The organism is Actinopolyspora lacussalsi, assembly GCA_030803735.1.
Taxonomy (GTDB): Bacteria; Actinomycetota; Actinomycetes; order Mycobacteriales; family Pseudonocardiaceae; genus Actinopolyspora; species Actinopolyspora lacussalsi.
In genome coordinates this window covers 2,819,570-3,280,942 of sequence record JAURUC010000001.1, presented here as the reverse complement: position 1 = coordinate 3,280,942, position 461,373 = coordinate 2,819,570, and the positions used below count along the sequence as shown (strand labels likewise).

Here is a 461,373-nt window from a genome sequence, read left to right as displayed (position 1 = left end):
GGGACGTGCCGCAGGAGGTGGGACGTTCGGCACTGCGACTCGTCCAGGAGGCGATCACCAACGCCGAGAAGCACGCTCTCGACGCCGACCTGGTCACGATTTCGGTCAAAACCGCGAACGAGCAACTGCTGATCGAGATCACCGATGACGGAACAATTCCCAGCGGGCAGCCACCGGGCGGTTCCGGTGGATACGGTTTGGTCGGCATGCGGGAGCGAATCGAACTGCTCGGTGGTCGGTTGAGCGCGGGACCGGGGCGGGGTCGCGGTTGGCGAGTCGAGGCTCGGCTGCCGTTGACGGATACGGAGGAAAAGCGGGCATGATCCGGGTACTGATCGCCGACGACCAGGAAATGGTCCGAGCCGGATTCCGGATGATTCTGGACAGTGAGGACGACATCCGGGTGGTCGGTGACGCGGGCAACGGGCACGACGCCGTGCGGCTCGCACGCGAACTGCGCCCGGACGTCTGCCTCATGGACATCCGGATGCCGGGCATCGACGGTCTGGAGGCCACCGGGCTGCTCGCCGGTGAGGAGGCGACCGACCCCATCAGGGTCGTCGTGGTGACGACCTTCGACCTGGACGAGTACGTCGCCACCGCGCTCAACAACGGTGCCAGCGGTTTCCTGCTCAAGGACGCCGGACCGGCACTGCTGGTGGAGGCGGTGCACGCCGCCGCACGCGGTGACGCCCTGGTCTCACCGCAGATCACCGTGCGGTTGCTCCGGCACTTCCACGAGTCCGACTCGTCCCGCGACCGCGCGGCGGACAGGCCGCGGGAGGAGCTGACCGGCAGGGAACACGACGTGGTCCGCGCGGTGGCCCGCGGACTGACCAACACCGAGGTGAGTGCCGAGCTCTACATGTCGCTGTCCACCGTGAAGTCCCACCTGGCCTCGGTGCAGGGCAAGATCGGGGCGCGCAACCGGGTGGAGATCGCGGCCTGGGCGTGGCGCACCGGGCGGATGAGTGACTGACCGGGTTCGCGATCCGACAGTGGTCGGGGAGTGGGGCGGCGAGCGGGACCGAATCCGGCTCGCCGCGGTGTTCCCGGCCCGCTGTTGGAGTGGCGGCGGGATCGTACGGGAAGTGTGCGAGCACCGGCCGTTCGGCGGACCTGATCTGGCCGAACTGCCGAGGTGAACGCCCCGAACGGCGCGCATGCTGGAGTCATGACGCGACAAGTGCAACCCCGAGCCCTGCTGCGATCCCGAGCCCTGCTGCGTCCGCTGGCTCCGCTGCGATCACTGGTCCCGTCGCGACCGCGAGACCAGTCCCGCGAAGGCGGGAGCCCACCGCTGCCGCGACGTTCCGTCGGTAAGGAGCCCACCTCCGGACCGCGGGTCCGTGAGCTCTCGGCCGCTGCGCGAAGACTCCGTGAGGGACTGATCTGTGCGGCGCTGTCGTGCGGCATGCTCGCCGCGGGGCTGGTGATGTTTCACATCATGAACGCGCTGGGGCCGTAGCGGCGGAGTCCGGATAGCCGTGAAGGATTCGCTCCACTCGAACACCGCGATGCGCGCGAATCGAGCGGCCCGGTCATGCCCGCATCGTCTAGGTTGCTTCGCAACCTAGGTAGCTTTACTATCCATGGCATGGACGAGGTCATCTGGCCGGCACAATGGCTGCGCGGCGTACTGCGGCTCATGGTGTTGGCCGTGATCGCGGAGGGGCCGACTTACGGATACGAGATCACCCAGAGGTTGCAACGAGCCGGTTTGGGCCACCTCAAGGGTGGAACGTTGTATCCACTGTTGAGGCGGCTCGCCGAGGAGGGGGCTGTCGTCGCGCAATGGCACGAGAGTGAAACCGGCCCGGGACGCAAGTACTTCTACCTCACGCGCTACGGGGTCGAACAGCTGGAACAGGAGCGATGCAGGTGGATCGAGTTCACGAATCGCACCACAACACTTCTCGACGAAGCTACGGCGGAGAACGGGGAATGATCGAACTGGACAGCTATCTTCGGGAATTCTCATCCACTGCTCGTGAGCGACGTGTCAAGGGGAAGAGAATCGGAGAGTTGGTCGCCGAGATCGAGACCCATGTCGAGGACACGGCTGAGGATCCACGTGAAACATTCGGGGATCCGCAGAAGTATGCTGTAATGTGCTCTTCCGGTGAGCGCCTGATTCCACTGCCTTCCTATGGTCGCTGTTTCGGCTCGTTTCTCGGCTTCCTGCTGGGTGTTTTCCTCCTTCTGGTAGCGCTCCATCGTGTCGTTGGCGGAAGTGTGCTCCAGCTCGGCTGGGGTTTTCTTCTTCCGATGGGAGCGTGTGTAATCATCGCATCGCTGCTGGCTCTTGGATATCGTCGAGACCCTCGCGGTGCGCCGTTGGTTTTTCCCGCGCTGTTGGCTGTAGCCACGATGCTGCAGCCGCACAACTTCTGGGGCGTGGGATTCACGGTTCCGTTTCCCGTGGCCGCTTCGGTAGGATTGATACTCGTTGTGGGCAGCATGGTTGTATTTTTGCTTGGACTTCCTCGATCCGGTCCGATCATAGATCCTGGTGGCAACGACCGAACCTCGCTCGGTCGTCCCATGGTCGCTACGGTAGTCGGAAATATTGTTATCGGTGGGTTTATTGTTGCTTTCGCGTTGTTCAACAGCTGGATGGGTTTTTGACCGCACGCGATGACGAGCGTGACTGAGGTGGTGTGCGGTCCGCAGCTGGGGCCATCACCTCGGTCGGTTTGCGTGCCGGGCAGCTTCCGGCCCGTAGTTCGCCGGTTGGACAATGCGGTCATGCCGATCGCTCGACGCCTGCGCGCCCCGCTGATGCTTCCCTGCGACGAGACCTGTTCGGTCTCGCGCGACGCTGTCGTGGACATCGACGAGCAGGGCAGGTTGGGCTATTGCGGTCCGCGTGTCTCGGCTCCCGAACCGGACCCGAACACCGTCGTGCAGGACTGCCCCGGGCTGTTGCTGCCGGGAATGGTCAACTCCCACGCGCACACACCCATGACGCTGTTGCGGGGCATCGGAGGTGAGCTGCCGCTGCTGCGCTGGTTGCGGGAAGCGGTCTGGCCCGCCGAGTCCCGGCTGCGGGCCTCGGACATCCGGGACGGCATGCGGCTCGGCAGCCTGGAGATGCTCAGCGCGGGAGTGACCACCAGCGCGGAGATGTACTTCGCGCCCGAAGCCGTCGCCGAGGCGGTACTCGAAGTGGGCTCGCGTGCGGTGATTGCCTCCGCCGTGATCGACACTCCTGATCTCGGTGACCTGGGTGGTTGGCAGGGCATGGTGGACAGGGTCAGCCGCTGGATCGACAGTGACGGGCTGCGCTTCGGACCGGGCGAGCGCGTGGAGCTCGCCTACGGGCCGCACTCCGCCTACACCCTCCCACCGGAGGCCCTGCGGTTGATCGGCGAACAGGCACGCGAACGCGGCGCGCTGGTGCACACCCACGTGGCCGAAGCCGCCGACGAGGACGTGGAACAGCGACGTGCCCACGGTTCCGTGCCGCGCATGCTCGCTGAGCTCGGGGTACTGGAGGGGCGTTTCCTGGCCGCCCACGGGGTGCATCTCGACGACACCGACATCGCCACTCTCGCAGAGCACGGCGCGGGCGTGGCCCACTGCCCCGGTTCCAACGCGAAACTCGCCTCCGGCACGGCCCGGTTCGTCGACCTGCTGCGGGCCGGGGTGCCGGTCGGGCTCGGCACCGACGGCCCGTCCAGCAACGACGACGTCGATCTCCGGGAGGAGATCCAGCTCGCCGGCATGCTCGCTCGGCTGCGGGATGGCGATGCCAACGCGGTCGGTGCGGCGGAGCTGCTGCTCGCTGCCACCAGGGGCGGTGCGCGGGCCCTGCACCGTACCGACATCGGGGTGCTGGAACGCGGCCGCTGGGCCGATGTCGTCCAGCTGGACCTGGACACCCCGGCTTTCGTGCGCGGCGCCGACACCACGGATGAACGCATCCTGTCCAACCTGGTGTGGGCGGCGGGAGCCGACCGCGTGCGCGATGTCTGGGTGGCCGGTGAGCACGTGTTGCGCGCGGGGGAGCCCACTCGGGTGGAACGGGACTCGGTGTTGCAGTCCGCGCGTGCGGCGGCACGCCGAATCGAGAGCTGAGCCCACCCGGTTGATCCCGCCCGGATGCGGTGCTCCTCGGCTCCGTCACCTGCTCCGCGGTTCCGTCGTACCGGTTTGTCATCGGCCGACTCCCGGCGGGAGCGGGCCGGTCAGCCGTCCGGCCGCAGCACTATCTCCGTCATGTGCGCGTCCGATCCTGCCCGAACGCTGGAGACCACCGTGTCGGCGACCGATTCCGGCCGCAGATAGCGCTCCGGCTCGAAGGCCCCGCCCTCGGACTCGCGCACCTCGCGTTGCATGTCGGTGGCGACACGTCCGGGGAACACCGAGGTCACCCGGATTCCATTGGTGGCCTCCTCGCCGCGCAGCACGTCCGCGTAGGCGCGCAGCGCGAACTTGCTGGCGGCGTAGGAGCCCCAGTTCGGTTTGGCGGCCATGCCCGCGCCGGAGTTGATCAGCACCACGTGTCCGGCGGAAGCTCGCAGTGCCGGCAGCAGTGTCCTGGTCAGCTCGGTTACGGCGAACAGGTTGAGTTCGAAGGTGCGTCGCCACGAGTCGACCCCGGTCTCGGAGACCGAGCCGAGCTCGATCATGCCCGCACTGTGCACCAGCACGTCGAGTTTCTCGATCCCGGCCGCCGCGGCCGCTATCCCCTCGTAGTCGGTGAGTTCGGCGGGCCAGGGGCTCGCGCCGGGCAGGTCCGCCGCGAGCTTTCGCAGGGTTTCCTCGTCGCGGCCACCGAGCAGGAGGTCGTGGGTTTCGGAGAGCCGGTGTGCCACCGCCGCTCCCACACCCCGTGAAGCGCCCGTGACCAGTGCGGTCGGTCGTGAAGTCATCTCGATTACGGTAGCGCCGTCACCACGGTGAACGCCGCACGCCCCGGTCGTGTCGGGGACTTCCGATCCCCGACACGACCGGTCGGTTGCCAAACTCCTGTCACCGGCCCGCGCCTCCCGGAAGCGCGGCGGCGCAGTCCGGGAATGCGGCCGCGCGTCCCGGGTGTGCGCGGGCGTGGTCACCGCAGTGGTCGGGCGTGGTCACCGCAGTGGTTCAGCGGCGTCCGATCTCGCCCACGCGGTGGCCGTGGTCGCGCCACACGGCGACCAGCGACGGACGGGGCTGGGAGTCACCGCCGTCCGGCCAGTGCGAACCGGGGTCGGACGGGCCGGAACCGTTCTCGCCCGGGTGCTGGACGCACACGGTCACGATGTCGTCGGTGATGATCGGACCGCAGGTCTCGGCGCCGTTGGGCACCGTCAGGAACTGCTTGACGTGCCCCCGCTCCGGTCCCGTGACCGGCACGGCGAACAGCCCGTCGTGCGAGCCGAGCTCGTTGCCGTCCGTGGAGACCCAGAGGTTGCCGTGCCGGTCGAACGCCACGTTGTCGGGGCAGGAGATCGGGCTCACCTGATCCTTGTCGAAACCGCCGAAGTAGGTGCCCGCGTCCTCGGGGTCGCCGCAGACCAGCAACAGGCCCCAGGACATGCCGGTCGACGTCGGATCGTCGTGGTTCTCGCGGATCTCCAGCACGTGACCGTGCTTGTTGCCGATCCGGGGATTGATCTCGTCGACCGGTGCGTGCTCCGCCGCGCCTCGGTTGGAGTTGTTGGTCAGCGCGCAGTAGACCCGCCCGTTGGAGGGATTCGGCTCGATGTCCTCGGGACGGTCCATCTTGGTCGCCCCCACCTCGTCGGCCGCGAGGCGGGTGAACACGTAGACCTCCTCGGCCGTGAAGCCGGGAACGTGCGAGGTGTCGCCCGTGGCCAACGGCAGCCACTCACCGGAGCCGTCGAACTCGCCGTCGGAGGGCAGCTCGCCGCTGCCGTCGATCTCCGAGGCGGGGCTGTCACCGGAGAACCGCGCCACGTACAGGGTGCCGTGATCCAGCAGCGACATGTTGTGCCTGCGGGCGTGGGCACTGCGGCCGTGCTTCATCCTGCCGCTGGAGACGAACTTGTAGATGTAGTCGAACCGCTCGTCGTCACCCATGTAGGCGACTACCCGGCCGTCGTCCGCGGTGCGGATCGTGGCGCCCTCGTGCTTGAAGCGTCCCAGCGCGGTGTGCTTCACCGGTGTCGAGTTCGGGTCGTGCGGATCGACCTCGACCACCCAGCCGAACCGGTTGGACTCGTTCGGCTCCCGGCTCGCGTCCCAGCGCTTCTCGAAGCGTTCCCACTTGCGGGTGCTGCTGCCGGTGCCTAGTCCGTAGCGGCGCATCCGCTCCCTGGTCTCCGGGTCGCTCACCTGATCGGCGTGCGCGAAGTACTGGTGGAAGTTCTCCTCACCGGAGAGCACCGTTCCCCACGGGGTGACGCCCCCGGCGCAGTTGTTCTGGGTGCCCAGCACCCGGGTGCCGCTCGGGTCCTCGGAGGTCTTGAGCAGCTCGCTCCCGGCGGCGGGGCCGCGCAGTTCGAACTCGGTCCGCAGCGTGATCCGCCTGCTGTACCAGCTCGGCAGCGGGCTGAGACCGCCGCGTGCCGGGTCGCGCCGGACCAGCAGGACGGACATCCCGTGCGCGGCCCAGGCGGTCCGCACCTGCTGCTCGGTGGGGTTGTCCGGATCGTAGTCGGCGAACATGTGGGTTTCGGTGGTGTACTCGTGGTTGACCACCAGCAGGTTGTGGATTCCCGCATTGTCCAGCGGAATCAGCCCGGCGAAGTCGTTGTTGTAGCCGAACTGCGCCTGCTGGGCCTCGGGCGTCTGGTTCCAGAAGTCGAATTCGGGCGCCGAGTGCAGTACCGGGTCTCCCCACCGGATGACCACCTGCTGCTCGTAGCCGTCGGGGATGACCACCCTGTCCCGGGTGTTCGGCGGTACCGGATCGAAGTCGGTCCCGACGGGCGGGGCGCCCGAGCCGTTCCCGTGGCCGTGACCGTTCCCGTGACCACGGCCGTTCCCCCGGCCGGGACTCGCCGCTGCCGTGCCCACGGCCGTGGCGGTCGCCCCCGCCGCCACGGACAGCACCGCACCGGCTCGCAGCGCGCCCCGTCTGTTCACGACCCCTCGCACCAGGTCGCCGAAGTAGCTGTTGTCCGATTCGTTCGGCGCGTCGTGTGCGCAGGCGTTCCCGCAGCGGTATTCGCAGGTGACCGCGGAGCGGCCGGCGGAATGGTGGTCCAGCAGCGGTAGTGGGAGCACGCGTGGTTCGGCTGAGTTGGCGGACATTTCCTGCCTTTCCACAGCTTTTGTCAGTGGGACGTGCCGACACTATGCGCGGCAGGCGATGTCTCAGCTGACTGAACGTGAACGGCAGGGAAATTCGTGACGGTGGGTCGAATCCGGCTACTGCAAAACGGTGAGATAGTTACCCCACGATCGGATGTCGGACAGCACGATGACGACCGAGTGTTTCCACTTTCGACACTGTTCCCGCTCAGTGTGCTCGGTGAGACTCACGATGGGTCGACCCGTTCGTGCCCGGGCGTGCCGCCGAACTCCGCTGTGGACGCCGAGGGGACTGTGGATGCCGAGGGGCCTGTTGCCCCGTTCGGTCACCCCGGCTCGGGTGGGGTCAGAACTCCTCGCCGACCACCGCTGCCTCCTCCGGCACCCGGTGCGGATCGGTGTCGCGCGAGCGCAGCCCCGCCGCGAGCAGCCCGGCCGCGATCAGACAGGCCACCGCGCCCGCCGCGAACGGCGCCCTCAGCCAGTCCAGCCAGGTGGCGATGTGGCTGACCAGCGTCGCGGCCAGCGCCCCGCCGAGCCAGCGGCAGAAGTTGTACCCCGCGCTGGCCACCGGGCGCGGTGCCTTGCTGACGCTCATGGCGCTGCCCGTGAACAGCGTGTTGAGCAGTCCCGACACCAGCCCGCTGACCACTATGCCCGCGATCAGCACGGTCTTGCTGTCGATGGTCATGATCAGCAGCAGCACCGCGTACAGCGACACGGCCAGTACCGTGCCGCCCAGTTCGCCGAACCTGTCGGCGAGCTTCGGGGCCAGCGTGACACCGGCGAACGCCACGCACACACCCCAGCCGAAGAACACCAGCCCCACGGCGATCGCGCCGTACTCCAGCACGAACGGGGACCACGCCAGTACGGTGAAGAAGGCCGCGGTGTACAGCGCCGAGCCCACCGAGGTGCGCAGCAGCGCGCCGTGCCGCAGGGCACGCAGCGGGTCGAGCAGCTTGACCGGCTCACCGCGCTTGCCGGTGTCGGAGGGCAGGAAGCCCACGGCCAGGATCAGCGCGATGGCCATCAGCACGGCGGTTCCGGCGAACGGTCCCCGCCAGGAGATGTTCCCGAGCAGCGCGCCGAGCAGTGGGCCGGTGGACAGGCCGATGCCGAGCGCGGCCTCGTAGAGCAGGATCGCGGCGCGCTGGCCGCCGCTGGCAGCGCCGACGATCACCGACAGCGCCGTGGCGATGAACAGGGCGTTGCCCAGGCCCCAGACCGCGCGCAGCGCCACCAGTTGCACGACCGTATCGGCCAGCGCGCAGGCCAGGGTGGCCAGCACGATCAGCACCAGACCGGTGACCACGGTGCGCTTGGCACCGAACCGCGCGCTGAACGCGCCGGTGATCAGCATGGCCACCACCTGGACCCCCAGGTAGGACGAGAACAGCAGGGTCACCTGCTCCGGGCCCGCGTCGAGCGCTTCGGCTATGGAACGCAGGATCGGATCGACGAGGCCGATGCCCATGAAGGCGATCACGGCCGCGAACGCGGTGATCCAGACGGCCTTGGGCTGTCCCTTGAACACCTCGCGCAATCGGGTGGCTTCGGACCCGCTCATGGACGCGCGCTCCTCTTGTGGACGAAGTATTTCGTTAGAAATGCTAACTTTCGACTCGTGGGCTGCCCATCCGACATGAGCAAGCTCACCGCGCGAGCCGGGACCCCGGATCGGGCCATACCATCGACGGCGTGTGCGACGGTAGCGATGGCGTGACCGCGGTGTTGTTCGATCTCGACGGTGTGCTGGTCGATTCCGAGCACCTCTGGGACCGCATACGGCGCGAGGTCACCGAGCAGCACGGCGGCCGGTGGGCCGATGGTGCGAGTGAACGCATGATGGGGATGAGCACTCCGGAATGGGCCGAGTACCTCGTCACCGGGTTGGGCGTTCGACTGTCCTCCGAAGAGGTGGCCGAGAAGGTCATCGACCGGATGGCCCAGCACTACGCCACGGAGCCACCGACGCTGCCGGGGGCCGTCGAGACGGTTCGGACCGTGGCCGAGCGGTATCCGGTCGCCATCGCCAGTTCCGCCCCGCCGCGCATCATCGGTGCGTTCCTGGAAACCGGTGGACTCACGGACGTGGTGCGCCGCACCGTCTCCAGCGAGCAGGTGGGAGCGGGCAAGCCCGCCCCGGACGTCTACCTGCGCGCGGCCGACGAGCTGGGGGTGGACGCGCGCAGGTGCGTGGCGGTGGAGGACTCCTCCAACGGGCTTCGTTCGGCGGCGGCTTCCGGCGCAACCGTGGTCGCCGTGCCGAATCCGCACTTTCCGCCCGCCGGGGACGCGTTGCGACTGGCCGAACGGCGACTGGAACGCATCGACGAGCTGCCCGGGGTGCTCACCGAACTGTCCGCTTGAGAGGTCGCTCGGGATCCGGCGGTGCCGCACGATCGGCGCTCCCCTCGATTGCTTCCCGGCCGATCCGTCGTGGATGCTGGTGACGTGCGTATCAGGGAGGCGACGGCCGACGACTGGCCCGCGATCTGGCGGTTCATGCGTGACATAGTCTCGGCGGGCGAGACCTTCTGCTGGGAGCGGGACACCACCGAACCGAGCGCTCGCGCGGGGTGGATGCGACAGCCACCGGGGCGGACCGTGGTGGCCATCGATGACGAGGGATCCGTGGTCGGGACCGCCGAGACCCACCCCAACCACGCCGGGCCGGGCGCGCACGTGGCCAACGCGGGCTTCATGGTCGACCCTGCCCACGCCGGACGCGGTTACGGTCATGCGCTGGGAGAGCACGTGGTCGAGCAGGCCCGCGCCGACGGCTACTCGGCGATGCAGTTCAACGCGGTGGTGGAGACCAACACCGGTGCGGTGGCGCTGTGGCGCTCCCTGGGCTTCGAGATCCTGGCAACGGTGCCGGAGGCCTTCGAGCACCCCGAGAAGGGGTTCGTGGGACTGCACATCATGCACCGCGCGCTTTGAGCGGATCTCCGGCTCGGTTCCCTTGGGCGACGATTTCGCGAGAAATCGACGCGCGACGGTGTCGAGAACGGCGCGCCGGCTCCGTCCCAGGGGCACGATCGGAGCAACCGGTCGTCCGACGGAGAAGGAGCTCATCGTGAAGTACCTGCTGCTCAAGCACTACCGAGGTGGCCCGGAATCGGTCATGGACCACCCACCGATGGATCAGTGGAATCCGGAGGAGGTCGACGCGCACATCCAGTACATGAAGGACTTCGCGGCCCGCCTGGAGGAGAACGGCGAGTTCGTGGACTCGCAGGCCCTGACTCCCGGGGGAACCTTCGTGCGATACGACGGTGCGGGACAACCACCGGTGACCGACGGTCCGTTCGCCGAGACGAAGGACCTCATCGCGGGGTGGATGGTCATCGACGTGGAGTCCTGGGATCGAGCGGTCGAGCTGGCCGGGGAGCTCTCGGCGGCTCCCGGGGTCGGCGGCGAGCCGATCCACGAGTGGATCGAAGTACGGCCGTTCCTCACCGAGCCACCCACGGTGACCGAGTGAACGGAACACCGCTGCGGGAACTCGTACCCGCCGTGATCGGCGTTCTCGTCCGTCGCGGAGCCGACTTCGCCTCGGCCGAGGACGCCGTGCAGGAGGCCCTTGTCCGGGCACTCGAAGCCGGCCCGGCGGAGCAGCCACGCGACCCGAAAGCGTGGCTGATCTCGGTCGCCTGGCGCAAGTTCCTCGACTCCGCCCGGGCCGAGAGGACCCGGCGCGGGCGTGAACTGGCGGTGGCGGCCGAACCAACCGGCGGCTCCGTGCCCGCGACGGACGACACGCTTCGCCTGTACTTCCTGTGCGCGCATCCCGTTCTGTCCCCGAACTCGGCCGTCGCGCTGACCCTGCGCGCGGTCGGCGGCCTGACCACCAGGCAGATCGCGACGGCGTACCTGGTTCCGGAAGCGACGATGGCCCAGCGGATCAGCCGGGCCAAACGCCGCATCGCCGGGGCCGGATTCGAGGAGCCCGGCGATGCGGCGACCGTGCTGCGAGTGCTCTACCTCGTGTTCAACGAGGGATACAGCGGGGACGTCGACCTGGCCGCCGAGGCGATCCGGCTCGCCCGCCAACTCGTCGCCCTCTCCGACGAGTCCGAAGCGGCCGGATTGCTCGCGCTCATGCTGCTGCACCACGCCCGCCGGGCGTCTCGCACCGGAACCGGTGGTCGCCTGGTGCCGCTGGCCGAGCAGGACCGCTCGCTCTGGGACTCCGAGATGATCGCCGAAGGAGTGACGATCCTGCGGAGCGCGCTGGCCCGCGACCGGCTCGGCGAGTACCAGGCCCAGGCCGCGATCGCCGCCCTGCACGCCGACGCCCGCACCGCCTCCGAGACGGACTGGGCGCAGATCGTGGAATGGTACGACGAACTGCTGCGCCTCACCGGCAGCCCGATCGTGCGGCTCAACCGTGCCGTGGCGGTCGGCGAAGCCGACGGGGCGCGGGCCGGTCTCGCCGCGCTCGCCGACATCGACCCCACCCTGCCCCGGTACACCGCCGTGGCGGCACACCTCCACGAAAAGGCGGGCACTCTCGGCCACGCCGCCGAGCTGTACGCCGAAGCCGCCCGCGCCGCCACCAACCTGGCCGAACGCGACCACCTCACCCGTGAAGCAGCACGCGTGCGGCACCGAGCACGGACCTCGTGGCCGGGTCGCGAGGACTGACGCCCTACTCCTGGGCCATGTCCACGAACCGGCTGTAGTGCAGCTGGTGCGCCACGGTCACGGTCTCGGTGGGACCGGCGCGGTGCTTGGCGAGGATCAGATCCGCCTCGCCCATCCGGGGGTCGTCCCGCTCGAACGCGTCGGGCCGGTGGATCAGGATCACCATGTCGGCGTCCTGTTCCAGGCTGTTGTGCATAACCACCGAGTTCGCCACGAAGTTGTGCGTACCGGCCACCGTCGCGTCGTAGACCGGCTGCTCACCGAGCGAGGTGATCTCGACGATCTCGTCCCAGCACACGTCGTCCGAGGGCGCTCCGTCCGGGGACACGTCGTTCCGGCGTGATCCGTCGTCGGCGACCGCTCGTGCCCGCCGATCGGCGGGGAGCGTGCCAACCCCTCCGGCGACCGTCCCCGGCTCGAAGGACACACCGGTTCGGGCGACCGGTGCGGGCGCCGTGCTCACGCTCTCCCGACTCGCGGCCCCCTGGTTCCCGACCTCCGGTCCGGTGATCTCACGGGCGAAGCGCAGCCGACTGTCGAGCCCGTCCAGCAGCACCTCCCAGCGGTCCGGCTTCGCTTCCGGGGAGGCACGACGTAGGCGGGAGTGGACGGTGAACCGCGAGAGCAGCAGTTGGAGCCCGTCGGCCAGCGCGCGGCCGGTCACCACGCATCCCCCCTGCCCGACGGGGACGTCGTCGGCGTCCGGCGTCTCCGTACCGGTGATCCCCCAGATGTGCCGCAGGAAGACGGCCAGCCGCTCCCGCGGCAGTGCGAACACCCGGCGCGGCACGTCGCCGCTGTCGAGCGCCGACCGTGCCAGCGAGACCACTTCGGACTCCGAGGCCGGTTCCGCGCCGAGCGGTTCCGGAATCCGCCCCGGCACCCCGACGTGGGCTCCCTCGGCCAACTCGCCGAGCGGGGTCCAGCCCCACGGGGTCAGCATCGGGTGATTGGCGGTGGCCTCGACCTCGCGACCGGACGCCAGCACGACGCGGAACGCCTCCTTGACGCCGCTGCTGAACACGTTCGTGATCGGTCGCGCGACCATCCGCCGCCGGTCGTCCACCGACCACACCAGCGGACGCTGCCCCTCGGCCATCAGCTCGTCGAAGGTGATCTCCGAACCGTCGTCGGCGCGCAGCAGCCGCGTCCCCCCGGTCAGACAGCCCGACTCACGCAGGTCGGACAGCTGCGGCTTGCGGTCGTTGCGCTGTTCCGGACCACGGTTGAGCTGCGAGATCGCCACCACCGGGATCTCCAGTTCCTTGGCGAGCAGCTTGAGGCTCCGGGAGAACTCCGAGACCTCCTGCTGTCGGGACTCGACCCGCTTGCCCGAGGTCATCAGCTGCATGTAGTCGACCACGATCAGCCCGATGTCGTTGCGCTGCTTCAGGCGCCGCGCCTTCGCGCGGATCTCCATCATCGTCAGGTTGGGCGAGTCGTCGATGAACAGCGGCGCTTCGTTGATCTCGCTCATCCGGCGCGCGAGACGGGTCCAGTCCTCGTCGGTCATCCGGCCACCGCGCATGTCGCCGAGTCGGATCCGCGCCTCGGCGGAGAGCATGCGCATCACGATCTCGGTGCGGCCCATCTCCAGCGAGAAGATGACGCTGCCGAGCCCGTTCCTGATCGAGGCGGCACGGGCGAAGTCCAGCCCGAGCGTGGAGTTGTGGGTCGGGATCATCGACCGGCTCGCGAGGTAGAGCCGGTCGGGCGAGTCGACCTCCACGCACCGCACCGGGACGCTCGCGGTGCGCCGCACGGCCCTGATCCCCCGTGCGCGACGCTCGCCGCCCCGCTTCCGCTTGTGCTGGTCGTCGAGTTCGGTGCGTCGGAAGATCTGGTCCTCGCCACTGTCGAAGACGACGAGAGTGGTGATCTCGTCGCCCGAGTCCGGGTCCACGGTGGCGGTGCACGGGTATCCCAGGGTGAGGACGAGTTCGCGAACCCGCACCGAAAGGGATTCGCGCACTCGCAGCAGCACGCGGCCGTCCTCACCCACGCTGCCCGCCGCGTCCGCGAGCCCCGCCAGCAGCGAGCGCCGTTGCTGCTGACTCCCGCGCAGGTATTCGGCGGGTACCTCGGCCTCGTGCCAAATTCCCAGCTCGGCCAGCTCGGCGGCGGTTTCCTCGTCGAGTACGACCCCGTCGTTCACGCGTACCAGGCCGTCCGGTTCCAGGTTGGCCAGTACGTCCTCGGCCACCCCGGACAGTTCGCCCGCCTTGTCACCCGCCGCCAGCCACACGCCCAGCAGGTAGGGCGCGACCGGCAGATCCCGCTGTGCCAGCGAGAACGGCCCGTGGTCGGGCAGCTCGACGTCCATCCGGTTACCGAGCCTGTCGCGGAGTCCGGCCGTGGTGCACACGGTGCCGTCCCGCAGGCTCCACTGGTGCTGCTCGTCGGCGACCACCAGCGTACCGTCCGAGAACTCGATCTCGTAGCAGTCGCGACCGTGCATCACCTCGGTGGCCGCGGTCACCCGGACCGGTCTGCCGTCCGCGCCGAGCAGCGTGTCCCCCACGGAAACCGCGCCCATGGTGGTCCAGCCCTCCGGAGTGGGCAGCGGTGTGTGCAGCGCCAGTGCCTTGCCCACACCGGGGCGCGCCGCGACGATGATCATCTGTCCCGGGTGCAGCCCGTTGGTCACGCCGTCCAGATCCACGAAACCGGTCGGGATCCCCTCCGACTCGCCGCCGCGCGAGGCGATGGCGTCGATCTCGTCCATCGTCGGCTGCAGCAGTTCTTCGAGCGCGACGTAGTCCTCGCTGGTGCGCCGTTCGGTCACGTCGTAGACAGCGGCCTGCGCGCGGTCCACGACCTCCTCGATCGCGGCACCCTCGGCACCGTTGTAGCCGTACTGGACGATCCTGGTACCCGCCTCGACCAGCCTGCGCAGTACCGCCTTCTCCGAGACGATCTCGGCGTAGTAGTTGGCGTTGGCCGCCGTGGGGACCGTCCGGAGCAGCGTGTGGATGTAGGCGCCGCCGCCGACCTTGCCGAGCTCGTTGCGCCGTTCCAGCGCGGCCGAGACCGTGACCGCGTCGGCGGGTTCACCCCGTCCGTACAGATCGAGAACGCACTCGTAGATCACGTGGTGTGCGGGACGGTAGAAGTCCTGTGGTTGGAGTACCTCGACGACGTTGGCGATGGCGTCCTTGCTCAACATCATCCCGCCGAGCACCGACTGCTCGGCGGCCACGTCCTGCGGTGGTTGCCGTTCGAAGCCCGCGCCGGGGTCACCATCGTTCTCGTCGGGGGGCGGTTCCGCTCCGCGCTCGTCAGCCAACGCCACGGCTTACTGCCACCTCCTGGACGCAGAGTCCGGCCCCGAGGCACGGGCCGAGTTCCGACATACGCGTCACCGTGCCGACCCGCTGGGGTCGCCGGGTCACGAGTCGTCGCGGCAAATAATCGCGGAGACATCGACAGCGCCCGGTTGGTCGCGCCCCGGCGTGTCGCGGGTGCGTGCTGTCATGTCCGTGATCTCGAAGGTGCCCACATCTTACGTGACCCGGTTCGGCACCGAGTCGATTCGAAGGGGCTGTGGAAAAGTCGGGGGACAACTGGCCGAGCGGAATGAGACACACGTGTCCACCCGACGACGCGCGTTGTGGACAAACTGGGGGACAACTCTGTCGTAGCAGTTGTTTTCGCAGCGCACTTCGCAACGAAAACCCTGTGGACAGGTTGTGGACAGCTTGTCCGTCCGTGACGGATGCGAAACGTCCGTCCCCAACCGCGGTGTGCTACCGGTGCGGAAAAACGGTGTAGGAACGGAACCGAGCCGGTTCCGCGCGGCCTGCGTACGCCACCGCCGCGCGGAACCGCGGTGAATGATTCAGCCGCCCGGGGTGACCTCGACGTGCATCGAGGCGTAGACGTCGGGGTGCAACCGCACGCCGACGGCCATCTTGCCCAGCGACTTGACGTTGCCCTTCAGTTCCACCGAACGCTTGTCCAGGCTGGGGCCACCCGCCTGACGCACGGCCGAGACCACGTCGGACTCGGTGATCGAACCGAACAGCTTGCCCTTCTTGGAAACCTTCTTGGAAAGCCGCACCATGCCCATGTTCTGCAGCTGTTCCTGCAGCTCCCGGGCGTGCTCCAGGTTGCGGACCCTGCGGTTCTCCTGCGAGCGACGGATGGTCTCGACCTGCTTCTGCGCACCCTTGGTGGCCAGGATGGCCATGTTCTGCGGCAGCAGGTAGTTACGGGCGTAGCCGTCACGTACCTCGACAACGTCACCCGAGGCGCCGAGACCGCTCACGTCCGAGGTCAGAATGATCTTCACGGCGTGTCTCCTTTCAAAGCCGAACCGAGGTCACCCCGGCCCCGTCGTCGACCGGCACCGAAGAGCCGGCCGCTTTCCCGTGTGTGACCGAGCGTGCGACCGAGTTCCCGAATCCGGGCAGCGCGAGGTCGCGCCCTGACGGTCCGGGTCTCCGTCGTGAATCGTGCACACGTGGGAGCGCGGGGCGGTGGCGAGAATCCCGGTTTTACCGGGCGGTCGAGGTGTACGGCAGCAGCGCCATCTCGCGGGCGTTCTTGACCGCGATGGCGACGTCCCGCTGGTGCTGACTGCAGTTGCCTGTCACACGCCGTGCCCGGATCTTGCCGCGATCCGAGATGTACTTGCGCAGCAGCCCGGTGTCCTTGTAATCGATACTCAGTGCGTTCTGGTCGTCACAGAAGGCGCAGACCTTCTTCTTCGGCTTGCGCACGGGCGCCTTGGCCATGTGCTTGCTCCTTCGAAGCGAGCGAGAACTCCGTAATGGACTTTTGGTTCGGCCGCGCGGTGGGCACGACTCCGGGGCGCACCGGCCAAGGCCGGTCGGTTCCCGGGCGTCGAAAACGCCGCGGCCACGGCGGGACGGTTCGCCCGGTCACCGGGTGACCGTGCTCGTCCCGCCCGGATCAGAAAGGTGGCTCGTCGCTGAAACCGCCGCCGGAACCGGCCGGGGGTGCCGAACTCCAGGGATCCTCTCCACCGGAGCCGCCACCGGAACCACCGCCGCGGCTGATCTTGTTGACCTTCGCCGTGGCATAGCGCAGCGAGGGGCCGACCTCGTCGACCTCCATCTCGACCACGGTGCGCTTCTCGCCTTCCTTCGTCTCGAAGGAGCGTTGGCGCAACCGTCCCTGCACCACCACGCGCATGCCCCGGGTGAGCGTTTCGGCGACGTTCTCCGCGGCCTGCCGCCAGATGTTGCAACGCAGGAAGAGGGCCTCGCCGTCCTTCCACTCACCAGCCTGGCGGTCGTAGAACCGCGGCGTGGACGCGACGGTGAAGTTCGCCACCGCCGCACCGGAGGGAGTGAAGCGCAGTTCCGGATCGGCTGTCAGGTTGCCGACCACTGTGGTTACGGTTTCACCGGCCATCGCCTGTGGACTCCGTCTCTGTGCTGAGGTCGGATGGCTGTGCAGCTCGTGGCACGGCGATCAGGCAGAGGTCTCGGCCTTGCCGCGGCTCGCCGCCTTGGCGCTGGCGCGGGCCAGACGGGCCTCCTTGCGCGGCTGCACGATCTTGCGCAGCATCTTGGTGCGCAGCACGTTCTCGCTCAGGTTGAGCTGGCGGTCGAGCTCGTTGACCGAAGCCGACTCGGAGTTCAGATCCACTACGACGTAGATGCCCTCGGAGCGCTTGTCGATCTCGTAGGCCAGCCTGTTGCGGCCCCAGACGTTGATGTTCTCGATGCTGCCACCGTCGTTGCGGATGACCTTGAGGTAGTTCTCCAGGGACGAGGCGACATTCCGCTCGTCCAGGCTCGGGTCAAGAATGACCATGAGCTCGTAATGACGCATAACGACCACTCACCTCCTGTGGACTTACGGCCGCGGACTCTCCGCGGCAGGAGGGTCGCCAATGCCGGGCGATCCGGTACAGCGTAGCAATCCGGCGAATCGGCCGGTGACCTGGGTATCCCGAGTGCCACCCGGTTGTCCGGTGCCGGTTCCGCGTGACGAGTGGTGCTTTCGCCTGACGACGCGAACGTTCCCCCGCACTCGTGAGCGCGGACGGCCGAAAGCGGGACGTATCAGGCTCGGCGCAGCACCCACGTCCTGATGAGCGCGGCGGTCACCCCGGCCAGTGAGACAGCGGCCAACAGCACCGGCAACGCCACGCGCTCTCCGGAACCGGTGGGCAGCGCCTGCGCGCTTCCCGCTTCGCGCACCCGGTCCTGCTGGTTGTGCTCGTCGTCGGTTCGCAGGTCACCGGTGGCGGGTTCTCCACCGGACGTCTCGCCGAACCGACTGTCCGACCACGGCGGCAGCGACCCCGGCACGTAAGCGTACTCGGAAGGCGCCACTTGTTCGGCGGACCCCGGGGAGTAGTTCGAGTCCGGCCCGCCCGCCTGCCGCCGCGGCTGGTCGTCGGTCGGTTCCGTGGTGGGATCACCGCCACTGCCGGAACCGGGCGCGTCGGGGTTCCGCTGCTCGTCACCGGAGGAGCCCGGATCCGGGGATTCGGCGGGCGGGGTGGTGCTCGGCTTCTCCGGGGTGGTGCTCGGCTCGGTCGGTTCCGGCTTCGCCTGGCCCGGCACGTTCACGCCACCCAGGCAGGTGACCGCGAGGTTGCCCACGTGGAAGTTCATCGCGTCGCCGCGATCCTCGACGGCGGGCAGACCGGCGATGCGATCCGCCAGCGCGTCGGCCAGTGCGGAACCGGAGAAGTGCTGTTCCTCGGCTGTCACTTCGCCGATGTCGATCGGCGCCGTTCGCAGGAACTGCTGGTGGATCCGGTCTATCCGGTCGAAATCGAGCGGAAAGGTCAGCCCGGCCGCGTCCTTGACCCGGGAGTCCAGCGCACGGGGGGAGACCACGATCGGTTGCCCGTACTCGGTGCTCGTCACGTCCTCGGTGCAGGTACCGATCACCACCGGATCCGCCGCGGCGGCCACACCGCCACCCAGGAACCCGCTCGTCGCGACCACGGCGCTCGCCGCCGTGGCAGCGGCGGCTCGCCGCAACGCGGCGGGCGCCCGTTTCCGGGAGTCGACAGTGGATTCCCCGGTCGGGTGGTCATCGCGCTGACTGCTCATACACGTACCCCTCACTCCGTGCGCGCTCTCCGGGCGCCCGCCGTCGTCTCGCGGGTGGGCGGTTCGCGGAGATCGAAGCCCTCACCCTGGTTAACGCGTGAGTACGGTCACGGTAACGCCATAGTGTGAAACCGTTTCGAATCACCTCCGCCGTCCCACTCGTTCACCGCCCCACCCCCGGTGGGCCGAGCTCCCACCACTCCCGTAGGCGGCACCGCCGCGGGTTCTCGCGGGCGGCTCTCGCGAGGACGGTCCCGACGTGGCGTAGTAGTTACTCGATGTCGGGGCACCCGCAGCGAGAGCCGTGCGCGAGGTTCCGCCGAGGAACCACCCACGCGACTTACTCCGTGGGCAACTCCTAAGCTCGGGGTATGCAGATCGGTGCCCATGTTCGTGACGACGATCCACTGACCGCCGCGAGCGAACGCGGCGCCGAGGTCGTGCAGTTCTTCCTCTCCGATCCACAGGGCTGGAAGGCTCCGCAACCGCATCCGCAGGAGGAACAACTCCGCGAGTCCGAGCTGCGGGTTTTCGTGCACTCGCCCTACGTGATCAACATCGCCTCGCCGAACAACCGCATCCGCATCCCCTCCCGCAAGTCCGTGCTCTCGCAGACCGCGGCGGCGGCGCGGGTCGGGGCCGAGGGAGTGGTGGTGCACGGTGGTCACGTCACCAAGGACGACGATCCGGCCGAGGGAGTGGCCAACTGGCGCAAACTCTTCGAGCGTCAGGCCGCCGAGGGCGGTTTCGAGGTTCCGGTGCTGATCGAGAACACCGCGGGCGGCGCCAACGCCATGGCGCGCGGGTTCGACGACCTCGCCCGGCTCTGGGACGCGGTCGGCGAGTTCGGCGCGGGATTCTGCCTGGACACCTGCCACGCGTACGCGGCCGGTGAGGACCTCGTCGGCATCGTGGAGCGGGTCCGCGCCATCACCGGGCGTCTCGATCTGGTGCATCTCAACGATTCGAGGGATCCGTTCGGGTCCTGGCGCGACCGACACGCCAACGTCGGTTCCGGCACCATCGACCCCGAAGTGCTGCGCGAGGTCTGTGCCACGGCCGATGCCCCGATCGTCGTGGAGACACCCCCCGAGGGGCAGGCCGAGGACATCGCCTACCTCCGTGGTTGAATTCCCCCGGCTCGGGGACATCGGCGGTTTCGCGTGAAATCGACGCCGGTCGGGCCGAGTCTCCCCAGTCGGAGGACCGGGACCTCGATTCTTGTCCGGGAGCGAGCGTGCGTGACCGATCGGTGAGACGGCGAACGGCCGGACTCTCCGCCCTGGCCCTGACGGCACTGTGCGTGCTGACCGGAATGACCATGCTGTTGGGGTACGCGAACAAGGCCCGCTGCACCGGGCCCGAGTTCGACGAGTCCGGCGTCTCGCGCTCCGACGTTTCGGCACGCAGCTCCCGCTACGTCTGCTACTCGGACCTGCAGTACCTGTGGAACGCGCGCGAACTCGACGAGATGGGTTTCCCCTACGCCACCGGCGGGATCACCGATGATGGGGAGCTGTACGGCAGCGTCGTCGAGTACCCGGTGCTGATCGGGGTGCTGGTGTGGCTGGGGTCGCTGTTCGTGCGGACCGACGCGGGTTTCCTGGCCGCCTCCGCGCTGTTGTTCGCCCCGTTCGGACTGCTCACCGCCTGGTGGCTGGGACGGCTGAGTCGCTGGCGGGCGCTGTGGTGGGCGCTCGGCCCGCCGTTGGTGCTCTACTCCTTCCACAACTGGGACCTGGCCGCCGTGGTCTGCTCGGTGGGCGCCATCTACGCGGTCCATCGCTACCGTGCCACCGGGCTGCGACGGCCGGCCCTGCTGGCGGCCGTGCTGCTGGGGATCGGTGCCGCCTGCAAGCTCTACCCCGCGATGTTCGCGCTGCCGCTGGCGCTGTACGTACTCACCGGCGGCGCTGCCGGTGCCCGTGATGCTGCCGGTGCCCGTGATGCCGCCGATGGCCGTATCGCGGCCGTTGCCCGTGATTCCGAGGTGCGCCACGGCCGGTTCGACATCGGTGGCGCGTTCGGGGTGCTCGGCACCGCACTGGGAACTTTCGTGCTGGTCAACCTGCCGTTCGCGGTGATCGGTTTCGAGGGGTGGGCGGCCTCGTTCCGGTTCCAGCTGCGGCGCTCGGTGGACCTGACCACCAACTCGGTCTGGTACTGGGGCCTGCGACCGCTGATGACGGAGGACCGGTTCGAGTCCCTGGTCGGGGTGCTTTCCCCCCTGCTGGTGCTCGCCTCGTTCGCGCTGGCCTGCGCGGTGGGGATGCGCCACTGGTCCCGTGGCGGGGCCTTCCCGTGGGTGGCGGTGTCGGCCGCGATGCTGTGCGGTTTCCTGCTGCTGCACAAGGTGCACTCCCCGCAGTTCGCGCTCTGGTTGCTGCCGTTCCTCGTGCTCGTGCCGGTGCGTACCGGTTGGGTGATCGCCTACCTGCTGGCCGACGCCGCCATGGGGATCGGGTTCTTCCGCTGGATGTATCTGATCAACACCGACCAGCCCTTCGCCGTCTACGAGTCGTTCGCGGCACAGGCGGTGATGATCGGAGTGTGGGGACGCGCGGCGCTGCTGGTCGGGTTGTTCGTCGCGTTTCTCGGGGCTTCCGGGTTCAGGTTCCCCGGGAGTTCGCCGCCACGGGCGGCAGCCGATCGGGATCCTCGCCCCGCCTTCGCCGAATAGGCAGCACGAACCGATCGGGGGCATCGTCCAGGAACCCGCCGTGCGGATCGGAACCGGGAACCCGGCGTACCTTGTCCAGTTCCGGGCGCAGGATCTCCCGCACGATCAGCACGCAGATCAGCACCACCACCGCGTCGCGGATCACGACCGCGCCCAGGAACCAGCCCTCGGGCAGTCCATTGTTGGCGGGGCCGAGGAAGTAGTACATCCGCGGTGCCCAGACCGCCGCGTCGATCAGCATCCACGTCACCAGCAGCCGCCAGCGCGGTATGGCGAGCACGGCCAGCGGCACCAGCCACAACGAGTACTGCGGACTCCACACCTTGTTGGTCAGCAGGAACACCGCCACCACCAGGAAGCACAGCTGCGCCAGCCGTGGCCGTACCGGTGCGGACAGCGCCAGCGCTCCGATCGCCGCGCATCCCAGCAGCAACAGCACGAGACTCACCGCGTTCAGCACCGTGGGAGTCTCGTTCGGCCCCAGTGGACCGTCGAAACCCGCCCAGTCGCCGAAGTGCATGACCACGTTGTACAGCGAATCAGGGTCGGCGGGCCGGGTGCTGTTCAGCCGGAAGAACTCCCACCAGCCGCGCGGGAACATGATCATGATCGGCAGATTCACCGCCAGCCACGCGCTCAGCATGGCCAGCAGGGCGCGCAGCCCTTCGCGGATGCGTCCAGAACGCAGGCACAGCACCAGGATCGGGCCGATGAGCAGCAGCGGATAGAGCTTGGTCGCCGCGCCCAGCCCCAGCAGCACCCCGGCGAGCGCCACTCGCTTACGGGACCAGGCGAGCAGTGCGGTGGTGGCCAGCGCGGTCGCCAGCGCGTCGAAGTTGGTGAAGGCGTGCACGAACACCAGCGGGGCGGTGGCGGCGAGAGAGGCGTCCCACGCCCGGAATCTACACAACCGGTATAGCGCCCAGACGGTCACCAACCAGGCCGCGGCCAGCCAGAACGCGCTGATCTCGAAGTAGACCGCGCCCTGCACCGTGGCGGGCAGCAGCCCGTGGGATGCCAGCGTCATCCAGCCGTCGGTCAGCCGCGCGTTGGCCCACTGGAACAGTCCCGTGAGCACCGGATACTCCATGTAGCGGACCTGCTCGCGGGGAGTGCCCGGATCGTCCACCCAGGACGTCTTGTAGGGGAACGCCCCGTCCGGCGCCAGGTCCCCGGCTCCGTAGCGCGGGATGAGGTCGGTGTAGCACAACGCGACGTACTGCCGGTGGTCGCGCCAGTCCAGCCGGGGGCCGTCGGTGGTTTCGTAGGTCTGCGCGCAGGGAGCCTTGAGGAGCCAGCTCGCCGCCAGCAGCAGTACCGCCAGCAGCAGGATCACCCGCAGCGGGGTCCAGAACCACTGCCTGCCCACCTGGGCATGAGCGCCGAGCCGCCCGCCGAACAGGCCGCTCAGCCTGATCGCCAACGGTTCCGTCCAGGTAGGAGCTACCCGTCGGGCCCTGGCGAGCGAAGCGCTGTCCACCCGCGCCGCTCGTTCGGGGACCGCGGTGAGCGGTTCGGCTCCGGCCGACTCCGGAGCACCGTGGCGTTCTTCGCCGACCCCTTCGGCGAGGTCCCGCTCGTTTCCCGCTCGCTCGGGCTGCTCCGGCTCGGACACGGTCCGCATGTTACGGAGCCCTCGCTACGAAGAGTGCGACCGGTTCGTCGAACCGGTCGCACTCTTCGCTGGATTCGAGGTATCGGTGCCCTCGGCCCGCCGTGCGGCCATCCCCACGAGCTCGCGGGAACCACGGAGTCGCAGGGCGCCGCGTCAGGTGTTCGGACGGTCAGTCGGGACCGCGGGCGCTGTTCTCTTCATTCCCGTTGCCCTGCTGGTCCGGCTGCTCCTCCTCGGAACCGCTCGGGTCCGTCGGATCGTCTTCGTCCTCGCAGTCCGAGAACCAGGGGTTCTCCTGGCACTCGTCGTTCTGGTCCGAGCTCTCCCCGCCCCCTTCCGACGGAGGGAAGTCGCTGGGGCCGGTTTCGTCGGACGGCACTTCGTCGGACGGCGATTCATCGCTCGGGGGAGTCTCCGACTCGTTCTGCTCCTCGTCCGGGGACTCCGAGCTCGGTGGCGGGGGAACGGTGAACTGGCCGATCGGATCCGGCTCCTGGAACTCCTCGACCTGCTTGCCCTCCAGGTAGGAGTTCATGAACTTCTGCCAGATAGCGCCGGGTTGGTCGGCGCCGTAGATGTCCCCGCCCGACGCGTCGGTCAGCGGTTGTCGCGAGGTGGTGTTCTTGTTGAGCACGACCGCCGTGGAGATCTGCGGGGTGTAGCCCACGTACGAGGCGGTGGCGTTGTGTCCGCCGATCTCGCCGAGCTGGTGCGTACCGCTCTTGGAGGCCACCGGCCGGTCGCCGTTCAGATCGAGCCCGTACCCCTCGGCCACGTCCCGCATGCTCTCGGTCACGTTGGCGGCGATGTTGGCGCTGCGGGTGGAGCTGTCCCCGAAGGCGGTCTCGGTCTTGGGGGAGAAGTCCTCCTTGACATCTCCGTCCTTGTCCACGACCTTCTCGACCAGGAACGGCTCGGCCCGCTCCCCGTCCGCCAGCCCGCCGTAGCCGTTGGCCAGGCTGACCGTGCTCATCGGGTAGGCGCCAAGTGCGATGCCGAGGTTCGTGTTCCCCTCGGAATTGGCGAGCACGGGCACGGTCTCGCCGTTGTTGTTGACCTTCTCGCGCGGGATACCGGCCTCGTAGGCCGTCTCGGCCACGCTCTGCGGCCCGAACTCGTTGGCCATGTTCAGGAACGCGGTGTTGACCGACTCCTCGGTGGCCTCGCGCACACCGCAGCGCTCCGGATCGCTGCCGCAGTCGACCCCGGCCGCGTTGCCGTACTCGGTCCCCGCGATGGTCTGATCGTCCGAACCGTCGTAGGTCTCCCCGATCCCGTTACCCTGCTTCAGGCCGGTCGCGGTGACGAACGGTTTGAACGACGAGCCCACGGGTTGGCGTTCCTTGACCCAGTCGTAGCCCTTGTTGCCCGGGGAGTAGGCCCGCACCGCGCCGGTCTCGGGATCCACGGCCGCCAGGGCCGGATTGATCTCCTCGGGTTGGTCGGCCATCACCTGTTGCACCGCATCGCGGGCGGCCTGCTGGGCCTGGCTGTCCAGCGTGGTGACCACCTGCAGGCCCTGGCTGGTCAGCTCGTCCTTGGTGTAGTTGTGCTCCTCCAACTCCTCGACGATGCGCCGCTGGATGTGGATCTGCGCCGTGGTGGTTTTCGGCTGCCACGCGAACATCTCCCGGGTCTGCGGCATCTGCAGGTTCTGGTACTCCTGCTGGCTGATCCAGCCGTTCTGCTTCATCTGGAGGGTGACGTAGTCCCAGCGGTCCTTGGCCCGCTTGGCGTCCACCTGGGGATCGTTGCCTCTGGGCAGCTGCACCATCCCGGCCAGCACGGCCGACTCCGAGGCGTTGAGCTCGCTCGGGGCCTTGCCGAAGTAGGCCTCGGCCGCGTTGTCGATGCCGTAGGCGTCCCGGCCGTAGTAGGCGGTGTTGAGGTAGGCCTTGAAGATCGTTTTCTTGTCGTACTGGTTGGTCAGCTTGAACGCCCGCACGATCTCGGTGAACTTCCGCGTGACGCTGTGGTCGTCCTTGCCCGTGCTCAGCTTGATGTACTGCTGAGTCATGGTCGAGCCGCCGCCCTGCCCGCCGGAGAGCTGGTTGTAGACGGCGCGGCCGATGCCGGTCACCGAGAATCCCGGGTTGCTGTAGAAGTCCGCGTCCTCGGCCGCCATGGTGGCGTGCCGCATGTCCGCCGAGACCTCGCTGAGGTCGTCGATGAGCACGCGCTCATGCTCCTCCGCCGACGAGAACTTGTTCAGCACGCTGCCGTCGGAGTACTTGACAACCATGCTGGCGTTGTAGTTCTTGGCGACCTTCGACGGTGGGGTGACCTCGAAGGTGAAGTAGCACCAGACGAATATCGCGCCGGGCACCAGGATCCCCAGCGCCGCCGCGACGTAACAGGTACGCCGCAGACCGCGCCAGATCCTGCGCCTGCCGCGTTTCTTGCGGGCGAGGGCCGTCATGTCGTCGTCATCCGGATCGTCGGGATAGTCGAGTTCGTCGTCGAACCCCTCGTTGAAGTCGTCGTAGTCGTCGGGGTAGGGATCCGAGTCCGAGTAGTAGCTGTAGCCGCCCTGCGAGGCGCGGTGCGTGATCAGCCCCGGATCGCTGTCCGGGGGCGAGGACTGCTCGGCGCGGGTCACACCGAACTCGGCGGAGTCGTCGGGCGATTCGGACCGGGCCGAAGCCGTCGCGTCGGACTCCCCACGGGAGTTCGACGCGTCCCGGGAGTCGCCGGTGGTTCCCCCGGGACCGCCGGAACCGGAGGAAGCCGCGGCACCGGCGGCGGCGCCTGCCATGCCCCCGGCAGCCGCACCCGCGGCACCCGCTGCCTTGCCGCCGGTGGGCCGGTGTTCCCTGGTCGGTTCGTCGCCACCGCCGGGAGCCGCGTTCGGCCCGTTCACGGAAGCTATGTGCTGGGTCGGTGCCTCACCCGGATCGTTCGGGTGTTGTCCGGGACCGGCGTGCCCGGGAGGTGGGCCCTGCGGAGCTCCGGGTGGTGTGGTCTTCCTGGTCGGTACTTCGTCCGGACTGCCGCCCTGTTGGGGACCGGCACCCTGTGGGGGGCCGGCGGGGTTGCCCTGCGCGCCGCGTCCGCCGGGATTGCCCGGGGGCGGAGCGGGTGCGCCGGAGGGCGGCCTGCCGGATGCGTCCCGGGGCGTTCCCGAACCGTCCACGGCCGGATGCCGCACGGTCGCGTCCGGGTCGGCGGCCGGCCGTTGTTGACCACCGGGTGGCGGGGGTGGTGGTTGCTGACCACCCGGCCGCTGCTGCGCGCCGGGCCACTGTGCGGTGGCGTCCTCACCGGGCCACTCCTGACCACCCTGCGGTGGCTGTTGGCCTGGCCCGCCCTGCGGCGGACCTCCGGCATGCGGCTGCGCCTGTCCCTGCGGCTGGGCCTGTCCCTGTGGTGGCGCCTGTCCTCGTGGTGGTCCGCTCTGCGGCGGAGGCGGTGGTTGTTCGGAAGCGGGCCCGGGCGGTAAGTATCCCCCGTCGGGACCCTGTTGTCCGGGCCGCTGCGGTGCCGGTGGCGGCGGGCCTCCCTGCGGAGCGGAGGGCTGGCCGCTCTGCTGGCCACCCGGCCAGCGGTGCTGCGGTGGTTGTTGTCCACGGGACGATTGTGGTGCCTGTGGTGGTGGCGGCGCCTGCGGTGGCGGCGGCTGTCCCCCGCCCCGCTCGGGTGGCGGTGGGGGCTGGTTCTCCCGCGGGGGCTCGTTGTGCTGCCCGGCCTGCTCCCCCTGCTGATCCGTATGGGGCGGTCGGCCGGGTTGCCGTCCGCGCTCCGGCTCCCGGTCCTCGGCAGCCGGCTGCCTGTGGCGGCGGCCGTCTTCGGACCGGTCGTCACGCTCGTCACTCACGAGAAGTCGTCCTCCGGGACAGGCGTCAACACGGACGCCGTGCGATGCGTTCACGTCGGCGGGTGCCACCGGCCGTGGCCGATGAGGCTACTTGCTCACTCGGCCACGGTCCTGCGTCCCCGACCGCGGCCGTGGTGGCCCCCGGTTCCGAGGACGTATGACTGCACCAGGTGGTTCCAGTTACATGTACGACAAACCTCGACGACGAACACATTGAACTCTTCGAACATGGTGGCCATACGTGCCAGTTCCGCGTTGCTCCGGGCCGAATTGTCGGCGTGTTTGAGCTGCTCGCCGAACACCCAGGAGACGTAGGTCACGCGTTCCTTGCGGCACACCGGACAGATCACGTCACTGGGCTCACCGTGGAACTTGGCTGCCTGCAGCAGGTACGGTCCCGCGTCGCAGACCTCCTGTACGCCCACCCGGCCAGCATGGAGTCGCGCGAGCAGCGACCGACGCCGCAACGCGTAATCCACCACTTGCCGTTGGGTCCGCACGCCCTCAGCGTACGTGTCCTGTGCCCGGGCTCAATTGGGCCGTTCGGGGCAGCCCCCTGGCGGGGTGTCTCCGAACCACCGGCGGTGGCCGTGACACGGCGGATCGGGTCGGTGAAAACCGGTCCGATGGTGCGGTGGTGTCGTTTCGGTCCCGGCCCGTGGGACGCCAACCGGTGAGAACGGTCACGGGTCCGGTGCTGCCGCTCCGGTTGCCCGACCGGTGATTCGGCGGTGGCGAGGACTGTAGTGCTCCGATATATCGGGACGATATAATCATCGCCGGGTGCTGCTCGACTGGGCTTCGTTCCGCGAGAGGAGGGCCGGTGCTCGAACTCGCGGTGCTCGGACTGCTGCACGAGGCGCCGATGCACGGTTACGAGCTGCGTAAGCGACTCCAGGAGATTCGTGCGTTCTCCTGCGGAACGGTTTATCCGACGTTGCGCCGGATGCGTCGCGCGGGGCTGATCGAGGAAACCCAGGAGGCGCAGCAGGGGCAGGAGGCGCAGCGCTCGCGGCGGGCTCGACGTGTCTATCGTCTCACCGAGTCGGGGCGGGAGCGTTTCGTCGAGTTGGTCGAGGACTGCGGGCCACGAGCGTGCCAGGACGAGGCGTTCGACGTGAGGCTGGCTTTCTTCGCACGAACACCGGCACCGGTCCGGATGCGGATTCTGGAGAGCCGCCGTCGGCGCGTGGAACAGCGCCGGGAAGGGCAACGGGCGATCCTGACCAGAGCCGACGAGCAGTGCGACCGGTACACGGCGCAACTGCACCGCCTGGGCCTGGATCACAGCGAGCTGGAGGTTCGCTGGTTGGACGAGCTGATCGCGCACGAGCGGGCCGAACAGGGAGCCGAGCGGCCCGCGGGTGTGGGTGACCGCCTCGACCGAGGCTTGGACAGGGACACGACGAACGGGACATGACGGAGAAGGAGGCCGGCGACCATGGGCGGAGATCGTCACGACGAGGCGACGACCGGCAAGGTCCGAGTGGCGATCGTCGGTGTGGGCAACTGCGCCGCGTCGCTGGTACAGGGTGTGCAGTACTACGGCCGGATGGATCCGAGCGGCAGGGTCCCCGGCCTGATGCATGTGGACTTCGGTGGTTACCACGTCGGTGATCTGGAGTTCGTCGCGGCGTTCGACGTCGACGCGAAGAAGGTCGGCCGCGACCTGTCCGAGGCCGTGGTGGCGAGCCAGAACAACACGATGAAGATCGCCGATGTCCCGCCGCTGGGCGTGTCGGTGCAGCGCGGTCACACGATGGACGGGCTGGGGCAGTTCTACTCCGAGACCATCGAGGAGTCCGAGGAACAGCCGGTCGACATGGTCGAGGCGCTGCGCGAGTCCGGTGCCGACGTGCTGGTTTCCTACCTGCCGGTGGGTTCGGAGGAAGCGGACAAGTTCTACGCGCGCGCCGCGCTGCGGGCCGGTGTGGCTTTCGTCAACGCGCTGCCGGTGTTCATCGCCTCCGACCCCGAGTGGGCACGCGAGTTCACCGAGGCGGGCGTGCCGATCGTCGGTGACGACATCAAGTCCCAGGTGGGCGCGACGATCACCCACCGGGTGCTCACCAAGCTCTTCGAGGACCGCGGCGTGCACCTGGACCGCACGATGCAGCTCAACGTCGGCGGGAACATGGACTTCCTCAACATGAAGGAGCTCGGCAGGCTGGAGTCCAAGAAGACCTCCAAGACCAACTCGGTCACTTCGCAGGTGACGCGTGACATGGGGGACCGCAACGTGCACATCGGTCCTTCGGACTACGTCCCCTGGCTGGACGACCGGAAGTGGGCCTACATCCGGTTGGAGGGACGCGCCTTCGGCGACGCACCGGTGAACCTGGAGTACAAGCTGGAGGTCTGGGACTCGCCGAACTCCGCGGGCATCATCATCGATGCCATTCGCGCCGCCAAGATCGCAGCGGACCGCGGGATCGGTGGGCCGGTGCTGTCGGCCTCCTCCTACTTCATGAAGTCACCGCCGGAGCAGTACTCCGATTCGGACGCCTACCAGGCGGTGGAGTCGTTCATCGCCGGGGAGAGCTGATCCCGTAGCTCGTCGGCGGTTCCGGCGGCCCGGGCGCGGCGATTTCTCGCGAAATCGCCGCGCGGTGTCCGTCTCAGGAACTGCCCAGGTTCCCGATGATCATTTTCGCGATTCGGTTGCCGAGCTTCTTCGTGGCGGCGTCGTCACCGAGCACCGTGGACTGCACGTCCACGCGCGAGGTGTCGGTGACCGCTATTCCGATCAGGCAGTTGCCGTACTCGCACTGAATCTTGGCTTCGTGCCCGGTGATGGTGGTCTTCTCGGCCTCACCGGTCATGCCGCTGAACGCTTTCAGCCCCTCCTCCTCGTGGATCGCGAGCAGCGCACTCGTGCCCGGCCCGTTGCCCCGCGGAGGATTGAACTCGCAACTGCGGGTCTCGCCGTTCTTCTTGTTGGCGGTGGTGCGGGGCAGCCCCAGTTCGTCGCGTTGTGCCGTGGTCAACAGCTCGCACGGGTCGATACTCGCCAACGTCGGTGCGGGTGGCTTCCCCCCGCTGCCGGAGCCGCTGTCGCCCGAGCTCCCGTTGCCCGCCGAGCCGGAGGCGTCGTCGCCCGCTCCGCCGCCGGAATCCGCGTTGCCACCGTTCCCGGCGTCGTCACCGGACGATGCCGTTTCCGATTCACCGGATTCTGATCCGCTGGGTGCGGCGGACTCGTCGCCGGGCTCCGATGCCGAGGGGTGCGAAGCGGTGGCCGAAGGCGGAACGGAACCGTCGGTCGAATCGTTCGCGCTTCCCTCGCCACCGCAACCGGCCGCGGTCAGCAGTGCGAGTGCCGCCAGCGGTGCGATGATCTTCCTGACGGCATGTGCCGTCGAGCTGTGCTGCGTCATGATCCCGCGAGCTTATAACCGCCGCCGTCCACCCCGGAACCGTCCATTGTGCGTAACGGAACGGGCGCGGGCAGTCGTCACGGCTACCGGGGGAAACCGGTTCGGTTGTCGAATCGACCGTCCTTGACCAGTGATTTATCGGCGTAAGCTCCGGCCTGCGGGTCGGAGTAAGTCGATCAGGGGTGTTTGTGGTCGGGTACGTTATGAGGGGCGTCGCTGGTTTTCCACATACTGCTGGATGATGCTTAACGGCGCTCCGCCGCAGGAGGCTGCGAAGTACGACGGCGACCACAGGTGTCCTCGATAGGTACGCATCCGGAAGTGTTGCTTCAGTCGCCGCGAGGCCACGCCTTTCAGGCTGTTCACCAGCTTTGAGACCGCCATTTGCGGCGGGTACTCCACGAGTAGGTGCACGTGGTCGTCCTCACCGTTGCACTCGCTCAGGGTCGCCCCGAAGTCGGCGCAGACTTTCGCGAATACGTCTCGCAGAAAATCGTGGTGCTTGCCAGTGAGTACGTTCCGTCGGTATTTCGTTACGAAGACCAAGTGAACGTGCATCCCGAAAACGCAGTGTCGACCAGTGCGGTAATCCTCAGTGTTGGCCATAGACCAACATGGTGACGTGATCCCCGAAGGGAGGTGATCAGTCGTGCAGTTGCGGTACCGCTACCGGCTCTACCCGGACGAAGCTCAGCGACGGGTACTGGCGCAGGCGTTCGGCAACGCCCGTGTTGTCTACAACGACGCGGTACGCGCCCGTCGAGACGCCTACAAGTCCGGTGAGAAGTTTCCGGTCGGGGCCGTGCTGCAAAAGCGATTGATCACCGACGCTAAGCACACCGACGAGCGCGGATGGTTGGGCAAGTGCTCGAACATTGTGCTCCAGCAAGCCATCCGCGACTGCGACACCGCCTACAAGAACTTTGTCGACTCGTTGAAGGGCAAACGCGTCGGTAGGCGGGTGGGCGCCCCTCGATTTAAGTCCAAGCGGGACCGGCGTCAGTCGATCCGGCTGCACACCGGCGGGTTCTCGATCCGAAACAACGGCAAGCTCCGACTCGCCCGCATTGGCGACGTGAAAGTCGCCTGGTCCCGGAACCTGCCTAGTGATCCCAGTTCGGTCACCGTCATCAAGACCGCCGATGATCGCTACTTCGCCAGCTTCGTGGTCGAGGTCGGCGACGAGACCATGCCGCCTGTCGTGGATGAGCACGGCCAGGAACACGACCTCGCCCTCGACCTCGGGCTGTCCGCCTTCGCCGTCGACCAGCACGGCAACACCATCGACAACCCCCGGTTTCTACGCAGGGCCGAACGGAAACTCAAACGGGCACAGCGGGAGCTGTCCCGCACACAGCGCGGCAGCAACAACCGTGCCAAAGCCAGGCATCGTCTGGCCCGTCAGCACGCCAAAGTCGCCGACACCCGGACAGACTGGCTGCACCAGGCAACCACCAGCATTGTTCGTGAGAACCAAACGATCGTGCTGGAAGACCTCGCAGTCTCGGGCCTGGCCCGCACCCGGCTGGCCAAGAGCGTGCACGACGCGAGCTGGGGCACCTTCCGGCGGCTCCTGTCGGAAAAGGCCGCGCGGTACGGACGCGAGCTGGTCATCATCGACCGGTGGCTACCCACCTCGCGAACCTGTAGCTCGTGCGGACGCATCGACGGCCCGAAGTCGCTCGACGTGCGCACCTGGGAATGCCCGTGCGGCACGACACACGACCGCGACCACAACGCCGCCAAGAACAACCTCGCCGCAGGGCGTGCGGAGAGGCAAAACGCCTGTGGACCCGACATAAGACCCCACACCGGGGCAGACGGGGACGAAACAGGAAGCAGCGGAACCCCGCGAGGGGATGCCGCTCCACGCGCGGCGTGAGCCGCGCCGGAATCCCCGCCGCTCACGGCGGGGAGCACGCCAAGGTCGTCAGTTCCAGCGGTGTGCCCTCGCGGTCCAGGACCCGCTGTCGGGCCAGCCTGAGTTCGGTTCTGCGCACCGCCTCGTCCTCGGGGAGCTCCGGGGCCTGCAACAGCCCCGGGACGGTCATCGCCTCGTAGGAACGGATGCTGTGCGCCGTTCAGGAAACGTGTAAAAGTGTTCCTGAGCTGTCGCCTTGCGGCGCAGCGTTGGCCCCGGCCCGTTGGGGCGGGGTCTTCCCGTGGCGGTACCCGTTGCCAGCGGGGCTGGTCTTACGTGGGTTTCCAGCGGGCGTGTTTTCCGTCCCGACGCAACTCGCCGTGGACGCGAGACCCGCTAGGTTGCGGGCCGCGTTGAGATCACGATCAGCGGTGTATCCGCAGTGATCGCAGGTGAATGTCCGCTCGGACAGGCGCAGTTTGGTTTTCACCGCACCACAGTCGTTGCAGGTCTTCGAGCTGGGATACCACCGGTCGGCCACCACCAGGTCGCGACCGTTCCACGTGGTTTTGTAGTCGAGCTGGCGACGCAGCTCAGCCATGCCGACATCGGAGACGACGCGGGCAAGCTTGTGGTTACGCACCATCCCGGCCACGTTGAGGTCTTCCACCACCACGGCGTCGAACTCATCGACCAAGCGCGCCGAGAGTTTGTGCAGACCATCCCGGCGTGCGTTCGCGATGGCGATGTTCAGCTTCGCGATGCGTGCTTGGGTCTTGCGCCACCGGTTCGACGGCTGCTTCCGGGGGCGCTTGTCTGGGCTGTTTCGGCGGGAGGCTTGGCGCTGCAACCGGCGTAGTTCGCGCTGCGCTACTTCGAGGTGCTTGGGGTTGGCAATGGTTTCGCCGGTGGAGAGCACGGCGAGGGACTTGATTCCGAGATCCACGCCGACCGCACCGCCCTTGCCCGCAGGCTTGGGTTCGGTCTTGGTGATCTCCACGGAGAACGACACGTGCCACCGGCCCCGATGAAAGCTCACACTGGCCGAGCGGATGTGGGCGGTGCCGCGCTCGACGTGCCGGGCGAGTGTGCGGGTGGACTCGTAGGTGCGCACCGTGCCGATACGGGGCAGCTTCACATGACGGCGATCGCGGGCGGCCAGGCCGAACGAACCGGTCGTGAACCGGCACGACAAGCGGTGACGTTTGGACTTGAACCGGGGGAACCTCATCTTGCCCTCGGCGCGCTTGCCCTTCCGTGACTTGTTCCAGTTGTCCAGCGCGGTCGCGAGGTTCGCCAGCCCGGAGGCGTACGCCTCTTTCGAGTTCTCGCCCCACCAGGGGGCAACGTCGTGCTTGGCGGTGTTCCAGGCTTTGCGCAGGGAATAGGCCGACCACGGCATGGAGGGGGTGAGCTGATCCTCGGGCAAGTCGTAGCTGCGTTCGGCGCTGCGCTGCTCCATCACGGCCTTGACCTGCGCTAAGCCCCAGTTGTAGGCGAACCGGGCCGCGCCGCAGTGCGATGACAACATGGCCCGCTGATCAGGCGTGGGTTCGAGCGCGAACTGGTATGCCTGCAACACCGTGGCCATGCTTGTCACCTCCTCGTGGCGTTTTGCTTGACCACAAGCTAACATACTCAAGTATGTCTAACTTGGATGGGCTGATCTCCGCCCCACAAGCAGCTGAACTACTGGGCATCAGCGTGAAGACGCTGTACCGCAACTCCTACACCTACGACGACTTCCCCCAGCCGACCAGGGTCGGCCGCACCGTCCTGTACGACCCGGACAAGCTCCGCGCGTGGCGTTACGACCACCCACCACGCGGACACGCTGACACGCGTTGACACGTTTTTCCGCGAAACCGACAGCAGTTGAGAACCTCCCCTGTTCGAGTCCCAGGTAGATGTCGAACCCCCTGGGAACCTCGGCCAGCCGAGCCAGGTCGGAGTCCTGCGGCACGTCCTTGAGCATGGTGATGACATCCCGGAACTCCTCGATGCGCTCGGTGGCTCCGTAGTGGGGCAGCAGCACTTCGACATCGGCGGGCCGGGGAAGGTTGCGCATCGACTCGAAGTGATTGATGCGCACCCTGGAGCAGCCGAGCTTCACCGCGGCCTCCTGCTGCGTGACGTCGGCGGCCTTGCGCATGCGCTGCAGTTCGAGAGCGATCATTCGGCGGTAGACCGCGGGGCTGAGCAGTCGTGTCATGGGCTCACTCTGGCCGAGCCGTCACCGCGACCGAACGCGGGTGAGACGCTTCGGTCGCCGACGGTGATCCGGGTGGGGAGGCGAGTGGTGCGACCGCCGTTTCACCCGGTGCGGTTCCCGGTTCCACCTGGGCGGAACCGGAGCTGAGCTACTTGATCACTCGGCAGAGGGAAGTTTCGGGATGTGCCCCCACGGAAGAGTGAGCAACAGCTGTGAAGATTGCCAGTTACCGTAACTCAGTTACTGTTACTGCCGTGTGGCAATTGGATTCCTCGTTCTGGGACGTGCTGGCGGCGGCCGTGGTCGTGCTGGTCATGTTGAGCTGGCCGCTGGTCTGTGTGCTGCTCGGGAGGATCAGGCTCGCCCGGCGCGCGGTGTCGACCGCGCGGCCGTCCGTCGGGTGCTCGGAGACGGAGCCAGGATGACTCCCGGGACGGGGCCTCGTGTCCCGCTCCGCCCCCGGCGCGGTTTCCCGGCACGTCGCTACCCGATTTCGGCCACCCGGAGCGAGAGCCGACGGGAGGTTCCGCCGAGCGAGTAGCACGACAACCCGACCGGAAGACTTCGATCAGTCCGCCAGCCGCACCGTTACCTTCACGTCGTCCCGCTCCGCGCGCAGCGCTCGTTGCCACTCCGCCAGCGGCACCCTGCGCGAGATCAGCCCGTTCAGCCACCCCCGGTCCGCCGCGTCCAGCGCGTGCACCGCACCGCGGTAGTGCCGCAGGTTCGCGCTCACGGTCCCCAGCACCGTGTCGTTGTCCAGCACGAGTTCGTCGTTGATCGCTCCGGCCGGGATCCGCGTCGTGTGGTCACCTCCGGACAGCCCCAGCAGCACGGTGATCGCGTTCCGGGCGGTCCTGCGCAGTACGTCGAACACCACGTCCCCCGAGCCGGTGGCCTCGAACACCAGCTCCGGTTCGAAGTCCAGCTCGTCCAGCGAAGTGTGGTACCCGGCCCCCAGCTCACGCACCAGATCCGGTTTCGCACCCCGCTCGACCCGGTCCATCACGTGTACGTCCAGTTCACGCTGCTTGCCGAGCAACGCCGCCAGCAGCCCCACCGGTCCGGCACCGGTGACCAGCACCCGGCGTGGTGCGAAGTAGGAGCGCTTGGCGACGAACTCGGCCTGCTCCCACGCCTTCTCCACGATCGAGGTCGGTTCGGTCAACACCCCCAGCTCGCCCAGTCGGTGGGGCACCGGTACGGCGAACCTGGGCTCGACGGTCCAGCGTTGCGAACCGAATCCGTCGAGTCCCCTGATCCCGCACTCGGTGTACTCGTTGTTGCGGCAGAAGTCCCACTGCCCGGCGGCGCACGCCGGGCACGGCCGGGGATCGGGTCTGCGGACCACTCCCACGACGTGATCGCCCTCCCGGAAGCCGCTGATCGCGGGTGCGTGACTCACCCTGCCCAGCGACTCGTGGAACAGCACCATTCGCTCCCTACCCGCGGGAGAAGTGCCGTGCTCGGACTCCACGACGTCCTCGTCGGTCGAACACACCCCCGCCAGTAGCCCCTCGACCAGCAGCTCCCCCGGTTTCGGTGAAGGATCGGGCAGCTCGTCGACGGCCGAGGAGCCCGGTTTTCCCGGAATCACGGTCGCCGCTCTCAACGTCGGCTCCCTCCGTCGCGTCGACTGGACTCCTCGCGAGTGTGCCCGCCGTAGAGCATCGCCGCCGAGTTGACCAGGGCGAGATGGCTGAACGCCTGCGGGAAGTTGCCGGTGAACCGGTCCGCGTGGGGGTCGTACTCCTCGGCGAACAGGCCCACATCGTTGCGCAGCCCCAGCAGTTCGTCGAACATCCGCTCGGCCTCCTCGCGCCTGTCGCACAGTGCGAGCGCGTCGACCAGCCAGAACGAGCAGGCCAGGAACGAGCCCTCACGCCCCGTCAGGCCGTCCACGGAGTTCGTGCCCGGCTCGGTGCTGTAGCGGTCCACCAGCACGCCGTGCCGCAGTTCCCGCTCCACCGCGCGCACGGTGCCGCGGACCCGCTCGTCGTCGCCCGGCAGGAATCCCAACGCCGGGATGAGCAGCGTCGCGGCGTCCAGCGTGTCGCCGCCGTAGTACTGGGTGAACGCGCCGAACTCGGTGTTGAATCCCTCGCGCAGCACTTCCTCGTGCACCGAGTCCCGGATCTCGCGCCAGCGTTCCACCGGTCCGGGGAGGTCGTCCTCCTCCACGGCCCGGACCGCGCGGTCGAACGCCACCCACACCATCACCCTGGAGTGGGTGAAGTGCCGGTCCGGCCCGCGTACCTCCCAGAGTCCCTTGTCCGGCAGCTGCCAGATGGTCTCCAGGTGTTTGAGCATCCCCCGCTGCAGCGCCCACGAGTCCGGAGTCTCCGTGACGCCCCGCTCGCGAGCGAGGTGCAGCGCGTCCATCACCTCGCCGAACACGTCCAGCTGCAACTGGTCGTAGGCGGCGTTGCCGATCCGCACCGGCGAGACGTCCTGATAACCGGGCAGCCACTCCGGCTCCCACTCCAGCAGGTGCCGTTCCCCACCGACGCCGTACATGATCTGCAGATCCGCCGGATCCCCGGCAACGGCCCGTAACAGCCACCGTCGCCACGACGCCGCCTCCGCCGAGCACCCGAAGTTGTCCAGCGCCAGCAGTACCAGCGTGGCGTCCCGTAGCCAGCAGTAGCGGTAGTCCCAGTTGCGGTTCCCGTCCAGCGCCTCCGGCAGCGAGGTCGTCGGAGCCGCGATGATGCCGCCGGTCGGGGCGTAGGTCAGCGCCTTCAGGGTGGCCAGCGAACGGTACACCGGTTCGCGGTGCGGTCCGGTGTAGTTGATCCGGCGCGACCAGTCCCGCCAGAAGTCCTCGCTGTCCCGCACCTCCTGCACCGGATCCATCGGGGCGGGCAGATCGTCCGGATCCGAGGACCACTGCAGTACCCAGGAGTAGCGTTGCCCACCGCTCACGGTGATCTTGATCTCGTGCGCGCGCTCGTCGTCCTTGCGGGCGGGAAGCACGTCGCCGCGCAGCACCACGGTGTGCGGCCCGGCGAGCGCGAACAGGTACTCGTCCGGTACCGGTTCCCGCTCGCGGATGGTGCGGACCCACGGCATCGAGTGGCCGTAGGCGAACCGCACCACCCAGCGAATTCCGATCTCCACCTCGCCGGAGATCCCCTCGACGGTCCGCACCACGCACGGCTCGTCGTTGTGGTTCTTCTCGTGCGGGGGCATGCTGTCGATCAGTCGCACCACGCCGGTGTCGGTGTGGAAGTCCGTTTCCAGCACCAGCGAGTTGTCCCGGTAGCGCCGCTCCACCCGCCGCACGGTGCCGGTCGGTGCGATCCGCCAGTGACCGTGGTGGTCGTCGCCCAACAGCCGGGTGAAGCAGGACGGGGAGTCGAACCTGGGCAGGCAGAGCCAGTCGATCGAGCCGTCCCTGCCCACCAGGGCGGCGGTACGCAGGTCGGACAGCAGCGCGTAGTGCTCGATCGGTCCGGGACCGCCGCGTCGTTGATCCTCACTCACGGTTTCGAGGCTAACCGCGTCGGTCACGACTCCCCGGTTGTGGCGCGGGACACGTGCTCATCCCGGCCGGGTGCCGATGTGGTCGTCTCGCCCGATCGTGGCGAGGCTCCCTGTGCAGGTGATCCTCTGGGCAGACACCCCCCGGGAAGACGGGCCGCCGAGGCGGATCGGCTCAATCCGAGGCGGGCGACTGAGTCAGCATGTCGTGGGGAATCACCGCGCGCACCGGGTCGTCCAGGTTCAGCCCCAGATCCAGTCCGTCGAGCAGCTCGGGCAACCGCGCACCCGCGACGGTGCGGTAGCTCGGCCAGTCCTCCGGAACCCGGTTCACGGAGGTGCAGGCGGGCACGAGCCTGCTCCCGTCGTCCAGCTCCGCCTCGTAGAGCGCGTCCTCGTCGTCCTCCTCGGCGTAGAGCAGCAGCTCCCCCGCCAGTACGGCGGCCGGTAACTCGGACTCCGAGGCGTGGCCGGTGGCGATCAGCTGCAGCACCCGTTCCAGCTCGTTGCTGGGTTCGAACGTGCTGGTGCCCGGTTCGTACTCGTCGTTGGGGTGGAACCGCTCGTCGATCTCGCCGGACTCGTCGATCCGGAACGCGCCGACCACACCTTCGGGCGGAACGTTCTCACCGGAGGCCTCGTAGGCCGGGTCCACGATGTAGAGCCAGCTGTTGGGGGTCTGTTTCGCCTGTTCCCGCATCTCCTCGGTGATCTGTGGCGCGTAGGGGGGTAGCGATTCGTCGGCTGCCATTTCGGTTCACGGCCCTTTCGGATGCGGTGGTCGGTTCGAACGGATCCCGCACGGCAGTATGCGCCCCGGTCGTCGGGCCCGGGGGTCTCGGTCCGGTCCGACGCGTGGTTTCGATATGACAACGGCTCTGTGCCGCACGGATGATCGGGATGCTTCGTGCGGGGGTAGGCGTGCAGACTAAACAGTCGATGCTCGTGTCGGGGCGAGCAGGTGGGTGGGAGGTGGTTGCTCTTGATCGGACAACGAGAGGCGTTGCGGTTGACCGGTTGTGAGGCGTTCGATCCCCGCGGTAGCCGGATCGGCGTCGTCGGCCGGATGTTCGTGGATGATGGCACCGAGCAGCCCGCTTGGATAACGGTGCAGACCGGGTTGTTCGGCACCAATGAGAGTTTCGTTCCGCTGGCCGGTGCCGCGTTCGACGGTGACACGCTCACCGTGGCCGTCGATCGGGAAACGGTTCGGCGAGCGCCGCGCGTCGCACTCGAGGACGGCGATCTGGAACCGGAGCAGGAAACGAAGCTGTACGCGCACTACGGGATGCGCTACGGAGTGAACACGCCGGAACCGGTGCTGCCCTTCGAGGAGACGCCACGACGCTCCACCGCGATGGAGGGTCGCCAGGTGCGGGCCGTCCGCACCCGGTTGCGGCGTTGGGCGGCGGCCCCCCAGTAGGAGGTCGCCAGTAGGAGTTCGCCCGCCCGTGCGTCACGCGGGTGGTGCCGTCGCGGAATCTTCCGCCGGCTCTCGCTTCGGGCGGCCCGGCACGAGTGGCGAGTCACGCCACGTCGGGTGAGCCCCGGCGAGAGCGCGGGAGACCCGCCGCGCCCGACCGAAGTGATTCGATTTCCCGCGAGAGTCGGAGAATCGCGTTAAGATGTTTTTCGGTCCGGTTACGGAGAGCACTTGTCCTGGCCCACGCTTGTCTCCCCGGGATGGGTGAAAAATCCGTCCTGTCCGATTTCTCCGTAATGATTCGATCTTCGTGTTCGCACTTCGGAATGCTTGAGTCCGTCGTTCGTTCTAAGCCCTACGGCTGGTTGGGCTCCCCCTAAAGTGGGTTCCGCGACATGTTCGGCTCGGATACTTTGCCGCGCAGGAGAGGACAACGGTCCGCTCCTGGCCGGGCACCCACTGAGAGGGGTAATCGTGCCGAGTATCCAAGCCGGAATGCCGCGACCCGCGGATCCGACACCCCGGAACCCGACCGTGAACAGCACCGCGGCCGGACACGACGCGCACACCAGAGCGCGGAAAACCGTGGAATCCGTGAGCCGCTCGACCGTGGGAGCGGCCGGCGTACTACGGGTCGTACACGGTGCCGAGCGGATCGGCAGCACCGCACACCGCCTGCAGCGTGGTGCGAACAGTCTCGTGCGTGGCGTGGTCAAACCGCCCTACGCCGCCACCGAACCGCTGGACACCCTGGAGTGCCACAAACTCGCCGAGGGCGTCGAGTACCGAGTGCTCTACGACCGTGCCGCGTTGGCCCGTCCACCGCAGCTCGACACGACCACCCGCATGATGCACCGGGGCGAGCAGGCGCGGGTGGTGCAATTCGCCCCCACGAAACTGCTGATCGTCGACGACGAGTTCGGGCTGCTGCCGCTGACAGGTGGGCCCGACGAGCTGGAGAGCGCGGTGCTGCTGCGCGATTCGGCGATGCTCACCGCCCTGATCCGCGTCTTCGACGACCTGTGGCGACCGGCGGCTCCGCTGCGGGAGTCCGTGGCGTCCGCCGAACCGGACGTCCCCACCGACGAGGAGCGCTGGATCCTGTCGCTGCTGGCCTCGGGAGCCACCGACGACGCCATCGGAAGGCTGATGGGATTCAGTTCCCGCACGGCCCATCGCAGGGTGCGCGAGCTCGTCACCAGGCTGGGAGTGGAGACCCGGTTCCAGGCCGGAGTTCGGGCGGTGAAGCTGGGCTGGCTCTGATCCGGGCCGTTTCGTGTCCGAGGCGTCGAGGGGCGCTCGGTCGGCGGCCGGTGTCGTGCCGCTCCCGGCGGGCTCGTAGGCTGCCGGACATGCCGGCCCGACGAGACGTCGATCCCGCTGAGCTGCGTACCGCCGTGGCCGCCACGCTGCCGTGGCTGGACGACCGAGCGCCGCGCCCCGGGCGAAGCGAACTGGCCCGGGCGGTGCGGCTGAGCCTGCGCACCCTCGAACAGCTGGCCCCCGGGCACACGGTGGAGGTCCGGGTGCCTCCTTTCTCGGCAGTGCAGTGCGTCTCCGGTCCGCGGCACACCAGGGGGACACCGCCCAACGTCGTCGAGACCGATCCGCACACCTGGCTGTCCCTCGCCACGGGAAAACTCGGCTGGGACCGAGCGATCCGTCAGGAGTTGATCGTCGCCTCCGGATCCCGAGCCGATCTCTCGTGGTGGCTCCCGTTGCTGCGCATCGCCGATCCCGAGGGGCGGGCTCCGGAGAAGTGACCGGCCCCACCCTCGGGAGGTGGATACGGCGGGATGACACACGGTTTACACTGAGGTGTAACTCCGACTCCGTCCTTCAGGGAGTTTTCGGTGGTCACCGACCTGCCATATCCGGGCAGTGCCGAGGCGGTCGAGCAGGACACCCCACGCGAGGAATGTGGTGTCTTCGGCGTTTGGGCGCCCGGCGAGGAAGTCGCCAAGCTCGCCTTCTACGGACTGTTCGCACTACAGCACCGGGGCCAGGAAGCCGCGGGCATATCCGTCGGCGACGGCTCGCAGATGCTCGTCTACAAGGACCTCGGGCTGGTCAGCCAGGTCTTCGACGAGCAGGTTCTGGCCTCCCTGCGGGGACACGTGGCCGTGGGACACGCCAGGTACTCCACCACCGGTGGCAGCACCTGGGAGAACGCCCAGCCCACCTTCCGGACCACGGTCACCGGCCGCGGTCTCGCGCTGGGGCACAACGGCAACCTCGTCAACACCGCGGAGCTGTTCGACCGCGCCGTGGAGCAGGGTGCCGACACGGCCGTGGGCAACGCCTCGTCCGCCTCCAGCGCCTGCCAACGCGCCACCTCCGATTCCGACCTGGTGTGCGGGCTGCTGGCGGTCAACGCCGCCGACAAGGGTGTGGAACAGGCCGCGATGGAACTGCTGCCGACGGTTCGCGGCGCGTTCAGCATGGTCTTCTCCGACGAGTCGACGCTCTACGCCGCCAGGGACGCGCACGGTGTCCGCCCGCTGGTGCTCGGCCGCCTGGAGCGCGGCTGGGTGGTGGCCAGCGAGACGGCCGCGCTGGACATCATCGGCGCTTCCTTCGTGCGCGAGGTCGAGCCGGGCGAACTGCTGGCCATCGACTCCGAGGGGTTGCGTTCCCAGCGCTTCGCCAATCCCGAGCCCAAGGGGTGCGTGTTCGAGTACGTCTACCTGGCGCGGCCGGACACCACGATCGCGGGGCGCTCGGTGCACAGCACCAGGGTGGAGATCGGGCGCAGGCTGGCTCGGGAGCACCCCGTCGAGGCCGACCTGGTGATGCCGGTACCGGAGTCCGGAACCCCGGCGGCCATCGGGTACGCCCAGGAAGCCGACATCGCCTACGGCAACGGCCTGGTCAAGAACGCCTACGTGGGCCGTACTTTCATCGAACCGTCCCAGACCATCCGTCAGCTCGGCATCCGACTCAAGCTCAACCCGCTGCGAGAGGTGATCCGGGGCAAGCGGCTGGTCGTGGTCGACGACTCCATCGTGCGCGGCAACACCCAGCGTGCCCTGGTGAAGATGCTGCGCGAGGCCGGAGCGCTCGAGGTCCACGTCAGGATCGCCTCGCCGCCCGTGCGCTGGCCCTGCTTCTACGGGATCGACTTCGCCTCCCGGGCCGAGCTCGTCGCCAACGGACTCGACCTCGACGGGGTCCGGCAGTCGATCGCTGCCGACTCGCTGGGCTACGTCTCGCTGGACGGGTTGGTGGCCGCTTCCGAGCAGCCCCGCAACCGGTTGTGCGCGGCCTGTTTCGACGGGAACTACCCGATCCCGATCCCCGAGGAGGACCGGATCGGCAAACACCTGCTGGAGAACCCCGAGCCCAAGGGTGGGGAGACCGCGGGTTCGTCCGACCCGGTGTTACCGAGCGGCTACGGAGCCGAGGACGCCGTGAGCAGACCGTGACGCTTCGGCGTAGGGAGAGGGCCGTCGGGTGGGACGAAGGTCCGGCGCCGGAGCTCTTCTCTCTTCGAAACCTCCTCGCAACTTTCGCGGCGCCGTGCTCGTTACCTCGGTCGCCCATGTTCACGCGTAGCGTGGGCGTGCGGCACACGGCTACGCACATCGCATCCGAAACGCGCACCAGATCTGGAGCAAGACGTGTCCGAAGACCTGCTGGCAGGGTCGAATTCCGGTCCCTCCGATCCGGAGGGCCCCGCAGCCACCTATGCCGATGCCGGGGTCAGTATCGAAGCGGGCGATGAGGCCGTCGAGCGGATGCGTCCCCTGGCGGCCCGTGCCACGCGCCCCGAGGTGCTCGGCTCCATCGGTGGCTTCGCCGGCTTGTTCCAGCTCAAACTCGACCGTTGGACCGAACCGGTGCTCGCCTCCTCGACCGACGGGGTGGGCACGAAGCTCGCGATCGCGCAGGCCATGGACATCCACGACACCGTGGGTGTCGACCTGGTGGCGATGGTGGTCGACGATCTGGTGGTCTGCGGCGCCGAGCCCATGTTCCTGCAGGACTACATCGCCACCGAGTCGGTCGATCCGGACCGGATAAGCAGTCTGGTCAAAGGGGTCTCCGACGGCTGCGTCCAGGCGGGATGCGCGCTGCTCGGCGGTGAGACCGCCGAGCACCCCGGCATGATGGCCCCCGGTGAGTACGACATCTCGGCCACCGGCGTCGGCGTGGTCGAGGCCGACGACATGCTGGGGCCGGACCGGGTTCGCCCCGGGGACGTGCTGATCGGGATGCGTTCGTCCGGGCTGCACTCCAACGGGTTCTCGCTGGTTCGCCGCGTACTGCTCGAACAGGCCAGGATGCCGCTCAACGGGCACGTCGAGGAGTTCGGGCGCACGCTCGGTGAGGAGCTGCTGGAACCGACGCGCATCTATGCCAAGGAGTGCCTGTCGCTGGCGGCCGAAGCCGAGGTGCGTGCCTTCGCGCACATCACCGGTGGCGGGCTCGCCGCCAACCTCGAACGCGTGTTGCCTAGCGGGCTCAGCGCCGTGATCGACCGGGGGACCTGGACGCCGGATCCGGTTTTCGGGTTGATCGGGCAGCGCGGCAGGTTGGACAACGCCGAGATGGAGCGCACCTTCAACATGGGGGTGGGCATGGTGGCCGTGGTGGCCGCCGAGGACGTGGACCGTGCGCTGGCCGTCTCCACCGCCAGGCATCTGCCCGCCTGGGTGCTGGGTGAGGTGGCCAAGGACTCCACGGGCTCCGAGACCGGGGAGCGGGTCGTGCTGCGGGGGAACCACCCCAGGTTCTGAACTCGGCGTACGCATCCGCCGGCTCCCTGCGGCTGGACCCCTGCGGCTGGTTCCCCGTAGTCGGCTCTTCGTAGTCGACTCCCCGCCGCGAGTACCGGTGGGAGCGTCCGGTGGCGACTCCGCACGCGTGGAATATACCCCTCTGGGGTACTCGTTGGGTGGAATGAGTCGCGATCAAGGAGGAGCCGATGTCGACACCAGGAGCTTCCTGGGCCATGGCCGCTTCGGCGACGCTGCACTGTCTGACCGGCTGCGCCATCGGCGAGGTACTCGGGATGGTGATCGGAACCGCGCTGGGGCTGCACAACGCCGCGACCGTCGCTCTCGCCGTCGTGCTGGCGTTCGTGTTCGGCTACAGCCTCACCATGCGCGGTGTGCTGCGTGCCGGGGTGGGGTTCAAGCGCGCGCTGCGGTTGGCCCTCGCCGCCGACACCCTCTCGATCGCGGTGATGGAGCTGGTGGACAACCTGGTGATGGTGGGCATCCCCGGGGCGATGCACGCCGGGCTGGCCGGCTGGTTCTTCTGGGCGGCGCTGGCGTTCGCGCTGGCGATGGCTTTCCTGCTGGCGTTGCCGGTGAACAAGTGGATGATCGGTCGTGGTCTGGGGCACGCCGTGGTGCACGGCGCGCACGCGCACTGAGCCGTTCGTGCCCGGGCCCGACGCAGGCTTCCTCCGGAGAATTTCGTCCGGACAATACGGAACCCACCGAGCCGCATCACCGAAAACGGTGACACAACTCGGTGGGATCTCCGAACAATCGGTCGCGTAACCGGCGCATCAGTCCCGGTCGGTCGTGATGCCGGCCGTTGACTCGCCCGCCGACAGGAACCCGAAACCCGTTCGACGAATGAACCCGTCACTCGTCGACGTGGCCGCGTTCAGCTTCGGTGGTCGTCGTCCCTGTCATCGTCGTAGTAATCTTCCTCTTCGTACCACTCAGGGGTGTAGTCAGAGGAAAGTTCACGCTCCAACGCCCCGAGGTCAACACTGGGGGAATTGTACTTCAGCTCGCGGGCCACTTTCGTCTGCTTGGCCTTGGCACGGCCGCGCCCCATGGCTCGACCCCCTCGCGCAGGGTTTGCGGGGCGGCCAGGGGAACGGCGGCCCCGCATGAATCTCGACAACCTTTTCCTGTAACTACCGTACCGTGCCGATGCGGTTCTTCGCGACGTGGTAGGCCAACCCGCTCCACCTGCGGCGGGTGATGTGGGCCGCAGCGGTTCCCGGCGGTTGTCACACGGGACGGGCAATGCCGATCCCGTTCCAGCGGCATGGCAACATACACGCTGTGCCGGAGCCGTTCGTCGCCTACATGAGGGTGTACGAGCCCCTGTCGTCATTCGAGTCGCCCCGACGTGAACAGCTCTCCGAAGCGCTGGATCAGGGTGCTGTGGATCCGGTCGGAGTGGGATCTCGGGAACAGAACAGGTGGCTGCGTACCCAACTGTCCATCCGTCCGCGCCTGCTTCCGGGTGAAGCGGTCGACGGTACCGCCCAGGGGCCGGACGAGGTGCTGGCCCTCGACGTCGAGGAGGTTCCCACGGGGGAGTCCTCCGCCGTGGGGCCGGGACCGCTCGTCTGCCCGCTGGACCTGCGCGGTCGCGCCGCCGCCGCGCTGGTCGGTTTCATCGGCGCGGCGGACCCGCCGCTGCGAACAGCCGCCCTGAACGTTCCCGAGGACACCGCCAAGTCCAAGGCCTCCGCCGTGGTGCAGGAGCTCTCCGACAGCGCGGTCCACGTGATCTCCTCGACCTGGACCATCCCGCTGCCGTGGTTCGCCGTGGTGGATCCGGAGCAGCGCACCGTGCTCCACGACGAGCACGGGCGGATCAAGCGGCTCTACTGGCTGACCTCGATGGCGGACGCCCGCAGGCGGGTCTCCCGGGCGCACACCGTCACGAGGAACACCCTCGGTGACGAGGGGCCACCGAAGATCCTGCGGGAGACCGGGCGCTGGCTGGAACGGTTCCACCCCCACGCGGCCGTCGAACTGGACTACGGCGGTCTGGTGCAGATGATGTCCGACGCGGATCTGGAAGCGGACTCCTCCGCCGAGGACGTGCACGCGATCGTCGACGCCATGGAGCTCGGTCACACCACCGAAGTGGGGGAGCGCTACGAGGCGTTGCGCGAGTTCTGGGCCGAGCTGGCCGCGCACGAACGCTACAACTGATCGCGGCAACTGATCGGAGCCTTCCCACCGGCTCGACGTGGGCGCTCGACCGACGGGCCGGGCGGCCTCCGCCACTTCGGTGACCGCCCGGACCCCGCACGTCCGGGCCCCGCTCGTCAGGACAGGACAACGCCGGTCGGAATCAGTCGAACAGTCCCTTGAGCGCGCGGACGGTGCCCATCCGGCGACCTCCGCCCAGCACGCCGCTCTCCGCCAGTTCCGCCAGGTTCTCGTCGTCGACCCCCACCGCGCGCAGCGCGGCCACCGCCACCGGCAGCCTGGCCCGCGCCGAGCCGTCCGCGATCTTCAGGGCGATCGCGTGCCCGTCGGGCAGTGCCAGCGCCAGCACGCCCTCGACCCCCGACTTGCTCAACAGGCCCGGGACCGCGCGCATCAGCAGCGTGTCCTCGCGCTCGGTCCCCGCCACGAACCACGGGTTCGCCCGCATGGCGTCGGCCACCCGCCGTTCGGGCGTATCGGTGGCCGCGGTGACCATGTTCCGGAACGTACGGGCGAGCCCGGTCAGCGAGAGCGCGAACAGCGGAGCCCCGCAGCCGTCCACCGAGACCGAGTCGATCGGTTCGCCCGCCAGGTCGGACACGGCCTCGTGCAGGTCGATCTGCAGCGGATGCTTGGGATCCAGGTAGTCCTCGGTGGCCCAACCCCGCTGCGTGCAGGTGGCCAGCATCGCGGCGTGCTTGCCCGAGCAGTTCATGGTGATGCGCTGCTTGCCGAATCCCTCGGAGGCACGCCGGTCCCGCTCGTCCTCCCGCAGCGGCCAGTCGGTGGGGCAGCTCAGCGCGTCCTCGGTCAGGTCGTGGCGGTGCAGCACCTCCCTGGTGCGCAGCACGTGTTCCGGCTCCCCGTTGTGGGACGCCGCCGCCATGGCGAGATCGACCTCCTCGTCCAGCCGCAGCCCGGCCCGCAGCATTCCCACCGCCTGCGCCGGTTTGTTCGCCGAACGCGGGTACATCGGGCGGTTGACCTCACCCGCGAAGTGCGACACCCGCCCGTCCGGCGCCAGTACCACCACGGATCCGTGGTGCAGCCCTTCCCGGATCTCGCCACGAACCAGCTCCACCAGCGGAGTCAGCTCGACCTGCTCGTTCAATGCCCGTCCCTTTCCGCGGCCAGTAATTCGTCCACCGAGGCGACGCCCTCGCGATACCGTCGGGCGATCTCGTCGTTGAGTGCGTCGACCACCGCCTGCACCTGCTTGCGCCTGGTGGAGACGGACTCCTCCTCCGACTCGAAGGCCCGCAGCGCGGCGTCGAGCTTCGCGGCCGACAGCGACATCACGTCGGACAGGTCCACATCCGAGACCAGTGCCTCCACGTGCCTGCGGTGCGCCTCGACCCGCGAGGGTTCCACAGTCTGGTACCGCCCCGAACCGGTGGCCGGTCCGACGGCGTTGTCCGAGAGGATGCCGACCAGTTCCTCCACCACCGTGGCGGAACCGTTCTCGGCGCGTCTGCGCTGTTCCGCCCGCACGATGTCGATCCGCGCGTGCAGCATCCGGCGCAGATAGGACAGGTCGGTCTCCTCCTGTGCGGCTTCGTCCCGCAACGAGCGGACTTCATCGAGATCACGTTGTTCCAGACCGCCCGCGAACTCCGGGTCCAGAACCCGGTCGATGCGTCGGCGGCCCCCGGGGCGCACTTCGATCACGGCTAAATCCTCTGCATCCAGGCGCTGACTTCGCCGGAGCCGGCACTTCGGCGCTCGATTACCCACATCCTAGGGGAGGCGATCCACCACTTGGGGTGTTCGGAGGTGTACCGCCCGGTTGAATCACCCGGACAGGCCGAACACTCCACGAACGTGGGATACCGACAGCGGCAATCGCTGCGCTATCTTCGCCACGCCAGCCGCACGTGCCACCAGTTGTGCGTTGTCCCGCACCGGTTCTCCCGGCGAGTACTCCAGTGTGTCCGCCATTCCCACCCGGACGTGCCCGTTCGTCGCCAACGTGGCCAGCAGCATCGGCACTGCCGTGTCGTCCAGACCGGTGACCGTGTAGCTCGCCCCCGCCGGCAGCCGTGCCACGGCCCTGCTCAACGTCTCCGGGTCACCGTGCATACCGGAGTCGGCGGCCGAACCGAAGACCAGAACCGCGTGCACCGGCCCGGTTTCCGCCGCGCAACGCACTCGCAGCGTATCCAGCTGTTCCAGCTCCCGTACCTCGTGGTGCACCGCGATCCCCCGTGCCCGCGCTCCTTCCCGCAGTGCGGCGACGAAGTCCTCCGGTGCGTCCACCGGACAGGTCAGCACTTCGGCGCCGGAGTCCAGCAGGGTGGTCAGGGTTTCCGACCGGGCGTAGGCGGCCACCCGCACCACCAGGTCCGTCCGGTTGTGGACAGCGGCCACCACGTCCGGAACCGAGGTGTCGTGTCGTGGCTCCAGGTCGATGACGGAAGCACCCACCCGTGCACAGGAAGCCGCCGCCGCGGCGACCTCCTCGCTGCCCACCGGCAGTGCGGGGACATCGGCTTTCGCGTGGGCTCCCGTCACCGCGACCGTGATGATCGTTCCCGGTCGCGCCCGCGAGCTGGCTGGATCGGTTGACGGCGCTGTCATGCTTCGATCTTGGCACAACCGCACCTCGCGGTGCCCCCGGTGGCGAGCACCGTTCCCGGATTTCACCGACGCGGCTCGACGGCTCTCGCACGGTGGTCGTACGGCGGCCTCATCCGAACGGCGTCGACAGGCGACCCGTCGTTCGGAATGACCGTGGCGCACGATCCGCCGATCCGCCGATCCGACGGCTGCGGGGACGCGTCACTCGATCAGTGCCCGCGGACCCGCTGCGCGGCGATCCTGCCCGGCGGCTCCCCGGTGTCCGGGGGCACCGACTCCGGGTCCACCGCCGCGGCCACCTGGCGTTCCTGCTCGGCATCGCCGGCCAGCAGCTCCTCGTCCACGGGGGCCGAGCGCTTCAACAGCGCCAGCGCCACCGGACCGAGCTCGTGGTGCAGCACCACGCTGCCCACCCGCCCCACGGTGCGCTCGCCGTGCAGCACCGGATCACCGGTCTCGGGACGTATCTCCACCGAACCGTCCAGGTGCAGCAGCAGCATCCTGCGCGGCGGCTTGCCCACGTTGTGCACCTTGGCCACGGTCTCCTGGCCGCGGTAGCAGCCCTTGGCCACGTGAGCCGCGGTGTGGATCCAGCCCAACTCGTGCGGGATGGCGCGGTCGTCGGTGTCCAGTCCCACTCGGGGGCGCAGCGCCTCCACGCGCAGCGCCTCGTAGGTCATGCTGCCCGTTCTGCGCGCGCCGTTCCCGGTCAACCGCATCCACCAGTCGACCATCGAATCCCGAGGCACCAGCAGGTCCACGGTGAAGATCTGCCGGAACGGCACGTGCCGCACCAGGCCACCGCCGGGCAGTCCGCTCACCCCGTAGGGTTCGGCGGGCACCGTCACGCCGGACTCCTCGAGCACCTCGCCGGCCCGTGGCCCGATCACGGTGAACACGGCGAACTCCTCGGTGGCCTCGCGCGGCTGGACGTCGGACCAGAAGCGCATCGCCTCCAGGTACTCCGGCAGCGACTGGGTGCCGTCGGTGCCCATGGTGGGCAGTGCGCTGGTCGCCCTGGAGCCTGCCTCGCAGTCCAGGTAGACCACCTCGTCGTGGTGGGCCACCATCATGTGGCTGTCCACCCGGCCCTGGTTGTCCAGCACCAGCGCCTCGGTGCCCCGGTCCTCCGCCAGTTCGGTGAGGTGCTGGGACAGCACCAGGTGCAGCCAGCTCAGACGCTCCCCGCCCGGCACCGCGATCACCTGCCGGTGCGAACGATCCACGATCGCGGCGCCACGCGCGGCCGCGCGCTGCTCCCCGAACGGGTCGCCGAAGTGCCACGGCACCCCGAAATCGGGGGAGTCCTCGGGTGCGGGCACCGCACCGGGAAGTTCGAGCAGCGGTGAGTTCATCCTTCTCCCATCGGGGGATCCCCGGCGGTTCGGTCGCGGGGCCGTCCGGTCGGGTGCTGTTCGGTGTTCACGTGGCGACTCAGTCGCTCTCGACAGGGTCGCTCTCGACAGGGTCAGCTCCGTGCGGAGCTTCGATATTCCCGTCCTGGTCCGCCTCCTCGGCCAGGCAGGTGGCGCAGGTCCCGGACAGCGCGAGATGGGTGGCGTCCAGCGCGAAGCCGCGTTCGCTGCGCAGCAGCCCACCGAGCTCTTCGAACCACTCGCAGGGGACCTCGTCGATCCCGCCGCAGCTGTGGCAGACCAGGTGCACGTGTTCGTGCTCCTCCACGGAGTATGTGGGAGCCCCGTGTCCCAGGTGGGTGTGCCGCACCAGCCCGAGCTGCTCCAGCAGGTCGAGGGCACGGTAGACGGTGGTGATGTTGACCGTCGGCGTCGTGCGCTGGACGTGTCGGCACACCTGCTCCGGGGTCGCGTGGGCCAGTTCCCGCACGGCGTCCAGCACCAGCTGGCGTTGCGGGGTCATGCGCCTGCCCCGCCGGTGCAGCGTGCTGCGCAGCGCGGGTTTCGTGGCACTCCGCGCCGGACCCGCGCCCGACGGTGTCGTGTTCGTGCCCCGTTCGTCGTCCTGCCTCATCCGAGCTCCCCGCGGGTAACGGTCCGCGCAACGTTCTCCAGCGCTTCGGCCGACTCTCGGTCCCGATCGTACGACCGGGTGAGCCGGCGCGGCCCGCTCGGGCACCCGGGTGCGTAGGTTCTAGGCTGCGAGTATGCGCATGCTGGCTCTGCTGGACGGCACCCTGGCCGACCCCGAGGTCCCGCTGCTGCGTTCCGACGATCTCGGGGTGCAGCGTGGTGACGGGATCTTCGAGACGATCCTCGCGGTCGACGGTAATCCACGGGAGATCGAGGCCCACCTGGACCGGTTGGAGCGTTCCGCCCGACTGATGGAGCTGTCGCTGCCCGAGCGGGCGAGTTGGCACCGTGCCGTGCGGGCGGTGCTCGCGGAGTGGCCGTGGGACAGCGTGCCGGAGAGCGCGATCAAACTCGTGTGCACCAGGGGTCCGGACGGCGGGGACGGCACCCCGACCGCCTTCGTCTCGGGGCAGTCGCTGTCGGCGGAGCTGATGCGCAAGCGTGCCGAGGGCATTTCCGTGGTGACCCTGGAGCGCGGCATCGACCCCGGGATGATGGAGCGCGCCCCCTGGTTGCTGCTCTCGGCGAAGACGCTGTCCTACGCGGTCAACATGGCCGCCCTGCGCGAGGCGGAGCGACGCGGCGCCGACGAGGTCGTGTTCACGGCGACCGACGGTTCGCTGCTGGAGGGACCTACCTCCAACGTGGTGCTGGCGGAGGGCGGCAGGCTGGCGACCCCACCGCCGAGCTCCGGCATCCTGCGGGGGACCACCCAGGGTGCGTTGTTCCGGGCCGCCGAGGAGGCCGGCTGGTCGACCGCCGTGGAGCCGATCACCGCCGAGCGGTTGGGGCACGCCGACGGTGTCTGGCTGGCGTCGAGCATCCGCAAGATCACCCAGGTGCACACCGTGGACGGCACACCCGTGGTCACCGACCCGGGGCTGCACGAGCGGATCTGCAAGCTCTACGAGTCGCAGTACTGACGGTGACCTCGGTGGGCCGGTAGTGACCCGCGCGGTACCGGAGCGTCATCCGCTACGACGGACTTCGGCGGTTTCGCCGGGCGATCCGCGCGGCCTTCGCCGCCGCCGCGCAGACGAGCGCGGCGGTCAGGAACGCGTACAGGAGTGGGGCCACGTGGCCCGGAACCAGATCGGAGGTGTTTCCGCTTCCCCACACGCATTTCGCGCTCGGCGGGAATATTCCGTAATCGATCCGCTCCAAACCACCCCAGCGAGATCCTTCTCGCGGGGAGAGCGAACAGGTGTCCCTGGGGTCGGGGAAAGTGAACGTGTGCAGGGCTCCCCAAAGATACTCCAGAGACGCGAGGAAAATGAAAATCGTGGCCGCGCACGACCAGATTCCGGCGGATCCTCGCTGGTCGATGGAAATCAGCAGCTTCACCACCGCCGCGAACACGCCGAGCACGAGCAGCGGCGACAGGAGGAAAGCCAGGAAAAGCACGCCCGCAATTTACATCATTCCCAGTTTTCTGGTGCGATGCTGAGCGTTTTCCTTTTCGACTGTTTTCGAATGGCGCCGCATCTCTCGGGGAGAGGTTTCGATTTGTGGCCGGAAGCGTCTTTCGCGGCGTCGGACGTGCATGCCGTAGGAGCGGGCGGCGAACTGCTACGTTCTGCGGGACCGGTCGTCCTTCACCCCGTGCGAGTCGGCTCGGCACTCGCCGCGCCGGGGAGCGGCAACGAGCGCCGAGCCGAACGGGCCACACCGAGTCCGAACGGGGCCGGCTGAGTTGTTCGCCGCGTTCTCGCCACCCGCCCCGAGGATCGAGGTCAGCCGACCACGCGTTCCAGCTTGGCTGAGAGGCGGGGCTGCAGCTCGTGCTCCGAGGTGGCGCGTTCCTCGACGTAGGCCAGCGAGCCGTCCACCACGCCGTACAGCCTGGTCGTGGCGGTCACGTCCTCCGAGGTCGGGGTGCGCAGCACCGCGTCGGTGGACAACTGCCAGCTGGTCTGGTTGAGGGGGTTGCCGAAGAACATCTCCGCGATGCCGGAGGAGTGCACCAGCAGCAGCTCGATGCTGTCGTCGGGCTGCGGCCGCCACCAGCCCAGCTCGCGGAAGGCGGGCTCCACGATCTCGCCGCCCTCGCCGTCCAGCTTCCAGGCGCGGCTCTCGTAGTACAGGAACGGCCTGCCGTCGTGGGCGAAGGTCACCTGCTGCAGGAAGCGGTACTTCTCGTCCAGCGTGGGGTGGTTGGCCTCGCCCTCGCCCCGCCAGACACCGACCAGCGGCAGCAGCCCCAGGCAGGCGCCGTTGAGCTCCGGGCCCATGCGCAGGTTCGCGGTGTCCCCGATTCCCGGCAGGTCGTCGAACTCGGGAATGTTGCGCCCGCGGGTCTTCTCCGCGCGCTCGGCCTGGGCGCGCACCGCCGCGTCACCGCTGCCGGGCTGCGGTTGACCGTTGGACGGGTCGGACTGTTCGGACGGCTGGTTGGGCGTGGCAGACATCGCCTTCGAGGTTACCTCGAAGGCTCGCCGCGTTCGTCGCCGCTCCCCCGTCCAGTGGTGGGTGGATCAGTCGCTGTGCAGGCGATACACCACGTAGAAGGCGAACCAGACCGTCGCCAGGGCGGCGATCCCCACCAGAGTGACCAGGCCGTAGTGCAGGAAGTCGATGAGTGTCACGGCCGTAAGCATAACCACCACCCGGCTCGAGTGGGATGTGGTCTCAGGCATGATCTGCTCGGACCAGAGGGTTGCCAAGCCGCGTTTCGGTGCTCAGCGGGTCTGGGGCCGGCGCCGAGGAGACGGGTATCACATGGAGTTCGCGACGCTGCGGGACAAGGCGATGAACTACCGGGAGTGGCTACTCGGGCGCAAGTCCGAGATCGATCCGGAGTTCCCCTGGTACCCCTTCGACACCATCGCCAACATGCTTCATCTGGACGGGTTGCTGTCCGGGGACAACCGGGCCGTGTTCGACCGGTTGGCGGGGCAGCGGATCGCCGATATCGGCGCCGCCGACGGTGATCTGGGCTTCTTCCTGGAATCCCAGCTGGGATGCCGACTGGACGTGGTCGACACCTCGGCTCCCAACTACAACGGACTGCGTGGCGCGCGGCTGCTCGCCGAGCGGCTGGGCTCCGAGGCGGGCATCCACGACGTGGATCTGGACAGCCAGTTCCGGCTACCGGCCGAGCACTACCGCGCCGTGTTGTTCCTCGGTCTGCTGTACCACCTGAAGAACCCGTTCTACGTGTTGGAGACGTTGGCCCGGCACAGCGAACTCTGCTTCGTCTCCACCCGGATCGCGCAGCTGAGCCCGGACCACGGGACCCGGTTCGCCGAGCAGCCGGTGGCCTATCTGCTTCACCCGACCGAGGCGAACAACGACGCCACGAATTTCTGGATCTTCTCGGAGGCCGGGCTGCGAAGGTTGTTCGACCGCACGGGGTGGGAGGTACTCGACTTCACCACCGTCGGCAACACCACGGACTCCGATCCGGCGGCACAGGACCGCGATGAGCGGGCGTTCGCCCTGCTGCGTTCCCGCCACGTCGGGGAGTGAGACCGAGTTCGGGGGTGGTGTCGGCGCTGGAGCGCCGACACCGACCTCCGGCGTCACGCCACGGCGATCTCCACCTCGTGCAGCCCCGGCCCGTTCGCGACCACCTCGGACTCGCCGCTGCCGTCGCGGTGCAGCGCACGGACGGTCCAGGTTCCCTCGGCCGCGTAGAACCGGAAATCGCCGCTCTCGGCGGAGACGACCTCGGCGGTGAACTCGCCCGCCGGGTTCAGCAGTCGGACGAAGGCACCGCCCACCGGCTGACCACCGGAACGCACCTTGCCCGCCACGACGGTCTGGTCACCGGTGTCCGCGCCCGCGGTCGACTGATCCGGTGCTCCGCATCCACTGCTCACGATCATGCCTCCTGCTCACTCGGGTTCTCGATCGGCACGCCGACCAGCGAGCCGTACTCGGTCCAGGAACCGTCGTAGTTCTTCACGTTCTGGTGCCCCAGCAGCTCGTGCAGCACGAACCAGGTGTGCGAGGAACGCTCGCCGATCCTGCAGTAGGCGATCGTGTTCCTGGACTCGTCGAGCCCGGCCTCGTTGTAGACCTTGCGCAGCTCGTCGTCCGACTTGAAGGTGCCGTCCTCGTTGGCCGCGCGGCTCCAGGGCACGTTGATCGCCGAGGGGATGTGACCGCCGCGCTGCGCGGACTCCTGTGGCAGGTGCGCGGGGGCGAGCAGCTTCCCGGAGAACTCGTCGGGCGAGCGCACGTCGACCAGGTTGCGCTCACCGATCGAATCCACGACCTCGTCGCGGAACGCGCGGATCGAGCTGTCCGGCTCACCCGCGACGTAGTTGGTGGCGGGGCGCTCCGGGACCTCCTTGGTCAGTTCCCGGCCGTCCAGCTCCCACTTCTTACGGCCGCCGTCGAGCAGCCGCACGTCGCGGTGCCCGTAGAGCTTGAAGTACCAGTAGGCGTAGGCGGCGAACCAGTTGTTGTTGCCGCCGTAGAGGATCACCGTGTCGTCGTTCGAGATCCCCTTGGCGGAGAGAAGCTTGCCGAAGTCCTCCCGGCCCACGAAGTCACGCCGCACGTGGTCCTGCAGTTCGTTGCGCCAGTCGAGCTTGACCGCGCCGCGGATGTGTCCACCGTCGTAGGCTGTGGTGTCCTCGTCCACCTCGGCGAACACGACCCCGTCGGTGTTCAGGTTCTGTTCGGCCCAGTCGGTGGTTACCAGGACCTGTTCACGACTCATCGAGCGACTCCTTTGCTCGTATCGGCGAAGTGAATTCTCAGCGGATTTGGGAGGTCGAGCCCGCGGGAATCAACCTCCGGATCAACGGATACAACCGGCAACCGAGGCAGTAGCCGAAGGCGGCGTTGAGCAGCGCGGCGACCAGTGCCAGCGCGTTCGCCGTCACCCCCAAGAGGAGCCACTCTCCGGCGTATCCGACGGTTGCCACCAGGGTGCAGGCGAATCCGATTCCCTGGGCGAAACGAACCGGTTCGGGGTCCTCGTACGACTGCTCGTCACCCTCGGGCAGCCGAGGGCGCACCGTTTGCCGGTAGAGATGTCCCCACGGATTGACGCGTAGCCCCACGAACGCGCACAGCGCGAACAGCGCGGTCTGCGCGGCCAGTATCCGCCAGCTCCCGGTCAGCAGCCCCAGGACGAGGATGCCGCTGGTGATCCATGCCGTGAAACGGACACCGCGCGGATCGAGGCGGTCATCACTGGGCATGGTGTCTCCTGGCTGGTGGAACAGGGTGCCGAATCCGCCGGGACGGGTAAGGCCGCCACGTCGGTGTGAGAACCGATCGCATTCGGTGCCGCCGCCCGGGTCGTCACCCGCGACACAGGCTGCTTCCGACGCGGCACAGATCCACAGCGCGCCTGGAGGTCAGCAGTACATGCACACTTCGGAGATTACCCGTCACGAGCGGCGAGCGGAAAGATTGTTCACCTGTTGGGATGGATGTATCCGAACGACCCGATCGGAAAACTTCGATCAGGGAAGGTACGGGCGCAGTGCCTCGGTGAGCCCTTCGCGGCGCGGCACCCCCGAGAGCCGGAACAGTTCCCGCCCGTCGGTGTCCAGCGCGAGCGTGGTGGGTGTGGTGTGCACGCCCAACGGCGCCGACCACTCCGGACGGTTGGTCAGGTCGATCTCCACGTGGCGCAGTCCCGTGGTCCGTTCGGCCATCGTCGACAGCAGGATGCGGGCGTGTCTGCACGGGGCGCAGAACGTGGTGGACAGTTGCAGCAGAGTGACCCCGGGCATGGTGCTCCCGGGCGTGGCGTCTCGTGTGGCGGAGCCGGCCACCGAACCGGTTGTGCGCCCGGTTCCGGTCACCCCGTCGCCGGTCACCCCGTCGCCGGTCACCTCGCCGCCGGTACCGGTCACCTCGCGACGCAGTACCTCGGCGATCTCCGCGGGAAGCTGATCGAACACTTCCCGGGAAACTCCACTGCCGCGGCGGTTATTCCGCGTGGTGATCCGACCCTCCCGCGCGCGAAGCGCCGAGCCGAGCACCAGCGTCGCGATCAGCGAGAGCAGCAGCGCCCACCACTCCGGCGGCATCAGCCACCGCTCCCGTTCCCGTTGATGACCACGTTGTCGGCGCTGCCCGCGACCACCAGAGCGCCGCGTTCCACCTCGACGGCCGTGGGGCGTACGTCGAACGGCAGTCCTCCCGGATCGAGCGTGGTGTCGAATTGCCGCAGGATCATCTTCTCGAAGGTGCCCGCCAGGTCCACCCGGCCGACGGCGCTGTTCTCCAGATCCAGTTCGTTCGGCACGATCCGCAGCTTGCCGTTCTCCAGCCGCAGCGTGCCGGTGACGGTGACCCGGTTGGTCGTCCCCGCGATGTCGACCTTTCCGCGCAGCCGTACACCCGTCGAGGAGTCGTTGCCCGCGCCGCCGGACGCGGCCGCCGAGGCCGCGGGCGTCTCCACCGGATTGATGCGCAGGTCCTCGACCGGCACCGCCTTGTCCAGATCTGATTCGCCGATTCGGAGCTCGCCGGTCACCTCGTCGACCGCTATCCGGTTGTTCTCACCGGTCAACATGCCGAGGGTGGAGATCCGCGCGTGATGCAGCTCCGCCCGGACGTCGACGTCGCGCAGCGGACCGACGTCCACACCCGGTACGCGTAACCGCACGTCGCGGAAGTCACCCCGCACCGCCTGGGTCAGGAACGGAAAGCCGGTTATCCGGACTCCCGGGTCGCGCCCGAGCTCGAGTTTCCTCCCCAGTTTCTTGGACACCTGGTACTCGGCGAGGGCCGCGCCGCCGAAGTCGGCCGCCAGGAACAGACCGAGCAGCACGACCAGCGTGATCGTGAGCTTCTTGAACGGGAAGGCACGTCGCACCGGTAGGTTTCCGTTTCTGTCTGGTGTATCCGCCGCGGGAGACACGGTGTTTTCACTCTAGTAGGAGTTCGTCGCCCACCTCTCGTGGCGGAATCCCTCGGGCCGCGCCGCGTCAGGTGCGCTGGGTCAGGTGCGCGGCCGTTCCGTGCTCGCCGCGCGAATTCCCGCCACCGGACGGTTCGAGACCGATCGCTCTTCGGACTGGCAGCCCTTCGTGCCGGCAGCGCTGCCGCGCTCGTGTGACCTGTGTTGCGTTACCCGTGCTTTTCCGACGTGTTATGGGTATTCTCACCGTCATCGGAGGCAACGGAGCCTCGCAGCCCGGTTACGGCGCATTTTCCGTATCGCCCACTTCCGGCGTTCGCGCCGGTTCACGGAGGCATTGTATGAGCTCCGATCTGCTGCTGTTGAGTAACGAGTCCGACTGCGAGGCCGTGCTGCCCGCGTTGTCCCTGCTGCCGCACCGGGTGCGGGTGATCGCTCCGGACAGCTCCGCGATGGTCACTGCCAGCGGATACGAACTCGTGGTCGTCGACGCCCGCGACAACCTCGCCAACGCCAGGAACCTGTGCCGGATGCTGTCCTCGGGAGGCGCCGGGGTACCGGTGTTCGCCGTGGTCAACGAGGGCGGCCTCGTGGTGGTCAACGCCGAGTGGGGTGTGGACGACGTGCTGCTGCCCACGGCTGGCCCGGCCGAGGTCGATGCGCGGATCAGGCTGCGCACCGCGCAGCGTGGGGCCGAATCCGTCGCCGGTGGGCCGGTGACCGTGGGCGACCTGGTCATCGAGGACGAGACCTACACGGCCAGGCTCAAGGGCAAGGCCCTCGAACTGACCTACAAGGAGTTCGAGCTGCTAAAGCACCTCGCCACCCACGCGGGCAGGGTCTTCACGCGGGTGCAGCTGCTGCAGGAGGTCTGGGGCTACGACTTCTTCGGCGGTACCCGGACGGTGGACGTGCACATCAGGCGACTGCGCGCGAAGCTGGGCCCCGAGCACGAGGCCATGATCGGAACGGTCCGGAGCGTGGGCTACAAGTTCGTGCGGCCCTCGCGGACGAACCGGGACGCGACCGGTTCACGACGTGCCGACTCGGCCGCGCAGGAGGGAGCGGATCTTCCGCCGCTCGCGGAACAGGATCCCGACGCCGAAGCAGCCGAGCCCGGCCACGACGGCCTGCCACGGCAGGCTGAACGCGAGTACAGCGCACCCCAGTAGGCCCACGACGGGCAGCGCCCTGGGGAACCACCGTTGTTCCCCGGGTAGGGTCCACGCTGCCGCGTTGGTGATCGCGTAGTAGATCAGCACACCGAACGAGGAGAAGCCGATCACCGCGCGCAGGTCACCCGCCGCGATCAGCAGCACCACCGCGGCGGCTACTCCGAGCTCGGCGTGGTGCGGGGTGCCGAACCGGGGGTGAACGCGGTCCAGCGGGCCCGGCAGGTCTCGCTCGCGGGCCATCGCCATCGCGGTTCTTCCCACTCCCGCGAGCAGGGCGAGCAGCGCGCCCAGCGCGGCCGTACCCGCGGCCAGTCGTGCGGCCGGTGCCAGCCACGGAAGGGGGCCCTCCCTTACCGCCTCGGCGAGCGGTGCGGTGGATTCGGCCAGCCCGGACGGCCCCAGCGAGCCGAGCAGCGTCACTCCGACCACCAGGTACAGCAGCACCACGATGCCCAGGGCGATCGGAATGGCCCGCGGGATGGTCCGTTCCGGATCGCGGACCTCCTCACCGAGGGTGGCTATCCGCGCGTACCCCGCGAAGGCGAAGAACAGCAGCCCCGCTGCGCCGGTCGTCCCCCACAGGCCACCCCAGCGCGACCCGGTCTCCGACGAGACGGCCCCGCTGCCGGGCAGCAGCGGTGGATCCGAGTCCGGGAGCCATGTCGCGACGAGCGCCACCGCCAACCCGGCCAGCGTGATCACCAACAGCACTCGGGCCAGCCGTGCCGTGCGGGTGATCCCGATGTAGTTGGTCCCGGCGAGCAGCAGCACGAACACCACCGCCACGGCCTCGCGGTGCGACGGCGAGAGATAGTTCGCCGCAGTCAGCGCCATCGCGGCGCACGAAGCCGTCTTACCGGTGACGAATCCCCAACCGGCCAGGTAGCCCCAGAGCGGACCGAGCCGTTCGCGGCCGTAGACGTAGGTACCTCCCGCGGTGGGGTAGCGGGCCGCCAGTGCCGCCGAGCTCGACGCGTTGCAGAACGCCACGAACGCCGCCAGCAACAGTGCCGGGACGAGGTTCCAGCCCGCCAGCGAGGCCGCGGGGGCGAACGCCGCGAAGAGCCCGGCGCCGATCATCGAACCGAGTCCGATCGTAACCGCGTCGGCGGTACCGAGGCGGGCGTTCAAACGCATGACCACTTCTTTCGTTCGTGCGGGGCTTGTGTTGCGTGGCGGTGCTGGTGGCGGAACCTCTGGCACGGCTCTCGCTGCGGGTGCCCCGACATCGGGTAGCGGCTACACAACGTCGGGGCCGTTCTCGCGAGAGCCGCACCGGAGAACCCGCGGCGGTGCCGACCGCGAGGGTGGTCGGAGTGCGGCCTGCGTCGAAGTGGCGCGGCGATTTCGCGAGAAATTGACGCTGCCTCGGAGCCGGGGGCGGCGTGTTGCGCCGCGTTCGTCGTTCCACTCGCTGCGACTCCGGTGTTCGTGACCGTCCTTCCTTCGGTTTCATAGTCGAGTGGAGTGCACGCGGGCAACCAACGCTGGTTGAACATCGGTAATCTCGGTCGTGTGGTGCATCTGACGTGGCGAAACGGACTTGACGAGACCGAGACCGCCGAGGTCTTCGACCTGCTGACCGCGGCCGAGCGAGCCGACGGGGTGGCGCCCGTCGGCGAGCACGTGATCCTGCGGTTGCGCTCCCACCGGGGGGTCAGTGAACAGATCGAGCCGGTGCAGGCCGATGTCGCGGGTTCGGAACACTTCGTGATCCGTGCCGACGGCGGCGAACTGGCGGGTTACGCCCATATGGACACCGAGGGCGAATCCCGGGGGGAACCCCTGGTCGCCGAACTCGCGGTACATCCCCGCTTCCGCGAGAACGGGATCGGTACCCAGCTGGTGGCGGCGTTGTTGGAACGTGCCGAGATACCCGTCGAACCCGACGACGAAGGGGATTCGTACCGGCTGCGCATCTGGTCGCACGGCCTGCTCGCGGCCGCGGTCCGGCTGGCTGACCGGTTCGGTTTCACCCGGGTTCGCGAACTGTGGCGGATGGGGCGTGAGTTGAGCGGTGCCGAACTCGACGAGCCGGTCCTGCCGGAGGGAGTGACGGTACGTGGTTTCCGGGTCGGCGAGGACGAACCGGAGCTGGTCCGGGTCAATCACCTCGCGTTCTCCTGGCACCCCGAGCAGGGCGGGATGACCGAGGCGGAGCTTCGGGAGAAGGAGGGACTTGACTGGTTCGATCCGGCGGGGTTCCTGCTGGCCGTGGACGATGCCGACCGGTTGCTCGGATTCCACTGGACCAAGATTCATCCGGACGGGAGCGGCGAGGTCTACGTGGTCGGAGTCGACCCGAACACGCAGGGTAGTGGACTCGGGAGAGCTCTGACGCTCGCCGGGTTGCGCTACCTGCGCGACGTCGGATGTCCGACGGTGCTGCTCTACGTGGAGGCGGACAACGGTCCCGCCGTCAGTGTTTACCGCCGTCTCGGGTTCGAGCGCTGGGATGTCGACGCGCAGCTCGGCCGATGAGCAACGCTGAACACTGAGGGTGTTCAAGATTGTGGTGCGGGTGAGCAGTTTTCGGGTGTGCTCACCCGCTTAGCTGTGTGCTTGCTTACTTAGCGTGCCGTGTTCATTTTCTGTTCACCTGGATGGCGGTCGATGGCTACCGAGTCGGCTTAGGGTCGCTCTCGGAACGGCACACGCCGTCAACTCCGTTGTCTTGGAGGAGCGACGTGCACTTCGGGCGGCACAGGTTCGCGCTCGGGTTTCTCGCGGTCGGTGTTCTCGCGCTGACCTCCTGCGGAACCGATCGCAACGTCACCACGGCCGATCTGAACACCGAGTTGCGGCAACTCGAGGTCGACTGCGGAGACGCCTCCGTGGTCGCCGAGGGCTCTTCCGCGCAGAAGAACGCGATGGATGTCTTCGCCAGGGACTTCGGCGTCAAGTGCGAGGGCAGGCAGCTCAACTACACGGCCTCCGGCTCGGGCAAGGGCATATCCGCCTTCACCGCCGGGCAGGTCGACTTCGCCGGGTCGGACGAGGCGCTCAACAGTGCCGAGGCCGCGAAGGCCAGGAAACGCTGTGAGGGCAATCCCGCCTGGAACATCCCCATGGTGTTCGGGCCGCTCGCGATCACCTACAACCTTCCGGGGGTCGACGACCTCAACCTCAGCCCGGAGACGATCGCCAAGATCTACCAGGGCGAGATCACCAGGTGGAACGACCCGGCCATCCAGCGGCTCAACCAGGGGGCCGACCTGCCGGGAACCGAGATCGTGCCGTTCTACCGCTCCGACGAGTCCGGCACCTCGGCCAACTTCCAGGAATACCTGTCCATCGCCACCCACGGGATGTGGAACGGCTCGGGCAAGACGTTCCGCCCCGGATCCGGTGTGGGCCAGGGCAGGGCAGGTACCGACGGAGTCACCTCCTCGGTCGAGCAGACCGAGGGCGGGATCGCCTACGCGGCCTGGGCTTTCCCGAAGAACGCCGGACTCGGCATCGCCGCCATCGACAGCGGCAACGGTCCGGTCGAACTCACCAGCCGATCCGCGGGCAAGGCCATCGACGGTGCCGAGATAGCCGGTACCGGGCACGACCTCCGGCTGAATCTGGAGTCGATCTACGGCAACGACTCGCCGGGGGTCTACCCGCTGGTGCTGGCCACCTACGAGGTCGTGTGCTCGGCGGGCTACGACAAGCAGACCGCGAAGTCCGTGACCGCCGCGCTGCGGATCGCGGCACACGCGGGCCAGGAGAACCTGGAGCAGGCTGGTTACGTGCCGCTGCCTCCGAAGTTCCGCGAGAAGGTCCTCGACGCGGTCGAGGCGATCCGGACCTGAGCCCGGCAGTGCCGAGCCAGGTCGCCACCAACCCGACGTCCTCCCGGGCTAGTGCGTGCTCGTGCCGTGCGGCAGCCACGGCACACGAGTACGACCGGGAAATCCGGAAACTGAGAGGTCGCGAACAACTGTGACCGAGTCGACGAATTCCGAGTGGCGGTCCGCACCGTCGGGCGAAGCAGTCACACCGCCGGGCCAAGCAGTCACACCGCCGGGCCAAGCAGTCACACCGCCGGGCGAGGCCGGCAGCACTCTCGTGGGAAGCCCCGAAGAGCCGGTGTCGTCGGAGCCACCCACACCGCCGGAGCAACCGGGCGGGAAGAAGAAGGTGGTACGCCTCGGGGACCGGCTGTTCCAGGCCGTGGCGACCGGATCCGGGATCTTCGTCGTCACCATCATCGCGGCCATCGGGCTGTTCCTGCTCGTCAGGGCCATCCCCGCGTTGCACGCCAACGAGGCCAACTTCCTACTCTCGGGGCAGTGGCGGACCGGCGATCCGGAGAACATGGCCTTCGGCATCGTCGATCTCGCCTGGATCACCGTCGCGAGCTCGCTGGTGGCGCTCATCATCGCGATGCCCGTGGCGGGCGGAATCGCGCTGTTCCTCACCCAGTACGCCCCGAAGGTGCTGGCCCGCCCGTTCGCCTACGTGGTGGACCTGCTCGCCGCTGTCCCCTCCGTGATCTACGGCCTCTGGGGAGCACTGGTGCTGGCGCCGGTGCTCAAACCCGTCGCGCTCTGGATCAACGGGACGCTGGGTTGGATACCGATCTTCGCCGACGGCAACGTGCCCGCCAACAGCGGTTCGAACGTCTTCACGGCGGGCATCGTGCTGGCGGTGATGATCCTTCCGATCATCACCGGAGTCGCGCGCGAGGTGTTCGAGCGAACCCCCTCGGCGCAGATCGAGGGAGCCCTGGCGCTGGGGGCGACCAAGTGGGAAGTGGTGCGCACCACCGTCTGGCCGTTCGGCCGCAGCGGGTTCGTCGGCGGAGCCATGCTCGGCCTCGGCAGGGCGCTCGGTGAGACCGTCGCGCTGACGGTCATTCTCAGCTACACCTTCGAGGGGCCGCACTACAGCATCTTCGACGCGGGGGCCACCTTCGCTTCGCGGATCGCGCTCGGCTCGGCCGAGTTCAACAACCACCTCACCGTCGGTGCCTACATCGCGGCCGGGCTGGTGCTGTTCATCAGCACCTTCGCCGTCAACGCGCTCGCCCGCTGGATCGAGAGCGGCAGCGGTAAGGGGAAGAAATGAGAACGGACACCGCTGACCTCGAGCGGCCCGCCAGCGCCCCCGCCTTCCAACAGCTCGGGCTGGGGCGCAAGATCAAGAATCACACCGCCACGGTGCTGTTCGGCCTGGCGTTTTTGGTCGCGGTGATTCCGCTGCTGTGGGTGCTGTTCACCCTGGTGCAGCGCGGCCTGGCCCCGATGCTCAACGCGGATTGGTGGAACCACTCGTTCTACGGGTTGCTGCCGAACGATTCCGGTGGCGGTATCTACCACGCGTTGGTGGGAACCCTGGAGCAGACACTCGTCTGCGCCCTGATCGCGGTTCCGCTCGGCGTGACGGTCGGAATCTTCCTCATCGAGTACGGCAGGAACTCCAAACTGGCCCGGACCACCACCTTCATGGTGGACATCCTCAGCGGCCTTCCCTCGATCGTGGCAGGGCTGTTCATCTACGCGCTGTGGATCACCACGTTCGGTTTCGACCGCAGCGGATTCGCGGTCTCGCTCTCGCTGGTGCTGCTGATGCTGCCGGTGGTGGTGCGGGTGACCGAGACGATGCTGACGATCGTTCCCGACGAGCTGCGGGAGGCTTCCTACGCCCTGGGCGTCCCCAAGTGGAAGACGATCGTGAAGGTGGTGCTGCCTACCTCGTTCTCCGGCATCATCACCGGCATCATCCTCGGGCTCGCCAGGGTGATGGGCGAGACCGCGCCCCTGCTCATCCTGGTCGGTTATTCCAGGGCGATCAATTACAACCTGTTCGACGGTCCGATGGCCTCGCTGCCCCTAACGGTCTACACGGCGCGCAAGACGTCCACGGAGGCGGGCGAGTACCGGATGTGGGGAGCGGCGCTCACCCTCGTGCTGCTGATCATGCTGATCAATCTGCTGGCAACACTGTTGTCCAAACTGTTCGCGGTAAAGACCAGGTAGGGCGGTAGCCGAATCATGGCCAAACGTCTCGACATCAACGATCTCAACCTCTACTACAACAAGTTCCACGCGGTGCAGGACGTCACGCTGCAGGTGCACGCCCGGAGCGTCACCGCCTTCATCGGCCCCTCCGGTTGCGGCAAGTCCACCGTGCTGCGAGCGCTGAACCGCATGCACGAGGTGATTCCCGGCTCCAGGGTCGAGGGCAGTGTGCTGCTCGACGGTGAGAACGTCTACGCACCAGGGGTCGACCCCGTCCAGGTTCGCCGCACCATCGGGATGGTGTTCCAGCGGGCCAACCCGTTCCCCACGATGTCGATCAGGGACAACGTGGTGGCCGGCCTGAAGCTGGCCGGAGTCAAGGACAAGAAGCGCCTCGAGGAGATCACCGAACGTTCGCTGCGCGGGGCCAATCTCTGGGAAGAGGTCAAGGACCGGCTCAACAAGCCCGGCGGTGGGCTCTCCGGTGGCCAGCAGCAGCGGCTGTGCATCGCCCGCGCCATCGCGGTGCAGCCCGACGTGCTGTTGATGGACGAGCCCTGCTCGGCACTCGATCCCATCTCGACGCTGGCGATTGAGGATCTCATCGCCGAGCTGAAGAAGGACTACACGATCGTCATCGTCACGCACAACATGCAGCAGGCCGCGCGGGTGAGTGACCAGACGGCGTTCTTCAACCTGCCCGAGGTGGGGCAGCCCGGCCAGTTGGTCGAGATCGGCGAGACCGGGAAGATCTTCTCGAATCCGAGTCAGAAGGCCACCGAGGGCTACATCTCCGGCCGCTTCGGCTGAGGGGACCGTGTCGGGTCGGCCTGCCTGGCGGTGCTGGTGGCGGAACCTCTGACACGGCTCTCGCTGCGGGTGCCCCGACATCGGGTAGCGACCTACACAACGTCGGGGCCGTCCTCGCGAGAGCCGCACCGGAGAACCCGCGGCGGTGCCGACTGCGAGGGTGGCCGGAGTACGGCCCGCGGGCATGGTGGGATCCCGAAACCGTACCGAAGGCGCGGCGATTTCGTGGGAAATCGACGCCGGCCGAGTGAGGGGATCATCCGGCCGGAGACCGCGGGGCCTTCGGGGGCCGGATCACTCGCGGTGCTCGTCCGCGATGCTCGATATCAGCATCGTCGAATCCTTGGCCGACAGCGCCAGCGCGCACACCCGCTCCAACGCTGCCAGGTACGGAGCGGTTTCAGCCGGTTTCTCCCAGAAGCGCGAGTTCGTGGAGTCACCCACGTGCACCACCTGCGGGTCACCCGTCTCCCGGAACGAGAAGGCGGTGACGCGGTCGCCGAGCAGCGGATGCGCCCCGCTGCCGAACGGCAGCACCCGCAGCGTCACGTTGCGTCGGTAGCTCATCAGCACCAGGTGTTCCAGCTGGGCGCGCATCACCCGAGGACCCCCCACACCGCGCCGCAGCGCGGACTCGTCCAGCACCGAGTACAGCTCCAGCGAATGCTCACCCAGCAGACGCTGTTGGCGGGTCGCCGTGATGGTCAGCCGTTCGGAGACCTCGTCCTCGGTTATCGCCTCGCGCTCCGTCGCCAGCAGTGCCGAGCAGTACTCCTCGGTCTGCAGTAATTCGGGGATGGGATCCGCTCCGAACGTGCTCACCGCTCCTGCGGCGGTCTCCAGACCGAGGTAGGTGTCGAAACCGTTGCGCCGCGCGGTGCTGGCGTACGCCTGCCACCAACCGCGTTTCTTGGAGCCCTCGGCGAGTTCGAGCAGTGTGGTGACCTGCTCACTGCTCGATCCGTAGAGCTCGGCCATGAGCCGGACATCCGCGGTGCGGACCGGGACACGGCCGAGCTCGATCTGGCTTATCTTCCCCTGTGAGCAATCCAGATGAGCCGCGACTTCGCGGTGTGTGCGTTGCGCTGCCTCACGCAGCTTGCGTAGTTCGCTGCCAAGACGTCGGCGGTGCACGGTAGGACTCTTACTCACGTCGGCAGGCTCGCACACCGCGGCGGCGAACAGCCGTCGTCAACGCCGACTAATAATAGCGTTCATTCGATCGAATGAGTGCCGTACGGAATCGACGACGCTGAGACGTCAACAGCGTTCCGTTTGCCCGCCCGTTCCGGTGAGGAAAAGACGCCTACCCGGAAATTCGGTCACGAATTGTCGCTGCTCGGCATGGTTCCCGTCACCACGTAGATGATCCGACGTGCCACCGAGACCGCGTGGTCCGCGAAACGCTCGTAGAACCTGCCCAGCAGGGTGATGTCCACCGCCGCCGACACGCCGTGCGACCACTCGGAGCCCATGACCACGCTGAACAAGTGGCGGTGCAGGTCGTCCATCTCGTCGTCGTCGCCTTCGAGATCCCGCGCCTGCTGCACGTCCTGGGTGCGCAGGATCTGGTTCAGCCGGTTCGCGAGCTTGACCGCGACCTGACCCATCTGTGAGAAGTAAGTCTTCACGTCCTCCGGGAGCACGGGCTGCGGGTGCCTGCGCCGTGCCGCCTTGGCCACGTGCAGCGCGAGATCTCCCATCCGCTCCAGGCTCTCGGCGGCGTGGATCGTCGAGATCACGGTACGCAGATCCCCCGCGACCGGTGCCTGCAGCGCGAGCAGGCCGAAGGCGTGCTCTTCGCAGCGTGCCCGCGCCTCGTCGACCTTCAAGTCGTCGTCGATGACCTGCTCGGCCAGCGACAGGTCAGCTCCGAGCAGCGCGGTGGTTGCCTGCTCCATCGCGTTGCCGACCATGGTCGACATCGCGGCGAGCTCGTCGGCGAGCTTGTCGAGCTGTTCCTGGTAGACCTCACGCATGGTCCCTACCCTACTTCGTGGGGGTATTGCGCAGGGTTCCCGCCGGTTAACCTGCGGTGAACACGATTTGAGTTCTCACTCGAAAAGACCAGTGCGGGCGCGGTGGGGCATCACGGTGGGTGAGAATCCGCGAGTCCGGAACGGGATTTCCGGGCCCGAAGCCGTCACCAGCGTTGGTTCCGACACTCGGCCCTCACCCGAACGCCCCGCGGGGGAGGCGGCGAGCCGGTGTGTGAGCCGCACGTCCGCCGCGTCCCTGATCCCGCCGTATCACTGTGACCGCCGCGTTCCCGTTGCCGATCGCTCGGTCCGCACCGAGCGATCGGCAACGGGACGACGACCGCTCCGGTCAGCCGCTGACACCGCCGCACTTGTCCTCACCCGCGTTGACGGTCGAGAGGTTCTCCGGAACATCCACGTCACCGCTGTCCGGCTTGCGAACCCGGTTGTCGTAGTCAGTCCCCAGTTCCAGCCGCAGCGTTTCACCGACCGAGGAATCGGCCACGATCTCGGCCGAGGGCACGGCGGAGGCAAGCAGCTGCGCCCGCTGTTTGTTGCCCTCCGAGTACCGGATGACCGTCTGATCGAGCGGGGACTCCAGGTTGCCGACGTTGCCGACCGCGAAGTCGAACTCACGCAGACCACTGGCGGTGTTGCCTGCCAGGCCGCTGCGTTCGGTGCTGTTGAACACCGAAACATTCACCTCGGAGGGGTCGGGCTTCGCCGAACTGTTCCCCTGCTCCTGCTGGGTGAAGGCCATGGGCGAGGTGTCCGACGTGGCGCCCTCCGAAGCCTGCCCGTTCTGCTGTCCGGACGAGGAGTCCAGCGGCACGTCCTCGATGATGGCGCGGAACAACGAGTGTGCCTCGGACTCCACCATCACCTCGTTGCCCCGTGAGTTCTGGATTCCGGTGGTGGGGATGGTCACGAAGGTGACCTTCTCCGGATCGAGCCCGTCCAGCGATTTACCGAGCGAGATCAGCTTGTCGCTGTTGACGTTGTCGCCGAAGGTGTTGGCGATGACGGCGTTGGCCAGATTCCCGAGTTTGCTGGGGTTGAGCAGCACGTTCGCCGAGGTCATCTTGCGCAGCAACGCGCCGAGGAACAGCTGCTGCCGTTCCATCCGCCCGTAGTCCGAGGTGGGGTCGTTGGTGAGCTTGCGCGCCCTGACGTAGCGCAGCGCCTGCTGCGGGCCGAGCTTGTGCGTGCCCGCCGTTTCGAGGATGGTGCCCAGCTCCTGGTCGATCATCGGCTTGTTGGTGCAGACCTGCACACCACCCACCGCGTCGACCATGGATTTGAACCCCTGGAAGTTGACCCCGAGGAAACTGTTGATCTCGAGTCCGGAGAGCTGCTGCACCTGTTTGGTGACGCAGGCGGGCCCGCCTGTCCCGAAGGCGGTGTTGAACTTGACGTTCTGCTGGGCCGCCACCGTCTCTTCGCTGTACTTCCCGGTGGCGGAGTCCCACTTCCTGCAGGTATCGGCCTGAATGTCGATCTCCAGGTCACGTGGGATCGACACGATCACCACTCGGCTCCGGTCCGCTGGAATGTGCGCGATCATCGTCGTGTCCGAACGGGCGCCCGGCACTCCCTTGACCGTACCGATGTTGTCCGACGCCTCGGCGCCCTTGCGGGTGTCCGAACCGATCAGCAGGAAGTTCTGGTCCCCCTCCTGCAGGTGTGCGTCCTGGATGGCATCGGAGTTCTCGTTGAGCGCGTTGATGTGGTTGAAGCTCGCGTCCAACCAGGTCTTGCTGCCCCAGCCGATCCCCGTGGTGACGAACACCAGAGCCGCGACGGCGACGGCCGCGCCGCGTCCCAGCATCCGCAGCCGCCTTCGCTGCTTTCCCTTGCGCCATTCCACACGCGAGGAGTTCGCGTCGCGGTCCTCGGCGAAGTCGAACGGCATGTCCTGACCGGGTTCGGGCTCCTTGCGGCTTCCCCACAGCCAGGCGTACTTCTTGCGCCGCTTCTCTTCCTCGGCCGCGAGCTCGTCGTGTACCGCCGAGAACCTCGCCAGCGTCGCGTCGATGGCGGCACTGGCCTCGTTGTCGTCGTCCTGCTCGTCCGCTGACCCGTCGCCGTCCGGGGCGGCCTCGTGGGACGTGGTTGAGTCGGCAGTGCCGGACGAGTCGTTCCTGGGGGCGATGGCTGTGGTGTCGGGGTCGTGCTCCGCACCGGAGGTTCTGCCGCCGGCCGCGGTGTCGGGCTTCCGCTCCGGCTGCGCGCCCTCGTGGTGTGTCGTGGTTTCCGGTACGGGACTCCCGGACCGGGGCGAGCCGTTCAACATCTCTTCCGCGGCCGACGGAGCGCTCGATTCCGGGGCGGCGGTTCCCTCCCGACGCGCGGGCTGCGGTGATGGCTCCTCGGGCGGGAAACCTCCTGCTCGCGGCGGCATCTCGCCGCGTACCGCGGGCTGTTGCGCGGTGGGTTCCTCGGAGGGAACCTGCTGGTGCCCGCCTTCTCGGGAACCGGTTTCCAGGGGCGGAGGCGGTGGAGCCGGAGTACGGCGGTGCTGGTTCAGCGCCGCGCTGATCGGTTGGTTCGGGCGGGTGCGATCGCTCGTGTCGGTTCCGGCGTCGCCCTCGGGCCGTTGTGGTGCTCCCGACTCCGGGTTTCCCGCGCCTCGGTCCGCCGAGGGGGGAGCCAACGGTGAGGTGTGTGGGGAGCTCTGCTCCGCGGGCTGCTGCGCGTTGCCACCACTCCTGGCGGCGTTCGGCCTGCGCGACGCACCGAGGAACGGCGTCATCCGCGTCGTGTCGTCACTCTCGGCGGGCGGAGTGCTGGTGGCTCCGATCCCACCGGCGGGTTGTGGTGGGGAACCCGCCCCATTGGGGATCTGCCACTGTGTCTGTTCGGACTGGCCCCGCTCGGTTCCCCCGGGCTGTTCCTGTTCCGGTTCCTGCTGCCTGCGGCGAGCGCGGCGGCCACGAGACCGTCGTCCTTCAGCCTGGGGCGGGTTGTCGTGTTGCGGCGGGGTTTCCGGCACGGCCTCGGTGGTGTGCGTGGGCTGCTCGGGCGATTCCTCCCGCGGCCCGCTCCGGGGGGACTGGGGTCCGGATTGTTCCTCGGGCGGGACGAATTCCGATTCGTCCGCTTCGACCTTTCGGTGCGAACCGGTGTTCTGGGTCTGCCCCTTGCCGTGCCTGGACAGCAAATCTCCGACACGTGTACCGCCCGTGCCGTCGTCCCCGAGAGCTCTTCTGCGCCTGCGCGAAGTGGCCCGGCTGTCCGTTTCGGAGTCGTTTCCGGTTTCGTCCTCGGGATACGCCCACTCCGAGTGGGAACTCTGGTGCCCCGAACTGCCTCGACGGGGATTATCCGGCACCTGCGTTCCCTCCCACCTTGCTGCCATTGGTCTTCATTCGAACGGTTGGCGATCCCCCACCCCCGAAGCTGTATCGCCAGACTCGGCCAAGATGCTACGGCTGATCGCTCGAACTGACGATAGCGGCGCCGGATTCTTCACAATCAGTGCACGACACAACCGTGTTATGTAGGATAAATCACATCTTTCGTTCGTCCAAGCGGGGCAGTGCTCTGGTTCTTGACGCCCACGTGTCCGAGTTGATCGCGTTCAGTAGTCCTGTGATGACGATTCGGGTCTCCTGGTGATTCCTGTCAAGCGGACTTCACCGTGCTCCCGGTAGGCGACGGCGTTTCGCCCCGATTGCTTGGCCGCGTAGAGCAACACATCCGCGCCGAGAATTTTCTCTTCCGTTCCGGACGTGGCGGCTTCCTCGGTCGTCGCGTCGTACGTCAATCCGATACTCACCGTTATAAGCAGTCCACGCGCCACTCGCTTCCACGGAAAGTCCGCTATCCGCGACCGAGCACGTTCGCACAGCGAAATAGCCCCCGCTTCGTCGATGCCGGGCAGCACCAGTACGAATTCCTCGCCGCCGTATCGCGCACAGAATCCCCCATTGGGTAGTTCTTCCTGTAGTAATTCGGCGACACGCTGCAACACGCGATCTCCGAGTACGTGTCCGAAGGTGTCGTTCACCTGCTTGAACCAGTCCAGGTCCACCAGAGCTATACCGAGCCCCTCGGGGGTTTCCTGCGGCAGGCTCGCGAGTCGTTCGTCCAGATAGCGACGGTTGTAACCGCCCGTCAGCGTGTCGCGCAGACTCTGTTCCCTGACGCGTGCGTGTTCGCGCCGCAGCCAGTTCACCTCGTGCCGCAGTTGTTCCGGCACCGGAGGGGTTAGCTCGCTGTTCCGTAGATCCAGTGCGGCCCGCAGGTGGTGGTAGGCCTGCTGCCAGCGTCCCCGTGAGGCGAGCAGCTCCGCTATGGCCTCGTGCAGCTCGGCCAGCCCGGCGGCGGTGGCCGAGTCGGTCGCGTAGTGCCTGCCGGTGCTGTGCTCGGTGCACGGGAGGTCGTGCAGCCGGGCCCTGGCGGCTTCCTCCCGCCAGGTCTCCGACCTGGCAATGCCGTCGCGAAGTCCGGACATCGCACTCACCTCCCGTAGTGGTGTCGTCCGGTGAGCCACCGGGCTTGAGCCAGTTCCGCTCAACCGGAACCGAATTCGCTCAACCGGCGTACCGCGTCACCGGCGTGTCCGGACAACGCGTCCGCTCGATCCTTCGGCCTCCGTCCTGTCGCTGCGGCCGAGGGGCCGATCCCCGTCTCGATTCCCGCCTCGGACCACTACCGGTCCTACGTCGCCGCACCCCATTCAACCCGGTTTCACGTAATCACGCATAGTGGCGTTACGAAAACTCAGCGTTGTTTATTCCCGGGGCGCTGTTAGCGCTCTGTCGGCTCGTGTCGGGCCCGCTCGGGTGGGGCATCGGTTTCACCGGGGAGGCAGGGCCCTTTACCCGGGACAGGGAGCGAAGCCGTACCAACGGCCGTCGATCGCTACCAGGTGCTGCGAACCGAGTTGTCTACCCACCACGACCCCGCCGCGGCGCACCGTGATCTCCACGCCCACGACCCAGACCCGCCCGACGGGATGCCGTCCGGCCACCGTGAACTCCTCGTCGGGGCGCAGCGTCCCGAGCGCGGGCTCCGCCGTGACGGTCATTCCGTCCAACGAGCAGCGCTGATCCCGATAGTCGGGGTGCTGGGTACGGCGCAGGAAGGTCCGTTGTGCGTCCGGGCCACGCCGTGCCGCCGTGTTGTTGGTGTGGAAGTAGGCCGTGACCGAGCGAACGGCTCCCGATTCCGGTGAGGGTGGAGCGGGCGCGGGGCTGCCCGAGAGCAGGCAGCCCAACAGCAGCACCAGCAGCGGCGGAGCCATGAGCGCCCGCGAGCGACGCGGGGAGGGAATCATCCTCCACTGTGGTCCAGATCGGCACCCACCGGGACGGAGTTGTCCTCCGGATCATCCAACCAGCCCTCCGGCAGTGCCACCTTGCCCGGCGATCCCTGCCTGCCTCGTGGCCCCTCCGCCTCGGCGGGGAAGGGGACGTCCGGATCGAGCTCGCCCAGCATCTCCGCCAGCTCGCCGAGCGTGGACACGACACCCAGCCTGCGGCGCAGTTCCGAACCGACCGGAAAGCCCATGAAGTACCACGACATGTGCTTGCGCAGGTCACGCATGGCCTTTTCCTCACCCATGAGTTCGGCCAGCAGGCAGGCGTGGCGGTACACGATGCCGCGGATCTCGCCGAGATCCGGCGGCTCCGGAATCGGTTCACCCCGCAGCTCGGCGTGCAGCTCCCGGAACAACCACGGCCGGCCCAGGCAGCCGCGTCCGACCACGACACCGTCGCAACCGGTGCTGTCCATCATCCGCCGGGCATCCGAGGCCGTGAAGATGTCACCGTTGCCCAGCACCGGAATGCTCCGCACGGTTTCCTTCAGGCGGGCGATCCGTTCCCAGTCGGCCGTTCCCGAGTAACGCTGCGCGGCTGTGCGGCCGTGCAGCGCGACAGCGGACGCCCCCGCTTCCTCGGCGATGCGACCCGCGTCGAGGTAGGTGGTGTGCTCGTCGTCGATTCCCACCCGGAACTTGGCCGTGACCGGAACACCCGCCGGTTCGGCCGCCCGCACGGCGGACGAGATGATCTCCTCGAACAGCCTGCGCTTGTAGGGCAGCGCAGCCCCACCGCCCTTGCGGGTGACTTTCGCGACTGGGCATCCCCAATTCGTGTCTATGTGGTCGGCCCAGCCCTCGCCCACGACGATCTTGACCGCCTCGGCCATGGTCGCCGGGTCCACACCGTAGAGCTGCATCGAACGCGGGTGCTCACCCTCGTCGAAACTCATCATCCGCAGCGTCTTGGCGTTGCGTTCGACGACCGCGCGGGCGGTGATCATCTCGCAGACGTAGAGCGAGTCGCGACTGCCGTACTCCCGGCACAGCTTCCGGAAGGCCAGGTTCGTGATGCCCGCCATCGGAGCGAGCACCACGGGCGGATCGACCGCGTACGGTCCGATCCGGAGTGGTTCGGTGGCTGGCGCGAGCGACATACCTCCATTGTCGGTGCTCGTTCCCACCGATCAGTACCGGGCGGCCGCCGACCGTTCAGAAGGGCACGTTCAGACAGGCGAGCCGGTCCCCGGCCTCGCCCGCCACGCCGGGCGCCGTGCGGGTGCGGTGCTCGTGGATCACCACCGACGAGGCGTCACCCCGGTGCGGGTTCCATTTCCCGAAGGCACCGCTCACCGCGTTACCGGCCGCGTCGGTACGGAAGTCCAGCCAGATCTCGTTGCTCGGGTTGGCGTAGGTCGGATCACCGGACACGCCCTCCGGTGCGGGTACCCGCTGGAAGTGCGGCCCCGCGTCGGCCCCCTCGTCCCCGCAGGGGCGGGTGTGCACGTGAGCACCGTAGGTGCGGTTCGGGCGCAACCCCTCGAGGACAGCGGCCACGGACGTGCCTTTGCCGGGCGAGTTCTCGGCGAAGACCCCCATCCGCGCGCCCGGCGGTACCAGCTCGGGAGCGTAGGTGACGGCCGTCGCGGATTCCTGGTAACCGGTGAAAACTCCCCGCGCCACCGTCCGGTTGTGACCCTCGTCCGAGGAGTCCGCCTGCGCGGTGGCGGGAACCGCGAGGACCAGGGCTGTCACGGCCAGCACGACGCTCGATACGGATCGCATGCGTCCGGTTCTACGTGGTGCGCGGCCCTCACCGGTGAATGATCGCCGGAAAGAGTGAAACGGCGTGTCCGGTGGTGAGTGTGACGAGGATCGTCGTCCTCGCGGACGCGTACCGGTGCGTAGGCGCGCTACGTTGATCGAATGACTGATTCGGGGCGCGATCGGACCTGGTTGGTCGCGATCGCCACCGCGATGTGGGGGACGGACGCGCTGTGGCGGATGCCGCTGGCGACCAGCTTACCGAGCACCACGGTGGTGCTGTGCGAACATCTGATCGTCACGGTGCTGCTGGCGCCGCTGCTGCCCAGGGCGTGGCGGGCGTTCGCCCGGTGCGGCGGCAAGCAGCGGGCGGCGGCACTGGTGGTCGGCGCGGGTACCTCCGCGCTGGCCACGCTGATGTTCACCGCCGCCTTCGGATACGGCGATCCGGTCACTCCCGTGGTGCTGCAGAAACTGCAACCGGTGTTCGCCGCGGTGGCCTCGTTCCTGCTGTTGCGGGAGGGCTTCCGCCGTGGCTATCTCGCCTTCGCCGTTCCCGCGCTGGCAGGCGCCTGGCTGCTGGCGTTTCCGGATCCGACGCAGGTGAGTGTCTCCCGACTGATGCCCGCGTTGCTGGCGCTGGGAGCGGCGGCGCTGTGGGCCGCGGGGACCGTGCTGGGGAGGATGTTGAGCAGGGAGCTGGCTCCGATGGAGGTGACCACGCTGCGATACTCGGTGGGTCTGCCCACCGTGGCGCTGGTGCTGCTGCTGCGCGACGGTTCGATCACCGAGGGGCTGTCGAACATCGGTGGGGCGCTGGCCGTGGGGTGGGCGAACCTCGGAGGACTGCTGCTGCTCGCGCTGATCCCCGGTCTGCTGGCGCTGAGCCTGTACTACCTGGGACTGCGCACCACGCCCGCGGCGCGGGCCACCTTGGCGGAGCTGTCGTTTCCGGCGACCGCCGCCATCGTCGGTGTCGGTGTGCTGGGTGAGAACCTCACCGTCACCCAGTGGGTCGGGTTCGTGCTGCTCGTCGTGATGATCACCGCGCTGGGCTGGAACGAACGCGCCGGTAGCCGGAAGGTCGTCCAACCGGAAGCCGCACTCGTGCGTGGCTGAACCGACACGCCGGGCGGGTGGTCGGCCCGCCCGGCGATGTACCAGATCAACGGCTGCCTGTAAGATGTATCTCGCGGGCCGTTAGCTCAATGGGCAGAGCAGTGGACTTTTAATCCACGGGTTCAGGGTTCGAGTCCCTGGCGGCCCACCAGAAGGCCAGGTCAGAGTTTTACGCAGTGATCAATTCAAGATCACCGCCACACTTTACCCACACAAAACTACTCTGACTCGCTATCGAAGACCGTTTCCAGTGCTGTGGCCGCGTCCTCGGTGACCGCCTTACGCCCCATGTACACGTCCTGAGTCAGCGACGGCCGCGCGTGCCCCAGCTGGTCGGCCACCACCCGCGCCGACAAGCCCGCTTCGTCCAGGATCGTGGCCGCCGTCTTCCGGAACACGTGCGAGGTCACCCAGGAGAACTCTTCGGCACCACGTGCCTTGCGCAGATCTCGCCGGGTATTCGACGGATCGCGCAAGCCGCCCAGACTGTCCGGGAAGACAGGTTCCTCCCGGTCGCCCCGCTCGTTCTCGCGCCGTCGAAGCATCTCCACCGCCCAGGAGGGGAGCGGCAAGGTCCGTTCCCCGGAGCTGGACTTGGTCGACTTCCTGACCAGTCCCTCGCCCTTGACCCGGACCACCGTGAAGTTCACCGAGACCAAACCGGCTTCACAGTCCACCTCGGGCCAACACACGGCCAGCGCCTCACCGATCCGTACCCCGGTGGCCAGCATGAAGCGAACGAGATCAGGAATGTCCCTACCGCTTGCCGCCTCGTCCGATTCGAGGGCGGCCCCTGCCGGGACCGCCGAACGTGAACGGGGAACGCGCATCCGTGCGTCCTGGCATCGTGGGCGACCCCTCCCTCATCCGCCGTTGGCGGATGGTGGTCAATCCGGTGAGTCAAGAGAGTCGATCGGCTCCTATCGACACGAGGCGGTGAGCACGGGGTCGGGCACTCTTGACTAACCGGCTTGTCCGCTGAGGCGGCTTGGTGTCGGATGAGGGAGGGGTCTGGCGGGGCGCACTCCACCGCCATCAACGGTTCACCCCGTGGGGCACACGCCACCGATCAGCGACGACAAACGACGACAACCAACCGGCACTACACGACACGCTCACCAGCGACGCACGCCGGAAGTCCGAGGCAGCGAAGCCAACCGGAACGCCCTCCGGAGGCGAGTCTCTACGAGTCCCAAGCGTACGGGTCTCTCATGCCGTAGGGTCCCGATATTCAGGACGCGTGCACAGCGGAGGAAGGCCATGTGTCACCGTCGGCGAAGTGTTGGCCCCAGTAGAACGGGTTGAGTTCCCGGAGAGTCCGCACGTTCCAGCCGGACGCGGCTTCCAGATCCGCCACGCCCACCTGAACATCCGGTCCCCACAGCGCGAGGCGTTCTTGGCAGATCCCACAGGGCGCGAGGACGGAGAAGCCCCTGCCACCCTCCCATCTACTGACGCACACCGAAGCGGTAATCGAGGCACCAAGTGTGTAGGCCTGGCAGATCGCCCCGGTCTCCGCGCACAACGTGGCCGCGGCGTTGAGGTTATCGAGACACACACTGGTGAGGATCCGACCATCCTGCAGGTAAACCGCCGCAGCCGCTGTTCGAGCCCGATAATCCATCTGACTGACAGCCGCATCCACGAGATGTTGGTCCAAGTTCATCCAGCCAGTCTGAACGCGTGGAGTGCGGGCGAGGCCAATGCGGGGCGTTCGAAGCTGAAACGTAACCTGAAGAGAGGGGAGGACGCGCCCAAAAAAGGCACGGGGCCGCTGCTGAATTTGCCCCACTTTACCCCCTACGAATCAACGGCAAACGTCCACTGCTCCGCCTTGTAACAAGTCCCCGTCTACGCGCTCCGCCCCAGCACACACCAAGGACTGACCGACGGCAGACGATGCGAGGCCTCATCCCATAAAGCGGGTGTCGCAGAGGCACAGCGGATCCGTGCCGGTCGATGCCAGACTTGACAGAACTCTGTCTTTCGCGTGGACGCTGTGTCATCGTGTGCTTACGTGACTGATGATCGCCGGAGCGAACCGCTCGCAGCGAAGACCCCGTTTCCCGTCGAGCTGGACGAACGCCTGCGTGACCAGCTGACCTTCTTGATCGAGGTTGACCACCTCAAAGCGATCCTTCGCCAATCCCCGCTCGTGGCCACTGAACGACGCGAGAACGACGCCGAGCACTCCTGGCACCTGGCCATGATGGTGGTCCTGCTGGCCGAGTACTCCGACGAGCCCATCGACACCGGGCACACCGTGCAACTGGTGCTTGTCCACGATCTCGTCGAGATCTACGCCGGTGACACACCGCTGTACGCGGCCAACGGCAGGGACGACCAGTACGAGCGCGAAGCTCGCGCGGCCACCGAGTTGTTCGGCTTGTTGCCCGAGGACCAGGCTTCGCGGCTCCGCACGCTGTGGGACGAGTTCGAAGAACGCGACACGCCCGAGGCCCGCTTCGCCAAGGCCATGGACCGTTTCCAGCCGCTCCTGCTCAACTGGATGGCTCGCGGTGGTACCTGGCGTACGCCAGGTACCACCGCCGACGACGTCCGCAGGCGGAAAGCCGTGATCGGCGACGGTTCGACGTATCTCTGGGAAGTGGGGCAGCGCCTCATCACCGAAGGAGAATTCCGCGGCTGGGCCCGCCCCGGACAATCCGCTGAGTGATCTTGTCGGAGCTGCCTGGTGTGTCCACACATCCGACTGGGGTTATTCGTTCGACGCTCTGATCACTGATTTCCTTGACGAGATCCCAAAGGGGTTAACCCTTTGGTATCCCTTTTGCGGTTAGGTGTGGAGCAATGTCGGACGATATTCGTCTGCCCGTAGGAGCAGGGGTGGAGCTCACGATGTCGCGGGAGCGTGCGATGGAGTTAATGAGCACTTTGAGCAGCCGACTGAACGTTCAGCCTGTGAACGACGAGGTAGACAGCAGACGCGTGCTGCCCGATGACCATCGACTGTGGAGCTATCATGCCCTGCGGGAGGATGATCGTTACTACCCCAAGTGGGACGTCGATGCTGATAGCGCCGTTGCCGAAGCCTTTTACCAGCCCGTCAGCGGCAAGGCGAAAGTGTTTCTGGACCTGCTGATCGATCATCCGGGACAACTGCTCAGTGTGGACGAAATCTGCTACCTCGCTGGTGAGGACGTTTTCTCCGGGTCACGCTCGATCGCTGGGTCGATCAAGGGGCTCAACCACTCCTGCGAGCTAACCGGTCGAAATTACCCGTTCTACTGGTGGGGAGGCGACAAGACGAAGTACACGGATTACGCGATGAAATCGCGTGTAGCCGACCTGTTCCGTCATGCGCGGGCCAATCTTGACCAGTAACGACAGCTGACGTCGTCCGGGCCCGGAACTGGTTACCTCAAGCAACGGGCGTGTTGGCTGAAAGCCCTGCCATCCTCCGTCGCTGGACGGTGGCGGCCACGCCGGGGGTAAGAGAGTCCTACGGCTCTCATGCCAACGTCACGTGAGTTCGGTGGTTACTCTTGGCTCCCTGGCTTGCCCGCTGAAAACGACCGGGTGTCGGAGGAGTGAGGGGGTAGGCAGCTAGTTGTCGCCTTCCGTCGTGCTTCGAATCGGCCAGCACGCTCATCCGGCTTGTCGCAGCGGTTCATCGGAATTCTGGCTCATCAGGGACGCGCGACCGGAGCCGATGCCGCTCCCTCAGTGCGCGTCGCCGTCGTTGTAGTGCGGTTCCCGGGATTCCTGGTAGGTGCGGCGGTAGGCGTTGGGGCTGGTGTGAGCGTCGCGAGCGAGTTGCGTGCGCAGATTGGCAGCGGTGCCCAGTCCGACGCTGCGGGCGATGTCGGCCACCGTGCGGTCGGTGTGCTCCAGCAGTCTGCGGGCCTGGTGGATACGCTGAGCTGTCAGCCACCGCAAGGGGGTGGTGCCGGTTTGAGCTCGGAAGTGCCGGGCGAAAGTGCGGGGTGCGTGCCCGGCGTGCCGGGCAAGGTCGGCCACGGTCAGTCGCTGGTCCAGATGCTCGCGCGCCCAGGCGCAGGTCTCGGCCAGGGTATCCCCGCTGGGAGGCAGTGGCCGGTCCAGCAGCTGGGCCTGGCCGCCACGGCGGTGGGGAGGCACGACCATGCGGCGAGCGATGTCGGTGGCAGCGTCGGCCCCGTGGTCCCGGCGTACGAGATGCAGGCACAGGTCGATCCCGGCGGCCATTCCGGCGCTGGTGGCGATGTCGTCGTGATCTATGTAGAGCACGTCCGGGTCGACCTGGATCCGTGGGTAACGCTGGGAGAGCTCTTCGGTGTAGTACCAGTGGGTGGTCGCGGATCGCTGGTCGAGCAGGCCGGTGGGAGCCAGGGCGAACGCGCCGGTACAGATCGAGACTATTCGCGCGCCCCGCTCGGCTGCGTCGTGCAGCGCCGTGAGCACTTCTCGCGCGGGAACGTCCCGCGGATCGAAGCCGGGAACGATCACCGTGTCGGCTTCGGCCAGTGATGTGAGCCCCCTCCCGGCGTGGACGGGGACTCCCCTGGTGCCGGGCACCGGGCCAGGGGTGGCGGCACACACCGTGGTGGTGTAGCGGTGCGGCTGGCTGCCGAAGACCTCCAGCGGAATCGCCAGATCGAACAGCACGACCTCGGGTAGTGCGAGCACACTGATCTGATGCATCGGCAGCATTCTTGCGCATCTCGTCGTTTCTGCCACTCACGCTACACGTGAGCGTCACGGCAGGGTCGGGACGTACGTATCGGTGGCGTCGACCGGATCGATGACCACCCACGGCCAGTAACCCACCCGACGGAGCGCGCCGCTTCCCGGATCCGGGAAGCGGCACGCGGAGGACGCTCACCATGCACGTCATCGCCGGTATTCGCATTCCCGACAGCACGCTCACCCGTGAGGCGCACGCACTGGCCGCGCGGCACAGCCCCGAGTTTCTGCTGCGTCACTGCGAACGCACCTACGTCTTCGGTCGGCTGGCTACCGCGGCGGCGGGACTCCGGGTACGTGAAGAGCTCGCCTACGTCGCGGCGCTGCTGCACGACCTGGGGCTCACCGAGCGTCACGGGGGACAGCGGCGGTTCGAGGTCGAGGGCGCCGAAGCCGCGTACGACTGGGCGAGATCCAGCGGCCTGGTGGACGAGGAAGCGCGCGCGATCTGGGATGCCATCGCGCTGCACACGTCGATGGGCATCGCGGACCACAAGTCGCCGGAATGCGCCCTGGTGCACTGGGGTGCGGGAACCGACATCGACGGCAGCGGACTCGACCGGCTCGACCCCGCGCGGGTCGACGAGGTTCTCACCGCGTTCCCACGGGACGGGTTCGCCGACCGGATGACCGACACCGTCGAGGCAGCCGCTCGCCGCGCTCCCACCGCCTACGCGCTGACCTGGCTCACCGAGACCGCTGACCGCTATCACGACACCGCGCTTCCGACCTCCGAGGACATGCTCGGACGCGATCCGTTTTCCTCCTGAGAGGCCCGCGTGGCTTCGAGCAACCGATTCCGCGACCGCACCGGATCGGAGACCGCGCTGAGAGCACGGGAATTCGAGTCACACCGTGGGATCCGGTCGGTTCAACCAGCCACAGTCACACTTCGCTCGAAACGGAGCTGACTCGTTGGCGAGGACCGTTCGGGCGCCGCGTCCCGCTCCCTCGGTGCTCGCCGCGTGCCCAGAGCGCGGATGGGCGGGGCGAATGCGCGGCACTCGGCACGTTGCTGCCGGAAAGTCGAGCACACCAAGCGAGGGCGGGAAGCCCGCGTTTCCCGCCCTCGCTCCGAGTCACGTGGCACCTGACCGAGTGCCGTACACCAGAATTCCACCGCGCGACGCACGTTCGACGTGCCCAGTACGATCGATCCGACCGGCAGTGTCACGACCGCGCGGTTCACGAGTCGCTTCGGGGCGGTGGAACCGCGAGAGCCGGTTGCCCGAATGACCCGTCGCTGCCGTCGTGCACGGCCTTCTTCCCACTTCCGGGAGCCGATTGCCACTCGAACCGGGCCGGTCTCGCGGCGCTCCGTCCGATGCCTAGCCGCGCCCACGGCGAGTTTTCGGAACATCACTTTTCGTATCTGGATCACCCACTGGGTGAGATGACGTTAAAGTCACTCTTTGAGGTGAGAACTCGTTGTTCGATCGGACAACGAAAAGGGCGAAATCATGTGACATAGCACGAATACGCCGTTGCGAATACCACTTACTATCCTTCGAACACTTACCGCGAACACATGCCGACCTCGATCCGCGACCACTGTCGGTGATCCGCTTCGGCGGAGCGCATGTGTCGTCCCGGCTGAAGGAGTATCAGTGTTTGAGATCAGTCCAGTGGTACTGACGACCTTCGCCGCGTATCTGGTCGTCATGCTCGTGATCGGAGTGTGGGTGTACAGGCGCACCAACACTCTCGCCGACTTCGCGCTCGGCGGTCGAAACCTCAACGCGCCGACCGCGGCACTGTCGGCGCAGGCCAGCGACATGTCCGGGTGGTTGCTGCTCGGACTCCCGGGAGCTGTCTACGCCCAGGGCATCGGGGCCACCTGGATCGCGATAGGCCTGGCCCTCGGTACGTACCTCAACTGGCTGTTCGTGGCTCCCCGGCTGCGCACCTACACCGAGCGGGCCAACAACGCCGTCAGCCTGTCGGCCTACCTCGAATCGCGCTTCGAGGACCGCAGCCGTTCGCTCCGGCTGGTCTCCGCGCTGGTGATCGTGGTGTTCTTCACTGTCTACGTGGCCAGCGGTCTCGTCGCCGGGGGAGTGCTGTTCGAGGACGTCTTCGGCGTGGACTCGACGACGGCGATCTCCATTTCGGTGGCGGTCATCGTGATGTACGCCTTCCTCGGTGGGTTCCTCGCGGTGAGCTTCACCGACGTGGTGCAGGGGACGATGATGTTCCTGGCCCTGGTGGTGCTCCCGCTGATCGGTATAGCCCTGCTGGGTGGTTTCGGCGGCCTGGGCGGGGCGCTCACCGAGCAGTCCCCGGCGTTGCTGGACATGGGGCAGGAGGCGAGCTTCACCGACGGGAGCTGGTCGAGCGGAAGCGGCCTGAGCTTCGTCGCGATCGTGTCATTGCTGGCCTGGGGGCCGGGTTACTTCGGGCAGCCGCACATCCTGGCGCGGTTCATGGGAATCCGCAGTGCGCGGCACATTCCCGTCGCCCGCCGGATCAGCACCACCTGGGTGCTGGTGACCCTCCTCGGCGCCTCGCTGGTCGGCCTGGTCGGTATCGGCGTGCTCGATCAGCCGCTGGACGACCCGGAGCAGGTGTTCATCGCGCTGGCACAGCAGTTGCTCAACCCGTGGATCGCCGGCATCCTGCTCGCCGCGGTGCTGGCAGCGGTCATGTCCACCGCCGACAGTCAGCTGCTCGTCGCCTCCACCGCGCTGACCGAGGACTTCTACCGCGCCTTCGTGCACAAGGCCGCCTCGGAGCGGCTGCTGGTGTGGGTCGGGCGTGCCACCGTGGTCCTGGTGGCGCTCGTGGCCTACGTGATCGCACTCGGCGGCGGAGCCGTGCTGGACATCGTCTCCTACGCGTGGGCCGGCTTCGGATCCGCGTTCGGCCCGGTGATCCTGCTCTCGCTGTTCTGGTCCCGCATGACCTGGACCGGTGCCCTCGGTGGTGTCGTCGGTGGTGCGATCACAGTGCTGGTCTGGAAGAACGTGGACGCGCTCAGCGGCACCGGGGTCTACGAGATGATCCCGGGCTGGATCGTGGCCCTGCTGGCGATCGTGGCGTGCAACAGTCTCGGCAAGCGTCCCGAGCGTGACTGGTCCGGGGACATGGTCGAACCGGTCGAGGGCGCCGAACCGGCCAAGTCCTGAGCCTCGCTGCTTCACGGCACGGAGGGGCGGTGCATGCCGGGTGCACCGCCCCTCGTGTGTCGCCGCCTCGTGCGCCGTCCGCCGCCCGGCGATTTCGCGAGAATTCGACGGCCAGCTCCGCGGTGTCGCCCCACCGGCCCGGCGATTTCGCGAGAAATCGACGGCAACGGGTTCCGGGATGCTCGGTCGGCTTTCCGCGTTTGGCCGCTTCGCGAATCGAAATCGATCAGGAGTCCCGGCCGTGCCACTCCTCGGCGAGTACCGCCCAGATCTGCATGTCGTGGCGCCTGCCGTTGAGGGGAAACAAACTGCGCAGCGTCCCCTCGTGGGTCATTCCCAGCCGTTTCGCCACCGCGATGCTGCGGTGGTTCTCGGCCGAGACTCGGTACTCCACCCGTGCCATGCCGCGAACCCGCACAGCCCAGTCGATCAGGTGCTCGCAGGTCCGAGTGATCAATCCGCCGCCCTGCGCGGACTCGGAGAGCCAGACCCCCAGTTCGCAGCAACCGCTGTGAGTGTCGAACACCCGGAACAGCGCACCGCCGACGAGCTCCTCCCCGCGCCAGATCCCCATGATCCGTCCGGAGTCGTCGGCCTGCTTGTCCGCGTAGTTCCGCAGGAACCGCCGTGCCGATTCCTCGTCGAGGACGATGCCCGCCCAGGGCATCCAGGGCTCCAAGTGTTTTCGGTTGGCATCGGTGAACTCGGCGAACTCCGCCGCCTGCCAGGGCTCCAACGGCCGCAACTCGGCGTCGGCACCCAACGGATGTGCGAACACGGCGGCTCCTCTCGAACGACTGTCCGTGACCTTCCTACCGGTACGCGCAACCGGATTTCCGGAAACCGCGCGAGTCCGGGCCGTGCCACCGTCAGTCCTTGGCAGCTCCGTCGAGCTGCTCCACGGTGGCGATCGACGGGCTCTCGGTGCGCCGCAGCCGCTCGGCCACGTTCTCCGCCTCGCGCAGCGCGCGCAGCGGGTTGTGCCAGGTGAGCTTGGCCAGCTCCTCCTCGGACCAGTTCCGGTCCAGCAGCTCGGCGAGCAGGTTGGGATATCCGGCGACGTCGTCGAGCCCCCTGGTGGTGAACGGGGTGCCGTCGAAGTCACCACCGAGTCCGATGTGGTCTGTCCCGGCCAGCTCGCGCATGTGGTCCAGATGATCGGCCACATTGGACACTGTCGCCACGGGGCGCGGGTTCTCCCGCTCGAACTCGATGCGTGCCCGGTGGCCCTGTTCGGTGCCGTCCAGCGGGTGCAGCCCCAGCCCGGTCAGGTGCGCGTCGACCGCCCTGTCCCACTCGGCCGCCTCCGGCAGCACGAACTTCGGCACGAAGGTCGCCATCGCCACACCGCCGTTGTCGGGCAGCGCACGCAGCACGTCGTCCCGCACGTTGCGCGGATGGTCGCAGACCGCCCGCGCGCTGGAGTGCGAGAAGATCACCGGAGCGCGGCTGACCCGCAGCGCGTCCCGCATGGTCCCGGCCGAGGTGTGCGAGAGGTCTACCAGCATGCCCAGCCGGTTCATCTCCCGTACCACCGCCTCGCCGAAACGGGTGAGACCCCCGGCGGCGGGTTCGTCGGTCGCCGAGTCCGCCCAGGGCACGTTGTCGTTGTGCGTGAGGGTCATGTAGCGCACGCCCAGCTCGTACAGCGCGCGCAGCGTGCCCATTGAGCAGTTGATCGAGTGACCGCCCTCGGCACCCATGAGTGAGGCGAGTCCGCCCGATTCGCGGCAGCGCTCCACGTCCGCGGCCGAGTAGGCGGGGATCAGCCGATCCGAGTACCGCTCGGTCAGCCCGCGCACGCAGTCGATCTGCTCCAGGGTGGCCGAGACCGCGGCGTCGCCGGTGAGGTCCGTGCGCACGTAGACCGACCAGAACTGCGCGCCCACACCGCCGGAACGCAGCCGGGCCAGGTCGGTGTGCAGCACCGCCGACTGGTCCGTCGCGATGTCGGCGCGGTCGGTGTCGTAACCGACCGCCTCGCGAAGCGCCCAGGGCAGGTCGTTGTGACCGTCGAAGACGGGGTGCTCGTGCAGTAGCCGCGCGGCACGCCGCCGCGACTCGGCCTCGGTGGGTTCGGTCAAGGGGTCCGCCTTCTTCTCGTCGAGTTGTGTTGCTCGATGCCGGGGTCTGCCCGGTGACGTCCGGCTGGGACGTTTCACCGGTGAGGCCGTGCTCGGAGTTCGCTCCGGCCTCGAAGTGTGCCGGACAGCTGATCGACGTGTTGCGGGCGTTCCTCCGGTGCGCGCGACGGGAGCGGCGGAACGACGCCCGCGTACCTCGAAAAACCGAGCACGCGCCGCGGGAGTCGAGCACCCGGCTGAAAATCCGCGTCACGCGCCGAGGCCGCGTCCCAATCCGTCGGACGCCCCTTCCCAGCGAGATCGACTCCGGCTAGCATGCTGCTGCCCGAACGGGTGATCCGCACTGCAACGGACAGGGGAGGCCGCCCATGACCGAGCAGCCCATGAGTGAGCCGCCCGTGAGTGAGCAGCAGGGCTCCGGAGCGCGAGCGCGCTTCGGAACCGACCGCTCACCGTGGAACCTGCTGCTGCTCGTCCCGCTGCTGATGCTCGTAACTCCACTGTGGAACCACGACGAGCCCAGGCTGTTCGGGCTGCCGATGTTCTACTGGTCGCAGTTCCTGTTCGTACCACTCGGCGTGGTGTGCGTGGGACTGGTCGTCCGCGCCGCGAACCGCAGGGAACGCGCCGCGACGGGCTCCGCCCCCGACGGCAACGAGCGGAAGCACTGACCGATGCTTTCCCGATTCGTCGTCCGCCCCGGCGATGATTTCGGCGCGCGAGCGCCGAATCACCACCTACGCGACTCGCACCGCTGCGGGTTCTCTCGTGGTGTTCTCGCGAGGAAGGCCCGACGTGGCGTAGTGACTACTCGATGTCGGGCCTCCCGGAGCGAGAGCCCGCGAGAGGTTCCGCCACCCGAGCACCCCGGAAACTCGAACGGAAGATCTCAATAGAATGCAGTGGATCGAATTCGGCGTTTTTACCGCGCTCTTCCTGTTCGTCTCGGTGCTGGGGTTCCTCGCCACGCACTGGCGCCGAGCCGAGTCCATGCAGCACCTCGACGAGTGGGGGCTCGGCGGGCGCAAGTTCGGCTCCTGGATCACCTGGTTCCTGGTCGGCGGTGATCTCTACACCGCTTACACCTTCGTCGCGGTCCCCGCACTGGTCTTCGGGGCCGGTGCGATGGGTTTCTTCGCGCTGCCCTACACCGTCGTGCTCTACCCGCTGGTGCTGCTGCCGCTGCTGCGCATGTGGTCGGTGTCCAGAGTGCACGGTTACGTCACTCCCGCCGACTACGTGCGCGGCCGTTACGGCTCGCCGCTGCTGGCCACGCTGATCGCGGTGACCGGCATCGTCGCCACGATGCCCTACATCGCGCTGCAGCTGGCCGGGTTGGAGGCTGTGCTGCGCACGATGGGGCTCAACGCGGGTGGGCTGGCCGGGCACGCGCCGCTGTTCATCGCCTTCCTGGTGCTGGCGCTGTACACCTACCAGTCCGGACTCCGCGCGCCCGCGCTGATCGCGTTCGTCAAGGACCTGCTGATCTACGTGGTCATCCTGGTGGCCGTGTTCTACCTGCCCAGCCAGCTCGGCGGCTGGGGGTCGATCATCGACCAGTCCACCGCGGCGTGGTCCGCTTCGGACTCCGGCGGGTCCATCCTGCTCGGGGAGCACAACCAGCTGCAGTACGCCACTCTCGCACTGGGGTCGGCGCTCGCGCTCTTCCTCTACCCGCACTCGCTGACCGGTATCCTCGCTTCCTCCGGTCGCAAGGTCATCCGGCGCAACATGGTCGCGCTGCCCGCCTACTCGTTCTTGCTCGGAATGCTGGCGCTGCTGGGCTACGCCGCACTGGCCGCGGGGGTCGAGCCCATCGTCAACGGCGCCACCGGCGAGCCGGACTCCAACACGATCGTACCGGTGCTGTTCGACCGGATGTTCTCCGACTGGTTCGCGGGGCTGGCCTACGCCGCCATCGGGATCGGCGCGCTGGTCCCCGCCGCGATCATGTCCATCGCGGCGGCCAACCTGTGGACCCGCAACATCTACAAGGAGCACCTGCGCCCCGGTGCCACCCCGGCCCAGGAGGCCAAGCAGGCCAAGCTCGCCTCGCTGGTGGTCAAGTTCGGCGCGGTGCTGAGCATCGTGTTCATCGACCCGCAGTTCTCCATCGACATGCAGCTGATCGGCGGCGTCATCGTGCTGCAGACCCTGCCCGCCGTCGCGATCGCCCTCTACACCAGGTGGCTGCATCGCTGGGCGCTGGTGGCGGGTTGGACGGTCGGTATGGCCTGGGGACTCTGGCAGCTGTACCTGATCCCGAAGGACCCGGCCACCGGTGAGGGGCACTTCGGCGGTTCCGCTATGCCGTTGTCGGACTTCAGCCTCTTCGGCTGGCAGCCGTTGCCGGACATCCGGACCCAGATCTACGTGGGTGCGGTGGCGCTGCTGCTCAACCTGCTGGTCGCGGTGGTGCTCACTCCGCTGCTGCGGTGGTTCGGCGCCGCCGAGGGCAGCGACGCCACCGCCGAGGCCGACTACCACGCTACCGAGGCGCCCTCCGCCGCCACCGAGTCGACGGAGGCGGAGACATCCGGTGAGACCGCGTCGCGGTGACGCACGGTTCGGGAAGCGGCATCCGTGAATGCTGTTTCCGGTTCCGGCATGTATCGGATAATGTTTCGTGGCTCACGCCTCGCTCGCGGGAGGGCTCGGAGAACTGATCGCGAGGGCGTGTGATCGGTCCCGAGACTGACGGGAGGCGTGGCAATGGCATCGGACGCGGACGTCATCGTGGTCGGCGCGGGACTCGCCGGGCTGGTGACCACCTACGAGCTCACCCGCGCGGGCAGATCCGTACTGCTGGTCGAGCAGGAGAACGCCGACAACCTCGGCGGGCAGGCCCACTGGTCCCTCGGCGGACTGTTCCTCGTGGACAGCCCGGAGCAGCGCAGGCTCGGCGTGCGGGACAGCTACGAGCTGGCGCTGCGGGACTGGAACAGCAGCGCGGCCTTCGACCGCCCGGAAACGGATCATTGGCCGCGACGCTGGGCACAGGCCTACGTCGAGTTCGCCGCGGGGGAGAAACGCTCCTACCTGCGCGGCCTCGGGATGCGGTTCATGCCCTTCGTCGGATGGGCCGAGCGCGGCGGCGGCACCGCGAGCTCCCACGGCAACTCGGTGCCGCGGTTCCACTTCGGTTGGGGAACCGGCCCCGAGATCGTGCGGGTCTTCGCCGACCGGGTGCGAGAAGCCGAGCGTGCCGGTCTGGTTCGTGTCCGGTACCGCCACCGAGTGGACGAGCTGCTCACCTCCGACGGCGTCGCGCACGGCGTGCGGGGCAGCGTGCTGCGGCCCAGCTCGGAACGCAGGGGAGTGGCCTCCTCGCGCGAGGTGGTGGGGGATTTCGAGCACCACGCGCAGGCCGTGGTGGTCACCTCCGGCGGGATCGGCGGTGACCAGGAGCTGGTGCGGCGGAACTGGCCCGCCTGGCTGGGACGGAAACCGGAGCACATGCTGACCGGCGTCCCCGCCCACGTGGACGGCAGGATGCTCGACATCGGTGAGCGGGCCGGGGCGAGTGTGGTCAACCGCGACCGGATGTGGCACTACACCGAGGGCATCACCAACTGGGACCCGGTCTGGCCGGGCCACGGTATCCGGATTCTGCCCGGACCGTCCTCGATGTGGCTGGACGCCACCGGCGAGCGGCTGCCGGCCCCCTACTTCCCCGGTTTCGACAACATGGGGACGCTGCGCCACATCCTCGGCACCGGCCACGACTACACCTGGTTCCTGCTGGACCAGAGCATCCTGGAGAAGGAGTTCGCGCTGTCGGGTTCGGAGCAGAACCCCGACCTGACGGACAAGAGCCCGCGTAAGCTGCTGTCCAGGGTACGCAAGGGAGCTCCCGGTCCGGTCGAGGCGTTCAAGCGCCACGGCGTCGACTTCGTGGTGCGGGACAACCTGCGTGACCTGGTCGACGGCATGAACGAGCTCACCGGTGAGTCGCTGCTGGATCCCCGTGCCGTGCGGGAGCGGGTGGTGGCCCGCGACGCCGAGATGAGCCGCCCCTACGGCAAGGACATGCAGGTCTCGGCGATCCGCGCCGCACGGAGGTTCATCAGCGACAGGGCGATCCGCGTTGCCACACCGCACGGGCTGCTGGACAGCGGCAACGGGCCGCTGATCGCGGTGCGGCTCCGGTTGCTCACCCGCAAGACGCTGGGCGGGCTGGAGACCGATTTGGACTCCCAGGTGATGCGACCCGACGGCTCCGCGTTCGAGGGGCTCTACGCCGCCGGTGAGGTCGCGGGATTCGGCGGCGGCGGGGTGCACGGTTACAACGCGCTGGAGGGGACCTTCCTCGGTGGCTGCGTGTTCTCGGGCCGTAGCGCCGGACGGGCACTCGCCCGCGACCTTGGTTAGTCGAGAGATGCCCCGGCGATTTCGCGAGAAATTGACGCCCACCTGGCCACACCGCCGTACCGGCTCGACAATTTCGTGGGAAATCGACGCCCACTGGGCCGACACCCGAAAATCCGAGAACTTCTCGTCGGCTCTTGGCCGAGGACGGGGGTTTCATGACCGAGTCGCTCCAACCCATGCCGACCGACTGGCAGCGTGCGCTAGTGATCGTGGCGCATCCGGACGACGTGGAGTTCGCCGCCTGTGCGGCGGTGGCGAGCTGGACCGATGCGGGGCACGAGGTCAGCTACCTGCTGGCCTCCCGGGGCGAGGCCGGGATCGACGGAGTTCTTCCCGAAGAGGCCGGGCCGCTGCGCGAACGGGAACAGCGCGAGAGCGCCGCCCTGGTCGGAGTGCACGACGTGCGTTTCCTCGATCACCGGGACGGCGTCATCGAGTCGGGTACCGCGCTGCGGCGAGACCTGGCGCGCGGGATACGTGAAGTGCGTCCGGACCTGGTGATCACGTTCAACCACTACGACCGCTGGGGATTCGGTGGTTGGAACAGTCCGGACCACCGCGCCGTGGGGCGTGCCGCGCTGGATGCCGTCGGCGATGCCGGCAACCGCTGGATCTTTCCCGAGCTCGTCACCGAGGTGGGGCTGCACCCCTGGAAGGGGGTGCGTCGGATCGCGGTGGCCGGATCACCGCACCCCACGCACGCTGTCGACGTCGGCCCGACCCTCGACCGGGCGGTGGGGTCGCTGGCCGCGCACGCCAACTATCTGGCGGCACTGACCGAGCAGGCACCGGAGGACATGGCCCGCGACTTCCTGCACCGCACCACCGCCGAGGCGGGCGCCTCTTTCGGCACCGAACACGCCGTCGCCTTCGAACTCGTCAGTTGAGGGTTGTTGGCGCGGTTCGCGGGGCGGTGCGGGTGGCGGAACCTCTCGCACGGCTCTCGCTGCGGGAGGCCCGACATCGGGTAGCGACCTACACAACGTCGGGCCTTCCTCGCGAGAGCCGCACGGGAGAACCCGCGGTCGGTCCCGTTGCGAGGGTGGTCGGAGTCCGGCCTGTGGGGGTGGTCGGAGTTTGGTTGCTCGTCGGCACCGGCGGCGCGGCGATTTCGTGGGAAATCGACGCTGCTAGGTCTCAACACCGGAGCGTCCTATTCGGACTCACCTTGGTCGGCCCGTTCGAACTCCGGTGCCCAGACGTGCCAGCTCGACAACTCGATCGGGCACTGGTAGGCGACCAACCTGCCCCCGGTGGAGTTGACCAGGGTCTGTGCCTGCTGTTTGGTGATGATCGCGCGGTGTGCGCACACCGTGCATCGCGGGGCGTTGCTGTAGTTCCACATCGTCAACGGCGGTTGTTCCTCACCGGTATGTCGTGGGGCGGGAGTACGGCGTGTGGTCGTGCGGACCGAACGCGGTTCCGGAACGTCGAAACCGCTGCTTTCGGGACCGTGCGACTCGCCCGTCCTCACCCACCGTCCACCCAGTCCTGCGGCACGACCACGTGCAGTGCGTTCCGAGCCACCGAGAAGTCCCTCGGCGTTCCCGCGACGAGTTCACCGTCGATGTTGATCGGCATGTTCGGAGTCGTCTCCAGCCGCATTCGCCTGGTGCGGATGTGCTCCGCCTGATCGGTTTCCAGCAGCTTCGTGCTCTTGAAGTTCCGTGCCACAGTGGCCAGCTCGCGGATGTTGCCGTGTTTGATCACCGTCACGTCCAGCGTACTGTCATCGATGCCGGAGTCGAACACGGCGAGCTGGCCCCCGCCGAAGTAGCGACCGTTGGCCACGGAGACCTGCAGCAGGCTGTTGAACTCCTTCGTCGGGTGATCCCCGTCCGGAAAGGTGAGCCGTGCGGGGAACGGCCGGTGTCGCATGAAACCCCGAGCCGATGCCACCGGATAGGCCAGTGAACCCACGAGCTTCTTCAGCTTGGGGGACATGGTGGTGGCGACGTTCGAGCCGATGCCGACCGAGGCCCGGTTCGCGTAGTAGTTGTTGCCGCACAGTCCGAGGTCGATGTCGACGATCTTGCCTCGTGCGATGGTCTCGCACGCCTTCTCGATCTCGGTCGGGATCTCCAGGGTGCGGGCGAAATCGTTCGCCGTGCCCAGCGGTAGCAGTCCCATCGGAACACCTGTGTGGGCGAGCACGTCGACCACCGAGCTGATCGTGCCGTCACCACCACCGATGATCACGAAGTCGTGCTCGTCGTCGATGGCGGCCCGTACCGTCTCCACCAGCCGCGCCGGGTCCCGGAGCGGATAGGTGATACCCAACGGGACTCCCAGTTCCGTCAGGCTCCGCACGGCCTGCGTGTAAGCGATGCTTCCGGTCCGGGACAGCGTGTTGACCACGACCGCAACCCGGTTCAATCCGCCGCTGGTGGACACCACTGCTCCCGTCTGCCTGCTGCGCCTACACCCCGAAGGGCCTACACCCCGAAGGGCCTACAACCGAAGTGTATGCGGGGTGTCGTGATGCTTCGTCGGTGTGTGGTGTGTGCTACTCCACCGGCGGATCCCGTGTCGCCCACGAGCGGAGGCACGCGTGCGGTGACCGGAGGCACGTACGCGGGAACTCACCGGAACGAGAACGGGGCGGGACCACGCGGTCCCGCCCCGGTTGTGATCTCGCCGTTTCCGGACCTCGCGGTCCGAACTCGGTCGGCGACGCCTCAGCCCGCTGTCGTGGGCGCGTCGGTCGGCGTCTTCTCGATGTAGGCTGCGGCGCGCCGCGCGGGCAGTCGTACCGCTATCGCGTAGAAGTACATCGCCACGCTCCACACTGCGACCACGAGCGAGCCCGTGCCGATGCCGAGGAACCCGTCGCCACCGTTGAGCAGACTGGCTGCCGCCTCGGCGTTGGCGTCCATCTCACCGAAGTAGCTGAAGACCATCAGTCCGGCGAGCCAGATCGGGAACCAGGAGCCGGCCTTGAAGTCGACCGGCGGCGTGTCGTGCTTGGTGGTGACGTGGTAGATCACGAACACCACATAGCCGACCAGCAGGCCGATGAGCATCTTCTCGTTGATCGACCAACCCGACCAGAACACCAGCAGGCCGGAGGCGATGAACGCCAGCACCGGGATCAGGTCTCCGCCGGGGAGCCGGAAGGGGCGGTCCTGGTCGGGCAGCTGCCTGCGCAGCGCACCCACCACCAGGCAACCCGGCGCGAAGGAGACGGCGAAGGCGGAGCTGATGAAGCCGATGAACTTCGACCACGCGGGGAAGGGCAGGAAGAAGAAGCACCCGACCACGAACATCAGCAGGATGGACACCCACGGCACGCCCTGCCGGTTGAGCTTGGTCAGCACCTGCGGTGCGTTGTCGTTGCGGGCGTTGGCGTAGGAGAGCCTGGTGGTCACACCCGCGTAGATCAGCCCGGTGTCGGCCGGGGAGATCACGGCGTCGACGCGCAGCAGGAACGCCATCCACGCCACGCCCAGCGTCAGCGCCAGCCCGGCCAGCGGACCGGCGTTCTCGGCGAACTCGAGGTTCTCCCAGCCGCTGCCCAACAGTCGTTCCGGCAGCCCCGTGATGAAGGAGATCTGCAGCAGCACGTAGATGATCGCGGTGATCACTACCGAGCCGATCAGGGCGAACGGCACGTTGCGCTGCGGGTTGTCGGTCTCGCCCGCGAACTCGACACCGTTGCGGAAGCCCAGGTAGGAGAAGGCGATACCCGCCGCCGGGATGGCGGTGAAGATGGCCCCCGCCCCGCTGGGCATGAAGCCGCCGAAGTTGGTGAGGTTGCCCGGGTTGAACTCGGCGGCGAACAGCACGACGATGACCAGCACGATCACCGCGAGTTTCCACCACACCAGTATGTTGTTCAGGTAGGCGAACAGCCGGACACCGAGCACGTTGATGGCGCTGTACAGCGCCATGAGCCCGATGGCCACGAACCATCCCGCTCCGTTGACCAGGTACTCGCCGTCGGACTCGACCATGAGCCAGCTCGCGTAGGGATACGCGTACTGCATGGTGGCCAGCACCTCGATGGGGGTGACCGCGGCGGCGGCCAGCCAGCTGATCCAACCGGAACTGAAGCTGGCGAAGGAGCCGAAGGAGTAGTGCGGGAAGCGGATGATCCCGCCGACGACCGGGAACATCACCGACAGCTCGGCGTAGACGAACCCGATCAGCATGATCATGATCGCGCCGATGATCCAGGACAGGATCGCTGCCGGACCGGCGATCTGTGAAGCGTAGAGGGCGCCGAACAGCCACCCGGAACCGATGATCGCGCCGACCCCGGTGAACAGCAGGCTGATCCGGTTCACATCCCTGCGTACCCCGTGATCGAGCTGCACCTTGGCCTGCGTCGGTGGCGCAGTTGGTGTCGCCATCTATTCGCCCTTTCCGTACCTTTGTGAGGTCGATAACTACTTTGAGCGTGGACTCTCTAGGATTCGGGCGGTCTCGTCAACACGAAACGGTTAACCTGTCGCGCAAATAAGTAACATTTTGTGTACGAAACAGTGCGCAGACCGTGCGATCGTGTCGCATCTCGGGCGATTCGTGGCTTTTCGTGTGATCAGAATCGCGCGAAGATCAGGAGCGCGCTGACCGGCAAGCTCCCACTATATGGGAAGATCTCGTGTGCCTGTGTACGTGCTCCGCACGATCGCGGTTCCCGCGGTATGGGAGCGGTGGTAACCGGCGGTAGGTCTCCTCGAAGCGGCCGTGTGGCAGCCGTGGCGGGGGTGGAACGCGGCAGTGACTCGACCCCAGGCGGGAAGTGAGCTCCGGTCAGCCCGCCGTGTTGGGGGCGTCGGTGGGAGTTTTCTCGACGTAGGAAGCCACCCGCCGGGAGGGCAGGCGCACCGCCATGGCGTAGTAGTAGATCAGCACGCTCCACACCACGATGATCAACGCACCGAGCCCCACCCCTATCGGGCCGTCACCGCCCTGCAACACCAGCCCCGCATCGGCGGGCTGGTTCGGGGTCACCTCCCCGAAGTAGCTCAGTGCCAGCATGCCGGCCAGCCATACGGGGAACCAGGAGCCGGCCTTGAAGTCGATCGGCGGCGTGTCGTGCTTGGTGGTGACGTGGTAGATCACGAACACCACATAGCCGACCAGCAACCCGATGAGCATCTTCTCGTTGATCGACCAGGTGGACCAGAACACCAGCAGATTGGACGAGAAGAACGCCAGCAGCGGAATCGTGTCCCCGCCGGGGAGCCGGAAGGGGCGGTCCTGGTCGGGCAGCTGGCGGCGCATGGCGCCGACCACCAGGCAACCCGGCGCGAAGGAGACGGCGAAGGCCGAGGTGATGAAGCCGATGAACTTCGACCACGCGGGGAAGGGCAGGAAGAAGAAGCACCCGACCACGAACATCAGCAGCACCGAGATCCAGGGGACGCCCCGTCGGTTCAGCCTGGTGAGTGCTTGTGGTGCGTTGTCGTTGCGGGCGTTGGCGTAGGAGAGCCTGGTGGTCACACCCGCGTAGATCAGCCCGGTGTCGGCCGGGGAGACGATCGCGTCCACTCGCAGCAGCCAGGCCATCCAGACCACGCCGAGCACCAACGCCAGTCCGGCGAGCGGTCCCGCGCTCTCGGCGAAGGTCAGCTCGCCCCATCCATCGTCGAGAAGTCCCTGGGGCAGTCCGGTGACGAAGGCGATCTGCAGCAGCACGTAGATGATCGCGGTGATCACCACCGAGCCGATCAGGGCGAACGGCACGTTGCGCTGCGGGTTGTCGGTCTCGCCCGCGAACTCGACACCGTTGCGGAACCCCAGGTAGGAGAACGCAACCCCGGCCGCCGGGATGGCGGTGAAGATGGTCCCGGCACCCTCCGGGGTGAACCCGCCGAATTCGGTGAGGTTGCCGGGATTGAACGACACGGCGAAGAAAACCACGATGACCAGCACGATCACCGCGAGCTTCCACCACACCAGTATGTTGTTCAGTCGGGCGAACACACCGACCCCCAACGCGTTGATCGTGCTGTACAGCGCCATCAGCGCGATCGCGATCAGCCAGCCGTAGCCGCTGACCAGGTACTCTCCCTCCACCGGAGTCATCAACCAGCCCGCGTACGGGTAGGCGTACTGCATGGTGGCCAGCACCTCGATGGGGGTCACCGCGGCGGCGGCCAGCCAGCTGATCCAGCCCGCGCTGTAACTCGCGAAGGAGCCGAAGGAGTAGTGCGGGAAGCGGATGATCCCGCCGACGACCGGGAACATCACCGACAGCTCGGCGTAGACGAAGCCGATGAACAGCACCATGATCGCGCCGATGATCCAAGACAGGATCGCTGCCGGACCGGCGATCTGGGAAGCGTAGAGGGCGCCGAACAGCCACCCGGAACCGATGATCGCGCCGACCCCGGTGAACAGCAGGCTGATCCGGTTCACATCCCTGCGTACCCCGTGATCGAGCTGCACTGTGGCACGGGTCGGTGAACCAGCCGGTGTGCCCATAATCGGCCCCATTCGAGTGATAGGGATCACTTCGGTGTTCCCATAGCACTCTCAGGCAGACACGGGAGTTCGGCAACACGAACACGCCTGCGGCGCTGACACGGTCGGCGCAGCGGGGCCGATCCAGCCCCGTCGTCCGGTCCGCCGCGGGGCTCGGCGGTGTCGATTTCTCGCGAAATCGCGGGTCCTGCGGCGCGCCCAGAGCCGAACCCCGACCACCCTCGTAACCGGCGCCGCCGCGGGTTCTCTCGTGGTGCTCTCGCGAGGAAGGCCCGACGTGGCGTAGTACCTACTCGATGTCGGGCCTCGCCGCAGCGAGAGCCCGCGAGAGGTTCCGCCACGGAACCCGCAGAGCAACCCGAACGGAGAACCTCGTCATCGCTTCAGCCCCTCGAAGGCGATCGTGGTCACGGCCTCGGCGATCTCCTCCTTGGTAAGCCCCTGCCTGGGGCGGTACCACTCGATCACCGAGTTCACCATCCCGAACAGCAGCCTGCTGGTCAGTGCCGGGTCCAGATCCAGCCGCAGGCTGCCCGCCCGTTCCGCCTCGGCGACGAGCTCGCCCACCAGGTGGTCGAACTCCCGACGTCGGGCGAGTGCCTGGCGTTCCACCTTGCTGTTGCCGCGCACCCGCAGCAGCAGGGTTACGAACGGCAGCTCGTCGACCAGCACCTCGACGCTGCGCCGCACCACGTGGTGCAGCCGGTCGATGGCGGGCCCTTCCAGCGACTCGGGCTCGTCCAGCACCGCGAACAGCGCGTCCAGCGCCCGGTCCACGCTCATCCGCAGCAGTTCCTGCTTGCTGGAGACGTGGTAGTAGATGGCCGATTTGGTGATGCCGAGCCGTTTGGCCAGGTCCTCCATGCTCGTGCCGTCGTAGCCGCGCTCGTGGAAGACCTTGACGGCGGTGCGCAGCAGCGAATCGAGGTCGTAGCCCGGTCTGCCCCGCCCCGCACCGTTGTTCGTAGCCGCACCCGCCATGGTCTTCAGTCTCGCAGTATCAGCCGGGGAGCGCGGTCACCGGCCCGCGCGGCCCCGGCGATGGTCTCCACCGGGTATCGCCGCCTCCGGCGAGGATTTCCACCGGCGATCCGGTCGGGACGGTTCGATCAGCTCTCGCGCAGATCGACGATCCGGCGCAGTTTGCCGACCGAACGCGGCAGCGTGTCGGGCTCGACGATCTCCACGCCAGCGCTCACCCCTATCGCGTCCTTGATCGCCGCGGTCAGCGCGCCCGGCGCCTCCGAACGCTGTGCGTCGGTGGTGGTCTCGTCCGCCTCGATGCGGACGCGCAGCTCGTCGAGTCGTCCCTGTCGGGTGAGTTCGAGCTGGAAGTGCGGCGAGAGGCCGTCCTGCCGCAGCACGAGTTCCTCGATCTGGCTGGGGAAGACGTTCACGCCGCGCAGGATGATCATGTCGTCGCTGCGTCCGGTGATCTTCTCCATCCTGCGCATCCCCGGTCGTGCGGTGCCGGGCAGCAGCCTGGTCAGGTCCCGGGTGCGGTACCGGATCACCGGCATGGCCTCCTTGGTCAGCGAGGTGAACGCCAGTTCGCCGTGCTCGCCGTCGGGCAGCGGCTCCTCGGTGACCGGGTCGATGATCTCCGGGTAGAAGTGGTCCTCCCAGATGTGCGGGCCGTCCTTGGTGGTCACGCACTCGTTCGCCACGCCGGGGCCCATCACCTCGGAGAGTCCGTAGATGTCCACCGCGTCGATCCCGGCAGCTTCCTCGATCTCGCGGCGCATCTCGGCCGTCCAGGGTTCGGCGCCGAAGATGCCGATCCGCAGTGAGCTCCTCCTGGGGTCGAGGCCCTGCCTGCGGAACTCGTCGAGCAGCGTGAGCATGTAGGAGGGCGTGATCATGATGATCTCGGGTTCGAGGTCGTGGATGAGCTTCACCTGTCGCTCGGTCATCCCCCCGGAAGCGGGGATCACGGTGCAGCCGAGCCGTTCGGCGCCGTAGTGCGCGCCGAGTCCGCCGGTGAACAGCCCGTAGCCGTAGGCCACGTGCACCTTCTGGCCGGGGCGTCCGCCCGCCGCCCGGATGGATCGCGCGACCACCTCGGCCCAGGTGTCCAGGTCCCGCTGGGTGTAGCCGACCACGGTGGGGGTACCGGTGGTGCCGCTGGAGGCGTGCACCCGCCGCAGCTGGTCCTGCCTGACCGCGAACATGCCGAACGGGTAGTTCTCCCGCAGGTCGTTCTTGGTGGTGGTGGGGAACTTCGCCAGGTCGGCGAGGGTCTCGCAGTCCTCGGGCCGCACCCCGGCCTCGTCGAACTTCCTCCGGTAGCAGGGCACGTTCTCGTAGGCGTGCCGCAGGGTTTCGCGGAGCCGTCGCAGTTGCAGTTCGGCCAGCTCGGCGCGGCTCGCGTGTTCCGCGGCGTCCGGTTCGGCCGCCGAGGTGCCGTGCGGTGGGGTGCCGGAGGGTGCCGGTTCGGTGTGCGCGGCGAGTTCGGTCATGGTCGTGGATCCCTTCAACTCTTGATGCTGCGGCTGTGCCCGCGGAACTCGGCGATGGTTTCCCCGTCGGCGTCGTCGCGGAACACCGTGGTGTCGTAGATGCCGCTGCGTCCTCTGGTGTGGCGTTCGACCGCCCTGGCGTGCAGCAGCTCCCCCTCGTGCGCGGGAGCCAGGAACGTGATCTGCGCGCCAGCGGCGACGGTGACCGGCCCGTGGCTGTTGCAGGCACAGGCGAAGGCCGTGTCCGCCAGCAGGAACACGTAACCGCCGTGGGCGATGGCGTGCCCGTTGACCATTTCCGGGGTCACGCGCATCCGCACGTGCGCGTGCCCCTCCGAGGCTTCGAGCAGCTCTATGCCGAGCGCTTTCGAGGCGTGGTCCTCGTCGAACATGGCCGCTGTGGGAGCGGCTATCGGCGGGTGCTCGGCGTCCAAATCGGTTTCACCACCTCGGAATACTGACCGAACAGTCGGTTTCCTACCCGGGGTCGCCGTGGTTACCTCGCGCGCCGCGCTGCCGGTCTTCGATGGTTTTTCGTGGGCAACTGTCGGTCAGGTGATTGTGCACGAGCTTGTTCTGCGTCACAATGCTTTACCGACCGATTGGTCAGTAATAAGCGAACTCGGTTGCCCGAGCGCGCCACGGCGGGCGGTACGGGCACTCGGACAGCAGGCGGACTAACCCAGGGAGATCGCGACGATGGAGCCATTGCGCAGCTACCTCGCGGGACGGTGGCAGCGACCCGACGCGGCCGGAACGCCGTTGCACGACGCCGCGACCGGGCAGGAGGTCACGCGGATCTCCACCTCCGGGCTGGACCCCGCCGCCGCGCTCGCCTACGGCAGGGAGAGCGTCGGTCCCGCGTTGCGCGAGCTCACCTTCCACCAGCGGGCCGCGCTGCTCAAAACTCTGGCCTCGCACCTGCGCGAACACCGCCACGAGCTCTACTCGCTCTCGGCCCGGACCGGCGCCACCAAGGGCGACTCCAAGTTCGACATCGACGGCGGCATCGGCGTGCTGTTCAGCTACTCCAGCAAGGGCAGGCGCGAGATGCCCGACGACACCGTCTACGTGGAAGGTGCCACGGAACCGCTGAGCAAGCAGGGGACCTTCCTCGGTCAGCACATCGCCACCCCGCTGCGAGGGGTGGCGGTGCAGATCAACGCGTTCAACTTCCCGGTCTGGGGACCGCTGGAGAAGCTCGCCCCCGCGTTCGTCGCCGGGATGCCGACCCTGATCAAACCAGCTCCGCAGACCGCCTACCTGACACACCGCCTGGTGGAGCTGATCGTCGAGTCCGGCATCCTGCCGGAGGGATCGGTCCAGCTGTTGTGCGGCGATCCCGGCGATCTGCTCGACCACCTGACGGAGCAGGACACGCTCTCGTTCACCGGCTCGGCCGCCACGGCACGGCGCCTCCGCGCGCACGAGAACGTGGTTCGGTGCGGCGTGCGGTTCAACGCCGAGGCCGACTCGCTGAACTGCTCGATCCTCGGGCCGGACGCCACCCCGGAGAGCCCGGAGTTCCAGCTGTTCGTGCGCGAGCTGGTCACCGAGATGACCGTCAAGGCGGGCCAGAAGTGCACCGCCGTTCGCAGGGCGTTCGTCCCGGCGGAGCTCGCCGACGAGGTGACCGAGGCCGTCCGGCGGCGACTCGCCGACATCAGGGTCGGCGACCCCTCCTCCGGCGAGGTCGACATGGGGGCGCTGGCGGATCCGGAACAGCGCGAGGAGGTCCGCCGCTCGCTGAAGGCGTTGTTGGAGTCGTGCCGACTGGTGCACGGGGACCCGAACACGCCGTTCGAACTCGTCGACGCCGACTACGAGCAGGGCGCCTTCGTGCCGCCCATGCTGCTGCGCTGCGACGATCCGGAGCTGCCGCAGCCGCACGAGGTGGAGGCGTTCGGCCCGGTGAGCACGATCATGCCCTACCGCGACGCCGAGCACGCCGTGGAGCTGGCACGTCGTGGCCACGGCAGCCTGGTCGGTTCGGTCGTCTCCGCAGACCCCGACTTCGTCCGCACCGTCGTGACCGGTGCCGCCTCCCAGCACGGTCGCATGCTCGTGCTCAACCGCCACGATTCCGCGGAGTCCACCGGTCACGGTTCACCGCTGCCGCAGCTGGCGCACGGCGGTCCCGGCCGGGCCGGTGGTGGCGAGGAGATGGCCGGGTTGCGCGGCGTGCTGCACCACATGCAGCGCACCGCCGTGCAGGCGGACCCGGACACCCTCACCTCGCTGACCCGGCAGTGGATGCCGGGCAGCGCCCGCGAGACCACGGCGGTTCACCCGTTCCGCAAGCACCTGGAGCGGTTGCGCGTCGGGGACAGCGTGGTCGGCGGCCCCCGCACCGTCACCCGGGAGGACGTGCGGCGCTTCGCCGAGTTCACCGGGGACGAGTTCTACGCGCACACCGACGAGGAGGCGGCCGCCGCCAACCCGTTCTTCGGAGGGCTGGTGGCGCACGGTTACCTCGTCGTCTCGTTCGCCGCGGGGTTGTTCGTCGCTCCCGAGTCCGGGCCGGTGCTGGCCAACTACGGCCTGGAGAACCTGCGCTTCCTGACTCCCACCTATCCGGGCGACGAGATCACGGTCACGCTGACCGCCAAGCGCATCACACCCCGGCACAACGCCGACTACGGCGAGGTGCGCTGGGACGCGGACGTGACCAACCAGGACGGTGAGTCCGTCGCCAAGTACGACGTCCTCACGCTCGTGGCGAAGGAGAACCCACCGGAATGAGGCGTCATCCAACGGAAGCGGGGCCCGCCGGGGTGAGAGCCCCCGGGAGGTTCCGCCGAGCGAGCGTCCCGGCAGCGCGAAACGGAAGAATTCGGGGAGGAGGTGAGTGGCGTGAGCACCGATGAAGCCACGATCACCGACGAGGAGCGGTTATACGAGCGGTTCGAGGCGACCGTCGAGCACGACCAGCGCGTCGAGCCGAGGGACTGGATGCCCGAGGGCTACCGCAAGACTTTGGTGCGCCAGATCGCCCAGCACGCGCACTCCGAGATCATCGGAATGCAGCCGGAGGGCAACTGGCTGACCCGCGCTCCGAGCCTGCGCCGCAAGGCGATCCTGCTCGCCAAGGTGCAGGACGAAGCCGGGCACGGGCTCTACCTGTACTCGGCGGCCGAGACGCTCGGCGTCGAGCGCTCCGACCTGACCGAGAAACTCGTCGCACGACGCCAGAAGTACTCCTCCATCTTCAACTACCCGGCGCTGACCTTCGCCGACATCGGGGTGATCGGTTGGCTGGTGGACGGAGCCGCGATCGTGAACCAGGTGCCGCTGTGCCGGTGCTCCTACGGGCCCTACGCCCGGGCGATGATCCGCATCTGCAAGGAGGAGTCCTTCCACCAGCGGCAGGGCTACGAACTGCTGCTGACCATGATGAACGGTTCCGAGCGGCAGCGGCGGGACGTGCGGGACGCCGTCGACCGCTGGTGGTGGCCCTCGCTGATGATGTTCGGGCCGCCGGACGGGGACTCGCCCAACACCCAGCAGTCGATGGCCTGGGGAATCAAGCGGCACACCAACGACCAGCTGCGGCAGAAGTTCGTGGACATGACCGTGCCGCAGGCGGATGCGCTGGGAGTAACTCTGCCCGACGCCGGGCTGAGCTACAACGCCGAGCGCGAGCACTACGACTTCTCCGAACCGGACTGGGAGGAGTTCCACCGGGTGTTGGCGGGCGAGGGGCCGTGCAACACGCAGCGCGTCGAACGGCGGCGCGCCGCGCACGAGGGCGGCTCCTGGGTACGCGAGGCAGCGGCGGCGCACGCGGCGAAGCAGGCGGAACGCGGGAGGGCCGCGGTATGAGCACACCATCCGGAACCGGCGAGAACGGCCGGGACGCGACGGGCGAGGTGGAACGGCCCAGCACGGCATGGCCGTTGTTCGAGGTCTTCGTCAGGGGAAAGCGGGGGCTCAACCACGTGCACGTGGGCTCGCTGCACGCCGCCGACGAGGAGATGGCGCTGCACAACGCGCGCAACCTCTACACCCGGCGCAACGAGGGCGTGAGCATCTGGGTGGTGCGTGCGGCCGACATCACCGCCTCCAGCCCGGACGAGAAGGACCCGTTCTTCGCACCGAACGGGGACAAGGTCTATCGGCACCCCACGTTCTACGAGATCCCCGACGATGTCCCACATATTTAGAATTCCGCACAGCACGGCTTGCCTGGGTGGTTGCTTGGCGGAACCTCTGGCACGGCTCCCGCTCCGGGAGGCCCGACATCGGGTAGGTACTACACAACGTCGGGCCTTCCTCACGAGAGCCGCACCAGAGAACCCGCGGCGGTGCCGACCGCGGGCGTGGTGGGAGTTCCGCGCAGCACGGTTGCCCGGCTTGGCAGGGCTGAGCACCCGGGTCAACAACGGGACTGCGGGGACGCCCGAACCGTCGAGCTACCGGGGTGGTCCGGTGGCGGAACCTGTCGTGGAGTCCCCGCACTCGACAAGTCGTGCCGCGGCGGTTCGGCGGCCACATTCGCAACCGGTGAGGTAATTCCCATGTCGTTCGACAACGCCTACGAGGCAATCGCCGAGACACATCCCGAGGGGGACGCGCGCTGGGCGTTCGGCACCGGATTCGACGATCCGCTGTCCGGAGTGGACACAACGGTGCCCGCCGGTGTCGACACCGCCGACCTCGCGGCCTACTGCCTGATGCTCGGCGACGACGCGCTGATCCTCTCGCAACGGCTCACCGAGTGGGTGACGTGCGCTCACGAGCTGGAGGACGAGGTGGCGCTGGCCAACATCGCCCTGGACCTGCTCGGGCAGGCGAGGATGCTGCTCTCCCGCGCGGGTTCGGTCGAGGGCCTCGGCCGTGACGAGGACACGCTGGCCTACTTCCGGTCCGAACCGGAGTTCCGCAACGTGCGGCTGGTCGAGCTGCCCGGCGGTGACTTCGGCAGGACCATCGCCGCGCTGCTGGTGTTGTCCACCTGGCGGTTGGCGCTGCTCAACCGGCTGGTCGCCTCGGCGGATCCGGTGCTCTCCGCGATCGCCGCGAAAGCGGTCAAGGAGGTCACCTACCACCGCGAGTACGCCGCACGCTGGGCCGTCCGGCTCGGTGACGGCACCGACTACTCCGCCGAGCGGCTGCGGAACGGGTTCGCCGACGTGCTGCCACTGGTCGACGAACTGTTCACCGGGCACGCCGTGGAGCGGCGACTGGCCGCGGCGGGAGTGGCCGTGGACAGCACCGAGCTGCGGGAGGAGTTCGACGGCGTGTTGGCCCAGGTCGTCGAGCAGGCGCTGCTGCGGCTGCCCGAGGTGAACCGGGTGGGCTCGGTCGGTGGCCTCGCGGGCCGCGACGGCGTCCACACCGAACACTTCGGCTACCTGCTCGCGGAGATGCAGAGCCTGGCGCGCGCTGATCCGGAGGCGACATGGTGACCCGTACCGAACGCGATCGGACCGTGGCCGCCGAGGTCGCGGAGTCGGTGACCGATCCGGAACTCCCCATGCTCACCCTCGCCGACCTCGGGGTGCTGCGCGAGGTGACCGTCACCGGTACCGGCGGCGTGGTCGTCACGATCACGCCCACCTACTCCGGCTGCCCGGCGCTGACCGAGATGCGTACCGATCTGCACCGCGGGCTGACCGAGGCGGGCTACACCGACGTGCGGATCCGCACCGAGCTCTCCCCGCCGTGGAGCAGTTCGTGGATCACCGAGCGCGGCAGGCGCAGACTCGCCGAACACGGCATACACCCACCTGACGAGCGGGCCGGTGAGTGGGCCCCCGGAAACGGTGGTGACGGCCCGGTCCCGCTGACCCTGGAACCGCCGCGCCGGGAGATCCGCTGCCCGCGGTGCGATTCCACCGCCACCGAACGGACCTCCGAGTTCAGCGCCACCGCGTGCAAGGCGTTGTATCGCTGCCTGGACTGCCGGGAGCCCTTCGAGTACTTCAAGGAGATCTGACGTGTCCACCCCGACGGCTACCGCGCCGAGGCGCCGCGCGGACAACTCCTTCCACACCCTCCGGGTGGCCGAGGTCGAGCGGCTGTGCGACGACGCGGTCGCGGTGACTCTCGACGTCCCCTCGGAGCTGGCCGCCGAGTTCGACTTCCTGCCCGGCCAGTCGCTGACCCTGCGGCGGTGCGAGGACGACGGTGAGCACCGGCGTTCCTACTCGATCTGTTCCGCGCGGGGAACCCCGCCCCGCATCGGAGTGCGGCTGGTGCCGGAGGGGTTGTTCTCCGGGTGGTTGACCGGGGGGCTCGAGGTCGGTGACGAGATCGAGGTGATGCCGCCCACCGGACGGTTCACCCCGGATCTGACGGTCGGGGGCAGGCACGTGCTGATCGCGGCTGGGTCGGGGATCACCCCGGTGCTGTCCATCGCGGCCACGCTGCTGGCCGAGACGGATTCGGCGGTCACGGTGATCTACGGCAACCGGCGCAGCGACACCGTGATGTTCGCCGACGAGCTCGCCGACCTCAAGGATCGTCATCCGAGCCGCTTCGAACTGGTGCACGTGCTCTCCAGGGAACCCCGCGAGTCCGAACTCGTCAGCGGGCGGTTGGACGCCGAGCGGCTGCGCGGCCTGCTGGGTACGCTGGTGCCGCTCGACGGTTCGGAACAGTGGTGGTTGTGCGGCCCGTACGGCATGGTCGAGGACGCCGGGGCGGTGCTGGCCGAACTCGGTGTGCCGGGTGAGCGGGTGCACCGCGAGCTGTTCTACGTCGACGACGTTCCTCCCGAGCCGGTGCGGCACGAGGAGGGCGACTACGAGGGCGAGGTGAGCCGGGGACGGGTGACGCTGGACGGTCGCACCACCGAGGTCGCGCTGCCCACCGACACCCCGGTGCTCGACGCGGCCCAGCGGGTTCGTTCGGATCTGCCGTTCGCCTGCAAGGGCGGGGTCTGCGGCACCTGCCGTGCCAGGATCACCGAGGGACAGGTGCGGATGCGCCGCAATTTCGCGCTGGAGGACTCCGAGGTGGAGTCCGGGTTCGTGCTCACCTGCCAGTCGATCCCGGTCACCGAGGAGGTCGCGGTGGACTACGACGTCTGAGCTCTCTTCCCCGAGCGTCGATTTCTCGCGAAATGTACGAGCGGGGCGGCCGAATGCATCCCTCCGACCGCCCCACGGCAACGACCCGAACCGGTTCGGGTGGCGTCCGACCGGTCAGCGCTGGGTGGCTGTCCACGAACCCCGTCCCCGCGCCACGGTAGTTCTTCGGAACCGGCCCGGAAGCACCGAACACGGAGCTGGAGAGATCAGCCTTCCTCGTCTTCCCCCTCCTCGTCTTCGCCCTCCAGCATCTCGCCGAGCATCATGCCGCCGAGAACGCCTGCCGCGGCGCCCGCCACTCCACCGGCGACCGCACCGCCCAGGCCGGAACCGGAGTGCTTCGAACCGTGACCGTGGTGACCGTGCCCACCGCCGAAGAAGCCGCCCGAGGACCGCGACACCGCCTGCAACCAGTTCTGGATCTCGGAGGTCCAGTCGGTGTGCAGCGCTTCCTCATGGCTACGGTGGATGCGCCCCAGCACGTCGCCACCGGACGTGAACAGGCCACCCCGCTTGTCCGCCTCCAGCACCACGTCCAAGCTGTCGGGACGCGCCACGAAGGTCAGCTCGATCTCGTTGATACCGCCCGCGAACTGCGGCGGCGCGAAGAACTCGATCTCCTGGTAGAAGGGGTACTGCTGTGCGATGCCGTGCAGCGCTCCGTGCTCGACATCGGCGCTTTTCAGCGGTGCGCCCATGTTCAGCAGTGCCTCGATCACCGGCTGCTGTGACGGCAGTGGTTCGACGTGCAGCGGGTCCATGTCGCCGGTGTCCACCGCCTTGGCCACCGCGACCTCGGTGCGGACGCCGAGCCGCATGCCGTGCAGTGGCTGGCCGCGCAGTGCCGTGATCGGTAGTTCCCACGGCAGCGGCAGTTCGAACGGAATCGTGGAGTACTGCTCGGCCTCCAGCGTGAACTCCCCGCTCACCGTGTGACGCTGGAACTCCATCGCCCCTTTGCGGTCGTCGGAGGTTTCCACCTCGGCCACCAGGATCAGGTCGATCCGCTGGATCTCGGCGGTCCCGCTCGCTCCTCCGATGCGGACCTCCCCCGCGACCTGACCGCCCGGTTGGCAAGCCTCCCCCTGCAGCACTGTGTCCACCGAGGGGCCACCGATTCCCACTGCCTGCAACATGCGTTTGAACACCGCGCGATCCCTTCATCGCCGACCGTTTCCGCGACTCCCGCCGGTTCGGGGGGTGCCACGTGCTCTCGCCCGTGCGACGATGCTGCCGCCGATGTGGTTTCCGTGTTGGCGTTGTCCGGTTCGATCGTTACCGCATCTTGACTGGAAAGTCCCGTAAGTCCGGAGTCGCCGACGGCGGGCCGACTGTCGATTTCTCGCGAAATCGCCGCGCGGGGTTGAGTGCGAACGCGCTTCGAAGACTCCGCGCCGAGCCGGCTCCCGGTGGGCATGGCGGGGGGACAACTGAGCCTCCGAGCGGGGCTCCCGGAACGCGCCGGGAGCCCCGTGTCGCCGCGACACCGTTCACAGTGTTCGCGACAGTGGAGTCCGGTGAACTCCGAATCACTCGGCGAGCTGGTTGATCGCCTGCGCCCAGCGGAAGTACTTGTTGTTGCCCAGGTCCCTGATCGTGCGGATGCCGAAGGCCTGCTCCAGCTGTTCGGCGTCGCTTTCGCTGACTCCCTGCAGTGCCGCCACGGGAGCATCGGGAAGCTCGCTGAGCGGCTTGCCCTCGTAAGCCTTGACGAGCTTGTCTTCGATGTCGGTCATCCGGTTCCTTTCGGCGCGTCGTGTTGCGTGTGCCAACTCCCCTCGTGGGTGTGCTTATCACGCAGCGGATCCGGGTGAACACGGCAATGTTGATCTTCTCACTGACGCTTTCGCCCGATATGGGGTTTTCGCTATGCTCTCCCGGAAGTCGGGGGGACCGTCACTCCGCCACTTCAAGGAAGGTTCGTTCCCCAGGGCTGACGCGGGCGTCGCCGCCAGCCGCTTCGCCGATCCAGCGCTCGAAGGCGGCGGTGTCCGGTTCCGGCACCGCCACGTCGAACTCCACGAGAGCCCCGTAACGCGTGTCCGCGGGTTCGTACCCGGCAGCGCGCAGCTCGTTGTCCAGCCTTCCAGCGGTGGAGTGATCCACGGCGATCGAAACCATCCGGGCGGGCTCCCGCCGGACCAGCCCGACCTCTTCCAGTGCTCGGCCGGTGGCCGTGCCGTACGCGCGGATCAGGCCACCCGACCCCAGCAGTACGCCGCCGAAATAGCGCACCACCACGGCCGCGGTGTTGGTCAGCTCGTTGTGGTGCAGCGCCCGCAGGATCGGCATCCCGGCGGTTCCGGACGGTTCCCCGTCGTCGTTGGACTTCTGCACCTCGGCGTCGTCGCCCACCACGTAGGCGTAGCAGTGGTGCCTGGCGTTCGGGTGCTCCTTGCGGCATCGCGCCACGAACTCCCGTGCCCGCGACTCGGAATCGACGCGTCGCAGCACACACAGAAAGCGGGATTTCTTCGCCACGAGCTCTGCCGAACCCGCCTGTCGGATCGTGCGCATGCCCTCCTTCCTACCGGAGAAGGGGCGGTGCGGCCCTCCCGCGCCCGAAGCGCCGTGCGGGCCGTCACCGTGAGCCCCAGCAGTGGCGAACCGACTCCGCACGGTGGCTCCGGTTCCGACGGCAGTGGTGACAACGCTCACCCGAAAACCGGTGTGATCTCGGGCACGCCCGGTAACCGGCGTTGATAGCACCTGCACACGCTTTCGTGGGTGGATACCGGTGGGAGTGATTTTTCGTGCCGCCAGCCGGGCACGTACCGTCCACTCTCATGGAGCAGTCATCGAGTCCGTTGGAACCAGGCACGAGGGTGCGCGCTTCCTTCGGCCGTTTTCAGGATCAGACGGGAACCGTGGTCGAGGCCGCGACCGGTCTGCCGGACGTCTTCGACGGTCCCGTGCTGTGGGTCCGTTTCGACGGAGACGAGGAGCCCGGCCTGGTCGCGGGCCGCTTCCTCGAACGCGCGGCCTGACCGGGGTAATGGTCGGCCCGTGCGTGCCGGGGCTTTCGGTCGATGATCGTGCTGGTCAACGGATGATCCCGATGTGAGTAATCGTAAGTCCCGTTCCGGTTGAGTTCCGGATAAAATGCACCCGAGGTGCAGCGTCGTAGCGAGGACGGTTCTGCTGGTCGCGCTCCCGCACGTGGGGCGCCGGTGACGAAACGGACGGAGACATGCGGGTTCTGGTCATCGGGGGAGGCTTGGGAGGACTCGCCGTGGCCAAGGGCCTGCTCGACAACGGTCACCGGGTAAGGATCTACGAGCACGCCGAGCGACTTCGGGACGGCGGTGCCGGGGTCACGGTGTGGAGCAACGGAACCGCCGCGTTGCGCGGGCTGGGGATCCCGCTGCAAGGCGTCGGACGCCAGCTGCACAGTCTGCGTGCGATGACCGCGACCGGCAGGCTGCTCTGGGAAGCGGATCTGGACGAGGTGACGGAACGCCTCGGATCTCCCACTGTCGAGATCCCTCGGCAGGAGCTGCTGTATCGCATGGCCGAAGCGCTGCCGAGTGACATCTTCCGGTTCGGTAAGCGGTGCGTCGGTGTCCGGGAGTTCGCCGATCACGCCGTGGCCGACTTCGCCGATGGCAGCTCGGAAACCGGTGATGTCGTCGTCGGAGCGGACGGGCAGCGCTCGATGGTGCGCCGCACGGTGCTGGGGGGCGAACCGGCGCGGCCGACGGGCTGGGCGAGCTGGCAGGGTCTGACCCGCAGCGATCTACCGATCGCCTACGGGTACCAGACGCTCAACATCGCGGGACGTGACGGCCACTGCGGGCTCATACCGGCGGGTGAAGGACTGCTGCACTGGTGGTTCGACATGCCGTGGCGGGAGGACCAGGCCGAGTTGACCGTGGCGGACCTGCGGTCCGTTTTCACGGGCTGGCCGGAACCCGTCGAGGAGCTGCTGGCATCGGTGTCCGATGAGGACCTGGGGTTCTTCCCGCACATCCGGCACCAGGTGCCGAAGGTCTGGGGTGGGCCGCGAACCACCCTGATCGGTGACGCCGCGCACGCGATGCCGCCTGCTGTGGCGCAGGCCGCCAACCAGACGATGGAAGACGCCTGGCTGCTCTCCTGCTCACTCGCCCATGACGAAGGAAGACACCCCGAACCGATGTTGCGGGACTACGAACAGCAGCGCAGGCCCCGGGTCGCCAAGGTTTCGCGCACCGCGGCGCTGACCTCGGCGCAGCGTCGTACCCCGCTGCAGCGCATCGGCAAGTTTCCACGCTGGATCGCCACTCGCAGCCAGGTGATCTCGCTGCGCTCCGGCAGCAACATACTCCGCGGTCTTACCCCACCCGCGGTCTCCGTAGGCATCGCGTGATCGCTGTCGGCCGCGTGGGCTGCGTGGACGGTCGAGCGGCGGAACCTCTCGCGGGCTCTCGCTCCGGGAGGCCCGACATCGGGTAGCCGACCTACACAACGTCGGGACCGTCCTCGCGAGAGCACCACGAGAGAACCCACGGCGGTGCGGCCTGCGAGGGTGCTCGGAGTGCGGCCTGCGGGAGTGGTGGGAGCTCGGCCCTGCGAGCAGCCCAGAACACACCCGCGAATTTGACGGAGCCCGAGGACACACCGCCGCACCGGCGCGGCGATTTCGCGGGAAATCGACGGAGTCCGTCGCCCCGGACGGGGCGGTGTGGGAGGCACACCCGGTGCCTCCCACCCACGGCGGCGGCGCCTCAACCAGGGTGAGCGGCGACTCACCGCTCGGTCACGCGCCGAAGACGTCCGGGTTGGGACCGACCCGGCCACCGTTGTCCAGCTCGCCGATGGACTTCATGTCGTCCTCGCTGAGTTCGAAGTCGAACAGTTCGAGGTTCTCCCGAACACGCGACGGCGTGGCGGACTTCGGGATGGTCACGTTGCCCAGCTGGATCTGCCAGCGCAGCACCACCTGTGCCGGGGACTTGCCGTACTTCTCGGCCAGTCCCTGCAGCCGGGAGTCCTCCAGCAGCCCCTTACCCTGCCCGATCGGGCTCCACGCCTCGGTGGCGATGCCGTGCTCGGCGTGGAACGCCCGCAGCTCGGCCTGGGGCAGGTTGGGGTGCAGCTCGATCTGGTTCACCGCGGGGACCACGTTGGTCTCCTCGAACAGCCTGCGCAGGTGCGCGGTGTGGAAGTTCGACACCCCGATGGACTTGGCCCTGCCCTCGGAGTGGAGCTTCTCGAACGCCTGCCAGGTCTGCACGTAGGTGTCCTGACCGGGCATCGGCCAGTGGATCAGGTAGAGATCCACGTAGTCCAGCCCCAGCTTGTTGAGGCTCTCGTCGAACGCGCGGAACGTCTCGTCGTAGCCCTGCCTGTCGTTCCACAGCTTGGTGGTGACGAACAGTTCCTCACGCGGGATGCCCGACTCCGCGATCGCCTTGCCGACGCCTTCCTCGTTGCCGTAGACGGCCGCGGTGTCGATACTGCGATAGCCCGCTTCCAGGGCGGCCCTGACCGGCTCCACGACCTCCTCGGAGGGGATCTGGAAGACGCCGAAACCCAGCTGCGGCATCTTCGCGCCGGTGTTGAGCGTGATGTTCGGAACCTGGCTCATCTGGTGTTCCCTTCACGAATGTCGACTCGTAACACGGCCACCAATCGGACGGCGTCTCATCCCCTTTTCAGGGGAAGCACGCCGTTCCGTGCAACCAGTGGAATCGATCAAGCATTCCCGACCGGGGAGATTGCATCACGAGCGGGGCGGACTCGCCAGGCGCGGCCTCGGCACCCGGCGAGGTGCCCTCGGATCAGTGCGCGTGCGCGGCCCTCGAACCCGTCGAGTCCGCCACTCCCGCTGGCGCTGTTTCTCCGGTGGCGGTCCCTGAGCCACCGGAGCGGGTCCTGCCCTCGGAACGATCCTCGCCATCGGAACGATCCCTGCCACCGGAATGATCCCCGCCATCGGAACGATTGTTGTCGCCGGAGCCGTCCCAGGAACCACGACGGTCGAGCCTGCCGGAGAGCACCGCGAAGCCCAGCCCCACCAGGGCCAGCACCGCTCCGACCCAGCTCGGCGAGATCAGACCGAATCCGGCGGCGATGACCAGCCCGCCCAGATAGGCGCCCAGGGAGTTGGCGATGTTGAAAGTGGACTGGATGCTGGCCGAGCCCAGCGAGGGCGCCTCCTTGGCCTGGTCCAGGATCCTGGCCTGGATGCTCGGGATGGCGGCGAAACCGGTGACGCCGACCAGGAACACGTTGACCGCCACCAGCACCGTGTTGTGCGCGGTGAAGGTGAACATCGTCAGCACCACGGCCAGCGCGGTCAGGAAGACGTAGAGCGTACGCATCGGGGAGCGGTCCGCCAGCCTCCCGCCGATCACGGTGCCCAGGGTCATGCCGGTGCCGAACAGCGCGAGCAGCACGGTGGCGGCCAGCGGTGTGTAGCCGCTCACCTGGACGAGCAGCGGCTTGATGTAGCTGTAGAACGAGAACGTGGCAGCGAAACCGAACACCACCACCGCGAAGGCCAGCCACACCTGCGGGCGCCGGAAGGCCGACAGCTCGCCCCGCACGCTGACCTCGGTCGGTTTGGCCTGGCGCGGGACCAGCGCGCTCACCGCGGCCAGCGCCACCGCTCCGATCAGTGCCACCAGTCCGAAGGTCCAGCGCCAGTCGATCGCCTGGCCGAGCAGCGTGCCCACCGGCACACCGACGATGTTGGCCACGGTCAGCCCCACGAACATCATCGAGATCGCCCGACCGCGCTTGTCCCGGCTCACCAGGCTCGCGGCCACGACGGCACCGATGCCGAAGAACGTGCCGTGCGGCAGCCCCGCCACGAACCGGGCCGCCAGCAGCGACTCGTGTGTCGGCGCGATCGCGGACAGCAGGTTGCCCGCGATGAACAACCCCAGCATGCTCAGCAGCATGGTTTTTCTGCGTACGCGCATCCCCGCGATCGTCAGCAGCGGCGCGCCGATGACGACCCCCAGTGCGTACAGCGAGATGTAGCCGCCCGCGGCCGAGATCGACACGTTCATGTCGGTGGCGACCTCGGGCAGCAGCCCCATCATCACGAATTCCGTGGTACCGATTCCGAATGCCGCGATGGCGAGTGCCAACAGGGCAACAGGCAACGCTTTCTCCTTGCGGTGTAGCGCGGACACGCCGTCAAGTTTCCGGTGGACGCGAGCCGGTGTTCCGGCTTCGCGGACGGTCAAGAGTTCGGGAACGGTCGATCGATGCGTGGGCTTCGTTGCCCGGTCGGGTGGCGCCTGTTCAAGCGACCCGCACCGCACAACGTTACAGTTCGCGGGCTCTGTTCCTGCATCGATTATGAAAGGCGCCACTTCGGGGCGACGGTGGTTCCACCCGAAAAGAGCAGGCGGGTCACTCGGTGTGTCCGCAATCCTCCCGAAACTACGCCCACGTGACCGGCTCGGCGGTTCCGCGCGGGGGGCGGCGCACGCTGTCCGGGTGCGCCGTCGGGCGGTATAGCCTTGTCCGGGCACGGCGTGTGACACCGATGGAGGAGTCGTTCGATGGATGGTGCGCTGTCTGCCGGCTGGGACGGGTGGATAGCGGTCCCGGCCGAACTGGCTCAGGACAACTCCATGAGCCTGCAGGCCAGAGCGGCCTTCACACTCATCCAGGCCAAGGGGCGGGTGCGGTTGAGTGACCTGGCCTCCGCGGGGGCCTCGGATCCCATCGAGGTGATCGCCGAGCTGGAGCGCTACGGCTGGTTGACCGGTTCCTCGGCGGAGGCCGGGGTGCAGTGGACCCTGCACGCCCGTGCCGTCGCCCCCGCCGAACGGACCACGTTGGCGAAGGAGGCCACGGCCCCGGTTTCCAGGTCGACGGCCTCGCGGGAAACCGAACGCCCCTCGGCGGCGAACACGGGTTCCGGCTCCAACAACGGGTCGGGTTCCGGCGGCGGGGCCGGCTCGAACGGCGGGTCCGGCAACACCATGAACACGGAAACCCTGGTTCGGCAGTGGGCCGAGCAGCAGAAGAACCCGATACCCGACCGGATCCTGGAGCGACTGGCGGGCGAGATCAGGGCCAAGCGCGAGATGTCGCCGCTGGCCAACACCGGAGACCTCATCGCGGCGCTCAACATCTGGCGCGACAAGAAGACCTCGCCGAGCAGGTTCTCCGAGTGCTACGGGGAAGCGCTGCAGCGGTCGGCGCGGGACGTCTACGACGGCTCCTCGCCGAACACCGCCGTCGCCAAGGAACCACCGGCCGAGCGTGCGAGCCCGCGGCCGCGGCACCTCTCACTGCCGGAGTCCAAGGAGAAGGCGGTCGGCGCGTCCACCCGCCCCCTGCCGGGGCACTGTGGTAATGCCGGGTGCGACAGCGGTTACATCGAACAGAGCGACGGGAAGCTGCGCAAGTGCCCCGACTGTCTGCCGGAACCGGCCTTCGGTCGTCGAGCCTTCGATCTGCCCAGGCAGGCGCACTACGTCGCCGCCCAGAACAAGCGGCGGATGCGAGAGAAGGTCGAGCACGACCAACCCGAGAACGGCTCGGTCATCGACATCGACGGCCCGCAGGACGAGGAGGAAGCCTGATGGAAACCTACGAACTCCCCGAGCTGTTCCAACTCGCCGCGAGTTACGACAGGTCGTTCGAGGGGTTCGCCTACCCCAAGACCGAGCAGCAGCAGGGCAAGGCCGATCTGACCGCGGAGTCGTGGGCGGCGGCGCTGGGAGACGTCCCCGCCGACTTCGCCAAGTCCGTCGTGGTGGAGCACTACCGCAGGAACTCGGTGTCGATTTCCACCAGCGTGATCCACCGGGAGTGGGTGGAGTACCGCAACCAGCAGATCCAGAAGGCCGAGAGCGCGGAGATCAAGTCCAAGCCCCGTCCCTCCGCGGCCGAGTCGTTGCGTGGTTGGGAACGGGCCACCGCCGCACTGCTGGAGGCGAAGGGGCAGGATCCCGACGAGGCGATTCAGGACATCAAGGCCCGGCGGCAGGTGCTGCAGGTCAAGTGTCCGGTGTGCCGGGCTTCGCCGGGTAAGGGCTGTGTCTCCAGCACCGGCAACAAGGTGCAGCCGTTGTCCAACAACAGGTCGCACCCCTCCCGTTTCGAGGAAGCCGGGGTGGAGATGCCGGCGCCGAGCGCGGTGGGCGAGGAGCAGGAGCCCGAGGAGGCGGCACCGGAACGCGGTTGACCAGCGGGAACAGCGGATGCGGCGATGTCTGGCTGTTCGCGGCGCTCATTCCTCGCGGCGCCCGGACTTGGAGCCGGTGACGTGGGCCTCCAGCTCCATGCGCTCCGACATGTGCGGGTAGTGCAGTTCGAAGGCGGGCCGGTTGGAGCGGATCCGGGGCAGCTCGTAGAAGTTGTGCCGCGGCGGCGGGCAGGAGGTCGCCCATTCCAGCGAGTTGCCGTGCCCCCAGGGATCGTCCACGTGGACCCGCGCGCCGTACCGGTAGCTCTTGAACACGTTGTACAGGAACGGCAGCATCGAGGCTCCCAGCAGGAACGCCCCGGCGCTGGAGATCACGTTGAGCGTGGTGAACCCGTCGGTCGGCAGGTAGTCGGCGTAGCGCCGGGGCATCCCCTCGTTGCCCAGCCAGTGCTGCACCAGGAACGTGACGTGGAAGCCGATGAAGGTCAGCCAGAAGTGCGCCTTCGCCAGCCGTTCGTCCATCATCCGGCCGGCCATCTTGGGGAACCAGAAGTAGATGCCCGCGAACACCGCGAACACGATCGTGCCGAACAGCACGTAGTGGAAGTGCGCCACCACGAAGTAGGTGTCCGAGACGTGGAAGTCCAGTGGTGGTGAGGCCAGCAGCACACCGGTCAGCCCACCGAACAGGAAAGTGATCAGGAAGCCGACGCTGAACAGCATCGGTGACTCGAAGGTCAGCTGTCCGCGCCACATGGTGCCGATCCAGTTGAAGAACTTGATTCCGGTGGGCACCGCGATCAGGAACGTGGTGAAGGAGAAGAACGGCAGCAGCACCGCCCCGGTGACGAACATGTGGTGGGCCCAGACGACCACGGACAGGAACCCGATGGTCCAGGTGGCGTACACCAGCCCGGTGTAGCCGAACAGCGGCTTGCGGGAGAACACCGGCAGGATCTCCGTGATGATCCCGAAGAACGGCAGCGCGACGATGTAGACCTCGGGGTGGCCGAAGAACCAGAACAGATGCTGCCACAGCACCGCGCCGCCGTTGGCCGGGTCGAACACGTGGGCACCGAGGTGCCGGTCGGCCAGCAGCCCGAACAGCGCGGCGGTCAGGATCGGGAACGCCATCAGGATCAGCACGCTGGTGACCAGGATGTTCCACGTGAAGATCGGCATCCGCCACATCGTCATGCCGGGCGCGCGCATGCAGACCACCGAAGTGATCATGTTGACCGCGCCGAGGATCGTGCCCAGGCCGGAGACGATCAGCCCGGTGATCCACAGGTTGCCACCGATTCCTTCGTTGAACTCCGAAAGCGGTGGATAGCCGGTCCAGCCGAAGTCGGCCGCGCCGTCCGGGGCGACGAACCCCGCGATCACGGTTATCCCGCCGAACAGGAACAACCAGTAGGACAGCGCGTTCAGCCTGGGAAAGGCCACGTCGGGCGCGCCGATCTGCAGTGGAAGTATCACGTTGGCGAACCCGAACAGGATCGGTGTGGCGAACAGCAGCAGCATGATCGTGCCGTGCATGGTGAACAGCTGGTTGTACTGCTCCTGCGAGATCACCTGGATACCGGGTGCGGCGAGTTCGGCGCGGATGAACATCGCCATCAGCCCGCCGATCAGGAAGAAGGCGAAGGCCGTGGCGAGGTAGAGCATGCCGATCCGCTTCGGATCGGTGGTGTGGGTCAGCGCGACCAGCACCGAACCCTTCCTGGCCCGCTGTCGGCCGGATGCGCGCGTCGGGACGGGTGTGGGCTGTGTCTCGGGCGTAGCCATCCTGCCTGCCTCCCTCGGCTCGGCGGCCGAACCCGTCCAGTCTTGCGCCGCTGTCGTCACCTCGCAAAACGTGTTCTTAACCCGATGGGTTGATGTTGGTGCGTTCCGGGAGCATGCTGCGAGTGGGGGAGTGTTGTCACCGGTGTGTGAGCGACGGGTGGGCCGCCACGGGTTCACGCCGTGGGGCACGGGAGGCGACGGATCGGAACGGGGCCGTGGCTCGACTCGGCGGTGTCCTGTTCCGGCGAGTCCGTGACTCGTGTGAGGTCGGGTCCACACGGGGCCGGGCACCGGTTGCGAAACGAATTCCGAGAAAGGGCGAGGTTATCGCAGTGGCTCTGACCCTGGGCGACGGTCCGCTCACCAGCAGGCCGCCGGAAACGGTGAACTACCGCATCGACGGTCCCGCACACCGACTGCTCTGGCAGGACTTCCCGCGGCGCGTGCGGGCGCGGTTCGCGGGCGAGACCGTGCTGGACAGCTCGCGGGGCAAGTTGTTGCACGAGAGCAACCTGCTGCCGCAGCTCTACGTGCCGGTCGAGGACGTCCGCGCGGAACTGCTCGAACCGAGCACGCGGCACACGCACTGCCCGTTCAAGGGTGATGCCGAGTACCAGTCGGTGCGGGTGGGCGACCGGGTCGCGGAGAGCGCGGTGTGGCGGTATCCCGCTCCCGTCGAGGACGCGTCCTGGCTGGCCGGGCACCTGTCCGTCAGCTGGGAGGCGATGGACCAGTGGCTGGACGAGGAAGAGGAGGTGCTCGGGCACCTCCGCGATCCCTACCACCGGGTGGACGTCCGGGACACCGCTCGTCACGTCCGGGTGAGCAGTGGCGGCGTGGTGCTGGCCGAGAGCGGCCGGGCCAAGCTGCTGTCCGAGACGGGTCTGCCCAACCGGTTCTACCTGCCCGCCGAGGACGTGCGCACCGAGCTGCTGGAGACCAGCGCCACGACCACGGTCTGCCCCTACAAGGGGACCGCCACTTATCGTTCGGTGCGTGGCGAGGGCCTGGACCTGCCGGACGCGGTGTTCCGCTACGAGGATCCGTTGCCGGAGTCGGCCGGGATAGCGGGACGGTACTGCTTCCTGGCGGAAGGTGTGACGACCACGGTGGACGGCACCCCGGTCTCCTGAGATCCGGTCTCCTGAGATCCGGTCTCCCGAAGTCCGATCCCCGAGGCCGGGTCCATCGGGATCCGGCCAACCGGGATCCGGTCGACCGGATCCCCGAGGCCGGATCCCGGAGCGCCGCCGTCACGCCCTGTCGGCTTCGTCTCCGTCCCGCCGGTCGACCAGCAGTGCGTTCATCGCCATCCGGTGCAGCAGCTCCGACATCCTCGTGGGGTCGAGTCGCGCGCTGTGCGGGGTGGAGTTGATCAGCCCGAGCACCGCGTGGGCCGATGCGCGCGCGGTGTGCTCGGAGAGGTCGGGGCGGCACTGCAGCAGGGTCTCGACCCAGACCTCGACGTAGCCGCGCTGCAACTCCCGGACCCGGTGGCGGTCGGGCTCGGCGAGGCTGTCCAGGTCGCGCAGGTGCACCGTGATCAGTGCCGAGTTCGTCAGCGCGAACTCCACGTGCCAGGCGACCAGGGCTTCGAGCGCGGTGATCGGGTCGGGGGTGTTCACCGTTCTGGCCCGTCCGCCGTGGAGCAGCCGTTCGCTGATGCCGGTCAGCATCTCGCCGAGCATCGCGTCCTTGCCCCGGAAGTGCCGATACAGCGCGGGTCCGGAGATTCCTACAGCCGCGCCGATGTCGTCTATGCCGACCCCGTGGAACCCGTATCTGGCGAACAGTTCCGCGGCCGCGCTCAGGAGCTGTTCGCGTCTGGACGGGGCATTGCCACGTCCGGTTCCGTCGGGGACATCGTTCGTCATCGGCTCCGATACTAGACGAATCTGGTTAGTCAGCGTTAACATCGCTACGTTAACGATCATTAACTACATTGGTCGTGCCGGTGGTGCCGATCGGCGTCTCCCGGCGCGGCCGCGCCCGAACGGAAGGTACGGGTAGCGAGATGGATGCACCGGTGCTGTCCACCAACGTGGACCCCGCGGCCGAGTCCTACGAGCGTTACGCCTCGGAACACACCGCACTCGTGGCTGACCTCAACACCCGCCTCGAACAGGTCCGGGCGGGCGGTCCGGAGAAGACCAGGCGCCGTCACGTCGAACGCGGCAAACTGCTGCCGCGCGACCGGGTGGAAACGCTGCTGGACCGCGGTTCCCCGTTGCTGGAGCTGTCCCCGATGGCCGCCCACGGGCTCTACGACGACGAGGCTCCCGCGGCGGGAATCATCACCGGCATCGGAAGGATATCCGGCCGGGAATGCGTGATCGTCGCCAACGACGCCACGGTCAAGGGCGGTACCTACTACCCGATCACCGTCAAGAAGCACCTGCGTGCCCAGGAAGTGGCACTGCACAACAACCTGCCCTGCGTCTACCTGGTCGACTCCGGCGGTGCCTTCCTGCCGAAGCAGGACGAGGTCTTCCCGGACCGGGAGCACTTCGGCCGGATCTTCTACAACCAGGCGACTATGTCCGCACGCGGCATCCCCCAGATCGCTGCGGTGCTCGGCTCCTGCACCGCCGGTGGCGCCTATGTTCCCGCCATGAGCGACGAGGCCGTGATCGTCCGTGAGCAGGGGACCATCTTCCTGGGCGGTCCCCCGCTGGTGAAGGCCGCGACCGGTGCCGAGGTGACCGCCGAGGAGCTCGGCGGCGGCAGGCTGCACGCCCAGACCTCCGGCGTCACCGACCACCTCGCGGCCGACGACGCCGACGCGCTGCGCATGGTGCGCTCCATCGTCAGCACTCTGCCGCCCGCGCCCGAGCGGCCGTGGCGGGTCGCCGAGGTGGAGGCACCCGCCGCCGATCCCGAGCAGCTCTACGGCGTGGTGCCCACCGACAGCCGCACCCCGTACGACGTGCGCGAGGTCATCGCCCGCGTGGTCGACGGCAGCAGGTTCTCGGAGTTCAAGGCCGAGTACGGCACAACGCTGGTGACCGGCTTCGCCCGGATCCACGGTCACCCCGTGGGGATCGTGGCCAACAACGGCATCCTGTTCGGCGAGTCGGCACTCAAGGGCGCCCACTTCGTGCAGCTCTGCGACCGGCGCCGGATACCGCTGGTCTTCCTGCAGAACATCTCGGGGTTCATGGTGGGCAAGGAGTACGAGGCCGGTGGTATCGCCAAGCACGGCGCCAAGATGGTCACCGCCGTTGCCTGCGCCCGCGTCCCCAAGCTGACCGTGGTCATCGGGGGTTCGTTCGGTGCGGGCAACTATTCCATGTGCGGCCGGGCCTACTCCCCGCGGTTCCTGTGGATGTGGCCGAACGCCCGGATCTCGGTGATGGGCGGCGAGCAGGCCGCCTCGGTGCTGGCCACCGTCCGTCGCGACCAGTTCGAGGAACGCGGCGAGCACTGGTCGGCGGCCGACGAGGAGGAGTTCAAGCAGCCGGTGCGGGAGCAGTACGAGCAGCAGGGGCACCCCTACTACTCCACGGCCAGGCTGTGGGACGACGGTGTGATCGACCCGAAGCAGACCAGGGACGTGCTCGGGCTTTCGCTGTCGGTGGCGGCGAACGCGCCGCTGGAGCAGGTGGACAACGGCGTGTTCCGCATGTGACCGCGACCACCCGGAAGGCGTGCCGACCGGCGGAGATCCCGCCGACACGACCACGGCCACCCGAACCCCGGTGGCCCCTCGGAGGCAAGGACATGGCCGACAACCAGCCGTCACCAACCCGGCGGGCAGTGAACTCACAGGCAGCGACCCCACAGGCAGCGACCCCACAGGCAGGGACGAACCAGCAGCCGGCGACGAACCAGCAGGCAGCGAGCCCACCGGTACGACCCGGGCGGCCGGAGAGCGACTCGTCGGGGGTGCGGCGCTTCGACACCGTGCTGGTCGCCAACCGAGGCGAGATCGCGGTGCGCGTCATCCGCACCCTGCGCGAACTGGGCATCCGCGCGGTCGCGGTCCACAGCGACGCCGACACCACCGCCCGGCACGTCGCCGAGGCCGACGCCGCCGTGCGCATCGGCCCACGTGCGGCGGCAGAAAGCTACCTGAACATCGACCGTGTCATCGAAGCCGCCGTCTCCTGCGGTGCCCAGGCCGTTCACCCCGGCTACGGGTTCCTGTCCGAGAGCGCGGCCTTCGCCGCCGCCTGCGCCGAGGCGGGGCTGGTGTTCATCGGCCCCTCGGCGAGCGCCATCGAGTCCATGGGCGACAAGATCAGCGCCAAGCGCACGGTCGCCGAGGCCGGTGTTCCGCTGGTGCCGGGCAGCGCCGAAGAAGGGGCCACGGACGAGGGGCTCCGCCGCGCGGCGCTGGAGACCGGGCTGCCGGTGCTGTTCAAACCCTCGGCCGGGGGCGGCGGCAAGGGGATGCGGCTGGTGCACCACGAGCACGAGCTCGACCAGGCCATCACCGCGGCCCGCCGGGAGTCCCGCGCCGCCTTCGGCGACGACACCATGTTCGTGGAGCGGTTCGTGACGCGCCCGCGCCACATCGAGGTGCAGATCCTGGGCGATTCCCACGGCCACGTGGTGCACCTCGGCGAGCGGGAGTGCAGCCTGCAGCGCCGCCACCAGAAGATCATCGAGGAGGCCCCCTCCCCGCTGCTGGACGCCGGGACAAGAGCGCGCATCGGCGGCGCGGCAGTGGACGCCGCCAAAGCGGTCGGATACGTGGGCGCCGGCACGGTGGAGTTCATCGTCTCGGCCGACCGCCCGGACGAGTTCTTCTTCATGGAGATGAACACCCGGCTGCAGGTGGAGCACCCGGTAACCGAACTGGTCACCGTGCTGCCCGAGCGCTCCGGAACCCGACCGGCCGAGGACGGGGCGGGAATCGACCTGGTGGCGTGGCAGGTCCGCGTCGCCGAGGGCGAGCCGTTCCCCTACGAGCAGCACGAGCTGGGCATGACTGGGCACGCCGTCGAGGCCCGCGTCTACGCCGAGGACCCGGCACGCGGCTTCCTGCCCACAGGTGGCGAGATCCTGCACCTCCGCGAACCGGGCGGCACCGGTGTCCGGGTGGACTCCGGCATCGCCACGGGCAGCGTTGTCGGCTCCGACTACGACCCGATGCTGGCCAAGGTGATAACCCACGCCTCGAACAGGTCCGAGGCGCTGCGCCGACTCGACGGCGCGCTGGCCGGGACCTCGCTGCTGGGGCCGGTCAGCAACCTGGTCTTCCTGCGCGCCCTGCTGAATCGGCCCGAGGTGCGCTCCGGCGAGCTGGACACCGGGCTGGTCGACCGGGAGCTGGCGAACCTCGTCGGCACCGAAGGGACGCGCGAGCGCCCACCGGAAGACGTGCTGATCGCCGCCGCCGCGGCGCTGCTGCTGGCCAAGGAGACCGCTGCCGAGTCCGGCGATCCCTGGGACACGCTGGCCGGTTGGCGGCTCGGCGGGCCGGGTTGGATGAACTGGCGGTTCGCGGTGGACGGTGACCGCACCACGGTGTGGATCCGGGGTGGTTCCGGCGCGGCCGAGGTGGTGGTCGACCCCGGCGGGGAGCTCTCGCCCCGCCACCGGCTGCGCGCCGACCGCAACGGGCGGGTCCTCACGGTCACGTTGGACGACCGAACCCGCAGCTACGACCACGTGGTGCACGAGGGCACCGTGCACCTGGCCGCCGGCGGTGCCTACTGGGCGCTGACCGAGCACACCCTGCTGGCCGACGCGGCCCGCGACACCGGCGCCTCCGACGGCGCGGTGGTCAGCCCGATGCCGGGAACCGTGCTGGTCAGCAACGTCGAGCCGGAGCAGCGGGTGGCGAGCGGGCAGCCGCTGTTCGTGGTCGAGGCGATGAAGATGGAGCACACCGTCGTTTCCCCGGTCGACGGCACCGTCACCGAGGTGCGCGTCACGGCTGGACAGACCGTCGATCTGGAACAGTCGCTCGCGGTGGTGACCGCGGACGAGGACACCTCGCGCGGGGAGTGATCCTCCCCCGCGAGTCGAATCGACACGGCACTACCTGCCGTGTCCCGCCCCCAGGAGGTCGGCATGGTGGACTATCGACTCAACGACGAGCACGAACAGCTGCGGCTGGCCGCGCGCTCCTTCGCCCAGAAGGAAGTGGCACCGGTCATCGGTGAGCACTACGAACGCGAGGAGTTCCCCTACTCCATCGTGGCCGGTATGGGGCGGATGGGGCTGTTCGGGCTGCCCGTGCCCGAGGAGTACGGCGGCATGGGCGGCGACTACCTCGCGCTGTGCGTCGTGCTGGAGGAACTGGCCCGCGTGGACTCCTCGGTGGCGGTGACCCTGGAAGCCGGGGTCTCGCTCGGGGTGATGCCGATCTACCGGTTCGGCGACCAGCGGCAGCGGGAGCAATGGCTGCCCAGGCTGGCCTCCGGCGAGATCCTCGGTGCGTTCGGCCTCACCGAACCGGGCGGCGGTTCCGACGCGGGGGCCACCCGCACCACCGCCGAGCTGCAGGGGTCGGAATGGGTGATCAACGGTTCCAAGGCGTTCATCACCAACTCGGGGACCGACATAACCGGACTCATCACCGTCACCGCCGTCACCGGCACCAAACCCGACGGCCGCAACGAGATCTCCACCATCATCGTGCCCGCCGGAACGCCGGGACTGACCGTGGCGCCCAAGTACTCCAAAGTGGGCTGGAACGCCTCGGACACCCACGAGCTCGCGTTCGACGACTGCCGGGTCCCGGCGGAGAACTTGCTGGGGGAGCGCGGTCGCGGCTACGCGCAGTTCCTGGCCACGCTGACCGAGGGGCGCGTCGCCATCGCCGCGCTCGGCGTGGGGCTGGCGCAGGGCTGCGTGGACGAGTGCCTGCGCTACGTCGAGGAGCGCAGCGCCTTCGGCCGCAGGATCGGTGAGAACCAGGCGATCCAGTTCAAGCTCGCCGACATGGAGCTGCGCACCCACACCGCCAGGCTGGCCTACTACGACGCCGCCGCCCGGATGCTGCGCGGCGAGCCGTACCAGAAGCAGGCGGCGATCGCGAAGCTCGCCTCGTCCAACGCGGCGATGGACAACTCCCGCGACGCCACCCAGATCTTCGGCGGGTACGGCTTCATGAACGAGAGCCCGGTCGGCCGGTTCTACCGGGACGCCAAGATCCTGGAGATCGGGGAGGGAACCAGCGAGGTGCAGCGGATGCTGATCGCGCGGGAGCTCGGGCTGCCCGCCGAGTGAACCCGGGGCCGGGTGGGAAACCCGGACACCACGAAACACGGTCCTCGGGGTGTCCGTTGCTTTCGGGTGGACTCGCTGTCTCCGAGAGGAACTGAACACCCCGGCGCGCACCGATTCGGGCACGTCCAGCGGTCGAACGCGGGACTCGACGTGTGAACTCCGCCGCGAGTGGGTATCGCCGGAGCATACCCGGTGCGCGATACCAGGACCCGCTTCGTCCCTCGGCCTCGGCGGCAGCACGCGAAGCGCACCCCGAAACGACCCTGTCGCCGGGTGCGAGTTCGGACGTTCCAGCGCCGACCCGGCCACCCGCGTGATGTGAGGGGGGAAGAGGGAAGCTGCCATCATATTCAGCCTCACGGCGCCGACGACGTCGGCCACACGAGCGAAGAGACCACAACAAGGCCCCATGCTCCTGCGGCGTGTCGTCCTGACACGAGCGCGCCTGCTGCTGTGACTCGGGCCAGGACCAGCGGCACGATGGCGTTCCCCTCGGTGTTCGGGCGTGCCGCGTTGGTCGTCCGATTCTGCCCACTCCTGTGCGACAGGAGTCCGGCAACCTCATCGGCCGGTTCCCCAGCAGCGGCGTAGCCGCACCGGAGTGACACCGGCCGCCGAGCCCGACCGGCCCGCTATCACGAAAGAGCTTTTCTCACCATGACCGCATCCCCAGCACACTCTTCGGACGACAAGCTCGGCAGCGACTTCGCGAAACTGGCCCGGTCGGCCAAACGTGCCGGGCTGCTCCAACGGCGCTACACCTACTACGCGGTGCGTATCACGGTCAACGTCCTGTTGCTCGCCGCGGGAGCCGTCGCGTTCGTGCTCCTCGGCGACTCCTGGTGGCAGTTGTTCACCGCCGCGTTCCTCGCCGTGATGTTCACCCAGTCCGCGTTCATCGGTCACGACGCCGGACACCGGCAGATCCTCAACAGTCGGCGTGGTAACAATCTCGTCGGGCAGGCGCACAGCGCCATCACCGGGATCAGCTACGAGTGGTGGGTCGGCAAGCACAACCGGCACCACGCCAACCCCAACCACGAGGAGGAAGACCCCGACATCGAGATCGCCGCGCTCGCGTTCAGCCACGAGCAGTCCCAAACCAAGCGCGGACTGTTCCGGTACGTGGCCAAGTACCAGGCGTTCCTGTTCTTTCCGATGCTGCTGGTCGAGGCGGTGATGCTGCGTGTCCGCAGCGTCCAGGCCGTACTGCGACGCGAGATCGATTCCGTCAAGCTGGAAGCGGGGCTGCTCACCGCCCACATACTCGGATACCTGGTCGCGGTGTTCCTCGTGCTCTCCCCGGGCAAAGCGGTGGTGTTCATCGTCGTGCACCAGGGGCTGATGGGCGTGTACCTGGGATGTTCCTTCGCTCCCAATCACAAGGGCATGCCCGTCCTGGAGGAGGGCGAAAAGCTGGACTACCTGCGCAAACAGGTGCTCACCTCCCGCAACGTGATCGGAGGACGCGGGGTGGACTTCCTGCTCGGGGGCCTGAACTACCAGATCGAACACCATCTGTTCCCCGGTATGCCGCGTCCCAACCTGCGCCGCGCCCAACCGCTCATCCGCGAGTTCTGCATCCAACGAGGCATCTCCTACAGCCAGTGCGGCCTGCTGCACTCCTACGCCGAGGTCCTGCGCCACCTGCACGCCGTCGGCGCACCACTTCGACACTCCCGCTGAACAGGTATCGGCGTCCCTGAGAACCACGCGGGCGAGTGAGTGTCGAGGGGCGACCGCCGCTCGTGCCCGAGCACGTCATGGAGCGCCACAGTGCGGATATCCGCGAAGCGGCTGGTTCTCCGTGAGTGCTCGGGGACGATGTCGATAAGCTCACCGATCGGTTCGTCCCGACCTCACGAGACAGAACAGCCGGTCGGCCTATCGTTTCCGATACGTCAGGTGCAGCACGCCGCTGTCGTAGCGTTGCGTTTCCGACAGCGTGAATCGCTGCGGGGAGAACTCACCGTCGAACAGGGGAATCCCCGCCCCGGCCACCACGGGGTGGAGCTTCACGATCAGTTCGTCGATTTCCGAACGCAGGGTGGCGGCGAGTCGCGCTCCACCGCACAGCCAGATCCTCTTCCCGTCCTCGCGTTTGAGTTCGCGGACCGTCTCGACCGGGTCGGTCGAGACGATCGCCACGCCCGGATCGGGAGCTTGGGGCATGGTGCGGGAGAAGACGTAGTGCCGCAGGTGTGGATAGGCATTCGTGACTCCGGCTCGCAGCCCTACCTCGTAGGAGCCGCGTCCTTCGAGGACGGTGTCGAACACCTTGTTCGCGGGATGCGTGTTCAGGGCGGTGCGTACCGGTGCCGGGACGATGTCCGGGTAGTCGGCGAAGATCGCCTCCATGTGGCCGCCCTCGGCCACGAAGAAACCGTCCGGGCCCGACGGATCCGATCCGTCCGGGCCGGCGATGAACCCGTCGATCGTTGCTGCCACGAAATAGGTCAGCTGACGCAACCGCACCTTCCCCGGAACAGTGGATTCGGGTCGATCCTACGATCACGGCCGCTGCCGTCGCCTGTCGCACCAGCCGTCACGAGGCGACCCTACACTCCACAGCCACGTGCGAAAGTGCTTTTTACCGCCGATGGGTTTTTGGATTCAGCTGTTGGAGGCCGGTGGTTACGTTGGCCGCGAGCCATTCCGGCAACGTCGTTACTACGATGCGACATTGTGACGGCCGGCACCGCGCCATGCGTTCCCGAACTCGACGGCTATCCGTGGCGAGTCGCATGCGGTCGCGCACCGAATCCGCGCGTAGCGCGACCGAATCTCGCATCGCGGCCCATTATTTGCGGAGTGCGCGTACCGGAAAATATCATGACGAAAATGTTCGAAATGTGATAAGATCATTTCTGAATTGACTTGGAGATAATCCTCGAACGGTGAACAGTGACCGGGATGCCGCGCGGCGAGTCATCAGCGATTTGAGGAACGCGTTGGAAGGAATGTGATGTCGATTTCGCGGCTGTGGGACGAACTGCCCGGTATCAGTTCCGAGCTGGCCGCCGCGGACAGGGCGGCCGTGGACGCCTGGCACGCGGGTGGAGGGGATGGTGATTCGGAGAGCTCTGACGGGGAGGAGGCCTGGCTCGCGGATGAGGCGGACGGTGCTTCGGAGGAGACCGACGCGGAGGACGAATACCCGGTGCTGTTGCGGCTGGCCGCGTTGGGGTCCTCGTTCGCCGCTCGGGCGGACCGGATGAGCGCCCGGCAGCGGGAGCGGTTGCTCGGACTCCTGGAGGAGGTGCTCGTTTCCGGCGCCGAAGACGAGCAGAATGCTGTGGCCACCGGCTTCCTCGAAGCCCTTGTCAGTGCCTACGATTACCGTGACTTCGACCTGGCGGCCGTCTGGCACGAGCTCGGCGAGGAGTCGCGGCACTACATCAAGCTCTGGAACACGCAAACGAGAGCGGCGGTCCCCTACTGGATGACGTTACGGGCTCCTCCCGAGCCACAACCCGCGGGTGCCGCCGTGGCGCTGCTGCGGGAATCCTGCGATCGCCTGGCGAACGCCGACGACCGACTGCTGGACACGTCAACGGAAACGAGGAGCGCCGAACCCGACTACGACCTGCAGCACCGGGTCGAGAACATGGCCGCCGAGTTCGTCCGCGACTTCCGCGAGATCGACCGATCGAGCCGGGCGAAGGTCTTCGAAGCGTTGGAGAAAGTCGTCCTCGGCGCTCCGGAAGACGACGTCACGGCCATCGCGGAGCGGTTCGTTCCCGCGCTCGTCACGGGCTGCCGGCTGGGAGTTTTCCACCCCATGCTGATCCTGAGTGGACTGGGGGCGCACACGGCTCACTACTTCAACAAAGTCAATGAAGAAATGGAATGGGAGCTGGAGTGATCAGCTGATTTCCATGTAGTGGTCCTTGCTGGTTTCACTGCTCGGGCCGTCCTCGCGAGAGCACGGCGCGGGAGAGCCCGCGGGCGGTCGTGCGGGGACGTGGATTCGACGTGTCCAGTACCGGAAGCCCCGGCCGAAAACCCCCGCAGCGGTCCCCGTTGCCGGTTCGGAACCTGACGTGCGGGACCGGACGGCGGCTCGCGTCCGGGGCCGGCAGCGGCTGTCGGGGGTTGCCGTCCGGAACTCAGTAGTAGCGGTACTGCCCGTGCGGGATGGTGATCTCGGTCTCGGTTTCCGAGGTGTTGCCGTCCCCGCCACCGTGCTTCGGGCCTTCGGAGAAGGCCGTGGTGGGGTACTCGTCCGGCGGGCCGTCCTGGAACTCGGTGGGAAAGCCCTCGTCGCCGTACTCGGTGCCGTACAGCTCACCCCCGTAGAGTCCCGGGTCCCGCACGTCGTCGGTCTCCTCCTCGGGGCGTGCGTGCGCGGGCCGCTGCTCCTCGCCGCTCGGCCACTCCGGCCGAGGTGATTCCGCGGGCCGCGGCGGTTCCTCCGGGATCTCCTGCAGGTGTTGCAGCACCCAGTCCCGCGCCAGCGCGCTCGGCGACGTGCCCTGCTCGGCCGCCAGCTCCTTGAGCCGTTCGTTGGCCATCAGCGGCAGCCGCAGCTGATGCACCTCGGAGCCGCCGAAGCTGCGTCCGGTCCCGGTCGTCTCCGGATCCGCGTCCGGTGAGAGCGCCGCCAGGTAGGAGTCCAGCTCCTGGTCCGACTCGGCCGGCCGCTGTTCCGCGTCGTCCGTACGTTGCCTGCGTCCGCTCTTCGCCCGTCCTAGCACCACCCGGACACGATAACGGTTCCACACCGCAGTGACGGCGGATGTGGGGGCGATCACGGCGTGCCGAGCCGATCGGGGAGCGACGGGCCCCGTCGCACGGCTGGTGGAGAGTTCGTGAGGCCTCGGCGGCTTTTTCGTGGGGCCGGTTCTCGGCGGGACGAACGAACACCGCGAAGGACTCCGGGGAGGGATTCCAAGAGTCGGCCCCCGCGTCGGGGGAAGAGCGCGGGGGCCAACGCAATGCCGATCTCCACAGCTGCTGACCGGGGGTGTGTCAGCGATTCGATTGTGGCACGCCGAGGTGCCCGTTGGGGAGTGTCGCGAGGGTTTTTCGTTTTTGTCCGTTAGGTCCGGGACCACTCGGCCACGGTGTAGCCGGCCTCCTGCACGGCGGCGTCGGCGGCCTCCTTGCTGATCCCGTTCTCCGAGGTGACGGTCACGTCCCCGCTGTCCAGGGAGACCTCGACGTTCGTCACCTCGGGCAGCTCCCCCAGCTCCTCCTGGACCGAGGCGACGCAGTGCTGGCAGGTCATTCCGGCGACCTTGAAGGTTTGCGTGGACATCGCGGCTCCTTCGTGGCGAGTGTCGTTGTCCTCGACCCCGAAAATACCCCAGGGGGGTAAGTGCTCGGGGATGAGCCGGGTCACTGTTGTCCGGTTTCGGATTGCCGCTGTCCGCGATCGGGAATCCGGTGGGCGCGTTCGGAGTTGTGTCGGATGTGTTTCCCCTCGGTTGTATAGCAAACACTCTTCGTGTTCGCGAATCACTCCGCAGGGGGCTATGTTTGAAGCCGATGGGTGGATAACCTGCGGCGACACCCTAGTCGGGGAGGGGTTATGGACGGGTCACTCGACGTACGCAAGTTCCTGGCGTTGCAGGACAGAGCTTCCCCCAGGTCCGCGGCCGCCGCGGTTCCGGCGCAGCGCGACGGAGACACCGGCGGGCTCTCTCCCGAGCAGCTGCACCGGGCGCGTCTCGCGGTCGCACGTGGCGCGCGGAATCATGAGGACTGCCGGATGCTGCTGGCGATGCTCGGACTCACCGACGACAACGAGGAGTCCGCGCGGGAGGACTGACCACCGCGCTGATCCACTCGGACACGGCCGGAACGCGCTGCTCGTTCCGGTGAGGCCCGCGCGTCCTGGCGCGCGGAGACCACGCCGCTCTCTCCCCGGAATTACGCCGAACGTGCCCCGGGCTCTCGTGAATCCGACCCCGCGAGACGCACACCCCCCGGTGGAGCGTCTCGCGGGGCATCGGCGGGCGGCCGTGCGGCCACACCGAAAACCTACCCGTGAGTCTCTTTTGGGTGTTCACCAGGTCTCCCCTGTCGTTCGGTCGGCCATCGGGTTCGGTGCGGGTTGGGCCGATGGGATGAAATTTGCCCACGCGCGGTAACTTCAACTCGTAAAGTTGATCATCCGTTCGTGGGTGGCAGCTGTTCGCTCTGTTACTGAGCGTGCTGACTGTTCGTCCGCCGGCACCCGTTGGAGCCGCGTACACATGCCTCAGCAACGTCGTGCCCAACTGACTCGTCACGCGATCGTGGTCGCGGCAGCCGAGGAGTTCGACAGAACGGGTTATGACGCCACCCCGTTGAGCGCGATCCTGCGTCGCGGCGGAATCACCAAGGGGGCGTTCTACTTCCACTTCGCCTCCAAGGAGGAGCTGGCCCTGGCGCTCGTCGAATCGCAGGCGCGGCGCTGGCCCAGAGTGCGTGGCGACTGGCTGCGGCGCGAGCTCGACCCGCTGTCGATCGCGGTGGGGATGCTCAACGAGGCGGCGCGGCTGCTCGAGCACGACGTCGTGCTCCGCGCCGGGACGGGGCTCGCTCGGCACCGGATCGCCGAGGGCGAGGACATCGACTCCGAGCCGGACTGGGAAGCTCTGCTGCTCGATCTGCTCCGCAGGGCCTCGGCGGGCGGGATGCTGCGGCCCGGAGTGGATCCGGAGGCGGTCGCCCGCGTCGCCTACGCCGGGCTGGTCGGTGCGCGGGTGCTCGGTCCCGGGGCGGGGCCGGGGACTGCCGTGCGTATGGAGGAGACCTGGCGGATCACCTTGCAGGGGGCCGCCAGTCCCGAGTGGTTGAGCAACCGGAAGGCTCGCTGAGCCGTTCGGGATTCCCCGCGGAGCGGCACGTCCGATTTCCGGTCGATGTTGAGACCGGCGTCACAAAATCACCTCGGGTGGGTGATCGGGGGCTCGATGGGGGTGTTCGGCACTGGTGCGGGGTGGCCCCGGCGTGTCGGACGTCGTGGCTTCGTCGGTCGAAGCAGCAGCTCAACGGTGTAACGTCGGTGTGGGTGGCCGGGTTCGCTCGGCCGCGTGGGGAGGGTTCGTGTCGATAGGGACCCCCCGTTTACGACTCTCCGAAGGCATGACGTAAGCTTTTAATCGTTCCCAACGGGGCATCCGACAACGGAAAGCCGGTTGGAGGCAAGGCCGAGCAGGCATCTGGTCGACCAAGCCCCCATCGTCTAGAGGCCTAGGACGCCGCCCTTTCAAGGCGGTAACGCGGGTTCGAATCCCGTTGGGGGTACCACCGGACTCGTCCGGTGACAACAACACATGGCCCAGTGGCGCAGTTGGTTAGCGCGCCGCCCTGTCACGGCGGAGGTCGCGGGTTCGAGTCCCGTCTGGGTCGCCAGCGCGATCGGCCATGAGCCGGGTTGCACGGCCAGGTAGCTCAGTTGGTACGAGCGTCCGCCTGAAAAGCGGAAGGTCGGCGGTTCGACCCCGCCCCTGGCCACGCGGAACGACCAGCGAGAACGGCCCCCACCGGGAACGGTGGGGGCCGTTCTCGTGCGTGGTTAGTCTCAGTTCCGGTCTCGGTTGTTGGTCCGGTGGCTTCCGGCCCCGCCTCGCTGTGGGGGTGATCACTGAGACGGTCGTGGGCCAAGCAAGTCCCAGCGGTTGCCCGCGATGTCGAGGAAGACCGCGACATCGCCGTAGGGTTCCCGGCGCGGCTCGGTGACGAACTCGACCCCCGCCGCGCGCATCCGGGCGTAGGACTCCTGGAAGTCGTCGACGCGCAGGAACAGGCCGACCCGAGCCGCGAACTGTTCGCCCACCACTCGCTCCTGCCGCTCACCGTCAGCTCGTGCGAGCAGTAGGCCCGTGGCGACGCCGGGCGGTCGTACGACGACCCACCGCTTCTCGCGCCCGTCGTTGGTCAAGGACGGCGAATCCTCGACGAGCTCGAACTCCAGTGCGTCCAGGAAGAACCGGATCGCCTCGTCGTAGTCGTCGATGATCAGAGTCAGCTGCTCAAGACGCACAACGCCAGGCAACCATGAGGACCAGCGTTTGTCTGGAAGTGCGGTTGCTTCGGAATCCCCAGCTCATGTGTGATCTCCTCGATCGACGCACCGTGCGGCCCCCGATTCGCGCAGCCATAGCCGCTAAGTTGCTGGTTACAAACTGGATACCGTGGGGCGATGGATGGGAACACGTGGGAAGGCACCGACCTGGCCGACCACTATGCCGAAGATGCCTTCGCCTCGGCGAAGGGCTACGTGCGTAGTTACGTGCTGCATCAGCAACTGCTGGATCACCTACCACCGGCTCCGGCGACGGTTCTCGACGTCGGCGGTGGTGCGGGGCATCACTCGTTCCCGCTGGTCCGAGCCGGTTACGAAGTTACGTTGCTCGAGCCTTCGCAGGCGATGTTGGACAAGGCGGAGCAGCGACTCGAGCGGTTGACCGAGCAGGAGCGGCGGCGGGTGACGTTCGTGCGGGCCGATGGTGAGCGCGCGCACGAGGCGGTGAACGGCGGACGATTCGCCGCTGTGTTGTGCCACGGCGTACTCGGATACCTGGAGCGGCCGGAGCCGCTCGTCGATCAGCTGTGCCGGTGCACTGCCGCCGACGGCGTGCTTTCGATCATGACCGGCAACGCCGGGGCTATGGCGGTACGCCCCGCGTTGGAACGTCGGTGGGATGACGCCCTGGCGGCGTTCGACGACCGGACCGAGACGAACGTGCTGGGAGTGCGGAGCCGAGCAGACACAGTGGAGGAGCTCAGCGAGCTCGTGCGGAACCGCAGCTTGGAACCACTGTGCTGGTACGGGGTGTGGCTGTTCGTCGATTGGTTGGAATTCAGTGGAGTCGAGCTGGATCCCAACGACTCGCGGGAGATGGCAAAGGCGGTTGCGGTCGAACTCGAAGCCAGTCGACGAGACCCCTACCGTCAACTCAGTCGCGCCTTTCATCTCGTGGCGCACAAAGATCCGAGCTGACGGGAAAGCAGCAGTAATGGTCGCGCGGTGAAAAGTACGGTCGACTTTCCGCGATGTCCTGGATATCGACTCGCACCGCTCGTACTCTCCGGAGCCGTAACGACCATGTTTGCCTCGGTGCGGGCAGCAGAACCGGGAAGGGAGCGATCTCTTGGGGTACCGCCATCGTCTCGCCACGCGTGCGGATCTGCCCGCTATTGTGGACATCTACAACGCCGCGATCCTGGAGAAGGCGAGCACCTGCGACCTGGAATCCGTCAGCGTCGCTTCCCGCGAGGGGTGGTTCGAGTCCTCGGGGCCGGATTTTCGCCCGATCTGGGTCGGCTACGAGGCGGACGAGCCGCGTGCCGTGACCGGCTATCTGAGCTTCGACCCCTTTCTGAACGGTCGGCCGGGATACGACGTGACCTCGGACGTGGCGCTGTACCTGCATCCCGAGCACCGTGGTCGGGGGCAGGGAACTTACCTGCTGGGTGAGGCCGTGGCCCATGCTCCGAAGCTCGGCGTGCGCACGCTGGCCACCACGATCTTCGGCAGCAACCGGGCCAGTCTGCGCCTGTTCCGCTCGCACGGCTTCCAGGAGTGGGGTCGGTTGCCCGCCGTGGCCGATCTGGGTGGCGGCGTGGTTCAGGACGTGGTGTTCGTCGGGCGCAAAGTGGACGGTTCCGCTGGCTAGAGCTGCCCGGTTCTCCGGGCGACGAGAAGCGGTCGTTCGACCAGGGCATCGGGGACGTGCTGTTGGTGTCGTTTCGCGGCGATTCGGGGTCGCCTTACGATCTTCGGACCGCGCTCGGATGCGGCACCGGCGAGCGGAACCGCGATTTGAAATCCGGCGTGTTCCGAGTACGGAGTCATCTTCAGAGGACGAGGTATCCCTGCTGCCACCGCACGGTGGTGGGGCGTGTGCCGGTCTCGGCGTATTCGTACAGGGCGTGGTGTATCCGTTCGAGCGGCAGGGACGCGGAGTTGGGGAGGTAGCTGGGCTCGTCGGCGGCGAACACCAGGGCGGGACGGTCGTCCGGCCCGGCCGGGTCGAAGGTGTCGAGCACTTCGCCCGCAGTGAGGTCGATCCAGGTCATCGCGCCCCAACCCGTGTCGGGATCGACGGCGACTCGGAGGTAGGCGGGTGGGTACTCGGGTTGACCGTCGTCGTGATGGGAGCGGGCCGGTCGGTCCCACACGGTGACCAGCGTGGTGCGGTTTCCCTCGGTGGATTCGGTGAGGTGACCACGTGGTCGAGAAGAGTAGCGATTTCCTCAGCTGTGTAGGCGTGATGTGACCGGCGGTACTGGTCGAACATGATCGTGAGCACGGTCGTGGTGTCGCTGATTTCACGTTGCTGGACACTCACTTCGTAAAGCATCGGTCGCTTCCTTACGAACCAAATGGAAGTGGGTAAATGCCGCCCGGTCGGGCGAGTGGGGATAGGTGCTCAACCGGGCGGCCGGTTCGTTGTCGGTGTAGGCCGTGAGCGGTGCTCGGGTGAATCCTCTGGCCCCAGATGTTCGGGCAGTGCCTGGGCGAGTCGACTGCCGATGCGCTCGCCCCAAACGTGCGGAGCGACGCCCAGATAGCGAACCTCGGCTTCGTCGCTCGGACAGCCGTTGCCTCGTGGTTTGGCGGCGAGGAATCCGACCGTTTCGGTGGTCGTGCTCGCTACGAGCAGGGTGCCCCCGGCGCCCCGACGACCTGTTGGATGAGTGGCCGCGCTTCTTCCAGGGGGAGGGGGTGTCGCGTCGCCGTCGCGGGTGGCGATGGTCCAGACTTGGGCCGCGGCATCGACATGGGTTCGCGTGCCATCGATGATCTCGATCGAATTCATAGTCCCTCCTGAGCTGTTCCAGTCGCCCCGGACTTGCCGGCGGTGCCGTAGAGCCGGGTGGTGATCGTGCGCAGTGCCTGGGTGGTACGGGCTTCGTGCGTGCCGGGTTTCTGCTGGTTCATCTCGTCGCGAGCGGCGGCTATGGCGTTTCCGCCTTCGGCGAGTAGCTTTTCCAGCACCATCTCGTGGACGAGGTATTCGTCGTCCAGTGCGGAGAGTTCGAGTCCGTCGCGTAGGGCGAGCCACAGTGCGGCCGTGGCGTCTTCGAGGCTGATTTCCAGTCGCATCGACAGGTTCACTGTGGCCGGTTGTTCGGCGTCCTCACGCAGTGTCGGGATGAACTCCACGGGGCCGGAAGTGCCGATTTCACCGGTGGCGGTGACTGTGGGAGTGAGCATGATCAGATCACCTCTCCCGGGATGTCTTCCTCGACCGCGGAGGCGTCGCCGGTCATGTACATCTCGTGCGTGGCCTGTTCACAGGGGTCTTCGTAGGTGGCAAGAGTCGACTCGGGACTTCCCGACGTGCCCTTACCGGTACCGATCCTCAAGGTCCGCAGATCGCCGGAATCGGTAGCTCGACAGGTCGTGTGCACCGAGACGTCGAATCGTTCGGTTACTGCCTCGACCCGCGACATTCCGATAGGCTGCTCTCGCATCGAGAGTTCCAATACTTCGATGTCCCGCCCCGGCCGGTGCGCCAACTTCGCTTTCGGCCGGTCCCGTGCAGAGCTCCCTGAAAGTGCTCCGCGAAGAGATACTGATCGTGAGTGCCCACGGTGAGGGCTCCTGGGTGCACAGCCATCCGGTCGAGCGGGCAAGTTCACCGGGAGGGGAGGCGGATCTCCTCTTTGTTCCCGCCGAAGTTCTCGACGGCTCCCAGGCGTTCGAGAACCTTCCTGCGGAGATGTCCAGCGAGCAGGTGTCTTCGCTGGTTCAGGAGTCTCCAGGACCGTACTGATTTCCGTTCTCGTGGCCATGTCTCCAACACTGATCACCATGAGACTCGGTTCATAGTGTCGTTGTTGGTGTTGCCTGGGTGGTGCGGTGATACGGGCGTATCACCTACTTCACATCTCTCGTATCACCTCTTTTCGGTGCCACACTGGTGTTCGAGGGGGCAACGAGTTGGAGGCAGCATGGGTAAGGATCTACCGACGTGGGCGCGTCGTATCCGATCGATGCGTGAGGCCCGCGGATGGTCACAGGCGGAAGCCGCCGAGAACATGCGACACCACTCGGAGAAGCAACTGCCGGACGCTACCCATCTATTGCGGCGGTGGAAGTCATGGGAGCTGGGGGAGAACAAGCCCAGCGATTTCTACACGAAGATCATCGCATCGACCCTCGGAACGGTGAGCGATTCGCTGTTTCCGCCGGAGCGAACGAACAACGATCTGGAGTTGTTGAACGCCACGGGGATGAACACGCTTGAAATCGTTGGTCGTCTCCAAGCCTCAGACGTGAACGATGCGACTCTTGAAGCCGTTCGTATCACCGTTGACAAGCTCTGCTCCGACTATTCGCGGCTTCCGGCGCAAGGGTTGATCTTCGAAAGCCGTCAGTGGCTTCGACGCTTGGTCGAGATGCAAGAACAGCGCCTCAGCTTTCGCCAGCGGCGGGAGACGCTTGAACTCGCCGGATGGCTTACGCTCCTGGTTGGCTGTCTCGAATACGATCTTGGTGACCAGCGGTCGGCGGAGGCAACACGGCGTTCTGCTCTGAGTCTCGGCCAAGAGGTGGGGAACCCGGGAATCGTCGGATGGGCTCACGAAATGCGTGCCTGGTTCGCGCTGACATCGGGTTACTATCGGGGAGTGGTAGCGGCTACTGAAGCAGGGCGTGAGGCTTCAGGGAGTCACAGTGTCGCCGTACAGATCATCGCTCAGGAAGCCAAGGCGTGGGCGCGCATGGGCAAGAAGAACGAAATGCAAAACGCCTTGGAAAAAGGGCGCGTTCTTCTTGAAGGAATGCCTTATCCTGAAAACGTGGACAATCATTTCGTGGTTGACCCTTCCAAGTATGATTTCTACGTGATGGACTGCTACCGTCACATCGGAGAGAGTCGGCTTGCGCGAGAGCTTTCCGACGAAGTGATCCGGGCGAGTACCGACTTCAACGGCTACGAACGCTGGCCGATGCGGATAGCCGAAGCGCAGATCACGCTCGGCGTAGTAGCTGCTCGTGAAGGTGACCTTGAGAGCGCTGTCACGTACGGCCGCCGAGCCATCACAGGCGACCGTAAATCACTGCCATCGCTGGCGATGGTCTCTCAAGATCTGGCGCAAGTACTGAACAGTCAGTACGCGGGAGAGGAAGAAACCGAGTCTTACCTGGAACAACTCCGCGACCTTCGCCAGTGAGGTTGCTGGACCTCTTTTTCGCTGTTCCCAGCGGTTCCGTGGTGGTTCCGGTGGTGGTGTCGAACTGTGTCCACAGGAGTAGAGGGTTGCTTCCGCTGATTGACCCATCGAGCATGTCTGCGTTGCGATCATGGGCGTGTGGGCATCAGAGTTACGGTCGATCCGCGCGTGGACAAGGATCAACAGGAGTGGAAGGACACTCGCGCGGTGCTGGGCACGTTCCGGCGGGGGTTGGCCGTCGAAGCCGAGCGGCTCTATCCGGATTCGACGGTGCCGGGCTCCGAAGGGAGCGGCGTGATTGCCGGAACGGATTGGCTCCCGAGCGTCCCGGTGCCGTTGTCGGAGCTGGGGCTCGAACTCGACACGGACGACTCCGCGGTTCCGGCTGTCGATGGTTCGGAGCGGCAGAGCGCGGGCGTACGCCCCCTGGCGTCGGCCGAGCAGCGCTACCACCGCTACAGCCACGCGGTGCGGGACCTGGCCGCGCCACGCCTGTTCGAGAACCGCCTGTGCTTCCGCCTGACCGCTCTCGATCGCTCGCAACCGAACCTGCGGTTGCAGTTTGGCACGATGGGGTTTTTCGACTCGATCGACACGAACGAAGCCCTGGCGCACGAGATGGCCGCACATCATCTCGTTCGCGACCGGCACGGCGAGCTCGGTGTCGGTCGTGCGTCGTGGCGGCGGCTGACCTTCCGCAAGCACGTCGGTGATCCGTTCGACCTCTCCCAGCGGCCCTTGATGGGCGCGATCGGCACGTTGACGATTCGGGCGGGGGAGAGCCCGAGCATGGTGCTGCACCAGCGGGACGGCGGCCGCGTGGCCGGTGGCGGCGGGATGGCGCACCTGCTGCCCGCGGGCATCTTCCAGCCGTCGAGCGTCATCCCCGAAGCCGTGCAGAACGACTTCTCGATCTGGCGGAACATGCAACGCGAGTTCGCCGAGGAGCTACTCGGGCACGTCGAGTACGACGGCAGCGGCAGGCCGATCGACTACGAGAACCGCGAACCGTTCGCGGGGATGGATCGCGCTCGTGGCGAGGGGCGGATTCGGGTCTACTACCTCGGCGTCACGCTCGACGCGCTCACGCTGTCCGGCGACATCCTCACCGTGGCGGTGATCGAGCCCGACACCTACGACGAGCTGTTCGGTGCGGCCGTCACCACCAACGACGAGGGCCGCATTCCCGCCCGGCACCTGCCGTTCGAGGCCAACACCATCAGCCGTCTTCACGAACTGGGCCAACTCTCGCCCGGAGCCTCGGCCGCGATGAACCTGGCCTGGCAGCACCGAAGGGCATTGCTCGACCGGAACTGAATTGTTCGCCTCGTCGAGGTGTTCGGACGGGTTCGTCGTGGTTTCATGGCAGGCTGGAGTTGACGCGGTGTGGCTGCGTCTTTATCACGGTGGCCCTGTCGTCTCCACGGTTCCTCCCGGCTCGGTCATACGCGAGCGTTCGAACGCGCTGTTTCTCGTGAATCACCCGGTTGGACAGTGGTAGCGAGATTCACATTGAATGATTAGGTGATTTCATGCTACATGTCATGGTCATGTGGATAGTTGGCCTCATTGTACTGCTGGGAAGTATTTTTCTCGCCGTGTCGGGAAATTATCTTATTGCCGGGTGCGTCCTGCTGGCGTGGACAGTAGTGGGATCCGTTGTTTCCTCGGTTCGTCGCCGAAAAATTCACGCCGAATTCCGCGATAGATTTCCGACGTCGGATGATGTGGCTCGGTCTCTGGATCGTGAGAAAATTCGAGAACTGCGTGACAACGAAGGAAAAGTGCGGGCCGTTCGTCAAGTGCGTCGGGATATCCCGGAGGTGCCGCTCGTGGAGGCTGCGAACCTGGTGGATAAGTTGTGACTGGTGAGCTGACTGGTCACGAACATCGTCGTAGCGACGACGCAGCCGGCGGAGAGAAGAAACTGACGCGAGAAGGTTGACTGTCACTGTCGGCAGTCCTGCCACCAGTAGAACGACCGCGAACGCCACCTACCCACCACGGCATCGAGACTGATTCAGCGCGTTCTGATCCGGCTGTGGTGCCCTGTCACGCTGACCGAATCGGAGGCGATCCCGCTTACTGGCCCAGCAGTGTGATCGCTTCTGCGATTATCATGGGGTGGCTGGGCAGACGGAGGAAAGCCGAATCGTGCGCGCACGGCGCGGGATCGATCGGCTTCGAGGGTCGAGCTGGACGATCGTCGGCATTGCCGTGGTGTTCGCCGCCGGGATACTGTCTTGGACTCCGGTGAACGCGCTGGGGTTGCTCGCGCACGCGGTGGGAACCCTGACCTCCTCGGGACTGTTCCGCCTGCCCGGACTAATCACTCTGGTCAGCGGGATCCTATTGATCGCGCTCGCTGCCTCCCGTCTACGGACCCGGCTTCGGCAGCGCAATCCGGCGGACAACGCTTCCGAACTGTCCGGTGCGCCGGTGCGGCCGATTCCGGGGTGGGCGATCTGGGTGGGATTGGCTGTCCTGGTGACGGTGGGGGCTGCTGCCGCCGTGCTGCTGGTGTCGGCTTTCGGTAGCGGTAGCGAGCAGGACAGGGTCCGGTTGGACGCGATCAAGCTGGCGGGCAGTATCGCGGTGGGGACCGGTGGGGCGGCGGCGCTGGTGTTGGCCGCTCGTAAGCAGCGCGCGACCGAGCTGGGGGTGATCCAGCAGGAACAGGCGCAGCGGTTGCAGGAGCGCAAGGCGGAGCAGGCCAAGCATGACGCCGACGAGCGGCGCGTCACCGAGCTCTACACCGCTGCCGCGCAGCAGTTGGCGTCCGAGAACGCGCCGGTGCGCATGGCCGGGCTGTATGCCCTGTCCCGGCTGGGCCAGAACAATCCGGATCATCGGCAGACGATCGTGAATCTGTTCTGCGCGTATCTGCGGATGCCCTACACCCCGCCCGATGTCGAAGAGACCAGCTCTCAACAAGAAAGCGGACAGGCCAGGCGATTGGGGCTGCGTAGTCCCGAACGAGTTCGGCAGGGCTCTTCACCATTGGCCACGTTGCTCACGCTCGCGCCTACTTTGGCGGCGGCGGGTAGTCAGCTCACCGATGACGATTACCAGCGGCAGGAGTTGCAGGTCCGCCTTACTGCTCAACGATTGTTGGTGCATCATTTACATCCCCAGCTAAGAAAAGAAGGGGAACGTGCCAACGGTGAATTTTGGGAGGGGATGATCGTCAATCTCGCAGATGCCGCACTGTTTGATTGGGATTTCAGTTACTGCCAGGTGTCTCGTGTTGAATTTGCAAGTGCCAATTTCTATGGAAGTGCCGATTTTTCAAGAGCGAAACTGGATGGAGCGGCCACTTTTTCGGGTGCTCGATTTCATGACGAGGCGGAATTTGTCGCAACACATTTCGATGGATCTGCTTCCTTTGAAGAGGTGCAATTTGACTCCTCGGCTGCATTTGTTGCTACACGATTTTACGATGTAGCTGTGTTTGATAGTGCAAAATTTTTCGGGCAGTCCATGTTTACGTTTGCGCAGTTTTATAAAAACGCAGGTTTTGTTGAGTCTCGGTTTTATCGTGATGCAGATTTTGTGGAGGCTTTTTTCTTGGGGTCGGCTAATTTTGCTCTTGGTTGGTTCCATGGCGCCGCTCTTTTTGGTAGGGATAAAAACGATAAATCAATTGATCCAGTCAAGGAAAAATTGCAAAATAATGTTGAGTTCAGCGAGACGTATGCACGACTCGATTACGATTCTTATTTTGAATCCGCATGGCCTACTGGTTGGGTAATACGAGAGTTTTATTTCGAGGACGGTAGTGGAGAGCGGTGGGGTGAAATCGTTCGCGAGTAGGAAGTAATAGCAGTCATTGAAGATGGCACTGATCCCGATTAAGCTCGCTCTTGCGAGTAGCCAAATCAATGGTGGAACCACCAGGAAGGCCTCAGCTCGGGGCTCAGTTCGCTCCCGTTCACACTGTCCCCCGATGTTCCGGCATTGCCGCTGATCTGCGTTGGAGGACTGCGACGGTCCTCGCTGAACCCGGTATTCGTGATCTGAAAAGCGGAAGGTCGGCGGTTCGACCCCGCCCCTGGCCGCACGGAACGACCAGCGAGCACGGCCCTCACCGGATGCGGCGGCACCGTTTGCGTGTGCCAGACCCGGAGACACCGCTATGTTGGGGCCATGACTGACAGCTCGGCGTCCTCGGTCTGGCCGATCCTGCACTACGACGACACGCGTGCCGCGCTGCGCTTCCTCGTCGATGTCCTGGGCTTCCACGAGGTGCTCGCGGTGCCGGACGAGGAGGGCGACATCGTGCACGCCGAGCTGCGCTGGCCCGGCGGTGGTGCGCTGGTCTTCGGATCGACGAAGCACACCGACGGTGTGCACGGCCGGATGCGAGCCGGAAGCAGCGCCGTCTACATCGCCACCGAGGAGGTGGACGCCGTCCACTTCCGAGTGAAGGAGGCAGGGGGCGACGTCGTCGAGGCGCCGCACCACACCGAGTTCGGCTCGGGAGCCGGTTCGTACGCGCTCATGGTGCGGGACCCGGAGGGCAACCTGTGGACATTCGGCACCTACCGGGGGATCGAGGCGTAGCGCGCCGACGTCGTGCCCGCTACCGCGCCGCGCCGGTAGTGGAGTCCGCGCCAGTCGCTGTTTCCGAGTGTCAGCCGAGGTGAACGGGCAGCTCCTCGTAGCGTGTCCAGAACGGCATCGGTTCGAGCGCGAGTTCGGAGCGGTCGACTGCCAGCCGCAGGTTCGGGTTGCGTCGTACGAGGGCTCGCAGTGCGACGCGGGTTTCCATGCGGGCCAGGTTGGCGCCGAGGCAGAAGTGCACTCCGTGGCCGAATCCGAGGTGGGCGTTGGGGCGGCGGTCGATGTCGAAGGTGTCCGGGTCGTCGAACGCGGCGGGATCCCGGTTGGCCGCGGCCAACACGGGAATCACCGTCGCACCGGCCGGGATCGTCGTGTCGTGCCAGGTGACGTCCTCGACTGTGGTGGATGGTTTGGTTCCGCCGATCGGCCCGCCGTAGCGCACGAGTTCCTCCACCGCGCTCCACCACAGCGCCTCGTCGTCGGGTGCGGCGCGCAGCCGCGCGAGCTGGTCGGGGTGATCCAACAGCGTGAGCACCGCGTTGGTGATCAGATTGTATGTGGTCTCGTAACCCGCGGTGACCAGCAGAAAGACCATCGCGACCAGTTCGTCTTCGGAGAGGCGCTCCCCGTCCTCCTCGGCCTGGATCAGACCGGTCAGGATGTCCTCGCCGGGTTCGGATCGCTTGTGCTCGATCAGCTCGCGCACGAGCTCGGTCAGGGCGTTCATCTCCCGGGCCCAACTCTCCTGGCCGAGCCGCGCCATGCCCGTCACGAGGGCATTCATCCCCCGACCGAAGCGCTCCCGGTCGACGTGCGGCACTCCGACCATCTCGTTGATCACCGTAGCGGGGACGGGCAGCGCGAACCGCTCGCGCAGCTCGACTCGACCAAGGGGTTCCAGCTCGTCGAGCAGCCCGTGCGACAGTTCGTCGACTCGCCCGCTGATGCGCTCGATCGCCCGGGGGGTGAAGGGTTTGGCAACCAGCTTGCGCAGGCGTCGATGCCCCGGGTCGTCCATCAGGATCATGTTGCTGGTCGTCATCAGTCGTATCGGTTCGCGGACCGAGTCCGGAAACCCCGCGAGCATCGCCGGGACCTGCCCTCCCGGAGAACGCAGGAACCGGTCATCGGCCAGCATCAGACGGCAATCCTCGTACCGGGAGACCAGCCACACGTCCTGTTCGCCCATGTAGGCCATCCGTCCTCTGTGGACCGGGGCGTTCGTACGCAGCCACGCGTAGTGCGCGTGCGGGTCGGCGAGGAACTCCGGGCTGCCGACGGTGATCGTGGTGTCTGGTGTGGTCATACAGGGCTCCTCGGCCAACTCTGCGCTGCCGCTCATCACGGAGGACTACGGAACCGTCGCTGTCTCCGACAGTCGTTTCGAGTGGTGGAATAGTTCGAGACCGGATTCGAGGGTGCGTCGCGACACGGCTGGTTGTCGTGGTTGCTCGCAGTGTAGTGAAATGCCCGGCTCGGTGTCGGAGATCGAGCCGGAAACGCCGCCGACATCGTCGCGGCTCTCGGCGAGGTATCGCTCGGCATCGGGCACGTCGGCTCCACGGCGGTGGCGGGGCTCGCGGCGAAGGACCTCGTCGACATCAACCTCACCGTGGCCGACCCACGGGACGAGCGAGCGTACGTCCCCGCGCTGGCGGAGCTGGGCCACGTCCGCACGGCCCGGCAGCCCTCCTTCCACGAGCACCGGTGCCTGCGGCTGTCGAATCCGCGCGTGAACCTGCACGTGTTCGGCCCGGACTGCCCCGAGACAGTCCGGCAGCGCATGTTCCGCGACTGGCTGCGCCAACACCCGGAGGACCGCGCCCGTTACGAGGCCGCGAAACGAGCCGCGATCCCCGGCGGCGGGCACGTCATGGACTACAACGTCCGCAAGGAGCGCGTCGTCCGCGAGATCTACGACCGGATCTTCCGTGCCGCCGGGTTGCGCTGACCGTTCTTCGGGACCGTTGACCGCAGGGAACCACTGCCGAACGGCCGAACCACTCCCGGTCCGTCACCGGGTGCGAAGGCCCCTCGCGCGTGAGACTGGGCGACGAGCCGCTTTTTCGCTCGAAAGGTGGGCATCATGACCGAGACATCGGTGCCTGCGGTGCTGCGCCCGTTCGTCCGGCAGGGGACGGTCCTACTGCGGACCAGGAAACGCGACGGGAGCTGGGTCGACACCCCTGTCAACATCGTCGTGCGCGGCGACCGCGCCTACATCCGTACCTACGGCAAGTCCGGCAAGCGCAACCGGCTGCGGAACTTCCCGGAGGTGTGGTTCTGTCCCTCGACGTGGCTGGGCAAGCCCACCGGCCCGAAGGTGTGGGCCCGCGCTCGGCGCCTGGACGGTGCCGAGGCCCGAACAGCGGCCCAACTCCTCACGCGCAAGTATCCCCTGCTGCACGGCGTCCTCGTGCCGATCCTCCACCGGCTCATGCGCACCAGGACCCTGCACTACGAGCTGACCGACGTACTCGCCCGCTGACGGCGGACGGCGCCCATCGGTGAACCGCGACCGTCACCGTTCGAGGTCGCACCCCGTGGATCGGCGCGCATGCGCCGCAGTCCGACCGTTTCCCGCCCCGCGTAGCGCGTTCCGTCGGTCGTGTCCACGACCGTGCCCTCTACCTGCGGCAGTTCCCCGGCGTCACCGCACGGCGACCACGAGGAGTCGTCCGGCACTCGGAAGGTCGACGGCAACCGCACGGAGCGGACCTCCCGGTAGTCCACCGTCCCCGCTGTCCGACACCGTTGTCCGACGCGGCGCCACGTCGCGGCCTCCGGCTCGCGAACGGTGTCCCCTGCGGCGAGCGTTCCCGGAGTCCGGCCCGGCGAAGCCCGGTCAGCCCGCCTGGGGGTGCTCCGCCGACTGCGAGTCGGCGTACTTGTAGACCCAGAATCCCCGCCCCATGTGCTGGTCCCGCTCGTACCAGGCGACGCCTTCGTTCTCCTCCGAGGCACGCGGTACGGGGAGTGGGGACAGCGGCTCACCCTCGCCGCTGACGGGAAGCGTGATCTCGCGGCCGTCTTCAGGACCGCCGTACAGCTCGATGCGGGCGTGCAGGTTCATGGCGTGCCTCCGTGTGAAAAACCTCCGGCTTTTATTACTGACGATTAGGTCTCGGGTTTGGTTCCGCTTTTTCACCCGAACGGAGCAATGAACGGGCACCGGTGCGGGTGGCCGTACCGGTGTTCGCCCCTGCTCCGATGCGTGGCGGTCCCTCGAATCGGAGCATCGCACGAGCCGTTCGGCCGCACTCGGCGAATCGGGAGCTCACGGCACGAGTCAGCCGGAAAGGTGACACACGAAAGAAAGGTGCGCCCCCGCTCTCAACCGGCCTGGGGGTCACCGGGAGTGCGGGGGCGCCAAGTCCACCCCTGGGGGTCAGGTGGACGTCGCCCAGGTTACTAAACAGTGCCGCAGATGTCTCTAGGGGAAGAGATCTTTTTTGGGCGGATTCGGTTGGTCACAACCAGTCGCGCCTCCGAAACACCGCGTACAGCGTTACCGCCACCAGCAGCATCAGCAGCAGCGACAGCGGGTATCCCGACGGCCAGTCCAGCTCCGGCATGTGCGTGAAGTTCATGCCGTAGACCGTTCCCACCAGCGTGGGAGTGAACAGGATCGCCGCCCACGAGGAGATGCGCTTCACCTGCTCGTTCTGCCGCAGGCTCGTCTCGGTGAGCCTGGTGGCCTGCTCGTTCTGGCGCTGCGAGTGCAGCGAGGAGTTCACCAGCAGGATGTTCGCCAGCAGTTGCCGGTGCGACTCGACGCGCTCCGCCACGTCCGCCGCGTGGTCCCGGACGTCCCGCAGGTGGCGTTTCAGCTCCACGCCGTCGCGCAACTCGTGGAACGTCTGCTCCATGCCGTCCAGCACTTCCATGAGCGGGCCGGTCGCCCGCTGGAACTCGATCACCTCGCGGGAGAGCCGGTAGATCCGCTTGGACACTGTGGACTCGCCGCCGAACACCTCGGTCTCGATCTCGTCCAGGTCGTTCTGCAACTCGCGCTCCACCGGCAGGAAGTCGTCCACCACCCGGTCCACGAGGGCGTAGAGCACGGCGGGCGGGCCGTGCGCCAGCAGCTCCGGCTGGTTCTCCAGCCGTTCTCGCACCGCGTCGAGGTCGGGCCGGTCACTCCGCCGCGAGGTGATGACGAAGTCCGTGCCGATGAACGCGTGCACCTCACCGAGCGCCACGTTCTCGGTCGCTTCCTCGTACAGCGCGGAACGCAGCACCATGAACAGCGTCTCGCCGTAGCGGTCGAGCTTCGGCCGCTGGTGCGCGACCGTGGCGTCCTCCAGCGCCAGGTGGTGCAGCTCGAACTCGGTTCCCAGCGTCGTCAGCTCGTCCCTGTCCGGTTCGGACAGGTCGATCCACCCGAACGTGCGGTCGGAGTCGGAGCCGCGCCGCAGTTCGCGCAGCGTCTGCTCGATCGTCCCGCAGCGCTGCCGCGATCTGCCGTTCACGTAGATGACGCTGTCTGCCAGCACCATGCCGGACACCTCCGCGGGAACGAGCGGTCGAGTGCTCTCAATCGTCCGACGCGAACTCCACGACGGCGAGTGCCTGGTCGTCGTGTCGCTTGGGGCGTGGCCAACGACTGCCGTCCGGATCGGCGTGTTCGGCCGCACGGACTCGATCCAGCACCGCCCGCGCCGATTCCGCACGGGCGTGTGCGAGCAGTTCCCGCCAGTCGCGGTAGCTGTCGTACTGCTCGACACCGCAGGAGACACCGTCGCTGGCCAGCAGTGCCGAGCGGACCTCCGACCTGGGCCAACTTCGTCGGATCGCACGGTGCGCGGCGGACGGATCGGCCTCGGCCACCCAGAAGCCGCCCTCGACGTTGCGCCAACGGCCGGTCGCGTCCACCGCGGCGCGCAGCTCGTCGTGGTGCCGTTCGTCGAAGCCGCCACCCCCGCGCAGCCGCTGCCGGTAGTCACCCTTGCCGGTGGTGCGCAGGGCGTGCAGCCGGTCGTCGGTCACCGCGTCGGTCACCGAATCGGTGAACACCACGACCGGGCTGTCGGCCAGCACGAGCGCCTCCACGGTCCGCTCGTCCCACCGCAGGATCGACACCGTGGTGGAGGGTGAGTCCCCCGGGCGCAGCTCGTGGGCCGTGCTCACCTCCTCGATCGCCGACGCCAGCGAGTCGGCCAGGTCCGGGGCGGCTCCGGAATCGGGGTGGGAACCCGGATCGGGGACGGGGCTCGGGTCGAGGCGGTGGCGCAGCGCCGTGGCGAGCTCGGCGGCGTACCAGCCGCCGGTGCGCTCGGTGGGGCGCAGCGAGGTGGCGCCGTCCAGCACCGCCACCGCGTTCGGCAGGGTGAGCACCACGTCCTCGCTGGGTTCGGTTCCCGCCTGTTCGGCTACCTCGACAGTGGGCATGTCCGGATTATCCTGCGTTCGGGGTCCGCACCGCCACAACGGGCATCGCGAGTTGCGCCGTCGGGCCGATCGCCAGCGCGTAGAGCGCCGTTCCGAATCCCACCGACCCGCCCAGCAGCCAGCCCGTCAGCAGTACCGACAGCTCGACGCAGGTGCGGACGGCGCGCAGCGAGAGCCCCGTCGTGCCGTGCAGACCGGTCATCAGCCCGTCGCGGGGGCCGGGGCCGAGCCGGGCCCCGACGTAGACCGCGGTGGCGAGACCGTTGCACAGCACGCCACCGAGCAGCAGCGCCACCCGGATCGGCAGGTTCTCGACCGGTGGGATGAGGTGCAGCGCGATGCTCACCGAGAGCGCCACCATGAAAACGTTCGCGACGGTGCCGATGCCGGGCCGCTGGCGCAGCGGTATCCAGCACAGCAGCACCAGAGCGCCGGTGATCGCGGTCACGGTGCCGAAGCCGAGGCCGGTGCGTTCCACCAGGCCGTCGTGCAGCACGTCCCACGGCGCGAGTCCGAGCTCCGCGCGCACCATCATCGCCATGCTCGTGCCGTAGCAGGCGAGTCCGGTGAACAGCCGTAGCAGTCGGGTGCCGGGGCGGTGCGTCACCGGTATCGGTTCGAGGTCCACTGTTGCGGTTCTTCGGGGCATACCCGATTGATATTCGGTTTTGGGCTGGTTGAACAGAGCCAATAGTGGAATATTGGTGCCCGTGATGACTTCGGAAGCGGGAAGAACGGGTGCCAATGCTCTGGCGCGGTTGTTGGGCAACTGGTCGCGGGATGGTCGTCCCAGCGCCGACGCGCTGTACTCGGCACTGCGCCAGCTGGTGCTGGAGGGGCAACTGCCGCCCGGTACGCGACTACCCGCCGAACGCGAGCTGGCCGACCGGATCGGAGCCAGCCGAAACCTGGTGACCGGTGCGCTCGACCGGCTCCGGGAGCAGGGGTTCGTGCGGAGCAGACGGGGAGCGGGCTCCTGGATCGGGTTGCCCGCCACGGCCGGCGGCACCGCCGAGTCGGGTGGTTGGTACCCGCCGGAGCGCGGCGAGAGCATCAACTTCGCCCAAGCCACTCCCGCAGCGTCTCCCGAGGTGTACGAGGCGTTCGAACGGGCGAGCGAACGGTTCACCACGCGGTTCCACGGGCACGGCTATCAGACGCAGGGCCTGCCGGAGCTGCGCGAGCGGATCGCGCGGCGCTTCGCCGAGCGCGGCCTGCCCACCGACCCCGAGCAGATACTGATCACCAACGGTGCGCAGCACGCCTTCGCCCTCGTACTGCGCACGGTGCTCACTCCCGGGCAGCGGGTGCTGCTGGAACACCCCACCTACCCGAACGCGCTGGAAGCCGTCCGCGGCGTACACGCGCGGCCGCTGCCGGTGCCCATGGTCGACGGCGGGTGGGATCCGGAACTGCTGGAGGCGACCCTGGCGCAGGCGGCGCCGCGGCTGGCGTATCTGATTCCCGACTTCCAGAACCCCACCGGCGCGCTGATGACCGCGGCCGAGCGGGAACGACTGGGTCACGCCCTGCGGCGCCACCGCACGACCGCCGTGGTGGACGAGACGCTGGTCGACATCAATCTCTCCGGGGAGCCGCTTCCGCTTCCCGCGGCTGCCTTCGCCGAGTCGCAGACGGTGACGGTGGGGTCGGCGAGCAAGTCGTTCTGGGGAGGTCTGCGGCTCGGCTGGATCCGTGCGCCGCACGAGTTCGTGCAGCGCATCGTCGTCGGTCGTGCCGCGATCGACCTCGGCAGCCCCGTTTTCGAGCAGCTCGTGCTGAGCGAGTTGCTGGACGACGCCGATCGCACACTGGACCGGCAGCGCACGAGACTGCTGCACCAGCGGGACAGGTTGGTGGCGGCGCTGCGCGAGCTTCGCCCACAGTGGACCTTCACTCCTCCGGGCGGTGGGCTCTCGCTGTGGTGCCACATCGGCTCCCGCCGAGCCGGACGGCTGGCCGTGGCCGCCGAACAACGAGGCGTGCGGCTGGCTTCCTCCGGGAGATTCGCGGTGGAAGGGGAGTTCGACGACCGTCTCCGACTGCCCTACAGCCTGCCGGAGGAAACGCTGCGGCGGGCCGTGGAGTTGATCGCCGAAGCCGACGACTCGATCGGGCCTGCCCACCCGCCCGACCTGGTTACTTAGGGTGCTGATGGCGGAGCTTTTTCGGGTGGGTCGGTTAGCCGTCACGTGAGTCGGCGCCTTGCCGCGTTGGGCCGGCTCTTGAGTAGCGACCTACGCGGCGAGCGGCCCGGCCTCGCAATGCATCCGACTCACGCACCGGGGTTCCGCGCGCTGCTGACGCCGCGTGGTCGCGTCACGAGGACGGTTTCGGGGGCCGTCAATTTCGCGAGAAATCGACGCCCACCCAGGCGGTGCTGACCGCGTGCCACGGCACCGGGCGCGGCGATTTCGTGGGAAATCGACGCCGTTCCGGAGGCGGGCGGCGGAACCTCCGGCACGGCTCTCGTGGGGATGGCTGTTCGGCCACCCGCCGGCACGGCCCCTCGACGTGCCGGTGGGTGGCCGCTCGACCCGGTGTCACAGGGGCAGTGCGACACCGGGGGCGGGGCTGTCTGCCGCTCTCGTGACGATTGGTTCGCCCCGATGCGGCGCCCCGACCGACCCGGTCGGGCGCAGGCAACCGGATCGGAAGTCTCGGCGTTCGGGCCGGGCGGGATAGCGGCGAACTCTCGCTGTGCGCTTTCGGCTTCTCGCCGCGCACTCTCGGAATCTCGCCGGACGCTCTCGGCCGCTCGCCGTGCGCCTTCGGTCAGCCGCCGTCCGCTGCCCGCGGTCTGGAGCGGAAACGCCCGGCGTGCTTCGGGAACCGGAGCGCGCCAACCGGCGATCGTCCGGTCTCGGTGAATGTGGACGTTCCCTCACCACTCGGGACTGTCCGTTGCATCAGAATCACCGCCCCGTGTCTCGCTGCCCGCGTTCGACCATCATCCTCCCGGGTAATCGGCGAATTGGCATCCGCAAACGCCGCCTATCACCCGGTTAGGCGGTGTTACGAACCAACAATCGCCCGTTGTGACTCGTTGGTTTTTCCCGAATGCCGCCCGGCGGTGAATGAGAACGGTCCGTGGTGGGACCGGTGGCTCCCCGGTGACTACGCGGCAGGTACGTAGTACTACTCGAACTCTTGCCCCGTTCGGGGGTTTACGGCCGCACCGCGAATCCAGCGGCGGCCGTGACGTCTCCTATTCGGCGAACCGGCCCGAGTCGTGTGCTCCGTTCGACGCCCACGGCTCCCGGGTCGGGACCGATCCCGAAGTAGGAAAGGTGTTCCAGTGACGGAACGGGAGCGATCCTGCGGTACCGCCGTGTTGCTCAGTCGGCTGGCCGTCGGTGACGAGCGCGCCTGGCGCGAGCTGGTGGACCGCAACAGCGGTGTGGTGTGGGGAGCCGTTCGCGCCTACTCGGCCAACCGGGCCGATGCCGAGGACGCGTGGCAGGCGACCTGGCTGCTGCTGGCCGAGAACCTGCACCGACTCCGCGACTCCGAGGGGGTGTCCGCGTGGCTGGTTACCACCGCCCGTCGCGAGTCGATGCGATTGGCGCGGGCACGACGCAGGGAATCGCCCAGCGGGCTGGCCGGACTGCTGGCCGAAACCGCCGACGGCACCGAGACTCCGGAGAACAGCGCGGTGCGTTCGTTGTCGGCCGCGCGGATGGCACAGGCGTTCGCGCAGTTGTCACACCGCTGCCAACAGCTGTTGCGGATCATGGCGGTGGCTCCGGACGCGAGTTACGAGCAGATCTGTACCGCGTTGGGGATGGCCCGCGGTTCCATCGGTCCCAAGAAGCAGCGATGCCTGCGAGCGCTGCGCCTGCGGATGCTCGCGTCCGGGAGCCCGGAGGCCGTGGAAGGGGTGGCGGTGTGAGCACGGGGATTGATGAGAGCACGGAGATCGATGAGAGCACGGGGATTCCCGAAGAGCTCCGATCGTTGGGCAGGCTGTTCCGTCGAACGGATCCCACCCCCGATCGGGCGATCAGCGCGGCCTACGGCGCCGCGCGGCGCCTGGTCCGCGAGCGTGACTCCGTCGGAGTGCTGGAACCACTCGGCGATTCCGCCGTCCGATGCCGCGCCCTCGGTGAGTCGCCCGGTGCCGTGGGTGAGTCGCCCGGCGCCGTCGAGGTGCGCACGTTGAGCTTCGCCGCACCGGGCAGACTCGTCGAGCTGGAACTGCGCCCCACGCGGCAGGGGCAGTTCCTCGCCCGCGGCATCGTGCTGAGCCGAGCAGGGCAGCCCAGCCCCTCGGGCGCGGTGATCGTGCGGCACGGCCAGGGGGAGTGCCGGGGCGAGTTGGACCTCTGCGGTGGGTTCGCCGTGCCCGACGTCCCCGCCGGGCCGATCTGTCTGCGGCTGCACACCCGGCGAGCGGACGGGCTCGTCACGCATCGCACGGGCAGCGACTGGTTCGTGTGCTGACGCGGGGAACGGTGCTTTCGCGAGCGCGCCGGGAGAGGCGTTCGGTTGGCCGGATTCGCCTGGATCCCGGCCAACCGGGGCGTCACCCGTGGTGCGGTGGCGACGCGGTGATCCCGTCGCCACCCGTGAAGTCGGGTATTCGCTGTTGAGCTCCGGTCGCTGCTGGTGAGGTCCGGCAAGGGGTACGCCGGAGGGAGCCGGGAACCCGCTCGGCGCGACTCACTCAGCCCAGCTTGTGCAGTCGCCGGACTCCCTCGTCGATCACCTCGTCGCGTTTGCAGCAGGCGAACCGGACGAGGTGGCGTACCGGCTCGGGGTCGTCGCAGAGTACCTGGAGCGGAATGGCCGCGACACCGGCCAGCTCGGGTAAGGCGCGGCAGAACTCGGCGCCGTCGGAATAGCCGAGCGGCCGGATGTCGGCACACAGGAAGTAGGTGCCCTCGCAGGCCAGCACCCCGAAACCCGCCGAGCGGAGCCCGGCCCCGAGACGGTCCCGCTTCCGCTGCAGCTGGCCGCGCAGTTCCGGCAGCCAGTCCCGCTCCTCACGTAGCGCGTGGGCCACGGCGGGTTGGAACGGGGCGCCACCGACGAAGGTCATGAACTGCTTCGCCGCGCGAACCGCCGCGACCAGTTCCGGGGGCCCGCAGACCCAGCCGATCTTCCATCCCGTGACGTTGAAGCTCTTGCCCGCGCTGGACACGGACAGGGTGCGCTCGGCCATTCCCGGGAACGTGGCCAGCGGCACGTGGCCGCGCCCGTCGTAAACCAGGTGTTCGTAGACCTCGTCGGTGACGGCGAGCAGATCGTTCTCCCGGCAGACCGCCGCGATCTCGGCCAGCTCCGCCTCGGTGAACACGGTGCCGGTCGGGTTGTGCGGCGAGTTCAGCACGATCGCGCGGGTGTTCGGACCGACCGCCGCTCGTAGGGCCGCGGCGTCGAGCTCGAACCGCTCCCCGGTCACCCGCAGTGGCACGGTGCGTCGCGTCCCGCCCGCCAGCGACACAGCCACGGGGTAGGCGTCGTAGTAGGGCTCCAGCAGCACCACCTCGTCACCGGGCTCGACGAGGCCGAGCATCGCCGCGCTGATCGCCTCGGTGGCACCGACGGTCACCAGGATCTCGGTCTCCGGATCGTGCTCGATGCCGTAGTCGGCGGCGCGCTGGGCACCGATGGCGGCGCGCAGCTCGGGCTCACCCGGTCCCGGCGGGTACTGGTTCGTGCCGTCCGCGATCGCCCGTTCGGCCTCGCGGAGCATGCCCGCTGGGCCGTCGGTGTCGGGGAACCCCTGTCCCAGGTTGACGGCTTCGTTGCGCCGGGCGAGCTCGGTGATCTCGGCGAAGATCGTCGAGGTGAACGGGCGCAGTCGACTGCTCAAGGGTGGAGTACGCACGGATCGCACCCTACTAGTGGAAGCTCGGATGACCAGGTTTCCGTGGTGCTCGCCCGACGAACTTCCGCCGGTTCCGGGTGCCTCCCGTCGGGGACGTGTACGGGTCGTGGGGAGTCCTCGCGGCGTTCGCCCCGGTGGGTCGAGGGGCGAGCGCGGTGGCGGCCGTGGTCGGCAGCGCTGCCACAATCGTGGGGTGTCGGATACTTCGGTGGCCGAGCTTTCCCGCAGGCGCGGGCTGCGCCGCATGAAGGGCGTCGCCACGGGGCTGTTCCTGCTGGCCGCGTTCGTTTACCTGTGGACCGGGTGGTTGGTGCCCGACGGCTCGGGCTGGGTCGGGTACGTCAACGCCGCCGCCGAGGCTGGGATGGTCGGCGCGCTGGCCGACTGGTTCGCGGTGACCGCGCTGTTCCGCAGACCGCTGGGGCTGCCCATCCCGCACACCGCGATCATCCCCAACCGCAAGAACGCGCTCGGTCAGAGCCTCGGTGACTTCGTCGGCACCAACTTCCTGTCCGAGCGGGTCGTGGTGGACAAGCTGGACCGTGCCGGGATAACCGGCAGGTTCGGCGAGTGGCTGTCGCGGCGGGAGCACGCGGAGCGCGTCACGGCGGAGTCGGCAGCGGTGTTGCGCGGTGCGCTGCGGGTGCTGCGGGACGAGGACGTGCGGCAGGTGCTGGAACAGACCGTGCTGCGCAAGGTCGTCGAACAGCCGTGGGGACCGCCGTTGGGGCGCGTTCTCGGCAGGGTCTTCGAGGACGGCTCGCATCGCGGGCTGGTCGATCTGGTCTGCGATCGTGCCTACGACTGGGTCCGGGACAACTACGAGACGGTTTCGCGGGTGGTGGACCAGCGTGCTCCCTCCTGGTCACCCAGGTTCTTCGACTCGCTGGTGGCGGACAAGATCTACAGCGAGATACTGGCTTTCGCCTGGGCCGTCAAGACCGACCCCGAGCACCAGATGCGCAAGGCGGTGGACCGGTTCCTGGTCGAGTTCGCGCGGGACCTGCGGGAGGACCCGGCCACGATGGCCAGAGCCGATCGCATCAAGTGGCAGGTACTGGAGCACCCCGAGGTGCGGAGCCTGATCGCCGACGCCTGGACGACGGCCAAGGGCATGCTGCTGGAAGCCGCCGAGGATCCCGACAGCGAGCTGCGGCAGCGGGTCCGCGACGGCCTGGTCTCACTTGGTGGCCGCCTCGCCGCCGAGCCGGAGTTGCGTGACAAGGTGGACGGCTGGCTGCGCGAGGCGGCCCGTTACGTCGTCAACCACTACCGTGCCGAGATAACCACGCTGATCACGGACACGGTCGACCGCTGGGACGCGGCCGACACCTCCCGCAGGATCGAGCTACAGGTGGGGCGCGACCTGCAGTTCATCCGCATCAACGGCACGGTGGTGGGTGCGCTGGCCGGACTGGCCATACACACGGTCACCGAGTTGTTGTTGTGACCACCCGCGGTGACCACGCGGCTGTGCCGAGCGGTGTCGTGGTGGTGCTCAATGTGGGGTGTGGCGTTCCCGCCAGGAACGTGCCTTCTCCCGGTTGCCGCAGACCCGCATCGAGCACCAGGTGCGCGATCGGTTTCTGGAGCGGTCGTAGAAGGCCCACAAACAGTTCGTCGCGGGACAGATCTTGATGCGGTGCCAGCGTCCCACCGTGGCGATGCGGGAGGCCGCCGCGAGGACGGCTCCGAGTGCATCGCTGCCGGAGGCGACCGGCACTCCTTCCTCGAGATGAATGCGCACCGGCCATTCCGCTGTCGCGGGAGGTATGGCCGTTGATTCGCCTGAACCGCAACTGATCGAATCGCGCATCAGGTCGCGAATCTCGCGTGCTGCTGCCGTGTCCACGGATGCCTGCCCGGTGTGCCGCAGGCACCACTGCTGCCATTGTTCCGTCTCCGCCAGCACATCAGTGCCGGTCTCGGCGTCGACGGTGTTGAGAAACGCCAGCAGAAGGTCGATGTCCTGTTCCGTGTCGGGCCCGACGGGCTCGGAGGGCGCCGCTGATAGCCCGTTCGGCGCGACGGCTGCGACGGCTTTGCTGTTCACGGTCCCATCGTAGGCCAGCGATTCCTTGCGGTAACGCGGTTGCGAGGTCATAATCATCGTCTGATAACCATTGAAACAGTTACGGTAGTTACGGAGAGCTTCGATGGCAGGAACCGAAAGCGCCACCTCGACCCCGCTGCGCGTGATCTCCTTCGTGCTGGACGGTCCCGATCCGCGCGGGCTGGCCGAGTTCTACGGCGAGCTGCTCGGCTGGTCGGTCGACGAGTCGGAGTCCGACGAGCGGTGGGTGGAACTGGCCGATCCCGAGGGCGGTGCGCGGATCTCCTGCCAGCTGGATCCGCACTACATTGCCCCGGGTTGGCCCGACTCGCCGCCGCAGCAGCAGGCTCACCTCGACGTCAGGGTGACCGATCTCGAGACCGTCGAGGCCCGTGCGCTGCGTGCCGGAGCCACTCGGCTGCCCCAGCCCGCGGACGAGGCCGACTCGAAGTTCCGGGTCTACGCGGATCCCGCCGGGCATCCGTTCTGCCTGTGCTGGGGACCGCCGCCCGCTTGATTTTCTCGGGAAATCGATGTCCCTCGAACGGGGCCGACGGTGCCCTGCGTGTCGATCGGTGGGACTACGCCGGTACCGGTGGTACAGGAGAGACCCACGGGCACCGGCGCCGCCCGCACCACGGTCGTCACGGAATCTTCGCGGTCACGGTTCCGAACAGTTCGTTCGCCTCGTCGAAGGCCCGTCGCAGCGTTTCGGGAGCAGGTCCCAGCCCGGCCACGATCCCGTCCACGCCTTCCAGGCCGGCCTGCCGCAGCAACCACTTCTCGTTGGTCACCCACTCGCCGCGAGCCGCCAGCACGGCGTGTGCCAGCTGCATGGCCGCGGTCGCCAGCGCGCCCGCGAATCCGGTGGCCCGTCCGGGCCGGACGAAGGCACCCTCGGCGTACCGGAGCGTGAGCATCGCTCGTTCGTGCCACACCGGGGGTGCCGCCGCACGCAGTGCCTCCGGATATTCGGGATCGGGCGGACTGCCGCGCAGCACCCGGTTCCGCGCCAGTTCCGCGAGCAGCAGGTAGCTGGGTATGCCTGCGAGGTGGAACATCAGCGGCTCCCAGTGGAAACGCCCCTGCCTCGCCTCGGCGACTTCGCGTTCCACGACGTCCAGGTCGCGGTAGTGGACGTCCACGTGTCTGCCCTCGATCGTCAGCCAGGCCCCACCGTTGAACACACCGCCCCAGTCACCGATTCCGGAGACCTCGCCGGGCCAGCCGAGTTCGCGCAACTCAGCCGGGTCGAAGTCACCGCGGTAGTACAGCGCGAAATCCCAGTCGCTCTCGGCGGTGTGGGTACCCAGCGCGCGCGAGCCGCCCAGCGTCACCGCGCACACGTCGGAGAGTGTCGCCAGCCGTTCGGCGACACGCTCGGGAAAGATCTCGTCGTCGTTCATCGGGAATCCGATCGGATGAAGTGGACAGGAAGGAATCCGCTCTCGGCGCGCGTGGCCGGAGCGCGTCGGAGGACACGGGACCGCGATGCGGTCCGCGACGGATCACCACTTCATCGCGTTCGATCTTAGCGAGCACCGAGCCCGCCACGGCGATTTCGCGAGAAATCGGCACCCGTCGATCCCGGGGTGCCGGCCACCGCTCCCTTCACCCGTTCGAGTGCGAGCACTGTGCTTGCAATAGTTAGCAACGCTGCTAGCGTGGAAGTGAGGGAAAGGTGGCGCGATCGTGGAACGGATGGATCGCCCGGTCAAAGCCGTGAACCGGGCTGTCAACGACCTGGGGGGCTACATCCGCGCGCAGCGTGCCACCGCCCAGATCTCGCTGCGACAGTTGGCGAAACGGGCCGGAGTCTCCAACCCGTACCTCAGCCAGGTGGAACGAGGACTGCGCAAGCCCAGCGCGGAGATCCTGCAGCAGATCGCCAACGCCCTGCGCATCTCGGCCGAGGCGCTGTACGTGCGGGCCGGGATCCTGGAAAGCCGTCCGGGTGGGCCGGTGGTCGACGCGATTCTGGCCGACACCGAGCTGAACGACCGGCAGAAACAGGTGTTGCTCGACGTCTACACCTCGTTCCGCGGCGAGAACGCGGCATCCGGGGCGGTGCCCGTGCGGGACCCGGAGCCGCGGGAAGAGCCGGAGCTACGGGACGAGACCGCCGTCCAAGAGGCAGTTCGATCCGAATCCGAGGAGTGAGCACCATGGCGACACGAACCGAGAACAGCGATACCGAGCAACCGGGCGGTCGTGCGGGCCAAGCCGCCGAAGGCCTCTACAAGCAGGCTCGGATGCCGCTGGTGGCGGCCCTCGGCGCGGGTGAGATCGCCGCGCACGCCGTGGCCGACAGCGTGCACCGGGTGCGGGAGCAGCTCAACGAGCACGCCGGATCGGCACGCGAGACCGTGAGCGAACTGCCCTCGGACCTCGGGGAGCTGCGCGAGCGGATCCGTTCCGGAGAGGTGCGCGAACTGCTCGACGGTTATCGCGATTCCGCCGCGAGGCTCTACGGTTACTTCAGCGAGCGCGGTGAGGACGCACTGCAGCGGCTTCGTGAGCAGCCGGGAGTGCGGCACGCCAAGAGCCAGGTCGAACACGCCCAGGAACGTTTCGAGGGAGCCGTCGGCGAGGCCCGCGAGCTGGCCGACGACGTGCTCGGCAGGGTCAGCACCACCACCCGCTCGTTCGGGGAGAAGGCGGCCCGCACCACCCGGACCGTGACCGAGGAGACCGCCGGGACGGTACGCGAGGCCGGTGCCGAGGCGGCCAGGGCCGCCGAGGAGACCGCCGAAACGGTACGTGGGACCGGGGAACGAGCCGCCTCGGAGGCCCGCGGCGCGACACGACGCACCGCCAACCGCGCCTCGGCGGCGAAGAGCGACGGCCGGGGTGGTTCCGCCAGTGGCGGCCGTAGTGGTTCCACCAGCGGTGGCTCCGGCAGCGGGAGCCGTTCCGGTGGGCAGCGTGGTTCGTCCGGCAGCAGGAACAACCCCTCGAAGCAGCCCAGGTCCGCCGCGCGGAACAAGGAACAGCGCTGACGGTGACCCGCCCGCCCGCGGGAACGACCGCGGACGGGCGCGGCCAACGTCCGAGACCGCCACCGCCGGCTGCGGCCCCGGCGCTCACGCGGCCGCGGCCGCGCCGGTTCGGCACACGACCGGCACTTCCGACACACGACCGGGACTTCCGTGAGGATTACCCGTATCCTGGCGGTGTGCTTCTGGCTCAGGTGATCGTGACGGCTCTCTGGATAGCGGGTATTCCGGTTGGGGTGTACGCGTTCGGGCACGCGCTGATGCAGCGCGCCGACGCGTTCACGGCTGCGGACAAGCAGTCCAAGCCGATTTGGCTCGGGATCACCGGCGCTGGTGCGCTGGTGCTCATACTCATGGCCAGGGGACCCATGACGATTATCTGGATCGCCGGTCTCGTCGCCGCGCTGGTCTACATCGTGGATGTGCGTCCCCGGGTTACCGAGGTGCAGAAGGGCAGTTCCTGGTAGTGACGATCGGTTCGACGGGAACTGTCGGCGGCGACCATCCGGAACTCGCGTCGGGAGCCACGTGGCGCGTGCACGGCAGCGGTGCGCCGGTGACGCTGGTGGTGCACGGCCTCGGCGCCACCGAGGGCGAGGCCCGCATCCCCGCCTCGGGACTGCGCGGTACCCGCGTGGTCCTCACGCTGCCCGGTCACGGTGGTGCCGCGAACCCGGCGGACGGTTACTGGAGTTACAAGCGCGTGGCCGACGACGTGCTCGAAGCGGCCGATCGGGTGGGTGCCGAACGGGCGGTCGGGGTCTCGCTCGGCGCCGGGGCGCTGACCCGGATAGCCGCGCGGAATCCCGCGCGTTTCGAGCGGCTCGTCCTGTTGCTTCCCGCCGCGCTGGACCAGCCGCGTGGTGGTGAGGTGACCGAGGTCTTCGACCGGCTCGCCGCCGGTGTGGCCGCCGCTGCCGAGGACGACGGCGAGTGGCTGCGCGCGATCGTGGGGTCCGGGCTCCCGGACGACGCCGACGTCGGCCACTACGTCGAGCAGCGCGCGGCCACACTGCGTCGCCTCGCTCCCGCCCTGCGTGCCCTGCCCCGGCAGGCTCCGCTGGACGACAGCGCCGAACTCTCCGCCGTTGCTTCCCCCGCCCTGGTGATAGGCGCCGCTTCCGATCCGCTGCACGATCGCTCGGTCGCCGAACGGCTCGCGGCCGTGCTGCCCGAGGCGCGGCTGGAGGTGTTCGACTCCGCCGCGCCCATGCTGGACAGGCGTGCCGAGTTGCGGAAACTGCTGACCGGTTTTCTCAACGACCGATAGTTGGATTCTGTCGATGTTGTTCGAGGGTGGTTCCGTGGCGGAACCTCTGGCACGGCTCTCGCTGTGTTGTTTGGCCGGTTGCTCTGGCGGGGTGGTCGGGTAGCCGGCACGTGAGTCGGCGCCTTGCTGTGTTGGGCCGGCTCTTGAGTAGCGACCTACGCGGCGAGCGGCCCGGCCTCGCAATGCATCCGACTCACGCACCGGGGTTCCCTGCGCTGCCTCGCTCACGGTCGCGTTTCGACGGGCGGTGACGGCGTCGTCAATTTCGCGGGCCGGGGCAGGGGGTGAGTTGTCGGCACCCCGCAGTGGTCACCTGCCGTTGACCAGCTCCGCCAGTCCGAGATCCCCGTTGGTCGTCGCTGTGTTGGGGCGTCCCCACACCCGGCGGTAGAGCGTGTCCGCGTCGCCCGCGACCGTCGCCTCCGGTTCGATGCCACCGAACGTGGTGTCACGTCGGCATTCGATCGTGGGGAACCGCCCGGCCTCGAACGTCACCAACCACGCCCGCTCCACATCCACCGCGTGGAGCAGCAGCTGTCCGGCGGACCGATCGGTCGACCAGTCCTGCCCGATCCCGAACAGCACGTTGAGGAACTCGTCGATCCCGTCCGCGGCGAATTCGGCGTCGAACAGCAGCCCGCCGCCGTCCGATCCACCGTCCGAGAGCGCGTACTCGGTGTCCAGCCGGTGAATGGCGGTTTCGTGCACCATTCGTCTCGCCCAGTTCCGTGGGGTGCCGCCGGGGAAGAACGACCAAACCGCGCGGTCCGGTGAGTCCGTGGCCAGCTGTGCGCTCAGGTCCGTCAACCGCTCGTCCATCCAGTTCAGCGCGGCGTCGAACTCGCGGGGAGCCGACTCGGGCCTGGGCTGGGAGTCATCGGGACTCAGCTTCAGTGCCCGGCCCACCATGTCGTAGACCTTGCCCAGGTGTCGGACCAGTTGCAGGATGTCCCATTCCGGGCAGGTGGGTACGGCCGCGTCGGCCCCCGCACCGGACGCCGCCTCGCGGAGCGCCGTCGCGTGTTCGCGTAACAGTGCGTGATTCGGGTCGTCGTTCATGGCACGGAGTTTAGAAGGAGATCGGCGGTTCGGTCGTCTCCCGTTCTCGATCGGCGGAACCTCTCGTGGGCTCCCCTCCGGGGGCGACATCGAGTGGGTACGGCAACCCACCTACCCGTCCTCGCGGCTCAGCCGGTCGGCCAGGAACTTCCGCTCCCGCGCGATCACGCGCCGCACCTGATCGGCCAGCAGTTCTTCCGCCCTGTCGGTCAGGAACGGCAACCGTACGCTCACCTCGCCGCGGAACACGAACTCACTGGCCCACGGTCGCTCCTCGGCCGTCGCGCCGGTGGTGTCCACCGCTTCACCGGGTGTGAGGTCACGCAGCCACAGTGAGCCGGTGACGGTGCTCGGAACTCCTCGCAGGGTGGCGGCCACCTCGCCCACGAAATGACCGTCTTCCCGCCGCCGCCAGGTCTCGGTGCGGTCCACGACCGGACTCCCGCCGAGCACACCGCGGATCACACCGGGCAGGTCCTGCTCGGGAAGCTGTTGCCGGAACTGGAACCGGACGTCGTGCTCGGTGACCGTGTGGGACACCAACAGCGCGGCCGCACCGCCCAGCTCGTCCAGTCGTTCGCGCAGACACGCCTCGTCGACCAGCGCCGCGTGGATCCGTGCCGCGGGCCAACGCGACATGCTGTGGTGCTCGATGCGGCGTGTCATGCGGCGCAGGTTACCGTGACGACCGTGACCTCCAGCTCGATGTCCGAAGGCGGTGCCGTGGAGGCCACGGCTTCCGCCGCCCCCAGCCGTTCGCTGGCCCGACACACCACCCTGCGGTTGGGTGGCCCCGCGGCCGAACTCGTCACCGCCACCGACTCCGAACAGCTGGTCGAGCTGGTGCGTACCGCCGATCGTGCCGGAACGCGGCTGCTCGTGCTCGGCGGTGGTTCCAATCTGGTCGTCTCCGACGAGGGGTTCGACGGCAAAGCGGTGCGCATCGCCACGAGCGGAGTCACCTACGACCGGTTGGGGGACGGTCTGGTGCGGCTCACCGCCGAAGCGGGCGAGGACTGGGACGACGTGGTCGCCGATACGGTCCGTCGCGGCCTGGGCGGTCTGGAGTGCCTCTCCGGGATTCCCGGCCTGACCGGTGCCACCCCGGTGCAGAACGTGGGGGCCTACGGGGTGGAGATCTCCGGACCGCTGATATCGGTGGATCTGCTCGATCGTCCCACCGGTGAGGTGCGCACGGTGCCCGCCGAGGAGCTGGGGCTGAGTTACCGCAGCAGCGTGCTCAAGCGCACGGATCGAGCGGTGGTGCTGCGAGTGCGGTTGCGGCTGCGGGAGGACGGTCTTTCCGAACCCGTCCGCTACGGCGAGCTGGCCGGTGAGCTGGGAGTGGACCCGGACGAGCGTGTCCCGGTGGAACGTGCCAGGCAGGCGGTGCTTCGGCTTCGCGGCGGCAAGGGGATGGTGCTCGATCGCGGTGATCACGACACCTGGAGCGCGGGCTCGTTCTTCACCAACCCGATCGTGGGAGCCGAGCACCTGCCCGGCGTGTTGGAACGCATCGAGGAACGGGTGGGGCAGCAGCGCATTCCGCGTTATCCCGCCGCGGACGGCGCGGCCAAGCTGTCGGCCGCCTGGCTGATCGAACGCGCGGGTTTCGCCAAGGGCTACGCCGGTCCCGGCGGGCGGGTGGGACTGTCCACCAAGCACACTCTGGCGTTGACCAACCGTGGTTCGGCCACCACCGTGGATCTGCTCAGCCTCGCGAGTGAAGTACGGGACGGAGTGTGGGACGCCTTCGGCGTGTTGCTGGCTCCGGAACCCGTATTGGTGGACTGTCTGCTCTGATGCGGACCCGACACACTCCACTGTGTTGACTTTAAGTGACTAATTATCACCCTGCGTGTTAAATGGTGGGCGGAGGCTGCCATGATTAGCGTCAGGGAAGCACACGACCGGGCGGTTATTCGTCCGATCAAGCGTGCCGTGGAGGATCAGCTGCTGGATCTTCCAGGCGTGGGGATAGTCGACATCGGCGAGAAGCGGACGTCCGGCCGTCCCACCGGACAGCAGGTGATCATCGTTTCCGTCGCACGCAAGAAACCGATGGAGCGGCTCGAGGTCGGCGAGTGCGTGCCGCCCATGATCCTCGGCATCCCCACCGATGTGGTGGAGGAACGGGTGTTTCCGCAGCACGCCCACTGTTCGCTCGACGAACTCGTTCCGGCGGTGGTCCCAACGCCGGCCGCCACGGTGTTCGGCGGGGTGGGGATAGCGCCATGCCGCCCGGTCGTACTCGGTCCGGCCAGTTCCGCCGCCGAAGGCCGGTACCGGGGTCGGGAGCAGTACCGGGGCGAGGGCGAGTACCGGCGGATCGGAACACTGGGAACCCTCGTGGCCGGACGGGGCTCGGCCGTGCTCACCATGGGACTGACCACTTTCGACGTGGCCTGCATGGACGATGCCTGGTCGGTGGGCGACGCGATGCTGGCTCCGCAGACCGGCCGCTGCTACGCCGAGCTCTCGCGCGCGGCGTTGTCCGGGAGGGTGGACGCGGCGGCGGTCATGATCGACGAAGCGTTCGACTGCTGTCGCATGATCCCGGGGGTGGGCTCGGTCACCGGTCAGGGGGTCGCGGCGGTCGGGGACACGGTGCGCAAGAGCGGGTTCGGCACCGGAATCACGCGGGGTTCGGTGGCTTCCACCGACGCCACGCTACGGATCGACCACGGCGACGCGCTGGGCGTTCGGACCAGCCGTGAGCAGCTCAGAGTGGTCACCGCCCGCGAGAAACCGTTCACCGGTGCCGGTGACGCGGGGGCCGTGGTGGTGAACGGCGAGGGCGGCGTGGTCGGCCTGCACACCGCAGGCAGTGCGGACGGCCGTACCGGATTCGCCTGCCCGATAGCCGATGTGCTCGCCGAACTGGACGTGAAGCTGGCGGTCACGTTCCGCAGACTGCGCGCCCACGACCGGCCCGCCCGCTGAAGTTCGGACGTCGATTGCGCCCAGGCGGTTCTTGGGCCACCGGGGCCGGAAATCACCAACGCGCAGCGCCGAATCACCACTCCCGCGGACCGCGCTCCGGCTGCTTAGCAGGCCAAACTCCCACCACCCTCGCAGCCAGAGCTCCCACCACCCTCGCAGTCGGCACCGCCGCGGGTTCTCGCGTGCGGCTCTCGCGAGGAAGGCCCGACGTTGTGTAGGTCGCTACCCGATGTCGGGCCTCCCCGCAGCGAGAGCCGTGCGCGAGGTTCCGCCAAGTGATCACCTCGGCAAACCGGGCAGCCGACTTCCTCCCGGTTCAGGTGCGGTGGGCACGCGTGGCGGATGCCTGGTCTCTCGGCTTCACCACGATCTGGTCGAGGTTGACGTGTGCCGGTCGCGTCGCCGCGAATGTGATCACGTCGGCCACGTCGTCGGCGACGAGCGGTGTCAGGCCGCGGTACACGGCTTTCGCCCGTTCGGTGTCGCCGTGATACCGCACCTCGGAGAACTCGGTTTCCACGAGTCCCGGGGCCACCTCCGTGAACCGGACGGGCTCGCCGAGGTGCTCACCGCGCAGGGTGCGGTGCAGCGCGGCCTCGGCGTGCTTGGCCGAGGTGTAGCCCGAACCGTTGTCGTAAACTTCCAGGGCCGCCACCGAGGTCACCGTGATCACGTGACCGTTCTCCGAGGCGACGAGCTTGGGCAGCAGCTCCTTGGTGAGTCGGAGCGTTCCCAGCACGTTCGTTTCCCACATCCAGCGCCAGTCGTTCTCGTCGGCCTCCGCGACCGGGGCCGATCCCTTCGCGCCGCCCGCGTTGTTGACGAGGATCCGGCAGGTGGATACCTGTTCGACGAAGGAGTTCACCGAGTCCTCGTCGGTGACGTCGAGCGGCAGGGCGGTGCCGCCTGTCTCCGCGGCCAGTTCGCGGAGCCGCTCCACTCGTCGTGCGCCCAGGATCACGTGGAACCCCTCGTTCGCCAGGCTGCGCGCGGTGGCCGCTCCGATCCCGGAACTCGCGCCGGTGATCACTGCCACCTCTCGATCACTGGCGATGACGGATCGGTTACTCGTTCCCGCTGTCGACTCTGTGCTCACGTTACGATTCTCCCGTACGCGGGATGTGTTTCGCCCGATACGGGGACAGTGTGATGCAGCACACTGTGCCGCGCGGGCATCCTGGGGAGGCAACCAGGCGTCCCAGGTAACGAGAAACGGAACACATGTCCATTCGCGATGGATCGAGGTAGGAGTGTCCACTAGGGGAGACGGTTCGCGTGGGTATTCGTCGAAGGGCGCGCTCGGTGCCGTGACGGCGGCGTTGTTGCTGCTCTCGGGCTGTGGCGGCGGTGCGGCGAATGTCACGGACTCCGGAGGCGACGCGCAGAGCTCCGCGCCGGAACCGCAAGTGTCACTGCGGCCCACCGACGGCGCGACCGGGGTCAACCCCAAGGACTCGATCAAGGTCTCGGCTGAGCACGGGAAGTTGCGTGACGTTTCACTGGTCAACTCTTCGGGTGAAGAAGTCGAGGGCAAGCTGGTGAACAACGACTCGGACTGGAAGGCCACCGAGCCGTTGGGCTACGGCAAGACCTACGAGTGGTCCGGCGAAGCGGTCGGTTCCGGTGACCAGAGCTCTCGGGTCGGCGGCGGTTTCCGCACGGTCGACCCGGGAAGTGTGGTGCGCGCCACGATCAATCCGATCGACGACAAGACCGTCGGTATCGCGATGCCGATCAGCATCAAGTTCGACGCTCCGGTGGAGAACAAGGCCGAGGTGCAGCGTGCGCTGAGCGTCGATCCGTCCGAGGACGTCGAGGGGTCGTGGGCCTGGTTGAACGACAAGCAGGTCGACTGGCGCCCCAAGGAGTACTGGCCCGCCCACACCACGGTCAAGGTCGACGCCCCGCTCTACGGTCTCGACTACGGCGGCGGCAAGTACGGCAAGGCCGACCTGACGACCGAGTTCGAGATCGGCAGGTCGCAGATCGTCAAGGCCGACGTGCGGGGGCACCGGCTGCGGGTGGTCCGCGACGGTGAGCGGATCGCCAGCTACCCGGCCAGCTACGGCCTCGACTCGGTCCCGGACCGGCACACCCACGACGGCACCTACATGGTCATGGCCAAGAACCCGGTCGAGATCATGGACAACCCGAAGTACGGCTACACCGATGTGAAGAAGAAGTGGGCCGTGCGCATCTCCAACCACGGTGAGTTCATCCACGAGAACGAGCAGAACCGTGCCAACATCGGCAGCCGCAACACTTCCCACGGTTGCGTGAACCTCACCAACGCCGACGCGAAGGACTACTTCGACAGCGCGATGATCGGGGATCCGGTGGAGGTCAGCGGCTCCGGGACCGACATGCCCGCGAAGTACGCGGTCTACGACTGGATGCTGAGCTGGGACCAGTGGCAGGACATGTCCGCGCTGTGAGCCGACTCCGCTCGCGTGGCGGGTGCCACATCCGCCACGCGGTCGGGCCGGAGCTGCTCGACCGGGGCGGTCCGACCGGTGCCCCCGGTCTCCGATGTGTCCTGAAGCACAGTAGCGTTGTTCGGCCCTACCGTGCCGCCGAGCCGAAAATCAGCGATTTTCGCCGGTCAGCTTCCTGCTGTTCGGCTCGCGGTGCCCGATCGGTCCGGAGTGGGGCGGCGAGCTCCCGCCCGGGTGCCGGAATGTTTCCGGCGGGTTGTGCGTCGTGACCGCACGGGCCCGAAGGTCTCGGGTGTGCACGACGAGCTTGCGATGAGCGTTAGATGACTTCCAGCAGACTTCAGACTCGCCCTCGGCGTGTCGCCGTGTTCTCGTTGCATACGTCACCGCTGGAGCAGCCCGGGACGGGTGATGCCGGTGGTATGAACGTCTATATCGCCCAGACGGCGACCAGAATGGCCCGATTGGGCACCGAGGTGGAGATATTCACGCGTGCCACATCCTCGGATGTTCCACCGGTCGCGGAACTGGCTCCCGGCGTCACCGTGCGCAACATCGTGGCGGGGCCGTTCGAGGGACTGGACAAGAACGATCTGCCCGCGCAGCTCTGCGCGTTCGGAGCGGGCGCGCTGCGCGTGGAGGCGCGACACGAACCGGGCCACTACGACATCGTGCACTCGCACTACTGGTTGTCCGGACAGGTCGGCTGGTTGGCGCGGGAACGCTGGGGCGTCCCGCTGGTTCACACCGCGCACACCCTGGCCAAGGTGAAGAACGCCTCGCTGGCCGAGGAAGACAAGCCCGAGCCCAGGGTGCGGGTGGTCGGCGAGGAACAGGTCGTCGCGGACGCCGACCGGCTGGTGGCCAACACCGACGCGGAGGCGCGGGAACTGGTTTCCCGCTACGACGCCGCTCCCGAGGAAGTGACGGTGGTGCCGCCGGGAGTGGACCTGGAACGCTTCACTCCGGGGGACGTCGGTGCGGCACGGGAATCGTTGGGGATCGAGCCCGACGCCCGCGTGCTCGCCTTCGTCGGCAGGGTCCAGCCGTTGAAGGGCCCGGACGTGCTGTTGCGCTCGGTCGCCGAACTACTGGCCCGTCACCCGGAGCTCCGCCCCCGGTTGTGCGTGCTGCTGGTGGGAGGCCCGTCGGGAAACGGGATGGAACGGCCCGAGGCCATGCACCGGCTGGCCGAGTCACTGGAGATCACCGACGTGGTGCGTTTCCTGCCCCCGCAGCGGGGCGGGGAGCTGACCGCCGTCTACCGTGCGGCGGATCTGGTGGCGGTGCCCAGCTACAACGAGTCGTTCGGGCTGGTGGCTCTCGAAGCGCAGGCTTGCGGCACACCGGTGATCGCCGCGGCGGTGGGAGGGTTGCCCTACGCGGTGGCGGACGGTGTCTCGGGGAGGTTGGTGGCAGGTCACGATCCGGTGGACTGGGCCGACGTGTTGGCCTCGTTGCTCCGTACCCCCGAGCTGCTGGCCCGGTTGGGCGAGGCGGCCCCCACCAACGCGGCGGGTTTCTCCTGGCAGCGGACCACCGAGTCGTTGCTGGACACCTACGCGCGTGCCCGGCGGGACTTCCGTGAAGCGCCCGTGCCGTTGACCGGGTTGTCGGCGTGACCGGAACCGCCGGAGTACCGTTCGGAACGACAGCGCACGGTGCCCCGGTGACCGGTTGGTCAGGACTCGACGAGGAGGACGATGAGCGCTACGACACGGGACTCGCTGGATCGGGTTATCAAAGCCACGCTCGACAGTGGCGAACTCGAGTACGAACACCCCGAGACCGGTCGGTTCTTCGTCGCCCTGCCGGGCAACAAGAAGCTGCGCACGAACTGCTGGCTGATCGTCACCGAGCACGCCCTGCTCGTCGAGGCATTCGTCTGCAGACAGCCGGACGAGGCCCACGAGGAGTTCTACCGCTACGTGCTGCGGCGCAACGCGCGGCTCTACGGGGTGCACTACACGGTGGACAGCGCCGGTGATCTCTACCTGGTCGGCAGGACCGCGCCGCACGCGGTCACGAGCGAGGAACTGGATCGGATACTCGGTCAGGTTCTCGACGCGGCCGACGGCGACTTCAACGCCCTGCTGGAGATCGGTTTCGCGACCGCGATCAGGCGGGAGTGGGGCTGGCGCGAATCCCGTGGCGAGTCCTTGGCGAACCTGCGTGCCTTCAGCTCGCTGGTGGAGCGGGAGGGAGCGCTTCCCCCGATGTCCGAGGGATAGGAAGTTCGTTTCCCGGAACGGGGTGATCGAGCCGTTCCGGCGGTTGCCCCTCGAACCGGATCCGAACCCGGCGCGGGGACGGCTCGGGAGAGAGGGGGAGTCACGAGCTCGAGCCGTCCCCACGCGGGGGTTTCGCTGTGCCGGGCGCAGTAGGCGGGGAGACCCTGGCCCGGCAGGCACGACCCGACGGGGGAAAGCGGGCCGTACTCCTACTCCGGCGGGATCGGGGAGTGCGTGGGAGCCGATCACGCCAGAGCGTTGCCAAACTTCGCAGAGTCGGGCTGATGACCACAAGGCCATTAACCTGCTCTATTCGAGTGAAGTTTGAATTGAAAAGTAACGCTGTGAAGCCCCTTTGTCGCTAGTTCACACTAAGATGTGATGAGTAACACTTTCGAGGGAACAAAAAGGTGGCAGAAAAATAACTGTCCGGTTTCGGTGGCCCTTTCGTTCCTCGTCAGGAGGTCGGACAGTGCGTTTTCGGGGAAGTCCCCGAAAGTGGATCGAAATTTTCCGTTCGTCTCGCGAACTGCCCCGTGGGGCTTTTCCGGACGTGCTGTCGACCGGTGGTGCCGTTCGATGTGCCCGCCTCGGCCCCCTAGCGGGGTCGCTTCCGAGTGGTGGATCCGACGAGCACGGGTCATCGCGGCCGCGCGCGACGGATAGCCTGGCGACATGACTGCTGTCGGGACTCTTGTACTGCTGCGCCACGGTGAGAGCACTTGGAACGCGCGGAACCTGTTCACCGGCTGGGTGGACGTTCCGCTGTCGGAGGACGGTGAAACCGAGGCACGACGTGGGGGTGAGCTGCTCGGCGAATCCGGCCTGCTGCCGGACGTGCTGCACACCTCGTTGCTGCGCCGAGCCATCAGCACCGCCAACATCGCGCTCGACGTCGCCGAACGCCACTGGATCCCGGTGCGCAGGCACTGGCGGCTCAACGAGCGTCACTACGGAGCTCTGCAGGGCAAGAACAAGAAACAGACCATGGAGACCTACGGCGAGGAGCAGTTCATGCTCTGGCGCCGTTCGTACGACACGCCTCCTCCCGAGATCGACCCGGCGGACCCCTACAGCCAGGAGGGGGACCCGCGCTACGCCGACCTCGGGGACGAGATGCCGCGCACCGAGTGCCTCAAGGACGTGGTGGCGCGGCTGCTGCCCTACTGGGAGTCCTCGATCGTCCCCGACCTGCGTGCCGGGCGGACCGTGCTGGTCGCCGCGCACGGCAATTCGCTGCGCGCCATGGTCAAGCACCTGGACGGGGTCTCCGACCAGGACATCGCCGCGCTCAACATCCCCACCGGCATCCCGCTGCGTTACGACCTGGACGAGAACCTGAACCCGGAGAACCCGGGCGGGACCTATCTGGATCCGACGGCGGCCGAGCAGGCGGCGGCCTCGGTGGCGAGCCAGGGGCGCTGAGCCCTCCGGGACCGCTGAACTCCAGGGGGCCCGAGCCCGGTGTCGTGGCTCGCACGGGGCGGTCGTTCCGACGTCCGTCATCCGGGGTGGCCCGCCACGGTCGGTCCGGGCGGTGATACGCCGAGTGAGCGGGATCGCCGCCCGGTTCGCCGACCGTGGCAGCGAGCCGGTTCTTCGCGCTTTCGATGTCATGCTTTCGAAGGGGAGCGGAAGCGGGCATAGCCGCGTGTGACTGACCGAGACACGCGCTGTCCTCGCGTTGAACAGCGGGCCACTCGAAAGTGACATGAGGATGAAAAACTTCACTTTCGAGTGTCACGGGCGTCACTGAATGGCCGCATACTATGGCCCACCCCTGCCCCCGCTTGCTTACGATGCGGTTGTGACCGCATTGGGCTATAGCGCCCTGTTGATCGGCGTGCTGGCGCTGGGCTTGGTGGCGGGGTACCGACTCGCCGCGGCCAACGGGCGTCCCCGGCGCAACCGGCCGACGGGGCCAACAGTCGCGGAACTACTCCAGCGCTTGGTGCACACCAGTGACAACGGCATCGTCGTGCTCAACAGCTTCGGTGACGTCGTGGTGCACAACCCACGTGCGGACGAGCTCGGTTTCGTCCGGGACAACCGCCCCGACGCGCGTGCCCGCAAGGCTTCCGAACAGGCACTGAAGACCGGCAGACCGGTGCCGGTGGACCTGTCCCCGCTCAACCGGGACGAGCCGCACGGGCGCTCTCCCGCCGCGGTTCTCGGGGACGTTCGTCCGCTGGGGGACGGCTTCACCGTCGTGGACGCCGCCGACGAGTCCGAGGCGGTCCGCCTGGAGGAGACCCGCCGTGACTTCGTCGCCAATGTCAGTCACGAACTCAAGACCCCCGTCGGCGCGCTGGCACTGCTGGCCGAGGCCGTGCTGGACGCCGCCGACGACGCCGAAGAGGTCAGGCGGTTCTCCAACAAGATCCTGCACGAGTCGACCAGGCTCGGGACCCTGGTGTCCGAACTGATCGCCCTGTCCAGGTTGCAGGGGGCCGAGCCGTTGCCCGAACTCTCCACCGTCGACGTCGACGACGTGGTCGAGGAGGCCCTCGGCCGCTGCCGCGTGTCCGCGGAAGCGGCCGGTATCGAGATCACGCTGGACGACTCCAGCGGGCTGCGGCTGGAAGGGGACCGCACGCTGCTGGTCACCGCCCTGAGCAACCTGATCAACAACGCGATCTCCTACTCGCCCGACGCGAGCCCCGTTTCGGTGAGCAGGCGGCTCCGGGACGGCTGGGTGGAGATCGCGGTCACCGATCGCGGCATCGGTATCGACCCCGCTGACCAGGAGCGAGTGTTCGAACGCTTCTACCGGGTCGACAGGGCGCGATCCAGGGCGACCGGGGGTACCGGCCTGGGACTGGCCATAGTCAAACACGTCGCCGCCAACCACGGCGGCGAGGTCAAGGTGTGGAGCAAACCGGGTACCGGTTCCACCTTCACACTGCGGGTACCCGGATCCCCGGAGGACGGGGCCGCCCGCACCACCGAAGACGCGTCAGCCGGGGACGACCGTCCCGAGGGCGATACCGATGACCGCGCGCAGCGCGGGTTGCAAGGGACGCGAACCGTCGAAACGGGAGGAGTCCGGTGACCAGGGTGCTGATCGTGGAGGACGAGGAGTCCTTCGCAGACCCGATGGCTTTCATGCTGCGCAAGGAGGGATTCACCGCATCCGTGGCCACCACGGGCCAGCAGGCTCTGGAGGATTTCGAGCGCAACGGTGCCGACATCGTGTTGCTCGACCTGATGCTTCCCGGCATGAGCGGCACGGACGTGTGCAAGGAGATCCGGCAGCGTTCCGCTGTCCCGGTCATCATGGTCACGGCCAGGGACGCCGAGATCGACAAGGTGGTCGGGCTGGAGCTGGGCGCCGACGACTACGTGACCAAGCCGTACTCGGCGCGTGAGCTCATCGCCCGGGTGCGTGCGGTGCTGCGGCGCGGCGGTGAGGCGGAGGAGCCGGCCCAGCCTGGGCAGGTGCTGGAGGCGGGACCGGTCCGGATGGATGTGGAACGCCACGTGGTCACCGTTTCCGGCGAGGAAGTCGGGCTGCCGCTCAAGGAGTTCGACCTGCTGGAGTACCTGCTGCGCAACATCGGGCGGGTGCTGACCCGTGCCCAGCTGATCGACCGGGTGTGGGGAGCCGATTACGTCGGCGACACCAAGACTCTCGACGTGCACATCAAGCGGCTGCGCGCCAAGCTCGAGCCCGATCCCACCGACCCCAAGCACTTACTGACCGTGCGCGGACTCGGCTACAAGTTCGAAACCTAGGAACGTTCGGCGGAACGGTTTTCGTAGCTGGTTACTTGGCGGAACCTCCGGCACGGCTCTCGCTGCGGGTCCGGCGACATCGGGTAGCGACCTACACAACGTCTCCGGCGTCCTCGCGAGAGCCACACCGGAGAACCCGCGGCGGTGCCGATTGTGAGGGCGGTGGGAGTTCGCCCTGCGTTGTTCCGACGCGGCGATTTCGCGAGAAATCGCCGTCCACCGGACGAAGAACCGTGCCCCACGTACACCGGGTTCTCTCGCCCCAGCAGTGCGTCGATTTCGCGAGAAATCGACGGCGCCACGAGCGGGGAGCCCGAGCTGGGAGCTGTCGGTTCGTGTCGGGAAATCCGGGTGAGTTCGACACACCACGCACCCGTGATCCCCTCGCGCACGGTAGGTTGGCCGCCATGCGCCTAGGGGTGCTCGACGTGGGTTCCAATACGGTTCACTTACTGGTGGTGGATGCGCACCGAGGTGCGCATCCCACCCCGATGACCTCTGAGAAGTCGGTGCTGCGCCTGTCCGAGCGGATCGGGGCGGGCGGAGCGTTGACCGATTCCGACATCGAGGAGCTGGTCAACACCGTCCAGGCCGCCAGGGACTCGGCCCGCGGACTCGGTTGTGCCGAGCTCATGGCCTTCGCCACCTCCGCCATCCGGCGGGCGGACAACGCCACCACCGTGCTCGAAACGGTGCGTGAGCGGACCGGGGTCTCGCTCGAAGTGCTCTCCGGGGAGCAGGAGGCCCGGTTGACCTTCCTCGCCGCACGACGCTGGTACGGCTGGTCCGCGGGCAACCTGCTGCTGCTCGACATCGGAGGCGGCTCGCTGGAGATGGCGCTGGGCATCGATGAGCAGCCCGACATCGCGGTTTCGCTTCCGCTCGGAGCGGGGTACGTGGCGCGTACCGCCCCGCTCGGGGACCCGCCGGAGCGCGAGGAAGTGAAGCATCTTCGGAACCGGCTGTCCGAACAGCTCTCGGACACCGTTGAGCGGTTCGCCGCGTTCGGCGCGCCCGACAAGGTGGCCGCGACGTCCAAGACCTTCCGATCGCTCGCCCGATTGGCCGGTGCCGCGCCGCCCGCCGCGGGGCCCAGGGTGCGTCGCACCCTCACCGACACGGCGCTGCGGCAGCTCCTGGCGTTCATCACCAGGATCTCGGCGCGGGACCTCGCTTCGCTCGACGGGGTGAGCGGAGCCAGAGCCCACCAGTTGGTCAGCGGCGGACTCGTGGCCGAGGCGACTATGAACGCCATGTCGCTGCGCGAACTGGACATCTGTCCGTGGGCGCTGCGCGAAGGTGTGATCCTGCGCCGTCTCGACCACGTCAACGGCGCCGAGAGTCCGGATGACGGCCTGGGCACACTCTCGCCGACCGGTACGGGCGATACTGGGTAACGGCCGCGCGATCGCGGAGTGAACTGGACGCGAGATCTAGCACGGGGCACGGTGGAGTCGATGAGTCGGGACAGTGGGTCCGGTGACCCTAGCCAGCGCACCGTCGCGGAACTGCTGGCCGAACACGGCGGCGGTGGGCAACGCGGCTCCCGCCGCAGGCGCAGGCGTGCTGAGGACCCGTCCGAAACGGCTCCGCAGGCGATCATCGAGCGGGTGAATTCGGACAGCGGGAGGATGCTCCCCGTCGACGCACCCGAGGCCGAGGACGCCTCGCCGTCCGAGCACGGGACGGCTTCCGGTGCGGAGCCCCCGGCTTCGTTCGGCACCGCGGCGCAACCGCCCCAGACCGCACCTCCACCGGCAGTCGGGGCGTCCCCGGAATCCTCCCCGGAACCTTCCCCGGCCCCACAACCGGGCCCCACCGTCGACCAGCCGACGCGCCCGTCGACCGACGATTCGTCGACCCCGTCGCGCAGGCGCGTCTCGGGGGCCGGGCCCCGTCGTCCCACGCGACCGGGGGCGCGCTCCGCCGAACCGGCCGCGCAACCGGATCCGGGGGACGAATCCGGCAAGTGGTCCACTCCCGCCGCCGAATCGGAAGCGACATCCTCCGCCGCCACACCACCCACAGCGGCCACACCACCCACAGCGGCCACTACGAACTCCGCGCCCCCCGCCGATGACACGGAGACGACCGCCCAGCAGCCCCCGCTGCCGGTGCGGACGCCCGGCACGAGCGGAATGAGCCGGAGAGGGCCGTCCGCTCCTTCTGACGACACGCCGCGGTTGCAGGGCACGTCCCGTGCCTCCGAGCCCGACACCTGGTCGGCCCCGGCGCAGGACGGGCCGCCCCCGGCCGGTGCCGTGCCGGACAACCCTGTGCCGGACAACCCCGTGCAGGACGGTGCCGTGCCGGACGCGGCGGCTCCGGGGCCCCCGGCTCCGAAGACCCCGGCTCCGGATACCTCGCCCGCACGGGAGGACGCCACCGAGCAGTTCCCACCTGTGCGGGGGAACGCTTCCACCGGTGACCCGGAAGTGACCGACGGTGACGGAACCGCGTTGCTGGAGTATCCGATCCCCGCGGGGTCCGTCGGGGCGGAGCCGACCGAGGCCGATCGGGACGAGACCGACGATCCCCACGGCACCGCCTACTTCGACCCCTACGAGGGCGTGGACTCGGAGTTCGGGGACTCCGACGCCTTCTACACCGGCATGGTGGACGACCCCTATGCCGATTCGGACGACTACGTCGAGGAGGAGGACGAGTACGCCGCGGAGCAGCCCCCCACCGGTATTCCGGCCGAGGACTACGAGGCCGATCGGGAGACCGAGTACGGCGGACGTTCCGCTCTCAGGGAATGGGCGATCCTCATCGCGCAGACGGTGGCCGGGCTGGTCGGCGGCGGCCTCGTGTGGATCGGGTTCCGCTGGTTGTGGAGCGAACTGCCGCTGCCCGCCCTGGCCGCGGCGCTGGCCTTCACCGGCACGCTCGTGCTGGTGGCGCGGAAAGTGCTGCGTACCGATGACCTGCAGACGATTCTGCTGTCCGTGCTTGTCGGTCTGGTCTGTACCGTTTCGCCGGTGGCGTTCCTGCTGCTCGGTTACTGACCGACCCCGAAACGTGACTCGCCGGGCCGGGGTCGTCGGGGAACCACTGGGCCCGACGGCCCCGGCGCCGGACTGGCCGCTGCCACGACGCGTTCCCGGCTACCGTGGTGACGCCGCGTACACCAGTCCGCGTCAGCACCCAGCCCTGACGGGGACACGACCAGTGAAACGGTTCCAGTGATGTCCGAACCACCACACCGGCCCGCCGTTCCAGTCGGTCTCTCCAGCGCGTCCGTCTGGCCACAGCCGGTCCGCGCCGCTTTCGAGATGGCCGCCGATCTGGGCTACGACGGGGTCGAGGTGATGGTCTGGGCCGACGCGACGAGCCAGGACGTCTCGGCGCTTCGGCGACTGGCCGAGCAGCACGGCGTGCCGGTACTGGCGGTGCACGCGCCCTGCCTGCTGATCACCCAGCGGGTGTGGTCGCCGGAGCCGGAGGAACGGTTGCGCAGGGCGGTGGTCGCCGCCAGTGACCTCGGTGCCACCACGGTCGTCGTGCATCCCCCGTTCCGCTGGCAGCGCAGGTACGCCGAGAACTTCGACGAGCTCGTCGCGGACCTGGAGGAGGCCAGCGGCATCCGGATAGCCGTGGAGAACATGTTCCCCATCCGTCCGCCGAACAGCTGGGACAGGCTGCGCGGCACCCGGGCCTCCGGGCTGTCGGCGTTCCGCCCCTCGCCCGATCCGACCGAGGTCGGGTTCCGCAACTACACCCTGGACGTCTCGCACGCCGCCGCGGCCCAGACCGACCCCCTGGAGCTGATGCGCCGCATGGGGGAACGGCTCGCGCACGTCCACCTCACCGACGGAACCGGAACTCCCAGTGACGAGCACCTGCTGCCGGGGCACGGCAGTCAGCCCTGCGCCGAGATCTGCACCGCGCTGGGGTCGGGGGGATACACCGGGACCGTCATCATCGAGGTCAACACCAGGAAGGCCAAAACCGTGGACCAGCGCGCCGCGCAGCTCGCAGAGGCGCTGCTGTTCGCCAGACTCCACCTGGAGCCGCTGCGGGACACTCCCGACTTCCAGCTGTGAACCACACCGTCCGCCGCCCCGAGACGTTCAGGATGTGGGAGAACTTCGACGTCACCGGGCCGGGAGCTGATCGAATCGCCTGCTCTGGCACCCTGACCGCATGTCGACGATCGCCGTACTCGGGGCAGGAAAGATCGGGGAGTCGTTACTCTCCGGCCTGCTCAACGCGGGATACTCCCCGGAGAACCTGTTGTTCACGGAGCGGTACCAGCAGCGTGCCGAGGAACTGACCAAGCGATACGGCGTGCGGGCGACCGACCTGCCGACCGCGGCGCGGCAGGCCGACGTGCTGGTCGTCTCGGTCAAACCGCAGGACATCGAGCCGCTGTTGGACGAGGTGGGCGAGCTCGTCACCCCGGACAAGCTGGTGGTAACCCTCTGCGCGGGGCTGCCGACCTCGATGTTCGAGCGCCGGTTCGCCTCCGGCACTCCCGTGGTGCGGGTGATGCCGAACACGCCGATGCTCGTCGGTGAGGCCATGAGCGCCGTCTCCGGGGGAACCCACGCCACCGAATCGCACCTGGACCTCGTGGAGGGGATGCTCGGCAGCGTCGGCCGGGTCGTGCGGATTCCGGAGGACCAGCAGGACGCGGTCACCGCGCTGTCCGGTTCCGGGCCCGCCTATTTCTTCTACCTGGTCGAGGCCATGATCGACGCCGGGATACTGCTCGGATTGCCCCGCTCGGTGGCGGCCGAGCTGGTAGTGCAGTCCGCCGTCGGCTCGGCCACGATGCTGCGCGAGGGGGAGGGGCACCCCGTGATCATGCGGGAAGGGGTGACCTCGCCCGCGGGTACCACCATCTCCGGGGTCCGCGAGCTGGAGAAGCACGGTGTCCGGGCGGCGTTGATCGACGCCGTCGAGGCGGCCCACTCCCGCTCGGTGGAGCTCGGTGCCAAGCACCGGCAGCGGACCGACTCGGACGGAGCCTGACCCGCCCGCCGTCCCGCCACGGTACGCGGGGCGGCGGCGAGAAGCGGAACCCCTCGTCGGAACGCGCTGCTCCGTCGTGATCCCGTTTTCGCTCGTCCATCGCGTGTCGTAACGGCACTGACACGCGGTGGTGACGCGATCGCGGTTACGATCGTCACCGGGAGCCGGTGCTCCGCGATGTTCCGAGACACCGGTCGCCCCGGTTCTCGTGCGTTCGGCGGTCTCACGGTGTGTTCTGAGATGTGTCGTGATCACCTCGCCGGGATGGTTCGACACGCTGCCGCGGTCAGGAGGCTCCATGGTTCCGAACGTCGTGCTCGTCACCGGAGTCAGCCGTTTCGTCGGTGCCCACCTGGCGGGCAGGCTGGCCGAGAATCCCGCGGTGGGGCGGGTGCTCGGTGTGGACAGCGAACACCCGCGCCGCGAGCTCTCCCACCGCATGGGGCGTGCGGAGTTCGTCCGGGCCGACATCCGGAACCCGCTGATAGCCAGGATCATCTCGGAGGCGGCGGTCGACACCGTGGTGCACGCCTCGTCGAACACCGACGAGATGCCCGTGGCCCGTGCCGCGATGAAGGAGATGAACGTTCTCGGCACGATGCGACTGCTGGCCGCGTGCCAGGAGTCCCCGCACGTCCGCAAGCTGGTGGTCAAGTCCACCAGCGCCGTCTACGGTGCCAGCTCCCGGGATCCGGCGGTCTTCGACGAGGAGATGGCGCCCAAGGATCTGCCCTCCTCCGGCTACGCGAAGGACGCCGTCGAGGTCGAGGGGTACGTGCGTGGCTTCGGCAGACGTCGTCCAGACGTCGACGTGACACTGCTTCGCTTCACCGATCTGATCGGGCCGCGCATCGACTCCGTGCTCACCAGGTACTTCTCGCTTCCCCTCGTGCCGACGGTGTTCGGCCACGACGCGCGCCTGCAGCTGCTGCACCCGGAGGACGCGCTGGCGGTGCTGCGCCGCGCGGCGCTGGAGGATCTTCCCGGCGTCTTCAACGTCGGGGCCGACGGGGTGCTCATGCTGGGGCAGGCCATTCGTCGCGCGGGCCGGATTCCCGTTCCCATCCCGGGAACGATGGTTTCACCGTTGGCCGGATTCTTCCGGGGAACCAATCTGGCGTCGCTGTCCGCGGAGCAGATGAGGTTTCTGAACTTCGGACGGGTGGTGGACACCGCGAAACTGCGTGACCGGTTCGGTTTCGCTCCGAGATGGACCACGCGGCAGGCGTTCGACGATTTCGTGCACGGGCGTGAGCTGCGTCCGGTGATCGATCCCGAAACGGTCGAGAGCGCCGAGCGGGAAATCAACAGGACGATCACCCGGCTACGTTGAGGAGAAGCGATGGCGGACGCACGAGTCATTCCGCTGCACCCGGAGGATGACGGGGGCGGCCGGGCCGAGTCGGACTCCCCGGGTCGATCGGTCGGGGGCGGTCGGTCCGCGATGTCCGGAACACCGGGCTCGGCTCGGGAACGTCCCGCTGCCGGGGAGGCCGCTGCCGGGGAAGACGGTGCCCGCGATGACGATGACGGCGACCACGGTGATGGCGGTGGCGAGGAGGCGGGGGCGGGGACGGATGGCGTTCCGGATTGGCACGAGACCCTCGCCGACCTGACGGCCTTCGCCCGCAGGCGGTTGCTCGGGCAGTACCGGGTGGACGAGTTCGGCTTCGACCGCGAACTGACCGAGCGGTTCTTCCTGCCGCTGTTGCGCACCGTCTACGACAACTGGTTCCGGGTCGAGGCGGTCGGGCTGCACAACGTGCCGCGTGATTCCGGTGCCCTGGTGGTGGCGAACCACTCCGGGACACTGCCGTGGGACGCGCTGATGACCACGGTGGCGCTGCACGACCACCACCCCACCGGGAGACAACTGCGGATGCTCGGGGCCGACGTCGTCTTCGGGACACCGCTGGTCGGTGCGCTGGCGCGGAAGACGGGGCAGACCCTGGCGTGCAATCCGGACGCGGAACGGCTGCTGCGCGGTGGTGAGGTCGTCGGTGTCTGGCCGGAGGGATTCAAGGGGATCGGCAAGCCCTTCCGCGACCGGTACAAACTGCAGCGGTTCGGCCGGGGAGGGTTCGTCTCGGCCGCGATGCGCAGCGGCGTGCCGATCGTGCCGTGCTCCATCGTCGGAGCGGAGGAGATATACCCCAAGATCGGCGACATTCGTCCGCTGGCCAGGCTGTTGGGGCTGCCGTACTTCCCGGTCACGCCGTTCTTCCCGCACCTGGGGCCGCTGGGTACCGTGCCGCTGCCGTCCAAGTGGTACATCGAGTTCGGCGAACCGATCGACACCGCCGAGCACGGTCCGGAGGCGGCCGAGGACCCCATGGTCGTTTTCAACCTGAGTGACCAGGTGCGGGAGACGATCCAGGAGACGATCTACCGGTTGCTGGCACAGCGGCGGACCGTCTTCTTCGGTTAGTGACCGCGCCGTCACTCCTGAATGCCGGTGCTGGGGTTCGGCTGGGAGTCGAGCAGCTCGCCGGGCCGAGTGGTGCGGGTGGTGAGGCTGTGGGCGAGGTCGGTGAGGTGGTGGCCGTGGACGCGGGCGTGCTCGCGCAGCAGTTGGAACGCCTGGTGCATGCTCAGGTTCCCGGCTTCGGCGAGGATGCCCTTGGCCTGCTCGATGACGACGCGGTGATGCAGGGTGGCCTGCAACTGTTCGGACAGGGTTTCCTCACGGCGCAGTGCGCGGTGGTGCAGGATGCCGACGGTTGCCTGGTCGGCCAGGGCCTGTCCCAGTTGAATGCTGTCGGTGTCCATAGCGGTGGGTGTGGTGTCCAGCAGCGTGAGGGCACCGATGGTCTGACGGCGAAGCCGCATCGGTACGGCGGCGGCGGTCCGGAATCCGGCGGCCACGGCCGCCTCGGTGAAGGTGGGCCAGCGGGCGTGCTCGGCGCTGAGGTCGTAGCTGGTGACCGGAGCCGCGGTGGTGATGCTGTCCTGGCAGGGTCCTTCGTGGGTCTGGGTGGCCAGCAGCTGCAACAGGTGGGCGTCCTCGCTGGATGCGGCGGTGGGATGCCAGCCACCGCGTTGATCGGACAGGATCACCCCGGCAGCGGTGACTTCGAGCAGTGCGGTGGCTCGTTCGGCCAGCAGGGTCAGGAAGTCGAGCACGTCGAAGTCGTCGACCAGTGTGTCCGACAGCGCCACGAAGGTCTGGGCCAGCCGTTGTTCGCGCCGGGTAGTCATCGCCGATCTCGTTTCCTTCTCGGTGTCGAATCCGTCGTGTCGACTCAGGCGGGTGTGCCCTGCTGATCGTCGTCGGGCTCGTCGGTGAAGCGCAGTTGTCTTTCGGTGACCCGGCGGGCCACGTCGAGCAGGGGCAGGGAATAGGTGTAGGCGTGGGCGCGGAGCCGCAGCAGCGCGTTCTCGGTGGTGGTGTTCAGCTGGGCCTGGATCATGCCGGTGGCCTGGTGTATCTCGGCGTGTGGGTCCGCCAACCAACCGGCGTCGCCGCTGGCGTGACCTTCGAGTTCGGTGACGACGGCGTGGGTGGCCAGATCGGCCAGGATCAACGCGTCGGAGATCTGGATGTCCGACATCCTGCCGGGACGGTCGTGGTACAAGTCCAGTGAGCCGAGTCGGGCGGCGCCGATGTGCAGCGGGAACGAGAACACCGCGGCCGCGCCCAAGGACAGCGCGCCGGGTGTGAAACCGGGCCACCGGGTACGGCTCTCCGCCAGGTCGGCTATGAGTACCGGTCCGCCGGTTGCGAAGGCGTCCAAGCACGGTCCTTCGCCGACGGTCAGCTGCAGGTCCTCCAGACCGGTGCTGATTTCGTTGGTGGCGTGCACCAACCCGCGACTCGGATCCTGTCCGTCACCGTCGGCCAGCGAGGCCAACACCGTGGCTCCGGCCCCGGACACGGCCAAGTGCTCGACTGCCAACGCACACAGCACACTCATCCGCGACGCCGTCTCCTCGGCGGCGTCGAGACTGCTTTCCAGCCGGGACAACAGCACGGTTCGCCGGTCCTGACTCATCACCATCTCCCACCGCGGGGGCGGTCTCGATGTACTGCGCGGTGGCCGTACCGCCTGCTGGACGGTGCACCGGCACGGCCTGCGGGGTCATCGTAGCCCGGCCCACGAGAACGACCCGCCCACCAGGGGTGTGCCCCGCCACGCCGGCGGGAAACCCTCACGTGTCCCGTTCGTCCGACGTCTCGGCTCGGGTCAACCACCGTGCCACCGCCACGAGTTTCATGTTGGCGTCCTGGGCGCTGCGGGCCAGCAGCTGAAAGGCCGTATCGGCATCCAGCTCGAAACGCTCCATGAGGATGCCCTTGGCCTGTCCGATCACGTCGCGGGTGGCCAGCGCCCGGTGCAGCTGAGCCACGTGGCGGGCCCCGCCCAGGGCGGCGGCGGCGTGCGCTGCGAACAGCCCACCCAACAGCTGCGATTCCGTCCCGAAACCGCGCGGGATCCCGGAATACAGATTCAACGCGCCCACGGTGTCGTCGCGGGTGAACAGGTGAAACGACAGCATGCTGGCCACTCGTAGTGCGGCCGCGTCGGGTGCGAAGCGGGGCCAGCGGTCCGTCTCGGCGGTCAGATCGTCGACCATGACCGTGTGCTGCTCCCGCAGGGCGGTCACACAGGGACCTTCCTGATAGTCGGCCTGTAGCTGATCCACCTCGTCGACGGTGGCATCGCTGGTCGCCGCCGAGGTGATCCCGCCATCGCGATGCAACAACGACACACCCGCCTGCTCGGCGCCCGGCACCGTGTCCACGGCCCCGGTCACGATCAATTGTAATGCTTCGGTCTCCGAGTCCGGCCGCTGCAACCGCCGCGCGGCCCGCGACAGCTCGACCACGAGGCCGTCGTCCCCGTCGCTCGTCTCGCTCATCATTACCACCTTGACTGATTTCCGAGGCACACACCGCCCGGTTCGTCGTGCTGTCCTCACCCGAGGTCGGCCGATCCGTCCGGTCGCGGCAAGTGTCACGCGGGTTAGGGCACACTCCTCCTCGTCCTGGCGGTCCGAGCCGTGGCCGCCGCGACGCCGGGCGATGAGATCAGTCACCGGAACTCGGTCGTGCCGCGGCGGTGCCGACCTCGCACGACGATGAGGGTCCCTTCATCGGGCGGGTCGCCCCAACGTGATCTCCGGCCGGGAGGGCGACAACGTCTCTTCCCCGCCGCCCCACACGTGTTGACGCTCTCGTCCGTACCCGCAATCAGCCGGCCGTGACGGGCGAACAATTCATACGTGGTCGCGGGGACCACGCCCCGAGGTATCCGAGAGCCCGTCGACGATCCGACGGTGCTACCCCCTCTCATCATTACGAGTGTATACAGCTGTACACCGTGTGGTGGAACCGGTCGGGCCGTTCCTCTGCTAAGATGAAGTCAGCTGGTTGAGCAAAAGCTGGCACGTTTTACTGATCCTGGCCACGACTGATCCTGGCCGCGAGCCCGCTTCGACGAATGAGAATTCCTGTGGCTCGACTTGTCTTGCTCGACCGCTCAGCGAGGGTGTCTTCCATCGCGCTCGGCCGTGACGATCCCGATACTCACACCGTCCGCACGGAGATGGCTCGGTCCTGCCGCTGGGGGGACTGATGGTTGATTCGGCTCATTTCCTGCGGCGGGACGCGTTGGTCAGCTTGCGGGAGCGGCTGAGCGACCCGGATGGGCACCACGACAGTGTGATAAGCCATCTGGACGCGCTCGAAGACGCCATCCGAGTGGCGGGGCGGCCGTCGTCATCGCGGCTGATACCGGGATTGTTCGACCTCGTGCCGGTGGCCCTGTTCATCGTCGGCGAGTCCGGCCGAGTGCTGGATGCCAACGACGCGGCCGGGAGGCTGATCGGTCGTGACCGTGCGGAACTGCTCGGCACGAGCGATTCCTCGTTGCTGGGCGGCATCGGCTCCGGACCGACGGCGACGCCGGCGAACCTGCACCACGGGGAACTCCTGCCCCACGGGGAGCTCCGGGCGTTGACCCACGCCGACGGGCACACCGTGTACTGCCAGATCCACACCGCTGCCTCGGCCCAGCACGACGGCACTCGTCTGTGGTTGAAGGTGGCTCAGGACGTCACCTCGCAGCAGCAGCGCATCGAACAACTGCACCACCGGGCCAACCACGACGAACTGACCGGACTGCCCAATCGTCAGGGACTGCACGCCCTGCTGGCCACTCACCTCGCTCAGGGGCCTTCGACAGGCTTCGCCGTGCTGTTCTGCGACATCGACAACTTCAAACGCGTCAACGACTCGTGGGGTCACGTCATCGGCGACGAACTGCTGATCACCGTGGCCCGGATGTTGGCCGACGCGTTGCCGCACGACTGTCGGGTGGGCCGCTTCTCCGGCGACGAGTTCCTGGTCACCTGTCCCGACGTGGCAGTCCACGGGGGCCTCGAGACATTCGCCGCCCGTGTGTCCGGAATCCTGCGGGCCAGCCTCCCCCTCGGAGGGCGCATCGTGCGAATCTCGGGCTCTGTCGGTGCCGCCGCCATCAACGGCAACGCGGCCACCTTCGGCGACCTCGTCCGCTTCGCCGATGCCGCGATGTTCGACGCCAAGCGACGCGGAACCGGCCGCGTCGCCATCGCCGACACCACCCCCGACAACACCAGCACCGGTCAGCTCGATCTCGAGGACCAACTCCGCGCCGCGCTGGCCAACGACGGGCTCGCGCTGCACTACCAACCCCTCGTCGACGCCCAGGGCCGGACCACCGGTGCCGAAGCGCTCCTGCGGTGGCCGCACCCGCAGCGGGGCGTGCTGGCTCCCGACGTGATACTCCCCCTGGCCGAACAGGGCGATCTGCTCGCCGAACTCGATCGCTGGGTCCTGCGCACCGCGCTGGCCGAGGCAGCCACCTGGCCCGAGATCGACATCGCCGTCAACCTGTCCGGACCGCCCACCAACGAACCGGGCCAGCTCGAAACCCTGTCGACGCTCGTCACGGACTCCGGCATCGATCCCCACCGGGTCATTCTCGAACTCACCGAAACCGCACTACTGGAACTGCCGCTGCTCCAGCGGCACGCGATGGGCCACCTGACCGAGCGCGGTGTGGCCTTCGCCATCGACGACTTCGGAACCGGCTACTCCTCACTGGCTCGTCTGCGGGAAATGCCGGCGCAGATCATCAAACTCGACCGCACTTTTCTACCCACCACCGATGCCGACGACACCAGCGTGGCCATCATCCGCGCCATCGTGGACCTGTGCCGAGCCACCGGGCACCACTGCATCGCGGAAGGCGTCGAAACCCGAGTCCAACGCGACCTGTTGGCTCACCTCGGTATCGACGCCTACCAGGGCTGGCTCTTCGGCCACCCGGTACCCGCAGCCGAATTCCGCCGGAACGTGACCACTGACCTCAGGGGGTAGTCGGGACGATCGAATCGGTCAGCCGGGCCTGTGGAGCGATCCCCGATACGCGCGGCCCGCTCGGTCTCCCGGGGCTCCCCCGGGAGACCGAAAACCGGAAGGGATCCGTCAGCCCCAGCCGTACTGGTAGCCGACGCAGTCGGCGCCCACGTGCCAGCTCATCGCGTTGCGGGTCTGAGGCCCGTACACGCCGTCCTGCGAGATCCCGGCCCGCCGCTGCACGTTCAACACCGCGTTTCGGGTAGCGGGACCGTAGATTCCGTCCACCGCGATGGACTGTCCCTCGCAGGCGCGCAGCGAACGCTGCAACGCGGTCACGGGCGAACCTCCGTTACCCACCCCCATCACGCAGTAGTGGGAGCCGCTGGAACTCGCCGGGATCACCCCGTCGGTGGTGGTGCAGCTCGGGATCGCCGTGCTCGCGGCAGTGGCGGTGAGTGGGAACGCCAGTGCGGCCGTGGCCGAGGCCGCGGCGAGGCCGAGCGCCTTGAGCGCTCGTTCAGTGCCGTTCGTCGCTCGTGGCATCGATTTCCTGCCAATCATGGGAGTCGGTGGATGGGAGCCGTGCGAGGCCCACCGGTGACGGAACCATCGGGTCCGGTTCGCGGTCAGCCGGTGGTTCCTCGCACGGCGCGAGGACACCTCGACCGGTTACGGGCTGGTGTAGCCGTAGATGTCGGCCGAGTACGGGTCCACGTTGTACTTGCGGCTGACGGCGTCGGAAACGTTGCCACCTATGAGGTTCAACGTGCCGTCCGCGTTGACCGACTCGACGAGGTCCACGTGATAGCTGGTCGAGGTGTTCGACGGCCCTGATCCCCAGAAGACCGCGTCACCCGGCTTGATGTTGGAGAAACCCTGCGAGGCGGGCACGGAGTGCCCGTTGCTCAGCCCCCAGCGGTACCAGTCCCCGGTGAACCAGTAGGTCGGTACGTCGACCCCCGCGTTCTGCCACACCCAGGTGCCGAACCGGGCGCACCACGCGGCGCACCAGTCGTCGTACTTCTGGCAGTTCGTGCCGTATTCCTGGTAGCCGTGCTCACCCGCGGCGATCGACACGATCCGGTCCCGCGTCGACCCGTCGGCCGGAGGAGTCGGATCTCCGGAGGACTGGTCGCACATCACCCGGGCGATGCCCATCTCGTTCATGGTGTTCGGTCCGGCCATGCCGTCCACGGCCAGGCCGTGAGCGCTCTGGTAGTCCTCGACCGCGGCGCGGGTGGTCGGGCCGTATGCACCGTCGACGGCGGTTCCCGCGGCCCGCTGGATCTCCGCGATCTGCTGGCTCAGGTGGTCACCGGTCACCGGGCCCGCGATCGCGTCGGTGGAGATGCAGGCGTCCCGCTGGAACTCCATGGTCGCCGAACGCGTCTGCGGCCCGACGATGCCGTCGATCCCGCTCCACGGCAGGTAACCCATTCCCGCCAGGTTCCACTGCACCTGATGGGTGTACGAGGAGGGGTAGGGCAACCCCTGGACGTCGTCGGAACAGCCCTTCCGCCGCTCGATCCCCATCGAGCTCATGGTCTGTGGCCCGGCGATGCCGTCGTAGGTGAGGTTGTGTTCGAGCTGATAACGCTCGACGCTCTGGAGCGTCCACAGTCCGTAGACACCGTCGGCGGTGGTCTGGGCCGCTCGCTGGACCTCCTTGACCTTGTCCATCAACGCGGTGGTCGTGTCGGGGCCGGCGATGCCGTCCACCGCGAGGCACTGCGAGGACTGGAACTTGGTGATGGCCCCGGAGGTCTGCGGACCGTCGATACCGTCCACACCCGCCCAGGGCAGGTAACCGAGCCCCGCGAGGTCCTGCTGGACCTCGCGAACCGACAGGCTGGGTGCCGCCGCCGACTGGCCGGGGGCCGCGACCGCGCCCGTGGCCGCTATGAGCAGCGCGAACAACCCGGCCAGCAGGTGCCGCACCCCCACCTTGGGTAAACCTGACTTGCGCATGGATTCCTTTCCGATCGAGCGGAAAGCCGGGCGTGTTCGCGGTGAGCACCGCGCCTCGGACGCGGGAGGTGGACCGATCCACCTCCGCTTGTCGGAAGGAGACGTGTCGGAACACGGTCGTCGCCCGGCGAAGTCGTCGTTCCGAAATCATCGCGGTGTCCCGTTCCCGCGACCAGGGCTGTGGGAACTGACGGGAATTTCCGGACCGTGCGGGACGGCGAACGAAGCCGGGGTGCTCGCCGCGCTGAAGCACTGTCGAAACGGGACACACCGTCTAGAGTCATCCGTGATCGCGGCAACCGCCGAACGGTTTGTCACACCGCGTCGATTCAGGTGCGTACGACCGTCACGAGAGGACCGGAGCATGTCACGACAGGGTGATCGGAGCGCTGAGACGGTGGGGACCGACGAGCTCGTGGCTCAGTTGCGAAGACTTCGGGCGCGCAGCGGACTCACGTTGGCGGCGCTGGGGGAACGGACGAACTACAGCAAGTCCTCGTGGGGGCGCTATCTCAGCGGTAGGAGTCTGCCGCCCTATCAGGCGGTGCTGGCCTTCTGCCGGGCGGTGGAGGCCGATCACGAAGGTGTGCTGGCGCTGTGGGAAGCGGCGCACCGGGAACGTGCGCGGTGGACGGTTTCGCGGCAGCACCGGCAGGTGCTCGAGTCCGGTTCGGACCGGGGAACCGGCGAGGGCGAGGTGCTCGGCCCGGAACCGGTGAATCCGCCGTCGTCGCCGACGAGCCGGGACCACTTGCCGATCGGTCTCGTGCTCGGCGGCATGCTCTGCGGCCTGGGCGTGGGCTGCCTGCTCGGGGTGTGGGCGGCGCACCGGAACTACCGGATGGGCCGGTGAACCACTCGCTCGGCCGGTCAGGAACGATCCCTGCGGCGGAACGCGAGTCCCGCGGCCAGCCCCGCTCCCAACGCCCCCATTCCCAGTACGGAACGGGCCCCGATCCGCGCGGCCTTGCGGCCGGTTCGGAAGTCACGGATGTCCCAGCCGCGCGCGCGTGCCGTCTCGCGCAGCCGCTGGTCCGGATTGACGGCCACGGCCGTTCCCACCACCGACAACATCGGAACGTCGTTGGCCGAGTCCGAGTACGCGGTGCAGCGGCGCAGATCCAGCCCCTCGCTGGCCGCCAGTGCCCGTACCGCGTGCGCCTTCGCGCCGCCGTGCAGCATCTCCCCCACGAGTTTGCCGGTGTAGACACCCCGCTCGTGTTCGGCGACGGTGCCGAGAGCGCCGGTCAGCCCGAGCCTGCGAGCCATTACCTGCGCCAGCTCCACCGGAGTCGCCGTCACCAGCCACACCCGCTGGCCCGCGTCGAGATGCATCTGGGCCAGTGCCCTGGTGCCCGCCCAGATCCGGTCGGCCATCAGCTCGTCGTAGATCTCCTCGCTGAGTCCTTCGAGGTCCGAGACGTCGCGGCCCGCGACGAACGAGAGCGCCTGCTCCCGGCTGGATTGCAGATCCGTCGCGTTCTCCGCGCCCCCGATGCGGAACTTGATCTGTTGCCAGGCGAACCCGACCAGATCCCCCGCTCGGACGAACTTCCGAGCCGCCAGCCCCCTGGCGAAGTGGAACAGTGACGCCCCCATCATCATCGTGTTGTCCACGTCGAAGAACGCGGCCGCGGTGAGATCCGGCGATGTCGCCGTCTTCTCGTCGTCCGAGGTCGTGGTGACAGCCGCCTCCGCCGAAGCGCGTCCCGCGACTTCGGCGCTGTCCGGGGCGTCCGCCAGTTCCGGCTCCCGTGGTTCGGACACGTTGTCGTGCTGGTCCCCGTCGTTGGTTTCCTCGGCTGAGCCTGGCCGTGTCGGCACCGCCGCGCCTCCCGGTCCCTCCGGAGTCGTCCGTTCGCTGCTGGTCCGCGAGCGGTGGGGTCCGCTCTCGTGCTGTTGCCCACCACCAGCATTCCTAGCTTAGATGTATTGTCCGTTTTCGGTGTTGACCCAGTCGGGGGCGGCGTCGTTCCAACGGTGGGAGTGATCGCGAGTTCGCGTCGTCCTGCCCAGTGGCCGTACGAGTGTGGCCGTTCGGGCTCGGTCGCGGTGGTGCTGGTGGGCAGTGGCGGGGTGTGTCTCGCTCCGCGGAGCGAGCTGGTCGTCCGCGATTTCCGCGGCCCTCGGGGTTCGCCTGCCGCCGTGTCGGCGGGGCGGTCTCAGCGCGGATCGTCCGGCAGCAGCTGCGCCAGTCTGCGTATCGCCCGGTGCTGCAGTGCCTTCACCGCTCCCTCGTTGCGATTCATGACACCGGCCGTCTCGGTCACCGACAGGCCCAGCAGGAACCGCAGCCTGATGCACTCCCGCTGATCCGGGTTGAGCCTGCGGACGCAGTCCATCAGTTCGTGGTGGGCCGCTTCGGCCAGCACGTGCTGTTCCGGTCCCGTCGGTTGTTGCGGGGTGCCGCCGCTGTTGGCCTCGCTCGGATCGGCGAGCGGGACCTCCAGCTTGTTGCGGCTGGACTTGATGTGGTCCAGCAGCAGGTTCTTGGCGATGGTGATGAACCAGGCGGCGACGTCGCGCCCCTGGTAGCTCACCGACGCTATCCGCCGCAACGCTCGTGCGAAGGTCTCGCTGGTGATGTCCTCCGCGAGGCAGTGGTCGCTGACCCGCAGCAGGACGTACCGGTAGACCAGGTGCGCGTACTGGTCGTAGAGCCTGCCGAACGCCTGGTTGTCACCGTCCTGCGCGGCGCGCACGTGGCTCCAGCCGTCGGGCTCACCGGACTCCGGCACGGCCGGGTGCGGTGACGGTGGTTCGGCGGGTAGCCGTGATTCCTCGGCCGGTGTCGGCTCCCGTGCCACCGAGGGCTCCTCGCGTAACGGGGCTGCTGACGACTGCTGGCGCGCCTCGTGGCGTGCAGGGGGGAGTCGCGGCGTTCGCTGATGTTGCACCGTTGCCTGAAGCATTTCTGGTCCCTGGAGTCTTCGGTGTGATCGTGCGAGCCTCGTCGGGAATCGGTTGTCAGGATCGGCAGCATACGTCTTGTTACTGCCGGGTAGGTAGTGCATTCGGGGGTCGAATTGATACCGATCTCCCGGAGCCCCCTTCTGCCCTCGTCCTCCGCGCGCGAATTCCGGTGATTTCCACCACCCGCGATCCGCCGTTCTCCCCGCTCATCGGGTGAGCCGGAGCCGCTCGGATCGGCAGTGGGATGGACAATCACCCGTGACGGACGATCGTGTCCGCGAAACTTCGAGACGAGGGGGTACCGGTGTCCGAGACGGCCACGCACGAGGTGACGCTGCTCGTTCGGCGGGACTGTCCCGCCTGTGACGCCGCCGCGGCCGAGATCGACGGCGTGTGCTCCGAGATGGGGGTCTCCTGGAGCACCTCGGACGTCGACGCCGACGCCGAACTCAGGGCGGAGTACGGCGACAGGGTCCCGGTGATACTCGTCGACGGCGTCGAGCACGGATTCTGGAAGGTGGAGCCACAGCGACTGCGCGCCGCGCTGGCCCGCTGAGATCGGGACGGCCCGCTGAAACCGGATCGCCGCGACCCCTTCCGAACCACGTGCCACCGGCGTCGTCGGAGCTCCTCGTTCAGGCCCTCCCGGAGGCATCGCGGCCCGCAGACCACTCGTTTTGGCACCTCGGGGGGCTGTCGGGGAGGATGTGTTCAGTACCTGTTCCACAGCTCGGTCCGGTCGGACCGGATCCGGAACCGGTGCCCACCCGCGGGTCCTTCGGGAAGCCGGGGAAAGGACGATCGGGTCGGCGGGTCCACGACAGCACGGTCGAGCCCGGCGACAGCCCGAGAATTCGGCCCCGTGTCCGGTAGGGCGTTCGGATGGTTGTGGTGCTCGTTACTACGGGCCGGGTCGACTTTGTGCATGTGTTCACAAATAGCTACGGTGGGCGGTGTCGTGTTGCCGGACTCGTTCCGCGGAATCTCCGCACGCGATTACTGGTGGCGTCGGTACGCGCCCCCGGAAGTCACCCCTTCGTGGTCGGTGCTGCGTCCAACCGGTCGTCACGTTGTCCAATGGGGCGACCACCGGCTCGCGCTTCCTCCGGCCACCGACGAAAGCAACAGCAGGCAGCTCGAGGGAGATCCAGCGTGACGGCGCACGGAGACGACGTGCGAGACGGCGAAGCGAAAGCCGCGAGCACGGCGGAATCGCGGTCGTCGGAGTCGGAAGGGGTGAGCATCCCCGAGCCGCAGGATCGTGCCAGGTCGATCCCGGAAGCGGCCGTGGCACGGCTCGCGGTGTACCTGCGTGTGCTTTCCGGTCTCCACGAGCGGGAGGTGCACACCGTCTCCAGCGAGGAGCTGGCCGTCGCGGCCGGTGTGAACTCGGCGAAGCTCCGCAAGGATCTCTCCTACATAGGCTCCTACGGCACCAGGGGAGTCGGCTACGAGGTCGCCGTACTCATCGGGCAGATCGAACGCACCCTGGGGTTGACCCAGCAGAACAGGGTCGCGGTGATCGGTATCGGCAACCTGGGGCACGCACTGGCGAACTACGGTGGTTTTCCCAGCCGGGGCTTTCCCGTCGCGGCGCTGTTCGATCTCGATCCCGACCTGATGGGGGTTCCCGTCGGCGGCATCCCGGTCGACCACGTCGACGACATTCCCCGGGTGTGTGCCGAACGGGACGTGACCATCGGCGCCATAGCCACTCCCGCGAAAGGTGCCCAGGACGTCTGTGACCGGTTGGTCAAGGCGGGGGTTCGGTGCATCCTGAATTTCGCGCCCGTGGTTCTGCAGGTCCCCGAGGAGGTCGAGGTGCGCAAGGTCGATCTCGCCGTGGAGATGCAGATCCTCTCCTTCCACGTGGCCCGGCGGAGTCAGGAAACCCCCGACTCCACCGGCTCCGAGCACGCGGCGACCGGGGCGCCCCAGTCGGAAAATCGTGATGTGAACACCGGGATCAGCCCGGTGGACGGGATGGTGGTTCGGCCGTGAATCTGCTCACCGTCGGTCTGTCGCACAACAGCTCCCCGGTACGAATGCTCGAACGTATGGCGGTCGGTGCCGACGACGTCGGCAAGCTGCTGCACGAGCTGCTTCGCAGCGAGCACATCTGCGAGGCGATGCTGGTGGCCACGTGCAACCGCGTGGAGGTCTACGCGGTGACCGAAACCTTCCACGGTGGTCTCGACGACGTCACCTCGGTGCTTTCCAGGCACGCCGGGGTCGAGTTCAGCGAACTGGCCGACCACCTCTACGTGCACTACGCCGGAGCCGTCGTCGAGCACCTGTTCTCCGTCGCCGCCGGGCTGGACTCGATGGTCGTCGGCGAGGCCCAGATCCTCGGGCAGCTGCGGCAGGCGTACAGCGACGCCGATGAGGCCGAGACGGTCGGCAAGACGCTGCACGAGTTGGCGCAGCAGGCGCTCCGGGTCGGCAAACGGGTGCACTCCGAGACCGACATCGACGCCGCCGGAGCCTCGGTGGTCTCCGAGGCGCTGTCCGACGCCGAGAACGTGTTGACGAGCCTTTCGGGCCGTTCCGCCCTGCTGGTCGGTGCGGGATCGATGGGCGCGTTGGCCGCTTCGCAGCTCAAACGGCTCGGGGTCGCCGAGGTGGTGATCGCCAACCGCACTTCCGGCAACGGTGACCGGCTGGCCGAGTCGCTGCGTTCGGAGGGGCTGTCGGCCGACACGGTCGCGCTTTCCGAACTCAGCGGCGCCATCCGCGACGCGGACCTGGTGGTCACCTGCACCGGAGCCGTCGGGGCCGTGGTCGACACCGCCACCGTGTCGAGTGCTCTCGCGGAGAGGTCCTCGGACGCACCGCTGCTGTGCTGCGATCTCGGGCTGCCGCGGGACATCGAGCCCGAGGTGGCCGAGCTGGCGGGAGTCACCGTGGTGGACCTGGAGTCGCTGCAGCGCAGGCTGGCCGATCAGCACGGCGGCGGAGCCAGGCAGGAGGCGGGAGACCTCATCGCGGAGGAGGTCCGCTCCTACCTGGCCGCGCAGCGTTCGGCCGAGGTGACCCCCACCGTGACCGCGTTGCGCAAGCGCGCGGCGGAGGTCGTGGACTCCGAACTGCTCCGGTTGGACTCCCGGCTGCCCGAGCTCGACACGGACGTCCGCGGGGAGCTCGCCCGTACCGTCCGCCGCGTGGTGGACAAGCTGCTGCACGCTCCGACCGTCCGGGTCAAACAACTGGCGTCGGCCCCGGGTGGCTCCGGTTACGCCGACGCGCTTCGTGAGCTATTCGAACTCGATCCGCAAACCGCCGCGGCCATCGGCACCCCGCAGGCCGTCGAGGAGGGCGAGCACGCCGTGTCGGGCACGCGCACCTCGGTCTCGCACGCCCAGCCTCCCAGGGCCGCCGCGGTCTCGCGCGATCGTTCCGAACAGGACGGTGAGGACCGTTGACCAGAACCCTCCGGATCGGTACCAGGGGAAGCGCGCTGGCGATGGCGCAGAGTTCCATGGTCGCCGAGGAGTTGGAACGCGCCGGTTACACGACCGAACTGGTCCGGATCGCCACGTCCGGTGACCAGTCACAGGCCCCGGTCACCGAGATCGGTGTCGGTGTTTTCACCTCCGCGTTGCGCGAGGCACTCGCCGCCGGAGAGGTCGATGTGGCGGTGCACTCGTACAAGGATCTGCCCACCGCGCCCGATCCCCGACTGGCGCTGGCGGCCGTCCCACCGAGGGAGGACCCCCGGGACGCGCTGGTGGCACGGGACGATCTGACGTTGGGGGAACTGCCGCCGGGCTCCGTCGTGGGGACCGGTTCGCCGCGCCGCGCAAGCCAGCTGGAAGCCCTGGGACTGGGGCTGGAAACGCGCGGTATTCGTGGCAATGTGGACACCCGAATGCGCAAGGTGAGCGACGGCGAGCTGGACGCCGTCGTTCTGGCCCGCGCGGGCCTGGCCAGGGTGGGCCGGCTTGAGGTGATCACTGAATCGCTCGATCCACTGCAGATGCTGCCCGCACCCGCTCAGGGCGCGCTGGCGGTGGAATGTCGCGTCGACGACGTGGACACCGAGCACTTGCTGCAGTCCGTGTTGGACGATGAGGCCAGCCGCGTCGCGGTGGCCGCCGAGCGCGCCATGTTGGCAGCGCTCGAAGCCGGCTGTACTGCGCCCGTCGGCGCATTGGCCGGGGTGGTGGAGGACCTCGACGATGACGGCCGTGTGGTTTACCGGCTGTCCATGCGCGGGGTGGTGGCGACCGACGAGAACAGGTTGGTGCGCGCATCCGCCACTGGTGAGACGACCGCCGCTGAGCAGCTGGGCAGGGATGTCGCCGCCCAGCTGCTCGAAGCCAGGGCCGCGTCGCTCAGCGGCCCCGGCAGTAGTTGATGGGGAGTGCCCTGATGACCCGAGCACGCAATACCCCCGGACGAGTGGCTTTCGTGGGCTCCGGTCCCGGTGATTCGGGCCTGCTCACCGTCCGGGCCAGGCAGTTGCTTACACACGCTTCGCTCGTCGTCACCGATCCGGACGTGCCCGCCGAGGTGTCCGGACTCGCCGACGACGCCGCCGAGGTGCGTCCGGCCGTCGGTGATCCCGCCGACGTGGCGGGCAACCTGGCGGGCGAGGCCCAGACCGGCCGCCCCGTGGTGCGGCTGGTCGCCGGTGACCCGTTCACCGCCGACGCGGTGGTGCGCGAGGTGCAGGAGATCGCCAAGACCGACGTCTCCTTCGAAGTGGTTCCGGGAGTGTCCGCGGGGACGGCTGTTCCCGCCTACGCGGGCGTCGCGCTCGGTTCCGCACACGCGGAGGTAGACGTGCGCGGCGAGGTGGACTGGGCCGCGCTGGCCTCCACCAACGGCCCGGTCGTGCTGCACGCTTCCGGCAGTCACCTCGCGGAGGCCGCCTCCGCGCTGACCGAGCACGGCATGAGCCCGCAGACTCCGGCCGCGGTCACCGCCTCCGGAACCACCGTGTCCGAGCGCACCATCGACACCACCCTGGCCTCGCTGCCCGGCGACGCCGGTGAGCTCCAGGGACAGCTGGTGGTCACCGTCGGCACCGCCGCGGGCAACCGCGCGGCGCTGTCCTGGTGGGAGACCAGGGCGCTCTACGGCTGGAAGGTCCTGGTGCCGCGCACCAAGGATCAGGCCGGGGCGATGAGTGACCGGCTGTGGTCGCACGGTGCCGTCGCGCACGAGGTTCCCACCATCTCGGTGGAGCCGCCGCGCAGTCCGGCCCAGATGGAGCGGGCCGTCAAGGGGCTGGTGGACGGCCGCTACCAGTGGGTCGTGTTCACCTCCGCCAACGCGGTCCGCGCGGTGTGGGAGAAGTTCCACGAGTTCGGCCTCGACGCACGCGCGTTCTCCGGCGTCAAGATCGCCTGCGTCGGGGAGGCCACGGCCGAGAAGGTGCGTTCCTTCGGGATCAACCCCGAGCTGTTGCCCTCCGGTGACCAGTCGAGCGAGGGGCTGCTGCAGGACTTCCCGCCGCACGACGAGGTGCTCGACCCCGTCGCCAGGGTGCTGCTGCCGCGCGCCGACATCGCCACCGAGACGCTGTCGGCCGGGCTGACCGAGCGCGGTTGGGAGGTGGACGACGTCACGGCCTACCGCACCGTCCGCGCCGCGCCGCCGCCCGCCGAGACCCGCGAGATGATCAAGACGGGTGGGTTCGACGCGGTGTGCTTCACCTCCTCGTCGACCGTGCGGAACCTGGTCGGCATCGCGGGTAAGCCGCACGCCAGGACGCTGGTGGCCTGCATCGGCCCCAAGACGGCCGAGACCGCCAAGGAGTTCGGGCTCCGGGTGGACGTGCGGCCGGACCAGGCCCAGGTGCCGTCCCTGGTCGACTCGCTGGCCGAGCACGCGGCCAAGCTGCGTGCCGAGGGGGCCCTGCCGCCGCCGAAGAAGGCCAAGCGCACCCGCCGTTCCTGATCGGAGTTTTCCTGTCAGATTGGCGCGGTGGTCGCTCAGCGGAACCTCTCGCACGGCTCTCGCTCCGGGGAGGCCCGACATCGGGTAGTTACTACACAACGTCGGGCCTTCCTCGCGAGAGCCGCACGAGAGAACCCGCGGCGGTGCCGACTGCGAGGGTGGTCGGGGCGCGACCCGCGGGAGTGCTCGGGTTTCGGCCTGCCGTGTCGAGGAGTGAGTACGGCAGGCGGTCCGAGCCCGCGAGAGGTTCCGCCACGCAACCAACTTCGACAACCGAAACCAGTCACATCGCTCATGCGAGGTGTTCGAGAGATGTATCCGTCGGTCCGCCCGCGCAGGCTGCGCCGCAACGCCGCGCTGCGGCGGCTGGTCTCCGAGACCGAGGTGCGGCCGCGGCACCTGGTGCTGCCGATGTTCGTCCGCGAGGGCGCGACGGAACCCGTCGAGATTCCCTCCATGCCGGGCGTGCCGCACCACACCAGGGAATCGCTGCGTGCCGCTGCCGTGGACGCGGTCGAGGCCGGGGTCGGCGGGCTGATGCTGTTCGGCGTCCCGAGTGAACGGGACGCCACCGGCTCGGCCGCCGCCGACCCGGACGGGATCCTCAACGTGGCGCTGCGCGACGTCGCGGCCGAGGTCGGCGACGACACCGTGCTCATGGCCGACACCTGCCTGGACGAGTTCACCGACCACGGGCACTGCGGTGTGCTGGACGACCAGGGCAACGTCGACAACGACCGCACGCTGCGGCTCTACGGCGAGATGGCGCTGGCGCAGGCCGAGGCGGGGGCGCACGTGCTCGGCCCCAGCGGCATGATGGACGGGCAGATCGGTGCCATCCGGGAGACGCTGGACGCCGCCGGATTCCACGACACCTCGCTGCTGGCCTACTCGGCCAAGTACTCCTCCGCCTTCTACGGCCCGTTCCGCGACGCCGTGGACTCCCAGCTGTCCGGGGACCGCAAGACCTACCAGCAGGACCCGGCCAACGGCAGGGAAGCGGCCCGCGAGGTCGGGCAGGACATCGCCGAGGGCGCGGACATGGTGATGGTCAAACCCGCCATGTCCTACACCGACGTCGTCAGGCAGACCGCCGAGATCTCCGAGGTCCCGGTCGCGGCCTACCAGGTCTCCGGGGAGTACTCGATGGTCGAGGCCGCCGTCGAACGCGGTTGGCTGGACCGGCAGCGGACGGTGCTGGAGACCCTGACCTCGATACGCCGTGCCGGGGCCGACATCGTGCTGACCTACTGGGCCGCGCGGGCGGCCCGCTGGCTGCGCGAGGAGTCCGGAGGGGATGCCGCGTGACCGCGCCGACCGACCCGCACGGCGGTGTGGACCACCGCGCTCCTTCCGCACCCACCGCACCGCCCCGCTCGGTGTGGTGGGCCAGGTGGCTGTGGATAACCGCCGCGCTCGTGGGGTTGGGGAACACGCTGCTGCGGTTGGCCGACCGCGAGATGCTCATCGGCGAGCTGCGGCGGGTCAACCCCGAGCTGTCACAGCGAGAGGTGGACGCGGCGGCCAACGGCGGGATCATGTTCGCGCTGTTGTTCATGGCCGGGCTGACGCTGTTGTACGTGTTCTTCGGCAACCGGATGGCGCGTGGTGCCAACTGGGCACGCGTGCTGGTGATGGTGCTCTGCGGGCTGTACGTCGGCGGCAGGTTGTTCGCGTGGTTCGTCATCAGCATGGCCCGATCGCTGCTGGATCCGCGGCTGATGCCCGACATGGCGGTCGGGCCGCTGACTGTGCTGTTCACCACTGTGATCGCGGCACTGAACATCGCGGTGTTCGTGCTGCTGCTGCGTGGTGAGTCCAGGCGTTTCTTCGCCGGGACCGGAGTTCCTCGCTCCGGCTGAGCGGGGTTTCCGGCGGGCTTTCCCGCTACCGTGGAAATTGGACATCTCGACGGCGGGTTTCTACGGTTTCGGCGTGACTTCCCCACAGAATCCTTGGGAACAGGATCCCGCTAATCAGGGTCAGTACCCGCAGCAGCCCGGGTACCAGCCCGACCCGCAGTCGGGTGGCTTCCAACAACCCGATCCGCAGTCCGGCGGATTCCAGCAGTCCGGCTACGGTCCCGCGCCTCACCCGCAGCAGGAATATCCCCAGCAGGGCTATCCGCAGCAGGGCTATCCGCAGCAGGGCTACCCGGCCGGTCCCGCACAGGGCGGCTATCCCAACCCCTACGCCGCGCCGCCGGTCTCGGCGCAAGAGATCGAAGGCCCACCACGGCCGAACACGATCGACATCGCCTTCTGGATCGCGATCGTGGTGCCCGTGCTGGCCACGGTGCTGTCGGTGATCTCCATGGTGCTGCAGCGGAACTACATGAACCGGATGCTGGAGGACATCTCCGACAGCTCCGGGGCCATGAGCGACGACATGCTGCGGTTCGCCATGATGTTCGGTGTCGTGTTCGGGCTGATCATCTCCGTTGTGCTCACCGGACTCTGGATCTTCTTCGCGTTCAAGCTGCGCGCCGGCCGCAACTGGGCCAGGGTCACGCTGACCGTTTTCGCCGGTGCCTGGATGCTCAACGCCCTCAGCGGCATGGTCACCGCCGCCATTCCGCAGACGGTGCAGCTCCCCGAAGGGAGCTACACCCTGGAAATCCCCACGGCACAGCTGGTGACCAGCTACACGCAGAGCATCATCACGCTGCTGGCGATGATCGCTTTCATCGTGCTGGTCTACCTCAAGCAGTCCAACGGGTTCTTCCGGGCGACGGCGCGACGGTGACCGGACTCCGATACCACGGCGAGCGGAACGGGCACGGATGACGAACACCTCCGAACCGGTACCCACTGGGGTGCCGCGGACGCTGCGAGCGGGACTGGGGCTCTGGGCGGCGCTCGGCGTTTTTCTGCTCGTCCGTGCCGTGATCTCGTGGACCGATCTCGGTGCGCTGCGCGGCAGGCTCGTCGCGGCCAGTGGGCTGCTCCCCGAGCGGGCCGAGCAGCTGGCCCGCGATCTTCTCGTGGCCAACACGATCCTGGCGGTCGTGTTGGCCCTGGGATACGCGGGGCTGGCGTGGCTGGTGCTGCGGCGGCACTCGTGGGCGCGGATCGCGGTCAGCCTGCTCGCCGTGGCACACGTGCTGTTGCTGCTGCTTTCCGGATCCTGGAGCGCCTCCAACCTGATCGTGCTCGTGCTGGCGGCGCTCGCGTGGGCGTGTTTCTGGCGCCGGGAAACCTCGGAATGGTTGGCCGGCGACCGTTGACCGAGGTCGCCGAGGTCCGCTATGCCGAGCCTGGGTCGAGTTGGTGGCCGCTGCTCTGGGGACCGGCGTTCGCCCTGCTCGGCCTGGTCGTCGAGCTGGCCACGCCGGGGCCGCTGCACCTGCCGCAGTGGCCGGTGCTGGCGGTCCTGCTGGCAGCGGCGGCGGTGCCGTGGGTCCGTGCGCGCAGGCGCTTCCACTCGATAACGCTGACCACAGTGGAGCTGACCGTGGGCGGGGAGTCCGTCCCGCTCGACCGTCTCGTGCTGCCCGAGGCGGAACCGGCGACGCGCGCCGCTCGCGTACTCGGTGCGGCGAGCACGGTGCCGAAGGGAATGACCGAGGTCCCGCTGCTGCTGCGGCGGCCCGCCGGTCCCGACAGCGCTGATAACTCCGACAGCGCTGGTGATCCCGAGAGCGTTGACGGTTCCGGTGCCGCTGTCGAGCCGGTGACCGCTGTCGACTCCGATGCCGGGGCCGAAACCGCGAGCGATCCGGTGAGCGGACTCGAATCCGACACCACGGCGGAAACCGAGACCGTGGTGCTGGCCTGGGCCCGCTCGCCGGAAGCGCTGCGTGCCGAACTCGCGACACTGCTGCGTTCGGAGTAGCTCACGGCATGCGATGCTGGTTCGGTGCATGATCCCCAATCCGAGCCGACCGCGTCCGAGCGGCCACCACGTCGGTTGCACCAGCCGTGGCGACTGGTCGTGTTCGGGGTCGAGGTGCTGCTGGCGGCGGTACTGATCGCGCTGGCCTTTCCGGCGTGGGAGAACTCGGTGGTCCGCATCGAGCTGCCCGAAGCCTCCGGCGGCACCGTCGTATCCCGCATGCTGGGCAGTTGGGTCGCGCTCGCGGTGCTCGCGGTAACGGTCGGCGGGCTGCTGTTGATCGACGCCCTCCGCCACCTGGCACTGGGAGTGCGCGCCGGTCGATCGGGCAAGCCGACCCGGGGCGGTCCCGAGCCGGAGCCCCGCTCCGGGGACGCGCCCGCGTCCGGGAGAACGGCGGAGTCCGGGACCACCTCCGACTCCGGGGACACCCGGGATTCGGACTCCCGGACGTGAACCGAACGTCCGCGCACTGATCGGTTCGGCCCACGACCCGGGATCGGCCGAGGGCACCCGTCGACCGATCACCGCTCGAACGAAAGCGGTTCGGCCGGAAAGCGCCTCGGAAGCGGTCGCGAGCTTCACCACCCCGGGTGGGGGATCCCCGGGTAGCATCCATCCGCTGCCTGGCAAACTGGGCGGCGTGACTGCCGATAATCCCGCCAACGCGACGACAGCAGCATCCGATCCGGCGCCCCGCTCCCGGCAGCTCTTCGAACGAGCGGAGGCGGTGACCCCGGGCGGGGTCAACTCCCCGGTGCGTGCGTTTCACTCGGTCGGCGGCACACCACGGTTCATGGTCCACGGTGAGGGCGCGTACCTCCGGGACGCCGACGGCAACAGCTACGTCGATCTCGTCTCCTCGTGGGGGCCGATGATCAACGGGCACGCGCACCCCGACGTGGTCGGCGCCGTGCGCGAGGCCGCCGTCGACGGGCTCTCGTTCGGTACTCCCGCCACCGGTGAGATCGACCTCGCGCAGGAGATCATCGACCGGGTCGACCCCGTCGAGCACGTGCGGCTGGTCAACTCCGGCACCGAGGCCACCATGACCTCCATCCGGCTGGCGCGCGCGTTCACCGGCCGCGACAAGGTCCTCAAGTTCACCGGCTGCTACCACGGTCACGTCGACTCGCTGCTCGCCGGAGCAGGATCCGGCGTGGCGACCCTCGGACTGCCCGGCACTCCCGGTGTCACGGAGGCGCAGGCCGCCGACACCATCGTGGTGCCCTACAACGACCTGGAGGCGGTGCGACGGGCATTCGCCGAGCACGGCGACCGGATCGCCTGCGTGATCACCGAGGCCGCCGCGGGCAACATGGGCGCGGTGCCGCCGCGCGAGGGCTTCAACGCCGCGCTGCGCGAGATCACCCGCGAAGCCGGTGCGCTGCTGGTGATGGACGAGGTCATGACCGGTTTCCGCGTCTCGCGCGCGGGCTGGTACGGCGTGGACGGCGTCGCCGGTGACCTCTACACCTTCGGCAAGGTGATGTCGGGCGGGCTGCCCGCCGCCGCCTTCGGTGGCCGGGCCGATGTGATGGACCTGCTGGCGCCGCGCGGTCCCGTCTACCAGGCGGGCACCCTCGCCGGTAATCCGGTGGCGGTGGCCGCCGGCCTGGCGAACCTGCGCGCCGCCGACGCCGACGTCTACGCCGCGCTGGACCGCAACGCGAGCCGCCTCGGGGAGCTGTTGGGCGATTCGCTGCGCGAGCGGGGAGTGCCGCACCGGATCTCCTTCGCGGGCAACATGCTCAGCGTCTTCTTCACCGAGAACCCGGTGCACGACTTCGCGGGTGCGCAGGCACAGCAGACCTGGCGGTTCCCCGCCTTCTTCCACGAGCTGCTGCGGCGCGGGGTCTACCCGCCGCCGAGCGCATTCGAGTGCTGGTTCGTCAACGCGGCCATGGACGACAACGCCTTCGAGATCATCGCCGAGGCGCTGCCGCACGCCGCCGCCGCGGCGGCAGCGGCCGAGCCGGGGGAGTCCAAGTGAGTGGCAGAACGACCGTGGTCCACTTCGTGCGGCACGGTGAGGTGCACAACCCGGAGGGCATCCTGTACGGGCGCTTACCCGGCTACCGGTTGTCCGAGGAGGGGCAGCGGCAGGCCAAGGTCGTCGCCGGTTTCCTGTCCGACCGCGACGTCCGGGTGGTGCACGCCTCCCCGATGCAGCGGGCGGCCGAGACCGCGAACCCGGTTGCCGAGCGGCACGAGCTGGACATCGACACCGACGAGCAGCTGATCGAGGCGGCCAACCGCTTCGAGGGCTGCCGGGTGTCGGTGGGTGACGGCGCGCTGCGCTCGCCGCGCCACTGGCCGAAGCTCTGGAACCCGGTTCGTCCTTCCTGGGGTGAGGCCTATCTCGGTATCGCGCACCGGATGCTCGCGGCGGCGCACCGCGCCCGGGAGGCGGCCGGGTCCGGGGAGGCGGTCTGCGTCTCCCATCAGCTGCCCATCTGGATCCTGCGCAGATTCATCGAGGGCAGGGCGCTCTGGCACGATCCGCGCAAGAGGCAGTGCTCGCTGGCCTCGGTGACCAGCCTGGTGTTCCGGGGTGAGAAGTTCGAACGCCTGGCCTACGCCGAGCCCGTGGGTGAGACCGACGCGAGAGCGAGCGGTGCATGAGATCCGATCGAACGCGGGGCCGCGGCAGCGGTCGCGGGGGCAGGCCTGTCGCCGCGTTGGCGCTGGTCGCGCTGTTCGCGTTGTTGTCCGGGTGCGCGGGCAGCGAGAACGCGGTCTCCGACAACGGTGAGTTCACGTTCGTCTCACCGGGCGGGCGGACGCGGCTGTTCTACTCGCCGGACGAGCGCGGACACGTCACGGGCCTGAAGGGCGAGTCGCTGGCCAACGCCGACAACACCATCCGGTTGTCGGACTTCAGCGGCGAAGTCGTGGTGCTCAACGTGTGGGGCTCCTGGTGCCCGCCCTGTCGTGCGGAGGCCGACGACCTGCAGGCGGTGCAGGACGAACTCGGTGACCAGGGTGTGCGGGTCCTCGGGATCAACGTGCGCGACAACCGCGACGCCGCCAACGACTTCGTGCACAACCTGGACGTCGACTACCCCTCGATCTACGACCCGTCCGGCCGCGCGATGCTGGCGCTGAACGGCTTTCCCCGCAGCACCACCCCGGCCACGGTGGTGCTGGACCGCGAACACCGCGTGGCGGCGATCTACCTGAGCGAGATCACCGAGAAGGGCCTGTTGCCGAAGGTTCGCGACATCGCGAACGAGAGCTCCGGTTCCGGTGGGACCGGAAACACGGGTGAGGCAGGCAACACGGACAAATCCGGCAACTCCGGTGACACGGGGGATTCCGGCAGCACGGGGGGAACGAGCCCGTCCGAGCAGCCGGAGTCCGGTCGGTAACGATCCGGCCGTTGCCGAACCGGCCGGTTGGAGGGGCTCCCCGGTGAGGACGTTCCCCATCGGTTCGGTGTGCCGCTGGCCGCTCTCCGAGGACGGTCAGCGCGGTACGGTCCGTTCCGGAGCGGGACCGCCAACCCCGATGTGGTTTCGGTCACCAGGGGCGCTGTGCCGACTCGTCAGTGGCTTACCTACCCTCGGGTTCGTGGATCCGACCGAGCTAGTCCAGACCGGGCCGCTGATTATGGCGGTCGGATTCGCTGTTCTCGCCGGGACGGTCAGCTTCGCCTCGCCCTGCGTGATTCCGCTGGTACCCGGCTATCTCGCCTATCTGGCCGGTCTCGTCGGTGCCGACGCGCCGGCCGTCGACACCGCGGAAACCACGGCGGGCCGTCGCCACGGGCGATGGCGGGTCGCGGGTGCGGCGCTGCTTTTCATGCTCGGGTTCACCGCTGTGTTCGTGATCGCCACGGTCGGGGTTCTCGGGCTCTCCGACGCGCTGGCTCTCAACGAGCCCGTACTGCGCAGGCTCGGCGGTGTGGTCACCGTGCTCATGGGCCTGGTCTTTCTCGGCGTGTTCCCCGCGTTGCAGCGTGACGTGCGCGTTCGACGGGTGCCGCGCGGCGGCTTATGGGGCGCTCCCGCCCTCGGTGCCGTCTTCGGCCTCGGCTGGACACCCTGCCTGAGCCCCACACTCACCGGAGTCGTCTCGCTGGCCTACAGCACCCAGTGGCAGAGCGGTGCCGCGCTGCGGGGTGTCGTGCTGGTGCTGGTCTACTGCCTCGGCCTCGGGATCCCGTTCGTGGTGCTCGCGCTCGGCGCGCGCTGGGCCGTACGCGGCACCGGCTGGCTGCGCAGGCACTCCCGCGCCATCCAGTGGGTCGGTGGGGTGCTGCTCATACTCGTCGGCCTGCTGCTGGTCACCGGCCTGTGGGGAAGCATGATCGCGTCGCTGCGCGCCCCCATCAACGGATTCGAGTTGCCCATCTGATGAACACTTCGGTTCCCCGGCGAGTCCTGGCCTTCCTGCGCAACACCTGGCGTGGGCTCACCTCGATGCGCACCGCACTGGTGCTGCTGTTCCTGCTGGCGCTCGCGGCGCTTCCCGGCGCGTTGCTGCCGCAGTGGTCGCTGAACCGCCAGAACGTCGAGACGTTCTACGACAACCACCCCACCTGGGCGAAGGTTCTCGACTCCATCGGCGCGTTCAACGTGTTCAGCTCGGTGTGGTTCGCCGCGATCTACGTGCTGCTGTTCGTCTCGCTGATCGGGTGTCTGGTCCCGCGCAGCGCGGAGTACCTGCGGCAGCTGCGTGCGCGTCCGGTGCGCACCCCGCGCAACCTCGAGCGGATGCCGCACCACGCCGCCGGTACCGTCTCACTCTCCCCGGACGAGATGTCCGACTTCACGCGCCGCAGGCTGCGGCGCTGGCGCGTGTCCGAGAACACGGCGGAGGACGGCACCCGCACGTTCAGCGCCGAGCGCGGCTACCTGCGCGAGGCGGGCAACCTCGTGTTCCACTTCGCGCTGGTGGGACTGCTGATCACCGTCGGCGGTGACCAGCTGATGCGTTACGAGGGCCAGGTGGTCGTACAGGCCGACGGCTCGGGGTTCTGCAACTCGGGAACCTTCAACTACGACTCCTTCGACGCGGGACTGACGGTCGACGGCACCAACCTGAGCCCGTTCTGCGTGCGGCTCAACGACTTCGACGTGCGCTACCTGCACTCCGGCCAGCCCGAGCGGTTCCACGCCGACATCGAGTACCAGTCCGGCGAGGCGCTCGACAACGGCGACTGGAAGTCCCACGACCTGCGGGTCAACAACCCGCTGCGCACGGCGGGCGACCGCGTCTACCTGACGGGCAACGGCTACACCCCGACCTTCACCGTCACCTTCCCGGACGGCACCCAGCGGACCAAGAAGACGCAGTGGCAGCCGGTCGACACCACCACCATGCTCTCGCAGGGCGCCACCAAGTTCGACCGTCCCGGCATGTCGAACGAACAGCGCAGGCACAACAACCAGCTGGCGATCACCGGGCTGTTCGCGCCCACCGCCAGCCTCGACGGCAAGGTGCTCAGCTCGCGCTTCCCCGCGCTGCGGGATCCGATGGTGGCCGTGGACGTGCTCAAGGGGCAGCTCGGACTCGCCGGTGACACCGGCCAGTCCATCTTCAGCGTGGACCAGTCCCTCATCGACTCCGGCAAGCTGAACCGGGTGGCCCGCGAGAACCTGGCCGTCGGGGACACGGTTCGGCTGGACGACGGCACCACCATCCGGTTCGACGGGGTGCAGCGCTGGGCGAACCTGCAGGTCTCGCACAACCCGTTCCAGCGTTACGTCCTGGTCTTCGCCGTCGCGATCGTTATCGGGCTCGGTGCCTCGCTGAGTATCAAGCGTCGCCGGATCTGGCTGCGGATCAAACCCCTCGCGGCCGGTTCGAACGACACCGATGAGAACGCTTCCGCCGCCGGTGGCACCACCGGTGGTGCCTCGGTCGAGATCGGTGGACTCGCGCGAACCGATCAGGCCGGTTACGGCGAGGAGTTCACCAAGCTGGCCGACGAGCTGCTCGGAAGTGGGGCGGAACCCACCGCGGACTCGTCGGGGACCGACTCCCCCGGAAGGAGCAGTTGATGGTCAACCAGACACTGTCCGATTTGAGTGACATGGCGTTCGCGACCTCGGTCGTGGTCTACATCCTCGCCATGTCGCTCTACTTCGCCGAGTTCGCATCCGGAAAGGCCACGGACAACGCCGCCGAGAACGCCGAACCGGCGCGGGCGACCGTCGGCGCGGGCGGGGTAGCCACCAAGGAACCGGGATCGGGGCCGGTCGTCGGGCGGTTGGAACCCGAGCCCCACAAACCGTGGTCGGAGCGGTTCGGCGGCATGGCCGTGGCCGTGACCGTGCTCGGCGTGCTCGTGCACGCCTTCTCGCTGATCACCCGTGGTGTCGCCGTGGGGCGCGTGCCGTGGGGCAATATGTACGAGTTCGGCTCGGCGATCTGCCTGGTCGCGGTCGTGGCCTGGCTGGTGGTGCTCTACCGGCAGTCCCGCGCCGTCCGCAAGCCCACCACCGCGCCCAAACTGCGGGGACTGGGCGGTTTCGTGCTGCTGCCCGCCACATTGCTGCTGTTCCTCTCCGGCACCGCGCTGTACGCCACCGCCTCGCAGCTGCAGCCCGCGCTGCGGTCCTACTGGATCTGGATCCACGTCTCCGCCGCGATCGTGTCCACCGGTGTGCTGATGTTCGCCGGTGTCGCCAGCGTGCTCTTCCTGGTTCGGCTCCGGAGCGAGGACAATCCGACCGAGCAGGGCCGCATCGGCGGGCGGCTGCCCAGCAGCCAGGTGCTCGACCGGTTCGCCTACCGCGCCACCGTGCTGATCATGCCGGTGTGGACCTTCGCGATCATCGCGGGCGCGATGTGGGCGGAGGCGGCTTGGGGGCGCTTCTGGGGCTGGGACCCCAAGGAGACCTGCTCGTTGATCGCCTGGATCGTCTACGCCGCCTACCTGCACGCACGGGCGACCTCGGGGTGGCGGGGGACCCGTGCCGCCTGGATCAACATCTTCGGCCTGGCGGTAATGATCTTCAACCTGTTCTTCATCAACATCGTGATATCCGGGCTGCACTCCTACGCGGGACTGTGACCGGCGGTTTCCTCCCTCGTCGGTGACCCTTCGGCGAACCGTGGCGGCGCGTTCGCGGTCGCGCGGCCCGGTGCTCGCGTGATCGTGGATATTGTCCGTAAGATCGCGGTTGTGGTATGGCCCGGTGATCCGGGTGGGCCCGCGGGAAACGGCGCGGGCCGGGGTCCCGCGTCGGCCGCCCGCCGTGAACCGGATGAGTTTCCGCCACTACCGTGCACACGGGCCGGGTAGGTCTCGATTCGTTCTTGGAGGATTCGAACGGTGACCGGAAGAAACGACGAGCCGGACGCCCGGCAGGATTCGGGACGGTTTCCCGCCGGGGAAGGAGCGGAACCGAACGCGGAGTCGGCCGAGAGCTCGTCCCAGTCGGGGCACGCCGCCCCCGACTACGGCGCTCCCGCCCCGCCCGCGGGAGGCCATCCCGAGCAGGCACAGCAGTACCCGGCGCCGGGGCAGTACCCCCAGTCCGGTCCGAACCCGGCGGTCAACCCGTACGCCAATCCCGCCGCTTCCGGACCCAGGCCGGTTCCCGGCGGTGACCCGAACCAGGCGCAGTCCGGTCCGTACCAGATGCCGCCCGGCGTTCCCTCCGGTCCGTATCCGGCTCCGGGGAGCACTTCCGGGCCGTACGCCGCCGCACAGGGGCAGCCACCCTATCCACCACAGGGGTACGCGCCCGCCCAGCAGGCGCCCAACCAGCAGGTACCCGGCCAGCCCCCCGCCCCGGGGCAGCAGTGGGTCCAGCCCCAACCCGGCCAGCAGCTCCAGCCGGGCCAGCAACCCCAGCCGGGACAGCAACCCCAGCCCGGTCAGGCCGTTCCCGGGGCGCAGCAGGTGCCGCCCGGACAGCAGGACCCCGCCGCGCAGGACCTGTCCTCGGCGCAGTTGCTGCGGCAGTCCAAGCGCCCGCCGCAGTCGGGTTGGCGGCGCGCGGTCTACCTCGCCAGCGGCAAGACCATCAACCCGGGCGAGAGCCCGGCGGACATGCACCGCAGGGAGCTGATCTCGCGCATCAACCAGCCGCTCTACGGCTGCTACAAGATCGCCATGCTCAGCCTCAAGGGTGGGGTCGGCAAGACCACGACCACCGCCACGCTCGGCTCCACGTTCTCCTCGCTGCGCGGTGATCGGGTGGTCGCGGTGGACGCCAACCCGGACCGGGGGACGCTGAGCCAGAAGATCCCGCTGGAGACCACCGCGACGGTGCGCCACCTGTTGCGGGACGCGCAGCGCATCCGCAAGTACAGCGACGTGCGCTCCTACACCTCGCAGGGGCCGAGCAGACTGGAGATCCTCGCCAGCGAGCAGGACCCCGCGGTTTCCGAGGCGTTCAGCGAGAACGACTACCGCACCGCCGTCGACCTGCTGGAGCACTTCTACAACGTGGTGCTCACCGACTGCGGGACCGGGCTGATGCACTCCGCGATGAAAGGCGTGCTGGACGTGGCGGACTCGCTCGTCATCGTCTCGCCGGGCTCCATCGACGGCGCGCGCAGTGCTTCGGCCACACTGGACTGGCTGGATGCCCACGGCTACGGCGAGCTGGTGTCGCGCTCGGTGGCGATCATCAACTCGGTGCGGCCGGGGTCCGGCAAGGTCGACGTCGACAAGCTGGCCGCGCACTTCGGTTCGCGCTGCCGCTCGGTGTCCAAGATCCCGTTCGATCCGCACCTGGAGGAGGGCGCGGAGGTCGATCTGGACCAGCTGGCCGCTCCCACCAGGCTGGCGCTGCTCGAACTGGCGGCCACCGTCGCCGACGATTTCCCGCACGCAGCCGGTAGGCAGCAGGCCGGCTGATTTCGGAGTTTTCCGGCCTCATCTGATCGTGCGCTCGCTTGGCGGAACCTCTCGCGGGCTCTCGCTGCGGGGAGGCCCGACATCGGGTAGCGACCTACACAACGTCGGGCCTTCCTCGCGAGAGCACCACGAGAGAACCCGCGGCGGTGCCGACTGCGTGAGTGGTCGGAGCTCGGCCTGCGAGGATGCTCGGAGCTCGGCCCGCGTCGATGGCGCGGCGATTTCGCGAGAAATTGACACCGCCGGTTGCGGTGCCGCACCCCACTCGCCCGGCGATTTCTTGGGAAATTGGCGCTGCCCGGGCCGCGTACCGCCGCACTGGAGCGATGATTTCGTGGGAAATTTACGGCTCCAGCGGCCGGAGCCCGACCACGGGCACCGGCCGGGGCCTCAGTTCTCGTCGCGGGGCTTGCGCTGCTGCTCGGAGATCCTGCGGAGGAAGTCGGGGTCGTCGTCCGGCGCGGTTGGGCGTTGGGGCTGCTCGGTGTGCTTCTCCAGCGTCTCCCGAATGGGACCGAAGCCCTGCCACAGCAGCACGACGAGCGTTATGGCACCGATTGCCGCCAGGATGTAGACCATCGTGGTCACCTCCGTTGTTCCGTCGGGGCAGCGGATCCGCCGGTTAAGGGGACTCGTCCCGCTGTTCGTTGCCGCATGCCGGATCGCTCGCCGTGGTGCGGGGATTTGTCCGATCCGTGTGGCGTGCGAAGTTCCATGATAACCGGTCGGCGAAACCGGTAGGAGTGCCGAGCATCGCGCGATGCGGTGAGGAGTGTCGCGCGGATGGGGGCGGTCGCCGCACGGGACCGCGCCGGTGGTCGGCCGTTGACGAATCCGGTCCTGCCACCGACCCGCCGGGGCGGAGTGGCCTCGGTGGTCAGGGGCGACGGTGGGTGTGGTTCCGGCCGGGGCCGAGCCGGTCGCATTGCCGGACGGCAGGGTTCGTGACCTCGAAGGTTCGTGCCTCGCGGTCCCCGTGCCCTGCCACACAGCAAGGCGTCGGCTCGGCCGGGCCGTGGTTCCCCGTTCACTCGGAGTCGGGTGAGCACCCGGTGGAGGGTGCGCGGAGAACTCCGATCATTCGGGAACATCGATCAACCGGGAACTCCGGTCAACTGGGAACTCCGGTCAGCGGGCGGTGCCGATTCCGTTGACCATGTCCGCGTCGTTGGTCAGCTCGGCGAGCATCGTGCGGACCTCGGACTCGCGGAACCGACGGTGTCCGCCCGGCGTGCGGATCGAGCCGATCCGGCCCGCGGTGGCCCAACGGGTCACGGTTTTCGGGTCAACCCGGAACATAGCGGCGACCTCTCCTGGGGTGAGCAGATGGTCCTGGCCGTTCTGCGGGATCTGTTGGGTCGACGCTGTCACTGGTGACCTCCACGGTCGAATGGATGGTATCCGGGCATTCCGGTCGCATCCTGGCACTGATGGGGGCAGGTACTCGAACCGTTGGGTCCAGGTAAAGGGAAAGTAAGGGACGAAAGGTGCGGTTCGGGCGGAGCGTGGTGCCTTGGGGCTGTCCTCTACCCTGGCTGACGTGCAGCAACAGCAGCAGGGAACGCCCGAGGGCCCGGAGGAGCCGCGCGACCGGGAGACCTCCGGCGCGGACCGGCCACCGCGCGGTGGCAACCTCGCGCGGGACATCACGCTCTACACCGTCGCCAGGTTCGGACTGCTCGCCGTGCTGGCTGCCGTACTCATGCTTTTCGACGTTCCGCTGCTGGTGGCGCTGGCCGTGGCCGTGGTGGTGGCCATGCCGCTTTCCCTGGTGGTCTTCGCGGGACTGCGCCGCAGGGTCGCCACGGGCATGGCCGAGCGGGCCGCCGAACGCTCGGAACGTAAAGAACAGTTGCGGGCGCAGCTGCGCGGTGAGGCCGACAGCGTCGAATCCGACCCCCCGGTGGACGACGAGCCCTCGGACTCCGACCCGCATCGTGACTGAACTCACCTTCCGAATCGGTGCTCGCCCCCCACCCGCCCGGCGATTTCGCGAGAAATCGACGCTGTCCGAGGCCGGGCGAAAGTGGCGAGGCAGCGATCCTCCCGCCGTTTCCCGGGGACGGGGTAGCGCGGGGCGAAGTCGGGTAGCGCGGGGCGAAGCGGTGGCGGAAGCTTCTAGAGCCGGTGCAGTCCGTCGAGTACGCGGCGCAGGAGCGCGAGATCGGGATGCTCGGCTCCGGGACTCTCCGTGGCACCGGTGGGGTTTCCGTCCCCGATGGTCGCGCCGGAGATCGGTTGTACGGGCTCCGGAATCGCCGGGCCGGGCGGCGGAACCGGTTGCGGTGCCGCGAGGTCGAACAGCCGCGGATATCGGTCCGGGTCGTACAGCGGCCAGTCGATGACTTCGGCGGCGGGTCGCTCGGTCCGGAAGTAGGACTCCAGCCGCAGCGCGGCCAGCCGTCGGGCAGCGGGACCACTGCCACCCGCGTGGCGGGGTCGGTAGCTGACGCGGTTTCCCCAGGCGCTGAGCACGATCGCGGTGCCCACCAGCAGCACCCCCGTGCCCAGCAGCATGACCGGATGGGTGTTCATTCGGAATCCTCTCGCTTCCGTGGTTCCTCGGTAGTTGGCCCGGTGGTGGGTGGCTGCTCGCTCGGTGGCGGGCCGCCGAAGGCGAGTACGGCGGCGTGGTCGCTCAGTTCGTGGGAGAGGTGCCGCAGCGCCGAGGCGGTCTCGGCGCACTGCCGGGCGGTCGCCCGACCGGCCGCTATGTCGTGGATGGTGCGGTTCAGCCGTTCGGGGTCGTGGTTCAGGGCGATGTTCGGCCGCGTCGGGTGACCGGTCACGAGGCATCACCGGCGCGCGGCGCCGTGTCCGGCTCGATCTCCCGCGTGCGGGGAGCCCCGTGTTCGGGGATTGTCATTCCGGTTGTCCTTTCCGCGTAGCTGTGTCGTCTCGGGAGATCGTCGTGTCGTTCCGGGGACTCGTTGGCGTTTCGGTGGTCGGGGCGCGCGGTTCTCGCGTGCGATTTGGAACCGCCCGGCCGGGACGGGGAAGGGGAGCGGCCCGGCCGGGCGGCGGACGGTCCGGCTCCGGAGGTCGGGGCTCACGGGACCGGGCCGTGGTTCAAAGGGCGCGTAAGCCGGTGAGGATGCGGGCGAGCAGCTGTGGGTGTGGCGGGTCGAGGGGTGTCGGCGCGTTGGTCTCGGTGGGCCGAGCGGGTAGGCCGCTGCTGCCCGGTCGGCGCTTCGTGATCGCGGTCAGTGGCAGCGTGCCGCGCCAGCGGGACCAGCGCCCCGCCCGCAGGGCGGGCATGATCTCCGTGGGTGCCGCGTCGGCCCGGAGCTGCTCCGGCGTTGCGCCGGGTGGCGCTTCCGGGGGCGGTGCCTCAGGCATCCGATTCGTTCGCGTCGTCGCTGGGAGTGCTGTCAGCGGGAGTGCTGTCGGTGGGAAGTTCGCCGGTTGGGAGCTCGCCGCTCGGCAGTGCGGTGGCGTGTTGGCGCAGTGCGGCGGCGAGCTCGTCGAGCACGGTGGCGGTGTCGTGGCACTGCGTCGCGGTGTAGCGCTGCCCGCCGATCTCGAAGGCGGCGTCACTGAGCATCCACTCGCCGCGTCGCAGGAAGACGGAAAGCTGGGTGTGCGGATGGCTCATGACCGCTCGCCCGCCCGGATCGCGTCGTCGAGCACGTCCCGCAGCAGCTTCGCCTGCTCGACCGTCCACTCGGTCCGGTTGTAAACGGTCGGCGTGTCGATCCGGATCACCCTCGGCGTCCACTGTGACCGCCAGATCCGCAGCGACGACGAGCCGGACTCGTCCCTGCACCGCAGCCGTATGCCCGGGTGCGATACGTCGTAGATGTGTGGCATTGCGTATCATTCCTTTGACGTTTCGTATCCGATCCTGTGGCTAGGAACCACTTTGATGGTTCGGATCCACCATCGCAATGCCTCGATCGAGTGATCCAGTAAGCGCGAAGGTTGTTCTACGATTGGTTCATGACGGGAACCAGGCCAGGAAGCCCGAAAGCGCGCACACTTGGAGCTGAACTGCGAAAAGCGCGTGAATCAACCGGTACCGGAGTACGCGAACTGGCTCGCAAGCTCAATATCGGGCATGCGTGGATTACCCGAACGGAAACCGGAGTCCGAACAGCAACCCCGGAGGATGTCGCTGGTATAACCGTCGCACTCGGACTCCCGGCCTCCGAACGAGACCGGCTCACGGAATTGGCGCGTGAGAGCGACGGTCCGGACTGGCTGCGTGCTGGTATCCCCGGTGTCCATCAAGAGCTCGTGACTTTGATTGAGTACGAGCGCACCGCCTCGGCGATCACGGAGGTAGCGCCGCTGCTCGTTCCGGGATTGCTTCAGACGGCCGACTACGCTCGCACCGTCATGGCGACTTCGCAGGGGCCGGAGCAGGAAACACGGATCGCGATGCGTTCCAGTCGTCGCGATATTCTCACCAGTCGGCAGGCTCCCACCTTCGAGGCGATCCTCATGGAGCGCGCGCTCACCGAACGCATCGCAGCGCCGGAAATCATGGCCGACCAGCTACGGCATGTCGGAAAGATCGCGGACCTGCCGAATGTGACACTGCGAATCATTCCATCGAACCCCGGCGCATGGACTTCCGCGCACAGTGGCCAGTTCATGCTGATCGAGTTCCCTCGCGCCGCGCCGATCGTGCACCTCGAACACCTCGGGTCCGCTGCGTTCCTCACAGCTCCCCACGCCGTAGAGATTTACAAGGACGCTGTAGGTAACCTGCGCGATGCAGCGATGACCCCGGAACAGGCAAAGGAGTTCATCGCCGCACGCGCAAACGATTTCGAGGAGAGCATACCGTGAAACAACATCCCGCAGGATGGCGGAAGTCGAGCCGGTCCAGTAATAACACTGCGTGCGTCGAAATCGGCCGTTTCAACGACGGCGCGGCGGTGCGTGACACGAAGGATCGTTCGGTCGGGTACTTCACTACGACTGGTGCTCAGTGGTCGGCGTTCATCGATGCGGTGAAGGCCGAGAAGTTCGGCTGACTTTCGCGTGTGAAGTCCAGCGCCTCCGGATTCGTTCCGGAGGCGCTTTTTCGCGTGAATCCCGTCCGTTCAGGTCGGTGTCGAGGAGTCCTCGCGGCCTGCGGCCATGAGCGGATCGGCGGGCCCGGCCGAACGGCGAGACCGTACGTGCCCGGCCGGGCCGCCCCGTGCCACGGAGTTCCCGAGCCCTCTCCGCTCAGCCAGCGGTGAACGCCTCGTGGACGGTCAGCGTGTCCTCGTGCAGGTGCATGCGGATGATCCGGCCGTCCTCGACCACCAGGTGCATGGCCACCGGTGTGGTGAACTCCTTGCCGGTGGACACGACGGTGTGCGTGAAGATCGCCAGCAGCATCACGTCACCACCGTCGACGATGACCCGATCCAGCACGACCTCGCTCCTGCCGGGCTCGAACTGCGGCCACATCGTGGTGAAGTACGGCGCGACCTCCTCCCGGCTGGTACGGGGTCCGGTCCAGGGCAGCTCGTCACTGCCGGGGACGTACCAGTCGATCTCCGCGGCGAACAGTTCCTGGATGCCTTCCGGGTCCTGCCTGCCGAGGCGCTCCACGAACTTCTCCGCCACGGCCCGCGAGGTCTGCGTGTCCGTTGCCATCGTCCTCGTCCTTCGTCCTGTCGTTCGCGTGTGGTGTGTCGGTCGGGCCGCGGCCCTGGAACCGGAAGTGCTCGCCGGTCAGCGGTCCGCCGAGCACAGGTGTTCCGTATCGCCGATCGGTGTCTAGAGCTGCGTGGCGCCGCCGTCGACGAGCAGTTCCGCACCGGTGGTGAAGCTGCTCTGGTCCCCGGCCAGGTAGAGCGCGGTGGCGGCGACCTCCTCGGGACGACCGATCCGGCCGAGCGGGGTGATTGGGGTGGACTCGGCTTCGGTGGGCTGATCGCCGTGCGGGAAAGCGGCGCGCAGTTCGTCCCCGCCCGGGGTCTCGACATCGCCGGGAGTGAGGGTGTTGACGCGGATTCCGCGGTCCGCGAGCTCGGCGGCCCAGGTGCGGGCGAGGCTGCGGATCGCGGCCTTGGTCGCGGCGTAGACGCCCAGGCCCGGGGCGGCCCGCAGGGCCGCGCTGGAGGAGACCAGCATCACCGAGGCGCCCGTCGTCAGCAGCGGCAGTGCTTTCTGGACGGTGAAGACCGTGCCCTTGAGATTGATCGAGGTCGTGCGGTCGTACTCCTGCTCGGTGATGGTGCCGAGCGGAGCGTAGTCCCCGACCCCGGCGTTGGCCACCACGATGTCCAGTCGGCCGCTGCGGTCCGCGATCTCGGCGAAGAGCCGGTCGAGGTCGCCGTGGTCCGAGGCGTCGCTCTGGACGGCGATGCCTCGGGCGCCGACCCGCGCGACGGCGGCGTCCAGCTCGGCCTTGCGGCGGCCGGTGAGGTAGACGGTCGCGCCCTCGGCGGCGAAACGGCGGGCGATCGCCAGTCCGATGCCGCTGGATGCGCCGGTGACGAGGGCGCTCTTGTCGTCCAGCTGTCCCATGGGATTCTCCGATTCTTTGCTGTAACTATTTTTGTTACATCGATGATCGATGTTCGCGGCCGTGATTTCCCCAGGGTCAGGGAAAATCAACGGCCCGAGGTCAGGCGGCTTTCAAGACGTCCCGCAGTACGTCCTCCAACGTGGTCTTGGCCAGCTCCCCGCGCAGGGCGGCCTCCACCTCGTCGTACACGGCGGTCATCGCGGGCCCGATGCCGTTTCCCACGACGCACTCGGGGTTCGGCCTCGCGCGGTGCAAGGCGAAGATCGGTCCCGGATCGATCGCCTGGTAGACGTCGAGCAGGGTGATCGTCTCCAGGTCCCGCACGAGCATCCAGCCCGCCCCCGCTCCCCGCTGCGAATCGGCCAGGCCCGCCTTGCGCAGCTCGGCCAGCAGGCGGCGGATCACCACCGGGTTGGTGTTGACACTCGTCGCGATCTGTTCGGAGGTGGCGACCTCATGACCGCGCCGCTGATACAGCCCGATCCACGTCAGGGCGTGCGCCGCGACGGTCAGTCTGCTGTTGGCGCTCACGTCGGTCTCCACCTCCCCGCTCGACCCTAGTCGTAACACTAATCGTTACAACGGCATGCGGCAAGTCCCGCGAAGGACAGTCCTTGACCGGACCGGGTGCGTGCCCGGCTGCGGTCGAGAGCATCGCTCGGCCCGTCACCGCTGCCCGGAGGTCTCGTTCCGGGCCCCCAGTGCACTGCCGGTGCGTCCCCGCGCACGCGGGGATGGACCACGGATCGGTGAAAGCGCTACGGTTCGCGTTCGTGGCTCGGATCAAGCGCGGGTGGCTGCGGTGGACCGTCAGTGCGGGCTCGATCTTCGTGGTGCTCGCGGTGATCGCGTTCTTCGTGTTCGCGCCCGGGATCGTCGAGCGCCGCATGAACCAGGTCGTCGACACCCGCCTGCCCGCGGTCGACGCGTCCACGCGGGAGCTGCACGACTCGTTGCCGATCGTGGACATGCACGCCGACACGCTGATGTGGGATCGTGACCTGCTCGAGCGCTCCGACCGAGGGCACGTCGACCTGCCTCGGCTCGAGGAGGGCAACGTGGGTCTCCAGGTGTTCTCGTCGGTGTCGAAGTCCCCGAGGGGCCAGAACTACGAGTCCAACTCCGCCGACACCGACAACATCACCCCGCTGGCCATCGCCCAGCTGCAGCCACCGGCGACATGGACCTCGCTGCTCGAACGGTCGCTCTACCACGCCGAGAAGCTCAGCGACGCGGCCGCGCGTTCCGACGGTCGCCTGGTGCTGATCCGCACCCGAGCCGACCTCGACGAGCTGATCGCCGCCCGCGAAGCCGGTGAGCGGGTCACCGGCGCGCTCTTCTCCGTGGAGGGCCTGCACAATCTCGAGGGCGAGCAGGGCAACGTCGAGGTGTTGTTCGACGCCGGCATGCGGATGGCGAGCTTCGCCCACTTCTTCGACAACGAGGTCGTCGGCTCGATGCACGGTATCGACAAGGGCGGACTCACCGACCTGGGCCGCCGGGTGTTCGACGAGCTGGAACAACGGGGGGTCATCGTCGACATCGCGCACTCCAGCCATCGCGCGGTGGCCGAGATGCTCGACCGTGCCACGAAACCCGTGGTGTACAGCCACGGCGGTGTACAGGCCACCTGCGACGTCAACCGCAACCTGACCGACGAGGAGATCCGCGGCGTGGCGCGTACCGGCGGAGTCGTCGGCATCGGCTACTGGGATGCCGCCGTCTGCGACACCACACCCGCCGCCGTGGTCGACGCCATCGAGCACGTCATCGACGTCGGCGGCATCGAGACGGCCGCGCTGGGCAGCGACTACGACGGGTCCACAACGGTCGGCTGGGACACCAGCGACATCGCGGTGATCACGCGGGAACTGCGTGAACGCGGGCATTCCGAAGCCGACATCGCCGCGATCATGGGCGGCAACACAATCCGGGTCATGCGCGAGGTGCTGCCCGACTGAGTACTTCGCCAAAAGTCTCGCCGTAGAAATCCAGGGCGGTACCGGATTCGTGCGGCGCCGGAAGCTTCAGCGTGTGCCGATGAGCATGTCGCGGCGATATCTATCCGATGCGCCACTTCGGGGAATCAGCTTGTGCGTCGACGTCGTAGACGTTGGGCCCGCTGGACCAGGTCGATGATCTCCTCGTCGTCCGAGGGTGGGTGCCCTTCTTCGTCGCAGCAGGGTGGTTTCGTCCGCGTTCGCGCGGACGGGGTTTCGATCCCGGCCAGGGAGTACAGGTGCCGGTAGACGTCGATGCCGGGGTCGCTGTCGTCGTGGGTCCCGATGAGAACGATTGTGGCGTGTTCGGCGCTGTGGAACGCGACGATCACGCGCAGCGGGCCGGTGAGGTGCCGTACGCGGAGTCGTTCGACGAGATCGCCGGTCAAGCGGTATTGGAGCCCACGGCAACCGTCCCGTTTGAGTTCCTCCAACCACTGCTCGAAGTGTTTCGCGTGTTTGTTGCGAAGCATCTTTCGCTGCTGCTGAGCAGTGCTGGTGATTTCGACGTCAACGGTCACGCGGTGATGATCTCAACACCACCGGTAGTCATTGATAACTGTCGGTCATGCTTTGTGCACGTCGCCGCGACGCATCTCCGCCAGGCTGTCGGCCAGGTCCTCCCGGTCGAGGACTGCCTGGTCGCTGAGCTTCCACCACACCGCGTCGAGCAGATCTGCTCGTTTGCCGTTGGCGCGTAACTCGCGCACGATGTGCAGCACCTCGTGCAGCCGTTCGGGGTCCAGCAGTCGCCGGGTGCTGGCCGTGTCGGCCTCGGTGAGCACACCTTCCTCGGTCCAACTCCTGATCGTTTTCTCGTCGAGGTCGAGCAGCTCACTGGCCAGGGAGACACGAACCGGCTTGATGCCCGCGAGCGTGCGTCGTGCCACGGAGCGCAAGCGGTCGAGCTGGGTGGGGTCCAGCTGCGCCGAGGCCTGCTCGGCGACCTCTTCGAGCTCTTCGACCCGCCGGAACTGGTCGAAGAGCTCGTCGCGCTCACGCTGTTTGGTCGTGGTCACGGCACACCTCCCACAGCCGAACCAACACCTTGCAGTCCCGAGAATAACCCAAAAAATCGGGAATGACACCTCGGCGGTATGGCGGGGTGCATCACATGCCCAATCGATACCGACTTCGAGGCCCTTACGTGAGCACGACGTGTAGGAGCGGTGCTGAGCGGCCTGTTCCAGGGTGACGTCCCGCCGGAGGCCGACTTCGTCGTCCTCACGAGGCTGGCCTCGCGTGCACGGGGCCAGCCTCGTGAGCCTCGACCCGGTCGAACACGCGTACGATCCATCCCCGCGTGCGCGGGGCCTACTCACTGCGCTGGGATTCTAGCGGCGTGAGCGCGCTGTGAGAACCACTTCGTTCAGTCCTCCTCCGGTCGTTTGTTCAAAGCGACGAACTCTGGGTGTTCGCTTTCACGGCGGCGAAGGTGGCTCGCTATCAGTCCAGTGCGCTGGCGAAATTCGGTGACGTCTCGGCGGCGAGGAGTGTCTACGCTGCCGTCGTTCCGTCGATGGCGGCTCCCAAGCCCCAGGCGCTCGCGAAGGTCGAGCATGCGTTACTACTGGCACGGGCAGCTCATCAGGACGGAGCTAGCTATCACGGGACACCGGGGTCTCCCCGGCGATACGGAACGAGTCGTGGACACCGCGCTCCGCGATGAGATAGCGAGGACTCCCGAGGTGTCGGGCTGAGTTGCCTGGCGGACGGCGCCGACAGCCTCTTCGCCCGGGCTGTGCTCGATCACGGGGGATAGCTCGTGGTCATCGTGCCCGCGGCTCAGTACCGGGAGGGGCTTCCCGCGGAGCATCACCCGATCTACGACGCCCTCATGGCACGTGCTTCGGACGTGGTGCGGCTCAACCACGTGGAATCGACCTCGCGGTCCCACATGGACGCCAGCCTCGAAATGATCGACCGTGCCGACCGGCTGATCTCGGTGTGGGACTGTGAACCGGCACGGGGCTACGGCGGGACCGCCGACATCGTGGCGGCGGCGGAGGACCGTGCACTGCCGACCACCGTGATCTCGCCGGAGGGCGCCCGCCGTGACTGATCCCGAGCACGCGCGAGTGACCCGGTGTGGGATGCCCTGGGACGGCGTGTGCGGACAGACGGCCGAAAACGGCGTTTCGTGTCCCGCGCCGGAAAGTAAGCTCCGAATCGCCGTGATGCGGCGGGCTTTGCCGGGGTTCTTTGTTTGTCAGCGAGAGAGCCGGTCGGAATTCTTCAACGCCTGCCAAGTTGATCCTTCATTCGGCGTAGCTCCCGCGCGCGGGGCCTAACGGCCCCGTCGTAACTACCGCGCACGCCTGCCGAGGACGAAGCGGTGGCGTTGTAGCAGCCCAGTATCGGCGGCCCAAAACCGGAGTTATGCGCTGACTTACTCCTGGATTGGTCGTAATGGTGGTACCGAACGAACTCGTCGTGCCGATCGACCGTTGAATCCGTTCATAGCGTGGTTCGTCGATCCGAAGACGGCTTTGCTCGATCGTGCGCGTGCTGTAGCTTCGCCAGCAGGAATCCCGCGTTCCTTGCTCTGGGGGTGCCAGCGTCCTGCGTGCCGCAGGAGCACGTTTTTGAGCTGATGATTCAGTATCAACGAGTGAGAGGATATGGTGGCTGCATCGAGTGTCGACGGATCCACCTCGGATGACGTGGTCTCGTACACCCGTTTCGCTCCCAGGATCGCCCGCCTGGTGGTGAGCACGGTTTTCTGCGCGATCTGCCTGGTGGGCTTCCTGCACGTCCTGATGATGCCCGTGGGCGTGACCGGAGTCGTTCTCTCGTTCTCGTACATGGTGGCGCTGCTGATGCTGCAACTACTGTACTTCGGGCGGGAGACGCCGTGGTTCCGGCGGCCGTGGAGCTTGCTGGCACTGCTGCTCCAGGCCGGGCTGGTGTACCTGCCGATACTGCAGTTTCAGCAGGCCTGGGTCGGTATGCCCGGCTTCCTCGCGGGAAGCGTCCTGCTGACCCTGACTCCCGCCGTGGCCTGGCCCGTCTTCGCGCTGGTCGTGATGAGCATGGGGGTGGCACAGTCGCAGTTCGGGGGGACTTATGTGGACATCGCCTACACCTCGGTCTCCACCGTGATCACCGGGTTGGTGGTGTACGGACTGTCCCGGCTGGCGGGTCTGGTTCGTGAGATCCACGAGGTTCGGACCGAGCTCGCGGAGATGGCGGTGGCGCAGGAGAGACTGCGCTTCGCCCGGGACCTGCATGATCTGTTGGGCTACAGTCTCTCGACGATCACTTTGAAGACCGAGCTGACCCACCGGTTGGTGAACCGTCAGCCCGCGCGTGCCAAGGAGGAGCTCGGGGAGATCCTGGAGATCTCGCGCCGTGCGTTGGTCGACGTGCGTTCGGTGGCGAGCGGCTACCGTGAGCTGTCCCTGGACGAAGAGTGCCGCTCCGTGCACTCGGTACTCACCGCGGCGGGAGTTCAGGTGCGAATCAACCAGGAATACGAGGATCTGCCGATCCGGGTCAGCACGGTTCTGGCGACCGTGTTGCGGGAAGCGGCGACCAACGTCCTCCGCCACAGTCGGGCCAGGAACTGTGAGGTAACCGTCGGTTGTGCCGGAGACAACGCTTTCGTCGAAATGATCAATGATGGTGTGACCGCCGTGTCGTCGGATCGGGATTTCGGCAGCGGAAACGGACTGGAAAACCTTACTCATCGACTCGGTCAGCTCAGTGGCGAACTCGGCTACGAAATTGACTCCGGAAACCGTTTCCGGCTGTACGCCTACGCCCCCCTGCGGGTCCCGGACGAAGACGAGCGTGTCGTCGCTTGACCCGCGAGCCGAGCGGAAAGTGCCCTCGAGCGGACGTGCTTCGTTCGGCGACGGCACGGCTGTCACACACCGGAGCGCACGGTCGTCCGCCAGTCGTCGGGAAAGCCGTTGACCGCGACATTGGAAACACGTGTGCGCACCGGCTCCGGTAACTCCGCATGCGCTCGTTCTTTGGCGTACAGACCGACCAGCTCGTGCATGTGGTAGTGGATGTGCTCTTCGTCGTCGATGCCCGTGATGTCCACCAGGCGCTGGTCAACCAGCTGGTCCAGCAGTCTCTCCGCGTGTGAGGGGGCACAGTCGGCCAGTTGTGCCGCGGGACGTGTGTCGAAATCGGACATGCCGACCAGCCCCAGGGCGCACCACAGCATTCGGGGCTCCGCCGACAGGGCGTGGGTGTTGGCCGATAACCGGGCGCGCAGGTCGAGCGTTCCGTACGAGAACATGTCCAGCCGGCGGAACGGATGGCCCAGCCGCTGGGCGAAGTGCGCCAGGCCGACGTTCGGCCGCCCGACCAGCCGGGCACCGGCGGCTCTGACCGCCAACGGCAACCGGCCCGCTGCCGCTACTATCTTTCTCGCGCTGCCGAGTTCCGCCTCCACTCGTCCGGACCCGATGATACGGCCGAGCAGCGTCAGCGCTTCCTGTTCGGAGAACGTCTCCACCTCGATCGGGACGCTACCCGGCAGATCGGTGAGATTGGACCGCGTGGTAACGATCACCGCGGTTCTCGGGCCACTGGGTAGTAGTCGCTCGATCTGGGCGGAGTTCACCGCGTCGTCGAGCACGACGAGCATCCGGCGTTCGGCCACGAGGCTCCGGTACAGGGACGCACAGGCGTGCGTGTCCTCTGGGATCTCGGCGGCGGGAACGCCGAGTGCGCGCAGGAAACCCCGCAGGATTTCGGCGGTCCTCGCCAAGTCCCCGGGGGTATCGCCGAGGTCGGCGTAGAGCTGCCCGCCCGGGAAATGGTCACGCACCCGATGGGCGGTGTGCACGGCCAGCGCCGTCTTGCCCGCTCCTCTGCGGCCGAGCAGAGTGAACATACGGGCGTTGTCGGACTCGGGGACGGCGGGGCTACCGCTGTCGGTGAGCAATCGGGTGAGCTCGGTGATCTGGTCCTGTCGCCCGACGAAATCGGTGATGTCGCCGGGCAGCAGAGCGGGAACGCGGCTCGGGGCCGCATCGGTTCTCACCGGTTCATCGGCCAGAATGCCGTGGTGCAGTTCCTGCAATGTCGAGCTGGGCTCCAGCCCCAGTTCGGAGACCATCTTGTTGCGGCAGTCCTGGTAGGCCGCCAGCGCCTCGGCGCGGCGATCACTGTCTCGCAGCGCGCGCATGAGCTGTGCCCGGAACCGTTCACGCAACGGATGCAGCCACACCAGCGCCGTCAGTTCGTCGACGAGCTCGGCGCTCATTCCCGAGGAAAGCTCGAGATTGAAGCATTCTTCCAGGGCTGTCAGCCTGCGCTCCTCCCAGGACGCTGCCACGGAATGCAGCAGGGGGGAGGAGATCTCGGCCAGCACCGGGCCGCGGAACAGTCGCAGCGCCTCACGGTAACGTGTGGCCGCCAGCGCTGATCCTCCCTCCGAGGCGATGGACCTGGCCTCTCGGGCGAGTCGTTCGAAGAGGGTGGTGTCCACATGGTCCGGATCGACGCGCAGCGCGTATCCGGAGGGTGTGGTCTCGATGGGGTCCTGCGGAGCGCCCGCCAGCACGAACATGCGGCGTAGCCGCCAGATGCAGGTCTGAATCTGCTCGGCCGCGGTTCTCGGTGGGTTGCCGTTCCACACCACTTCCACGAGCCACTCCACCGAAACGGCTCGGTTCGCTTCGGCGAGCAATGCGGCGAGAACGGTCCGTTGTCGGTTCTTCCCAACTTTGATCGGTGTTCCTCGGAGTGAGACATCCAGTGGTCCAAGTACGCGAAAAAACATGACCGTCTCTATTCCTGCGAGGCATTAAAGTGCTTTCAGGAAAAATGAGAACGACTTCGTTCTCCCTGTTTCCCCAGTGCACTGCGTATCGTGCTCGATGAGCTCCTTCGAGTAAAGTGCGAGTGTCACGAGGGTCCGATGAAAAGTGGGATCTCGTGGTATGAGGATCTCATAGTGCGCGGTTGTGAGGAACGCATGTTTAATCGGTGACGCACGCCCTCGTGGTGGGGGAGAACCAGGCGCAGAATGGTAAACGTACCACAGCGATATTCCCTTCTTCCCGGATGGAGCGCTCATGGCTTCCACGGTGTCCGAGCGGATAACGTCGTTCTGCGCATCGCTGAACCTCGCAGGTGATCAGGCGGTCGCTGCCCGTACGGGGCTGGTGATCGACGAGCTCGACGGCTGGACGAATCCCGCCGATGCCCGGGTGTCACCCACCACGGTCTCCTGGGCCGGCGTTGCCGCCGCGACGGAGCCGGTGATGACGCGAATCGAGGCGGTGACTCGATGAATCCGACGGCCGAGAACTCGGGGCGACTGCTGGTCGGCTTCAAATCGTACCTACGTCTGGAGGTCGTCAGCGGAGACGCCGCTTATGTCTTTTCCGAACGTGGTGTGACGGCGTTGGAGGGATCGGGTATGGAGCTGATAGCTCCGATGCTGGACGGTACCCGGAATCTGGAGGATCTGTATCGCGATCTTCCCGAAGGTGTCACGTCACAGCAGGCCGGTAGTTTGCTCATCCAACTGGCCGAAGCGAATCTGCTGGAGCTGCGGGACCCGGTACGGGTCAGCAGCGGGAATGCCGCCGAGCGCGCGTACTGGGAAACAGCGGGGCTCGACGCGGACACGGTACGTTCGGAGACCATCGGTGCCACGGTGGGTTTGATCGCGCTCGGCGATGTTGACGAGGACAGTGCGAGGCAGGCTCTGACCGGCGCCGGACTGCGGGTCCGAACTGCGGACACGGCGGCCGCGCCGCACGAATCGACGCTGCTGTCCGTGGTGCTCTGCGATGACTACCTGCGTGTCGATCTCGGGGAAGTGGACGCCCGACACCGGGCGACGAACAAGCCGTGGTTGCTGGCCAAACCGGTTGGCGCGCAGTTGTGGGTCGGGCCGGTTTTCGATCCGTCCGAGTCCGAGCGGGCTTGCTGGCACTGCATGGCCACCAGGATCTGGGGGCATCGCCAGGCGGAGGCTCACGTGCAGGCCACGTTGCGGAAACAAGGGCCCGCGCATCGGGTCAGGGCTGCGATACCCGCGCTGACCGCTACCGGAATGCACCTGGTCGCTTTGGAAGCGAGCAAGTGGTTGGCCGGATATCGGTCCGCCGAACAACGCGGGGTGTGGACCCTGGACAGCCTCGACCTGGGGGCGAGGCACCACGATGTTCGGCCTCGGCCGCAGTGCCGTTCGTGCGGTGATCCGGACCTGGTGCGTAACCGGGCGTGGCATCCGGTGGAGGTTCGGAGCCGACGCAAGGCCGAGGGCACCGGTGGAGGATCACGCTCGCGCACGGCCCGGCAAACGCTCGACGACTACCGGCACCTGGTCAGCCCGGTCACCGGTGTGATCAAGGAGATCCGACAGGATCCGCGCGGTCCGGCTCTGTTCAACTCCTTTCGCAGTGGTCCCAACCTTGCCGTCGGAAACGGGGGAGTGGAGCGATTACGTACGGCGTTACGCACCGAGAACGGCGGTAAGGGGACCACCCCGTTGCATGCCGAGGTCAGCGCGCTGTGCGAGGCGCTGGAACGGCATTGCGGATATTTCCACGGCGACGAGGAACGTGTCCGGGGCAGTTTCCGCGCACTGTCGGACAGGGCGATCCATCCCGACACCTGCCAGCTTTTCGACGAGCGGCAGTACACCGGACGCGCGGAGTGGAACCGCCGGCACTCACCCTTCCAGTTCGTCTGCGATCCCTTCGACGAGGAAGCCGAGTTGGACTGGACGCCAGTGTGGTCGATGACCAGGAAGCAACACCGGTTGCTCCCGACGGGGATGTTGTACTTCGACGCACCGGGGTCGTCGTCGGTGCGTGCGGATTCGAACGGGAACGCGGCCGGTAGCAGCGTCGAGGACGCGGTGCTGCAGGGCCTGCTGGAACTGGTGGAGCGGGACGCGGTCGCACTGTGGTGGTACAACCGCACCCGCGCGGCCGGGGTTGACCTGGACTCCTTCACCGATCCGTGGATCGACGAGGTACGCGCGGCCCACGCCGGGCTGGACCGTCAGCTGTGGGTACTGGACGTGACCTCCGATCTGGGGGTTCCGACCATGGTCGCGATCTCCCGGCGTACCGACAAACCCAGTGAGGACATCATGTTCGGGTTCGGTGCGCACCTCTCTCCCCAGGTGGCGCTGCACCGCTGCCTGACCGAACTGAACCAGTTGATGCCCACGATGATCGGTATCGACGATGACGGCGACTACGGCTGGAGCGACCCCGACGCGGTTCACTGGTGGCGCACCGCGACGGTCCACAACCAGCCCTACCTGCTGCCCGATCCGAAGCAGCGGCCGCGGACAGCCGCCGACCACGTCGCCGAGCAGGAGTCGGATCTCCTCGCCGAGCTGAGCCTGGTCCAGCGACGGTTGGAGGCGTCGGGCATGGAGCTGCTCGTGCTCGACCAGACCCGTCCCGATATAGGACTGCCGGTGGTCAAGACGATCGTGCCGGGACTGCGCAGTTTCTGGGCCAGGTTCGGCCCCGGACGACTCTACGACGTCCCGGTGCGCCTCGGTCGGGTCGCCGAGCCGACCCGCTACGAGGATCTGAACCCGCTACCGCTGTTTCTCTGACGAGCGACAGCCCGATGATGGAGCGATTATGTACCAGCAGGTCCACACCCGATCACCGGAGCGATTCAGGTTGTGGTCGTTGCGCGAGGACACGCTCGTCGAGGACAACGAGACTGACGAGGACAGCTTGGTTGTGTTCACTCGCTGGGGGGAGGTTTCGATACCGAACCCGGGAACACGGGTGAAGGAGTGGCTGCAACGCATGAGTCTGGGACCGGTGGCCCTGGAGAACATGCTGTCCCTGCGCACCATGAACGGCAGCAGACAACGCGGTGGTGCGGCGGAGGACGATCCGAACTACCCCGAACTCATGCGGGTGTTGGATCTGCTGTCGGGCTCGGTGGTGCACTCGCTGGCCATCGACGACTGCTCCGGACCGCTGTTGTCCGCGGTGCCGATCACGCACGACGCGTCGTTCGAATTCCCCCGGATCGAGAAACGGGACGAGTTCCGACTGTCCCGCTTCGTCGCCCTGCGCCCCTACCAGGGCGTGATGGTCCTGGAGTCCCCGCTGGCGGGGTACCGAGTGGTGCTGCATCGTCCGCGGGTGGCCGCGGCGATCGGCATGTTGGCGAGGCCCGCCGATATCGGCGAGCTGGCTTCCGGCGTGGGCTTCGACGAAACGACGGTACGTCAGCTCGTCGGCCACCTGGTCGCGGCCGGCATGGTGGTGGTCGGGACCAGGATCCCGGCAACCGCGGAGCCGGTGTTCGCGGAGGACTCCGACACCGGACTGACTCCGTGGTCACACCACGATCTGCTGTTCCACTCGCGGAGCGGAGCCGGTCATGACGACGCCGCGGTCGGCGCGGTCTTCGAACACAGTGACCTGCCGTCACCACCGGCGGTGCCCGCCAGGCCGCACGGCAGGCGGTTCCGGTTGAGCCGTCCGTCGTTGGAGCGGTTCACCGCGCACGACGCGTCGTTGACGGCGACGATGGAGCAGGCGAAGTCCTATCGGTGCTTCGGTAGTGCACCGGTGAGTGTCGACCAGCTCGGTGAACTGCTGTACCGCTGCGCCAGGATCCGGTCGGTGTGGACCCTGGCCGGCCCGGGGGGAGAACAGTACGAGAGCACCGACCGCCCGTATCCCGCCATGGGCGGCACGCACGCGCTGGAGCTCTACCTGACCCTGGACCGCTGCTCGGGACTGCCGCGCGGTATCTATCATTACGATCCGAGCGATCACTCGGTGACATTGATCGAGACGCCGGGGGAACGCATGGGGAACTTGCTGGACAGCGCGCGGATGTCCGGTGGAATGGCCCAGCGCCCCTCGGCACTGATCACGATGACTGTGCGAATCCTGCGAGTGTCCTGGCTTTACAGTGGGATCGCTTACGCGATGGCGTTGAAACAGGTGGGGCTGCTCCAGCAGACGCTGCACCTCGTCACCACCGCGATGCGGCTCGCGCCGTGTGCGCTGGTCAGCTCCAACGGTGCCGTGGCAGCCGAGGCATTCCGGCTGAACTGGCCTGCTGAGGTCAGTGTCGGTGAGTTCGTCCTCGGCACCCTGCCGGATGAGCGGACCACCGCTGCCGTCTAGAGTTCCGGCCGCTCACGGTGTACCCGCTACAGCCAGCCGGACTCCCTGGCGATTCGTACGGCGTCGAGCCGGTTGCGCGCGTTGAGCTTGCTCGCGATGGTGGTGAGGTAGTTGCGCACCGTTCCGGCGGTCAGAAACAGGGTGCTGGCGATCTCCACTACGTCGGCGCCGTCCGCGGCCAGCCGCAGCACTTCGGTTTCCCGCGTGGTCAGCGGGCACTCCACGGTGTCGAACGCCGCCAGTGCCAGTTGGCTGTCCACCACCCGATTTCCCGCGGCCACACTCCGAATGGCGTCGGTCAGCTCCGTCGGTGGGGCGTCCTTGAGGATGAAACCGCCCACCTTGGTCGACAGCGCTCGGCGAAGCGTCGCCGCCCGCCCGAGACCGGTGAGCATGAGAGTGCGAATCTCGGGGAGTTGCTCGTGGATCTCGGCTGCGGCGGTCAGCCCGTCCTTGCCCGGCAGATCGATGTCGAGCACCGCGACGTTCGGGCGGTGTTCGTGAGCGGTCGGCAGCACTTCGTCACCGGAGACGATCTCGGCCACCACGTCGATGTCCGGTTCCGTCTTGAGTAGAGCGACCAGAGCGCCGCGGAGCATGTGCATGTCCTCGGCGAGCATAGCCGTGATCACGGAACCTCCCTCGAAGCGGCCGCGTACCCCTGCCGGAATTGTACGGTTCGTGCTCACAGTACTTCACAGCATGTCGTGCTACCTCCACTGGACGTAGCAATGCGAGTCACTCCTTCGGGCGAGCTCGCTGTAGAGCTGTGCGGGAGGGAACCGCGGTGCTTCGGAACCCGATGATGCGGCCCCTTTCCCGGGCCGTTCGCGTCCTGGATCACCGGTGGACGGGGGCGGGGCGAAACACGCGGGCGACCAGCGTGGCCGCGGCCTCCTTCGAACGGTGGGGTCGGCTTCGCCCGCACCACCTCCCCACGGGCGATCCGTGCTCGACACCGATTCGGTGTCCTCCGAAAAGCACGGACGGATAGCGATTCGAGAGCTGCCGAAGAGAGCGACGAGAGGTTTTCTCCATAGATTTCCCGGCAGACGCGAAAGCTGGGTCGATGCCCTCTGAAGCGTCGTCGTGGAGAAGGTGATCCTTCTCACCGCGTTTCCGGAAACGAGGGGAAAATGACGGAGACCAATCGTTCGATGAAAGCGATCATCGTGGGAGCGGGACCGGTCGGATGTCTGGTCGCCATCGCTCTTCGCTCCCGGGGCATCGAGGTCGAGCTCTATGACAAGGGTTCCGACATCCGGCTACTCCCCCCGGGCAAGGGGCACTCCTTCAACCTGACGCTGACCCAGCGCGGACTGGATTCGTTGGACGAGCGGGTCACCGACCTGCTGTACGCCAACGGTGTGCCGTTGCCGCAGCGGGTGATCCACCACACCGACGGAAGTCTTTCCTACCAGCCGTACGGGCCCTCGGCGGAACACAACCTGCTATCCATACCTCGGGGAATGCTGCATCGTACCTTGCTGGACGAGGCCGACCGGGTGGGAGCCCGATTATTCTTCGACTACACCTGCGTCCGAGTGAATCCGGTGGCGGCGCGGGCGCACTTCGCCGTGGACGGCACGGAGGTACATCACTCCGAGGCGGACATCGTCATCGGCTGTGACGGCGCGAACAGCATCGTCCGGCACGAGATGAGCCGCAGGGGTGCGCGGATGCAGCTGTCGCAGGACTACATCGACCACGGGTTCATCGAGCTGGAGATGCCTCCGGACGTCAACGGTCGACACGCGTTGATGGAGGCCCTGCGCGACCGGCGACAGCCCGCCAGTCAGGAACACGGCCTGCACGTCTGGCCACGGGGCGAGTTCATGCTGCTGGCCCAGCCCAACGTCGACAACAGCTACACCACCAGTCTGTTCATGCCCCTGCGGCGCGACGCCCCCGAGGAGCAGGACTTCCACGGACTGCGCACCCCCGAAGACGTGACCGCGCTGTTCGAGCGGCACTTCCCCGACATCACCCATCTCCTGCCGAAGCTGACCACCGATTTCTTCGCGGCGCCGCCGGCGTCGTTGAAAACGGTCAAGGTGCATCCCTACCACTTCGGCCGGACGGTTCTCATCGGCGATTCGTCGCACACGATGGTTCCGTTCTACGGCCAGGGGATCAACTGCAGTTTCGAGGACGTCCGCCAGTTTCTGGCTATTCTGGACCACAACTTGGCGACGTTCTCCGGAGATGGTGCGATCCAGCGGTCCGTCTCCGAATTCACGGAAACCCGTAAGGGGCCGGGTGACGCGATCGCGGAACTGTCCCTGCTCAACCTCCAGGAGCTGACCTCCCGGACGGGGGACTCCGCCTACCACACCAGGAAGCGGTTGGAACGGGAACTGCACCAGAACGCTCCCGACAAGTTCATCCCGCTCTACCACATGGTCGCGTTCACCGAGATCCCCTACGACGAGGTAGTCGAGCGGCACCAGCAGCAGTCCGCGGCGCTGGACGAGCTGTGCGGTCGCTTCGACATGGCCACCGAGGCGGATCGCATCATCGAGTCCTACACCGCTGTCGACCACTTCGACGGCTTGGCATCACTGCTGTCGACTCCGTCCGGATCGGAACTCGAACTCGCCCGCGACCAGATGCGGGAGATGCTCGACGCGGTCACCGACCGCATCATGGACTACCAGGACAGGATGTCGGGTGGCGGATATCCGGCATCTTACCTGCAGGACTCCGAGCCCGCCGACTACGACGAGGGGCGACGGGCCAGCGCCCTGCTACGCGAGGACGACATCCCCCGGGTCGGATCGGACCTCGACTCCCTGCTGTCGGACATCTTCGAGCGGGTGATCACCAACGGCATGGTGCACCCGCATCCGGGGATGCTCTCGCACGTGCCCTCCGGAGGTCTGTTCCAGGCCGCTGTCGGTGAGTTCATCGCCCGAATACTGAACAGGTTCGTCGGAGTCTGGGCGGCGACGCCGGGATTCACCCAGATCGAGTCCAACGTGATCCGCTGGTTCTGCACGATGCTCGGCTACGGCGAGGGATCGTTCGGTTATTTGACCACGGGCGGTTCGATCGCCAACTTCATGGGCGTTCGGTGCGCGGTGGACAACAGCGGGGACACCGGGGGGCGGCTCGCCACCGTCTACGTGTCCGACCAAGGCCACTTCTCCGTGGAGAAGGCCGCCAAGCTGGCCGGAGTCGACCCCTGCCGGGTTCGGACGATCGGGACCGACGACGACTACACGATGGACGTCGATCAGCTGCGCGATCGGGTCGAGCAGGACCGTGGGCGGGGACTGATCCCGACACTGGTCGTGGCCACCGCGGGAACCACGAACACCGGAGCCGTCGACGATCTGCGAAGGATCAGCGAGTTCTGCCGGCAACAGGGCGTCTGGCTGCACACCGATGCTTGCTTCGGTGGTTTCTTCGGCATCACCGAACGAGGCGGGAAGCTGCTGGCCGGAATCGAGGAATCGGACTCCATCGCGGTGGACGCGCACAAGTCGCTGTTCCTGCCGCACGGCACCTCCGCGCTGCTCGTTCGGGACCGGACGAACCTGCGGGCCGCGTTCGAGGTTCCCGGAGCCAGCTACATCCCCGAACTCACCGACGACCCGGAGTACGTCGACTTCTGCAACTACGGACCGGAACTGACCCGGGAAGTGCGCGGTCTGACGGCCTGGTTGCCGATCAAGATGCACGGCATCGACGCCTTCGCCGACACCCTGGACCAGAAGTTGGACCTGGCCGAGCGGCTGTCGGCCTGCCTGGCGACCTTCGAGGAACTGGAGGTCGTGGCCAGGGAACGGACGCATCTGCCGGTGATCAACTTCCGAGTGCGGGCAGCCACCCCCGAGGAATCGGCCGAACGTACCGAACAGCTGTGCAAGCTCATCCGCGCGCGGGCGAACGTCTACGTGACCACCACGCGGCTTCCCCGCGAGGGCCTGGTGATCCGGGCGTGCGTGATGCACCACCGGACCGGGCCGCTCATCGTCGACCAGCTTCTCGAAGACGTCCGAGGCTCCCTCAAGGAAATGACACAGGAGGCACTCAGCCATGACATCCACTGAACTCACGACGGGAGCGCCCCCGGGGCCGACCCTGCCGACCGAGCAGCAGAGCGAACTGTTCCAGCGGGACCCGTTCGGCTACGTCCGGCGGATGCGGGACGAATACGGAACCATCTTCACCCTGGAGCTCGGTGCGCTGGGCAACGAGGGGCTCACCGAGGTCGACAACAACGGCAAGTGGGTCTTTCTCTCCCGGCCGCACCAGCTCAGAACCATGTACGGAGTGGACGAGGGCGTCGCCAGCGGTGCCGCGGCCAACCAGGTGTTCTTCGGCACCGACGAAGCCTCCGTCGGCTACATCGACGGTAGGTCGCACCGGCGCAGACGCGGCCAGATCATCCCGGCGTTGACGAGCAGGCGTGACTATGTCGGCTTGGTCGCCGAGGTGGTGGACCGTTGTGTGGCCGAGTGGCCCAGGGGTGAGGAGATCGCGTTGTTCCCCCGACTTCAGCGCATCACCTCGGAAATCATCGTCGAGATCGTGTGCGGCAATTTTCGCGAGGACGACCGCCGCGAACTCGCGGCACTGCTGCCGGGAACCGAAAACGCCGAGCTGGGGCCGGAGGGAGCCGCCACGGCCGAGCGTGCGATCAAGAATCTCGTCGCCGACCGCCTCGACGGACATCTGGCGAAGTCCGACCGCGCCGGTGACGACGACATGCTCGCCACGCTGCTGCGGCACGCTGCCGACGGTGACGAGTCGCTGACCGACGAGGTCGTGCGGGACGAGGTCTTCAGTCTGCTCTACACCGGCTTCGCGACCACGGCCAACACGCTGTCCTGGGTGTTCGCCGAAGTGCTGGCGCATCCGGCCGTGCACGAGCAGCTGCTCGGAGAACTCGACGATCGTTTCCGGCGACGCCCCCTCCGACGGGACGACTTCGCCGAGCTGAAGTGCACCGAGGCGACCATTCTGGAAACCCTGCGACTGCATCCCGTGTCGGCGCTGAACGGGGTGCGGATGGTCAACGCGGAACTGGAGATCGACGGCCACACGATTCAACCGGGCACGATCCTGGTCCACTGCGCTTATCTCCTCCAACGCAGTGACGAGGTGTTCGACCAGCCGGAGACGTTCCTGCCGCGACGCTTCCTGAACACCCGTATCGACCCCTACGAACTCGGTTCCTTCGGAGGCGGTTCCCGAACGTGCGTCGGCAGGAACTACGCGAAGGAGGAGATGCGGGTCATTCTCGCGCTGGTGCTGTCCTCGGTGCGGATGACCAGGAGTTCCGGGGTGCCGAATGCCGAGCAGCAGGGCCTGTTCATGGCCCCGGCGGACGGAACGCGCTGCGTCGTCACGGATCCGTGAGTCCACCGCGGTCGGCGGAAGTCGTTCCCGCGCACCACATCGAGCCGGACACCGACGAGAGAGACGACCATGACACGTTATTTGGAAGACACGGCGATACAGACACGCGACCCCGAATGTGTGCCGGGGCCCGCCGAAGCGGCGGCGCTGGCAGTGGATTACCCGGTCATCCCGCTGCACCGGGAGTTCCTCGCGGACACGGTAACTCCGGTGACGCTGTTCGCGCAGCTCTGCGGTTCGGACGAACCGGGGTTCTTGCTGGAGGGCGTGCCGACCTCCGGCGAGAGCGGACGGTACTCCTACATCGGATACCGGCCGAAGTTGCTGGAGATCGACTCCGAGGACCCGTTGACGACGGTGTGGGAGCTGATCGATCGATCGATCGCACCGGTTCCGGGACTTCCCCCGTTCCACGGTGGCGTCGTGGGCTACCTCGGTTACGAGACCGCACGGCACTTCGAGAACCTGCCCGTAGCCGAGGAGCCCGCGCCGAACCTGCCGGAGTCGGCGTTCCTGCTCACCGACGATTTGGTGGTCGTCGACCACGCGACCCGCAAACTGCTCCTGGTCACACTGCACCGGCCGAACCAGGAGAGTTACACCGAGGCGGTGCGGCGCATCGACCTGATGCAGTCCGGCCTGCGCACCACCGTGCTCCCCGGGCCGGAGGACGGACCAGTCCCCACCACCGACCCCGACTCCGATCCGGCGGACCTCGACGAATGGCGCTCCAACTTCAGTCGCGAGGAGTACGAACGACGAGTGCGCCGGGCTCGTGAGTACATCGCGGCAGGTGATGCTTTCCAGATCGTGCTCTCGCAGCGGTTCTCCAAACCGCTGCGCGCCGACCCGATCGATGTCTACCGGCAGTTGCGCGCCACCAACCCCTCGCCGTACCTGTACCACGTCAGCCTCGGAAACGGTCGGCACATCATCGGCGCCTCACCCGAGTTGCTGGTCAAGAACGAGGGCGGAAGGGTGCAGACCCGTCCGCTGGCTGGCACCCGACGACGGGATCCCGACGCGAAGGACGATCTCGTGTTGGAGAACGAGCTGCTGGACGACGAGAAGGAGAAGGCCGAGCACGTGATGCTCGTCGACCTGGGACGCAATGACCTCGGTCGAGTTAGCCAGACCGGATCGGTGCGGGTGGACAGGCTCATGGAGGTCGAGCGCTTCTCGCACGTGATGCACCTGTCGTCCACGGTGTCCGGCAGGCTGACCTCGGACGCGGACGCACTCGATGCGCTGCGGGCGACGTTTCCCGCCGGAACCCTCAGCGGCGCTCCGAAGATCCGGGCCATGGAGATCATCTCCGAGTTGGAGCGACAGCGCCGAGGTGTCTACGGCGGAGCTATCGGCTGTTTCAGCCACGGCGGCAACGCCGACCTGGCCATCGCGTTGCGCACCCTGGTCGTCGCCGACGGCATGGTGCACGTGCAGGCCGGTGCCGGTGTCGTCGTCGATTCCGACCCCACCGCCGAGTACCAGGAGACCCTGCACAAGGCCCGTGCGCTGTTCGCCGCGGTCCGGCGAGCGGAGGCGATGTCATGAGCCCGAGCGCCCGTCGAACGCTGGTGGCCGTCCTGGACAACTACGACTCGTTCACCTACAACCTCGTGCACTACCTCGCCGAGCTCGGTGCGGAACCGGTCGTGTACCGCAACGATGAGACGACAGTGCCGGCGCTTCTCGGACACGACCGGTTGGTGATCTCGCCGGGGCCGTGCTCTCCGGAGCGGGCGGGGATATCGGTCCCGGCGATTCGGCAGCTCAGTGGTCGGATACCGATCCTTGGCGTGTGCCTGGGGCACCAGAGCATCGGTGCCGCTTTCGGCGCCGAGGTGGTGCGCGGCGATCCGGTCCACGGCAAGACCTCGAAGATCGAGCACGACGGCAGCGGAGTCTTCGCCGCGCTGCCCAATCCGCTGTCGTCCACCCGCTATCACTCACTGGTCGTTGATCCCGCCTCGATACCGGAGGATCTGGTGGTCAACGCTTGGAGCTCGGAGGGCGTGGTTATGGGGCTGCGCCACCGCGAGCACCCGACCTTCGGCATGCAATTCCACCCCGAGTCCGTACTCAGCGTCGAGGGCAAGCAACTCATGGCGAACTTCCTGGAGCCGAACCATGCGTGATCAACTGAGAACCGTCTGCCGGGGCCATTCGCTCACCGAGAACGAAGCGGAGTCGGCGTTCGGCTCGATCATGCGAGGTGAGCAGTCACCGGCGCGGATCGCCGGGCTGGCGATGGCGATGGCCGCACGTGGCGAGACCGTCGACGAGATCGTCGGCATGGCCACCACCGCGCGTTCCCTCGCCCTGCCGGTGCCTTTCGAGGGTGACGTCCTGGACGTCTGCGGTACCGGCGGGGACGGCCACAACACCTTCAACATCTCCACCGCCACGGCTCTGGTCGTCGCCGCCTGCGAAGTGCCCGTCGCCAAGCACGGCAACCGCAGTGTGTCCTCGAACTGCGGCAGCGCCGACGTGCTGGAGGAACTCGGCGTCCGTATCGACTCCGAGCCGCCGGCCGCCGCGCACTGCCTGCGTGAGATCGGCATCACCTTCTTGTTCGCGCCGGTGTTTCACCCGACTTTCAGGCGAGTCAGCTCGATACGCCGGGAGCTGGGCGTGCCGACGGTGTTCAACCTGCTCGGTCCCCTGTGCAACCCGGCGGGGGCCAGGTATCAGACGCTGGGCGTGCCCCGGCCTGACCTGGTAAGGCCGATGGCCGAGGTGCTGGCACGGCTGGGCGTGCGCCGGGTGATGGTCTTTCACGCCGAGGACGGCATGGACGAGCTCAGCCTCGGTGCCCCGTCGCGGGTGGTCGAGATCCGGGAAGGCAGCTGTAACGAGTACCGGCTCAGCCCCACCGAGCTCGGGCTGGCCCCGGCGCACGCCTCCCGGCTCGCCGGAGGGGACCGCAGGCTCAACGCCGAGATCATTCGCCGCGTCCTGGCAGGCGATCCGGGGCCGGCCAGGGACGTGGTGCTGCTCAACGCGGCCGCCGGGCTGCGCGCGGCCGGACGCGCCGAGGACTGGCACGAAGGGACGGCGCTGGCCTCGCGGGCGATCGACAGTGGCGCCGCGAGCGCACTGCTCGCCCGCTGGACCGAGGTTTCCCGCGAACAACCACAACCGATGAGGAACACGGTATGACTACTGCGACCAGCGGGCCGTCCAGGACCATGCTGACCGCCCTCGTAGCCGCCTCCCGGCGGCAGACCGATCGACGCCGGACGGTCCGTCCCCTGACCGACCTCACCCGCGGCGCCGACAGGGCGGAGCCCGCTCGAGATCTGTCGGCCGCGCTGAGCCGTCCCGGACTGAGCTTGATCGCCGAGATGAAACGGCGCAGCCCCTCGAAGGGCTCTCTGACAGACAGCTACCGGCCGGGGGAGCTGGCTCGGGTCTACGACCGCTCGCGAGCCTCGGCGATCTCCGTGCTCACCCACGAGGAGGGATTCGGAGGTAGCCCCGAACACCTGCGCCTCATCCGCCCCGAAACATCGCTGCCGTTGCTGCGCAAGGACTTCGTCACCGACGAGTACCAGGTGGTCGAGGCACGTGCGCTGGGGGCCGATGCCGTGCTGCTCATCGCCTCCGTGCTGTCCACCGAGCGGATGGCAGCCCTGCTGAAGTGCGTGAGGGAACTCGGCATGGAAGCTCTCGTGGAAGTCCACGACGAGGACGAGGTCGACACCGCCTTGGAAGTGGACGCCCGGGTCATCGGTGTCAATCACCGCGACCTGCACACCTTCGGCATCGACATGACCCGCACGGAGCGGTTGCGCGCGCGGATCGGTCACGACCGCGTGCTGGTCGGCGAAAGCGGCCTGCGTTCGGTGACCGACGCGCGCAGGTTGCGCCGCGCCGGCGCCGACGCCGCTCTGGTCGGCGAATCGCTGATGCGGTCGAGCCGCCCCGAGGGGAAGATCGAGGAGTTGAGCCAGGTATGAACGACGGCGGATTCGGACGCTTCGGCGGACGCTACGTACCGGAGACGCTCATGGTCGCGTTGGACGAGCTGGCGACCGCGTGGCGGACGCTACGGCACGATCCGGAATTCCTCACCGAGCTCCGCGGCCACCAGCGGAAGTTCGTCGGGCGGCCCACCCCACTGTACGAGGCGCAGCGACTGTCCGAGCACCACGGTGGCGCCACGATCCACTTCAAGCGGGAGGACCTGTGCCACACCGGTGCGCACAAGCTCAACAACGCACTGGGACAGGTGATTCTGGCCGTTCGGATGGGGAAGCAGCGCATCATCGCCGAGACGGGCGCGGGACAGCACGGTGTGGCCACCGCAACCGTGTGCGCGCGGTTCGGGCTGGCCTGCGTGGTCTACATGGGTGTCGAGGACATGCGGCGTCAGGAGGTCAACGTACGGCGCATGCGCATGCTCGGTGCCGAAGTGCGCGCGGTGGAGTCCGGCACAGCCACGTTGAAGGACGCCACCTCCGAGGCGATCCGGGACTGGGTGACCCACGTGCGCGACACGCACTACGTCATCGGTTCCGCGGTCGGACCCGCTCCGTATCCCGAGATGGTGCGAGACCTGCAGCGAGTCATCGGGGACGAGGCACGTGAGCAGTACCTGAGCGAGTTCGGGACACTACCGGACGTCGTCATGGCCTGCGTCGGTGGTGGATCCAACTCCATCGGTATGTTCACCGCTTTCCGCGACGACCCCGGTGTCGAACTCGTCGGTGTCGAGGCGGGCGGACGCGGTCTGGTCTCGGGAGAGCACGCGGCGGGTGCAGCCGGAGGCACACCGGGAGTGCTGCACGGCAGCTACAGCCTGCTGCTGCAGGACGCGGCGGGTCAGATTCGGCGGACGCACTCGGTCGCCGCCGGACTGGACTACCCGGGAGTCGGGCCGGAACACGCGATGCTCTCCGATACCGGCCGAGCCAGCTATCTCCCCGTCGAGGACACCGACGCCCTGGCCGCCTTCCGGTTGTGCACGAGCTCCGAGGGCATCATCCCGGCGCTCGAAACCTCGCACGTGCTGCACCACGCGGGAGTGCGGGCCCGAGCTCTCGGCCGTGGCGGCCATATCCTGGTGTGCTTCTCCGGTCGCGGGGACAAGGACCTGCACACCGTTGCCGAAACAGAGGTGCCCGCCGACGAGCCGGCGGCCGTGCCGGGAGGTGCGTGATGACGACGACAAAGCCTGGTTCGGTGCTGAGCACCCGGCTGCGCAGGTCCGACGGCGGACTCGCACTGGTGCCGTACTTGATGGCGGGTCATCCCGACAGGAACACCACCGTCGAGGTCGGACGCAGACTCGCGGGTTCCGGCGCGGCGGTCGTCGAACTGGGAATGCCCTACAGCGATCCGCTGGCCGACGGGCCGGTCATTCAGCACGCGGGGCAACGGGCCCTCGACGCCGGGACGACCACCGAGGGGTGCCTGGAGGTGGCCGCCGAGATCGCCGCGGAACACGCCGCGCCGGTGGTGTTGATGACCTACCTCAACCCCGTGCTGGCCTACGGGGTGCGCGAGTTCGCGCGCGACGCCGCGCAGGCCGGGGTGTCCGGCGTGATTCTGCCCGATCTGGCGGTCGAGGAATCCGCGGCCGTGGCCGGGGAGTTGACTGCCGCCGAGCTGGATCCGGTGTTCCTCGTCGCGCCCACCAGTTCGGAGGAACGTGCCGCGGCGATCTGCGACGCCTCGCGTGGCTTCGTCTACGCGGTGACGCTCACCGGCATCACGGGTAACCGCGACACGATGCCCACCGGAGTCGGGGACGTGTTGGCGCTGGCCAACCGACACACCTCGTTGCCGGTAGCCGCCGGGTTCGGCATCTCGACTCCGCGGCATCTCGAACAACTGCGCGGCCACGCCGACGCGGCAGTCGTCGGCAGCGCGATCGTGGCGGAAATCGAGGCGGGGCGCGACCCCGTCGGCTTGGTGAAGGAGTTGTTGACAGCATGCGGATGAACGACGTGCTCACTCAGGAGCGGCCGGAGAACTCCGCCGCGCTCACCACGTTCCCCGACGCCGTGCACCATGCACCGAGCTGGTGGGACCTGGACTCCTGGCGCGGGCGTCCGGTCCAACAGCAGCCCGATTGGCCGGACCAGGAAAGGCTGGCCGAGGTCGCTGAGCGGATCTCGCTGTTACCTCCGCTGGTCCCGCCCGGCGAGATCCAACGGCTACAGCGGCGGCTGGCGGGAGTGGCCGAGGGCAGGGCGTTCCTGCTGCAGGCGGGCGACTGCGCGGAACGCTTCGACTCCTGTGCCGAGGCGGAGGTGCGCGGGAAGGTGCGGACCATCCTTCGGATGGCCGTGCTCATGACCTACGGTTCCGGTCTGCCGACAGTCACCGTCGGCAGGATCGCGGGGCAGTACGCCAAACCGCGCAGCAGTCCCGTGGAGACGGTCGACGGCGTGGAGTTGCCGGTCTATCGAGGCGACATCGTCAACTGCCCGGAACCCTCGCTGCCCGCGAGGACGCCGGCTCCGGAGCGCCTGATGAAGGCGTACCACAGCGCGTCGGCGACGCTGAACGTGCTGCACGGGCTCGTTCGGGAAAGCGGCACCGAGCTGCACCGGTTGCACACCGACAACGAGGACTTCGTCCGTCGCACCGGCGGACGAAGCCATGCCGAGATCTCCGAGGACGTCAATCGGGCGCTGCGGTTCATGTCCGCCTTCGGGATGAGTGAAGGCGCGGCATCGAACGAGCTCTACACGTCCCACGAGGCGTTGCTGCTGGACTTCGAACAGGCGCTGACCCGATACGACCCCGAGACCGGTCGCTGGTTCGACACCAGTGCGCACATGGTGTGGGCGGGAGACCGAACGCGTCAGCTCGACGGCGCGCACGTCGAGTTCCTCTCCGGTGTGGCCAACCCGGTCGGGGTCAAGATCGGTCCGTCGACCGATCCCGAACAGTTGCAGGAGCTGTGCGACCGGCTCGATCCCGGCTATGTCGCGGGCAGACTGGTGCTCATCTCCCGGATGGGGGCCGAGCAGGTCCACGATCTGCTGCCGCCACTGCTGCGCGCGGTACGCGAGACCGAACATCCGGTGGTGTGGGCGTGCGATCCCATGCACGGCAACACGTTCCGCTCGAACAGCGGGTACAAGACCCGTCGGCTCGCCGACATTCTCGCCGAGATCGATGGGTTCTTCACCGTCGCGGGGCAGGAAGGGGTGCGGCCCGGCGGGCTGCACCTGGAACTCACCGGCGAGCACGTCACCGAATGCCTCGGTGGCCTCGAGAAGGTGCTCGACGTTGACCTGGGAACTCGCTACGAGACGGCGTGCGATCCCAGGCTCAACGCCGGGCAGTCCGTCGAACTGGCTTTCCGGGTCAGCGAGCTGCTCCAGTCGCACCTGCGCTGAGCGGATCCGTCCAGCGCTCATCGTCCGGAGCGGGACCGGGGGGTGTGCCGTCTCCGAACGGCCGCCCCCCGAGCTCCTGCCTGCCGTGCGGTCGCCACCAGCCCGACAGATCCGGCCCCTCCGGGATGATCCGGTTCTCGTCGAGGTGGGGCAGCACCAGGTGATAGTGCCGCTTGATATCGGAGAAGTGCACCGTGTCGCCGAACCCCGGAGTCTGGAACAGGTCCCGGGCGTAGGCCCACAGTGCGGGCATCTCGGTGAGCTTGTTCCGGTTGCATCGGAAGTGTCCGTGGTAGACGGAGTCGAACCGCACGAGGCTGGTGAACAAGCGGATATCGGATTCGGTGATCGTCTCGCCCACCAGATAGCGCTGACCGGTCAGGCGCTGTTCGAGCCAGTCGAGTCGGTCGAACAGCTTACGGAAGGCCGCGGAGTACTGCTGCTGGGTTTCGGCGAGGCCGCAGGTGTAAACGCCGTAGTTCAGGTCGTCGGCCAACAGGTCGTTGATCTCGTCGATCTCGTCCCGCCGTTCCTCGGGATACAGGTCGGGAGCACCGGGACGCTGGTACTCCCCCCACTCGGTGGCCAGATCGAGCGTGATCCGGGTGTGGTCGTTGGTGGCCAGCTTGCCGCTGGTGATGTCCACGATCGCGGGCACGCTTACTCCGCCGTCGTAGTCGGGGTCAGCTGCCCGGTAGGCCTCGGCGAGGAACTCGATGCCGAGTACCGGGTCCCGTCCGGCGGGGTCGAGGCCGAAGTGCCAGCTTCGGTCGTCCTGGATCGGATCGGTGACCGCCAGCGACAACGCGTGTTCCAGCCCCATCAGACGGCGCGTCACCAGAGCTCTGCCGGAGAACGGGCAGGCCCGGCTGACAACCAGCCTGTATCTGCCGCTCTGTACCGGCCACATGCCGTCCGCGGCTATCCGTGCGGTGAAATCAACCGTCGAAGGTGAGTTCTCGTCAGAGTCCGGGAAGAAGACATTCTCTGCTGCGTTCATCATTCCCATTCTCGCGAAACGAAGGGTCGGCGAACACCCGTTTTTCATGAAGACCTTCGCACCGCACACCGGGTTTGAGAACGAGCTGAGAGAACCCGGAGAGACCCCTTCCATAACGTCTTCACCAGGCGGCACCCGACGGTGACGCCGGACGAACAATCACTGGACTGGAGATCGGACATGACCATCACGGTAGGATCACAGGCCTTTCTCAATCCGCAGTCACCGGGACACTGGACGACTCGTCCCACCACCGCACAGGAATGGGAGCAGCGGGCCTATGAAGTAGCGGAGATCCTCGCGGTCGATGCCGCCGAACGGGACCGGGCGAACCAGACACCGTACGCGGAGGTGGCGCTGCTGAAGGATTCCGGCCTGACCACACTGCTGGGGCCCACCGAGCACGGTGGCGGCGGGCAGGAGTGGTCGACCGCGTTCAGGGTGGTCCGTGCGGTATCCACAGCGGACGGTTCGATCGGGCACCTGCTGGGCTACCATTACCAGTGGAACTTCGTGCCTCGCTTCATCGGGACCCCGGAACAGGCCGCCCGCTTCGAGGCGGAGGTGGCACGCGACAATCTGTTTCTGGCCGGAGCCATCAACTCCCGGGACAAGGATGTGGTGATCACCGACAAAGGTGACCACCTGGTGTTCAACGGCAAGAAGTTCTTCGCCACCGGCTCCAGGGTTTCCGACCTGACCTGCCTGGAAGGCGTGATCGAGGGAACCGGCACCCACGTGTTCGCGATGGTACCCAGCCAACAGGCGGGCCTGACGCCGATGAACAACTGGGACAACATGGGACAGCGGCTGACCGAGAGCGGCGGCATGTTCATCGAGAACATCCACGTTCCCTGGGAGGACGCGCTCGGTTTCGTCGACGGCGAGTTCCGGTCCACTCCGTACGGCACCATGCAGATCCCGACCGGCCAGCTCGTCATGGGCAGCTTCTGGCTGGGCATCGCCCGCGGCGCGCTCAACGAGACCGTCAAGTACACGCTGACCAACGGCAAGCCCTGGGGAGGTTACGAGCACACCTACGACGAACCCAGCGTGATCGACACCATCGGCGACCTGACCGCGAAGCTGTGGGCCGCCGAGGCCCTCGTCGACCAGGTCGCCCAGGAGAACGTGGAGATCCACCGTGACCCAGCGGCGCTGACCGAACGCGGTCGTGGTGAGCACAAGATCCGAACCGCCGCGGTCAAGTCGCGTGCCGACGAGGTGGCTCTGGAGATCACGAACCGCATCTTCGAGGTGAGCCGGGCCCGCTCCACTGCCACGAAGTACGGCTTCGATCGGTTCTGGCGCAACGTCCGCACTCACACGGTGCACGACCCGGTCGCGTACCAGCGCCGCGAGCTGGGGCGTTACCAGCTGTGCAACGAGGTTCCCGAGCCCGGCTGGTACTCCTGACCATCCACTTCCCCCAGGAAGGACGAGCACCGATGACACAGGTCAGTTCATTGACCCTCAATGACGGCAACAGTATTCCCCGAATCGGCCTGGGCGTGTTCCAGATCCCCGATGAGCGGACAGCCGACGTCGTGGGCACCGCCGTCGAGGCCGGTTACCGGTTGATCGACACCGCCGCCGTCTACGGCAACGAGCTGGGGGTCGGAAAGGGACTCGCCGACAGCGGGGTGGCCAGGGAAGAGATCTCCGTGGTTACCAAGGTCTGGAACGACGACCAGGGCTACGACGAGACGCTGCGTGCTTTCGACACCAGTACCGGCCTGCTCGGCTTGGAGCACGTGGATCTGTACCTCATCCACTGGCCCCGCCCCCGGTTGGATCGTTACGTGGAAACCTGGCGGGCACTGGAGAAGCTCAAGGCCGATGGCAGGGTGAGCTCGATCGGGGTGTCCAACTTCGGTCGCGAGGAGATCACCCGACTGCTCGACGAGTGCGACGTGCCCCCCGCGGTAAACCAGATCGAGCTGCATCCGGGACTGCCGCGGACCGAACTGCGTGAGTTTCACGCCCAGCACGGCATCGCCACGCAGGCTTGGAGCCCGCTGGGCAGAGGGCAGGGCTTCCTGGAGCATCCGGCGATCACCGAGATCGCGCGAGATCACGGACGCACGCCCGCCCAGGTGGTGCTCCGCTGGCACTCGCAGCTCGGGGTGGTTCCGCTTCCCAAGTCGGTGAGCCCCACCCGGCTCCGCGGCAATCTCGACATCCTCGGTTTTCAGCTTTCCGGTGCGGAGATGGACCGGCTGACCGAGATCGGCACCGACTTCAAGGTAGGACCGGATCCCGCACTGTTCTTCGACGTTTCCTGACCGGCTCGCTGAGACGGACAACGGGTGGCCCGCCGTTCGGCCACCCATCCGCCCGTCCACCCACCCTCCAATGTCACCGCCGCTCGCCGGAGAACACGGCATGGTGACCGTTCCCGCTACCGCCCGGAGGAGTTCGATGTCTGTCGCATTACTGGCGATGGCGCTGAGCGCGTTCGTCATGGGTACCGCCGAATTCGTGATCACCGGCCTGCTCCCCAACGTGGCCGGGGACTTGAGTCTGTCGATTCCCACGGCGGGGACGCTGATCTCGGGGTACGCGCTCGCCGTCGTGATCGGAGGCCCGGCATGCACCATGGCGGGTGCGCGGGTGCCACGCAAGCCGCTGCTGCTGGCCGCCATGCTGCTGTTCGTGGTCGGCAATCTCGTCTCCGCGGTGGCGCCTGCCTACTGGGTGTTGATGGTCGGACGTGTCCTCGCGGCGTTCGGGCAGGCGTCGTTTTTGGGCATCGGCACCGTGGTGGCGGCCAACCTGGTCGCTGACCACCTGCGTTCCCGGGCGATCGCGATGGTCTTCAGCGGGATCACTCTGGCCAATGTGGCCGGAGCACCGCTGGGCACACTGCTCGGGCAGAACCTCGGTTGGCGAACGATTTTCTGGATCATCAGTATCGCCGCGGTAATCAGCCTTCTCGGCGTCGCGGCGTCGGTCCCCCCGCAACCGAGCCCCGAACACACCGGTTTTCGTGCTGAACTGGCCATGTTCGGCCGAAGGCAGGTATGGCTGACGTTGGCCATCGGCATGTTCGCGATGGGAGCCGTGTTCGCTTCGTTCAGCTACGTAGCTCCACTGCTGACCGAGGTCACCGAGTTGTCCTCTGCCGCGATCACACCGATGTTGGCGTTGTTCGGGGTAGGGCTGGTGACGGGCAACTTGTTGGGCGGTTGGGCCGCGGACCGAGCGCAACTGCCCACTCTCGGCGGCGCGCTGGGGCTGCTGACGGTTGTGATGCTGGTCTTCGCCGCCCTGTCCCATCAGCCGGTGGCCGTCGCCATCGGATTGATGCTGACCGGTGCGGCTGGCTTCGCCGTCATTCCGGCTTTTCTGGCCCGCCTGATCAACCTGGCGGGGGGAGAGTCCCCGCTGTCGGCGGCGACCGGTGGTTCGGCGAGCAACATGGGTATCGCCGCGGGTGCCTACCTCGGCGGACTGACCATCCAGGCGGGATTCGGCTACGTGGCGCCGACCTGGCTGGGGGCCGTCCTGGCCGCTCTCGGCCTCGGTGCCGTTCTCGCAGTGGTGGTTTCCCGAACTCCCGTCGCCAGCACCGTGTGACTCTTCGTCCGCGGCTTTCACGCTCGGTCCTCGCGGCTTACCGCCGACCGAAACCTCCCGGATCCGACGGAATCGCCGAACCGGGAGGTTCGTTCGAGGGCCGAGCTTCACTCGGCCGTAACGGCGGCCGGGACGGCGTGGTCGCATCCCGCACGGGAATCCCGGGCGGGATGCGGGCTGTGCTGTTTCGAACGAGCGGAACGGACCGGCACGCGCAGCGGAACGTCCCGCGGGGAACCGCCGGACGGATTCGTGATCACCGCTGGTGCCGGTTCGCTGTGCGAGGAGGGCGACACAGCACGCCCTCCGCCTTCGCTCCGGCGGTACCACGCCGCTCCTACGGCACTGGTCGAACTCCGCCCGCGGGGAAGACGAGTACGGTGCGACCGGGTGATCCCAGGCCGCACCGTGTGCGCTTCTCGATCAGGAAGACCGCAGGGGAGCGAGTTGCGAAGCGATCTGGGCCAGCCGTCCGCCCTGGAACTTCGCGGCCTTGATCTGGTCTTTGCTCGGCATTCCCTCACTGGACGCCGTGCTGATGCCGTAGGGATTGCCACCGGCGTTGTGGCTGATGTCGTAGTCGACGTAGCCGGTGGGAACGATGAGCGCACCCCAGTGATGCAGCACGTTGTACATCGACAGCAGGGTGGATTCCTGACCGCCGTGCAGTTCGTAACTGCTGGTGAAACCCGTGGCGGGTTTGTTCACGAATTCGCCGGCCTCCCAGAGACCTCCAGCGGTGTCGATGAATTGCTTGAGTTGTGCGGTGACGTTGCCGAAGCGGGTGGGTGTGCCGAAGGCATACCCGTTGGCCCACTTCAGGTCTTCCAGGGTGGCCTCCACGATGTGTGCCGTTTCGTTCAAGTGCGAGCGCCATTCCGGATTGCTGTCGATCGCCGCGGCGGGAGCGAGCTCGGGCACTCGGCGCAGCCTCACCTCGGCTCCGGTTTCGGTAGCCCCTTCCGCGAAGGCTTCCGCGGTGGCGTGGACGTTACCGGTGGCCGAGTAGTAGACAACGGCAATTCGAGCGTCCATGAAGATGTACCTCATTATCGTGCGATATCGGAAAAAATAACTGACATATTAACTTTTTGGGATGGGAGGTCGATCGACGTGGCGATCCGGCGTGGCAAAGATCCGCGCCGAACGGTTCCGCCCTGCCGATGCAACGTTTCCCGCCACCGCCGGATCGGTGGGAGTTCTTTGAGAGCCCGACGAGAGAGCAGGGTGCGATCGTTCTGGTGGTCCGAAGACCAGCGACATCCGATGTGGATGACCGGATACCGCCATTGACCGATCTGGCGGTCGCTATCAGCCAGGAGGAGCTCGTGACCACCACTCAGCCCACAACCGCCGCGGGACAGTCCGGTGAGCTGCCCACTTCCGGCGACTCCGCACTGACCAAGCAGGACCTCGTCGGAACGCTGTTCGGCGCGGCGGCTTTCCAGCTGCTCAACGCCGGCAACGAACTCGGACTGTTCGAGATGCTGCACCGTGAGCCCGACCGTGATACCGAGGAGATCGGTGCTCGGCTGGGATTGGAGCGGCGTCCCACCGAGATCCTGCTGCTGGGGACCTCCGCGCTGCGGCTGACCACGGTCAGCCGTGGCCGGTACCGCAACGCGGCCCTGATCGACGAGATGATCGCCGACGAAACCTGGGAGATCATAACCGACATGATCGCCTTCGAGGCGAAGATCGTCTACGAGCCGCAGGCGGACTTCGTCGACTCGCTGCGGCACAACACCAACGTCGGGCTCCGCCGGTTCGACGGGGACGCCGACGACCTCTACCATCGGCTGGCCCACCGTCCTGACCTGGAACGGTTGTTCTACCGGTGCATGCGCTCCTGGTCCAGGCTTTCGAACCCGATCCTTGTCGACAAGGCCGATCTCACCGGAGTCAGACGGGTTCTCGACGTCGGAGGCGGCGACGGAGTCAACGCGATCACTCTGGCACAAGCCAACCCCGACGTGGAATTCACGGTGCTCGACCTTCCGGGCGCGGTCTCTCTCGCTGAGCAGAAGATCGCGGACAGCGGGCTGTCGGAACGTATCTCGGTCGTCTCGGCCGACATCTTCGCCGATTCCTACCCTGCGGGTTACGATTGCGTTCTGTTCGCCAACCAGCTCGTCATCTGGTCCCCGGAACAGAACATGACGCTGTTGAACAAGGCGTACGAGGCGTTGGACGAAGGTGGCCGAGTGCTGGTGTTCAACGCCATGTCGGACGCCAGTGGTGACGGCCCACTGTACGCGGCGCTGGACAACGTATATTTCGCGACGCTGCCGGCGGCAGATAGCACGCTTTACCACTGGGGGCAGTACGAGGACTGGCTGTCCCGAGTCGGTTTCTCGCGCGTACTCCGCCAGCCAGGGGATACCTGGACCCCGCACGGTGTCATCAGCGCGGTGAAATGATTCGTCGGAACACGGGTGGAACCGGACCCCGGCACAGCCGATACGCGACAGCCGGGTTCGGTTCCACCGATATCTTTGCTGCGCCCTCGGAGTGGAACTCCGCTCTCGCGCGGCGGGACGGCTGCTCATGAGGCGTCGAATGTGCCGTACCCGCTTTCGAAGAACACCAACGGCGCCTCGGCGTCGCCGGACGCGGCGTGGTGCACCCGGGCGATGACGATGACGTGGTCGCCCGCGGGATATTCGGCCGCCACCGAACATTCCAACCATGCCAGCGAGTTCGCCAGAATCGGCAGTCCCGTCGGAGAGGAGGACCATCGTAATCCCTCGAACTTGTTCAGTTCTTTTCCGGCCAGTCGTTTGCACACGGAGCGCTGCGTGTCGGCGAGAATGGTCAGGCAGTGCCGCCGAGCCGCGCGGATCGAGGGCCAGCTCCTGCTGGTGTGAGTGACACAGTACGCGACCAGCGGCGGTTCCAGGGATACCGAGGTGAACGAATTGATCGCGAAACCGATCGGCCGGTCATCGGTGTCCAGGGTGGCGATGGCGACCACACCGGTGGCGAAGCGGCTCAGAACGGTGCGGAACCGGTGCGGGGGAATGTCGGTCTCTGCGATGGTCGCGTGGTTCGTGTCTGATGCTGCCTCAAGCATGACGCGGATTACCTCTCGCTGAATCCTGGTTCGACGAACGGGTGGATCAGCTGGCGTGCGCTCTGGTTCTCGGATTCCAGCTGCTTCACATTCTCACAGGGGTGTCTGGTTCTGTGACAGTGTTCAGCGCATTCAACCGTCGTGACGTTCACACCCGGTGTGGGGTGAGAATTTCATGTTCAGGGTCGCGAACCATCGATAGTCCCGCCTTCCGAGGGGCGTTCGGGATGTGACCGAAACCGACGTCGTGGAGCTCGCGAGACGCGGTACCGCTGTGTTGACCAGCGACAAGATCGCGTTCCCCTTCGAACGACCGGATGGGCACCAGAAAAGCTTTTCGCGGCCAGGCTCCGGGCATGCTCCGGTCAACATCGCGCCGGATTCCGAGCTGGGCCGTCTAGCTGGGCCGTCTAGCTCGGATGGGGGCGGCCGGACGTATTATCGCGGTCATCCACCGGCCGCTGACCGCACTGTCTCGCATCGAGACGGTTGTCGCGCGCTCTCCGCCGAAGGCTTCGGGAGTGCTCTCCGGCCGTGCGGCGGATCCGGGTTCCGCCGCCCCCCGACGTGTCGCGGGAGTAGCTCGGGAAGGGCCGCGGGACCGGTGCGCCGGGGTGCTCCGATAGCTCTCGAAGCGCCACTGCTCCCTTGCTCCGTCGGCACCCGGCTCGTTCCGAGCCTTTTCATGATCGAGTTCCGTCGCCCTCTTGTGATTGCCGTGCTCCGCCGTTAACGTTCCCAAAACTTACAGCGTTAGTTATCTGCGCCACAACCACCTGTCCGTGCGAGTCCCCGTTAGCTTCGACACGAAGGGTGCATACCAAATGGTCGGTACGTCACAACCCCACTCCCGGAGAGTGGCCTTCGCCAGTCTCATCGGCACCACCATCGAGTGGTACGACTTCTTCATCTACGGCACCGCCGCCGCGCTGGTGTTCAACAAGCTGTTCTTCCCGGAACTCGACTCGATGGTCGGTGCGATCGCCTCCTTCGCCACCTTCGCCGTCGGCTTCATCGCCCGCCCACTGGGCGGCGTCGTGTTCTCCCACTTCGGCGACCGCCTCGGGCGAAAACCGATGCTGATCTGGTCGCTGATGCTGATGGGTGTGGCCACGCTGCTCATCGGGCTGCTGCCCACCTACGAGACGATCGGTGTCTGGGCACCGTTGCTGCTGGTCACGCTGCGCTTCGCCCAGGGCATCGGCGTCGGCGGCGAATGGGGCGGCGCAGCCCTGATGGCCGTCGAGCACGCCCCCGAGAACCGACGCGGCTTCTACGGCTCCTGGCCGCAGGTCGGCGTGCCCGCCGGACTGCTGCTGGGCAACCTCACCTTCTCGGCGATCTCGGCCAGCGTCGGCAACGAACAGTTCTTCGCGTGGGGCTGGCGGATTCCCTTCCTGCTCAGCGCCGTGCTGATCGTGGCAGGGCTGGTCATCCGCATCACGATCAGCGAGAGCCCGGTCTTCGAACAGGTGATGAACACCAAGGAGAAGGCCAAGATGCCGGTGTTGGAGGCGCTGCGCTCGCACCCGAAGACGATCCTGCTGGCCACCGGCATGTTCCTGGGCACGCACGCCACCTTCTACATCACCAGCACCTGGATGGTCTTCTACACCACGCAGGAGGGGTTGTTCGAGCGCACCACGGTGCTCAACGCGAACTCGCTGCTGAGCTTCGTCGACATACCGCTGATGCTGCTGTTCGGGCTGCTGTCCGACTTCTTCGGCAGGCGCAGGATGGTGCTCGGCGGCATGGCCGTGATGGCGCTGATCGCCGTGCCCTACTTCATGCTGGTGGGCACGGGCTCGCTCATGCTCTACCTGCTCGGCGGCATGGTGATGCAGCTGTGCCGGACAGCGGTCTACGGCCCCCAGTCCGCCTACTTCTCCGAGCTGTTCTCCACCCGGCTGCGCTACAGCGGTATCTCGGTGAGCTACCAGCTCGCGTCCATCCTCGGCGGCGGCATAGCGCCGATGATCTGTACCTGGCTGTACGGCACCACGGGTTCGGCGATGTCCATCGCCGTCTACGTGATCGTGCTCGCGGTGATCTCGTTCGGCTCGGCCTACCTGCTGACCGAGACCTACAAGCGTGACCTCACCAACGACGAGGCGATCACCACTCCCGCCGCGCAACGCTAGGACGTTCGGTTCCGAAGTGGACTCCGAGGGCGCTCCCGGTTCTTTCGTCGCCGGGGCCCTCGGAGTGCACAGTGGCCGCACCGTCTTCCGGCCGGCAACGGTGTGGCCGCTTTTCCGGGACCGCTGCTTTTCCGGGACCGCTGCTTTTCCGGAACGGCACCGTCGATTTCTCGAGAAATCGACGGTGCGCCCAGGCGTGGCAGTGCGGTCGGCGTCAATTTCTCGAGAAATCGCGCAGGCGCCGCGAAGTGTGGCGGTCTAGGGCATCCTGGGGAGCATGTCTTGTGCTTCTGGCGTCGGCTCCCGGTTCGGACGCACCGGGATTTCCCGCGTTTCGGCCTGCGTGGGCGCGCTGCTGGTGTTCCTGAGCGGCTGCGGCGGTGGCGGCAGCACTGATACCGATTCCACCGGCACCGGGCGAACGTCGACACCGGCGCCGTCGTCCTCGGCCACCCCCACCACTCCGACGGAGCAGCGCGACAAGCTGGCCGAACTCTCCGCCGAGCGGATGTGCTCGCTGGTCGAGCCCGCCGAGCTGCGCGAGCCCGCGTTCGCCGTGGGCAACGGTCGGCCGGAGGAGGTCAGTTTCGATCCTCCGGTGCGCGGCTGCCGTTTCCCGGCCAAGCAGGACGGCGAGACCGAGGACTCGGTGCTCCTCGCCGCCCAGGCCGACGGTTTCGACCAGCTCGGAGGTGAACGGATCTCCGAATTTCCCGTCGCCGCCAGCAGAACCTCCTACGCCAACGACTGCACCGTCTACTCCGACGTGACGGGAGCCACCCTGCAGGTCGTGGTCAGTGACCAGGAGGCCGGCACCGAACAGTGCGAGGCCGCCGAGCGGATCTCGCGCCTGGTGCTGGACTCCGTGGCGCACTGAGCGGAAAGCTCGATCCACCACCGACTCGAAAAATCGGTTTCTCCTGGAACCGTCAGCCGTGCGGTCGCGTCACAGTCGTGGTCCGAACGAGTGAGACGCGTCCGGCCACGTCCGGAACGGCTCCGCAGAGGGGGAAACGGTGTCGGAGAGAGTCGAAGCCGTACCGTCGCGGCTCCGCGACTACGGCGGTCTGTTGCGGCGCAACGCCGAGTCGTTCAACGGTATCGAGAGCTACGCCAACGAGACCGCTTCGGACACCAGCGGTTTCACCGGCGTCATGGCGTCCCTGATCCCGGTCGTGCAGGGGGCCACCGCGCTCTACTCCGAAACCCTGCGCCTGGCGCACGCCAAGCTGCTCCGGGTCAGGGAGGAGCTGGACAACACGGCCGCCGAGTACGAAGAACGTGAACGCGAGATCGAACAGCTGCTCAGCGGCATAGAGACAGCCCTGAGCAGGATGCGGCCCTGAGTACTCGGCGTCAGAACGATCGACAGCACCGGTTGGCCCCATCACCGTGTCGGGCTCCGAAAGGAGCGACCACGGGAGATTTCGCGGGGCCGGGGCCGGTGCGAGCCATTACGGGGCAGTCATACGAGGGGGACGAATGGCATTCGCTGATGTGGACGATCCGATCGCGAAGCTCGAACAACGCACCGGGCAGGCGGACTCGGAAACCCTGAAATCGGCCATCCAGGACGCGAGCTGGCAGGTCCAGGGGGTCAACTGGATCTACGAGCAGGTCACCGGGCAGAACCTCGTCGAGTCGTTGATCTCGCCCATCACCGGTGACTTCGCCAAGATCGAGCAGAACGCCAAGGCTTGGAACGACATAGGTGAGTCGCTGCGGGCGGTGCGACGCAACCTCAACCACGGTGTCAGCGATCTGCGGCAGAGCTGGGACGGTGCCGCCGCCGCGGCTTTCGAGTCCATGATGGTCGGTGGTTGGACGGTAGCGCTGGAGGCCGACGCGGCGGCGGCCGATCTGGTGAGCACGGCTTTCACCAAGGCCGCCGACACCTCGAAGATGCTCTGCTCGAAGATCCTGGAGCTGATCGACAAGCTCGTGAACCGGCTGATCCAGGCGGCTTGCACGGCCTGGGTGCCTGTCGGGGGCTGGGCCAACGCGGTTCGCATCGTGATCCAGTGCATCGACATCGTGTTCATGATCATGGACATGATCCAGGCGATCATCCGGATCTACCAGGGCGTGAAGCAGGTGATCGAGGGAGTCAAATCCACCGGAACCTCACTCGCCAGGATTCAGGAGGTCGCCAGTGGCGATGGTCCGCGCGGTACCGGTGACGCCGTCAACGTCGCGCTGGACCGAACACGTGAGCTCACCGATGCCGTGTCCGGAGTGACGGACGGGGTCAACCAGGTGAGCGAGGGCGCGACGCAGGTGCGCGGTGGTGCCTCCGACGTGCGACAGACCACATCGGACATGGGCGGGAACGGAAACACCACGGTGCGACAGGGCGATGCGGAGCAGCGGGGCGGTGCGGGACAACAGGGCGGAACCGATTCGCCGGGGCGGTCCGGCGAGCAGCACGGTTCGGACCGCCGCACGAGCATGGCGGGAAATCTGTGACGCCGGACTCCACCGAACCCGTCGAAACCGGCGAACCCGAGGTGAGGACTTGCAGGACTGGAAAACACAGGAGATCCGCGAGGCGGAGGCCGCACTCGACGAAGCCGTGACTGACGCGGAGCGCGTCGCGGCGCGTGCCGAGGAGATGAACGAAGAACTACCTGAAGCGGAGCTCTCCGAGGAGCAAACCGAACAGATCGAACAGCTCGTCCGACGGGGTGAGGCGCCTGCCGGGATCGCCGAGTTGCAGCGGCGCATCGACGAGGGGGAGTTGAGCTGGCAGCAAGTGACCAGCGGCCGGGCGACGGCGGACGAGGGGGTGCGGCGCGCCTTCGAGGCGGGTGTGCCCGCCATGCGGCAGGTCAAGGAGATGCTGGACGAGGGGCACGAGGCCACCGAGATCATCGCCAACGATCCGAACCGGGCCCCGGAACAGGACGACGAGGAACCGCCTGATTCGTTCCTGCAGAGCGGTAACTGGTGAGTGAGGACGGATGTTACGGAAAGCAGTGCTGTACCTGGCGATCGGCTGGGTCGTACTCGTGGTCACCGGGTTCGGCGTGCTCTACGGGGCCGCGACGCTGAACGCCACCACGGTGTACTCCGATCGCGGGGTCACCGAGGAGAACGCGGACGAGTACCGCTGGAGCGGGAATACCATCGCGCTCACCGACAACCTCAGGAAGAACGGATGGGCCAGTTGCGAGGTCGTTCCCGACAGCGGCGAACGACGCAACATCCGGAGTCCGCGCAACGATTCCACCGTCTCCTACCGGCAGTACCAGCCGTGGTTCTCCGGCGCCGCCACGGTGACCTGCGGTGAGCAGGTCACCATCAGGTCGGGGGCCACACTGACGATGTACAAGCTGGCGACCTCGCGGCTGGTGCAGTTCGGCTCCGCCGCGATCGCCGCGATCCCGCTGGTGCTCGCGCTGATCTGGTACTACGGGCTGGTGCGCGTTCGGCGGTGAGGCGTTCTCGGTGCCGGACCGGGGGTGCCCGGTCCGGCATCCGGGGCTCTCAACCGATAGTCAGCCCCACCGCGGTCGCCACCGCCCACAGCAGCATCGCCAACCCGGTGTCGCGCAGCACCGGAAGCAGGCTCAGGCCGGTGTCGCCACGCGTCACCCGCCGTATCGGCGATATCACCAACGCCAGCGCGAGGAACCCGAGCAGGGCGGGCGTTATCCGCAGTCCGGTCAGGGTGGTGATCAGGAACGGCGCCAGCACCAGGGTCACGTACAGCGTCCGGGTGTCCCGGTCGCCGAGCAGCACCGCCAGCGTGCGCTTGCCGCTCTGCCGGTCGGTGGGGATGTCCCGCAGGTTGTTGGCCACCAGCACCGCGCTGGAGAACGCCCCCATCGCCACGGCCGCACCGATCCCCGAACCGTTGATGCTGTCGGCCTGCACGTACATCGTGCCGAGCACGGCGGCCGGGCCGAAGAAGCAGAACACCGCCAGCTCGCCCCAGCCCGCGTAGCCGTAGGGTCGCTTGCCGCCGGTGTAGAACCAGGCTCCCGCGATGCTGACCGCCCCCAGCGACAGCAGCCACCAGTGACCACTCAGGTAGAGCACGGCCAGCCCGGTGACCGCGGCGATGCCGAAGCAGCCCAGCGCCACTCCCAGCACACTGCCCGGACGTGCCGAGCCGGATCCCACGAGCCGTCGCGGCCCGGTCCGCACCTCGTCGGTGCCGCGGATGCCGTCCGAGTAGTCGTTGGCGAAGTTGACCCCCGTGATCAGGGAGAGTGCCACCACCAGCGACAACAACGCCAACGGGAGGTCGAATCCGGCTGCTCCGGCGGCGGTGGCGCTACCCGCGATCACGGGAGCCACGGCGTTCGGCCAGGTCCGGACCCGAACACCTTCAACCCATTCAGCGACTGAGGCCATGCGGCAATCCTCGCGCACCGGTGATCCGTGATATCGCCCCAGGGTGTCGCGCCTGATCTCGGTCACCGAGCGGTGACGGTGCGCGACGCGGTGCGCGACGCGGTGCGTACGAGGGGCGTACGAGGCGCGGAGCGGTCAGCCGAACAGCTCCAGCAGCGCCCGCTTGTCGGGTTTGCCCGGACCACGCAGCGGCAGTTCGTCGAGCACCACGAACCGTTTCGGGGCCGCCGCCGCGCCGAGACGCTGCCGGACCCGCCTGCGCAGCTCCCGCTCGTCCGGCGCGGTGCGCTCGGGAACCACGGCCGCCAGCACGGCCTGCCCCCATTCCGGGTCGGGACCACCGAGCACGCACGCCTCGCGGACGCCGGGGTGCTCGGTCAGCGCGCGTTCCACCACCGCGGGCACCACCTTGACGGCGCCGGTGACGATCATGTCGTCCGCCCGGCCCAGCACTTCGAGGTGCCCGTCGCGCCACTGTCCGACGTCACCGGTGCGGAACCAGCCCGCCTCGAACGCCGCCCGCTCGGAGCCGTGGTTGTTGGGGGAGTGGCGATAACCACGCGCCAGTGTCGGGCCGCACACGCTGATCCGCCCCGGCTCCGGGGACTCGACGTGAACCCCGACACCGGGCAGCGGGGTGCCGTCGTAGACGCAGCCGCCCGCCGTCTCGCTCATGCCGTAGGTGGTGACCACGTTCACCCCCGCCGCGCGCGCCCGCTCCAGCAGGTCCGGTGCCGCCGCCGCGCCGCCGAGCAGCACCGCCTCGAAGGCACGCAGCGCCCGGAGCCCGCGCGGATCGCTCGCCGCATCGAGCAGCCGCCCCAACTGGGTGGGCACCAGCGCCGTGTAGTGCCGGTGTTCGGTGCTCAGCAGTGGGTCGGCCGCGTCGGCGAACGCCTCGGCGGTGAAGCCCTCCCGCGTGTCCACGGCTCGCGGGGTGTGACCCGCCACGATCGAGCGGACCAGCACCTGGATTCCCGCGATGTGGTGGGCGGGCATCGCCAGCAGCCACTTACCGGGGCCGCCGAGGTGGTCGTGGGTGGACCGGGCGGAGGCACGCAGCGCGGACGCGGGCAGCAGCACCCCCTTGGGCGCGCCGGTCGAGCCGGAAGTCGCGATCACCAGGCTCGTGGGATCCGAGTCGGAGTCCTCGACAGCGGCCAGCGGCTCCCCGGCGCCGAGCGCACGGGCCGTTTCCCCGGCGGCGGGGTCGTCCGCCGCCAGCGGCAGCAACGCCGGGCCTGTCCCGTCCAGCGCGTTCCGCAGCTCCGCGACCACCGCCGTCAGCTCGCCCGGATCACGGTGAATCGTCAGGGGGCGGAGTTCTCTGGCGCTGCTCATGGCCTTCATTGTCCGCCCGACCTGGCCGTGGTTCCGCCGTCCCCGCTCCCGTCTCCGTGCCGGCCGCACCGAGGTCCCCCGTGCTCCGCCGCCCGGGTTCCCGGTCGGCCGAACCTGCGAAAGCGGAGGTGAGAAGGTTCTGTAGAGTGACGAGCAGTCCATCGCAGCTCTCCCGGACACCGGGGTGATCCTTTGAATCCCGCCACGGCCCAGGCCGAGGTGATCGTCGACGAGCTGGTGCGCAACGGGCTGCGGCACGCCGTGCTGTCCCCGGGGTCGCGAAACGCCGCGCTGGCCTTCGCGCTGCACCGCGCCGCGTCCCGGCGACGTCTCGCGCTGCACGTGCGGATCGACGAGCGCAGTGCGGGGTTCCTGGCCCTCGGCATCGCCGCCGCGAGCGGGGAACCGGTGGCCGTGGTCTGCACCTCCGGCACCGCCGCGACGAACCTGCACCCCGCCGTCACCGAGGCGGGCCACGCCGGGGTGCCGCTGCTCGTGCTCACCGCCGACCGGCCCCCCGAACTCCGCGCGGCGGGGGCCAACCAGACCATCGACCAGCACGGGCTCTACGGCACCTCGGTGCGGTGGTTCGACGAACTGGCGGTCGCCGAGAACCGCCCCGGGCAGCACGCCTACTGGCGCGGCCAGACCTGCCGGGCGGTGCGGGCGGCCCTCGGCGCTGCTCGCCCGGCCGCGCCGGTGCACCTCAACCTGCCGTTCCGGGAACCACTCGTGCCCGACGAACCGGCCGCGACCGTCCCGACCGACTCGGACGGCGAGCTCGCCACCGACCGACCGGAGTGGTGCGAATCCCTGGCGGGACGCCCCGGCGGGCGCCCCTGGACCGAGTTCGCCGAGGCACCGCACGAACCCGCCCGGTACGAGCCCGACTCGCCGTACGGGCTGGTGCTGCTCGCCGCGGACGGCGGGGAGCACGATCTCGACTGGGCGAGACGGCTCGGCTGGCCGGTTCTCGCCGAGACCGGAGGTGTGGGCCACGGTGGGGAGACGCTGCTGCCCACCGGGATGTGGCTGCTGGAACTCGCCGAGTTCCTCCGCGCCCACCGCCCCGATCTGGTCGTCTGCGTCGGCAGACCGACGGTGTTCCGGCAGGTGCAGCGGCTGCTGGCCGACCGCGAGGTGCGGACGGTCCTGCTGCACGGACGGTCGGACACCTGGCCCGCGCCCGCGCACGACGTCTCGCTGCTGGCCGACTCGGTGGACCCCACGGCGGTGACTCCCGACCCGGCGTGGCTGGAAGCGTGGTCGGCGGCCGACCGGAAGGCGGGGGAGGAACTGGCAGCCGCACTCGACCGCGAGTCCTGCCCGCACGGCCCCGTCGTCGCCGCCCGAGTGCTCGACGAGATTCCGGCCGACTCGACGCTGGTCGTGGGATCCTCGAACCCCACACGTGACGTGGCGCTGTCCGCCAGAGCGCGCCCCGACGTGCGGGTGCACCGCAACCGGGGCGTGGCGGGCATCGACGGCACGGTCTCCACGGCGCTCGGCGTGGCCCTGGCCCGTGAGACACCCACCTACGCGCTGTTGGGTGATCTCACCTTCCTGCACGACACCAACGGCTTGCTGCTGGGTCCGCACGAACAGCGCCCGGACCTGACGATCGTGGTGTGCAACGACGACGGCGGCGGGATCTTCTCGCTGCTGGAACAGGGGGACCCTGCCTACGCCGGGACGTTCGAGCGGGTCTTCGGCACCCCGCACGGCACCGATCTGGCAGCGCTGTGCGCGGCACACGGGGTGCCGCACCGGTCGGTCGGGATCGATGACCTCGGTGATGCGCTGCGCTACCGGTCCGGGTTGCGGGTGGTCGAGGTTCGCACCGCGCGTGACGGGCAGCGCGAACTGCGGGAACGGCTGTCGGAAGCCGTCGCGTCCGCCGTGCTCGGCTGAGCGGAGCCGAAATCAGCGAATCAGTGTCGGGCCTCCACGCCGGTATCCAGATCCTTCCAAACCCGATCAGCGGTGACGGCCGGGACGTTCAACCGGGCCGCGACGGCCAGACATGCGCTGCCTCCGAGATCTCGACAGCGGCGGCTGTACGGCGTCGGCCAGCAGTTCTTCTACGGCGGATTCTCCGGCGCTCCAGGCCGCTGCCACGTCCCGCCGGATTCGTTCGATCAGATGATCGCGGGTTTCGGTGACCACGCGTCCGGTTTTATCGAATTCGCCGGGCGGTCGGATGAACACCCCTCGTGTCGGATCGGTGTCGGTGCGAGACTGTCGGATCAGGGGCCGCCGTGCCGCCGAACGCGTGCGGCGCCGTTACGCCGGAATCCGACCACGGGAGCAGCGATGGCCCGGTTGTACACCGCCGAGGAGATCACCGACCAGCACTACGAACCGATCGTCGACCAGGAGCGGGCGACCGTCGGCTACGAGGTCTACGTCGCCGGGGACCATCTCGGCAGCGTCATGTACAACGTCGATCCGGCCGGGTGGGTCGCCTACACCACCTACACCGACGTGCCGATCCCGCACCGGCGCGGCCCGATCGCGGGAACCAGCGTCGAGGCCGTGCTCGATCTGCTGCAGCACCTGCGCGATCACGACCACATCGGACCGGCCATGCCCGGCAGGGAGTGACGGCGTTTCGCGCCTCCGGCGCCACGAGGAATGTCACCCGCTCGTGTGGTCCTGGGGTGTTTCCGTACCCGGATTCGTTTCCGGCACGCGTTCCCGTATCGCCGACTCGATCCGCAGTCCCGTTCCCAGCACGCAGAGCAGCAGGGCCACGACGTAAGGGCCTGCCGCGGCGGGACTGTCCGTCGACAGCTGTATCGCGGTGACGACTCCGGCCGCGAGTAGGGCGGTGTTCCCGATCGGACGGACGCTCGGGGAGGTTCCCCGTGTGCTGTTCGGCATGCCCGCATTGTGTGTCCGAGCCTCCGGGGTCCGACAGGACCGCCCACGGTTCGATGTTCGGCCGGTGCCCGCTGATCCGCTCCGATCCCGCTTCGTATGCGTATGATCACTGGTTGTGTTCCGGATCGAGCACCGTGTTAGGAGTTGTCACTTGTTGCGGAGACGAGCGCTACGTACCGCTGTCGCCACCTGCGCCGCGACGGCGGTTCTCGCGACCCCGGCCCTGGCGGGGACCGGCGGCGCGGGCGCACCCGGCGTCGGCGATTCGTACTACCCGGAGGCGGGAAACGGCGGCTACGACGTGTCCCACTACGACATCCGGCTGCGCTACCAGCCGGAGAACGACCTGCTGCGCGGCACCACGACCATCGTGGCCGAACCGACCGAGGACCTGAACTCGTTCAACCTGGACTTCGCGCTCGAGATTCGGTCCGTGCGGGTCAACGGAGCGCCCGCGCGGGTCGAGCGGCAGGGTGCCACCGAGGTGACGGTCACGCCGAAGCGAGCACTGCCGGAGGGGAGCCTGGCCACGTTCGTGGTCAGCTATGCCGACAAACCCTCCACGGTGGAGGTCGACGGGCAGACCCCCTGGAAGCGCACCGAGAACGGTGCCGTCGCGGTCGGACAGCCCCTGATCTCCGAGTGGTGGTTCCCCGCCAGCGACCACCCCTCGGACAAGGCGTCCTTCGACATCTCGGTGGCCGTGCCGAACGGAACCGAAGTGCTCTCCAACGGCAGGATGACCGCTCGTATCCGCCAGGGTGACTGGACCCGCTGGAACTGGCGCATGCCCAGCCCCAGTGCCACCTACCTCGCGTTCCTGGCCATCGGGCAGTACGACGTGCACAGCAAGAAGGGTGCCTTCGACCAGCCGATGGTCACCGCCTACGCCGACGGGCTCGGTGACATCAAGGGGCCCGCCGAGGCCAGCCTGGAACGCACTCCCGAGATCCTGGAATTCCTCTCGGAAATCGTCGGACCGTATCCGTTCGAGACCCAGGGCGGTGTGGTGCCCGCCGAAGGGCTCGGATTCGCCCTGGAGAACCAGACCAGGCCCGTTTACAGCCCGAACTTCTTCCGGATCGGTTCCAACACCTCGGTGGTCACCCACGAGCTCGCGCACCAGTGGTTCGGCGACTCGGTGGCGCTGGACGACTGGTCGAGCATCTGGCTCAACGAGGGTTTCGCGAGTTACGCCGAATGGCTGTGGGCCGAGCACGAGGGCAACGGAACGGCCCAGGAGCTGTTCGACCACTACTACTCGTCGTACCCGGCCGACTCGCCGTTCTGGCAGGTCACGCCGGGTGACCCCGGCAAGGAGGACCTCTTCCACGCCTCGGTCTACAACCGTGGGGCCATGACGCTGCACGCCCTGCGGAACCGGATCGGCGACGCGAAGATGCTGCGCACCGTGCGAACCTGGTTCGAGCGGAACCGGGGCGGCAACGCCACCGTGTCGGAGTTCATCGAGCACGCCGAACGCGTTTCCGGACAGCGGCTGGACGGCTTCTTCGACAAGTGGTTGTTCAGCGAGGGCAAACCTCGGGTGGGCAATGAGACCGGGGTTCCCCGGAGCGCCGCCGCGCGGACCGCGGACGCGTCCGCGCCGAAGGCGGTCGAGCAGCTGAACCACACTCACGAGTTGCTGGCCGGAATGCACAACCGCGGCTGAACCGGCTGCTCTCGTCACCGTCCCCGTTCGCTCGGTGCGAGCGGGGATGGTTTTTCGTGTCGTTCCACAGTCGTGCGAGTCGTACCTTCGCGTGAATTCCGGTACTGCGGCTTTGCGGGAACCGGAGACCTCGCTAGCGTTCGAGTGGAAGCACCCGGTCGGTCCGGTGTGGAGTCCAGGATTCGCACAGCCGCATCGTCGGCCGGGCGGGCTCGTGGAGGTCCGAAGAGGATGTTGTTGCACGACGAGATGTCCGGAGAGCTCAACACGACCGGAGCCCGGGTGTTGCGCGATCTGCTCAACGGTGAGGATCCCGAGCGTGTGGCCGAGAAACTGGTCATCGCCTACCGAGCGGATCCCCGGGCGGCTGCCGACGACGTGGACGCGGTGCTGCGGAAACTACGCGCCGCGTGCCCAGCCGAGCACGAGTGAACACCCTGCGGAAGAAAGCTCGGCGTCGACGAACAGCCGCGCTCAACGCACCCCTTCCAGAGCCTCCCGAACGGGGAGAAGTTTCGCCTCCGCCTCGGTGACCTCGGTGTCCGGATCGGAGTCGGGGACCACGCCGCAGCCCGCGAACAACCGCGCCCGCGATCCCTCGCCGGAGTGCCACGTGATCCGTGCACAGCGCAGTGCGATACCGAACTCCCCGTTGCCGTCGGCGTCCACCCAGCCGACCGGTCCCGCGTAGCGCTCCCGGTTCATCTCCTCCAGCTCGTCGATCAGTTCGATCGCGCCCGCCGTCGGTGTTCCGCCGACCGCGGCCGTGGGATGCACCGACTGCACCAGTCGCAGCAGCCCGGCGTGGCCGTTCTGCGCGAGCATCGGGTCCAGTTGTCCGGAGACGTCCGAAGCCAGGTGCATCACGTTGCGCAGTCGCAGCACCTCGGGAGTGGTGGGCACGTCCAGCTCCTTGCAGAACGGCTCCAGCCCGTCCGCCAGTGAACGCACCGCGTAAGTGTGCTCCCCGCGGTTCTTCGCCGAGCCCAGCAACTCCGACATCAGCTGCCGCTGGGTGCGTCCCTCGTGCGGCCAAGCCGTCCCGGCGAGTACCCGGGAACTCACCTCGTTGCCGTTGCGCTGCAGCAGTAATTCCGGCGTGGCTCCCACCAGCCCGTCCACCGCGAACGTCCAGCACCCGGGGTAGCGCCTGCCGAGGTTGCCGAGCAGGTAGCGCGAGTTCAGCGGTTCCGAGGTGGTGGCGAGCAGATCGTGCGCCAGCACCACCTTGCTCAGCTCGGTCGAGCCGCGCATTCGGCGTACCGCCTCGGCCACCGCCTGCCGGTAACGCGTGGTGGGGAACTCCCCGTCGCTGTAGCGGATGGTTCCGGGAGCCCGTGCGGGAGCGGCACGGGAAAGCCGCCGGTCGTGCTCACCGATGGTGGTGATCCAACGCACCCCGCCGCGCTGCCCGAGCACGACTTCGGGGACTATCAGCACCGACGACCCGGGATCGTCGCCGAAGGCGATGCTGGCGAAGGCCACCGGACCCGTCCCCGGCAGCCTCACCTCGTCGTCGACTTCCATCCGCGCCGCGAGCCGCTGCCACCGCTCGTCCGCCGCCACGAACCGCTCCTCGCGCTCCGTCTCGATGCGCAGCGCTTCTCCCCAGCCGACCACCCCTTCACCGTGTCGCGTCCAGCAAAGCGGCCCCGAATCGGGTGATATCCCTTCGGGCAACAGGTCCAAAAGATCGTAGTGTCCCTCTGGAGACGGAACCCTACGTGTGCGGACAGTCAGATTCTGCTGGAAGTGGTCCACGTTTCGAGGGTAGGTGTCCTGCGACTCTGTCGGGTGACACCCGCCTCGCGCGTGCCCGTCGCCACCTCGGAGGCGTCCGCTGCCACCGGGAACGCCGGCCGGCTCGCCGGGAGCACTACAATCACTGGTCGTGACTGGCGAGACGCAACCGGAGCGGACGGTCGGCACCGCGGAACCGAACAGCGCCGACAACCGTTCGGGAACGCGGTGGTTTCCACGCGGGTTCCGGCGCCTCGCGCCGTCGCTGGTGTTGGCGGTGGGTGGTTTCTTCACCGCCCTCGGTCTGGCGTTGTTGCTGGCCTGCCACATCGACGATCGCAGCATCGAACAGGACATGGGAACCGCCTCGGCCGAGGTCGTGGAGAAGTCCTACCTGCGTACCGTGGTCCGGTTCAACACCGACAGTGGCCGGGTGTACACCCCGCCGAACGGCGTGCTCTACCCCGTGGGGTTGCAGGAGGGGCAGCTGGTCAGCGTCGAGTTCGACAGGGGGAACCCGGATCTGGTGCGCGTGGCGGGCAGGAACATGTCGGTGGCGCTGCTGCCCGTCGGCAGCGCGCTGGCGGTGCTGTGGGCGATCGTGCTGTCCGCTTACTGGCTGACGCGGCGCACTCTCCGCGCTTGAGGCGCCCCACTGTTCTTCACTCTATTGGGGGTATCGCGTTGCGGTGGGAGAATGACGGTGTGACCCGGCGCTGACAGCCGAACCAGTGCTGACGGCCGAACCAGCGCTGACAGCCGAAGTGACATCCCGCGGTTCGGGCTGAGTGGACCGGAGCCGAGCGGACCGGGGCGGAACGGGGGCGGCCATGGTTACTTCCGGAATCGGCGACGCACCGAGGTGGTTCCCCTACCGGCGGGGAGCTCGTGAAGGCGGGGGCACCGCCACGCCCGAAGGCATTTCCAATTCCCTCGGTGAGCGGCAGCGTTGGACTGTGCGGGCCGCGGGCACTCCACTGACGTCGACGGATCGCGGGGTTCCGGACGATGTTTCCGCGGCCGACCTCTCGGTCTACTGCATGATGCTCGGCGACGACGCTCTCGTGCTGGCACGACGTCAGGTCGGTTGGTGCCAGCACTCCCCCGATCTGGAGGAGGACTGCGTCCAGGTCGGCATGTTGCTGGAGTTGCTCGGCCACGCCAGAGAGCTGTTGCACCGCGCCGCGACCGTGGAGGACAGCGGGCGTGACGAGAACCTGCTCGCGCACGAACGAGGGGTGGAGGAGTTCCGCAACGTCCGGCTCGTCGAGCTCGACTGCGGTCCCGGAGCGGGTGGGGACTTCGCCGTCTCCATCGCCAGGCTGATGGTCTGCGCGGCCTGGCGAACAGCCCTGTTCGGCAAGCTCGTCGCCAGCCGTGATCCGGTGCTCTCGGAACTGGCGCGGGTGGCGCTGCCGGAAGTGCGCGGACATCGCGATCACGCCGCGCAGTGGGTCATCCGCCTCGGCGACGGCACGTCCGCCTCGCGGGAGCGGATGAGCACCGGGCTGGCCCGGGTCTGGCCGATGACCGGCGAACTGTTCGTCCCACACCCCGTGGAGCGCAGGCTGGCCGCCCTCGGCTTCGCGGTGGATCCGGCCGGGCTGCGCACCGAAGTGGCGGCGTTGCTCGACGAGGTGCTCTCGGTGGCGCGACTGGAACCGCCCGACGCGCGGGTCTTCCACGACGACGTGGAGCCGCTGGGACGCACCGGTGTGCACACCACCGCGCTGGAGTTCCTGCTCGCCGAGATGCGGCAGTACGAGACGGTCGAGGCCTGAGGGCCGTTCGGAGCCCGAGAGCCCGTCGGGAATTCGAGAACCGGTGGGGATTCCGCCGGTCGGTATTTGAGTACTTTCCCCCAAGCGAACCGGACCGCTCTCCGGGCACACTCTTCGAGTGGCGTAGTGCGCGCCTCGGGAGTCCTCGTGGAGCGGAGCGTTCCATCCGTTCCGGTCAGGAGGAACCCCGGTACACGGCCAGGGGGAGTTCGAGCGAAGGGCACCGCGGGAAATGGGCGGATTCTGGACGCACCTGATCGTGGCGTTGGCCGCCGGCGTGCTCGGTGTGCTCCTGGGGGTGTTGGCTCGACGTTCGTCGAGCGCGCCTCCGGTCCCCGAAGAGCCGCCGAAGACCACGTCGGGCACCAGCACCGACGCCCGTGGCGGACTCGAACACGCGCTGACCGAGCACCGAGACGCGTGGCTGTGCGAACTCAACCGGTGCGAGCAGGCCGTGCACCGGGCGGTTCGAGCCGCCGACACGGTCTCATCGCTACCGGTGCGTCGCGGGTTGCGGCAGGTCGTTTACCGCATGGACGCCGAGCTGCCCACGGTACGAACGCTGGTGCAGCTCGCCCGTGAGCTCGACACCGGTGACTCCCCGGGCGCCACCGCCGATTCGACACGGCGCGTGGCGCTCCGCAGGATTCAGGACGGTGTCGTGATGGCGGTATCGCGGTTCACCGAACTGGGAGACCAGTTGGCAGGTGTGGTCGCCGAGCTGGCCGCGGGGGCCGACCAGGAGCACGCACAGCGGCGAATAGCCGCGTTGCGGGAGCGATTCCCCCTGTTGCCCGCGATGTCGGCGATCCTGGAGGGCAGGGCCGGTTCGGGCGGAACGCCTGAGACGCCCTCGCTGGTGAGGGCGCGGGCCTGAACGGTGGGCTGTTGGTCAGTCCGCTCCCGATGCGTGCCACCACCAGCCGAACGCGGTCTCGGTGACCCCGGGAGCGGCCACCAGAAGACCGTCGTGCGGCAGCGAGGCGGGCCTTCCGTAGCTGTCCAGCACGTTGGCCCCGGACTCCACGGCGAGTGCCAGCGCTCCCGCCACGTCCCACTCCCCGTAGGAGGGAAGCACGGCGGCCACCGCCTGCCCGAGCGCCACCTGCGTGATCGCCAGCGCGGGTGACCCGAGAACCCGAACCCCCACGTGATCGGCAGCGGCGTTGGTTATGAACCTGTCCATACCCCGCCAGGGGCCGTACCTGGTGAACTCGGTGCAGACGATGCTCGCTCTGGGGGAACGCGATTCCGTCAACCGCACCGGTTTTCCGTTCGCACGCATCCCCCGGTCGCGAGCGGCCGCGTATATCTGCGCCCGGTAGGGATCGGCCACCACACCGACCACGGGGCCCTGTGCGTCGAGCATCGCCAGGCTGTAGGCACACCAGGGCACCCCGGCGACGTAGTTCGCGGTGCCGTCCACCGGGTCGACCACCCAGCGGAAACCGCCCTGTCCCTCGCCCAACGCGGCCGCGTCGAACTCCTCGCCGTACACCGGTATTCCCGGAAAGTGCTCCGCCAGGATTCTCCGGGTATGGCGTTCCAGGGTGCGTCCCACATCGGTGACCCAGTCGAAGGGGGAGTCCGGCTCCGACGGTGGTGTGTCGTGTCCCGCCGTTGCCGTGATGACATCGGCCGCTTCGTTGGCCAGCCGCCCCGCGGTCTCCAAGGCGCGTGAGATCAGGGCCTGTTCCGCACGGCCGGTCTTCGGGGGAGGCGAAACACTCATACCGCACCATTGTGGTCGCTATGGGTAACCGGCAGGCCAATTGCGTGTGGCCGCGCGGCGATGCTCCGGTCAAGAATCCCGGGCGGGTACGCAGCGGTGCGGAGTGGTCCGGGCCGACTGGCCCGCACGCGGTGCGTGCCACGTCCGATCGGCCGAGAGGGATTCTAATCGCTCAGCCCGGGAGGCGGTACCGCTTTCGGTGGTAGCGGCGTCGATTTCCCGCGAAATCGCCGGGCCCACGGTGCGGCGGCACCGGATCGCGGGCACCACCACTCGGCCCGGCCACCGTCGATTTCTCGCGAAATCGCCGCGCCGTTACGACGCCGGAGACGTTGTGCAGGTCGCTACCCGATGTCGGGGCACCCGCTCACGAGCCGTGCGAGAGGTTCCGCCGAGTGGACACCTGCGGAAACCGGGTCGCCGACTCCTACTAGTAAAGTGCGGGTGTGTCTCGTGCCGGCCTGGACAGGAACCCCCGTGCGGTAGCGGCGATGTTCGACGACGTCGCCCGTGGCTACGACCGCACCAACACGGTGCTCTCCTTCGGGCTCGACCGCCACTGGCGGGACGCCACCCGTCGGGCGCTCGCTCCCGCTCCCGAGGAGCGGATCCTGGATCTGGCCGCCGGCACCGGCGTCTCCACCGCCGAGTTCTCCCGGCGTGGTGCGTACTGCGTGGCCGCCGACTTCTCACTGGGGATGCTCGCGGCCGGGGAGCACCGGGAGTTGTCGATGGTGGCCGCCGACGCGCTGCGGCTCCCGTTCGCCGATGGTGCCTTCGACGGAGTCGCCATGTTGTTCGGACTGCGGAACCTGGCCGACACCGAGGCCGGGCTGCGGGAGATGGCCCGCGTGGTCCGTCCCGGTGGCAGGCTGGTGATCTGCGAGTTCTCCACCCCCACCAACAGGCCGTTGCGCGCCGTCTATCGCAACCTCGCGTTGCGCGCGGTTCCGCCGGCCGCACGGACCGTCGCCAGCAATCCGGACGCCTACGTCTATCTGGCCGAGTCGATCCTCGCCTGGCCCGATCAGCGGGAGCTCGCCGCTACGATCGCCCGCTCCGGCTGGTCCGAGGTGGCCTGGCGGGATCTCACCGGAGGAATCGTAGCCCTGCACCACGCCCGCAAACCTTACTGATCGAACTCTTCCGGCCGGGTTGCTTCGACTGCTCACTCGGCGGAACCTCTCGCACGGCTCTCGCTGCGGTTCCGGAGACATCGGGTAGGTACTACACAACGTCTCCGGCGTCCTCGCGAGAGCCGCACGGGAGAACCCGCGGCGGTGCCGATCGCGGGAGTGGTCGGGGTGCGCCCTGCGAGGGTGGTGGGAGCTCGGCTCCGCGGCGTGGCGGCGCGGCGATTTCGCGAGAAATCGACACCCCGGCAGCCGCGCTGCGGCGGCGATTTCGCGAGAAATCGACGCCGCCCGAACAGCGTAGTCGAATCCCCCGAAGGAAGCAGTGACCGCCACTGCTTCGGGCGGACGATGCCGTGTCCCGCGCCTGCCCGCGTTCGCGCCTCCCGCGCGACTTCCGCCGCGCCCGTGAGTTTCTTTCGCTCGCGATGTCTCGATCGCGCGGGATGTCCGTCCTAGACTCGTTAGTGAACTTATTCACAAGGTCGCCGATGTCGCTCGGGCGGTGCGGCGGCGTGTTCCGCCGGGATCATCGGAGGGGAACGACGTCGATCCGAACAGCAAGGCTGGACAAGGAGCACCATGACAACCACCCCCATCCGAGGCCGGGCCACCGACGACGCCGAGGTCATCGTCGTCGGAGCGGGACCGGCGGGGGCCACCGCAGCCACCTATCTCGCCAAGGCGGGGCTGGACGTTCTCGTCCTGGAGAAGAGCGCCTTCCCCCGGGAGAAGGTGTGCGGCGACGGAATCACACCGCGCGGGGTAAAGGAACTCATCGACCTCGGGGTGGACACCCGCCCGGAAGCGGGCTGGCTGCACAACCGGGGACTCCGGGTCGTCGGGGGCGGCGTGCGGCTGGAAATGGACTGGCCGGAACTGGCCGAGTACCCGCCCTACGGCGTCGTCCGGCCCAGGAACGACTTCGACGACCTGCTGATACGCCACGCGCAGCGGTCGGGAGCGAGGCTGGTGCAGCGGACCTCGGTGACCGAGGCCATCACCGACGAGCGAACCGGTCGTATCACCGGCGTGCACGCCAAGTCCGGACCGGAGCGCGCCGAGGTCAGCTACCGGGCCCCGCTGGTCATCTCCTGTGAGGGGGTTTCCGGCAGGCTGGCGCTGTCCATGGGCCTGCAGCGCAGGGAGGACCGCCCGATGGGGGTGGCCGTCCGGCGTTACTACGAGAGCCCACGAGCCGACGACGACTACCTGGAGTCGCACGTGGAGCTCTGGAACAACTCGAATCCGAAGGGCGCCGAGCTGTTGCCCGGCTACGGCTGGATCTTCGGCATGGGCGACGGCACCGTCAACGTGGGGCTGGGTGTGCTGTCCACCTCGAAGGCGTACGGCAAGACTGACTACCGTGCGCTGCTCCGCACCTGGTTGGACGGCACCCCGGAGGAGTGGGGACTTCGGGAGGCCAACGCCACCGGCAGGATCGGCGGTGCCGCGCTGCCGATGGGGTTCAACCGGATGCCGCACTACAGCTCCGGCCTGTTGCTGGTCGGCGACTCCGGCGGAATGGTCAACCCGTTCAACGGCGAGGGGATCGCCTACGCGATGGAGGCGGCCCGGTTGGCAGCCGAGTGCGTGATCCAGGCGAGGTCTCGTACGGACGCCGCGGCCAGGGAACGCGCGCTGGCCCGCTACCCCGGTGCCGTCGCCGAGTCGCTGGGCGGCTACTTCCGGATGGGAAACCTGTTCAGCAAGATCATCGGTCATCCGACGGTGATGCGCACCGCCACCAAGTACGGACTCCCCCGCAAGTCGCTGATGCGCTTCGTGCTCAAGCTGCTGGCCAACCTCTACGACAGCAGGGGAGGTGACGCCGTGGACCGTGTGATAAGTACCACTACTCGGCTCACACCTAGCGCCTGAGGGCGCCCGTCTGATCAGATTTCGGCGACTTTGTGCCGTAATTCATAAAGTTAGGTTCACCTCAATACGAGGTGCGTACAACCGGGCGCATAAAGTGCTGAGTGTGGTCGCCGAGCTCGCTCGGGGCGTAGCGGGAACTGGATTAAGGAGGCAGGCACAGTGCTGGATCCCTACATCCCGCTGGTGCTGATGTTCGCGTTGGCGTTCGGCTTCGCCGCGTTCTCCGTCGCGATCGCGCCGCTGGTCGGTCCGCGTCGGTACAACAAGGCCAAGCTCGACGCCTACGAGTGCGGGATAGAACCCTCGCCGCAGCCGGTCGGTGGCGGTGGCCGGATGCCGGTCGCCTACTACCTGACGGCCATGATGTTCATCCTCTTCGACATCGAGATGGTCTTTCTGTTCCCCTACGCCGTTTCCGCGGACGCTCTCGGGCTCTACGGCGTGGTCGCGGTGATTCTGTTCATTCTGACCTTCGGTTTCGCCGATCTCTACGTGTGGCGGCGTGGTGGTTTCGATTGGAACTGACCGGCGAAGTGACTACGACAGCCGCCCGGTGCGGGCGCGTCGGGATCGGTGGTGCCCCGTTCACCGGGGCGACTCGTGGGAAGGAGTGCCGAGATGGGGCTTGAGGAAAGCCTGCCCAACGGCATCCTGCTGGCTAATGTGGAAAAACTCGTCAACTGGACTCGTAAGACCTCGATGTGGCCCGCCACGTTCGGGCTGGCCTGCTGCGCCATCGAGATGATGACCGTGGGTGGTTCCCGCTACGACATCGCCCGGTTCGGGATGGAGCGGTTCTCGGCCACGCCCCGGCAGGCCGATCTGATGATCGTCGCCGGTCGGGTCACCAACAAGATGGCCCCGGTGCTGCGGCAGATCTACGACCAGATGCCCGAGCCCCGCTGGGTGCTCGCGATGGGGGTCTGCGCCTCCAGCGGCGGGATGTTCAACAACTACGCGGTCGTGCAGGGCGTGGACCACGTGGTTCCGGTGGACATGTACCTGCCCGGCTGTCCGCCGCGCCCGGAGATGCTGCTCGACGCGATCCTCAAGCTGCACGCCAAGGTCATGGACGAGCCCATCAACGGCAAGCGCGCGGCCGAGCAGCTGGAGCAGGGGCACCGCACGGAACTGCCCGCCTCCTCCGAGAAGTACGCACCCCGCAGCGGCTCCAAGCGGCGCATGGCCGAGCGGCAGCAGGACGCGCAGCGCCGCGAGATGGGCGCGGAGGGCGAGCTGGGCGCCGCCGGGATCGAGAGTTTGCCGCCCGGTGACTCCCGCGGCCGCGCGGAACCGAACGAGACGACGGCGGGCAGGTGATTCGGCGATGAGCGGTGACGAATCCAGCGGGGGACTCCCGGAGACGGCGGCCGAGCACACCGGTCCCACGGAGGAGGCGGCCACCGAGCGGATGGTGGCGGGCCGCGCCCGGAAGGGCATGTTCGGTGTGACCGGAAGCGGGGACACCTCGGGCTACGGCGGTCTCCGGGTGCCCGCCTACGTGCCACCGGAGGCGGAACGGCCCTACGGGGGCTGGTTCGACGAGGTGGCCGACGAGCTGTTCGAGGGCATGAAGCGGCGCGGTATCCCGGACTCGGCGGTACTGCGGATCACCGTGGACCGCGGCGAGATCACCTTCTACGTCGATCGGGAGCATCTGGTCGAGATCTGCCGGACGTTCCGCGACGAGCCAGCGCTGCGGTTCGAGCTCTGCAGCAGTCTGTCCGGGGTGGACTACGGTCCCGAGGTGCCGCAGCGGCTGCACTCGGTCTGTCATCTCACCTCGCTGACTTACCGGCGTCGGATCCGCGTCGAGGTCGCCGTGGACGTGGCCGACCCGCACGTTCCCTCGGTGGTCGACGTCTATCCGACGGCCGACTTCCAGGAGCGGGAGGCCTGGGACATGTACGGCATCGTCTACGACGACCATCCGGCCCTGACGCGGATCCTCATGCCGGACGACTGGGACGGCCACCCGCAGCGCAAGGACTACCCGCTCGGTGGCATCCCGGTGGAGTACAAGGGAGCCGAGGTTCCACCGCCCGACCAGCGCAGGTCCTACACGTGAGCGGGCCTGGATCCATCGGGTGCGGCCTCCGGACTCGGAGCCGGGCGGTCGCGCTGTTCGAGGAGGCAGCATGAGTATCGACGCCGAAACCCCCACCGGTTCCCGACCGGGTGGTGACGGGTCCGGCGGTGATCGGTCCGGTGGCGACCCGTTCGCCGCCTCCGCCCGGGAGACCACGGAGGGCAGGGTCTACACGGTCACCGGAGGTGACTGGGAGGACTTCCTGGACGACACGCAGCAGGAGGAGCGCGTCGTCATCAACCTCGGGCCGCAGCACCCCTCCACCCACGGCGTGCTGCGGCTGGTCCTGGAGCTCGAGGGCGAGACCGTCACCAAGGCCCGCTCGGTGATCGGCTACCTGCACACCGGTATCGAGAAGAACACCGAGTACCGCACTTGGACCCAGGGCGTCACGTTCGTCACGCGGATGGACTATCTGGCCCCGCTGCACAACGAGACCGCCTACTCCCTGGGCGTGGAGAAGCTGCTGCGGGTGTCCGCACCGGAACGCGCGGAGACGATCCGGGTGCTGCTGATGGAGCTCAACCGGATCTCCTCGCACCTGGTCTTCCTGGCCACCGGCGCGATGGAACTCGGTTCCACCACCGGCATGACCTTCGGGTTCCGCGACCGCGAAGAGGTGCTGCACCTGCTGGAGTTCCTCACCGGGCTCCGGATGAACCACGCCTTCATCCGGCCGGGCGGGGTCGCCCAGGACATCCCGGAGAACTCCAGGGAGAAGGTCCTGGAGTTCTGCAAGGTCATGGAGAACCGGCTGCCCGACTACGACAAGCTGTTCAGCGGCCAGCCGATCTGGAAACAACGCCTCAAGGGCGTCGGTTACCTGCCGCTGGACGCCTGCCTGGCGCTGGGCACCACCGGTCCGATCCTGCGTTCGGCCGGACTGGCCTGGGACCTGCGCAAGGTCGAGCCCTACTGCGGTTACGAGCAGTTCGACTTCGAGGTTCCCACCAGCACCGATGCCGACTGCTACTCGCGGTTCCTGCTGCGGGTGGAGGAGATCCGGCAGTCGCTGCGGATCATCCGGCAGTGCATGGACAAGCTGGAGCCCGGGCCGGTCATGGTCGACGACCCCAAGATCGCCTGGCCCGCCCAGCTGAGCATCGGGCCGGACGGCATGGGCAACTCGCTGGACCACGTCCGCAAGATCATGGGTCAGTCGATGGAGTCGCTGATCCACCACTTCAAGCTGGTCACGGAGGGATTCGACGTCCCGCCGGGCCAGACGTACACGCCGGTCGAGGCTCCCAGGGGCGAGCTGGGCTACCACCACGTTTCGGACGGCGGTACCCGCCCGATGCGGGTGCACGTCCGTGACCCCAGCTTCGTGAATCTGGAGGCGTTCCCGGCGATGGCCGAAGGCGGGCTCGTCGCCGACGTGATCGCCGTCGTGGCCTCGATCGATCCTGTGATGGGTGGGGTGGACCGCTAGATGACCGAGCAGTTCGACTACACGACCACCGAGCACGTGCTCACCCCCGGTGGGCAGTCCCCGGCCGAGTCGGCGGAGCAAGCCGCGGCTGGGGAGGCGGTGTTCGGCGAACGCGTCCGGGCCGAGGCGCGAAGCATCATCGAGCGCTATCCCGAGTCCCGCTCGGCGCTGCTTCCGATGCTGCACCTGGTGCAGTCGGTGCAGGGGCACGTCACCGCCGAGGGAATGCGGTTCTGCGCCGAGCAGCTCGCGCTGTCCACCGCCGAGGTCAACGCGGTCGCCACGTTCTACACGATGTACAAGCGGCAACCGTGCGGGCAGTTCCTGGTCAGCGTGTGCACCAACACGCTGTGCGCCGCGATGGGCGGCGACGGCATCTACCGTGCGCTGTCCGAGGAACTGGGCGCCGGACACGAGGAGACCGCGGGCACCCCCGGCGCCGAGGGGTCGGTGACGCTGGAACACGCCGAGTGCCTGGCGGCCTGCGACTTCGCACCGGTGCTGCAGGTCAACTACGAGTACTTCGACAACCAGACGGCCGAGAGCGCGCTGGAGACGGTTCGGGCGCTGCGGCGCGGTGAACGGCCACTGCCAAGCCGTGGCGCGCCGTTGACCGACTTCCGGGACACCGAGCGCCAGCTCGCCGGGTTCTTCGACGGGCCCGGCGCGGAGGAGGCCGCCGAGTCGTCGGCCGCGGCCCCCGAGACGGTGCGCGGTGCCGAGCTCGCCCGTGAACAGGGCTGGAACGCACCACCGATGCCCGACGAGGTCGAATTTCCGCCCATCCCGGAGAAGAAGTGAGGGCAGGCGATGACCGAAGCGAACGCATCAGACGGCAGCGCCCCGGAACGGGCCGCGGTGAGTCCGCTGACTCCCGTGCTCACCCGGCGCTGGCTGTCCCCGGAGTCCTGGTCGTTGCGCACCTACGAGCAGCTGGAGGGCTACACCGCGCTGCGCACCGCGCTCTCGGCCGATCCCGACCAGCTCATCGAACTGGTCAAGACCGCGGGACTGCGCGGTAGGGGAGGCGCGGGTTTCCCCTCCGGAGTGAAGTGGGGCTTCATGCCCAAGGACCGTTCCCGGCCGCACTACCTGGTGATCAACGCCGACGAGGGTGAACCGGGGACGTGCAAGGACGTCCCGCTGATGATGGCCGACCCGCACTCGCTGATCGAGGGCTGCGTCATCGCCGCCTACGCGATGCGGGCGAGCACCTGCATGATCTACGTGCGCGGCGAGGCGCTGCACTGCATCCGCAGGCTGCACCACGCGGTGCGCGAGGCCTACGACGCGGGCTACCTCGGCAAGAACATCCTGGACTCCGGGTTCGACCTGGACATGGTGGTGCACGCCGGAGCCGGTGCCTACATCTGCGGCGAGGAGACCGCGCTGCTCGACTCGCTGGAGGGCAAGCGCGGCCAGCCCAGGTTGAAGCCGCCCTTCCCCGCGCAGGCGGGGCTGTACTCGTCTCCCACCACCGTGAACAACGTCGAGACGATCGCCTCGGTGCCCTACATCGTCAACGGCGGTTCGGACTGGTTCCGCGCCATGGGGCGGGAGAAGTCCCCCGGGCCGAAGATCTTCTCGCTGTCCGGGCACGTGGAACGTCCCGGGCAGTACGAGGCTCCGCTGGGCACGACGCTGCGGGAACTGCTGGAACTGGCGGGCGGCATGAAGGACGGGATCCCGCTGAAGTTCTGGACTCCGGGCGGCTCCTCCACCCCGCTGTTCACCGCCGACCACCTCGACGTGCCGCTCGACTTCGAGGGGGCTACCGAGGCCGGATCCATGCTGGGCACCACCGCGTTGATGATCTTCAACGAGACGGTTTCCGTGCCCTGGGCGGTGATGAAGTGGACCCAGTTCTACGAGCACGAGTCGTGCGGCAAGTGCACCCCGTGTCGCGAGGGGTGTTTCTGGCTGGCGCAGGTGCTGGAGCGAATGGTGGACGGGCACGGCACCGAGCAGGACATCGACACGCTGCTCGACGTCTGCGACAACGTGCTCGGCCGTTCGTTCTGCGCGCTGGGTGACGGCGCTGTCAGCCCGATCACCAGCGGCATCAAGTACTTCCGCGAAGAGTTCCTCGCCCTGTGCGAGAGCAACCGCGGGCACGACACGACAGAGGAACCCGCACTGGCAGGAGTGGCCCGATGACGGTGGCATCCGCGTCCGGAAACGACACCGCGCAGTCCCGTCCGGTACCGGAAGGACACGTCCGGCTGACCATCGACGGTATCGAGGTCGACGCCCCGAAGGGCGAGCTGGTGATCCGTACCGCCGAGCGGCTGGGCATCGTGATTCCCCGGTTCTGCGACCACCCGCTGCTCGACCCGGCGGGTGCCTGCAGGCAGTGCCTGGTCGAGGTCGAGGTCAACGGCAAACCGATGCCCAAACCCGCGGCCTCCTGCACCACGGCGGTGGCCGACGGGATGGTGGTCAACACCCAGCAGACCTCGCAGGTGGCCGACAAGGCCCAGCAGGGTGTGATGGAGCTGCTGCTGATCAACCACCCGCTGGACTGCCCCGTCTGCGACAAGGGCGGGGAGTGCCCGCTGCAGAACCAGGCGCTCAAGCACGGGCGCAGCGAGTCGCGGTTCGTGGACAAGAAGCGCACCTTCGCCAAACCCGTCTCGATCTCCTCGCAGATCCTGCTGGACCGGGAGCGCTGTGTGCTCTGCCAGCGCTGCACCAGGTTCTCCAAGCAGATCGCCGGTGACCCGTTCATCGAACTGCTCGAACGCGGCGCCACGCAGCAGATCGGCATCGGCGAGGAGCAGCCGTTCCAGTCCTATTTCTCCGGTAACACCATTCAGATCTGCCCAGTGGGAGCGCTCACCAGCGCGGCTTACCGATTCCGCTCCCGCCCGTTCGACCTCGTGTCCACCCCGGGTGTCTGCGAGCACTGCGCCTCGGGCTGCTCGCAGCGCACCGACTGGCGCCGCGGCAAGGTGATGCGCAGGCTGGCGGGTGAGGACCCCGAGGTCAACGAGGAGTGGAACTGCGACAAGGGGCGCTTCGCGTTCCGGTACGCGACCGCCAGCGACCGGCTCACCCGCCCGATGGTGCGGGACGCGGAGTCGGGTGAGCTGCGGGAGACCTCCTGGACCGAGGCGCTGCGCCGTGCGGCGGACGGGCTGCTCACCGCGCGCGACTCGCGCGGCGTCGGGGTGCTGCCCGGAGGCAGGCTCACCCGCGAGGACGCCTACGCCTACGGGAAGTTCGCCCGGATGGCGCTGGGCACCAACGACATCGATCACCGCGCCAGGCCGCACTCCACCGAGGAGCTCGACTTCCTGGGTGCCTCGGTGGTCGGAACCGGGCCGGAGGACGGCGTCAGCTACTCCTCGTTGGAAGCGGCCCCCACGGTGCTGTGCGTGGCTTTCGAGCCCGAGGAGGAGTCGCCCATCGTCTTCCTCCGGTTGCGCAAGGCCGCCCGCGACGGGAGCACCAGGGTGTTCCACCTCGGACAGTGGGACTCGCCCGGTGTGGAGAAGACCACCGACATCGTCGACTCCGGCAGCCCCATCCACAGCGGGGGACTGCTGCCCTGCCTGCCGGGCGGGGAGGCCGCCGCGCTGTACGAACTACCGCCCGAAGTGGAACAGGCGCTGTCCGAGCCGGGTGCCGTCCTGTTGCTGGGCGAGCGGTGCTCCCAGGTTTCCGGTGTCTACACCGCAGCGATGCGGGTGGCCGAACGCACCGGCGCGGGCATCGCCTGGATCCCGCGCCGTGCCGGGGAACGCGGTGCGGTGGAGGCGGGGACGCTCCCGACGCTGCTTCCCAACGGCCGACCCGTCTCCGACTCGGTGGTGCGCTCGGGGATCGAGCGGGCATGGGGTGTCCCGGAGGGAAGCCTGCCCAGCATCCCCGGCCGGGAGCTCGACGGCATCCTCGCCGCGGCGGAGTCCGGTGAGCTGTCCGGCCTGCTGGTTGGCGGGGTCGATCCCGACGATCTGCCGGACCCCGAGCAGGCGCGTCGCGCGCTCCGGTCGGCCGGGTTCGTAGTCAGCCTCGAACTGCGCCCCTCCGGCGTGACCGAGCACGCCGACGTGGTGCTTCCCATCGCGCCCACGGTCGAGAAGTCCGGCACCTTCCTGAACTGGGAGGGACGTCCCCGCGAGTTCGAGATCACCATCGAGGGCACCGGCGCGCTGCCGGACTGCCGGGTGCTGGACACCCTCGCGGTGGAGATGGACGTGGACCTGTTCACTCAGACCCCGGCGGCGGTGGCCGCCGAGATCCAACGGTTGGGTGCGAACCCCGGAGCCCGGCCGAAGCCCCCGGACATACCGGCCGAGCCGGTCGACGAACCGGTCGGGGACAAAGCGCTGCTGGCGAGCTGGCGACACCTGCTGGACAACGGTTCGATGCAGCACGACGAACCGAATCTCGCGGGTACGGCCCGGCCACCCGTGGCGCGGATCTCCCGGGACACCGCGCGGCGGCTCGGCATCGAACCGCACCAGCCGGTCCGCGTCAGCACCGAGCGGGGAACCGTCGCGCTGGAGTCCGAGATCGTCGAGATGCCGGACGGCGTGGTCTGGTTGCCGGGCAACTCCGGACCGGCCAAGGTCCAGAGCGTGCTCGGGGCTGGGCACGGCACGGTGGTCGGTCTCGCGGCCGGTCCACTGCCCCCGCCCGGTGGTGGGCCGAAAAGCCCGGAACCGGATGAAACCGCGGCGGGGGAGGCGGTCTCGGCGGCGGTGACCAACGGCCACGGCGCCAACGGTCACGACGACGGCGCCAACGGTCACGGCGCGGGCGGTCTCGGCGCCGCCGGGCACGGTCCGAACGGCAACGGCCACACCGGCACCGACGGGGGTGTCGCATGAACGAGACGGCACGGCTGATCTCCGACGACCCCATCTGGCTCATCCTGATCAAGGTCGTGGCCACGTTCGCCTTCCTGGTGGTCATGACGCTGCTGACCATCTGGGCCGAGCGCAGGGTCATCGGCAGGATGCAGCAGCGGCCCGGGCCGAACCGCGCCGGACCCTTCGGGATGCTGCAGTCGTTGGCCGACGGGCTCAAGCTCGCGTTCAAAGAGGACATCCGCCCGGTGATGGCCGACAAGTGGATCTACATCCTCGCGCCGGTCATCTCGGCCACCCCGGCGCTGGTCGCCTTCTCGGTCATCCCGATCGGCGGCGAAGTCACCATCTTCGGCGAGCCCACCGCGCTACAGCTGGTGGAACTGCCGGTCAGCCTGCTCGTGGTGCTGGCCTGCGCCGCCGTCGGGGTTTACGGCATCGTGCTGGCCGGCTGGTCTTCCGGATCCCCCTACCCACTGCTCGGCGCGCTGCGCTCCGCCGCGCAGGTTATCTCCTACGAGATCGCGATGGGACTCTCGTTCATCGCGGTCATCCTCTACTCGGGAACGCTTTCCACCTCGGGAATCGTGGCCGCGCAGCAGAACGGCTGGTTCTTCGCGCTGCTGCCGTTCAGCTTCCTGGTCTACGCCGTCGCGATGGTCGGCGAGACCAACCGGGCACCCTTCGACCTGCCGGAGGCCGAGTCCGAGCTGGTCGGCGGGTTCCACACCGAGTACTCCTCGCTGAAGTTCGCGCTGTTCTTCCTGGCCGAGTACATCAACATGGTCACCGTCTCGGCCCTGGCGACCACGCTGTTCCTCGGCGGCTGGCACGCTCCCTGGCCGCTGTACCTGATCGGCGACGGCGTCCTCAACACCGGCTGGTGGCCGGTGCTGTGGTTCCTGGGCAAGACCTTGGCCTTCCTGTTCGTGTTCGTCTGGCTGCGCGCCACGCTGCCGAGGCTGCGCTACGACCAGTTCATGAACCTCGGTTGGAAGATACTGGTGCCGCTCAGCCTGGTCTGGATCTGCGCGGTCACCGCCATCCGGGGCATACGCAACGCCGACCTGCTCGGCTCGCAGCAGTTCCTGTTCATCGGTGGCGGCATCGTGGTGCTGCTGCTGATCGTGGCCTTCCTCGTACCGGACCGGAAACCGCCGGAGGAGGAGCAGGAGGAACCGCGGGCACCGCTGTCCGGCGGCGGCTACCCCGTGCCGCCACTCGACCTCAAGGTCCCCGAAACCCCCAGGGAGACCAGGGTTTCGGCCACCACGGGTACGCGATCCCGGCTGCCGGAAGCCGGGCAAGAGCCCACCAGCTCAACGAAGGAGGCACCCGATGGGAATGACTGATCCCCTGAAGGGCTTCGGCGTCACCCTGTCCAAGATGTTCAAAACGGTGCTGACCGAGGAGTACCCCGAGGTCAAGAAGATCCCGGCTCCCCGGTTCCACGGCAAGCACCAGTTGAACCGGCATCCGGACGGGTTGGAGAAATGCGTCGGGTGCGAGCTGTGCGCGTGGGCGTGTCCAGCCGACGCGATCTTCGTGGAAGGCGGGACCAACACCGACGACGAACGGTACTCGCCCGGTGAGCGCTACGGCTTCGACTACCAGATCAACTACCTGCGCTGCATCGGCTGCGGGTTGTGCATCGAGGCGTGCCCGACACGGGCGCTGACGATGACCAACGAGTACGAGACGGCCGACGACAACAGGCAGAACCTGATCTACACCAAGGAGGACCTGCTCGCGCCGCTGCTGCCCGGTATGGAACAGCCCCCGCACGACATGCGGCTGGGTGAGGACGAGCAGGACTACTACGTCAACGGACCGGAACTCGCCCGCGGGCAGGGAGTACCCGACGGCACCACGGTCGAGACCGGTGGCGAGGAGGCCGTTCGGTGATGACCATGACGGCTACCACCGAGGTGCTCGTGCGGACGCCGCTCGCGCAGACCGCGCAGCAGGGCGTCGTGGGCACCGGAGAGACGGTGGTGTTCTGGATTCTCGGGCCGCTGGCACTGCTGGGCGCGCTCGGGATGGTTTTCGCGCGCAGCGCGGTGCACTCGGCGCTGTGGCTGGTGCTCACCATGCTCAGCCTCGGGGTGCTGTACATGGCCCAGAGCGCGCAGTTCCTCGGTTTCACCCAGATCATCGTCTACACCGGCGCGATCATGATGCTGTTCCTGTTCGTGCTCATGATGGTCGGCAGGGACGCGTCCGACTCCGTGGTCGAGGTGCTGCGCGGCCAGCGGCTGGCAGCGGGTGTGCTCGGGGTGGCGCTGGCCGTGCTGCTGGTGGCCGGGCTGGCGCGTTCGCTCGACGCGGTGGTGCCCGCCGCGCCGCTGAACCCGTGGTCACCCGGCGGCGGGGCCGCCGGCGGCCTGGGGCAGGTGATCTTCACCGACTACCTGTTCCCGTTCGAGCTCACCTCGGCGCTGCTGATAACCGCCTCGATCGGGGCGATGGTGCTGGCCTACGGCGGCAAGGGCCGCAAGCCGCGCATGACGCAGCGGGAAACCGTGGAGGCCAGGTTCCAGGGGAGGTACGCCAGACCGTCCCCGCTGCCGGGACCCGGTGTCTACGCCACGGCCAACTCGGTCGCCACCCCGGCACTGCTGCCGGACGGCTCCGTCGCGGAGGACTCGCTGTCCGAGATCCTGGACAACACTCCCGTGGAACGGCTGCGCCCCGACCGGGACGCGGTCTCCGGCAGTGCCCCGCCGCCCGACGCGCACGCGCTGACCGGAACCGGCCACCGGGAGCACGGGACCGGCCGGAGCACGCCGGAGTCCACTTCGGACTCGAGCGGGGAGGAGACCCCCGACGGCGGTTCCGGTGACGGCACGCCGGGCGAGGGTGGCGGCAAGAACGGCTCCGGCGGTCACACCGGGAGCAACGGTTCCACGGGGTCCCGGAACGACCCGCGGTCCCCGGACGACGCGCAGTCCCCGGACGACACCGCGCACCCGGACGCCGGTTCGAGTTCCCCCGAGGAGGTCAGGAAGTGACCCCCACCTACTATCTGCTGCTTTCGGCGCTGCTGTTCACCATCGGCACGGTCGGCGTGCTCATACGCCGCAACGCGATCGTGCTGTTCATGTGCGTGGAGCTGATGCTCAACGCGGTCAACCTTTCGCTGGTGACGTTCGCGCGTATCGAGGGATCGATCGACGGGCAGGCCATGGCCTTCTTCGTGATGGTCGTCGCCGCGGCCGAGGTCGTGGTCGGGCTGGCCATCATCATGTCCGTCTACCGCACCCGCCGATCGGCCTCCGTCGACGACGCCAACCTCCTGAAGTACTAGCCCGACGGAACGAAACGCACAGCGAATGGACCAACGGAACGGATTGGAAGACGGCGTGACAACCTCCATGCTGGCCGCTCCGGAGCCGGTACAGGCCGCTCAGGGAGCGATTCAGAACAATGCGTGGCTGATCATCGCGATTCCGTTGCTCGGTGCCGCGGTGCTGCTGTTGGCGGGCAGGCGCGCCAACGGGTGGGGACACCTGCTGGGCTGCGCCACGGTGATCGCCTCCTTCGGCTACGCCCTGGCACTGTTCACCTCCGTGGGAGGAGCGGAACAGGCCGCGCGTTCGCTGCACCTGTTCTCCTGGATCCCCGTCAACTCCCTGCAGGTCGACTTCGGGCTGCGCATCGACCCGCTGTCGCTGGTCTTCGTACTGCTGATCACCGGGGTCGGCGCGCTGATCCACATCTACTCGATCGGCTACATGGCCCACGACCAGCAGGGACGCGTCGGGCGGGGCAACACCGAGCGGCGCCGCTTCTTCGGGTACCTGAACCTGTTCGTGGCGGCGATGCTGATCCTGGTGCTCGGCAACAGCTTCGTGACCCTCTACCTCGGCTGGGAGGGCGTCGGGTTGGCCTCCTACCTGCTCATCGGTTTCTGGCAGCAGCGTCCCAGCGCCGCGGGGGCGGCCACCAAGGCCTTCGTGATGAACCGGGTCGGCGACGTCGGACTGGCACTGGCGATCTTCCTGCTGTACGCCAGGCTCGGCACCACCCAGTACTCCGAGGTGTTCGCCCGCGCCGGGGAACTCTCGACTGGAACGGTGCTGGCCATCTCGTTGTTGCTGCTGCTGGGAGCCTGCGGCAAGTCCGGCCAGGTGCCGCTGCAGGCGTGGTTGCCCGACGCGATGGAGGGCCCCACACCGGTCTCGGCGCTGATCCACGCGGCCACCATGGTCACCGCGGGGGTTTACCTGATCGCGCGGGCCAACCCGCTCTACACCATGACCGAGACCGGTCAGCTGGTGGTCGCGATCGTCGGAGCGGTCACCCTGCTGGTCGGCTGCGTGATCGGCTGCGCCTACGACGACATCAAGAAGGTGCTGGCCTACTCCACGGTCAGCCAGATCGGCTACATGATGCTCGCCGTCGGACTGGGTCCGGCGGGCTACGCGCTGGGAATCATGCACCTGCTCACGCACGGTTTCTTCAAGGCTGCACTGTTCCTCGGCGCGGGCTCGGTGATGCACGGCATGCGCGACGAGGTCGACATGCGCAAGTTCGGCGGGCTCTACCGCTACATGCCGATCACCTTCGCCACCTTCGCGGTCGGCTACCTCGCGCTGATCGGTTTCCCCTTCCTCTCCGGCTACTACTCCAAGGAAGCCATCATCGCGGCGGCCTTCGGCGAGCCCGGTTGGCAGGGCTGGGCGCTCGGCGGTGCGGCGGTACTCGGTGCCGGGCTCACCGCCTTCTACATGACCCGCCTGATGCTGCTTACCTTCTTCGGTGAACGGCGCTGGCAACACCGGACGGCCTCCGACGGCGGTGAGTTCCACCCCCACGAGTCGCCGGCGGTGATGACCGGGCCCATGATCGTGCTCGGCGTCGGCTCGGTGGCAGCGGGTTTCCTGTTCACCAGCGGCGAGCGGTTGGTGCACTTCCTGAGCCCCGCCCTCGGTGAACTCCACGAGGGACACACGGTGCTGCCGCACTCGGTGATCCCGGTGTTCACGCTCGGGTTCTCCGCACTCGGTGTGCTGGTGGCCTGGCTGGCCGTGGGGCGCCGTCCCGTTCCCGAAACCGCACCGTCCCGGGTCTCGCCGCTGGTGCGCGCGGCCCGTGCGGATCTCTACGGCAACGCGTTGAACCGCGCGGTGGCGGTGCGTCCGACCGTGGGGCTGGCCGACGGGCTGGCGCGGTTCGACCGGGTCGGTGTCGACGGCGCGGTCAACGGGGTCGCCACGACCCTCGGCGCCGCCTCGCAGGTGCTGCGGCGTTGGCAGACCGGCTTCGTCCGGTCCTACGCGATGTCCATGTTGGTCGGCGGCGTCCTGCTGGTGGCCGCCCTGCTCTCGGTGGGAACCCCATGACGACCCGCTGTGCGAATTCCCGCGAAATAGCCGGAGAAGAGGAGACGCGATGAACCTGCTCCTCGCGCTGATTCTGTTGCCGCTGCTCGGCGCGATCGTCGTGGCGCTGCTGCGCGGCAACGAACGCGTGGCCAAACCGGTAGCCCTGGGCTTCTCGCTGGTCGAACTGGTGCTCGCGGCGGTGGCCTGGCTGAGCTACCAGCCCGGCGGGGCCAGGCTGCAACTGAACGGCTCCGTCGAGTGGATCCCCCAGTACGGCATAAGCCTCTCGTTCGGGCTGGACGGCATCGCGCTCGTCATGGTCGCGGTGATCGCGCTGCTGATGCCGCTGGTGCTGGGATTCAGCTGGCGGGAACGGCTCCCAGCCGAGCGCAGCCGGGGTGGCTTCTTCGCGTTGCTGCTCGTCGAGCAGGCACTGACCGTGGCGGTGTTCGCCACCACCGACCTGTTCGTGTTCTACGTGCTGTTCGAGATCATGCTGATCCCGATGTACTTCCTGATCGGCGGCTACGGCGGCAGCAGGCGGCAGTACGCGGCCGTGAAGTTCTTCCTGTACTCCTTCCTCGGTGGACTGATCATGCTGGCCTCGGCCATCGGGGCCTACTCCTACGCGGCGAGCGTCACCGGGCAGGGAACCTTCGACTGGGCCACGCTGCGCGGAGTGCTCGCCGACGCGCCGACCTCGGTGCAGGTGTGGATCTTCCTCGGTTTCTTCGCGGCGTTCGCCATCAAGGCACCACTGGTTCCGCTGCACACCTGGCTGCCCGACGCCACCGAGCAGGCCCCCATCGGCGTTGCTGTGATCGTGGTGGGAGTACTGGACAAGGTGGGGACCTTCGGATTCCTGCGCTACAGCCTGCCGCTGGCTCCCGAGGCGTCCCAGATGCTGGCACCGCTGGTGCTCACGCTGGGCGTGATCGGCGTGCTCTACGGCTCGCTGCAGGCGTTCGGCCAGACCGACCTCAAACGGTTCATCGCCTACGTCTCGATCGCCCACTTCGGATTCATCGCGCTGGGGATCTTCGCTTTCACCTCGCAGGCGCAGGTTGGCGCGGCTTCCTACATGGTCAACCACAGCATCGCCACCGGGATGCTGGTGCTGGTGATCGGAATGATCATCGCGCGCGGCGGTTCCAGCAGGATCGCCGACTACGGCGGCATGGCGCGTGTGACCCCGGTGCTGGCCGGGATGCTGCTGATCGCGGGACTGAGCACGTTGTCGCTGCCGGGAACCAACTCGTTCATCAGCGAGTTCCTCGTGCTGATCGGTTCCTTCGCCACCCGACCGGTGTTCGCGATACTCGCCACCATCGGGATGGTGCTGGCGGCGGTCTACGTGCTCCGTCTCTACCAGCGGGTGATGCAGGGGCCGCTCTCGGGAACCGCGCTGCTCGACTCGGTCGGTGGCCCGGGAGCCGCGACCGATCCGGAGATCGCGGTGGACAGCGGCTCCGGATCCGGGGCCAGTCGGCTCGCCCTCCGCGATCTCGACGGCAGGGAGATCGGCGTCCTGGCTCCGCTCGTGGTGCTGATCGTCCTGCTGGGGCTGTACCCCGCCCCGGTGCTGGACGTGATCACCCCCTCGGTGGAAGCAACGATGAGCGAGGTCGGCGTCACCGATCCCGTGACCTCTCAGGGAGGTAACTGAAAGTGGGAGTGGTAGCGCGAACCGGTGCCCCGGACCGGCATTCCGAACTGCTGGCCCAGCAGACCACCGACATGCCACCGATCGACTACGCCGCCATCGCGCCCGTGTTGATCGTGCTGCTCGCGGCTTGTCTCGGTGTGCTGATCGAGGCCTTCGTGCACCGACGGCAGCGTTGGCTCGCGCAGGTGGTGCTGAGCCTGCTGGCGGTGATCCTCGCGGGTGCGCAGGTGATCCGGCACGCGAGGGAGATCAACACCGGCGGCACCACCCTGTCGGACACGGTCGCCGTGGGACCGGCGACCCTCTTCCTGTGGGGAACGCTGCTGGCGCTGGCGCTGGGGGCGATCCTGCTGATCGCCGATCGTTCGATCGAACCCGGCGGTGCGTTCGTCGCCGAGACCAATCCCGAGGCGTCCCGGCGCCCCGCCGACGCGCCGGGAGCCGCCTCCGCCGAGGTGATGAACCGGGCCACCGCCTCGGTGGCCGGCATGCGTACCGAGGTCTTCCCGCTCACGCTGTTCTCCCTCGGCGGGATGATGGTGTTCTGCGCGGCCAACGATCTGCTGACGATGTTCGTCGCGCTCGAAGTGCTGAGCCTGCCGCTCTACCTGCTGTGCGGGCTGGCCAAGCGGCGCAGGCTGCTCTCGCAGGAAGCCGCGGTCAAGTACTTCCTGCTGGGCGCCTTCGCCTCCGCGTTCTTCCTGTACGGCCTGGCCCTGCTGTACGGCTACGCGGGCTCGGTGAAGTTCTCCGACATCGCCGACGCCACGGCGGGGAGCCTGCGTTCGGACACACTGCTGTTCGCCGGTCTCGGGCTGGTGATCATGGGACTGTTGTTCAAGGGCTCGGTGGGGCCGTTCCACCTCTGGACCCCGGACGTCTACCACGGTGCGCCCACCGCGGTGACCGGCTTCATGGCGGCCTGCACCAAGGTCGCCGCCTTCGGCGGGATGCTGCGCCTGCTGCACGTGGCCTTCGACGCCTCCAGCTGGGAGTGGCACTGGGTGCTGTGGACCGTCGCGGTGCTGTCGATGGTCATCGGAGTGGTGTCCGGTCTGACGCAGCGGGACGTCAAACGCATGATCGCCTACTCCTCGATCGCGCATGCGGGATTTCTCATGGTCGGGGCGATCACGCTGACCGAGCGCGGCCTGTCCGCCACGTTGTTCTACCTGCTCGCCTACGGGTTCACCACGCTGGCCGTGTTCGGCATCATCGGCCTGGTCCGCACCTCGGAGGGTGAGGCAACTCACCTCTCGGACTGGGCGGGACTGGCCAAGCGCTCCCCGCTGCTGGCCACGGTGTTCACCTTCCTGCTGCTCGCGTTGGCCGGTATTCCCGCGACCAGCGGTTTCATGGGCAAGTTCGTGGTGTTCTCCGCCGCGTTCTCCGCGGGTATGGGGCCATTGGTGGTCATAGCGCTGTTGGCCAGCGCGCTGGCCGCCTTCCTGTACCTGCGCTTGATCGTGCTGATGTTCTTCAACGATCCGGCACCCGACGGCCCCACCGTCAGCGTGCCCGGGGCTTTCACCACCGCGGCCATCACGCTCGGGGTGGTTGTCACGTTGCTGTTCGGGCTGGCACCGCAGCTGGCGCTGGACTGGGCGAGTGTCGGTGGCTTCGTGTCGTAAGGTGTCCCTCGCAGGGCATTTCCGGGGGAGACGAAGGCGACGGTGACGTGACCAGCCCAGTTGGTGAGCCGACCGGCGGTGTGCCGTGGGACACGGGCACCGCGGTCGGTGGTTTCGACATTGCCGATCCGCGGCTCGCCGAATCGATGCGGGCCGGGATGACGCGGGTGGAACGACTGCTGCACGAAGCGGTGCACAGCGATCTCGACTTCGCCACCCGCGCGTCCCTGCACCTGGTCGAGGCGGGTGGCAAGAGGTTCCGGCCGTTGTTCACGCTGTTGGCCGCCGAGTTCGGGGAGCCGGAGCGGGAAGAGGTGACCAAGGCGGCCGTGATCCTCGAAATGGTCCACCTGGCCACGCTCTACCACGACGACGTGATGGACGAGGCCACCATGCGGCGGGGCGCGAGCAGCGCCAATGCCAGGTGGGACAACTCGGTCGCCATTCTCACCGGCGACTTCCTGTTCGCGCAGGCGTCCCAGTTGGCGGCCGATCTGGGCAGCGATGCGGTCCGCATGCTGGCTCGTACCTTCGAGTCCCTGGTGACCGGTCAGATGCGCGAGACCGTCGGCGTAGAGGGCGGTGAGGATCTCGTGGCGCACTACCTCGAGGTGATCGACGAGAAGACCGGATCGCTGATCGCCACCTGCGGCCGGTTCGGTGCCTTGTTCTCGGGCGCGCCGCAGGAGCAGATCGGTGTGCTGGAACGGGTGGGGAAGATCGTCGGCACCGCTTTCCAGATCTCGGACGACGTCATCGACATCGCCTCCCCGCCGGACGAGTCCGGCAAGACGCCCGGTACCGATCTCCGCGAGGGAGTTCGTACACTGCCGATGCTCTACGAGTTGACCGCTTCCGACTCCGACGCACGGTTACGCGAGCTGCTTTCGGGATCACTGACGACTGATGCCGAAGTGCAGGAGGCGTTGCGACGGCTGCGCGACTCGTCCGGACTGGTTCGTGCCCGTCGAACCCTCGATACTTACGCTGAACAGGCGAGGGTCGAGCTCGCCCGACTGCCGGACTGCCCGGCACGACAGGGGCTGTTCGCGTTGGTCGACTACGTCGTGGCCCGCACCCGATGAGATGCCCCGGCGTGTCGCTCGTCACGGTGCCGGTGTCGGTCGTGGTCGCACTCGGCGCCGGTTGACTTCGCGAGAGAAAGGACCGCAGCGGTGACGTGGCTGTTTACCCAGGTGTGGCTGTGGAGCCTGGCCGCGTTCGCGGCAGGTGTGGCGGCCACCTGGCTGCTGTTCGTGCGGCCCGCCCACCAGCGGCTGCGTGAGTTGCGGGACCGCTCGTCCGCCGAAGGCGACATCCCGCTGTGGGACTCCGAATCGGTCCCGGACAGCGAGTTCCCCCGTTATTCCGAGCTCGACCGGGACACCGGGACGACCCGCGACACCGCGGTCCAGCCGGTTCCGGAGAACGGGACGCCGCACGACCGTGTCCCGGAATCCGGCACCGAAGCCGCCGCGCATCGCCCCGAGGGCTCGGACGCGACCACCCCCTCCGGATCGGGCGCCGCCGAATGGCCGACCGAGCACGTGCCCCGGCCGTTGGGGAGCCAGCGCGCGCGCTGGATGGAGGCCGCCTCCGAGGACTTCGGCGGGTCCGTCTTCGCGGCCGCGCCCGGGCCGGAAGGCGCGCGTACCTCCCCGACGGACGAGTGGGAGCCCGTCCAGGAGAGACCGCACGGCGCCGACACCGCCTCCTTCGACGAGTCCGAGCTGCGACTGGAGCGGGAACGCGAGCTGCGCGAGGAACACCCGCGCAGACAGCCCCCCGAGTCGGCCCCCGCGCCGGGCGGCGCCGAGTGGTCCGCTACGCCCACCGCACCCGCCGAGGTGAGCTCCGGTGCGGAACTCTCCGGTTCCGCCGGGGACCGCACGTGGTTCTCGGCCGCGGAGTTCGACATGTACGACACCGACAACGTCGCCTCGGAGACCACGCGAGAGTTCGGCGGTTCCGAACGTCCCGGTTCGGGTTCGGAACCGGGCGAGCAGCACCAGGGGACGGCAGTCGGTGAGCAGGTGGGGGAGCGCTCCGGCGAGTCCTCCGAGGGGGAACTCACCGGCAGGCTGCGTTCGCTGTTCGAGCCGATGGTGACGCCCGGCATCGACCCCGACCGCAGCGGTGCCGAACTGCCTGACAGCTCGTCCTCGCCGGTGACCGACGGTGCGGGTTCCGCCCCGGATCCCGAGGAAACCACGGGTGGGACCACTCCCGCCGGGCCCACCGACTCCGCGCCGGGTGGTGCCGCGGGTGTAGACGAGACCCCAGAAGGGCTTCCCAGAAGAGTTCCGGGGGCCAACACCCGGCGCGGTGGCTCCGCCACCAGTGCCCACTCCGTGCTGAGCGGAAACGTCCTCGGTGACCAGGCCCCGGGAAGGTCCTCGGACGCGACGGCAGGCGAGTCCGACACCGATGCCGGGAACGAACGGCAGGAGTGGTACCCCGACGAGAAGTATCCGGAACAACCGAGGCCGGACGAGAGCTACACGGTCAAGGGGCAGTTCGGCTCGCGGCAGTACCACACCGCCGATTCGCCCTACTTCGATCGGGTGGTCGCGGAGGTGTGGTTCCGCGGTCCGGCGGACGCCGAGCAGGCCGGTTTCGTCGCCTGGGACGGCCGCTCGCGCTCCTGAGCGGCCCATGCGGCGTCTGAGTGGCCCGTGCGGTGTCGATTTCGCGCGAAATCGCCGCGCCGCCGGGAAAGGCCACCGGGCGAAGCCGCACTCCAGCCACCCCCGCAGGCCGCGCTCCGACCGCCCTCGCAGTCGGCACCGTCGGGACGCGACCATTCGGATAAGCAGCGTGGGAACCCCGGTGCGTGAGTCGGATGCATTGCGAGGCCGGGCCGCTCGCCGCGTAGGTCGCTACTCAAGAGCCGGCCCAACACAGCAAGGCGCCGACTCACGTGACGGCTACCCGACCAGGCACGCAAGTCTCGACACTGCCCCTCATCATGCCTGGGGTGGTCTGTCGAGTAACCGGGACAGCACGACGGTGGAAACGGTCCGATTGATGAACTCGACCGCACGCAGCCGCTCCAGCGCGGTTTCGAGATGGTGGATGTCGGCCGCACGCAGGTGCACGATCGCGTCCGCCTCCCCCGAGACGGTGTAGGCGCGAACCACCTCCGGCAGCGGTTCCAGCCCCGCGAGCAGTCGATCGGTGGGCACGTTGCCGTGGCAGTGCACTTCCACGAAGGCCTCGGTCCCCCAGCCGAGCGCTTCCGGGTCGACCACGGCGGTGAAGCCCTGCAGCACGCCGTTGTCCAGCAGTTTGTCCACACGTCGTTTCACGGCGGGAGCGGAGAGTCCCACCGCCTCGCCGATCTCCGCGTAACTGGCCCTGGCGTCGGTGACCAGTTGCGAAACGATTCGTTGATCCAGGGGGTCCATGTGCAACATTCTGCCGTATTCGCCGCAATGAAGGCGCATTGAATGCTGCAAAAGCAGGGATTAGATTACGTAATATGTCGGTCTCCACCGTGGCAGCGCCCGATCCCGTTCAACGGCACGACACGGCCGGGAACGTGCCGACGAGGCGTCACTACGTGATGTGTCCCCCGGAACACTTCACGGTAGAGTACTCCATCAATCCGTGGATGGACCCGGACGAGCCCGTCGACACCGAACTGGCGATGTCGCAGTGGCGTGAGCTCGCGGGCATCTACCGTCGGCTCGGTCACACCGTCGAGACCGTGCCGCCGCAGCCGGGACTGCCCGACATGGTCTTCTCCGCGAACTCTGCCACGGTGATCGGTGGCCGAGTGCTCGGTGCCCGGTTCAGGTCACCCGAACGCGCTCCCGAGGCCGAGCACTTCCGGAGGTGGTTCTCCACGAGCGGCTACCGTGATCTGGTGATGCCCTCCCGAATCAACGAGGCCGAGGGCGACTTCGCCTGGACCGGACAGCTGCTGCTGGCGGGCAGTGGTTTCCGGACCGATCCGCAGGCCCACGCCGAGGCCCAGGAGGTGCTCGGCGTCCCGGTGGTATCGCTGCGGCTCACCGACCCCCGCTATTACCACCTGGACACCGCGCTGTTCGTCCTCCGCAAGGGCGATCGGCCGCAGGTCGCCTACTATCCCGAGGCGTTCTCCGAGGGCTCCCGACAGGTACTGCGCAGGCTCTTCCCCGACGCGGTGATCGCCGACTCCGCCGACGCGGAGTGCCTCGGGCTCAACGGGGTTTCCGACGGCAAGCACGTGGTGCTGCCCAGCGAGGCCACCGCTCTCGCCGAACGACTGCGCGCGCACGGCTACGAGCCGCTGCTCACCGACATCTCGGAGCTGCGCAAGTCCGGCGGTGGCCCCAAGTGCTGCACCATGGAACTGCACGAGTAACGGTGGCGAAGCGGTGGCGCAGCCGCCGCGTCTCTCCGCCACCGGAGGCGCGTGCCCGACTCGGTGCGGGACGACGACCGAACGGGAACGCGAGCTCCGGGGCGAGCTCTCGGGTCACTCCTTCAGCACCGCTTGCACGTCCAGCTCGATCCGCACCGTCGGACCGACCACGCCGATTCCCTTGCTCAGCAGCTGCTGCCAGTTGACCGCGTAGTCCTCCCTGCGCAGTTCCGTAGTGGAGTGACACGCCGTTCGGGTGCCGTTCCAGGAGCGCGTTCCCAGGTAGGTGGTGTCCAGCTGCACGGGACTGCTCCTGCCGCGCAGCGTCAGCTGGCCACCGACCACCCAGCGGTCACCGCGCAGTTGGGTCAACCTGTCGCTGCGGAAGTACAGCCTCGGGTGGTTCGCCACGTCCAGAAAGTCGGCGGAGCGCAGGTGATCGTCACGCATGCGAACTCCGGTGTCGATGCTGGACGCGTCGATGGCGACCTCGACCACGGACTTCTCGAACGGTTCCCGGACCGTGACGCGCCCCTCCAGCTCGCGGAAGGCGCCGTGGATCTTCGACATGCCGATGTGCTGTGCGATGAACCTGATCTCGGTGTGGTCCGGATCGAACGTCCAGACGCCGGGCTCGGGGAGCGTGCTCTCCGGGTCCCGCTCCAGGCGCACGGAGCCGATCGCGGTGTGCCGGTTCGTGCGGACCTCGGCCCTGGTGCCCGTCCGCTGGTAGCCGCCCGCCGTGATCGAGACCTTGTGGGTGCCCGGCTGCACCGTGGCGAGGAAGAAGCCGTACCCGTCGGTGGTTCCGCTGGCCACCTGCTGATTAAGTCGGTTCACCACCGTCACGGTGGCCTCGGGGAGCGGGCGATCGGCTTCGTCGTGTACCTGGCAGCTCAGCGTCCCGCCGTCCAGCGGGGTGGGAGGCAGCGCGTTGCTGGCGCCTTCTCGGGCGGGTTTGCGCGCGGCACCACGGCCGAGCAGTTTCGACAAGACCAATCCGAATCCTCTCCGCCGCCTCCCGGATGCCGGTGGCGGCAGTACGCTCCGAGCCCGTCCTCCGGCCACGGGCCCGAACGAGCAGCCTCACCGCGCCCGATGTCTCATCCGGCGGGGAGCGCGGCCGAGAGCTCCACCGCGTAGCCACCACAGCAGCCGGTTCGACAACGTTTCGCCGCCGAGTGCGGCCTCGCGTGTCGGTACGGGCCGAGCGCGTGAGTCGTTTACAAGTGTCCCTCAGTTTAGTTTCTTCGCGAGAGAAAGTTGATCGGTGGGGCTATGAGCTCGGTCTCCACCGATTCTGTGACGTGTTCGGCGTGGCGTGTTAAGGAACTGGCGGTCCCCGCGCGACGTTGTCCGAGTGAGTTCTTCACGGGGCGCCCGGCCGGCGTGAATCGCCGCTCACCGTGCGTGGTTCCCGGTCACCGTCGAAGGTGGCCGGTCCCCGGAAACTGGTCCGGAAACCGGGCGGAGGCGGGAGTACCTTGCACAGGCATTGGAACGGAGTAAAAACGGCGCTCTTGCTCGGTGCCATGAGCGCACTCATCGTGTTGCTCGGGTCGCTGTTCGGGCGGTCCGGCATGGTCGTGGCACTGCTGATCGCGCTCGGAATGAACGGCTACGCGTACTTCAACTCGGCCAACCTCGCGTTGCGGTCGATGCGTGCTCGGCCGGTTTCCGAGGCGGAGCAGCCCGCGATGTACCGCATCGTGCGTGAACTCGCCACATCCGCGAAGCAGCCGATGCCCGCGCTCTACATCAGTCCCACCGTGGCGCCCAACGCGTTCGCGACGGGGCGCAACCCCCGCAACGCGGCCGTCTGTGCCACCGCCGGGATCCTGGAGCTGCTCGACGAGCGGGAACTACGCGCCGTGCTGGGGCACGAGCTCTCCCACGTCTACAACCGCGACATCCTGATCTCCAGCGTCGCGGGCGCGCTGGCCAGTGCGGTCACCTTCATCGCGAACTTCGGGCTGATCTTCGCGAGCTTCGGCGGGGACGACGAGGAACGCCCCAATCTGATCGCGCTGCTGCTGGTATCGCTGCTCGGGCCGGTGGCGGCAGCCGTGGTCCAGATGGCCGTGAGCCGCTCCCGCGAGTACCAGGCGGATTCATCGGGAGCCGAGCTGACGGGAGATCCATTGGCCCTGGCATCGGCACTGCGCAAACTCGAACGGGGGACCAAGCAGGCCCCGCTCGCGGCCGAGCCGAAGCTGGTCAGCGAGTCCCACCTGATGATCGCCAACCCGTTCCGCGCCGGGGAACGGATGACACGGTTGTTCTCGACCCACCCGCCCATCTCCGACAGGGTTCGACGGTTGGAGGGTCTGGCAGGGCGCCAGCTACCCACTCGTTACTGACAGAGGTTCCCGGCGCGAGCGGGCGGACCCACTTACTTGGCGGAACCTCTCGTGCGGCTCTCGCTGCGGGTGCCCCGACATCGGGTGGTTACCACACAACGTCGGGACCGTCCTCGCGAGAGCCGCACCGGAGAACCCGCGGATGGCCGGGCTGCGTGGGTGGCGGGAGCGGCACCGCGTCGTAGCGGCGCGGCGATTTCGTGGGAAATCGACGCCTACGGGCCATGACGCCGCACTGGAGCGGCGATTTCGCGAGAAATTGACGCCGCCCGGAAACCGATGTCGCGGGAGGCCGGAGCCGACTCACTCGGCCCCGGCGTCCAGCTCCCGCCCGGCGATGGCCTCGGCGATCTCCATGACGTACTGGCCGTAACCGGACTTGGACAGCCGCCTCCCCAACTCGTGACACTCCTCGGGTGTGATGTATCCCATGCGCAGCGCGATCTCCTCCAGGCAGGCGATGCGCACTCCCTGGCGGTGTTCCAACACCTGCACGAACTGTCCCGCTTCCAGCAGCGACTCGTGCGTGCCCGTGTCCAGCCAGGCGTAACCGCGATTCAGCTCGATCAGGTGCGCACGACCTCGCTCGAGGTACGTCGTGTTGATGTCGGTGATCTCCAGCTCGCCACGATTCGAGGGACGCAGCGTACGGGCTATCTCGACCACCTCGTTGTCGTAGAGGTAGAGGCCGGTGATCGCCTTGTTGGAGCGGGGGACGGCGGGTTTCTCCTCCAGCGAGACCAGCTTGCCCGCACCGTCGGTCTCGCCCACGCCGTAGCGTTGCGGATCGCGCACCGAGTAGCCGAACAGTGTGCAGCCCTGCAGCTCGGTGGTGCTGCGCTGCAGCAGTTTCGAGAACCCCTGACCGTAGAAGATGTTGTCGCCCAGTACGAGCGCCACCGAGTCGTCGCCGATGAAGTCGGCGCCGATCAGGAACGCCTCCGCCAGCCCGTTGGGCTCGGTCTGGGTCGCGTACTCGATGCGCAGCCCGAGGCTGCTGCCGTCGCCGAACAGGCGGCGGAACAGCGGAAGGTCCTCGGGAGTGGAGATCAGCAGGATGTCGCGGATCCCGGCCAGCATCAGCACCGAGAGCGGGTAGTACACCATCGGCTTGTCGTAGACCGGGAGAAGCTGCTTGGACACCACCTGGGTGACCGGGTGCAGCCGCGTGCCGTTGCCCCCGGCCAACACGATTCCCTTCAACGAGCTCTCCCGTCGACGGTTAAGAGTGCTTTGCGTGCGGCGCGATCACTCCGCGAGCGGGCTCGTCCCCGCACCCGCTCAACGGTAGTTCTCGAACTGCAGCGCCACGTCGAAGTCACTGCTTTTCAGTAGCGAGATCACGGCCTGCAGATCGTCCTTCTTCTTGCCCGAGATCCGCAACTGGTCGCCCTGGATCTGCGCCTGCACTCCCTTGGGTGCCTCGTCGCGGATCTTCTTGGAGATCTTCTTGGCCGTTTCCTGCGCGATGCCCTGCTTGAGGCTGCCGGAGACCCGGTGCACCTTGCCCGATCTGACCGGTTCGCCCAGTTCGATCGCCTTCAGTGAGACACCCCGCTTGACCAGTTTCTCCTTGAAGACCTCGACCGCGGCCTTGCATCGCTCCTCGGTCTCGGACTCCAGGGTCACGGCCTCCTCGCCGGACCAACTGATCTTCGTGTCGGTTCCCCTGAAGTCGAACCGGTTCGCGAGTTCCTTGGCAGCCTGGTTGAGTGCGTTGTCCACCTCCTGCCGGTCGACCTTGCTCACTACGTCGAACGACGGGTCCGCCATGTCGGCAACTCCTCACGAGCGCTGGTTTGGTGAGCGAATACGCTACCCCGGCCCCCTTACACGAGCGCGGGTGCCGGTATGTAGGATTTTGGTACAAGCCAACAGCGGATGGCTGCTATGCCGGGTTGCCCGAGCGGCCAAAGGGAGCTGACTGTAAATCAGCCGCGCAAGCTTCAGAGGTTCGAATCCTCTACCCGGCACCATCGGCGAAACCGCCCTCTGACCCGCGAAGACGGGGCAGGGGGCGGTTTCTTTTGGCCACGGCTCGGCCCGCCTGGTCCCGCCCCAGCGGTGTGCGAGCGCTCGCCGGTGCGGTATGCGGCTTCGTCGCATCGGATCCGACGAGTCTTCACAGCTGCTCCGCCGTGTCCCAGTGCTCGTTGCCCCGGTGTTCGTTGCCGCGGTGTTCGTTGCCGCTGGGCGCATTATCGCTGTGCTCGTTCGGTAGCCGGGGGGTGTGCCGCTCGGCGTCACCGGTAGGTATGATCGTCCGGCACGAGCCAGCGATGACTGGCGAAAGCCGGGTTGCCCGAGCGGCCAAAGGGAGCTGACTGTAAATCAGCCGCGCAAGCTTCAGAGGTTCGAATCCTCTACCCGGCACAATCGATAACACCGCCCTCTGACCCGCTAAGACGGGGCAGGGGGCGGTTTCTTGTTTCCGGGGCTGTTGAACCGCCCGGCGGAACGCGATTGAGTCCGTGCACGGAAACCGCCGTTCTCGACACGAGCGGTAGTGCCGACTGCGAGGATGTTTCCGAGGTGGCCGAGGGGCCCGCTCGCGACGAGTCAGGGTGTTTTACCGGTCCGTGTGGTGGTCATGAGTGCGTCGAGATCTCGCCGGGGCGAACCGGAAAACCGGTGCGGCACGGCTCGCCGTCGTTGACGGGCGCTCGACGGCGACACGGCGCGAAGAATCTCATCACTCCGGGGAACCGGTGGAAATCGCTGTTAGGAGAGGACAGAGGTGCAACCGTCGGCGGACGACCGTTTCGTCGTTCTCAACGACGAGCCGGTGAGCGAGAATGGGGCGGACCTGCTCGGTACCAGTGATACCGCCGACAGACTCTCCGACCTGATCGTCTCCTCGCGGGACTCCACTCCGTTCACGCTCGCGATCGATGCCGGCTGGGGCATGGGAAAAAGCAGCCTCATGCGACAGCTGCAGCTTCGACTGGAGGGGACGGAAGGAGTGCGGACGGCTTGGTTCAACGCCTGGACCTCGGGATCCGACGCCTTGGAAGTGCTGATCAAGTCCGTGTTGCTGCGTTTCGACCGGAACATCGTGCGCAGGGCTTACCACAGGGTTGCCGGAGCCCCGCGGTTGTCGAGGTGGATTCGCATCGGTTTCCGCCTCGCGATGACCACATTCGGCCTTCGACGGCTGGTCGACGAGCTCTGGGCGCAGCTTTCGGTGGACCCGAAGTCACGCAACGAGATTCGTGGTGCGGTCGGGGAGATGGCCCAGGAGTGGGTGAACTCGGCGAACTCGGCGGGTAAGCAGATCGTTGTCTTCGTCGATGATCTGGATCGTTGTCGGCATGATGTGGTGGTGACCGTCTGCGAGGCGATCAAACTCTATCTGGACGTCCCCGGGCTGGTGTTCGTCATCGGCTGTGATCAGTCCGCCCTCAATCGCAGTATCCAGCAGTCGGACATCGCGGGCGCTCATCCGGCCGGGTATCTGGAGAAGATCGTCCAGGTGAACTACCACTCGCCCCAGCCGGGGCAGCGTCAGGTGCGTGACCTGGTCAACGGCTACGCATCGAGATCGGGTACCTCGCGATTTTTCGACGATCACGTGCTGAACTTCGTCGCCGAGCGTACCGGCCGTAATCCGCGACGCATCAAGAGACTGATCAACAGCTTCGTGCTCGAGTACCATCTCGACAAGGAGTGGCAGGACTTCGGTGCGGACATCCTGGTCAGAGTCCTGCTGCTGCAGCACTTCTATCCGGCGTTCTACAGACTGCTCACCAGCTCCGCCACCGAGGATCCCGTGCAGGAGTTCCTCGAATACCACGATGTTCGTGAAGACATCAACATGGGCGGTACGAACCCTGAATCGTGGCGGGACGTCTTCACGAAGTACAAGATCGAATCGCCTGGCGAGAACGTTGACCGTGATGTGCTTCGCGATTACCTCGGGCAACTGGAGCAGCAGCTTCCGGAGTCCTTCCCCAGGCTTGTCACCGATGAAGTGTTCACCACCACGCTGCGTCAGTTGAAGGAGTCTCCGCGCTTCGATCACCTACGGCAGCACCTGCAACGTCGGCGGTTCCAGTTCGATCCGGGCGGGATCGCCGACGCCGAGGAGCGGTTGCCGGGTGAGCACACCGACATGCAGGGTGGGTACGCACTCGTCGTGGACGACGTCTTCGCGGAGAAGAACGGTGAGTTCTCCGACACCGGAAGGATCGTCACCACCCTGCGGGAGTGGGGGGCGAAGGTGGACACCGCCAGTGACTTCGAGTCGATGAAGCGGGCCATACGTGGCAGAGTTCCGGACATAATCGTCTCCGACATCAACCGGCACGGTGTCGACGATTCCGGGTTGCAGGACGTTCAGGCGCTGCGTGACGAGAACATCTACAAGGGGCCCGTGGTTTTCTATGTGGCACGTGTCACCCCCGCGCGGCGCAAGTGGGCCAGTGAACTGGACGCCGTCGGGGTGACCAACAGCTTCAGCGAGGCGATGGAGTGGGCTCGAATGTCGATATTCGGGTGAGCCGGTTTTCCGGGCTCCACCGTTCCCGCCGCTGTGCCGATCGGTTCACGCCGTCCTCGTTCGGGCGGGGACCGTTTCGGTGACGGGCTTCGTGAGCTCCCGGTAGTGGTAGTTCGACCTCGTGACGAATCCCGCCCGCTCGTAGAGGTCGCGTGCGGCGAGGTTGTCGGCCGTCACCTGCAGCCAGGCGTGCTCGCTTCCCAGCTCGACGGCACGTTCCAACAGACCGTGAAGGATCGCGCTCGCGTGGCCGCCACGTCGCGCGTCGGGCCGGACCGCCATGCAGTACACCCCTGCCCAGGAACCGACCAGGGCGAGCCGTCCCACCGCGGCGGTGCCGTGCCGGTCCTCGCCCGCCGCGTACAACGCTTCACCACCGGTGAGTATCTCGTGGGCTATCGCCCGCGAATCGGGGTCGCCCCGGCCGTCCACCTCCCACCACAGCTCCAGCCAGGACGAGTCCGGTCGGTTCAACACCCGTACTTCGCGGTGGGGCGGTGGAATCCGGCGCAGTACGTCCGCGATCGGCGCGACCTGAACGATCGTCGGCGTTCGGACTTCGTATCCCCGTCGAGCCAGTGCGGAGTCCAGACCGGAGGGACGCGCGGCGGGGCCGACCTGGAACACGGGCGGCAGTCCGTGGCCGCGGTACAGCTCCTCGACGCGGCCGATGGCGTCGGCGAGGTCGTTCGGGCAGTGGACCGGCAGGACCGAGTTGGCCCGCCGCGTCACTCCGTCGGAGAGCCGCGCGATCCAACCGTCGACCGTCGTCTCCCGAATCGCGGGCCATCCCCGTCGCATGAGCTTCTCCAGCTCGGCGAGTGAGATCACGGATTGAGCATAGTGATGCAACGAGGTGCATTTCTACGCGTTTCGCTGGGTCGTTTCGTTGGGTCGTTTCGCTGGGTCGTTTCGCTGGGTTCAGCCCTGCATCCGCCGGATCGTGTCGCGACTGTCCGAAGTGGATCGCTTACCGGCGGAACCCACCGCCGAGCCGAGCTCCCCAGGGGATACCAGCTGGTCCCGAGTCCTTTCCTCCGCCGCATCCGACGGTTCCCCGTCCTGGCTCCCAGGTCTTTCGTACTCTCCCGGAGCACTGCCGGGCAGTGGCGGACCTTCCCCGGACGAAGGTTTCGACGGCGCTTCCCGGTCCGAATCCGCCGTCCGGACGTCCCGGAACGAGGACGCCCCGTGCAACACCGCCCCCGACAGGCTCAGCCACTCCTCGAACACCGCCCGGTCGAAATCGGCCTCGGCGTGGAACTCCGTGCGGTCCAGCCGTACGAACCGCCGGAACGTGGTGTCGGCGAACCACGCCTCGTGTTGGAACACCGTCTCCCTGGCGCGAACCTGCCCGGTGAACTCGGCCCGGTCGAACACGGCGGGGCCGAGAAACCGCGCGCGGTCCAGCCGCACGTGATGCACCCGGCAGTCCACCAGGTTCCAGTCCTGCAGGGTCGCGGTGGTCAGGTCGAGACTGATGTCGTGCCAGAACTTCGGATTGGTCGGCTCCCCGCTCGCGTCCGGATCCGGTCGGAGGTGGGAGCAGATCAGCCGCTGCGCGGTACGCCTCACCTGCTCCTCCTGCTGCTGCTCCTCCAGCTCGTCACCCGCCTCTAGGCCGTTGATCGGCACGAGCAGCGAGGGTTGTGCGCGGTTCATCCGGCGGGTGGGCGGACGCAGTCCCAGCCGCCGCGCCCGGCCGGTGTTCCGCGTGCCGCTCGGTGGCGTCGTGTCTGGCGTCGGCAGCCGCTCGTTCCTTCTGGTCGAGCGAGAGCTCGGTGGCCCGCTGCCTGCGTGCGGCCAGCAGCAGTGCGACCCCTCCACCGGTTCCCAGCACGATGCTGCCCGCGACCTTGACGGTTTCCAGCCGGGCCTTGTCCCGATCGCTGCCGCTGCCGAACGACTCCAGCAGCAACCACATCGACAGGCTCGCCACCAACAGCAGCACGAGAGCGCCCACCCAGATGGTCCAGGCGGGCATGACCGGAGTGCGCCTGGCCGTCGTGGTGCCGTTGGACATCGTGGGCCGGGACTCCTGGAGGTGTTGTCCGCAGCCGGGACACCCCGGGCGCCCCGGAAATTCCGGCGAGAGCTCGGAACCGAGCCTTTCCCGAGATTAGCACCGTTCCGGCACCTCGTGTGGCGGTTCGGGAGCACTGAGTGTTCCCGGTTCCGGGGCTTGTGGAACGGAGCGGTTCCGTGGACGCCGTCACGAAAGCGGTTGTAGCGTCACCGCATGCGTGTACTGACCACTCCCGAAGAGGGTTTCGCCGGCGTCGTCGGCTTCGAGCACCGCCCCCACCACGTCGAGCTGTCCGATCAGGACGGCGGAACGCTGCGCATGGCCTACGTCGCGGCCGGTCCGGCGGACGGCCCGACGGTGCTGCTGCTGCACGGGGAGCCGAGCTGGTCCTTCCTCTACCGCGACGTCATGTCGGTGCTGGCGGAGGCGGGCATCAGGGCCATCGCTCCCGATCTCGTCGGTTTCGGTCGTTCGGACAAGCCGTCCGAGATCGGCGACCACAGCTACGCGCGGCACGTCGAGTGGCTGCGCCAGTTCGCCTTCGACGTGCTCGACCTGCGTGAGCTCACCCTGGTGGGGCAGGACTGGGGCGGGCTGCTGGGACTGCGGCTGCTCGCGGAGCACCCGGACAGGTTCTCGGGTGCTGTAGCGGCCAACACCGGCATGCCCACCGGCGATCACGACATGCCCGAGGTGTGGTGGCGGTTCCGCAGGGCCGTGGAGCAGGCGGAAACCCTCGACGTCGGACGGCTGGTGGCGAGCGGATGTGCCCGACCGATGTCGCCGGAAGTACGCGCCGCCTACGACGCGCCGTTCCCGGACGAGTCCTACAAGGCCGGGCCGCGCGCCATGCCGGGCCTGGTGCCGACCAACCCGGACGATCCGGCCACCGAGGCGAACCGTGCCGCGTGGCGAGCGCTGGCGGCGGACGACACACCCGTGCTGACCGCGTTCAGCGACAGTGATCCGATCACCGCGGCCATGGGGCCGGTGCTGCGCAAACTGCTGCCGGGCGCTGCCGGACAGCGACACGCGACCATCGCGGAAGCCGGTCACTTCCTCCAGGAGGACGCGGGCGCCGAACTGGGCCGCGTAGTGGCCGAGTTCGTGCGCCGTTCGGACTGAACACCGGCGGAGCCGAACGCGGCCAGCGCGGAACGGTGTCGGAACCCCTGACGGTGTCGGAACCCCTGACGGCGCCGGAACCGGACGGGGCGGTGCGGTTCCGGCGCGAGAGGCGGCGGCACGAGACCCGGCGGCACGAGACCCGGCGGGGGCCGCACCGAGCGACCCCCGCGGAAACCGGGCCGACGAGATCCCGCCGACCACGGCGACCCGTCAGTGCACCACGTCCCGCGAACCGATACCGGTCAGCGAGCGCACCTTCATCGCGTCGAAGTCCTCCGGATCGGCGGAACGCGGCCGTACGAGGGTGCCGATGACACCGCACAGGAACGACATCGGGATCGACACGAGACCCGGGTTGCTCAGCGGGAAGAAACTGAAGTCCACCGAGGGGAAGACGGAGTCGGCGGACCCGGAGAACACCGGGGAGAACAGCATGAGCAGCAGACAGGACGCGAGCCCGCCGTACATCCCCCACAGGGTTCCGCTGGTGTTGAACCGCTTCCAGAACAGCGTGAACACCAGAGTGGACAGGTTCGCGGAGGCGGCGATCGCGAAGGCCAGTCCCACGAGGAAGGCGATGTTCTGCCCGTTGACCAGGATTCCACCCAGGATGGCCGCGACACCTATGACCATCGCGGTGATGCGCGCCACCCTGACCTCGGAGGCCGGGTCGGCCTTGCCGCCGCGCATCACGTTGGCGTAGAAGTCGTGCGCGAACGAGGCGGACGCCGTCAGGGTCAGGCCCGCGACCACGGCGAGGATGGTCGCGAAGGCCACCGCGGAGATCACACCGAGTAGTACCGTCCCGCCGATCTCGTAGGCTAGCAGCGGAGCGGCGGAGTTCTCGCCACCCGGCGCGTTGTTGATGGTCTCGGTACCCACCAGTGCCGCCGCGCCGAATCCGATGACCAGCGTGCAGAGGTAGAACAGCGACATCAACCAGGTGGCCCACACGACCGATCGGCGCGCTTCCCGCGAGTTCGGCACCGTGTAGAACCGCATCAGCACGTGGGGCAGTCCGGCCACGCCGAGCACCAGGGCCATCGACAGCGATACGAAGTCCAGCTTCGTCAGTGCGCTTTCGCCGTACTGGGCGCCCGGGGCGAACATGCCTTCGCCGAGCGGGTTGTTCTCGGCGGCGCGCTGCATCAGGCTGCTGAAGTTGAAGCCGAACTTGCCCAGCAGGAAGAGTGTTATCAGTGCCACCGACAGCAGCAGCATGACCGCTTTCAGTATCTGCACCCACGTGGTGCCCTTCATGCCGCCGATGAGCACGTAGCCGACCATGACCACGCCGACCACGGCGATCACCAGGGCCTGTCCCGCACCGCTGTGAATGTCCAGCAGCAGGGCCACCAGATCGCCCGCTCCCGCCATCTGCGCGACCATGTAGGCGATCGTGATGAACAGGGTGGAAACGGCGGCCGCGGCGCGCACCGGACGTCGGCGCATCCGGAAGCTGAGCACGTCGCCCATGGTGAACCGGCCGGTGTTGCGCAGTCGCTCCGCGACCAGCAGCAGGTTCACCAGCCAGGCCACGAGAAAGCCGATCGAGTAGAGGAACCCGTCGTAGCCGTGTACCGCGATGGCACCGGCGATGCCGAGGAACGAGGCAGCGGACAGGAAGTCACCGGAAAGCGCGACTCCGTTCTGCGCACCGGAGAAGGTTCCCCCCGCCGCGAAGTAGTCGCTGGTGTTCCCGCTGCTGCTGGCCCGGTAGGCGATCAGCAGTGTGAGCAGAATCAACCCGGCGAACACGCTGATGTTGACGACGGGGCTGGTGTCGCCGAGCGGGGACTGCTGTTGCGCCAGTGTGTTCACGGCTGACCACCACCGGCGGTCTCCCGCAGCTTGTCCACCTCGGGATCCACCCGCCGCTCGGCGAACTTGACGTAGAGCGTGGTGATCAGGAGCGTGGAAACGAACTGTCCGACCCCGAACAACAAGCCGACATTGATGTTGCCGAAGACCGGTTCGCCCATGAAGTCCGGCGCGTAGGCGGCCAGTAGTACGTACCCGAGATACAGGACGAGAAACAACACGGTCATCGGCAACACGAAGCGCTTCAGCCGTGAACGCAGTTCACCGAATTCCGCCGATCCCGCAATTCCGGCGAAATCGGGGCCGGTTTTTCCGCCGAGTGCCGCGCTTTTCTCGATACCGCCGAAGGAAGCATGCGTTTTCTCGCTTCGCTCCCCGTGCCGCGCGCGCAGTGGTGGTGGCGTCGTGTTGCTCATGCGCCCTTCTTCCGAAGCCGGTGAACTGTGTCGGTGGGGTTGTGCCGATTCGGTGTGTTCGGGACGACCACGTCGACAGCCGACGCGAATCGCGACGCCTCCCGGCCGTGGTGTCGGCCCGCCGGAGCCTGTCCGGTCAGCGCAACATACTACGTCCTTGTTCCCGCTATCGGGGGAATCCTGTTGCTTCCTCCGCCGTAGTTGGACGGATGTACAGTCCGGACTCCGGGGCATGGCCGAGGGGTCTCGCTCTGTCGTGTCGCAGCTCATGGGCCATTACCGATGAGTACCACAGTGGCTCGACGGCGTCGCACCTGTCCCGGTTTTCACAGTCGGTCGAACACGCTAGGATAATGCGGTTCGACACCTTGTGCGAACTTTCTCCGTCCTTCGTGTGTCACGCTGCCGGGCAAACCCAAAACATGATCTTGTATGTGCCCGGATGTCCTGTTCAGGCGGGCGGGGTGGAAAAGTCGCCCCGCGATCGGTACCTTGTCCGCTATCTTTACAATCCGAGATGGCCACAAGCCGCGCGTCACCCGTTCGAAAAGGCTGGTGAAGTGACCCTCGCGGTACGCGACTATTGGTGACGGAGCGTATTGTGGGGATCACGCCCGCCCAGAATATCGCGTACCGAAGTGATCCGGGATGCGCTCGGAGGGACTCGGAGAACACGGGGATATGCCTTCACTCGGCCGGGTGGCACAGGCGCCGTTCTCCTACGATTTGTTCGTTCGGAAGGGACCGCACCGTGACAGAGCAGGACGAACGACAGCTTGACTTTCGGGAGCTTTCGTGAGTGCGGCGGCACGACGGGCGAAGCGGGAACAGGTCCGAGACACCCGAGCCGCGCGGAACAGGCCCGGTGGTGCGCGGCGAGCCTCACTGCGCGACTGGCGGAACTGGCGGATCCCGGTCAAGCTCGGGGCCGTCGTGCTCGTTCCGGTCGTGTTCGTGCTCGCGCTCGGTGTCTTCCAGATCAACGACGAGGTTTCCCAGGCGAATCGTTACAAGGAGATCAGCAGGCTCACCGAGGCGCGGGACAGCATCCAGCCGCTGCTGACCGGACTGCAGACCGAGCGCACCAGGGCCGCCGAGCTGCTCGGTGAGGCCCCCGGCGCGCGCCAAGAGTACCAGAAGCAGTACGCGAAGGTCACCGAATTCGTGAAGAAGGCACCCCAGGTGCTGGACAACGTGCAGAAGTTCAGCCCGGTGACCTCGGCGCAGTTCGACCAACTCCGCGGGCAGCTCGGGAAACTGCGCGAACTGCGCGAGGGAGTGATGACCGGTTCGCTGCGGCCCGTCGACGCGATCGGCACCTACAACGAGATCATCAGTTCGTTGCTGTCGATGGAGCGCGCGGTCATCAACACCATCGACGATTCGAGGCTCTACAGCACGATCAGCGCGCTGCACGAACTCTCCAGGGCCGAGGACGAGATCCGGATCCAACGTGCCCTGGTGGACGCCGCGCTGCCCCGGAGCGATTTCACTCCCGACCTGACCGACGCGCTCAACGACTCCAGGGCCCGGCTGGACTCGCGGATAACCAGTTTCGAGTCCGTGGCCAACTCCGAGCCGAGACAGGCCAGGGAGGTCGTCAACAGCGACGTCATGCAGCGGTGGCTGGAGACCGAGGATCAGCTCATGCGGGCGATCCGGATCGACGAAGTGCGCTCCTCCCTGACGCTGGACCAGTGGAACCAGCTTTCCGACAATCTGATCAACAGCACCACCCAGGTGCGCTACGAGCTGTCGAAGCAGTTCAACCAGCGCGCTTACTCGTTGTACGACGAAGCCAGCGACCGGGCCGGACTGACCACCGTGATCATGGTCGCGGGGCTGATCGTGGCCGCGGCCATCATCGTCGTGATGGGGCGCAATCTGCTCAGGTCGCTGGATCAGCTGCGCCGCGGCGCGCTGCACGCCGCTGACGAGCAGTTGCCCCGTGCCGTCGACCGCATCCGGCACGGGTCCTCCGAATCCGATGTGGAGGTCGACGCGGTGCCGGTGCGGACCACCGAGGAGGTCGGTCAGGTGGCCCGCGCCTTCGACGAGGTCAACCGCCAGGCCCTTTACCTCGCCTCGGAGCAGGCGAACCTGCGGCGCGGTTACAGTGACTCCTTCGTCAACGTCTCCCGGCGCAGTCAGAGCCTGCTGGAGCGTCAGCTGCGACTGTTCGAGCAACTCGAGCACGACGAGGACGACCCGGACCAGCTGGCGACACTGTTCCGGCTCGACCACCTCGCCACCAGGATGCGGCGCAACAACGAGAACCTCATGGTGCTGTCCGGCAGCGACATGGCACGCCGGTTCACCCAGCCGGTGCAGCTGTCCGACGTGCTCCGTGCCGCGATCTCCGAGATCGAGCACTATCCCCGTGTGGTGGTGCAGTCGCCCCCGGCGGCCCGGTTGGTCGGCTACGCGGGCAGCGACCTGGTGCGGTTGATGGCCGAGTTGCTCGACAACGCCGCGAACTTCTCCTCCCCCGAGACCTCGGTCACGGTCTCCAGCCATCAGTCCGAGGACTCCTCGTTGACCATCGACGTGCTCGACCACGGGATCGGCATGGGGGAACAGGAACTCGCCGAGGCCAACGACCGGCTGGCCTCCTTCGACGAGTACGACCTGTCAACCTCCCGGCGAATGGGGCTGCTGGTCATCGCGCGGTTGGCGGGCAGGCACGGCATCACGGTGCGGTTGCACGGCGGGGACGACGTCGACGGAGTTCGCGCTACGGTCCGGATTCCGCCCGACCTGGTCATTCCCGACGGTTCCGCGCAGTCCACCGTGCGGTCCACGCCCGAGCCGAGCCCTTCCACCATCGAACAGCGGCTGTCCGCCCCCGGTCAGGACAGCTCCGGCAGCACCGCCACGGAGCAGCCGGGACAGCAGGGTGACGAGCGGTCCCGCAGCGGCGATGAACAGCACCGCAGCGGCGACGAACAGACCTCCGCGCCCCGTGCGAACGGGGCCAATGCCAACGGGGCCAACCGTCATCAGATCCTGGAAGGTGGTCTGCCCCGGTTCGATCTGGGGGAGCCCCCCTCGCTGCCGACCCAGCAGCGTGGTGGCTCCCCGGCGACTCCCACCCAGCCTCCGTCCCAGAGCGGTGACCGTTCCCGGCCTCCGGAGCAGGGGAACTCGCGGCCGCAGGCTCCGACACCGCCCTCCGCGCCGGTTTCCCAACCGGACCCCCCGGCCGCTGCCGAGCCGGTCCGCTCCGCGAGCCAGCAGTGGGATCCCCAGCAGCGGGCCCCCCAGCAGCGGGATCCGGAGCCGTCGGACAGGTTCCGCGGTCTCTTCGAACCTCCGGAGGGCCAGGAGTACGTGGAAAGCACCGAGGAGGACGAGTCGTCCGGGGCATCGCTGCACTTCGACGACTTCGCCTCGGAAGAGGGGCCGGAACAGCGTTACTCGGACAGCGCGCCGACCGTTGTTCACGCGATAGCCCCCCGAACCGGTTCACCCGCGATGCTCACCGACTCCGCACCACAGTGGTTCCACCCGTCACCCGAGGACGCCTATCACCAGACCTCCTCGGGGCAGTCCGGCACCGGTGAGTGGTCCTGGCCCACCGGCGAGGAGGACAACGACCGGCGAGTCCCGCACGAGAGGGGGGCCCTCGGCGAAAAGCTCCCCGGTGAAAGGCCCTCCAGCGACGGGCCCTCCAACGACAGGCCCGGCGACAGGGGAGTCCCCGCGGGGACGCCGGTTCCGCCGGGCAGCACGGAGGAGACCACACAACATCCCCGTGTGGAGGAACCCACCTCCGAGTCCCGTGCGGACCCGGGCGGTTTCACGCCCTCCGGTCTGCCGCGCCGCACGCCGCGCGGCCAGTCGAACGATTCCGGTGGTCGGTCCGGAGCCGCTCCCGACGGTCCGCGGGCCGGTGGGAACCCCGGTTCAGCCGCCGGTGGCAGAGGACTCAGCTGGATGGAAGAAGCCGAGCTCGAGAAGTCCTCGGACAGTGCCGCCTCCGGATTCCCCGGCGGCGGTTTCCCCGACCAGGGGCCGCGGCACGACCAGTCGCCCTCGACGGCACAGCATGCCGATGCCCCCGGAGCCGAAGCCAACCATCAGCTCGACGGACGAGCTCGACAGCAGCGGGATTCGTCGAGTTGGATCACTCGATCGGAGTCTCCGGTGAACGAGTCCTCCGCGTGGAACTTCGAAACCGACCAGGCACAGCAGGAAGCGGACGCGGCTGCGGACCCGCAGCCCTCGGACTACACCTCGGCGGGCTTACCCAGGCGAGTGCCCAAACAGCATCTCGCCCCTGGAAGCGCCCCACCACCGAGCGGTCAGAGTTCCGGGGCCCAGAACACGCCGGCGCCGGACGAGACCCGTGGCCGGTTGTCGAGTTTCCAGCAGGGTGTGCGTCGGGGCAGGCACAGCGCTGGGGAATAGATAGGTGGGGCCGAGTTCCGCCCGCTCAGCCACCGCCGAACCAAGCAAAAGGAGGCGACATGTCATCTCAGCAGGCGAAGATCGACCAGTTCAATTGGTTGGTCACCGATTTCACGGAGCGCGTGAGCGGAGTAGCGCACGCGATCGTGGTTTCGGCGGACGGGCTGCTGTTGACGTCTTCGGACAAGTTGCCGCGGGACCGAGCCGAACAGCTCGCCGCGGTGGCTTCGGGCTTGTTAAGCCTCACCCAGGGCGCCGCTCGATGCTTCGAAGCGGGGCAGGTCAAGGAGACCATAGTCGAGATGGACCGCGGCATGATGCTGCAGATGTCCATCAGTGACGGTTCCTGCCTGACCGTACTGGCGGCACCGCAATGCGACATGGGCCTGATCGCCTACGAGATGGCGATGCTGGTCGAGCGAGTCGGTCGAATTCTCACGCCCGAGCTGCGTTCGCAGTTGCAGGGTGCTGACAACTCCGTTTCAGAGCAATTGGTGTGAGGCCACCATGAGCAGGGATTCCGGCTACAACGAGCGTCGTTCCGACGAGGTCGGGCGGTGGTACGGGCGGGATGAGGAGCAGGACGTCGACGAGGCGACTTTCGCCGACGTCTACAACGGGCTCAATTTCGGCAGTGGGCGCGGCCGGAGCAAACGGAGGTCGGAGGAGCAGGAGGACGCACCGCGTCCACGGCGATCCGAGCGCACGCGTTCCGACAGCGCCCGGTCCGAGGAGTCGGTCGGTTGGGAGAACGAACCGATGAACCGGGCCGAAGAGGGGGAGGACACTCCAGCGGCCAGCATCCGTTCCTACGCGTGGACGGGGGGACGTACCAAATCCAATGTGGAACTGGAGCTGGAGACACTTATTTCCACCAGCGCGCAGTACCGTCCGGGCACACCCTTGCGGCAGGAGTACCAGTCAGTGGTACAGCTGTGCGGTCAGCCCCGGTCGGTTGCCGAGATCGGGGCGCTGCTTGGTGTGCCGTTCGGTGTGGCCAAGGTCCTGCTGGCGGATATGGCCGAACAGGGTCTGGTCGATATCCACCAGACCGTGACCGACAGCGGCAGTGAACCGCACATGATGTTGATGGAAAGGGTGTTGAGTGGACTCCGCCGGCTTTAAGGCGCCCCAGCAGACCGGAAAATCCTCCACCAGCTCGGCCAAGATCGTGGTGGCCGGTGGTTTCGGCGTGGGTAAGACGACCTTCGTCGGTTCGGTCTCCGAAATCGTTCCGCTCACCACGGAAGCGGTCATGACGGAGGCCAGCCAAGGGATCGACGACCTGGCCGCCACCCCGGGCAAGAACTCCACGACCGTGGCGATGGACTTCGGCCGGTTGTCGCTGGATGCCGATCTGATTCTCTATCTGTTCGGCACGCCGGGACAGCAACGGTTCTGGTTCATGTGGGACGACCTGGTGCGCGGTGCTATCGGTGCCGTCGTGCTGGTGGACACCCGCAGGCTGGCCGACTGCTTCTCGGCGATCGACTTCTTCGAGGACCGAGGTACTCCCTACGTCATCGGAGTGAACTGTTTCGACGGCAAGCTGCAGCACAGTATCGAAGAAGTGCGTGAGGCACTGGCAGTCAGCTCGGACGTTCCGTTGCTGAGTTGCGACGCGCGCGATCAGTCCTCCACCAAGGAGGCCCTGATCGCGCTGGTCCAGTACGCCATGAGCAAGTGGGTGTCCTCGGGCCGCAGCGCTTGAGCAGCTTCCGGCGCCGTATCTGGTCCCGGAGGACCAGCCGCCGTCTCGCGGGCCGCCGACTCGTTCGGTGGCCCGCGACGGTTCACTCAGTCCTGCCCGGTGCTGTCGCCGTACACCAGGTCGTCGGCTTGGCGCAGCCCCGCGTCCAACAGGTGCCGCTGCTCCGGGGGAAGCCGTTCCCTGAAGTCCGAACCGGCTGCCCGCACCAGCACCATGAGCTTCTTGCCCATCCCCCTCGCCTGGGTGAGCCGCACATCCGTGGCCGCCAGCATCTCTCGTGAGTCGTGGATCAGCTTGCGGTAGCGGTGATTGATCTCGGCGTACCGATCCACGACCTCGAACGCCTCGGCCAGCGGGGACAACCGCGCTGTCCGCACGCGGAGTTGATACGGATCCTGCTGCACACCGAAACCCTATTGAAGTTCTTCGACCGGGTCGCGGGGTGGCTCCGTACTCGGAGTCGTTCGGTGTTTCTCGTCACAGCCGCTGCCGTCGGTGGCGCGGCGGAGTCGTCGGTGGCGCGGCGGAATACTGTGGCCCGTCTCTCACCGTTCCGGGCAAGCGCGGCACGCGCCGTTAACGTGGCGGTGTGAGCATAGACCGGTTGCGTCGCGCCAGGCGGCGCCAGGCGCGACGCGACTCCTACGCACGACGCTTCGACGGCTCGGGACAGACCGTCACCGGCGTGGACGGGCTGTTCGAGGCGGGCAGCAAGTACCGACTGGAACGGGCCGAATGGGTGGCCGTCGCCAAGGAGGACGACAGGGAGAGCGGTGCGGGACCGCTGGATCTTCACTCCGGGCGCGTCCGGATGCGTCGCAGGTCCGAAGCCACGGGTTCGGAATCGGAAAAGTGAGTGACCCGGCCCATCGGTGACTCGACAGCAGCTGCGGCCGATCAGTAGTGTCGATTACGCGTCCCGCGCTCCCGGTGACCCCCAGGCCGGTTGAGCGCGGGACGCCTTGCGTGGGTCGTCCTCTCATCTTTCGTGGGTGGTGCTGTGGCGGAACCTCTCGCACGGCTCTCGCTGCGGGCCGGAGACATCGGGTAGGTACTACACAACGTCTCCGGCGTCCTCGCGAGAGCCGCACGGGAGAACCCGCGGCGGTGCCGACTGCCAGGGTGGTCGGAGTGCGGCGCGGCTCCGAGCATCCGCCGTCAGTCGGCCGCGGCGGCCCAGCCGGTGATCCGTTGTATCTCGATCAGTATCAGGCTCGCGACTGGTGGCCGCCGTCGGTACTGCTCGTACTTGTCACCCAGCGCTCGCACGGCTTCCGGAACGGTTTCGGCCGAGTGGATCGAAGCGGTGCCGTCCACGCGTACCCACCAGAGCTCGTCCCAGTTCTCCGAGTAGTGATCGGCCAGCACCGAGACCAACGGGTTCCGTTCGATGTTGCGCAGTCTGCGCAGCGAAGTGGTGGTCTTGGGTTTGTGGTCCACGGCCGTGGCGATCCGCCCCTCATCGGTCAGCGCGAATGTCACGGGAACCAGATGTGGCTGCTCGTCACGGCCCACGGTACCCAGCCGAGCGACGCGCGCCCGGTCGAACAGTCGGATTGCCTGCTCCCGGTCGATGCGCATGTGGCGATTCGCTCCGTATGTTCGTAATGTGTTCTCGGGTTCGCGAGCCAGGCCTCCCATAGGTTCGGCCGAAGCCGTCCCCGGGTATCTGGAGCACACGCACTGGCTGCGCTACCAGGAATTCTTCCCCGGGGCGCTGCGCAGCACCACCACGGATTCGCCCATCGAGCACTGGTGGTCCTGGCGCGGTGTCCCGCTGCACCTGGACGTCGTCCGGCGGGACGACGCGGCGGCCAAACTCCTGATGCTGCACGGTATCGGCGGTTACGGCAGGATGCTGGCTCCCTACGCCAAATTGCCCTCGTTGGTCGAATTGGAGTACGTGGCACCGGATCTTCCGGGGCACGGGTTGAGTCCCGCGGTCGATTCCCGCCTCACTTATCGGCACTGGGTGGACTGCGTGATCGATCTGATCGCGGCCGAGCGCGTCGCGGACCCTCGACCGGTGGTGCTGTTCGGGATGGGACTGGGCGGCTGGTTGGCCTATCAGGTCGCCGCCAGGGTGCCGGACCGAGTGGCCGCGTTGGTCGTCACCAGCCTGGCCGATCCGCGCGGTCCGGAAGTGCGTGACGGTCTGGTCGCCAATCCCGGCGCGGGGTTGTTGTCGGAGGCATTGGCCCGGGTGCCGGTGCTGCCCGCACCGCACCGGGTTCCGTTGCACTGGCTGCTCGACATCACCGCGGTTTCCGGCAACGCGCGGCTCGCCGCCACTTACTCCGCCGACGAGCTCGGCGGTGCCGCCACGATTCCGTTGCGGCTGTTCCGGAGTTACCTACGTCTGCCGCCCGCCGTTTCGCCCGCGAACTTCACCGCGCCACCGTTGCTGCTCGTCTCTCCCGAGGCCGACCGCTGGACTCCGGGTGTGTATTCCGAACGCTTTATGGGGCGGTTGAACGCACCGAAACGCTCGGTTCTCCTGCCCGAATCCGGTCACCTGCCCGGAGCGGAACCCGCACTGGCCGAACTGGACCGAGCGGTGCGGTACTTCTTCGAGGAGTTCCGGATACCGCACTGACGGGCTCGAGCCCGGAGCCGGCCGCGCGGAGAAGGGGCGGTGCGCTCCGTTCTTCGTCGAAGACCGGCCAGCGGGTAGCACCAACGTCGAGCGCCGGAAGCAGCGATTATTACTGAAAGTGTTAGATCGACACGTACCGTGCCCGCTCGAATGGGTTGCTGCGGCAAGGTTCACAGTGGTTTTCGGTTGCTGTGCGTGATCTCTTCCTGGTTCTGTTTCCCGGTGCGCTGTGTGTCCCTCGCTGATCTTTCCGTGTACTTCGGAGGATGAAGCGGCCACATTTAGTGGTGGGGTTTAGTAATCTGCTCGATGGTCCATCCACGATGGCACCAATCGAAGACTGGTCAAGCAGGGTTGTCGTGCGTCACGATCGACGCTGAGTAACGCGACCATGAAACGGGTCGCTTGGCGGGAGGAGCGTGGATGATCGAGCATCACCGCTCTTCGGAGTCGGGGTTGACCGCCGATGTTCCCCGCCCTCCGGTTCGCTCCGAAGTGTCGCCGCGAAGACGGCGCATCTTCCTGGGATTTTCACTTTCCGTGCTGCTGAGCGGGATGCTCGTCTCGCTGCTGGCAGCACTGTGGTTGCCGTTCCCCCGAGACCCCGATCTGCTGTTCATCGGTCCGCTGCTCGCGGTCGGGTTCCTGCTGGCCGAGCAACTCACGATCGACGTGGACGCCAAGCGGGTCGGCTGGACCATCTCCTTCACCGAGATCCCGCTCATTCTCGGGCTGCTGACCGCCCCGTTCGAAGTGGTGCTGGCGGCCAACCTCGTCGCGGGACTGGCGATGCAGGTACGCAAACGCGCGGCCAGTCATGTCGCGTACAACGCCGGGGTGCTGTGCTGGGAGATCGCCGTCCCGTTCCTGATCGCGGGCACGTGTCGCGGCGCGCTCGGTGAAGTGGTGCCGCTCTGGCTCTGTGCCGGGATCGGCGCCGCCAGCTCCTCGCTGATCAGTTGTGGTTGCGCCGTGGCCGCGCTGTACGCGCTGGGCAACGGAATGCGCGTGTCCGCGGGGCTGTTGCTCGGCGGCCGTACCCTCGTCGTCGGGCTGCTGAACACCTCCATCGGGCTCGTGGGGTACGAACTCGCGGTCAACACCCGTTGGGGCTGGGCGCTGGTGACGGTGCTCATGGCCGGCGTGCTGGCGCTCTACCGCGCCTACTCCGGGTTACTGCGCGAACAGCGCGACCTGGAGGCGCTCAGCGACGTGAGTCTGCGGGTCGCACGTTCCGGGCAGCACGCGGCACGAGTGCTGTCCGATTCGGACGCACCAGCCGTGAGTGCCATCGGTGAGCAGGTCTCGGTCGACGAGTGGGAACCGGTGGCCGAACGGATCAGGGAACAGCTCAATGCCACTCGTGTGGTGCTGCGCCTCTCGTTGGACCCCAGGGGAGAGGTCAGCACCCTGGTGGCGGGCAGTCCGCAGCCGGAGGAGATGAACACCGACGGGGCAACGCTGCTGCGCGAGTGCTCGATGCTGCAACTGCCGGGGACGCACGTTCGTTCCTTCCGCAGCGTCGACGCCCCGGAGGACATCCGCGGGGCGCTGAACCGCAGGGCGGCGCACGAGGCGCTGGTCGTGCCGCTGCGCGGTACGAACCAGCTGCTGGGTGCCATCGAGGTGCACGACAGGGTGAGCCGGTGGCGCGGATTCGGGCGCGCCGACATCAGGCTGCTGCACACCCTGGCGAGTCATCTGGCCACCGCGATGGACAACCGCAGGTTGTTGGCCCGGTTGCGCCACGACGCCTATCATGATCCGCTCACCGGGCTGCTCAACCGCACCGGTTTCCGCGAGATGTCCGCGGAAGCGCTGCAGGAGAGCACCGCCGTGGTGCTGCGCGTCGATCTCGAACTGCTCACCACGGTCAGTGAGGCACTCGGCTATGCCTGGGGCGACCGGATGATCGTCGCGGCGGGCAGGCGGATGCGCGAGTACCTCGGGGCGCACGTGCCGGTCGCACGGCTGGAGGCGAACTCCTTCGCGGTACTGCTGCAGGGGCACACCGAGGCACAGGCCGCGGAGATCGCGGGTGTGCTGCGCGAGTTGATAGCCGAGCCCTACCCGCTCGACAAGCTGGTGGTGGAGGCCACGGCCGTGGCCGGCTACGTCTCCTCCGTGCCCGCGGAGGAGGATACCGAGGGCGATGTGGACGTGCTGCTGCAACGTGCCGACGTGGCGGTGCGCGCCGCGCGCACCGGCGAGGACGGTGTGCGGGGCTACGTCCCGAGCATGGGACAGATCTTCCTGCGACGCTTCCAGCTGGTGACTCAGTTCCGGCAGGCGCTGGAGAGCGGTCAGATCGAGGTGCACTACCAGCCCAAGGTCGCGCTGCCCGGTAAGCGCATCGTCGGCGCCGAGGCGTTGGTGCGTTGGTCGCACCCGGAGTACGGGCGTCTCTCACCGGACGAGTTCGTGCCGGTCGTGGAGGCCACCGGGCTGGTGGACGCGCTCACCGAGTTCGTGCTGGAACGCGCGCTGATCCGCATCCGGGACTGGCTGGACCGGGGGTTGCGGCTTTCGGTGGCGGTCAACCTCTCGGTGCGCAACCTCGCCGACGAGACGTTTCCCGAGCGGGTGCGGGAGGCGTTCGACCGGCACGATGTGCCGCCCGGGTTGTTGACCTTCGAGCTGACCGAGTCCAGCGTGATGGCCGATCCGGACCGCTCGTTGCCGGTGCTGCGCAGACTGCGGGCGCTGGGCGTGGTGCTGGCGGTCGACGACTTCGGAACCGGCTACTCCTCGCTGGCGTACCTCCGACAACTTCCGGTCGACGAGGTAAAGATCGACAAGAGTTTCGTGCTCGGCATGGGGACCGATCTCAGCGATATGGCGGTGGTGCGTTCCATCGTCGAACTGGGGCACTCGCTGGAGCTGAGCGTGGTCGCGGAAGGGGTCGAGGACGACGCCGCCAGGGATCAGCTCGTGCGGATGGGGTGCGACACCGCGCAGGGATACCTCATATCCCGTCCGCTCTCCGAGGAGCGGTTCGAGTCGTGGCTGTGGGCACGGACCAGGCGGGAATACCCGAAGGGGGCTCCGGAGTTGGGTGAGACGGTGCTTCGGGTCAACTGATCGGATTCCTCCGAACGAGCTGTCCGAACGTTCGGTCGGTGTCTCCCGGTCGTTCGGTGAGTTCGCTCCGAGGCGTCGAGAGCATTGTTGACCTGCGGATATACCAAAAACCACCCCCGGTGCGGCGGCGGTGCGGATGTTGTGTAGAGTAGTAATCGCTCCGCGAGGGCACGCCCCAATAGCTCAGTCGGCAGAGCGTCGCCATGGTAAGGCGAAGGTCTACGGTTCGAGTCCGTATTGGGGCTCTGTGGGATGGCCGCGGCACTCGGTTAAACTGGGTGCTGCGGCTGTCTTGTGAAGGTACTGTGTACCAGCGGATGTCCGCGAGGCGGTGTAGCTCAGGGGCAGAGCAAACGGCTCATAATCGTTGTGTCGCCGGTTCGAATCCGGCCACCGCTACTCCTGCGGCTGAAATGCCGCCCGGCCCGGGGCGGTATACACGTGGAGTGAACCGGACGGCATCCTCGTCCGGTTCCAGACACGAGAGAGAGGTCTCCCCGTGGCTAAGACGCCCACCGATATTCGCCCCAAAATCACTCTTGCGTGTGAAGAGTGCAAGGAGCGCAACTACATCACCAAGAAGAACCGTCGCAACGACCCGGATCGCATGTCGCTGAAGAAGCACTGCCCGCGTTGCAATGCTCACCGCGAGCACAAGGAGACCCGCTGAGTTCTCGCCGAGCCCTTCGGGGTTCGGGCCGGGATCGCTCGCGGAACGGTGTCCCCGGAGCCACTCGACCGGAGTCGGTTGAGCAGGGCCCGGGTCGACGACCTTTCGGAAATCCTCCTGACCGCTTCGGTGATCGGGCGTCTCGACCAGGGGTCGAGAGGACTCGGGAAACCCGCTCCGGCTCCCGCCGGGGCGGGTTTCTTTTCGTGCTGCGGTAACCTGCGGGTTGTGCCGCTCGACGAAGGATTCATCGGACGTGAGTACCCGCCCAGCGACCCCTATGAGGTCGGGCGGGAGAAGATTCGCGAATTCGCGGAGGCGATCAAGGACGATTCGCCGCTGTACCGCGACACCGAGGCCGCCAAGGCCGCCGGTTACCCGGACGTGATCGCTCCGCCCACGTTCGCGATGCGGCTGTCCGTGCTGGCGCAGGAAGCCGTGGTCGAGGATGAGCAGCTGGGGCTGGACTACAGCCGCGTCGTGCACGGGCACCAGGCGTTCCGGCACCACCGGCCGATCCGTGCCGGGGACGTGCTGGTGGCCGTGGCCCACGTGGACGACATCAAGGCACGTGCGGGCAACGACTTTCTCACCGTGCGTGCCGAGATCGGCACGACCGAGGGGGAGCCGGTTTGTACCGCCACGTCCACGCTGGTGGCTCGTGGCACGGCCGAGGAGGGAGATCAGGCGTGACGACGACGCTGTCGCCGGTCGCGAAGGGCGACCGGTTGCCCGAGTCCAGCGTTTCGATCACCAGAACGGATCTGGTGCGGTACGCGGGGGCCTCGGGTGACTTCAACCCGATTCACCACAGTGACTCGTTCGCCCGTGAGGTAGGTCTTCCGGAGGTGATCGCGCACGGCATGCTCACCATGGCGTTGGCCACCAAGTTGGTCACCGACTGGTTGGGCGATCCCGGGCGGATCATCGAACACGGGGTTCGGTTCACTCGCCCGGTCGAAGTTCCCGACGACGGGCACGGGGCCACGGTTGAGCTCTCCGGCAAGGTCGCCGACGTGGGCGAGGAGGGCACCGCGAAGATCAACATCACCGCCAAGTGCGCCGACCAGGGTGTGCTCGGCGGCGCCTACGCCTTGGTGAGGCTGTGACCCGCTCTGGCGCGGTGGTCGGTTAGCCGGCACGTGAGTCGGCGCCTTGCTTCGTTGGGCCGGCTCTTGAGTAGCGACCTACGCGGCGAGCGGCCCGGCCTTGCAATGCATCCGACTCACGCACCGGGGACACCCGCGCGGCGTCGCTCGTGCTCGCTTCCCGATGGGGGTCTTCGGGGGCGGCGATTTCGCGAGAAATTGACACCCCCGAGCAGCGGGCGGGCCCGGGCTCCGTCAATTTCCCACGAAATCGCCGGGCCAACAGAGCCGACGATCAGCCACCCTCCCACCACTCCCGCGGGCCGAGCTCCCACCACTTACGCAATCGGCGCCGCCGCGGGTTCTCCGGTGCGGCTCTCGCGAGGAAGGCCCGACGTTGTGTAGGTCGCTACCCGATGTCGGGCCTCCCCGCAGCGAGAGCCGTGCCAGAGGTTCCGCCGCTGAACCAGCTACGGAAACCGAGCGGCTTACCCCGGTACCTCACTTGGCTTCGGAGAGGAGGGCGGTCATCCGGCGGACACCCTCGGCGAGATCCTCGTCGCCGAGCGCGTAGGACATCCGGAAGTAGCCGGGCGTTCCGAACGCCTCGCCCGGCACCACGGCCACCTCGGCCTGCTCCAGGACGAGCTCGGCGAGTTCGGTGCTGGTCCGCGGCCGGACTCCGCGTATCTCCTTGCCGAGCAGTTCCTTGACGGACGGGTAGGCGTAGAACGCGCCCTTCGGCTCCGGACAGCTCACACCGGGGATCGAACCGAGCATCTCCACTATGGTGCGCCTGCGCCGATCGAATGCCTCGCGCATCTCGGCCACCGCGTCCAGCGGTCCGCTCACGGCCTGCAGCGCGGCCCGCTGCGAGACGTTGGACACATTGGACGTCAGGTGGGACTGCAGGTTGGTCGCGGCCTTGATCACGTCGGTCGGGCCGATCATCCACCCGACGCGCCAGCCGGTCATCGCGTAGGTCTTGGCGACCCCGTTGAGCACCACGCACCTGTCGGCCAGCTCCGGCACCTCCACCGGCATGGAGACGTGCCTGGCGTCGCCGTAGACCAGGTGTTCGTAGATCTCGTCGGTGACGACCCAGAGATCGTGCTCCACCGCCCACCGGCCGATCTCGGCGACCCGCTCGGGCGGGTAGATCGCCCCGGTCGGGTTGGAGGGCGAGTTGAACAGCAGCATCCTGGTGCGCGGGGTGCGAGCGGCTTCCAGCTGCTCCAGCGTCGCGAGGTAACCGGTCGACTCGTCCGTGGGGACCTCGACGGGGACCCCGCCCGCCAGCCTGATGGCCTCCGGGTAGGTGGTCCAGTACGGCGCGGGGAGCAGCACCTCGTCGCCGGGATCGAGCAGGGTGGCGAACGTCTGGTACACGGCCTGCTTGCCGCCGTTGGTCACCAGCACCTGGTTCGGCTGGATCACGTGGTTCGAGTCGCGTGCGGTCTTGGTGACGATCGCCTCACGCAGTTCGGGCAGTCCCGACGCCGGGCTGTAGCGGTGGTTGCGCGGCTCGGAGCACGCCTCCGTCGCCGCGCGCACGATCGGTTCCGGGGTGGGGAAGTCCGGTTCACCGGCGCCGAATCCGATGACCGGGCGTCCCTCGGCCTTGAGTGCTTTGGCCTTCGCGTCCACGGCCAGGGTGGCCGATTCGGCGATCGCGCCGACTCGGGCCGAGACGCGGGATTCGGTGGTCGAGCTTGCCTGTGTTCCGGGTGCGGCCATGTCCGCATCGTCGCAGACGCGTGTCGCGTCGTACGAACCGTGCCCACCGAGGATGTCGGATTCGGGGACGGGGTTGGAAATCCACTTCGGTGATGTCGTACACTCTCGTACTCGGGAAGCCCGCACGGGTCGATCGTGCCGGACCCGCTCACGGTGCGGTGTCGGTCGGGACGTAGGGTGTACCGATGTGGTCGGGACGACCGATCGCGGAGGGGTGTAGCTCAAGTGGCAGAGCAGCGGTCTCCAAAACCGCAGGTTGCGGGTTCAAGTCCTGTCACCCCTGCGTCGATGTTGACGGTGAGCGGAGGAAGTGGACGGTGTCGGCCGTGCGAGTCTCGGTGACCACCACTGACGAGTTCACGCGTCCGACGAGCGCCATCTAGGAGGAGGCGTGAGCGAGGACCGCGAGCAGGACCAGGATGGTAACCGGGACGAGGAGTCCCAACCTTCCAGTGCCGCCGCACGCCGTAGCCGCCGGGCCTCCGGGCGTTCCAGCGCCCGGAAGGGCGCGGGTGGTGATTCGAAGGACGCGACCGCTCCCAAGGGCAGGCCGACTCCCGCCAGGGACGGCCGCGGAGAACGGGTTTCGCTGTTCCGCAGGATCGGCCGCTTCTTCCGAGAGGTGGTCGCGGAGCTCCGCAAGGTCATCTGGCCGACGCGCAAGCAGCTATTGACTTATACTGCGGTGGTGCTGGTGTTCGTCAGCATCATGGTCGCGTTCATAGCCGGTCTGGATCTGCTCTTCGCGCAGGGTGTGCTCCAGTTGTTCGGCAACTGAATGCCGACCGTGGGCAGCTAGACGCCCGCACGGACTTCGTGCGGTGGCGGATGCCATCCACCGGGCACGCAACGCACGAGAGGAAGCGAGACCCACTGTGACCTCCTACGACGGCCAGGAGTTGACCGGCCTGTCCGATGAGCAGGACGCCGTGACCGCGGAGGACTCCGCCACGGGTTCGTCGGACCCGGCCGAGGAGCGTCCCGAGGTGGACTCCGGCGGAGATGGCGAGACGGGCGACTCCGCGGCCACCGCCGACTCCGAGGACAGTGCCGAATCCGGGGACAGTGCATCGGCTTCCGAGGCCAGTGATGACGAGGAAGCCGAAGCGGATCCGGTCGAGGAGCTGCGCGCCATGCTCAAGCGCGCGCCGGGCGACTGGTACGTGGTGCACTCCTACGCCGGTTACGAGAACAAGGTCAAGAACAATCTCGAACACCGTGCGCAGACGCTGGATGTCGAGGACTACATCTTCCAGGTCGAGGTGCCCACCGAAGAGGTCACCGAGATCAAGAACAACCAGCGCAAGTTCGTACAGCGCAAGGTGCTTCCCAGCTACGTTCTCGTCCGGATGGAGCTCAACGACGCCTCCTGGTCGGCAGTGCGCAACACTCCTGGCGTCACCGGCTTCGTCGGGGCGACCTCGCAGCCTTCGCCGTTGAGTACCGAGGAAGTCCTCAAGTTCCTCGCTCCGCAGGCCGAGCGCGAGGCCAAGGAGACCGCCGCCAAGAAGGCCGCCGCCAAGCCGGAGCAGGGCAAGAGCGCCGCGGTCGAGGTGGACTTCGAGGAAGGCGAGTCGGTGACGGTGATGGACGGGCCGTTCGCGACGCTGCCCGCCACCATCAGCGAGGTCAACGGCGAGGCCCAGAAGCTGAAGGTACTGGTGTCGATCTTCGGCCGCGAGACGCCGGTCGAGTTGTCCTTCGACCAGGTATCCAAGATCTGACCCACTCCCGGTTTTTCGGGAGTGTGGTTGCCGCGGTGGCCGGCAGGGGCGCGCCGCGGCTCTTCGGCGGGCGGTTCGGTGTTGCCGACCGCCCGTGCGCGTGTCGGTGTGCGTCGCGCGCCCGGCACGGACCACAGTAACGAGGACAGGAAGAACGAAATGCCGCCCAAGAAGAAGCGACTCGCAGCGATCGTCAAGCTGCAGATCTCGGCCGGTCAGGCCAACCCCGCGCCGCCGGTCGGTCCGGCGCTGGGTCAGCACGGCGTCAACATCATGGAGTTCTGCAAGGCCTACAACGCCGCGACCGAGAACCAGCGCGGTGACGTGGTGCCGGTCGAGATCTCCGTGTACGAGGACCGGTCGTTCACCTTCCAGCTCAAGACCCCGCCCGCCGCGAAGCTGCTGATGAAGGCAGCCAACGTGCAGAAGGGCAGTGGTGAGCCGCACAAGACCAAGGTGGGTTCGGTCACCCGCGAGCAGGTTCGCGAGATCGCCCAGACCAAGTGGGTCGACCTCAACTCCAACTCGATGGACGAGGCCGAGAAGATCATCGCCGGTACCGCCCGCTCCATGGGACTTCGCGTCCAGGACTGACAGCGGTTCGTGCGACCCGGCCCGTCGGTGTCGTACCCCTTGATCCACCGAAAGTGTGGGAGGGCTCGCAGCGCGGCCCCGACCACAACTGATCCGTTGAACAGGAACAGACATGGCAAAGCGCAGCAAGGCATACCAGCAGGCAGCCGAACTGGTTGACCGCAACCGGATCTACTCCCCCAAGGAAGCTGTCGAGCTGGCGAAGAAGACTTCCAAGACCAAGATGGACCCCACCGTCGAGGTGGCCCTGCGGCTTGGCGTCGATCCGCGCAAGGCGGACCAGATGGTCCGCGGGACCGTGAACCTGCCGCACGGTACCGGCAAGACGGCCCGCGTCGTCGTCTTCACCTCCGGCGACAAGGCCGCTGAGGCCGAGTCCGCCGGTGCCGACGCTGTCGGCTCCGACGACTTGATCGAGCGTATCCAGGGCGGCTGGCTCGATTTCGACGCGGCCGTGGCCACCCCGGACCAGATGGCCAAGGTCGGCAAGATCGCCCGCGTGCTGGGCCCGCGTGGCCTGATGCCCAACCCGAAGACCGGCACGGTGACGCCGAACATCGCCAAGGCCGTGCAGGACATCAAGGGCGGCAAGATCAGCTTCCGGGTGGACAAGCAGGCCAACCTGCACTTCGTCATCGGCAAGGCCTCGTTCTCCACGGAGGCACTGCTGGAGAACTACGCCACCGCGCTGGACGAGGTGCTGCGTTCCAAGCCCGCCACCTCCAAGGGCCGCTACCTCAAGAAGGTCAGCTTCACCACCACGATGGGCCCGGGTATCGCGGTGGACGCGAACCGGACCCGCAACATGCTCGAGACAGCGGCGGCATGACCGCCCGTTCCCGCGGCCGTTCGGGCCGCGGGGACTTCAGCGTGTGATCCGCGACCGGGCCACCCCTCGGAGGGGTGGCCCGGTTCGTTTTCGCGGGCGGCCCGATTCGTTTCCCGGGCGGACCGGTTCTGCTCGTGGGCCGTTCGGGTCGGCCCTGGACCGGACTCGGACCGGATCCGCATCGCGCGGCCCTATCCGGCCGGACCCGGTTCCAGCGGCCGAATCCACCGGGCTCGGTGCGTCACTGGCTGAACCAGTAGCCGTAGGACATGTAGTCCGGGTAGGGGCCCAGATAACCGGCGCGGGGACGGAACTCGACTCGCAGCGTCGAGTCGGTGACCAGCTCCCCCGGAACAGTGAACGTGGCCTCGTGCCAACCGTTCCCACTCGGTAGCAGGGTTCGGTCCCGCAACTTCCGGCCGTTGGCGAAGACCGACATTTTCGTCGGATCGGGTGATTCTTCGTTGCGGGCGTAGCGTGCGGTGACCGTGACCGGTTCACCGGGGGTCAGGTTCCGGGCGGTGAGGGACTCACCACCGATCACGTGCCTGCCGCTGTCCACGACCTCGCCGTCCGGCGAGTTCACCGTGCGCAGGTCGGTGTAGGGCTGGAACTCCCGGTGCGCGGGCAGCACGTCGTAGTCGTGCCGCTGTTCGCTCCGCAGATCGGCCACGTTGACGTGGTCGCGGATCCGCCCCGGCGCGTCGCTCTCCACCGGCCGGTCCCCGGAGCCCAGCGAACTCCAGTCGGCCTCGTGGATCACCACCTCGTCACAGAGCTTCGACGCCTGGCACGCCCCCGCCGACCCGACCGTTCGGTACGAGAAGGTCGGTGACTTGGAGTGGAACGTGGCCAGCGGTTCCGCCGCGAACACGCCACCGTGGTCGAGGTCGTGCACCTTCCACTCCGTGAACACCGCGAAGTAGTCGGGGCGCCGCTCGGCGGGCATGTCGCGCAGCACCTCGTAGATGCTTCCCGCGCCGTGGTTGTTGGCGCTGGTGAACCGGTTGGTGGTCAGTCCGACGAGGTCGACGATCCGGTGACTGCCGAGGTAGGCGGGTGCTCCCACGTCGTTGACCGCGAGCACGGCGTTCGGGGGCAGTTCCCGCTCCAGGAACGCGGTGAACGAGACCTGCTGGCCGCGGATGCCCGCCGACTGCTGTCCCAACCGGATCGCCCAGGACGGCATTTCCGCCACGGTGAACAGCAGCGCGGTTACCAGGCCCGCGTGCAGCACGAGCCGCCGGTTGCGCCGGTCGCGCAGCAGTCGGCTCACCCCGTGGATCCCGATCACGGCCAGCAACAGCAGGATCGGCAGGAAGGGCTGGTGGTAACGCAGGTGGTGAATGGTGGCGGCGTGCAGCGTCGAGATCGCCAGCAGCACGAGCAGGTAGCCGATCGCCAGCGCCCACACCAGCGGGGTCCACCGCGTTTTCCGCACCAGCAGCGCGATCGTGCCCGCCACGGCCAGCAGCAGCGTGCCGGGGAACACGAAGTCGAAGCTGTTGAGCCCGTTGAACGTGCGCAGCACCAGGTGGAACTGCTTCAGCGCCTCGTCGAGGAAACCCATCGGGTAGAAGATCGGCTCGTACAGCAGCGATTTAGCCCGCATCCCGTTCGCCGAGGTGTGCCCGGTGGTGATCACGTAGAGCAGTACCTGGCCGAGGTAGGCCACCAGCGGTAACAGCAGCGGGGCGAGGCGGGCGAGCGATCCGGCGCGCGAGGAGCCGGAAGCACGCGCCCCGCGCAGCGTCGTCCAGGCCATCGCCACGCCGAGCACCAGCATTAACAGGAACGCCTCCGGGCGGCTCAGCGCCGCCAGCGAGGCGATGATCGGCGTCCACACGAACCGGCTTCGCGGGGCCTCGACGGTGTAGGAGAGCACCGTTCCCGCGACCAGCAGCGCGACGAGCCCGATCTCCATCCCGCTGACCGAGCCCCACAGCAGCACCCCGTTCGTCGCCACGAGCAGACCAGCCCAGATGCCCACCCGTCGGTCGACCAGCGCGTGGCCGATCCGGTACACGCACACCGCCGTCAGCGCCATGCACAGCGCGCCGAGCCCCATCGCGGCCGGTAGCAGCGCCGCGCCCTGGAATCCGAGCGTGTACAGCCCGCCGAGAACCAGCATGTAAAGCAGGCTGCTCGCCCCCGTGCTGACCGGGTCCCCGGTGTTGTACCGCAGAAAGTGGCCCTCGGCGAACTGCTCCGCGTATTGCAGGTGGATGTAGGAGTCGTCCAGTGGCGGGATGAAGTGCCACTCGTTGTAGGACAGGTTGACGAGCACGAACGACGCCGACAGCAGCAGCGACAGCGCCCCGATCATCCAGGCGGGATCACGTCGCGCGAACCACCCGCGTAAACGTCCGGCTCGCCTGGGCCCTTCGTGGCCGGGAACGTTCCCGCCCCGTTCCGTGGATCCTCCGGAATCGGGGGTCGCGGGGTCGGGATCGTCGCCTTGCTCGGTTCGGTTCATCGGGCGGGGACTCCTGCGGCGGCTGCGCCGCTGATCGGGGAATACTGGGCTGCTCATGGGAATACTGGGCTGCTCATGGAAGGAACACTTCACGTCGCCCGGGAAGTCGCGACGTGTCGTTATCCTAAGGAGATCCCGGCGTTGCCCACGAACAGGCCGACCTCGCCCTTTCCGCGACGTCTTCCGCGCGGCCTCACGCTCCGCAGTTCGCGGCCTGGTAACCGTCGATCCGCCAGCCGCCGGAGGACTCCTGCCGCAACCGGAACACGCCGAGCCGGGGCCCGCCGCTCACACCCAGGTCGCAGGAGGAGAGCCGGGCCCAGCTCCCGCCCGTTTCCGACTCGAACTCCCGCACCGCGTTCCGGTCGATTTCCGGGTTCTTGTAGTCGAGCCGCTCGGTCACCCGTTCGTTGAGCCGCCGCGCCGCGGCTTGGCAGTTCGCGGCGTCGTGTACGTCCGCGAACGCGCGTCTCGCGTCACCGTCGAACAGCAGGCAGACGGTGTCCGGTCGGTTGGCGAGTTCGTCGTAGACCGTTCGGACCGCGGCGGTCGGGGAGCGTTGCAGCATCGCCGACCTGCTCTCCTCGCCCCCCGGCGAGGAGCCGTTAGACGCCTGTCCACCACCACCGCCGAACATGCTGTTGTACAGGTACATCAGCACCAGCAGCAGCACCAGCAGGTATAGCAGTCGTCGCACGAACTTGAACCGCAGCAGCCGCAGCGCACGGCGGTACCAGGGGCGCTTGCCGCCGCCGGCGGCGGTCGTGGGATCCGACACCGGCGGTGTGTCGCCGTACTGCCGCCGCATCTCCCGGAACCGTTGGAACTCCAGGAACTGCTGGTACTCGCGGTGGGCGTCCTCCTCACCGGAGCGGGTGGTTCCGGCGTTGCCCGACTCCCCGCCCGTTCCGGCCGCGTCGCCGGTCCCGCCGGCTCCGAGGGTCCCGCTGGCCCCGAAAGTCTCGGTAGTCCCGGGAGCCTCATCAGCTCGCGCCGGAGCGCGCTCGGACGGGTGCTCGTCGACCACCTCGGCGTCGATCGGCTCCGCGGCGTTCGCCCCGCCGGTTCGTTCCGGTGGGTGTTGCGGGGGGCGCTCGGAGGGCTCACGGTGATCGACCACGGTAATCATGATGCCCGGTGGCGCAAGCCTTCCCCGGGTGGCGGGTCGGGGGTGGCTGCCGGACCGAGGAATCCGTGGCGTACGCTGGAACAGGTTCCACCAGAGACCGCTGGTCTTTTCCCTCGGTGAGGTTCCCGGCACCGCCCGGTTCCCCCGGTGGAGAACGAAGGTCCCGTAGAGACGGGCGACCCGCGCAGGAGGACGAGGCCCAGCAGCGCGAGATCACTGTCGCGCGGTGGATGTTCTTCCACGCCCCGTGCCGAATGCGCCGGGGCGTTTTTGTCGTCTCAGGGCACTTGGCGACCGGCACACAGTCGCGAGGCACTAGAGAGGAGGCGACATGGCGAGGCCCGATAAGGTTGACGCGGTCAATGAGCTCTCGGAGAACTTCAGCAACGCGACCGCGACCGTCGTGACCGAGTACCGCGGACTGACCACGGCCCAGCTCAAGCAGCTGCGCCGCAACCTCGGTGAGGACGCGACCTACCGCGTCGCGAAGAACACGCTGGTCCGACGCGCCACCCAAGAGGCGGGCGTCGAGGGCATCGACGATCTCATCCAGGGTCCGACCGCGCTCACCTTCATCAGGGGTGAGCCGGTGGACGCGGCGAAGACGCTGCGCGACTTCGCCAAGGACCACAAGGCCCTGGAGATCAAGGGCGGCTACATGGACGGCCGCCCGATCTCGGCCGGTGAGGTCGAGCGCATCGCCGATCTGGATTCGCGCGAGGTCACGCTGAGCAAGCTGGCCGGTGCGATGAAGGCGAAGCTCAACGAGACGGCGGCCCTGTTCGCCGCGCCCGCTTCGCAGGTCGCGCGCATGACAGAGGCTCTGAAGGGCAAGAAGGAGGAGTGAGCCGTCACCGCCGTTCTCGGCGGTCGGCCCGGTTCTCCCGCGAACACCACCCGTGCGCCGCGCGCAGGCGCTGCTGATCCGAAAGGAACATCATCATGGCCAAGATGAGCAACGAAGAGCTGCTGGACGTCTTCAAGGAAATGACCCTGCTGGAGCTCTCCGAGTTCGTCAAGCAGTTCGAGGACACCTTCGACGTCACGGCCGCCGCCCCGGCCGCCGTCGCCGCCCCGGCCGCGGGTGCCGCCCCGGCCGAGGAGGAGGAAGAGCAGGACGAGTTCGACGTCATGCTCGACGACGCCGGTGACGAGAAGATCAAGGTCATCAAGGCGGTCCGCGAGATCGTCTCCGGCCTGGGCCTCAAGGAGGCCAAGGAGATGGTCGAGAACGCTCCGAAGCCGGTCGTCGAGAAGGTCGACAAGGAGCGTGCCAACGAGGTCAAGGGCAAGCTCGAGGAGGTCGGCGCCAAGATCACCCTCAAGTGATCCAGCCGGTACTTCACGGGGCGGTCGCCTTCGGGCGGCCGCCCCGTTCTCGTCCTGACCCCGTTCGTCCGACCGACCGTGCTTGTGGTCCGGGGTACGTGAGGCGAGCACTCGGATCGAGCACGAATACTTCTCGGGAGTTTCCCGGCGCAAGCATGCACAGTGTGTTCTCGCCAGGGTCTTTAGTGCCCTTTCGAGTGGTTTCGCTTTGAACGGAAAGTAATAAGAATCCGAGGATTTCACTGAGTCCCGGCTGAAGAATTCCTGAGAGCCGAGTACCGCTCGACCACGCTCGGTGTTCGGTTCGTGGGGCGGGATTCCCGGGACCGGTCCGAACGATGATCAACCTCCTGACTAGGTATGACGCTATGTGTGCACGTCGGTTTTCTCGTTTTGTGCTGTGAGCTGTTTCTCTTGGCGTCCCCTGTCGGGGCTGGCTACAGTCGGCGGTGACGTCGGGTCATGCGAAAGGGACTCTGACGGTCGTATTCGCCGAATGCGATGCGTCGTGGCGCAATTTTCGGATCAAGAGCGAGACGTCGGCTCTGCGCCACCTTGGGAAACCAAAAGGTGGATCATATGACTGAATCATCGGTTCGGGGTACCGACTCCGTCGCGGAATACATGCGTGCTGTCGAGGAGAGCAACGAGAACGTCGCCTTCCGGATGAGTACGGAGCGACCGCGGCGCGGCGTGATGGTCGTCAACGTGTCCGGCGAGCTGGACATGGTGACGGTTCCCCGCTTCGCGGAACTCGTCCAGCATCGGTTGGATTCCTCGGCACCGGTGGTGGTGCTGGATCTGACCGGTGTGACCTTCCTCGGGGTCGAGGCGATCAAGGTGCTGGCGCAGCTGGACCTGCGAGCGCATATCACCGGAAAACGCCTGTCCCTGGTCACCGGTGTCCGGGCGGTGGACCGGCCGTTGGAGGTGCTCGGCTTGGCGAGCCGCTTCACCTACGGCAGCAGGCCGGTGTTCGAGTCCGCCGAGCGTGATCCGGGCGCCGCTTCGTGGCGTGCGCCGCGGACCCCGGAACCGAGAACGGGCAGTCACGAGGCCGCGATGAGTCGTTGATTGCGGCGTCGGACCCACTGCGCGAACGGCAGTGCGGTCGCGGGGGCGGGTTCCGTGGCGGCGTGAGCCCGCCCCCGACTCGTGTTCTGGATCGAAGTGGGAAGCCATGACCGGAACTTCGACAGCGAATCCCCGGAGCGGTCGAGCGGGTGGCCACGCGGTGCTCGTCCGACCCGCGCGGGAGCTGCTGTTCTTCGTCGGATCTCGCCATCGAGGGGGTCCGGTTCGGGTTCCGCACGACGGCACCGCCGCACTGGGGCATCTGGTCCAGTCCACGGGGGTGCTGTTGACCAGGGACCGCGGTCTGCTGCGCCGCCGTGCGCTGTTGGAGGGCGCCTACGTCTACGCTTCCGATCCGGCCCGACAGCAGACCGAGGTGCTCGCCCGGTTCGAACCGACGCCGCGGCCCTGGACCAGATGCGTCTCCTGCAACGGACAGCTGGTGGTAGTACCGAAGGCCGAGATCGCCGCCAGGCTGGAGCCCGGTACCCGCAGGTGCTACGACGAGTTCGCCAGGTGTGTGGCCTGCGGCGGGATCTACTGGCCCGGTGCGCACAGCCCTCGGCTGCGCGCCATCGTAGAGTCGGCGCTGCGCCGAGCGGTGCGAGACGATCACCTTGTGGAAGGGCCGGGCAGCGTGCAGGGCTGAGTTCGTCGCTCGTCTCGTGGAAACACGCGGCAGCGGTCGGCGGTCAATGCCGACGGTGGCCGCCGGAATCGGCCACGTAGGGCATGTCGCTCGTCGACACTGGGTAACGAGCCCGGTTAATATGCCGGGTATGCCGATCTCGTCGAAGTTCCGGGAGCGTATTCAGCGGTTTCTGGAGACCGGTGAGCGGATCCGTTACGTCTTTCCCGCCGAGATCCTGGGCAGCATCTCGCCCGGCGTCGTCGTGGTGGTCAGTCAGCAGTCGATCACGGTGCTGTCGACCGGCATCTTCAACCGGAGCAAGCCGAAGGGCGTGCTCGCCAAGAGCCCGCGCGGTGTCCGGCTGGGGCCGGTGGACACCAACGCGGCGGCCTGGTTCACGTTCAACGGGGTGCACTACGAAGTGGACGACGAGTACGTGCCGGTGGTCAACGCCGCCGACGCCGAACTCGGCTCGCCCGACCAGGTCCCGCAGGACCCGCTGCCCGAGCTGTGAGGCGCGGTTCGAGTTCGTGACCCCTTTCCGGGATGAGTCGCGCTGCGTTGTTCCCCGAGCACGCTGTCGCTCGATTCGTGCTTCGTCAGTCCACAGTGCTGATAGCGATGCCGTATCGACGGTAGACATCCTTCGCGAACTCGCGGGTGCCGTATCTCGGTACGTAGCACTCCCACCACGGGTGTTTCGCCGGATCCCTCACCGGTTGGTCGTGCGAAATCGCGCGGAGTCCGGTATCGATCTCGTACACCCGCGCGCGGAGCGCTTCGATCTCCTCGTGCTCGTTGAGCACCGGATCGTTCAGCGCCAGTTCGAGCGAGTCCCTGGACTGCAGGTCGAAGTCGTACTCGTCCGTGATGTCGTCGTAGCCCTCCTCACACTGTGCGACCAGATCCTCCCAGTTGCCCAGCTCCTCGTCGGTGCTTCCGGTTCTCCAGTACCCCGCTTCGAGCTGCGCCGCACGAAACCGTGCCTCGAAGGCGTTCTCTTCTCTCATTGTTTCTCGTGTCTCCTCGCTCAGTGTTTCCGGTGTTAGTTGATATCCGTCGAACGGATTTCTCCGCAAGCAGATCAACCACGGGTGATACCGTTTGTGGCGGTGCGAATTAGTGCTTTCGGGTGCTTGCGTGCCGATTTTTGCCGAAAATCGGGCGGTGTCAAATTTTTATGCGAAACACCACATCGGATTGCTCATCCCTGTCAGTGTTTTTATTCAATCGTGATAAAAGTATTTTTCGTTCCGAAGTATTGCTCGCATGATCTTGACGTGCGAATGTCTGCTGTCGCGTGTTTCGCGATAATCAGGGAGAACCCACGTGTTAGGACACGACAGGAACAGACGTGCCGCCAAGCGCGGCACCCGATACCGAGCGGGGTTGGCCGCCGGTATCGCGGCCACGACGGTCACCGCCATAATGGGCAGTGCACCGGCCGCGTCGGCGGAGGCGAGCACCATCTCGCCGAGCGAGCGCGCGCAAGTGGTGCAGCTGTGGCAGGACGGCGGCCCGGCCACACGTGACGCCGCTGCCGAAGCACTCGCGGGCGGCGACGACGCGATGCTGGATTTCCTCAACGGTGGGCGGGAAACCGCCGCGCACCAGGATCTGCGTATCCGCACTGTGCGGATGATGGACAAGGGCGGCCCCGCCACGAAGCAGGCCGCGAACCAGGCACTCGACGCCGACGCCGACGCCGCGTTGCGGGAGTTCCTGGACACCGGTTGGGAGCAGCCCTACCACACCGATCTGCGGTTGTGGGTGGTACGTGCCAAGGCAGCCGGTGGTCCCAGCGTGTCCAGCGCCGCCGAAACGGCGCTGGACACCGACACCAACACCGCACTGGAGGAGTTCCTCACCAGCGGTTGGGAGGAGCCCCACCACACCGACCTGCGAGTACGAGTCGTACAGGCCATGGCCGCGGGCGGACCGCATGTGAAGGAAGCCGCCGAGCGCGCGTTGGAGGCCGACACCGACGTCGCGCTGCGGAACTTCCTCGAGTACGAGCGGGAGGCGGCGCAAGCACGCGACGCGGAGAAGGCCACGGTCACCGAGTTGGTGGAGCGTGCCGAGAAGGCGGGCGAGAAGGCCCGTGACCGAGCCGGTACCGCGAAGCAGGCGGGCGAGAAGGCCGCGCAAGCGGCGGAGCAGGCCAAGCAGGGAGCCCAGCGGGCCAAGGAGGAAGCCGAGGCAGCCCAAGGGGACACCGTAAGAGCCAGCGCTGCTGCACGGGAAGCGGCCGGGCAGGCGGACGAAGCGGCCCGGGCCGCGGGAAGCGCGATTTCGGCGGCGGCAGCGGCGGACCGTGCTGCCGCAACGGTGGCCGACGCCGCTTCGCAGTCCGCGTCGGCGGCGAGTCTGGCGGGAAAGGCGGCTTCACGTGCGTATTCGGCGGCCTCCGCTGCCGCGCGTGATGCGAGTGGAGGACAGGCCGCTCGTGATGCCGCCGCGACGGCACGGGACGCCGCGGCGGGAGCCGGACGTGCCGCCGATGCTGCTCGCAGTGCTGGTGACGTGGCCGACCAGGCGGCCGTTGCGGCGCAGGCGGCGGTCAGTGCTTCCGAGAAGGCGGCAGCGGCCGGTGTGGCGGCCGAAGACGCGGCACAGCAGGCCGGGGTTTCCGAGGACGCGGCCGCGACCGCGGAACAGGCGGGCGCGGCGGCACGAGCCCAGGCGCAGCGTGCGCAGCAGGCAGCCAGTGCGGCTACCTCGCTGGCCAACCGTTCGGGAGACGCCGCGGGTGATGCGGCGGTCGTTGCGGACTCCGCCACGCAGCGTGCCAACAGCGCCGCCGACGCGGCCGAGCAAGCAGGCGGGGCCGACGACGCGGCGGCTGAGGCCACCCGGCACGCCAACGCCGCGATCGAAGCCGCGAACGCCGCCAGGGCGGCGGCCGTACAGGCCCGCGAGGTCGTGAAACTGGCACGTGAGGCCGATACAGAGCGGCTCGCGCAGCAGAGGCAGCGCACCATCGGACGGGCCGAGGCAGCAGAGCAGGCGCGGCAGCGGAAACCGGAACAAGCACAGTGGGACGCTCGCGAGCAGGCCCGCATCGACTCGGAGACCCAACAGCTGCTCGACGCCGCGAGTGCTTCCGATGCCTCACCCGAGACGGTGCTGAGCAAGGGCAGGCAGGCAGCCGTCGACATCATGCGGACCGGAGGCCCTTGGAGCAGGCAGGCGGCGCAGCACGCGTTGTCCGGCACCGAAGCCGATGTGCGGCAGTGGGTCGAGTCGGGACGCGAGGCGGCGATGAACTCGGACAACCGTTCTCGGGTCGCTCGCATCTCGGAGGTGGGCGAGTCCCTCGACCTGCGGCAGGCAGCCGAGCAGGCATTGCAGGGGACGATCGCCGAGATCAATGAATTCCTGACCAACCAGGACTATCCGGACCGTGCTACCGACGAACGGGTTCGCGTGACCCGGATTCTGGACGGTGCCACCGGCCCCGCGGTCGAGGAAGCCGCCGAAGCGGCGCTGAACGGCACCGAGGCGGATGTCCACCGGTTCCTCGTCGAGGGACAGTACAGTGCTCGTGCCACCGATCATCGTGTCAAAACGACCCAGCTCAAGGATGGTGGCGGTTCGCACGTGCGTGCCGCCGCCGAAGCGGCTCTGCGGGGGACGCCCGCCTGGACCCGCTCGTTCGTGAAGTACGGGCAGTACATCGCCAAGCAGCGTGATCACAGGGCTGCTGTCCACAACGCGGAGATGAACAGGCTCGTCGAGCGGGGACTGCAGGCTGCCTCGGACGCGCGGCGGCAGGCCTACGAGTCGGCCGAGGCCGCGGCCGAGGCACGTGGAGCGACTGCGGAGGCAGAGGACTACGCGCAGCAGGCGGCCGATTCCGCGAACCGAGCGTCCGAGCACGCCGGACAGGCGCAGGCATCGGCTGACGAAGCACAGGCGGCCGCACAACGTGTGGCGGATTCGGCTAGCGCCGTCAGGGGAGCAGTCGGTTCCGCGGCACAGTCCTCCGACGAGGCCGCGAGTTACGCCGTCAGTGCACAGCGTTCCGTATCCGACGCTCACGATTACGCCTCGGAAGTCTATTCCGCCGCCGACCAGGCACGCGACGCCGCTCTGCAAGCGGGTGAGGACGCCGCCGCTGCCGCGGCAGCGGCGGCGCAGGCCCGCGTGGACAAGGCGGAACAGGAACGAGCGAAGTACACGGAGAAACGTGAGAACCGGCCGGAGGTTACCGAACGAGAGATCGGGTTGGCTTCGCACGAGACCGACGAATGCGTGGCGATCCATCCCTCCGGTAGTCCGGAGATGGCCGGATGTCTGCAGCGGGTTCTCGACGGAGCGGAAGTCGCGGAAAAGCCGTCGGGTGAGGAATTCGACCGCGGAGAGTGCTTCGGTTCGGGGTTGTTCGTTTCCGGGGAAGTGATGGAGGTCGCCGGGATGATGTCGACGGTTCCTGGGTCCTTCGGAGGTGGTTCGGACACGGCAGTTGCTGAGGTGATATCCACAGCGCCGGGTGTATCCGTGCTGAAAGCTTGTTCCTGAACCGAGGAGTCGGAGCGGCGGATTCAGCGAGTACGGCGGTTCGAGCATTCACGAATGCGTCCCACCGCCGATTGTGCCGTTGCTGAATTCCTACTGACTAGTTCGTGAAGCAGTGGCCGGTGCTCCACCGTGGAGCACCGGCCACGTCGCGTTCCCGCCCCTCCGAGGGCGCATTCGCCCTGTCCCATCCGCCGAAATCCGTTCGCAACTCCGGAGTAACCCAGCCGCACCGGGCTCGTTGACCGGTGTGACGCGTTCAACGCTCGTTAAGCGTGTCACAGCTGTCAGGTTCCCCACCTGACCCGCTACCCGGGCCGAGTGCAGGCGTGGGTGCCGATGAGCGACGTGGAGGTGCGGATGGGTGTCGAAGTGGCCGTCGAGGGACTTTCCAAGTCCTTCGGGTCGCAGAACATCTGGTCCGACGTCACGCTGACGCTGCCCACCGGCGAGATCAGCGTGCTGCTGGGTCCCTCCGGGACCGGCAAGTCGGTGTTTCTGAAGGCCCTGGTCGGTCTGCTCAACCCGGAGCACGGCAAGGTCGTCATCAACGGGGTGGACGTCTGCGACTGCTCGGAGAGCCAGCTCTACGAAGTGCGCAAGCTCTTCGGCGTGCTGTTCCAGGACGGCGCGCTGTTCGGCTCGATGAACCTCTACGACAACATCGCCTTCCCGCTGCGGGAGCACACGAAGAAGGGCGAGACCGAGGTCCGCCGCATCGTGGGCGAGAAGATGGAGATGGTCGGTCTCGTCGGCTCCGAGGAGAAGCTGCCGGGCGAGATCTCCGGTGGCATGAAGAAACGTGCCGGACTGGCCCGCGCCCTGGTGCTCGAACCGGAGATCATCCTGTTCGACGAGCCGGACTCCGGGCTCGACCCGGTGCGCACGGCCTATCTCAACCAGCTGATCGTCGATCTCAACGCGCAGACCGACGCGACGTTCCTGATCGTCACCCACGACATCAACACCGCCCGCACCGTCCCGGACAACATCGGGATGCTCTACCGGCGCCACCTCGCCATGTTCGGGCCGAGGGAGCTGCTGCTGACCTCCACCGAACCCGCCGTGGAACAGTTCCTCAACGGCCGCAGGGCAGGCCCCATCGGGATGAGCGAGGAGAAGGACTCCGGCCAGACCGCCGCGGAACTCGCCGAACTCGGCGAGGACCAGGGGGTTCCCGAGATCATTCCGCAGCTGGGCATCTCGCCGGGAGTTCCCGAGCGGATCGCGGTGCGGCGCAGGCAGGACCGGGTCATGGCCGATCTCGACTCGCTCGAACCGGGCGCCCGGCAGGCCGTGGTCAACAGCCTCTCCGAGTCCGAACGCGCCCGCTACGGCCTGGCCGGGGACGCCCCCACCGGCCCCATCGATGCCGGTGCCGGCCAGTGGGGCGCCGACAGCGGCGACACGGTGCGGCTCTCCGGCGAGGCCAGATTCGCGGGAGAACTCCCCACCGAGCGGGTGGCGCGACTTCCCCACGAGGGGAGGGGCACCCCGAACACGGACGCCTTTCAGCAGGAGGCCCCGCGGCAGGACGTCCCTCCGTCCGCCGAGCAGGCCCCGTCGAGCTCCGGTTCGCCCCAACCCCGTCCCACGCCGCATCCGCGCCGTGCACCGGAACAGCGCGACCCCGAACAGCGGGCTCCGGAACAACAATCCCCGGAGCAGCCGGTCGGCTCGGCCGAGCCCGCCGCCTCCGGCGGACGCAACCGCCGCCGCTTCTGGCGCAAGCGGGGTGAGCGGTGAGCGCTCCGACCCGAACCAACATTCCGGGCACCGGGGCACTGCGCGAGACCGGCAGGTTGTTCGCGCTCGGCCTCGATGTGATCCGCCTGATGCCCAGGCGTCCGTTCCAGCTGCGCGAGTTCATCCAGCAGTGCTGGTTCATCGCCGGTGTCACGATCATGCCCACCGCGCTGGTGGCGATCCCGTTCGGCGCCGTGATCGCGCTGCAACTCGGCTCGCTGACCCAGCAGCTCGGCGCGCAGGCATTCACCGGCGCCGCGAGCGTGCTGGCCATCATCCAGCAGGCCAGCCCCATCGTCACCGCGCTGCTCATCTCGGGCGCGGGCGGTTCGGCGATCTGCGCCGACCTAGGTTCCCGCAAGATCCGCGACGAGATCGACGCGATGGAGGTGCTCGGCGTCTCGCCGGTGCAGCGGCTGGTCGTGCCCAGGGTGCTCTCGGCGATGCTGGTGGCGGTGCTGCTCAACGGCATGGTCAGCGTGGTCGGCGTGCTCGGCGGCTACTTCTTCAACGTGATCATGCAGGGCGGCACGCCCGGCGCCTACATGGCGAGTTTCGGCTCGCTGGCGCGGCTGTCCGACATCTGGGTGGGCGAGTTCAAGGCACTGATCTTCGGTTTCATCGCGGGCGTGGTGGCCGCCCACCGCGGTCTCAACCCGCCACCGGGACCGAAGGGGGTCGGCGAGGCCGTCAACCAGTCGGTGGTCGTGACGTTCCTGCTGCTGTTCGCCGTGAACTTCATCGTCACGCTGCTCTATCTGCAGATCTTCCCGGCACAGAGGTTGTGAGGGAATGACCACTATCTCCCGGCGCGCGCTCGAAGTGGCGCGGCGTCCACTCCGGACCCTGGACGGCCTGGGCGACCAGATGTCGTTCTACCTGCGGGTGCTGGTGTGGCTGCCCAAGGCGATCGTTCGCTACTCCAGGGAAGTCCTGCGGCTGCTGGCCGAGGTCAGCTTCGGCAGCGGCGCGCTCGCGGTGATCGGCGGCACGGTCGGCGTGATGATCGGCCTGACCATGTTCACCGGTGTCGTGGTCGGGCTGCAGGGCTACGCCGCGCTGAACCAGCTCGGCACCGCGGCGTTCTCCGGCTTCGTCTCGGCCTACTTCAACACTCGTGAGATCGCGCCGCTGGTCGCCGGGCTGGCGCTGTCGGCCACCGTCGGCTCCGGCTTCACCGCTCAACTCGGCGCCATGCGCATCTCCGACGAGATCGACGCGCTGGAGGTGATGGGGATCCCCAGCCTCCCCTACCTGGTCAGCACGCGGGTGACCGCCGGTTTCGTGGCGGTGATCCCGCTGTACGTGCTGGGGCTGCTGACCTCCTACCTCGCCTCCCGGGCGGTCACGATCTTCGTCTACGGCCAGCCACCCGGTACCTACGACAAGTACTTCAACCTGTTCCTGCCGCCGCAGGACGTGCTGTGGTCCTTCGGCAAAGTGCTCGTATTCAGCGTGGTGGTGATCATGACGCACTGCTACTTCGGTTACCGCGCCAGCGGCGGTCCCGCCGGGGTGGGAATCGCCGTCGGCCGCGCCGTGCGCACCGCGATCGTGTCGACGGCGGTGCTCGACCTGCTGCTCAGCCTCGCCATCTGGGGCTCGACGACCACGGTTCGGATCGCCGGATGAGCAGGCGCGGACCCGGACCGGTCAAGCGGCGCCTGATGGGCCTGGCGCTGCTGATGAGCATGGTGCTGTTCGTCAGCCTGACCGTGGCGATATACCAGAAGGCCTTCAAACCCGTGGTCGAGGTGCAGCTGCGCGCCGCGTCCGCCGGAAACCAGCTGCGCCCCCGCTCCGACGTGAAGGTGCGCGGGATGCTGGTCGGCAAGGTGCGCGAGGTGAGCGCGGCGGGTGACGGCGCGACGCTGCGGCTCGCCCTGGAGCCGAACAAGGTCGGCAGCATCCCGTCCAACGTCACCGCCCGGCTGCTGCCGAAGTCGCTGTTCGGTTCCCGCTACGTCTCGTTGCGGATCCCCGACCGGCCCGCGGGCACGCATCTGTCCGAAGGGGACGTGATCACCCAGGACCGCACCGAGACCTCGGTGGAACTGCAGAACGTGCTCTCCGACACGCTGGAGGTGCTGCGCGCGGTGCAACCCTCCGAGCTGTCGGCCACCCTCAACGCGCTGAGCACCGCGCTGGACGGGCGCGGCGAGGACATCGGCCGCACCCTCACGCGGTTGAACACCTACCTGGAGGGGATCAACCCGTCGGTTCCCGACCTCAAGCGCAACCTCCGCGAGGTCGTCGGTTTCGCCCGCACCTACGAACAGGCGGCACCGGACGCGCTCAACGCGCTGGACAACCTGACCACTACGTCCAGGACGCTGGTGGAACAACGCGAGCAGCTGCGCGTGCTGACCCGGCAGACCACCAGGACCTCCGACGACCTGCGCGGGTTCCTGGCCGAGAACCGCGACAACCTGATCCGGCTCAACTCCTCGGCACGGCCCACGATGGACGTGCTGGCCAAGTACGCGCCGGAGTACCGGTGCTTCCTCGACGACATGGCCGAGTTCATCCCCCGCATCGACCGGGCCTTCGGCAAGGGCACCGACGAACCGGGGCTGCACATCACGTTGGAGATCACCTCCGACCGGGGCAAGTACGTCCCGGGCAGGGACGAGCCGGCCTTTCGGGACAAGCGCGGTCCCCGCTGCTACAACTTCGAGAACGCACCCACCCCCTTCCCGCAGTACCCGCCGGACGGCCCCGTCAAGGACGGCTCCTACAAACCACCGCCGGCCAAGACCTCCAACGGCGGCCTCAACCCGCCCTCGGGCATGGAGGACTACCTGCCCAGTGGTGAGGGGGCCGACTCCCCGACGAGTGACTCCCCGACGAGTGACTCCCCGACGAGTGACTCCCCGGGCGGCGATTCCCCGACCGGCGATTCCCCGGGCGGCGATTCCTCGGGCGGAGGGGGCGACGACTCGGCGGCGAGCACCTCGCCGCAGTCGGCCACCACCGGCAGCGAGCTGGTGAACTCCCCGGCCGAGCGCGAGTTCGTCTCCACCGTGCTCGCCCCGACGATGAACGTTTCCCCCGAGCGGGTTCCCGGATGGAGTTCGCTGCTCGTGGGGCCGCTGCTGCGCGGAAGCGAGGTGAGCTACGAATGAGCGGACGTTCCATCACCGGCCCGCTGGTCAAGTTCACGATCTTCGTGCTGGTCACCGTGCTCGCCACCGGAGCGCTGATCCTGACCATCGCCAACCAGGGGTTGCGCGACTCGAAGTCCTACACCGCGCTGTTCACCGACGTCACCGGGCTGAAAGCCGGTGACGACGTGCGCGTGGCCGGGGTGAAGGTCGGCCAGGTGGAAAGCATCGGGCTGGTCGACCACGGTACGGCCGAGGTGGACTTCACAGTCTCCGAACAGCGGCTGCCGAAGTCGACCCGTGCCGCGGTGAAGTGGCGCAACCTGATCGGGGAGCGCTACGTGTCACTGCGGCAGGGCGCGGGTGAGGTGGACGACTACCTGTCGGCGGGCTCGACCATCCCGCTGGAACGCACCCAGCCACCGCTGGACCTCAACGCGCTGCTCGGTGGTTTCCAGCCGTTGTTCCAGGCGCTGTCACCGAAGCAGGTCAACAAGCTCTCCTTCGAGATCATCCAGGTGCTGCAGGGCGAGGCGGGCACCGTGAAGAGCCTGCTCACCCACACCGCCTCGCTGACCAAGACCATCGCCGAGAAGGACAAGGTCATCGGTCAGGTCATCGACAACCTCAACAAGGTGCTGACCACGGTCAACGACCGTCGTGACCAGCTTTCCGGGCTGGTGTCCCAGTTGCAGGAGTTCGTCTCCGGCCTGGCCTCCGACCGCGGCTCCGTGGGCGGCGCCATCACCGCGATGGACGAGCTGACCAACACCACCGCCGGGTTGGTCGAGCAGGCGAGACCACCGCTGCAGCAGGACATCGCCGGGCTCCGTGAGGTCTCGGCCAACCTCAACGAGAACAAGACTGACGTGCGCGACTTCCTGCGCAACATGCCCGACAAGCTCAACACCATCAGCAGGACCGCGAGCTACGGCTCCTGGTTCAACTTCTACGTCTGCGAGGTCTCCGGCACGGTCGGTGTGGGGGAGACCGACATCCCGCTGCCGCTGATGCCGGTTACCCAGCCGAGGTGTCGCCCATGAAGTCCTTCCGGAAACGCGACCCGATCAAGATCGGCATCGCCGGACTGCTGGTGCTGGCGCTGGGATTCCTGCTGGCGATGAACTACAAGAGCCTGCCGTTCGTCTCCGGCACCACCTACACCGCCAACTTCAGCGAGGCGGGCGGCCTCACCGAGGGCGACACCGTGCGCGTGGCCGGGGTGAAGGTCGGATCGGTCACCGGTGTGGAGCTGGACAACGCCCACGTCAAGGTCACCTTCGACGTGCGGGACGCCTGGGTGGGCGACGGCACCGTGGCCGCGATCAAGGTGGGAACCCTGCTCGGCAAGAAGTACCTCGCCCTCGACACCAAGGGTGAGAACCGCCAGTCCACTTCCGAGCCCATCCCGCTGCGGCGCACCATGTCGCCCTACGACGTCATCGAGACCTTCAGCCAGCTGTCCGAGACCGTCGACAAGGTCGACACCACGCAGCTGGCCAAGAGCTTCCGCACCCTGTCGAACACCCTCTCCGGAACCTCGGAGGAGATGCGCGGCACGTTGCAGGGGCTGTCCCGACTGTCCAACACCATCTCCGAACGGGACCGCCAGCTCAAGGAGCTGCTGGACAAGACGAACAAGGTGGCCACCACCGTCGCCGAGCGCAACACCGAGATCGAGAAACTGCTGCGGGACGGCAACCGGCTGCTCGCGGAACTGCGGCAGCGCAGGGACGCGATCAAGTCGCTGCTGGACGGGGTCACGAAACTGTCCCGCCAGATCACCGGCCTGGTCGAGGAGAACTCGGCGCAGCTGGGGCCCGCGCTGCGGCAGCTGGACGAGGTGACCGAGCTGCTGCAGCGCAACCAGGAGAACCTCGGCAAGAGCATCGAGCGCATGGCGCCGTTCACCCGGCTGTTCTCCAACGTGCTCGGCAACGGCCGCTGGTTCGACGTCTACCTCTGCGGGCTGTTGCCACCCGCGGTCGGCCCGATCAACCAGGAGGGCTGCCTGCCATGAACCGACTCGGCAAACCTCCCCTCACCAGGACGCTGGCGCTGGGAAGCGTGCTCGCGCTGCTGGTCACCGCGACCGTGTGGTGGGTGTTCTACGGTGTGGACCAGCGCCGCATCGTCGCCTACTTCGACAACGCCGTCGGCCTCTACGAGGGCGGTGAGGTGCGTGTGCTCGGTGTCCAGGTGGGAAGCATCGACACCGTGACACCGCAACCGAACCGGGTCCGGGTGGAGCTGAGCGTGCGCCGCTCGCTGGAGGTTCCCGCCGACGCGGGAGCGGCGGTGATCTCGCCCAGCGTGGTCAGCGGCAGGTTCGTGCAGCTGACCCCGGTCTACGACGGCGGTCCGAAGCTGGCCGCCGGGGCGACCATCCCCAACGAGCGCACCGTGACGCCGGTGGAGATCGACGAGGTCTACCGGAGTCTCAACGAACTCTCCACCGCGCTCGGACCGGAGGGCGCCAACTCCAACGGCGAACTGAGCAGGCTGCTGCGCACCAGCGCGGAAACCCTGGAGGGCAACGGGGAGCTGATCTCCCGCACCCTGCGCGATCTCGGCGAGGCGGGCAGCACGCTGTCCGGCAGCAGCGAGGACCTGTTCTCCACAGTGGACCAGCTGCAGCGCATCACCTCCAACCTCGCCGAGAACGACGAGCAGGTCCGCGACTTCAACAGCCAGATGCGCGACATCAACCAGCTGCTCGCCTCGCAGCGCGACGACCTCGACACGGCGCTGTCCGAACTCGCCCTGGCACTGGACAAGATCGAGAAGTTCGTGCGGAACAACCGCGAGAAGCTGCGCAGCAACGTCGAGCAGCTCAACTCGGTCGCCAAGGTGCTGGCGGAGCAGAACAAGGCACTGCGCGAGACGCTGACCGACGCGCCCCTGGCGCTGGGCAACCTGCAGAACTCCTACAACGCCGCTTCCGGGACGCTGGACACCAGGGCCAATCTCAACGAGCTGCGGCAGCCCCCGCTGGTGCTGCTGTGCAAGCTGTTCAAGCAGATCAGGCCGGAGAGCCAGCAGGGCTCGCTGGCGAACGTGCCGTCGGGGCTGCGCGACGGCTGCGAGTCGGTGAGCTCCTTCCTGGGCGACGGCGGTGAACTGCTCGACCCGACGGAGACCATCGCCAAGCTGCAGCAGGGCGGCAAGCCAGACCTGCCGCTGCCGCTGCGCCGCAGCAGCGACGAGCTCTTCCAGGGCTCGCAAGGGTCCGGATCGAAAGGACAGTGATGTCCACGCCGCACACACCGTCCGACCCCGCTGACGCTCGGACCGCCACCACTCGGACCGCCACCACTCGAACCACCACCGCGCGGTTCCGGCCGCTGCGCCGGGTCTCGCTGGCGCTGCTGACCACCCTGCTGGTCACCAGCGGCTGCGGACTCGGCGACTTCAACGGGGTGCACAGCCTGCCACTGCCCGGCGGGGCCGACGTGGGGGACGACCCCTACACCGTCAAGGCGCGGTTCGACGACGTCACCGATCTGGTGCCCAACGCCGGTGTCCGGGTCAACGACGTGCCGGTCGGCCGGGTCTCGGACGTCGAACTCCTCGCGGACTCCTGGCGGGCCGAGGTGACCATGACCGTCCACGACAAGGTGGACCTGCCGGGCAACGCGCTCGCCAAGATCGAACAGTCCAGCCTGCTGGGCGAGAAGTACGTGGAGCTGTACCAACCGCCGGAGTCCGAGGAACCGAAGGGCGAACTCGGCGAGGGGGACGTGATCCCCAACGGGCGGACCGGGCGCGGACCCGAGGTCGAGGAAGTGCTCGGCGCGCTCTCCATGCTGCTCAACGGCGGTGGTATCGCCCAGATCCAGAACATCGCCGAGGAGCTCAACAAGGCCCTGGACGGTCGTGAGTCCCAGGTCCGCGACCTGCTGTCCAACATGGACCAACTGGTCGGCGAGCTGGACGAGAGCAAGGACGACATCACCGCCGCGCTGGACAGCGTCAACCGGCTCAGCGCCACGCTCCGCGAACAGCGCGGCAACATCGAATCCGCACTGCGGGACCTCGAACCCGGACTGAAGGTGCTGAACCGGCAGCGGCAGCAACTGGTGACCATGCTGGAGTCGCTGGACAAGCTCTCCGGCGTCGCCACCGACGTGATCGACAAGACCAGGCAGGACATCCTGCACAATCTGCGCGAGCTGCAACCGGTGCTGCGCAACCTCGCCGCTGCCGGTTCGGACCTGCCGAAGTCGTTGCAGATCCTGTTCACCTACCCCTTCACCGACGCCGCCGTGGAGGGGATCAAGGGCGACTACACCAATCTGTACATGGACGTCGACCTCAACATCTCGCGCATCACCGAGAATCTCGGACGCAGCAGACAACCGTTGCTCGATCTGCCCGGCGAATCGAGCGGCTCCCAGCTTCCCGACATGCCGCTGCCGCTGGCCTCGGGCTCCTCCGGATCCTCGGACCGGTCCTCGGGTTCCGCCGAACAGGGCAGCGGGCAGGGCAGCGGGGGGCAGGGCGGACAGCCGAGCACGGCCGATTCGCCCGAACCCACGGAACCCTCCACCGAGCGGGACGACTCCTCGGGAGAGGACGACGGCGGTTTCCTCGACTTCCTGTTCGGAGGTGACTGATGCTCACCCGCAAGGTACGTGTGCAGATCGCGGCCTTCCTCGTCGTGGCGCTGGTCGGGGTCAGCTACGCCGGAGCCAGGTACGCGGGACTGGATAGGCTGTTCGGGCCGCGCGGTTACGTGGTGACCGTCGAGCTGGCCGACTCCGGCGGAATCTTCCCCAACGCCGAGGTCACCTACCGGGGAGTGCAGGTAGGGCGGGTCGGCGAACTCGAACTCACCCCGGGGGGCGTGCGGGTTCCGCTGGACATCGAGCCCGCCGCGCCGCGGATCCCCACCGACGTGCGGGCGGTCGTGGCGAACCGCTCGGTAGTCGGTGAGCAGTACGTGGACCTGCTGCCGAAGAACTCCGACGGCCCCTACCTGCACGACGGCTCGGTGATCCGCGAACGGAACACCGAGACCCCGCTGCCCGTCGAGGAGCTGCTCACCGATCTGGACTCCTTCGTCGAGTCGGTGCCCGAGGACTCGTTGCGCACCGTCGTCGACGAGCTGGGAACCGCTTTCGAGGGAAACGGCGGGAACCTGCAACGCATCCTGGACACCACGGACGAGTTCACCGCCGAGGCGCAGCGCCACCTGCCCCAGACCAAGCGGCTGCTCTCCGACGCGGCCACGGTGCTGGAGACGCAGAACGACCAGTCCTCGGCCATCAGGTCGTTCAGCGAGGACCTGCGGTTGGTGTCGCGACAGCTGGAGAAGTCCGACGGCGACATCCGTGCGGTGCTCGACCGCGCACCGGAAGCCGCCCAGCAGGTCAGCGGAGTACTGCGCACCACCGGTCCCGCGCTCTCCTCGCTGTTGGCCAACGGTATCCCCACTGCCAGGGCGCTCTCGGACAACAACGCCGGGTTGGAGCAGCTGTTCGTGACCTATCCGGCGGTCAGCGCCGGTGGTTTCACCGTCGCTCCCGGGGACGGTTCAGCGCACTTCGGGCTGGCGCTCAACATCTTCGACCCGGTGCCCTGCGTGTACGAGAGCACCGAGCGCCGCGCGGGCAACGAGCTCGGCGCGGTACCGCTGAACACCGACGCGCGTTGCGATGTTCCGGAGGGAAGCCCCACCGCTGTACGCGGATCTCACAACGCGCCTGGTAACTGACGACGACACCGGAGCGACAGCGCGAAACAGCGACGGTGCGAAACAGCGGATGGGCGCGGTGCCCCGGTCGGCGATCGGGCCACCGCGCCGGTTCCGCACTCGTTCGGGAAGGGACTCTTATGAGATCGGCGGTCTCGGCACTGCTGCGGCCCCGCCGCTGGCGGATGGTGCCGGTGGCGGTGGTGCTGCTCGTCGCGAGCGTGCTCTCGGCGGGCGGATTCGGGGTTTCCTGGGCGCTCGCGGCCAACGACTCCGACGTGGAGCTGGCGGTCACCCGGGATCGCGTGTCGCGTGTCGGAAAACAGGCGGTGATCAACTTCAACTCGATCGACCACCGCAGGGTGAAGCAGGACATGCGGCGCGCGATCGACGGGACCACCGGGCCGCTGCGTGAGGTGCTCGAGGGCAGCCGGGAACAGCGTGTCGAGCAGGTGACCAAGGCCAAGTCGGTCACCGAGGCCGAGATCCTGGCCTCGGCCCTGACCGAGTTGAACACGCGACAGGGCAAGGCCCGGATGATCGCCAGTTACAAGATCACCAAGACCGAGGACGGTGGCAAGCCGACCACCAGCCGTTGGCGGGTCAGGGCCGAACTCACCAGGACCGACGGGCAGTGGAAGCTGAACCGGATGACCCCGAGCGCGGGGTGAGCGGTGTCGCTCGGAGCCGCTCGACATCGATCCGTCACGGCCGCCACGAACCGGCCGGTAACGCAGTTTTCGTGCAAGGAGAACACCCGTGAGCAACTCTCGCCGTCCCACCGGCCGCGGCCGAGGCGGTTCCGCCGTGCGCAAGCCGCGCGTGGCCGGTGCGCGCAATCGTGCCGCGACCGGTGGCGACGCCCGAACCTCCGAGGTCACCGATGATGTCGCCGCCGACTCGCCCGCCGATTCCTCCGGTGATTCGCCAGTCGACTCGTCAGGCGAGGCTTCGATCGACGAGCCCACCGCCACCGGTGCGGGCGGTACGGCTCCGGCCGAGTCCGCGCCATCGATGACTTCCGCCGGGGGCGGCGCGTCGGAGAGGAGCACGAAGTTACCCGAGGAGAACGGGGAGTTACCCGAGGAGGAGGGAACGAGCACCGCGTCGGAGACCGGATCGGTGGCTGCCTCGGCCGCGACCGACGACACGGCCGAACGGCGACACGAGTCGCTCCCCGGACACGAGGGGGAGGGCCTCTCGGACGGCCCTGATTCGGACGGCCCTGACTCGGGTAGTTCTGATTCGGACGGTTCGACCCCCGAGAACTCGGACTCCGAGAGCTCGGACTCGGGCGACACCGCCCCGGACGGCCCGGACCGTGGTTCCGGCGCGACCGCCGGGAGCGGTTCGGCGCGGAGCAACCGGAAGGTGCTCACGGCCGTGCTGCTGGCGCTGACCGTGGGATTCGCCGGGCTGGCCTGCTGGTTCCAGTACTCCGCTCACACGCTGCGGCACGGGGGCGCGGCAGCCAACCGGGCCCTGGTGGACGAGTCGGCGACCAGCGAGGTGAAGGGCCAGGTCGGCAAGGCCGTGGAGAAGATCTTCTCCTTCGACTACTCCAATATGGACAAAACCGAGCAGACGGCGGGCAACGTTCTGGTCGGCGATTCGGTCGAGCAGTACGACAAGATGTTCCGAACGGTGCGCGAGCAGGCCCCCGAACAGAAGATGGTGCTGACCACCACCGTCGCCGACTCCGGGGTGACGATGTTGCGGGACGGGCGCGCCGAGGTGCTGCTGTTCGTCAACCAGAACGCCACCCGCACCGAGAGCGGTGAAGGCGGTGTCTACCCGGCACAGCTCAACGTCATCGCGGTGAAACGCGGTGACCAGTGGAAGATCAGCAGCATGACCCAGCTCTGAATGATCCAGCTCTGACGCCCCCGTTACGGGGTCGACCGGGGCCGCTCGGCCGGGACACCTCGCCACCGCCGGGCGGTGGTGGGGCGCACTCCCAGTACTCGCGTGCGCGGCCCCACGTGCGCGGCCCCACGTGCGCGGCCCCACACCTGCACGGCGATTTCGCGAGAAATCGACGCCGCCGACCGTTCCGCCGAACCGACGTTCAGACCCCCACGTGGGTGTAACCGGCCCACAGCGTCGGTGCCTCCGGGTAGCGCCGCCGAAGTCGGCGCGTGGTCGCGTGCAGCACTCCCGCGGAGAACTCGGCCCGGAACTCGCCGTCGCGCGCCAGCTCCGCGTACAGCGCCGCCAGCACGTCCTCCGCCGGACCCCGGTGCATCGCCCACAGCGTGCTGATCACGTGCGCGAATCCGATGAAGGCGAACGCCCCCGCCATCGTCAGCGCCGCCGCCGACGGGGCGTCCTTCGTCCTGCACCTGGCCAGGCAGAGGAACTTCGCGTCCCCGAAGTCCCGCTGCCCGATGTCGAGCAGGTTCAGCGACCTGGCGCGGTCCTCCCGGTCCAGCACCAGTCCGGCGGCGGGTTGGGCGGCGTGCTGCGTGCTCGGTTCGCAGACGTGGATCAGCTGGTGGTGCCCGAACGCGGCGAACACGTCGTCGGCGGTGTGGTCGCGCTCCGACATCGCGGTCGCCGAGGACCAGTGCCGTGCCGGGATCCTGCCCGGTTGTTCGGGAGTCCGCTCGTCGGAGGGGCCCGCGATCAGCGCCGTGTCGGCACCGGTCCGCTCCCGCCGCCGCTTGGTCGTCAGCAGCACGCGCAGTCCCGGCGTGTGCGAGGACACCACGCGGTCCAACGCGCTGTCCCCGCCGGTCGAGGTCGCCGCGTGCAGCGGGAGGAAGGCCGCGGCACCCTGCGTGCTCCACCACAGCCTGGGCCACCGCGCTCCCTGGGGCGGTGTGCGGGTGTATCCCATCCGCTCCAGCACCGGGCGTGTGACGTGCTGCCACAGCCAGTCCAGCGTCATACCGAGGGTGCGTTCGGTGTCGGCCGTGCGCTGTGCCTGCTGCGCCGCGTTCAGCGCGGAGGCCGCGTGCTCCTCGGCCAGCTCCGGTGTCACGCCGGGCAGCCGGACCACCAGAGCACGACCACCGAAGACGATCACCGCGTCCGAACGGAACTCGCTGAGGTTGATCAACACGACCGCTCCCTCGTCGGCGGCCGTTGCCAGGGTGTCGAAGGACCACGGCCGCATCCGATCACCGCCGGACTCGTTCCGGATCTCGCCGAGCAACTCGTCCCAGGTGTCCGCCAGCCAGCGCCTGCGCCGCACGTCGTCGATGACGTCCACCCCGCCGAGGATCGGCTCCTCGGGGTGGCGGTCCAGCAGCCTGCGCAGCCGCACCGCGTCGGTGGCCAGGTCCGGATGGGTCAGGTTGAGTTGCCCGAGCTCGCTGCCCGCGGGCATCAGCTCGGAAAGCAGCGCCGCACGCCCGTGCTCCAGCAGCTCCACGGCCCGCTCCGGTTTGCCCACCTCGATCGCGCAGGCCGCCGCGTCGGCGGTCACATGTGCCCAGCGGCGCTGCACCGTCGGGGTCGCCACCGCGCGCTTGCCCTGTGTGACCAGCGGAAGCAGCTCGACCGCCAGCGTGAACGATTCGAGTGCCTCGGACCAGCGGTGCGCCTGCGCCGCGAGCCTGCCGCACAGATTGGCGGCCTTGAGGCGTTGATCGGCCGGGCCGGTCGGCAGTGTGGCCGCCTCGGTCAGCGTTCTGCGAGCCCACCGGTACAGCTTCCGCCTGCCGGTGCGGCGGTGCAGGGTCTGCAGCGCGCGGCCGAGGTGAGTGGCGACCGTGACGCGTTCCGGTGCCGAGTCCGGCATGGCGATCAGCGCCCTGTCGAACATCTCGATCGCCGTTTCCAACTCGTCGTTGCGCGAGTTCAGCCGGTGCTGGTGCGTGGACACCACACCCAGCTGCGCGTAGGCGGTGTACTGCGGCGCGGTGCGCTGTTCGGAGTCCTGCAGCGCCTCACTGGCGGCGGCGTGGGCGCGATCCAGGTCGGACTGCTGGCCCGCCCGCTCGAACCGCGTGATCAGTGTGGAGGCCAGCGAGTTGAGGACCGCGCAGCGCTTGGGCGCCGTTGTCTCGGCGTCCAGCGCCGCCTCACCCGCGGCCACGGCGGTGTCCAGCGCCGCGGTGTTGCCCGCGTGCAGGTAGTGCCTGCGGGCCAGCGCTCCGTAGCTCGCCAGCGCCACGGCCCGGTTCGGATCGTCGGTGGCCAGGTTGCGCATCACCGGGCTGATCGTTTTCAACGCGCGGTAGAGATTGCCGGACTCGCCGCTGCTGTCCAGGTGTTCCACCGTCGCCGAGGTGAGGTTCCAGATCAGTTTGCCCAGCACCGGGTTGCCCGACTCCAGGTCGTCGAGCACCCCGAACAGCTCGTTGATCGCCGATTGCAGATCGGTCAGGTCACCCCGCTGGCGGTAGCGCAGTCGCAGCGCCTCCGCGAACCGCAGCAGCATCCAACGGCGGTGCTGTCCGTCCGGGAGCATCCCCACGCCGGTGCGCAGGTACTTGATCCCCTCGTCGAGGTCGTTCGGATCGGTGGTTCGCTCGTGTCTGCGCAGCAGCGCCGAGCCGAGGCTGATCATCAGGTCCGGGCCCTCGGGACGTTGCGCACCGTCCTGGCCGCTCGACTCCCGCAGCGCGGCCTGGAAGACCTCGATCGACTCGTCGTCCGAGTCGTTGTCGGCCGCGAGCCTGGCGTGCAGTTTCAGCGCGTTTCCCAACCGGATCAGCGCGGTGTCCCGATGGCGCGGCAGGTCCGCCGAGTCGGAGTCCGTGCCCCCCGCCCCGGCCGTGCCGGTGCGCTCGACCCCGAGCCGGGCGACGTCGACCGCCTCGACGGCCTGCTCGGCCGAGCCCTTGCGGCCGGCGCAGTCGGTCAGTGCCAGTGCCAGGTTGCTCAGGTAGAGGACCACGTCCGGATCGTCGCTGCTCGCCGCCTCCGCGGCGGAGCGGTAATAGGTCACCGCGTCCTCCAGGTGCGCGAGATCACCGGAGGCGAGGTGCGCGAGCTGGGCGGCGCTTCCCAGGTTGTTGAGTACCCCGGGACGAGAGGGGTCCTGCTCCGGCAGCGCTCCGGCCGTGGCGCGCAGCACCTCGGTGACCCAGGACAGTTCCTTGAAGTCGAAGGTGCTCATCATCCGGTTGAGCGCGGCGAGCGCGTCCGCGTATCGCTGTTCGGCGTCCTGCTCCGCCGAACGGGGGGCGGCGGCACGAGCGGCTGCCGAATGGGTGGCTGCCGAATGAGCGGTTGCCGAATGAGCGGTTGCCGGATGGGGGGCGGCCGTGCCCCGCTGTTGCTGCCGCGGCTCTCGCTGCTCCGGTTCTCGCTGCTCCAGCTGCTCGGATGAGGGGGGATCGTCCGCCTCGTTGGTGAACCAGCTGTTTCCGGTGCCGCTCGCCCCCTGTTCCGGCGTCGGACGTTCGGTCCGGTCGTCCCGGGGGGTTCGGTCCTGCTGGTTCACCTTGTTGTCCATCCTGTTCTCCCGTGTCACCGCCGGTGCGAAACCGGGGCCGGCTCCTGGAAGCCGGCAGCGTCCATAGAGTAGGATCATGGTTCCGCACGGTCACATCTCGATCGTGCCATGCCCGCTGCTCGCTGCAGACGATACGAGCGTCCCGTGCGGCTTCGCCGGGGTATCGGTCAAAAATTCGCGTCGATTGTCCGCACTGTGGGAATACGCAACGTTTTTCCGGTGTTCGAGTGCCGTCGGGAGGCGGGTCCGGTAGGGCGGCGGACACCTCGCGTGTCGGGCAGCGGGACGGTGTTCGTGGCGGCGGGGAAGGCGCTCGCGCGTCCCGAGCGCGTCCCGAGTGGGCCTCGTGGTCGCCACTCGTCGAAAGGTGGAGGCGCGGACGATGTGACTCCGATCGCGGCGTACCGTGACAGCAGCAGCGCACGGAGTGGTTCCTAACCACATCGAGTGATCCTGTTTTCCGTCGGGAGAGTGATGCGGTGTGGAGCTCTTGACTCACGGCCTCCGGGAGGTCACGCTTGTTCCCGGCAGACGCCGGAGCGGACGACGCAGGAGATGAACCAGCGGGTGATGCGGTGATCATCGGGGCGGCCAGTACTGGCCCCCTCTCGACAGCGGGCGACACGCGCGCTAGACTGCTACGTTGCGCTGCCCGCATTCTCCGTTCCCTGGCCTGAGGACTCAGTAATGGACCCCTGCGCTGGGGTTTTCCGGATTGCGGGCGCCATTGCACCCTTGACAGCCGTGCTATCCGGACACTTACACCCAACGCTCCGGAAGCGGTTGCAGCCAGTTCAGAGTCCCGGAAGGACGCATCTTGGCAGTCTCCCGCGCGACCAAGGTCTCTGCAGCTTCCAACTTCACGAGGGGGATCCCTGGGGCCCCCAGGCGGGTCTCATTCGAGAAGATCCGTGAGCCGCTGGAAGTACCAGACCTGCTCGATCTGCAGGTCCAATCCTTCGAATGGCTCGTCGGTGACGAGGCCTGGTTCCAGCGCCGGGTCGATGCCGGCGAGGAAATGCCCGTTGGTGGTCTGGGAGAGGTCCTCAACGAGATCTCCCCGATCGAGGACTTCTCGGGCTCCATGTCGCTGTCCTTTTCCGACCCGCGGTTCGATGAGGTCAAGGCCTCCATCGAGGAGTGCAAGGACAAGGACATGACCTACGCGGCTCCGCTGTTCGTCACGGCGGAGTTCATAAACCAGACGACGGGCGAGATCAAGAGCCAGACCGTCTTCATGGGGGACTTCCCCGTGATGAGCGACAAGGGCACCTTCATCATCAACGGCACCGAGCGTGTCGTGGTCTCGCAGCTGGTCCGGTCGCCCGGCGTTTACTTCGACCAGACCGTCGACAAGTCGACCGACAAGGACGTCTACAGCGCGAAGATCATCCCGAGCAGGGGTGCCTGGCTGGAGTTCGACGTCGACAAGCGCGACACCGTCGGTGTGCGGATCGACCGCAAGCGCAGGCAGCCGGTCACCGTCCTGCTCAAGGCGCTGGGATGGACCGCCGAGGGTATCCGCGAGCGGTTCGGCTTCTCCGAGACGATGCTGTCGACCCTGGAGAAGGACCACACCTCGGGCCAGGACGAGGCCCTGCTGGACATCTACCGCAAACTGCGTCCCGGCGAGCCGCCGACGAAGGAGAGCGCGCAGACGCTGCTGGAGAACCTCTTCTTCAAGGAGAAGCGTTACGACCTCGCCCGCGTCGGCCGCTACAAGGTCAACAAGAAGCTCGGCATCGACCTGCCGTTCACCTCGGGCGTGCTCACACACGACGACATCGCCACCACCATCGAGTACCTGGTCCGGCTGCACGCGGGCGAGAACTCGATGGGCTCCGAGGACAACGACGTCCCGGTCGAGCTCGACGACATCGATCACTTCGGTAACCGCAGGCTGCGCACCGTGGGCGAGCTCATCCAGAACCAGGTGCGGGTCGGCCTCTCCCGGATGGAACGCGTCGTCCGCGAGCGCATGACGACCCAGGACGTCGAGGCGATCACACCGCAGACACTGATCAACATTCGCCCGGTCGTCGCCGCGATCAAGGAGTTCTTCGGCACCTCGCAGCTCTCCCAGTTCATGGACCAGACCAACCCCCTGGCCGGCCTGACGCACAAGCGCAGGCTCTCGGCGCTGGGGCCGGGCGGTCTCTCCAGGGAGCGTGCGGGCGTCGAGGTTCGTGACGTCCACCCCTCGCACTACGGCCGGATGTGCCCGATCGAGACGCCGGAAGGGCCGAACATCGGTCTGATCGGTTCGCTGGCCACCTTCGGCCGGGTCAATCCGTTCGGGTTCATCGAGACGCCCTACCGCAAGGTGGTCGACGGTGTGGTCACCGATCAGGTGGACTACCTCACCGCCGACGAGGAGGACCGCTACACCAAGGCGCAGGCCAACACGCCGATCGACGACGACGGCAACTTCCTCGAGGACCGTGTGCTCGGTAGGCGCAAGGGCGGCGAGGTCGAGCTGCTCGCCCCCACCGAGATCGAGTACATGGACGTCTCGCCGCGTCAGATGGTCTCGGCGGCCACGGCGATGCTGCCGTTCCTGGAGCACGACGACGCCAACCGCGCCCTGATGGGTGCCAACATGCAGCGGCAGGCGGTTCCGCTGCTGCGCAGCGAGTCCCCGCTCGTCGGTACCGGCATGGAGCTCCGTGCCGCCGTCGACGCGGGCAACGTCATCACCGCGGAGAAGGCGGGTGTCGTCGAGGACCTGTGCGCCGACTACCTCACTATCATGGACGACGACGGCAACCGGCGTACCTACCGGTTGCAGAAGTTCGCCCGGTCCAACCACGGGACCTGCATCAACCAGAAGCCCATCGTCAACGAGGGCGACCGGGTCGAGGCAGGGCAGGTCATCGCCGACGGTCCCTCGACCGAGGACGGCGAGATGGCGCTGGGCAAGAACCTGCTCGTCGGCATCATGCCGTGGGAGGGGCACAACTACGAGGACGCGATCATCCTCTCCCAGCGGCTGGTGCAGGACGACGTGCTCACCTCGATCCACATCGAGGAGCACGAGGTCGACGCCCGCGATACCAAGCTGGGCTCCGAGGAGATCACCAGGGACATCCCGAACGTCTCCGAGGACGTGCTGTCCGACCTCGACGAGCGCGGCATCGTCCGCATCGGTGCCGAGGTGCAGGGCGGCGACATCCTCGTCGGCAAGGTCACTCCCAAGGGTGAGACCGAGCTGACCCCGGAGGAGCGGCTGCTCCGCGCGATCTTCGGGGAGAAGGCCAGGGAGGTCAGGGACACCTCGCTGAAGGTGCCGCACGGTGAGACCGGCAAGGTCATCGGCGTCCGCGTGTTCAACCGCGAGGAGGACGACGAGCTCCCGCCCGGGGTCAACGAGCTCGTCCGGGTCTACGTGGCCCAGAAGAGCAAGATCCAGGACGGTGACAAGCTCGCCGGCAGGCACGGCAACAAGGGTGTTATCGGCAAGATCCTGCCGATCGAGGACATGCCGTTCACCAAGGACGGCACCCCGATGGACATCATCCTCAACACCCACGGTGTGCCGCGGCGTATGAACATCGGGCAGGTCCTGGAGACCCATCTCGGCTGGATCGCCTCGCAGGGGTGGTCGATCGACGGGGATCCGGACTGGGCGAAGAAGATCCCCGAGGAGCTCTACGACGTCGAGCCGGGTACCAAGACGGCCAGCCCGGTTTTCGACGGTGCTCGCGAGGAGGAGATCACCGGTCTGCTGTCGTCGACGAGGCCGAACCGCGACGGGGAGCGCGTCGTGGACGGCGACGGCAAGGCGATGCTGATCGACGGACGCAGCGGGGAGCCGTACCCCCACCGCGTGGCGGTCGGCTACATGTACATCCTCAAGCTGCTGCACCTGGTGGATGACAAGATCCACGCACGGTCGACCGGGCCGTACTCGATGATCACCCAGCAGCCGCTGGGCGGTAAGGCCCAGTTCGGTGGCCAGCGCTTCGGTGAGATGGAGTGCTGGGCGATGCAGGCCTACGGTGCCGCCTACACGCTGCAGGAACTGCTGACGATCAAGTCCGACGACGTGCTCGGTCGCGTCAAGGTCTACGAAGCGGTCGTCAAGGGTGAGAACATCCCAGAACCGGGTATTCCGGAGTCGTTCAAGGTGCTGCTCAAGGAGTTGCAGTCGCTGTGCCTGAACGTCGAGGTGCTCTCCAGCGACGGTGCCGCCATCGAGATGCGGGACGGTGACGACGAGGACCTCGAACGCGCGGCGGCCAACCTCGGCATCAACCTGTCCAAGAACGAGGCCCCCTCGGTCGACGACGTCGTCAACTGACCTCGTCGCCGGTTCGCGGCAGCCCGCCGTGGCCGCCGCGAACCGGCCCCACGTCCACCCGGCACACACCCAACAAAGGGAGAAGATCCGACGTGCTTGACGTCAACTTCTTCGACGAACTCCGTATCGGACTGGCGACCGCCGACGAGATCCGCCAGTGGTCGTACGGCGAGGTCAAAAAGCCCGAGACCATCAACTACCGCACCCTGAAGCCGGAAAAAGACGGCCTGTTCTGCGAGAAGATCTTCGGGCCCACCCGGGACTGGGAGTGCTACTGCGGCAAGTACAAGCGAGTCCGGTTCAAGGGCATCATCTGCGAGCGCTGCGGTGTCGAGGTCACTCGTGCCAAGGTGCGGCGTGAGCGGATGGGCCACATCGAGCTCGCCGCCGCTGTCACGCACATCTGGTACTTCAAGGGCGTGCCGAGCAGGCTCGGTTACCTGCTCGACCTGGCTCCCAAGGATCTCGAGAAGATCATCTACTTCGCGTCGTACGTGATCACCTCGGTCAACACCGAGATGCGGCACAACGACATGCCGACGCTGGAGAGCGAGATCGGCGTCGAGCGCAAGAACATCGCCGACCAGCGTGACTCCGACCTGGAGGCGCGGGCGCAGAAGCTCGAGTCGGATCTCGCCGAGCTCGAGACCGAGGGCGCCAAGAGCGATGTCCGCCGCAGGGTCAAGGAGAGCGGCGAGCGCGAGATGCGCCAGCTCCGCGAGCGGGCGCAGAAGGAGATCGACAAGCTCGACGAGATCTGGGAGACCTTCACCAAGCTGGAGCCTCGCCAGCTGATCTCGGACGAGTCGCTGTACCGCGAGCTCTACGACCGTTACGGCGAGTACTTCACCGGCGGCATGGGCGCCGAGTCGATCGAGGCCCTGCTCGCCAACTTCGACATCGACGCCGAGGCGGAGGGACTGCGTGAGGTCATCCGCAACGGCAAGGGGCAGAAGAAGCTGCGTGCCCTCAAGCGGCTGAAGGTCGTCGCCGCGTTCCAGACGACCAAGAACAGCCCGCAGGGCATGGTGCTCGGCGCGATCCCGGTGATTCCGCCGGACCTGCGCCCCATGGTGCAGCTCGACGGTGGCCGCTTCGCGACCTCCGACCTCAACGACCTTTACCGCAGGGTCATCAACCGCAACAACCGCCTCAAGCGTCTGATCGACCTCGGCGCCCCCGAGATCATCATCAACAACGAGAAGCGGATGCTGCAGGAGTCGGTGGACGCGCTGTTCGACAACGGCAGGCGCGGCCGTCCGGTCAGCGGTCCGGGCAACCGGCCGCTGAAGTCGCTGTCCGACCTGCTCAAGGGTAAGCAGGGTCGTTTCCGGCAGAACCTGCTCGGTAAGCGCGTGGACTACTCCGGCCGTTCGGTGATCATCGTCGGTCCGCAGCTGAAGCTGCACCAGTGTGGCCTGCCGAAGGAGATGGCGGTCGAGCTGTTCAAGCCGTTCGTCATGAAGCGGCTGGTCGACCTCAACCACGCGCAGAACATCAAGTCCGCCAAGCGGATGGTCGAGCGGCAGCGCCCGCAGGTCTGGGACGTGCTCGAGGAGGTCATCTCCGAGCACCCGGTGCTGCTCAACCGTGCGCCCACGCTGCACCGGCTGGGTATCCAGGCGTTCGAACCGCAGCTCGTGGAGGGCAAGGCGGTGCAGCTGCACCCCTTGGTCTGCGAGGCGTTCAACGCCGACTTCGACGGTGACCAGATGGCGGTTCACCTGCCACTGTCCGCCGAGGCCCAGGCCGAGGCCAGGGTGCTGATGCTGTCCAGCAACAACATCCTCTCGCCCGCTTCGGGACGTCCGCTGGCCATGCCGCGACTGGACATGGTCACCGGGCTTTACTACCTGACCCGCCAGGTCGACGGTGCCACCGGTGAGGGACACGCCTTCTCCTCGTACGACGAGGCGTTGATGGCTCACGACCGGGGATCGCTCGACCTGCAGGCGATGGTCAGGATCCGGATGAACGACATCGTCCCGACCAAGGAGGACACACCCGAGGAGTGGGAGCCCGGCAGCTCGCTGACGCTGCGAACCACCCTCGGCCGTGTGATGTTCAACGAGCTGCTGCCGGCCGACTACCCGTTCGTGAACCGGCTGCTGCCGAAGAAGGCCCAGGGTGCGATCGTCAACGATCTCGCCGAGCGCTACCCGATGGTCTCGGTCGCCCAGACGCTGGACAAGCTCAAGGACGCGGGCTTCTACTGGGCCACCAGGTCCGGTGTCACCACCGCGATCTCCGATGTGATCGTGCCGCCGAACAAGAAGGAGATCCTCGACTCCTACGAGGAGAAGGCGGACCAAGTGGAGAAGCGCTACCGGCGCGGTGCGCTCTCCCACGTCGAGCGCAACGCCGAGCTGGTCAAGGTCTGGAACGCGGCCAAGGACGACGTCTCCGAGGCGATGGAGAACAACTTCCCGGACGACAACTCGATCAGCATGATCGTGAAGTCCGGTGCCGCCGGGAACATGTCCCAGGTGGTGCAGCTCGCCGGTATGCGTGGGCTGGTCTCCAACCCCAAGGGTGAGTACATCCCGCGCCCGATCAAGACCAACTTCCGAGAGGGCCTGTCGGTGCTGGAGTACTTCATCTCCAACCACGGTGCCCGCAAGGGTCTGGCCGACACCGCGCTGCGTACCGCCGACTCGGGCTACCTGACCCGTCGTCTGGTCGACGTCTCGCAGGACGTGATCGTGCGCGAGAACGACTGCGGCACCGACCGCGGTATCCGGATGCCGATCGGCGAGACCACGCCGGACGGCAAGCTGGTCCGCGAGCAGCACGTCGAGACCAGCGTCTACGCCCGGATGACCGCCGAGGACGTCACCGACTCCGACGGCAACATCCTGCTCGCCAGGGGCTCGGACCTGGGTGATCCCGCCATCGAGACACTGATCTCGGCCGGTGTGAGCACCGTGCGGGTCCGCAGCGTGCTGACCTGCGAGTCCGGTTCGGGAGTCTGTTCCTACTGCTACGGCCGGTCCATGGCCACCGGCAAGCTCGTCGACGTCGGCGAGGCGGTCGGCATCGTGGCCGCCCAGTCCATCGGTGAGCCTGGTACGCAGCTGACCATGCGTACCTTCCACCAGGGCGGTGTCGGCGGTGACGACATCACGGCCGGTCTGCCGCGTGTGCAGGAGCTGTTCGAGGCCAGGCTGCCGAAGGGCAAGGCGCCGATCGCCGACGCCTCCGGACGGGTCAAGCTGGAGGACAACGATCGCTACTGGAAGATGACGCTCACCCCGGACGACGGCGGTGAGGACATCACCTACGACAAACTGTCCAAGCGGCAGCGGCTCGCTGTGCTCAACGTGGGTGGCACGGAGCGCCAGCTCGAGGACGGTGACCACGTCGAGGTCGGGCAGCGGCTCATGGAGGGTGCGGTCGATCCGCACGAGATCCTGCGCGTGCTCGGCCCGCGGGAGGCACAGCTGCACCTGGTCCGCGAGGTGCAGGAGGTCTACCGCTCGCAGGGTGTGGGCATCCACGACAAGCACGTGGAGGTCATCGTCCGGCAGATGCTGCGGCGTGTGATCATCATCGACTCCGGCGCCACCGAGTTCCTGCCCGGTTCGCCGGTCGAGCGGGCGCAGTTCGAGTCGGAGAACCGCCGCGTGGTCTCCGAGGGCGGCGACCCCGCCTCCGGCCGTCCGGTGCTGATGGGTATCACCAAGGCATCGCTGGCGACCGAGTCGTGGCTGTCGGCGGCCTCCTTCCAGGAGACCACCAGGATCCTGACCAACGCCGCGATCGAGGGCGCCAGCGACAAGCTGATCGGTCTGAAGGAGAACGTCATCATCGGTAAGTTGATCCCGGCCGGTACCGGTATCAACAAGTACCGCAACATCCAGGTGCAGCCGACCGAGGAGGCACGGGCCGCGGCCTACGCGATCCCGTCCTACGACGACGGCTACTACGCACCGGACGTGTTCGGCCCGGGTACCGGTGCCGCGGTTCCGTTGGACGACTTCGACTTCGGTCGCGACTACCGCTGACGCGAAACGGTGCGCCGAACCGGGGAAGTGTTCGGCGCACCGTCGTGGTCGCCAGGCTCCCTGCTCGTCTCCTCCGAGCAGGGAGCTTTTTTGTTGTGAAGCTTCGGCGGTTGTGCCGGTGCCGGTGGCGGAACCTCACGGGCCGTCTCGCTGCGGGATCCTCGACATCGAGTAGTTACTACGCCACGTCGAGGCTGTCCTCGCGAGACGACCCGTGAGAACCCGCGGCGGTGCGAGTTGGAGGAGTGGTAGGAGCTCGGCCTGCGAGAGTGGTCGGAGTCCGACCTGTGTGGGTGTTCGGTGTTCGGCACTGCGCCGAGGACCGGTGACTTCGCGAGAAATCGACGCCGTCAGAAACACCACGGCTACGCGGCCCGCACCGCCGGGGTTTCCCCGGTGCGGCTCTCGCGAGGAAGGCCCGACGTTGTGTAGTGACTACCCGATGTCGGGCCTCCCCGGAGCGAGAGCCGCACCGGAGATTCCGCCAGGCGAGCCCCTCCGCAACCGAGCCGGAGACGCTCGAACCGGAGGTCAGCTCTCCAGGTCCTCCAGCGTCTTGCGCACCCGCTGCAGTTCCGCCTCCAGCTCGGCCAGCCTGGCCTCGTGCTGCTGGCGGGCCTCGGAAAGCACCGACTCGATCGCTTCCGAGATGTCGTCGTGCAGTTCACCGGCCGCCTTGGAAACGGCGGAGGCGGCGATCGGGAGTCCCTGCACGATCTTCTTGCCCGCGTGCGTCAGATCGGCCTGCCACTCGCCTTCGGCGGTTCCACTGACCGTCAGCGTCAGTTCCACCTGACGTGTCTTGCGCGCACCGGTCTGCTTGCGCCCCTTGGCCTTTTTCTGGGTGCCCTGCTCCGCATTGCCGTTGCTCGCCTCGGCGTTCTCGGTTCCCCGCTCCGTATCACCCCGCTCCGTATCACCCTGCTCAGTGACGCCCTGGGCGGTGACGTTCTGCTCGGTGGTGGGCTGCTCGGTGGTCACGTCTTGTTGTTCGTTCACGTTTCCTCTCTCGGTCACACCAGCGAAAAAGGTCAGGATAGAACGCCTGTTCGATACTGCTTCGTGCGGTGCTGCCGTAGTCACAGCGGGAAGCGGCCCTGATGACCAACGCCCCGGCTCCGTCGTCGTGCCCTCGAACTTCCGGTTCAACTCTCCGACAGAACACGTAACAACGTTCGCAGCGCCGGCCCGAACGCGTGTCCCGGCGGAGCGGCGTAACCGATCACCAGACCTTCCTGTCGCCGCCGGTCGTCCATCCAGTGTTCGGCGAGACCTTCCACCGCCACGGAGTGCCGACGCAGTCGTCGCAGCACCCGTTGTTCGGAAAGCCCTTCCGGAGCCAGTCGCAGCGTCAGGTGCAGGCCTGCCGCGATCCCCGCGGGATACAGCTCGTGGCGCACCTTGGATTCGGTGAGCGCGGCCACGATCCGCCGTCGCCGTCGCTCGTAACCGGCCCGGCAGCGCCGCACATGTTGATCGTAGCTTCCGGAGCGCAGCATCTCGGCGAGGGTGAGTTGTTCCGTCACCGGGGGTGTTCGATCGCCGTCGGCCTTGCGTTCGCGCACCGGCTCCACCAGTCGCTCCGGCAACGCCAGCCAGGCGAGCCGAAGTCCGGGCGCCAGGGTTTTGCTCGCCGTTCCGGCGTAGATCACCTGTTCCGGTGCCCACCGCTGCAGCGCCCCGACCGGTTCGCGGTCGAACCGGAACTCGCCGTCGTAGTCGTCCTCGACGACCAGCCTGTCCTCGGTTCGCGCGAGCCTGCTCAGTTCGGCGCGTCGTGCCGCGGACATGGTCACGCCCAGCGGGTACTGGTGTGCCGGTGTCACCACGAGGACGGGGCTGTGCGAACCACGCGGATCGAAGCCTGACTCGTCCAGCGGGACCCCGTTCACCCGCAGACCCGCCTCGCCCGCGATCTCGCGCAACTTCGGCAGCGACGGGTCCTCGAAGTCCACCGAAGGCGTCCCGCGCCGCAGCAGTACCTCCGCGAGGACCCGCAGGGCCTGGCTGTAACCGCCGAACACGGCGATCCGCTCCGGTGAGGTGCTAACTCCCCGAACCCTCCCCAGGTACTCGGCCAACGCCTCCCGCAGCAGCGGATGGCCGGCCGGGTGGCCGTAGTCGAGCTCAGCCGCGGGCACGTGGCGGAGCGCGCGTCGCTGGGCGACCAGCCAGTCGGAACGGGGGAACATGCTCAGATCCGGTTTCCCCGGGCGCAGGTCCCAGTGGAGGTCGGTGGGTCGCCGGACCGGTGACTCCCTAGCGTGCCTGCGGGTCGGGGGCTCGGTGTCGGCGACGACGGTCGAGGCCCCCTGTCGGGTGAGGAGCAACCCCTCGGCCACTAGCAGTTCGTAGGCGCGGGTGACGGTGCCCCGGGACACTCCGAGATCGCCGGCCAGGTCCCGGGTGGAGGGAACTCTGCTTCCCGGCGGGAGCCTGTCCTCGCGGATCGCGGTTCGCAGCGAGGCCGCCAGCTCGCCGCTGCCCACTCTCGCCCGCGGATCCAGGTGGAGGTCGATGCCACCCGGTCCGGAGCGATCCGAACTGGACCTGTCGTCACGCATCGAACTGGACCATATCCGCGCCCCGCGAGTGCATAGATTCGCACCATGACCGAACAACGCATGAACCTCGCCGAAATCACCCCGGAGGTCTACCGGGCGATGCGGAACCTGGAGCAGTCGATCCAGGAGGAGCTGAAACGAGCCGGCGTGGAGAAGGAGATCTACGAACTGGTCAAGATCCGGGCCTCGCAGCTCAACGGCTGCGCGTTCTGCCTGGACATGCACCTGTCGGACTCGCGCGAGCTCGGCATCTCCCAACAACGGCTCGACGTGCTGCCCGCCTGGCGGGAGGTGGAGCTCTACTCCGAGCGGGAACGCGCGGCGCTGGAACTGGCCGAGGCGGTCACCCTCGTGAGTGAGAGCCACGTCGACGACGAGGTGTGGCAGCGGGTGCGCGAGACTTTCTCCGAGGCGGAGGCGGCCGTGTTGACCTGGGCCGCCACGGGGATCAACAGCTGGAACCGGCTGGCGATAACCTCGCGCGCGCAGCCGCCGCGGCGGGGTCGGGCCGAGGGAGCGGACTGATCGGTTCATCGTGGGATCGGGTTCCGGCCCGGTTGGTACTCTTTCGGTCGTGGCGGTGATCCGGATTCCCCGGTACTTCGGATCCCTCCGGCCGCGAACCGATCGGTCCGGGTCGTTCGTCATCGGGTCGTTCGCGGTGGAACGCGAGAACGGGTGAACTTCCTGGAGCCGCTCGACGTGATCGTGCGACTGTCGGAATCGGACACCCGGCGAGTGTCCGGACGCCGTCGTTATCGGCCACGTCGAGCGTTTCCGGATTCGCGGCCCGGCAAGACCGAACCGAGCAGGAGTAGTCCCCCGATGACCGACAGGCAGTCCAGGCCCGCCCAGGCCGGCGGCCAACCCGGTGCGGTCCGGCAGTTGAGCTGGTCGGACCGACTGCGCGGCGCGTTGCTCGGCGGAGCGGTCGGTGACGCGCTGGGTGCGGGGGTGCGTGGTTGGAGTTCGTCAGCCATCCGGCAGTGGCTCGGCCCGCGCGGTGTCGTGGACAACCTGCCCGTGTTCGGTAACCGCGGTGGCGTCACGGATCTGACCCAACTGACGGTGTTCACCATGGACGCCCTGCTGCGCGCCCGTGCCACGGGGGAGCAGGATCCGCTTCCGGTGATCCGCGCCAACCACCTGGCCTGGTTGTACACCCAGGGAGTGCCCTGGCCGTACGCCATGTCCGGCTACTGGCGCAGTCACCCCGAACCCACGGGTTGGTTGCTCGGCAGGTCGGAGCTTTTCTCCACCCGGAATGCCGGTGGTCCCGCGCTTCGCACGCTGTCGGCGTTGACCGACCGGGTACCGGCCGAACAGCTCACCCCCGGGCAGCCCTCGGCCGTCCCACCCGAGGAACAGCCCTTCGCGGACTGTCTGGTGTGGACCGCTCCGGTGATGGTCTGGAGTGGCGAGGCCCGGACCGTCAACACGGTGGCCTCGCGGGTTCCGTGGCTGCTGACCTCGCACTACGAGACCCGCGCCGCCTGCGCGTTGCACTCGGACGTGCTCGGCGCGCTCATCAACGGCATCCCGCTGTGGGACGCGGTGCGCTCCTGGGAGCTCCACCGCTCGCAGCTGGAGCAGGGCGTGCCGCCCGCCGGTGTGCTGCGGACGTTGCACGCGGCCGTGTTCACCGCTCGCCAGGGCGGACCGGTCGATCCGCGTGTGCTGGACATCGAGTTCTGCCCGTCCAACGGGCTGGGGGAGCTGGGGATCGCCTTCGCCTCGGTGGCCTCGGCGGCCACGTTCGCGGACGCGGTCACCGCCGCGGTCAACCACTCCGCGGACAGCAGCATCGCCGGGGCGCTGGCCGGCCAGCTGGCCGGGGCGATACACGGTGCGGCGGCCATTCCCGAACGGTGGGCGGCCGAGCTGGAGATCCGCGAGATCGTCAACACCCTGTCCACCGACGCGGCGGAGGCGTTCGCCCCGCCACCACCCGCTCCGAAGTGGGCGCAGCGCTACGTCGACGACAGCGCCGAGCGGGCACGCGGCCTGGACTCCGCCGCCTGGACGGTGGACGCGGCCGCCCCTCCCACCCAGGTGCTGCCCGCGATCGGGAAGGAGCACCAGCCGCCTCCCGAACCGCCCGTCGGTCCCGAGCCGTACGCCGAGGCCGAGAACGACGCCGGCGTCCCCGTGGAGAGCGCCACGGCTCGGCCACCCGTGCGGGGAACCGATCCGGGAACCGACCGGATCGTGTTGCGCGGGAACCCCGAACATCCCCCTGCTCCCGAACATCCTCCGGACTCCGAGTACCTCCCGGGGGCCGGGGCGACCGCGAGTTCCGAGCAGGTTTCCGAGTCCCCGTGGCAGGAGCCTCCCGGGGTGGGCGCGGGCAACGGTGGCCCCGGACCGGTGGGAGACATCGCCGACATCGACCGTCCGGAGAGCACGCCCGTTCCCAGCGTGGACGAGGGAGTCGCCGACTCGACCGACCCGCTGGCACGGGGGTATCTCGCTCCTTCGGGGGAAGAGCACCCCGCCGCGCCGGACACCTCGCACGGCGAGACCGTCTCTCCCGACGAATCCGGTGCCGGGAGCGGCGAACGTGCGGATCCGCTCCTCGCGCCGGAGGACACCGAAACATCGGCCGCGCCGCGGATCCGGTTGCCCGGTGTCGACCAGCTGCCGCCGTTACCGGGCAGCAGGACCACCGGAACTCCCCCCACCGAGACGGCTTCACCGGAGTTGTCCTCGGTGCTCGACTCGTCCCCGGACGTGCCGTGGCCACCGGAAGCCGAACGACCGGTTCGGCGGTCCACGGCGGGATCGGTGGACGAGGAGGTGGCGACGGACCGGGAGGGCACCCCGGAGGTCTCCGAGCCCAGCGATGGGTCGTTCGTGACACCGCCCGCTCCCGCTCGGGCCGGTTCCGGCGTGGACGAGAGCGTTCGACGACCTTCCGTCGAGCGAGAGCTCCCTGTAGACCGAGAGCTCCCTGTAGACCGAGAGACCCCTGGGGAATCCGCCCCCGTCGCCGAAGCGGAGACCGAGCACCCGTGGCCCGAACCGACCACGGGGGACGCCGACGCGACAACAGCCGCTCGTGGCGAGGTGGACGATCGCGGCCGGGAGGCCGGGGACGGTCCCGGTGGACAACCCGCCGAATACACTCCCGAACCCCCTGCCGAGCACTCTGCTGAGCACTCTGCTGAGCCTGCCGAGCACTCCGCTGAGCCTGCCGAGCACTCCACTGGGCCTGCCGGGCACCCGGCCGAGCCCCCGGTGGAGCGGGACGACCCGTCGAGCGAGTCCACCCACCGCGCGTCGGGTGGTGCCTCCACCACCGAGGAGCAGTCGAGTGGGCCGCATGTCGGGGGAGGGCACGCGATCGCCGAGGACGCCGATGCGGCCCCCCACTCACTGACCGAACGAATCCTGGGGTGTCTGCTGGGCGGGGCGTTGGGAGATGCCCTGGGGGCGGGTGTCACCCCGCTGAGCGCCGAGGAAATCGCCGATCGCCACGGTGCGGGGGGGCCTGTCGAACTTCCGGAGTACGCCGGGACACCCGGATCTGTGACCGCGGCCACGCAGACCGTGCTGTTCAGCGCCGAGGGGCTGATTCGTGCCTGTACCGGGCACTCGGGCTCACCGGATGCCGTGGACCCGCTGCCGGAGTCGCGGCTCGCGGCCCAGCGCTGGCTGTACAGCCAGGGCGTTTCCTGGCGGTGGGCGCTCGGTGGCCTGGCCGACGATCACCCGGAGCCGGACGGTTGGCTGATCGAGGTGCCCGAGCTGTTCGCCGTGCGTTCGCCCGGTTCCGCCGTGTACAGCGAGCTGGAGGCGTTCGGTGAGCGTTCCGCGCACGGTGAGCAGACGGCTCCCGTGGACAACTCCACCGGTTGTGGCGCGCTCGTACGGGCCACCCCGGCCGCCTTCTGGTCCGCCGAGCCCGTCGAGGTCTTCGAGGTCGGGGTGCGGCTGGCCTCGCTGACCCACGGTCATCCGAGCGGTTATCTGCCCGCGGGGGCGTTCGCTGTGATCGTGCAGCAGGCTGTACTGGGCAAGGGGCTCGACGAGGGGGTCTGGCTGGCGCTGCAGGTACTGGAGACCTGGCAGGGTCACGAGGACACCAGTGCGGCGCTCGCCACCGCGGTGGATGTCGCCACCGAGGGCACGCCGGATCCCGAACGGCTCGCGCGGCGGTTGGGCGGTGGCCGAAGCGCGGCGGAGGTGCTCGCCATAGCCGTGTGCGCGACGTTGGCGTCGGAGGACGTGCGTGGTGCGCTGCGCGTCGCGGTTCGCCACTCGGGTAACAGCAGTGCGAGCGGAGCGGTCTGCGGCTCCGTGGTCGGCGCGTTGCTGGGTGTGGGGGCGTTGCCGATGGATTGGCTGGCCGAGCTCGAACTCCGTGAGGTCGTGCAGCGGATGGCGATGGACTGCGTCGCGGCGTTCGACGCTCGACTGCGGCCGGAGGAGAACTCCGATGCGAGCTCTCCCGCCTCGGACGGCGAATGGCGTCGCAGGTATCCCTCCCGGATCGTCGGGGAGGGCGAGGTGGGCTCGGCTCGCCCCGGACAACGCTCTTCGAGCGAGGAGTCACCCGGGACGCTCGCGGAGTCGGAAGTGCCCGGGGAACCTTCCGCACCGGAAGCGGGGCGGCGCGACGGGAGTTCGCCGCTTCCCGGGATGGAGCGGGCGTTCGACGAGCCCGCGACGTCCGCCGCGCGGGAGCCGGAGTCCGGCGCCGTGGCCTCCCCGGAGGCTCGCGCGGTCCACACCGACGCACTCGGTTCCCCGGAGAAGCACGATCGACCGGACGTCGACAACGCGGAGCGCCGGGTTTCCGAGGAGCCCGAGCTCGCCGCGGAGCGTTCCGAGACGCCCGCCGCGACGGGAAGGGAGGAGCGCGTCGCCTTCGACACCTCGGTTCCGGCCGAGCCCTCGGACTCGTGGTTCGAAGCCGGACGGGCGTCGAGTCCCGGAACCGGTTCCGGAGGGAGCACCGGATGGACCGAACCCGGCGAGCCGGAAGTGGGTTTCGATGCCGCCGCGTTCGGCTCGAACGCTCCGGAAGGTGGGGAAACCGTCGATTCCTTCCCCGAATCGGATGATGTTCGGCGAACTCACGTGATTCCGACCGTGTCCGACGAGGTCGGTCACCCTGATGTCTCCGCTCGCCCTGCCGCGGCCGGGCACATCGACGGCCCCGGGCACATCGACGGCCCCGGGTACTCCGAGGCCACCGACGGTCCCGACGTCCCCGGCCGTCCCGCCGCGGTCGCTCGCGACGGTGCGGTCCCGGACAACGGTGACTCCGAATCCGCCGTGGCTGCTCCCCGGAGGGCCGGCGCGGCTCAGGAGAGCGGGCCCGACCGGAGCGTCGACTCCGGTCCCGAGGTTCAGCCGGAGTCCGAGGGGCGGGCGGTCGGTTCCGACGACGCGGAACCGCGTCCGCGAGCGGGGCGCGGTGATCAGGGAGCGGGCGGCGAGCAGTCGCATCACCCCAAACCGGCTCCTCGGCGGATCAACAGCGTCAGCTCCGGGCAGCTCGATGTGCTGGACGATTCCTGATCGAGGTTTTCCGGCCGGGTTGTAGTGCCACTCGCTCGGCCGGATCTCCCGCCGGCTCTCGCAGCGGGTAGCCGACATCGGGCTGCGACCCGCGCGACGTCGGGTCTTCCTCTCGGGAGCGCGACGCTGGATAACAGCGGGGACACTGGATAACAGCGGGGACACTGGATAACAGCGGGTGGGGCGGCTCGGGGGCGTGCTCGGGTATCCACAGTGCGGGAGCCTGGTGGCCAGGTGCTCGCGATCTCTTGCCTTCCGCAGTAAAGTCGGGTGCGGGCGTTGGCGAGTCGGGCGCGCACCCCCGTTTTGACCCTCTGCAAACGGGGCAGGTATCTTTATGACTTGGACCCGAAACCCCTCGGGTCACTCCGCATGTCCGTGCGCGAGAACCGCCCGCGTGGTCGGCGGGGGAGCGCCCGTGGATGGTGCGGAACTCTCCTGACGGCCCACCGGGGCACTGCCCGCTGGGACGCCGCCCCGCCGAACGGCTGAGGAACGGGCGACACGCCCGACCTCGTGTCGCGGGTGAGGGCGCGGGAGAGGCCCAAGTACACAGAGACCTACGTACGCGGTGCTCGGCGCCAGGGGTGCGAACGGTGCTCGAACGAGCGCTGCTGTTAACGAGTACCACCAAGACGCGAACGCTCGAGAAGAAAGCCGGTCCATGCCCACCATCCAGCAGCTGGTCCGAAAGGGCCGCCACGACAAGGCCGCGAAGGTGACGACCGCGGCGCTCAAGGGAAGCCCGCAGCGCCGTGGTGTGTGCACCCGCGTGTACACCACGACTCCGAAGAAGCCGAACTCGTCACTGCGCAAGGTCGCTCGTGTGAAGCTCACCAGCGGCGTCGAGATCACGGCCTACATCCCCGGCGAGGGGCACAACCTGCAGGAGCACTCGATCGTGCTCGTCCGCGGTGGCCGTGTGAAGGACCTCCCAGGTGTCCGCTACAAGATCATTCGCGGTTCGCTCGACACGCAGGGCGTGAAGAATCGTAAGCAGGCTCGCAGCCGGTACGGAGCGAAGAAGGAGAAGAGCTGATGCCCCGGAAGGGTCCTGCACCGAAGCGGCAGCTGAACGCCGATCCCGTGTACAGCTCGCCGCTGGTCACTCAGCTGGTGAACAAGGTCCTGGTGGACGGCAAGCGCTCGCTCGCCGAGCGCATCGTCTACTCCGCGCTCGAGGGGTGCCGCGAGAAGACCGGCACCGACCCGATCGTGACGCTCAAGCGCGCACTGGACAACATCAAGCCCTCGCTGGAGGTACGCAGCCGCCGTGTCGGTGGCGCGACCTATCAGGTCCCGGTCGAGGTGCGCGCCGGCCGCTCCACCACGCTGGCCCTGCGCTGGGTGGTTCGTTTCTCCCGGCAGCGTCGTGAGAAGACGATGACCGAGCGCCTGACCAACGAGCTGCTCGATGCCAGCAACGGTCTCGGTGCGAGTGTCAAGAAGCGCGAGGACACGCACAAGATGGCGGAATCCAACAAGGCTTTCGCGCATTACCGGTGGTGAGGCCGGGCACGGCTGTATTGCCCGCCTCGGCTCACCGATTCGACGGCTTCAGGCTTGCTGTAGGAACGGGGACTAACTCGTGGCACGCGACGTGCTGACCGACCTGACCAAGGTCCGCAACATCGGCATCATGGCCCACATCGACGCGGGCAAGACCACCACGACCGAACGGGTTCTGTACTACACCGGGATCAACTACAAGCTCGGTGAGGTACACGACGGCGCCGCGACGATGGATTGGATGTCGGAGGAGCAGAAGCGGGGTATCACGATTACCTCGGCTGCCACCACGACGTTCTGGCAGGAACATCAGATCAACCTCATCGACACCCCCGGGCACGTCGACTTCACCGCCGAGGTGGAGCGTTCGCTGCGGGTGCTCGACGGCGCCGTCGCCGTGTTCGACGGCAAGGAGGGGGTCGAGCCCCAGTCCGAGCAGGTGTGGCGCCAGGCGGACAAGTACGGCGTCCCGCGCATCTGTTTCGTCAACAAGATGGACAAGATGGGCGCCGACTTCTACTTCACCCTCGGCACCATCCGGGAACGACTCAACGCCAAGCCGCTGGTGCTGCAACTGCCCATCGGCAGCGAGTCCGACTTCGAGGGTGTTGTCGACCTGGTCAGCATGAAGGCGCTGACCTGGCGTGGTGACGTGGCCAAGGGCGCGCAGTACGAGCTCGAGGACATCCCGGCCGATCTGGTCGAGACCGCCCACGAGTACCGCAACGAGCTGCTCGAGTCGGTCGCCGAGTCCAGTGAAGAGCTCATGGAGGCCTACTTCGGCGGTGAGGAACTGACCGTCGAGCAGATCAAGCAGGGCATCCGTGCGCTCACGCTGAGCCAGGAGGCCTTCCCCGTGCTGTGCGGGACCGCCTTCAAGAACAAGGGCGTGCAGCCGATGCTGGACGCGGTCGTGGAGTACCTCCCCTCGCCGCTGGACATTCCCGCGGTGCAGGGCGTGCTGCCGGGCTCCGGCGATGCCGCCGAGCGGCAGGCCAGCACCGAGGAGCCCTTCTCGGCCCTGGCGTTCAAGGTGGCCGTGCACCCGTTCTACGGCAAGCTCACCTACGTCCGGGTCTACTCGGGCAAGATCGAGCAGGGTGCCCAGGTGATGAACTCCATCCGGGACCGCAAGGAGCGCATCGGCAAGCTGTTCCAGATGCACTCCAACAAGGAGAACCCGGTCGAGGAGGGACAGGCCGGGCACATCTACGCGGTCGTCGGGCTGAAGGACACCAGCACCGGTGACACCCTGTGCGACCCGCAGAACCAGATCGTTCTGGAGTCGATGAGCTTCCCCGACCCGGTCATCGAGGTCGCGATCGAGCCCAAGACCAAGGCCGATCAGGAGAAGCTGTCCACCTCGATCCAGAAGCTCGCCGAAGAGGACCCGACCTTCCAGGTCAAGTTCGACGAGGAGACCGGGCAGACCATCGTCAAGGGCATGGGTGAGCTCCACCTCGAGGTCCTGGTCAACCGGATGAAGACCGACTTCAAGGTCGAGGCCAACATCGGCAAGCCGCAGGTCGCCTACCGCGAGACGATCCGCAAGTCGGTCCAGAAGCACGAGTTCACGCACAAGAAGCAGACCGGTGGTTCCGGTCAGTTCGCGCGTGTGGTCGTCAACCTGGATCCGATCGAGCAGAGCTCGGAGAGCGCGACCTACGAGTTCGACAACCAGATCACCGGTGGGCGTATCCCCCGCGAGTACATTCCGTCGGTGGACGAGGGCGCGCAGGACGCCATGCAGGTCGGTGTGCTGGCGGGCTATCCGATGGTCGGTGTCAAGATGACCTTGGTGGACGGCCAGTACCACGAGGTGGACTCGTCGGAAATGGCGTTCAAGGTCGCCGGTTCGATGGCGATGAAGGAGGCCTGCTCCAAGGCCAGTCCCGCGCTGCTCGAACCGTTGATGGCGGTCGAGACGACGACACCCGAGGAATACATGGGTGAAGTCATCGGCGACCTCAACTCCCGCCGTGGTCACGTTCAGGCCATGGAGGAGCGTGGCGGTTCCCGCGTTGTCAAGGCGCTGGTTCCGCTGTCCGAAATGTTCGGGTACGTGGGCGACCTGCGTTCCAAGACGCAGGGTCGCGCGAACTACTCGATGGTGTTCGACTCCTACGGCGAGGTTCCGGCGAACGTGGCCAAGGAGATCATCGCGAAGGCCACGGGGGAGTAACTCCGCTGTGGCCCGACATCGGCCCGTTTCCGCGCTCGGGACAACGGGCCGATGGCACAACCCGACAGGACTCCGCCCGGAGCTGGCTCCCACGCGAGAGGGCGCGTGACCCGAGCCCGTGGCGGGGCGGAAATGATGACGAGTCCAGGAGGACATTCCAGTGGCGAAGGCGAAGTTCGAGAGGGACAAGCCGCACGTCAACATCGGGACCATCGGTCACGTTGACCACGGCAAAACCACACTGACCGCGGCTATCACCAAGGTCCTGCACGACAACCACCCGGACCTGAACCCCTACACGCCTTTCGAGGACATCGACAAGGCGCCGGAGGAGAAGGACCGCGGGATCACGATTCAGATCGCGCACGTCGAGTACCAGACCGAGGCGCGGCACTACGCCCACGTGGACGCTCCGGGCCACGCGGACTACGTGAAGAACATGATCACCGGTGCCGCCCAGATGGACGGTGCGATCCTGGTCGTGGCCGCCACCGACGGCCCGATGCCGCAGACCCGCGAGCACGTGCTGCTGGCGAAGCAGGTCGGCGTCCCCTACATCCTCGTCGCGCTGAACAAGGCCGACATGGTCGACGACGAGGAGATCATGGACCTGGTCGAGATGGAGGTCCGTGAGCTCCTCAGCGAGCAGGACTTCCCGGGCGACGACGTACCGATCGTCCGTGTCTCGGCGCTGAAGGCCCTGGAGGGCGACGCCGAGTGGGGCCAGAAGATCATGGAGCTGCTCAACGCGGTGGACTCCAGCGTTCCGGACCCGCAGCGTGCCACCGACCAGCCGTTCCTGATGCCGGTGGAGGACGTCTTCTCCATCACCGGTCGCGGGACCGTGGTCACCGGCCGTGTCGAGCGCGGTGTCATCAAGGTGAACGAGAACGTCGAGATGGTCGGCATCAAGGAGAAGCCGATCAGCACGACCGTCACCGGTGTCGAGATGTTCCGCAAGCTGCTCGACAGCGGTGAGGCCGGCGACAACGTCGGTCTGCTGCTGCGTGGTGTCAAGCGTGAGGACGTCGAGCGGGGCATGGTTGTCATCAAGCCCGGCACCACCACCCCGCACACCGAGTTCGAGGCGCAGGTCTACATCCTGTCCAAGGACGAGGGCGGCAGGCACACGCCGTTCTTCAACAACTACCGTCCGCAGTTCTACTTCCGTACCACCGACGTGACCGGTGTGGTGACCCTTCCCGAGGGCACCGAGATGGTCATGCCCGGTGACAACACGGAGATGTCGGTGCAGCTCATCCAGCCCATCGCCATGGAGGAAGGGCTGCGCTTCGCGATCCGTGAGGGCGGCCGTACCGTCGGCGCGGGTCGCGTCATCAAGGTCACCAAGTGAGGGCAGGGTTCCGGACCCGGTGGTGACCGGACCCGGAACCCACCCCGATTCAGGGGCGACGCACTCGGTGTGTCACCCTGAACGGGTTGCCTGTTGAGGCGGCCGAACTTCCTGAGCCGTGTGAATCACGGTTCGTGATCGGTTCGGCCGCTTCGACGTGGGCACGCCGTTGCCGTGAATTTCCTTCGCGGGGCGGCGTTCCGGTTGCGCGGGTGCCGCCGGACAAACGTTCCGGCCGGGGCCGATTAGGTGGCAACCCGAGGTGTACGGATCCCTGCGGATCCATCTCATCGGCGTGGATCGATGGGACCGGTTGCGTCGCGCGGGCGACACGCCCGACCGCGTGTACCGGGCACCCAGACACCTGAACAGGGGCGGGCTGCGAAACCGTGGTGTCGCGTTCGCGAGATCGGGCAGGTACGTGCGCTTCAGCACGTGGCCGCCGGGTCGCCGCGACGTCGGCGCCGGGTCTGCGCACCGCGCTAGGTACTAGCGGCACGAGACTAGAGGAACGGCAAGCCACTATGGCGGGACAGAAGATCCGCATCCGGCTCAAGGCCTACGACCACGAGGCGATCGACGCGTCCGCGCGCAAGATCGTCGAGACCGTGACGCGCACCGGCGCTTCGGTCGTCGGGCCGGTGCCGCTGCCTACCGAGAAGAACGTCTACTGCGTCATCCGCTCCCCGCACAAGTACAAGGACTCGCGGGAGCACTTCGAGATGCGGACGCACAAGCGACTCATCGACATCGTCGAGCCGACACCCAAGACGGTGGATGCGCTCATGCGCATCGACCTGCCGGCCAGTGTCGATGTGAATATTCAGTGAGCGGTCGACGCGCATTCGTTTCAGTGACAGGCGGCGGAGAGAACGAGACCCATGTCTGAAAGGCAGATGAAGGGGATTCTGGGCACCAAGCTCGGGATGACCCAGGTCTTCGACGACAACAACCGGGTTGTCCCGGTGACGGTCGTGCAGGCCGGGCCCAACCTGGTGACCCAGATCCGTACCAACGAGAACGACGGCTACCAGGCCGTGCAGCTGGCGTTCGGCGCCATCGATCCGCGCAAGGTGAGCAAGCCACGTGGTGGCCAGTTCGCCCGTGCCGGAGTGACGCCGCGTCGTCACCTGGTCGAGCTGCGCACCTCGGACGCCAACGACTACGAACTCGGCCAGGAGCTGACGGCCGACGTGTTCGAGTCGGGCGCCCAGGTCGACGTGGTCGGCACCAGCAAGGGCAAGGGCTTCGCGGGCACGATCAAGCGGTACAACTTCGGCAGGCAGCCGATGAGTCACGGTACCCAGGCCGTGCACCGCAAGCCGGGCTCGATCGGTGGTTGCGCTTACCCCGCCAGGGTGTTCAAGGGCAAGAAGATGCCCGGCCGTATGGGCGGCAACCGCGTGACCACCCAGAACCTCAAGGTTCACCGGGTCGACGACGAGTCCGGGCTGCTGCTGATCAAGGGTGCCATTCCCGGCCCGAACGGTGGCCTCGTGCTGGTCAAGAGCTCTACGAAGGGTGGTGCGTGATGGCCGCGAAGCTCGACGTCCGTACCCCGGAAGGCAAGACCGACGGGCAGGTCGATCTGCCCGCGGAGCTGTTCGACGCGCAGGCGAACGTGCCGCTGATGCACCAGGTCGTGACCGCCCAGCTCGCGGCGGCTCGGCAGGGCACGCACTCGGTCAAGACCCGCGCCGAGGTCTCCGGCGGTAGCAAGAAGCCGTACCGCCAGAAGGGGACCGGTAACGCCCGGCAGGGTTCGATCCGCGCCCCGCAGTTCGTCGGCGGTGGCACGGTGCACGGCCCGACCCCGCGCGACTACTCGCAGCGCACGCCCAAGAAGATGAAGGCCGCCGCCCTGCGCGGTGCCCTCTCCGACCGGGCGCGTTCCGAGCAGCTGCACGTCATCAACCAGGTGACGACCGGTGACAAGCCCTCCACCAAGGAGGCCAAGGCCGCGCTGCGCAACGTCACCGACGCCCGGCGCGTGCTGGTGGTGCTCAACCGCACCGAGGAGAACGCGTGGCTGAGCCTGCGCAACCTTCCCCACGTGCACATCATCGACCCCGGTCAGCTGAACACCTACGACGTTCTGGTCAACGACGACGTCGTGTTCAGCAAGGAAGCCTTCGAGCGTTTCGTCGCGGAACGGTCTCCGGGTCGTTCGGCCAAGACCGCGGTCACTTCCGACGCGACTTCGAGTCAGGCTGAGGAGGCAGACCAGTGATCCCCGATCCGCGAGACATCATCATCGCGCCGGTGATCTCCGAGAAGAGCTACGGCCTGATCTCGGAGAACCAGTACACGTTCCTGGTGCGCCCGACCTCCAACAAGACCGAGATCAAGATCGCGGTCGAGAAGATCTTCGGCGTGCAGGTCAAGAGTGTCAACACGATCAACCGCCAGGGCAAGCGCAAGCGGACCCGCACCGGTTTCGGCAAACGCAAGGACACCAAGCGGGCGATCGTGACGCTGTCCCCCGATAGCAAGCCGATTGAGATCTTCGGCGGTTCGGCCGCCTGAAGCGGGCGTTCGCAACCGACCGAAGGAGACTGAGGACTGCGATAGAGATGGGCATTCGCAAGTACAAGCCGACGACGGCGGGCCGTCGCGGTTCGAGCGTGGCCGATTTCTCCGAGATCACCCGATCCTACCCGGAGAAGTCGCTGGTCCGTCCGCTGCACGGCAAGGGCGGCCGGAACGGGCACGGCCGGATCACCACTCGGCACCAGGGTGGCGGTCACAAGCGTGCTTACCGCGTGATCGACTTCCGCCGCAACGACAAGGACGGTGTGCCGGCCAAGGTCGCGCACATCGAGTACGACCCCAACCGGAGCGCGCGCATCGCGCTGCTGCACTACCGGGACGGCGAGAAGCGTTACATCATCGCGCCGAACAAGGTCCAGCAGGGCCACATGGTGGAGAGCGGGCCGCGGGCCGACATCAAGCCGGGTAACAACCTGCCGATGCGCAACATCCCCACCGGTACGGTGATCCACGCCATCGAGCTGCGTCCCGGTGGTGGGGCGAAGATCGCTCGTTCGGCGGGCACCAGGGTTCAGCTGGTGGCCAAGGAAGGGCCTTACGCCCAGTTGCGGATGCCTTCGGGTGAGATCCGCAACGTCGATGTCCGCTGCCGGGCCACTGTTGGCGAGGTCGGTAACTCCGAGCACTCCAACATCAACTGGGGCAAGGCGGGGCGTAACCGCTGGAAGGGCAAGCGCCCGACCGTCCGCGGTGTCGTCATGAACCCGATCGACCACCCGCACGGCGGTGGTGAGGGACGCACCTCCGGTGGTCGTCACCCGGTCAACCCGAAGGGTAAGCCCGAGGGTCGTAGCCGCCGCAGCAAACCCAGTGACAAGCTCATCGTTCGGCGCCGTCGCACCGGCAAGAAGAAGCGGCGCTGAGCAGGGAGGTAACGACCGATGCCACGTAGCCTGAAGAAGGGCCCGTTCGTGGACGACCACCTGCTCAAGAAGGTGGACACCCTGAACGAGTCCAACAAGAAGACGGTGATCAAGACCTGGTCGCGCCGGTCCACGGTCATCCCGGACATGGTGGGGCACACGATTGCGGTGCACGACGGCCGCAAGCACGTGCCGGTGTTCATCAGCGAGAACATGGTCGGGCACAAGCTCGGCGAGTTCGCCCCGACCCGCACTTTCAAGGGTCACGTCAAGGATGACCGCAAGTCTCGCCGCCGCTGAGCGGGTTTGTGACACGAACGAGCCGGGTCGTCGCACGGATTCGACGACCCGGGGCAAAGGGGTAGCAGGATGAATGCCCGTACCGACGACAGTGCCGCGGTTGAGAATCCGCGTGCAGTGGCGCGGGCCCGCTTCGTCCGCGTGTCGCCCATGAAGGCGCGGCGCGTGGTCGATCTCATCAGGGGTCGAAGCGCCAGCGAAGCCCTGGACGTGCTCAAGTTCGCGCCGCAGACCGCCAGCGGTCAGGTGTCGAAGGTGCTCGCCAGTGCGATGGCCAACGCGGAGAACAACAACGCGCTCGATCCGAGCACGCTGTGGGTACACCGCGCGTATGTGGACGAGGGACCGACGCTGAAGCGGTTCCGCCCGCGTGCTCAGGGCCGGGCCTTCCGGATCCGCAAGCGGACCAGCCACATCACGGTCGAGGTCGAGTCGCGCCAGCCGAAGGGCCAGGGCAAGTCTCGTAAGCGCAGCCAGAAGGGGAGTGCCCGGTAGTGGGTCAGAAAATCAACCCGCACGGCTTCCGGCTCGGCATCACCACGGACTGGAAGTCGCGCTGGTACGCCGACAAGCAATACGCGGAGTACGTCGCGGAGGACGTCAAGATCCGCCGTCATCTCTCCCGCGGGATGGAGCGCGCCGGGATCTCCAAGGTGGAGATCGAGCGCACTCGCGAGCGGGTGAGGGTGGACATTCACACCGCACGGCCGGGAATCGTCATCGGTCGGCGGGGTGCCGAGGCGGACCGCATCCGCGGTTCGCTGGAGAAGCTGACCGGTAAGCAGGTTCAGCTCAACATCCTCGAGGTCAAGAACTCCGAGGCCGACGCTCAGCTGGTCGCCCAGGGGATCGCCGAGCAGCTGTCGAACCGGGTGTCCTTCCGCAGGGCCATGCGCAAGGGCATCCAGTCGGCCATGCGCTCCTCCCAGGTCAAGGGGATCCGGGTGCAGTGCAGTGGCAGGCTCGGCGGCGCCGAGATGTCCCGCTCGGAGTTCTACCGTGAGGGCCAGGTGCCGCTGCACACGCTGCGTGCGGACATGGACTACGGGTTCTTCGAGGCTCGTACGACCTTCGGCCGTATCGGTGTGAAGGTCTGGATCTACAAGGGCGAGCTCATCGGCGGCCTGAAGCAGAAGCAGCAGGAGTCCGAGGTGCGCCCGCCGCGCGGCGAGGGCGGCGGCGGTGGTGGCGGTCGCGAGGGCGGCCGTGGCGGCCGTTCCGAGCGTGGCGGCCGTCGTCGTTCGGGTGCCTCCGGCACCACGAACGTGGGCACCGAGGGTGGCCGTGCCGCAGCCAAGGGCGGTAAGTCCGGTGGCTCCGCGGAGAGCCCGCAGCAGGAGCAGACGGCGACGGACGCCGCCGCCGCGAACGCTCCGGCTGTCAGCGAGCCGCACGCTGATGAGAAGACGGAGGACTGACAAGTGCTCGTCCCACGCAAGGTCAGGTGGCGCAAGAGCCACGCGCCGAAGCGTAAGGGCTTCGCCAAGGGCGGCACCCGGATCAACTTCGGCGAGTACGGCATCCAGGCGCTGGAACACGCCTACGTGACCAACCGGCAGATCGAGTCGGCCCGTATCGCGATTACCAGGCACGTCAAGCGTGGCGGCAAGGTGTGGATCAACATCTTCCCGGACCGCCCGCTGACCAAGAAGCCGGCCGAGACCCGCATGGGTTCCGGTAAGGGTTCGCCGGAGTACTGGATCGCCAACGTCAAGCCGGGCCGGGTGGTTTTCGAGCTGAACTACCCGAACGAAAAGATCGCTTACGAGGCACTGAGGCGCGCGGTCCACAAGCTTCCGATGAAGTGCAAGATCGTGTCCCGCGAGGGTGGTGACTTCTGATGGCGGCTGGTGTCACCGCTACCGAGCTCCGGGAACTCAACGACGAGGAGCTCGTCTCCCGGCTGCGTGAATCGAAGGAAGAGCTGTTCAACCTTCGGTTCCAGATGGCTACCGGGCAATTGCAGAACAACCGAAGGTTGCGCGTCGTTCGTCGGGACATCGCTCGGATCTACACGATCATGCGTGAACGTGAGCTGGGCCTCTCCGTGTCTCCCGAGGGCGCCGAGGAGGGCGCGGCATGAGCGAAACAGTCACGCAAGAGCAGCAGCGCAACCAGCGCAAGACCCGTGAGGGCTACGTCGTCTCGGACAAGATGGACAAGACGGTGGTCGTGGCCCTCGAGGACCGTAAGAAGCACCCGCTCTACGGCAAGATCATGCGCAAGACCACCAAGGTCAAGGCGCATGACGAGAACAACGAGGCGGGCATCGGCGACCGGGTGTCGCTGATGGAGACTCGTCCGCTGTCGGCCTCGAAGCGCTGGCGGTTGGTCGAGATCCAGGAAAAGGCCAAGTAACGCCATCCGCGGGGGGCGGCGGCAAGCCCCCCGCGGGTTGTTGTGACCGCGCATGCCGGGTCGGAAATCGGGCGTGCCAAAGTGTCTCCGCACAGCGTGTGCGGAAACTTAGGGTCAGGAGTAAAGGTGATCCAGCAGGAGTCGCGACTGCGAGTCGCCGACAACACCGGGGCCAAGGAGATCCTCACGATCAGGGTGCTCGGTGGTTCCGGTCGGCGCTACGCGGGTATCGGCGACGTGGTGGTGGCTACCGTCAAGGAAGCCATTCCCGCCGCCGGTGTCAAGCGTGGTGATGTGGTCAAGGCGGTAATCGTCCGCCAGAAGAAGGAAAAGCGTCGTCCGGACGGTTCCTACATCCGGTTCGACGAGAACGCCGCCGTCCTGGTCAGGCCGGGTGGTGACCCCCGAGGTACCCGTATCTTCGGCCCCGTCGGGCGTGAGCTGCGTGAGAAGAAGTTCATGAAGATCATCTCACTCGCGCCGGAGGTGCTGTGATGAAGGTGAAGAAGGGCGACACGGTCGTCGTCATCGCCGGTAAGGACAAGGGTGCCCGGGGCAAGGTCATCCAGGCCTTCCCGAGTCGGGAGCGTGTGCTGGTCGAGGGCGTCAACCAGATCAAGAAGCACACGCGCGTCTCGCGTACCGAGCGTGGTGCGCAGTCCGGCGGCATCGTGACGCAGGAAGCCGCGATCCACGTCAGCAACGTCATGGTCGTGGACTCGGACGGTAAGCCCACCCGCGTCGGCTACCGCACCGGTGAAGACGGCAAGAAGGTTCGGATCTCTCGCCGCAACGGTAAGGACATCTAACTCGTGACTACCACTGAGAAGAACACCGAGAGGATTGTCCCGCGGCTGAAGGCCCGCTACCGCGACGAGATCGTACCGGCGCTCAAGGAGGAGTTCGAGTACTCCAACCCGATGCTGGTGCCGGGCATGGTCAAGGTCGTCGTCAACATGGGTGTGGGCGATGCCGCGCGGGACAGCAAACTGATCGAGGGCGCGGTTCGCGACCTCGCGACTATCACCGGCCAGCGCGCCGAGGTGCGCAAGGCACGCAAGTCCATCGCGCAGTTCAAGGTCCGCGAGGGTATGCCGATCGGCGCCAGGGCGACGCTGCGCGGCGCACGGATGTGGGAGTTCGTGGACCGGCTGGTCTCCATCTCCCTGCCGCGGATCCGGGACTTCCGGGGTCTGTCGCCGAAGCAGTTCGACGGTAACGGCAACTACACGTTCGGTCTCAACGACCAGTCGATGTTCCACGAGATCGACCAGGACTCGATCGACCGTTCGCGCGGTATGGACATCACGGTAGTGACAACGGCCACCACCGACGAAGAAGGCAGGTCGCTGCTGCGGCAGCTGGGATTCCCGTTCCGGGAACAGTGACTCGTGGCCGTCGCTGCGGATCGAGACTAGGAGAACTGGGCCGATGGCCAAGAAAGCACTGATCAACAAGGCGGCACGCAAGCCGAAGTTCCGGGTGCGTACCTACACTCGTTGCCAGCGTTGCGGAAGGTCCCGGGCGGTCCTGCGGAAGTTCGGACTCTGCCGGATCTGCTTCCGCGAGATGGCCCACGCGGGCGAGCTGCCCGGGGTTAGCAAGTCCTCCTGGTGAGGTAGTGCGGCGGGGCGGCTCCACCGACGGCGGAGCGTCTCGTCACCGGTACCGAAACCAGTGGCTGCAGCCCGGCAACGGCTCGCGACGACAACGGACTGACCGCTGCGAAGTTACTTCGGGAGCGGGCAGCCAGTACCCCGACTTCGTTCAGGCCAGGGCCCAGACCTGCGAACCGCGGTTCGCGGCATCCGGGCCCGGGGAACCGAACGAGAAAGGTTGACAGGGTCACCATGACGATGACCGATCCGATCGCAGACATGCTGACACGTCTGCGCAACGGGAGTCGCGCGTACCACGACGAGATCGTGATGCCGCACTCCAAGATCAAGGCGAACATCGCCGACATTCTTCAGCGCGAGGGTTACGTGGCCGGCTCTCGTGAACAGCAGGGCGCCAAGACCAAGGAACTGGTCGTGGAGCTCAAGTTCGGCCCGAACCGCGAGAAGTCCATTACCGGGCTGCGCCGGGTTTCCAAGCCCGGTCTGCGGGTGTATGCCAAGTCCACGAACCTTCCCAAGGTTCTGGGGGGACTGGGCATCGCCATCATCTCGACGTCGAGCGGTCTGCAGACGGATCGCCAAGCGATGCGGAACGGTGTGGGCGGGGAAGTCCTCGCCTACGTCTGGTGAAGGAGGAGTTTACGGTATGTCGCGCATCGGGAAGTTGCCGATCACCGTTCCCTCCGGCGTCGATGTGAGCATCGACGGCCAGACGGTTACGGTGAACGGCCCCAAGGGCAAGCTGCAACAGAACATTTCCGAACCGATCAGGGTCGAGCAGGACTCGGACGGCTCGCTGCTGGTGAAGCGTCCGGACGACGAGCGTGCGAACCGCTCGCTGCACGGTCTGTCCCGCAGCCTGATCAACAACATGGTTGTCGGCGTCAGCCAGGGTTTCCAGAAGGATCTCGAAATCCAGGGCGTGGGCTACCGCGTGGTGCAGAAGGGGCAGAACCTCGAGTTCTCCCTCGGCTACAGCCACCCGGTCGTCATGGAACCCCCGGAAGGCATCGAGTTCGCCACGGACGGCCCGGCCAAACTTTCGGTCAAGGGCGTCGACAAGCAGCTCGTCGGCGAGGTAGCCGCCAGGATCCGCAAGCTGCGTCTGCCCGAGCCGTACAACGGCAAGGGCGTGCGCTACGCGGGCGAGAAGATCCGCCGCAAGGTCGGGAAGACGGGTAAGTGACCATGAGCGAGAGCACCACAGCCACCAGGAAGAAGCCGGTGGGCAAGAGCGTCGCGGGCGAGCGTCGCCGTGCCCGGAACCAGCGGCACGTTCGACTCCGCAAGAAGATCAGCGGCACCCCGCAGCGGCCGCGTCTGGTTGTCAGCCGATCCACCAAGCACATCGTCGCGCAGGTCATCGACGACACGATCGGTCACACCCTGGCTGCCGCCTCCACGCACGAGCCCGACATGCGCTCGTTCGAGGGAGACAAGACGGCCCAGTCCACCCGCGTGGGTGAGTTGGTCGCGCAGCGGGCCAGCGAGGCAGGAGTCGAGAAGGTCGTGTTCGACCGTGGCGGCAACGCCTACCACGGTCGGGTCGCGGCTCTCGCGGATGCCGCGCGTGGCGGCGGTCTGGAGTTCTGAGAAGTGCGCAATAACCACATCGTCGTCGTACGAAGGATGACAGCACGTAACGGAAGGGACGCCTGATGCCTGGACGCACTCGGCGTGAAGGCGGTTCGGAATCCGGCGGCAAGGACCGCAAGGACCGCCGCGACGGCGGCCGTGGCGGGGCGGCCCAGGAAAAATCCCCGCAGTTCGAACGTGTAGTGACCATCAACCGGGTCGCGAAGGTCGTCAAGGGTGGCCGGCGGTTCAGTTTCACCGCGCTGGTCGTCTGCGGTGACGGCGACGGCCTCGTCGGCGTTGGCTACGGCAAGGCCAAGGAAGTGCCTTCCGCCATCGCCAAGGGGGTCGAGGAAGCCAAGAAGAACTACTTCCGCGTACCGCGGGTCGCGGGCACCATCACTCACCCGGTACAGGGTGAGGACGCCGCGGGCAAGGTGCTGCTGCGCCCGGCCAGCCCGGGTACCGGTGTCATCGCGGGTGGCCCGGTCCGTGCGGTGCTGGAGTGCGCCGGTGTGCACGACGTGCTGAGCAAGTCGCTGGGCAGCGGCAACGCGCTCAACATCGTGCAGGCCACCGTCACGGCGCTGAAGGAGCTGCAGCGTCCCGAGGAGGTCGCGGCTCGCCGTGGTCTCCCGATGGAGGACGTGGCTCCCGCCCGGATGCTGCGCCAGCGCGCGGGTCAGGAGGTCTGAGCCGATGAACAAACTCAAGATCACCCAGACGCGTGGTCTGGTCGGCACCAAGCCCAACCAGCGTGACGCCATGCGCACCCTCGGGCTGCGTAAGATCGGCCAGACGGTCGTTCGGCCGAACAGTCCCACGGTTCGTGGTCAGGTCGACACCGTCGGCCACCTTGTTTCGGTCGAGGAGGTCGTCGAGTAATGGCCATCAAGATTCACGATCTGCGGCCCGCTCCCGGTTCCAAGCGGAGCAGGATCCGGGTCGGCCGCGGTGAAGCCTCCAAGGGCAAGACCGCGGGGCGCGGCACCAAGGGGACCAAGGCGCGTAAGACAGTGGCGCCCGGGTTCGAGGGCGGCCAGATGCCGCTGCAGATCCGGCTGCCCAAGTTGCGTGGTTTCAAGAACCCGAACCGCGTCGAGTACCAGGGCATCAACATCGGCAAGCTGGCCGAGCGCTTCCCGCAGGGTGGCAAGGTCGGCATCGACGAGTTGATCGCCTCCGGACTGCTCAAGAAGGGCGAACTCGTCAAGATCCTCGGTGGCGGGGATCTCGATGGGGTGAAGCTGGACGTGACCGCGCACGCGTTCACGGGCAGTGCCAAGGACAAGATCACGGCCGCGGGCGGCAGCGCCACCAAGCAGGAGCGCTGAACCCGGACGAACCGTCCCGTCACGGGGCGATGTTCCGGTGCGGCCGAACCCGCGTCGCGTCGCGCGGTTCACGTTTTCGGGCCGGTCGACTTCGTTGTCGACCGGCCCGTTCTTTTTCTCCAGCGGTGTTCCCGTTTTCGGTGAGCAGCGATTTCGCCTTCGAACACGTGGTGCCGACAGCCACGCCCCGGGTTCGCCGATCGCGAACAGTGTCCGAAGTGGCCGCTCATTGATCACCGCGAGTGTTTTCCGGGCGCCGTTTCGTTGCCATTGTCCGCAGGTGGCTACTGCGGGCGGGGTGAATGCTGTTAGAGTCCGTGCGGCGGTTCCGTGCCACGCCGTGGTACGGAACCGTTGACGGAATCCAGCCGTGGGCGACTCGTGAGTCGGCCACCGACATCGGCCGGTGACTACCGGCTCGCGCACAGGAGGTCTGCGTGCTCGGCGCCTTCCGCTCGGCTCTGACGACGCCGGACCTGCGCCGTAAGATCCTGTTCACACTGGGAATGGTCGTGCTGTACCGACTGGGTGCCACGATTCCGTCTCCAGGGGTGTCGTATCCGAACATCCAGCAGTGTGTGCAGGCTCTACAAGGCGAGAGTCAGAGCGTCTATTCGTTGCTGAACCTCTTCAGCGGCGGAGCCCTGCTTCAACTGTCGGTGCTTTCCCTCGGGATCATGCCCTACATCACCGCCAGCATCATCGTTCAGCTGCTGCAGGTGGTGATCCCGCGGTTCGAGCAGTTGAAGAAGGAAGGCCAGTCCGGCCAGGCCAAGCTCACGCAGTACACCCGCTACCTGACGGTCGCGCTGGCCGTGCTGCAGGCGACGGGCATCGTCGCGCTGGCCGTGCGCGGGCAGCTCTTCCCGGGGTGTCAGCAGGAGGTCATCCCGGACAGCTCGGTGCTGAACATGGTGGTCATCGTGGTCACCATGACCGCCGGTGCGGCATTGCTGATGTGGATGGGCGAGCTGATCACCGAACGCGGTGTCGGCAACGGCATGTCGCTGCTGATCTTCACCTCGATCGCTTCCCGCATCCCGGCCGAGGGTGGCAACATCCTGAACAACAGCGGCGGCTTCGTCTTCGCCGTGATCTGTTGCTTCGGTCTGGTCATCATCGCCAGCGTGGTGTTCGTCGAGCAGGCGCAGCGCCGCATCCCGGTGCAGTACGCCAAGCGCATGATCGGGCGCCGGATGTACGGCGGCACCTCCACGTATCTGCCGCTGAAGGTCAACCAGGCCGGTGTGATCCCGGTGATCTTCGGTTCCTCGCTGCTGTACCTCCCGCAGTTGCTGGGACAGCTCGCGGGCAACCAGAACACCTGGTGGTCGCGTTTCATCCAGACCTACATCGTCGATCCGTCCAGCTGGGTACACATCCTGCTGTACATGACGATGATCATCTTCTTCGCCTACTTCTACGTCTCGATCACGTTCAATCCGGAAGAGCGTGCCGACGAGATGAAGAAGTTCGGCGGTTTCATCCCGGGTATTCGTCCGGGCAGGCCCACTGCCGAGTACCTGAGTTTCGTGCTCTCGCGCATCACGTTGCCCGGTGCGCTCTACCTGGGCATCATCGCGGTACTCCCGAACTTCTTCCTCGGGGTTACCGGTGGTCAGGGCGGTGCGCAGAACTTCCCGTTCGGCGGCACCGCGGTTCTGATCATGGTCAACGTGGGACTGGACACCGTCAAACAGGTCGAGAGCCAACTCACGCAGCGCAGTTACGAGGGCTTCCTCCGGTAGGCTCGAAGAGTCCTGGCGATGACGCCGTGGCCGCTGCCCGCTCGGTGGTCGATGACCCCGAGCGGCGCGGTTCCGCTTCGAGTGGTTTCCCACAGTTCGGGCGGTAATCATGGCGAAATCGGCCACGTCGGTTACGGTGTCGATCGCTCGATGTCCGCGTCGGCGGGATCGCCGCCGGGAGTGCTTCCCGGGGGCCCGCGTGGTGCGGACGGCGATGACAGACGGGACGAAAGTGCCCGCCAAACGGTGGCGTGAGCCATCATCACGGATTCGGAGGCAGACCCTTGGTGCGATTGGTTCTGGTCGGCCCGCCAGGTGCGGGCAAAGGCACCCAAGCGGCCGTGCTGAGTGAACATCTCGCGGTCCCCCACATCTCCAGTGGCGATCTGTTCAGGGAGAACATCGACAACGTCACGCCACTGGGCAAGGAGGCCAAGAGCTACCTCGACGCCGGTGAGCTGGTACCGGACGAGGTCACCAACGAGATGGTGCGTCAGCGTCTTGCCGCCAGTGACGCGGCCGAGGGCTTTCTGCTCGACGGATTCCCGCGCACGACGCCGCAGGCCGACGTGCTCAGCGGCATCCTCTCCGAGAACGGGATGGAACTCACCGCGGTGGTGCAGTTCGAGGTTCCCCGGGAGGAGTTGGTCCGGCGTCTGCTGGACCGCGGTCGCTCGGACGACACCGAGGAACTCATCCGGCGCAGGCTGGACGTGTACGACTCGGAGACGGCGCCGCTGTTGGACTACTACCGGAACAAGCTGATCACGATCGACGCGTTCGGGCCGGTCGAGGAAGTCACCTCGCGAGCCCTGGAGGCCCTGCGCGCTCGTGCCTGAGTGGTTTCGCTCCCCGGTTCGATCCGTTGCCCGTAGCCGGGCCGCCGGTCCCGGGGAGATGATTTCGTGGCCGGACCTCGCGTGAACTCGTTCCGCGAACGGCGGTGTTCGGCGCGACGGTACTCGGACCGCGGGGGTCGGTGAGGTGTGGCGGAGCCGGGGAGGTCTCCGACGCTCCCGGACCGCCCGGCTCCCGCGGTCGCCGGGCCGCGGTGGGGAAGTGGCCCGGGATTCGTACCGGGGCGAGAAGCGTTCTTGTAAGGCCGTTGAGTTGACGAGAGGGGCAGCGGTGCTGCGTCGGGGTAAGGGCATCGAGCTCAAGAGCAGTGGTGAGATTCAGGCGATGCGCGCGGCGGGGCTCGTCGTCGCGCGCGCCCTCGCGGCGGTGACCGAGCAGGCGAAACCGGGGGTCAGCACCGCCGAACTCGACTCGGTCGCCGAGGGCGTCATCCGTGACGCGGGCGCGATTCCCTCCTTCAAGGGCTACCACGGTTTCCCGGGGTCGATCTGCGCCTCGATCAACGAGAAGATCGTGCACGGCATCCCCTCGACGACGGAGGTGCTCGCCGACGGCGACCTGATCTCGGTCGACTGCGGAGCGATTCTGGACGGGTGGCACGGTGACTCCGCCGTGACCATCCCGGTCGGTTCGGTTGGGGAACGTGAACTGGCGTTGTCGGCGGCCACCGAGCGGGCGATGTGGTCGGGTATCGACAAGGTCGCCGCCGGGAACAGGCTGACCGACATCTCGCACGCGGTGGAGTCCGCGGCCAAGTCGGCCGCCGCCTCGGACGGAATCGACTACGGGATCATCGCCGAGTACGGCGGGCACGGCATCGGGACCCGCATGCACATGGAGCCCTTCCTTCCCAACCTGGGCAAGCCGGGCAAGGGGCCCAAGCTCCGGGAGGGAATGGCACTGGCCGTCGAGCCGATGCTGACGCTCGGCCCGCCGGAAAGCGAGGAGCTCTCCGACGAGTGGACCGTGGTGACGTCCGACGGATCCCGGGCCGCTCACTGGGAGCACACCGTGGCCATCACCCCCGACGGTCCCTGGGTGCTCACCGCCGCTGAGTGAGGCGACCGTGCCCCCGGTTTTGGTGGGTGGTTCCGTGGCGGAACCTCTGGCACGGCTCTCGCTGCGGGTGCCCCGACATCGGGTAGGTACTATACAACGTCGGGGCCGTCCTCGCGGGAGCCGCACCGGAGAACCCGCGGCGGCGCCGACTGCGGTCATGGTCGGAGTTCGCCCTGCGTCGAAGGGGCGCGGCGATTTCGCGGGAAATCGACGAAGGCGGGGCCACACCGCAGCGGCTGCGCGGTGATTTCGCGGTCGCCTCGACCGACGGCTCACTCGATCGGGTGGCGGCAGGTGTAGTGCAGCATCGGCGGGACACTTCGCCACGTGATGTGCGTCAGCACCTCGCCGAAACCGGCCTCCAGACGAGCCCGGAAGCGGCGCCCCCCGGGGCTGTGGCGCATCGGCAGGTAGGTCATGGCGGTGAACACCCCGTCAGGTGCCAGGCTTCGGCGACACTGCCGAAGGACGTCGTGCTGCTCGTTCTCGTCGAGCAGGGACCAGGGAATGCTGGTCACGATCACATCCGCGCTGTCGATCCCGAGCTTGGGCAACGTCGATCGCAGTTCCCGTGCGTCCCCGTGCACCGTTTCCATCTCGGGGATCCGCCCGCGCAGGTGGCGCACCATGTGCTCGTCGAGTTCTATCCCCACGTGTCTGCCCGTGGCGGGCAGTCTTTTCCTGATCTCGACGCTGAGTGAGCCGGTCCCCGGGCCGAGTTCGACGACCACCGGTTCGCCGCGAGCCGGCACGACGCGTCCCACACTGTCCGCCACCGCGTTCGAGGTGGGGGTTGCCGCGCCGACCGTTCCCGGATGACGGATCGCCGCTGTGAAGAACCGTCGGTAATCAACGACAGGTGTCTTCCGCAGCCAATGCGTCGGTGAGAAACGGCCGTGGTGCTGGGTCGTCACCTTGTATCTCCTCGGTGTGCCTGACCGGGGTGGTTTCGCCGGACGACCTTCGATCATACCGACACTCTCCCCGGAAGCGCTTCCTCCGGAGCGGCTGCCCCCTCCCGGTCGCCCCGGACGTCCCCGAGGACACGGGGTCCGCCTGGTATCGATGGCGGTGCCACGCGTGGCTGTGGGACTCGTCTCCTTCGATGAGCGGCGAAGGAGCGACGAACAGTTATCACTGAGTGTGTTTTAAAGGGCCCGCGGAGTGGCTGTCGGCTCGATGTCCAGCCCCGATTTGGGTGGCATTCGCGCGTGCGCGTACAGTGGAGTACCGGCGCACTCGTGGCGCCGGTTCGTCATGCCGTTCTGTTCGCAGGGGGCGTGGTCCGCTGGGGCGGGCAGCAGCACGGTTTCCCGATCGCGGGACCGTGATTCCTGTGCATGTCCTCGGGGCCAGCTTGTCCGTGGGTGGTTGGGCTGCCGGACCGCGTCGGAGTGGGTCTGCCTTTGGTGCCGGCTCCGGCGTCAGCGGTAATAACGGTACGAGCTACCGAGAAGATGAACTGTCACCGTCACGAAACGCGGAGGACATGGGCAAAAAGGACGGGGCCATTGAGGTCGAGGGTCGGGTGATCGAGCCGCTCCCCAACGCGACCTTCCGTGTCGAGTTGGAGAACGGCCACAAGGTCCTCGCGCACATCAGTGGCAAGATGCGCCAGCACTACATCCGCATCCTGCCCGAGGACAAGGTCGTCGTGGAGCTGTCTCCCTACGACCTCTCCCGTGGGCGCATTGTCTACCGCTACAAGTGACCTCCACGGTGTCCGGGGTTACGGACACGCGTCGCGATCAGGAGAGCACGGCCGTGAAGGTCAAACCGAGTGTCAAGAAGATCTGCGATAACTGCCAGGTGATCCGTCGTCACGGACGGGTTCTTGTGATCTGCAACAACGGGCGTCACAAGCAGCGTCAGGGCTGACCGGCAGCGACGCGGTCGCTACCGAGACAAACGAACCAGGCGATACAAGGGACCTCCCTGTGACCTGCCGACTCGGGAGTTGGGTCGGTTCACCCCCGGAACCAGGCCGGGGCTTCGTGTGGGTACGGGTCCCGGACGGGTTTTCGGTTTCGAAACGACTCCGCCCGGGCGAGCCCCGTGCACGAGGACGGTCGGGGAGTAGACCTGGAATGAAGAGTGAGGAGCACCTGCCAGATGGCAAGGATTGCCGGCGTTGACCTCCCGCGCGAGAAGCGCATCGAGGTCGCGCTGACCTACATCTACGGCATCGGCCGCAGCAGCTCGCAGGAGATTCTGCGCAACGCGGATATTTCGATGGACACCCGCGCGAAGAATCTCGACGACGAGCAGCTCGCCAAGCTGCGTGAACACGTTGAGAACAACTACCGGGTCGAGGGTGACCTCCGTCGTGAGGTGCAGGCCGACATTCGCCGGAAGATCGAGATCGGCTCCTACGCCGGGATGCGGCACCGTCGCCACCTGCCGTTGAACGGGCAGCGGACCAAGACCAACGCCCGCACCCGCAAGGGGCCGAAGAAGACGGTCGCAGGCAAGAAGAAGGCCAGGAAGTAAGCCTCGCGAGGAGATAAGCAGTAATGCCACCGAAGGGTCGCGCCGGGACCGTCAAGAAGGTCCGGCGCAAGGAAAAAAAGAATGTAGCGCACGGACAGGCGCACATCAAAAGCACTTTCAACAACACGATCGTGTCGATCACCGACACCGTCGGTTCGGTGATCAGCTGGGCCTCCGCCGGTCACGTCGGCTTCAAGGGCTCCCGCAAGTCCACGCCGTTCGCCGCGCAGATGGCGGCCGAGAACGCCGCTCGCAAGGCTGCCGAGCACGGCATGAAGAAGGTCGACGTGTTCGTCAAGGGGCCGGGTTCCGGACGTGAGACGGCGATCCGTTCGCTGCAGGCCGCCGGCCTCGAAGTGGGAACCATCCAGGACGTGACCCCGCAGCCCCACAACGGCTGCCGCCCGCCGAAGCGTCGTCGGGTCTGAGAAGCGGGAGAGGAGTAGAAACGCAATGGCCCGTTACACCGGTCCCGCGACCCGTAAGTCCCGTCGGTTGAAGGTTGACCTCGTCGGCGGTGACCAGTCGTTCGAGCGTCGTCCGTACCCGCCGGGGCAGCACGGCCGTGGACGCATCAAGGAAACCGAGTACCTGCAGCAGCTGCAGGAGAAGCAGAAGGCCCGCTTCACGTACGGAGTGCTGGAACGTCAGTTCCGCTCCTACTACGAGGAGGCCAACCGCAGGCCCGGCAAGACCGGTGACAACCTGCTGCAGATGCTGGAGAGCCGGCTGGACAACGTGGTCTACCGTTCGGGGATCGCTCGTACCCGCAGGCAGGCCCGTCAGCTGGTCAACCACGGTCACTTCCTGGTCAACGGCAGGAAGGTCGACATTCCGAGCTACCAGGTCGCCAAGTTCGACATCATCGACGTCAAGCCGAAGTCGTTGAACACGACGCCGTTCATCATCGCCAAGGAAACCCTGGGCGAGCGGCCCTGCCCGGCCTGGCTGCAAGTGGTGCCCTCGTCGTTGCGCGTGCTGGTGCACCAGCTGCCGGAGCGTGCGCAGATCGATACACCGGTCACCGAGCAGCTCATCGTCGAGCTCTACTCGAAGTGATACCGGGCGGAGCGGCTACCGCATCGATGGCTGCTCCGCGGCCCGGTACGGGTGGGGACGCGACGCGTCCCCACCTCGCCCACTGTTCGCAGCGGGCACGCCATCCCTTCGGCGTAAAATGGCGGGCGCCGTGTGGAAAGGAAAAACGACAGTGCTCATCTCCCAGCGACCCTCACTGTCCGAGGAGCCTATTTCGGAGACGCGCTCCCGGTTCACCTTCGAGCCGCTGGAGCCCGGCTTCGGTTACACCCTCGGCAATTCGCTCCGCCGTGCCCTGCTGTCCTCGATCCCGGGTGCGGCCGTGACCAGCCTGCGTATCGACGGTGTGCTGCATGAATTCACCACGATTCCGGGGGTCAAGGAAGACGTTACGGACGTCATCCTGAATATCAAAGAACTCGTGGTCAGTTCCGAGGACGACGAGCCCGTCACCATGTATCTGCGCAAGCAGGGCCCCGGTGACGTCACCGCCGCCGACATCGTCCCACCGGCAGGTGTGACGGTACACAATCCCGATCTCCACATCGCGACCCTGAATTCCAAGGGCAAGCTGGAGATCGAGCTCGTGGTCGAGCGGGGTCGCGGCTACGTCCCGGCGGCACAGAACAAGGAGTCCGGTGCCGAGATCGGCCGGATTCCGGTGGACTCGATCTACTCGCCGGTGCGGAACGTTTCGTTCGACGTCACCGCGACTCGTGTCGAACAGCGCACGGACTTCAACCGACTCGTTCTCGATGTCGAGACCAAGCCGTCGATGACCGCGCGGGACGCGGTCGCCTCGGCAGGCCGCACCCTGGTCGAACTGTTCGGCCTGGCCCGTGAGCTCAACGTCGACGCAGAGGGCATCGAGATCGGTCCGTCGCCCGCCGAGGCGGACACCATCGCAGCGTACTCCATGCCGATCGAGGATCTCGATCTCACGGTACGCTCGTACAACTGCCTCAAGCGCGAGGGTATCCACACCGTCGGCGAGCTGGTCTCGCGCAGCGAGGCCGACCTGCTCGACATTCGCAACTTCGGTGCGAAGTCGATCGACGAGGTCAAGATGAAGCTGGTCGGTCTGGGTCTGACCCTCAAGGACAGCCCTCCGGGATTCGATCCCTCCGCCGCTGCCGCCGAGTACCCCTCGGAAGGCTGGTCGGAGGAGCCGAGCATCTCCCAGGGGATGTCCGCCGGCGGTTTCGACACCGGTCTCGACAGCGGTTACGAAACCGGCTTCGACAACGGTTATGACGACGACGGTCAGGACTACGCGGAGACTGAGCAGCTCTGACGGCTGCGCTTCGCGGACTGGTTTCCGGCCGCACCTTGAGAGGAGCAACCGATGCCCAGCCCAACGAAGGGTCCGCGTCTTGGCGGGTCGCCGTCGCATCAGCGGCTGATCCTGGCGAACCTGGCCACCGCGCTTTTCGAGCACGGGCGGATCACCACGACCGAGGCGAAGGCCAAGCGGGTCCAGCCGCTGGCGGAGCGTCTCATCACCAAGGCCACCAAGGGTGACCTGCACAATCGTCGCGAAGTGCTGAAGACGATCCGTGACAAGGACGTTGTTCACAAGCTCTTCGCGGAGATCGGACCGTTCTTCTCCGACCGCCCCGGTGGCTACACCAGGGTGGTCAAGACCATGCCCCGCAAGGGTGACAACGCTCCGATGGCCATCATCGAGCTGGTCAACGAGAAGACGGCCACTTCCGAGGCCGAAGCCGCCCGCGGCACCAAGTTCGCGAAGGACCAGCAGGCCACGGCGGAGCCCGCCCAGCAGGGCGAGGAGACCGCCGAGACCGACGAGTCCGCGGACGCCGACGTCGCGGAGTCCGCTTCCGACGCCTCCGACGCCGAGGGCACCAGCGACGAGGACGCCGAGAACAAGGACCGGTCCTGATTCCGTCGCGTGCCGAGGTCGCCGACGAACCCGCCGCTCCCGAACGGGAGGGCGGGTTCGTTCGCGTTCGCGTCGAACTCGCCTACGACGGCACCGATTTCTCCGGCTGGGCGCGCCAGCCCGGGTTGCGGACCGTGCAGGGACTGCTGGAGGACGCGCTGTGGAAGCAGCCGCCGGGCAGGGAGCTCGTGGGTTCGGTCGTAGTGGCCGGGCGAACCGACGCGGGCGTGCACGCCGACCGTCAGGTGGTCCACGTGGACGCGGTGCCGCTGGCTGCGGGGGATCGGCACCGGCTGGAGGTCGACGAGCACGGTGTGCCCGATCTGACGCGGCTGTGCGGTCGCTGGAACCGGATTCTGCCCGGTGACGTTCGGGTGCTGCGGGCCGAGGTCGCTCCTGCGGGCTTCGACGCGCGGTTCGCCGCGATGCGGCGGCACTACCGCTACCTGGTTTCGGACGCGCCGTGGGGAGTCGACCCGCTGCGGCGGCGCGACACCCTGGCCTGGAACAGGCCGCTGGACGTGCGGCGGCTGAAGCTGGCTTCGAACGACCTGGTGGGGCTGCACGATTTCGCGGCCTTCTGCAAGCAACGCGAGGGTGCGACCACCGTCCGGCAGCTGCAGTTGTTCGAGTGGGAGCGAGTCGACCGGCACCTGTTGGAGGCGACCCTCACCGCCGACGCCTTCTGCCACTCCATGGTTCGGAGTCTGGTGGGGTCGGTGCTGATGTCCGGTGATTCCCGACGCGGTACCGAGTGGCCGGCGGAGATGCTGCGTGAGGGGACCAAGACCAGCGCGGTGGCCCCGGCGCACGGCCTGGCGCTGACCGGGGTCGACTATCCGCCCGATGACCAGCTGGCCGAGCGGGTCAGAACCACCCGGGCGCGGCGTTCGCTGTGACCGTCGGTTTCGCCGGAAAACGCCGCCGCCCGGGCCGTGAGAGGCTTCCCTCTCCGCACAGCGCGGCGATTTCGCGAGAAATCGACGCTCACGCCCTTGCCAACGCCGCCCCGACCCGCCGCACGAGTTCGTTCGGCGTCTCGAACAGCTCCCGTGCGGTGACCACGAGCACCTGCCAGCCGCACTCCGCTATGCGTTGCCTGCGCATCCGGTCGCGGCGGTACTGTTCCGCGTCCGCGTGCCAGACCCCTTCGTACTCCAAGGCGACCCTGGCGTCCTCGTATGCGAGATCCACTCGCGCCACGAACCTTCCCCGGTGCAGGATGTTCAGTTGCGGGGTCGGTGGCAGGCCCCGCTGCACCAGGAGTACGCGCAGCATCGACTCCGGAAGCGACTCCGCTCTGCGATCCAGCAGTTCGAAAGCGGCTCGGGCCTGGCGAATCCCGTAGTGGTTTCGCTCGCCGAGGAAGCGGCGGAGCTGGTTTTCCCCGATCATTCCCTCGTGCAACATCCGGTCGCAGTTGGCCACAGCCCACCTGAGCGGATAGCGGGCGAGCATCTCGAAGGAACTCCGGCAGGGGGAGGCAAGCCTGATTCCGCTCCAGGCGGAGTACTCATCGGTCGAGACGCTCCGCGCCCAACACTTCAACCCCGCTCTTCGGTTCACGTACTTGTCGTTGACGAGTACTTCGACCGCGTCGTTGTGGTCAGCGAGCCGTGCCCCGTGCAGCGTGGCGGCCGACCTTCCGGTGATCACCGCGTCGGAGGGCAGGAGCCGTGCCGCTGCCTGGCACCTCAGTTCGTGGCTCAGCGGAACATCGGCCGGGGTGTAGAGACCGTGGAGTACCCGGCGGTACGCCCCGGACTCCCGTAGCACGCGGTCCGTTATTCCGGCTTCCAGTGCTTCGGCGCGGGTGAAAAGTACCGACCCCCGGGGTGCCGGTTCCGGGTGCGTTGTCGATGCGATGTCTGCCATACCCGCCAGTATCGAAGCGACGAATCTCACTCGGCCCGGCGTTTCCCGCGGGATGTGGACAGCTGGGTGCGGTGTGGACACACTCGCCGCGATTTCGCGAGAAATCGACACTCCCGGAGCGTCAATTTCTCGCGAAATCGCCGGGAGGTGAGGTCAGTCGCCGCGCCGAATGGGTCCCAGGAGCTCCCGTTCCGCGTGGTTGGTCACGAGCCGGATCGGGCTCCACAGCATGTTGCCCAGGGCGATGATCCCGTCGTCCTGCAGCGCGGTCAGCTGCTGCACCTGTGGCGGGTGCAGGTGCCAGATCCGCCCCGCCAGCTGGGCCTGGTTCATCGGGATTCGCTGTAGCAGCACCAGATCGGCCGTGTTCGCGGCGGTACCGTTGCCCACCTGCGGGTGTAGGTACGGCAACACGTACATGGTGGTCTGCCACGCCGAACGGGGCGGGAACAGTTCCTGGGGCACGGCTCCGCCGTCGTGGATCACCAGCAGCGGGGCGTCCTCGCTGGAACGCGGCAGGTCGAACGGGGTGAGCCGTCGGATCTGCACCAGCGGGACCGGGGTGCCGTCGGGGGTGTGCCCCGCGGCGGTCGCCAGGTTCTCCCAGGAGTCCGGCCGCCCGGTAGCGATGATCACCCAAGCGCCGGTGGCCATGGCGCGCAGCGCGATCTGTCGAGCCAGGTAGAGCCCGCCCACCGTGACCATCCTGGTGGGCTGCGGACGAAGGATCGAGGTGGAGATGGGTTCGCCGTGCGGCCCGGATCCGATGATCATCCCGCCGCGGTCACCGGAAGGGCTGACCGTGTCCAGCGTTTCCGGGGGAACCAGGAACTCCGGAACCCTGTCGCGCAGATCGTCGGGTGTGTCGATGGTCCTGCTGCGGCTCATATCGAGCCTCCCAACGGGAGAGTCGCGTTGAATCCGGCCAGCTGCACGCCGCCCAGCGGGGTCAGCGTGACCCCGAGTCGATTGCTGATACCGCGCAACTGCTCGTCCGCGGTGTCCAGCTCGTCGGGAGTCCGGGCGCTGACCCTGACCAGGCTGCGCAGCCCGACCTCACTGTTCTCACCGGTGGGGGATATGGACATCGCCACCGTGGAGGACAACGCACGAACCCCGGTGAGCGCGTTCAGGTTGTTGCTCATCTGCGAGGGCCAGCCGGTGATCGCGTAGCTGGAGTGGCCCACTCCGCCCGCCGTGACCCCGTCCCAGCGTTCCTTGAGTCCGACCGAGCGCTGCGATCCCAGCACCGACTGCAGTTCGGCCGAGGCGATCCCCGCCTGCAGCAGTTCGTCCGGATCCAGCGGCCGGGTCGGTACCGACTCCCGCTCCAGGGCGCTGCGCACTCGGGACAGCGCACCGATCAGCGCGCGGTGCGCACCCACTATGCCGCCGCCCCGTTCGCCCACGGCCTTGGCGCACCGTTTCGGGTCCAACCGCACCGTCACCCACGTGGTACGACGAGCCGCCGCCGGTAACGGGCCCAGCACCTCCATGTACGAGTTCAGCGCGGGCGATTTGGAGGGCAGCGCGGCACTGCCGGGGTAGCAGTGCCAGATCACCTGGATCGCGTCGAGGACCACGCCGCGGTCCTCCAGGCAGTGGGTCAGCGAGCCGAGCGGGAGGTTCGGTGCCTTGCCGATCTCGGTGACCAACGACGGTGTGGGTTCCACCATGAGCACAGCGGTCCACTTGCCGTCGTTGAACGCCATCCCGACGTGGTTGCGGTCGTGGTCCTGGCCGTGTGCCACGACCAGGTCGGGAACGACCAGCCGCAGTAGTGAGACCCGATGGTTCTCCTCCGGGCCGATCACGCCGTCGCCGTTCTCGTCCCCACCGTCCGTCAGACCCGGCGTGACTGGTGTGACCACGCTGGTGTGGTTGCGGAACTTGTAGCCCAGCACCAGCCCGAACATCTGGGTGAACCACCGGCCGCGCCTGCGCAGCAGCGCGATGATCACGGCGAACCCCGCCACTCCGGCCGCCACCGGCCACAGTGTCCGATCGATGCCTACGACGATCAGACCGGCCGCGATACCGATCTCCATGACGACGAGGTTGGATACCGGCAGCGCCCCCAGACTGGCACCACTGGTCCGCCGCCTTGCCTGGATTCGTGCCCGCGTCGCGTTGGTGGGCCCGGTGCCGGACGATCCCGATGCTTTCGGTGGGGCCGAATGCTGTGTGGTCACGGACATCCGTTGGGTCTCTCCCCCTCGCAGTTAGATGCGTCTGCCCACTGTGGGTGCGGGCGAGTGTAGGTATCGGTAACCGATCGAAGAGAATACTGCGGTGAGTCGGTCGAACCGGACCCACGCGGCAACCTTTCCCGGCTACCCTGCTGAACGGTACCTCGCACGGGAGAGCTTTAGGCGAAGAATGGCATCAACACCCACCACCAAATCACAAGTCCAGGCGTACAGGTTCGTCATACGCCGTATGGAATCGGCACTCGCCCGCCGGGACGCGGTGATGCTGCACGATCCGCTCGGTTCGCACAAACGCGCCACCATCGCGGGTGCGATCATCGCCTGTATCGGGATGATCGGATTCCTGGTGTGGGGATTGTTCGGCGGCCAGGGCACCGTCCCGAAACCGGGCTCGGTGGTCATAGCGAAAGGCAGCGGCAGTGTCTACGTCGTCACTTCCGACGATCAGGCCGACAAGCGCCTGATTCCGATGCTCAACATGGCCTCGGCGAAGTTGCTCGTCATGGCCAAGGGCAACGGTCAGGGGCAGGCGATCGAGCCGACCAAGGTCGACCAGGCAGCCCTGGCGGAATTACCCCGCGGACCGAAGACGGGAATGCCCAACGCACCGGACTTCCTGCCCGAGCCGGGGCAGGCGGCCACTCCGGCATGGGCGATCTGTGACGTGGCCGAGCTGAACAAGGCGTTGGACACCGAGGACATGCTCGGCACCGCCGAGGTGGAGACCACCGTGCTGGGCGGGGTTACCGGCCGTGGTCGGGAAATCGGGCGTGACGAGGCGCTCTACGTGCGTGATTCCTCCTCGCGGCAGACGTATCTGGTCTATCGCGTGCGCTCCGACAACAGCACCGGAGCCAGGGTGGTCAAAGCCGCTCTGCCTGCCGAGGAACTCGCGGTGACGGAGATGTTCGGTCTCGGCGACGCGGTTCCGCGCATCGTCAGCACCAACATGCTCAACGCGATCCCCGAGGTGGACTCGCTCGCGGTGCCGGAACTGTCGGAAACCACTCCGGAGTACGACAGTGGCGGTTACGGGGTGGGTGACGTTCTCGAGCGCAGTGTGCCGGGGGAGTCCCCGCAGTTCTTCGTGCTGCGACAGAGCGGCAAGCAGCACATCACTCGCGGTGCGGCCGCGGTGCTGCACGCTTCCAGGTACAGCTCCAAGGAGATTCCCAACGCCACGGGAATGCTCACCGACATCGGTAGTGCCGACGCGGCCGACGAGCTCGACGTGGACCACTTCCCGGTGGGGGTTCCACAGCCGCTCTCGTTCGCGGACGCCAATCGTTCCTGCCTGAGCTGGTCCGACGCGTCCGGGGAGCAGCGGGTCACGGTCACCGTCGGGTCGGGTACGCCCGCCCCCAAGGCGCCGGTGAAACTCGCCCAGTTCGACGGCACGGGGCCGCGCGTGGACTACTTCTACATGCCGCCGGGCAAGGCGGCCGTGGTGCGCGGGAGCACCGGCCCCGACACCGCCGAGGGCGGTCCCCTCTACCTGGTCTCCAACCGAGGGGTCACTTACGGGATCAAGGACGTCGCCACCGCCAAGGGGCTGGGCGTGGTCAACGGCACGGGGGACATCGGAGCGGCCCCCGCCTCGATCCTGGGGACGTTGCCCTCCGGTGACTTCCTGGATCCGGCGCAGGCCAGCTTCGTATACGACTCCATCCCCGTCGAATCGGACGCCGGTGTCAACCGGGCGCCGGAGGAGGAACAGCAGCAGGCCGACACCGGAGCCGCCGCCGACTAGCTCCACGGGCGGCCACCGCCACGGGTGGTCCTCCCGTCGGGTAGTAACGCGGCCCGGAACCGAGCCGGTTCCGGGCCGCGAGTTCGTTCGTAACCCTCGTCGGGCGGTTCCGCCGAGCGAGTGATCCGCCGAACCGCCCGGAAAACCTCGATCAGGAGGTTTCCGACCCCACCGGTGATTCGCCCCGGTTCCGTGCCCGAACCCGCCTTACCGCGTTGAGCAGGAACGCCGTGAACAGCACTGTGGCCAGACCGCCGATGGTTCCTCCCATCGCCACCGCGATGGCGGCCCAGTTCCGCTCCGGGAACACGTGCGCTTCCAGGCGTCGGGGCTCGACCGGGGCAGCAGCCGCGTCGTGCTCGGCGGGGATGACGTTGTTGAGCGCGGCCATCGGGTTGATCATCCCGTAGCCGATGATGTCGTTACCGCCCTCGCTGCCACCGTGGTGCTGCGCGGTTTCGGTGATCCGGTGCATCACCTGGGCCGCGGAGAGTTCCGGGTTCTTCTCCTTGATCAGCGCGGCCAGCCCCGAAACGTAGGGAGCGGCGAAACTCGTGCCCTGCAACGGCTGCGGTTGGCTGTTGGAGTCGCGGGCTACGCGGTTCACCAGCCCGTCGCCATCGATCCCCGGGTCGAGTGAGATCAGGTCCTCGCCGGGTGCGGCGACGTCCACCCACGGTCCGGGAATGGTGAACTCGGACGGTGCGCCCTGCCGGTTCACCGAAGCCACGGTCAGCACGTAATCGTCGAACCAGGCGGGCAGCACAGCGGTGCTCGGATCGCCGGGCTCGTTCTTCTCGCACTTGCCGCCGACGTTGCCCGCCGCGGCGACCACTACGACGTCCTGTTCGTAGGCTTGTCTGACGGCCGCGCGCAGTTCCCAGTTCGGCTTGTTGGGCGACAGGGCGCGGGAGAGCGTCTGACAGGAGGCCTGCGAGATGTTGATCACGTCGGAGCCCTGTGCCACGGCACTGGCGACGGCTTGGGCCATGGTCGACGTGTTGCCGACGGTCTCGCCGGACTGTTCCTTCTGGTAGATCGAGGACGACTGCCGGATGGACAGGATGTCGCTCTCCGGCGCGACGCCGACGAAGCCCGTCTCCTCCGAGTCGCTCGCGGCGATGATGCCCGCCACCACCGTGCCGTGCCCGTCGCAGTCCTGCAGCGCACCGCCGGTTATCTTGGAACCGCCGGCTCGGAGTCGTTGCCCGATCCTGGGGTGTTCGTTCACGCCGGTGTCGACCACGGCGACCGTTTGTCCCGCCCCGGTGAGTCCCTGCTCGTGGGCACGGCCGAAACCGAGCACCCGTTGGCTCCAGGGCTGCCTTCTGATCCGTGATCCGCTCTCGTTCGCGGCCAGGCATGCCTGCTGCCGGCTGAAGCCGTCGTCCGGTGAGAGTCTGCCTGAGGACACCGTCACATTCGTGTCCTCCGGGACCGGGGGCAGCCGCAGCTCCTGCTCGCTCTCGGTTCCGGTCTCGTCCTCGTCCTGGGCGGTGGCCGGTTGTACCGGTCCGCACACCAGGAGAGTGGCGGTCGCGGCCGAGATCGCCAGCGCACGCCGGAGGTTGCCACGGTGCACAGTTGTGGTTGAACGCATCACGCTTCCTTCGCGGCGGCTGTTCGGCGAATCGACGGAAGCTCCATCAGAACAGGCTGATGTTGAGATCGCGGATCGTCATGTACACGTCCATGACCCCCAGCGCCAGCGGAAGCACCAGTGCGATCAGCACCGCCTCGATGATGTCGACACTGCGGCGCTGCACCGGTGAGAACCGCCGGTTGGGGAAGACGACGCCGAACACGATCGCGGCCACGCCTAGCAGCAGCAACGGCCAGAACAACCAGGTGAGCTTCTGCTGCGAGGTGGTCACCGTGGGAAGCACCAACCAGATGGTCATGCCCAGCGCGGCGATCAGCCCGCTGAGCAGCAACGCGATCGCCTGGCTGCCGTTGGCGTAGTTGCGCCCACGCAGCATCAGCACTGCCGAGACCACCCCGGCCAGCAGCGGGCCCCAGATGTTCGGTGCGGCGGCGGCGATCATCGCTCCGAGCGCGGCCGTACCGCCACATCCCACGATCAGGCCGGTCATGTACTTGTGCGCGAGACCGGACTGCCGCTGGATCTGGTGGTAGTCCGGGAAGCCGCCGTCCTCCTTGAGGTCCTCGGCGTTGCCGGGAACGTGCGGCAGCGGCAGCTTGGCCAGCTGGATCGTGATTCGGGGGAGCATGGAGATCCCCGCGAGCCCCACCGCGGCGGCGCCGGAGGCGACTCCGGCGGCGGTCGCGGCGGGAACCAGGGTGGCGACGAGGAATCCGATCACGGCGAACAGCGAGATCGTCGCGGCGGCGATGAAGTGGATGATTCCCGCCCCGATCACCATGAGCGACACCGAGGCGAATATGAGCACCAGCGCGCTGGCGAGCAGCAGTTTCGGTCGCATGTCCTGGCCGGGAACGATGCTGAGTCCCGCCACGAAGGCCATCGGCAGTCCTCCCGCGGCGGCCAGCACCGTCCCGGTGGTCGCTGCTCCGTAGGCGCGGGCGACTATCGCGCCTATGCCGGTGGCGAAGATCGCGACCGCGAGTCCCACCACGGCGGCGATGATGTGGAAGATGATCCCCTGCGGCACGGCGGCCATTCCCAGGGCCACGGCCGAGGCGATCATCGCCAGCGCGCCCGCCGCGTGGCCGGTTCTGGCGGCTGTCTCCTTGGTCCAGGGGCGGTAACTTCCCGGCTCCGCCTCGGCGAGCGCGTCCACCACGTCGTCGTACAGCGGCGGTGGTGGATCGTCCGACTTGCGTCGCAGCTGGAGCATGTCGCCGTCCACGATGCCGAGTGCCGCGAGAGTCTGGCTGGTGTCCAGCGGTGCGTCACCCAGCTTCGCCAGGCACCAGCCGCCGTGACGTGCTCCGCCGTCCGGGGTGGCCTCGTGCGCCATGTCCAGCAACATCGGCAGCAGGTCCGCCACCGAGACGTCCGCGGGTAACGCGAGGTCTATGCGCGTCTTCGGCGCGACCACCGTCACGCGGCTGAATACCGTGGTCCCGGTCGCCACTTGGGCCCCCTAATCCCTCGTCCTTCGATGTCGATCCGTGTGTGTGCTCTACGCGCTCGGTTCGATCCAACCAAGCGGGGTGGAATTCCGCGAAATCACCCCACTCGGACGCGTGGTCCTCTTAGTATGGCCGTACGAACCGGTGCGCGGGTTCGGTTTGCCAGAACTGTTCCGCGCCGGTTCCGTTAGGATCACCGTGAGCGGGCTGTCCTGTGGCTACGCCGTCGTTTCCGCCCCCGCGGCGGGGCGCGGCACGGCCGGTTACAGAATGCTGCTTGCGCAGTTGACGACAGATCGCCGACAACATGGAAGGGTGCTGCTGTCCGGTGAGCACGCTGCAGTTCAAGCGACCGCCACGCATGGCCGCTCCAAAGCCGCCGGGTGGCGAGGTTCATCTCGAGTCCCCTCCCGAGATTCCGCGAGCGGTCCCCGGGAACATCGTGCAGAAGCTCCTTCCGGCCGTCATGATCGTGGCATCTCTCGGAATGATGGTCTTCATGCTTCAGCGGGCCAGCAGCAACCCGATGATGATGATGATGCCGATGATGATGCTGGTTTCCACTGTGGGCATGATGGCCGGTGGTAATCAGGGCGGTGGTCAGAGCAAGGCGGAGATGAACGAGGACCGCAAGGACTACCTGCGGTATCTCGGACAGATGCGGGAACGGGCCAGGCAGGCCGCGGACGAGCAGCGGCTGGCTCGCACCTGGGTTCATCCCGAACCGTCGACGTTGTGGTCGATCGCCACCAGCCGTCGGATGTGGGAACGCCGCGCGGGCGACAGCGATTTCTGCCAGCTCCGGGTCGGCCTGGGGTCGCAACGGCTGGAGACCCGACTCGTGCCGCCGCAGACCGGTCCCGTCGACGAGCTGGAGCCGATAACCACCCTGGCGTTGCGTCGGTTCGTCCGTGCTCACTCGCTGGTGTCGGAACTGCCGGTGGCCACCTCGCTGCGCGGTTTCGCGGCCATCGGGCTGCAGGGGGAGCGCGAGACCACGCGCGCGTTGACCCGGGCGCTGCTGGCGCAGTTGGCGACTTTCCACACCCCGGACGACGTGGTCATCGCCGTCGCCAGCGGTGGGCGTTCCAGGGTCGAGTGGGACTGGGTCAAATGGTTGCCGCACTCGCAGCACCCCGAGCTCACGGACGGGATCGGCCAGCAGCGGTTGATGGCCGGGTCGTTACGTGCCATCGAGGAGATGCTCGCCGACCAGCTGGACGGCAGACCCCGGTTCAACCGCAACAACGCACCGCCGGACGGTCCGCACGTGGTGATCGTGCTCGACGACGCCGAGATCAGCCGTGAGGAGCAGATTCTGCTCGAGGGCGGCATGACCGGGGTCACACTGATCGATCTGTCCGATGTGCTCGGTGCGCTGACGACCAAGCGGGGGATGCGCATGGTCGTCGAACCCGAGCGCGTCGGTGCTCGTAGCGGCAACAACGTCGAGTGGTTCGGTGTGCCGGACGCCATGACCAAGGAGGAGGCCACCGCGCTGGCGCGGCAGCTCTCCCCCTACCGCATGATGTCGGCCCGAACCGGTCAGGCCGAGACCGAGAGCAGCGGTCAGGAGCCGCTCACCACCCCGCTCAACTACATCGAACAGCTCGGGCTCAGCGGCGACCCGATCTCGTTCGACCTCAACGAGGCGTGGCGGCCCCGTCCCATACCGGAGCGCTACAAGGTCGCCATCGGACCGGGTGAGGACGGTCAGGTCGTTTCGCTGGACATCAAGGAGACCGCGTCCGGCGGTATGGGCCCGCACGGGCTGTGCATCGGCGCCACCGGTTCCGGTAAGTCGGAGTTCCTGCGCACCATCGTGCTCGGCCTGATGGCCACGCACTCCTCGACCGCCTTGAACTTCGTGCTGGTCGACTTCAAGGGTGGTGCGACGTTCAACGGGTTCGAGGCTGCTCCGCACGTCTCGGCGACCATCACCAACCTCGCCGACGACCTCACCCAGGTCGACAGGATGCAGGACGCGCTGGCCGGTGAGCTCAACAGGCGCCAGGAGGAACTGAACAAGGCGAAGGTCAAGAACGTCTGGGACTACGAGGAGGCCCGCCAGGCCGGGGCGGACCTGGCGCCGATGCCCGCCCTGTTCGTGGTCATCGACGAGTTCTCCGAGCTGCTGTCCACCAAGCCCGAGTTCGCCGAGCTGTTCAACATGATCGGACGGCTGGGACGTTCGCTGCAGGTGCACCTGCTGCTGGCCTCGCAGCGCCTGGAGGAGGGCAAGCTGCGGGGGCTGGACTCGCACCTGTCCTACCGGATCGGGCTCAAGACCTTCAACCAGGCCGAGTCGCGTGCCGCGATCGGCGTTCCCGACGCCGGTGACCTGCCCGCCACCGGTGGTCACGGTTACCTGAAGCATCCGGGCGGCATGGAGCGGTTCCGCGCGGCCTACGTCTCCGGTCACATGCACCAGGGCGGGGGCAAGCGCCGTACGGTCGCTGCTTCGCCGGTCACGGGCGAGAAGCGCCCCCGGTTCTTCGTGCCGGACTACATCGAGCCGCCCGCGGAGCCGGATCAGCCCGCGCAGCCGGAACCGGAGCCCGAGTCGGACCAGTCGGGCATCGTCGACAACGACGGCGACGGTCTGCCGGACAGCGACTTCCAGCTCGTGATCAACAAGGTGCAGGGGCAGGGTCCACCCGCGCACCAGGTCTGGCTTCCCCCGCTGGACGCTCCGCCCACACTGGACTCGGTGCTGCCGCCGCTCTCGGCGACCGAGGAGCGGGGGTACACCCCGGTCGGCAACGCCGGAAACGGGAAGCTGCAGGTTCCGGTCGGCATCATCGACATGCCCTACCAGCAGCGCCAGGACCACATGGTGGTCGACCTCGGCGGCGCCAACGGGCACGGTGCCGTGGTCGGCGGGCCGCAGTCGGGCAAGTCCAACCTGATGCGGACCCTGATCTGCTCGATGGCGCTGACCCACACCCCGCGGGAAGTACAGTTCTACTGCGTCGACCTGGGCGGCGGTTCGATGGCCGCGCTGCAGAGCCTGCCGCACATCGGTGGTTTCGGCGGTCGTCGTGACCAGGACGTGGTGCGCAGGACCATCGCCGAGATCAAGCAGCTGGTCGCCGAGCGTGAGGCGCGGTTCCAGCAACTCGGCGTGGACTCGATGGCCGACTTCCGCAAGCGCAAGGCGGCGGGCAGCATAACCGACGACCCCTACGGTGACGTGTTCCTGGTCATCGACGGTTGGGGCGCGTTCCGCAACGACTTCGAGACGTTGGAGCAGGACGTGCTCGACCTGGCCGCGCAGGGGTTGACCTTCGGGGTGCACGTGTTCGTCTCGGCCAACCGCTGGGCCGAGATCCGCCCCGCGCTCAAGGACCTGATCGGTACCCGCTTCGAACTCAGGCTGGGGGACCCCAGCGAGTCCGAAGTGGATCGAAAGGTGGCGGTCAACGTCCCCTCCGGAAGGCCGGGGCGCGGACTGCACCCGAGCAAACTGCACTTCCTCACCGCCATTCCCAGGGTCGACAGCGAAAACCTCGGTGACCGGGTCGGCTGGGAGGCGTACAACCAGGACCTCTCCGACGGTGTCGCGGACCTGGTCACCAAGGTGCGCAATTCCTGGCAGGGCAGGCCGGCACCGAAGGTGCGGTTGCTGCCCGACGTGCTCCCGCACGAACAGCTGCCGACACCCGAACAGCAGCCCAAACAGCGGTTGGTGCCGATCGGCATCAACGAGGACGGGCTGCACCCGGTCTACCTGGACTTCGACGCGGAGCCGCACTTCTACGCCTTCGCCGAACGGGAAGCGGGCAAGACGGCACTGCTGCGCACCATCGTGCGCGGTATCACCAACCGCTACAGCCCCAAGGAAGCGCTGATCCTGCTGGTGGACTACCGGCGAACCATGCTCGGTTTCCTGGACACGGGGCACCTGATGGAGTACGCCGTCTCCGCCGACCAGCTCAAGGGCAACATCAACGACGTCTGCAACGCGCTGAAGAAGCGGTTGCCGGGGCCGGACGTCACCCAGGAACAGCTCAAGAACCGCTCCTGGTGGTCCGGTCCGGAGCTGTTCGTGGTGGCCGACGACTACGACCTGGTGGCCCCGCAGGGCAACAACCCGATGCAGCAGCTCGCCGAGTTCGTCCCGCAGGCCAGCGACGTCGGCCTGCACGTGGTGCTGGCGCGCAACTCCGGTGGTGCCAGCAGGGCGTTGTTCGAGCCGATCATCGGCAAGATGCGCGAGTCCTCGGCGCCGGGGTTGGCCATGAGCGCCAACAAGGACGACGGCCAGCTCATCGGCAACATCAAGTCGCGGCAGTTGCCGCCGGGCAGGGGAACTCTGGTCAGCCGGAGTCTCAAGGGTGGTCCGCAGTTGATCCAGACCGCCTACATCCAGCCGGAGTAGAACGCCTTCCGGACACCTCGGGGCGGCTCGGTTCTCGGACGCGGGCCACCCCGAGGACAGGGGGATCGGCTGGCCGTGAACACCGTCGGGAACGAGCGGAGAACTTCAACGGAGTAGCTGATCGTGACCGGTGGTCGACCGGCGCCGGTGTTGGACAACCGGCGGCACCGAAGGAGTTGTGCTTGACCCTGCACGTCGCGGTGGACTTCGGTACCTCCAGTACCTGCACCGTCGCCTCGCTCGACGGGGCCGAACCACACGTGGTGGTCATCGACGGTCATCCGTTGCTTTCCTCGGCGCTGTTCGCCTCGGCCGACGGCACGCTGTTCGTCGGTCAGGAGGCGGAGCGGCAGGCCGCCGTCGATCCGGCCCGCTTCGAGCCGCACCCCAAACGCCGCATCGACGAGGTCGAGCTGTTGCTGGGCGGGACCGTGCTCGCCGTGGGCGACGCCATCCGCGCGGTGCTGGCCCGGGCGGTCGACGAGGCCCGGCGATACGCGGGCGGAGCGGCCGTCGATCTGCTGGTGCTGACCCACCCCGCCGACTGGGGGACGGTGCGTACCGGCAGGCTGCGCCACGCGGCGGCCGGGCTGGCCACCGAAGTCGTGCTGCTGCCGGAGCCGGTCGGAGCGGCGGTGTTCCACGCGGCGGGCCACGGGTTGCCCGACGGCGCCGCGTTGGCCGTGCTCGACCTCGGCGGTGGGACGGTGGACGCGAGTCTGGTGCGCCGGACCGACGAGTCCTTCCGGGTGCTGGCGACCCGTGGCAAGCCCGATTTCGGTGGGGCGGACATCGATCAGGCACTGCTGGAACATGTCGGAAGTACGGTCGAGCCGGTCGATCCGGCGGGATGGCGACAGCTCGTCGAGGGCCGCGAGATAGCCGACAGGCGTCGCAGACGGGTGCTCCGGCAGGACGTGCGCGGCGCGAAGGAAACGCTGTCCCGGCACAGCTACACCGATGTCCCGCTGCCACCGCCGTTCTCGGACACCCTCGTCACCAGATCCGACCTGGAATCGCTGATCGTGACCTCGTTGAGCGGCGTCGCCGATCTCCTCCCCGGTGTGCTGGCCGACGGAGGGGTGACCGAGCGGGAACTCGCCGCCGTCTTCCTCGTCGGCGGTTCCAGCAGGGTGCCGATGGTCGCGCGGTTGATCCACGAGCGAACCGGGATCGTGCCGACCACGCTGGATCAACCCGAGACCGTGGTGGCACGCGGCGCGCTGCGTGGCGTGCGGGAGGACCCGACTCGTGAGGTCACGCGTGCGCTGCGCGTGCCGCCCGGCTCCGGGCAGTTGACGAGCGGTTCGCCTGTCGGGGGTGGCGCACCGGCCCCGCCACCGCACTCCGGCGGCCCGCCCGTCCCCGGGCACCATCCCCCCGGTTCCGCGCCGGGAGTTTGGCCGAGCGGAACCACGACACCGGTTTCCGGCGTGACCGCCTCCGGAGCGACCGACCACGGCGGCACCGGTTTTCCGGGTGCACCCGGTTTTTCCAGTGCCCCCGACGGGAAGGCGTCGTCCCGGAACGCCGAACCGGCACGACGTGGGGGCTCCCGGCGGAAGTGGTTTTTCGCGGTCACGGCGGTGCTCCTGGTGCTGGGGGTGGTGGCCACGCTGGCGATCACGCTGTTCCTGCCCGCGGCGCGCGGTGGTCATGTGGCTCGTTACGGCTATGAGTTCGAGTACCCGGCGGGTTGGGGGCAGGGCGGTGGCGATCCCGAGCTGTGGGAGACGCGCATCCGGCCGCCCGACTCCGGTGGGGACGAGGTGATCTCGGTGCGCGCGGGTAGACCGGGCTACGACGTTTCGGCGAACCGTCGGCGATCCGTGCGCGAGTTGCGGGAGAAGTTCGACGGTTCCGACAGTGAACTGTCCGATTTCGAGTCGGACACCCGGTTCGCGGGTGAACGGGTGGTTCACTATCGCGAACGATTGTCCGGTTCCGTTGTGGACTGGTACGTGCTGCACCGTTCGAAAACCAGGATCAGCATCGGCTGTCAGTACGACCCCGCCGGGGAACGGCGCGTGACGGCCGGTTGTGAGCGGGTCGTGCGCAGCATCTCGGTGCGCTGATCCCGCTCCTTCGAGCCTCGTTCTCCGGTGTGGCCTCCGGAACGGGGTCGTGTGGAGCGGTGCTTCCGGCGCGTTCGGGAACCGGCCCGTTTACATGAGCAACGTGATCCGCGGAAAACCACGACACCGGTGGAACCGTTCTGGCAATGTCTGCGTCGGAAGTTCGACCGATCTTTCAGCGACGGATTGAAGGGGGATTCCCAAATGGGTCAGGGATTCGGGACCGATGTCGAGCTGATGCAGCGCTCCGCTGCTCAGGTCGAGGAGGTCCGCAACAACGTCGATCAGGCGATTTCCAAGCTGCAGGGCGAGATCGATCCGGTCATCGCCTCCTGGGAGGGCACCGCGAGCCGGACCTTCCAGAAGCTGATGGACCAGTTCCGGCAGAACGCCGACGTCATCACCACGCGGCTGCAGGAGATCAGCGAGAACATCAAGTCCTCGGGTCAGGACTACGCGCAGCGCGACGAGGAGCAGGCCGCCGAGGTCTCCAAGATCGAGGGCATGCTCAACGGCTGAGCCGGTTTCCGGGTTTTTCGAGTCCGATAATCTTCACAGAGGGGAACAAGTCTCATGAGTTCGATCAAGGTTGACTTCGGCCAGCTCAGCGCCGGTGCCGAGAGCCTGAACCAGGCCGCGACCAAGATCCAGGCGGAGCTCGACGAGCTGGAGCAGATGCTCAAGCCGCTGATCAGCACTTGGGAGGGCGACGCGCAGGAGCAGTACTTCGCCGCGCAGAAGGACTGGGACAACGCCGCGCAGAACATGCGTGAGATCACGGCCAAGATGGGCATGGCCATCAACGCGGCCAACGAGTCCTACCAGGCCGGTGAGCGTGCCAACGCCGCCAAGTTCGGCGGCTGAACCGCGCCGACCCGGCCACGTGCCCCCTGGATCGCAACGGGTCCAGGGGGCACGTCTTCGCCGTGCCACCCGTCCGATATCATGACGGTGGTGCTGGGATAGGCCGAAGCTGGTTCTTGCCGCCACCGTGGCTCCCACGTGGGGCGCGGTGGGTGTTCGGGGACCCGTTTCGACCCGCTTGTCAGCCACCGAGTACTCTCATCCGTTGTTGTGCGGTGGGTGTGTACGACCGCGAGATGACTCGGTGACCGGCCGAGGTGGAAAGCCCCGGGGGCGGCTCGCACGAGGTGACGGTCTCGATCGCTCGTGGGACGTACCGGTTCCCACGGGGTGAATCGGATCGCGATACGCCCCGACGTGATGGGCGACGGGACACGACTGCCGCACCGAGACTCCAACGCGAACGACGACGAGGTAGACCCGTGCGCACGTACAGCCCGAAGGCCGGCGAGGTGACCCACGCCTGGCATGTGATCGACGCCGAGGACGTAGTGCTCGGCCGGCTGGCCACCCAGGCCGCCACGCTGCTGCGTGGCAAGCACAAGCCGACCTATGCTCCGCACATGGACACCGGCGACTTCGTCGTCATCGTCAATGCCGAGAAGGTCGTCCTCACCGGTAAGAAGCGCGACCAGGCCTTCGTATACCGGCACAGCGGTTATCCCGGCGGCCTGAAGAAGAACTCCTTCGGCGAGATGCTCGACAACAAGCCCGAGCGTCTGCTGGAGCAGACGATCAAGGGCATGCTGCCCAAGGGGAAGCTCGGTCGCGCGATGGCCAAGAAGCTCAGGGTCTACGCCGGGCCGGATCACCCGCACCACTCGCAGCAGCCGCAGCCCTTCGAGATCGAAACGAAGGCCAAGAAGTGACCGAGGGATACGAGGAAGAGCACGTGAGCACTCCAGAGACCGACGAAGCCCCGGCTCCCGAGGTCCTCGATTCAGAGGTCCCGGCCGACGAGCCGGCCCCTGAGGCTTTCGCTCAGGGCGTGGCGCCGTTTCCGTCCAGCAGGCCGATCCAGACCGTCGGGCGTCGCAAGAAGGCGATCGTTCGGGTTCGGTTGGTTCCCGGCACCGGCCGTTTCATCCTCAACGGCAAGCCGATGGACGAGTACATGCCCAACCGGGTGCACCAGAACATCGCCCGTGAGCCCATGGAGCTGGTGGAGCGCACCGAGGGCTTCGACGTTTTCGTGAACCTCAGGGGCGGTGGCCCCTCCGGCCAGGCCGGTGCGCTGCGCATGGCGCTCGCCCGTGCCCTGGTGGCCTACCAGCCGGAGGACCGGCCCACCCTGAAGAAGGCCGGCATGCTCACGCGTGACCCGCGGGCCAAGGAACGCAAGAAGTACGGCCTCAAGAAGGCCAGGAAGTCCCCGCAGTACAGCAAGCGGTGACTTTTCCCGGGTTCGCCCGATTCGGCGAACCCGGTTCGCCCCGCCCGCCCCTCGCGGTGGCAGGAGCGGGGCGGTGCCGACATCCTGTGGGAGCAGTCTCGGTAGTCCGTCGGGCACCGGGGCTGCTCCCGTGGTGTTTGGTCGGCGGAGTTCGGTGTTCGAGTGCGCGGTCGCGCCGGGCCGAGAGGTTCCGGACGAGCCGAGTCGGACGTCGGCGTGAGGCAGCGGGTCGGGTGGCGCGGTTGACCGCTCCACATGTCCCGGGACTCCGCGAGGTGCCGCACCGGTTCGGTCGACCATCCCACCAAGTCCCAAACAGGCCCTACGTGTGCCGTGAGCATCAGGAGGAAGCGGTTGTCCCGTCTGTTCGGCACCGACGGGGTGCGCGGTCTGGCCAATTCCGATCTCGGCCCGGAGCTGGCGATGTCCCTGGCGAGCACGGCTGCCCGGGTGCTCTACGACCGGGACGACTCACGTCGGCGGATCGCCCTGGTGGGGCGGGACCCCCGGGCCAGCGGTGAGATGCTGGAGGCCGCGGTGACAGCGGGGCTGACTTCCGCCGGGGCCGATGTGGTGCGTGTCGGGGTCCTGCCGACACCCGCGGTCGCGCGGCTGGTGGCCGATACCGGGGCGGACCTGGGTGTGATGATCTCGGCCTCGCACAACCCGATGCCGGACAACGGGATCAAGCTGTTCGCGGCGGGCGGGCACAAGCTCGCCGACGCCCTCGAGGACGAGATCGCGGATCGGATGGCGGAGAACCCGGTCCGTCCGGTGGGCGAGCACGTCGGCCGCGTGCGGGACATGCCCGACGCGCTGGACCGCTATGTGGACTACCTGCTGGCCGCCACGCCCGGCTCGCTGCACGGGCTGCGGGTGGTGGTCGACTGCGCCCACGGCGCGGCCTTCCGGGCCGCCCCCGAGGCGTACCGACGTGCCGGTGCGGAGGTCGTGGCGCTGCACGCCGAGCCCGACGGACTCAACATCAACGCCGATGTCGGCTCGACCCGACCGGAGCGGTTGCGGGAGGCCGTGCTCGAGCACGGCGCCGATCTGGGCATCGCCCACGACGGGGACGCGGATCGCTGCGTGGCTGTCGACGCCGCCGGTGAACTGGTCGACGGCGACCAGCTGCTGGCGATACTCGCCGTGGCGATGCGGGACTCCGGGGAGTTGACGGGGCATACCGTCGTGACCACGGTCATGAGCAATCTCGGGCTGCATCTGGCGATGCGGGAGTACGGTGTGGCACTCCGTACCACCGCGGTCGGGGACCGCTACGTGCTGGAGGAACTCCGGGACGGTGGGTTCGCCCTCGGCGGGGAGCAGTCCGGCCACATCGTGCTGCCGGACCATGCCACCACGGGGGACGGGCTGCTGACCGCGCTGCGGTTGATGTCGCGGATGGCGGCCGCTGGAGCCCCGTTGGCCGAGCTCGCGGGCACGATGACCAGGCTGCCGCAGAGCCTGGTGAACGTTTCCGTGTCGGACAAGAGCACCGCGGTCAACGCTCCGGCGGTCTCCGAGGCGGTCGCCGACGCCGAGTCGGAGCTGGGCGAGCACGGCAGGGTACTGCTGCGTCCCTCCGGAACCGAGCAGCTCGTACGGGTGATGGTGGAGGCCCCCACGGCCGAGTGCGCCAAGCGAACCGCGGAGCGACTGGCCGAGGTCGTTGGCTCGATCAGATGAATATGTGATCAAAGTCTCGCATTTGGCGCCCAGTTGTGAGAGCCTCGTCACATGGGTGCCATTGTTGTCACCATGTTGGTCGCACTGTTCGCGATCAGCCTGGTCGCAGGTCTTGTCGTGTTGTCCGCTCTCGCCGTCGCGGGTGCCAAGGCAGCTACCTTGGCGCACGACGGCAGTAACTGGCTGGTGGAGCACTGGCCACGCCGTGCCAGGCCCTGACCCCGTCTTGTCGATCCCCGATTCGCCGGGCCAAGCTCCGATCGCCGGGCCAAGTTCTGAATCGCCGTTCTGGTCGCTGACTCGTGGCGCGGTGAATCGACTCCCGTACCCGACCGCTCGGTAACCGGTGGGCGTGATCCGTCATGCGTTACTTCGTCGGAGATCTGCTCTACGTCCTGCTCCTTCCGCTCGTCGCGATCGCTCTCGGGGCGATCGCCGCGGTGGTGCTCGTGTCACCACCGACCTGAGCAACAGCTCTGTTGGCTCGAGTACCGCCGGTTCCGGCGTGCCGCTTCGCGGCGGCCGGTGTTCGTAGTAGCCGGTACTCGCCGCTTTGCGTGTGCAATGACGTCGTTGAACCCTCACGGCGACACCGCACGGTCTGGGATGATCCACGGTGCGCCGTACGGTCACGTTCCCGTGTTCGCGTTACGGGCGCTGGTCGGAACGAGCGGTTTAGGGGGACGACGTCATGGGCCGGTCGGACGGCTCCGCCGATTACGACGGCGAGGCGATGAAGCGGGTCGCCAACAGTACGCGGAACCTGGCGGACGCCTTCAACGCGGGAACGAACCTCGCGGAGTCGATCGATTCGGGAGAGGGCACTTTCGGCCAGGTCGGCAGGGACATCGGCGTCGGTGCCGTTTTCGAGACCGCCTGCCAGGGGTTCGCCGGTTCACTCGGCAAGGCGCGGAATCACCTGAACGGGCTGGCCGAGAACATCGAGTCCTCCTTCAGCGACATGGAATCGCGGGACCGGGCCCAGGCCGAGAACGTGTCCAACGCCGGGAAGGGGGAGTGATTCGTGGGTCCCGCGGGCGTCCAGGGAAGGGCTCAGGAACAGGGCCGGGAGAATTACTCCAGTGCTTACGAGTCGGACAAGGAGAACGGTTCCCCTTCCGGCCAGGGGAACTCGGATTTCCACCTGGACAAGCTGAACGAGCTCGAAAAGGTCCTGCGCGACGGCGTGTGGGGCAGGGTCTTCCGGAGATGGCGCGCCCACGAGGGCGCGGCCAAGAAGTACCCCGGCGACGAGTACGCGGTTTACGGCACCGGAGCCACCGAGACGCACGATCTGCCGAAGCTGCGCGGCATCGGCTGGGGGATGCTTGAGTCCGCCTCGGGCAAGCTCTCCGAACTCGCCGGTAACCGGGAAGCCTGGCTGAGCCACCTCGACTCACTGGAGAAGGGGATCGACCAGGCGTGGCAGGGTTCGGCGGCCGACGCCGCGCGGCAGCGGTACACGGGTGTAAAAGGGCCGCTGAACAAGTACTGCGACGACCTGAACGCGACCGGCAGAGCGCTGCACGAGGCGGCGAAGGTCCCCAAGAACCGCATCGGCCCCGGTGGGTTGTCCGACTTCAAGGACAAGAGCAGCTTCTACAAGCACTACGGCGAGGACGACCAGTCCGAGGAGATGCTCCAGGACCTCGACGGCATGGAGAAGATGGTCCGCGATGGGCTCCGCTACAGCAAGTCCAAGCTGCAGGAGCCGCAGATGAAGGAGTTCGGCAAGGCACTGCTGCCGCGCGTCGAAGCGCAGCTGCCGAAGAACACAGACGTGGATACCAAGGATGCCGAGAAACCAACGAATATCGAGTACCATGTCCGGATCACCTGGGACGATCTCCGCCTCCCTGGTGCGCCGGGATGTAGGGACGGCGGCGGTACCGTCGCCAACAAACGCATCAAGTGGCTCGACGACTTCTGCGGCTGGTACGCCCACGACGTCAAGGCGCTGCGCAAGGAGATCCACGACGCCTACAAGCACACCGAGAAGGCGTTCTCCGCGCTCCGGGACCAACTGGCCAAGCTGGACGACGACACCTTCGACGAACTCGGCGAACAGGATCCGCAGCAGGACAGCGGACAGCAGGGCGAGCAGCGGACTCCCTCCGACGCCGGAGTGACCAGTCGGTCCCAGGGCACCGGAGGCACCGGAGGTGCTCCAGGTGGTGCTCCCGGTGGCGTTCCCGGCGGTGGTGGCGGACCAGCCGGCACAACGGGCGGTGCGGGCGCGCCGGGCGGGCAGCGAGCCGGAATGCCCGAGCAGCCGGAGACTCCCTCGGCGGAGGAGATTCGCTCCCGGCTGTCCGAACAGGGTGGGGAGGCCGCTTCGGCGGCTCCGAACGGAACCGGCGGTGCCGAGGCCGAGCCGGATCTGGATCAGGTGACCATCGGGGAGGGTGCCGAGCGGATCGCCGTTCGCGAGGTCGACTCGCAGGGCCGTACCCAGCTGACGCTGCTGGACGAGCAGGGACAGCCCCGGAACTACCAGATCCCGTTCGGTGAGTCGGGCGGTGCGACCGGCTCGGATTCCGTCGCACCGGCAGCGACGGAATCCTCCCGTGCTCCCGGCCAGCAGGGTGTGCCGCCGACTGCGGGCGAGTCCACGAACGTTACCGGAAGTTCGCGCGAGCCGACCGTCATCCGGCCGAACGAGGACGGCACCGCTGTCATCCGTGACGGCGAGCGCACCGTCAACGTGGCACGCGATGCCGAGGGCGGGCTGCGCGTCACGGTCGACGACGGGAACGGTCAGCCGAGCACCCAGACCGTCGACTTCGGCCAGGACCGATCCGCGGCTCCGGTTGATGCGGCGACCTTCCCCGGAACCCCCGCCGAGGAGGGGCAGGGTCCCGACGGAGCGCGGCAGAGCGACCCGTACGAGGCCGCGGCGCGGACCACTTCGCAGTGGGCGGGCGCCGGGGTGTTCAGCGATTCCGAGCAGTTGTCGTCGGGTCGGCCCACCTTCACCGCGTTCTCCGGCGATCTGTTCAGCTCTCCGGAGGACACCGGCGGAAGCATCTGGGGCGGCGGTCGTTCCGAGAACCAGCTCGGCGACGTAGCGGGCGAGGCGGGGCTGTCGACAATGGGAGGGAAATCGGGCCCGACGGATTCGCAGGGTGCCACCGGGCTGGCCTCCATGGGCGAGTCGAGCGGCACGTCCGGTCAGAGCGAGCAGGGCGCTGCCCGGGGTGGAATGATGCCCATGGGCGGTATGGGTGGTGCGGGCCAGCAGGGTGGTGGCGACGAGGAGCGCAGCAACGACAGTCCCTGGCGCACCGAGGGCGATCTGTTCGACGACGGCCTCGACTCGGACACTTCCTGGCAGTATCAAGCCGTGCTGGGCGAACCGAACGAGAAATAGACCGGCCGGGTGAGGAATGAGCGCTAGCCGATCGTCGTGCTCCCCGGATTCGGGGGAAGGCGTGGAAGAGGGGAATGTACGGGTCCGAGGTGTCGGTCGCCGAGATCGAGGCTGTGGTGGAGCAGTCCCGGCGCAGCAAGGACGAGTTGGACAGCGAGTACGAGCGGGAGACCGCGGCCGTGCAGGCCGAGGTGGACGAGCGGGAACGCGTCTTTCGGGAACAGGAGGAGCGCGCCCGACGCGAGGAGGAGCAGCGGCTGGAGGCCGAGCGGGCGGTGCTGCGGGAACGCGCCCGCAGGGAGCAGATCAGCATCGGTGAGCGGGAGGACGAGGACCCCTTCGCTCATCAGGTGAGTTCCAGCGGTTTCCCCGGTGGCCCGCCATCTGGTCCGGGCGCTGCTCCGGGCGCGGCCGGAGCACAACCGCCGCCCGCGCGGCCGGACGACGGCTGGAACGTCGCGGCCGGGCGGTTCGGCAGGTCCATACCCGAGGAGCCTCCGGTCGAGCAGCAGCCGGATCCGACACCGACCCGGCCTTCGGAGCAGCGTCCCGATCCCGCGCCGCGACCTCGTCGTCGGGCCGCCGCCGAGGAATGGGACGACGACGAGGAGGACTTCTCGCAGCGCAGCTGGCTGCGCTAGCGGTCCCGGACGCGGGAAACCCCGTGGCTGGGAGCCCTGCGGTCGGAAGCCTTGCGGTCGGAACTCTCGCGACTGGAAGCGGGGCCGTGCTCGGCCCGTGAGACCTCTCCACTCACGGGCCGACGCCGCTCGCCGGTGTCAGTAGCCGTTCGGCGTTCCGTAGTAGTACTGCTGCCGCGGCGGCTGCTGGACCGGTTTCCGGCGCAACGAGTGCAGCACGGATGGCAGGAAAACCAGCATCGTCACCAGGATCGAGCAGTAGAACATTATTCCGTCCGTGGTTTCCATGATGTAACCGACATCCAACGGTGTTCGCCAGCCGTACACACTGATCCCGTATTCGAATACTCGCAAGCAGACTGCGATAACGGATACTGCCATGCCGCTCACGGCGATTCCCTTCGCGAGGTGTGTACGCGTCAGCAGCATTATTCCCAGTGCGAGCAGAATTCCCGATTCCACGAACCATGCGATCTCGTTTTTCGAGTAGAGCAATGTAAGCACGACTATGAGTCCGCTGACGAGTAACGCCGCTGTTCCCAGGATTGTGGTAGCCGGAGATCTCCCGCTTTGCCGGGGAGTGGCTGGTGTGGGTCCTGGTTGTTGTGCCTGTCCGGGTTGAGCTCCCGGATAGGGCGATTGTTGCGGTGGCATCGCTCCTGGCTGCGGCTGCTGTGTGCCGTGGAACTGCTGCGGTGTGTTCATGATGCTGCCCTCTGAGATTTCCCCGACTGTCGGAACCGCCGTACGATCTTCGGTATTGGTTCAGTGTCCTGGCTGTTGGCCGTACACCGGTTGCCGCGGTGGTTGTTGCTGCTTCGGTTTCGTGCGCAGCGTGCGGGATATTCCCGGGAGCAGCGCGAGAGCGGCGGGAATCAGGTAGAAAATGTATGCGGAAAACTGGATCCAGCTGTAGAAGTACTCGTAAAAGGAATCCAAGTAATCAGGCGTCCAAATGAAATCGAAAACAACGCTCATGACGTACAGCGTCACCGTCAGTGCTATTACCGCTGTGGCGAAGAAACGCGCCTTGTGTCGCCTGGCGAACAGCAGTATGCCCACTACGACGAGCGCGGCCGCGTCGAGCAGGGACAGGAAGTTCCACGATTCCGAGGCGATGGTCATCGGCACGGTGGAGTAGGTGCCGTACTCCATCCAGAACTGAACCATCTCGATGGGGTAGGTGATCAGCGTCCGCAGCCCCGCGATGATCGCCCAGACGGCGATGATGATCGCCAGCGGCCTGCCGGTGTCGTCGGCGGGGCCCGTTTCCTGTCGCTGGACGGGTTGCCGCTGGCCGGCGCCGTACTGCCACCCGTGGCCCGCGTTGGGAGCCGGATAGCCGTAGACCCCGGTTTGACCAGTTCCGGCAGGCTGCTGTCCCCAGTTCTGCTGTCCCCCTGGCTGCGCCCCGGGGTCCGGGTAGCCCCAATACTGCGGCACCTGTTGCCCATGTTGCGGCATTGGTGGCTGTTGCTGCGCCGTGGGCTGTTGCGGGTAGGGAGCGCCGCCCGACTGGGGCTGCTGCGGTACGCCGGGCGGCGGCTGTGGCGTGCTCATCATCCGTCATTCTGGTGGATCACGCCGCTGCCGTGTTCCGTCCGGAGTTTTCCGTCACGCGGCGGCCAGCGCCCCCTTGCTGTGCTCGCCGTCGATCTCGGCGCCGGAGACGTCGTTGGTCAGCAGTTCCTGGCCCCGCTTGTCGCCGGTAAGCGTGCGGAGAAAGAAGGCAGTGAGCAGCGCGCGCGAGACTCGTTGCGAACCGTAGTGCGACTTGCCCTGCAGCAGCAGCTCGCTCCAGTGCCTGCCCTCGGTGAACGCGAGGTGGTCCGCCTTGCGCACGGTTCGCAGCTGCGCCGGACCGCCCCAGGCGCGGGTGATCGGTTCCGCGTTGGAGCGCGCGGCGGCCAGCAGGTCGCGTTCCCCCGCCAGCTGCAGCCCCGGCATGCTCACCCGCCCGGCGGCCGCGATCGCCGAGGGCATGGTCTCGGCGGTGCCCAGCCCCGCCACCGCGCGGATTCGGCTGTCCTCGGCGGCGGCCAGCACGGCACAACCACCGCCCATGCCGTGGCCCGCCACCGCCAGCCGGTGTTCGTCGACGCTGATGTCGCCCTCGCCGAGACGCACGTTGACGCAGATGTCCAGCGCGGTTCGCAGGTCGGCCGCGAACATCCGGTGCGAGGCGAACGGCCCGGTGTGGGTGCTCGGCGCGGCCACCACGAATCCCCAGGAGGCCAGGTGACGCAGCAGCCCGGTGTAACGCCGCGCGGGCTGCAGCCAGCCGTGCCCGAACGCGATGGCGGCCAACCCCCGCCCGCCGCGCGGTGCGCAGACGATGCCGGGCAGGCCGACGAGCGCGAGGTCACCGTGCAGCACGTCGTGGGGTCCCCGTCGCGCGAGCTCCTGGAGCGCCTTCTTGGCGTTGTGGGCCATGACTCGTCACGGTAGCGGATACTTCCCGTCACCCGTGGCAGTGACCGGCCGGACGATCGAGCGACACCCGGGTGGAGGACAGGTATCAGGTTCAGACCATCTCCGCTGGCTATGCTGGGTCGAGTGTGCGGCATTGTGGGTTATCTAGGACATCGCTCGGCCCTCGACGTGGTGCTCCAGGGGCTGGGGCGGTTGGAGTACCGGGGCTACGACTCGGCGGGCATCGCCCTGCTGGACGGCGACGGATCGCTGGCCGTGCGGCGTTCGGCCGGTGCGCTGTCGAACCTCGAGCAGCGGGTCACCGAGGACGGGCGCGAGCACTTCGTCGGTACGGCGGGTATGGGACACACCCGGTGGGCCACCCACGGCGCCCCCACCGACCGCAACGCCCATCCCCACCGTGACTCCACCGGCAAGGTGGCGGTGGTCCACAACGGGATCATCGAGAACTTCGCGGAGCTCCGCGCCGAGCTCGAGAACGACGGCATCGAACTGAGCAGCGACACCGACAGCGAGGTGGTCGCACACCTGGTGGGCAGGGCGTATGCCGCCGGTCCGGCCGCCGGTGATCTCACCGCCGCGCTCGGGACCGTGGCCGCCCGGCTGTCCGGCGCGTTCACGCTGGTCGTCACGCACGCCGACCAGCACGACAAGATCGTCGCCGCCCGGCGCTCCTCCCCGCTGGTCGTGGGCGTCGGCGAAGGCGAGACCTTCGTCGCCTCGGACGTGGCGGCCTTCATCGAGCACACCAGGAACGCCGTCGAGCTGGGGCAGGACCAGCTGGTCACCATCACCCGCGACGGCTACCGGGTCACCGATTTCGCGGGCACCGAGGTCGAGACCAGGCCGTTCAGCGTCGACTGGGATCTGTCCGCCGCCGAGAAGGGCGGGCACGACTACTTCATGCTCAAGGAGATCGAGGAGCAGCCCGAGGCGCTGAGCAACACGCTGCGCGGGCACTTCGCCGACGGCGGTGTGGTGCTGGACGAACAGCGGATCAGCGAGCAGGACCTCCGGGACGTCAACAAGGTCTTCGTGGTCGCCTGCGGCACTGCTTACCACTCCGGGCTGCTCGCCAAGTACGCCATCGAGCACTGGTGCCGCATCCCGGTCGAGGTGGAACTCGCCAGCGAGTTCCGCTATCGCGATCCGGTGCTGGGCAGGGACACGCTGGTGGTGGCGATCTCGCAGTCCGGCGAGACCGCCGACACGCTGGAGGCGGTGCGGCACGCCCGCACCCAGCACGCCAGGGTGCTGGCGATCAGCAACACCAACGGTTCGCAGATCCCGCGCGAGTCGGACGCGGTGCTCTACACCCACGCGGGTCCGGAGATCGGCGTGGCCGCCACCAAGACCTTCCTCGCCCAGATCGCGGCGAACTACCTGGTGGGGCTGGCCCTGGCGCAGGCGCGCGGCACCAAGTACACCGACGAGCTGGAGCACGAGTTCTCCGAACTGGCCGCGATGCCCGAGGCGGTGCGCTCCGTGCTCGAGACCGTCCCCCAGGTTCGGGAACTGGCCACCCGGATGTGCGATGCCAAGGCGGTGCTGTTCCTGGGCAGGCACGTCGGGTACCCGGTGGCGCTGGAGGGTGCGCTCAAGCTCAAGGAGCTCGCCTACATGCACGCCGAGGGCTTCGCCGCGGGCGAGCTCAAGCACGGACCGATCGCGCTGATCGAGGACGGTCTGCCGGTCGTGGTGCAGATGCCCTCGGCCAAGGGCCACTCCCAGCTGCACGCCAAACTGCTGTCCAACATCCGCGAGATCCAGGCGCGGGGCGCGCGCACCGTCGTCATCGCGGAGGAGGGTGACGAGGCGGTCCGGCCGTTCGCCGACGAGCTGATCGAGATTCCAGCCGTGCCGACCCTGCTGCAGCCGTTGGTATCCACCGTCCCGCTGCAGGTGCTCGCCGCCGAGATCGCCCGCCACCGTGGCTACGACGTGGACAAGCCGCGTAATCTCGCCAAATCGGTCACCGTGGAGTGATCCGAATCGTCCTCCCCGCCGAGTCCGCCTCCTGCCGAGTCGGTCCCGGCGAGTCGACCCGGTGTGTCGGCACCCGGTGGGGAGGAACGGAAACGTCGACAGTGGAACCGCCAGGAGGCTCCGACTTGCACGGTGTGTGGACCCCCGACCAGGTGCGCGCGGCGGAACAGCGGTTGTTCCGAACGGTGCCGGAACCCACGGTGATGCGGCGCGCGGCCAACGGGGTGGCGCTGTGGGTGCGCCGGTTGCTCGCCGAACGTCTCGGCCGCGTCGCGGGCCGACACGTCGCACTGCTCGTCGGGGCGGGCAACAACGGCGGTGACGCGCTCTGGGCGGGTGCCCTGCTGCGTGACCGGGGTGTGGGGGTCACGGCGGTGCTGCTCGCCCCCGAGAAGACCCACCCCGAAGGGCTGCGTGCGCTGCGTGCCGCCGGAGGCCGCGTCGTCGAGGCGGCGGATGCCGCCGACGACTCCGGGGTGGCCGATGTGGCCGCCGAGGCGCTGCGACGCGCCGATGTGGTGGTCGACGGGATAGTCGGGCTCGCCGGACACGGCCCGTTGCGTTCGCTCGCCGCTGCCGCCGTGGACCGGGTGAGTGCCCCGGTGGTCGCGGTCGACCTGCCCAGCGGGGTGGATCCGGTGAGCGGTGCCGTGGACGGCCCCGCCGTCTCGGCGACCCTGACCGTCACGTTCGGCGGACGCAAACCGTGCCACGTGCTCGGTGCGGGGCTGGTGCGCTCCGGTGGGGTGGTGGTGGTCGACATCGGGCTCGACCCGCACCTGGACGAGCCGGACTGCTCGGTTCCGGAAGCGGGCGATGTGGGGCGGGCCTGGCCGGTTCCGCGTCCGGCGGACGACAAGTACAGCCAAGGGGTGCTCGGGGTCGCCGCGGGTTCGGCGAACTTCCCGGGCGCCGCGATGCTCGCGGCGGGCGGAGCGGTGCACACCGCCTCGGGGATGGTTCGTTACGCGGGACCCGCCGCCGATGCGGTGCGGCAGCGCTGGCCCGAGGTGGTCGCGGTCGGTTCGGTCGGCGACGCCGGCCGGGTGCAGGCGTGGTCGGTGGGGCCGGGGATCGGCACCGGGGCCGCCGGTCGTGAGGTGCTCGCGGCGGTGCTCGACGACGCCAAGCCGGTGGTGGCCGACGCGGACGCGATCACGCTGTTCGCCAATGACGAGACGTTGTGGGACGCGCGGGACCCGGACGTTCCGTTGGTGCTCACCCCGCACGAGGGCGAGTTCGCCCGGTTGGCCGGGCAGCGTCCGGCGGACCGGATCGCGGCGGTGCGCGAGGTGGCCCGCCGCTGTTCGGCCGTGGTGCTGTTGAAGGGCAACACCACGGTGATCGCCGATCAGGACGGGCGTGTCCTGGTGAACCCCTGCGAACACGCCTGGCCCGCCACGGCCGGTTCCGGTGACGTGCTCACCGGCATGATCGGCAAGCTGCTCGCCACCGGGATGGATCCGCTGTGGTCCTGCGGCAGCGCCGCGCACGTGCACGCGCGGGCCGCCGAGATCGCCGCCACCGGCGGCCGTGCCCCGAGCTCTTCCGCCGAGTCCGGCGACGTCGATCCGGTGGGCGCGCCGATCGGCGCTTCCGCCCTGCTGGACGCGGTCCCCGCCGCCGTCCGCGAGGTCCGTGCCGTGGCCGCCACGACCCCCTGAACCGAACTTACCTACCCGATGTCGGGTCTCCCCGGAGCGAGAGCCGTGCGCGAGGTTCCGCGAAGCGAGTAGTGCCGCAGCCGAGCGGGGACGCTCATGGATTGTGCGATTATGAGCAGGATGAACGAACCTCCCGCGCGCCGTGCCGATCTGCGCATCGATCTCGCGGCCATCCGGCACAACGTGGCCGTGCTCTCCGGACACGCGAGCGAGTCCGGCGCGCGGACCATGGTCGTGGTCAAGTCCGACGGCTACGGCCACGGTGCTCCGGCCGTGGCCGAGGCAGCGCTGCGTTCCGGGGCCGAGTGGCTGGGCGTCGCCTCGATCCCGGAAGCGCTCGGGCTGCGGGAGCGTGGGATCTCCGCCCCCTTGCTGTGCTGGCTGTACCAGCGCGGCGACGACGTGAGCGGCGCGGTGCGGGCGGGGGTGGACCTGTCGGTCTCATCCGAGACCCAGCTGCACGACGTCGTGACGGCCGCTGAGTCCGCCGGGCGCACCGCCCGGATCCACCTCAAGATCGACACCGGGCTGCACCGCAACGGCGCCCCCGCCGAGTCGTGGGAACGGCTGGTGGCGCTGGCCGCCAAGGCCGAGGCGGACGGGACGGTGGAGGTCTTCGCCGTGTGGTCGCACCTGGCCTGCGCCGACGAGCCGGGTCATCCCTCGATCGACACGCAGGCCGAGCGGTTCCGGCTCGCCCACGAGCAGGCCCTGGCGGCCGGGCTGCGCCCGCTGCGCCACCTCGCCAACTCGGCCGCGCTGTTGACCCGCCCCGACCTGCGGTTCGACATGGTTCGCCCGGGCATCGCGGTCTACGGGCTCGACCCGGTCCCGCAGGAGGGCGACCACGGGCTGCGCCCCGCGATGACCTTCCGCTCCTCGGTGGTGCTGACCAAGCGGATCGCCGCTGGGGAGAGCGTCTCCTACGGTCACAACTGGACGGCACCCGCCGACACCAACCTGGCGCTGGTTCCGGTCGGCTACGCCGACGGGGTGCCGCGTTCGCTGTCCGACCGGTTCTCGGTGCTGCTCGGCGGCGAGCGCCGTCCCGTGGTGGGTCGGGTTTGCATGGACCAGATCGTGGTGCGCTGCGACGACGATCAGGTCGCCGAGGGGGACGAGGTGGTGCTGTTCGGGCCGGGCGATCGCGGTGAGCCCACGGCCGCCGAGTGGGCCGAGGAACTCGGCACCATCCACTACGAGATCGTGACCGGTATGTATCGTCCGCGCGTGACCCGAACCGTGGTGGCGGAGGACACGCGATGAGGCCGTGGCACGCGATCGCCTGGTCGGCCGGGATGGTGGGTGCCGTGGTGACCGGCACCGCCGTGAGCCTCGCCTCGCACAGCTCGCGGATAGCGGCGCAGCGCAGGAACGGCGCCGAGGACGACCCCTACCAGGGCGAGGGGCTGGGCAGGGCCGAACCCGACCGCAGGTCCACCGTCGCCGCCGACGACGGGGTACCGCTGGCGGTGCAGGAGGTGCATCCCGCCGACGGTGGGGAGGCCGAGCTGACCGTGGTGCTCGTGCACGGCTACTCGCTGGACTCGCGGTGCTGGCACTTCCAGCGCAGGGACCTGCCACGGCTGTCCGACCCGAAGGTGCGGCTGGTGCTCTACGACCAGCGCAGCCACGGGCGCTCCGGCCACTCCAGGCGCGCCAATTGCACCGTCGAGCAGCTGGGCCGGGATCTGGACGCGGTGCTGCGGGCGACCGCCCGGCGCGGGCCGGTGGTGCTGGCCGGGCACTCCATGGGCGGTATGGCCATCATGGCGCTGGCCGAGCAGCGGCCCGAACTCTTCCGCGAGCGGATCGCCGGGGTGGCGCTGCTGTCGACCTCGGCGGGCCAGGTGGGCGCGCGGGGGCTGCCGAAGCCGTGGTTGTCGAAGAACAACCCGTTGACCAGGACTATGGGAGTGCTGGCCCAGTGGCAGCCCAGCCTGGTGGAAAGCGCCCGCCGGAGCGGTTCGCACGTGGCCTGGAACGTGGTTCGCCGCCTGGCATTCGGCGATCGGGACGTCGACACCGCGCTGGTGGACCTCACCGACGACATGATCGCCTCCACTACCGTGGAGACCGTGACCGACTTCCTGGACACCCTCGGTTCGCACGACCGCACGGCGGCGCTGGCCGGGCTGCGGCACTCCGAGGTGCTGGTCCTGGGCGGCGACGCCGACCGGCTCATCCCGTTCTCGCACTCGGAGACGATCGCGGAGCAACTGCCCGACGCCGAGCTCGCGCGGGTTGAGGGGGCCGGTCACATGGCGATTCTGGAACGGGCCGAACCGGTGACGGAGCGGTTGAGCGAGCTGGTTCGGCGAGTGGCACGGGACGAGCGGGCCGAGGGGACCGCGGAGAAGGTGAGCGGCAGTTGAGTTCCGATGTGGTGAGCTGGACCTACGAGCTGGCGACCGTGGACGACACGTACCGGTTCGGTGCCGCGCTCGGTGCCGTGCTCGGCGCCGGGGACCTGGTACTGCTGGACGGTCCGCTCGGCGCGGGCAAGACCGCGCTCACGCGCGGCATCGCCAGGGGGATGAGGGTGAGCGGCCGGGTCACCTCACCCACCTTCGTGCTGGCGCGGGAGCACTACGCCTCGGACTGGCGGCGTCCGGCGCTGGTGCACGTGGACGCCTACCGGCTCACCTCGCTGGCCGAGCTCGACGACCTGGATCTGGACACCGAGCTGACCGAGGCCGCCGTGGTGGTCGAGTGGGGTGGCGGTTTCGCCGAGCGGCTGGCCGAGGACAACCTGCTGGTGCGCATCGAGCGCCGCGCCGACGAGACCCGCGAGATCACGCTGTACCCGCAGGGGCGGCGCTGGGAGGAACGCCTGCCGCCCGACTTCGAGTGAGGGCGTTGCCGGGCCGCCGCCGTGCCTGTCCGTCGGTTTCGCCGTCGAGTTCAGGGTGGTCGCGGCGGGCCGGGATGATGTCGGTGCTGGTGTTGGTCCGTCCGGACGGCTGTTCGGGGAGTGAGGAGTCACGATGAGCAGCAGCGGAACTCGTCCGAACCCGATGCTGTGGCTCTGGTACGTCTACGGTGGGCGCCTGCCCGAGCGCTACCGGGAGTGGGTGCTGCACGACGTCACCTGCCGCACCTGGGCGCTGCGGCACATCGCCCGAGTGTTCGTGCAGGTCTCGCCCGGACTGCTCGTGCTGCTGCTGCCCGGGCCGCTGTGGATCACCGCGATGTGCGTGGTCGGCGGGCTGCTCATGTCGCTGCTCTACTCCACGTCGTCCATGGTGGAGAGCTGCGAGACCCGGCTCGTCAAGCACGGCTACCCGCTCGGGACCGGACGGGAGAAGCGCGCCGAGCGGCGGGCCGAGAACGATGCTGAGGCGTGGCAGCGCTACGTCGAGCGGTACCGCTCCTGAATCCGTCGGGCGGCCCCGCGGCACGCATCGGGCCGGTGCGTTCCGTCGGTTGCCCGCCCCGGATGCTGTAGCTACCGATCCGCGTGGCGGTTCACTTCCACGTGCGTGGAGAGCACTTACTGTGCTGGTCGTGCTGCGACCTCCTCTGCTTCGTAGCGCTGACGGATGATCTGGGCGCGGATGGACTCTCGGGACGGCCCGCCGGGGTAGTGCGCCTCCTCGACTGCCTCCTCGATCGGCAGTGAGTCCTGCGGGCGCGGGCGCGGGCAAGGATGCGGCCCGCCGCCTCGATGCATTCCTCGCGTGTCATGCCGTGACCTCCCGTCGCCGCGCCGGTCCACCTCCACGCCCGTGGAGAGCACGACGAGCAGCATCCGACCGGCTCCGACCGGAGCGGTCCACCTCCACGCCCGTGGAGAGCACGCCGTGGTGGAGATCTTGCCGTCGGCCTCGGTCGGTCCACCTCCACGCCCGTGGAGAGCACGGTGCAATAGAACTGCACCCCCGGGGCTCCGCCGGTCCACCTCCACGCCCGTGGAGAGCACATCGCGTATCGCCACGGGATTCCCAACAGTGACGGTCCACCTCCACGCCCGTGGAGAGCACTGTTGACCAGGGGTCGGCACAATCTGCCGACCCGGTCCACCTCCACGCCCGTGGAGAGCACACGGCGTCGGCGACGTCCTCGTCCTCGTCGTGCGGTCCACCTCCACGCCCGTGGAGAGCACTGGGTGGGGATGTCCCACACGGAGTCGGGTAGCGGTCCACCTCCACGCCCGTGGAGAGCACGTAGTCACCGAGCTGGTTGGCGGCGTCTGCCGCGGTCCACCTCCACGCCCGTGGAGAGCACCCTCTGCGACCTGCGACGTTATGACCGCCGTTGCACGTTTTCGCGCCACCGCGACAACGGAACCCCTCAATCTCGAACGTCGCCTCGTATGTACCGACCGGTTCCGGTCGGGATCATCGTAGCGTCGGCAATCGAATATCTCGATCACCCAGTGGAAGCGGTCGATACTCAAGTGGACGGCGCCCGGGTGCTTAATCGTCGAGGTGTTCCGGCCGTTGCCGATCTGCTAGACCAACTCCATGACGATCACCACGGCGGAGGTCGAGACTCGCGCGATGCGTCACGCGATCGCGCTGTCGGCATGGGGACACGGCACCACCAGCCCTAATCCTCCAGTGGGGTGCGTGGTGCTCGACGGCGACGGGCGGTTGGCCGGGCAGGGGTGGCATCGCCGGAAAGGCGAGCCGCACGCCGAGGCCCACGCCCTCGCGCAGGCGGGAAGCGCCGCCGATGGTGGGACTGCCGTGGTCACGCTGGAACCGTGCTGCCATGACGGGCGTACTCCGCCCTGTCATCGGGCGCTGATCGAGGCGGGCATCGTCCGTGTGGTCATCGCTGTCCTGGATCCGACCTCCCGGGGACGTGGTGGTGCCGTCCTGCTGCGTGAGGCCGGGGTCGACGTGGTTGAGGGTTTGCTCGTCGAGGAAGCCCGCTTGGTGCTCGGCCCGTGGTTGGCCGCGTTGGAGCGGCAGCGCCCGGTGCTCACCTGGGGCTGTTGCCTCACTCGGGAGGGAAGTCTGACAGGGGATGTCACGGTCCTGCCGGGCGAGATCGACACGCTCGTTCACGACGACACGGCCACGCCCGCTGTTACGGAGCCGCTCGTTCCCAGGCCGCTGTCCACATTGCCGAACGATCCGCACCAGTCCCTCGCCGCGCTCCATCACGAAGGCGCCCGAGCTGTCGGCCTGGTTGCGGACAGCGCGGCAGTCCGGCCGTATCTCGATGCCGGTCTGATCGACCACATCGAGGCCCACAGCCCGCACGAGACAGCGCACCTTCCGAACCTGCCCGACGAATACCGACTGGCCCGGATCTCACGCCTGAACGACGGACTCCGGCTGTCCCTGACCAGAAACAGTACGAACGCGCAAACCCCCAGCCCTAGTGCGCAGAGCTGAGTCGCGTGCCTTTCCACCGCATCCTGGTCAGGTTCCGCAAAACCCGTCCACCTCCACGCACGTGGAGAGCGCTCTGTGACCTGTGATGTTACGACCGCCGTTGCACGTTTTCACGCCACCGCGACATCGCACCTCGAATGTGGGGTCAGTACTTCTCGACTGGTTTCGGGCAGGAGTCATCGTAGCGGCGGCATCCGAACGTCTCGATCGCGTCGTAGCGAGGACGGAACACCTGATTGCCAGGGGATCGACACATCCCCTTCGCATTGCGATCAGCCATCGTGGCCGTAGGCGCGAAAAGTCCCGCCCGGCACACCGAGCGGGACTTCACGAAACCGGATCAGTCGCCGAGGCGGTCGCTTTTGATCGCGTCAAGGAAGGAGTCCCACTGCGAACGTGTGAACGTGAGGGTGGGGGTGTCCTCACCCAGTTTCGTGTCACGTACTCCAGCGGCGGAAGGAGCTATCCCCACGTCAACGCACGCGCCGCTACCGTTGCTGCGGGTGGATTTGCGCCACCGCGCCTCGGTGAGGTTGGGGGTCATCCCGTCACCCTCCAGCGCCAAGGTCGTTCATGGTCTGTCGCAGCACGGATTGGGACTCGTGCAAGCCGAGCGCGTCCATCCGTAGCCGCTCGTAAACCAGGTTATACGTATCGATGTGGTGCGGTCGATCCAGCTAGTCCGCTACACCCGTGGAGAGCACGCGGTGCCGCCGTCCATGTCGGGGTAGCGCGACGGCCCACCTCCACGCCCGTGGAGAGCACGCTGGTGACGCCGGTGCGGGCGTCGGCGAGTTCGGTCCACCTCCACGCCCGTGGAGAGCACAACGACGGAGACCACACCGACCCCGGCCTATACGGTCCACCTCCACGCCCGTGGAGAGCACCAAACGGGGTGACCAGTGATGCGTCGCGCCATCGGTCCACCTCCACGCCCGTGGAGAGCACCGCAACCACTCGAACAGCGCCACATACAGCCGCGGTCCACCTCCACGCCCGTGGAGAGCACCGCTGCTGGTCACCCGGCGGAGGTGCATACAGCGGTCCACCTCCACGCCCGTGGAGAGCACCCTCTGCGACCTGTGACGTTATGACCGCCGTTGCACGTTTTCGTGCCACCGCGACATCGCACCTCGGATGTGGGCTCAGTACTTCTCGGCCGGTTCCGGTCAGGAGTCATCGTAGCGTCGGCAACCGAACGTCTCGATCTCCGCACACCACGACCAGCCATCGTGGCTGGAGACGCGAAAAGTCCCGCCCGGCGGTATCGAGCGGGACTTCACGGCAGCGGTTCAGCCGTCGAGGCGGTCGCTTTTGATCGCGTCGACGAATGAGGTCCACGCGGTGCTGTTCACCGCGAGAGTCCCACCATCGCGGTCCTTGGTGTCACGGACGCCGATCGTGTCGGGAGTGAAGCCGACCTCAACACAGGCTCCACCGTTTCCGCTGCTACGGCTACTCTTGCGCCACACGGCGTCCGCGAGACCGTCCGGAGTCATCCCTGGCTCCTTCCCGATGTGGTTCGTCAGGGCGAAACTAACTGTTCGAGCAGCGCACGGGTGTCGTCTTCGCTGTGAGCCAGCGTCGCAAGCTGCTCTCTTACCAGGGTATAGCGCTCGATGTCCCCCGGGTTTTCCTGGTAAACCCCACCACGGTCGTTCTCTACGTAGACGAAGGCGGGTGTGTCCTCGTCCGGAAACCGGATCAGGATGAAGGATCCGGTCATGGCGGCGTGGGCTCCTGCGGAAAACGGCAGCACCCTGAGCGATACGTGATCGAGTTTGGCTGAACGGAGCAGGTGTTCGAGCTGCTCTCGCATCACCTCTGGACCGCCCACCTGACGCCATACGACGGCCTCGTTGATGATCAGATGGAGCTGCGGAGGCTGCTCGTCGTCCAACAGAGCCTGGCGTTCCCGTCGAACGGTGATTTCTCTGTTCAGCTCTTCATCACTGATCTCCGGGCGTGATGCCCTAGTGATCGCCTTGGTGTATTCGGCGGTTTGGAGAAGCCCCGGGACGAATTCCGCCTCGTAGGCCCAGATGTCGGCCGCGTCACCTTCCAGACCGACGTAGTGCCGAAACCACGACGGCACGGTGTCTCGGTAGGCGGTCCACCAGCCTCGCTGGTTGGCTTCCCGAGCCAGCCGGAGCAGAGTATCCACTGTAGAGGCATCTACGTCGTAGAGCTGGCACAGCAGTCTGACGTGCGGTCCTTTGATGGACTGTCGTCCCAGTTCGATTTTGCTCAGCGTCGGCTCGCCGATTTCCAGCCACTCTGCTGCGGTTTTACGAGTTGTGTCCGCGTCTTGTCGAAGCTGCCGCAGCATCGCCCCGAGTTGGCGACGGCGGACACTCGGGCCGGGTTTCTTGCCCACGGTGTCACCTCCGCTCGTGTCGACGATGAGCGTATCCGGACTCATCCGTCTCATTGGCTCGTTCCCACGTTCGTGTGCTTGTGACTTTTTTGCTTTGAGAAACTTGTTGTAGGAACGTTCCTGTTATACAGTCTAAATAGGAACGTTCCTGAGAGTCGATGAAAGAAGAGAAGCCTGCGCTGCAAGGAGCGGAATGTGAAGAGTATGTCGAATTTCTGACCACTCGTCCGGTGGCGGTCACCGGACGAGTAGCCCTTCCCGCGTCGTGTGCTTGGCGGCCTTGGACGCGGGGGTGGCTCCGTCAGCCGTTTACTACTGATGTGGAGCTTTGTTGATGCTATCGCTTTGTGCGGCGTGTGTCGCTGCACGTCTCGGTTCGCCGCGTCACTCCTGCTTGTTGGGGGTGGTGTGAGGTGGGGGCGTTGTTTCCGCGCGGCCTGGTGTGTGTGGTGTTGGCCGCGACCGAGGCCGATCACCGGTCTGGCCGGACACCTCGGCTGCATGCGATCGAGTGTCACCCGGGTGAGTACACGGCCTCGTGGGTGTTGTCGCTGTGTCAGGTTTATCTGGGGTTGGGCGAGGTCACGCCGCTGGGCGAGCCGGAGGCCGATCCGGAGTTGTGTGCGCAGTGCTGTTGGGCGATGGCGGGGTCGGGTCGGCGGGGGCGGGTGGTGCGCCATGCCGTCGCTGGCTGAATACCCCGCGCCGCCTCGGTTCGTCACCGGTGTTGGGTCGGGCACGATTCATGCCACCGCCCCGTATAAGCGTGCCGAGTCAGCCCGTGTAGGTCAGGGGAAGGTGGCGTGTTTCTGCGGTGAGGCGATCGAACTCGCCCCGCACCCGCCGGAACGCATCTTGGGCGGGTGGCACCACTACTGCCGGGTGTGTCTGCAGTACGTGATCGGCGGTAGCGAGGCCCATCCGCCGAGCCCGGTCCATTCCTACGATCCCTGGCTGTACGAGCTGGCCCAGCTCGACAATTCGACCACTGTGGACGAAGCGTCGGAGTGGTCGGTCGTCCCGTGCCGTCAGCAGCGCCACGGCCGAACCGTGCTGCAGCTCAAACCCACAGCTCAAGGCGTCGCCCTGTTGGCGCCCGAGCGGGGCGCGGTCTCGCTGTTCACCGTCGCCGAAGCGCGGCAGTTGCGGGACGCGCTGGATACGGCCCTGCGGGATCGAGAGGGGTGGCGATCATGACGCTGACTCTGCTGCTGCTCGCGCTGCGCCACCTGCTCACCAAACGCCGTGTTCCCGGGAGGGGACGTGTCCGAGTTCGAGATCGCGGTGCTGCTGCTGGCGCTGCTCGTGCTGGTGTTGGTACGGCTGGCGTGGGGACCGAACCACTGAACACCAGTAGTGGGCACGCCTGGTTCTCCAGCGTGTTCGAGTCGAAGTGGCACGCCTGCCCCACCAACACCGCAGTCCGAAACCACGGGGTGCGGGCGTTGTGCGGGCATTTGTCCCGCCGCGGCCCCTACCGCGCTCGGGCCAGCAGCGGCCCGCCCGACGAGGACGGCCTGTCGGTCTGCGACGCCTGCCTGCACGCCATCGGATACCTGCCACCCCGCCCACCACGGCTGCCTCCAGTGTGGATCAACCACAGCGACACCGAGCAGGGCTGGCCCTCCACCGAGCAGGACTGGCCCACTACCGCTCCCGACGAGCCCGAGGCATCTTCCGGGGAACTCCCCAGTAGTCCTCACCCAGCAGGGGCCGGTCACCCCGGTCTCCCCGTCGTGGCCTGACCGTCCACTCCAGACCCGGGCGCGTGCTGTGAAACCCCCGACACCTCCGGCACGCGCCCGCCCGGCCCCGCACACCGCCGTGCGGGGCCACCCACACCCCGCCGTCAATGTCTCGCGAAATCGCCGCCCCAGCCGCGTCAATTTCTCGAGAAATCGCGGCGGCGGCACCGTCGATTTCTCGAGAAATCACCGCGCCCGAAGCAGGGCACACCCCCTAGACCGGTGCCGCGCCGGAGTTCTCCCCTCCTGGGACAACACAGTCCCGTCCGGCGTGGCACCACCCCGGCCGGGAGCAGGGGCCGCTCCCACCCCGCCCCGGCCGGGGGATCCCCGCACCACCGAAATACCGATCCGAGCAGGACCGAATCGTCATGCCCCGACTCTCCCCGGTCACCACGATCCTGCTGCGCGAATGCGCCGGAACCGGGCTGGCCGTAGCGGCTTTCGCCTACAGCGGCTGGATCACCGTCGTCCTGAACCTGTCCCTCGTCTCGACGATCACCCACCCCGACGAACCAAACATCGAACTCCACGCCTTCTTCGGCGCACTGGCCTGCCTGCTGTGGTGGACAGGCGTGGGCGGGGTGCGCCTGGCCGGGTGGCGTCCGACATGGCCGATCCTCGTCGGTCTGCTCCTCACCGGCGTTCACACGATCGAACTCACTGTCGCGGCGGTAGTGGCTCACCACCTCGGCTGACACCGAGCATCGTCACGAATACCACTGCGAACCGGTTCTCGCGTCCCGGACGCTCGCTGTCGTGCCACCCGCGAGCGCGTTCCCGCCGAGAGCACCGATCGCGTCCGCACCCACCCCGCGACCCCGAAGGACCACGATGCGACCGCTACCGGCCGACGTGACGCTCACCGAGATCCAGCGCTACGTCACCGAGATGGAAACCGAACGTGGCTTCGCAGACAACACCGTGCTGGAGCAGTCCCTCAAACTCGGCGAGGAGTACGGGGAGCTGTGCAAGGCCATCCGCGAGCGCTCCGGCCTCGCGATCGACCCCGGCTCGGCAACGGGCAGCGTCGGCGGTGAACTCGCCGACGTCCTGATCTACCTCTGCGCAATCGCCAACCGTTTCGACATCGACCTCGACGAAGCCCTGCGCGACAAGGAACGCCGCAACGAGGCACGAACCTGGTTCCCGACCACACCAGAACCAGCCGGCACCGAGCACCCCGTCGATTTCTCGCGAGATTCGCGGGCGGCAGCGACGGCCTCTTCCGCCCCAGAACCGACGAGGAACGACAACTGAACGACGGCAGCTGTCCCGTACCGCACCCCGACTCGGGTTTCACCGCTCCGTCTTAAGCGGCGGTATCGGGTGGTTGGTGTGCAGCAGAGCGTCCGGATCGTAGTAGGCCTTCAGCTCCGCGAGCCGCCGGTAAGTGGCCGGGTCGAAGGCGGTGCGTACCCGTTCCGGTGCGAGGGAGCCGTAGCTGAAGTTGAGCGAGTGCCCCAGCGCCCGCGCCTCGAAGGGGGCCAGCACCTCGTCGTGCGGCTTCCGGACCTCTTCCTCACCCGAACCGGGTTCGAGTGGCGACAGCACCCCCAGCGAGAACCCGGCAGCACGGTGTCCGACCGAGTCGGGAACCTCCGGCTCCCGGGCCAGCGCGCCGCCGAGGTGTCGGATCCCGGTCACGCACATCACCGGTGCCTCCGGGCCGGTGCGTTCGACCAGATCGGACAGTTCCCGGTCGCCGAGCTCGTCGAGCAGCAGGTTCCTGCCCCGGTAGCCGTGCGGCTGCTCCGGTTCGTCGAACACCGTACCGGACTCGGAGTACGGCAGTTCGCGCAACGTGTCACTCAGCGGTTCCCCGAGACCGCGCAACGGCTCGACCAGTCGTTCGCCGTCCGCAGCGGCCCCGAGGTAGCTGAACTGTAGTTGTGCCACGTGCCGCCCGCGCAGCGAATCCGGCACTCCCGGAACGTCCGGGTAGGGCAGCATCGTCACCGCCGAGGTCATCTCCTCCGGAACGGTGCCGGTCCAGTCCCGCCAGGCGCGCAACACCTCGGGTACCCGTGCGAGGTCGAAGAACAGCCCACCGCCGTAGATCCGCTCCACCGGCAGCAGCCCGATTTCCATACCGGTGACCACTCCGAAGTCGCCACCGCCGCCACGGAGCGCCCGGAACAGCTCCGGCTCATCGGAAGCCGTCACTCGGCGGTGCGCCCCGTCCGGGGTGACCACGTCGAGGCGGTGCACGTGGTCGGCGGCGAAGCCGTGGCGGCGGGCGAGCAGCCCCACCCCGCCACCGAGGGTGTAGGAGATCGCGCCCACCCCGGGAAAACTGCCCGAGAGCGGCGCCAAGCCGTGCGGCGCCGCCGCCTCGATCACTCCTCGCCAGTCGGCGCCCGCCTCGATCCACGCCGTGCGTTCCCCTGGATCGACCCGGACTCCCGACATCCGCCGCGTGTCGAGCAGCACCCCACCGCGCAGCGCGGCGCCGCGCCCGTGGCCGGTGGCCTGCACGGCCAATCGCCTGCCGGAGTGGGCGGCGAACTCGAACGCGGTGCGCACATCACGCTCGTCGGCGGCCTCGACCACCACATCGGGGCGGTGCGGATCGAGGAGCTGGAAGCCGGTGGTGGAACGGTCGTAACCGCTGCCTTCCGGTGTGATCACCCGCCCCAGGAGGTGGCGGCGCAGTGCGGCAACGGTCGGTTTCGGGTTCGTCGTGTCGGTCATGTCGGCACGCTACGAACCGTTGCGGACAACCGGTGTCCGCGAGCGACGGCAGACTGGAAGACGTGGAACCGGAACAGGTGCGCGCTGACCCACCGACACGCGTGCTGCGATTGCTCGCGCTGCTGCAGAGCAGGCGGGAGTGGTCCGGTGCCGAGCTCGCCGAGCGGCTCGGGGTCACCGGCCGGACCGTGCGTCGCGACATCGACCGGCTGCGCGCCCTCGACTACCCGGTTGTCGGCACGACCGGCACCGCCGGTGGTTACCGGCTCGCTCCGGGCGACTCCTTCCCACCGCTGGTGCTGACCGACGACGAGGCCGTCGCCGTCGCGGTGGGACTCGTGCGGGCGAGTGGCAGCGCCGTCACGGGTATCTCGGAGAGCTCGATGCGTGCGCTGGCCAAACTCGAACGGATGCTGCCCGCCAGGTTGCGCCCCCGGCTGGCGGCGCTGACCGAAACGAGCACCGCGGTCGAACGCGGCGAGCGGCCTCCGGTGGATGTGAGCGTGATGGCGGTGTTGGCCGGTTGCGCCCGGGACCGGGAGATCGTCTCCTTCGACTACCAGGACCGCCACGACACGCCGAGCGCTCGACGCGTCGAACCGCACAGCCTGGTCACCGTGCACGGGCTCTGGTACTTGCTCGCCTACGACCCCGACCGCGCCGACTGGCGCACCTTCCGGGTGGATCGCATCGAGCGGCCCACCCGCACGCATCGGTCCTGTCCCCCGCGTCGGTTGCCCGCGCCGGACGTGGCGAGCTATCTGAAGAGCTCGTTCGCGACCGCCTCCTACCGCTACACCGCGCGGATGGTCGTGCGATTACCAGCCGAGACCGTGCGAGCCGGGGTGTTCGGGCCGATCCCCGGCGAGATCAGGGAGGACGGCGCGGAGCGGTGCGTGGTGCGGCTCAGCGCCGAGTCGCCGGAGCTGGTCACGCAGTACGTCGCGGTGATCGCCGGGCTGGATGGTGAGTTCACCCTGGACACCTGCGAGGAGATCGCGAGTCGGCTGCGCAGGCTGGGGAACCGGTTCGCGGCGTAGCCATGCTGCTCCACTCGGAGGTTCCAATCCGGCACGAGATGTCGTCGGGATCCGATCTAGTTCGGGCTGCCGTCAGTAACCCTTTCGCGCCGTACGCGCCGGAGCAGTTCGACGAGCATGGCCGCGACGACCCCCGTTCCCACGATGGCCGCCCCCATCGCACGAACCCCGGCGACAAGGAGTCTCGTCTCGAAGTGGCGCTCAGCAGCAGCGACAGCACGATGAGCGAGCCCGATACCGAACAGAGCGCGAGGATCTTCGTCTGAGTTCCTCCCCCACCCGCCCATGACTGCCCCGAGTTTTCGGAGATGGGCCCGGGGGAAATTTCTGTGATCGCCGCTGTAGACATGATGGGGTGGTCCTGTTAGAGTCGTTGCCAGCAGACGGAGAGCACTGAAGCGCCATCACCGATGAATCGGCGCCGTGAGTGATGAGAAGTGCAGTTGCAGGCTCCCGGTGGGTCCGTTGGTCCTCACCCGGGTTGTGAAGGTAAGTCCGTGATCCGCACGCGTATGAGAAGGGGGTCGTCGAGTCAGTTGTTTTCCGGCCGCCCCCATTTTCCCGTGTTGGTGGGTGGAGGCACGGCCTGAGCAGTGAGTAAGTATCCCTCCGCGGCCCCCGGCGCACCGTTGGTGTGTCGGGGGCCTTGTCGAGGGAACGGGGAGCGGTAGTGGAGCAAAATCGGCCTGGAGCCGAGGAGAAGTTCGACGACGAGGACTATCCCGCCTACACCATGGGGCGGGCCGCGGAGATGCTGGAGGTTACCCAGCCGTTCCTGCGGTCCTTGGAGGAGGCGGGGTTGATCGCCCCGCAGCGCTCCGGCGGGGGACATCGCCGCTACTCCCGCCGCCAGCTGCGGCGGGCCACCCGCGCCCGCGAGCTCGTCGACCAGGGCACCCCGGTGACGGCGGCCTGCCGGATCATCAGCCTCGAGGACCAGCTCGCCGAGTACACCGATCGGCCGGAGTCGGGCGCGCAGGGTTAGGTCGCCCCCCCGTCGGCGCGGGTTGTGGGTGGTGTGTAGAGTCTCTGGTGGTCGTTGAGTTTCTGGGTTCGTGTTGTGTGCATGCTCGCAGGATGTTGATGCGGGCGAGCTTCTTTCTTTGGTTGTAGCTGGAGCGAGTCGCCGTCTGAGATCCCCGGCCCGGGCCTCCGCACGGTGTGGTGGCTCGTCATACCCCAGCTCCCGAAGGAGACGGACATGACTAACGGAACAGTGAAGTGGTTCAACTCGGAAAAGGGCTTCGGCTTCATCGCCCCGAACGAGGGCGGCCAGGACGTGTTCGTGCACTACTCGGCGATTGATGCCTCCGGCTTCCGTACTCTCGAAGAGGACCAGCAGGTCACCTACGACGTCAGCCAGGGCCCCAAGGGGCTGCAGGCCGACCTCGTGCGGGCGGTCTGAGTACCGCTTTTCTTCTTTCCAGTGGCTCCCTGCCCGGGATGGGTAGGGAGCCACTGGTGTTTCCGGCCCGGACGGGCGGACGCATCAACTCTGTCCGGTCACATCCTCGCGGAGCGCCCGCATCGAGCGCCCCCACCTCTTCTCACGCGCCGGAGCAATTCGACGAGCCCGAGTCCCAGGAGAATCGCTCCCGCGACCACCAGACTCCAAATCACTGGATTCGGCAGTAGGGAATCTCTCCCGGCCAAGGCGGTCAGCAGCAGCGACAGCACGGTGAGCGAGCCCGAACCCGAACAGAGCGCGAGGACCTTCGAAGGTACACGGGACATGCCGGTTCCTCCTGTTCCGCGTCGCCGATCGTTCGAGCTCGGTTCCGGTCACCGCAGTATGCCGACCCCGGCGTAGGCGTTGCTGCGCGCGGCGTACTCCTCGGACACCGGCTCGTCCGGGCGCCACTGCGCGCTGGGGACCACGCCGGGGTCGAGCAGTTCGTACCCCGCGAACATCTCCAGGACCTCCCCGTGGTCCCGGGTCCGCAGCGTGGGTGTGGTGGTGGTCTCGAAGACCTCCTGCGCCCCGCCGACCTCCTCCTCCGAGATGTCCAGCATCGCGGAGTTCGAGATCGCGAGCGCGCTGCCCGGCACGCAGGCATCCCGGTACCGCGCCATCAGCGCCGCCGGATCATCGAGGTCGAGGATGTCCAGGATCGCCACGGCGAGTACCGCGATCGGCCGGTCGAAGTCCAGCAGTTCGGCCACGCCGGGAGCGTTCAGCACGGCCTGCGGGTCGGTGATGTCGGCCTGCGTCATGCTGGAGAGCGGATCGTCGGCCAGCAGCTGCCGGGCGTGGTTGGCCGCGATGGTCTCGATGTCGACGTAGGCCACCCGTGCGGCCGGGTTCACCTGCTGGGCGATCTCGTGCACGTTCCCCTTGGTGGGAATGCCGGAGCCCAGATCGAGGAACTGGTCGATCCCCGCCTCGGCGCAGACGCGGACGGCGCGGCCCAGGAAGGCCCGGTTGATGTGGGTCCACTCCTGGTTGCCCGGAAACGCCCGCAGCAGTTGTTCGGCCGCCTCGCGGTCGGCGACGAAGTTCGCCGAGCCGCCCAGGAAGTAGTCGTACATGCGGGCGATGTTCGGGGTGTACGGGTCGAGTCCACCCGCTTCCGAGTCCGCATCCGTACCAGTCTCGTCGTGTTCGCGCATCGGAAACAGCCTGCCACGCCACGAAGCGGTTCGGCTATTCGGATGTGGAGTTTTCCGCACTTGTCGGGTTTCCCCGCACGATCAGCTTCCCGAGCGCGGCGGTGAGGTGGTGCAGCGTCCATTCCAGCGGACCGCGCCCCAGGAACCGGCGCCAGAGCGCGGCGCACAGCAGCGCGCCGGTGACCAGCAGCAGCCACAACGCGTGGGGGTGTTCGCCCATCAGCGGCGCGAGCCGCTCCGGTCCGAGAGCCCGCAGCACGAGCAGGTGCCCCGCGTAGCAGGTCAGTGCCAGCGCCCCGACCGCGGCGAGCGGGAAGAGCACGGTGCGCGACCGCTCGGCGAACAGGCACAGCCCGATCACGGCGAGAGCGACCCCGGTGGCGCCGATGATCTCGAAGGGAGTTCCGCTGTGCGCCCCGGCCGTGAGCAGGTAGGCCGGATCCCGCGTGGGGACCGTTCCCAGGTTCGAGGCCAGCAGTTCCTCGACCACTCGCGGCGGGAACTTCCCCTGGTAAATCCCTACGATCCGCTCGAACCCGCCGAAGACGTACAGGGCCAGCCACGAGACGCCGTAGCCGAGCAGGGCCAGTCCCGCTCCGATCGCCACCAGTCGTCCCCGGAACCCGCGCGGTTCGAGACGGCCCAGCGCCATACCCGCCAGCAGGAACGGGATCCAGGTCAACACTGGATAAGCACCGGTGAGCACGATGGCCCGGAAGGCTTCCGCCACCCCTTCGAGTGAGGTGAAGTCGGCGAGGTCAGGTGTGTAGCCGAGTCGCTTCGGGGAGGGCATGTTGCTCCGAACGAGGAACGACACCAACGGGGTCACCACGGCGAGGACCGCCGCCGACACCGCCAGCGAGGTGGCCCGTAGCGGCAGCAGCGGGATCGCGAGCAGGAACAGCACACCGTAGAAGGCCAGAATGACCATGGCGGGTACCTGCATGCTGGTCAGCACCAGGCCGAGCACGAACAGCAGCACGGCCCGTGCCGCGATACGCACGGCCGAGGCGGTTCTCCGCCGCCCGGTGTGCGGTTCGGTGCCGCCGCTGAGCAGCGCGATCGACACACCCGCCAGTACGGCGAACATCGCCGCGGAACGTCCGGACACCAGCGTGTGCAGCCAGCCGGACGGCACGGTGTGCGCGGCGAACATCCCCAGCACGGCCAGTCCGCGAGCCATGTCGATGCCCACCAGGCGCCCGGTTCGCGCGGTGGGGGGAGCGAGCGGTGGTCGGTAACCCTGTCTCGGAAGAGGTGGTCGATTCGGTCACGCATCGATGATGGCGGCCCGCCCGTAATCGCCGGATCGGCCGAACGATCATCTCCGTCTACCACTTTCCGCCGAGGCGCACCGACCTCGAACCCCGAGGGGAAGAACCGGCGGCGTGTGTCGGGACTCCCTTCACGGCAGCTCTTCGGCGTAGCGGTGTCGATTTCTCGCGAAATCGCCGCGCCACTACGAGGCAGTGCCGAACTCCGACCACCCTCGCGATCGGCACCGCCGCGGGTTCTCCCGTGCGGCTCTCGCGAGGAAGGCCCGACGTTGTGTAGTAACTACCCGATGTCGGGCCTGGCCGCAGCGAGAGCCGTGCGAGAGGTTCCGCCAAGGGAGCATCTCGGTGAACCGAGGTGGCGAACTCTTGGCTATGCGAGGCCGGCGTCGTGGGCGATGATGGCCACCTGCGTCCGGTTGGTCGCTTCGAGCTTGGCCATGATCTGTCCGAGATGGACCTTAACGGTGGACAGGCTCATGTGCAGGTGGTTGGCCGTTTCGGAGTTGCTCATCCCCTGGGCAACAGCCACGGCCACCTCCCGCTCGCGAGCGGTCAGCGTGTCCATGCCGGACTTGGCGCTCGCCGCCGCGGTCCCCCGCGAGAAGGTCGCCAGCAGTTTGGTGGTGATGCGTGGCGAGAGCATCGCCTCGCCCCGCGCGACCACGTGCACGGCACCGGCCAGCTCACGCGGCGGGGTGTCCTTGAGCAGGAATCCGGCCGCGCCGTTGCGCAGCGCCGAGTACACGTACTCGTCCAGGTCGAACGTGGTCAGCACGGCCACGGCGGGCGCTTCGGCAAGCGTGGTGATCCGTTCGGTGACCTCCAGGCCGCCGACGGTGGGCATCTGAATGTCGGTGAGTACCACGTCGGGGCGGTGCCGGGCCACCAGATCCACGGCGTTCGCCCCGTCGTCGTCCTCGGCGACGACCTCGATGTCCGGATCGGACTCCAGGATCATCCTGATCCCGCCGCGCACCAGCGCCTCGTCCTCGAGGAGCATCACCCTGACGCTCAAGTCGTCACCTCGTCGGTGTGGATGGGAAAGACCGCCCGCACACGGTAGCCCCCGTCCTCGGTGTGCCCGGTGCGCAGTGTTCCACCCGCCAGCGTGACGCGCTCCCGCATCCCGATCAGCCCGTAGCCGGAGCCCGGCGGCGTCCCGTTGTCCGGGTCACGGCGGAGCTGGTTGAACACCGTGACCACGAGCTGCCCGTCCTCCGTGGCCACTTCGATCCGTACGGCGGCGTGCGGCGCGTGCTTGGCCGCGTTCGTCAGTGCCTCCTGGACCACGCGGTACGCGGCACGACCGACGGAGCCGGACGTCTCGGGGAGCTGCTCGGGCAGGTCCAGGGTTATGTTCGAACCCGTCCCGACGGCTTCGTCGACCAGCTGCCGGATACTGCCCACTGTGGGTTCCTCGGCGAGTTCGCCGTGGTGCTGCCCGGCGTCGTCCTGCCCGTCGTCGCGCAGCACCCGCAGCATGCCGCGCAGTTCGGTCAGCGCCGTGGCACTCGTTCGACGGATCGTCTCGGCCACTTCGCCGGTGCGCTCGTCCGGTGCCGACATCGTCAGCGCACCGGCCTGCAGCGAAACCACGCTGACGCGGTGGGCCACCACGTCGTGCATCTCGCGGGCGATGCGCCGCCGTTCGGCCGCCACCGCCCGCTCGGCCAGCAGGTCGCGTTCACGTTCTGCCTGTTCGGCTCGTTCCCGCAGCGTCACCAGCAGCATCCCGCGCTGGAAGAACCACAGGCCCAGCAGGGTCGGCACTCCCACGGCCGCGGGCGGGAACAAGAGGAGGATCAACCAGAAACCGGGGTCCATGGACTCGTAGGTCCAGAAACCGGGGGCCATGGACTCGTAGGTCCACGCCACCTGCACGGCGAGCATCACACCGATCGCGGCCCACAGTTGTACGCCGGGACCCTTTCTGCGCGCCATGGTGTAGGACGCGATCATCGGGGCGAGGCTGTTGGAGAGGGTGAACAGCATGGCCACGGATCCGAGAACCGGCCCCCAGGGGAACCGTCTGCGTACCGCGAAGGGCAGGCACACGACGTAGCCCAGCACCAGCAGGATCCCCGAGGGTTCGTTGCCCGTGGAAACCTCTCCGAGTAGCAGAGCTACCACGAACAGATCGAACACCAGTGAGCGGAGTTTGCCGTCCCACCAGGACAACCATCTCCTGCGGTCGCGGAAGAAACGCACGGGGCCACGGTAGTCGGATTCGTCGGAGGCCCCTGTGCCGCGTGGCCGCGGGGCGCGCCGACCGTGTCTCTCGTCGGACGAGCCCGGCTCCGGTAGTGGGCTCGGGCCGCTCCACGTCGCGGTGGAACGACCCGACCGGAAGACTTCGATCAGGAAACGCTGACGACCGGTTCGCCCGACTCCTCGCTGTCCTCCGCCAGGCGTCCGGCTTCTTCGATGAGGGTTTCCACGATCTGGCTCTCGGGCACGGTCTTGATCACCTCGCCCTTGACGAAGATCTGCCCCTTGCCGTTACCCGAGGCCACCCCGAGATCGGCCTCGCGGGCCTCGCCCGGCCCGTTGACCACGCAACCCATCACCGCCACCCGCAGCGGCACCTCCATGCCCTCCAGGCCGGCGGTGACCTCGTCGGCGAGCTTGTAAACATCGACCTGCGCCCGCCCACACGACGGGCAGGACACGATCTCCAACTTGCGCGGCCGCAGATTCAACGACTGCAGAATCTGGGTACCCACCTTGATCTCCTCCACCGGCGGGGCCGACAACGACACACGGATCGTGTCCCCGATGCCCTGCCGCAGCAGCGAACCGAAAGCCACCGCCGACTTGATCGTGCCCTGAAAAGCCGGACCCGCCTCGGTCACCCCCAGATGCAACGGGTAGTCACACCGCTCGGCGAGGATCTCATAAGCCCGCACCATCACCACCGGATCGTTGTGCTTGACCGAGATCTTGACGTCGTGAAAATCGTGCTCGGCGAACAACCCGGCCTCCCACAACGCCGACTCCGCCAGCGCCTCGGGCACGGCCTTGCCGTACTTCTCCATCATGCGCGGATCCAGCGAACCCGCGTTGACCCCGATACGGATCGGCGTGCCGGTGTCCTTGGCCGCCCGGGAGATCTCCTTGACCTGATCATCGAACTTGCGGATGTTGCCCGGATTGACCCGAACCCCCGCACAGCCCGCCTCGATCGCCGCGAACACGTACTTCGGCTGGAAATGAATATCAGCGATCACCGGAATCTGCGACTTCCGCGCGATGACCGGCAACGCCTCGGCATCATCAGAGGTCGGACACGCCACACGCACGATGTCACACCCCGACGCGGTCAACTCCGCGATCTGCTGCAACGTCCCGTTGATATCGGTGGTGTTCGTCGTCGTCATCGTCTGCACCGAAACCGGATGATCACTACCAACACCGACGGGGCCCAGCCGCAGCTGGCGGGTTTCGCGACGTTCGGACAGCACTGGCGGGGGAGTTGTCGGCATGCCGAGCGCCACCTGTGTCAATGGGGGGTTCCTTCCAATCGAGTCCGGTTCCGATTCTCGAGGTCGTCGTGCAGCGTTCGGGCGTGCTCGGCGATGGCATCGGCGTCGAGGCCGTTGTCGGCCAGAATCCCGCCGCGATCACCCTGGTCCACGAAGGAGCGCGGCAGCCCGAGGTTGTGCACCGGCGTGGTCACGTGCTCCTCGGTGCAGGACTGCGCGAGCGCCGCGCCCACGCCCCCGTTTCGCACGCCGTCCTCGACAGTGAGGACGAGCTGGTGCCGGGAGCTGAGGTGGATCAGCGTGGGGGACACCGGCAACAGCCAGCGCGGGTCCACGACCGTCACGCCGATTCCCCGTTCCGAGAGGGCGTTCGCCGCCTCCACCACGGGGCCCGCCAGCGTTCCGGTGCTCACGAGCAGCACGTCCAGTGGTCGGGATTTGCTGCGGAACAGGATGTCCAGCCCGTCCATGCGGTTGAGGGCGGGAACGTCGGCACCCACGCTCCCCTTCGGGAAGCGCACCGCGGTCGGGCCGTCCTGGATCGAGACCGCCTCGCGCAGCAGCTCGCGCAACCGGGTGGCGTCCCGCGGTGCGGCCACCCGGACCTCCGGGACGGTGCCCAACAGCGCCAGGTCCCACATGCCGTGGTGACTGGGGCCGTCCGGCCCGGTGATTCCGGCGCGGTCCAGTACGAAGGTCACCGGCAGTCGATGCAGCGCCACGTCCATCATGATCTGGTCGACCGCACGGTTGAGGAACGTGGCGTACAGCGAGACCACGGGGTGCAGGCCGCTCATGGCGAGCCCGGCCGCGCTGGTGACGGCGTGCTGTTCGGCGATGCCCACGTCGAACACCCGATCCGGGAACCGCTCGGCGAACTCGAGCAGCCCCACCGGGCGCAGCATCGCCGCCGTCACGGCCACGAGCTCGGGGCGCTCCTCGGCGAGCTTCGTCAGCTCCGCGCCGTACGTCTTGGTCCAGTTCGGCGCCGAGGCGGCGAGTGGTGTGCCGGCCTCGGGATCGATGGGGCCGATGCCGTGCATGCGGTCGGCGACGTCGTTCTCCGCGTGGGAGTACCCCCGCCCCTTCTCGGTGACGCAGTGCACCACCGTGGGGCTGTGCAGCTCCGCCGCGTACCGCAGCGCCCGTTCGGTGGCGGCGATGTCGTGCCCGTCCACCGGTCCGCTGTAGGCGAAGCCGAGGTCCTCGAACAGGTTCGGTCCGTGATGCGTGCCCGCACGCAGCTCGGCCAGGTGCTCGGCGATCCCGCCCACAGTGGGGCCGTACGAACGGCAGTTGTCGTTGAGCACGACCACCACTCGTCCGACACCGCTGCCCAGGTTGTTCATCGCTTCCCAGGCCAACCCGCCGGTCAACGCGCCGTCGCCGATCACGGCGACCACGGTTTCGTCGGTTTCTCCCAGCACGCGTCGTGCCTTGTCCAAACCGTCCACGTAGGACAGCGCGGTGGAGGCGTGCGAGTTCTCCACGTGATCGTGTTCGGACTCCGCCCGGAGTGGATAGCCGGAGAGCCCGCTCGCCTTGCGCAGCGAGCCGAAGTCCTCCTGCCTGCCGGTGAAGAGTTTGTGGACGTATGCCTGGTGACCGATGTCGAACACGATCCGGTCCCCGGGCGATTCGAAGACCCGGTGCAGCGCTATGGTCAACTCGACCACGCCCAGGTTCGGGCCGAGGTGCCCGCCCAGGCGGGCGACCCTGTCGACGAGGAATTCCCTGATCTCGGTGGCCAGTCCGTCCAGCCGCTCCGGTCCGAGTTCCTTGAGTCGCTGGGGACTGGTGATACTGCTCAGTAAGCTGGTCGTCATACCGTGCTGCCCGTTCCTGCGTGAATAGTGTCCGATCCCCGCGGCCGGCGGGGTTCCGCTCGATGTCGCCTCCGCCGCTGGTGTTCGGCTCCGGCGGAGATGCCCCGGCCGAGCACACCGGCCGGTCGCCGCCGCCCGATCGCTGCCGACCGACCAAAAGGGTCCGATCAGCCGCCGCTACCCGCGGGCCGTTCCGCCGCGCCTTCCCCGGTGCCGCGCAGCACCGACGGGAGCTCGAAGTGCATCGTCTCGTGGGTGAACTCGCGTTCCGCGACAGTCGCGGGTCCGAAACCACGCAGTGCCTCGACGACCTCGTCGACCAGCTTCGGCGGTGCCGAAGCGCCCGCTGTGACGCCGATGGTTCGCACACCGTCGAGCCAGTCGGCGGCGATGTCGCCCGCCCCGTCGATGAGCTCCGCCGGCGTCCCCTGCCTGCGGGATATCTCAACCAGCCGCACCGAGTTGGACGAGTTCGACGAGCCGACCACCAGGACCAGGTCGGACTCCGCGATGACCTCGTTGAGGGCGTGCTGCCGGTTGGTGGTGGCGTAGCAGATGTCCTCCGAGGCCGGCTCGCTCACGTCCGGATACTTCTCGCGCAGCGCCCGCACGAAATCGTTGGTCTCGTCCACGGCGAGCGTGGTCTGGGTCAGGTAGGAGACCCGCTCCGGGTCGGGAACGGACAGGTCGGCGACCTCGTCCGCGTTCTCGACGAGCACTGTGGACTCGGGTGCCTCGCCGTAGGTGCCCTCGATCTCCTCGTGCCCGGAGTGCCCGAAGAGAACCACGGTGTCACCGCGGGCGGCGAAGCGGCGCGCTTTCGCGTGGACCTTGCTGACCAGTGGGCACGTGCCGTCGATGACGTCCAGGTTCTTGCGGTCCGCCTCCTCCCGCACGGCGGGGGAGACCCCGTGCGCGGAGAAGACCAGGGTCGCCCTGTCGGGCACCTCGTCGAGCTCCTCGACGAAGACGGCGCCCTTGCTCGCGAGGTCGTCGACGACGTAGGAATTGTGCACGATCTCTTTACGGACGTAGATCGGGGGCGTGTATGACCGCAGAGCTCGTTCGACGATCTCGATGGCTCGTTCGACTCCGGCGCAAAAGGACCTTGGACTGGCGAGCAGGATCCGACGCGTGTCGTCGTCCGGGGTGTGCTCGCCCGAACTCTTGGGTGCCATGATTCCGGACGTTAGGTAACGGCGATCGTCTCCTCAACGGTCCGTTCCGTTTTTCAGAACTCCGCTGCTCTTCGCTGTCTCGTCCGTCGGCGGTGTGAAGCCGGTTACGAAACGGAGCCGTTACGTGCCAGGATCGGTGAATGCAGGGGACAGCCGTTTCGTGCGGTCTTTTTCCGGTTCCGTCGGCACACTAGAAAGAGTGTGGCGGGAAGGGGAGGAAAGCAGTGGAGGTATCGCGTTGAAACTCGCGCACGCTGTCCGGAGCCCGTCCGCATCCCCCGGATTCTCGGGGCGATCGAGACTATGCGCAGGGATATGACCGAGAGCCCGGGCGAACCCTTGCGGAAGGCTTTCGTCGTTCTCGAAGAAATATCGGGTTCGTCGAAGCCGTTGACCCTGTCCGAGATTTCCCAACGAGTTGATTTTCCCAAGTCGACCCTGCACCGACTGATGCGAGTTCTCACGGATATCGGTGCGGTGGTGCGTCTGGAGACCAAGGCGTACGAGCTCGGCGACTATTTTTCCCGCTTGTCCGCCGTCCGAGGCAAATCCAGGGTGGAGGAATTCAGCGAGGCGATCACGCCCCACCTGATCGACCTGTTCCGGCAGGTCCACTGCGTCGTGAGCGTCGGAATGCTCTCCGGAGCACGCGTGCGATACGCGGGGACGCTCTACAACCGGGAGGACTCCCGGATCGCCCGTACGTTTCGACACCCCGTCCCGGTGCACCGTTCCGCCGTGGGCAGGTTGTTGCTCGCCAGGAGCTCGCGCGACTGGGTGGAGTTCCACGAGGCCGCCTCCGCCGTGTGCGCGCCGGGGGTGATGACGAATCCGAGCAGGATCAAGCGGGAGTTCGAGCTGATCGGAAGTACCGGTGTGTCCTGCCTCAGGAGCGAGCACAACCCTGAGCTGGTGGAGATGGCCGCCCCGGTGTTCCTCGGTGGTGAGGCTCCGTCGGCGGCCGTTGTCGTCGCCGGGGCGGTGAGCCGCACGAATCTCAGAACGGCGACACGTACGCTGCTCGAAACGGTCGGAGTCATAACCGACAATCTCGCCGAAGCCGGATAGTGAAGAGTTCTCCGCTCGTTCTTCGTGGTTACTCGCTTGGCGGAACCTCCCGCACGGCTCTCGCTGCGGGGAGGCCCGACATCGGGTAGCGACCTACACAACGTCGGGCCTTCCTCGCGAGAACCGCACCGGAGAACCCGCGGCGGTGCCGACTGCAGGGATGGTCGGAGCTCGGCTTGCGGGAGTGGTGGGGGTTCGATCCGCGAGGGTGGTCGGAGTTCGGCTTGTGGGAGTGGCGAAGGGGCTCGGCACTGCGTCCGAGCGGCGCGGCGATTTCGCGAGAAATCGACGTCGCCGTGGTGCGGTGCCGGGGATGCCCTGCGCCGCTGCGATTTCGTCCGGGCATCGATCGATGCGAAACGGGTGTTTGAGCGATGCCCGCACCGGCGTCATGGTGGGTTCCGGGAGCGGGTCGGTGTGCGCGGTGGTGATGCCGACACCATCGCGACGGAAAGGCGACCCCGATGTCCGAGACCACGGCGAGTTCGGCGAATCACGTCTCCCACCACGGACGAACCTCACGGGTCCCCACTCGTCTCCTCGTGCTCGGGCTGCTGTTCGTCATCACCGCGCTCATCTACGCCGGACGTGGCAGTCTGTCGATCACCGGCGACGACATGGCCGCCGACCTGGGGTTCTCCACGCTTCAACTGGGCTACGTCTTCTCCGCGTTCGGTTGGTCCTACGTGCTCGCGCAGCTGCCCGGGGGCATTCTGCTGGACCGGTTCGGGGCCCGGCGGGTCTACACCGCGAGTATCCTGTTGTGGACGCTCGCCACCGCGGCGATCAGTCTCGTGGGGCTGATGACCACACCGGTGCTGGTGGCGTTGGCCGCGGTCTTCCTGCTGCGGTTGCTGCTCGGTGCGTTCGAGTCCCCCGCGCTGCCCGCCAACGCTCGAGTGGTGACCATGTGGTTCCCCACCGCCGAGCGCGGTTGGGCCACCGCGGTGTTCACCTCGGCGCAGTACCTGGCCACCGCGATGTTCGCACCCCTCATGGGGTGGATCACTCACGAGTTCGGCTGGCGCTGGGTGTTCGTGCTGCTCGGTGCCTGCGGGGCCGTGTTGGCGACGATCTGGACCCGTTGGATGCGCAGTCCCACGCGCCATCCCCGCGTGTCTTCCGCCGAACTGGTCCAAATGGAGTCCGGTGGCGCCCTGATCGGGCTCGACGACACACTTACCGGGCTCGACGACACCGCCGAGCGGCATCGAACGATCGAGGGCGGCGTCCCGGCAGCGGTGGAATCGGCGGATCAGCCATCGCCCGGCACCGGTGGAACGGAGCCGCGTCCCGCACGGCTGGACCGGTGGACCGTCCGCCGGATCCTGTCGGTTCGTCCGCTGTGGGGGGCTGCTGGCGTTGTGCGGGTTCGCGATCATGGGTGAAATCCACCGGATCCGATTGGAACCCCGCTGAGGATTATTCCCCGGCCACGGTCACCATTGTGGTCGTTCTCGACGAACCGGTGTGGAACTGTGGAACGCGTCCACGAGAAGACATCACACGGTCGAGTGATTTGGTGTTGGTCGACTGTGTTGTCGAGACTTCCGGATCGAAAAGTCCGTTCGGCGTTCCCCTTCGTGCCAGCGTTCACTCTTCCCGGCGACACGGAAGAAGAGCCCTCATACAGTCGGCCACATGACGGAGATCGATGTCCCACAGGTTGCCGATCCCGAAATAGCCAGACTGGTCCGTGCCGAGGTCGAGTACCGCTGGCCCGAGGACGTGTCCGATCTCGACGAAGTGGTGCGCTACGGACTGGTGCCGTTCGGCAAGATGATGGGCCCCTGGCTCCTGATCCGGTCCAGTCTCGCCGTGGGCGGCGAGCTGGCTCCGGTGCTTCCCGCCGCCGTAGCGGTGGAATGCGTGCAGGTCGGGGCCATGATGCACGACGACATCGTGGACGAGGACGCCGAGCGACGCAGCAAGTCCGCCGCCTACGAGACGTTCGGTCATCCCACCGCGATCGTCGGGGGCGACGGGCTGTTCTTCCAGGGGTTCGCCGCGCTGTCGGATTGCGGGCGCGCGGGGGTTCCCGAATCACGCGTCGCGCGGGGACTGGACGTTCTGGCGCGGACCGGACTTCGTATCGGTGATGCCGCCGTAAAGGAAATCAGAATGGGGCGAACCGTCTGTTCCACCGCCGCTTATCGGGACATGATCAAGGACAAGAGTGGCGCACTGCTGTGGATGGCTTGCGGTCTCGGCGCGACGTTGAGCGGTGCGGACGAGGAATCCCTGGAGGCGTTGCACAATTACAGCAATTTTCTGGGGGTCGGTTATCAGATTCGGGACGATCTGATGGCCTACGACGGAACCAGAGCGGGAAAACCCAACACCTCGGACATCCGCAACGGCAGACCCACGCTTCCGGTGCTGCTCGCGCATCGTCGAGCCTCTCGGGACGAGAAGCTGCTCATCGAGGAGATCCTCGCCGACACCACTTCACCGGTCGAGCAGCGCTACGAGGCCATGCGGGACCTGGTGCGGTCCCACGGCGCGGTGGACTCGGCCCGCGAGATGTCGCGCAGGTACGCCCGGATGGCGGCGCGGGCACTGGAGTCACTGCCTCCCGGCGAACACCGCGACGCGTTGGCGGAACTCACCGCCACGGGTCGTTTGGTGTAGCGCTCCGACACGCAGAGGAGATGGTTCGGGTGAGCACCGTGACCTATTCCCAGTACCTGCGACTGAAGCAGTTGTTGTCATTACAGCAACCGCTCACTCCCGACGACGACCGCGAGATCCACGACGGCGAGCGGCTGTTCATCGTGGTGCACCAGGCGTCCGAGACGCTGCTCAGCCAGGCGTTGACCGATCTGCGCCACATCGAGGCCGGACTCTGTGACAGCGCGTGCTCCGACCACCGGGCCAACCGAGCGGCACGTGTGGTCGAGACGCTGGAAAGCCACCTCGTGCTGCTGCGGAGCTCCCTGAAGCCCGAACACTTCCAGCTGTTCCGGGACAGGTTCGGAACGGCCAGCGGTCTGCAGTCCAAGCAGTTCCACGAGCTGTTCGAGATCACCCACCGGCTCGCCCAGCGGCGCGCCGCCGATCGTGTCGAGTCAGGCGGGATCGAGCTCGCGGAACGCGAACTCGTCCGGCTCCGCGCGGCGACCCGGAGCTGGCGATACACCCACCTCAAGCTCGTGGAGCACATGCTCGGTGATCTGGAAGGCACCGGGGAGACCTCCGGGGTCGATTACCTGCGGCGGCGGATCGACGAAGCAGCCGCCGAAAGCGCGGTGGGCGACGACGACAGCACCGCGGAGTCACCCGGGTGTTGAGGAGAACCGGACAATTGCGCGCACCGACCACGACCCGTTCGCTCGGGCACGTCGCGGTGCTCGGCGGAAGCGTGGCCGGGCTGCTGACCGCCCACGCCATCGCGGGGCACGCCGAACGGGTGACCGTTCTGGAACGCGATCACTATCCGGACGAGCCCGTGGCCCGAGGTGGAGTCCCGCAGTCCCCGCACACCCACGTGCTGCTCACCAGCGGCATCAGGGCGCTGGACGAACTGCTTCCCGAACTCTCGCGGCTGCTGCACCGGAAAGGGGCCCCATCGCTGTCTGTCCCGGCCGACCTCGGGGTGTGGCAGGCCGGACAGTGGGTGTCACGGCGGCACCCTTCGGAACCCGTGGTCACCGCGTCCCGACCGCTGCTGGAACACCTGATCCGCCACCGCGTGCTGGAACGCCACCCCCACATCGACGTCAGGACCTCGAGCCGGGTGACCGGTCTGCTCGGCGACTCCCAGCGCGTGGCGGGAGCCGTCTTCCGCGAGCGTGGGGTCGAACTCGGCGAACAGCGGGAAATCAGCGCCGACCTGGTGATCGACGCCACCGGGCGGGCGAGCAGAACTCCCGAGTGGCTGGACGCTCTCGGCGTCACCGCACCGCCGGAGGAGGTGCTGGCTACCGGGCGGGCATACGCCACGTGCTCCTTCCGCACCGACAGCAGCGAGCCGCTCGACCGGGTGAGCGGCTTCTACATCGTCCCCGACGCGGCGCAGCCGCTGGGAGCCATCCTGCTGCCCGCGGAGGACGACCGCATGATGGTGACGCTGTCCGGCCCCCGCGCGAACCCACCTCCCACCGATCCGGACGGTTTCGTGGAGTTCGCCCGCGGGCTTCCACACCCGGCTCCCCACCGGTGGCTGCGACAGGCGGAACCGCTCACCCGCCCCGTGGGTTACCGGCACACCGCGAACAGGCGTCGTCGCTACGACCGCGCCGCCGGCCTCCCGAACGGTCTCCTCGTCGTCGGTGATGCCCTCTGCGCGTTCAACCCCGTCTACGGCCAGGGGATCTCGGTCGCGGCCATGAACGCCGTCGCCCTGTCCCGCGAGCTGGCCGCGAGCGGGAGCCGACTCACGACGCGGCGTGCGCAGCGGGCGGTGCTGGCCTCGGCACGCGGTGCCTGGGACGTCGCCACCGGCGCGGACAGTCCCATGCCCGGCGCGGAGGGCAACGCGCTGCGCGACGGCCCCGCCGACGGACTCCGCGACTGGTACCTCGAACGGGTCCGCGAGCGGGTGCCCGGCGATCCGGTGGTGTGCCGCGCGTTTCGCGACGTCCTCTTCCTGCTGGCACCGCCCAGCAGTCTGCTGACCTCCCGGCGGGTACTGCTTCGTTCGCTGTTCCACCCGACGATCCCGACTCCCGATGAGCTATCGACCCGCGATTGACGGTCGTCGCAGAGAGTGAGGGCGCAACGCCATGTCACGCGACAGGTCACCGGCCCGCCCCGGTGCCGGGTGGTACCGGACAACCCAAGGGGACCATCCGGCCGCTCCACACCGAGCGCGGTGCGGCGGAACAACAGCACACGCCGACACGGTGGTGGTCCCATGAGCACGACACACGCGGAACGATCCTCCGCGGAGCGATACCCCGCGGCGCTCGACGCGGGCATCGCGCTGGTTCGCCCCGCGCTGCGCGCGGCGGTGCGCGACTACCTGTGCCACGACACGGAGCTGGTCGCCGGTTACCACCACGGATGGTCCGACGAACAGGGCAGGCCCACCGAGGAGTGGAGCGGCAAACTCGTCCGTCCGTCCCTGGCCCTGCTGTCGGCGCGAAGCGCGGGCGCCGATCCGGCGGACGGCGTGGCCGCGGCGGTGGCCGTGGAGCTGGTGCACAACTTCTCGCTGCTGCACGACGACATCATGGACAACGACTCGGCCCGTCGCGGCAGGGCGACCGCGTGGACCCTGTTCGGGGTTCCCCGGGCCATCCTGACCGGTGACGCGCTGCTGGCGGCGGCTACCGGAGTGCTGCTCGACAGCGGGAAACCGGGTGCCGGAAGCGCCGCCAACTCCCTGGCCACGGCGACGCGGCGCATGATCAGCGGTCAGGCCGCCGACGTGGAGTTCGAGCGGCGGGACGACGTGACACTGGACGAGTGCCTGCGCATGGCGGGCGACAAGACCGGCGCGCTGCTTTCCTGCGCGTGTTCGATCGGTGCCGAACTGCTCGGCGCGGACGCGGAGCCGCTGCACCGCCTCGCCCGGTTCGGTGAGCATCTCGGAGTCGCGTTCCAACTGGTCGACGATCAGCTCGGGATCTGGGGCGATCCGGAACGCACCGGCAAGCAGGTGCTGGCCGACATCAGGGTGCGCAAGAAGTCACTGCCGCTGGTGTTCGCGCTGAACGAGAGCGGTTCGGACGAGCTCTCGGCGCTGTACCACGGTTCCGAGCCGTTGGAGGAGCGGCAGGTGCGCCGCGTCGCCGAGCTTGTGGAACGCGCCGGTGGGCGCGAGTGGGCGCACGAGGAGCTGGCGCGCCGGGTGGTTGCCGCACGCGAATGCCTGGAGCACGACGGCCTTTCGCCGTCCGTACGCGAGGAACTGCTGGAAATGGCCGCCTTCCTCACCGACCGGAGATTCTGATCGAGCCCTTTCGGAGCGGGGGTTCCGCTCGACCCGGGAATTCGCCGGACCGGGCCCCCGCGCCGACCTTTCCGGGCCCCGCACCCGGTGGAGAAGTCCGTTGCTCACCACTTCATCGAGAGGGGAAGACCCCATGAGCGAACCCAAACCACTGCCCATCGCCGCGCGTTCGGAAGGGTGTCCCTTCACCCCGGCCGACGAGCTGTACGAGATGCAGCGCTCGGAGGAGCTGCCGCGGATTATGGTGCCCAGTCCGCTGCTGGACGAGTTCGAGGCGGCCACGATCACCCGCTACGAGGACGCCAAGAACGCGCTCAGCGACACCAGGCTGCGGATGGGATTCGTCTTCGATCCCGACGCGCCGCGGACCATGCTCAACCAGCCGGGCAACCTGCTCAACTACAACGGTGCCGACCATTCCCGGCTGCGGCGCATGCTCACGGGAGCCTTCACCGTCAAGCGGGTGCGCTCGCTGCGGCCGATGATCGAGCGGATCGTCTCGGACCGGCTGGACGCGGTGGAGCGGGCAGGTGCCGGTGCCGACCTCGTGCGGCTGTTCAGCACACCCATCCCCACGCTGGTGATCTGCGAACTGCTCGGGGTTCCCTACGCGGACCGCGCGGACTTCCAGCATCGCGCCCAGGTCGGGCTGGACGTCAACACCAGCCGCGAGACGCAGATCCAGAACCTGGCCGAGATGGACGAGTACATGGCCACGCTCATCGCGTCCCACCGCGAGAGCCCAGGCGACAACCTGCTGGGAAGCGTGGTGCGCGACCACGGCGACGAGCTGACCGACGAGGAGTTGGTCGGGATCGGCAACATGCTGCTGATCGCCGGACACGAGACCACGGCCAGCATGCTCTCCGCCAGCACCACGCTGCTGCTGCGCAACCCGGATCAGCTCGCGGTGGTGCGCGACGAGCCCGACGCGGTCGACGGAGCCGTCGAGGAGCTGCTGCGCTACTGCTCCCCGGCCACCGCGATGCCGCGACAGGCCGGTGAGGACATGGCGGTACGCGACCAGGAGATCGAGGAGGGCGAACGCGTGGTGGTCTCGGTGCTGGCCGCCAACCGCGACCTGCCGGAGGCGGCGGAGCGCGACCTGGATCGGCTGGACGTGCGCAATCCCCCGAAGCACCACGTCGCCTTCGGTTACGGCGCACACCAGTGCCTCGGCCAGCAGCTGGCGCGCATGGAGCTGCGCATCGCGCTGCCCGCGCTGTTCAACAGGTTCCCCGAGCTGCGGTTCGCCTGTTCCGAGGAGGACATCGAGTACCGGACCAAGGCGCTGGTCTTCGGGGTTCGCAACCTGCCGGTCACCTGGTGAATTCTGCTGAGGAGGTCATGAGAGTGAACATCGACGTCGACCAGTCCCGCTGCGTGGCGGCGGGTCACTGCGTCTCGGCCGCTCCCGAGGTGTTCGACCAGCGTGACGAGGACGGAGTGGTGGTGCTGCTGGACGAGGCCCCCGCCGAACACGAGCACGAAGGGGTCCGCGAGGCCGCGCTGCTCTGCCCCTCGGCCGCCATCGCGGTGCGGGAGGCCGAGCGGCGGTTATGAGCGATGCGCTCGTGGTCGGAGACTTCGGCGGCCGGGCCCGCTCAGCCCGACAGCCCGCTCACCTCGACAGGCCGCTTCCCGCGCCGCGAGCACGCGAGTCGTTTTCCCGAGTCCGATCGTCGTTGGAGTAACCGATGCCCGACCACGAAATCCCGGTGCTCGTCGTGGGGGGAGGTGGCTGTGGTCTGTCCACGTCGATCTTCCTGTCCGATCTCGGTGTCGAGCACCTTCTCGTGGAACGCCGCGAGTCGCCCTCGGCGTTGCCACGAGCCCACTACCTGAACCAGCGAACGATGGAGATCTTCCGCCAACACGGACTCGCGGCGGAGATCTACCGGGGCGGCGCACCGCTGGAGAACATGAGCGAGGTCGTCTGGCGTACCTCGCTGGCGGGTGACGGCGAGCTGGACGCGCTGGATCTGCACCGGATGGACGCGTTCGGAGGTGGTTCGACGGCGGGACCGTACCTGGCCGACAGCCCCTGCCCCTCGACCAACTTCCCGCAGCACCGGCTCGAACCGCTGCTGCACCGGCACGCCGTCGACCGGGCGCCCGAGAGCGTGCTGTTCGGTCATGTGCTGGAGGAGTTCACCAGCGACGACTCCGGCGTGACCGCCGTGGTGACCGAGACCTCCACCGGACACCGCTTCACCGTTCGAGCCCGCTACCTCGTCGCGGCCGACGGCGGACGCGCCATCGGCGACGAGCTCGGTGTCGAGATGACGGGTGAGGGCGGCGCGCTCGACGTCGTGTCCGTGCACTTCAACGCGGACCTCGCCGAGTGGTGGCCCGGTGACTCGGTGCTGATGACCAATTTCGTCGGGATGGACGGCGGTCCCATATCCCGCTACGGAATGGTCGCCCTCGGGCCGGAGTGGGGACTGAAGTGCCGGGAGTGGGCGCTGCACTTCCACCCGGCTCCCGACAGCGAGCTGGACCTCGGCGAGGAGGCCATGCTCGACAGGATCCGGCAGCTGCTCAAACTGCCCGAACTGGACCTGGAGATACACCGGGTGAGCGACTACCGGCCCGAGGGCGTCGTGGCGAGCACCTTCCGCGTCGGCGACGTCTTCCTCGCGGGCGACGCCGCCCACCGCCAGCCACCCGCCACCGGTCTCGGGCTGAACTCCGCGATCCAGGACGGACACAACCTCGCCTGGAAACTCGGCGCGGTGCTGGACGGCACCGCTGCTCCACGGTTGCTGGACACCTACGAGGCGGAGCGGCTTCCGGTGGCACGCCGCAACGTGAGCTGGGCGATGTACGCCTTCCGCAACCACGCGGTCGCCCACGCGGGACTCGGCCTGCTGCCGGGGCAACCGCTGGCATCGGCCCGCGCCAACATTCGCGCGTTGTTCTCCGACACCCCGATGGGGCGGACACGGCGGGCCAGGGCCGAGGAGGTCTTCGCCACGCAGCGGGTGGAGTACCAGGCGCACGACATCGAGATCGGATTCGCCTACGAGGAGGGTGCGCTGGTTCCCGACGGGACGCCCCCGCCGGAGCGGGACCCCATGGGGTGCGGGCACCGGCCGACGACCAGGCCGGGACACCGGCTGCCGCACGCCCGACTCGTGCGGGAAGAAGACGTGTCCACGCACGACCTCGTCGGAGCCGGTGGTGGTTTCGTGCTGTTCACCGATGAGCAGTCCGGTTCCTGGACGGCGACGGCCGAGCGCGTGGCCGAGTACTACGGCGTGTCCCTGACCGTCGTGCCCATCGCGGAGCACGGCCCTGTCGGGGAGGAGGGGCCCACCCGTCGCACCGACGTCGACGGCACCTGGCGGGAAACGGCGGGCGTCGGCGCCGGGGGCGCGGTGCTGGTTCGTCCCGACAACCACGTCGCCTGGCGTAGCACCGAGGACGGCTCCGACAGCGAGGCGCGGCTGCACGAGGCGCTCGGGCTGATCCTCGGCCGTACCGATACGAGCTGGACAGGGAGCTGATCGTGTCCGCCGCAGCACACCGGAGTCTGGTTCGTGAGTTCCTGGGCCGAATGGGACCGTCCCCTGCTGACGTCCGTTCCGCCGTGGAGCGTTTCCTGACCGAGGACTGCGTCTGGGAGAACCCCGGTTCCCCGGTCTGTCACGGAAAACGGCGGATCCTGGAGATGATGCCCGCCGACTTCGCCCAGCTGAGGGTGCGGTTCAGGCACATCGTCACCACCGGCGAGACCGTGCTGGTCGAACGGGTCGAGGACATGCTCCGTTCCGACGGCAGTCCCATCGCGCTGAACCTGAAGGTCATGGCCGCCTTCGAGATCAGGGACGGCCGCATCAGCGCGTGGCGCGACTACTTCGACATCACCAACCTGATATCCGATCCACCGGACTGGTGATCCCCGGCAGGCGGTCCCTCCTCGTCGCGACCCCACCGCACGAACCCGCGGCGTGGCTCCGACGCGCGGGTACGGCGCGAATCGACAACAACGCACTCCAGGAGACAGCCATATGACGAGTCCGACCGAGGACACCAAGGAGCCGCGCGACGAGCTGCTGGAACGGGTCCGCTCGATCGGCCCGGTACTGGCGGACGGCGTTGCCCGCGGCGACCGCGAACGCAGGCTCCCGGACGACACCGTTCGGGCGATCGACGAGTCCCGGGTGGGCAGACTCTGGACGGCCCGCCGCTACGGCGGGCTGGAGACGGGAGTGCGCACCCTGAGCGAGGTGACCAAGGCGCTCTCGCACCACTGTCCCTCCACCTCGTGGGTCGTCAACAACATCAACGGATCCAACCTGTTCGCGAGCAGGTTCCCCGTACGGGCCCAGGACGAGGTGTTCGGCGACAACCCCGGCGCGAAGCTCGCCTCGATCTTCGTCGCCGCCGGGGAGCTGGTTCCGTCCGAAGGGGGGTATTCGCTGACCGGCAAGTGGCCCTACGCCTCGGGCATCCTGCACGACGACTGGGTGATCCTGAGCGCGAAGGAACTCGACAGCGGCGGCGAGACCGTGCGTCCGGTGTCCGTGCTCGTTCCCGTCGGCGATGTCGGTATCGCCGACACCTGGTTCACCGTCGGCATGCGGGCCACCGGAAGTCACACCGTCGTCGCCGAGGAGGTCCACGTCCCCGAGCACCGGGTGATCCCCGCCGAGGTGCAGCTGGGGCGGCAGCACAGCACCGACCTCGACCTGAACCCGCTGTTCCGGTCCCCGGCGGTGGCGGCGATGGCGGTCATCTGCGCCTCCGTCGTGCTCGGCATCGGGCAGGCCGCGCTCTCCTGCGTGATCGAGAAGGCGCCGTCGCGCAAGATCCCGCCGAGCACCTACGCCAGCCAGCCCGACTCCCCGACGTTCGTCTCCGAACTGGGGCGTACGGCGCTGAACATCGACGCCGCCGAGATGCACGTGCGCCGCTCGGCCGACGCGATCGACACGGCCGCCGAGCGGGCGGTCTCGGTCCCCGAGAACGAGCTGCGCAGGATTCGCGGCGACGCGGCGCACTCGGTGAAGCTGATAACCGGGGCACTGGACGAGTTGATGTGGGCCTACGGTGCCTCGGCGTTCGCCGAGGCGAGCCCGATGCAGCAGTACTGGCGCGATGCCAACACCGCTGCCAGGCACGCCATGCTCAACGTGCAGGTCGGCCACGAGCTCTACGGGGGCTCGTTCTTCGGGCTGGATTCGATCGTTCCCGGGCTTTAGTGAGGTGTGGTGGATCTCGGTTCTCGTGGGGTTCGCTTGGCGGAACCTCTCGCACGGCTCTCGCTCCGGCGAGGCCCGACATCGGGCAGTCAGTTCGCGATGCTGTCGGGTTCGTTGTTCGCGCTGTTCGAGAAAGGTACGGAATCGACTTGAGCTGGCTGCCGCCGTTCCTGGTCCCGATGTCGGACGTCGCTCCGGTCACGGTCGAGGCCGTCGACATCCCACGTTGGCTCTTCTGGTCGGTCGCGGGGCCGACCGTGGTGGGCTGGTTGTTGACCTACCTGCTGTCCATCCGGCAGACGATCCTGGACGGTCGGATCGCCGTTCCCGCCTACATGGTGGCGGTGAACTTCTCCTGGGAGTTCAGCCTCGGGTTCATCCTGGAGCAGACACCGAGCCAGCGGCAGATCAACACGGTCTGGGCGGTGATCAACGTGTTCCTGTTCTACCAGGCGTTCCGCTACGGTCCGAGGGACTATCCTCACCTGTCCCGGTTCACGTTCCGAGTGCTGCTCGGCGGCCTGGCGGTGTGGTCGTCGCTGGTGGTGATGGCCGGTGCGAACGAGTTCCACGACCGTGACGGGATGTACATCGGCATGATCATCAACGTGTTCCTGAGCGCCGCGTTCATCCTGATGTTGCGCCGTCGGGACTCCTCGGTGGGGCAGTCCCTCCACATCGCCGTGGCGAAGTTCCTCGGTACGTTCTCCGCCGGTTTGACCGGATTCCTGCTCTATCCCTCTCGGACGCTTTTCCTGGGGCTGATACCGACGATGGTGGTGCTCGACGTCGTCTACATCGTCCTGCTGTACCGCAGGATGCGTCTGGAGGGCAGAAACCCGTGGAGTCTCCGTGGGTACCGAAGCCCGGTGCCCGCGTGACCCGCTGACGCTTCCCGCCGGGAAACTCGCGAAGCCGCGACAGGGCATGCGCGACGTCGTCCCCGGTCAACTGTCCGTTCATTTCGAGGCCCCACACGTTCGTTACTCACCGGACTCGTGCGCGGCGATCCGCACGGCTGTCACGCTTCGTGATCGAACCGGTTCGAGGTGCCACTCCGGAAAGCACAGTTCAGCGGCCTTCCGGGGAAATTCTTAGAATGGTATTCATATTTTGATCGCGTTCCGTTGTTTTTCGTGGCCGCGGGCGTGCGTGTCCGGAATTTTCCTTGCTCGTCGATTCGGCTTTACCGGTGCGGCGCCGCGAGAGGTTGTCACTTGTGTGCCAACAAGTCGCGAGTGCGTCTTATGCCTGTATTCTGATACGTTTATTCGTTTCTCGCCGGTATTTATCACAGATCGTCCGGTGGTAGGATTTCTTAACATCGCGTTCCGGGGTTGCGGGGCGTTGCCGGGCATTGTCCGCACGGTCTCCCGGTTGATGATCGTCGAGTGTGGACCTACTACTGCTCACCCCGTGACCTGCGCTTCGGCGAGGATAAGGGTGTCGGAACTTCCTGCCTGCGTGTTGGGTTACTCGCGTTTACCTTGACCGGTAACGAACCGGTGTATACCTTTATGGCGGTGTCGCAGAACTCGTTGACCGTATCGGTCGAAACACGATTGATTCGGGCACGACCGGCGAACCCGCTGCTCACTCGGAGGATCCCGGAACAGGAGTAGAGATTGTGTTTCCGTCGGTAAAGATTTGTTGTTGTTTGGTTCACAATTCGCTTGCCTCCTTCCGGTTCTGGCGGAGGTTCCGCTTTGAGTCGCTGTCCGCGCCGTACTGACGGCCTGTGCTGAGCACTGCCGAATTTGCCGTCCACACACTTCATCCCAGACGATTGCTCGCGGTGCTAGGAGGCTCCGGTGAACTCGATTCGAGTGTTCGTGCGGACCGTGGACCCGTTGACCAGCATGGTTGTCAGTCATTACCTGGACAGCCGGCCGAACATCGAGGTGGTGCCCGCCGAGGAGCACACTCCGGTGGACGTAGTCGTGGTGGTGGCCGAGCGGCTGACCGTCGACGTGGCCTCGACGTTGCGCAAGATCAAGGCGACCCTCAACGCGCCCGTCATCATGATCCTCTGCGAGATCACGCGCGACGACCTGGTGCCGGCCGTCGAGTGCAACGTGGCCGCGGTGCTGCCGCGCGAGGCGGCTTCCCGGGAGCGGATCGAGGAGGCCGTTCGCACCGCCGCGGCGGGGGGAGGACTGCTGCCCTCGACGATGCTCGGTGAGCTGTTGCGACACTTCGAACAGCTGCAGCGCGAGGTTCTCGCGCCGAACGGGCTGCACGCGTCCGGGCTCACTCCCAGGGAAATCGATGTGCTGCGGTTGATGTCGCACGGGTTCGACACTTCCGAGATCGCCGAGGAGCTGAACTTCTCCGAACGAGCGGTCAAGCGAGTGGTTTCCGAACTCACCGGTCGTCTTCAGCTGCGGAACAGACCGCACGCGGTGGCCTACGCGTTACGGATGGGGGTGATCTGACGTCGGTGCGAACGACGAACCGGCCGTTCACCTCCGGAAGTGGGAAGCACGCACGTCCGTGCCGGTTCGTAAGTGGTGTTCAGGAACGATCCTGCCCAGTGCCGGATACCCCGTATCGAACGACGCCGTGCCGAACGTTCCCGAGCCGTCGCTCGTGCCGTTCCGGGAGGGGCTGGTGCACTGCGCCTTCCCCAGGGTCTAATTCAAAGTATGAGGTCACGTGTTTTGTCAACGTCGTAGTGCAGGGCAGATCCTGCTCGTTTCAGCCGTTGACGTCAATATTTAATTAAACTTACCCTTGCCAGGGTTGTCCGGCACCGATCGACGGGGTTCCGCGGGGTGATCAGTCGGGGGATCACCACACGTACCGGCCGTGGAGCGCGAGTCGTGTACGGCGGAACCCCTCGATGCCGGGTCGACCCGCTCGCGGGAGGTGGCACGTGTCCGAAATCGACACCACGGTAGTGATCGTCGGAGCCGGACCGGCGGGGTTGACCGCGGCGAACCTGCTGCTGGCGCGGGGAATCGACACCGTCGTCCTCGACCGCTGCGACCGTGAGCAGTTGGTGGGCCGCTCGCGCGCGGGCCTGCTGGAACGTCGCACGGTCGAACTGCTCGCCGAGAACGGACTGGCGGGCGGACTGCACGCGGCGGGCGCGGTACACCGTGGCTGTGAGTTCCGCGCCGAGGGCACCGCCTTTTTCACCGACTACTCCGCGCACTACGACGGGATTCCGCAATGGGTCTATCCCCAGCAGGAAATAGTCGCTGATCTGCTCGACGCCTACGAGCGGGCCGGTGGGGACGTGCGGTACGCGACGGCGGTGGACTCGGTGTGCGGGTACTCCGAACACACCACGGTTCGCTGTGTCGACGGCACCGTGATCCGCGCGCGTTACCTGGCGGGGGCGGACGGTCAGCACGGCGCCTGCGGGGACGGCGTTCCCGATGACGCGGTGACCGAGTACACCATGCGGCACGAGTTCCGCTGGCTGACCCTCCTCGCCCACGCGCCGCCGTCCGCCGAGCACACGATCTACGCGCAACACCGGAACGGTTTCGCCGGGCACCTGCTGCGTTCGGACAGCGTGACCCGGTTTCACCTGCAGATTCCCCTCGGCGAGTCCATCGAGGACTGGCCGGACCGACGGATCTGGTCGGAGCTGCGCACCCGGCTGGCCAAGCCCGGTTGGACGCTGCACGAGGGCGAGATCCTCAGCAAGAACATCCTGGAAATGCACAGCCGGGTCACCGAACCGATGCGCCACGGCCGTGTCTTCCTGCTCGGCGACGCCGCACACATCATCACACCGTCCGGCGGCAAGGGAATGAACCTCGCCATCGCCGACGCGGCCGAGTTCACGCGGACCGTAACCGAGCACCTGGAGACCGGGGAAGAGAACGCGCTGGACCACTATTCCCAGCGGCGGGTACCCGATGTCTGGAAGGCGCAGGAGTTCAGCCACGCACTGCTGCACACGACGCACACCTACTATCCTTCCGACTCGCCGGATGCCGCCTTCCGCCAGCGGCTCCAGCGGTCGCGGTTGTGGCAGCTACGGAACTCACCCGCCTACGCGCGGAACTTCGCGGAAAGCTACATCGGGCCGCCGCTCGCCGGTCTTCCCGGCGCTGCCGTCGAGGTTTGAACACTTCCGGGAGTGTCGCCCCGCGGACTCGTTTCCCGGGAGACCGGCCGCTCGGTGAGTTCCCGGCGAACGTTTCCGCGGTGGCAGACTGTCCCGGTGCGCCGCCGCAGGAGGAACCGCAGGTGACCCGAACCGACGAGCCCGCCGACACCAGAACCGACGTCGTCGCCGACCAGATCCGCCAGGGCATCGTGCTCGGCAGTTATCCCCCGGGGACGAGGTTGCGCCTGGCGGGACTGGCCGAGGAGCTCGATGTCAGCCGGGTCCCGCTGCGCGAGGCGTTCCGTGAACTGGTGGCCGAGGGGCTGGTCGAAGTTTATCCGCACCGGGGAGCGGTGGTCGGTCCGTTGCGCGAGCAGGAGGTCGAGGACTGCTTCCGGCTGCTGGAGACCTTCGAGGTCATGGCGGCCGAACGTGCCGTGAGCTCCGACCCCCTCGGAGTCGCCGCCGGCATGCGTGTCGAGCTGGACCGGATGGACGACCTCGATCCCGAGGTGGATCGGGCCGAGATGCTGCGTGCGCACCGCGCCTTTCACTTCGTCGCCTTCGACGCGTTGGGGGAGGGAACGATGCGGCGTCACGTGAGAATGCTCTGGCACACCTGCGAGCGCTACATCAACCTCGCCAACACCGGAGCGCGCAACGAGGAGGCCAGGCAGGAGCACCACCAGCTGGTCGCGGCTTTCGCCGCGGGCGACACCGCCTTGGCGGCGGCCGTCGCCCGTGTCCACGTGCGGCACGCCGGGGAAGCCGCGCTGCGCCGCCTGTCCGCCGAAACCGGGACCGACCGGTAGGTCCGGGTCCCTGTTCGGAACACCGGCTGCGCCCCTGCTCGGAATCGCGGTTCACGACGTTTGCCGGGATCGACGGGATTCCGCCGTGTTCCTCGCGGATCGGGATCTACCGAGATTGAACGGGAATGTTCCGAGATGTCCGAAAATTTCCTCGTGGTCGATAGGATGGTTTTCGCCCTTTTCCGGTTGCTCTTTTCGGGGGTGGTTTCGTGACCAGGGCTGTTCGTTTCCGGTGGTCCGTGGAATAACGCCGACAGCTCGGGTTGTTTTTGTGTGATTTGTTTCACTTTTGGTGAACCGTTTTCGGGAATGAGCGTCCTACGGTGTGAAAGTCGATCGGATCGATCGTTTTCCAGTAATCCGCGAGGAGAATTCCGTCATGAAGCGTTCGACGATTGCCACCAGCATCGCCGCCACTTTTCTAGCCACCGGAACCGTGGTGGGCACGGCCCTCGGCGCCACCTCCGGCACCCAGCAGGAGCAGTCAGCCGCGGCGGACACGGCCGCTTCGCGGGTTTCCTCCTGCACCGCCAACGACCTCTCGATCAACATCACCAAGGATCCGCACGGGGGTGCCGGGCAGCGGGCTTTCGCGGTGCACTACACCGCCGCCGACGCCGACACCCACTGCCTGATGCAGGGATTCCCCACTCATCCGAGGTTCTTCCAGCCCAACGGTGAGACCGCGCCGGGCATCTCGGCCCACGCGGAGCACACCGTGGCGGAGCCGGTCACCATCGACGCCGATCACTCGGGAGTGTCCTACTTCATCCAGCCGACCGTCGGACAGCGCAACGAGCTCGGTTCGGTCTCGTTCCAGGCGCCCACCGGTGTGCAGCGCAAGCAGATCGAGGTCGCCTGGCCCGACGAGCCGGTCATCGGTGCCGAGCTGAAGGTCACCCCGGTCAGCCAGGTCTGACCTCGCCCGCGGTCACCCGAGGACCGCGCGGATCGCGTCACCGCCGCAGCGCCCCGAGGCCCCGTTTCCGGGGTTCGGGGCGCTCTGTTCGTTCCGCCCGGAACCGAGCCGGTGTGCGTTCTGTGCGCCGCGGCGCGGCGATTTCGCGAGAAATCTACGCCGCGCCGCGGCCGTCCTCGGGCCGGTGCCCGCCCCAACCGGGATCGCCCCAACCGGGATCGCCCCAGCCTCAGCCGGGCTCACCGGCCGCGCTGAGTTCGTTGCCGAGGTCGGTGGCCAGCCGCCGCATCAGCGGCACCACGTCGTCGACGGCGATCCGCTTCATCCTCGCCTCGGGGCCGCTGATCGAGATCGCCGAAGCCGCGGGCGCGTCCGGGACGGCCACCGCGTAGCAGCGCACCCCGACCTCCTGCTCCCCGTCGTCGAGCGCGTAGCCGAGCTCACGGATCCGGGTGAGTTCCTCGCGCATACCGTCGACGCTGGTGATGGTCCGCTCGGTCTGCGGGTGCATTCCGGTGCGGTTGAGAACCTGGATGACGTTCTCCTCGGGCATGTGGGCCATCACGGCCTTGCCCACGGCCGTGGCGTGCGCGTCCACGCGTCTGCCGACCTCGGTGAACATCCGCATCGAGTGCTGTGAGGGAACCTGCGAGACGTAGACGATCTGCGCTCCGTCGAGCACCGCCATGTTGGAGGTCTCCCCGGTGGCCTCGGTCAACTCGGCCAGGTAGGGCCGGGCCCAGGAACCCAGGGTGCGGCTGGCGGTCTCACCGAGCCGGATCAGGCTCGGCCCCAACGCGTACCGGCGGGACGGCTGTTGCCGGGCATAGCCCGTGCGGACGAGCGTGCGCATGATGCGGTGAATGGTCGGCAGCGGCAGCGCCGAAGCCTCCGCCAGGTCGCTGAGGGCGACCTCGCCTCCCGCGTCGGCCATCAGCTCCAGCAGCTCGAAGGTGCGTTCGACCGACTGAACGCCGCCCTGCGTGGGTTTGGCGCGATCGGATCCGCTCCCGCTCGCGTCCTGTCCAGCCGCCATCCAGTGTTCCTCTTCCCGTGTGTTGCTCGACCCCGTCGGCGGTCGGTTTCCGCCTCCACCGTACGGCGATGGGCCAGTGTATCCACCCGATCAGCCCGAGAGCTCCCGATGTAGGCGATCTCGCCACTCCGGTTCGGCTCCAGTCAACGGAGCCCCGGTGCCCTTGTCCGGAGCGGGGCACCCTCGGGTCGGTCGGTGTAGGTGGTCCACTTCATCTTGCCTGTAACGGCATGCGGAAACTAACCTCCACGATGCAAAAAACATAACGGGCGTACCGCGAGCCGGTGACGGGCTCGGTCGAGTCTTTCGACCTTCGAACCCGTCCTTGCCGTTCCGACCGCCCGGCCGGACGAGCACGGCGGGTGGGTTCCGAAGGGGTGCGAGGGCGCCACCGGCGCGGCAAGCTGTGTCACCAGCCACCGTCTGTAACCCGGCATCAGAAAGAGGTGGACTCATGTCCCAATCGACCCCGGCACAGGGCGTTGAGGTCCTCGGTGCTCCCGTGGAGCGCGGCGACGAGATCCTCACCCCCGAGGCACTGGACTTCGTCGCCCGGCTGCAACGCACCTTCGGTGCGCGACGGGACGAGCTGCTCGCCCGCAGGCAGCAGCGCCGCGACGAGGCCGCCAGGACCGGCAAGCTGGACTTCCTGGCGGAGACCCGAGACATCCGCGAGTCCGACTGGCGGGTGGCCGAGGCCCCGCCCGCGCTGCGCGACCGCCGCGTCGAGATCACCGGCCCGACCGACCGCAAGATGGCGATCAACGCGCTCAACTCCGGCGCCAAGGTCTGGCTGGCCGATCTGGAGGACGCCAACACGCCGCACTGGAGCAACGTCGTCTCCGGCCAGGTCAACCTCTACGACGCCATCCGCAAGCAGGTCGAGCTGCACTCCAACGGCAAGCAGTACAAGCTGCGCGACGACGTCGAGCACGCCGTCCCGCTGGTCCGCCCCCGCGGCTGGCACTTCGACGAGCGGCACATCCTCGTCGACGGTCAGCCGGTCGTGGGCGCGCTGGTGGACTTCGGGCTGTACTTCTTCCACAACGCGCAGGAGGGGCTGCGCCGCGGCACCGGGCCGTACTTCTACCTCCCCAAGATGGAGAGCCACCTCGAGGCCAGGCTGTGGAACGACGTCTTCGTGCAGGCCCAGCAGGAGCTCGGCGTGCCGCAGGGCTCGGTGCGCGCCACCGTGCTCATCGAGACCATCCCCGCGGCCTTCGAGATGGAGGAGATCCTCTACGAACTGCGCGAGCACAGCGCCGGTCTCAACGCCGGGCGCTGGGACTACCTGTTCAGCGTGATCAAGACGTTCCGCTCGGCCGGATCGGACTTCGTGCTGCCCGACCGCAACAGCGTGACCATGACCGCCCCCTTCATGCGCGCCTACACCGAACTGCTGGTGCGCACCTGCCACAAGCGCGGTGCCTTCGCGATCGGCGGCATGGCCGCGTTCATCCCGAACCGGCGCGACCCGGAGGTCACCGAGCGGGCGCTGGCCAAGATCCACGACGACAAGCGCCGCGAGGCCAACGACGGCTTCGACGGTTCCTGGGTGGCCCACCCGGACACCGTGTCGGTGTGCAAGGAGGAGTTCGACGCGGTGCTGGGCGACAAGCCCAACCAGCTGGACCGCAAGCGCGAGGACGTCTCCGTCGCCGCGTCCGACCTGCTCAACACCGCGGAGACCGCCGGTGACAAGACCCTCGGGGGGCTGCGCTCGGCCGTGGACGTCGGGGTGCGCTACATCGTGTCCTGGCTCGGCGGCAACGGTGCGGCCGGTATCCACAACATGATGGAGGACGCCGCCACAGCCGAGATCTCGCGGTCGCAGATCTGGCAGTGGCTGCACAACGGCATCGTGCTCAACGACGGGCAGCAGGTCACCAAGGACCTGGTCCGCCAGGTGCTCGCAGACACCGAGAAGGAACTCCGCGCCGAGGAGGGCTTCCCGGTCGAAAACCTGGACCGGGCCGTCGAGCTGTTCGAGCGGGTCGCGGTGGCCGACGAGTTCGTCGACTTCCTGACACTGCCCGCCTACGAGCAGATCGACTGATCGAGCGAGACGGTGGCCGCCCGGAAGCGTTCGGGCGGCCACCGCGG

The 461,373-nt window shown here is 67.7% G+C and carries 426 protein-coding genes, 9 tRNA genes, 4 pseudogenes and 2 CRISPR repeat arrays (1 of these 441 running past the window's edge); of the genes and pseudogenes, 292 read left to right on the top strand and 147 right to left on the bottom strand.

The window, feature by feature from the left end:
• From J2S53_RS14685 to J2S53_RS14660, 6 genes are all read left to right on the top strand, one after another.
• Positions 1 to 323 carry the 3' portion of a histidine kinase gene (locus J2S53_RS14685; protein ID WP_456241434.1) on the top strand. It extends 1,411 nt beyond the left edge of the window, so only the last 323 of its 1,734 coding nucleotides appear in the window; the start codon falls outside the window, past its left edge; its stop codon occupies positions 321 to 323.
• Positions 320 to 979, top strand: coding sequence for a response regulator (locus J2S53_RS14680; RefSeq protein ID WP_456241433.1), 660 nt, complete (start codon positions 320 to 322; stop codon positions 977 to 979). Before J2S53_RS14685 ends, J2S53_RS14680 begins: the two co-directional genes overlap by 4 nt.
• 195 nt (positions 980 to 1,174) lie before the next feature.
• Positions 1,175 to 1,468 (top strand): hypothetical protein, encoded by a 294-nt coding sequence (locus J2S53_RS14675; RefSeq protein ID WP_456241432.1) that lies wholly within the window; start codon positions 1,175 to 1,177, stop codon positions 1,466 to 1,468.
• Between the two features lie 129 nt (positions 1,469 to 1,597).
• On the top strand, positions 1,598 to 1,948 hold the full coding sequence (locus J2S53_RS14670) for a PadR family transcriptional regulator (RefSeq protein ID WP_456241431.1): 351 nt from the start codon (positions 1,598 to 1,600) through the stop codon (positions 1,946 to 1,948).
• Complete coding sequence (locus J2S53_RS14665; RefSeq protein ID WP_456241430.1) at positions 1,945 to 2,628, top strand: hypothetical protein; 684 nt, start codon at positions 1,945 to 1,947, stop codon at positions 2,626 to 2,628. Before J2S53_RS14670 ends, J2S53_RS14665 begins: the two co-directional genes overlap by 4 nt.
• 120 nt (positions 2,629 to 2,748) lie before the next feature.
• A complete protein-coding gene (locus J2S53_RS14660) occupies positions 2,749 to 4,080 on the top strand; it encodes an amidohydrolase family protein (protein WP_456241429.1) in 1,332 nt (443 codons plus the stop codon).
• A gap of 110 nt (positions 4,081 to 4,190) precedes the next feature.
• Here J2S53_RS14660 and J2S53_RS14655 read toward each other — a convergent pair whose 3' ends face one another.
• The 3 genes from J2S53_RS14655 to J2S53_RS14645 form a co-directional block, all read right to left on the bottom strand.
• Entirely contained in the window at positions 4,191 to 4,877 is a 687-nt protein-coding gene (locus J2S53_RS14655; protein ID WP_456241428.1) for an SDR family oxidoreductase, read from the bottom strand.
• 214 nt (positions 4,878 to 5,091) lie between these two features.
• Positions 5,092 to 7,206, bottom strand: a complete 2,115-nt coding sequence (locus tag J2S53_RS14650) for a PhoX family protein (protein ID WP_456241427.1) — start codon at positions 7,204 to 7,206, stop codon at positions 5,092 to 5,094.
• Positions 7,207 to 7,552: 346 nt separating this feature from the next.
• Positions 7,553 to 8,776 (bottom strand): MFS transporter, encoded by a 1,224-nt coding sequence (locus J2S53_RS14645; protein WP_456241426.1) that lies wholly within the window; start codon positions 8,774 to 8,776, stop codon positions 7,553 to 7,555.
• A 152-nt stretch (positions 8,777 to 8,928) separates the two neighbouring features.
• Here J2S53_RS14645 and J2S53_RS14640 point away from each other — a divergent pair, with 152 nt between their 5' ends.
• The 4 genes from J2S53_RS14640 (at position 8,929) to J2S53_RS14625 (ending at position 11,859) form a co-directional block, all read left to right on the top strand.
• Positions 8,929 to 9,579, top strand: coding sequence for an HAD family hydrolase (locus J2S53_RS14640; RefSeq protein WP_456242800.1), 651 nt, complete (start codon positions 8,929 to 8,931; stop codon positions 9,577 to 9,579).
• 84 nt (positions 9,580 to 9,663) lie between these two features.
• Positions 9,664 to 10,152, top strand: coding sequence for an N-acetyltransferase family protein (locus J2S53_RS14635; protein ID WP_456241425.1), 489 nt, complete (start codon positions 9,664 to 9,666; stop codon positions 10,150 to 10,152).
• Between the two features lie 136 nt (positions 10,153 to 10,288).
• Entirely contained in the window at positions 10,289 to 10,696 is a 408-nt protein-coding gene (locus J2S53_RS14630) for a YciI family protein (RefSeq protein WP_092977258.1), read from the top strand.
• On the top strand, positions 10,693 to 11,859 hold the full coding sequence (locus tag J2S53_RS14625) for an RNA polymerase sigma factor (protein ID WP_456241424.1): 1,167 nt from the start codon (positions 10,693 to 10,695) through the stop codon (positions 11,857 to 11,859). The genes J2S53_RS14630 and J2S53_RS14625 overlap by 4 nt, the downstream gene beginning before the upstream one ends.
• A 4-nt stretch (positions 11,860 to 11,863) precedes the next feature.
• On the opposite strand, the gene dnaB is transcribed toward J2S53_RS14625, so the two are convergent.
• The 6 genes from dnaB to J2S53_RS14595 all read right to left on the bottom strand — a co-directional run bounded on the left by dnaB (position 11,864) and on the right by J2S53_RS14595 (position 18,899).
• Complete coding sequence (gene dnaB / locus J2S53_RS14620) at positions 11,864 to 15,151, bottom strand: replicative DNA helicase (RefSeq protein WP_456241423.1); 3,288 nt, start codon at positions 15,149 to 15,151, stop codon at positions 11,864 to 11,866.
• 546 nt (positions 15,152 to 15,697) lie between these two features.
• Positions 15,698 to 16,150, bottom strand: a complete 453-nt coding sequence (rplI, locus tag J2S53_RS14615; RefSeq protein ID WP_092626635.1) for a 50S ribosomal protein L9 — start codon at positions 16,148 to 16,150, stop codon at positions 15,698 to 15,700.
• 205 nt (positions 16,151 to 16,355) lie between these two features.
• Positions 16,356 to 16,595, bottom strand: a complete 240-nt coding sequence (gene rpsR / locus J2S53_RS14610) for a 30S ribosomal protein S18 (RefSeq protein ID WP_092928741.1) — start codon at positions 16,593 to 16,595, stop codon at positions 16,356 to 16,358.
• A gap of 178 nt (positions 16,596 to 16,773) precedes the next feature.
• On the bottom strand, positions 16,774 to 17,238 hold the full coding sequence (locus J2S53_RS14605; protein ID WP_092977131.1) for a single-stranded DNA-binding protein: 465 nt from the start codon (positions 17,236 to 17,238) through the stop codon (positions 16,774 to 16,776).
• A 60-nt stretch (positions 17,239 to 17,298) separates the two neighbouring features.
• Positions 17,299 to 17,661: a 30S ribosomal protein S6 gene (gene rpsF, locus J2S53_RS14600; protein ID WP_092977129.1), complete on the bottom strand. Its 363-nt coding sequence runs from the start codon at positions 17,659 to 17,661 to the stop codon at positions 17,299 to 17,301.
• A gap of 233 nt (positions 17,662 to 17,894) precedes the next feature.
• Entirely contained in the window at positions 17,895 to 18,899 is a 1,005-nt protein-coding gene (locus J2S53_RS14595) for a hypothetical protein (protein ID WP_456241422.1), read from the bottom strand.
• Between the two features lie 371 nt (positions 18,900 to 19,270).
• Here J2S53_RS14595 and J2S53_RS14590 point away from each other — a divergent pair, with 371 nt between their 5' ends.
• Positions 19,271 to 20,029, top strand: a complete 759-nt coding sequence (locus tag J2S53_RS14590; RefSeq protein ID WP_456241421.1) for a deoxyribonuclease IV — start codon at positions 19,271 to 19,273, stop codon at positions 20,027 to 20,029.
• A gap of 185 nt (positions 20,030 to 20,214) precedes the next feature.
• Complete coding sequence (locus J2S53_RS14585; protein ID WP_456242799.1) at positions 20,215 to 21,579, top strand: hypothetical protein; 1,365 nt, start codon at positions 20,215 to 20,217, stop codon at positions 21,577 to 21,579.
• On the opposite strand, the gene J2S53_RS14580 is transcribed toward J2S53_RS14585, so the two are convergent.
• The 3 genes from J2S53_RS14580 to J2S53_RS14570 form a co-directional block, all read right to left on the bottom strand.
• Complete coding sequence (locus J2S53_RS14580; protein ID WP_456242798.1) at positions 21,509 to 23,059, bottom strand: glycosyltransferase family 87 protein; 1,551 nt, start codon at positions 23,057 to 23,059, stop codon at positions 21,509 to 21,511. The two genes, J2S53_RS14585 and J2S53_RS14580, sit on opposite strands and share 71 nt — an antisense overlap.
• A gap of 304 nt (positions 23,060 to 23,363) precedes the next feature.
• Complete coding sequence (locus J2S53_RS14575; protein ID WP_456241420.1) at positions 23,364 to 27,008, bottom strand: transglycosylase domain-containing protein; 3,645 nt, start codon at positions 27,006 to 27,008, stop codon at positions 23,364 to 23,366.
• 95 nt (positions 27,009 to 27,103) lie between these two features.
• Positions 27,104 to 27,508, bottom strand: a complete 405-nt coding sequence (locus J2S53_RS14570; RefSeq protein WP_165400725.1) for a DUF5318 family protein — start codon at positions 27,506 to 27,508, stop codon at positions 27,104 to 27,106.
• A gap of 323 nt (positions 27,509 to 27,831) precedes the next feature.
• On the opposite strand from J2S53_RS14570, the gene J2S53_RS14565 reads away from it, so the two are divergent.
• Positions 27,832 to 28,428, top strand: a complete 597-nt coding sequence (locus J2S53_RS14565) for a PadR family transcriptional regulator (protein ID WP_456241419.1) — start codon at positions 27,832 to 27,834, stop codon at positions 28,426 to 28,428.
• A gap of 21 nt (positions 28,429 to 28,449) precedes the next feature.
• The gene (locus tag J2S53_RS14560; protein ID WP_092928733.1) at positions 28,450 to 29,553 is read left to right on the top strand and encodes an inositol-3-phosphate synthase; all 1,104 of its coding nucleotides are present in this window, start codon (positions 28,450 to 28,452) and stop codon (positions 29,551 to 29,553) included.
• Positions 29,554 to 29,626: 73 nt separating this feature from the next.
• Here the strand turns inward: J2S53_RS14560 and J2S53_RS14555 are convergent, their stop codons facing one another.
• Positions 29,627 to 30,385 (bottom strand): hypothetical protein, encoded by a 759-nt coding sequence (locus J2S53_RS14555; RefSeq protein WP_456241418.1) that lies wholly within the window; start codon positions 30,383 to 30,385, stop codon positions 29,627 to 29,629.
• A 201-nt stretch (positions 30,386 to 30,586) separates the two neighbouring features.
• Positions 30,587 to 30,991 carry an IS200/IS605 family transposase gene (gene tnpA / locus J2S53_RS14550; RefSeq protein ID WP_456241417.1) on the bottom strand — a complete coding sequence of 135 codons (405 nt, stop codon included), beginning with the start codon at positions 30,989 to 30,991 and terminating at the stop codon, positions 30,587 to 30,589.
• A gap of 43 nt (positions 30,992 to 31,034) precedes the next feature.
• Between tnpA and J2S53_RS14545 the strand changes: the two genes are divergently transcribed.
• Positions 31,035 to 32,267, top strand: coding sequence for an RNA-guided endonuclease InsQ/TnpB family protein (locus tag J2S53_RS14545; RefSeq protein WP_456241416.1), 1,233 nt, complete (start codon positions 31,035 to 31,037; stop codon positions 32,265 to 32,267).
• 22 nt (positions 32,268 to 32,289) lie between these two features.
• Here the strand turns inward: J2S53_RS14545 and J2S53_RS14540 are convergent, their stop codons facing one another.
• The 3 genes from J2S53_RS14540 to J2S53_RS14530 form a co-directional block, all read right to left on the bottom strand.
• Positions 32,290 to 32,436 (bottom strand): hypothetical protein, encoded by a 147-nt coding sequence (locus J2S53_RS14540; protein ID WP_456241415.1) that lies wholly within the window; start codon positions 32,434 to 32,436, stop codon positions 32,290 to 32,292.
• 30 nt (positions 32,437 to 32,466) lie between these two features.
• Entirely contained in the window at positions 32,467 to 33,837 is a 1,371-nt protein-coding gene (gene tnpB, locus J2S53_RS14535; RefSeq protein ID WP_456241414.1) for an IS607 family element RNA-guided endonuclease TnpB, read from the bottom strand.
• Between the two features lie 108 nt (positions 33,838 to 33,945).
• Positions 33,946 to 34,458: a helix-turn-helix domain-containing protein gene (locus J2S53_RS14530; protein ID WP_456241413.1), complete on the bottom strand. Its 513-nt coding sequence runs from the start codon at positions 34,456 to 34,458 to the stop codon at positions 33,946 to 33,948.
• Between the two features lie 254 nt (positions 34,459 to 34,712).
• On the opposite strand from J2S53_RS14530, the gene J2S53_RS14525 reads away from it, so the two are divergent.
• The gene (locus J2S53_RS14525) at positions 34,713 to 34,883 is read left to right on the top strand and encodes a hypothetical protein (protein WP_175530044.1); all 171 of its coding nucleotides are present in this window, start codon (positions 34,713 to 34,715) and stop codon (positions 34,881 to 34,883) included.
• A gap of 143 nt (positions 34,884 to 35,026) precedes the next feature.
• On the opposite strand, the gene J2S53_RS14520 is transcribed toward J2S53_RS14525, so the two are convergent.
• The 3 genes from J2S53_RS14520 to J2S53_RS14510 form a co-directional block, all read right to left on the bottom strand.
• Positions 35,027 to 36,070, bottom strand: a complete 1,044-nt coding sequence (locus J2S53_RS14520) for a glucose 1-dehydrogenase (protein ID WP_456241412.1) — start codon at positions 36,068 to 36,070, stop codon at positions 35,027 to 35,029.
• A complete protein-coding gene (locus J2S53_RS14515; RefSeq protein ID WP_456241411.1) occupies positions 36,067 to 37,944 on the bottom strand; it encodes a glycoside hydrolase family 15 protein in 1,878 nt (625 codons plus the stop codon). The genes J2S53_RS14520 and J2S53_RS14515 overlap by 4 nt, the downstream gene beginning before the upstream one ends.
• A gap of 172 nt (positions 37,945 to 38,116) precedes the next feature.
• Entirely contained in the window at positions 38,117 to 38,692 is a 576-nt protein-coding gene (locus tag J2S53_RS14510; protein ID WP_456241410.1) for a type VII secretion system-associated protein, read from the bottom strand.
• 231 nt (positions 38,693 to 38,923) lie between these two features.
• Here J2S53_RS14510 and J2S53_RS14505 point away from each other — a divergent pair, with 231 nt between their 5' ends.
• The 6 genes from J2S53_RS14505 (at position 38,924) to J2S53_RS14480 (ending at position 44,744) form a co-directional block, all read left to right on the top strand.
• Entirely contained in the window at positions 38,924 to 39,364 is a 441-nt protein-coding gene (locus J2S53_RS14505; protein WP_456241409.1) for a PRC-barrel domain-containing protein, read from the top strand.
• 594 nt (positions 39,365 to 39,958) lie between these two features.
• On the top strand, positions 39,959 to 40,627 hold the full coding sequence (locus J2S53_RS14500) for a DNA-binding response regulator (protein WP_456241408.1): 669 nt from the start codon (positions 39,959 to 39,961) through the stop codon (positions 40,625 to 40,627).
• Between the two features lie 89 nt (positions 40,628 to 40,716).
• Positions 40,717 to 41,127, top strand: coding sequence for a sterol carrier family protein (locus tag J2S53_RS14495; RefSeq protein WP_456241407.1), 411 nt, complete (start codon positions 40,717 to 40,719; stop codon positions 41,125 to 41,127).
• A gap of 90 nt (positions 41,128 to 41,217) precedes the next feature.
• Complete coding sequence (gene purF, locus J2S53_RS14490) at positions 41,218 to 42,789, top strand: amidophosphoribosyltransferase (RefSeq protein ID WP_456241406.1); 1,572 nt, start codon at positions 41,218 to 41,220, stop codon at positions 42,787 to 42,789.
• Between the two features lie 195 nt (positions 42,790 to 42,984).
• Positions 42,985 to 44,103: a phosphoribosylformylglycinamidine cyclo-ligase gene (purM, locus tag J2S53_RS14485; RefSeq protein WP_456241405.1), complete on the top strand. Its 1,119-nt coding sequence runs from the start codon at positions 42,985 to 42,987 to the stop codon at positions 44,101 to 44,103.
• 188 nt (positions 44,104 to 44,291) lie between these two features.
• Positions 44,292 to 44,744: a DUF4396 domain-containing protein gene (locus J2S53_RS14480; RefSeq protein WP_456241404.1), complete on the top strand. Its 453-nt coding sequence runs from the start codon at positions 44,292 to 44,294 to the stop codon at positions 44,742 to 44,744.
• Between the two features lie 239 nt (positions 44,745 to 44,983).
• Here the strand turns inward: J2S53_RS14480 and J2S53_RS14475 are convergent, their stop codons facing one another.
• Positions 44,984 to 45,160: a DUF3073 domain-containing protein gene (locus tag J2S53_RS14475; protein ID WP_092977090.1), complete on the bottom strand. Its 177-nt coding sequence runs from the start codon at positions 45,158 to 45,160 to the stop codon at positions 44,984 to 44,986.
• Between the two features lie 233 nt (positions 45,161 to 45,393).
• On the opposite strand from J2S53_RS14475, the gene J2S53_RS14470 reads away from it, so the two are divergent.
• Positions 45,394 to 46,278, top strand: coding sequence for a hypothetical protein (locus J2S53_RS14470; protein WP_456241403.1), 885 nt, complete (start codon positions 45,394 to 45,396; stop codon positions 46,276 to 46,278).
• A 142-nt stretch (positions 46,279 to 46,420) separates the two neighbouring features.
• Here J2S53_RS14470 and J2S53_RS14465 read toward each other — a convergent pair whose 3' ends face one another.
• From J2S53_RS14465 to J2S53_RS14445, 5 genes are all read right to left on the bottom strand, one after another.
• On the bottom strand, positions 46,421 to 47,389 hold the full coding sequence (locus tag J2S53_RS14465) for an asparaginase (RefSeq protein WP_207227461.1): 969 nt from the start codon (positions 47,387 to 47,389) through the stop codon (positions 46,421 to 46,423).
• Entirely contained in the window at positions 47,386 to 47,946 is a 561-nt protein-coding gene (locus J2S53_RS14460; protein ID WP_092977084.1) for an RsiG family protein, read from the bottom strand. Before J2S53_RS14460 ends, J2S53_RS14465 begins: the two co-directional genes overlap by 4 nt.
• Before the next feature lie 123 nt (positions 47,947 to 48,069).
• Positions 48,070 to 48,855 carry a 3-keto-5-aminohexanoate cleavage protein gene (locus J2S53_RS14455; RefSeq protein ID WP_456241402.1) on the bottom strand — a complete coding sequence of 262 codons (786 nt, stop codon included), beginning with the start codon at positions 48,853 to 48,855 and terminating at the stop codon, positions 48,070 to 48,072.
• Between the two features lie 209 nt (positions 48,856 to 49,064).
• The gene (ygfZ, locus tag J2S53_RS14450; RefSeq protein ID WP_456241401.1) at positions 49,065 to 50,210 is read right to left on the bottom strand and encodes a CAF17-like 4Fe-4S cluster assembly/insertion protein YgfZ; all 1,146 of its coding nucleotides are present in this window, start codon (positions 50,208 to 50,210) and stop codon (positions 49,065 to 49,067) included.
• Between the two features lie 79 nt (positions 50,211 to 50,289).
• Positions 50,290 to 50,733 (bottom strand): Fur family transcriptional regulator, encoded by a 444-nt coding sequence (locus J2S53_RS14445; RefSeq protein WP_456242797.1) that lies wholly within the window; start codon positions 50,731 to 50,733, stop codon positions 50,290 to 50,292.
• Between the two features lie 244 nt (positions 50,734 to 50,977).
• Between J2S53_RS14445 and J2S53_RS14440 the strand changes: the two genes are divergently transcribed.
• Together J2S53_RS14440 and J2S53_RS14435 are read left to right on the top strand one after the other, a co-directional pair.
• Positions 50,978 to 51,826, top strand: coding sequence for an aminodeoxychorismate lyase (locus J2S53_RS14440; RefSeq protein ID WP_456241400.1), 849 nt, complete (start codon positions 50,978 to 50,980; stop codon positions 51,824 to 51,826).
• Between the two features lie 359 nt (positions 51,827 to 52,185).
• Entirely contained in the window at positions 52,186 to 52,350 is a 165-nt protein-coding gene (locus J2S53_RS14435) for a hypothetical protein (RefSeq protein ID WP_456241399.1), read from the top strand.
• A gap of 286 nt (positions 52,351 to 52,636) precedes the next feature.
• On the opposite strand, the gene J2S53_RS14430 is transcribed toward J2S53_RS14435, so the two are convergent.
• On the bottom strand, positions 52,637 to 53,311 hold the full coding sequence (locus tag J2S53_RS14430; RefSeq protein ID WP_092977066.1) for an FABP family protein: 675 nt from the start codon (positions 53,309 to 53,311) through the stop codon (positions 52,637 to 52,639).
• A gap of 310 nt (positions 53,312 to 53,621) precedes the next feature.
• Here J2S53_RS14430 and J2S53_RS14425 point away from each other — a divergent pair, with 310 nt between their 5' ends.
• Positions 53,622 to 54,371: a methyltransferase domain-containing protein gene (locus J2S53_RS14425; RefSeq protein WP_456241398.1), complete on the top strand. Its 750-nt coding sequence runs from the start codon at positions 53,622 to 53,624 to the stop codon at positions 54,369 to 54,371.
• Between the two features lie 53 nt (positions 54,372 to 54,424).
• Here the strand turns inward: J2S53_RS14425 and J2S53_RS14420 are convergent, their stop codons facing one another.
• The 6 genes from J2S53_RS14420 to J2S53_RS14395 all read right to left on the bottom strand — a co-directional run bounded on the left by J2S53_RS14420 (position 54,425) and on the right by J2S53_RS14395 (position 57,690).
• Complete coding sequence (locus J2S53_RS14420; RefSeq protein WP_456241397.1) at positions 54,425 to 54,730, bottom strand: DUF1416 domain-containing protein; 306 nt, start codon at positions 54,728 to 54,730, stop codon at positions 54,425 to 54,427.
• Positions 54,727 to 55,572 (bottom strand): sulfurtransferase, encoded by an 846-nt coding sequence (locus tag J2S53_RS14415; RefSeq protein ID WP_456241396.1) that lies wholly within the window; start codon positions 55,570 to 55,572, stop codon positions 54,727 to 54,729. Before J2S53_RS14415 ends, J2S53_RS14420 begins: the two co-directional genes overlap by 4 nt.
• A 37-nt stretch (positions 55,573 to 55,609) precedes the next feature.
• Entirely contained in the window at positions 55,610 to 56,059 is a 450-nt protein-coding gene (locus tag J2S53_RS14410) for a DUF4395 domain-containing protein (RefSeq protein ID WP_456241395.1), read from the bottom strand.
• Positions 56,060 to 56,162: 103 nt separating this feature from the next.
• Positions 56,163 to 56,234: a putative leader peptide gene (locus J2S53_RS14405; protein ID WP_408626654.1), complete on the bottom strand. Its 72-nt coding sequence runs from the start codon at positions 56,232 to 56,234 to the stop codon at positions 56,163 to 56,165.
• Between the two features lie 92 nt (positions 56,235 to 56,326).
• Positions 56,327 to 56,899, bottom strand: a complete 573-nt coding sequence (locus J2S53_RS14400) for a TlpA family protein disulfide reductase (RefSeq protein WP_456241394.1) — start codon at positions 56,897 to 56,899, stop codon at positions 56,327 to 56,329.
• Positions 56,899 to 57,690, bottom strand: coding sequence for an LmeA family phospholipid-binding protein (locus tag J2S53_RS14395; RefSeq protein ID WP_456241393.1), 792 nt, complete (start codon positions 57,688 to 57,690; stop codon positions 56,899 to 56,901). The genes J2S53_RS14400 and J2S53_RS14395 overlap by 1 nt, the downstream gene beginning before the upstream one ends.
• 386 nt (positions 57,691 to 58,076) lie before the next feature.
• On the opposite strand from J2S53_RS14395, the gene J2S53_RS14390 reads away from it, so the two are divergent.
• Complete coding sequence (locus J2S53_RS14390) at positions 58,077 to 58,907, top strand: winged helix-turn-helix transcriptional regulator (RefSeq protein WP_456241392.1); 831 nt, start codon at positions 58,077 to 58,079, stop codon at positions 58,905 to 58,907.
• Here J2S53_RS14390 and J2S53_RS14385 read toward each other — a convergent pair.
• Positions 58,806 to 60,047 (bottom strand): annotated as a pseudogene (locus J2S53_RS14385) (APC family permease); the annotation flags it as partial. The gene J2S53_RS14390 and the pseudogene J2S53_RS14385 sit on opposite strands and share 102 nt — an antisense overlap.
• A 378-nt stretch (positions 60,048 to 60,425) precedes the next feature.
• Here J2S53_RS14385 and mshD point away from each other — a divergent pair.
• The 5 genes from mshD (at position 60,426) to pstB (ending at position 65,671) form a co-directional block, all read left to right on the top strand.
• On the top strand, positions 60,426 to 61,391 hold the full coding sequence (gene mshD, locus J2S53_RS14380; protein WP_456241391.1) for a mycothiol synthase: 966 nt from the start codon (positions 60,426 to 60,428) through the stop codon (positions 61,389 to 61,391).
• A gap of 206 nt (positions 61,392 to 61,597) precedes the next feature.
• Positions 61,598 to 62,710: a phosphate ABC transporter substrate-binding protein PstS gene (gene pstS, locus J2S53_RS14375; RefSeq protein ID WP_456241390.1), complete on the top strand. Its 1,113-nt coding sequence runs from the start codon at positions 61,598 to 61,600 to the stop codon at positions 62,708 to 62,710.
• A gap of 277 nt (positions 62,711 to 62,987) precedes the next feature.
• Positions 62,988 to 63,968 (top strand): phosphate ABC transporter permease subunit PstC, encoded by a 981-nt coding sequence (gene pstC, locus J2S53_RS14370; protein ID WP_456241389.1) that lies wholly within the window; start codon positions 62,988 to 62,990, stop codon positions 63,966 to 63,968.
• On the top strand, positions 63,965 to 64,879 hold the full coding sequence (gene pstA / locus J2S53_RS14365; protein ID WP_092977038.1) for a phosphate ABC transporter permease PstA: 915 nt from the start codon (positions 63,965 to 63,967) through the stop codon (positions 64,877 to 64,879). The genes pstC and pstA overlap by 4 nt, the downstream gene beginning before the upstream one ends.
• Before the next feature lie 15 nt (positions 64,880 to 64,894).
• Entirely contained in the window at positions 64,895 to 65,671 is a 777-nt protein-coding gene (gene pstB, locus J2S53_RS14360) for a phosphate ABC transporter ATP-binding protein PstB (RefSeq protein ID WP_092977035.1), read from the top strand.
• 294 nt (positions 65,672 to 65,965) lie between these two features.
• Here pstB and J2S53_RS14355 read toward each other — a convergent pair whose 3' ends face one another.
• The 7 genes from J2S53_RS14355 to J2S53_RS14325 form a co-directional block, all read right to left on the bottom strand.
• A complete protein-coding gene (locus J2S53_RS14355) occupies positions 65,966 to 66,823 on the bottom strand; it encodes a helix-turn-helix domain-containing protein (RefSeq protein WP_456241388.1) in 858 nt (285 codons plus the stop codon).
• A 170-nt stretch (positions 66,824 to 66,993) separates the two neighbouring features.
• A complete protein-coding gene (gene phoU, locus J2S53_RS14350) occupies positions 66,994 to 67,650 on the bottom strand; it encodes a phosphate signaling complex protein PhoU (RefSeq protein WP_092928835.1) in 657 nt (218 codons plus the stop codon).
• Positions 67,651 to 67,999: 349 nt separating this feature from the next.
• The gene (locus tag J2S53_RS14345) at positions 68,000 to 70,981 is read right to left on the bottom strand and encodes an LCP family glycopolymer transferase (protein ID WP_456241387.1); all 2,982 of its coding nucleotides are present in this window, start codon (positions 70,979 to 70,981) and stop codon (positions 68,000 to 68,002) included.
• Positions 70,982 to 71,230: 249 nt separating this feature from the next.
• Entirely contained in the window at positions 71,231 to 72,106 is an 876-nt protein-coding gene (locus J2S53_RS14340; protein WP_456241386.1) for a GGDEF domain-containing protein, read from the bottom strand.
• 366 nt (positions 72,107 to 72,472) lie between these two features.
• Positions 72,473 to 72,931 (bottom strand): hypothetical protein, encoded by a 459-nt coding sequence (locus J2S53_RS14335; RefSeq protein ID WP_456241385.1) that lies wholly within the window; start codon positions 72,929 to 72,931, stop codon positions 72,473 to 72,475.
• Positions 72,928 to 74,073: a tRNA dihydrouridine synthase DusB gene (gene dusB, locus J2S53_RS14330; RefSeq protein ID WP_456241384.1), complete on the bottom strand. Its 1,146-nt coding sequence runs from the start codon at positions 74,071 to 74,073 to the stop codon at positions 72,928 to 72,930. Before dusB ends, J2S53_RS14335 begins: the two co-directional genes overlap by 4 nt.
• 55 nt (positions 74,074 to 74,128) lie before the next feature.
• Entirely contained in the window at positions 74,129 to 74,701 is a 573-nt protein-coding gene (locus tag J2S53_RS14325) for a superoxide dismutase family protein (RefSeq protein ID WP_456241383.1), read from the bottom strand.
• Positions 74,702 to 74,842: 141 nt separating this feature from the next.
• Between J2S53_RS14325 and J2S53_RS14320 the strand changes: the two genes are divergently transcribed.
• Complete coding sequence (locus J2S53_RS14320) at positions 74,843 to 75,799, top strand: DMT family transporter (RefSeq protein WP_092977013.1); 957 nt, start codon at positions 74,843 to 74,845, stop codon at positions 75,797 to 75,799.
• A gap of 75 nt (positions 75,800 to 75,874) precedes the next feature.
• A tRNA-Lys gene (locus tag J2S53_RS14315) sits at positions 75,875 to 75,950 on the top strand.
• A 67-nt stretch (positions 75,951 to 76,017) separates the two neighbouring features.
• Here J2S53_RS14315 and J2S53_RS14310 read toward each other — a convergent pair.
• Together J2S53_RS14310 and J2S53_RS14305 are read right to left on the bottom strand one after the other, a co-directional pair.
• Positions 76,018 to 76,629: a site-specific integrase gene (locus J2S53_RS14310; protein ID WP_456241382.1), complete on the bottom strand. Its 612-nt coding sequence runs from the start codon at positions 76,627 to 76,629 to the stop codon at positions 76,018 to 76,020.
• 401 nt (positions 76,630 to 77,030) lie between these two features.
• A complete protein-coding gene (locus J2S53_RS14305; protein WP_456241381.1) occupies positions 77,031 to 77,465 on the bottom strand; it encodes a cytidine deaminase in 435 nt (144 codons plus the stop codon).
• A gap of 351 nt (positions 77,466 to 77,816) precedes the next feature.
• On the opposite strand from J2S53_RS14305, the gene J2S53_RS14300 reads away from it, so the two are divergent.
• Positions 77,817 to 78,476 (top strand): HD domain-containing protein, encoded by a 660-nt coding sequence (locus J2S53_RS14300; protein ID WP_456241380.1) that lies wholly within the window; start codon positions 77,817 to 77,819, stop codon positions 78,474 to 78,476.
• A 134-nt stretch (positions 78,477 to 78,610) separates the two neighbouring features.
• Positions 78,611 to 79,144, top strand: a complete 534-nt coding sequence (locus J2S53_RS14295) for a DUF6416 domain-containing protein (RefSeq protein WP_456241379.1) — start codon at positions 78,611 to 78,613, stop codon at positions 79,142 to 79,144.
• Positions 79,145 to 79,483: 339 nt separating this feature from the next.
• On the opposite strand, the gene J2S53_RS14290 is transcribed toward J2S53_RS14295, so the two are convergent.
• Positions 79,484 to 80,443, bottom strand: a complete 960-nt coding sequence (locus J2S53_RS14290) for a GlxA family transcriptional regulator (protein WP_456241378.1) — start codon at positions 80,441 to 80,443, stop codon at positions 79,484 to 79,486.
• Positions 80,444 to 80,625: 182 nt separating this feature from the next.
• On the opposite strand from J2S53_RS14290, the gene J2S53_RS14285 reads away from it, so the two are divergent.
• Positions 80,626 to 81,255, top strand: a complete 630-nt coding sequence (locus tag J2S53_RS14285) for an HD domain-containing protein (protein ID WP_456241377.1) — start codon at positions 80,626 to 80,628, stop codon at positions 81,253 to 81,255.
• 837 nt (positions 81,256 to 82,092) lie between these two features.
• A complete protein-coding gene (gene putP / locus J2S53_RS14280; RefSeq protein ID WP_456241376.1) occupies positions 82,093 to 83,610 on the top strand; it encodes a sodium/proline symporter PutP in 1,518 nt (505 codons plus the stop codon).
• Between the two features lie 226 nt (positions 83,611 to 83,836).
• Here putP and J2S53_RS14275 read toward each other — a convergent pair whose 3' ends face one another.
• Both J2S53_RS14275 and J2S53_RS14270 read right to left on the bottom strand, forming a co-directional pair.
• Complete coding sequence (locus J2S53_RS14275; RefSeq protein ID WP_456241375.1) at positions 83,837 to 84,388, bottom strand: GNAT family N-acetyltransferase; 552 nt, start codon at positions 84,386 to 84,388, stop codon at positions 83,837 to 83,839.
• Between the two features lie 91 nt (positions 84,389 to 84,479).
• Positions 84,480 to 85,694, bottom strand: coding sequence for a dipeptidase (locus J2S53_RS14270; RefSeq protein WP_456241374.1), 1,215 nt, complete (start codon positions 85,692 to 85,694; stop codon positions 84,480 to 84,482).
• Positions 85,695 to 86,077: 383 nt separating this feature from the next.
• On the opposite strand from J2S53_RS14270, the gene J2S53_RS14265 reads away from it, so the two are divergent.
• From J2S53_RS14265 to J2S53_RS14250, 4 genes are all read left to right on the top strand, one after another.
• Positions 86,078 to 86,365 (top strand): DUF3311 domain-containing protein, encoded by a 288-nt coding sequence (locus J2S53_RS14265; RefSeq protein ID WP_456242796.1) that lies wholly within the window; start codon positions 86,078 to 86,080, stop codon positions 86,363 to 86,365.
• Positions 86,366 to 86,591: 226 nt separating this feature from the next.
• Positions 86,592 to 88,253, top strand: a complete 1,662-nt coding sequence (gene mctP, locus J2S53_RS14260) for a monocarboxylate uptake permease MctP (protein WP_456241373.1) — start codon at positions 86,592 to 86,594, stop codon at positions 88,251 to 88,253.
• 153 nt (positions 88,254 to 88,406) lie between these two features.
• Positions 88,407 to 90,065 (top strand): FAD-binding dehydrogenase, encoded by a 1,659-nt coding sequence (locus J2S53_RS14255; protein WP_456241372.1) that lies wholly within the window; start codon positions 88,407 to 88,409, stop codon positions 90,063 to 90,065.
• Between the two features lie 155 nt (positions 90,066 to 90,220).
• Complete coding sequence (locus tag J2S53_RS14250) at positions 90,221 to 90,952, top strand: PIG-L deacetylase family protein (RefSeq protein ID WP_456241371.1); 732 nt, start codon at positions 90,221 to 90,223, stop codon at positions 90,950 to 90,952.
• A 266-nt stretch (positions 90,953 to 91,218) separates the two neighbouring features.
• Here the strand turns inward: J2S53_RS14250 and J2S53_RS14245 are convergent, their stop codons facing one another.
• The 7 genes from J2S53_RS14245 to paaI all read right to left on the bottom strand — a co-directional run bounded on the left by J2S53_RS14245 (position 91,219) and on the right by paaI (position 99,348).
• Positions 91,219 to 91,410 carry a hypothetical protein gene (locus J2S53_RS14245; protein ID WP_456242795.1) on the bottom strand — a complete coding sequence of 64 codons (192 nt, stop codon included), beginning with the start codon at positions 91,408 to 91,410 and terminating at the stop codon, positions 91,219 to 91,221.
• 125 nt (positions 91,411 to 91,535) lie between these two features.
• On the bottom strand, positions 91,536 to 92,459 hold the full coding sequence (locus tag J2S53_RS14240; protein WP_456241370.1) for a diacylglycerol/lipid kinase family protein: 924 nt from the start codon (positions 92,457 to 92,459) through the stop codon (positions 91,536 to 91,538).
• A 284-nt stretch (positions 92,460 to 92,743) separates the two neighbouring features.
• Positions 92,744 to 94,417: an APC family permease gene (locus J2S53_RS14235; protein WP_456241369.1), complete on the bottom strand. Its 1,674-nt coding sequence runs from the start codon at positions 94,415 to 94,417 to the stop codon at positions 92,744 to 92,746.
• A 403-nt stretch (positions 94,418 to 94,820) separates the two neighbouring features.
• The gene (locus tag J2S53_RS14230; RefSeq protein WP_456241368.1) at positions 94,821 to 96,497 is read right to left on the bottom strand and encodes an APC family permease; all 1,677 of its coding nucleotides are present in this window, start codon (positions 96,495 to 96,497) and stop codon (positions 94,821 to 94,823) included.
• Positions 96,498 to 96,872: 375 nt separating this feature from the next.
• Complete coding sequence (locus tag J2S53_RS14225) at positions 96,873 to 97,478, bottom strand: TetR/AcrR family transcriptional regulator (RefSeq protein WP_435542862.1); 606 nt, start codon at positions 97,476 to 97,478, stop codon at positions 96,873 to 96,875.
• Between the two features lie 128 nt (positions 97,479 to 97,606).
• Positions 97,607 to 98,956: a phenylacetate--CoA ligase PaaK gene (gene paaK / locus J2S53_RS14220; protein WP_456242794.1), complete on the bottom strand. Its 1,350-nt coding sequence runs from the start codon at positions 98,954 to 98,956 to the stop codon at positions 97,607 to 97,609.
• 14 nt (positions 98,957 to 98,970) lie between these two features.
• Positions 98,971 to 99,348, bottom strand: a complete 378-nt coding sequence (paaI, locus tag J2S53_RS14215; RefSeq protein ID WP_456242793.1) for a hydroxyphenylacetyl-CoA thioesterase PaaI — start codon at positions 99,346 to 99,348, stop codon at positions 98,971 to 98,973.
• 307 nt (positions 99,349 to 99,655) lie between these two features.
• Between paaI and paaZ the strand changes: the two genes are divergently transcribed.
• From paaZ to paaE, 6 genes are all read left to right on the top strand, one after another.
• On the top strand, positions 99,656 to 101,698 hold the full coding sequence (gene paaZ, locus J2S53_RS14210; RefSeq protein ID WP_456241367.1) for a phenylacetic acid degradation bifunctional protein PaaZ: 2,043 nt from the start codon (positions 99,656 to 99,658) through the stop codon (positions 101,696 to 101,698).
• A gap of 111 nt (positions 101,699 to 101,809) precedes the next feature.
• Positions 101,810 to 102,778 carry a 1,2-phenylacetyl-CoA epoxidase subunit PaaA gene (gene paaA / locus J2S53_RS14205; protein WP_456241366.1) on the top strand — a complete coding sequence of 323 codons (969 nt, stop codon included), beginning with the start codon at positions 101,810 to 101,812 and terminating at the stop codon, positions 102,776 to 102,778.
• The gene (gene paaB, locus J2S53_RS14200; protein WP_245780080.1) at positions 102,775 to 103,119 is read left to right on the top strand and encodes a 1,2-phenylacetyl-CoA epoxidase subunit PaaB; all 345 of its coding nucleotides are present in this window, start codon (positions 102,775 to 102,777) and stop codon (positions 103,117 to 103,119) included. The genes paaA and paaB overlap by 4 nt, the downstream gene beginning before the upstream one ends.
• 354 nt (positions 103,120 to 103,473) lie before the next feature.
• Complete coding sequence (gene paaC / locus J2S53_RS14195; RefSeq protein WP_456241365.1) at positions 103,474 to 104,364, top strand: 1,2-phenylacetyl-CoA epoxidase subunit PaaC; 891 nt, start codon at positions 103,474 to 103,476, stop codon at positions 104,362 to 104,364.
• A complete protein-coding gene (gene paaD, locus J2S53_RS14190) occupies positions 104,358 to 104,894 on the top strand; it encodes a 1,2-phenylacetyl-CoA epoxidase subunit PaaD (RefSeq protein ID WP_456241364.1) in 537 nt (178 codons plus the stop codon). The genes paaC (J2S53_RS14195) and paaD overlap by 7 nt, the downstream gene beginning before the upstream one ends.
• A gap of 1 nt (position 104,895) precedes the next feature.
• Positions 104,896 to 105,990: a 1,2-phenylacetyl-CoA epoxidase subunit PaaE gene (paaE, locus tag J2S53_RS14185; RefSeq protein ID WP_456241363.1), complete on the top strand. Its 1,095-nt coding sequence runs from the start codon at positions 104,896 to 104,898 to the stop codon at positions 105,988 to 105,990.
• Between the two features lie 206 nt (positions 105,991 to 106,196).
• On the opposite strand, the gene J2S53_RS14180 is transcribed toward paaE, so the two are convergent.
• From J2S53_RS14180 to J2S53_RS14170, 3 genes are all read right to left on the bottom strand, one after another.
• On the bottom strand, positions 106,197 to 107,138 hold the full coding sequence (locus tag J2S53_RS14180; RefSeq protein WP_456241362.1) for a sporulation protein: 942 nt from the start codon (positions 107,136 to 107,138) through the stop codon (positions 106,197 to 106,199).
• 381 nt (positions 107,139 to 107,519) lie between these two features.
• A complete protein-coding gene (locus J2S53_RS14175; RefSeq protein WP_092976941.1) occupies positions 107,520 to 107,726 on the bottom strand; it encodes a hypothetical protein in 207 nt (68 codons plus the stop codon).
• A 160-nt stretch (positions 107,727 to 107,886) separates the two neighbouring features.
• Positions 107,887 to 108,507, bottom strand: coding sequence for a YigZ family protein (locus tag J2S53_RS14170; RefSeq protein ID WP_456241361.1), 621 nt, complete (start codon positions 108,505 to 108,507; stop codon positions 107,887 to 107,889).
• Positions 108,508 to 108,776: 269 nt separating this feature from the next.
• Between J2S53_RS14170 and J2S53_RS14165 the strand changes: the two genes are divergently transcribed.
• Positions 108,777 to 108,977: a hypothetical protein gene (locus J2S53_RS14165; protein ID WP_092602537.1), complete on the top strand. Its 201-nt coding sequence runs from the start codon at positions 108,777 to 108,779 to the stop codon at positions 108,975 to 108,977.
• A 203-nt stretch (positions 108,978 to 109,180) separates the two neighbouring features.
• Positions 109,181 to 110,338 carry an FAD-dependent oxidoreductase gene (locus J2S53_RS14160; protein ID WP_456241360.1) on the top strand — a complete coding sequence of 386 codons (1,158 nt, stop codon included), beginning with the start codon at positions 109,181 to 109,183 and terminating at the stop codon, positions 110,336 to 110,338.
• 390 nt (positions 110,339 to 110,728) lie between these two features.
• Here J2S53_RS14160 and J2S53_RS14155 read toward each other — a convergent pair whose 3' ends face one another.
• Positions 110,729 to 111,559: an aldo/keto reductase gene (locus J2S53_RS14155; protein WP_456241359.1), complete on the bottom strand. Its 831-nt coding sequence runs from the start codon at positions 111,557 to 111,559 to the stop codon at positions 110,729 to 110,731.
• A gap of 193 nt (positions 111,560 to 111,752) precedes the next feature.
• On the bottom strand, positions 111,753 to 113,084 hold the full coding sequence (locus J2S53_RS14150; RefSeq protein WP_456242792.1) for an MFS transporter: 1,332 nt from the start codon (positions 113,082 to 113,084) through the stop codon (positions 111,753 to 111,755).
• A 405-nt stretch (positions 113,085 to 113,489) separates the two neighbouring features.
• On the opposite strand from J2S53_RS14150, the gene J2S53_RS14145 reads away from it, so the two are divergent.
• Both J2S53_RS14145 and J2S53_RS14140 read left to right on the top strand, forming a co-directional pair.
• Positions 113,490 to 114,521, top strand: coding sequence for a hypothetical protein (locus J2S53_RS14145; protein ID WP_456241358.1), 1,032 nt, complete (start codon positions 113,490 to 113,492; stop codon positions 114,519 to 114,521).
• A complete protein-coding gene (locus J2S53_RS14140) occupies positions 114,521 to 115,126 on the top strand; it encodes a zinc finger domain-containing protein (protein WP_456241357.1) in 606 nt (201 codons plus the stop codon). The genes J2S53_RS14145 and J2S53_RS14140 overlap by 1 nt, the downstream gene beginning before the upstream one ends.
• 45 nt (positions 115,127 to 115,171) lie before the next feature.
• Here J2S53_RS14140 and ctaD read toward each other — a convergent pair whose 3' ends face one another.
• Entirely contained in the window at positions 115,172 to 116,875 is a 1,704-nt protein-coding gene (ctaD, locus tag J2S53_RS14135) for an aa3-type cytochrome oxidase subunit I (protein WP_456241356.1), read from the bottom strand.
• Between the two features lie 332 nt (positions 116,876 to 117,207).
• Here ctaD and J2S53_RS14130 point away from each other — a divergent pair, with 332 nt between their 5' ends.
• Entirely contained in the window at positions 117,208 to 118,008 is an 801-nt protein-coding gene (locus J2S53_RS14130; RefSeq protein WP_456241355.1) for a DUF427 domain-containing protein, read from the top strand.
• A gap of 120 nt (positions 118,009 to 118,128) precedes the next feature.
• Here the strand turns inward: J2S53_RS14130 and J2S53_RS14125 are convergent, their stop codons facing one another.
• On the bottom strand, positions 118,129 to 118,749 hold the full coding sequence (locus tag J2S53_RS14125) for an SACE_7040 family transcriptional regulator (protein WP_456241354.1): 621 nt from the start codon (positions 118,747 to 118,749) through the stop codon (positions 118,129 to 118,131).
• A 140-nt stretch (positions 118,750 to 118,889) separates the two neighbouring features.
• On the opposite strand from J2S53_RS14125, the gene J2S53_RS14120 reads away from it, so the two are divergent.
• The 4 genes from J2S53_RS14120 to J2S53_RS14105 all read left to right on the top strand — a co-directional run bounded on the left by J2S53_RS14120 (position 118,890) and on the right by J2S53_RS14105 (position 125,743).
• Entirely contained in the window at positions 118,890 to 120,503 is a 1,614-nt protein-coding gene (locus J2S53_RS14120) for a carboxyl transferase domain-containing protein (RefSeq protein WP_456241353.1), read from the top strand.
• 92 nt (positions 120,504 to 120,595) lie between these two features.
• Positions 120,596 to 122,833: an ATP-binding protein gene (locus J2S53_RS14115; RefSeq protein ID WP_456241352.1), complete on the top strand. Its 2,238-nt coding sequence runs from the start codon at positions 120,596 to 120,598 to the stop codon at positions 122,831 to 122,833.
• Between the two features lie 63 nt (positions 122,834 to 122,896).
• The gene (locus J2S53_RS14110) at positions 122,897 to 124,057 is read left to right on the top strand and encodes an acyl-CoA dehydrogenase family protein (protein ID WP_456241351.1); all 1,161 of its coding nucleotides are present in this window, start codon (positions 122,897 to 122,899) and stop codon (positions 124,055 to 124,057) included.
• Positions 124,058 to 124,714: 657 nt separating this feature from the next.
• Positions 124,715 to 125,743: a fatty acid desaturase family protein gene (locus J2S53_RS14105; protein ID WP_456241350.1), complete on the top strand. Its 1,029-nt coding sequence runs from the start codon at positions 124,715 to 124,717 to the stop codon at positions 125,741 to 125,743.
• Between the two features lie 198 nt (positions 125,744 to 125,941).
• Here the strand turns inward: J2S53_RS14105 and J2S53_RS14100 are convergent, their stop codons facing one another.
• Positions 125,942 to 126,526, bottom strand: coding sequence for a dihydrofolate reductase family protein (locus J2S53_RS14100; RefSeq protein WP_456241349.1), 585 nt, complete (start codon positions 126,524 to 126,526; stop codon positions 125,942 to 125,944).
• 496 nt (positions 126,527 to 127,022) lie between these two features.
• Between J2S53_RS14100 and J2S53_RS14095 the strand changes: the two genes are divergently transcribed.
• Complete coding sequence (locus J2S53_RS14095; RefSeq protein WP_456241348.1) at positions 127,023 to 127,922, top strand: hypothetical protein; 900 nt, start codon at positions 127,023 to 127,025, stop codon at positions 127,920 to 127,922.
• Positions 127,923 to 128,166: 244 nt separating this feature from the next.
• On the opposite strand, the gene J2S53_RS14090 is transcribed toward J2S53_RS14095, so the two are convergent.
• On the bottom strand, positions 128,167 to 128,757 hold the full coding sequence (locus J2S53_RS14090; protein WP_456241347.1) for a hypothetical protein: 591 nt from the start codon (positions 128,755 to 128,757) through the stop codon (positions 128,167 to 128,169).
• Positions 128,758 to 129,098: 341 nt separating this feature from the next.
• Positions 129,099 to 129,317, bottom strand: coding sequence for a heavy-metal-associated domain-containing protein (locus tag J2S53_RS14085; RefSeq protein WP_092926325.1), 219 nt, complete (start codon positions 129,315 to 129,317; stop codon positions 129,099 to 129,101).
• Between the two features lie 273 nt (positions 129,318 to 129,590).
• Between J2S53_RS14085 and J2S53_RS14080 the strand changes: the two genes are divergently transcribed.
• From J2S53_RS14080 to J2S53_RS14060, 5 genes are all read left to right on the top strand, one after another.
• The gene (locus J2S53_RS14080) at positions 129,591 to 129,830 is read left to right on the top strand and encodes a hypothetical protein (protein WP_456241346.1); all 240 of its coding nucleotides are present in this window, start codon (positions 129,591 to 129,593) and stop codon (positions 129,828 to 129,830) included.
• 427 nt (positions 129,831 to 130,257) lie between these two features.
• On the top strand, positions 130,258 to 130,863 hold the full coding sequence (locus J2S53_RS14075) for a ScbR family autoregulator-binding transcription factor (protein WP_456241345.1): 606 nt from the start codon (positions 130,258 to 130,260) through the stop codon (positions 130,861 to 130,863).
• Between the two features lie 357 nt (positions 130,864 to 131,220).
• Positions 131,221 to 131,296 (top strand) — tRNA-Glu (locus J2S53_RS14070).
• A gap of 28 nt (positions 131,297 to 131,324) precedes the next feature.
• A tRNA-Asp gene (locus J2S53_RS14065) sits at positions 131,325 to 131,401 on the top strand.
• A gap of 28 nt (positions 131,402 to 131,429) precedes the next feature.
• Positions 131,430 to 131,503 (top strand) — tRNA-Phe (locus J2S53_RS14060).
• 127 nt (positions 131,504 to 131,630) lie between these two features.
• Here J2S53_RS14060 and J2S53_RS14055 read toward each other — a convergent pair.
• Positions 131,631 to 132,032 (bottom strand): VOC family protein, encoded by a 402-nt coding sequence (locus J2S53_RS14055; RefSeq protein ID WP_456241344.1) that lies wholly within the window; start codon positions 132,030 to 132,032, stop codon positions 131,631 to 131,633.
• A gap of 159 nt (positions 132,033 to 132,191) precedes the next feature.
• Here J2S53_RS14055 and J2S53_RS14050 point away from each other — a divergent pair, with 159 nt between their 5' ends.
• Both J2S53_RS14050 and J2S53_RS14045 read left to right on the top strand, forming a co-directional pair.
• Entirely contained in the window at positions 132,192 to 132,992 is an 801-nt protein-coding gene (locus J2S53_RS14050; protein WP_456241343.1) for a class I SAM-dependent methyltransferase, read from the top strand.
• Positions 132,993 to 133,143: 151 nt separating this feature from the next.
• Positions 133,144 to 133,668: an N-acetyltransferase family protein gene (locus J2S53_RS14045; RefSeq protein ID WP_456241342.1), complete on the top strand. Its 525-nt coding sequence runs from the start codon at positions 133,144 to 133,146 to the stop codon at positions 133,666 to 133,668.
• A gap of 181 nt (positions 133,669 to 133,849) precedes the next feature.
• On the opposite strand, the gene J2S53_RS14040 is transcribed toward J2S53_RS14045, so the two are convergent.
• From J2S53_RS14040 to J2S53_RS14025, 4 genes are all read right to left on the bottom strand, one after another.
• A complete protein-coding gene (locus J2S53_RS14040) occupies positions 133,850 to 134,173 on the bottom strand; it encodes an Imm1 family immunity protein (RefSeq protein WP_456241341.1) in 324 nt (107 codons plus the stop codon).
• A 251-nt stretch (positions 134,174 to 134,424) separates the two neighbouring features.
• Positions 134,425 to 134,814, bottom strand: a complete 390-nt coding sequence (locus J2S53_RS14035; RefSeq protein ID WP_456241340.1) for a GNAT family N-acetyltransferase — start codon at positions 134,812 to 134,814, stop codon at positions 134,425 to 134,427.
• On the bottom strand, positions 134,811 to 135,212 hold the full coding sequence (locus J2S53_RS14030) for a hypothetical protein (RefSeq protein ID WP_456241339.1): 402 nt from the start codon (positions 135,210 to 135,212) through the stop codon (positions 134,811 to 134,813). The genes J2S53_RS14035 and J2S53_RS14030 overlap by 4 nt, the downstream gene beginning before the upstream one ends.
• A 2-nt stretch (positions 135,213 to 135,214) precedes the next feature.
• The gene (locus tag J2S53_RS14025; protein WP_456241338.1) at positions 135,215 to 135,472 is read right to left on the bottom strand and encodes a DNA-binding protein; all 258 of its coding nucleotides are present in this window, start codon (positions 135,470 to 135,472) and stop codon (positions 135,215 to 135,217) included.
• 65 nt (positions 135,473 to 135,537) lie between these two features.
• Between J2S53_RS14025 and J2S53_RS14020 the strand changes: the two genes are divergently transcribed.
• The 6 genes from J2S53_RS14020 (at position 135,538) to J2S53_RS13995 (ending at position 141,739) form a co-directional block, all read left to right on the top strand.
• Positions 135,538 to 135,774 carry a hypothetical protein gene (locus J2S53_RS14020; protein WP_456241337.1) on the top strand — a complete coding sequence of 79 codons (237 nt, stop codon included), beginning with the start codon at positions 135,538 to 135,540 and terminating at the stop codon, positions 135,772 to 135,774.
• A gap of 178 nt (positions 135,775 to 135,952) precedes the next feature.
• Positions 135,953 to 137,176 (top strand): helix-turn-helix domain-containing protein, encoded by a 1,224-nt coding sequence (locus J2S53_RS14015; protein WP_456241336.1) that lies wholly within the window; start codon positions 135,953 to 135,955, stop codon positions 137,174 to 137,176.
• 138 nt (positions 137,177 to 137,314) lie between these two features.
• Complete coding sequence (locus tag J2S53_RS14010) at positions 137,315 to 138,493, top strand: transcriptional regulator (RefSeq protein ID WP_456241335.1); 1,179 nt, start codon at positions 137,315 to 137,317, stop codon at positions 138,491 to 138,493.
• Between the two features lie 227 nt (positions 138,494 to 138,720).
• Positions 138,721 to 139,041, top strand: coding sequence for a hypothetical protein (locus tag J2S53_RS14005; RefSeq protein WP_456241334.1), 321 nt, complete (start codon positions 138,721 to 138,723; stop codon positions 139,039 to 139,041).
• A 289-nt stretch (positions 139,042 to 139,330) separates the two neighbouring features.
• Positions 139,331 to 140,989 (top strand): pentapeptide repeat-containing protein, encoded by a 1,659-nt coding sequence (locus J2S53_RS14000; protein ID WP_456241333.1) that lies wholly within the window; start codon positions 139,331 to 139,333, stop codon positions 140,987 to 140,989.
• Between the two features lie 333 nt (positions 140,990 to 141,322).
• Positions 141,323 to 141,739 carry a VOC family protein gene (locus J2S53_RS13995; RefSeq protein ID WP_456241332.1) on the top strand — a complete coding sequence of 139 codons (417 nt, stop codon included), beginning with the start codon at positions 141,323 to 141,325 and terminating at the stop codon, positions 141,737 to 141,739.
• 70 nt (positions 141,740 to 141,809) lie between these two features.
• Here the strand turns inward: J2S53_RS13995 and J2S53_RS13990 are convergent, their stop codons facing one another.
• On the bottom strand, positions 141,810 to 143,045 hold the full coding sequence (locus tag J2S53_RS13990) for a cytochrome P450 family protein (protein ID WP_456241331.1): 1,236 nt from the start codon (positions 143,043 to 143,045) through the stop codon (positions 141,810 to 141,812).
• Between the two features lie 195 nt (positions 143,046 to 143,240).
• Between J2S53_RS13990 and J2S53_RS13985 the strand changes: the two are divergent.
• Positions 143,241 to 143,690, top strand: a pseudogene (locus tag J2S53_RS13985) (GrpB family protein); the annotation flags it as partial.
• A 135-nt stretch (positions 143,691 to 143,825) separates the two neighbouring features.
• Positions 143,826 to 144,227, top strand: coding sequence for a PPOX class F420-dependent oxidoreductase (locus tag J2S53_RS13980; RefSeq protein ID WP_456241330.1), 402 nt, complete (start codon positions 143,826 to 143,828; stop codon positions 144,225 to 144,227).
• Positions 144,228 to 144,584: 357 nt separating this feature from the next.
• On the opposite strand, the gene J2S53_RS13975 is transcribed toward J2S53_RS13980, so the two are convergent.
• The 4 genes from J2S53_RS13975 to yczE all read right to left on the bottom strand — a co-directional run bounded on the left by J2S53_RS13975 (position 144,585) and on the right by yczE (position 147,779).
• Entirely contained in the window at positions 144,585 to 144,812 is a 228-nt protein-coding gene (locus J2S53_RS13975) for a hypothetical protein (RefSeq protein WP_092626497.1), read from the bottom strand.
• Positions 144,813 to 145,209: 397 nt separating this feature from the next.
• A complete protein-coding gene (locus J2S53_RS13970; RefSeq protein ID WP_456241329.1) occupies positions 145,210 to 146,238 on the bottom strand; it encodes a magnesium and cobalt transport protein CorA in 1,029 nt (342 codons plus the stop codon).
• Positions 146,239 to 146,275: 37 nt separating this feature from the next.
• Positions 146,276 to 147,130: a protein phosphatase 2C domain-containing protein gene (locus tag J2S53_RS13965; protein ID WP_456241328.1), complete on the bottom strand. Its 855-nt coding sequence runs from the start codon at positions 147,128 to 147,130 to the stop codon at positions 146,276 to 146,278.
• 7 nt (positions 147,131 to 147,137) lie between these two features.
• Positions 147,138 to 147,779 carry a membrane protein YczE gene (gene yczE, locus J2S53_RS13960; RefSeq protein WP_456241327.1) on the bottom strand — a complete coding sequence of 214 codons (642 nt, stop codon included), beginning with the start codon at positions 147,777 to 147,779 and terminating at the stop codon, positions 147,138 to 147,140.
• A gap of 64 nt (positions 147,780 to 147,843) precedes the next feature.
• On the opposite strand from yczE, the gene yczR reads away from it, so the two are divergent.
• From yczR to J2S53_RS13945, 3 genes are all read left to right on the top strand, one after another.
• Complete coding sequence (gene yczR / locus J2S53_RS13955) at positions 147,844 to 149,277, top strand: MocR-like transcription factor YczR (protein WP_456241326.1); 1,434 nt, start codon at positions 147,844 to 147,846, stop codon at positions 149,275 to 149,277.
• 1,151 nt (positions 149,278 to 150,428) lie between these two features.
• Positions 150,429 to 151,022, top strand: a complete 594-nt coding sequence (locus J2S53_RS13950; protein WP_456241325.1) for an RNA polymerase sigma factor — start codon at positions 150,429 to 150,431, stop codon at positions 151,020 to 151,022.
• A complete protein-coding gene (locus J2S53_RS13945) occupies positions 151,019 to 151,573 on the top strand; it encodes a hypothetical protein (protein WP_456241324.1) in 555 nt (184 codons plus the stop codon). The genes J2S53_RS13950 and J2S53_RS13945 overlap by 4 nt, the downstream gene beginning before the upstream one ends.
• 223 nt (positions 151,574 to 151,796) lie before the next feature.
• On the opposite strand, the gene J2S53_RS13940 is transcribed toward J2S53_RS13945, so the two are convergent.
• The gene (locus J2S53_RS13940; protein ID WP_456241323.1) at positions 151,797 to 152,963 is read right to left on the bottom strand and encodes a pyridoxal phosphate-dependent aminotransferase; all 1,167 of its coding nucleotides are present in this window, start codon (positions 152,961 to 152,963) and stop codon (positions 151,797 to 151,799) included.
• 193 nt (positions 152,964 to 153,156) lie between these two features.
• Between J2S53_RS13940 and J2S53_RS13935 the strand changes: the two genes are divergently transcribed.
• On the top strand, positions 153,157 to 154,413 hold the full coding sequence (locus J2S53_RS13935; RefSeq protein ID WP_456241322.1) for a DUF445 domain-containing protein: 1,257 nt from the start codon (positions 153,157 to 153,159) through the stop codon (positions 154,411 to 154,413).
• A gap of 48 nt (positions 154,414 to 154,461) precedes the next feature.
• Here the strand turns inward: J2S53_RS13935 and J2S53_RS13930 are convergent, their stop codons facing one another.
• The gene (locus J2S53_RS13930) at positions 154,462 to 155,073 is read right to left on the bottom strand and encodes a CGNR zinc finger domain-containing protein (protein WP_245693804.1); all 612 of its coding nucleotides are present in this window, start codon (positions 155,071 to 155,073) and stop codon (positions 154,462 to 154,464) included.
• Positions 155,074 to 155,119: 46 nt separating this feature from the next.
• On the opposite strand from J2S53_RS13930, the gene J2S53_RS13925 reads away from it, so the two are divergent.
• Positions 155,120 to 155,533 carry a VOC family protein gene (locus J2S53_RS13925; protein WP_456241321.1) on the top strand — a complete coding sequence of 138 codons (414 nt, stop codon included), beginning with the start codon at positions 155,120 to 155,122 and terminating at the stop codon, positions 155,531 to 155,533.
• A 127-nt stretch (positions 155,534 to 155,660) separates the two neighbouring features.
• Here J2S53_RS13925 and J2S53_RS13920 read toward each other — a convergent pair whose 3' ends face one another.
• On the bottom strand, positions 155,661 to 156,422 hold the full coding sequence (locus tag J2S53_RS13920; protein ID WP_456241320.1) for a nucleotidyltransferase domain-containing protein: 762 nt from the start codon (positions 156,420 to 156,422) through the stop codon (positions 155,661 to 155,663).
• 295 nt (positions 156,423 to 156,717) lie between these two features.
• Here J2S53_RS13920 and J2S53_RS13915 point away from each other — a divergent pair, with 295 nt between their 5' ends.
• The 4 genes from J2S53_RS13915 (at position 156,718) to J2S53_RS13900 (ending at position 159,282) form a co-directional block, all read left to right on the top strand.
• The gene (locus J2S53_RS13915; RefSeq protein ID WP_456242791.1) at positions 156,718 to 157,176 is read left to right on the top strand and encodes a helix-turn-helix domain-containing protein; all 459 of its coding nucleotides are present in this window, start codon (positions 156,718 to 156,720) and stop codon (positions 157,174 to 157,176) included.
• 5 nt (positions 157,177 to 157,181) lie between these two features.
• Positions 157,182 to 158,015, top strand: coding sequence for a hypothetical protein (locus J2S53_RS13910; RefSeq protein ID WP_456241319.1), 834 nt, complete (start codon positions 157,182 to 157,184; stop codon positions 158,013 to 158,015).
• Positions 158,016 to 158,191: 176 nt separating this feature from the next.
• Positions 158,192 to 158,479, top strand: coding sequence for a DUF2516 family protein (locus tag J2S53_RS13905; protein ID WP_092976871.1), 288 nt, complete (start codon positions 158,192 to 158,194; stop codon positions 158,477 to 158,479).
• Positions 158,479 to 159,282 carry an alpha/beta fold hydrolase gene (locus tag J2S53_RS13900; RefSeq protein ID WP_456241318.1) on the top strand — a complete coding sequence of 268 codons (804 nt, stop codon included), beginning with the start codon at positions 158,479 to 158,481 and terminating at the stop codon, positions 159,280 to 159,282. Before J2S53_RS13905 ends, J2S53_RS13900 begins: the two co-directional genes overlap by 1 nt.
• A gap of 309 nt (positions 159,283 to 159,591) precedes the next feature.
• Here J2S53_RS13900 and J2S53_RS13895 read toward each other — a convergent pair whose 3' ends face one another.
• The gene (locus tag J2S53_RS13895) at positions 159,592 to 160,341 is read right to left on the bottom strand and encodes a maleylpyruvate isomerase family mycothiol-dependent enzyme (protein ID WP_456241317.1); all 750 of its coding nucleotides are present in this window, start codon (positions 160,339 to 160,341) and stop codon (positions 159,592 to 159,594) included.
• A 111-nt stretch (positions 160,342 to 160,452) separates the two neighbouring features.
• Entirely contained in the window at positions 160,453 to 161,007 is a 555-nt protein-coding gene (locus J2S53_RS13890; protein WP_456241316.1) for a DUF2505 domain-containing protein, read from the bottom strand.
• 39 nt (positions 161,008 to 161,046) lie between these two features.
• On the opposite strand from J2S53_RS13890, the gene J2S53_RS13885 reads away from it, so the two are divergent.
• On the top strand, positions 161,047 to 162,144 hold the full coding sequence (locus J2S53_RS13885) for a UDP-N-acetylmuramate dehydrogenase (RefSeq protein WP_456242790.1): 1,098 nt from the start codon (positions 161,047 to 161,049) through the stop codon (positions 162,142 to 162,144).
• A gap of 81 nt (positions 162,145 to 162,225) precedes the next feature.
• Positions 162,226 to 163,284 carry a hypothetical protein gene (locus tag J2S53_RS13880; protein WP_456241315.1) on the top strand — a complete coding sequence of 353 codons (1,059 nt, stop codon included), beginning with the start codon at positions 162,226 to 162,228 and terminating at the stop codon, positions 163,282 to 163,284.
• A gap of 316 nt (positions 163,285 to 163,600) precedes the next feature.
• Here J2S53_RS13880 and J2S53_RS13875 read toward each other — a convergent pair whose 3' ends face one another.
• Positions 163,601 to 164,380, bottom strand: coding sequence for an SDR family NAD(P)-dependent oxidoreductase (locus J2S53_RS13875; RefSeq protein WP_456241314.1), 780 nt, complete (start codon positions 164,378 to 164,380; stop codon positions 163,601 to 163,603).
• A gap of 154 nt (positions 164,381 to 164,534) precedes the next feature.
• Here J2S53_RS13875 and J2S53_RS13870 point away from each other — a divergent pair, with 154 nt between their 5' ends.
• The 12 genes from J2S53_RS13870 to J2S53_RS13815 all read left to right on the top strand — a co-directional run bounded on the left by J2S53_RS13870 (position 164,535) and on the right by J2S53_RS13815 (position 179,090).
• Positions 164,535 to 165,719, top strand: coding sequence for a L,D-transpeptidase (locus J2S53_RS13870; RefSeq protein WP_456241313.1), 1,185 nt, complete (start codon positions 164,535 to 164,537; stop codon positions 165,717 to 165,719).
• A 323-nt stretch (positions 165,720 to 166,042) separates the two neighbouring features.
• Positions 166,043 to 167,341, top strand: a complete 1,299-nt coding sequence (gene mshA, locus J2S53_RS13865; RefSeq protein ID WP_456241312.1) for a D-inositol-3-phosphate glycosyltransferase — start codon at positions 166,043 to 166,045, stop codon at positions 167,339 to 167,341.
• Positions 167,342 to 167,422: 81 nt separating this feature from the next.
• Positions 167,423 to 167,950: a type III secretion system chaperone family protein gene (locus J2S53_RS13860; RefSeq protein WP_092976850.1), complete on the top strand. Its 528-nt coding sequence runs from the start codon at positions 167,423 to 167,425 to the stop codon at positions 167,948 to 167,950.
• A 675-nt stretch (positions 167,951 to 168,625) separates the two neighbouring features.
• Positions 168,626 to 169,375 carry a phosphoglyceromutase gene (locus J2S53_RS13855; protein ID WP_092926117.1) on the top strand — a complete coding sequence of 250 codons (750 nt, stop codon included), beginning with the start codon at positions 168,626 to 168,628 and terminating at the stop codon, positions 169,373 to 169,375.
• 382 nt (positions 169,376 to 169,757) lie between these two features.
• A complete protein-coding gene (locus J2S53_RS13850; protein WP_456241311.1) occupies positions 169,758 to 171,002 on the top strand; it encodes a sensor histidine kinase in 1,245 nt (414 codons plus the stop codon).
• Complete coding sequence (locus J2S53_RS13845) at positions 170,999 to 171,685, top strand: response regulator transcription factor (RefSeq protein ID WP_092926115.1); 687 nt, start codon at positions 170,999 to 171,001, stop codon at positions 171,683 to 171,685. Before J2S53_RS13850 ends, J2S53_RS13845 begins: the two co-directional genes overlap by 4 nt.
• Positions 171,686 to 172,092: 407 nt before the next feature.
• Entirely contained in the window at positions 172,093 to 173,082 is a 990-nt protein-coding gene (locus tag J2S53_RS13840) for a Ppx/GppA phosphatase family protein (RefSeq protein ID WP_456241310.1), read from the top strand.
• A gap of 60 nt (positions 173,083 to 173,142) precedes the next feature.
• Positions 173,143 to 174,693: a hypothetical protein gene (locus J2S53_RS13835; RefSeq protein ID WP_456241309.1), complete on the top strand. Its 1,551-nt coding sequence runs from the start codon at positions 173,143 to 173,145 to the stop codon at positions 174,691 to 174,693.
• A gap of 180 nt (positions 174,694 to 174,873) precedes the next feature.
• Positions 174,874 to 175,731: a sugar phosphate isomerase/epimerase family protein gene (locus J2S53_RS13830; protein WP_456241308.1), complete on the top strand. Its 858-nt coding sequence runs from the start codon at positions 174,874 to 174,876 to the stop codon at positions 175,729 to 175,731.
• A 100-nt stretch (positions 175,732 to 175,831) separates the two neighbouring features.
• Entirely contained in the window at positions 175,832 to 176,662 is an 831-nt protein-coding gene (gene proC, locus J2S53_RS13825) for a pyrroline-5-carboxylate reductase (protein WP_456241307.1), read from the top strand.
• A gap of 298 nt (positions 176,663 to 176,960) precedes the next feature.
• Positions 176,961 to 177,995 carry an NAD-dependent epimerase/dehydratase family protein gene (locus tag J2S53_RS13820; protein WP_456241306.1) on the top strand — a complete coding sequence of 345 codons (1,035 nt, stop codon included), beginning with the start codon at positions 176,961 to 176,963 and terminating at the stop codon, positions 177,993 to 177,995.
• Between the two features lie 9 nt (positions 177,996 to 178,004).
• Positions 178,005 to 179,090, top strand: a complete 1,086-nt coding sequence (locus J2S53_RS13815; protein ID WP_456241305.1) for a lysophospholipid acyltransferase family protein — start codon at positions 178,005 to 178,007, stop codon at positions 179,088 to 179,090.
• An 11-nt stretch (positions 179,091 to 179,101) separates the two neighbouring features.
• On the opposite strand, the gene J2S53_RS13810 is transcribed toward J2S53_RS13815, so the two are convergent.
• From J2S53_RS13810 to J2S53_RS13800, 3 genes are all read right to left on the bottom strand, one after another.
• Positions 179,102 to 179,860 carry a GAF and ANTAR domain-containing protein gene (locus tag J2S53_RS13810; protein WP_456241304.1) on the bottom strand — a complete coding sequence of 253 codons (759 nt, stop codon included), beginning with the start codon at positions 179,858 to 179,860 and terminating at the stop codon, positions 179,102 to 179,104.
• 44 nt (positions 179,861 to 179,904) lie between these two features.
• Positions 179,905 to 180,654, bottom strand: coding sequence for a GAF and ANTAR domain-containing protein (locus J2S53_RS13805; protein ID WP_456241303.1), 750 nt, complete (start codon positions 180,652 to 180,654; stop codon positions 179,905 to 179,907).
• 157 nt (positions 180,655 to 180,811) lie between these two features.
• Positions 180,812 to 181,522, bottom strand: coding sequence for a GAF and ANTAR domain-containing protein (locus J2S53_RS13800; protein ID WP_456241302.1), 711 nt, complete (start codon positions 181,520 to 181,522; stop codon positions 180,812 to 180,814).
• Positions 181,523 to 182,237: 715 nt separating this feature from the next.
• Between J2S53_RS13800 and J2S53_RS13795 the strand changes: the two genes are divergently transcribed.
• Positions 182,238 to 184,025 (top strand): putative bifunctional diguanylate cyclase/phosphodiesterase, encoded by a 1,788-nt coding sequence (locus J2S53_RS13795; protein WP_456241301.1) that lies wholly within the window; start codon positions 182,238 to 182,240, stop codon positions 184,023 to 184,025.
• A gap of 108 nt (positions 184,026 to 184,133) precedes the next feature.
• Here J2S53_RS13795 and J2S53_RS13790 read toward each other — a convergent pair whose 3' ends face one another.
• Together J2S53_RS13790 and J2S53_RS13785 are read right to left on the bottom strand one after the other, a co-directional pair.
• Positions 184,134 to 184,550, bottom strand: coding sequence for a peptidoglycan-binding domain-containing protein (locus tag J2S53_RS13790; protein WP_456241300.1), 417 nt, complete (start codon positions 184,548 to 184,550; stop codon positions 184,134 to 184,136).
• A 126-nt stretch (positions 184,551 to 184,676) separates the two neighbouring features.
• Complete coding sequence (locus J2S53_RS13785) at positions 184,677 to 185,975, bottom strand: peptidoglycan-binding protein (protein WP_456241299.1); 1,299 nt, start codon at positions 185,973 to 185,975, stop codon at positions 184,677 to 184,679.
• 364 nt (positions 185,976 to 186,339) lie between these two features.
• On the opposite strand from J2S53_RS13785, the gene J2S53_RS13780 reads away from it, so the two are divergent.
• A complete protein-coding gene (locus J2S53_RS13780; RefSeq protein WP_456241298.1) occupies positions 186,340 to 186,828 on the top strand; it encodes a helix-turn-helix domain-containing protein in 489 nt (162 codons plus the stop codon).
• Between the two features lie 17 nt (positions 186,829 to 186,845).
• On the opposite strand, the gene J2S53_RS13775 is transcribed toward J2S53_RS13780, so the two are convergent.
• The gene (locus J2S53_RS13775; RefSeq protein ID WP_456241297.1) at positions 186,846 to 187,799 is read right to left on the bottom strand and encodes an HAD family hydrolase; all 954 of its coding nucleotides are present in this window, start codon (positions 187,797 to 187,799) and stop codon (positions 186,846 to 186,848) included.
• Positions 187,800 to 188,137: 338 nt separating this feature from the next.
• Positions 188,138 to 188,782 carry a sigma-70 family RNA polymerase sigma factor gene (locus J2S53_RS13770; protein WP_456241296.1) on the bottom strand — a complete coding sequence of 215 codons (645 nt, stop codon included), beginning with the start codon at positions 188,780 to 188,782 and terminating at the stop codon, positions 188,138 to 188,140.
• Between the two features lie 410 nt (positions 188,783 to 189,192).
• Here J2S53_RS13770 and J2S53_RS13765 point away from each other — a divergent pair, with 410 nt between their 5' ends.
• From J2S53_RS13765 to J2S53_RS13680, 18 genes are all read left to right on the top strand, one after another.
• The gene (locus tag J2S53_RS13765; protein ID WP_456241295.1) at positions 189,193 to 189,444 is read left to right on the top strand and encodes a glutaredoxin family protein; all 252 of its coding nucleotides are present in this window, start codon (positions 189,193 to 189,195) and stop codon (positions 189,442 to 189,444) included.
• Between the two features lie 596 nt (positions 189,445 to 190,040).
• On the top strand, positions 190,041 to 190,889 hold the full coding sequence (locus J2S53_RS13760; RefSeq protein WP_456241294.1) for a redox-sensing transcriptional repressor Rex: 849 nt from the start codon (positions 190,041 to 190,043) through the stop codon (positions 190,887 to 190,889).
• Entirely contained in the window at positions 190,886 to 192,310 is a 1,425-nt protein-coding gene (locus J2S53_RS13755) for a glutamyl-tRNA reductase (protein WP_456241293.1), read from the top strand. Before J2S53_RS13760 ends, J2S53_RS13755 begins: the two co-directional genes overlap by 4 nt.
• On the top strand, positions 192,307 to 193,245 hold the full coding sequence (gene hemC, locus J2S53_RS13750; RefSeq protein ID WP_092976804.1) for a hydroxymethylbilane synthase: 939 nt from the start codon (positions 192,307 to 192,309) through the stop codon (positions 193,243 to 193,245). The genes J2S53_RS13755 and hemC overlap by 4 nt, the downstream gene beginning before the upstream one ends.
• Before the next feature lie 14 nt (positions 193,246 to 193,259).
• On the top strand, positions 193,260 to 194,792 hold the full coding sequence (locus tag J2S53_RS13745; RefSeq protein WP_456241292.1) for a uroporphyrinogen-III synthase: 1,533 nt from the start codon (positions 193,260 to 193,262) through the stop codon (positions 194,790 to 194,792).
• A 312-nt stretch (positions 194,793 to 195,104) separates the two neighbouring features.
• Complete coding sequence (gene hemB, locus J2S53_RS13740) at positions 195,105 to 196,100, top strand: porphobilinogen synthase (RefSeq protein WP_456241291.1); 996 nt, start codon at positions 195,105 to 195,107, stop codon at positions 196,098 to 196,100.
• Positions 196,097 to 196,654 (top strand): hypothetical protein, encoded by a 558-nt coding sequence (locus tag J2S53_RS13735; protein ID WP_456241290.1) that lies wholly within the window; start codon positions 196,097 to 196,099, stop codon positions 196,652 to 196,654. The genes hemB and J2S53_RS13735 overlap by 4 nt, the downstream gene beginning before the upstream one ends.
• A 73-nt stretch (positions 196,655 to 196,727) precedes the next feature.
• Positions 196,728 to 197,537 (top strand): proline-rich domain-containing protein, encoded by an 810-nt coding sequence (locus J2S53_RS13730; protein ID WP_456241289.1) that lies wholly within the window; start codon positions 196,728 to 196,730, stop codon positions 197,535 to 197,537.
• A gap of 37 nt (positions 197,538 to 197,574) precedes the next feature.
• Entirely contained in the window at positions 197,575 to 198,018 is a 444-nt protein-coding gene (locus tag J2S53_RS13725; RefSeq protein WP_456241288.1) for a hypothetical protein, read from the top strand.
• Complete coding sequence (locus J2S53_RS13720) at positions 197,997 to 198,626, top strand: hypothetical protein (RefSeq protein ID WP_456241287.1); 630 nt, start codon at positions 197,997 to 197,999, stop codon at positions 198,624 to 198,626. Before J2S53_RS13725 ends, J2S53_RS13720 begins: the two co-directional genes overlap by 22 nt.
• 24 nt (positions 198,627 to 198,650) lie before the next feature.
• Positions 198,651 to 199,082: a hypothetical protein gene (locus J2S53_RS13715; RefSeq protein WP_456241286.1), complete on the top strand. Its 432-nt coding sequence runs from the start codon at positions 198,651 to 198,653 to the stop codon at positions 199,080 to 199,082.
• Positions 199,083 to 199,269: 187 nt separating this feature from the next.
• A complete protein-coding gene (hemL, locus tag J2S53_RS13710; protein ID WP_456241285.1) occupies positions 199,270 to 200,619 on the top strand; it encodes a glutamate-1-semialdehyde 2,1-aminomutase in 1,350 nt (449 codons plus the stop codon).
• A complete protein-coding gene (locus J2S53_RS13705) occupies positions 200,616 to 201,251 on the top strand; it encodes a histidine phosphatase family protein (protein ID WP_456241284.1) in 636 nt (211 codons plus the stop codon). Before hemL ends, J2S53_RS13705 begins: the two co-directional genes overlap by 4 nt.
• Complete coding sequence (locus J2S53_RS13700; RefSeq protein ID WP_456241283.1) at positions 201,248 to 201,997, top strand: TlpA disulfide reductase family protein; 750 nt, start codon at positions 201,248 to 201,250, stop codon at positions 201,995 to 201,997. The genes J2S53_RS13705 and J2S53_RS13700 overlap by 4 nt, the downstream gene beginning before the upstream one ends.
• Before the next feature lie 202 nt (positions 201,998 to 202,199).
• Complete coding sequence (locus J2S53_RS13695; RefSeq protein ID WP_456241282.1) at positions 202,200 to 202,985, top strand: cytochrome c biogenesis CcdA family protein; 786 nt, start codon at positions 202,200 to 202,202, stop codon at positions 202,983 to 202,985.
• The gene (resB, locus tag J2S53_RS13690; protein ID WP_456241281.1) at positions 202,985 to 204,634 is read left to right on the top strand and encodes a cytochrome c biogenesis protein ResB; all 1,650 of its coding nucleotides are present in this window, start codon (positions 202,985 to 202,987) and stop codon (positions 204,632 to 204,634) included. The genes J2S53_RS13695 and resB overlap by 1 nt, the downstream gene beginning before the upstream one ends.
• Positions 204,631 to 205,650, top strand: coding sequence for a c-type cytochrome biogenesis protein CcsB (gene ccsB / locus J2S53_RS13685; protein WP_456241280.1), 1,020 nt, complete (start codon positions 204,631 to 204,633; stop codon positions 205,648 to 205,650). The genes resB and ccsB overlap by 4 nt, the downstream gene beginning before the upstream one ends.
• 261 nt (positions 205,651 to 205,911) lie before the next feature.
• Complete coding sequence (locus tag J2S53_RS13680; RefSeq protein WP_456241279.1) at positions 205,912 to 207,447, top strand: AAA family ATPase; 1,536 nt, start codon at positions 205,912 to 205,914, stop codon at positions 207,445 to 207,447.
• A 390-nt stretch (positions 207,448 to 207,837) separates the two neighbouring features.
• Here the strand turns inward: J2S53_RS13680 and J2S53_RS13675 are convergent, their stop codons facing one another.
• Together J2S53_RS13675 and J2S53_RS13670 are read right to left on the bottom strand one after the other, a co-directional pair.
• Positions 207,838 to 208,026, bottom strand: a complete 189-nt coding sequence (locus tag J2S53_RS13675) for a hypothetical protein (RefSeq protein ID WP_092977205.1) — start codon at positions 208,024 to 208,026, stop codon at positions 207,838 to 207,840.
• 549 nt (positions 208,027 to 208,575) lie between these two features.
• Complete coding sequence (locus tag J2S53_RS13670) at positions 208,576 to 208,818, bottom strand: BldC family transcriptional regulator (RefSeq protein WP_092976768.1); 243 nt, start codon at positions 208,816 to 208,818, stop codon at positions 208,576 to 208,578.
• A gap of 142 nt (positions 208,819 to 208,960) precedes the next feature.
• On the opposite strand from J2S53_RS13670, the gene J2S53_RS13665 reads away from it, so the two are divergent.
• Positions 208,961 to 209,392: a DUF4229 domain-containing protein gene (locus J2S53_RS13665; RefSeq protein WP_456241278.1), complete on the top strand. Its 432-nt coding sequence runs from the start codon at positions 208,961 to 208,963 to the stop codon at positions 209,390 to 209,392.
• A 173-nt stretch (positions 209,393 to 209,565) separates the two neighbouring features.
• Here the strand turns inward: J2S53_RS13665 and J2S53_RS13660 are convergent, their stop codons facing one another.
• From J2S53_RS13660 to J2S53_RS13640, 5 genes are all read right to left on the bottom strand, one after another.
• Entirely contained in the window at positions 209,566 to 209,982 is a 417-nt protein-coding gene (locus J2S53_RS13660; protein WP_456241277.1) for a hypothetical protein, read from the bottom strand.
• Positions 209,979 to 210,236, bottom strand: coding sequence for a hypothetical protein (locus J2S53_RS13655; RefSeq protein WP_456241276.1), 258 nt, complete (start codon positions 210,234 to 210,236; stop codon positions 209,979 to 209,981). Before J2S53_RS13655 ends, J2S53_RS13660 begins: the two co-directional genes overlap by 4 nt.
• Positions 210,237 to 210,516: 280 nt before the next feature.
• Positions 210,517 to 210,786, bottom strand: a complete 270-nt coding sequence (locus tag J2S53_RS13650; protein WP_456241275.1) for a hypothetical protein — start codon at positions 210,784 to 210,786, stop codon at positions 210,517 to 210,519.
• Complete coding sequence (locus J2S53_RS13645; protein ID WP_456241274.1) at positions 210,779 to 211,042, bottom strand: hypothetical protein; 264 nt, start codon at positions 211,040 to 211,042, stop codon at positions 210,779 to 210,781. The genes J2S53_RS13650 and J2S53_RS13645 overlap by 8 nt, the downstream gene beginning before the upstream one ends.
• Positions 211,039 to 211,257: a hypothetical protein gene (locus J2S53_RS13640; protein WP_456241273.1), complete on the bottom strand. Its 219-nt coding sequence runs from the start codon at positions 211,255 to 211,257 to the stop codon at positions 211,039 to 211,041. The genes J2S53_RS13645 and J2S53_RS13640 overlap by 4 nt, the downstream gene beginning before the upstream one ends.
• Positions 211,258 to 211,386: 129 nt before the next feature.
• Between J2S53_RS13640 and J2S53_RS13635 the strand changes: the two genes are divergently transcribed.
• Together J2S53_RS13635 and J2S53_RS13630 are read left to right on the top strand one after the other, a co-directional pair.
• On the top strand, positions 211,387 to 212,241 hold the full coding sequence (locus J2S53_RS13635) for a helix-turn-helix domain-containing protein (protein ID WP_456241272.1): 855 nt from the start codon (positions 211,387 to 211,389) through the stop codon (positions 212,239 to 212,241).
• Complete coding sequence (locus tag J2S53_RS13630; RefSeq protein WP_092926044.1) at positions 212,238 to 212,429, top strand: DUF397 domain-containing protein; 192 nt, start codon at positions 212,238 to 212,240, stop codon at positions 212,427 to 212,429. The genes J2S53_RS13635 and J2S53_RS13630 overlap by 4 nt, the downstream gene beginning before the upstream one ends.
• Before the next feature lie 196 nt (positions 212,430 to 212,625).
• Here J2S53_RS13630 and J2S53_RS13625 read toward each other — a convergent pair whose 3' ends face one another.
• The 3 genes from J2S53_RS13625 to J2S53_RS13615 all read right to left on the bottom strand — a co-directional run bounded on the left by J2S53_RS13625 (position 212,626) and on the right by J2S53_RS13615 (position 214,450).
• A complete protein-coding gene (locus J2S53_RS13625; RefSeq protein ID WP_456241271.1) occupies positions 212,626 to 213,042 on the bottom strand; it encodes a nuclear transport factor 2 family protein in 417 nt (138 codons plus the stop codon).
• A gap of 123 nt (positions 213,043 to 213,165) precedes the next feature.
• On the bottom strand, positions 213,166 to 213,918 hold the full coding sequence (locus tag J2S53_RS13620; RefSeq protein WP_456241270.1) for an SDR family NAD(P)-dependent oxidoreductase: 753 nt from the start codon (positions 213,916 to 213,918) through the stop codon (positions 213,166 to 213,168).
• Between the two features lie 100 nt (positions 213,919 to 214,018).
• Positions 214,019 to 214,450: an Rrf2 family transcriptional regulator gene (locus J2S53_RS13615; protein ID WP_456241269.1), complete on the bottom strand. Its 432-nt coding sequence runs from the start codon at positions 214,448 to 214,450 to the stop codon at positions 214,019 to 214,021.
• A 242-nt stretch (positions 214,451 to 214,692) separates the two neighbouring features.
• On the opposite strand from J2S53_RS13615, the gene J2S53_RS13610 reads away from it, so the two are divergent.
• Positions 214,693 to 215,880 (top strand): dipeptidase, encoded by a 1,188-nt coding sequence (locus tag J2S53_RS13610; RefSeq protein WP_456241268.1) that lies wholly within the window; start codon positions 214,693 to 214,695, stop codon positions 215,878 to 215,880.
• A gap of 125 nt (positions 215,881 to 216,005) precedes the next feature.
• Here the strand turns inward: J2S53_RS13610 and J2S53_RS13605 are convergent, their stop codons facing one another.
• Together J2S53_RS13605 and J2S53_RS13600 are read right to left on the bottom strand one after the other, a co-directional pair.
• Positions 216,006 to 216,440: a hypothetical protein gene (locus J2S53_RS13605; RefSeq protein WP_456241267.1), complete on the bottom strand. Its 435-nt coding sequence runs from the start codon at positions 216,438 to 216,440 to the stop codon at positions 216,006 to 216,008.
• 45 nt (positions 216,441 to 216,485) lie between these two features.
• Positions 216,486 to 216,938, bottom strand: coding sequence for a MerR family transcriptional regulator (locus tag J2S53_RS13600; protein ID WP_456241266.1), 453 nt, complete (start codon positions 216,936 to 216,938; stop codon positions 216,486 to 216,488).
• A gap of 540 nt (positions 216,939 to 217,478) precedes the next feature.
• On the opposite strand from J2S53_RS13600, the pseudogene J2S53_RS13595 reads away from it, so the two are divergent.
• Positions 217,479 to 217,981 (top strand): annotated as a pseudogene (locus J2S53_RS13595) (hypothetical protein).
• Between the two features lie 562 nt (positions 217,982 to 218,543).
• Positions 218,544 to 219,725 (top strand): sensor histidine kinase, encoded by a 1,182-nt coding sequence (locus J2S53_RS13590; RefSeq protein ID WP_456241265.1) that lies wholly within the window; start codon positions 218,544 to 218,546, stop codon positions 219,723 to 219,725.
• Between the two features lie 62 nt (positions 219,726 to 219,787).
• Here the strand turns inward: J2S53_RS13590 and J2S53_RS13585 are convergent, their stop codons facing one another.
• Positions 219,788 to 221,527, bottom strand: a complete 1,740-nt coding sequence (locus J2S53_RS13585; protein ID WP_456241264.1) for a BTAD domain-containing putative transcriptional regulator — start codon at positions 221,525 to 221,527, stop codon at positions 219,788 to 219,790.
• 430 nt (positions 221,528 to 221,957) lie between these two features.
• Here J2S53_RS13585 and J2S53_RS13580 point away from each other — a divergent pair, with 430 nt between their 5' ends.
• From J2S53_RS13580 to J2S53_RS13570, 3 genes are read left to right on the top strand one after another with little or no spacing between them, the layout of a single operon-like run.
• Positions 221,958 to 222,176 carry a hypothetical protein gene (locus J2S53_RS13580; RefSeq protein ID WP_456241263.1) on the top strand — a complete coding sequence of 73 codons (219 nt, stop codon included), beginning with the start codon at positions 221,958 to 221,960 and terminating at the stop codon, positions 222,174 to 222,176.
• Positions 222,173 to 224,473, top strand: coding sequence for a TOMM precursor leader peptide-binding protein (locus tag J2S53_RS13575; RefSeq protein ID WP_456241262.1), 2,301 nt, complete (start codon positions 222,173 to 222,175; stop codon positions 224,471 to 224,473). The genes J2S53_RS13580 and J2S53_RS13575 overlap by 4 nt, the downstream gene beginning before the upstream one ends.
• 28 nt (positions 224,474 to 224,501) lie before the next feature.
• A complete protein-coding gene (locus tag J2S53_RS13570; protein ID WP_456241261.1) occupies positions 224,502 to 226,019 on the top strand; it encodes a SagB family peptide dehydrogenase in 1,518 nt (505 codons plus the stop codon).
• A gap of 26 nt (positions 226,020 to 226,045) precedes the next feature.
• Here J2S53_RS13570 and J2S53_RS13565 read toward each other — a convergent pair whose 3' ends face one another.
• The gene (locus J2S53_RS13565) at positions 226,046 to 226,639 is read right to left on the bottom strand and encodes a response regulator transcription factor (protein ID WP_198319611.1); all 594 of its coding nucleotides are present in this window, start codon (positions 226,637 to 226,639) and stop codon (positions 226,046 to 226,048) included.
• 516 nt (positions 226,640 to 227,155) lie between these two features.
• Between J2S53_RS13565 and J2S53_RS13560 the strand changes: the two genes are divergently transcribed.
• The 9 genes from J2S53_RS13560 to J2S53_RS13520 all read left to right on the top strand — a co-directional run bounded on the left by J2S53_RS13560 (position 227,156) and on the right by J2S53_RS13520 (position 238,744).
• Positions 227,156 to 230,074 (top strand): aminotransferase class V-fold PLP-dependent enzyme, encoded by a 2,919-nt coding sequence (locus tag J2S53_RS13560; protein WP_456241260.1) that lies wholly within the window; start codon positions 227,156 to 227,158, stop codon positions 230,072 to 230,074.
• A complete protein-coding gene (locus tag J2S53_RS13555) occupies positions 230,061 to 231,386 on the top strand; it encodes a cytochrome P450 (protein WP_456241259.1) in 1,326 nt (441 codons plus the stop codon). Before J2S53_RS13560 ends, J2S53_RS13555 begins: the two co-directional genes overlap by 14 nt.
• 69 nt (positions 231,387 to 231,455) lie before the next feature.
• Positions 231,456 to 232,940, top strand: a complete 1,485-nt coding sequence (locus J2S53_RS13550; RefSeq protein WP_456241258.1) for an anthranilate synthase component I family protein — start codon at positions 231,456 to 231,458, stop codon at positions 232,938 to 232,940.
• Positions 232,937 to 233,524 carry an anthranilate synthase component II gene (locus J2S53_RS13545; RefSeq protein ID WP_456241257.1) on the top strand — a complete coding sequence of 196 codons (588 nt, stop codon included), beginning with the start codon at positions 232,937 to 232,939 and terminating at the stop codon, positions 233,522 to 233,524. The genes J2S53_RS13550 and J2S53_RS13545 overlap by 4 nt, the downstream gene beginning before the upstream one ends.
• Positions 233,517 to 234,548, top strand: coding sequence for an anthranilate phosphoribosyltransferase (gene trpD, locus J2S53_RS13540; RefSeq protein WP_456241256.1), 1,032 nt, complete (start codon positions 233,517 to 233,519; stop codon positions 234,546 to 234,548). The genes J2S53_RS13545 and trpD overlap by 8 nt, the downstream gene beginning before the upstream one ends.
• The gene (gene trpC / locus J2S53_RS13535; protein ID WP_456241255.1) at positions 234,545 to 235,348 is read left to right on the top strand and encodes an indole-3-glycerol phosphate synthase TrpC; all 804 of its coding nucleotides are present in this window, start codon (positions 234,545 to 234,547) and stop codon (positions 235,346 to 235,348) included. The genes trpD and trpC overlap by 4 nt, the downstream gene beginning before the upstream one ends.
• Positions 235,345 to 236,550, top strand: a complete 1,206-nt coding sequence (gene trpB / locus J2S53_RS13530; RefSeq protein ID WP_456241254.1) for a tryptophan synthase subunit beta — start codon at positions 235,345 to 235,347, stop codon at positions 236,548 to 236,550. Before trpC ends, trpB begins: the two co-directional genes overlap by 4 nt.
• Positions 236,550 to 237,335: a tryptophan synthase subunit alpha gene (gene trpA / locus J2S53_RS13525; RefSeq protein WP_456241253.1), complete on the top strand. Its 786-nt coding sequence runs from the start codon at positions 236,550 to 236,552 to the stop codon at positions 237,333 to 237,335. The genes trpB and trpA overlap by 1 nt, the downstream gene beginning before the upstream one ends.
• On the top strand, positions 237,326 to 238,744 hold the full coding sequence (locus tag J2S53_RS13520) for a class II 3-deoxy-7-phosphoheptulonate synthase (protein ID WP_456241252.1): 1,419 nt from the start codon (positions 237,326 to 237,328) through the stop codon (positions 238,742 to 238,744). The genes trpA and J2S53_RS13520 overlap by 10 nt, the downstream gene beginning before the upstream one ends.
• Here J2S53_RS13520 and J2S53_RS13515 read toward each other — a convergent pair.
• Positions 238,713 to 239,744 carry a glutathione S-transferase C-terminal domain-containing protein gene (locus tag J2S53_RS13515; RefSeq protein ID WP_456241251.1) on the bottom strand — a complete coding sequence of 344 codons (1,032 nt, stop codon included), beginning with the start codon at positions 239,742 to 239,744 and terminating at the stop codon, positions 238,713 to 238,715. The two genes, J2S53_RS13520 and J2S53_RS13515, sit on opposite strands and share 32 nt — an antisense overlap.
• A gap of 180 nt (positions 239,745 to 239,924) precedes the next feature.
• Between J2S53_RS13515 and J2S53_RS13510 the strand changes: the two genes are divergently transcribed.
• From J2S53_RS13510 to J2S53_RS13500, 3 genes are all read left to right on the top strand, one after another.
• Positions 239,925 to 241,160, top strand: a complete 1,236-nt coding sequence (locus tag J2S53_RS13510; protein ID WP_456241250.1) for an acyl-CoA dehydrogenase family protein — start codon at positions 239,925 to 239,927, stop codon at positions 241,158 to 241,160.
• A 32-nt stretch (positions 241,161 to 241,192) separates the two neighbouring features.
• Positions 241,193 to 242,029, top strand: coding sequence for an aldo/keto reductase (locus J2S53_RS13505; RefSeq protein ID WP_456241249.1), 837 nt, complete (start codon positions 241,193 to 241,195; stop codon positions 242,027 to 242,029).
• A 136-nt stretch (positions 242,030 to 242,165) separates the two neighbouring features.
• Entirely contained in the window at positions 242,166 to 243,323 is a 1,158-nt protein-coding gene (locus J2S53_RS13500; protein ID WP_456241248.1) for an MFS transporter, read from the top strand.
• Positions 243,324 to 243,746: 423 nt separating this feature from the next.
• Here J2S53_RS13500 and wrbA read toward each other — a convergent pair whose 3' ends face one another.
• Positions 243,747 to 244,358 carry an NAD(P)H:quinone oxidoreductase gene (gene wrbA, locus J2S53_RS13495; protein WP_456241247.1) on the bottom strand — a complete coding sequence of 204 codons (612 nt, stop codon included), beginning with the start codon at positions 244,356 to 244,358 and terminating at the stop codon, positions 243,747 to 243,749.
• Positions 244,359 to 244,612: 254 nt separating this feature from the next.
• On the opposite strand from wrbA, the gene J2S53_RS13490 reads away from it, so the two are divergent.
• Entirely contained in the window at positions 244,613 to 245,743 is a 1,131-nt protein-coding gene (locus J2S53_RS13490) for a methyltransferase (protein WP_456241246.1), read from the top strand.
• 125 nt (positions 245,744 to 245,868) lie between these two features.
• On the opposite strand, the gene J2S53_RS13485 is transcribed toward J2S53_RS13490, so the two are convergent.
• Complete coding sequence (locus tag J2S53_RS13485) at positions 245,869 to 246,396, bottom strand: flavin reductase family protein (RefSeq protein WP_456241245.1); 528 nt, start codon at positions 246,394 to 246,396, stop codon at positions 245,869 to 245,871.
• Between the two features lie 824 nt (positions 246,397 to 247,220).
• Here J2S53_RS13485 and J2S53_RS13480 point away from each other — a divergent pair.
• The 6 genes from J2S53_RS13480 (at position 247,221) to J2S53_RS13455 (ending at position 251,974) form a co-directional block, all read left to right on the top strand.
• Complete coding sequence (locus J2S53_RS13480) at positions 247,221 to 248,537, top strand: MFS transporter (protein WP_456241244.1); 1,317 nt, start codon at positions 247,221 to 247,223, stop codon at positions 248,535 to 248,537.
• A gap of 277 nt (positions 248,538 to 248,814) precedes the next feature.
• Positions 248,815 to 249,414: a DUF3558 family protein gene (locus J2S53_RS13475; protein WP_456241243.1), complete on the top strand. Its 600-nt coding sequence runs from the start codon at positions 248,815 to 248,817 to the stop codon at positions 249,412 to 249,414.
• A gap of 139 nt (positions 249,415 to 249,553) precedes the next feature.
• A complete protein-coding gene (locus J2S53_RS13470; protein ID WP_456241242.1) occupies positions 249,554 to 249,883 on the top strand; it encodes a hypothetical protein in 330 nt (109 codons plus the stop codon).
• Positions 249,884 to 250,019: 136 nt separating this feature from the next.
• Entirely contained in the window at positions 250,020 to 251,003 is a 984-nt protein-coding gene (locus J2S53_RS13465) for a WXG100 family type VII secretion target (protein WP_456241241.1), read from the top strand.
• A 49-nt stretch (positions 251,004 to 251,052) separates the two neighbouring features.
• A complete protein-coding gene (locus J2S53_RS13460; RefSeq protein ID WP_456241240.1) occupies positions 251,053 to 251,487 on the top strand; it encodes a hypothetical protein in 435 nt (144 codons plus the stop codon).
• 10 nt (positions 251,488 to 251,497) lie between these two features.
• Positions 251,498 to 251,974 carry a hypothetical protein gene (locus J2S53_RS13455; RefSeq protein WP_456241239.1) on the top strand — a complete coding sequence of 159 codons (477 nt, stop codon included), beginning with the start codon at positions 251,498 to 251,500 and terminating at the stop codon, positions 251,972 to 251,974.
• A 49-nt stretch (positions 251,975 to 252,023) separates the two neighbouring features.
• Here J2S53_RS13455 and J2S53_RS13450 read toward each other — a convergent pair whose 3' ends face one another.
• Both J2S53_RS13450 and menE read right to left on the bottom strand, forming a co-directional pair.
• Entirely contained in the window at positions 252,024 to 252,896 is an 873-nt protein-coding gene (locus J2S53_RS13450; protein ID WP_456241238.1) for a 1,4-dihydroxy-2-naphthoate polyprenyltransferase, read from the bottom strand.
• Between the two features lie 135 nt (positions 252,897 to 253,031).
• Positions 253,032 to 254,237 (bottom strand): o-succinylbenzoate--CoA ligase, encoded by a 1,206-nt coding sequence (gene menE, locus J2S53_RS13445; RefSeq protein WP_456241237.1) that lies wholly within the window; start codon positions 254,235 to 254,237, stop codon positions 253,032 to 253,034.
• 192 nt (positions 254,238 to 254,429) lie between these two features.
• On the opposite strand from menE, the gene menD reads away from it, so the two are divergent.
• Positions 254,430 to 256,148 carry a 2-succinyl-5-enolpyruvyl-6-hydroxy-3-cyclohexene-1-carboxylic-acid synthase gene (menD, locus tag J2S53_RS13440; RefSeq protein ID WP_456241236.1) on the top strand — a complete coding sequence of 573 codons (1,719 nt, stop codon included), beginning with the start codon at positions 254,430 to 254,432 and terminating at the stop codon, positions 256,146 to 256,148.
• Between the two features lie 402 nt (positions 256,149 to 256,550).
• Positions 256,551 to 256,841, top strand: coding sequence for a hypothetical protein (locus tag J2S53_RS13435; protein ID WP_456241235.1), 291 nt, complete (start codon positions 256,551 to 256,553; stop codon positions 256,839 to 256,841).
• Positions 256,842 to 256,874: 33 nt separating this feature from the next.
• Here J2S53_RS13435 and J2S53_RS13430 read toward each other — a convergent pair whose 3' ends face one another.
• Positions 256,875 to 257,120 carry a hypothetical protein gene (locus tag J2S53_RS13430; protein WP_456241234.1) on the bottom strand — a complete coding sequence of 82 codons (246 nt, stop codon included), beginning with the start codon at positions 257,118 to 257,120 and terminating at the stop codon, positions 256,875 to 256,877.
• Between the two features lie 151 nt (positions 257,121 to 257,271).
• Here J2S53_RS13430 and J2S53_RS13425 point away from each other — a divergent pair, with 151 nt between their 5' ends.
• Both J2S53_RS13425 and J2S53_RS13420 read left to right on the top strand, forming a co-directional pair.
• Positions 257,272 to 258,792: a M1 family metallopeptidase gene (locus tag J2S53_RS13425; protein WP_456241233.1), complete on the top strand. Its 1,521-nt coding sequence runs from the start codon at positions 257,272 to 257,274 to the stop codon at positions 258,790 to 258,792.
• A 231-nt stretch (positions 258,793 to 259,023) separates the two neighbouring features.
• The gene (locus tag J2S53_RS13420) at positions 259,024 to 259,224 is read left to right on the top strand and encodes a PqqD family protein (RefSeq protein WP_456241232.1); all 201 of its coding nucleotides are present in this window, start codon (positions 259,024 to 259,026) and stop codon (positions 259,222 to 259,224) included.
• Between the two features lie 42 nt (positions 259,225 to 259,266).
• Here the strand turns inward: J2S53_RS13420 and J2S53_RS13415 are convergent, their stop codons facing one another.
• Positions 259,267 to 260,472, bottom strand: coding sequence for an isochorismate synthase (locus J2S53_RS13415; RefSeq protein WP_425427652.1), 1,206 nt, complete (start codon positions 260,470 to 260,472; stop codon positions 259,267 to 259,269).
• Between the two features lie 211 nt (positions 260,473 to 260,683).
• On the opposite strand from J2S53_RS13415, the gene J2S53_RS13410 reads away from it, so the two are divergent.
• From J2S53_RS13410 to J2S53_RS13400, 3 genes are all read left to right on the top strand, one after another.
• A complete protein-coding gene (locus tag J2S53_RS13410; protein WP_456241231.1) occupies positions 260,684 to 261,178 on the top strand; it encodes a DUF3592 domain-containing protein in 495 nt (164 codons plus the stop codon).
• A 184-nt stretch (positions 261,179 to 261,362) separates the two neighbouring features.
• Complete coding sequence (paaC, locus tag J2S53_RS13405) at positions 261,363 to 262,313, top strand: 1,2-phenylacetyl-CoA epoxidase subunit PaaC (RefSeq protein WP_456241230.1); 951 nt, start codon at positions 261,363 to 261,365, stop codon at positions 262,311 to 262,313.
• A 232-nt stretch (positions 262,314 to 262,545) separates the two neighbouring features.
• Positions 262,546 to 263,190 (top strand): hypothetical protein, encoded by a 645-nt coding sequence (locus J2S53_RS13400; protein ID WP_456241229.1) that lies wholly within the window; start codon positions 262,546 to 262,548, stop codon positions 263,188 to 263,190.
• A gap of 15 nt (positions 263,191 to 263,205) precedes the next feature.
• Here the strand turns inward: J2S53_RS13400 and J2S53_RS13395 are convergent, their stop codons facing one another.
• Complete coding sequence (locus J2S53_RS13395; protein WP_456241228.1) at positions 263,206 to 264,045, bottom strand: inositol monophosphatase family protein; 840 nt, start codon at positions 264,043 to 264,045, stop codon at positions 263,206 to 263,208.
• A 446-nt stretch (positions 264,046 to 264,491) separates the two neighbouring features.
• Here J2S53_RS13395 and J2S53_RS13390 point away from each other — a divergent pair, with 446 nt between their 5' ends.
• From J2S53_RS13390 to J2S53_RS13305, 18 genes are all read left to right on the top strand, one after another.
• The gene (locus J2S53_RS13390) at positions 264,492 to 265,181 is read left to right on the top strand and encodes a demethylmenaquinone methyltransferase (protein ID WP_456241227.1); all 690 of its coding nucleotides are present in this window, start codon (positions 264,492 to 264,494) and stop codon (positions 265,179 to 265,181) included.
• A 579-nt stretch (positions 265,182 to 265,760) separates the two neighbouring features.
• Positions 265,761 to 267,059, top strand: coding sequence for a geranylgeranyl reductase family protein (locus tag J2S53_RS13385; protein WP_456241226.1), 1,299 nt, complete (start codon positions 265,761 to 265,763; stop codon positions 267,057 to 267,059).
• A 159-nt stretch (positions 267,060 to 267,218) separates the two neighbouring features.
• Complete coding sequence (locus J2S53_RS13380) at positions 267,219 to 267,584, top strand: NADH-quinone oxidoreductase subunit A (RefSeq protein WP_092626373.1); 366 nt, start codon at positions 267,219 to 267,221, stop codon at positions 267,582 to 267,584.
• 93 nt (positions 267,585 to 267,677) lie between these two features.
• A complete protein-coding gene (locus J2S53_RS13375; protein ID WP_456241225.1) occupies positions 267,678 to 268,379 on the top strand; it encodes a NuoB/complex I 20 kDa subunit family protein in 702 nt (233 codons plus the stop codon).
• Positions 268,380 to 268,386: 7 nt separating this feature from the next.
• Positions 268,387 to 269,127, top strand: coding sequence for an NADH-quinone oxidoreductase subunit C (locus J2S53_RS13370; protein ID WP_456241224.1), 741 nt, complete (start codon positions 268,387 to 268,389; stop codon positions 269,125 to 269,127).
• Positions 269,128 to 269,197: 70 nt separating this feature from the next.
• The gene (locus J2S53_RS13365; RefSeq protein ID WP_456241223.1) at positions 269,198 to 270,580 is read left to right on the top strand and encodes an NADH-quinone oxidoreductase subunit D; all 1,383 of its coding nucleotides are present in this window, start codon (positions 269,198 to 269,200) and stop codon (positions 270,578 to 270,580) included.
• Complete coding sequence (gene nuoE, locus J2S53_RS13360) at positions 270,581 to 271,381, top strand: NADH-quinone oxidoreductase subunit NuoE (RefSeq protein WP_456241222.1); 801 nt, start codon at positions 270,581 to 270,583, stop codon at positions 271,379 to 271,381. It abuts the gene before it with no gap.
• 9 nt (positions 271,382 to 271,390) lie between these two features.
• On the top strand, positions 271,391 to 272,737 hold the full coding sequence (gene nuoF, locus J2S53_RS13355) for an NADH-quinone oxidoreductase subunit NuoF (protein WP_456241221.1): 1,347 nt from the start codon (positions 271,391 to 271,393) through the stop codon (positions 272,735 to 272,737).
• Positions 272,734 to 275,415, top strand: coding sequence for an NADH-quinone oxidoreductase subunit G (locus J2S53_RS13350; RefSeq protein ID WP_456241220.1), 2,682 nt, complete (start codon positions 272,734 to 272,736; stop codon positions 275,413 to 275,415). The genes nuoF and J2S53_RS13350 overlap by 4 nt, the downstream gene beginning before the upstream one ends.
• A complete protein-coding gene (nuoH, locus tag J2S53_RS13345) occupies positions 275,412 to 276,746 on the top strand; it encodes an NADH-quinone oxidoreductase subunit NuoH (RefSeq protein WP_456241219.1) in 1,335 nt (444 codons plus the stop codon). Before J2S53_RS13350 ends, nuoH begins: the two co-directional genes overlap by 4 nt.
• Positions 276,733 to 277,299 (top strand): NADH-quinone oxidoreductase subunit NuoI, encoded by a 567-nt coding sequence (nuoI, locus tag J2S53_RS13340; RefSeq protein ID WP_092626359.1) that lies wholly within the window; start codon positions 276,733 to 276,735, stop codon positions 277,297 to 277,299. The genes nuoH and nuoI overlap by 14 nt, the downstream gene beginning before the upstream one ends.
• 5 nt (positions 277,300 to 277,304) lie before the next feature.
• The gene (locus J2S53_RS13335) at positions 277,305 to 278,405 is read left to right on the top strand and encodes an NADH-quinone oxidoreductase subunit J (RefSeq protein ID WP_456242789.1); all 1,101 of its coding nucleotides are present in this window, start codon (positions 277,305 to 277,307) and stop codon (positions 278,403 to 278,405) included.
• Positions 278,402 to 278,701 carry an NADH-quinone oxidoreductase subunit NuoK gene (nuoK, locus tag J2S53_RS13330; RefSeq protein WP_092976647.1) on the top strand — a complete coding sequence of 100 codons (300 nt, stop codon included), beginning with the start codon at positions 278,402 to 278,404 and terminating at the stop codon, positions 278,699 to 278,701. The genes J2S53_RS13335 and nuoK overlap by 4 nt, the downstream gene beginning before the upstream one ends.
• 67 nt (positions 278,702 to 278,768) lie before the next feature.
• Positions 278,769 to 280,739: an NADH-quinone oxidoreductase subunit L gene (gene nuoL / locus J2S53_RS13325; protein WP_456242788.1), complete on the top strand. Its 1,971-nt coding sequence runs from the start codon at positions 278,769 to 278,771 to the stop codon at positions 280,737 to 280,739.
• A gap of 49 nt (positions 280,740 to 280,788) precedes the next feature.
• A complete protein-coding gene (locus tag J2S53_RS13320; protein ID WP_456241218.1) occupies positions 280,789 to 282,387 on the top strand; it encodes an NADH-quinone oxidoreductase subunit M in 1,599 nt (532 codons plus the stop codon).
• Between the two features lie 71 nt (positions 282,388 to 282,458).
• Complete coding sequence (gene nuoN / locus J2S53_RS13315; protein ID WP_456242787.1) at positions 282,459 to 284,018, top strand: NADH-quinone oxidoreductase subunit NuoN; 1,560 nt, start codon at positions 282,459 to 282,461, stop codon at positions 284,016 to 284,018.
• Between the two features lie 146 nt (positions 284,019 to 284,164).
• Positions 284,165 to 285,103, top strand: a complete 939-nt coding sequence (locus J2S53_RS13310; protein ID WP_130469638.1) for a polyprenyl synthetase family protein — start codon at positions 284,165 to 284,167, stop codon at positions 285,101 to 285,103.
• 90 nt (positions 285,104 to 285,193) lie between these two features.
• Positions 285,194 to 286,666, top strand: coding sequence for a sunset domain-containing protein (locus J2S53_RS13305; RefSeq protein ID WP_456241217.1), 1,473 nt, complete (start codon positions 285,194 to 285,196; stop codon positions 286,664 to 286,666).
• A gap of 318 nt (positions 286,667 to 286,984) precedes the next feature.
• On the opposite strand, the gene J2S53_RS13300 is transcribed toward J2S53_RS13305, so the two are convergent.
• Positions 286,985 to 287,425 carry an Lrp/AsnC family transcriptional regulator gene (locus J2S53_RS13300; protein ID WP_165400710.1) on the bottom strand — a complete coding sequence of 147 codons (441 nt, stop codon included), beginning with the start codon at positions 287,423 to 287,425 and terminating at the stop codon, positions 286,985 to 286,987.
• A 74-nt stretch (positions 287,426 to 287,499) separates the two neighbouring features.
• Between J2S53_RS13300 and ddaH the strand changes: the two genes are divergently transcribed.
• The gene (gene ddaH, locus J2S53_RS13295; RefSeq protein WP_456241216.1) at positions 287,500 to 288,369 is read left to right on the top strand and encodes a dimethylargininase; all 870 of its coding nucleotides are present in this window, start codon (positions 287,500 to 287,502) and stop codon (positions 288,367 to 288,369) included.
• Positions 288,370 to 288,483: 114 nt separating this feature from the next.
• Here ddaH and J2S53_RS13290 read toward each other — a convergent pair whose 3' ends face one another.
• A complete protein-coding gene (locus tag J2S53_RS13290) occupies positions 288,484 to 289,368 on the bottom strand; it encodes a YceI family protein (protein WP_456241215.1) in 885 nt (294 codons plus the stop codon).
• Between the two features lie 485 nt (positions 289,369 to 289,853).
• Between J2S53_RS13290 and htpX the strand changes: the two genes are divergently transcribed.
• Entirely contained in the window at positions 289,854 to 290,729 is an 876-nt protein-coding gene (htpX, locus tag J2S53_RS13285) for a zinc metalloprotease HtpX (protein ID WP_456241214.1), read from the top strand.
• Positions 290,730 to 291,032: 303 nt separating this feature from the next.
• Here htpX and rfbA read toward each other — a convergent pair whose 3' ends face one another.
• Together rfbA and J2S53_RS13275 are read right to left on the bottom strand one after the other, a co-directional pair.
• Positions 291,033 to 291,932, bottom strand: a complete 900-nt coding sequence (rfbA, locus tag J2S53_RS13280) for a glucose-1-phosphate thymidylyltransferase RfbA (protein ID WP_456241213.1) — start codon at positions 291,930 to 291,932, stop codon at positions 291,033 to 291,035.
• A gap of 78 nt (positions 291,933 to 292,010) precedes the next feature.
• Positions 292,011 to 292,502, bottom strand: a complete 492-nt coding sequence (locus J2S53_RS13275; RefSeq protein WP_456241212.1) for a YajQ family cyclic di-GMP-binding protein — start codon at positions 292,500 to 292,502, stop codon at positions 292,011 to 292,013.
• Positions 292,503 to 292,621: 119 nt separating this feature from the next.
• On the opposite strand from J2S53_RS13275, the gene J2S53_RS13270 reads away from it, so the two are divergent.
• From J2S53_RS13270 to J2S53_RS13260, 3 genes are all read left to right on the top strand, one after another.
• Positions 292,622 to 292,705, top strand: a tRNA-Tyr gene (locus J2S53_RS13270).
• 316 nt (positions 292,706 to 293,021) lie between these two features.
• Positions 293,022 to 293,102: transfer RNA gene (locus J2S53_RS13265), tRNA-Tyr, on the top strand.
• Positions 293,103 to 293,466: 364 nt separating this feature from the next.
• Positions 293,467 to 295,227: a P-loop NTPase fold protein gene (locus J2S53_RS13260; protein ID WP_456241211.1), complete on the top strand. Its 1,761-nt coding sequence runs from the start codon at positions 293,467 to 293,469 to the stop codon at positions 295,225 to 295,227.
• Positions 295,228 to 295,272: 45 nt separating this feature from the next.
• Here the strand turns inward: J2S53_RS13260 and J2S53_RS13255 are convergent, their stop codons facing one another.
• The 3 genes from J2S53_RS13255 to J2S53_RS13245 all read right to left on the bottom strand — a co-directional run bounded on the left by J2S53_RS13255 (position 295,273) and on the right by J2S53_RS13245 (position 297,250).
• A complete protein-coding gene (locus J2S53_RS13255) occupies positions 295,273 to 296,058 on the bottom strand; it encodes a GNAT family N-acetyltransferase (protein WP_456241210.1) in 786 nt (261 codons plus the stop codon).
• 90 nt (positions 296,059 to 296,148) lie between these two features.
• Positions 296,149 to 296,889: a pentapeptide repeat-containing protein gene (locus J2S53_RS13250; RefSeq protein WP_456241209.1), complete on the bottom strand. Its 741-nt coding sequence runs from the start codon at positions 296,887 to 296,889 to the stop codon at positions 296,149 to 296,151.
• The gene (locus J2S53_RS13245; RefSeq protein ID WP_456241208.1) at positions 296,834 to 297,250 is read right to left on the bottom strand and encodes a hypothetical protein; all 417 of its coding nucleotides are present in this window, start codon (positions 297,248 to 297,250) and stop codon (positions 296,834 to 296,836) included. The genes J2S53_RS13250 and J2S53_RS13245 overlap by 56 nt, the downstream gene beginning before the upstream one ends.
• Before the next feature lie 216 nt (positions 297,251 to 297,466).
• Here J2S53_RS13245 and J2S53_RS13240 point away from each other — a divergent pair, with 216 nt between their 5' ends.
• Positions 297,467 to 298,378, top strand: coding sequence for a haloalkane dehalogenase (locus tag J2S53_RS13240; protein ID WP_456241207.1), 912 nt, complete (start codon positions 297,467 to 297,469; stop codon positions 298,376 to 298,378).
• A 213-nt stretch (positions 298,379 to 298,591) separates the two neighbouring features.
• Here J2S53_RS13240 and J2S53_RS13235 read toward each other — a convergent pair whose 3' ends face one another.
• A complete protein-coding gene (locus J2S53_RS13235; RefSeq protein ID WP_456241206.1) occupies positions 298,592 to 300,202 on the bottom strand; it encodes a solute symporter family protein in 1,611 nt (536 codons plus the stop codon).
• Positions 300,199 to 300,618, bottom strand: coding sequence for a DUF485 domain-containing protein (locus tag J2S53_RS13230; protein ID WP_130468383.1), 420 nt, complete (start codon positions 300,616 to 300,618; stop codon positions 300,199 to 300,201). The genes J2S53_RS13235 and J2S53_RS13230 overlap by 4 nt, the downstream gene beginning before the upstream one ends.
• 795 nt (positions 300,619 to 301,413) lie before the next feature.
• On the opposite strand from J2S53_RS13230, the gene J2S53_RS13225 reads away from it, so the two are divergent.
• From J2S53_RS13225 to J2S53_RS13210, 4 genes are read left to right on the top strand one after another with little or no spacing between them, the layout of a single operon-like run.
• Positions 301,414 to 305,028: a nitrate- and nitrite sensing domain-containing protein gene (locus J2S53_RS13225; RefSeq protein ID WP_456241205.1), complete on the top strand. Its 3,615-nt coding sequence runs from the start codon at positions 301,414 to 301,416 to the stop codon at positions 305,026 to 305,028.
• Positions 305,029 to 305,087: 59 nt separating this feature from the next.
• Positions 305,088 to 305,528 (top strand): roadblock/LC7 domain-containing protein, encoded by a 441-nt coding sequence (locus J2S53_RS13220; protein ID WP_092925935.1) that lies wholly within the window; start codon positions 305,088 to 305,090, stop codon positions 305,526 to 305,528.
• Positions 305,529 to 305,535: 7 nt separating this feature from the next.
• Positions 305,536 to 306,153, top strand: coding sequence for a DUF742 domain-containing protein (locus J2S53_RS13215; protein ID WP_092976608.1), 618 nt, complete (start codon positions 305,536 to 305,538; stop codon positions 306,151 to 306,153).
• Complete coding sequence (locus J2S53_RS13210) at positions 306,134 to 306,739, top strand: GTP-binding protein (RefSeq protein ID WP_456241204.1); 606 nt, start codon at positions 306,134 to 306,136, stop codon at positions 306,737 to 306,739. The genes J2S53_RS13215 and J2S53_RS13210 overlap by 20 nt, the downstream gene beginning before the upstream one ends.
• Before the next feature lie 86 nt (positions 306,740 to 306,825).
• Here J2S53_RS13210 and J2S53_RS13205 read toward each other — a convergent pair whose 3' ends face one another.
• Positions 306,826 to 307,143 (bottom strand): hypothetical protein, encoded by a 318-nt coding sequence (locus J2S53_RS13205; protein ID WP_456241203.1) that lies wholly within the window; start codon positions 307,141 to 307,143, stop codon positions 306,826 to 306,828.
• Positions 307,144 to 307,328: 185 nt separating this feature from the next.
• Between J2S53_RS13205 and J2S53_RS13200 the strand changes: the two genes are divergently transcribed.
• The gene (locus J2S53_RS13200; protein WP_092976602.1) at positions 307,329 to 307,595 is read left to right on the top strand and encodes a hypothetical protein; all 267 of its coding nucleotides are present in this window, start codon (positions 307,329 to 307,331) and stop codon (positions 307,593 to 307,595) included.
• Positions 307,596 to 307,897: 302 nt separating this feature from the next.
• Here the strand turns inward: J2S53_RS13200 and J2S53_RS13195 are convergent, their stop codons facing one another.
• Positions 307,898 to 308,320: a TIGR03668 family PPOX class F420-dependent oxidoreductase gene (locus tag J2S53_RS13195; RefSeq protein ID WP_456241202.1), complete on the bottom strand. Its 423-nt coding sequence runs from the start codon at positions 308,318 to 308,320 to the stop codon at positions 307,898 to 307,900.
• 28 nt (positions 308,321 to 308,348) lie between these two features.
• Between J2S53_RS13195 and J2S53_RS13190 the strand changes: the two genes are divergently transcribed.
• The 7 genes from J2S53_RS13190 (at position 308,349) to J2S53_RS13160 (ending at position 314,195) form a co-directional block, all read left to right on the top strand.
• On the top strand, positions 308,349 to 309,335 hold the full coding sequence (locus tag J2S53_RS13190) for an alpha/beta fold hydrolase (RefSeq protein WP_456241201.1): 987 nt from the start codon (positions 308,349 to 308,351) through the stop codon (positions 309,333 to 309,335).
• 423 nt (positions 309,336 to 309,758) lie between these two features.
• The gene (locus J2S53_RS13185) at positions 309,759 to 312,416 is read left to right on the top strand and encodes a putative bifunctional diguanylate cyclase/phosphodiesterase (RefSeq protein WP_456241200.1); all 2,658 of its coding nucleotides are present in this window, start codon (positions 309,759 to 309,761) and stop codon (positions 312,414 to 312,416) included.
• A 172-nt stretch (positions 312,417 to 312,588) separates the two neighbouring features.
• Positions 312,589 to 312,661: transfer RNA gene (locus tag J2S53_RS13180), tRNA-Thr, on the top strand.
• A gap of 82 nt (positions 312,662 to 312,743) precedes the next feature.
• Positions 312,744 to 312,815: transfer RNA gene (locus J2S53_RS13175), tRNA-Met, on the top strand.
• Between the two features lie 100 nt (positions 312,816 to 312,915).
• Complete coding sequence (gene rpmG / locus J2S53_RS13170; RefSeq protein WP_084133824.1) at positions 312,916 to 313,086, top strand: 50S ribosomal protein L33; 171 nt, start codon at positions 312,916 to 312,918, stop codon at positions 313,084 to 313,086.
• A gap of 228 nt (positions 313,087 to 313,314) precedes the next feature.
• Positions 313,315 to 313,779 (top strand): FAS1-like dehydratase domain-containing protein, encoded by a 465-nt coding sequence (locus J2S53_RS13165; protein WP_456241199.1) that lies wholly within the window; start codon positions 313,315 to 313,317, stop codon positions 313,777 to 313,779.
• Positions 313,776 to 314,195 (top strand): MaoC/PaaZ C-terminal domain-containing protein, encoded by a 420-nt coding sequence (locus J2S53_RS13160; protein ID WP_456241198.1) that lies wholly within the window; start codon positions 313,776 to 313,778, stop codon positions 314,193 to 314,195. The genes J2S53_RS13165 and J2S53_RS13160 overlap by 4 nt, the downstream gene beginning before the upstream one ends.
• Positions 314,196 to 314,675: 480 nt before the next feature.
• On the opposite strand, the gene J2S53_RS13155 is transcribed toward J2S53_RS13160, so the two are convergent.
• Positions 314,676 to 315,911, bottom strand: a complete 1,236-nt coding sequence (locus J2S53_RS13155) for a pyridoxal phosphate-dependent aminotransferase (RefSeq protein ID WP_456241197.1) — start codon at positions 315,909 to 315,911, stop codon at positions 314,676 to 314,678.
• 210 nt (positions 315,912 to 316,121) lie between these two features.
• Here J2S53_RS13155 and J2S53_RS13150 point away from each other — a divergent pair.
• The 5 genes from J2S53_RS13150 (at position 316,122) to rplA (ending at position 319,058) form a co-directional block, all read left to right on the top strand.
• Positions 316,122 to 316,194 (top strand) — tRNA-Trp (locus J2S53_RS13150).
• A gap of 108 nt (positions 316,195 to 316,302) precedes the next feature.
• Complete coding sequence (gene secE, locus J2S53_RS13145; RefSeq protein ID WP_092976584.1) at positions 316,303 to 316,689, top strand: preprotein translocase subunit SecE; 387 nt, start codon at positions 316,303 to 316,305, stop codon at positions 316,687 to 316,689.
• 97 nt (positions 316,690 to 316,786) lie between these two features.
• The gene (nusG, locus tag J2S53_RS13140; protein WP_456241196.1) at positions 316,787 to 317,635 is read left to right on the top strand and encodes a transcription termination/antitermination protein NusG; all 849 of its coding nucleotides are present in this window, start codon (positions 316,787 to 316,789) and stop codon (positions 317,633 to 317,635) included.
• Between the two features lie 159 nt (positions 317,636 to 317,794).
• Entirely contained in the window at positions 317,795 to 318,229 is a 435-nt protein-coding gene (gene rplK, locus J2S53_RS13135; protein ID WP_092626298.1) for a 50S ribosomal protein L11, read from the top strand.
• A 112-nt stretch (positions 318,230 to 318,341) separates the two neighbouring features.
• The gene (rplA, locus tag J2S53_RS13130) at positions 318,342 to 319,058 is read left to right on the top strand and encodes a 50S ribosomal protein L1 (RefSeq protein WP_092976578.1); all 717 of its coding nucleotides are present in this window, start codon (positions 318,342 to 318,344) and stop codon (positions 319,056 to 319,058) included.
• A gap of 241 nt (positions 319,059 to 319,299) precedes the next feature.
• Here rplA and J2S53_RS13125 read toward each other — a convergent pair whose 3' ends face one another.
• Both J2S53_RS13125 and J2S53_RS13120 read right to left on the bottom strand, forming a co-directional pair.
• Positions 319,300 to 321,534, bottom strand: a complete 2,235-nt coding sequence (locus J2S53_RS13125; protein WP_456241195.1) for a hypothetical protein — start codon at positions 321,532 to 321,534, stop codon at positions 319,300 to 319,302.
• A gap of 193 nt (positions 321,535 to 321,727) precedes the next feature.
• Positions 321,728 to 322,663, bottom strand: coding sequence for a hypothetical protein (locus J2S53_RS13120; RefSeq protein WP_456241194.1), 936 nt, complete (start codon positions 322,661 to 322,663; stop codon positions 321,728 to 321,730).
• Positions 322,664 to 322,994: 331 nt separating this feature from the next.
• Between J2S53_RS13120 and rplJ the strand changes: the two genes are divergently transcribed.
• The 5 genes from rplJ to J2S53_RS13095 all read left to right on the top strand — a co-directional run bounded on the left by rplJ (position 322,995) and on the right by J2S53_RS13095 (position 326,211).
• Positions 322,995 to 323,510, top strand: coding sequence for a 50S ribosomal protein L10 (rplJ, locus tag J2S53_RS13115; RefSeq protein ID WP_456241193.1), 516 nt, complete (start codon positions 322,995 to 322,997; stop codon positions 323,508 to 323,510).
• A 95-nt stretch (positions 323,511 to 323,605) separates the two neighbouring features.
• Positions 323,606 to 323,992: a 50S ribosomal protein L7/L12 gene (gene rplL / locus J2S53_RS13110; protein ID WP_092626290.1), complete on the top strand. Its 387-nt coding sequence runs from the start codon at positions 323,606 to 323,608 to the stop codon at positions 323,990 to 323,992.
• Positions 323,993 to 324,571: 579 nt separating this feature from the next.
• Positions 324,572 to 325,066 carry an STAS domain-containing protein gene (locus tag J2S53_RS13105; RefSeq protein ID WP_456241192.1) on the top strand — a complete coding sequence of 165 codons (495 nt, stop codon included), beginning with the start codon at positions 324,572 to 324,574 and terminating at the stop codon, positions 325,064 to 325,066.
• A 160-nt stretch (positions 325,067 to 325,226) separates the two neighbouring features.
• Positions 325,227 to 325,715 carry a Mut7-C RNAse domain-containing protein gene (locus tag J2S53_RS13100; RefSeq protein WP_456241191.1) on the top strand — a complete coding sequence of 163 codons (489 nt, stop codon included), beginning with the start codon at positions 325,227 to 325,229 and terminating at the stop codon, positions 325,713 to 325,715.
• Positions 325,716 to 325,845: 130 nt separating this feature from the next.
• Positions 325,846 to 326,211 (top strand): hypothetical protein, encoded by a 366-nt coding sequence (locus J2S53_RS13095; RefSeq protein ID WP_456241190.1) that lies wholly within the window; start codon positions 325,846 to 325,848, stop codon positions 326,209 to 326,211.
• An 85-nt stretch (positions 326,212 to 326,296) separates the two neighbouring features.
• Here J2S53_RS13095 and J2S53_RS13090 read toward each other — a convergent pair whose 3' ends face one another.
• Positions 326,297 to 326,707 carry a hypothetical protein gene (locus J2S53_RS13090; protein ID WP_456241189.1) on the bottom strand — a complete coding sequence of 137 codons (411 nt, stop codon included), beginning with the start codon at positions 326,705 to 326,707 and terminating at the stop codon, positions 326,297 to 326,299.
• 319 nt (positions 326,708 to 327,026) lie between these two features.
• Between J2S53_RS13090 and J2S53_RS13085 the strand changes: the two genes are divergently transcribed.
• The 12 genes and pseudogenes from J2S53_RS13085 to J2S53_RS13030 all read left to right on the top strand — a co-directional run bounded on the left by J2S53_RS13085 (position 327,027) and on the right by J2S53_RS13030 (position 342,626).
• Positions 327,027 to 330,218 (top strand): ALF repeat-containing protein, encoded by a 3,192-nt coding sequence (locus J2S53_RS13085; RefSeq protein WP_456241188.1) that lies wholly within the window; start codon positions 327,027 to 327,029, stop codon positions 330,216 to 330,218.
• 357 nt (positions 330,219 to 330,575) lie between these two features.
• A pseudogene (locus J2S53_RS13080) lies at positions 330,576 to 331,703 on the top strand (ABC transporter ATP-binding protein); the annotation flags it as partial.
• A gap of 254 nt (positions 331,704 to 331,957) precedes the next feature.
• Positions 331,958 to 332,749: an MlaE family ABC transporter permease gene (locus J2S53_RS13075; RefSeq protein WP_092925886.1), complete on the top strand. Its 792-nt coding sequence runs from the start codon at positions 331,958 to 331,960 to the stop codon at positions 332,747 to 332,749.
• A gap of 4 nt (positions 332,750 to 332,753) precedes the next feature.
• On the top strand, positions 332,754 to 333,593 hold the full coding sequence (locus J2S53_RS13070; RefSeq protein ID WP_092626270.1) for an MlaE family ABC transporter permease: 840 nt from the start codon (positions 332,754 to 332,756) through the stop codon (positions 333,591 to 333,593).
• Positions 333,590 to 335,086 carry an MCE family protein gene (locus tag J2S53_RS13065; RefSeq protein ID WP_456241187.1) on the top strand — a complete coding sequence of 499 codons (1,497 nt, stop codon included), beginning with the start codon at positions 333,590 to 333,592 and terminating at the stop codon, positions 335,084 to 335,086. The genes J2S53_RS13070 and J2S53_RS13065 overlap by 4 nt, the downstream gene beginning before the upstream one ends.
• Positions 335,083 to 336,108 carry an MCE family protein gene (locus tag J2S53_RS13060; protein ID WP_456241186.1) on the top strand — a complete coding sequence of 342 codons (1,026 nt, stop codon included), beginning with the start codon at positions 335,083 to 335,085 and terminating at the stop codon, positions 336,106 to 336,108. The genes J2S53_RS13065 and J2S53_RS13060 overlap by 4 nt, the downstream gene beginning before the upstream one ends.
• Entirely contained in the window at positions 336,105 to 337,085 is a 981-nt protein-coding gene (locus tag J2S53_RS13055) for an MCE family protein (protein ID WP_456241185.1), read from the top strand. The genes J2S53_RS13060 and J2S53_RS13055 overlap by 4 nt, the downstream gene beginning before the upstream one ends.
• Positions 337,082 to 338,314, top strand: a complete 1,233-nt coding sequence (locus J2S53_RS13050) for an MCE family protein (protein ID WP_456241184.1) — start codon at positions 337,082 to 337,084, stop codon at positions 338,312 to 338,314. Before J2S53_RS13055 ends, J2S53_RS13050 begins: the two co-directional genes overlap by 4 nt.
• A complete protein-coding gene (locus tag J2S53_RS13045; protein WP_456241183.1) occupies positions 338,314 to 339,681 on the top strand; it encodes an MCE family protein in 1,368 nt (455 codons plus the stop codon). Before J2S53_RS13050 ends, J2S53_RS13045 begins: the two co-directional genes overlap by 1 nt.
• The gene (locus J2S53_RS13040) at positions 339,681 to 340,781 is read left to right on the top strand and encodes an MlaD family protein (protein ID WP_456241182.1); all 1,101 of its coding nucleotides are present in this window, start codon (positions 339,681 to 339,683) and stop codon (positions 340,779 to 340,781) included. Before J2S53_RS13045 ends, J2S53_RS13040 begins: the two co-directional genes overlap by 1 nt.
• Before the next feature lie 119 nt (positions 340,782 to 340,900).
• Positions 340,901 to 341,431: a hypothetical protein gene (locus J2S53_RS13035; RefSeq protein ID WP_456241181.1), complete on the top strand. Its 531-nt coding sequence runs from the start codon at positions 340,901 to 340,903 to the stop codon at positions 341,429 to 341,431.
• An 88-nt stretch (positions 341,432 to 341,519) separates the two neighbouring features.
• Entirely contained in the window at positions 341,520 to 342,626 is a 1,107-nt protein-coding gene (locus J2S53_RS13030) for a hypothetical protein (RefSeq protein ID WP_456241180.1), read from the top strand.
• Between the two features lie 202 nt (positions 342,627 to 342,828).
• Here J2S53_RS13030 and J2S53_RS13025 read toward each other — a convergent pair whose 3' ends face one another.
• Complete coding sequence (locus J2S53_RS13025; RefSeq protein WP_456241179.1) at positions 342,829 to 346,167, bottom strand: CHAT domain-containing protein; 3,339 nt, start codon at positions 346,165 to 346,167, stop codon at positions 342,829 to 342,831.
• Positions 346,168 to 346,984: 817 nt separating this feature from the next.
• Here J2S53_RS13025 and rpoB point away from each other — a divergent pair.
• Both rpoB and J2S53_RS13015 read left to right on the top strand, forming a co-directional pair.
• Entirely contained in the window at positions 346,985 to 350,467 is a 3,483-nt protein-coding gene (gene rpoB, locus J2S53_RS13020; RefSeq protein WP_092976523.1) for a DNA-directed RNA polymerase subunit beta, read from the top strand.
• A 92-nt stretch (positions 350,468 to 350,559) separates the two neighbouring features.
• Entirely contained in the window at positions 350,560 to 354,471 is a 3,912-nt protein-coding gene (locus tag J2S53_RS13015) for a DNA-directed RNA polymerase subunit beta' (RefSeq protein ID WP_456241178.1), read from the top strand.
• 531 nt (positions 354,472 to 355,002) lie between these two features.
• On the opposite strand, the gene J2S53_RS13010 is transcribed toward J2S53_RS13015, so the two are convergent.
• Both J2S53_RS13010 and pdxR read right to left on the bottom strand, forming a co-directional pair.
• A complete protein-coding gene (locus tag J2S53_RS13010) occupies positions 355,003 to 355,470 on the bottom strand; it encodes a DUF6319 family protein (RefSeq protein WP_456241177.1) in 468 nt (155 codons plus the stop codon).
• A gap of 146 nt (positions 355,471 to 355,616) precedes the next feature.
• Positions 355,617 to 357,035 carry a MocR-like pyridoxine biosynthesis transcription factor PdxR gene (gene pdxR, locus J2S53_RS13005; protein WP_456241176.1) on the bottom strand — a complete coding sequence of 473 codons (1,419 nt, stop codon included), beginning with the start codon at positions 357,033 to 357,035 and terminating at the stop codon, positions 355,617 to 355,619.
• 45 nt (positions 357,036 to 357,080) lie between these two features.
• On the opposite strand from pdxR, the gene J2S53_RS13000 reads away from it, so the two are divergent.
• From J2S53_RS13000 to map, 30 genes are all read left to right on the top strand, one after another.
• Positions 357,081 to 357,560, top strand: coding sequence for a carboxymuconolactone decarboxylase family protein (locus J2S53_RS13000; RefSeq protein ID WP_456241175.1), 480 nt, complete (start codon positions 357,081 to 357,083; stop codon positions 357,558 to 357,560).
• Between the two features lie 300 nt (positions 357,561 to 357,860).
• Positions 357,861 to 362,561 carry an ADP-ribosylglycohydrolase family protein gene (locus tag J2S53_RS12995; protein WP_456241174.1) on the top strand — a complete coding sequence of 1,567 codons (4,701 nt, stop codon included), beginning with the start codon at positions 357,861 to 357,863 and terminating at the stop codon, positions 362,559 to 362,561.
• 664 nt (positions 362,562 to 363,225) lie between these two features.
• Entirely contained in the window at positions 363,226 to 363,600 is a 375-nt protein-coding gene (gene rpsL / locus J2S53_RS12990) for a 30S ribosomal protein S12 (RefSeq protein WP_043570381.1), read from the top strand.
• Positions 363,600 to 364,070, top strand: a complete 471-nt coding sequence (gene rpsG / locus J2S53_RS12985) for a 30S ribosomal protein S7 (RefSeq protein WP_092626238.1) — start codon at positions 363,600 to 363,602, stop codon at positions 364,068 to 364,070. Before rpsL ends, rpsG begins: the two co-directional genes overlap by 1 nt.
• A gap of 79 nt (positions 364,071 to 364,149) precedes the next feature.
• Positions 364,150 to 366,252, top strand: coding sequence for an elongation factor G (gene fusA / locus J2S53_RS12980; RefSeq protein ID WP_456241173.1), 2,103 nt, complete (start codon positions 364,150 to 364,152; stop codon positions 366,250 to 366,252).
• 160 nt (positions 366,253 to 366,412) lie between these two features.
• A complete protein-coding gene (gene tuf, locus J2S53_RS12975) occupies positions 366,413 to 367,606 on the top strand; it encodes an elongation factor Tu (RefSeq protein ID WP_092925856.1) in 1,194 nt (397 codons plus the stop codon).
• Between the two features lie 524 nt (positions 367,607 to 368,130).
• The gene (gene rpsJ, locus J2S53_RS12970; protein WP_017976809.1) at positions 368,131 to 368,436 is read left to right on the top strand and encodes a 30S ribosomal protein S10; all 306 of its coding nucleotides are present in this window, start codon (positions 368,131 to 368,133) and stop codon (positions 368,434 to 368,436) included.
• Positions 368,437 to 368,487: 51 nt separating this feature from the next.
• Positions 368,488 to 369,138 carry a 50S ribosomal protein L3 gene (rplC, locus tag J2S53_RS12965; protein WP_130468354.1) on the top strand — a complete coding sequence of 217 codons (651 nt, stop codon included), beginning with the start codon at positions 368,488 to 368,490 and terminating at the stop codon, positions 369,136 to 369,138.
• Positions 369,138 to 369,836, top strand: a complete 699-nt coding sequence (gene rplD, locus J2S53_RS12960; protein WP_456241172.1) for a 50S ribosomal protein L4 — start codon at positions 369,138 to 369,140, stop codon at positions 369,834 to 369,836. Before rplC ends, rplD begins: the two co-directional genes overlap by 1 nt.
• Positions 369,833 to 370,132, top strand: coding sequence for a 50S ribosomal protein L23 (rplW, locus tag J2S53_RS12955; RefSeq protein ID WP_043570394.1), 300 nt, complete (start codon positions 369,833 to 369,835; stop codon positions 370,130 to 370,132). The genes rplD and rplW overlap by 4 nt, the downstream gene beginning before the upstream one ends.
• A gap of 47 nt (positions 370,133 to 370,179) precedes the next feature.
• Entirely contained in the window at positions 370,180 to 371,019 is an 840-nt protein-coding gene (gene rplB / locus J2S53_RS12950) for a 50S ribosomal protein L2 (protein WP_456241171.1), read from the top strand.
• Positions 371,020 to 371,037: 18 nt separating this feature from the next.
• Complete coding sequence (gene rpsS, locus J2S53_RS12945) at positions 371,038 to 371,319, top strand: 30S ribosomal protein S19 (RefSeq protein WP_092925852.1); 282 nt, start codon at positions 371,038 to 371,040, stop codon at positions 371,317 to 371,319.
• Between the two features lie 69 nt (positions 371,320 to 371,388).
• On the top strand, positions 371,389 to 371,814 hold the full coding sequence (gene rplV, locus J2S53_RS12940) for a 50S ribosomal protein L22 (protein WP_170837289.1): 426 nt from the start codon (positions 371,389 to 371,391) through the stop codon (positions 371,812 to 371,814).
• Entirely contained in the window at positions 371,814 to 372,737 is a 924-nt protein-coding gene (rpsC, locus tag J2S53_RS12935) for a 30S ribosomal protein S3 (protein WP_092925850.1), read from the top strand. The genes rplV and rpsC overlap by 1 nt, the downstream gene beginning before the upstream one ends.
• 3 nt (positions 372,738 to 372,740) lie before the next feature.
• Positions 372,741 to 373,160, top strand: coding sequence for a 50S ribosomal protein L16 (gene rplP / locus J2S53_RS12930; protein WP_019852823.1), 420 nt, complete (start codon positions 372,741 to 372,743; stop codon positions 373,158 to 373,160).
• The gene (gene rpmC, locus J2S53_RS12925; RefSeq protein WP_017976800.1) at positions 373,160 to 373,402 is read left to right on the top strand and encodes a 50S ribosomal protein L29; all 243 of its coding nucleotides are present in this window, start codon (positions 373,160 to 373,162) and stop codon (positions 373,400 to 373,402) included. Before rplP ends, rpmC begins: the two co-directional genes overlap by 1 nt.
• Positions 373,399 to 373,677 carry a 30S ribosomal protein S17 gene (rpsQ, locus tag J2S53_RS12920; protein ID WP_092976508.1) on the top strand — a complete coding sequence of 93 codons (279 nt, stop codon included), beginning with the start codon at positions 373,399 to 373,401 and terminating at the stop codon, positions 373,675 to 373,677. Before rpmC ends, rpsQ begins: the two co-directional genes overlap by 4 nt.
• Before the next feature lie 126 nt (positions 373,678 to 373,803).
• On the top strand, positions 373,804 to 374,172 hold the full coding sequence (gene rplN / locus J2S53_RS12915) for a 50S ribosomal protein L14 (protein ID WP_092626220.1): 369 nt from the start codon (positions 373,804 to 373,806) through the stop codon (positions 374,170 to 374,172).
• Positions 374,172 to 374,486 carry a 50S ribosomal protein L24 gene (gene rplX, locus J2S53_RS12910; protein WP_092626218.1) on the top strand — a complete coding sequence of 105 codons (315 nt, stop codon included), beginning with the start codon at positions 374,172 to 374,174 and terminating at the stop codon, positions 374,484 to 374,486. Before rplN ends, rplX begins: the two co-directional genes overlap by 1 nt.
• A gap of 3 nt (positions 374,487 to 374,489) precedes the next feature.
• Complete coding sequence (gene rplE / locus J2S53_RS12905) at positions 374,490 to 375,065, top strand: 50S ribosomal protein L5 (RefSeq protein WP_092925848.1); 576 nt, start codon at positions 374,490 to 374,492, stop codon at positions 375,063 to 375,065.
• 43 nt (positions 375,066 to 375,108) lie between these two features.
• Entirely contained in the window at positions 375,109 to 375,294 is a 186-nt protein-coding gene (locus J2S53_RS12900) for a type Z 30S ribosomal protein S14 (protein ID WP_092626214.1), read from the top strand.
• A gap of 233 nt (positions 375,295 to 375,527) precedes the next feature.
• On the top strand, positions 375,528 to 375,926 hold the full coding sequence (gene rpsH, locus J2S53_RS12895) for a 30S ribosomal protein S8 (protein WP_092925846.1): 399 nt from the start codon (positions 375,528 to 375,530) through the stop codon (positions 375,924 to 375,926).
• A gap of 16 nt (positions 375,927 to 375,942) precedes the next feature.
• Positions 375,943 to 376,482 carry a 50S ribosomal protein L6 gene (gene rplF, locus J2S53_RS12890; protein ID WP_092925844.1) on the top strand — a complete coding sequence of 180 codons (540 nt, stop codon included), beginning with the start codon at positions 375,943 to 375,945 and terminating at the stop codon, positions 376,480 to 376,482.
• A gap of 2 nt (positions 376,483 to 376,484) precedes the next feature.
• Positions 376,485 to 376,889 (top strand): 50S ribosomal protein L18, encoded by a 405-nt coding sequence (gene rplR / locus J2S53_RS12885; protein ID WP_456241170.1) that lies wholly within the window; start codon positions 376,485 to 376,487, stop codon positions 376,887 to 376,889.
• A 65-nt stretch (positions 376,890 to 376,954) separates the two neighbouring features.
• Complete coding sequence (gene rpsE / locus J2S53_RS12880) at positions 376,955 to 377,566, top strand: 30S ribosomal protein S5 (protein ID WP_092626206.1); 612 nt, start codon at positions 376,955 to 376,957, stop codon at positions 377,564 to 377,566.
• Positions 377,567 to 377,570: 4 nt separating this feature from the next.
• The gene (gene rpmD, locus J2S53_RS12875; protein ID WP_092626204.1) at positions 377,571 to 377,756 is read left to right on the top strand and encodes a 50S ribosomal protein L30; all 186 of its coding nucleotides are present in this window, start codon (positions 377,571 to 377,573) and stop codon (positions 377,754 to 377,756) included.
• On the top strand, positions 377,756 to 378,205 hold the full coding sequence (gene rplO / locus J2S53_RS12870; RefSeq protein WP_092976504.1) for a 50S ribosomal protein L15: 450 nt from the start codon (positions 377,756 to 377,758) through the stop codon (positions 378,203 to 378,205). Before rpmD ends, rplO begins: the two co-directional genes overlap by 1 nt.
• A 437-nt stretch (positions 378,206 to 378,642) precedes the next feature.
• A complete protein-coding gene (gene secY, locus J2S53_RS12865; protein WP_456241169.1) occupies positions 378,643 to 379,953 on the top strand; it encodes a preprotein translocase subunit SecY in 1,311 nt (436 codons plus the stop codon).
• Positions 379,954 to 380,237: 284 nt separating this feature from the next.
• Entirely contained in the window at positions 380,238 to 380,792 is a 555-nt protein-coding gene (locus J2S53_RS12860) for an adenylate kinase (protein WP_456241168.1), read from the top strand.
• Positions 380,793 to 381,081: 289 nt separating this feature from the next.
• Positions 381,082 to 381,870: a type I methionyl aminopeptidase gene (gene map, locus J2S53_RS12855; RefSeq protein ID WP_456242786.1), complete on the top strand. Its 789-nt coding sequence runs from the start codon at positions 381,082 to 381,084 to the stop codon at positions 381,868 to 381,870.
• Positions 381,871 to 382,142: 272 nt separating this feature from the next.
• On the opposite strand, the gene J2S53_RS12850 is transcribed toward map, so the two are convergent.
• Entirely contained in the window at positions 382,143 to 382,784 is a 642-nt protein-coding gene (locus tag J2S53_RS12850) for a class I SAM-dependent methyltransferase (RefSeq protein WP_456241167.1), read from the bottom strand.
• Positions 382,785 to 383,359: 575 nt separating this feature from the next.
• On the opposite strand from J2S53_RS12850, the gene infA reads away from it, so the two are divergent.
• The 8 genes from infA to J2S53_RS12810 all read left to right on the top strand — a co-directional run bounded on the left by infA (position 383,360) and on the right by J2S53_RS12810 (position 388,200).
• Positions 383,360 to 383,581, top strand: coding sequence for a translation initiation factor IF-1 (infA, locus tag J2S53_RS12845; RefSeq protein WP_017976785.1), 222 nt, complete (start codon positions 383,360 to 383,362; stop codon positions 383,579 to 383,581).
• Positions 383,582 to 383,634: 53 nt separating this feature from the next.
• The gene (rpmJ, locus tag J2S53_RS12840) at positions 383,635 to 383,748 is read left to right on the top strand and encodes a 50S ribosomal protein L36 (RefSeq protein WP_092626791.1); all 114 of its coding nucleotides are present in this window, start codon (positions 383,635 to 383,637) and stop codon (positions 383,746 to 383,748) included.
• A gap of 234 nt (positions 383,749 to 383,982) precedes the next feature.
• Complete coding sequence (gene rpsM / locus J2S53_RS12835; protein ID WP_092925828.1) at positions 383,983 to 384,360, top strand: 30S ribosomal protein S13; 378 nt, start codon at positions 383,983 to 383,985, stop codon at positions 384,358 to 384,360.
• A gap of 23 nt (positions 384,361 to 384,383) precedes the next feature.
• The gene (rpsK, locus tag J2S53_RS12830) at positions 384,384 to 384,788 is read left to right on the top strand and encodes a 30S ribosomal protein S11 (protein WP_092626192.1); all 405 of its coding nucleotides are present in this window, start codon (positions 384,384 to 384,386) and stop codon (positions 384,786 to 384,788) included.
• Positions 384,789 to 384,813: 25 nt separating this feature from the next.
• Positions 384,814 to 385,419, top strand: a complete 606-nt coding sequence (gene rpsD / locus J2S53_RS12825) for a 30S ribosomal protein S4 (protein ID WP_092925826.1) — start codon at positions 384,814 to 384,816, stop codon at positions 385,417 to 385,419.
• 151 nt (positions 385,420 to 385,570) lie between these two features.
• Positions 385,571 to 386,692 (top strand): DNA-directed RNA polymerase subunit alpha, encoded by a 1,122-nt coding sequence (locus J2S53_RS12820; protein WP_092925824.1) that lies wholly within the window; start codon positions 385,571 to 385,573, stop codon positions 386,690 to 386,692.
• A 51-nt stretch (positions 386,693 to 386,743) separates the two neighbouring features.
• Positions 386,744 to 387,301, top strand: coding sequence for a 50S ribosomal protein L17 (rplQ, locus tag J2S53_RS12815; RefSeq protein ID WP_456241166.1), 558 nt, complete (start codon positions 386,744 to 386,746; stop codon positions 387,299 to 387,301).
• Complete coding sequence (locus J2S53_RS12810; protein WP_456242785.1) at positions 387,298 to 388,200, top strand: tRNA pseudouridine synthase A; 903 nt, start codon at positions 387,298 to 387,300, stop codon at positions 388,198 to 388,200. The genes rplQ and J2S53_RS12810 overlap by 4 nt, the downstream gene beginning before the upstream one ends.
• Before the next feature lie 88 nt (positions 388,201 to 388,288).
• Here the strand turns inward: J2S53_RS12810 and J2S53_RS12805 are convergent, their stop codons facing one another.
• The 3 genes from J2S53_RS12805 to eccE form a co-directional block, all read right to left on the bottom strand.
• Positions 388,289 to 389,176, bottom strand: a complete 888-nt coding sequence (locus J2S53_RS12805; RefSeq protein ID WP_456241165.1) for a hypothetical protein — start codon at positions 389,174 to 389,176, stop codon at positions 388,289 to 388,291.
• Positions 389,177 to 389,329: 153 nt separating this feature from the next.
• A complete protein-coding gene (locus tag J2S53_RS12800) occupies positions 389,330 to 390,064 on the bottom strand; it encodes a hypothetical protein (protein WP_092976485.1) in 735 nt (244 codons plus the stop codon).
• Positions 390,061 to 391,374 (bottom strand): type VII secretion protein EccE, encoded by a 1,314-nt coding sequence (gene eccE, locus J2S53_RS12795; RefSeq protein WP_456241164.1) that lies wholly within the window; start codon positions 391,372 to 391,374, stop codon positions 390,061 to 390,063. Before eccE ends, J2S53_RS12800 begins: the two co-directional genes overlap by 4 nt.
• A gap of 181 nt (positions 391,375 to 391,555) precedes the next feature.
• On the opposite strand from eccE, the gene eccB reads away from it, so the two are divergent.
• Complete coding sequence (gene eccB / locus J2S53_RS12790; protein ID WP_456241163.1) at positions 391,556 to 393,136, top strand: type VII secretion protein EccB; 1,581 nt, start codon at positions 391,556 to 391,558, stop codon at positions 393,134 to 393,136.
• A gap of 151 nt (positions 393,137 to 393,287) precedes the next feature.
• Here eccB and mycP read toward each other — a convergent pair whose 3' ends face one another.
• On the bottom strand, positions 393,288 to 394,736 hold the full coding sequence (gene mycP / locus J2S53_RS12785; protein ID WP_456241162.1) for a type VII secretion-associated serine protease mycosin: 1,449 nt from the start codon (positions 394,734 to 394,736) through the stop codon (positions 393,288 to 393,290).
• A gap of 46 nt (positions 394,737 to 394,782) precedes the next feature.
• Positions 394,783 to 396,195, bottom strand: coding sequence for a type VII secretion integral membrane protein EccD (gene eccD, locus J2S53_RS12780; protein WP_456241161.1), 1,413 nt, complete (start codon positions 396,193 to 396,195; stop codon positions 394,783 to 394,785).
• Positions 396,196 to 396,521: 326 nt separating this feature from the next.
• On the opposite strand from eccD, the gene eccCa reads away from it, so the two are divergent.
• From eccCa to J2S53_RS12725, 11 genes are all read left to right on the top strand, one after another.
• On the top strand, positions 396,522 to 400,574 hold the full coding sequence (gene eccCa, locus J2S53_RS12775; protein ID WP_456241160.1) for a type VII secretion protein EccCa: 4,053 nt from the start codon (positions 396,522 to 396,524) through the stop codon (positions 400,572 to 400,574).
• Positions 400,575 to 400,756: 182 nt separating this feature from the next.
• Positions 400,757 to 402,649, top strand: coding sequence for a type VII secretion-associated protein (locus J2S53_RS12770; RefSeq protein ID WP_456241159.1), 1,893 nt, complete (start codon positions 400,757 to 400,759; stop codon positions 402,647 to 402,649).
• 204 nt (positions 402,650 to 402,853) lie between these two features.
• Entirely contained in the window at positions 402,854 to 403,168 is a 315-nt protein-coding gene (locus J2S53_RS12765) for a WXG100 family type VII secretion target (protein WP_092626790.1), read from the top strand.
• 54 nt (positions 403,169 to 403,222) lie between these two features.
• On the top strand, positions 403,223 to 403,513 hold the full coding sequence (locus J2S53_RS12760; protein ID WP_092976465.1) for a WXG100 family type VII secretion target: 291 nt from the start codon (positions 403,223 to 403,225) through the stop codon (positions 403,511 to 403,513).
• Positions 403,514 to 403,935: 422 nt separating this feature from the next.
• Complete coding sequence (rplM, locus tag J2S53_RS12755; RefSeq protein WP_092626165.1) at positions 403,936 to 404,382, top strand: 50S ribosomal protein L13; 447 nt, start codon at positions 403,936 to 403,938, stop codon at positions 404,380 to 404,382.
• Positions 404,379 to 404,906, top strand: a complete 528-nt coding sequence (gene rpsI / locus J2S53_RS12750; protein WP_092925801.1) for a 30S ribosomal protein S9 — start codon at positions 404,379 to 404,381, stop codon at positions 404,904 to 404,906. Before rplM ends, rpsI begins: the two co-directional genes overlap by 4 nt.
• A 354-nt stretch (positions 404,907 to 405,260) precedes the next feature.
• Positions 405,261 to 406,595 (top strand): phosphoglucosamine mutase, encoded by a 1,335-nt coding sequence (gene glmM, locus J2S53_RS12745; protein WP_456241158.1) that lies wholly within the window; start codon positions 405,261 to 405,263, stop codon positions 406,593 to 406,595.
• Positions 406,596 to 406,646: 51 nt separating this feature from the next.
• A complete protein-coding gene (locus tag J2S53_RS12740) occupies positions 406,647 to 406,814 on the top strand; it encodes a hypothetical protein (protein ID WP_165400703.1) in 168 nt (55 codons plus the stop codon).
• Between the two features lie 472 nt (positions 406,815 to 407,286).
• A complete protein-coding gene (locus J2S53_RS12735) occupies positions 407,287 to 407,616 on the top strand; it encodes a hypothetical protein (protein WP_456241157.1) in 330 nt (109 codons plus the stop codon).
• A gap of 3 nt (positions 407,617 to 407,619) precedes the next feature.
• Positions 407,620 to 409,965 (top strand): WXG100 family type VII secretion target, encoded by a 2,346-nt coding sequence (locus J2S53_RS12730; RefSeq protein ID WP_456241156.1) that lies wholly within the window; start codon positions 407,620 to 407,622, stop codon positions 409,963 to 409,965.
• 74 nt (positions 409,966 to 410,039) lie between these two features.
• Positions 410,040 to 410,606, top strand: a complete 567-nt coding sequence (locus tag J2S53_RS12725; protein WP_456241155.1) for a hypothetical protein — start codon at positions 410,040 to 410,042, stop codon at positions 410,604 to 410,606.
• Positions 410,607 to 410,744: 138 nt separating this feature from the next.
• Here J2S53_RS12725 and J2S53_RS12720 read toward each other — a convergent pair whose 3' ends face one another.
• The 3 genes from J2S53_RS12720 to J2S53_RS12710 all read right to left on the bottom strand — a co-directional run bounded on the left by J2S53_RS12720 (position 410,745) and on the right by J2S53_RS12710 (position 413,039).
• Positions 410,745 to 410,960, bottom strand: coding sequence for a hypothetical protein (locus tag J2S53_RS12720; RefSeq protein WP_456241154.1), 216 nt, complete (start codon positions 410,958 to 410,960; stop codon positions 410,745 to 410,747).
• Between the two features lie 411 nt (positions 410,961 to 411,371).
• Entirely contained in the window at positions 411,372 to 412,166 is a 795-nt protein-coding gene (locus J2S53_RS12715) for a hypothetical protein (protein ID WP_456241153.1), read from the bottom strand.
• A 54-nt stretch (positions 412,167 to 412,220) separates the two neighbouring features.
• A complete protein-coding gene (locus J2S53_RS12710) occupies positions 412,221 to 413,039 on the bottom strand; it encodes a dienelactone hydrolase family protein (protein WP_456241152.1) in 819 nt (272 codons plus the stop codon).
• Positions 413,040 to 413,162: 123 nt separating this feature from the next.
• Between J2S53_RS12710 and glmS the strand changes: the two genes are divergently transcribed.
• From glmS to ribD, 7 genes are all read left to right on the top strand, one after another.
• A complete protein-coding gene (gene glmS / locus J2S53_RS12705) occupies positions 413,163 to 415,025 on the top strand; it encodes a glutamine--fructose-6-phosphate transaminase (isomerizing) (protein ID WP_456241151.1) in 1,863 nt (620 codons plus the stop codon).
• A 125-nt stretch (positions 415,026 to 415,150) separates the two neighbouring features.
• Positions 415,151 to 416,689, top strand: coding sequence for an NAD(P)H-hydrate dehydratase (locus tag J2S53_RS12700; RefSeq protein WP_456241150.1), 1,539 nt, complete (start codon positions 415,151 to 415,153; stop codon positions 416,687 to 416,689).
• 120 nt (positions 416,690 to 416,809) lie between these two features.
• Positions 416,810 to 417,955, top strand: a complete 1,146-nt coding sequence (gene alr / locus J2S53_RS12695) for an alanine racemase (RefSeq protein ID WP_456241149.1) — start codon at positions 416,810 to 416,812, stop codon at positions 417,953 to 417,955.
• Positions 417,952 to 419,064: an alpha/beta fold hydrolase gene (locus J2S53_RS12690; protein ID WP_456241148.1), complete on the top strand. Its 1,113-nt coding sequence runs from the start codon at positions 417,952 to 417,954 to the stop codon at positions 419,062 to 419,064. Before alr ends, J2S53_RS12690 begins: the two co-directional genes overlap by 4 nt.
• Entirely contained in the window at positions 419,061 to 419,543 is a 483-nt protein-coding gene (tsaE, locus tag J2S53_RS12685; protein ID WP_456241147.1) for a tRNA (adenosine(37)-N6)-threonylcarbamoyltransferase complex ATPase subunit type 1 TsaE, read from the top strand. The genes J2S53_RS12690 and tsaE overlap by 4 nt, the downstream gene beginning before the upstream one ends.
• A gap of 133 nt (positions 419,544 to 419,676) precedes the next feature.
• The gene (locus J2S53_RS12680) at positions 419,677 to 420,066 is read left to right on the top strand and encodes a DUF5313 family protein (protein WP_456241146.1); all 390 of its coding nucleotides are present in this window, start codon (positions 419,677 to 419,679) and stop codon (positions 420,064 to 420,066) included.
• Between the two features lie 333 nt (positions 420,067 to 420,399).
• Positions 420,400 to 420,916: direct repeats of the CRISPR family, unit length 29 nt; unit sequence CGGTCCACCTCCACGCCCGTGGAGAGCAC.
• Positions 420,917 to 421,155: 239 nt separating this feature from the next.
• Positions 421,156 to 422,037, top strand: coding sequence for a bifunctional diaminohydroxyphosphoribosylaminopyrimidine deaminase/5-amino-6-(5-phosphoribosylamino)uracil reductase RibD (gene ribD, locus J2S53_RS12675; protein ID WP_456241145.1), 882 nt, complete (start codon positions 421,156 to 421,158; stop codon positions 422,035 to 422,037).
• Between the two features lie 340 nt (positions 422,038 to 422,377).
• Here the strand turns inward: ribD and J2S53_RS12670 are convergent, their stop codons facing one another.
• The 3 genes from J2S53_RS12670 to J2S53_RS12660 all read right to left on the bottom strand — a co-directional run bounded on the left by J2S53_RS12670 (position 422,378) and on the right by J2S53_RS12660 (position 424,414).
• Positions 422,378 to 422,602 (bottom strand): DUF397 domain-containing protein, encoded by a 225-nt coding sequence (locus J2S53_RS12670; protein WP_456241144.1) that lies wholly within the window; start codon positions 422,600 to 422,602, stop codon positions 422,378 to 422,380.
• 171 nt (positions 422,603 to 422,773) lie between these two features.
• A CRISPR array of direct repeats spans positions 422,774 to 423,107; the repeat unit is 29 nt; unit sequence CGGTCCACCTCCACGCCCGTGGAGAGCAC.
• Between the two features lie 222 nt (positions 423,108 to 423,329).
• Positions 423,330 to 423,536, bottom strand: coding sequence for a DUF397 domain-containing protein (locus tag J2S53_RS12665; RefSeq protein WP_456241143.1), 207 nt, complete (start codon positions 423,534 to 423,536; stop codon positions 423,330 to 423,332).
• Positions 423,537 to 423,562: 26 nt separating this feature from the next.
• Positions 423,563 to 424,414, bottom strand: a complete 852-nt coding sequence (locus J2S53_RS12660) for a helix-turn-helix domain-containing protein (protein WP_456241142.1) — start codon at positions 424,412 to 424,414, stop codon at positions 423,563 to 423,565.
• Positions 424,415 to 425,212: 798 nt separating this feature from the next.
• Here J2S53_RS12660 and J2S53_RS12655 point away from each other — a divergent pair.
• The 4 genes from J2S53_RS12655 (at position 425,213) to J2S53_RS12640 (ending at position 427,419) form a co-directional block, all read left to right on the top strand.
• Complete coding sequence (locus J2S53_RS12655) at positions 425,213 to 425,611, top strand: hypothetical protein (RefSeq protein ID WP_456241141.1); 399 nt, start codon at positions 425,213 to 425,215, stop codon at positions 425,609 to 425,611.
• 131 nt (positions 425,612 to 425,742) lie between these two features.
• On the top strand, positions 425,743 to 426,159 hold the full coding sequence (locus J2S53_RS12650) for a hypothetical protein (RefSeq protein WP_456241140.1): 417 nt from the start codon (positions 425,743 to 425,745) through the stop codon (positions 426,157 to 426,159).
• 371 nt (positions 426,160 to 426,530) lie between these two features.
• Positions 426,531 to 426,857, top strand: a complete 327-nt coding sequence (locus J2S53_RS12645) for a hypothetical protein (RefSeq protein ID WP_456241139.1) — start codon at positions 426,531 to 426,533, stop codon at positions 426,855 to 426,857.
• Between the two features lie 157 nt (positions 426,858 to 427,014).
• Complete coding sequence (locus tag J2S53_RS12640) at positions 427,015 to 427,419, top strand: MazG nucleotide pyrophosphohydrolase domain-containing protein (RefSeq protein ID WP_456241138.1); 405 nt, start codon at positions 427,015 to 427,017, stop codon at positions 427,417 to 427,419.
• A 39-nt stretch (positions 427,420 to 427,458) separates the two neighbouring features.
• Here the strand turns inward: J2S53_RS12640 and J2S53_RS12635 are convergent, their stop codons facing one another.
• A complete protein-coding gene (locus J2S53_RS12635; RefSeq protein WP_456241137.1) occupies positions 427,459 to 428,853 on the bottom strand; it encodes an FAD-binding oxidoreductase in 1,395 nt (464 codons plus the stop codon).
• Positions 428,854 to 428,885: 32 nt separating this feature from the next.
• Between J2S53_RS12635 and J2S53_RS12630 the strand changes: the two genes are divergently transcribed.
• From J2S53_RS12630 to J2S53_RS12620, 3 genes are all read left to right on the top strand, one after another.
• Positions 428,886 to 429,893 carry a helix-turn-helix transcriptional regulator gene (locus J2S53_RS12630; protein ID WP_456241136.1) on the top strand — a complete coding sequence of 336 codons (1,008 nt, stop codon included), beginning with the start codon at positions 428,886 to 428,888 and terminating at the stop codon, positions 429,891 to 429,893.
• A 670-nt stretch (positions 429,894 to 430,563) separates the two neighbouring features.
• A complete protein-coding gene (locus J2S53_RS12625; RefSeq protein WP_456241135.1) occupies positions 430,564 to 430,878 on the top strand; it encodes a MerR family transcriptional regulator in 315 nt (104 codons plus the stop codon).
• Between the two features lie 216 nt (positions 430,879 to 431,094).
• A complete protein-coding gene (locus J2S53_RS12620; protein WP_092626113.1) occupies positions 431,095 to 431,298 on the top strand; it encodes a cold-shock protein in 204 nt (67 codons plus the stop codon).
• Between the two features lie 377 nt (positions 431,299 to 431,675).
• Here J2S53_RS12620 and J2S53_RS12615 read toward each other — a convergent pair whose 3' ends face one another.
• From J2S53_RS12615 to ispH, 7 genes are all read right to left on the bottom strand, one after another.
• Positions 431,676 to 432,503, bottom strand: a complete 828-nt coding sequence (locus J2S53_RS12615; RefSeq protein WP_456241134.1) for an SAM-dependent methyltransferase — start codon at positions 432,501 to 432,503, stop codon at positions 431,676 to 431,678.
• 34 nt (positions 432,504 to 432,537) lie between these two features.
• Positions 432,538 to 433,686: a DUF418 domain-containing protein gene (locus J2S53_RS12610; RefSeq protein WP_456241133.1), complete on the bottom strand. Its 1,149-nt coding sequence runs from the start codon at positions 433,684 to 433,686 to the stop codon at positions 432,538 to 432,540.
• 464 nt (positions 433,687 to 434,150) lie between these two features.
• Positions 434,151 to 434,795, bottom strand: a complete 645-nt coding sequence (locus tag J2S53_RS12605; RefSeq protein WP_092976399.1) for a response regulator — start codon at positions 434,793 to 434,795, stop codon at positions 434,151 to 434,153.
• Positions 434,792 to 435,988: a sensor histidine kinase gene (locus J2S53_RS12600; protein ID WP_456241132.1), complete on the bottom strand. Its 1,197-nt coding sequence runs from the start codon at positions 435,986 to 435,988 to the stop codon at positions 434,792 to 434,794. The genes J2S53_RS12605 and J2S53_RS12600 overlap by 4 nt, the downstream gene beginning before the upstream one ends.
• Before the next feature lie 149 nt (positions 435,989 to 436,137).
• Positions 436,138 to 437,262 carry a flavodoxin-dependent (E)-4-hydroxy-3-methylbut-2-enyl-diphosphate synthase gene (ispG, locus tag J2S53_RS12595; RefSeq protein WP_456242784.1) on the bottom strand — a complete coding sequence of 375 codons (1,125 nt, stop codon included), beginning with the start codon at positions 437,260 to 437,262 and terminating at the stop codon, positions 436,138 to 436,140.
• Between the two features lie 17 nt (positions 437,263 to 437,279).
• Positions 437,280 to 439,088, bottom strand: a complete 1,809-nt coding sequence (locus J2S53_RS12590) for a 1-deoxy-D-xylulose-5-phosphate synthase (protein ID WP_456241131.1) — start codon at positions 439,086 to 439,088, stop codon at positions 437,280 to 437,282.
• A 167-nt stretch (positions 439,089 to 439,255) separates the two neighbouring features.
• Positions 439,256 to 440,266, bottom strand: a complete 1,011-nt coding sequence (ispH, locus tag J2S53_RS12585) for a 4-hydroxy-3-methylbut-2-enyl diphosphate reductase (protein ID WP_456241130.1) — start codon at positions 440,264 to 440,266, stop codon at positions 439,256 to 439,258.
• 303 nt (positions 440,267 to 440,569) lie between these two features.
• Between ispH and J2S53_RS12580 the strand changes: the two genes are divergently transcribed.
• From J2S53_RS12580 to J2S53_RS12505, 16 genes are all read left to right on the top strand, one after another.
• Positions 440,570 to 441,334 carry an IclR family transcriptional regulator gene (locus J2S53_RS12580; RefSeq protein ID WP_456241129.1) on the top strand — a complete coding sequence of 255 codons (765 nt, stop codon included), beginning with the start codon at positions 440,570 to 440,572 and terminating at the stop codon, positions 441,332 to 441,334.
• 464 nt (positions 441,335 to 441,798) lie between these two features.
• Positions 441,799 to 442,722 (top strand): MFS transporter, encoded by a 924-nt coding sequence (locus tag J2S53_RS12575; protein WP_456241128.1) that lies wholly within the window; start codon positions 441,799 to 441,801, stop codon positions 442,720 to 442,722.
• A gap of 253 nt (positions 442,723 to 442,975) precedes the next feature.
• Entirely contained in the window at positions 442,976 to 443,965 is a 990-nt protein-coding gene (locus J2S53_RS12570; protein ID WP_456241127.1) for a polyprenyl synthetase family protein, read from the top strand.
• Positions 443,966 to 443,994: 29 nt separating this feature from the next.
• Complete coding sequence (locus J2S53_RS12565; protein WP_456241126.1) at positions 443,995 to 444,624, top strand: tryptophan 2,3-dioxygenase family protein; 630 nt, start codon at positions 443,995 to 443,997, stop codon at positions 444,622 to 444,624.
• Between the two features lie 14 nt (positions 444,625 to 444,638).
• Positions 444,639 to 446,027 carry an NAD(P)/FAD-dependent oxidoreductase gene (locus J2S53_RS12560; protein WP_456241125.1) on the top strand — a complete coding sequence of 463 codons (1,389 nt, stop codon included), beginning with the start codon at positions 444,639 to 444,641 and terminating at the stop codon, positions 446,025 to 446,027.
• Between the two features lie 162 nt (positions 446,028 to 446,189).
• Positions 446,190 to 447,230, top strand: coding sequence for a polyprenyl synthetase family protein (locus J2S53_RS12555; RefSeq protein ID WP_456241124.1), 1,041 nt, complete (start codon positions 446,190 to 446,192; stop codon positions 447,228 to 447,230).
• A gap of 133 nt (positions 447,231 to 447,363) precedes the next feature.
• Positions 447,364 to 448,560, top strand: a complete 1,197-nt coding sequence (locus tag J2S53_RS12550; RefSeq protein ID WP_456241123.1) for a cytochrome P450 — start codon at positions 447,364 to 447,366, stop codon at positions 448,558 to 448,560.
• 23 nt (positions 448,561 to 448,583) lie between these two features.
• On the top strand, positions 448,584 to 448,793 hold the full coding sequence (locus J2S53_RS12545; protein WP_456242783.1) for a ferredoxin: 210 nt from the start codon (positions 448,584 to 448,586) through the stop codon (positions 448,791 to 448,793).
• Between the two features lie 134 nt (positions 448,794 to 448,927).
• On the top strand, positions 448,928 to 450,739 hold the full coding sequence (locus tag J2S53_RS12540; RefSeq protein ID WP_456241122.1) for an FAD-dependent monooxygenase: 1,812 nt from the start codon (positions 448,928 to 448,930) through the stop codon (positions 450,737 to 450,739).
• 2 nt (positions 450,740 to 450,741) lie between these two features.
• Positions 450,742 to 451,131, top strand: coding sequence for a limonene-1,2-epoxide hydrolase family protein (locus J2S53_RS12535; RefSeq protein ID WP_456241121.1), 390 nt, complete (start codon positions 450,742 to 450,744; stop codon positions 451,129 to 451,131).
• A 112-nt stretch (positions 451,132 to 451,243) separates the two neighbouring features.
• Positions 451,244 to 452,437: a hypothetical protein gene (locus J2S53_RS12530; RefSeq protein ID WP_456241120.1), complete on the top strand. Its 1,194-nt coding sequence runs from the start codon at positions 451,244 to 451,246 to the stop codon at positions 452,435 to 452,437.
• Between the two features lie 149 nt (positions 452,438 to 452,586).
• The gene (locus J2S53_RS12525; RefSeq protein WP_456241119.1) at positions 452,587 to 453,318 is read left to right on the top strand and encodes a transmembrane-type terpene cyclase; all 732 of its coding nucleotides are present in this window, start codon (positions 452,587 to 452,589) and stop codon (positions 453,316 to 453,318) included.
• A 930-nt stretch (positions 453,319 to 454,248) separates the two neighbouring features.
• Complete coding sequence (locus J2S53_RS12520; RefSeq protein WP_456241118.1) at positions 454,249 to 454,872, top strand: response regulator transcription factor; 624 nt, start codon at positions 454,249 to 454,251, stop codon at positions 454,870 to 454,872.
• Positions 454,873 to 455,312: 440 nt separating this feature from the next.
• The gene (locus J2S53_RS12515; protein WP_456241117.1) at positions 455,313 to 456,521 is read left to right on the top strand and encodes a 4-hydroxybenzoate 3-monooxygenase; all 1,209 of its coding nucleotides are present in this window, start codon (positions 455,313 to 455,315) and stop codon (positions 456,519 to 456,521) included.
• Positions 456,522 to 456,643: 122 nt separating this feature from the next.
• The gene (locus J2S53_RS12510) at positions 456,644 to 457,315 is read left to right on the top strand and encodes a GntR family transcriptional regulator (protein WP_456241116.1); all 672 of its coding nucleotides are present in this window, start codon (positions 456,644 to 456,646) and stop codon (positions 457,313 to 457,315) included.
• Between the two features lie 379 nt (positions 457,316 to 457,694).
• Positions 457,695 to 458,234 (top strand): hypothetical protein, encoded by a 540-nt coding sequence (locus J2S53_RS12505; protein WP_456241115.1) that lies wholly within the window; start codon positions 457,695 to 457,697, stop codon positions 458,232 to 458,234.
• A gap of 229 nt (positions 458,235 to 458,463) precedes the next feature.
• Here J2S53_RS12505 and J2S53_RS12500 read toward each other — a convergent pair whose 3' ends face one another.
• A complete protein-coding gene (locus tag J2S53_RS12500; RefSeq protein WP_456241114.1) occupies positions 458,464 to 459,270 on the bottom strand; it encodes an IclR family transcriptional regulator in 807 nt (268 codons plus the stop codon).
• 454 nt (positions 459,271 to 459,724) lie between these two features.
• Between J2S53_RS12500 and aceB the strand changes: the two genes are divergently transcribed.
• Positions 459,725 to 461,326, top strand: coding sequence for a malate synthase A (gene aceB / locus J2S53_RS12495; protein ID WP_456241113.1), 1,602 nt, complete (start codon positions 459,725 to 459,727; stop codon positions 461,324 to 461,326).
• The last annotated feature ends 47 nt before the right edge of the window (positions 461,327 to 461,373 follow it).

Coding starts and splice junctions, on each gene's coding strand:
- tnpB (WP_456241414.1), bottom strand. CDS start 33,837: ATGGCCACGGTGTTGCAGGCATACCAGTTCGCGCTCGAACCCACGCCT.
- J2S53_RS13810 (WP_456241304.1), bottom strand. CDS start 179,860: ATGACTACCCGGCGCGAACAACGGCTGGCCCAGACCTTCGTGGCGCTG.
- J2S53_RS13420 (WP_456241232.1), top strand. CDS start 259,024: ATGTTGTTGCACGACGAGATGTCCGGAGAGCTCAACACGACCGGAGCC.
- J2S53_RS13320 (WP_456241218.1), top strand. CDS start 280,789: ATGAACCTGCTCCTCGCGCTGATTCTGTTGCCGCTGCTCGGCGCGATC.
- J2S53_RS14390 (WP_456241392.1), top strand. CDS start 58,077: ATGAGCTCCGATCTGCTGCTGTTGAGTAACGAGTCCGACTGCGAGGCC.
- paaC (WP_456241365.1), top strand. CDS start 103,474: ATGTCGTTCGACAACGCCTACGAGGCAATCGCCGAGACACATCCCGAG.
- J2S53_RS14480 (WP_456241404.1), top strand. CDS start 44,292: ATGTCGACACCAGGAGCTTCCTGGGCCATGGCCGCTTCGGCGACGCTG.
- J2S53_RS13240 (WP_456241207.1), top strand. CDS start 297,467: ATGCGTGTACTGACCACTCCCGAAGAGGGTTTCGCCGGCGTCGTCGGC.
- J2S53_RS13275 (WP_456241212.1), bottom strand. CDS start 292,502: ATGGCGGACCCGTCGTTCGACGTAGTGAGCAAGGTCGACCGGCAGGAG.
- paaB (WP_245780080.1), top strand. CDS start 102,775: ATGAGCACACCATCCGGAACCGGCGAGAACGGCCGGGACGCGACGGGC.
- J2S53_RS14250 (WP_456241371.1), top strand. CDS start 90,221: ATGACCGAGTCGCTCCAACCCATGCCGACCGACTGGCAGCGTGCGCTA.
- nuoF (WP_456241221.1), top strand. CDS start 271,391: ATGACCGAAGCGAACGCATCAGACGGCAGCGCCCCGGAACGGGCCGCG.
- nuoN (WP_456242787.1), top strand. CDS start 282,459: ATGCCACCGATCGACTACGCCGCCATCGCGCCCGTGTTGATCGTGCTG.
- J2S53_RS13835 (WP_456241309.1), top strand. CDS start 173,143: ATGAGTCGGGACAGTGGGTCCGGTGACCCTAGCCAGCGCACCGTCGCG.
- J2S53_RS12690 (WP_456241148.1), top strand. CDS start 417,952: ATGAGGCCGTGGCACGCGATCGCCTGGTCGGCCGGGATGGTGGGTGCC.
- J2S53_RS14650 (WP_456241427.1), bottom strand. CDS start 7,206: ATGTCCGCCAACTCAGCCGAACCACGCGTGCTCCCACTACCGCTGCTG.
- J2S53_RS14165 (WP_092602537.1), top strand. CDS start 108,777: ATGGAGCAGTCATCGAGTCCGTTGGAACCAGGCACGAGGGTGCGCGCT.
- J2S53_RS14670 (WP_456241431.1), top strand. CDS start 1,598: ATGGACGAGGTCATCTGGCCGGCACAATGGCTGCGCGGCGTACTGCGG.
- J2S53_RS13720 (WP_456241287.1), top strand. CDS start 197,997: ATGGTTGGCCGGCGACCGTTGACCGAGGTCGCCGAGGTCCGCTATGCC.
- J2S53_RS14005 (WP_456241334.1), top strand. CDS start 138,721: ATGGTCATGTGGATAGTTGGCCTCATTGTACTGCTGGGAAGTATTTTT.
- rpsM (WP_092925828.1), top strand. CDS start 383,983: ATGGCAAGGATTGCCGGCGTTGACCTCCCGCGCGAGAAGCGCATCGAG.
- J2S53_RS13250 (WP_456241209.1), bottom strand. CDS start 296,889: ATGAACCGCGCACAACCCTCGCTGCTCGTGCCGATCAACGGCCTAGAG.
- J2S53_RS12615 (WP_456241134.1), bottom strand. CDS start 432,503: ATGCGCGAACACGACGAGACTGGTACGGATGCGGACTCGGAAGCGGGT.
- J2S53_RS13095 (WP_456241190.1), top strand. CDS start 325,846: ATGCCGATCTCGTCGAAGTTCCGGGAGCGTATTCAGCGGTTTCTGGAG.
- J2S53_RS13635 (WP_456241272.1), top strand. CDS start 211,387: ATGACGGGAACCAGGCCAGGAAGCCCGAAAGCGCGCACACTTGGAGCT.
- J2S53_RS14590 (WP_456241421.1), top strand. CDS start 19,271: ATGCAGATCGGTGCCCATGTTCGTGACGACGATCCACTGACCGCCGCG.
- J2S53_RS13105 (WP_456241192.1), top strand. CDS start 324,572: ATGACTGAATCATCGGTTCGGGGTACCGACTCCGTCGCGGAATACATG.
- nuoI (WP_092626359.1), top strand. CDS start 276,733: ATGGGAATGACTGATCCCCTGAAGGGCTTCGGCGTCACCCTGTCCAAG.
- ctaD (WP_456241356.1), bottom strand. CDS start 116,875: ATGGCTACGCCCGAGACACAGCCCACACCCGTCCCGACGCGCGCATCC.
- dusB (WP_456241384.1), bottom strand. CDS start 74,073: ATGTCGCTCGCGCCAGCCACCGAACCACTCCGGATCGGACCGTACGCG.
- J2S53_RS14645 (WP_456241426.1), bottom strand. CDS start 8,776: ATGAGCGGGTCCGAAGCCACCCGATTGCGCGAGGTGTTCAAGGGACAG.
- J2S53_RS13855 (WP_092926117.1), top strand. CDS start 168,626: ATGACTGCTGTCGGGACTCTTGTACTGCTGCGCCACGGTGAGAGCACT.
- ispG (WP_456242784.1), bottom strand. CDS start 437,262: ATGCCGACAACTCCCCCGCCAGTGCTGTCCGAACGTCGCGAAACCCGC.
- J2S53_RS13980 (WP_456241330.1), top strand. CDS start 143,826: ATGACCGAGACATCGGTGCCTGCGGTGCTGCGCCCGTTCGTCCGGCAG.
- J2S53_RS14245 (WP_456242795.1), bottom strand. CDS start 91,410: ATGTGGAACTACAGCAACGCCCCGCGATGCACGGTGTGCGCACACCGC.
- paaD (WP_456241364.1), top strand. CDS start 104,358: ATGGTGACCCGTACCGAACGCGATCGGACCGTGGCCGCCGAGGTCGCG.
- J2S53_RS13555 (WP_456241259.1), top strand. CDS start 230,061: ATGACATCCACTGAACTCACGACGGGAGCGCCCCCGGGGCCGACCCTG.
- J2S53_RS12570 (WP_456241127.1), top strand. CDS start 442,976: ATGACGGAGATCGATGTCCCACAGGTTGCCGATCCCGAAATAGCCAGA.
- J2S53_RS12575 (WP_456241128.1), top strand. CDS start 441,799: ATGTCCGAGACCACGGCGAGTTCGGCGAATCACGTCTCCCACCACGGA.
- J2S53_RS14320 (WP_092977013.1), top strand. CDS start 74,843: ATGACTGATTCGGGGCGCGATCGGACCTGGTTGGTCGCGATCGCCACC.
- J2S53_RS12505 (WP_456241115.1), top strand. CDS start 457,695: ATGAAGCGTTCGACGATTGCCACCAGCATCGCCGCCACTTTTCTAGCC.
- J2S53_RS14140 (WP_456241357.1), top strand. CDS start 114,521: ATGGAAACCTACGAACTCCCCGAGCTGTTCCAACTCGCCGCGAGTTAC.
- rplD (WP_456241172.1), top strand. CDS start 369,138: ATGGCCGCGAAGCTCGACGTCCGTACCCCGGAAGGCAAGACCGACGGG.
- J2S53_RS12680 (WP_456241146.1), top strand. CDS start 419,677: ATGAGCAGCAGCGGAACTCGTCCGAACCCGATGCTGTGGCTCTGGTAC.
- J2S53_RS13990 (WP_456241331.1), bottom strand. CDS start 143,045: ATGACCACACCAGACACCACGATCACCGTCGGCAGCCCGGAGTTCCTC.
- J2S53_RS14400 (WP_456241394.1), bottom strand. CDS start 56,899: ATGCCGCCGGAGTGGTGGGCGCTGCTGCTCTCGCTGATCGCGACGCTG.
- J2S53_RS13370 (WP_456241224.1), top strand. CDS start 268,387: ATGAGCGGTGACGAATCCAGCGGGGGACTCCCGGAGACGGCGGCCGAG.
- J2S53_RS13375 (WP_456241225.1), top strand. CDS start 267,678: ATGGGGCTTGAGGAAAGCCTGCCCAACGGCATCCTGCTGGCTAATGTG.
- J2S53_RS13930 (WP_245693804.1), bottom strand. CDS start 155,073: ATGATTATGACCTCGCAACCGCGTTACCGCAAGGAATCGCTGGCCTAC.
- J2S53_RS14455 (WP_456241402.1), bottom strand. CDS start 48,855: ATGACAGCGCCGTCAACCGATCCAGCCAGCTCGCGGGCGCGACCGGGA.
- J2S53_RS13995 (WP_456241332.1), top strand. CDS start 141,323: ATGACTGACAGCTCGGCGTCCTCGGTCTGGCCGATCCTGCACTACGAC.
- J2S53_RS14655 (WP_456241428.1), bottom strand. CDS start 4,877: ATGACTTCACGACCGACCGCACTGGTCACGGGCGCTTCACGGGGTGTG.
- nuoH (WP_456241219.1), top strand. CDS start 275,412: ATGAACGAGACGGCACGGCTGATCTCCGACGACCCCATCTGGCTCATC.
- J2S53_RS14175 (WP_092976941.1), bottom strand. CDS start 107,726: ATGACCGACATCGAAGACAAGCTCGTCAAGGCTTACGAGGGCAAGCCG.
- J2S53_RS13090 (WP_456241189.1), bottom strand. CDS start 326,707: ATGAGAGAAGAGAACGCCTTCGAGGCACGGTTTCGTGCGGCGCAGCTC.
- J2S53_RS14425 (WP_456241398.1), top strand. CDS start 53,622: ATGGAGTTCGCGACGCTGCGGGACAAGGCGATGAACTACCGGGAGTGG.
- J2S53_RS14510 (WP_456241410.1), bottom strand. CDS start 38,692: ATGGCAGCCGACGAATCGCTACCCCCCTACGCGCCACAGATCACCGAG.
- J2S53_RS13725 (WP_456241288.1), top strand. CDS start 197,575: ATGACGAACACCTCCGAACCGGTACCCACTGGGGTGCCGCGGACGCTG.
- rplR (WP_456241170.1), top strand. CDS start 376,485: ATGAGCGAGAGCACCACAGCCACCAGGAAGAAGCCGGTGGGCAAGAGC.
- pstB (WP_092977035.1), top strand. CDS start 64,895: ATGGCCAAACGTCTCGACATCAACGATCTCAACCTCTACTACAACAAG.
- J2S53_RS13430 (WP_456241234.1), bottom strand. CDS start 257,120: ATGCCGAACAGCACACGGGGAACCTCCCCGAGCGTCCGTCCGATCGGG.
- infA (WP_017976785.1), top strand. CDS start 383,360: ATGGGCAAAAAGGACGGGGCCATTGAGGTCGAGGGTCGGGTGATCGAG.
- menE (WP_456241237.1), bottom strand. CDS start 254,237: ATGAGCAGCGCCAGAGAACTCCGCCCCCTGACGATTCACCGTGATCCG.
- J2S53_RS13510 (WP_456241250.1), top strand. CDS start 239,925: ATGACCATCACGGTAGGATCACAGGCCTTTCTCAATCCGCAGTCACCG.
- J2S53_RS12635 (WP_456241137.1), bottom strand. CDS start 428,853: ATGACCGACACGACGAACCCGAAACCGACCGTTGCCGCACTGCGCCGC.
- J2S53_RS13230 (WP_130468383.1), bottom strand. CDS start 300,618: ATGAGCAACACGACGCCACCACCACTGCGCGCGCGGCACGGGGAGCGA.
- J2S53_RS12760 (WP_092976465.1), top strand. CDS start 403,223: ATGAGTTCGATCAAGGTTGACTTCGGCCAGCTCAGCGCCGGTGCCGAG.
- J2S53_RS13785 (WP_456241299.1), bottom strand. CDS start 185,975: ATGCGCAAGTCAGGTTTACCCAAGGTGGGGGTGCGGCACCTGCTGGCC.
- J2S53_RS12500 (WP_456241114.1), bottom strand. CDS start 459,270: ATGGCGGCTGGACAGGACGCGAGCGGGAGCGGATCCGATCGCGCCAAA.
- J2S53_RS14325 (WP_456241383.1), bottom strand. CDS start 74,701: ATGCGATCCGTATCGAGCGTCGTGCTGGCCGTGACAGCCCTGGTCCTC.
- J2S53_RS13860 (WP_092976850.1), top strand. CDS start 167,423: ATGAGCGCTACGACACGGGACTCGCTGGATCGGGTTATCAAAGCCACG.
- J2S53_RS14230 (WP_456241368.1), bottom strand. CDS start 96,497: ATGGGCACACCGGCTGGTTCACCGACCCGTGCCACAGTGCAGCTCGAT.
- J2S53_RS14265 (WP_456242796.1), top strand. CDS start 86,078: ATGAGTGAGCCGCCCGTGAGTGAGCAGCAGGGCTCCGGAGCGCGAGCG.
- J2S53_RS12645 (WP_456241139.1), top strand. CDS start 426,531: ATGCCCCGACTCTCCCCGGTCACCACGATCCTGCTGCGCGAATGCGCC.
- J2S53_RS12710 (WP_456241152.1), bottom strand. CDS start 413,039: ATGGCCCACAACGCCAAGAAGGCGCTCCAGGAGCTCGCGCGACGGGGA.
- J2S53_RS14095 (WP_456241348.1), top strand. CDS start 127,023: ATGTCGATTTCGCGGCTGTGGGACGAACTGCCCGGTATCAGTTCCGAG.
- J2S53_RS14225 (WP_435542862.1), bottom strand. CDS start 97,478: ATGGCGGGTGCGGCTACGAACAACGGTGCGGGGCGGGGCAGACCGGGC.
- rplX (WP_092626218.1), top strand. CDS start 374,172: ATGAAGGTGAAGAAGGGCGACACGGTCGTCGTCATCGCCGGTAAGGAC.
- J2S53_RS13970 (WP_456241329.1), bottom strand. CDS start 146,238: ATGGTGCTGGCAGACAGCGTCATCTACGTGAACGGCAGATCGCGGCAG.
- J2S53_RS13475 (WP_456241243.1), top strand. CDS start 248,815: ATGTCTTGTGCTTCTGGCGTCGGCTCCCGGTTCGGACGCACCGGGATT.
- J2S53_RS14235 (WP_456241369.1), bottom strand. CDS start 94,417: ATGGCGACACCAACTGCGCCACCGACGCAGGCCAAGGTGCAGCTCGAT.
- J2S53_RS13450 (WP_456241238.1), bottom strand. CDS start 252,896: ATGGCCTCAGTCGCTGAATGGGTTGAAGGTGTTCGGGTCCGGACCTGG.
- rpmD (WP_092626204.1), top strand. CDS start 377,571: ATGAACAAACTCAAGATCACCCAGACGCGTGGTCTGGTCGGCACCAAG.
- J2S53_RS12550 (WP_456241123.1), top strand. CDS start 447,364: ATGAGCGAACCCAAACCACTGCCCATCGCCGCGCGTTCGGAAGGGTGT.
- J2S53_RS14160 (WP_456241360.1), top strand. CDS start 109,181: ATGCGGGTTCTGGTCATCGGGGGAGGCTTGGGAGGACTCGCCGTGGCC.
- J2S53_RS12620 (WP_092626113.1), top strand. CDS start 431,095: ATGACTAACGGAACAGTGAAGTGGTTCAACTCGGAAAAGGGCTTCGGC.
- J2S53_RS13485 (WP_456241245.1), bottom strand. CDS start 246,396: ATGCTTGAGGCAGCATCAGACACGAACCACGCGACCATCGCAGAGACC.
- J2S53_RS12725 (WP_456241155.1), top strand. CDS start 410,040: ATGTACGGGTCCGAGGTGTCGGTCGCCGAGATCGAGGCTGTGGTGGAG.
- J2S53_RS14310 (WP_456241382.1), bottom strand. CDS start 76,629: ATGCGCGTTCCCCGTTCACGTTCGGCGGTCCCGGCAGGGGCCGCCCTC.
- J2S53_RS13580 (WP_456241263.1), top strand. CDS start 221,958: ATGGCTTCCACGGTGTCCGAGCGGATAACGTCGTTCTGCGCATCGCTG.
- J2S53_RS14170 (WP_456241361.1), bottom strand. CDS start 108,507: ATGCGCACGATCCGACAGGCGGGTTCGGCAGAGCTCGTGGCGAAGAAA.
- mctP (WP_456241373.1), top strand. CDS start 86,592: ATGCAGTGGATCGAATTCGGCGTTTTTACCGCGCTCTTCCTGTTCGTC.
- J2S53_RS13565 (WP_198319611.1), bottom strand. CDS start 226,639: ATGCTCGCCGAGGACATGCACATGCTCCGCGGCGCTCTGGTCGCTCTA.
- J2S53_RS13700 (WP_456241283.1), top strand. CDS start 201,248: ATGAGATCCGATCGAACGCGGGGCCGCGGCAGCGGTCGCGGGGGCAGG.
- J2S53_RS13560 (WP_456241260.1), top strand. CDS start 227,156: ATGACGGAGACCAATCGTTCGATGAAAGCGATCATCGTGGGAGCGGGA.
- J2S53_RS13910 (WP_456241319.1), top strand. CDS start 157,182: ATGGCGACACGAACCGAGAACAGCGATACCGAGCAACCGGGCGGTCGT.
- J2S53_RS13070 (WP_092626270.1), top strand. CDS start 332,754: ATGACCACTATCTCCCGGCGCGCGCTCGAAGTGGCGCGGCGTCCACTC.
- J2S53_RS14530 (WP_456241413.1), bottom strand. CDS start 34,458: ATGACACGACTGCTCAGCCCCGCGGTCTACCGCCGAATGATCGCTCTC.
- hemB (WP_456241291.1), top strand. CDS start 195,105: ATGTATCCGTCGGTCCGCCCGCGCAGGCTGCGCCGCAACGCCGCGCTG.
- J2S53_RS13215 (WP_092976608.1), top strand. CDS start 305,536: ATGAGCAGGGATTCCGGCTACAACGAGCGTCGTTCCGACGAGGTCGGG.
- J2S53_RS13195 (WP_456241202.1), bottom strand. CDS start 308,320: ATGCGCATCGACCGGGAGCAGGCAATCCGACTGTTCGACCGGGCGCGC.
- trpC (WP_456241255.1), top strand. CDS start 234,545: ATGACTACTGCGACCAGCGGGCCGTCCAGGACCATGCTGACCGCCCTC.
- rplC (WP_130468354.1), top strand. CDS start 368,488: ATGTCTGAAAGGCAGATGAAGGGGATTCTGGGCACCAAGCTCGGGATG.
- J2S53_RS14105 (WP_456241350.1), top strand. CDS start 124,715: ATGACCGCATCCCCAGCACACTCTTCGGACGACAAGCTCGGCAGCGAC.
- rpsH (WP_092925846.1), top strand. CDS start 375,528: ATGACGATGACCGATCCGATCGCAGACATGCTGACACGTCTGCGCAAC.
- ribD (WP_456241145.1), top strand. CDS start 421,156: ATGACGATCACCACGGCGGAGGTCGAGACTCGCGCGATGCGTCACGCG.
- rpsD (WP_092925826.1), top strand. CDS start 384,814: ATGGCCCGTTACACCGGTCCCGCGACCCGTAAGTCCCGTCGGTTGAAG.
- J2S53_RS14285 (WP_456241377.1), top strand. CDS start 80,626: ATGCACGTCATCGCCGGTATTCGCATTCCCGACAGCACGCTCACCCGT.
- J2S53_RS12540 (WP_456241122.1), top strand. CDS start 448,928: ATGCCCGACCACGAAATCCCGGTGCTCGTCGTGGGGGGAGGTGGCTGT.
- ygfZ (WP_456241401.1), bottom strand. CDS start 50,210: ATGAACTCACCGCTGCTCGAACTTCCCGGTGCGGTGCCCGCACCCGAG.
- J2S53_RS13520 (WP_456241252.1), top strand. CDS start 237,326: ATGCGGATGAACGACGTGCTCACTCAGGAGCGGCCGGAGAACTCCGCC.
- J2S53_RS13780 (WP_456241298.1), top strand. CDS start 186,340: ATGTCACGACAGGGTGATCGGAGCGCTGAGACGGTGGGGACCGACGAG.
- J2S53_RS14255 (WP_456241372.1), top strand. CDS start 88,407: ATGGCATCGGACGCGGACGTCATCGTGGTCGGCGCGGGACTCGCCGGG.
- J2S53_RS13185 (WP_456241200.1), top strand. CDS start 309,759: ATGATCGAGCATCACCGCTCTTCGGAGTCGGGGTTGACCGCCGATGTT.
- J2S53_RS12580 (WP_456241129.1), top strand. CDS start 440,570: ATGCGCAGGGATATGACCGAGAGCCCGGGCGAACCCTTGCGGAAGGCT.
- J2S53_RS13155 (WP_456241197.1), bottom strand. CDS start 315,911: ATGGCCGCACCCGGAACACAGGCAAGCTCGACCACCGAATCCCGCGTC.
- J2S53_RS12740 (WP_165400703.1), top strand. CDS start 406,647: ATGGGTGCCATTGTTGTCACCATGTTGGTCGCACTGTTCGCGATCAGC.
- J2S53_RS14665 (WP_456241430.1), top strand. CDS start 1,945: ATGATCGAACTGGACAGCTATCTTCGGGAATTCTCATCCACTGCTCGT.
- J2S53_RS13640 (WP_456241273.1), bottom strand. CDS start 211,257: ATGCCACACATCTACGACGTATCGCACCCGGGCATACGGCTGCGGTGC.
- J2S53_RS12610 (WP_456241133.1), bottom strand. CDS start 433,686: ATGGCTCGCGGACTGGCCGTGCTGGGGATGTTCGCCGCGCACACCGTG.
- J2S53_RS13625 (WP_456241271.1), bottom strand. CDS start 213,042: ATGGCAACGGACACGCAGACCTCGCGGGCCGTGGCGGAGAAGTTCGTG.
- nuoL (WP_456242788.1), top strand. CDS start 278,769: ATGCTGGCCGCTCCGGAGCCGGTACAGGCCGCTCAGGGAGCGATTCAG.
- J2S53_RS13365 (WP_456241223.1), top strand. CDS start 269,198: ATGAGTATCGACGCCGAAACCCCCACCGGTTCCCGACCGGGTGGTGAC.
- J2S53_RS13500 (WP_456241248.1), top strand. CDS start 242,166: ATGTCTGTCGCATTACTGGCGATGGCGCTGAGCGCGTTCGTCATGGGT.
- J2S53_RS13915 (WP_456242791.1), top strand. CDS start 156,718: ATGGATCGCCCGGTCAAAGCCGTGAACCGGGCTGTCAACGACCTGGGG.
- mycP (WP_456241162.1), bottom strand. CDS start 394,736: ATGCGTTCAACCACAACTGTGCACCGTGGCAACCTCCGGCGTGCGCTG.
- J2S53_RS14015 (WP_456241336.1), top strand. CDS start 135,953: ATGGGTAAGGATCTACCGACGTGGGCGCGTCGTATCCGATCGATGCGT.
- J2S53_RS14475 (WP_092977090.1), bottom strand. CDS start 45,160: ATGGGGCGCGGCCGTGCCAAGGCCAAGCAGACGAAAGTGGCCCGCGAG.
- rplF (WP_092925844.1), top strand. CDS start 375,943: ATGTCGCGCATCGGGAAGTTGCCGATCACCGTTCCCTCCGGCGTCGAT.
- J2S53_RS13055 (WP_456241185.1), top strand. CDS start 336,105: ATGAAGTCCTTCCGGAAACGCGACCCGATCAAGATCGGCATCGCCGGA.
- J2S53_RS13620 (WP_456241270.1), bottom strand. CDS start 213,918: ATGGGACAGCTGGACGACAAGAGCGCCCTCGTCACCGGCGCATCCAGC.
- J2S53_RS14605 (WP_092977131.1), bottom strand. CDS start 17,238: ATGGCCGGTGAAACCGTAACCACAGTGGTCGGCAACCTGACAGCCGAT.
- J2S53_RS14145 (WP_456241358.1), top strand. CDS start 113,490: ATGGATGGTGCGCTGTCTGCCGGCTGGGACGGGTGGATAGCGGTCCCG.
- J2S53_RS13745 (WP_456241292.1), top strand. CDS start 193,260: ATGACCCGAGCACGCAATACCCCCGGACGAGTGGCTTTCGTGGGCTCC.
- J2S53_RS14415 (WP_456241396.1), bottom strand. CDS start 55,572: ATGAGTCGTGAACAGGTCCTGGTAACCACCGACTGGGCCGAACAGAAC.
- J2S53_RS13050 (WP_456241184.1), top strand. CDS start 337,082: ATGAACCGACTCGGCAAACCTCCCCTCACCAGGACGCTGGCGCTGGGA.
- J2S53_RS13515 (WP_456241251.1), bottom strand. CDS start 239,744: ATGAACGCAGCAGAGAATGTCTTCTTCCCGGACTCTGACGAGAACTCA.
- J2S53_RS12765 (WP_092626790.1), top strand. CDS start 402,854: ATGGGTCAGGGATTCGGGACCGATGTCGAGCTGATGCAGCGCTCCGCT.
- trpD (WP_456241256.1), top strand. CDS start 233,517: ATGCGTGATCAACTGAGAACCGTCTGCCGGGGCCATTCGCTCACCGAG.
- J2S53_RS13065 (WP_456241187.1), top strand. CDS start 333,590: ATGAGCAGGCGCGGACCCGGACCGGTCAAGCGGCGCCTGATGGGCCTG.
- nuoE (WP_456241222.1), top strand. CDS start 270,581: ATGACCGAGCAGTTCGACTACACGACCACCGAGCACGTGCTCACCCCC.
- J2S53_RS14595 (WP_456241422.1), bottom strand. CDS start 18,899: ATGAGCAGTCAGCGCGATGACCACCCGACCGGGGAATCCACTGTCGAC.
- J2S53_RS13925 (WP_456241321.1), top strand. CDS start 155,120: ATGGCAGGAACCGAAAGCGCCACCTCGACCCCGCTGCGCGTGATCTCC.
- J2S53_RS13660 (WP_456241277.1), bottom strand. CDS start 209,982: ATGAACACCCATCCGGTCATGCTGCTGGGCACGGGGGTGCTGCTGGTG.
- J2S53_RS13025 (WP_456241179.1), bottom strand. CDS start 346,167: ATGGACAACAAGGTGAACCAGCAGGACCGAACCCCCCGGGACGACCGG.
- alr (WP_456241149.1), top strand. CDS start 416,810: ATGAACGAACCTCCCGCGCGCCGTGCCGATCTGCGCATCGATCTCGCG.
- J2S53_RS14295 (WP_456241379.1), top strand. CDS start 78,611: ATGTCGGACGATATTCGTCTGCCCGTAGGAGCAGGGGTGGAGCTCACG.
- J2S53_RS12735 (WP_456241157.1), top strand. CDS start 407,287: ATGGGCCGGTCGGACGGCTCCGCCGATTACGACGGCGAGGCGATGAAG.
- paaI (WP_456242793.1), bottom strand. CDS start 99,348: ATGTTCGACGAGGACCACGCCTCGAAAGCGCTCGGCATAGAGCTGCTC.
- J2S53_RS14025 (WP_456241338.1), bottom strand. CDS start 135,472: ATGCGAGAGCAGCCTATCGGAATGTCGCGGGTCGAGGCAGTAACCGAA.
- proC (WP_456241307.1), top strand. CDS start 175,832: ATGTCGACGATCGCCGTACTCGGGGCAGGAAAGATCGGGGAGTCGTTA.
- J2S53_RS13035 (WP_456241181.1), top strand. CDS start 340,901: ATGAGATCGGCGGTCTCGGCACTGCTGCGGCCCCGCCGCTGGCGGATG.
- J2S53_RS14410 (WP_456241395.1), bottom strand. CDS start 56,059: ATGCCCAGTGATGACCGCCTCGATCCGCGCGGTGTCCGTTTCACGGCA.
- J2S53_RS13045 (WP_456241183.1), top strand. CDS start 338,314: ATGTCCACGCCGCACACACCGTCCGACCCCGCTGACGCTCGGACCGCC.
- J2S53_RS13300 (WP_165400710.1), bottom strand. CDS start 287,425: ATGGACCCCCTGGATCAACGAATCGTTTCGCAACTGGTCACCGACGCC.
- J2S53_RS13335 (WP_456242789.1), top strand. CDS start 277,305: ATGACGGCTACCACCGAGGTGCTCGTGCGGACGCCGCTCGCGCAGACC.
- J2S53_RS12530 (WP_456241120.1), top strand. CDS start 451,244: ATGACGAGTCCGACCGAGGACACCAAGGAGCCGCGCGACGAGCTGCTG.
- J2S53_RS13675 (WP_092977205.1), bottom strand. CDS start 208,026: ATGGTCTACATCCTGGCGGCAATCGGTGCCATAACGCTCGTCGTGCTG.
- pdxR (WP_456241176.1), bottom strand. CDS start 357,035: ATGCGTGACGACAGGTCCAGTTCGGATCGCTCCGGACCGGGTGGCATC.
- J2S53_RS14110 (WP_456241351.1), top strand. CDS start 122,897: ATGGTGGACTATCGACTCAACGACGAGCACGAACAGCTGCGGCTGGCC.
- J2S53_RS14440 (WP_456241400.1), top strand. CDS start 50,978: ATGCGCATGCTGGCTCTGCTGGACGGCACCCTGGCCGACCCCGAGGTC.
- J2S53_RS13840 (WP_456241310.1), top strand. CDS start 172,093: ATGCGCCTAGGGGTGCTCGACGTGGGTTCCAATACGGTTCACTTACTG.
- paaK (WP_456242794.1), bottom strand. CDS start 98,956: ATGACCGAACTCGCCGCGCACACCGAACCGGCACCCTCCGGCACCCCA.
- rpsQ (WP_092976508.1), top strand. CDS start 373,399: ATGAGCGAAACAGTCACGCAAGAGCAGCAGCGCAACCAGCGCAAGACC.
- paaC (WP_456241230.1), top strand. CDS start 261,363: ATGGTTACTTCCGGAATCGGCGACGCACCGAGGTGGTTCCCCTACCGG.
- J2S53_RS14085 (WP_092926325.1), bottom strand. CDS start 129,317: ATGTCCACGCAAACCTTCAAGGTCGCCGGAATGACCTGCCAGCACTGC.
- trpA (WP_456241253.1), top strand. CDS start 236,550: ATGACGACGACAAAGCCTGGTTCGGTGCTGAGCACCCGGCTGCGCAGG.
- J2S53_RS13830 (WP_456241308.1), top strand. CDS start 174,874: ATGTCCGAACCACCACACCGGCCCGCCGTTCCAGTCGGTCTCTCCAGC.
- J2S53_RS13880 (WP_456241315.1), top strand. CDS start 162,226: ATGATTAGCGTCAGGGAAGCACACGACCGGGCGGTTATTCGTCCGATC.
- J2S53_RS12555 (WP_456241124.1), top strand. CDS start 446,190: ATGAGCACGACACACGCGGAACGATCCTCCGCGGAGCGATACCCCGCG.
- rpsJ (WP_017976809.1), top strand. CDS start 368,131: ATGGCGGGACAGAAGATCCGCATCCGGCTCAAGGCCTACGACCACGAG.
- J2S53_RS13790 (WP_456241300.1), bottom strand. CDS start 184,550: ATGCCACGAGCGACGAACGGCACTGAACGAGCGCTCAAGGCGCTCGGC.
- J2S53_RS14305 (WP_456241381.1), bottom strand. CDS start 77,465: ATGAACTTGGACCAACATCTCGTGGATGCGGCTGTCAGTCAGATGGAT.
- J2S53_RS12800 (WP_092976485.1), bottom strand. CDS start 390,064: ATGAGCCGCAGCAGGACCATCGACACACCCGACGATCTGCGCGACAGG.
- pstA (WP_092977038.1), top strand. CDS start 63,965: ATGAGAACGGACACCGCTGACCTCGAGCGGCCCGCCAGCGCCCCCGCC.
- paaZ (WP_456241367.1), top strand. CDS start 99,656: ATGGAGCCATTGCGCAGCTACCTCGCGGGACGGTGGCAGCGACCCGAC.
- J2S53_RS13465 (WP_456241241.1), top strand. CDS start 250,020: ATGGCATTCGCTGATGTGGACGATCCGATCGCGAAGCTCGAACAACGC.
- rplO (WP_092976504.1), top strand. CDS start 377,756: ATGGCCATCAAGATTCACGATCTGCGGCCCGCTCCCGGTTCCAAGCGG.
- rplA (WP_092976578.1), top strand. CDS start 318,342: ATGGCAAAGCGCAGCAAGGCATACCAGCAGGCAGCCGAACTGGTTGAC.
- J2S53_RS14675 (WP_456241432.1), top strand. CDS start 1,175: ATGACGCGACAAGTGCAACCCCGAGCCCTGCTGCGATCCCGAGCCCTG.
- J2S53_RS12805 (WP_456241165.1), bottom strand. CDS start 389,176: ATGGCAGACATCGCATCGACAACGCACCCGGAACCGGCACCCCGGGGG.
- J2S53_RS13435 (WP_456241235.1), top strand. CDS start 256,551: ATGGCCCGGTTGTACACCGCCGAGGAGATCACCGACCAGCACTACGAA.
- eccB (WP_456241163.1), top strand. CDS start 391,556: ATGGCATCAACACCCACCACCAAATCACAAGTCCAGGCGTACAGGTTC.
- J2S53_RS12715 (WP_456241153.1), bottom strand. CDS start 412,166: ATGAGCACGCCACAGCCGCCGCCCGGCGTACCGCAGCAGCCCCAGTCG.
- rpsF (WP_092977129.1), bottom strand. CDS start 17,661: ATGCGTCATTACGAGCTCATGGTCATTCTTGACCCGAGCCTGGACGAG.
- J2S53_RS14340 (WP_456241386.1), bottom strand. CDS start 72,106: ATGTCCGGACTTCGCGACGGCATTGCCAGGTCGGAGACCTGGCGGGAG.
- J2S53_RS14080 (WP_456241346.1), top strand. CDS start 129,591: ATGGACGGGTCACTCGACGTACGCAAGTTCCTGGCGTTGCAGGACAGA.
- J2S53_RS13890 (WP_456241316.1), bottom strand. CDS start 161,007: ATGACACGCCGCATCGAGCACCACAGCATGTCGCGTTGGCCCGCGGCA.
- J2S53_RS14430 (WP_092977066.1), bottom strand. CDS start 53,311: ATGTCTGCCACGCCCAACCAGCCGTCCGAACAGTCCGACCCGTCCAAC.
- J2S53_RS14585 (WP_456242799.1), top strand. CDS start 20,215: ATGACCATGCTGTTGGGGTACGCGAACAAGGCCCGCTGCACCGGGCCC.
- J2S53_RS14035 (WP_456241340.1), bottom strand. CDS start 134,814: ATGAATTCGATCGAGATCATCGATGGCACGCGAACCCATGTCGATGCC.
- J2S53_RS14125 (WP_456241354.1), bottom strand. CDS start 118,749: ATGACGAACGATGTCCCCGACGGAACCGGACGTGGCAATGCCCCGTCC.
- J2S53_RS14560 (WP_092928733.1), top strand. CDS start 28,450: ATGGGCGGAGATCGTCACGACGAGGCGACGACCGGCAAGGTCCGAGTG.
- J2S53_RS14030 (WP_456241339.1), bottom strand. CDS start 135,212: ATGCTCACTCCCACAGTCACCGCCACCGGTGAAATCGGCACTTCCGGC.
- ispH (WP_456241130.1), bottom strand. CDS start 440,266: ATGGCACCCAAGAGTTCGGGCGAGCACACCCCGGACGACGACACGCGT.
- J2S53_RS13920 (WP_456241320.1), bottom strand. CDS start 156,422: ATGAACGACGACGAGATCTTTCCCGAGCGTGTCGCCGAACGGCTGGCG.
- yczR (WP_456241326.1), top strand. CDS start 147,844: ATGACTTCGGAAGCGGGAAGAACGGGTGCCAATGCTCTGGCGCGGTTG.
- eccE (WP_456241164.1), bottom strand. CDS start 391,374: ATGTCCGTGACCACACAGCATTCGGCCCCACCGAAAGCATCGGGATCG.
- J2S53_RS14495 (WP_456241407.1), top strand. CDS start 40,717: ATGCCGGCCCGACGAGACGTCGATCCCGCTGAGCTGCGTACCGCCGTG.
- J2S53_RS13795 (WP_456241301.1), top strand. CDS start 182,238: ATGGTTGATTCGGCTCATTTCCTGCGGCGGGACGCGTTGGTCAGCTTG.
- rpsE (WP_092626206.1), top strand. CDS start 376,955: ATGCCTGGACGCACTCGGCGTGAAGGCGGTTCGGAATCCGGCGGCAAG.
- rplL (WP_092626290.1), top strand. CDS start 323,606: ATGGCCAAGATGAGCAACGAAGAGCTGCTGGACGTCTTCAAGGAAATG.
- J2S53_RS13120 (WP_456241194.1), bottom strand. CDS start 322,663: ATGATTACCGTGGTCGATCACCGTGAGCCCTCCGAGCGCCCCCCGCAA.
- J2S53_RS13545 (WP_456241257.1), top strand. CDS start 232,937: ATGAGCCCGAGCGCCCGTCGAACGCTGGTGGCCGTCCTGGACAACTAC.
- J2S53_RS13400 (WP_456241229.1), top strand. CDS start 262,546: ATGGGCGGATTCTGGACGCACCTGATCGTGGCGTTGGCCGCCGGCGTG.
- J2S53_RS13885 (WP_456242790.1), top strand. CDS start 161,047: ATGTCCGAAGGCGGTGCCGTGGAGGCCACGGCTTCCGCCGCCCCCAGC.
- J2S53_RS13975 (WP_092626497.1), bottom strand. CDS start 144,812: ATGAACCTGCACGCCCGCATCGAGCTGTACGGCGGTCCTGAAGACGGC.
- J2S53_RS14115 (WP_456241352.1), top strand. CDS start 120,596: ATGGCCGACAACCAGCCGTCACCAACCCGGCGGGCAGTGAACTCACAG.
- J2S53_RS13805 (WP_456241303.1), bottom strand. CDS start 180,654: ATGAGTCAGGACCGGCGAACCGTGCTGTTGTCCCGGCTGGAAAGCAGT.
- trpB (WP_456241254.1), top strand. CDS start 235,345: ATGAACGACGGCGGATTCGGACGCTTCGGCGGACGCTACGTACCGGAG.
- J2S53_RS13800 (WP_456241302.1), bottom strand. CDS start 181,522: ATGAGCGAGACGAGCGACGGGGACGACGGCCTCGTGGTCGAGCTGTCG.
- rpmC (WP_017976800.1), top strand. CDS start 373,160: ATGGCGGCTGGTGTCACCGCTACCGAGCTCCGGGAACTCAACGACGAG.
- J2S53_RS13455 (WP_456241239.1), top strand. CDS start 251,498: ATGTTACGGAAAGCAGTGCTGTACCTGGCGATCGGCTGGGTCGTACTC.
- J2S53_RS14680 (WP_456241433.1), top strand. CDS start 320: ATGATCCGGGTACTGATCGCCGACGACCAGGAAATGGTCCGAGCCGGA.
- J2S53_RS13650 (WP_456241275.1), bottom strand. CDS start 210,786: ATGCCTGAGGCACCGCCCCCGGAAGCGCCACCCGGCGCAACGCCGGAG.
- J2S53_RS14120 (WP_456241353.1), top strand. CDS start 118,890: ATGGATGCACCGGTGCTGTCCACCAACGTGGACCCCGCGGCCGAGTCC.
- J2S53_RS14420 (WP_456241397.1), bottom strand. CDS start 54,730: ATGATCGTGAGCAGTGGATGCGGAGCACCGGATCAGTCGACCGCGGGC.
- J2S53_RS14555 (WP_456241418.1), bottom strand. CDS start 30,385: ATGACGCAGCACAGCTCGACGGCACATGCCGTCAGGAAGATCATCGCA.
- J2S53_RS12665 (WP_456241143.1), bottom strand. CDS start 423,536: ATGACTCCGGACGGTCTCGCGGACGCCGTGTGGCGCAAGAGTAGCCGT.
- J2S53_RS13480 (WP_456241244.1), top strand. CDS start 247,221: ATGGTCGGTACGTCACAACCCCACTCCCGGAGAGTGGCCTTCGCCAGT.
- J2S53_RS13060 (WP_456241186.1), top strand. CDS start 335,083: ATGAGCGGACGTTCCATCACCGGCCCGCTGGTCAAGTTCACGATCTTC.
- J2S53_RS13820 (WP_456241306.1), top strand. CDS start 176,961: ATGGTTCCGAACGTCGTGCTCGTCACCGGAGTCAGCCGTTTCGTCGGT.
- J2S53_RS14660 (WP_456241429.1), top strand. CDS start 2,749: ATGCCGATCGCTCGACGCCTGCGCGCCCCGCTGATGCTTCCCTGCGAC.
- J2S53_RS13395 (WP_456241228.1), bottom strand. CDS start 264,045: ATGAGTGTTTCGCCTCCCCCGAAGACCGGCCGTGCGGAACAGGCCCTG.
- J2S53_RS13645 (WP_456241274.1), bottom strand. CDS start 211,042: ATGAGCCATCCGCACACCCAGCTTTCCGTCTTCCTGCGACGCGGCGAG.
- rplK (WP_092626298.1), top strand. CDS start 317,795: ATGCCGCCCAAGAAGAAGCGACTCGCAGCGATCGTCAAGCTGCAGATC.
- J2S53_RS13000 (WP_456241175.1), top strand. CDS start 357,081: ATGACCGAACAACGCATGAACCTCGCCGAAATCACCCCGGAGGTCTAC.
- rplV (WP_170837289.1), top strand. CDS start 371,389: ATGAATGCCCGTACCGACGACAGTGCCGCGGTTGAGAATCCGCGTGCA.
- J2S53_RS13895 (WP_456241317.1), bottom strand. CDS start 160,341: ATGAACGACGACCCGAATCACGCACTGTTACGCGAACACGCGACGGCG.
- rpsK (WP_092626192.1), top strand. CDS start 384,384: ATGCCACCGAAGGGTCGCGCCGGGACCGTCAAGAAGGTCCGGCGCAAG.
- J2S53_RS14540 (WP_456241415.1), bottom strand. CDS start 32,436: ATGACCGTCCCGGGGCTGTTGCAGGCCCCGGAGCTCCCCGAGGACGAG.
- J2S53_RS13310 (WP_130469638.1), top strand. CDS start 284,165: ATGCGGGCCGGGATGACGCGGGTGGAACGACTGCTGCACGAAGCGGTG.
- tnpA (WP_456241417.1), bottom strand. CDS start 30,991: ATGGCCAACACTGAGGATTACCGCACTGGTCGACACTGCGTTTTCGGG.
- rplJ (WP_456241193.1), top strand. CDS start 322,995: ATGGCGAGGCCCGATAAGGTTGACGCGGTCAATGAGCTCTCGGAGAAC.
- J2S53_RS14075 (WP_456241345.1), top strand. CDS start 130,258: ATGCCTCAGCAACGTCGTGCCCAACTGACTCGTCACGCGATCGTGGTC.
- J2S53_RS13220 (WP_092925935.1), top strand. CDS start 305,088: ATGTCATCTCAGCAGGCGAAGATCGACCAGTTCAATTGGTTGGTCACC.
- rplB (WP_456241171.1), top strand. CDS start 370,180: ATGGGCATTCGCAAGTACAAGCCGACGACGGCGGGCCGTCGCGGTTCG.
- J2S53_RS12590 (WP_456241131.1), bottom strand. CDS start 439,088: ATGACGACCAGCTTACTGAGCAGTATCACCAGTCCCCAGCGACTCAAG.
- aceB (WP_456241113.1), top strand. CDS start 459,725: ATGTCCCAATCGACCCCGGCACAGGGCGTTGAGGTCCTCGGTGCTCCC.
- resB (WP_456241281.1), top strand. CDS start 202,985: ATGAACACTTCGGTTCCCCGGCGAGTCCTGGCCTTCCTGCGCAACACC.
- rpsS (WP_092925852.1), top strand. CDS start 371,038: ATGCCACGTAGCCTGAAGAAGGGCCCGTTCGTGGACGACCACCTGCTC.
- rpsG (WP_092626238.1), top strand. CDS start 363,600: ATGCCCCGGAAGGGTCCTGCACCGAAGCGGCAGCTGAACGCCGATCCC.
- rpsL (WP_043570381.1), top strand. CDS start 363,226: ATGCCCACCATCCAGCAGCTGGTCCGAAAGGGCCGCCACGACAAGGCC.
- J2S53_RS13385 (WP_456241226.1), top strand. CDS start 265,761: ATGACAACCACCCCCATCCGAGGCCGGGCCACCGACGACGCCGAGGTC.
- J2S53_RS14050 (WP_456241343.1), top strand. CDS start 132,192: ATGGATGGGAACACGTGGGAAGGCACCGACCTGGCCGACCACTATGCC.
- phoU (WP_092928835.1), bottom strand. CDS start 67,650: ATGCGTGAGGTCTACCAGGAACAGCTCGACAAGCTCGCCGACGAGCTC.
- mshA (WP_456241312.1), top strand. CDS start 166,043: ATGACTTCCAGCAGACTTCAGACTCGCCCTCGGCGTGTCGCCGTGTTC.
- J2S53_RS13570 (WP_456241261.1), top strand. CDS start 224,502: ATGTACCAGCAGGTCCACACCCGATCACCGGAGCGATTCAGGTTGTGG.
- J2S53_RS14155 (WP_456241359.1), bottom strand. CDS start 111,559: ATGAGCCAGGTTCCGAACATCACGCTCAACACCGGCGCGAAGATGCCG.
- J2S53_RS13245 (WP_456241208.1), bottom strand. CDS start 297,250: ATGTCCAACGGCACCACGACGGCCAGGCGCACTCCGGTCATGCCCGCC.
- J2S53_RS14335 (WP_456241385.1), bottom strand. CDS start 72,931: ATGATTCCCTCCCCGCGTCGCTCGCGGGCGCTCATGGCTCCGCCGCTG.
- J2S53_RS13040 (WP_456241182.1), top strand. CDS start 339,681: ATGCTCACCCGCAAGGTACGTGTGCAGATCGCGGCCTTCCTCGTCGTG.
- wrbA (WP_456241247.1), bottom strand. CDS start 244,358: ATGGACGCTCGAATTGCCGTTGTCTACTACTCGGCCACCGGTAACGTC.
- rpsR (WP_092928741.1), bottom strand. CDS start 16,595: ATGGCCAAGGCGCCCGTGCGCAAGCCGAAGAAGAAGGTCTGCGCCTTC.
- J2S53_RS13505 (WP_456241249.1), top strand. CDS start 241,193: ATGACACAGGTCAGTTCATTGACCCTCAATGACGGCAACAGTATTCCC.
- J2S53_RS12995 (WP_456241174.1), top strand. CDS start 357,861: ATGACCGACAGGCAGTCCAGGCCCGCCCAGGCCGGCGGCCAACCCGGT.
- J2S53_RS12900 (WP_092626214.1), top strand. CDS start 375,109: ATGGCCAAGAAAGCACTGATCAACAAGGCGGCACGCAAGCCGAAGTTC.
- J2S53_RS14290 (WP_456241378.1), bottom strand. CDS start 80,443: ATGCATCAGATCAGTGTGCTCGCACTACCCGAGGTCGTGCTGTTCGAT.
- J2S53_RS14445 (WP_456242797.1), bottom strand. CDS start 50,733: ATGACCCCGCAACGCCAGCTGGTGCTGGACGCCGTGCGGGAACTGGCC.
- ddaH (WP_456241216.1), top strand. CDS start 287,500: ATGTCGGTCTCCACCGTGGCAGCGCCCGATCCCGTTCAACGGCACGAC.
- J2S53_RS13550 (WP_456241258.1), top strand. CDS start 231,456: ATGACACGTTATTTGGAAGACACGGCGATACAGACACGCGACCCCGAA.
- J2S53_RS13965 (WP_456241328.1), bottom strand. CDS start 147,130: ATGCCCACTGTCGAGGTAGCCGAACAGGCGGGAACCGAACCCAGCGAG.
- yczE (WP_456241327.1), bottom strand. CDS start 147,779: ATGCCCCGAAGAACCGCAACAGTGGACCTCGAACCGATACCGGTGACG.
- J2S53_RS13815 (WP_456241305.1), top strand. CDS start 178,005: ATGGCGGACGCACGAGTCATTCCGCTGCACCCGGAGGATGACGGGGGC.
- J2S53_RS13125 (WP_456241195.1), bottom strand. CDS start 321,534: ATGAACCGAACCGAGCAAGGCGACGATCCCGACCCCGCGACCCCCGAT.
- rplQ (WP_456241166.1), top strand. CDS start 386,744: ATGCCCAGCCCAACGAAGGGTCCGCGTCTTGGCGGGTCGCCGTCGCAT.
- J2S53_RS13350 (WP_456241220.1), top strand. CDS start 272,734: ATGACGGTGGCATCCGCGTCCGGAAACGACACCGCGCAGTCCCGTCCG.
- J2S53_RS13575 (WP_456241262.1), top strand. CDS start 222,173: ATGAATCCGACGGCCGAGAACTCGGGGCGACTGCTGGTCGGCTTCAAA.